Raw genomic sequence first — 461,373 nt, 5'->3', positions numbered from 1 at the left:
TTCTATTTGCAAATACATTTACACTAATTGGATTTCAAAAGCGGAATCGCAAAGAGATTTTGCGTCAAAATGCGGCGTAGAAGAAAGTACCATAAGAAGAATTAAAAATATTGCGTTAGGAACATCAAAGACTGATTATAATATGTCCTTAAAAACTTTGATCAGAATTTGCCGAAAAAAAGAGATTACTTTAGAAGAATTTTTTGGAAATATAAATAAATGAAAATCCTGACGAGAGTTGGGATTTTTGTTTGAGAGATTTGTAAATAATTAAGATAGACTTCCAAAGACAGCAAACTTTCCAAACATGATCTCTACACAGATAAAACTCAGCAAAGTTTCTTATTCTTATTCTAAAAATTTCATACATAAAAGATTTTCATGCACTAAAACGATGTAAGAATACTGAAAATCAATTTTTATTTCTAACACAGGTTAAATTACAGTACTTTTTGTCTACAAAGGTAGCATTGTCAATTTTTATCATTAATTTTGTTCCTTCTAATGCAAAAAACGTTAAACACTTTTTTTCTTGTTTCAGTGTTACTCATGTTTATTTATAACGTGAGCGGCATTAGTATTTGCATAGATCACTCGCAACACCAGAGTAGCAAAACTTTTGATATTAAAAATTCAAAAGACAATCAGCAGGCAAAAATTTCTAAGGAAGATCATTGCCAGTGTGCACTTCATTTTCAGATGAATCATAGCTTACTGCCAGATTTAACCTCGCTGGATTTTTCAGTTTACCAGACGAATAAAAGAGAAATTCCACAATCGAAGTCGAAAACCTATCGCTGTCTGCTCGATTATTTTTCATCGAGAGCTCCACCCTGTTTTTCATAACTTTAGCTTTCTTTAAAGTTAAAATTCTTTACCTACAGATTTTTTTAAGTCTGTAACGCCTTTTTGCGAATATTTGGGTTTAACAAGATCCTGAATATTCTTATTCTAACTAGGTATTTTTTAATACTACTTTACTAATTTTTATGTCATTCAATTCTCATCAAACCGGAATAATACATTGTATTTCCTGTAAGCCTTTTCATTGGGCAACCTTCAGCTTCTTTTTATCATCAATTGCAGTTCATGCACAGAAAGCAAAAGGAGATACGGTCTCAACAACCATTCAAACCGTAGAGATTGTAGGAAGAAAATCAAAAGCTTACACTTCAGATTATTCATTTGCAGCCACAAAGATCGCAATGAAAAATAAAGATCTTCCTCTTACACTCAATACCGTTACCAAAGAGCTCATCAGCGACAGACAAGCCTTCAGACTGGGCGATGTCCTTAAAAATGTAGCAGGTGTTTCCAATGCAAGTTTTTATAATCAGTACAGCATCCGCGGAATCAGCCAGAATGAAGAAGGGCAGATCATTAATGGTATGAGAACCAGGCAATACTATTTTCTTCAGCCCATGACGCCGCATATTGAGCGTGTAGAAGTTTTTAAAGGTCCGGCAAGCATCACGATGTCGAGTGTAGATCCGGGTGGAACGATTAATATGGTAACCAAAAAACCATTAACCAGCCCTCGCTATGAAATGAGCCTCTCCGGCGGAAGCTTTGATACCTATCGTCTTTCCGCGGATCTTACAGGTCCTTTGAATAAAAGCAGAACACTCTTGTACCGCTTCAACGGAGCGCACCAGAATGCCAGATCTTTTCGTGACAATGTGAAGAACAACGGACTTTTAATCGCGCCTTCAATTTCCTTTGTTCCGAATGATAAAACGTCTGTAAATGTAGAGATGATCTACAGCGAAATGAACGGTAATCTCGACCGCGGACAGCCTATTTTCGGAGCTGTTGCAGGAAAAACAAATCTGAACAGTACACCAATTAGTCTAAATTTAGGCGCACCGGGAGATTATTTCAAAACCAAAGACCTAACTTTAATGGGAAGCTTATCTCATCACTTCAATAAAAGCATCAGTTTCAATGCTTCGTATATGAAACAACGTTGGGATGAAGACACCCACGAAACAAGGACAACCAATTCTTTTGTTCCCGACATTAACAATAAGCCGATTTCCAGTCTGGCAATGATGCAGTATCTTGAAAGAATCCAGCACTGGTCTGTGGATAATATCAATGCTTATTTCAATTTTACATATAAAACCGGAGCATTTGAACATCAGACTCTTGTGGGATACGACAGCCACATCTGGGAGAAAAAAAGTGGTGGAAAGCAGGATGCGGCAAGAGGTTTTCTGCTGAAAGACGGAACTGTTGCTTCATCGTATAATGCAGCTAATGCCGCGTTGTATGAAACGATAATTTACAACGGAATTACCCTTCCGAAACCGAACGTAAACCCTTTTGACCTTACGCCCGGAGCGGTAAATCATCAGGGGAAAGATTACGCAGTTTTAAATATCATCAATCCTTTATCCACGGCTTTAACGACCACTCACGCGGCGTACATTCAACATTTGGTAACATGGAAAAAGCTGAAGCTTTTAGCCGGATTAAGGCAGGAATGGTTTCAGGATATTACCAATTACAAAAAACAGGAAGAAAGCTCATTCAGAAATCAGAAAATGCTTTACAGAGTGGGTCTTACCTACAGCATCACTAAGAATACCAATATCTACGGAACCTATCTTACGGGTTATCAGCCGCAATCTAACACGATCTCACTGATGCCGCAAACGGCAAATTTCACCGGTGCAGTTTCTGCTTCATTATACAAGCCTTTATTGTCGGATTTAAAAGAATTTGGAGTAAAAACAAAACTTTTCAAAAAGATTGATGCCCATTTTTCAGTGTACGAAATCAATCAGAAAAATATTCTGGTGAACGCAAATAATCCCGCAGAACCCGACCAACTGATACAGCGCGGCGCAGACAGAAGCCGTGGTTTTGAAGCTGAATTTACAGGATATCTTCTTCCGCAATGGCACATTTATGCAGGTTACAGCTATATTGATGCTAAAGTTAAAGATGACTCCAATCCTGCTCTTATTGGTCTGGCTAAAGAAAATACGTCGAAAAATTCTGTCAATCTCTGGACGAGATACAATTTCACGAATATTCAGGCTTTAAAAGACTTCGGAATTGGCGCAGGAATGCTTTATCAAAGTAAAAAAATACCGTGGTTCACAAGAAGTTTTGAACTTCCGGCTTATACCACACTGGATGTTGCACTGTATTATTCTGTACCGCAAACCAGACTTCAACTGGCACTTAATGTTAACAATATTACCAATACAACTTATTGGGTAGGAGTTCAGAATTACCTGAGACTTTTTCCCGGAGCTCCAAGAAATTATCTATTTACAGCAACTTTTAAAATTTAAACAATGGCTTTTTCACACCTGAAATTAATAGTAAGAAAAACCAGACAGGATTTATTTAAAAGCAGACAAAACCTGCTCATTGTGGTTACCGTTCTCCTGTTTTGTTTTCTAAGCATAGGAATAGGATTTACAAAATATGGCGAAAACTATTCTAAAGTAAAAGAATACCGCAAAGAAACACGTGAAAACTGGGAACACAGACCCGATAAACATCCTCACAGAATGGCACATTACGGCTATCTGGTTTTCAGGATCGGGCATCCGCTGAGCATTTTTGATAATGGTCTGGATGACTATCTGGGAAATGTTATTTTCCTTGAAGCACACAAACAGAATACCGCCAATCTTTCTGAAGCCGGAAGTTCGGGAATACTTGTCCGTTTCGGAGCTTTCAGTTCGGCATTTATTCTTCAGGCAATAGTTCCTTTAATTATATTATTTCTCGGTTTCGGGCTCATTGTTCGTGAAAGAGAGGATGCCACACTGAAAATCCTGACTGTTCAGGGGGCTTCTCCAAAAGCTATTTTATGGGGAAAGATTCTCGGGCTTTGGCAGTTTTCTCTGGTATTTTTAATTCCGGTGATTCCTGTGGTTTTACTGATGGGAATCTGGACTGAAGATTCTGATTTTTCAGATATTTTATCAAGAACAGGGGTAATTTTTCCGGCGTACATGATCTATTATTTCTTTTTCAGTACGTTAACTGTTTTAATTTCTGCCCAAAGCAAAGCTTCTTCATCAGCTTTAATCAGTTTAATCGGTTCCTGGCTCGTTCTGGTAATTTTCCTGCCGAAAGGAATTCAGTTTGCAGCACAGAATCTTTATCCTACCCCATCCAGAATTGCGTTTGAGACTCAGGTGGAAGAAGATGTTTTGAAAATCGGCGACAGTCATAATCCCGACGACCCGCATTTTAAACATATTAAAGATTCTTTATTAGCAAAATACAATGTAAAAACCACCGACGAACTTCCTGTTAATTACGGTGGAATTGTGATGAAAGAAGGTGAAAGAATAAGCGCAAAACTTTATGTTGACCATTTGAAAAAACTTCAGAACCAATATCAGCAGCAGCAGAAACTGAATGAGATTTTTGGTTTCATCAATCCTGTAATGGCAATTAAAAACCTTTCTATGACGACTTCCGGAACAGATTATTTTGCGTACCGGCAATTTCAGAATCAGGCAGAAAGCTATCGTTACAAACTTGCACAGCAGATGAATGATCTTCAGATTGAACACATCAGTAACATCAAACCGAAGGAAGGCGAAAAACCAGCCGCTGTAGGACACGAAAACTGGCAGAAATTCCCCGATTTTCAGTATGAATTTACCTCACTGAAAGAAAGTTTAAGCCATCAGTTTCTTTCTCTTACAGCGATTATTTTCTGGCTTTTAGCCTGTGTTTTAATGATTGAGCTAAGTGCTAAAAATTTAAAATTAATCTAATGAATCATTATTTATATAAACAGTTTTACCGAAACAAAGCCTACCTTATTTCTTTATTGATTCTGCTTTTTGCAGGTTTGAGTTCTTTGTACACCGGTAAAAAATTTCTCGACAGGAATGAAGATATTATCGCAAAAAGTGCAGCATATCAAAAAAACAGCATTGATAAAAATGTGGCATTACACAGCGACGATATCGGTCTTTTGCTGTACTACGTAAAGTTTAATCTGGTGAATGAAATGCCCAAATTAGCTGCTTTAAATATTGGCTTAAGAGATTTAAACCCTTCTATTCAGGGGGTCACGATAAGAAATCTGGAGGAGCAAAAAAACAACTCAGATTTTTTTAATCCCGCCAATGCGGCAGTGGGAAATTTCGATTTTTCTTTTGTTCTGGTTTTTCTTTTTCCGCTGGTCATTATTGCGTTCTGCTACAATCTTATTTCCGAAGATCAGGAAAAAGGAACCTGGAAACTGCTTTCGGTACAAAGTCAAAATCTGAGAAAACTTATTGATGCTAAATTATTAATCCGTCTAATGGCGGTAAGTTCGGTTTACTTTTTATTGTTGATTGTTGCTGTGGTCTATATTCATATTCCGGTAGATTCAGCTTTTATTATTTTCACTTTAGCGGGTTTACTCTATCTGACTTTCTGGTTTGCACTTTGCAGATGGATCATCGGCTACCAGAAATCGTCTTCGTGGAATGCTTTGGCTTTGGTAATTTTCTGGATGGGAATGAATTTTATTGTTCCGATGACAGGAAATATGCTGATTCAGAAACTTATTCCGGTAAAAGAAGGTTTGCAGGCGCAAATTGAACAGCGTGAAGGCTATCATAATAAATGGGACGAAGCAAAAATTCCTACGATGCAGAAATTCCACAATATCTATCCGCAGTTCAGGCAATATACCGTTGCCGAAAACAGCAGCTTTTCCTACACTTGGTATTACGCAATGCAGCATATGGCAGATGTGGAATCTGAAAAATCTTCCAGACAATATCAGGAAAAAAAGCTTTACAGAAACAAGGCAGCAGTTTATTTGGGCTATCTTTTACCCAATATCCAGACGCAGCTTGTACAAAGCGAAGTTGCAAAAACAGGAATGGAAAACCAACTGAATTACGCCGAAGGTCTGAAAAAATTTCACGAAAAACAGAGGCTGTATTTCTATCCGTCCATCTTTAAAAAGGTAAACGGAAACACCATCGACTGGACGAAGCAAACCGTAAAAACCTATACAGATGAAGGGAAAATAAATCTTGCAGGTGTATTTCTTCCCTATTTTATTATTATATCTTTATTGTTAATTCTTTCACACATCAAATTCAGAAAGCTATGTTAAAAACCATTAATCTCCATAAAAAATACAACGATTTTACAGCTTTAAAATCTCTTGATCTCGAAATTCAGGAAGGTGAAATCTTCGCTCTTCTCGGGCAGAACGGCGCAGGGAAAAGCACCACCATTAATATCCTCTTAGGTTTAATTAAAGCCACTTCGGGAGATGCTTTTATCCATAATATATCCGTAAAAGACCATCCTGAAAAGATTAAAAAATACCTGGCTTACATCCCGGAAACAGTATTGCTTTATCCCAATCTTACAGGAATTGAAAACCTTGATTTTTTCTCGAAGATTGCCGGATTTAATTATGATAAAAATGAACTTTCCGCTTTGCTGAAACGTACCGGATTGCAGGAAACTGCCCACGAAAAACCTTTGGGCGGTTATTCGAAAGGAATGCGGCAGAAAGTAGGAATTGCCATTGCACTCGCCAAAAACGCCAAAGTTCTTCTTCTGGACGAACCTACGAGCGGACTGGACCCGATTGCCACCGCAGAATTTACCGAAATTGTAAGGCAGTTAGGAAACGAAGGCAGAACCATTTTAATGGCAACCCACGATATTTTCAATGCGGTAAGTGTTGCTACCAATATCGGGATCATGAAGCAGGGCGAACTGGTACAGCATCTTCCTTCAAAAGCTTTTTCGGCGGAGGAATTGCAGGAATTGTACCTGAAAACAATTTAGAAAATTAAAAGCCTGATTACATTTAACACTTTCATACAATAATGGAAGTGTTTTTTTGTAAATTTTATTACCGAATTGCCTTCTATCTTTAATCAAAACAACCTCAGTTCGGGATAAGAAATAAATTAAATAATTGATTTATAGTATCATATTAATCTGTCACAAAAAAACAAAAGATTTTTTTACTTATTGAAAGTTGGTAAACTAAACAAAAGCACTTCGTTTATTTAAAAAAGACAAAAATATTTTTGATTGTCCGTTTATTAACCTAAAGCTTCGACAGGCTCAGCTTGACATCGCTAGAAATCAAGCGTTTAGTATTAGAGGTGTCACACTGAGCTTGTCGAAGTGCCTGTTATAAATAATGGATTTTCATATCAGTGCACAGTAATAGGTTGTTTAACGGATATTTAATAAAATATTCCTTTTATAAATTTTTCGCCTTTCTATATCTTAAAAGCTGAATCCTTGTTTGAGTCTCTTTTTTTAATAGTGTGTTTAAGATAACTTATCCCGAACTCAGGTTAAAACAAATTCGGATCATGGCTGAACTTCAGCGATTGATTCCTCTTTATGCGGAAGTTTTTCCCTGTTGTTTTTACGTTCCAGAATGAGCCATGCTGCATCAAGTATTTTGATGAGGTGCAAATACGGATCTACGATATTGCGCTCCGGTGCATTGTTGAACTTTCCGAGCGAGAAATACACGATTTCCGAAAGAAACTCTTCGAATTCCTCAAGACGATATTTTTTAAAGGCTTTTTTGAAAACTTTTGTCGGATCGCGGTATTCTTTTTCCGACAACGAACCCTTCAACATCGGATTTTTGTGTTCCGAAAGTTCATGAACCAGCCATTTTCCTCGATCTTTTCTAAGGGAATATGCTGCGCGAATAAACGACCGGAGCGACTGGTGAAAATAAAAGACAACGGAAGGATCTTCCGGAATCCGAATTTTGCGCTGTGCGGCGTATTGCATGATGAGATTTAGGCGTTCTTTGGCGGTTGCCCAATCATGAAACTGGAAAGATACTTCCATCAGCGAAAGTGCAGAATGTTTCTTCCGACCCACCAAAAGCGGGATTCAAAGTCTATGCTGTTCTTTTTCATACGAAGAAAGTTTTGTGTTTTTATTGTTTTTTGGGGTTGCTCTTTTGCTTTACGTTGTTGCAAAATTGATTTTACAAATATAAATAAAAAATCAAAAAGGATACTTATAAGTATCCTAAATTTTAACTTCAAACATAGAATTTTACAGCTAATGAATGAAATTGATCTTATTAGCTGTAAAAAAGCACTCGGGTACAGAATTTCTGAATTAAGAAAGAAAATTATAAATCCCGAAACCAATAAACCTATTTCACAGGAAGAACTGGGTTTAAGGACTGGTCATGCGAAAAAGACAATCGGAGAATTAGAGCGAGGCAATACGAATCCACGCTATGATACTTTGCTTATTATATGCAGGGAACTTAATGTGACCATTCAAGAACTTTTTGATTTTGATATGAAGAAATATATCAAACTTGCTAATAAATCCTGACTCTCGTCAGGATTTATTAATTGTATTTATAAATTATCTTCCTTTAAGACCTAACCTATATTTATATAAAAAGGGAAATCTATATTCATCACCTCTTCCATAATTCTCTTTTTTAATTATCCCGTTAGTAATTAAAAGTTCTTCCAATTTTTTTGGATTAATATCTTTCATTTCTTCTCTATCTTTATATTCTTCTAATACTTCTTTGAAAAGTCTATAAAATTTATCTTTTCTGATAGTTATAAATTGAAATTCTTTATGATTGTCTATATATTCAAATAAATACTCGATTGGCTTATTACCAATTTGATTTTGAACTATATCTTTGAAATGACGGTCAACTGCTTCCTTTCTTACATCTCGGTCAGTATAATATTTTTGAAACAAGATTGGCTTAAGGCCTTCTTCTTGATAATATTTTTTTTCTTTCCATTTATCTATTGAGAATTTTAAAAGATCAATAAATGGTCTTAGACTTATAGTATCATCACCATTTCTCAAATTTTTATAAAACCAATCATAACTTTCACCCATCCTGCTACTACCCTCAGTATCAACTTCCTTACCAAAAAAAGTAGTAGCCAGTGGTCTTAATAAATACTCTTCTAATGCTGTCTGTTCAAGCTTATTATATTTCTGTCTATTTTTTTTAATAATTTCGTAATGATAATCATTATATAAGTACATCATTACCCAAAAGTAATCTGACATACCATTAGAAAAAACAATTTTGAAAAAATAAGAAAACATCTCTTCTTGAGACCATTCGATATTTATAGCTTGATTTTCTATGTCGTTAACATTAGTAAGACCATACAGACCATTAAATAAATCCCTTCGTATAAAAACTTTTCCAAATATTCTACTATATTTTTTATTACGCCAAAAATCGATAAGAGACGGTATCCAATCATTCCATAAGGACGGATGAACAATTTCGTCTAATTGATCATAAAGTATAACCAAGAATTTTTTACTCGTAACTTTACTATCTAATAAAAATTTATCTAATTCATTAAATTCTTTTTCAATTAAAATAATATAATCTGTGTCATTTATTTTATCACTTAAAATTTTTAAAGTAGTTTCATCATCTCGAATATCAAAGCTTTTAACAGAGCTTTTAAAACTTAAATCCAGAACATTTAATTCTTTAAGAATTATTTGCCATGTGTAAATAAGCCAAAATCTATAGTAAAAGCCTATGTTAGTATTCTGATTAAAACGATTTACTTTGAATATTCGATCTTTTTTATCAATAGTGTAAATAAATGAAAAGTCATCTTCAATATTTGCAATTGATTGAAGTTTCTTGACGATGAGTTTACTTTGTAGTGCATTATAAATATATGATTTACCAGTGCCTTTACTACCTAAAATAAATGGTTTGTCAATATTAAAAATGTCGTTCATACAATTTCTGTAAAAAAATTGTTGATTTTCAAATTGCTTCTCTATTGACATGTTTTCAGCATATAGACTTGTTGCATCTATTTTTCGAGAAGTTTCACGTAAAATTTTTTCTTTCACATCTTGTATGTACCCCAGTTTTTCTTGTTCACTTAATCTATCAATTTCTTCTTTATTTTTAGCTTTAATGGGTTTATTTTCATCATAACTATGAGCGGAATTTATATCTTTTTTAGTATAATTTATATCGTTACTAAAAATATCAATACTATTAATTATACTTTTATGAGGTATTCTAGAATTAAGATATTCAAATAATTCTTTGAAATCTTTAATCTCATTCTGTTTTATAATATCAATAAAATCAAAAACATTTTCTGACGTACTGCCTAGCAATTCTAAATTTTGGTTTCTTGATATTGGAAAGCAGCTAAAACTTAATTCTGACTCTGGAGCTATTTCTTCAATTATATTTTGTACATCATCTTCAAAAGATTTAAATAATTGCTTTTTCAAACTTAACGATTCTGGTAGTATAGAATTAATTAAGCATGGCTCCAACTTTTCATTCTCAATTAAATTCTCTATAAAGAAATAGAGCCCCGGTAATGATTGAGCATCATTTCTAAAAAAACCTAACACCATTGTAGATAATTTAAATGCCGCGATTCCTAACATATCACTAAAACCTGTTCTTGAATCAATAAGAATTACATCTGGATTTAAAGAATCGTTCAAGTCTTCTAAAATATCCTTGAATTTGTTAATGATGTATTTTTCATTTGTAAAATCAATTCGAGAAAGCCCCTCAATATAATGATTTAGATCACTTTTAAAGTAATCTAAATCATTTATTGTTGTACTAAGATTACCAGCTGGCATTATATGTATAGAACCTGTTCCTGAAAATTGTGTATCAACCTTCCATGTATAATTTTCTAATTTATTTTTATCACTAAAACCATTCTCTTTATCAAAAAAATACTCTACAAATCCTTGCCTTTGATTCGTCTCACGAGGATTAGTTAGAAAAAAGTTAGTAAAACCCGGAGCTTCAAAATCACAATCAACAATAACTACTTTTTTGCCTTCATTTATTGCAAGATGAGTAGCGAAAGAAGCTAATGTAGTAGATCTCCCCATACCTCCTTTATAACTGTAGAAAGTTATTACAGGACAGGTTGTCACTAGATTTGGATCCTCTTTATTAAGCAAAGAAGTGAAACGTCTTCGACCATTTTCCAAATGAATTATCTCTGACTGACTAAATATATCTTTGTAAAATTCATCATTTTCTAAAGAATCATGAGAGAGAAAATTGACTTCAGTATCAGAAAAAATTTCAGTTATCTTTTTTTTAATTTCTAACTCATCAATGAAATCCTTGATTAGTATGTAAACATATAAATTCTCGTTTGTCCGTAAGTAAATCTTAAAATCAAAATTTTCATTGGATAAGTTTTCCAAATATAATTTTATCTCATTACATTTATTTAGAATTGATATCATAATTAATATTGTTCTTGTATTTTTAAATAAATGGGTTTTACAGTATCTTCAAAATGTTGTTTGAGCTCAGTGATAGCAATAACGTCACAATCATAGCGTACTATTACATCCCATTTCTTACTAATATTTGACCATTTAAAATCTTTTTTTGGAAAGCCATAACCTATTCTCGTCCATAAATCATTTATGTTATGAGTCTTTAATTTCATTGATTCCAAATCATCAATAGTTAGTTTTCCTCTAAAATGATTCTGCTCTAAAATATAATATTTAAATATACATTCTAAGATATAACCGCTAAGATAATATATGTTTGTAATTACTTGTGGTTGCTTATCTTTTTGTGTATCTTCAATTTTTTCAAGTAAGTAGGAACAGGTAGTATAATGTCTTTGTGCCGCTCTTTTAAATGTTTTTGAAGTCCATGTATCAGGAATAATCATTAGTTTTTTATTTTAACAAATATAAAAAAATACAATGTACAATACTATTATGTTACCAATTTTATAATTAATATGGATATGAGTTAGAAGTTTAATTCTAAATTGTTAAGAAAAAAATATATAAAAAACTAAAATATATCGTAACAACTAAAAATATTTTATCTAAAAGCATAAAATGGCGATAACATTCTATGCTTTTAAATAAATAATAAAATGAAAATAAAAAAATCCCGGTTTGACCGGGATTTTTTTATTTCAAATTCAAACTTACTTTATCTCCACAGGAACCGAGATTTTATCCCAATCCATTGAGAATCCGTTTTTATTTATTTTGTAAACCAGAGTTTCCTGTTTTGCAGGCAGTGCTTTTGTTTTTACGTCTACACGCAAAGCATCTTTTGCCTGTTCGTATTTGTAGGCGCCCCACTGTTTTGCCTCCTTGTTGAAGATGGCAGTCCATGTTCCGCTTTCTTTAGGAATTAAGAAAAAGCTGTACTTTCCGGCAGGAAGTTTTTTACCCTGAACGGTAATATCTTTATCCGTTTCAAAAGTGGTGGCTTCATTGGCTCCCGCACGCCAAACCTGATCATACGGTTCCAAACCTCCCCAAATGGTGCGCCCTTTAACAGAAGGACTGCTGTAAGCGATCGTAATATTGGCATCCTTAATCTTTCCGGTTGCTGTTGCAGGAGGACTTGCCGGTTTTTTGGTGTCCTGTGCAAAAGCGTTTACCGAAAGCGTCATGGCAGCCACAAGAACGGTAGCCGATTTAAAAATTGTTTTCATAATACTATTATTTGTCTGTTTATTTTTATGATTAAAATTGCTTCAACTTAATAGCTATAATTATCGCAAAGGCGCAAAATATATTAAATACAATCTTGTCTTAAGGCGCAAAGATTTTATCTACGATAAAATGAAGCATCAATCCTTATTGAAAATCTTCGATTTTCTTGCGCCTTAAAGATTTGAGACGAATAAAAATCTTGCGTCTTTGCGTTTTCCAAAAGGCGCTCTAAATAAAATTTTAACATTAAGAAATTATACATTTAAATACGCTCTTATTATCCGTTTACGAATTTACTGCTTTCGGTTTATAAAACATTAACCCGATTGCAGAAAATACAATCACCGCCGCTGCGCCGATTACATTAAGCCAGAGAAAGGAAACAACATCGAACTGATAAACGGCAATCACCGCAATTTCAGATAAAATAGCTGCAATAAATACATTCGCCCCGTTGATTTTTTTAAAGTAAAAAGCAACAAGGAAAATCCCCAGTATCGGTCCGTAGAAAAGGGAACCCAATACATTCACCGCTTCAATAAGAGAACCCATCTGTGTGGCAAACATCGCCACGCCGATGGAGAAAATCCCCCAGGCTAACGTATGCAGTCGGCTGTACTTCAGTTCGGTTTCGTCATCCGGAATTTCTTTTTTAAAGATCAGATGAACATCTTTCAAGGAACAGGCAGCAAGGGAATTCAGCGCCGCCGAAATAGAACCCCAACTGGCAAGGAAAATAACGGCAAACAGCAACCCGATCATTCCTACAGGCAGTGTATTTTTCACGAAATACAGGAAAATATAATTCGTATCCGTTTTCTCTGCATTAAAGTTTGACTGATTGATGGCTTCTTCTACCCTTCCGTGAAGTGCTTTTACCTGAGACTGCGTATTTTTAAAATCCTGAATTTTTGTTTCAAGCTGTGAAGAATTGTTTTGTTTTAATTGCAAAATTTCCTTCGATTCTGCATTAAATTTTGTCTGCAAATCCTGATGTTCTTTTTCAAAAACCGCTGCCTGTTCGGGTTTCATTTCCTTTAAATGCTGATAAGAACGTTCGTTAAAATAAATCGGAGCCGGTTTCAGAGAAAAGAAAGCAAAAAGCAAAGCGCCAATTAAAAGAATTGCAAACTGCATCGGAATTTTAACCAATCCGTTCAGCAACAAGCCCATTTTTGCATTCGTATTGTCTTTCGCCGTAATATATCTCCCAACCTGACTCTGATCTGTCCCGAAGTAAGACAATGCCAGAAAAAAACCGCCAATTAATCCGCTCCAGATGTTGTATTTGTCTTTCCAGTCGAATTCTGTGGTAATGACATTCAGCTTTCCGGATTTCCCCGCCAGATAAAGCGCATCTTTAAAACCAATTCCATTCGGCATATTATCAATAAGTAAATACCCTGCAAAAGCCATGGTTCCCAGAATAATGAGAAACTGTAGTTTTTGGGTGTGCGCAATGGCTTTTGCTCCGCCAACATAGGTATAAATCAATAGAATTCCACCTGTTAAAATATTCGTCAGGTAAATATTCCAGTTTAAAACGCTGGATAAGATGATACTCGGCGCATAAATGCTGATTCCTGTAGACAAACCTCTCGAAAAAAGAAAAAGCAGTGAAGTGAGTACCCTTGTTTTCTTATCAAAACGGTTTTCTAAATATTCGTAAGCCGTATACACATTTAACCGCTGAAAAATCGGGATAAAAGTAATACAGATCACAATCATCGCCAATGGCAAACCAAAGTAATACTGCACGAAACGCATCCCGTCTGTATACGCCTGTCCCGGCGCCGAAAGAAATGTAATGGCACTTGCCTGAGTCGCCATAATTCCAATCAGCACAATGTACCATGGCATTTTATTGTCTGCTTTCAGGTAAGATTCGTTGCTTTTCTGTCCACGCCCGATAAATACGCCGTACACAACCACTGCAACCAGTGTACAAATAAGAACTGTCCAATCTATCGTACTCATGCCCAGAATTTAGTAAACCAATAATAAAAAGCAATCTGCACTACCAAAGCGAGTGCCAGTAAAATGTACCATGTATTCCAATTTTTAAGTGGCTTGTTCATCAGTTTTTCTGTGCAGATAAAAAGTTTAAAAATAAACGTGCCGCCCCAACATTTCCCGCAGGCAACTGCCTGAAAAATGCCAACGGCGTATAAATAAAGTTCCCCTTTCCGTATGGGGCATATAAAGTAGATCCCTGCAAAGGCTCTTCACTGGTATCGTGCATTTCAAAAAGAGGTTCATAAGCAGAATCCCACTGATCCGGAAAATACGCGCCACGTTCCTGTACCCAATCCTTGAAATCATTTTGAGTAATTTTATTCGGAAAATTCAGTAATTTATGATTCGGATTTAAAAATGTAACCTCTGCATTTTCTTCAGTAACACGTTTACTTGTGGCAATACGAAAATTGTAGATTCCCAATTGATCCACGGTTGTATCCTGACTGGTGTTGTACTGCATTACCAGATTTCCTCCGGCTTTTACATAAGACCATAAAAAAGGCATCCAGCGACCCAGTTTTTTCTCTGTGTTGTTGGCACGAATCCCCAATATGATGGCATCATACTGCGAAAGTTTATTTTGGCTGCCGTTTCCGCTGTAAAAATCTTCGTCTTTCAGAACATCTACCTGAATTCCCGCAATTCTCAAAAATTCAGGGATAAAATCTCCCGCACCTTCTATATATCCTACTTTTTTAACCTTTGCCTGAATGTCACCTTTCATTACGGTTACCGTTGCAGGTGCAAAATACTGTAAAGAAGGCAAATGCGGATACTGAATTAATACCTGCTTTTTATTGTAAGTAGCTCCATCTGCAACAAAATTAGCATCCAATTGTAAACGAGATGCATTTATTTTGCTGAGTTTACTTTTGGGAATTACATAATCGATGGTTGTTTCTTTTCCATTGAATGAATTTACATCTGTACTGCCTAATTGTTCTCCGTTGTACATCAGATTAATTTTACCATTGCTGAACGATTTATCTGAATTAACTTTAACATTCAAGCTCAAATGTAGATCTTCATTTTCTTTTGCTAAATAAAGAGGTTGTGTAAATTTCAGTTCCAGAGCAGGAACAATGCGCAAAGGTTCTACCACATCACCTTTTACGGGATCTAATTTTTTGAACGATAAAGGAAGCTTAACCTGAAACTTTTCCGAGCCGATTTTTAAATCCACCCAGACATTCAGTGGAGATTCTGCTTCCGGCAAACCGATTAACGTATCATTCGGAACTGAAAAAGTTGCCGCGTTCGTGGCAGGTTTTGCCAACCAGTAAGGTTCCGTAAGTGCTGCATCTGATGGGATCTGAATATCATGCTGAATGGTAATTAAAGAGTCTTTTGAAAGGTTTCTGTTAAAACTTTCAGATTGATTTAGCCATTTTACATTTTCTAAAACAACGGGATTTACAGCTCTTGAAATGAGATTTAATTTAAATTGATAGTGATTTCCGGCAACCGCTTCAGCCTGATTGGTCACTACTTCCCCCATAAATCCGGCGCAGCTTAAAATAATCTGGTCAAGAGATTTAATTTTATCTTTTTTCAGCTCTGCATCTTTCAGCACCATAATCTTTTTTCGTAAAGCAAGCAAAGCAGGTAAGCTGAGATCCGGGTTGTTGAAATTAAAATTTGAAATAATCTGATCCAATGCTTGATCAATATCAGCATTTCCCTGTGAAGTCCATGTTTTAACAATTCCATCAAAAATTGTCGATTTTGCAGGATCTCCGATAACGTGAGAAAAATATTCAGTTTTTATTCCGGCTACAGACTGTGTTCCCGCACCCTGACTTTTATGTAAACTTCTACTGAGTCCTGCCAATTCACCATAGCCCATTCCGAGTTGCGCATCGTATTGTCCAACGGTAATTTTCAGTTGATTTTCAGCGGTCGTATTGACTGCACCAAACCGGAATGTATTCCACAACACACGTTTTGGCTGCCATACATTGACATACTTTAGCTGATCCGGAAAAGCGGTTTTATCACCTGCCAGTTTAAAGGCTTTTTCGGCAACCACAGCCGAAGCCGCGTGTTGTCCGTGTCCTGCCGCAGCGGTAGGCGGAAAACGACAAATAATGACATCCGGACGGAATGTACGGATTCCCCAAACAACATCTGCTGTAATGCTGTCTGCATTCCATTGTTTAAAAGTATCGGTGGTATTTTTAGAGAATCCGAAATCAATCGCGCGGGTAAAAAACTGTTGAGCACCGTCTAATTTTCTAGCCTCTAAAAGTTCATGCGTTCTGACTAATCCCAATGCAGCACCCTGTTCTGTTCCCAATAAATTCTGCCCTCCATCGCCTCTGGTTAAAGACAAATAGGCTGTTTCTACATTTTGATCGTTAACCAGCCATGAAAGTAATCCTGTGTTCTCATCATCGGGATGAGCGGCAAGGTATAACACTTTTGGCAGGTGTTTAAGGGTTTTCAGTTCGCGGTAAATCTCAGATGATTTTGATGGCCGAAACTGCTGAGCCGGACAAAAGGCCGCATAAAAGACAAGGATAAAAACAAGGGTTACTTTTCTGAACATTTGAATTTGCTTTGCAGGGCAAATATAAGTAAATCGTTTTTGGTTTTGAGGATAAAGATATTTTGCTGACCTCTTTGTATGAAAATAAAAAACCGAAGCGGAATCCACCAGCTTCGATTTTTTATACTGTTTAAACTTTTTATTTAAAGCTGATCACTATAAATGAAAAAGGTTACCATAGTTTTTAAAAATCTTTGATTTTTATTCTTTTGAGCGCTTTGATCACTATAGAAATTCGCTTTAACATTGTCTTTTTTGCCTTTTGTGGTTAATTCTGAAATAGTTTAAATAAGTTTACGCTTAAAAAAGGAATCATTTTTTACAAAACTTTTTTACTCCAGACCAAATTCATCCGAAATCAAACTCTCCGAGTTTCCGCCTACCATTACTTTAAAGGCTCCTTCTTCTACGATAAAGTTTCCGGAATTATCATAGAAACCGAGTTCTTTTTCAGTTAAATTAAAGGTGATCTTTTTACTTTCACCAGATTTCAGTTCTATAATCTGGAAGCCTTTTAGTTCTTTTACAGGTCTTGCAACGGAAGCAGATTCGTCCTGAAGATACAACTGAGCCACTTCCTTTCCATCGTATTTCCCTGTATTTTTAAGGGTAAAAGTTACCTGAATGTTTTCTCCTTTTGAAAACAACTTTTTATTGATTTTTAAATCGGAATATTCAAATTTTGTGTAACTCAACCCAAATCCGAACGGATAAAGCGGTGTTTTTTCTACATCAGAATAATGGCTCCAGAATACATTTTTATCTTTATCAAAAGGTCTTCCTGTATTAAGATGGTTGTAATAAACAGGAATCTGACCTACGTTTCTCGGGAATGTCATCGGCAATTTTCCACTTGGATTGTAATCTCCGTAAAGAACCTGCGAAACAGCGTTTCCTGCCTGTGTTCCCAAATGCCACGCTTCTACAATGGCAGGTATATTTTCTGAAGCCCAATTGATGGTTAAAGGTCTTCCGTTGTTTAAAACGAGTACGATATTGGGATTTACTTTAAAAATTTCTTTTAAAAATTCTTCCTGAAGTCCGGGTAAATCTATGTTTGTTCGGCTTCTTGCCTCTCCGGACGAAAATCCGTGTTCTCCTAAAACCATCACAACAACATCGGCATTTTTTGCAGCATTTTTTGCTTCTTCCAGCCCTTTTCTGTCCGTGGTATTGTAATTCACTTCGGTAAGGAAAGTAGGTTCGGAGGTTGTTAATTTTGGTCCTTCCACAAAATTAAGCTGATTGCCTTTGTAGGCTTTCATACCTTCCAGAACAGAAACTGCGGTATTGTTGTCTGCTGCAATTCTCCAGCTTCCGAGAGGGGAATTTTTACTTTCTGCCAAAGAACCCAGAAGGAGGATTTTTTGTCCTGATTTTTTAAGCGGAAGAAGATTTTTTTCGTTTTTAAGAAGAACAATGGATTTTTTTGCCATATCCAGAACGGCTTCATGGTTTGCCGTGCTTCCAACTGTTTCCTTTTCGCGCTTTTCATCGAGAAAACGATAAGGATCATCGAAGAGTCCCAGTTCAAATTTAACGCGAAGAATTCTTCTTACGGCATCATCTACAAAGCTTTCTTTAACTTTTCCCTGTTTCACCAGATCAATGAGGTACGGCAGATAAATTCCGCTTTCCATATCCATATCGGTTCCTGCTTCTACAGCAGATTTTGCTGCTGCTTTTTCGTCTTTTGAGAATCCCCATGAAATCATCTCACGGATAGAAGCCCAGTCTGATACCACAAAACCGGAAAAATTCCATTTGTTTTTCAGCACATCTCTCAGAAGATATCTGTCGGCTGTTGCAGGAGTTCCATTGATGGTATTGAATGAATTCATCACACTTCTTATTCCCGCGTCTACTGCGGATTTGAAAGGCGGCAACACCTGATTGAATAAAGTATTGTTTCCGATTTCCACGGCATTATATTCCAGTCCGGCTTCTACAAAACCGTACGCTGCAAAATGTTTTGCGGTGGCCGCAATTCTTAACGGAGATCTGAAGGTGTTATCTCCCTGAAAACCTTTTACGCGTACTGCTGCAATTTTCCCTCCTAAAAAAGGGTCTTCTCCGGCTCCTTCCATCACTCTTCCCCATCTTGCATCTCTGGAAATATCCATCATAGGACCGAATGTCCAGTTGATTCCGGATGCGGCAGCTTCTGAGGCAGCAACTTCCGCAGATTTTTCGATGGCTTTGAGATCCCAGCTTGCCGCTTCTGCCAAAGGAATCGGCGAAATCGTTTTGTATCCGTGAATAACATCAAAACCAATAATTAGCGGAATGCCGAGTCTTGTCTGTTCCACAGCGATCTTCTGAACTGCTTTTACTTCTTTTACTCCGCGAACGGTAAGCATAGATCCTACCAGTCCTTTTTTTATATTTTCATATTTTTCTTCAGCATTTCCTCCGACGGGAGCAGGTCCCGTAACATCCCAGAAACCGTTGTACTGATTCATCTGCCCTACTTTTTCTTCCAGTGTCATTTTAGACATCAGAACATCGATCTTCTTTTCTGTTTCGGGGTTGAGTTTTTGCTGTGCGCTGACTGTGTTCACTGTAATGATGCTTATTATGGAGATAATTACTATTTGGGTTATTTTCATTTTATTTTTGATTATTCTTTGTTGACTATGATTTTTAATTTTAACGTAAGATCCTGAGATAAAAACTCAAATATTTTTTAACGGTAAAAAATTAATAATCACAATTTATGAATGTCCGTTTTTAAAATTCAATCAATATAAAAGAAATATCTGGTGTTTTTAAAATTTTTCAGTTAAAGTTCTGACTCTATGAATTTTTCGGTTTATTTCTCGGTTGAAAAACTGGAAGCGGGTAATTCAGACTTATTAAATAAATCTGGAACCGCGGTGTTGCTCCAGTCATATCTTACATGAACAGGGCTTTTCACTTCTTTGGATTCTAAAATAATGGTATTCCCTTTTATCACTGCGGCTGCCGGAGAAAATTTTCCATCTGTTCCTGCAATTTCAAAAAGTGTTGATTCTTTATCTTTAAAATGCAATCCGTCTGCAAAATCAAAAGACAGAATAGCTTTATTTCCTTTATATTCTACGTTTTTAAGTTTAGGACTTTCTACAAGACCATTATTTTTGCCGTATACATTTTTCAGAATAAGGTTTGCCATTCTAATCCCGACCGGCTTTTTATTTTTCGGATGAATGTCGTCTGTTCTGTCGAGATCTGAGGTAATGACAAGACCTGAATTTTTAACGGTTTCTGAAACTATTCTCTGGGAATTCTGAATTTTAACGGTAGTATCGCCCCAACCTGTATATTTGGCAATCTGAATGATGTAAAAAGGAAATTCTTCTCCTCTTGCCTGTCTCCAGGATTGTATCATGGAAGAAAGCAGGTCTGTATATCCTTCGGCATTTCCTGTATTGGTTTCACCCTGATACCAGAGTGCGCCTTTTATTTTATACGGATTCAGAGGGAAAATCATTGCATTGTACGCTCCGCTCATCTGCGTAGGATAATATTCTGAACTTCCCAGCTTTTTATAATTGTCTGCTAACCGGGGATTTTGGCGGAATACCTGTTCCGGAGCCCATAATTCTGCTGCACTTCCTCCCCATGCGGAAGAAATAATTCCTACCGGAACACCGTTGAGGTTTTCCTGTATTTTTTGGGCAAAGAAATAGCCTATTGCACTGAAGTTTTTCATGGTCTCGGGATTGCAGGAAACCCAGCTTCCAAAGAAATTATTCTGTGGATAGGGTGATGAGAGTTTCGGAAGGGTAAAAAATCTTATGTCCGGAAAATTGGCTTTGGCAGTTTCTGCATCGGCATCTTTCATTCCCCAAGCCGGTGTATATTCCATATTAGATTGTCCGGAAATCAGCCATACTTCACCCAGCATTACGTTTTTAAGCTTTACTTCGTTGTAGCCTTTCAGGGTAATGGTGTAAGGTCCGCCTTCTTTTCCTGTGGGTATGGTGAATTTGAAAACAGCATCATTGCCTGTCACGGTTTTGTATTCTTTATCGAGAAAATCTGCTTTCAAAGTGATTTCTTCTTTTGGATTGGCATTTCCCCAAATAACGATTTCTGCATTACGCTGCAACACCATATTGTCTGTAAAAATTGCCGGAAGATTAATGTTGGCAAAAAGCAAGTTTGTTAAAAATAAAGAGAAAAGACTTATGATAGATTTCATGTGAGATAGATTAAAGCTTAATTAAGGTAAGTATTTCTGTAAAAAAGGAATTAACTGGTTTGCCATTATCTGGTCGTCTTCTTTACCTGGATGATATCCGCATCCTTTCGGAGTCATTGGCTTAAATTCAAATATTTCGATTGGCTGATGTTTTTTATCATTCCTGAAAGAATTTTTCACGGCATTTAAACATTCTACGAGAAGTTTATTATTCTCGCCTGAAACCATCGGACTGTTTAATAAAACAACTCTGGTGTCCGGATATTTTTTGTAAATATTCTGAACGAATTCCACATAATTTCCGATGAATTTTTCTTTATTGAACGGCAGACGTTCTTTTTTACCATCGCCATTCGACAAGTCATTTGTTCCCAGACATATACTTACCAGATCAGGCTGATAATCGTTGCCGAAAAGTTCCGGCTCGGAAGTTCTCAGATAAAGATAAGGATAAACATCGGGCAGAATATTTTCTTCCGATTTCTCTGTGTTCCAGTTTCTATACATCCCATATCCTGAAACAGAACTTAAAAGATAATCTGCTCCCAAAGTTCTGGCTGCTACAGGACCATAAGCAAAATACGCATTATGCTGATCAAACCACTGTCCTTTTCCGCATGGGAGCCCACTTTCATCATTTCCGAATCCGCAGGTAATAGAATCTCCTATGAATTCAATTTTTTTTCCAGGTTTCGGCTGAAAAGAGACAGCATCGATTCCGCTGCCGTCAAAATAGACTTCTCCCATTGCTGCTTCCGTTGCCTTTACGATTTTGATGGTGTGTACTTTCAGATTTTTGCCTGAAACATTGTAAGTAAATTTTTTAATCTCGTTATTGTCTATTTTAAATCTACCGATATATTTACCGTCCAGTTCAATGGAAACATAGTTGTAATAGCCTTGGAAAGGGATATTTTTCAATCCGAAACTTACAGAATTTCCGGTAAACTGAAATTCGGTATAAGATCCGGGACCAATAAGTTTACCTTCGTTAAAAGAAGACTGAAGCACTCTTCCGTGCCAGTAAAATTTCTGAAGATAGTTTCCTCTGCCGTCAAACTGTTTAAGATATTCTCTTGTTCTTATTCCGGATTCGTTAAGATCGGATAATTTCCAGTTTCCTTCGGAAGAAGCGGTAGGAAGAAGCATGGAGCAGGTTTCTTTTTTGTCGGAAACCGACCATGTAATCCAGCTCAGCTTATTTTTATTCATCCAGCTAAAATAGCTCTGCCATTCAGGATAATTAAATTTTCCGTCTCCGGTAGCTTCCATTCCGGCAGATTCTGAAATGAAAACCGGAATGCCCGATTTTATGGCTTCATCGGTTCTGTCGCGCAGCCATTTTCCATGAGTTCCTGCATAGAAATGCACGGTGTACATGATATTTTTTTTGTCTTTTAAGGGATTTTTCTGAACCAGATCTATTCTTTGATCCCATTCCGGACAGCCTACGAGAATAATATTGTCGGCATCATTTTTTCTGATGGTCTTTACAATTTCTTCTGCGTAACTTTTAACTTCTTCCCAGGATTGTTTTTCAGGCTCGTTGAAAACTTCATAGATCACGTTCGGGTATTTGCCGTATTTTTTGGATATTGTATTAAAGAATTCTTTCGCTTCTTTTGTATGAATTTTATGAGCATGCCAATCGATAATTACATAGATGCCTTCTTTAATGGCAGCATCAATTACCGTTTCTATACTTTTGAGATTTTCCTTAGGATTTTGCAGATAAGCACCTTCAGGATCAATTCCCATGGAAGCACGGACAACGTTTACGTTCCAGTCGTCTTTCAGCCACTTTACGGTTTTCGGGGTATAAAATCGGGGATGAAAATTGCTCCAGCCGAAACTGGTTCCCACTAACCTCACGGGTTTGCCTTTTGCATCGGAAAGCTGGGTTCCCACAAGCTGAAGATTTCCGATTTCTTTTACAGGATTTCCTGCAAATGTAAATATGGAAATTAAAATGAATAGAAGTGTAATGCGTGAAGATTTCATTTTACCTTTTTTATTGTTATTTGTGTTCAAATAATTTCAAATTTATCCAACATAAGACACTGGTAAATTGTTTGTTAAAATCATTTAAACTGCAAATAGTCCTGTTTAATTGTTATCTTACTAATGGATTATGCATTATTATTTGTACAGATTCATTTTTCCTGCTTCTTTTTCAAATAGTGTTTTTTTATCTTTATAGAATTTTAAAAAATCTTTTTCCGAAGGATGTCCTTTGAAAGGCAGATAATATTCTACTTCATTATTTCCCGGTTTGAAACCTGCATTTCTCCAGAACAGGACGTATGAAAATGTGTGTTTATCAAAAACAGGTTTCAGCACTTTCGTAAACCACTCAGAATCCGGAATCTGGTTATATCCTATTTCGCCGATGGCTGAAATTTTATTATGTTTTTCTGCTGCCTGATTCATTGCTGAAATAAGAATATCCAGTTTTTCTGCAAACTTTTTTCCCTCATCTACAGAACCTCTCTGATAAGCGTCAAAAGACATCATATCTACATAGGTGTCTCCCGGATAACGTTTCAGGAATTCTTCGGAGGTGGTATATTCTACGCTGGTATTGTAAACAGAGATAAGATTATGCAGTTTTTTTTCATTTTTCAAATAATCTAAAGAAAATCTGTACAGCTCTTTATATTCTTCGTCTGAAGCAGATTTTACGCCCCACCAGAACCATGTTCCGGTGTGTTCATGAAAGGGTCTCCACAGAATAGGAATCGGGGTTCCTTTATCGTCTTTTAAATCCGCTAAAAAATCGGCAACTTTATCAAGATAAGATAGAAAAACGGAATGTTTATCTCCGACTTTCAGAATACTTTTTATGGAGGTATTGGAAAAATCCCATGCATTGCCGCCTGTAATGGGATTGTTGGAGTGCCAACTTATGGTAATAATTCCGCCACGGCGATAGCCTTCTTTTATGAATTCTTTCATTTTACCGAATGGTACACCATCAAGATTCTCTGCTTTTCCCAGCTCCAGATCTCCAAGTTCCCAGCCGTACACAGCGGGATGATCTTTTACCACTTCTTTAACATCACTTCTTCCCTGTTGGTATTTCCAGTAAACACCATACGCCAAATCGTCCTGATGTCCTATGAAATAGCCTTTTTTCTGTGCTTTTGCCAGATTTTGATAGAGATTCTGTGTTTCCTGTGTGGCTTTCTCGTCAGATAGTCTGAACTGGGCATTTGCAAAAGACAAAGCCGAAAGAAAAGCTAACGAGAAAAATTTTGTAGGAAAAATTTTCATAGTAAAGAAATGTAAATAAAGATTAATGATAAAAATTAATTTTTAATCATCCTGTGTTTAAAGCTGTTTTGAAATGTATAGGTAATCACAAAAGAAATATTAAGATCCTGAAGCAAAAAATCTATCCGGATTAAACAGTGAAATCATCTTTTAGGCTGCTGTAATTAATTTAAAAACAGCAAGATGTTTCTTTTCTTTTGTGATTACATTTTATTGACCTTTATAAGTATTGAAGCATGTGTTCGATAATTATTTGTGGTCGTTTTGGTCTTATGCTCTGTTGTAATCGTCTTCGATTCTTACAATATCGTCTTCCCCAAAGTAGGTTCCGTACTGAACTTCAACAAAAACAACGGGCTCGGAAGTTTTATTTTCTATTCTGTGGTGTGCTCCAAGAGGAATCTGTGCAACCTGCCCTACTGTGTAATCTCTGATGTCTTCATCAATGGTAATGGTTCCGACTCCTGAAACAATTGTCCAGACTTCTGCTCTTTTATGATGATACTGCAAAGATAGTCTTCCACCGGGATTCACCTGTATTCTTTTTACTTTATGAGTTTCTGAGTCATCCAGTACCCAATATTCTCCCCAAGGTCTTACGTCATGTTCCATACTAATGTTTATTTAATTTTAAATTTTTATTTGTTGAATTTTACCTGAATATCGTCTACATACATAGTTCCTGTAGCTTCCGAAAGAGCCAGCATAATTCTGTATTTTCTAGAACCTGCGGGAACAGCAAGGGTTTTTGAAAACTTTTGCCAGTCTTTGGCGTCCGAAACAAAAAATACAGGCTGATCGTCTCCTGTTTTTGCAGTTCCGTCTTTGGTGAATTCTACGATCATTACTCCTTTATTCCAGTCGTTTTTTCCGGGTTTCAGGTCTTTTGTTTTTGCAAATGCAGAAATATCCAGTGTTTTGCTTCCATCGGGGATATCTGCAATCTGATCTATTCCGAACCAGACAGGATTTGAAGAAGACAGCTTTAAGCTTTTCTGTCCTTTTACTTTTTCTTCGGAGGTGGTTTCAGCGGTTCCCCTCCAGTTTTCGAGTCCGTTTTCAAAGTCCGTATTACTGAGGGTTACAATTTCCAGCGGAGTAGAATCGGTAATCACTTTCACTTCATATTTTTTGGTTTCCTGCTCCTGAATTTTATTAAGATCTTCCTGTGTAAGCGGTGTAATTTTAATATCATCAAAATAGAAACTTCCTGTACATTCGGATAAAGCAATCATAAGTCTTCCGGAACGGTCTTTATTTAGCGGAATTACTTTTTTATATTCCTTCCATGGAGTTGTTCCTTCCAAAGCGGCAATATTTTCTCCTTTACCGTTAATTTCGGCAATTACCACTGCTTTGTTCCAGTCGCTTTTTCCTTTTTCCACGCCGTCTGCTTTCAGCCATGCAGAAACTTCGATCGCCGCTGTATTTTTAGGAATACTGAAGGTCTGATCGATTCCTTTCCACTGCGGAGCGGTATATTCTGTAATTCCGCCTCCTTTACTTCCTGTATGTTTGGTGTACGGATTAATTGTAATCGCACTTTCATTGTTCCAGCTTTGGGCATCCATTTCAAAACCTCCGTTGCTGATGAGGTTTTTCTGACCGCTAAGTGCTAATGAAGCTAAAATAAAAATGCTTAAAATATTTTTTTTCATTCAGATTCTTTTTTCTGTTAATTATATAAAATTCCGGCTATGGTTGTCTGAAGAGCCATCTGCGGTTTAAGGGTAAAGTTTTTAAAATCTGTGGCATAAGGTGTTGCCGGAGTGGGAACGTAATATGTATTTCCCGCATTACTCCAGAAGCAAACATATGAAATTTTCACGTTATTGGATGTAATGGCAGGATGCACCAGTGTCGTAAAGTGGGTAGACGTTCTGGCTGTACTGTTCTGGCTGGAGTATCCGGTTTCGGTTAATGCCGCAATTTTATTTTTCTGGATGGCAAGATCAGATATTACTTTTAGTTTACTGTTGGCGGTATTTGCTCCTGCTGTTGTCTGTGCTGTAAAATCATAATAATTGTCCATTCCTAAAACATCTACGTACTGGTCTCCCGGATATCTCGAAAGGTAGGCTGCAGAAGTTGTGTAGGAAGCATCCGGTGCAAAAGCATACAGTACATTATGAACATTCATGGTGTTTCTGAGATAGTTTACAGTAAACTGCCAAAGCTGTTTATATTCGTCTGCCGTGCAGTAAGCTGCTCCCCACCAGAACCAGTCTCCGTCGAATTCATGAAAAGGCCTGAAGATCACAGGAATTTCTTCGCCGCCGCTTCCTTTAAGATTTTTAAATACAGAAGCCACTTTCTGGAGTTTGGTAAGATACCAGTTGTGGTTGGCTCCACCGGGAAGAATACTTTTAAAAGCGTTCTGCTTTTGAGAAGCCGTCATTTCCGAGGTGTAGAAAGTAGTTTCGTTGTAAGGTTCTCTCAAATGCCAGCAAAATGTTACCGCCATCCCTTTCTGGTAGGCTTCTTTTGCTGCTGCCACAATTTTCTGCTCCTGCTGATAATACCAATTGGAAGCATTTGCCTGATAATTTTTGTCGGTAATGAACATGAGATCCAAACCGATAAGTGCAGGATCGGATCCTGTAGCTTTTTTTACGTCAGACATGGAAGTATTATCCTGATAATAGGTGTAAAACGCATCCTGATGACCTACGAGAATTTTGGTTCCGGCATTATTTTTTAAATTATAAAATAACAACTGGGTCTTTTGGGTAGCACTTGCATCTGAGGTATTATTCACGAGTTTATTTATGGATTCTGAAGGCTGAGAGGTGCTATTCTCAACGGGATCGTTTTCTGAAGACTGACAGGAAAGAATTCCTACGAAGAAAGATATCAGAAAAAATTTACTTTGAATTTTCATTTTAAAATGTTTTTGAAAGTTAATATTATTGTGATTTGAATGTTTCTTTTTATTACTTCCTGAGTTTTTTCCTTCCTGTCATTACCTGTTAAAAAAAGAATAATTTATCTGAGATATTTTTTGAATTATTTAAATATGCAGAAAATTAATTAAGACAAAATCAACTTAATTTTCTACGCTAAAAAGACGTTTTTAAATTAAATCTTCATTTAACTTCGGAGTTAAAAGTTTATCAATATTTTAAAAACAGATCGATTTATTTTAGGTAATAAAATTATATCAAACAGCTTCGGATATTTTAAATTATTCTCTTTATTTCAGGCATTCTTCTTCTAAGGTTTATATCTTACTCTTTAATGATTTTCTGAGAATCTGTTCCGTTTAAGGTAATAATATAGGTTCCTTTGGCAAATTCTGAAAAATCAACTCCTTTATCCAGATCTTTCGTACTTCTGAAAATTTCTTTTCCTGTAAGATCATTAATTTTCACAGATTTTATTTTTTCAGGATTACTGAAATACAGGGTATTCTTTACAGGATTAGGATAGATTTTAATTGGGTTTTTAGCCGCTTCAGAATCAGAAACAGATAATGTTGTATTGGCACTTGTTACAACTACATTCGTGTTGGTTCCGTTCATATAGCTCCATGATGTAGTAGCCATTGTGGCTTCCCAACCGTAATATTCTCCGTTTGAAAGATTAGCGGTAGATGTTGTTCCCGCAGGTATAGCAAGATTTGCAACTCCTGAAACAGGTATTGTTGTTGTAGCCGATGCAGGATTAATAATTACTGATACAACATCACTGATCCAATTTCCGGAAGAGCTGTACTTTGAAAGTCCTACCTTCACGATACGGTCTGTAGTTGCAGTATATTTGTAAGGTATGCTTTGTGTGGAACCAGCCGATACAGAGGCCGGAAGTGCTCCGTTGAAGCTTACATTATCTATAACGGTATTGGATGATATAATATTGGTTTGCGGCTGGCTTCCTGCGATCCATCCTCCGGAAGAATCCTGAAGGGTAAGCGCCCAAAGATAATTGATTCCTGAAGGTAAATCTGTGCTTATTGTCTGGTTTGCAGGAACTGTAACTGTAATCGTCTTTGAAACAGGAGAAGAAGTAGCAGGAAGATTATCTAAAATAGTTCCTGTCTGCCAAGTATTCCAATCCGGAGTTACTCCGTCTGACTGGGATTTTATCAGGGATACTATAATTTTACACGGTGTGGCAGACGTGTAGTTTAAGGTAAAGGAAGGAGAACTTCCTACAGTAACGTTTACCGGTAAAGCCGATGTAAGATAGAGGGATTGCGCATTGGCAAAAACTCCAAAAGCGATCATCCCTAAAATTTTAAATTTCTGAGAAATAATTTTTGTATTCATTTTATTGTTTTAAAAATATATTACTTTACTCTTTTAATGATTTCTAAACAGGCTCTTCCGTTATGATAGGGACATTTCCAGAATCCTGCTTTATCTTTTTCTATGGGAAGATACTTTTCGTTGATTCCCCAGATCCATTCTCCGTTTTTTTTATCAATGATGTATCTTTCTGTGAATTCCACATTTTTTCTAAAAGCATCAAGGTATTTTTTGTTCTGGGTTAGCTGATAAGCATTCAGAAAACCAATCCACAATTCCGCCTGTGGCCACCAGTGTTTTTCTGAAATAAGATAATCGGATTCCGGCTCATATTCATACCATAATCCTCCGTCTTCATCCAGTCCTTCAAATGTTGCATCCGCCATTTTCACTGCATAGTTTCTGTACAGCGCGATCAGGTTTTCGTCTTCTGCAGCTTCTGCACACCATTGCAGCAGCCATGCCGCTTCGATATCGTGTCCATAGGAAATCACATCTTTCTTTTCGTTCCAATTTTCATCAAAAAACAGCCTGAGATGCCATGATTCTTTATTGATGAAATATTGGTCTATCGTTTCCAGCAACTGAATAATATTCTGCTTCAAATCTTCATCTTTCCATACGAGATAAAGGTTGGCAAATGCTTCTACGATATGAAGATGCGTATTCATGGTCTTTTTTTCGTTAGCATCTTTTTCGCTGAGACGCATATCTTCAATTTCTTTCCAGTCTTGGGTGTAGGCTTCGAAGTAGCCTTTATTCACTTTATCAAAAGAATGATTCTGAATGCTGTGATAGAGCGTTATTGCCAGATCCAGTGCCTCTTTATCATTTGAAACTTTATAAAATTCACTAAGACCATAGATAACAAATGAAATGGCATAGATCTGATTTTTGGAATCTTTTACTGTTCCATCTGCATTAATACTCCAATAAATTCCTTTTTGCTCCGGATTGTAAAATTTGGTTTTAATCTCTTCAAAAGCTCTTTTTGCCATATTGAGATCTTCGGGATTCTGAGTAACAGAAAATGCTGCAGAAAAAGTCCAGAGAATTCTTCCGTACATTACGGAACCTTTTTCCGCAGCAGCATTTTTTTGTTCGTTAAAATCAATCTCACCTATAAAACCTCCGTTTTTTTCGTCAATTGTATTCTTTCTCCAATAATTCAGAATATTATGGAGCTCACTTTGCATTGTATTCAATAAAAACTCTGTCTGCATTTTGAGATTAAATCTTATTATCTTTATTGTTGAGATTTTTTTACAGTACTGATGATCTGTTATTTGGAAACCAGATTATTATCTACGATCTCAATAATTGTTTTTACCGATTCTGATGAGATAAGTCTGTCTTCTGCCGTGTTCATGCAGTAATCTGTCAACTGTTCCACTGAAGAAACCGCTACGTGCATTCTGGTGTCTGAAGATGCATAATAGATGAAAACTTTACCATCTTCATCGGCAATCCATCCGTTGGAAAACAACACGTTGGAAACATCTCCTACTCTCTCCTCATTTTCAGGAGCCATAAAATATCCGGCAGGTTTATAGATTACTTTTCCAAGATCGTTTAGATCCGTCATAAACAGATATAAAACATAGCGCAATCCGGCAGCCGTGTTGCGTACTCCATGAGCAAGATGCAGCCAGCCTTTATCTGTTTTAATAGGAGCCGGCCCCAAACCGTTTTTCAGCTCGTAAACTGTATGATAGGTTTTTCCGTAGATGATTTCTTCATTTTCCACCACAGGATTCGTCATATCTGAAACATAGCCAAGCCCGATTCCTCCTCCTGCTCCAACATCTATAAATCCGTCTTGGGGACGTGTGTAAAGAGCATATTTTCCGTTTACAAATTCAGGGTGCAATACCACATTTCTCTGCTGTCCTGTATTGGAAATTAAATCCGGAAGCCTTTCCCAGTCTACTAAATTTTTTGTTCTTACAATACCCGCATTTGCAATTGCCATAGAAGTATCTCCTTTCGGTGCGTTGGGATCTTTTCTTTCTGTACAGAAAATTCCGTAGATATATCCGTCTTCATGATGGATTAAACGCATATCGTAAACGTTTGTATCGGGATTTCCTTCAATCTGAGGAATCACAACGGGTTTTTCCCAGAAACGGAAATTATCAATACCATTCGGAGATTCTGCAATTGCAAAGAAAGATTTTCTATTGTAGCCTTCTACTCTTACAGAAAGAATATATTTATCGTTCCACTTCATTGCACCGGCGTTAAAAGCGGCATTGATCCCGAAACGTTCCATAAAAAATGGATTTCTTTCGGCATCCATATCAAAACGCCATTCTAACGGAGTATGAGCCGCTGTAACGACAGGATTTTTATATCTTGTAAAAATTCCGTTTCCGGCATGATTTTCCGGAGAATTTTTTTGAGTAACCAGCTTTTCAAATTCTTCTGACACTTCATTAAATCTTGTATTGAATAAATCACTCATCTTGCTATATTATTTTATATTTTGTTTGTAATAGAAATTATATTTCATCTGGTTTCAGATGTTTTTATATGATTTGTATGTATTTAGTTTTCTTTTCTTCTCTGCTCCAGTTCTTCTGTAATTGATGAAAGTTTTTCTTCCGTTAAAGGATACACAAAAATGAAAAGCATAGAAATGATGGCTCCTGCCGCCGGAAGAATGCTCAGCATCAATCTGATTCCGGTCTGTGCATTTTCTGTCTGTACAACATTTGCCTGAAACCCAAAGTAAGCCAAAAGCCATCCTGTTGCTGCTCCACCGAATGCCCAACCCAATTTCTGGGACATTGATGATGCCGAGAATACAAGTCCTGTTGCTCTTCTTCCCTGTTTCCATTCCGAGTAGTCTGCGGTATCGGCATACATCGACCATAAAAGAGGGAAAATGCATCCTGCACAAATGCTTATGAAAAATTGAAGCAGTAAAATCATCGTGATGTTATCTTTCGTAAGGAAATAAAACAGGATACTGAGAACTGCTGCTGATAACATTGCGGCAAAGAATGTTTTTTTCTTTCCGAATTTATTGGCTAAAGGGGTCGCCAAAACCACTCCCACAATGTTGGCAGCCTGTCCTAAAACCAGATAAATGGTAAGATAGGACATCCCTGTTCCCATACCGAAAATGGAAAATGTTTCATGATCTGTTTTTTCCAGAAAATATTTGAAATAGTAAATTGCTCCGCCGTCTCGAATGGTATTGAAAAGCAATGTGGCAACTCCGGCTCCCAAAAGAATCCACCATGGTTTATTTTTCCAAAGATCATTAAGATCTTCTTTTAAGGTAGACTGGTCTTTTTTTATAGGTTTAATACGTTCTTTGGTTCCTGCAAAACATCCCCAAAACAACAGCGTCGTCATTACTCCGAATACAACAATGGTATAAAACCAGCCTTTCGAAGAAGTTAAAGTTCCGTCTCCAAAGTATTTTACCAGAGGTTCTATCATCCAAAGCGCAATAAGACTGCCTGCGAAAGCAAAAACCATTCTGTAGGAAGCCAGTGTAGTTCTTTCTTTACCGTCTGAAGACATCACGCCAAGTAATGATGCATAAGGGACGTTGATGAGTGAATACACCATCATCATTAAGGAATATGTGATGTATGCATAGATCAATTTTCCGTTGTGTGCAAAATCTGGGGTATAAAAGGTTAATACACCGATAATGGCAAAAGGAATGGCAACCCATAATAAAAAAGGACGGAATTTTCCCCATTTTGTATCGATCCTGTCTGAATAAATTCCCACAAAAGGATCGAAAAAGGAATCCCATACTTTGGTTACCAGAAACATGGTTCCTACCGCCGCTGCCGCAAGACCAAACACATCGGTATAGAAAAAAAGCAGATACATGCTGAAGATTTTCCAGAACATAGAAGATGCAGCATCTCCAAATCCGTAAGCCACTTTTTCTTTTATATTTATCTTTTCGTTATTCATTAATTTTCTTTTAATGATTAAATTTTACAATTGATTTTAAAATAATTTACGATGGGTATCGTTTATTATTTATACACATTTGTTTTCTGTATATCTTTCAGGAACAATGTGTTGCCGAGATTGTAAAAATCTCTGAAATCCTGTTCATTCGGATGTCCTTTGTAAGGTACATAATAGTGCATTTTTTTCTCTTCCGTCAATCCGTGATTTCTCCATGCCAGAACGTAAGAAATTTTGTAGTTTCCGATGGCTTCCGTTAAAGTTTTTGTCCAGAAACGATTGTACGGAATCTGCTCATATCCTGTTTCAGCAAGAGCCGGAATTTTATGATGTTCTTTCGCAATTTCGTCCATAATGGCAAACTGCTTTTGAGAACGTTCTACAAAACCTGTATTGTGTACCGGATTATCAAGCTCATAGATATCAAAACTAATCATATCCACATATTCATCGCCGGGATAAAATTCCAGAAATTCTTCTTTGGTATTAAAGTCTGAAGTATTGTAGATCCAGATAAGATTATTTCTTCCTTTTGTTTTGGTAAGATAATCGTAGGTCATTTTCCAAAGCTGTTTGAATTCTTCAGAGGTACAGTTATTTTTCCCCCACCAGAACCAACTTCCTGTAAGTTCATGATAAGGTCTCCAAAGTATAGGAACCTGTTTTTTATCTTTCCCCTTTACAGAAGCCAGATAATCTGAGATCAGATCCAGCCAGTTGAGAAACATCTGATGTTTTTCGCCTCCGGGTAAAATGGCTTTTACGCCTCCTTTTGTATTATCCCAGGCTGTTTTTCCGGTTAACGGATTATTGGCGTGCCAACTTACGGTATTTATTCCGCCCATGTTGTAGACATCCTCCATCATCTTTTTCATCTGGGCAAAACTGAAAATATCAATGGGGCCTTTTCCGCCGGATTCTATATTCATAACGTCCCATCCGAAAACTGCGGGATAATCTCCTGCTGTTTCTTTTACATCGCTTCTTCCATCCTGCATTCTCCAGTTTACTCCATACCCCAAATCATCCTGATGTCCGAACATCACTCCTTTATCCATAAGCTGCCAAAGATTTTTGTACAGGTTTTGGGTTTCCGGTGTGGCATTCTTGTTTGACAGTGAAGAAGTATCCTGCGCCGCAAAAAGACCGGCACAGAATACGTTAGAAACTATAATAAAATTTTTTAAGGAATTCATTTATTTAATTGTAGAGGAAATTTATCCTGCTATTTTAATTATCTTTTACGGATTAGTATTGTATTTTCTTATGATGTTCCATGTGGATTGATCTGAGATGAAAACTCCATTCAGTCCCTGTTCTTCCATCGGTGGATCTCCCATGTAATCATCGCCTTTTTTCCAGAAAGTCTGCCCGGGAATTGGTTTTGCAATTCCGTTGAACGCCCAGAAAGAGCATCCGGCAAAACTTCCTTTCAGATTTCTGTTCTCATTCCACAATTTCAGAACACTTTCGTAGTATTTGTCTCTTAAGTTTGTACTGCTGCTGATATTGAAAGAATGCCCGTCTCTCGGAAATCCGAATTCTTCAAGAACCAGCGGTTTGCGGAGTTCGTCTGCAATTTTGAGATGATATTTTATATAGTCTGAGGTTTTATGGTTCACTTCTTCGAAATCTTTTTCCATGGTCTCATTTGCAAACCAGCCCCAGTTTTTCGGCCAAATATGAATGGTGAGATAATCTATGTTTTTATCTGCATGGTTTTCTTTATACAGATCCATATCTTCCGTTCCCTGTACTCCTTCACTTCCGGTAGTTACCAGATGATTTTTATCCAGCGTTTTAATGAACGAAGCACTTTCTGTAATAAATTTTTTATACTCTCCGTTAGCTGCGGGTCTCATCGGGCGTGGTTCATTGGCAATTTCCCAAGCCATTAGTGTTTTATCTTTAGTATATCTTTTTCCATTCACAGAGTTTCTTCTTGTAACAATTTTTTTGACCTGTTCAAAATACTGATTTTTACATTCTTCGCAGCTATAAAACTTTGCGGTAAAGTCTCTCTGATCATCCCAGTTCAATTTTTCTGCTGTTTTTTGCTGATCAATTTTATTGTTCCAAAGTAAATATTGCAGCCATCCGCCGCTCCATTCCCAGTTATTGGAAAGAAAAAGGATTACTTTCATGTTTCTTTTTCCGGCTTCATCCATAAGAATGTCGAGTCCTTTTAATTTGTCTTCATCAAATTTTCCGGCTTCATATTGATATGCGGGCTCTACTCTATTTGCTCCGTTTAATTTTCCGGAACCTTCCACTGCGGCAAGAACACGAATATTTTCAATATTTTGAGATTTTAAAAAATCCAGTTCTTTCTTTAATCTACCGATACCCTTTTCTTCATTTTTTTCCAGCCCAAGATAAGAAGCATACCAAAAGTTGGTTCCTACAAAATAATATTCCTTTTTTTTAAGGATGAAATGACCTTCTTTTACGGTGACGAATTTTTGGGCATTCAGTTTCCCCAACACGCAAAAAAGTAAGATCAATGATATTTTGTATTGTAATTTCATAGTAAAGAAAATGCATCAGTCTGTTAACATTTGCTTAATGCCAAATTTATTTATGTATCTTGGCGGGATGTAATATTATTTTGTCATTTTTACATATAAATTACGCAAATAAACGGTAAAAAACTGAAAATCAACACTCATACAAAAGATACAAAATGAGCAAACATTCCGAAATTCTTAGAGAAATAGCTACTATTTCACCCGATGAAACCTTTTTGGTGTTCGACCGCATAAAAAATACATTCGATTTTCCTCTCCATTATCACCCGGAAATTGAGATCAATTTTATTCTTAAGGGAAAAGGCAATAAAAGAATAGTAGGCGATCATATTGGAGAAATAGATCATATCGAACTGGTGATGATTGGTCCCTACCTTCCTCATTACTGGGATAATTACAGGTGCAAATCGAAAAAAATTCATGAAATAACGGTACAGTTTAATCAGGATTTCTTTGATGAATCTTTAATGAAAAGACGAATTATGAAACCAATTGACGATCTTATTAAAAATTCTATCCGGGGAATTCTTTTTTCTACAGAAACCGCCGAAAAGTTAAAAGATAATTTTCTGAATTTATCTAAACTAAAAGGTTTTGAAGCTTTTATGGAAATGATGCACATCCTGCATGAACTTGCTATCGCAGAGAATACAACCATTCTCTCATCTTACAGTATAGAACTGGAAACCTTTACCGATGACGACAGCATGAAGCTTATCTACGATTATGTGCATAAAAATTTCGACAAGAAAATAACCCTCGAGGAAGTTGCTGCTATTTCTAATATGAGTATTGTAACCTTCAACAGATTTATAAAAAAGAGAACAGGAAAAACATTCATCAACTACCTGAACGAAGTAAGAGTGGGCTACGCCGCAAGATGGCTGATTGAAAAAAAACTAACGGTATCTGAAGTTGCCTTTGAGTCGGGCTTTAATAATATTGCCAATTTCAATAAAATTTTTAAATCTATAAAAAAATGTACACCTTCGGAATTTAAAAATCAGTTTAACGGTATTAAAAGAGTTCAATAATTCGATAAAATGATTGATTTGTTCTTTTTTTAAGAGGTTGGTGATGTTTTCTGTTAATATTTTATTAAATCTTAATTACGAAAAAGACTATTTTAGACATATAATTCTAATTTATTTCTCAGATAATGTAGAAAAAACACCTAAATATGACTATAAACAACCATAACATGACGCCTATTAAAAACAAAATAAAAAACTGAAAATCAATTAATTAAAATAATAAAACAGGGCATTTAGTATAACAACAGGTAAAATAATACTGAATTATGACAAAATAACATTAATCGCAATTAGCTTCAAAATTTAGCTTTGTCATCAATGTGAACAAAATGTTAATTGAAACTAAACATTAATTTCTTTTCCGTAGCAATTATGAGAAAAATAAACACCCCCTTACTAAGCCCGGTTCTACAGAATAAAGCCGCCTTATTTTTTGCATTAGCCTTTCTTCCTGTAAGTTGGGTGCATGCTCAAAAAACAAAGAGCGATACTCTAAAAGAGACAAAAATTGATGAAGTTGTAATGATAGGTTATGGCGCTCAGAAAAAAACGGATATAAACTCTGCCGTATCTTCTATTAAATCTAAAGATATTCAGGATCTGAAGCAGGTTTCCGTAGACCAGATGCTTCAGGGAAAAGTTGCGGGAGTTTCCGTAACGAACGGTAACGGACAGCCGGGAGCGGCTGCTTCTGTACGAGTGCGCGGAACGACTTCCATCAGTTCCAGTAACGAACCATTGTATATTATTGATGGGGTCCCCATTTCCGGAGATGCAACCAACAGTTCTACTACGGGAAGACCGATTGCAGGTAACGATACTTCTGCTACGGGAGGTTCGGGAAACGCCGCAGTTTCTCCGCTTACCTTTCTTAACCCTAATGATATAGAATCAATAGATGTACTTAAAGATGCTTCTGCAACGGCAATCTATGGTTCGAGAGGAGCAAACGGTGTTATTATCATTACTACGAAATCGGGCAAAAAAGGAGCGGGAAAGATAAGTTATGAAGGGTATACATCGGTTTCCAGTATTTATAAATATCTGGATGTGATGAATCTTCAGCAGTACGCAAGATATCAGAATCAATTGTCTGATCTGTTTAATCTTCAGCCAAGACCTGAGTTTGCCCATCCTGAATTGCTGGGTAACGGGACAAACTGGCAAAAAGCAATTTACAAGACTGCTTTTTCTCAAAGCCATCAGCTTTCGTTTTCCGGCGGTAAAGATAATACCACATTTTATATTTCCGCGAACTATCTTAACCAGGAAGGTAATATTATCAATACCGGACTCAAAAGATATACGTTCCGTACGAATGTAGATTCTCAGGTAAATAACTGGCTGAAAGTGGGTACGAATATTACAGGCGGGGTAAGTAATGAAAACTTTACGGTAAACCAAAGTTATAACGGGCTTATCTCCAATACGCTTTTACAGGCTCCGGATATGCCAATTTATAATTTCGACGGAAGCTACGCTTCTCCTCCTGCTGGACAAAATGTTAATTATTTCAATCCTGTTGCCGAAGCTCTTACCAATACTAATAAATTAATCCGTAAAAATTTCCTTGGAAACCTTTATGCTGAAGCTAAAATTACGAAAGGACTGAAATACAGAATGGAACTATCTGCGAATACGGAGTTTTCTGAGAACACAGAATTTCATCCTTCTTACGACAGAGGTTCTCAATTTAATCTGATCGCAGATTTGTATGTGAGAAATCAGGACTGGTATTCTGTAAACTTTAAAAATTTATTAACGTACGATTTTTCTTTAGGGAAGAATAAATTTACGATACTTGCGGGTCAGGAAGCACAGGATGTACATTATAAAGGTTTCAGCTCCATAGGACAGGGGTTTAAATCGAACGATGTTTACGGATTAAATCTTGCGGACGATGTTACAACAACTTCATTCAAAGGAAGCAATTCTCTTTCTTCACTTTTCGGAAGAATTATTTATGATTTCGACGGAAGATACAGCCTTACTGCTTCCATAAGAGCAGACCGTTCTTCGAAGTTTGATCCTGAAGCGGATAACGGCAAAAAACAGTTGGGATATTTTCCGGCAGTTTCAGCTTCTTGGAGAGTAACAAAAGAAAAATTCATGGAATGGATTCCTTCAAACATCATCAGTAACATCAGATTCCGTGGTGGTTACGGAGAAACAGGAAACCAGAATATTCCGAATAACAGATATACTTCCCTGCTTACTATTTACAACCTTGTAGGTAATCTTTCTAATAAAAACCTGAAGTGGGAATCTATGCAGCAGACGAACATCGGGGTAGATCTTACTTTACTGAAGAGACTTAATATAGCCTTAGACTGGTATAATAAAAAATCGAAAGATTTCCTTTTTCAGGCGCCACTTCCTAGTTACGTAACCGGAGGAGCAAATTATTACGGAGGTATTGATGCCATGTACTCGAACATCGGCTCTATGGTGAACAGAGGTATTGATCTTAATATTTCTTACGAAACAAAAGGGGAAAAATTCAACTGGACATCAAATCTTGTTGTTTCCAGATACAGAAACAAATTATTGAGTCTTGCGGACGGTTTGTCGGATATTAATACTCAGGTAAACCTGAACGGTTATCTGCCAATGGTGGCAACCAATACTTTAATCGGCGAACCGGTAGGCGTTTTCTGGGGATATAAAACCAATGACCTTTATCGTACGGCAGACCAGCTTAATAATGCACCGACTCAATTCGGAACTGCACCGAAACTGGGAGACGTTCGTTACGTGGATGTAAATGGAGATGGTAAAATCAATGAGTCTGATATGACGATCATCGGAAATCCGCACCCGGATTTTACATTCGGATTTACCAATACTTTCAGATATAAAAATGTGGATCTTTCTGTTTTTGTACAGGGTTCTGTAGGTAATGACATTTTGAATCTTACGAAAAGAAACGGTACAATGAATTCCCAGTTATATCAAAATCAACTGGTGGGTGCGCTTGATTACTGGACACCAGATAATCCAAATGCAAGTTTGCCAAGACCGGTTGCAGACAATAACAGTACGAATCTTCTTATTTCTGACCGTTTTGTGGAAAAAGGAGATTACCTGAGAATACAGAATGTAACTTTAGGATACACCGTTTCCCCTACTTTTGCTTCTCAGCTTAAACTTACAAGATTCAGAATCTACGTAAGCGCACAGAACCTGTTTACGATTACAAAATACAGCGGATACGATCCTGAAATAGGATCTTTCAACCAAAATGTCTTACTGACAGGAGTTGACAACGGAAGATATCCTTCTCCCCGAACATTTAATTTTGGAGTTAATTTAGATTTTTAATTAATTATTTATGAAAGCTTTACAATATTTTAAACATACAGGTTTAGCCGTTTCATTTTTGGGGCTTGGCCTTCTGTCTTCTTGCAGCAGAGAATTTACAGACCGTCCTTCCGAGGACTCCATCAGTCTGGAGAATTATTATCAGAACAACGAACAGGTACAGGGAGCAACAGACGGAATGTACTACAAAACATGGTTTCAGTTTAATAATAAGTTTTTCTACGCCATTTCGGAAGTAGGTTCCGGAAATATGTATACCAATTCTTCGGATGTGAACGCCATGCGTAATTTTTCCATAAACTCTTCCGATGCGGAAATGTTCAATGGATGGCAGTCGTTGTGGGCGAATGTAGCACAGGCTAATAATCTCATCAATAATTTACAGAAAAGAGCCGGTGCAGGAGTTTCTCAGGCGGTTATTAATCAGGCTTTAGGAGAAGCTTATTTTATCCGCGCCACAGCTTACTTTTATTTAGTAAGATTATGGGGACCTGTTCCTATAATTATTGATAATGAAGCTGTTGCAGCTAATCCTAAAGTAAATACCAATTTCACAGACGATGTTTACGAGCTGATTCGCAGAGATTATTCTAAAGCGATAGAATTATTGCCTGCCAAAATAAGAGGCGGAGACTATTCTTCGAATGCGAAGGTTTCTAAAGGTTCTGCGAAAGCTTTTCTTGCAAAAGTATATTTGTACAATAAAAATTATACCATGGCAAGACAACTTGCTGAAGAGGTGATTAACAGCGGAGAATTTAAATTATTAGGAGGAACATCGCAATATTCTATTACCAGTAAATCTTTTGGGGATCTGTTCACTTATCCTAATAACAACAATGAAGAATCTATATTCGCATTGCAGTGGAAAGGCGATATTAATTATGGATCTGCCAATAACTGCAACACACAATTTGGGATCAGCAACGGAACGTATTCTACCTCCAATGCGTCTTACGGCGGTGTTTTTGCGCCTTCTCAGGATATTTTAACGTTATATGATACGAATGATATAAGAAAAGCCAATACCATCATGTTTCCCGGATATACGTATACGGATATAAAAGTTAAAAACGGACAGAATTTTCAGACTGGTTTCACTGTTCCGCCAGCAGACCAGATCGGAGGTCAGGGTGCAGGTGCAGCCATTAAAAAATATTGCATCGGAATTGTAAATGGAAATTCCACAGGTCCTGTAGACAGTTGGGCAATGATGAACAACAATACCTACATTATGAGATTTGCAGAGCTTCTGCTGATTGATGCCGAAGCGATTTTAGCAGGTGGAAGTTCTACTTCAGACGGCAATGCCTTAAAGGTTTACAATGCTGTAAGAAACAGAGCCGGTCTGTCGAATGTTACTTCTTTCACTTTTGATGATTTGTTTAAAGAACGAAGAAGAGAGCTTGCTTTCGAAGGCGATTACTGGTTTGATCTCGGAAGGATTGACCGCAGTAAAGCCATTGCGATTATGTCTGCTCAAAACCGTGGAAATATGTTTACTGCCGAATATTTTACACCTTCTTCCAGCAGCTTCACCCTGCCTTATCCTGCAAATGATGTGGCTAAAAATCCGAAGCTTTTGGATAGCCCGGTACATTATCAATTTTAAAATTTACAGAAAATGAAAAATAAAATATTTTATACGAAATTATTGGCATGGCTCATTCCTATCATCGGTTTGCTTTCTGTACAGTCCTGTAACAACGAGGATGATGATATGAAGGGGACAACTCCTGTTATCGAACTGGTTTCTGCATCGGTAGATGCCAACAACAAGCCTGTAGATCCTTTGGTAAGCACCCATATCGGTTATCCGTCTAATACTTATGTTATTAAAGGTTCCGGTTTTGCCAGTCTCAGACATATCTATTTTAATGATTATGAGTCTACCTTTAATCCTAATCTGGTTACAGACAATGCGATCATTATTACCATCAATATCAATACCCCTTATGTTAACGGAAGTAATAAATTAAAATTAGTGACCGCAACCGGAACTGTTGAGTATGATTTTGTCATTGCTCCACCGTCTCCGATTTTTAACGGATTCCAAAGCATCAACGCTGCCGACGGAACCAATATTACTCTTAAAGGGAACTATTTCGTTAATCCGACAGTGAAAGTAGGCAATACGGATGCAGCTATTGTTTCTTACGATCTTACCCATATTGTTGCAACTCTTCCCGCAGGATCGCAGGGTAAAAAGGTGTCTGTAACTACTTTATCAGGAACTGTTACGTACAACTCTCAGATAGGTACTTCTGTTTATGATGATGCTTTCTTTGGCGGTATTTCTAATGCTACATGGGCAGGAGATACTTATGATACGGCATACAATACAGATCCCGCAAACGTTAAACAGGGAGAAAAAGCAATAAAATGGGATGTAAAAGCATGGTCTGCATTCCAGATCGATAACAGTCCATCTATACCGTCCACTGCAAAAGGAATTCGGTTTTATATAAAATCTACCTCTGCAATAAATAGTGGATTACGTCTTATTTTAAATTACAGTTGGGGAACTACTCCATCTATAAGTGTAGGAACAGAATATCAATATTTTGAAATTCCGTGGGCGTCTTTCGGGTTATCTTCAGCACCTTCTACAATGAATGTTGTATTCAATAATAACACCGGAAATACAAATACGATATACATGGATGATATCGGTTATTACTACTAAAACAAGTTGTTATTGCTCTTGAGAGCATAGGATATTTTAACAATATTTTTTTTATACAGTTTATCTTTAGACGTACATGGTAAATCATGTACGTCTTTTTTTCAGCCAAATTTATTTTTACACCGACTTTCTTTCTGCCATCCAGCCTCACCATATATGTCTACAAAGCATATTTTAACTTGTGCCATTCCTTCAGAAACTAAAGAAATAACACAGGTAGCATCCTGTTTGTTTCGTGTGATATACCAACGAGCATCACCATGAGCCAAACCCCATGAGGGAACTCTGCAAACTAATAAATCTGCCTCTTCTCTGCTGTTTACGACTGCAACCCTTACCTGTGCTTCTCCTAATGAAGCTGTCTGATATATCCTTGCCATATTTAACCGTTTTTTTATGTTTTATGTTATGTACGAAATAACATTACGAAGGTTTCGCGTATTTCATTCTTTTAAGTAATTGGGTTGTGTGATAGCCGTCGAGAGAGGAACCGGCAACTGTTCCTGCCTTTTCAATATCCAAGATTCCTGTTTCTTCCCAGATCTCTTCAGGGAAATATAAGTCTGTAATTTCGCCGACAATTAAGTGTGTACCGTTGCTTTTTACAGAAACAATTTCTTTCAGGATTAATCCCATTTGTATATTCGACTCTTTCACAAAAGGTGCTGAAAAATTATTTCTGTATTCAGCAGTTAGTCCGGAAGCATCAAATTCTGACTGTTCACGCTTGTATCTTGCCGATGTCTGGTGTGCTTTTTCAAAAATATCTTTATTTACATGATTAATGGTGTAATAACCTGTCTGTTGTATATTTTCCAGCGTATGTCTTTCAACGGAATCCGGTCGGGAAATAAACCCCATTAAAGGAGGATTCGCGCCAATGTGCATTACAGAATTAAAGACAGCCAGATTGGTTTGCCCATCCTTATTTGCGGTTCCAATTAAATTAAGACTTTTGAAGCCGCTTAAAGAATTAACGAGTGCCGTTCTTTTCCTTTCTTCTGTTTCGGCTATCTGCTGATTGGTAAAATGAATTAACATTAAGTATTGTGATTTAAATTTTTAATTAAAATGTATTTAAAACAGAATTTAATTCTGCTGATATTGAATGATTTTTAGAGAAATGATATTACGCTTATAAAACTGTTTTGAGAAAGTCTGTCAATTACATTATCAATTTTAAAGCATAAATTTTACAGACAATGATTCATTGTCACAGTGCAGTTCTCTTTCTAAACATCTGAAAAAAGACATTCACAAAAATAACGATCGCTGTGATGATTGCCGCAATATAAACGGTCTGGTTGGCATGCTGATTGGCTACCGCAATAGCAATTAATGCCCAGACTGCCACCAAAGCAAAAGCTCCCATCTTCTGTTTCCAAACCATATACAAATGAATAATGGCTGCAACGGCAAACATAATCACCGTCCACACAGTTTCTGAAATTCCAAAGCCGGACCACTGTATTTTTTTAAGATAAGCTGCTATATCGGCAATTAAAGCTACAGAAATCCAGCCCGAATAAATATAAAAAGGCAAACGAAGGAAAATTGTTGTCTTAAGATCTTTAGATTCTAAAATACTACGGTTATTTCCTATAATTTTAAGCAGAGATATGAATAAAACCACCATAATTGGAATCGTAAGAAAAGTATATTCATACAGCCACGTAAATATCCAAAGGCTGTTTGCCGCGCAGGAAACGGTAAACCACCAACCGACATTTAAAATAGTCTTTTCTTTGGTATCGGTATTTTTCGTAAACGGGCCGTAATATATAACAAACCCTAAAAGCCCGAGATAAATCAGTCCCCAAATGGAAAAGGCGTATCCTGCAGGAGTAAACAGGTTCTGATATCTGGCTGAAATAGTAGCCATTGTTTCATTATTAAAAATTCCGGTGTTGGAAAGATAGTTTACCACAATGGTTGCCACCAAAGCAACTGCATTTAAAATCTGAAATAGCTTTGCCATAATTTATTTTCAGTTAAATTAATCAAATTTACATCAAGCCGAGAAATTCTGCCAACAAAAAAAGTATGAATTTTAAACTCTGTGAAGATTTGAGCTGAATCTTGTTTTAGCCTAGCTGAACTTTTACGAAAAAAAAGAAAAATAACACTCCCTGTTTGAAGTTTTACTTTTAAGTCTGTTTAAACTTTTATTTAACCGCAAAAATAACAAAAGATCTGTTAAATTTTTTATTTAAAGTTGATCATTATAAATGAAAAAGAACTCAATAGTTTTTAAAAATCTTTGATTTTTATTCTTTTGAGCGCTTTGATTATCTTGGAAATTCGCTTTAACATCATCTTTTGTCCCTTTTGCGCTTAATTCTGAAATTAGTTTAAACAAGTTTTTTGTTTTATTTTGGGCTTAATTTTTGACATCAGTTCGAAAAGTGTATATGAAAGTAGACTTTTTTGTGGTAGATTTAATTAAAATTTAGGTTGAACATTCTTCGATCATATTCGTATCGTAAACATCATATTTCATGTATTCAGTTCTTGAAAAATTTATCCGGAGCAAAGGCGAAATCTCTTCCGAAAAGATAGAGATCATAACTTCGTGTTTTCAGCCGGTGAACACAAAACGAAACGAAATACTTCTCCAATATGATGAGGTATGCAAATGGTATTACTTCATCAATAAAGGATGCATCCGTCTGTTTACAACCACCAAAGACGGAACAGACAGTTCAAGATATTTTGCTTTTGAAGGAAATTTTGCGACTGCTTTGCCCAGTTTTATCGATCAGAAACCGGCACAGGAATATCTTCAGACCATAGAAAAATCGGAGCTGCTCCGCATTTCGAGGAAAGATTTTTATCTTCTCGTAGAAAATGTACCCGAATTTGCCAAAATCTATACCGAAATTCTGGAACTCGGATTCATCATTGCCCAAAAGAGGATTTATGGATTTCAGGGTTTTGATGCTTTGGAAAGAGTAAAATGGCTGATCGAATATCAGCCGCAGCTTTTGCTTCGGGTATCCAACAGGATGGTTGCTTCTTATCTGGGAATTTCTCCTTCTACCTTAAGCAGAATAAAATCGAAACTGTAAAAACGTTGCTCTATGTCAACGTTTTTAATTTTTTGGGTGTCTAACTTTGCAAGACATCGAAGTAATTTAAAATATAGAAAAATGAAATCATTAATTTTTAGCATTCTTTTCGCTCTTTTGTCGATAGGAGCTTCTGCACAGAAAAATAATTTTCAGCTATCCACTCACATTCTGGATGTTTCAAAAGGAATTCCTGCTCCGGGAGTTAAAATTAAGCTGGAAAAGTACAATGAGCAATCGAAAACATGGTCTTTTGTGGATGAGAAAAGTACAGATACAAACGGCAGAATTCCTGATTTTCTTCCGGCAGAAAAAGAAAATCTGGGCATTTTCAAATTAACGTACTACACGAAAGATTATTTCAAAAAAGACAATACCGAAAGCTTTTATCCTTTTGTTGAGGTCGTGTTTGAAATTAAGGATAAAAATCATTATCATGTTCCCATCACGCTTTCTCCTTATGGATATTCCACATACAGAGGAAGTTAAAACAAAACAGTATTTTGAAAACAGGCTTTAGCATTAATCTTGACTAAAGCCTGTTTACTTCTATTAATTAAAATTGACGAATGCCCATTCCTGTTTATAATCCTACACTGAACTCACGTTAAGATGCATTCGTAATTTGGGCTGCCTGTACAGATATTCATTTGCCAGTTGTACGCCGCCATCTTTCAAACCAATGAACTGATTTTCTTCTGCGTTATATTCTTTTCCGAAATGGGCGTTTTCATGCTTAAGATAGAGATCAATATCAGAAAATTTCCGGTCGGTTATATACAGACGCAAAGTATCATTAATTGTTGTAATGTAATGAAAATCGCTGCTTTCATTTAGTTCGATCACCAGATGCGGCCAGTTTTTAATGGTCTGTGAATGCAGCAGAATTCCGTAATACGATGCATGATAATCAAATACATTTTTCAGGGCGTTATTCTGCATAATGTATTCTTCAAAATCTGTCAGACGCAATTGAGGACCCGCACTGAAAATTCCGAATAAAAAAGCGGTAATCCACGAATTGTCAATTTTAAAATATTTAATGCTTTCCTCCGTACTCAGATCCGGATGAGGAAGAAGGTAATAAACAGGAAAATTTCTGAACTGCATTAATCCTGTAATATAATTCAGCAGCAAATCCGGAACAGCAGGAGCCTGCGTTACTAAAGCAGGCAGATAACTGTATTGGTTTTGTTCCTTTAGCAGATGATGTATTTCCAGATCGTTCTTCCATTTTTTCAGCTCCTGAAGAACCTTATTGTCATTCATAATCATTAATCTGCCGAGTTGCCATGCCGCAGAATAGGTCATGTCGTACATCTTCGTATCTTCATTCAAAAGATTAAGATAATCGTGATGATCCGGAACATCCGTCCATCCCCTTTCCTGTATCCAACCATAAAGATCGAATGAATAATTCCAGTTGGTAAAAGGTCCCTGATACCATGAAACGATTTTTCCTCCTGCTTTCAGTTGATGTTCAAGCGGTATTTTTGCAAGATCAATTAATTTTCTTACCGCTTCATGCTCCACATTCATGGTCATTTTAAAAGGCTGAAGCTGTAATTCATACAGATAACCTTTTAAGTTTTTACCGTTGTATCTTAAATATTCAAGGATGTAATTATTCTGCTCTTTTTTCCTGTTTTCAGTTTCTTCAAAATCGCGGACGGATTTTGGTTTCGGCAGTTTTTCCCATTCTTGTTTACGAGCTTTTAAATAGGCTTCATTCTCGGATATTAACCGGGCAAGTTCAGGATTGGCTGCTTTTTTCAATTCTTCCAAAGTTAAAACTTCCGAATCGGCTAAGCCTTTCTGAAACGTATTGAAATCAGGATGTTCTTTCAGCCTATTGATATTAATCTGATAAAGATCTGCACTGATGCTTTCAAAAGACCATTCTGCTAAAACAACGCAGGATTTTGTCTTTTCATATCCATTTGCTCCGCTGAAATTATTTAACTGATATTTTTCTTTTTCCTGATTGTTTACTTCAGCAGAATAATAACAGACGAATACTTTATATTTGGTATCCGGTTCTACCCTTCTGTGAGAGATTACAATGGAAGTTTCTTCAGGAAGATTCAGCTTTTTCAGTTCTTCATGTTCCTGAACTCTTACGTGCGCGAGCTGCGAAACAAAATCCATAGACGGAAAAATTTCGCGGCTTCCTTTTAAAAGATTAAGAATTTTTAGTGGTTTGGGTTCCGCAATGTCTTCCAGTGAATCATTAAGATGGTTGGTATCGCTTTCCAGTATTTCAAAATCTCCGGAAGCCAGTTCTTCTTCTTTCAGCAAAACCAAAAAAATGTAGGGAATTCTGTTTCCTTTATATTGACAGTCAAATTCCCAAGGCAGAGTACTTCTCCTGAACTGTACATGCGGAAAAGCTCCTGCAAAATCGCCTGTATGTTCATTGGGAGGATACATTGCCAGTATTTCATTCTGAGGAATAGCAGCGTTGTAACCTTCTACATAAAAAACAATCTCCTGTTGCTGAACTGTGGTGAGATTATTCTGAAGATCAGTCTTAATCTGGTATTTTCCTGATCCTACTGTGGGGATATGCGACGGAGCAATGCCTGTTTTTTCTTCTGCCATTTTAAGCGATTTGATAGGTTCCTAAAGATTTTCCTTTGTATTTGTAAACTTCCGTGGTATTTTCCAGATCGGAATAGTCGATTTCCTCTTCATTTAAAATTCCTAAAACAGTCATCATGCTTTTATCCGGCTGTGCAGAATTTTGATTGTGTTTTGCTTCCGATGATGTAAAATCATCCCGATAGGTTTTGGCACAGGTATCGTATAAAGATGTGGTAACAGGATTAATTCCGGATTCTGTTTTAGAAAACTCCAAACGAATGCCTTTGCATATTTCTTTCAGCAATTTTGAACCGGATAATATTTCTTCCTGATCCGGAATTGTATTTGTGTGATTCCAAATGGACTTGGGAAGCGATTTCAGCACCGGAGAAACCTGAAAGGAGGAAAAGTGCGAAACGGCTCCTGTAACCGATAACCGGAGTTTGCTGTCTAACGGAGCAGAATCTTTGTAAACAGGATAGATATTCTCCTTTTTTACACTTTCGGCAGTCAGTTGATCTCCATTGATTTCTGTAAACGGAATTTCGGAAAAGATTTCTAACGCAAATGTTTTCGGATTAACCACAATAGATTCTGTTCCGTCCTTTCTCTTTATTTTTTTTATGATTCCTGATGCAATATTGCAGACCAGAATTTTTGCAGGTTCGGGTAAAAAGCCGGCAATGAATTCTTCTCTGGTTAATGCAGTATTAATAGATTTCTGATGGTTGCCGAATTTAACTTCCAGTTCATAACCCGCCACTTTAAAAGTCGCCAATCCTCTGAAATCCGGTCCTTCCAGTTGTAATCTGGCACTCAGATTAAATGTCTGATTGATGCTAAAAAGCCATACATCCACCACTATTTTAGCATAGATCTGAACATATACTTCTGCTTTGTAATAAAAAGGCTTCCATGAAATAATGAAATCAGCACTGAAGAGAAGTCCTATTTCTGCATACACCACGCGACCGTTCAGGATAAGATTCAAACCTCCTGCAAGACCTGCCATAATGCAGCTTGGTGTTAAAGCAAAATAGGCTTTACCGTAAAAATTAACAGGTCCCAGATTAAAGCTGAATCCTAAACGCGGTGTATTATTGGGATAGTGAACGGGAACTTTAAAATTGGGATGATACCCTCCCAGAGTAAATACGAAGTCTCCTGCAGTTTCTCCTTTCAGCCACATTCCTAAAGCAAAACCGCCTGTTAATTTCAGTTGAGGCAACAATATATAGTTGTTCTCCGTGAGTTGTCCCTGTGCGAGAAAGGTTCCTTCTTCCAGATCTGCGCGCATGGAAAATGCGAATTCAAAATAATAAACTCCCTCCAGCTTCATGGTAGATAAGCCCAAAAGATGTAAAGACGTTTTATTTCCGAAAGCTACTGCAAGTATTCCTGTAGTAAAAATCATTTTGTAGGAATCAAATTTAATTCCTGCAATAATTATATAACTGTTTTCGCGAACAGGCAAATAACGGTTTAAATCGCCAAAAATCTTTTTAATAGAATCTCCCTGTTTTAAACCTCCCTGATGAACGATTTTAATGAGGGGAAAATCCGGAATCTCGGTAATCTGAGGCATTACAAAGTCTCGGTTTAATCCAAATCCCAAAGCAAATCCGTGGATGTAAAAAGCAGGATCTAAAGGTATGGGAATGCCCAAATATCCGAATGCGAATAATGAAGAATAGTTTGGCGTTTTGATGTAAGATCCAATGGCTATTATTTCAATTTTACCCAATCTGAAGGTTAATAAACCATTGTATTCTTCCGTTCCGTGGTGTATTTCTCTTAAAAATGCTCCTGCGATAGAAAGTGAAGGGGAATCATAGATTATGGCAAGTCCCTGCAAAGTAAACTGAAGCTCCTTCCATAATTTTTCCAGACTGAAGTTCTGAAAAACCGTAAAAGGAACTTTAATTCCCAAGCCTACCAACTGCAAACCAAATGGCCCGACATTGAAATCTGCTGATACCGCAATCTGTATGAGATTTTTTTCGATGGAGGGTTTTATCTCATTAATTTTTACCAACGGATGCTGTTTCTCTTTTTCCTGCTGAGTATTTCCTGAAGCCCCGGAATTTTGTTTTTTTGCGGGTTCTGAAGCCGGGAGCGAAGGAACTTTTATGCCTTTAAGATCAAAACCGGGAAAGGTAATTTTCTGTTCTTCGTTTCCTGTTTTTAAAATCAATCCTGCATTGAATCCCACGTTGAGAAACAACTTATCATTGTTTATCCAGATTTTCTGACTGATGAAATTTTTCTTTGAAAGGCTGATTAATTTCTCCCGATCAGGCGTTAATGAACTTTCCTTCTGCGAAAGATACACGAGTTCAAGATCTGAAATTGCATATTCTTTAAGATACTCTCCCACTAAAGGCATTTTTGAAAAACTGATGGCTTGGTTAATGGCTACTGAAAACAGTTTAAACTCTTTAGAAAATACACCTTTAAGCTTTAGGTATGGATATTTTGCTTCCAGTTGAAAAGCGGTAAGGCTTTCTGTATCGTCTGAGATTTTATAGATCCCGAAATTAAGTTTTTCCGGTACAAAAGGAATGATAATGTCTTTTACATCGCCTTCGTCTTCCAGAAGTCCGGAAATATTTTTTGAAACATCCGGCAACTGACCAACCAAAGAAGTTACGGAAACGTCATCACCAATTTTCGTTCTGTTTCCTGTAATTTTAAAATCAATCTTTTTTATTGAGACATCAAGCTCAAGCTGAATATCAGCTTTTGATAATGACGGTTTTTCCATGATGTAAAGCTGTTTGATGGTTTTCGCGGATCATATTATAAAGATTCAGTTTTTTCTTAAAATCATTATCTTATTTTCATGATATAAGCTAATTTTACGTGCTGTGGATTCGGGACTTCCACCGGCGTTGGAGTTTCATGACCGATCGCAAATTCTGTGGCTATATTTTCGTCTGTACACCAACTGTTTTCTCTGTAAATAGTCTGATTTCTGGAAGTAGCTTTCGTTCCTAAAAAATCAAAATTATTTCCGCCTGTTCCGGCTTCTACTTTATAATATTTTGTGGTAACGGTACTCCAAACCCGCGGAATATTTTTTTCGCTTAGTGTAATGGTATTAGACCTGTTGTAAACCTGACTGTTTTTCTGGCCGATTCCGGAGTTCCCGAGAATAAAGCTTCCTCTAAGATCCGGAGTGTTATTAAAGCCGTCGCAAAAAGCCCAGCCTTCGGGAAGCGTGGTTCCGTAAAATGCAACGATGGCTCCTACCGGTAAAGAAACCAGTTCGTTATTGGTATATAAAGAGTTGTTGACATCGGTTCTGCCGGAAGTGATCTTCACCAGTTCTTTTGATCCTTTCATAATTTTAAGCTCCTCATTAAGTAATTCTATCTGGTTTTTCAGCTTAATGAGATCTGCTGTTAAAGTACTGATGACTGTATTCTGAGAATCCAAAGCATTAATGGTTGCTTTTCCGGAAGTAAGCTTTTCAATGTCTGCTTCATTCGCTTTAAAGTCTTTGATGTTTAAATTTTCTGCCATGATTTTAATGCTTTAGAGTGAGTAAAAGATTTTGCCTGTTTTGATGTGGAATTTCATCTTTCCGTTTCTGTAGCCAGGAATATTTTTGTATTCGAGATAGAAAGGATATGCACCGGACGGATTTGCAGGGGCAGATTGTTTTGCTTTTAATCCCGATATTTCCATAATAATGGATGTTCCTTTTTTCAGCAGGTATTCTTTCTGAAAACACAGGAAGTCGTTGTCTGTAGATTTGGGTTTTGCAGGTATGGTCGTGAAGGTCTGGTGTTCCAGCAATTTGGTATTGTTGGTTTGTTTTGCATCATTTTCGAGGATGGTAAAAAAGTTGCCTGTAATCCTGAAACCGCTGTTTTCCGACAGCTTAAGATCCAGCTCGGTGGTGTTGCTTATTGCCAGTCTTATGGTCTGTGCTTCGTTTGCTGTGCCATTGTACAACGTATCGTTGCCCAGAATAAATACTTCAAAAGGGCTTTCGTTTTCTCCTCTTATATCCATTATTTCAAAAACTTTATCGATGATGAGAGGCTGAGATTTTGTATAGGTTTTAGAGAATTCATCTTTGGTAAGTGTTATATTATACATTTCAAGCTGCACTAAAATTCTTTCCTGATCTAAGCGGTTCACGATGGAAAGGTCATTCAATACTGCGGTTAAATTTGTATTTTCAGTGTTCTGATTTTTAAAGCCAAAGGAAATGTGCAGATCGTCTGATTCTTCGGTATTGTTTGCTTGTACAGCAGAATATTGAAAAAAGCCTTTTTTCACTTTAAGTTTTGCCGCACTGTTATCCTGTCTTTCTATCGTCATCTCTCCCGGAAGAAGTTCGAAGGATAAAGGTTTCGGATCATTTTCTATGACCAGTTTATCAAAAGCGGAATTGTTGCTGAGAGCAAAGCTTACAGTATCAATTAAAGTGGATTTTGAGAGTAAGGTAAGGTGTTTTCCGATAGATATGTTAACGAGGTTTTCTATTTCATCTTTGGAAACATCATGATATACCGACAGATCTGCAATGCGAAGCTGATCTCCGTCTTTATTGCCTCCTACAATGATGTTCTGATCTTCTGCAGCATCGTTAAATGAAATTACGGCTTTTTTCAGCACCAAGAAATTATCGTCCGTAAGATAAAGCTCTATACTTCCTGAAGAATTATAATAAACGGAGGCATTAAACCAGTGGTTTTCCCGGATTCTGAAGTCTTCATCGTTTATTCTGACGTTACTTTTAAAAGAGACAGCGTTTCTGTTATTAGATTTGATGACGCTCAGTATTTTATCTCCGATGGTGATGAGATTAAGAGCCTCGCTGCTGTTTTTTTTATGATAGTTAAAAAAGAAATTAACTAAAGTTCCTTCTTTACCGATGCTTTTTTTAAAGGTTAATTCTAAAAGGGTTTTATCTTTAAAATTGAGATAAGAACCTTTATACTCATCAAAATCAACATTTAAAGCACTATTTTGTAAACCAGACTGAACCTGGGTTTTGTAATTATTAACAATGTCATTATTCACTAAATTATCCAGTGGAAAATAATATAACAGTTTTGCCATGATGTTTAGAATTTAGTAGATTTTATAGACAGCCATCCTTCTTTTAAAACAAGATGGGGAATGTTTCCGGAGTTGGTATTAAAGTCCCCGATCTCCAGAATGGCTTTGGAAGTATTCTCAATCAGCTTCAGCAATAATTTTTCATCGTCATCGGGATCTTCTTTTATTTTAATCTTTTCCCATTCTTCCCGGTTTACAAAATGGATCTGGTCTTCCGGATAAAAGGGATATTCCTGAATGATTTTTTTATTGATGAGGCTTTGCTTAAAGCGTTCTCTGATGATTGCTGAAGCGTTTTCTGTGGTGAAAATGTACAGTCTGCCCAACAATTCTCTGAGTGTGATGATTTTATTGGAGGTTTTCATTGACAGAAGTTCTGCCAGTTCTTTTTCGGGATCGTTTAATTCAGAATTGTCTTTTTCTTTCAGTGTTTTTGTTTTTTCAGTGTCTAAATAATAAATTTCTTCGCCCAGCAGATTGTTTTCCTGCTTCATCACATATTTTTCCCGAATGATAAATTCTTTGAGGGCTGTATATTTTTTATTTTTAAACTGATTAAAATCTAAAGCGATCTGCATGGATTTAACGTTTTCGCTTCTGCCGATTTTACCGGTTACCCCATCGTTAATAAATTCATTTCTTATGCTGTATTTTTCTGTATTATTTCGTATCTGAAATTCATTTTTATCGATAAAATAGATATCTTCCTCCGGAAAAAACGGCTTCAATTCATTAATTAAAATATGTTCTTCTTTTAATTCTGAAAGCAGTGTCTGTAAGTAGGTTTCGGATTCAAAATTCTGAGAAAAATCGATGGCTAAATTTTGGGTCATCCGTTTTTTTAAGGGTGGATTTGCAGAAGATAAAGGTTGTTTTTTATTCTTTTTTTCCAGTTCGATCCACGACCACTGATAGCGATTATCTTTCGCAAGGGATAGCTGAAGGTTTTCTTTGGGCGTTACAACAGGCGCTGTTAATAACGTAAGTTCAATTCTTCTCAAAGCATTTTTAATGGCATTGTACGGCAGTCTTATGCGCTTTTCTGGTAAAATTCCTGTTTTAATGTTCAGGTTTCCTTTAGGATGAATCAGAAGATATCTTTGGCAGGCATTCAGCGTATCATTAAGTGCCAGAAAGCTTTCTTTGTCCTGATTTTTATAACTTATTGAAGAGCTGTACATGGTTTTACCTTCAATTTCGTTCCATTTTTCTCTTCCGTCGATTGGGTTTTCTTTCAGAAAATCTTTCAGAGAATAGTAAAAACGGCTTATTTTCTTTTCTGCATCATTATTAAAATAAATTTTGCTTTCCAAAGCTTTCAAACCCAGTCTTTCGTTTTGTTCTTTATTTTCCAGATGGTAATGCCAGTAAGCCAGAACGCCGTCGTTATACTGGTTTAAATCTCCAATGGACATCGGGATTTTCACTTTATCGTATTTTCTCTGGCTGTTGTAGGTATTAATGGTGATGTTTTCTGAATAACTGATGTCATGCAACGCTTCTCCTCTGGTGAATAAATTGATGTTCACTAAAGTAATCGCAACAGGCACGGAAGAGATGGTTTCCAACAGAGACGGATTGGCATAATCTTCGGGTGAAATATGCTCCATTGTTCTCTGCAGTTCCTTTATAAACTGATCTTTTTTGTTGGTTTTGCCAATTCTTTCGATAATCCAGTGTATAATTCTTCTGAGATGAGGATTTCTAACAACTGTTGTATAGTCTGTGTTTTCCTGAGCCAAACCGGCATCAAAAGGGGAAGATTCCCAAGCTCCTTCTGTGTCTACTGCCCCTAAATGTTTTCCGTGCGCATCGAAAAATTCTATCCGCTGATTAAGATACACCGGAACCATCCATCCGAGGACAGGAGATTTTTTTCCTTCTGTTGCTGTTCTGGTAAATCTTGTGCTTACGGCAGAAGGCTGAAGATATCTTGGCGGCAGTGCAACCCAGTTATCTTTATTTTCGATTTTCTGCACGTGGGTGGTGATTATTTTTTCCGGCTCGATGATTCTGTTTCTTCCGAAAGAATCTACAATTCTCAGTCTGCTCATTTTAAAGGCTCCGTTTCTGAACGGATTGAATATGGATAATCTGTTTGGTGTTAAAAGATCGAGACTGTTTCCATATTCTTTGCATAAATCTTCTATGCTTTTTGCCATCTCTTTATGATCTGTAAATCCGTTGGGAATGAGGGGTAAGACGGACAAGCCATTGCTTCTCTGAAGCATTAAATTATTGAAATCTGAAAGGGTAAGTTCAAACAAGGAAGTTTCTTCCAGTTTCTGAAGAAATATTTTTATTTTTTCTATTAATTCCGCGTTGTCTTTTTCATCAATACGAAGAAGGTTTTTGCCCAGTTTTTCTTTTACATATTCTTTAACCTCATCGCTTACAAAAGAATGCCCGTAGTAGATATTAGGATTCGGCATATACGCAATATCATGCAAAGGATAGGCTTTTATTAAGTCTGCATTAAGCTCATCCAAAATGTAGGAGTCCTGTAAAAAATTTTCTGTAAAATTAGTATCGGAAGCCAGATAATGGCCTTCTTTTTTAGGCAGAAATAAACTTTCCCATTCTACTTTATAGGTATGCCACTGATTGGTGCTGATTTCCTGAGAACTGACCAGATTGAGCACATTCTGACGGCTTTCTTTCTTTTCCGACTGTATTTCTTCCGGAGCAGAAGGATTGCTGAAAAGATTGAAAATGCTGTTTTTTTTCGGAGACGAAATAATAACGCTTGGCGGCAGCGGTTCGTAATAATCGGTTCTGTTTTTTTTGGACAGAATCATTCTTGTTTTATACCGCTGATGCAGGAGATTCCGGAGTTCTTTTTCATTTATGGTTTCTCCGGTCTGTTTTGCTTTCAGTAGAAATTTAATGAGGGCATAATCGCGGTATCTTGTGTAATGTTCTGATATTTTTCCGGAAAATAAATCTTTTGCATTCAGAGCTTTGTCTTTTGTATTTCCCAGCTTTTCTTTTAAGATGCTGATCTGTGAAATTAACAGTTTAAGATCTTCTTTAAGCTTATTGATGTTTTTATCTTTGCTTAAAAATAAAGCATTTAAATACGTAGACCAGTGCAGGTACAGACTTTCAATTTTAGCCTGTAATCTGAAGGTATCCAGCTCATAGCTGTTTTGTATTTTGTTGAGATTTTCCAGCTCATCTTCCAAGACTTCGGTATAAGAAATATTGAGGAGATCCGGTAAAGAAACGCCTTCCCAAACCGCAAGAATTTCATCGGATTTTGCAGACTCCTGAAAGGTTTTCAGCTTATCTTTTATCTTTTCATACTGTAAAGCCACATTTCCGCTGAACTCAAAATCCAAAAGACTGCTGTCTACATCATATTCCTGAACAGCATCCTCCTGATCAGAAATAACAATATTCAGAACATATTTTGTTGTTCCGGATGTTTTATTAAACTGTTGCTCGTGCTGTTTATTCCTCAGTCTGGAAATCCAGTCCAGATTAAGCTCCTTCAGTTCATCAAAATTAATGATTGAAGCAATCTGTTCTTCCTGTTTCTGAAGATCCTGCCTGGAAAGATCAGGGTTATTGGTATTGATGATTAATGCAGAAAGTGTCTCGGGCAAAGTATTGGCAACAGCAACATCAAAGGATTCTTCATTTTCTGTGGCTTCCCCGGATTTTAACTGAAAATTACCTGCAACGATATATTCTTCGGCTGCGTTTTGTCCGTAATGATCTACCCATCCGATAACCTGATATATTTCGTTTTCTGTTCCGTCTTCATCATAAAATCCAAATACACTTCTGCAGTTGGGATAATGAATATCGAATGAAAAACTTCCCCATCCCAAAGCACTGAGATTTTTTAAATAATTCGTCTGAGCGTTGGTCTGATAGATCCAGTCGTTCAGTTTATATTTTCTTCCCACATATGCAAACTGAAAAGTATCTGTTGCTTCTTCCGCGTAGGTACAGGTATTGTTTTTATTCAGTTTAGGATCGTTAACGTTCCATATATAATCGCTTTCCACAACCCATTCCTCACCATCACGCTGTCTTTTTATATACCAACGATTGGGAGCTTTTGGCAGATTTCCTTTATCATTAAATTTTTTAAAGAATGAAGGAAGAATAAAATGAAGATGAACTCCCTTATCCAGATAAATGGAATTATCCCATGAAAAAGGCCTTGGAATAATCGAGTTTGTTTCGAGGGGAACATTGGGATTTTCAAAGACATGACGCTCTGTATTCATCCACGGAATATTTTCAAAACGGATATCCTGACCAATAACCTGTTCAGGCGAATTGAGATATAAAGCATTTATCCGGAAAGGAAGTATATTGGGCATAATTATTTTACAGAGTCTTCTAACTGTTTAAAGATATCATCCGTAGATCCCAAAGTCATCATTTTCTTCACCACGTTGCGGTCTGTATTCCAGATAGAAAAATTAACTGAATTGATGGACATTGTATTAAATTCTGAGAAGAACGCCTTACTGTCTATACTTATGGACAGTGCATATTCCCATTTTGCTTTTTTGTCATCCTTCAGCTTGGTTCCACTTTCATCGCATTCCTCGATTACAGGTGGTTTGCTTAAATCTGCTTCTGTATTAATATAATATGCCTTTTTATATAAATAAGCAGTTTTCAGATAAAAATGAATCTTATTGATGTCGAATTCATTATCCGAGCTATTCTGTTTTAGCTGATCTGTAACCTGTTTTGTAGCTTCTACAGAATCACCTCCAAATATTTTTTCAAAATCACTTTTTAAATCCTTGTAAGTTACATAATCATCCGATGAAACTTTTGTAGGGACAAGCAGATATTCTTTAGCGGTAATCTTTCCATTCGCAGTCTCCTGATACGTACTTTGAACAACTAAGGCTAAATCTCTTTTTAAAAAAGTCAGGGATATTCCCAATTGAAATTGACTCATGATATAATTTTTTTTAAAATTCCTACTCGTGTGGCTTTTCAGAATACGCCCCGTTTTGTAATGGTTTCTGGTCTCCATGATTATTGTTTTATTTTTACACCTGATTGAGAATCGGGTTATGTAAATTTAATAAAAGAAAGCACTCGGCATCATTTTCTCTATCATAAATTTCTGATTTTTAAATCATTAATAAATAGTCAGAGTTTTTCATTCATCCTCTCCGTCATTTGTCGCGTTTAGTAACCAAAATTATAGGAAAATAATCCTATTCATTTCAGTAGAAATACTGGTTTTTTTATCAATTAAATTTTTAAAATCTACCTAAAAAATAATTACTGTAAATAAAAATCACGTCGCTTTATGAAGCGACGTGATGATATGAAATTTATAAATTGCTGAGCTCTGTTGTATTTGAAAGAATTATATCAACCTGTCAAAATGAATAGGGAGATCATAAATTCTCTTTCCAGTTGCATGGAAAATTGCGTTTGTGATGGCAGGAGGCATTCCTACTCCACCGATTTCACCTACTCCTTTTACGCCCAAATCATTCACAAATGAATCATTTTCTTCCACAAATACCACTTCCAGATCGTGAATATCTGCATGGACAGGAATATGATATTCACCCAGATTGGCATTCATATATTTTCCCAACTCATGATCGAGTATGGTTTCTTCGTGCAAAGCTTTGCTGATTCCCCAGATCATGCCTCCCAAAACCTGGCTTTCTGCTGTTTTAGGATTGATAATTTTCCCAGCTGCAACGGCTGTAACCGCTCTTTTTACTTCAATAATTCCCAACTCTTCATCCACTTCTACCTCAACGAAAACCGCACTGTGAACGGCTCTGGCTTTTTTTCCGTATTTTAAAGGATTAGGCATTGCAGAATTTGTGGTTCGAATTGCTTCTCCGCCATTTTTTTTGAAAATTTCTTTGACATCCAACTGTATTTCAGGCTGATCTTTTACGGTGATAAAACCATTTTTGAATATAACATCTTTAAAATTTACATTTTTTAAAACGGAATCTTTCAAATCTTTAGCTCTTTCGAAAAGTTTTTTGTTTAAAGCCTGACAGGCATTCTGTACCGCAGGTCCCACTGTTGCCGTAGTAAACGACCCTCCCTGAATCGGAGCAAACGGCATCTTACTGTCGGCATACGAAAACGTAATATCTTCCATGGAAAGTCCAAGTTCATCTGCCGCAATCTGCGTCATGATCGTCTTCGTTCCGGTTCCTATGTCGGTAACGGCACTTTTTATTTCAACTTTTCCATCTGGTGTCATAATCGCTTCCGCACGTCCTAAAATCCGATTGGCATCCCAAATTCCGGTAGCCATTCCATAGCCGACCAGCTTACTTCCGCGCTTCATGCTTCGGGGTTCAGGATTTTTCTTATTCCAGCCAAATTTTTCCGCTCCTTCCAGATAACATTTTCTAAGTTCTTTGCTCGAATATTCCTTATCACTGCTTTTATCAATTTCTGAATAATTGATAAGCCTTAATTCCAGCGGGTCTATATTTAATTGATAAGCGATTTCATCCATTGTTACTTCCACAGCGTGCATTCCGGTACTTCCGCCGGGTGCTCTCATATCAAGCGGACTGTAAACGTCTAATGGAACAATTTCATGTTCCAGCAATGTATTTTCTGCGGGGTACAGCATATTGGCCCAGTTCACCACAATTTCCACATAATCTTCAAACCGCGAAGTTTCCCCGATTGCTTTGTGATAAATTGCATTGACTTTACCTTCTTTATCCGCACCGAATTTTGTATGCTGCAACGTCGGAGGTCTGTGTCCGATCATGTACATCTGCGCGCGATCCAAGGTAACGCGAACATTACGTTTTAAAGCCAGCGAAGCCATTACCGCCATAAAAAGCTGATGCTGCGGACGCAGCCCCGAACCAAAACCACCGCCTACAAACGGTGAGATGACCTGTACATTTTTCATTTTAAGTCCGAAAACATTCGCAACATACATTTGGGAATTAATCGTTCCTTGTGTTTTATCGTAAATAGTGAGTTTATCTTTTCCTTCGTAGATCACGGTGGATGCATACATTTCCATAGGATTGTGATGCTCGGTTCCGTGGCTGAAATGGCTGTCGGTTTTTACAAACGAATTTTCATATTCTTTTTTGAAATCTCCGGTAGGCTTTGGCGGAGGCGGTTTCAGCAGCGAAGCCAGTCCTTTTTTAGGATCTCTGGCTTTTTCAAGATTTTTCTTCAGATCCGTTTCAAAATTTTCGTCTTCTTCATAAACCACTTTTATTTTTGCTGCCGCATAACGTGCCATTTCAAATGTTTCTGCAACCACCAAAGCAATCGGTTGTCCGTTATATCGGATTATATTATCTTTAAGAGGTTTAAAAACAGTTCCGGGAGGTGCATCCATATCGGCATACTGAAAATCAAACCAGGCAGTTGAAGGTTTATTTTCATGGGTGAACACCTCAATAACTCCTTCTAATTTTTTTATTTCTGATGTATCGATGTTCTTGATTTTACCTTTTGTAATCGAACTGTTCACAATGTACCCATACAATAAGTCAGGAGCATCATATTCTGCTGCATATTTTGCTTGACCTGTTACTTTCAGATGACCTTCAAGACGATTTATTGATTGTCCAACAGACGGTGTATTTTTCATAAAATTTTCTTTAGCATTCATAATAATTTATAAAGAAGGTTTTGCACCCGGTCTCTGAGACGCCGGATCAAGAGCCATCATACAGTTTCTGACGATTGCTTTTTTGGCAAGATTAATTTTAAAACTGTTATGCTCAAAACCTACTGCTCCTTCCAAGATAATTTCAGCCGCAGCCGCAAAATTTTCCGGATTTGCTTCTTTATCTGTTAAAAAATCTTCAGCTTCTTTTACGCGCCACGGTTTGTGCGAAACACCACCTAAAGCAATTCTTCCTTCTTTAATTATTCCGTTTTCCAGTTTCAAACCAGTAGCAACAGAAACTAATGCAAACGAATAAGAACTCCGGTCTCTTAATTTCAGGTAAGAATAATTTTTTGAAAATCCTTTTTCGGGCACTTCAATTCCTGTGATAATTTCTCCTTTTTTCAGGTTATTATCAATCTCCGGAGTATCTTCCGGAAGTCTGTGAAAATCTGAAAATTTCAATGTTCGATCTCCATCCGTTCCCGATATATGAACAACTGCCTCTAAAGCTGCCAGAGCAACACACATATCCGAAGGAAAAACAGCAATACAGTTTTCGCTGTGTCCTAAAATTGCGTGAATTCGGTTGTATCCTTTCATCGCAGAACATCCGGAACCCGGAACTCTTTTATTGCAGGGAGTATTAATGTCGTAAAAATAATAACATCGGGTTCGCTGTAATAAATTTCCGCCATTGGTCGCCATATTTCTGATCTGTGCCGAAGCTCCCGCCAAAATAGCTTTAGAAAGAAGCGGATATTTTTCTTCAATAATTGGATGATACGCTGTATCTGCATTCGTCATTAAAGCACCAATACGAATTCCTCCGTTATCAGATTCAGTAATCTCAGCTATTCCGTCAATGGGATTAATATCTACCAAAGTATCTGCTTCAGTAACAAAATATTTCATCAGATCGATGATATTAGTACCTCCGGCAATGATTTTATTGTCTTCATTTGCATAAGTCAATGAAACCGCTTGATCAACGCTATTGGCTTTTGTATAGGAAAAGTTATTCATAAGTACCTTGTTTTACTGCCATTACAGCGTTAATAATTCCTCTGTTGGCTCCGCATCGGCAAAGATTTCCGCTCATCATTTCCTGAATTTCCTCCCGCGTATTTGCCTTATTTTCATTCAGCAGTCCTATGGCACTACAAATTTGTCCAGGAGTACAGTATCCGCATTGAAAAGCATCGTGATCGATAAAAGCTTTCTGAACGGGATGCAGGTTTTCACCGTCGGCAATCCCTTCTATGGTTGTAATTTCAGCATCATTTTTCATAACACAGAGACTGAGGCAGCTTAATACTCTTTTGCCATCAATCAGAACCGTACATGCGCCGCACTGCCCATGATCACAGCCTTTTTTTGTTCCGGTAAAATGCAGATTTTCTCGAAGAGCATCAAGAAGTGATACCCATGGAAGTACATCCAGATGATGTTCCTTTCCATTTATTTTTAATGTAACAGATTGTTTTCCAGTGTTCGCCATAAATCGGTAGTTTGGTTATGGGTAGTGATACAAAAAAAGAACCGTTATTATCGAAAATATCCGTTCCGTGGTATATTAAAGCCTGAAATTGATTTAAATATATTCAATCTAAATAAGGGAAACAGATCATGAAAGGATAAAAAAATATTCTGCACCGTTCAGATACAGAATATTGATATGATTCTAAAATAGAAAACAGCAGTCTATTTGTGTGACAATGCCATTAAAATTTTATCGGGAGTAATCGGCAAATCTCTCATTCGTATACCAATGGCATTATAAATTGCATTGGCTATCGCAGGGGCTGTACCAATAATTCCAACTTCTCCGAGACCTTTCGCGCCGGAAGGGTTAATATTCGGATCGGGTTTATGAATAAAGTCGACTTCAATAATCGGAGCATCCGCATTAACGGCAAAATGATATCCCGCAAGATCATTACCGATTAACGTTCCTAATTTTGCATCGATCTGGTTTTCTTCCATCAGCGTCATTCCGATCCCGCCAACTGCGGCTCCCGACATCTGATTGGCTGCTGCCTGACTGTTGATGATCTTTCCTCCGTCTGCTACGACAGCCAGTTTTTCAATTTTCACTTTTCCGGTTCGCTTATTAACTCGGACTTTGCAAAAATGTGCCGCTGATGAACAGAAGGCAAATTTCTCACGCTCGCTTCCCGGTTTTGAAGCTACTTCAAGACGAATTTCAGTCAGATTATTCTTTTCAAACAGTTCTTCATAAGAAACAGAAACAGTTGAATTATTTTTTAAACTGATACTTTTATCTGAAAGAAGAATATTTTCCAGAACAGCTCCTTTAAAGCTTCCATTAACTGAGGATGCATATTCCGCCAGTTTTTGCTTCAACTGATTGCTCGCATCGTACACCGCACCACTTACCGATGAAAGCCCTGTACTTCCACCCTGACTTGGCGCAGGAGGAAGCGCAGAATTTCCCAATTCTATATTGATTTTATTTTTTGAAATTCCGGTAATTTCGTGGGCAATGTTCTGCATTCCGGTTCCGGTTCCCGTCCCGATGTCTGTCATCGCGGTCTGTACAACGAGACTTCCGTCTTTACTCATGATAATTGCTGCTTTGGCTTCTGCTCTTCCTGCATTCCACATTCCGACAGCCATTCCGTAGCCGATGTACCAGTCGCCTTCAATAACGGTAGACGGAGTTGCTTTTCTGGCATTCCATCCGATCATTTTAGCACCTTTGTCTATACATTCATCCAGAAAATGGGTAGACCACGGCAAATTTGAATCAGGATGATTTTGCAGTGAAATATTCTTTAACCTCAACGCTACAGGATCCATTTTCAGCTGGTAGGAAAGTTCATCAATGGCGGATTCCAGAGCGAATACTCCGGTACAGTCTCCCGGACCGCGCATCCAAGTTGGTGTACTTAAATTTAACGGAACATTAGCTGCTTCCGTTTTTAAATTGGGAAACTTGTAAATTAATCTTGTCACACGGGTAATACCGTCGTTAAAATTTTCATAGACTGAAGTTTCGTTCTTTGCCTGATGCAATATTCCTGAAAGATTTCCTGACGGATCTGATGCCAATTTTATTCTCTGCCATGAAGCCGGCCTGTAACCTGTTGCCGCAAACATCTGTGGTCTGGTAAGCATCAGTTTTACAGGACGTCCAACCTGTTTTGCTCCCATTACCGAAGCTAAAACGTGTGGCCAGATTCTAAGTCCGGAGCCGAAACCGCCTCCTACAAATTCACTGAATACCTGTATATTTTTTTCAGGGATGGAAAATAACCTTGCAAATGTTCTCTGAACATTATTTACCCCTTGGTTTTTATCGTAAAGCTTCAACGTATCATTGCCTGTCCAATGAGCAATCGTGGCGTGCATTTCCATGGGATTATGCACATCTGCCTTAATATTGTATTGCTGATCTATTTTGAATGGTAAATTTTGCCAGCTATCATAGTTTCCTCTTTCTTTTCCTTCAGCTTTTAAAACAACTTTTTCTTTCGCAGAATTAAAATCGACTTCAAAACTGTCTTTCTGATATTCTGTTTCTACCAATGACGCGGCAAAAGTTGCGTCTTCCAGTGTTTCTGCAAGCACCATCGCAACAGGCTGTCCTTTGAAAAATATTTTATCCGTATGAAAAATCGGTAAACCGAATCTCGACTGTTTAATTTTTTCTTCAGTATCCATACCCGGAACCGAAGGTTTGTGCAGATGGGTAATGATATCAATAACGCCTTCCACTTCTTTGGCTTTATCAACCAAAATCGACTGTATTTTTCCGGAAGGAACCGTACTGTTCACCAATACGGCGTAGCACATATTTTTAACCTCGTATTCGGCTGCGTATTTACCGCTTCCGGTAACTTTTTCCACTCCTTCAACACGTCCTTCAGGTCTTTTGGATTTGATGTTCAGTAATTCGAGTAATCCCATAATTGTTACTTTTTAATATATCCCGATCTTATTGATTTACACAATTTTGTAATGCTGTAACGATAGCTCCCTGAAGCATCGGTATCTTATACCCGTTCTCAGACAATGGCTTCAGATCTTTGGTCGCCAGTTTAGCAGCTTCCTCAAAGATTTCTACCGTAGCTTTTTTTCCGTTCAGAAATTTTTCTGCCTCCAACCATCTCCAAGGTTTATGCGCCACACCTCCTGAAGCTAAGCGGGCATTTTTTATCGTTTTCTCGTCAAGATCAAGCGCTGCTGCTACTGAAATCAAGGCAAAAGCGTATGAAGTCCTGTCTCTTACTTTTACATAAGCAGAATGCTTCCCGAAAGCATTATCAGGAATTTCTATATTGGTTATTATCGCATCCTGCGGAAGATTGTTATCAAGCCACGGCGTATTTTCCGGCAGTTTATGAAAGTCTTTAAATGGTATTTTAATTTCTTTCTGATCTTTTGTCTGAGCGGTAACGGTGGCATCCAATGCAGCCAGAGCCACACAAAAATCTGAAGGATGAACCGCAACACACTGATTATTATATCCAGCAACGGCACTCATTCGGTTGGCACCATCAATTGCACTGCAACCGCTGTTGGGTTTTCTTTTATTGCATGGCGTTGTAACATCGTAAAAATAAGGACATCTGGTTCGCTGCAACAGATTTCCCGCTGAACTTGCCATATTTCTAATCTGTGGTGAAGCCCCAGCTAAAATAGCTTTTGAAATGAGAGGAAATTTTTCCGTCACTTCTTTGTTGTTTGCTACTTTACTGTTACTCGCCATTGCGCCAATCTGCAAACTGTTATTCTGATGATTTACTGCATCGGATAATGCCGTGGTAACATCAATCAGCTTCTCCGGCTGGGCAATGTTTTTCTTCATCAGATCTACCAGATTCGTTCCGCCTGCAATATACTGACTGACTGCTGATTTCATGGTGGAAGCTTCAGCAGCAGATTTTACTTTTTCAAAATTAAATGGTCTCATTGGGCTGCAACTTTTTGGATGGACTGAACAATACCGTTATACGCTCCGCAACGGCAAAGATTACCGCTCATATATTCTTTAATCTCTTCTACAGAACCTGTATGACCTTCATTAACGCAGGCAACAGCAGACATAATCTGTCCCGGCGTGCAATATCCGCACTGGAAACCGTCACATTCTATAAATGCCTTCTGCATCGGATGAAGTTCATCTCCGTTTGCGAGACCTTCGATGGTTGTGATCTCTTTTCCCTGAGCCATTGCCGCCAAAGTAAGGCAACTCAGTGCTCTTTCCCCATTGATATGGATGGTACAGGCGCCACATTGTCCGTGATCGCAGCCTTTTTTAGATCCTGTAAGATTAAGCTGTTCCCTGAAAAGGTCTAAAAGTGTGGTTCGGGTATCCACATAAAGGGTATGACTTTTTTTATTGATGGAAAGCGTAAGTCTGGATACGTTTTTCTTGGGAACAAGATACTGTTTCACATCCTGATAAAATGCTTTTACCGAAGACGGAATAGCCATAAAACCAGCCAGTAATCCTGAAACTTTGAGGAAGCTCCTCCTGCTGTATTGTCCTTTTAATTCCATAAGTTATTTTTTAATCAATATAATTGTATACGGATAGGTTTTAACAAATATCATCAATTAAAATAAGAAATTGATGATATACATTACAGTTTTATATACCAATATTACAGTTTTTGAGTGTAGCCCGAAAAAAAACAGATAATATTTATGTAAATTTGAATATATAATAACTTTTTAATGATTTCATCTCAACAAAAATCATACATAAGTTGAAAAAACAATGAGTAATCCATAAAAATGTTTTCGGATGAAAGAGATCAATGATATTGTAAAAGCATATAAAAAGGCGCATTTAAATGGGTTAAAGGCTGCTTTGGCAACAGTGGTAAAGGTAGAAGGTTCTTCATACAGACAAGCAGGAGCGAGAATGCTGGTTACAGAAGACGGACAGCTTACAGGCGCCATCAGCGGAGGATGTTTAGAGGGTGATGCTTTGAGAAAAGCGCTGCTTGCCATTCATCAAAAAAACAATAAGCTCATTACGTATGATACCAGTAATCCGGATGATCTGGAATTTGGCGTTCAGCTAGGATGTAACGGAATTGTGCATATTCTTTTTGAATATATTGATGAAAATTCTCCTCAAAATCCAATCTCCCTTTTAGAGAAAACAACTGAAAAAAGAGATGAATCTGTTATTATCACCATATTTTCATTGGAAAAAAGAAATAAACAGACCGGAACTGTAGGATTGATAAAAAAGGAAAATACAATAATATCGGACTCAGGTTGTATTTCAGAAAGTGAAGTGAATCGTTTTTCTTCAGAAGTTTTAGAAAAAAAACAAAATATACTCACTCAGATTTCGTCAAATGAAATCCTGTTGCAATATGTTCCGCCACAGACCACGCTGATTATTGCAGGAGCCGGAAACGATGTTAAACCTTTGGTAGAAACAGCTTCTATTTTAGGATGGAAAACAGTAATTGCAGACGGAAGAGCAACACACGCCCTGAAAAAGAGATTTCCTCTTGCAGATGAGGTATTGCTCGCAACACCCGAAGAAATCATGAAAACAATAGAAGTTGATGAAGCAACGGTTTTCGTGATGATGACGCACAATTATAATTATGATCTCGCTTTGCTGAAGCTCATTATCCATCAACCGATACAATATATAGGATTACTGGGTCCTAAAACCAGATTCAACAGAATGATGGATGATCTTAAAAATTCAGGAATTACGGTCGGCGAAAAAGAATTAAATAAACTTTTTGGTCCGGTTGGAATAGATATTGGTGCAGAGACTTCGGAAGAAATTGCCATTTCCGTAATTGCAGAGATCAAAGCGGTCTTAAGCGGAAAAAAAGGTTCCTCATTAAGGGATAAACCAGAAAAAATGCATACTGATATTCTCAGTATATAAGGAAATTATGATAACAGATCAATTCGGAAGAACCCATAATTATCTTCGGATATCTTTAACGGACAATTGCAATCTGCGCTGCTTTTACTGTATGCCGGAAGAAAATTATGATTTCACACCGCATGCTAAACTGATGCAGGCGGATGAAATTGATACCATCGCAAAAATATTCGTTGAGCACGGCGTTACTAAGATCAGACTTACCGGAGGTGAGCCGTTCGTGAGAAAAGATGCTTCAAAGATCATCAGAAATCTGGGAAAACTTCCTGTACAATTGACGTGTACTACCAACGGAATCCGAATTGATGATATGCTTTCCGAAATTATTCAGTCGGATTTTCAGAGCATCAACATCAGCCTTGATACTTTACAGAAGGAAAAATTCCTGAAAATTACCCGCCGCGATTATTTTGACCGCGTCCTCAGAAATATTGATCTTTTACTACAGCATAACATCAAAACCAAGATTAATGTTGTTGCCATGAAAGATATTAATGATGATGAAATTTCAGATTTTATCGCTTTTACAAAAGATCATCCTGTAGAAGTGCGGTTTATTGAGTTTATGCCTTTCAGCGGAAACAGATGGAGCAGCAATCAGGTCATGACACAAAAAGACATTCTGAATATCATCAGGGAAAAATATGATTTTAATCCGCTTCCTGTCGGTTTTCATGACACGGCAAAGCCATACAGCATTGATGGGCATAAAGGAAGCTTTTCGATAATAAGCACAATGAGCGAACCGTTTTGCAGTGGCTGCAACAGAATCAGGCTTACCGCAGACGGAAAATTAAAGAACTGCCTGTTTTCAAAAAAAGAAACCGATCTTCTTACGCCTTTACGAAATGGTGAAGATATTTTACCGATTATAGAATCTGCGATCTGGTCTAAAGCAAAAACGCAGGGCGGACAACTGAATGAACAATTTGAAAAAATAAACACATCAATCATTCAGAACAGAAGTATGATCAATATTGGCGGGTGATGAAAAATACAGGAATTATATTACTGGCAGCCGGAAATTCTTCCAGAATGGGATCTCCGAAACAGCTTTTGGTGTATCAGGGAAAAACATTTTTAGAAAAAATAACTGATACTGCTTTAGAAGTATTTGATCCGAATCAAATCGTTTTGGTTCTCGGAGCCCGTCATCATGAAATTTCTTCTGTCATTAAAAATAAAAATATACACATCGTTATCAATGAAAACTGGGAATCAGGAATGGCTTCCTCCATACAATCAGGAATGAAAACACTGTCCGTTCTGTTTCCGGAAATGGAAAGATGTTTCATTTCGGTATGCGATCAGCCTTATCTTACGAGTGATTTATTTTCAAAAATGCTTCATTTGCAGGAAACTTCAGAAAAGGAAATTGTTGTTACAAAATATGCCGATACATTGGGCGTTCCTGCTTTATTTTCTAAAAAATATTTTAAACCGTTAATGGAACTTACCGGTGAACAGGGCGCCAAAAAGATCATTCAGCAGAATATAAACGATGTGGAATCTTTTGAGTTTGAAAAAGGTGCTGTTGATATTGATACTCCATCAGATTATAATCATTTAAAAAAACCAACCATGATAAGCGTAGAAGAAGCAAAAAAAATAATCGAACAAAATATTCCGGAAAGAAAAACCCGGACTCTTCCTTTGAAAGAAGCCTTCGGACATACAACCGCAGAAGATATTTATTCAAAATATAACATCCCGAATTTTTCCCAGTCCTCAATGGACGGCTACGCAATCCGTTTTGAAGATAAAGATCTAAAGCTGAAAATTTCAGGCGAAATGCAGGCGGGATCTACAGAGCAGTTTCATCTCGAAAAAGGGAATGCCTGCCGTATTTTTACGGGAGCTCCCCTTCCCATCGGCGCAGATACCATCGTTATGCAGGAAAAAGCTTTGACAGAAAACGGATATCTTACCGTAAATGATAACGACCTCGAAAAAGGGTTACATGTACGAAATGCAGGAAGCGATGCGAAAAAAGACACTGTGGCAATGCGTTCAGGAAGTTATCTTTCGGCTGCTGCCATAGGATATCTTGCCGGAATCGGATGTACGGAAATCAACGTTTTTGCTCCTCCATCGGTTTCGTTAATTCTTACGGGTAACGAATTGTTACAACCCGGAGAAAATTTAGCTTTTGGTCAGGTTTACGAATCCAATTCCTATCAGTTGGAAAGTGTTTTAAAACAGTGTGGAATTACTGCCGTTAAAAGTTTTTGGGTAAAAGATGATCCTTCTGAGGTTGAAAAAACGCTGGATCTCGCTATTTCCAAAACAGATATTGTGATTTTGGTGGGCGGCGTAAGTGTCGGCGATTACGATTTTGTAATTGATGCCACAAAACAATGCGGCGTTGAACAGAAATTTCATAAAATCCGGCAGAAACCCGGAAAGCCTTTCTATTTCGGAACGAAGGGAGAAAAACTTGTTTTCGGGTTACCCGGAAATCCGTCATCGGCATTAACCTGTTTTTATTTATATATTGCGCCATTACTTTCAGAAATGATGAAACGTCCGGCGATTACGGAGAAAACGAATGCAACTTCAACTTCTTCGTATGGAAAAAAAACCGGTCTTACCCATTTCCTGAAAGCAACCTATGAAAACGGAAAAGTAACGCCGCTTCATGCGCAGGAATCGTATCGTCTCCAGTCTTTTGCAGAAGCCAATTGTCTGATGATTTTACCTGAAGATTCGGAAGGCTGTAAAAAAGGTGAAGAGGTTGAAATTATAGTGTTAAAATAAAGATCAAATAATGAATGTAGAATTTTTTTATCTGATTTTATTCATCATCGCAGCTTTATATGCAGCAGTCGGACACGGCGGCGCAAGCGGTTATCTGGCGTTAATGGCTTTGTACGGGATAGCTCCCAAAGAAATGAAACCTACCGCTTTGGTGCTTAATCTGTTCGTCTCACTTACTTCTTTTATACAATATTATCGGGGAGGACATTTTAAATTCAGGATCTTTATTCCGATTGCTTTAGCTTCAATTCCTCTGGCTTTCGTGGGTGGAATGATTCATATTGAAGACACTTTGTACAAAAGAATTTTAGGTATTTTACTGCTGTTTCCTGTTTTTCGTTTTTTCTTTTTTAAAAGTCCGGATGACAGTGAACTGAAAGATCCCCAAATCTATTTATCCTTACTTTTCGGAGGAGTGATTGGTTTATTATCGGGAATGATCGGCATTGGGGGAGGAATTTTGTTATCTCCGGTTCTTATTTTACTGAAATGGACCAACCAGAAACAGACCGCCGCAATCAGCGCTGCTTTTATTTTTGTTAATTCCATAGCTGGTTTGGGAGGAATGTTCACCAAAGAGATAGCCTTTACCAGCGATATGTGGATGTACATCATCTGTGCGTTTGCAGGAGGATTGCTTGGTGCTTATCTCGCTTCAAAAAAACTGAACCAAAACGGTCTGAAATATGTACTTGCTGTTGTACTTTTGATGGCTTCCTACAAATTAATATCAAGCACTATTTAAAGATCATTAAATGAGAAATTTAATTTTACTTCTTACAGTTTGCTGCGCTTCCGTTGCTTTTGCCCAATCTGCAAAAAGCATTGAGATTATCGCTCCCGATAACCAGAAAACAATTGTAACATCCGCCGAACTTTTGAAATATCCACAACATACAATAGACAGCATACAGATTACCAATCATTTAAAAGAATATAAATCTACCCTTAAAAATATAAAAGGTGTTTTGCTGAAAGATGTTCTTTCTAAAATTTCATTTAAAGAAAAATCACCAAAAGTTTTAAGCGAATACTACATTACCTGCATTGCAGAAGACGGCTATAAAGTAGTTTTTTCGTGGAACGAAATTTTTAACACGACTGTTGGTGATAATATTTTAATAATTCCGGAAATCGAAAACAGACCAAAGGATGGCATTTCTACCCTCTCTCCTACTGATTTTGCGACCGGAAGACGATATGTAAAAATGCTGAAAACCATTCAGCTAAAAAAAGTAAATGAATGAGTACTGTAAAAATAATAAGCTTCGGCAGACTGAAAGAGATTTTAGGTCCGGATTTTGAAGCGGAAGCGGAAAATACCGATGATCTGATCAATAAGCTGAATGAAAAATTTCCCCAGTTGAAGGATCTAAAACTGAGAATTGCAGTGAATCAGAAGATTATTTCAGAGAATACAGCTTTACAAAATAACGATGTGGCAGCTTTAATGCCGCCTTATTCAGGAGGATAAATTATGTTGAATTCAGAACGCTACGACAGACAGATTAAATTACAGGGTTTCGGCATCGAAGCTCAGGATAAACTTGCTTCAGCGAAAGTTTTGGTGATTGGAGCAGGAGGTTTGGGTTGTCCTGTTCTCCAATATCTCACCGCAGCCGGAATCGGGAATATCGGAATTGTAGATGATGACCGTGTTTCGCTGAGCAATCTGCACCGGCAGATTCTCTACAATTCGGATGACATTGGAAAACTTAAAACCGAAGCTGCTTTAGGAAGGCTGAATGCAATGAATCCTGAAGTACAGTTCAGTATTGTTTCTAAGCGAATAATTCCCCAAAATGCAGTTACAATTGTTTCCGAATATGATGTAGTAGTAGACTGTACCGACAATTTCGCAACACGCTACTTGCTTGATGATGTTTGCCGGATTTTAGAAAAACCTCTGATTTTTGGGGCAATTTATCAGTATGAAGGTCAGATTGCTGTTTTTAACGTCAGAAATAAAGAAGGTTTTACAACGCATTATCGAAATCTTTTCCCTGAACCTCCAAATCCAGGAGAAGTTCCTGACTGTAACGAGGCGGGAGTTTTGGGCGTTTTACCCGGAGTTATCGGAACTTTACAGGCGACTGAAGCCATTAAATTAATGACAGGAATCGGGGAACCGCTGATCAATAAATTAATGACAATCGATATCCTGAATTATCAGACTGCTGTTTTTGAAATTCCTTCGTTAAATTTGACGGATAAAAATATTCCTTACAGTATTGAAGAATTTGAGAACATGAACTATCAGCTTCACTGCGGAATTGAATTTGCCGGAATTAAAAATATTTCTCCTTCAGAATTTAAAGAAGCCGTAAAACTTCCCGATACGGTTGTTATTGATGTTCGCGAACCGGAAGAACAACCAAAACTGGATGTTCCGTATATTTCAATTCCATTATCTCAACTAAAAGAAAATGTGAAGCAGATACAAATCCGATATATCATTGTGGTCTGTCAATCCGGTAAGAGAAGTCTGTCCGGAGCGAAAATTTTACAGGAAATTTTAGGACGGGAATACATCATCAGTCACCTGGAAGGCGGAATCAATCATTTAAATAAAGAAACTCATGAGTAAGATTAAAAATATATTTCAAAACAGTCCTGTTTCACCTTTATTCATCGCGGAAAGCATTACCAAACATTCCGCAAAAACGGAAATTGGAGCGCATCAGATTTTTCTGGGACAGATTCGCGCAGATGAAATTGACGGTAAAACGGTAAAAGCGATAGAATATACAGCTTACGAAGATTTAGCCTTATCTCAAATGGCAGCGATACGGGAAGAAATTTTTGCAAAATACAATCTTACCTGCATGCATATTTATCACAGTTTAGGTATTGTGAATACAGGAGAAATATGCCTTTTTGTGTTTACCTCATCAAAACACCGCAAAGAAGCAACTTTAGCCTGTAACGAAGTGGTGGAACGTATAAAAAACGAACTCCCGATCTGGGGCAGAGAAATTTTTGAGGATGAAACGCATCAATGGAAAACAAACCAATAAACCATGGTAGATATTACTTTTAAAACCTTTACGCTGCGAAAAGCGATTGCAGCGGCAACGATAAAAACCTCAGCAATTTCAACGGTAGAAGCCGTGAAAAACGGAACGGTTCCGAAAGGCAATGTTCTTGAATTTGCAAGAGCTTCCGCCTTACTGGCGATTAAAAAGACCAGCGATGTTATTCCGGACTGTCATCCTTTACCTGTAGAATTTGCCGCGATTAATTATGAAATGAGTGGTTTGGATATTAACATCACCGTTGAAGTTCATACCATTTATAAGACCGGCGTTGAAGTTGAAGCCATGCATGGAGCTTCTGTAGCAGCTTTGGTTATTTACGATATGCTGAAACCGATTGATAAAAATGTAGAGATTGCCAATATCCGGCTTTTGGAAAAGCAGGGCGGAAAAAGCAGTCAGAAAAATATTGAAACGGAAAATCTTACTGCCGCAGTAGTTGTCTGCAGTGACTCTGTTTCTCAGGGACTTAAAGATGATACTTCCGGAAAACTTTTGGTAGAATCTCTTAACAATCAGGGAATCAGTAATCTTGATTATTCAGTGGTTCCTGATGATGTTTCTGCCATTCAGGAAAAGATAGAATTCTTTAAAAATAGAGGCTGTCATCTTCTTGTTTTTACAGGCGGAACGGGTCTTTCGGATCGTGATGTAACGCCGGAAGCGGTTTTACCATTCATTACCAAAGAAATTCCGGGAATTATGGAAACGGCAAGAAACTACGGACAGGATCGTGTGAAAACATCCATGCTTTCCAGAGGAATCGCCGGATTTTCTGATGATATGCTGATTTTAACGTTTCCGGGATCTTCCGGTGCGGTAAAAGAATATGTGCAGGCATTGTTTCCGCAGGTTTTACATGTATTTTCCGTAAAAAAGGGAGACGGACATTCATGATGTTGAGTTTCATTTCTATGTAGCTAAAAGTAAATTGTTAAAAAACTCCATGGAGTTTTATCTGTGTAGACAACATATTCGGAAGATGTTTGGCGTTCCGTAGGAACGCTATCTTTAAGACATTCACCGTATTATAGATATCAATCCTACGGATTGATTGATGGATGTATTCTTATTTCTACACAGATTCTGCTCCTAAAGGAACAATTCTTTCACTTTAAACAACCCTATGTAATAGTTACAAATGAAATTTAATTCTAACTTAAGTTCAATATAAAAAGATTAAAAATTAATTGATAGTCAAAATGTTGTATTTTATCAATTATGTTAGGCTTCGGCTCGATGTAAAGATTCCAAATTAAAATTAACCACCCGAAATCAAGTATGAGTTTTGGCTAAAGCCAATTTTCTTTCTTACTCATTAAAATGGGCTAAAGCCCATTCCTATTGACATTTGCGTTGTTCTTTCAAACTCACGCTAATTATCTATTTCTCAGGAGAAGAACTGTTTTCTCTATTTTTTCCACAGCGGTTTCAATCTCCGAAAGAGTGGTATATCTTCCTATGCTGAATCGTATTGAAGCCAGTGCATCCCGATCACTCATTCCCATCGCCTGAAGCACGTGAGAAGGTTTTGTGGTAACGGCATTGCAGGCAGAACCGCTTGAAACGCAGATGTTTCCTAAGGAAAGAATAAGATCTTCGGAATAAATACCTTCAAAACAGATATTGGTGGTATTGAAAATCCTTGCGGAATGATCTCCATTGATGCTTGTCTGAGGAATTTTCAGCAGCTTATTTTCAAGATGATCTCTTAGCATTTTAATTTTTTGAGCATCCTGTTCCATCTCCATAAGTGCGATCTCAGCTGCTTTTCCTAATCCGATAATTCCCGGAACATTTAAAGTACCGCTTCTTAGGTTATGCTGTTGTCCTCCCCCCTGAATTTGTGGCTGTACTTTATTTTTAATCGCGGAAGCAATATAAAGCGCACCTATTCCTTTAGGCCCGTAAAATTTATGGGCGGAAAAAGCCATCAGATCGGTATTCAATTCCTTTACGTTCACAGGTATTTTTCCAACAGCCTGTGTCGCATCACAGAAAACACAGCAGCCTTTTCGATGCGCGATTTCTGCGATTTCCTTTATGGGATGGATGACTCCTGTCTCGTTATTCACCAACATGATACAGACCATCAACGTTTTTTCGGTAATCAATGATTCCAATTCAGCAAGATTAATATTTCCCAAGTAATCTACATTGAGATAATCGACCTGAAATCCATCTTTTTCGAGTTGCGCACAGGTATCTAAAACGGCTTTATGCTCTGTGGCAACTGTTATAATGTGATTTTTACCATGATCTTTTCTAAGTCCTTTTAAAGCAAGATTTACAGATTCCGTCGCTCCGGATGTGAAGATAATTTCTTTAGAATCGGCACCGATAAGTTCTGCAACATCTTCTGCTGCATTTTCAATGGCTTCTCTTACGGTAAGTCCGAAAATATGGGAACTTCCTGAATTTGCATAAAAGTCATTGAAGTAAGGCAGCATCGCATCCACTACCCTTTTATCAACCGGAGTTGTAGCGTTATAATCAAGGTAAATAAAATCATTATCCATCATAACATTTTAATTCATTTATAAAAATAGTGAACTTTTTCAGGTTAGTTTTAAATTTAATCCAGAAGTTTGTGTATCGCCAAATATTTGTAGGGTTTAAAGCAATCTTTTTGCCGAAAAACATTCAGTATATTTGCAGTATGCTTTCCAAGAATGATTTTCCAAAATTAAACCGACTCGTCCTTGCCGGAGGAAAAAGTCTGAGGATGGGAAATCCTAAAGACAAAATCAACTGGCATGGCAAAGAACAGCGGTATCATGTGGCAGATCTTTTAGCTCCATTCTGTGATGAAGTATTTATTTCCTGCAGACAGGATCAGCTTGAAAATTTTAACAGAGATTATAAAGCGCTTCCCGATACTTTTTTAAATATGGGACCTTTTGGAGGATTGCTTTCCGCATTCCATTTTCAGAGGGATAAAGCATGGCTGATTATTGCCTGTGATTTACCTCTTTTAGAGAAAAATTCGATAGATTTTCTCATACAATTCAGAGATCCTGAAAAAATGGCAACAGGTTATGAAAGCCCTTCTGACGGATTACCGGAACCGTTAATTGCCATCTGGGAACCCAAAAGCTATCCTTTGCTTCTTCAGTTGCTTTCAACAGGAAACTCTTCATTAAGAAAGGCTTTGATTAACAGTGATGTAAAAATAATGAAAGCTGAAAATCCGGATTTTTTAATGAATGTAAATACGCCCGAAGATTTGGAAAAAGCAAAAGAAATTTTGAGAATTTAGTTTCATATCCAATTATTTTTACTCCAAACTTGTTCCGGATGCGGCAATAATATGCTCGTCGATCTTTTTAAAAATATCCGGATCGTGTTTTCGGATTTTGATTCGGACATATTTGGAAGCGGGCATATTGGCGCCATTCACTACATTATTGATAGATACCAACACATTGGTTTCCGGGAAATAAGTCATAGTGCTTTTCTGAGGAATAGGATATTTTACCACAATAAAAAGCGGTGCTATTCTCTCTTTGCCGTCATCATAATTGAAAAGATCTACATGATCTCCTTCTTTCAGACCAGCTTTTTCAATGTCTTTTTCGTTCATCATCACCACTCTCCTTTCATTGAAAATTCCACGGTAGCGGTCATTTAAACCATAAACTACTGTATTGAACTGGTCGTGTGTTCTGGTGGTTCCCATCAGATATTCATCATCGGCAAGCGAATTATCGGGTACGGATGTTATATTGAAGGCTGCTTTTCCCGGATGGAATTCACTGTTGAAAACTCCGTCTCTCGCTGAATTCGGAAGATAAAAACCGGCTTTCTGCACTACTCTTTCGTTGTAATTTTCAAATCCTGGAATGCATTGCTCCACATCATCACGAATGGCATCATAACTGTTGATGAATTTATCCCAATTGACTACGGAACGCTCTCCTAAAACCGCTTTTGCCATTCTGCAGGCAACGTGGGTCTCATTGATCAGATGTTCTGAAATCGGGTCCAGAATTCCTTTGGAAGCCTGTATCACGCCCATTGAATTTTCGGTACTTATATGCTGAATTTCTCCGTTTACAATATCTTTTTCACTTCTGGAAATCACCGGTAAGATCAGCGCTTCTTTGCCATGAATCAGGTGATTTCTGTTCAGTTTTACAGAAACCATCACCGACATTTCGAGATTGCGCATTGCTTCTGCTGTAAAACTGGTATCGGGTGCTGCGGAAAGAAAATTCCCTCCCATACAGAACATAAATTTCACTTTTCCCTCGTGCATTGCTTTTAAAGCTTTTACCACATCATAACCTCCTTTTCGGGGTACTTTAAAACCATAATATTCCTCCAGTCTGTCCAGTTGTTCTTTGGTGGGATGATGGTTGATAAGCAATGTTCTGTTTCCCTGTACATTGCTGTGACCGCGTACAGGACAAGCTCCGCCGCCTTGAATTCCGATGCTTCCTTTCATCAGTAAAAGGTTCACAATATTGTAGATCATTTCCACGCCGTTGTGCTGCTGCGTAATTCCCATTCCCCAACAAATAATCACGCGTTTTTTTGAAGCAATCATCTGTGCTGCTTCTTTCAGACTTTCAACAGGAATTCCGCACTGTTCAGATAAAAAATTGAGATCATATCGTTTTAATTCTTCAGTTAATGCTTCAAAACCTGCAGTTTTGTTGGCTATGAAATCATGATCCAATACTTTTCCCGGATTTTTAGCTTCCTCTTCTAAAACCAAAATCTGAAGGGATTTTAAGAGCGCCATATCTCCGTTGATTTTTACAGGAAGATGCAGATCTGCAAGTTCAAAAGGCTTATTCAGTAAAGAACGGACATTCTGAGGATCTTTAAATCCTTTCAGACCTGCTTCCGGAAGCGGATTGATGCCTATGATTTTTGCTCCGTTTTTCTTGCCTTTTGTAAGGGCAGAAAGCATTCTCGGCGAATTGGTTCCCGGGTTCTGTCCTATAATAATTATTAAATCAGTATCATAAAAATCTTCCAGTTTTACGGTTCCTTTTCCGATACCGATACTTCTGGAAAGTGCATATCCTGAAGTTTCGTGGCACATATTGGAACAGTCCGGAAAATTATTGGTTCCGAATTCCCGCGCAAAAAGCTGATAAACCCAGGTTGCTTCATTGCTGGTTCTTCCTGATGTATAAAATATGGCTTCATCGGGAGAATCCAGAGCATTTAATTTTTCGGAAATTTTTACAAAAGCATCATCCCAACTTATCGGCTGATAATGGGTTGCTCCTTCCGGAAGATACATCGGTTCTGCAATTCTTCCCAACTGGCTGATTTCAAAATCCGTCATTTTGGCTAAATCGTATACCGAATTCTCTTTAAAAAATTCTGCTCCTATTTTTTTTGAGGTCGCTTCTTCAGCCAAAGCTTTTGCTCCGTTTTCGCAGTATTCCCCCAATTTGGAACGTTCGTCATCCGGATCGGGCCATGCGCAACTGGGACAGTCAAATCCGTCAAACTGATTCATGCTGAAAAGTGCTCTTCCTCCACGAAGAACTGAAGCATTGAGAACCAACTGTTCCAGTGAATGAATCACTGCGGGAACTCCTGCTGCCCAATTTTTCGGGGGCTTTACCTTTAGATTTCCCAGTGTATAAGGAGATTCTGCTGAAGGAAATCTGCTGTTGTCTTCTTTTTTATTGAATTCATTTTTACTTTCCATGACTTCTACATTTAAAAAATGAAAGAATTAACATTTTATATTCGGATTGGGATAATTGTCGCTTTGATCTTCCAAGGTATTATCGATGCAGACAAAATCTTTTTCTACTAAAATTTTCACCAGACCGGATTGTCCGTCAAATCCTACCCTGTCGGTGGAAATCCATTCAGCGATCATGGTTTCAGGCATTTTTAAAACCATGGTATTATCGATGAAAGCCGATGAGAGTTCTGCGTCTTCTGTTTTTTCAATAGAGTAGATAAAAGGACGGTCTATAAATTGTGTGGTGCTTGAAATTTTTCCGTTTTTTCCGAGTTCTGCTACTTCAGACTGAGTGAGACGAAATCTTACGGAGTTGTCTTTTATTCTTATTTTCATAATAGATTTTCAATTTTAAAATGGCTTCCGGAATGGTAGATATTAAACCGGTTGTTTCGCAAAAAGCCTAATAAAGTAATATCAAATTCTTTGGCAAGTTCTATTGCCAGACTTGAAGGTGCTCCTATTGCGGCAACAGTTGCAATTCCTGCCATTGCGGCTTTCTGAATGAGTTCAAAGCTGGCTCTTCCGCTCAGAACCAAAATTTTATTGTCCAGTGGAAGAAGATTGGCAGACAGCGCATATCCTATAAGTTTATCTAAAGCGTTATGTCTTCCCACATCTTCACGTATAGCAAGAAGGTTTCCTTGTAAATCAAATAAACCTGAAGCGTGTATGCCTCCTGTTGCACTGAAATTATTCTGAAACGACTGCAGTTTTTCGGATAATTGATAGATCGTATCCAGAGAGACTTCTGTGTTTTGTCTTTTTTGATCTTTAAAAATGCTCACTGTTTTTATAGATTCTATGGATCCTTTTCCACAAACTCCGCAACTGGAAGTTGTATAGAAGTTTCTGTCGGCTTTCATAAGTTCGGGAACAAAACCTTCATTTAATTCTACAATAATAATATTTCCGCTGTTTCTGGAACATTCTTCCTTTGGAGAATAAATGGCTTTAACCTGATTATTACTGTTTATAATTCCTTCTGTAAATAAAAAACCAACCGCCAGTTCTTCATCATTTCCGGGGGTTCTCATGGTAACCGATATATTTTTAGATTCTTTTTTATCTGCTGAATAATAGGAAACTCTTATTTCTAAAGGTTCTTCTACAGAGACATCATCCGTATAATGAAAACTGATGTTGTCCTTAACTTTAACGATTTCTATCTGCTTTACCGATTTATCTGATAACAGATGGGCTTTCATAATATAATGGTAATTGGTAAATAAAGGTACAAATTTTATTCCTGAAATAAGCGGCAGACGAAAATTCAATTGCTTTTAAAGATTTTGAAAGTAATATTTTTCTCAGACTGATTCGAAATGATGTAAGCTCATTTCAGTTATTTATTATGAATTTAGATTTATTTTAAGCTTAAGATAATTTACAGATTCTAATTTAAGTTTTTGAAATACAATACTTCAAACCTCAACATTATATTCTGAATTCAGCAAAATAAAAATGACAACATCTCTATGAATGCTGTCATTGTCTTTATTTTCTGAATTGTTTTCGCGGATATTTTTATTTCCAGTCTCCGTGGAAAGCCAACATCTGTTCTGTTGTAGCCTGAAAATGTCCTTCTGTGAATGAATCCTGCAAACGCATCAGACTTCCTTTCTGTGCAGCAAAAAATACGGTCTTTTTATCAGTTACGATTTTAAAGAGCGATTCATATTTTCCGTCTCTCAGATAAATGTATCCGAATTCTACAGTCGTGTAATCTAATTTTTCAAAATCTTCTCCCCGCTCCAGTTCGCCTACCGCGGTATTCGCAAAGGTTTCTTTTACTTCATTCATCTGTTCAGCGGAGATTTTTTCTGCTTTTTCCATATTTATTTTTTTAAGTTTGTGTTTAAACTCATTAAAAACTTAACTAAAAACCTGTTTAAACTAATTTTTAATGAAAATACTAAAATTTCTTTTTAAACGAAAAAATAAAACCTCGCATATGCAAGGTTTATTTTATATATAATTCTAAGAAATTTATGCATGACCTGTTGCGAGGTACGACATCAGCCAGCCTGCACAACCGATCGCCAATCTCAAGATTAGTTTTTTAAATATTGTTTTGGACATGGATTTTCCCTGTTCAAGATATTCGTCTGTTCTTTCATTGGCTGTTCCTACTTTTTTTGATAATTTGGTTCCCGCTACCGCACTAAGAGAAAAAACGTAAAGAATTGCAGCCCACGCAGCACTTGCGAATCCTATGAACATCAAAATAGTTCCTATAATTCCTAATGTATCCATTGTACTAGTTTTTTGAAAGTTTTTTGAGATACAGTTGATAACTCATGAATGCAAAAGCTGCTGAACCTGCCAAACCTAAAAACCCGATCAAAGCCATTGTTTTCGGATTGATTCCTGAATATTTCCCAGCCTCTATATCCGGAGCAATAATCCACATCGCAATCGATAAAACAATCACCAGTAAACTGACAGCTCTTACAGCATTTTTTTTCATAAAGGCAATAACAATCATGACAAATGCCAAAACGGTTACTGCAATACCCAGAATTCCGGCTGTATCTACCTTCCATTTCGGGGGTACTTTTTCCAGAATCTCAAGGCTTTCTTTTACCTGAGGATCATCTATTTTTGTAATATCGATTCCCTGTTTTTTCAGATCATCAATCTGTTGCTGGGCTTTATCTACAATACTGTAGTCATCGCTTCCAATTCTGCTCTCGATATTTTTGAATAGTAAGCCGGAACAAGTACCGCCTACCAAAAATGCAAGAACCATAAATATTAAAGTTAATACTCTCATAAACTGTTTAAATTAAATATGTTATTCGATTTTTTTTAATTATTCAACTACTTCTATACTGATAATTTTGCCGTTTTGCCAATGTGTTGTCGCTGTTCCGCTGCCTCCCAAAATATTTTGAATATGGAAGACATACGTTTTTCCGTCCTCTGTAAAATAAGAAAGTTCTGCTTTGTTGCTCATGATATTACTTGCCATAATATATCCATCCTGTGTTGCAATGGAATGAACATTTTTTCCTTCTTCAACATAAGTCGCAAAACCTTCCAGAAGACCAATGGGTTTTTCTGTGGTATAAGCATCTATAATTCCGTATACTGCGTCAGGAATAGAAGATTTATCTTTAGTTACAGCCGGATTTATCACAGTATATTCTGTATCAGCAGGGGTGTTGATTACGATTTTATCAATTACTGTATTTTCATCTACAAGAAAATAGGCATCTTCAAATCCTGTATCTATATCATGACCGAAATACATAAGATCATCGGCGGCTTTAATCTCTTTATCTTTGCTGAATACTTTCAGGAAAATCATTTCATCCTTCGGATTTTTAACTTCCAGATAAATATATTTTTTTCCTTTTGGGGCAATTTTAATCATTTTCTCCTTCTCAGAACGCAAAACTTTCATTTCTTCAAACTTCAGAATGGTAATGGGATTGTTTTCTATTTTAAATTCTTTGCCTATTTCTATTTTTACAGGTTCCTGTCCGCAGGAATTTAAAAGTAATGCAGCCGAAAGAATCGGAATCAAAAAAAATGATCTTTTTTTCATGGTTTGTTTAGTTAAATTATAAAATTATTCTTCTTTTTTTGAATATTTTATTTTTTTTAAATTCAAAATGCAATAATAAACGAAAGCAAAATAGCAATTCCGACAAATGAACATTTGTAAGGTTTACCGGTAAATTCGTAAGATTTACGAGCAAATCTGTAGTCAGTTTTATACATGAAGATGATCCAGCAGTGCCAGAAATTCCTCTTTCTTTCTCACCGAAAGTGGTATGGCTGCGTTATTTTTCATCATTACCGTATTACCGCCATCCGATTTTACATAATGATCAAAATAAGACATATTAATAAGATGGGACTGATGGGTTCTGAAGAAATTAAAAGGCGTTAAAATATTTTCATATTCTTTTAAATTGGTAGAAACAACTAATTTCGGTGCGTTGATGAAATGAAACGTGGTATAATTTTTCTCGGACTGGCAATTGACAATATCCTGAATATTAACCGAGTAAATTTTATCCGTTGTCTTCAATCTAAGTTTCTGAATATTTTTAGGACGTTCAGGATTAGAAAACAAATAACTGAATTTGATGTCGAAAAGTTCTTTCCTTACTGATTCTTCGGCTTTTTTTACTGCTTCTATCAAATCCTCTGTTTTCAATGGCTTCAAGAGATAATCAACTGCTGAAAAACGGAATGCTTTTACGGCAGAATTCTCACAGTCTGTTATAAATATGAGTTTGAATGTATTGGGACTTAATTTTTCAAGCAGATCAAAACTGCTTCCGTCAGAAAAAAGGGTATCCAGAAAAACGATATCGGGAGAAAACTGCTCTATCACTTTTATACCGGATTCTACAGAATGCGCCTCTCCTACTAAAGTAAGATTCGGGCAGTTATTTTTTATCAGAGTACAGTGTTTTTTCCTTACCTCCGGATTATCATCAATGACGATGACTTTTAGCATGATTATTAATTTTCACAAATATAGAATATTTCCAATTTCTCACAATAAAAACTTAAATAATCCGGAAGTGCTTTAAAAGGGCATGTTTATTGTAAAGTATGAAGGACACCAAATAAAAAATTTAAATATGAACAACGAAAAAAATGTAGCCGTACTTAACGATTTACTGAACATTACCAATGACAGAATTGAAGGATTTTCAAAAGTGGAAGACAAAGTATGGGACACTCATTCTGCGTTAAGAAATGATTATGACCAGATGGTTTCTGAATCGCAAACTATGAAAAATGATCTGATAAGACACATCAATGAGCATGGTGGTGAAGCAGATAATACAACAAGTACAGCAGGAGCTTTCCACAGAGCATGGATTGATGTAAAAAACGCTTTTTCAGCAGATAAGGATGAGTCTACTCTGGAAAATGTGGTTTTTGGAGAGAAAGCAGCCATCGATGCTTATCAGGATGCTTTGGACAGCGGAGATCTTGCTCCAGAATGTTCAAGACTGGTTTCGGATCAGCTTCATCATCTGAAATCTTCTTATTCAAAATTTGAAAATCTTGAAGCAAGAAATTAGTAAAATAAATTATTACCATCCCAATAAAGAGAGTTTTTCAGCTCTCTTTTTGTGATTATATAAAACAGTTACAGTTACCCATGAATAATATCGACAGTATTGCCCTTATTGGAGGCGGACCGGCTGCTTTGTTTGTTTTAAAACATCTCATCGCAGAAAAAGTTTATCCTAAAGAACTTTATATCTTCGAAAAAAGTGAAAATCTGGGATCCGGAATGCCTTACAGCCATTATGGAGCTAATTTTGAGCACGTTGCCAATGTTTCCGCCAATGAACTTCCGGAATTACCACAATCTTTTACAGATTTTGTAATGAAAAAAGATTTAAAAGATTATCCTGATTTTGCAAACAAAGCCGGCGAAAGCATCAACGAATATCAAGTGATTCCAAGGCTGCTTTTAGGAAATTATCTCGAAGATCAGTTTCATCATCTGCTGAAAACTGCAGGTAAACATGGCGTTTCGATAAAAGTTTTTAAAAATACAAAAGTTGTAGATATTGACAGGAAGAATGATGATTTTTTTAATGTAATTACAGATTCGGGTGAAGCTTATAAAGTCTCTAAGGTAATTATCTGCACGGGACATCAATGGTCTTCGGAAAATGAAATCCGCAGCAAAGGATGGTATGATTCTCCTTATCCTCCTTCTAAATTCAATATTGCATCCAATCATTCGGTTGCTATTCGAGGGACATCTCTTACCGCGGTAGATGCAGTGAAAACTCTGGCAAGACTTAACGGAAAATACGTTGAAGAAAATGGCGGTCTGAAGTATCTTATTAATGAAGAAAACAAAAACTTTTCTATTACTTTATTTTCGAAAAGAGGATTTCTTCCAGCTTTAAGGTTTCATTCGGAAGGAAGTCCGTATTCTGAAGGATGGATCATGTCTCATGACGAAATCTATGAGTATAAACAGAAAAATAATGGTTTTGTGGATCTGGATTATGTATTTGAGCTGAATTTTAAGCAGCCGCTGAGAAAAAAGAATGAAGGTTTTTATCAGGAGATAAAAGATCTCACGATTGAAGAGTTTGTTAATAAAATGCTTGAGTTAAGAGAAAGACTGGATAGTTTTCAGCTTTTCAGGGCAGAGTTTGCCGAAGCGGAAAAATCGATAGAAAGACATCAGACCATTGCGTGGAAAGAAACTTTGTCTGCATTCAGCTATGCGATTAATTATCCTGCAAAACATTTTTCGGCAGAGGATATGATGAGGCTCAGAAAGACTCTTCTTCCTCTTATTTCCGTTATTATTGCTTCTCTTCCGCAGTCTTCGTACAAAGAACTTATTGCTCTTTATGATGCAGGAATTTTGCATCTGGTGAGTGTAAATGAAAACAGCCGTATCGAATCTCATGAGGAAGAAGGAATTATTTATCATTATACGGATGAAGCGGGAGCAGAAAAATCAGATCACTATAAACTGTATATTGATGCCATCGGTCAGCAACCGATACAATTCAATGATATTCCTTTTGAAGGTCTGAAAAACGGAAGATTAATCAGTTCGGGCTATATTAAATTTAAAGATCCGGAAAAAGGTAAAAGTGAATTTGAAAGGGACAGCAGCCATATCATGAAAACAGAGCCGGACAATTATTATCTTCGGGTAGACGGACTGAATATTAATGATCATTTTCAGGCACTGGATTATTACGGAAAAGCAACAGAGGATCTTTACATTATGGCTGTTCCGTATATCGCAGGATTAAATCCCGACTATTCCGGACTGGATTTTTGTGATACCGCAGGAAAAAGAATTGTACAGTCTTTAGTATAAATAAAACCATAAATTATGCATTCGTCAAAATTCTGTAAACCGGACGAATGCATTTTTTCTGAATTCTTAAAGATGGATAAACAATTTAGAATTGTTTTTCTGTTCATTTTATTATTATCCTGCTTTTTGATAAGGAATGGTAAACCAAAATGTACTTCCCTCTCCCAGCTTACTTTCAACGCCTATTTTTCCCGAATGTTTTTTAACGATTTCTGAGCAGATATATAACCCGAGACCAAGTCCGGAATAGGATTTACTCATGTATTCAACACGATAATATCGGTCAAAAAGATGAGGAATAACAGATTCTGATATTCCGCTTCCAAAATCGCGCACGGAAATTTTAATGTCTTTTTCCAAACGTTCTATCGAAATATGGATTTCTTCTGATTCTTTGGCGTATTTAACGGCGTTGTTCACAAGGTTTACCACAACCTGCTCAATTCTGTGTTCATCGGCATATATTTCCAGATTTTCATCACCCTGTACAATAAGTTTGTATTTATTTTCCAGCCTTACATGGCTGCAGCTTTTGCTCAGCATTTCATAAAGATTAAAGTATCCGTATTCCAGCATCAGTTGATCCTGTCCCAGTCTGCTCATATTCAATAGGTCGTCAATCAGCATATGCATCTTGCCGATTTCTTTATCCGACTGCTCTATAAGGCGGTTATGAATTTCAGAGAAAGGACGGTCTTTTATCCTGTTCAGCAACTGTATGGAAGCCTTTACAGCAGTTAACGGAGTTTTGAGTTCATGGCTTGCAACGCTTAAAAAATCGTCTTTGCGCTGTTCTGCATGTTTTTTTTCTGTGATGTCGGAAGTCATTCCCACCATTCTGTCCGCTACTCCATTTTCATTGTATCTTGGTCTTCCGTGCGCCTGAATCCAGTGGATAGAGCCATCTTTCCATTTTACGGGATATTCGGCTTTATAAATTCCGTTGGTTCTGATGGCTTCCTGTACCAGACTTTTTATTTTTGGTCTGTATTCCGGAAGCATTGCTTCAAATAGATCGGTATAATTGAATTCTTCTTCCGGCATAAATCCGAAATTATATTTAAACTGATCGTTACACTGCATTTTTCCGGTAGTAAGATCTACTTCTGTAGAACCTAGCTTGCTTGCATCCAGAGCAATTTCAAGCCTTTTCTTTATTTCAATAAGCGAGTGTCTGGATTGTACCTGTTCGGTTACATCACTTGCCACCACAAGAACAGAAACGCTTTTGTTGTTTTCATCGAAAATCGGCTGATAGGCAAAATTGAGATAAAGTTCTTTAAGTACTCCGTTTTTTTCGATCAGCACCTTGCTTTCCTTGCCATAATAGGATTTTCCTTTTTCATGCACTTCCGTAAGAATATCAATAAAAGACTGCCCCATCAGTTCCGGAAGAGCATCCTTCAACGGCATACCGATAATAGAACGATCTTTATTCCAGAGATTCAAGACTTTATCATTCACAATATCCACTTCAAAGTTCTTTCCTTTTAAAGATGCGATCGCAACCGGTGCTTTTTCTACCAGCGTTTTAAATCTTTTTTCATTTTCCGTTAAAGTATAATTAGCTGTTAAAAGTTCTTTTCTTGCCTGTAAAAGATTGCTGTTAACACGGAAAAGTTCTTCATGCTTAGCATTGAGATCTTCATTGGTAGCCAGATATTCTTCATTAAGCGCAGAAAGATCATCAATAAGTTTTTGCTCGGATTTAGATTTTTCTTCTACCATTCTTAATGCTTCCTGCCGTTCTGTAACTTCAAAAGCGGTATGAAGAATATACTCGGTTTTTCCGGATGCATCTAAAATTGCTTTATATTCGAAATCGAAATAGTAGGTTTTAAGAGTTCCCTCTATATTAAGAATCGCAGGATAATCTTTTGCAATGAAGGTTTCTCCGGATCTCCATACATTCTGCAGCATATCAAAAAAAGGCTGTCCTATTAATTCGGGAACTGCATCCAGAATATTTTTTCCAACAACACTTCTGTCTTTCCCCCAGAAATTAATCATGGCTTCATTGGCACTTAATATTTTTATATCGTCACCCTGATATACTGCCGTTGCATTGGGTGAATAGAATAACACAGACAGTAATTTTTCAGGTTCGATATTCTGAGGAGAATTCATAATTCAATTTAATTAATCAAATATAACCATTAAAGACTATTAAAAATCCTGAATGTGAAGTTTTATGAATTTAATAATCGCTTTTAATCGGACCTGCTCATAAAATCGAAGCTAAAAACAATCTGATGCTGCTTATATTTTATCTTGATGTGAACTTGTAAGAGTAAAGTGAATACATCAACAGGAATGGAGCACTAGCGAAAATTCATGCCAATTTTCTACTAAAACATTCTGATTATCTTACATTTAGAAGAATTACGTATTGAAAACAGATATGCTTCCATACAAAAAGCGGCTGCAAAAATTTTGCAGCCTGCTTCCTAACCAAATAATATGAAGATCTATTTACTTTTCTGAAGTATCAGGTTTTATTAGAAATACACAACTTCCGGCTACTACAAACAGCACTCCTGCGAGAATGATTGCCGAGGAAGGATTATTTCCTAAAAAGTTATTGAATACAAAACCAAAAGATAATGTCTGTATGAGCATCGGAATTACAATCATCATATTAATCACCCCCATATAAATTCCTCTTTTGCTGTGCGGAATGGATGGTGAAACCATAGAATACGGCAGTCCCATCATCGAAGCCCACCCGATTCCCAATGCAACCATCGGAAGTAAGATAAAGTATTCATTTTTAATAAAAGGTAAGGTCATAATGCCTAAACCTGTAAGGAACAAACAAAATATATATGTGTTTTTAGAACCGAATTTTTTAGCAAAAGGTACAAGAAGCAAAGCAGAAAGCATCGTCACGATATTGTAAGAACCGTTCATTAATCCGGTCTGTCCTACTGCAACCTCAACCTGATGCAGAATTCCTTTTGCCCAGCTTAAGTCGGAGGATACAACAGAAATTCCTTTTTTAGCACTTTCTATCAATGCATTGGCTTTAGTTTCATCAGCCTCAGAGATTCCGTACAGCGAAGACTTCAGCATCGGCGTGATGAACTGCCAGTAAACAAACAGCGCATACCACTGGAAAAGATATACCAAAGCAAGCTGCCAGAGAACTTTCGGCATTTCTTTTATTGCGACAATAATTTCTATAAAAGGAGTAAAAAATGTACTTTTTTCCTTTGCAATTCTTAATTCTTCAATTTCTTCTTCCGTTGGCGGGATTTCAGGTGTTTTATACACAGACCACGCCACAGAAGCAATGGAACAGAACGATCCCAGAAAGAAGGAATAATACACCCATACAGGAATTCCTCCGCTTGCAGAATTTCCGCCTAAATATTTCTGAAAAACAAATAACGATAGATTGGCAAGGGTAATTCCTGCTCCCACAAACAGACTCTGCATCTGAAAACCAAATGTCTGCTGATCTTCCGGAAGTTTGTCTCCGATGAAAGCGCGGTAAGGTTCCATTGCGGTATTGTTTGCGGCATCCAGAATCCATAAAAGTCCCGCTGCCATCCAGATGGTGGAACTGAAAGGAAATAAAAACAAGGCAATACTGCAGAATAATGCTCCCAACAAAAAGAACGGTTTTCTGCGCCCCCATTTCGGACTCCATGTTTTGTCGCTGATGGCTCCGATCAACGGCTGGATCAGCAATCCGGTAATGGGACCCGCCAGATTGAGGATCGGAAGCTGTTCTGCATGCGCTCCCAAAAACGAATAGATGGGATTAACCGCAGTCTGCTGAAGCCCGAAACTGTACTGAATCCCGAAAAATCCGACGTTCATATTCCAGATCTGCCAGAAACTCAGGCGCGGAATGATTCTTTTTGCGTTCATAAATCTGTGTTTACAAGTTCATAGTTTTTTCCGAGAATAAGATCTGCATTATTTTTGAAACTGCGGATAATATGATGTTCAATTTCCAAAACTTTTTCTACAAAATCACTTTGCTCGTCACGATTGCGTTTCATACGGTTTTCGTGGGTATCTTTGTAATTGCGGTCTATGAAAATTTTAAAATCAAATTCTTCAATTTCGAGAATGTAGGTTCCTTCCACAAGGATAACTTCGTACCCTGAAGTGCCGATTTTTTCACTGCTGATCAGATTTTCGCTGTAGTAAACCAAAGGCTTTTCAATCTCCGAAGATTCTGTTTTAAAATCTTTTATATTCTGAGATAATTTTTCAAGATCTACTTCCTGAATTCCTACATTATCCAGAGATTTTAACCGATTCTCGTGGTTGGTTTTCGGAGGAAGTTTAAAATAATCGTCCATCTGCAAAACCAGACTTTTCACATTCTCCTGCTCCAGAATTTTCTTCAAGGCAAAAGCAGTTACCGATTTTCCGCTTCCGCTTTCTCCTGCAATCCCGATCGCAATTTTCTGCTTTCCATCCAGGGGAAAGTTTTTTTTCAATAATGCTGTTATTTCTTTGGCTGTAGCCAGATATTTTTCTTTTAATTCTATAACGTCGCCGACCATTTTTTACTTTTTTAAGATGAAAAATTTGAAAAACTGTCTTTTAATAAGTCATTAAAAGGTATCCCGATGCCGAAAAGCAAAGCTGTTCTGTTCCCAATGGCAATAGCTGATCTGTGGAATAGTATTCTCTGAAATGCTCTCCTTTTTCATTCATCAGTTCTTCGTACTGCTTCAGGATTTTTTCAGGAATATCTTTTACGCCTTTCTGTTTAAGTCCGAGACAAAGCCAGCCTAAAAATATTGGCCAGGAACCTCCGTTATGGAAATGATAGGGTTCGTTTTTGAAGCTGTAGCTGTAGTTGTTTTCCAGCAGACGCCAATCGTCATCTCCGGAGAAAATCACGGGATAAAAAGCCGGAATCATCCAATGTCTGAATTCCTCTTTTACTCCATTTAAAAATTCGGAAAAAGCGTTTAGATCCAGATCAAAATCCAGTAAGAGAGCGAGTGCATTTCCTGCAAGATCAAAACGTCCGTCATATCCGTTTGCATTCAGCGAAGCATAGAAATAGGGTTTTGCGGTAACTTTCGCATAAGCCGTTTCGTGATATTTAGCTGAATCTGAACCATTTTCATTTTTATAAAAGTTTTCCTGAATCAGATTTTTTGTATTTTCCGCTAAAATTTTCAATGTTTCATCATCATAAACTTCAGCAGCATTTTTTAAAGCCCAATATCTCAGAACGTTATCGTACAAAGTATATCCGGAAGTTACATATTCATCTGCCCAGTTTCCTCCTAACGGACTGTACACTAAACCTCTCTGATTGTATTCCCAGCTTTTAAGACAGGAAAGAGCTTTATAAATTTTTTCTTTCAGACTGTTTTTAAGCTCGTGATTTTGCGTTTTTGTAAGATATTCGCAGGTTGTAACGATCCACCAGGTTGTGGCGTCGGTTCTTCCTACGTGTGTTCCGTAGCTTGCTTTATCATTCACCACATTGGAAGGGATCTGTCCGTTTTCCGCCTGATGTTTAGCGAGTGTAAGAACAGATTTTTCCAGTCCGGCAAGAATCTCTTCATCATTTACTAAAATTCCGGCATATCCCGTCATCATAGAATCCCTCGCCCATACTCTTGCGTAGTTGTCTCTTTGTTGTGCAGATGCCAGAATTCCTTCTTCTGTAATGGCTTTCCTTATAATTTCAATGGCTTCCTGTCTAAACATATTGTATTTTTTTGAAAAAAATGCGGAATGAACTTTCATTCATCCCACATTTAGAGGTAAAAGTATTAAAAGTCAAATTTTACACTTGCGCTGTAGCTGCTTCCCGGAAGCGTTCTTGCTCTTACGATTCCGTTTCCTCCTGCGATAGATCCTTCTTCAGCTTCTGTAACTGCAATGGTGTTGAAGATGTTGTTTGCATTTACGCTAACCGAAAGATTTTTCATCAGTTGGTAAGAAATATAAGGGTTTACAATCGCATAACCAGGCATAATTAATTTGTTTGAATCCTGCGTGTAAGCTTTTGTTGCTCCGATTAAATAGAAACCAACATTTAATTTTTCTACGCTGAAGTTAGGATTTACGGAGTACATCAATTTAGGTGTTCTTCTAGGCGTGTTTCCAACGATGGTAGGATCCAGTGCGTTTTTAATTTCCGCATGGGTATAAGTAAGTCCTGCTTTTATGTCAAAACCTTTTGTAATTCTGTAATATCCGTCCAATTCTACCCCAAGAGACTCGTATTTGTTTTCTGTTTTTCTCTGTGTAGTCGCTTCGTAATTCGCTTCCTTAGTTCCTGCATAGAAAAGCGTTGTATTAAGGAAATATCCTGCTCCTCTCAGTTTGTAACCGGCTTCCACCTGATTTACTTTGTTTACTTTTACAGCATCTAATGCAGGATCATCATTATTGGTATAGTTGTATCCGGAGAATAAAATTCTGTCTGCAGAAGCACTTCCACCCTGGCTCACTCTTGCAAATACTGCATTTTTGCTGTTTAAAGCATAATTAGCACCTACTGAATATCCGAAAATTCCGTATCTGTAGTTTACAGGAACATTGATGTTGTCGTTAGAACCTACCAATTGTTCAGGAATATCGATTAATCCATTTCCGTTCATATCGCGACTTGTATATGTAACGGTTCCTCCAGAGAAAGTTCCTGTCACCTTTCCGATATCATATCTTGCACCTGCATCAATCGTTAACTTATCAGTCGCATTAATTTCGATCTGTGCGTGAGGCGCAGTAATGTCATATTTCGTATTGTAGTTTCTTTTTAAATTTCCCCAGTCTTTCATTCCATAGTTAAGTAAACCCTGATCTGTGATGAAAGCTCCTGAAAGGTTTTTAACATCTACCAATCTTGCATTGCTGTCGCTTACTTCCTGAATGTAGTTGTTCCACATCCAGTCCATATTGATGTTTTGGGTAGCCTTGTACAATCCTGCGTTGAATTTCACATTGCTCCATTTTTTGCTGATGTTAAAATCGTTTACAAAATTATTGAAGTTGTTAAGCTTTACATTGAAAAGTGCGAGTTTCATATAATAAGCATTCATATCAACCGGAGTATTGGTTCCTGAGTACACTGCACTTCCGAAATTGGTAAAGTTAGCTGCAGTAAAGAAATCGCTTCCTTTACTTACACTTGCAGGGAAAGGCGCGATAAACTGTCCGTTGTTTGCGGAATAACGGATTCTGTCTTCAAATTTCCATCCTTCTCCAAGGTCGTAATTGAATTCTGCACCGATGGTTTTTGAAATGGAATGCATTCCGTCTGTAACATCGCTGTCAAAAATATTACCGTCGTTTCCTAATGTTCTGTCGTGTTGAAGATTGATCGTCTGTAACGCACCGTTCAGGATGTTATAATTGGATAGAGAAGACCATTTCGGATCTGCATCTGTTCCTGAAACCGCAACCGGCATCGGCATATACGCGGCAGTTCTGTCATCCAGAAATTTAGCATAAACTCTGAAGCTTCCTTTCTCGAACTTTTTCAGTAATGAAACTCTGAACTGTCCTCCGTTATTGGAATTGAATCCTGTTTTTCTTGGTCCGTCCCCGATTCTGTAGAAACCTCCCAAAGCTAAAAACGTGTTATCTGCGATCTGCGTTCCGTAGTCGAAATCTGTTCTGTAGTTTTTATAGTTTAATCCTAGCTGCTGTGTGATGCTTCCGCCTTCTTTTTCTCCGGTCTTCGTGATGAAGTTGATGATCCCCGCCGGAGAATTGCTTGCAAAAACAGAGGCAGAACCTCCTCTTAACGCTTCCACTCTGGAAACAAAAGAATCGAATCTTGTAAACTGATCCTGTGTTCCGAATGCAATATCTCCGAACTGCATTACCGGTAAACCGTCTTCCTGAATCAATAGATATCTGGAACCTCCTGCTGAAACAGGAACCCCTCTTACGGTAATATTGGAGTTTCCTTCCCCGCCTGAAGATTCTGAACGGATTCCCGGAATGGTACGGAAAATTTCGGCAGTTGTTCTTGGAGCAGCATTTTCTATATCTTTCATTTTTAAGGTAGAAATAGAAGTACTGGTTTTAATAGAAGCTTTAGGGTTGGAGTTACCTGTGATAACTACCTCATCGATTGCTTTACCTCTTGTAATTGTATCATTTTCTGTACTCTGAGAAAACATAAAGGCTGCTGTATTCATCGCGCCGAAAATGAGCAATCTGGTAAAAATTTTTGATTCCATAATTTTTGAGAGTTTTTAATTATGGTCTAAAAGTATTTTTTTTAACATATTCAAAATGTAGTTTTTGGTTTGTGTTAAATTTATATTAATTTCAAACGTTTGCGCAAACGTTTGCGGTGGATAACTTCTAAAAATTTTAACTTTTTATTAACTTTTTAAAACAAAATATTAACATTTTTTAACTTAAATTTAACCTCGAAACATCACTAAATTAACCCAAAAATTGCCTCAATTAACTTAAAAATGAAAAGAGTCACTATAAAAGACCTCGCAGAAATGCTCAATATCAGTGTATCTACAGTATCCAGAGCGCTTAAAGATCACCCCGATATCAGCAATGCCGTAAAGCAAAGAGTAAAGGAGGCTGCAGAAACTTTTAACTATATTCCGAATGATTTTGCGATCAACTTCAGGAAAAAGTCTTCAAAAGTTATCGGGCTTATCATTCCGGAAATGTCGATGTTTTTTATTCCTTCTATTATAAGAGGAATTTCTTCGGTGCTGCATAAGGAAGGGTATCATTTTTTTGTATTGTCCTCTGAAGAATCTGTGGGAATGGAGGAAGAAAACATCATTACCTGCATCAACTCGCGTGTGGACGGAATTCTTATTTCTCTTACAAGGCAGACGAAAGATCTTTCTCACCTGAACAGAATAAAGGAGATAGAAGTTCCTGTAGTAATGTTTGATAAAACGATTTCTCAGAGTTCTTTTGAACAGATTATTTTTGATAATAAACTGAATGTGGAAACTGCCGCTGAAAAGCTTGCCAATAATAAGTGCAAAAAAATTCTTGCCATTTTTGGGGATGAAAATCTGGACATCACTCAAACTAGAAGGGATTTTTTCCTGCAAAAGCTGAAAGAATATCCGCAAATGGAATGCAAGGTTATTTTTTGTGAGTCTGCAGAAAGCGTAAAGGAAAAGCTGAACATTATTCTGGACTATGAACAGTTTGACGGTTATTTCGCGATGAGTGACGAAACGCTTGCCGGACTTCACAGTTCTCTTATCAAAAAGAAGGTACAGACTTCTGATGTAAAAGTAATTGCGATAACCGAAGGCACACTTCCGAAATATCTTGATGAATCTTACGAATGCATCATCAACGACGGGTTCAGTATGGGAACGATGGCGGCTTCCAAGCTGTTGCTGCTTATTAAAAATAACAGGTAATCGCGGATAACAGGATTTTCATAGATTATTTTTGCTAAATTTGCCTCAAAATAAACGTACACGAAATGAAAAAAAACAACTCTACTCCTTCCGGACTTTTCTCTTTTTAAGCCAATAATTTCAATCCCTAAATTTTAAACAGTTTTCGCTAACAAATTATTTAAAGCATCGCTTTTATAATCGGGTAAAGTGATTGATTTTTAAAATATTATGAAATACAAACCCCTATTTTAATAATTATCAATTAATTAACAAATTTAAAATTCACTTTTATAAACAATTAAATTTCAAATATTTAATATAATTCACGCTAAAAAGAATAAATTTTATCTATTGATTCCTTTTAACAGATATTAAAAAAAATTGTTACATTTGTTTTGAGGGAGTAAAAAATACTTTTTCGCGTTTTTATTTGTTAATTTAGAATACCAGATTATATAGCATTAAAAATCAACCCATGAGAAAAATAATTCTACTATTTGTATGTATGTTCGGTATTTCAGTTTCCTCACAGATCAAGGTGTTGAAAAACGAAACTCTGATAGAAATTGGTAAAGATAATGCCGTAGGTTTATATAAAAAAGATGATAAATTTACTTTCAATTATCAGGATCTGAACACCGCCAACCTTAATACTTTCAGATCATTTTCTTTTCAGAATCTTAATAAAGACGTTTCCGGACTTTATGAAATTATTGAAAACGGATTTATCGACATTCCTGTAGGAAATATCATTCTGGAACTTCCGAACGATATTATCGAACTGCATTTTGAGAAAAACTACGGTACTCCTACTGTTCAGTTTATCCAGTATATCAACAAAAACAGAAAATTCGTAGGAAAATCGCAGCTTCTTACAAAAAAACAGATTGATAAGATTTTCGGTAAAACCAACGGAAAATCTGCATTGTATGAGAAGCCGGGACAAAAGAATAATGTTCAGCCGATGAATGCTTCCAATCCGCAACCTGCTGCAGTTCAGCCTACCGCAGAAACTTCAGGCAAGAAGTCGAAAAAATAATCAAACTTTTTAAAATATTGCATCAACTCATTCATCCGGATGAGTTTTTTTATTTTATTTTTGCAAAAAGATCATTACGAAATTATGTCTCTTCAAATAAACAATTTAACCAAAAAATTTGGCGAGCAGACTGCTCTGAACAACATTAACGTTTCCATTGACAGAAATGAAATCATCGGTCTTTTGGGTCCGAACGGAGCCGGAAAATCGACTTTAATGAAATCTATTGTCGGCGCACTGAAAATTGATGAAGGTGAAATAATTTTTAACGGAAAAAACATCACTGAAAACGAAATCGAAAGCAAGAAGAAGATCGGCTTTCTTCCTGAAAACAATCCGCTGTATCTGGAAATGTACGTGAAAGAATATTTACAGTTTGTTGCCAATATTCATAAAATTCCGGCATCAAGAGTAGATGAAGTGATTGAACTCGTAGGAATTACGCCAGAAAAATCTAAAAAAATCGGTCAGCTTTCCAAAGGGTATAAACAGAGAGTTGGTCTTGCACAGGCAATTATTCATCAGCCGGATCTTTTAATTCTGGATGAACCTACGAACGGACTTGATCCGAACCAAATTATCGAGATCCGAAATGTGGTGAAAGAAATCGGACAGCAGAAAACGGTTTTGCTTTCCACACATATCATGCAGGAAGTGGAAGCGCTTTGCTCACGTGTGATCCTTATTCATAAAGGAAATATTCTGCAGGACTGCCCGATTGATGAGTTCAAAGGCAAGTTCGAAAGTCTTGAAGAAGCATTTGCAAACTATACCGCATAAAAAGAAAAAGCTCCAAAATCTGGAGCTTTCCTCTTTTGCACCGAAGATTTTGGCAAAAGATATATAGAATGGTTAAAAGTTTTTAAAGTGGGGCAGAAAAATTTTCTGTACTTTGAATATATATGATGTTGTGTTTTTTTGATTCTTACATTCAGCCAAAATATTTAAGAATTGTTATCGCTTTTTTCTTCAATTACATTAGCCGTTTCTAAGTTTTTCTTCTGAACCTGCTCCAAAAGCTGTAATCCCAAAAGTCCGCTGATTCCTCCATTTGCTGAATCTCCGTTTCCGCCGATCAACACTTCAGGCATAATTCTTACGTTTTGGCTCGCAATATTTTCCATGATCTTTAACTGGGTGAAATTATTTCCGCCCATTGCTTCCACAGATAATTTGTAAGATTCTGCGTTGGATTTACCGATCGCTAAGATTTTTTCCGCTTCAGCATTACCCGTTAATGAAATCTGTTCTGCACTTGCTTTTGCCAGTAATTCGATTTTTTCGGCTTCGGCTTTTGCGAGAAGTCTTGTTTTTTCGGCTTCACCGGTTGCCAGAAGTTTCAGTCTGTCTCCTTCCGCAGTTGCCTGTAATCTTACGGAATTGGCGTCTCCGGTTGCTTTTTTTACGGATGCGTCGGCAATTCTTTCTGCAATTAAAACGCCCTGATCTGCTTTTACAATTTCTTTCTGCATATCTGCAACGGCAGTTTCTTTTTCCAGAGCCTGTCTCGTTTCCTGAGCAAGCATTTCAGTTTCGTAAGTAATTTTCTGTTCTTCTGCTAACTTTCTGTCTGTTAAAGTTTTCATCAGACTTTCAGGAGGAACGATAGCTCCAATCAAAGTATCAACGGCATTTACATTATATTGTTCCAAAACGCTGCTGATGTGGTCTTTTGCAGATTGCTGTCTTTCTTTTCTTGTTCCTAAAAAGGCAATTACATCGCTGTCCTGCGCAGAGTTTCTGAAGTAATTCCCGATCGTTGGTTCCAAAACCTGACTTACAAGATTGATCATATTTCCGAAACGGGCAATTACTTTTGGCGCTTCGTACGTCGGAATATGAATAATCTGTGAAACATCAAGATTGAAAGGGAAACCGTCTTTGCTTCGAACTGTAATGGTGGAAAGATTTTTGTCGAGTTGATGGGATTCGCTTCTTTCGTAAGCCCAGTTTAAGACAAGATTGGTAGTCGGAACAAGTTCCACTTTCATAATATAAGGGTTAATTGGATATTTTCCGGGACCGATAGGTTCTGCCCAAACTCCTTTATGTCCTTTCTCCACAATATTTCCGTGTTTAAAGTCTACGCCGCTTAAATCCTGCCCTTCCTCTCCTACATAACTGATGATTACTCCAACATGACCGATCGGAATTTCCGTCATTTTTACCATCTCAACTTTTGTAAACCAAGGATTTAAAAAGTATGAACCTGCTAAAATCACCTGTTCCTGAAGACCTTTGTAACCACCGCTGTTTAAAAAAGTATCAACATCCTGAAATTTATTATGGTCATTGATGATCTTTCCGGCAATCTGTCCTTCTTCTAACGGGCTTCCTTCCATCGTTGTTATAATTCCCACTGCATTGTCAGGAATCTGGGTCATATCTGTAAGTTCAATTTCAAACAGTAAAGTATTGATTCTGTATGATCCGGGAGCAATGATGGCGGTTTGACGGCCTTTTCTACCTCCGTTTTTTAAGAATGCTTCAGCATCCTGAAAAGAATCGCAGTCGACTTTTCTTCCTAAAATTCTTCCGGTTTCCAGCTCAATCCCGTCTTTGGCAAGAAGTAAGCCGATTTTCCCTGTGGGAATTACTGTGAAAGGCTGAAAATCAATAGAATATTGCCAGATCCATTTTCCGAAATAAACTCCGGGAGCCAAAGTCTGTGCCTGAAAACCGGCTTCTCCATTGGTGGCGATAATTCTTCCTTCGGGAAGTTCCTGCTTACCGACAAGTACGAATTTTTTGGTAACCAAGCCTATTCTGTCCTGTGGAACAATTACTAATCCGAAGAAAATTCTTAAAATAAATTTGTAAAAAATAACGCACAAGAGTGCAATAACGACCGGAATCATCCAGCCATGAAAACTTAATTCCATAGTTTGTTTGTTTTTTTGTGTGATTAAATTTGAAAACAGGAATTGCGCTCTATTTTTTCATAAAAAGAAAAACAGAGTACGAATTATATCATAATTCTTTCGAATAATTTAAGAACGTGCAGGAGGTGAAGTATTGAAAATCGTGAAGATGATTTCTGATACTTTTAAAAGGAAAAACTTAAAGTTAATTAGTTTCATTTTGATAAGAAAGGAACGAGATCCTTTTGATGATACAAATGTAAGAAAGAAAAATATTCAGTTGTTTCAAAAAATTTAAATATTTTTTTGAATATTTATTAATTGACTGATTGTCAATTTAATTATTTTTTTTGATATAATAATTTTTAATCCAGATCGGGTGATTTTTAACGATAAATCGGATCTAAAACTAATCAACCCTTTCTGAATTGGCTTCAAATTTGATTAAATTTTCATCTAATAATAGCTAAAAAATGATCAGAAAAATTTTATTAGGTGCATTTTGCATTGCTCAGTTTTCATTGGTTGAAGCAGCAGCTTTTAATGAAAATCCGGTTTCAAAAATCAGTTATCAGCAGGAAAAAGTTCCGAAATCATTTATTTTTAAAACGAAAAAGTTTAAAATTAAAATTGATAAACAACCGAACGGAAATTATCTTTATCAATCGTGGGCGGCCAACGGAAAGGTGACTTCGAAACCGAGTATGATTATTTCGGACGGAGAATTAATTCCGGACGGAACAGGCGGAAATTATTACTACGAGTTTAATAATAACGGATATACTTATCAGATCTGGAGAAATTATTTAACGAGTTCTGCGAAAAAAGCTCCGTATACTTTAACGGCAACCGACAGAAACGGCAAAACAATTGTTAATCAGGATGGTTACGTGGTTAAAAATTAATTTCAATAATATATTTAGTTCCTGACTTCATCGTCAGGAATTTTTTTGTTTTTTTAAAACAATGGAAAATTGTTTAAATTTTTATGATCCACAAAAGGTTTTACTTTTCTGGTGAAAGATAAAAACCAATAGATAGATAGACAAAGCTGTAGTTTTTATTTTGGGGAGTTATCTATTGAAGATATTGTTGAAATAGTGAATGGATGGCTGATTTCTAGCCCCAATTGAGCCGCATGTCTGAGCTCTTTTTAGAATTTCGGCGGCAGCTTCGCTGCCGCCGAAATTCTAAAAAAGCGAGTAGCGAAAGTGGGAAAAAGCTTCAAAGAAAAAAGATTTAGATTGGAAAGCTAAGTTTGAGATTAAGGTTATCCTATCTGTTTTCCATTTCGTCATTAAAGTTATTTAAAAAAATTGAACTCCTTCGGAGTTCTGCTTTTTCATTTTCTTTTTCTGCTGCACAGATATGATTTCTACAGAATATTTTATGTGTAGAAAAATGGTATTATTTCTAATATTTTGGTAAATTCACTTAAAATAATCAATATCCAATGGCTTTTACCATTAAATCGAATCTGATCGACATCGTTGCAAGGGAAACCTACCCTGCTGAAATCATTATTAAAGACAACAGAATCAGTTCAATACAAAGAATTTCAGAAAAGCAGGATACGTATGTTCTGCCCGGATTTATTGATGCACACGTTCATATTGAAAGCAGTATGCTGGTTCCGTCTGAGTTTGCAAAGATTGCGGTAAAGCACGGAACGGTGGGAACGATTTCAGATCCTCACGAAATTGCCAATGTTTTGGGAGTTTCAGGGGTAGATTATATGATTGAAAATGCTCAGAAAGTACCTTTTCATTTTTATTTCGGGGCTCCTTCGTGCGTTCCTGCGACCCATTTTGAGACGGCAGGTGCGGTGATTGATTCGGGTGATATTGATGGGCTTTTAAGCAAGAAAGAAATTGTATATCTGGCTGAAATGATGAATTTTCCGGGGGTTATTTACAAAGATGAGGAGGTTCTGAAAAAGCTGGAATCTGCGAAAAGACATCACAAACCGATTGACGGTCATGCTCCGGGTTTAATGGGGGAAGAAATGAAATCTTATTTCAGTGCGGGAATTTCTACAGATCATGAGTGTTTTGGGTATCAGGAAGCGCTGGAAAAGCTTGAATTCGGGGTAAAAGTGATGATCCGTGAAGGAAGTGCGGCGAAAAATTTTGATACTTTAATTCCTTTATTAAAAGATTTTCCGGATCAGATGATGTTTTGCTGTGACGATAAGCATCCTGATAATTTGCTGGAATCTCACATCAACGATCATGTAAAACGTGCGCTGAATCTGGGTTATGATTTGTACGATGTACTGCGTGCTTCTTCATACAATGTGGTTAAACATTATAATTTACCGGTCGGATTATTGCAGATTGGCGACAATGCAGATTTTATAGAAATCGATAATCTCACGGATTTTACGATTTTAAAAACGTACATCAACGGAGCATTGGTTTCAGAAAACGGGGAATCGTTTATTGAATCTGTGGAAGCTGCGACAGTGAATAATTTTAGCTGCAGTTTAAAAAGTCCTTCAGATTTTAAGGTAAAAAGCGAAGGGAAAAAAATTCGTGTGATTGAAACACTGGACGGACAACTGATTACAAAAGAAATTCATGCAGAAGTTTTAAATATTGATGGTTTTGCTGAATCTGATCCTGAAAATGATATTCTGAAAATTGCTGTGGTGAACCGTTATCAGGATGCGCCGGTTGCAACAGCTTTCATTAAAAATATAGGCTTAAAAAACGGAGCGATTGCTTCGTGTGTTGCGCATGACTGTCATAATATTGTAGTAGTGGGAACGAATAACGATGACATATGCAAAGCCGTGAATCTGATCATTCAGGCAAAAGGCGGAATTTCTCTTGCCCATGATGAGGAAGAAATGGTTCTGGAACTGCCGATTGCGGGAATTATGACGGATCTTCCTGCGGAAAAAGTAGCAGAAGCTTATATTAGATTAGACTGGCGCGCAAAGGAATTGGGAAGCAGATTACGAGCGCCTTACATGAGTTTGTCTTTCATGGCTCTTCTGGTGATTCCCGAGCTGAAACTTAGCGACAAAGGGCTTTTCAACGGGAAAAGTTTTGAGTTTATGGATGTCTTTATCAAATAAATTTTACTGCAATTTATTTGATAAAAAACACACGATTTATCAATTTCCAATAACTTTTCAAGATGTAGTAAAATTAAAGATTTCAGACTATTCTTTTTTCGTTTTCCAGATCAGCGTAAAATCGGCTTTCTTTAAAGCTTTCTTTGGCAGCTTGATAACCAATGTTAAAGATCTGTTCCAGACGGTCTTTTCTTCTTTCGAATGTTCCGTAGATGGAAAGTTCCTGCGATGAGATAAACCAGTCGCAGTGATCGAATTTAATTCTTTCGATGCGGTAAGAAAGCAGATCGTACGAGCGGGAAACAATGGCTTTAATCGATTTTAAATCATTGATTTTGACGTCTTGTGGGGGAGAAACGAAAACTCCGATCAACTTATCGCAATCGTCTCTGATGATGTCGGCGGGAAAATTATTCAGCACGCCTCCGTCGCAGTACATTTCTTCATCGATGATGTACGGAGTCGTCACTCCGGGAATGGAGCACGAAGCAATAATGGCATCTACGATTTTAAAACTTTTTTCAAAGATTTTTTCGGTTCCTCCTACTAATTCTGTTGCCACAATTCTTATGTCTTTATCGAGATCGCCCAGTTTCATTTCGCCGAAAATAGGATTGAGATAATTTCTGAAAATCACCGAAGAAACCAAGCCGGGCTGGTTGAATGCAAAATGTTTCCAGTTGAAAAAGTAAACCGAATTGAAAAATTCTAAAATTTCCTCGGGCGTTTTACCCACTGCATGAAGGCAGCCTACAATAGAACCTGCACTGCAACACGACAGAACATCGATATTGATATTTTTTTCTGTTAAGAATTTTAAAACTCCGGCGTGTGCGATCCCTTTTGTTCCGCCACCCGATAAAACAAGCCCAACTTTCCCAAAATCCATTGAATAAAATTAAGAAAACAAGTCGAGAAAAACAGATTAATTTTTCTAAATACCGTGATTTTGGATTATTTTAACACAAATAAAATTATGCTTAAATGGATATTGATGATCTGGTCTTATTTAACCAGAAAATTATAATGATTTTTAGTATTAAGTATTTAATGTAAAACTTTTTTAAAAGAGGTTTTCTTCAATAAGAAATAGTTTACCCCACTTTTTTATCATACAACTCAAGAATTTTCAGAAGATCGTCATCTGTTTTCCAGGAATCTATCATAGCGAGAAGATCCGGATAAGCTGCAAATCTTACTTTCAGGCTGTTTTTAAGACTGGGATTGAAAAATCCGGATTCATTGATGATTTTTCGGTTTCTGCCGTCGATTAAGAAATCTGTTCCAACAAATTTTAAGCCGCCGTGAGGAAAAAATCTGTACCAGTTCATATTTTTGCCTTCATACAAAATTTCTACAAAACCATTGTCAAAAACCATTTTCCCGGCAGAAGCATAATATTCATGAGTGGTATTATTTTCATCTGTAATCTTAATGTATTCAACATCTTTTGGTTCCACCCACGTTTCAGCCCCGGAAGAATCCCTCATTTTCATCTTAAGTAACACAGTGGCTACATAATATTTTGTATTGGAAAATTTACCTACATTTCTGATCTTCGTTTTGATGGTATCGCTGGATGTTTTCAGAATGTACTCCACAGGAAAATACCTTTTATCGTCTTTGTTCTGAGAAAATGAAAAGCTAAAGCATACAAAAAGCAGCAAAAAAATGATTTTTTTCATGAATGGTGGTTTAAAAAAGCCCGGCAAATTTCCGGGCATATTATCTAAATTTATTTTTAATTATTAATATATTTTTCAAAAATTCTTGAGAAGTCTTTCTGATTATATTTATCAAAACTGTTGGTGTTCCATGCAAAAATATATTCATTGATGGCTCTCAGTTCCTGACTTTTGGAAACGTTTTCCTGTTTTCCGGAAGCTACTGTGGTGATGGCTTTCTGGATGCTGTCGTTAGAGAAATTCAGCAAAGAATGATTGTGGTGAACTTCCTGCTGAATCGCCAAAAGTGCTTTATACAGATCTTTCAACTGATCGATCTGACCTTTTGCAACGCTGATCATCATTGGAACATTCCCGATATTGAAAGAAATTTCTACATCAAGATCGATGGTTCCCGCCGTCTGCAAAGCAATATTCGAGAAAGGAAACTGATAATATTCGTATCTCTTCAAGACTCTTTTTTTGTCTAACGCACTGGCTCCGTCGATGTGGATCAAAGCTCTGTTGGTAAAGCAGTATTCGTCTCTTTTGGATTTAATTAAAAAGAAAATTTTCTCGTTATCTTCGGAAAGGATATAATCGTCCGAATCTACTTTATCATAATCCTGTGAAGGGATGATTTTACCGATATCTCCCAATCCTAAAGCTTCCGCAGCTAATTTTTTAAACATAGTTTGTTGTATTTGTATTTTATTTCAGGAATAAAATTAAGAAAATAACTGAGATAAAATCAAAAAAAATCATCTTAAAGAATGTTTAAATTTGATTAGATATTCAAAAATTTCATTCATTTGTTGACGCAAAGTTTTTATTTAAAAATTTAATTAACGTGTGTTCGGATAAGTCTTCTTAAACGCAAGGTTAAACAAAAAGATTCAATGATCAGGAATTCAGCTTTTAAGATATACAAAGGCGTAAAACTTATTAAAGTAATACCATTTTTGTCTTTTTTAAATTGAATATCCGTTAAACAACCTATTACTATGCAATGATATGAAAATCAATCATCTATAATAGGCACTTCGACAAGCTCAGTGTGACACCTCTAATACTAAACGCTTGATTTCTAGCGATGTCAAGCTGAGTTTGTCGAAGCTTTAGGTTAATAAACGGACAATCAATTTTTTAAATAAACGAAGTTTAGCTTACAAACTTTCAATAAGTAAAAATTGAAACAGGCTTTTTCAAAAAGAAAAACCACAGACTCCTGATCTGTGGTTTTGATATTGTTGAACTTTGTCAAAGATTTTCAACTTTGACAAAGTGAAAAATTAAATGTGAATTACTTCTCCATAAGCAGCCGCTGCAGCTTCCATAATGGCTTCAGAAACTGTCGGGTGCGGGTGAATAGATTTGATGATCTCGTGACCTGTAGTTTCCAGTTTTCTTGCAACAACCGCTTCTGCAACCATGTCTGTAACCCCTTCTCCGATCATGTGGCAACCTAACCACTCTCCGTATTTAGCATCGAAAATAACTTTAACGAAACCATCCGTATTTCCGTTTGCCGTTGCTTTTCCACTTGCCGAAAGAGGGAATTTTCCTACTTTAATTTCGTAACCTTTTTCTTTAGCCTGTTTTTCTGTAAGACCGACTGAAGCTACTTCTGGGTGACAGTACGTACATCCCGGAATATTGCCATAGTCGATTTTTTCAACGTGCATTCCTTTGATTTTTTCAACGCAGGTAATTCCTTCTGCTGAAGCTACGTGTGCCAAAGCCTGAGTAGGAATGATGTCTCCGATTGCATAATAACCCGGAACAGAAGTTTCGTACCATTCATTGACCAGAACTCTTCCTTTGTCTGTCTGGATTCCCACTTCTTCAAGACCGATGTTCTCGATGTTTGCAGCGATTCCTACAGCAGATAATAAAATATCAGCTTCAAGAACGATGTTTCCTTTTGCTGTTTTTACGGTAGCTTTTACACCTTCTCCGCTTGTATCAACGCTTTCTACGGAAGCATTGGTCATGATCTCGATTCCTGTTTTCTTAAGAGATTTTTCTAAGTGTTTAGAGATTTCCTCATCTTCTACAGGTACGATGTTTGGCATAAATTCTACAACGGTTACTTTTGTCCCCATTGTATTATAGAAATCGGCAAATTCTACCCCGATCGCTCCGGAACCTACAACGATCATAGATTTTGGCTGCTCAGGAAGAGACAATGCCTGTCTGTATCCGATTACTTTTTTACCGTCCTGTGGCAAGTTCGGCAATTCTCTTGAACGCGCTCCTGTTGCGATGATGATGTGCGTTCCTGTATATTCAGTTACTTTTCCTTCTTTATCGGTAACGGAAACTTTTTTACCTTTCTGTACTTTTGCAGTACCCAGAATAACATCGATTTTATTCTTTTTCATCAGGAATTCAATTCCTTTGCTCATTTTCGATGCAACGCCACGGCTTCTCTGAATTACGTTCGGAAACTCAAAGCTAGCTTCCACTTTATTCAATCCATAATCTTCAGCATGATTAATATAATGAAAAACCTGAGCCGACTTCAATAAAGCTTTGGTAGGAATACATCCCCAGTTAAGGCAGATTCCTCCTAAATTTTCTTTTTCAATGATTGCTGTTTTGAAACCTAATTGTGCCGCTCTGATTGCTGTAACGTATCCACCAGGACCACTTCCGATGACAATAATATCGTAATTCATTAGTTTAAAATTTTTATGCGAATTTAAGGAAAAATATCGGATGTATGGCATTCTGACGAAATTGATCCCTTAAGGTTTTGTTTACTATTTTTCATCATCAGAAGCTGTAATCGCTGAAGTTTAAAATTAAAATATAAAATCAGAAAATATTTTAAAATATTCATTAAAGCCGCTATTAGATTAATATTATCAACATAATTTATTAAAACTATTAAAAATGATAGTCAAAAATAAAAATTTATATTAAAATTTTAATACATTTGAAATAATCAAATAAAATTTATATGTATGAAAAAGATTTTTTCGATTTTTGTGATGTGCGGATTTCTCGCCAACGCACAAGTGGGAATCAGTAAAAACCAACCAACCAGTACATTAGATATTAACGGATCTGTGAGTGCGAATTACAGGCAGGTAACAGCAACTACCTATTCTATCGTTACAAACGATCATTACATCACCTATAATGGTACTGCCAATTCTACGTTTACACTGCCGGCAATCGGTTCCGGAGCTTCAAGTTTTACGGGAAGAATTTATAAAATTAAAAATATATCTGCTTTCAATATTACTTTACAGGCTTCAGGGGGAAATACGCTAAGAATAGACAATACTCCGGTTTCTACATTTATCATTCCTACTGGAGCGTATGCAGAAGTGGTAAATAACAGCAACACTACTGGCGGAACATGGGATCTTTCTTTTATCACGCTTCCAAAGCCTAATAATGTGGAAATCTACGGAACACAGCTTTCGATACCGCCGCACGCTTCGGGAACCGCTCCGGTTGCCGACTGGACCGGACATTCTAATACAGCATATGATACGGGAACAGGAACTGATGCGTGGTGGGTCATCAGCAAAGCATCTACATCGTTCTCGGTAGGAACAGGTTTTTCCAATGCGAGCAGAATGACTCTGGTTTACGAATATCAGGGAACTCCTTTTAATATTACCAATATGAATCCTTCGCTTACCGCAGGAAACAATTCCAGTTTTCCGGATGTTTTCATTGCTTCTTTTGTAAGCCTTGCCAATAACGGAACTTCTGGTAAAACGAGACTTACGGTTTCTGTTGCGCGCGTGGATTTTATAGGAAACAACGGCTCCAACAACAGTAACTGGACCGGAACATTCCTTTTAAATCTATTGCTTGCAAGAAAGGTTTATTAATAAGCCTGTTTACACCTTTTTTAATCGCAAAAAGTCACCAAAGATGAACTAAACTTTTATTTAAAACTGATCATTATAAATGGAAAAGCTCACAATCGTTTTTAAAAATCTTTGATTTTTATTCCTTAGGTTAGAACATAAAAAAAACAGGCTATCTCTATTGGATAGCCTGTTTTTATTGTATTGGGAAATTACATTTTTCTTAGTAATCTCTTCTGACTCTGGTACTTTTCATTTAAAGCTCTTAACTGATCTTGCTTCATTTTTTTGGTTGCAAGCGGATGATTCATAATGGCTTTTTTCTCAGCTCTATATCTTCTGTCAAGTTCTCTCGATTTGCTGCTGATCAACTCACTTTTTGAAGGATGTGGAGGTGCAGGTGGACGTTTCTGTCCATAAGCATTCATTGATAATCCTACTAACAAAACTGTTGATATAAATAACTTTTTCATAATATTTACTTTTTTTGAATGAACTTATCATGAAATTCATTCCTGTTCGGTTTAAATATTACACATTTCATACCATATTTTTTTTACGCCGGACTACTCAACTTCAATATTGTGTTTCAAAGGAAGATTTTTTGAAGAGTTTCCGACAAAGATTCTGTATGTTCCTTTTTCCACGATCCAGTTCATTTTTTCATCTAAAAACTGGAATTCTTTAACCGGAACTTCAATTGAAATCTGTTTAGATTCTCCCGGTTTCAAATACACTTTCTGAAAACCTTTCAACTCAATAACCGGTCTGGAAACCGAAGCCAGCAGATCTTTTACATACAACTGAACGACTTCGCTTCCTGCTTTCGAACCTGTATTTTTCACAGTCACTTTTGCCACAATTGTATCATTTTCAGAATATTTTGTTTTATTTAACTGTAAATCTGAGATTTCAAAAGTGGTATAACTTAATCCAAAACCAAAAGGATACAACGGTTCGCCGCTCAGATCGTAATAATCATTTCCTCTTCCTGTCGGATGATGGTTGTACGTCAAAGGCAACTGACCTTCTTTGGTTGGAAAAGTGACCGGCAATTTTCCGGAAGGATTTTCTGCTCCGAAAAGGACTTTTGCCACTGCGTTTCCGCCTTCTTCTCCGGGATACCAGACATCCAGAATGGCTCCTACCTTATCTTTCCAATCTGTTGTTTTTATGGCAGAACCACCAACTAAAACAACCGTTGTAGGTTTATTTAATTTTGATATTTCATGGATGAATTTTTCCTGATTTCCGAGAAGACTTAACGAAGAGCGATCCTGAAATTCGCCTTCATGAATTCCGGCTGTAACAATGATGTAATCTGCATTCTGAGCCTGCTTCAAAGCATCATTAAAATCTTTTCGGTAGTCTTGTAAGCCATAGTTCCAGATCAGTTCAATATTGGCTTCTCCCCTGTTTTCGTGAAATTCAACCACAATATCATATTTCTGCCCTTTATTAAATTCTACCTCAACGGTTTTGGTGGAATAACTGAGTTTTTCCCAATGGTCAATTAACAATGAACCATTTAAAAACAACCGGAAACCGTCGTTTCCTCTTAGTCCTAACTGATATTTTCCCGATTTAGGGGCTTCGAGTTTTCCTGTCCACCGAATGCTGTAATTGTCGGGCTGCAGTTTTTCAGGATTGGGCGAATACAAAGTCCATTTGAAATTGATTTGTTCGTCCTGTTTTTCAAATTCAGGTTTTCCTTTTAATTCTGAATCTGAAAAGTAACTTCCTTTTAAACCTTTTTTATTTTCAGAAGACAAAACTTCAGCAGGAACCGTCAGAAAATCTTTCATATTCCAATCGATTCCTTTTGAATAAGTGATTTCGATATTTTTATTTTCAGCTAAATTTTTAATTCCGTCCAAAATGCTGACCTTTTTATTTCCCGGCCCTGAATAACCGCCTAATCTTGCATCAACGGCATCTGTTCCGACGACTAAAATCTTTTTATATTTTTCCGAAATCGGAAGCGTCTGATGATTATTTTGAAGCAAAACAAAAGATTCTGCCGCAGCTTTTTCAGCTAATGGTTTGTGATTGATTTTCTTTAATTCTTCTATATCTTTATTAGAAACGTAAGGATTTTCAAATAAACCGAGTTCAAATTTTGCTTTTAAAACTCTGGAAACTGCATCATCAATTCTTTCCTGAGAAATTCTTCCATCTAAAAACGGAGGAATAAAAAGTTTATAATGTTGATATTCTGTCTGGAAAATCACATCAAGCCCCGCATTGATCGCCTGTGCAGAAGCATCATCGTAATCTTTTGCCGTAAAATGCAGCACATTTGCTCCACCAACTGCACTTGCATCGCTGATGACAAATCCTTTGAAATTCCAGTCTTTTTTTAATTTTTCTGTTAACAGCCAATGATTTGCCGTTGAAGGTCTTCCGTCAAGCAAATTGTAGGAAGTCATTACCGAACGGCTTTTTCCTTGTTGAAAGGCTTTCTGAAAAGGAATCAAATGGGTTTCCTCCAGATATCTTTTACTCCAATGAATGGGGTATGAATCTCTTCCGCCTTCTCCAACGTTGGCTAAAAAGTGTTTCGGAGTGGTAATAATTCCCTGATTTTCAAAGGAACTGACGAAATTCACGCCCATCACGGAAGTCAGAAACGGATCTTCACCGTATGTTTCCTCTGTTCTACCCCATCGCACATCGCTTGCTACATTGACAACCGGCGTCAGAATCTGGCGGATTCCTCTCAGTTTAGATTCTTTGGCAATCGCTGTAGAAACTTCTTTCATCAACTCAGGATTGAAGGTTGCCGATAAACCAATTGCCTGTGGAAAGGCGGTCGCACCTTCACGCATTAATCCGTGCAAAGCCTCATCGAAAGGAATAACTGGGATTCCAAGTCGTGATTCTTCCACAAAATATTTTTGAATGGCATTGATTTTTTTCGCAAGTCTTTCTGCATCTTCATTGGCGTTGTATTTCAGCATTTGTCCTGCAACTCCGCCTCCCTGATTTCCTGCGCTTACCTGCAAACCGAAGATTCCGTGGGAATACTGATCTTTCGGAAAGTTATCCAGATCTCCGGGAATCATGAAGCACTGCCAGAATTTTTCTTCGGGTGTCATGCGTTTCAATAGATCCTGAACTCTGGCTTCAACAGGCTGTTTGAGGTCTTTGTAGAGTGGTTTTTGAGCTGTAATAAATGTTGTGCTCAATAACGAAATTATTATAATTTTAAATCGAAGTTTTAAAGACATCGCAAAATAATTTTGTTTTAAAATATTTTCTTTTTTCCTTGATGAAAAAAGAAACAAAAAAATCAAGACTTGGAACTCTTCGCTAAAAATAAAATCTACTCTCTAAAAATTCTAAAACTCGCGCGAATTTAATGTTTGTTTTTCAGTTCAATATTTGTGTCGCGCTCAAACAGTAGAATTTTCTTAACGTTCACAGACTTTATTTTCTTAACGCTCCGATTTCCTAGGTCGTTTTTGATATAAAAATAGTCACAATTTTAACTACTGCGTAATCTGGATTACGGTTGAATATTTTAACTGGTTTCTTTCTTTTGGTAAATTGATTTCAATTGAATTTCCGTTTTGTTTCCAATCAATTTTGTGAGATAATCCTAAAATTTTTAATGATTTTGGTTTAAAATTTTCCGGAATTGTAAAATTTAACGTAGAAGGAGCGAGATAATTGTTTTTTTCATCCAGATGAAAAATATTCACTATTTTTCCGTCTTTGCTTTTCGTGTAGTAAAAATTTCCGTCGTGATAAGGTGCAATGCTTCTTGTTGCAAAAACAGCCGACTGGTTTTTATCCATCCAACTTGAAATTTCTTTCAGTCTTTCGTAAACAATGGGATCGTAGTCTCCATTCGGTCCGGGAGCAATATTCATGAGGTAATTTCCGCCTCTTGAGATGATTTTAATTAACGTTTCGATGATTTTCTGAGAGGATTTGTAATTGTCGTTAGGAACATAAGAAAACGAATCTCCCATTGTGATGCAGCTTTCCCAGGGAATGGAAAGCGGTTTTTCAGGAACCGCCTGTTCCGGCGTGACATAGTTTTCCCATTTTCCGGTAACGGTACGGTCTACAACAATGATTCCGGGTTGATTTTTGCGCGCCATGGTTCCGATTTTATCCATATCGATGTCCTGTTCAACTTTAATGGTTCTTTGCCATTCAACATTGGGATCGATGGTATTAAAGGGACGAACCCAGCCTCCGTCTAACCAAAGGATATCGATTTTACCGTAATTGGAGGTGATTTCGTTGAGCTGATTAAACGTAAAATTTTTAAAGCTGTTCCATTTTTCAGGATATTTTTTGGGATCGTAGTTCACATTTCGGTCTTTTGGCGGAAAATAAGACCACCAGTAATCGTCGGAATGCCAATCGGGTTTTGAAAAGTAAGCTCCGATTTTAAAGCCTTCTTTTCGGAATTTATTGAAAATTTCTTTTGTAACGTCTGCTTTTGGATTTTTGGAAAAAGGCGTTTTGGAGGAGGTAATTTTATAATCAGACTGTTGGGTATTAAACATTGCAAAACCGTCGTGGTGTTTTGTGGTAAAAACTACATATTTCATTCCTGCTTTTTTCGCAGCTTCTGCCCATTTCTCCGGATTGAACTGAACCGGATTGAAAGTGGTCTGAAGATTTTCATAGTTTTTTACGTATTCGTAGTACGTTTTTCCGTGTTCAGGTTTTCTTTGTGTCCATGATTCGTCTTCGGGACAGAGGCTCCAGCTTTCGACAATTCCCCATTGGCTGTATGTTCCCCAATGCATGAAGAGTCCGAATTTTAGATCCTGCCAGTTTTCCAGATTTTGCACAACAAGCGGATCGGTAGGTTTCTGATAGTCATCAGAAACATTGTGAGCCTGAGAAAAAAAAGCGGATGACGTAAGAAGTGATGAAAGGATTATGGTTTTTGCTTTTTGTCTGATGAACATTGACGTTTAGTTTTTGCTAATTTAATATTTCACCGGAAATTTTTAACTACAAAAGGTACAAAAGTTTTTCTTGATACATAAGTCACATAAGTTTAGTTTAATTATATATTTAGAAGATCACATAAGAAGAAAATCAAAGATTTTATAGAGTAATGCAACTCATGTTGATGAAGTTTAAAATCTCAGGTGACTTATGTGGTTAAAAAATACACTTATATTTCAGTCTGTAAAACTTTCATTTTGATAATAATAAATTTTTAAATGCAGATTCCACTGTTGAATAGGAAAATTCAAAGCCGCTTTTTATTAATTTTTCAGGGTAGACATTCCGGCTTTTTAATAGTAATTCGGTTTCGGTATTTAAAAATATAGATGCAATTTCAAGTTGCCAAACCGGAGCATTCAATCCAAATGGAATTTTCATTTCTTTTCTTAATTTTTTCATGAATTCTTCGTTGGATAAAGGATTTGGAGCTGTAATATTGATAGTTCCTGAAATATTTTCATGTTCAATAATGAACGCTACTGCTCTGCAAAAATCTTTGATATGGATCCAGCTCACGTTTTGGTTTCCTTTTCCCTGTTTTCCGCCCAATCCGAATCTGGTAAGCATTTTCAGTTTTGGAAAAGCGCCGCCGTTATTTCCTAAAACAATGGAAGTCCGTAACGCAACTTTTCGCACATTATCTGTTTTTAATCTAAAAAATTCATTTTCCCAGCTTTTACAGATGTTCATGGAAAAATCGTCGCCGATGATTCCGTTTTCTTCTGTGTTCAAATGTTTTTCTGAATGAACGTAAATGGTTGCGGAACTTGCATTGAGCCAGATTTTGGGTTTATGGATACATTCATCAATTGCCTGCTGAAGAACTTTTGTGCTTTCAATTCTTGAACTGTAAATTTCTTTTTTGTTGTTTTCCGTATATCTGCAATCGACGGATTTGCCGGCAAGATTGATCAGAACATCAGAATTTTCGAGTAATTTTTTCCATTCGCCCAAAGTTTTGGCATCCCAATACAATTCATTTTTCTGTTTTGGATTTCGGGTTAAAATATACACTTCATTTCCTTTTTCAGTAAAATATTTTTCAAGGTTTTTGCCGAGAAAGCCTGTTCCGGCGGCTATGATTATTTTCATTTTTGGTTGATTGCATTTAGTTGATTGTTGATAGTTTTAATGTTGGGATGTTTTCCTTCGTTAAGCTCAGGATAAACTTAAAGCTCAATATGACATCGCTAATACTAAACGTTTTGACGCTCGCTTCGCTCGCGCTTTATTCCATTTTTCCTTGTTAATTTTTCATTATTTTCTGCGGTGAATTTTATCAATTTGTTTCTCTCTAAAAGAAAGTTTTTCATGTAATTTTTAAGAAACAGAGCGTCGAAAATTTTTCCTATGATTCCGAAAGGGGAATGAAATTCGAAGATGTCTGTCATGATTGTGTTTTTACCTTCCTGCCTGAAAATATGTTGGTGTTTAATGGATTTGAAAGCACCCTGCAACATGATGTCTGTAAAATGATAAGGCTTCTTCATGCTGATAATTTTTGTAGTCAAGGTTTGATAGAATCCTAAATGTTTTGCTCTCCACGTTACCGTTTCGCCTTCTTCAATGAGTCCTGAAGTTCGTCCTGCGATTGCTTTTTCTCCTGTTTTAAAAGTTGATTTCTGATGAAGATCGATGTCTCTTGATAAATCGAAAACGATTTGGATATCGGCTTTGATGATGGTACCTAAATAGATTGTTGCCATTTTAAAAATATTTTTTAGTTTTTATAGATTCATCCATATTAAAACAGCTAAAACAGTCAATCTGAAAACGATCCATGAAATGGTAGGAAGAAGGTTTAATTTTAAAATTCTGCTTCTTCTGAGATGTTCTGAAAACATCACAAAAACCACAATTCCGAAATAGATAACTGATGCATTTGCATTGATATTAAGAAATAAAGCCGGAATCAGAAGTAAAGTTCCGATTAAGGAAACCGTCATCATATTTCCTAAATAATTCCAGATCTTCTCTTTTAAATAAGTTTTTAAAACTAAAGTCTGCCAAACGATTTGTCCGCAACAGATTGCAAATTCTCTCCAAAAATTTTGAGTGAGGTTTAATCCCAATTTAGGTGAAAATAGGCTTAAAATATATCCTGAAAAAATGACCACAAAAGCGATGTAAATCAATCTATATTTTAGATTAAAATCCGGAACACAGGCTGTTTCCGTATTGTCATTTTTCGAAGGGATGATCTGTTTTCGGTTATAAGAAATGAAGGAATACATCTTTTTGAAAAACCAATATAAAAGCTGAATCCTCGCTATTTTTTCAAGCTTTGGAAATGAATTTCCTATGATTAACAAAAGACTGTCTAAACCGTAAATCACTGTATTTTTTTCGTAATCGACTAAAGCGATTTCGTTTTTTGCGCGGTTGAAATCAATCAGATCTTTATTTTTGAAACTCAGATCTGTAAAGGCTTCTCTTCCTTTTTCATCGAGCATTCCGCATTTGATGAAGCCTTTTGAATAGATGTTGCACATGGGACATTCATTGTCGTAAATAAGAGTGTGGTTTTTGAGGATATTCATGGCTGTTAGTTTAAACTATTTTTAGCATCAAAAAAACTGATCATTAAAGACTGAATAATAAGAATGGGTGAAAGAAATATCCAGGACATTACCATTAATTCAAAAATATTTTTTAGGTTTTGTTAAGTGTCTTCAAACTTGAATAATGATGATAAAATCAGGATTAAAAAACCGATTACTACATAGGTCGAAATAAAAACATATACTTCTCTGGAATCTGTTTTTACATATTTCTTACTGAAAGCCTTGATGATATTCAGAGAATATTGTGCAACGGCTATCAGGAAAAATTCAACTATTATTATTACTCCTAAAAATTCCTGTTTAGTAATTATTGCTGCAAGAATTGTTGCAAGAAACAGTAAGATTAGCGATTGCTGGATTCTGAGATCGTATGTAAGAACAGTTTTCATGATTCTGTTTTTTTAGTATTCATAAGTTTTATAACAATCTATAATGTAGAGGATTGCAAGTACCGGACTGTAAAACACTGATGCGATTAAAATATATCCGAAAAAGTTGGTGACATCATTATTGTTATTAAAAGCCAAAATAATCAGCCATGAAATCCATACAGGAACTATAAAAATTCCATAGACAATAAACAGCCAAGATTTCTTTGTTTTCTGAAAGGCTCTGCTGATAAAACTAATCAATTGAGGTATTCCCACTACGAAATAAAAAAGAAAAACAGTAGCATTTTCAAAAACAACAATTCCTAAGAATACCAAAATAAGTCCGATTACAAGGAATGAAAGTTGAATGTAAAAGTCGTTTTTAATAGAAGTTTTCATGGTTATTGGATTTTAAAGGTTTAAAAAGTCTCCTCTCGTTCTCTTTTTCTGGATTTTGAAGGTGAAATACATCCAGATTTTAAATAGCAGTGTTTTCATTTTTGATGATTTTATCTTTGTTCATGGCGTGTTTACGACCTTTCAGGAAAAGAAGCAGATTCAGAAGCATCATCACTCCGAGGTAGATGGAAAATCCTCCGATTTTTTCGCATAAAGCAACAACCAGTCTTTCAATGGTTTCAATTTGAAAAAATTCAATGATACAAAGGGCAAAACCGAGATTTAAAAGGTAAAAACCGATCTTGAATAAAGAGTTGGTTGCCATTGCAATGTCTTCTTTCTGATGAAAAATATCGATCATAAACGCTTTGGAATTTTTAAAGAGAAACTGGGAAACCAGCACAGTAAGAAGGATTACAATTGGCAGATAGATCATGTATGCCTGAAAATTGTACGTTGTGGTAAGAGCTGTTGCATTCATAGTTTTATTATTTTATGGTTAAATTTTTTCTTAAAAAGTAAAGTGCGAAAATGTTCATAAAGTGCAGTATACATAAAATCAAGGTGATATAACCGATTCTGACTGCTGTCACAGATAACATTTTTTCTATAGAATCTACTTTTTCCCAATGCGTCAGATTTAATGCGATGTACCCTAGATTGATGAGATAATAACATCCCAAAAGAATCCTGTTGATCGTTAAACATAGATCTGCATCGTGAATAAGATAGTTCAGGTAATGTTTTCCTGCGTTGTAGCATCTTCTTCCGACATCAATGGTGATGTATGAACTGACGGAAAGAAAAAGCAGATATGAAACAATATTGAACATTTTATAAATATTATATTTTCAATAAATTTTGAAATTTAATTTCAAAAAAATTATTCATCCGTTTTATTCTGTTGCATCGTTTTAACATTATAAAAGCCATAGATCAGATAGTAAATATTAAAAAGTACGCCTCCGATGCCCATGAAATAAAGAACATACTCAATTTTAGAATCGTTGAATAATAAAACCGCAACAAATAATAACTGGAAAAATATCAAGACACCAAAAAAATAGTACCGGTGAAATTTGCTTTTGCTAAGTGAAACCCTCAATAAAAATCCTATCAGATTTGATATACCAACATAAAAAAGTGCAATAAAAAATTCTGTTCCGGATGTTTTTTCGAAATAATCAGCGATAGCATACGAAAAGAATACAAGGCTAATGACTGTCTGAACTATTGCTTCTCCTATTAATATTTTAAGTTTCATGTTTTGAGTTTTTATTGTTATTGTATTTTCAATAATTTATGAAAGTTTATCTGAAATAAAAAAGGAAAATTTCCTTTTTATATTTTAATTTTTTCTCTATAATTAGTTAGCGTTGAAACTAAATTAATTCTGCAAGTTCCGTCATAAATAGTATCTGATTTTCCTTTGTAGCTAAAAATAAAACTATCAACCGTTGTACAACCTTTTTCTTTTGGAATATTTCGAATTCTGTTTTCCAAATCAACAAAATGTTCAATAATTTTTTTATCAATTTTCCTTAGTTTTCCATTATCATCTTTAATAAAGTAATAATGTCCTTTATTTAAAATGGTAATAGAGTCTTTTTGCAGATGAAAACAACCAGAAGATTTATATATTAATTTAATTTCATCATTTCTCATATTTTCAAAAGCCAGATTCTTAAATTTTTCATCTAACCTGTCAGGATTTATACTAATTTTATAATTTTTAGAATCATTTACTACAACTTCATTCTTAACCTGCTTCCCAAAAATGTTTTCATAAACAAAAATATATTTCCCTTCTTTTATACTATCAATTTTTATATTTTTATCTAAATTAAACGGAAATTCTGACTTAAAAACTTTGAAAATTTTATTGTTTCTGTAAATTTCTAATTTATATAACTCATGTTCAGATTCATCATATTTGTCAAGATTTTCAATGTGAATATCAAAGGTGGCAATAATGTCTTTTTTGCAACTTGTTAAAAGAGGAATTACAAAAAAAATTATCAGGTACTTTTTCATATTTTACTTCAGTAAATTCGTAATTTTCCCAACCAGCCAATGATCGTCACTTTTTATGGCAAGATCCATAATATTGTTTATTTTCCCCGTTACAGAACTGAAATCATCCATTAATTTAATGAACTCTTTTGCTTCGTCAGAATCTTTGTCTTCAATATTTTTAAGTTCTTCCAGAAACGAAATTACAGGCTCAATTTCTCTTTTTCTACGTTCTTTTGTAATCTGCTTGAATAAAAACCAAACGTCTTTTTCAGCAACAAAATATTCTTTACGGTCGCCTTTTACAAATTCTTTTCTCACGATTCCCCAATCCATCAGTGCACGAAGATTCATATTGGCATTTCCTCTTGAAATTTCAAGCTGCTCCATCACCTCATCGGTAGAAAGCGCTTTACCACTCGCTAAAAGCAAAGCATGAACCTGTGCCATTGTACGGTTAATCCCCCAATTGGTCGCAAATGTACCCCAAGTCTGAATGTATTTTTCTTTAGCTTCTGAAAGTTGCATTTTGTTTTACTTTTAATTCCTGATACAAATTTAATAATAATTTTTGAACTTTCAATAATTTTTGAAAGTTTATTTAAAATAAAAACAGACATCCTGTGAGAATGCCTGTTCACACTAACTTTAATTTTTTATAATTTTAAATACGTCCCATTGTTTTCCATATAAACATCTCATTAAATAAACACCTTGAGGATAGGAAGTAATATCTATTTTATTATTTCCTTTTGGTAATTTTTCCTGTTTGATTAAAATTTTACCACTGAAATCATATAGGTATAATTCATCAATCTGTTTATTCGACTGTATGTTAATTAATCCTTTTGTAGGGTTTGGATAAATTTTAACCTTAGGGTTTTCTTCATTTTCAAGTTCTACTTCAATTTTTTTATTAATAAATTCATTATTAGACGGCTTCTGACAAGAAGGTATTGTTGAACGTTGCAGAATAAGCCTCAACAATAAATCATTTAACTTTTCCACTTCGTAAGAATCTGTTGTTGGTTCGATGTGATGATTTCCGATTCCACTGTGGTTGGTAAGGAATGTGTAGGTTCCGTTTGTAAGCAATGCAAACGTTCTCATAATATATTCCGTTTCTTTATCTGTATCACTCGCTGCCAAAGGAATAATTGTAATTCCTTTTTTTGCTGCCAGTTTTATTTTATTATATATTTTATTAATATTTTCTTCAGAATAATGTGGAGACGCATCAAGAATCAGAAAAATAATTTTTGTTGAGTTTTCTTTGCTCCAGCTAAGTTTATCAATTGAAGAATCCAATGCTTCAACAACTGCTTCAGGAGTATCTCCACCTCCATTAGCATTTTGCTTTTTAATAAAATTCACCAAATTTTCAGCTCTGTCAGAAAAATCAAATTCACGCGTTACATATTCATCACCCTGATCTCTGTAAAATACAGAACCGTAACGAACGTCTGTTGTATTCTGAAGTTTTTTTTCAACTTTTCTCAGTACATCCAATAATTCTGCCTGTAAATAAGAAATCTCATCCCCCATAGATCCTGTAGCATCTACAACAAAAGCTAAATCTAAATTTCTTTTTTGAAGACATGGTGCATCTATTGTAATTATATTTTCACCTTTTTTAAATAAATTTGCTTTAGCTGACAAAGTTTTTCCTTTATCGTCTGTTATATAATATTTCTTCGATAAAGATTGATAATCTATTCTTGGAGCGATCCATAATTCTGCGTTTCCTTTATTATCCGAAACAGCTTCCCAAATAATTTCTTTCTTATCATTCAACAACCTTAATTTCTTACCAATAACTGGTTTTTTGTCTTTATTAACCAACTGAACAGAAACCCTTTTATCAGGGAAAAGTTTCCATTGATTTTTATATTCTGATAAAACAGGAACCGCCATATCCTGCCAGTAATTCCATTTTGAGAAATCATTTACTTCTCCTGCTGTAAGTTTCCCTGCATCCGGAAATTCTTCATAAATTTTTGTTTTCTTACCCTTTGTTTTGGATTTACTAATCTTTACACTTGATATTGATTTTGCTCCCGCAGCAGATAAACTTCGCGGTGAAGATTCAATCTCCATAGCCACAACCGATTTCGGTTTCGGACAGCCGTTATATTCCGGTAATCCGGGAACGGTAGGACACGCATCGTCTTTATCCAGAATTCCGTCGCCATCTGTATCCGGCCACGGACAGCCGTTGTTTTCCGCAGGTCCTGTAACTGTCGGACAGGCATCATCTTTGTCTATTATTCCATCTCCGTCGGTATCAGGAAAAGGACAGCCGTTATTTTCCACAGGTCCTGAAAGCTCTTTGCATTGATCATCTTTATCGGGAACGCCATCGCCGTCCATATCTGGGAACGGACAACCTTTATTTTCTATCGGTCCTGCAATTTCCGGACATTTATCTTTTCGGTTTTTAACTCCGTCCTGATCTTTGTCTTTTTCAATGCTTAATTTCTCTTTTTCAGTTTGATGATCTGTTGCTGTTTTGGTTTTACAGCCCATTACCAACATCAAAGCCAATATGGTAGTTCCTAGTTTTTTCATATGCATTATTTTTCTGAAAATATAATCATTTTCCGTTTCTCTGTTTTAAGGATGCAGATTTTCGGAAAAGTTGCAGTGGAGTTGATATTTTTTTGTTAAAACTTTACTCTCTTCATTTTTACAATTTAATTAAAAGTCTGTTTAAACTTTTATTTAACCGCAAAAGTCACAAAAGATCTACTATTTTTTTATTTAAGCTGATCATTATAAATGAAAAAGCTCACAATAGTTTTTAAAAATCTTTGATTTTTATTCTTTTGAGCGCTTTGATTATTCTGGAAATTCGCTTTAAAATTATCTTCTGCCCCTTTTGCGGTTAATTCTGTAATTAGTTTAAACAAGTTTTAAATATAAACCCAACAGTTAAAAATTCAACAATTTTAAAACAAACTTTAAGGCTGAATTCTGACTTTTATCCCTTCATTCCAAAATTTTGCTTCCGGCATATAATAAAGGTATACATTACTTGCTTTTCCTGTATATTCTCCTGCAAATTCTACCTTAAGATCCAGATTGATGGTTTTTACTTCATTGGCATCAAAATGTTCCCAATACAACACCAGATAATTGTCAAAAATCTCATAATAAGAAATCTGCTTTTTATCCAGAAGATCCTTCAGCAAGGCATTCTGTAAAGTTAATCCTGCCGGAATTCCGATTTTCGCGGTCACCATCGGAAGCTGGTTATTTATTTTATTCTGAATAGTAATCGTCATTCTGTTTGTCTCTCCTGTTTTTGCTGTTTCAGATTTTAATTTTGTATTCAGGATTAAAGGAACTTCTGCACTTTTCGGAGGCTGCAAAGTGAAATATTCATAATCCAGTTTGTAAGGAAGGCCTCTTTTTGTAGAATAATTGACGCTGATTGTATTTTCTCCGTTTTTAAAAGCAGAACCCACCGAATTATTCGTTCTGATTTCTGCTCCGTTTACTTTTATCAAAGGTTTTTCCGTGCCATATAATTTTTCATTTTTTGAAAAAAATACAGATAATGCTTCCAAAGCCAAAGTTGTTGCCTGAGTAGAACCGAAGCCGTAATACCCATTGAAATTGATTAAATGATCTGCAACTTTTGCAATTTTTAACTGGCTCAACTGCTCATCTTTCTGCAAAGCCATCAGATAAAGTGATAGTGTTTCCGCATTTGCAGAAAATCCTCCGGAACCTGTAAAAGTGGTTTTTGTTTTTAAACTTTTTCCTTCAAACTGACTGTTTAAAAGAGCAACCAACTCTTTATACTGTTGATTTTTGCCTAAATTATAAGAAATATTTGCCATTAAAGCCAACTGATAAGCATCTTTTGTAGCCAAAGCACGTTTCAGATTGATTTCGTAGGCATCGTCCAGATTTCTGATTCCGGTTTTAGACAACGCATACAAAACATACATATTTCTCGACCATGCAAAATCTGAATACGGAATGCTTTTTTCATAGTTTCTTCTTACTTCAAACATTCCGTTCTGATTTTTTTTGGATAAAATAAAAGAGGTAAGATCCTGAATGATTTTAGGTTCAATATTCACATATTTTTTCAAATCTTTAAATTCAAGCAATGCAAAAGCAGAAAGTGCAACATCCGATTCCGAAGATCCAAAGTAAGTGAATCCGCCGTTGCGGTTTTTATAGCTCAGCATTTTCTGATAGCCTTTTTTCATGTTTCTGATGACCAGACTTTCGGTTTCCGGCGTAATTTTTTTAATCTGTTTTAAATAATCCAGAATGAAAATATTTGGATAAACCGTTGAGGAAAGCTGCTCAAAACATCCGTAAGGTTCTCTTTTCAGGCGTTCCATATTTTCAAACATCTGCAGTGCATTGTTTTCATACACATAATAAGACGAGAAGAAACTGCCTTCAATATAATCCGGAATATCAATTTTGAGGTCTTCTGTTTTGTTATTGATGACTGAATAGCGGTGCGGAAATCCTTTTTCCTCCACTTTAAAGGGAAGAATCATGGTTTCTCTGAAATCTTCCGATCTTAAGGTAAACTGAATATTCGATTCCACCACTTCATTGGTCTGGATTTTCACAAATAATCTGCCTGATTCCAAAGGTTTCAAAGTAATCGCGCTATCTGATTTTACCACATTCACACGATTCGGAACAATAACGTCCATCGTTATCTTTCGGGTTTCCGGAGAATTATTTTTAACCACCACCGGAATCATCATCTGATCTGTTCTTGTAAGATATTGCGGAAGTTTCGCATCTATTGAAATCAGACTTTGAGCCGCATAAGTTGTCTCATCACGCCCGATTAAACCTGAAGAGGAAATTCCTTCCGTCATGATTCTGAAAGTAGAACTGGCATCGGAATTATAAAATTCAATCTGCGTTTTTCCGTTTTTCCCTGTTTCCAATACAGGATTCCAATACAGAGCTTCACGATAATCGTGTCTGTAAGAAGTATTTGTCGTTTTATAGATAGGATAAGAAAAATTTCTTGTGTATTCGTACGAAACCAGACTGTCATTGGGAATATTCACCAATGCATAATATGATTTCGGCGTTACATCAAATTTTATCTGAGAGCGGAAATTCTTCAAAGAATTAATGACGATCACACCATTTGCACCTCTATTCCCATAAATGGCAGTTGCGGCGGCATCTTTTAAAATTGTTACACTGTTGATATCACTCGGATTGATAACTGTTTTAAAATTTTCTACAGGAACTCCATCCACAACATACAGCGGATTTTTATTGGCAACAGAAGCATTTCCCCGGATCTGCACATTGAGATAACCTCCCGGCTGATTGGTGGGAGTAATAACAAGCCCCGAAACTTTTCCGGCTAAAGAAGAAATAATATTCGGATTCTGCAGTTCATCCTTTCGAACAGAAACAACTGCTGCCGTTGTTTTATCTTTTAAAGAACTTTGCGAGAAACCTACCACTACAACCTCTTCTATATTTTGAGATCTTATGGTATCACTTATCATTCTTCCTCTTGAAACCGATCGGGAACGTTTGCTTTCGGAGGAAGATTTTGTTCTTTCTGTGAAAGCCGTTTTCGGAATTTCCTTTTCAGCATCTTCACGCAGTTTTATCTTACCTTCTTCTTTTACGGTTTCTTTTACAATTTCTTCTACATTAATATTATTCAGAGATTTTGCAGCCAAAGGATTTATTGCCAGTCTGTAAGATAAAATCCGGATTTTCACCTGCTGTTTTGGCTGTACAGATTTCGCAATCAGCTTATTGGAATAATTTCTGTTAAGATCATAGAAATAAAACAATCCGTTTTCAGAAGTCGTCTGTTTCAGGATTTTACCGTCCTCAAGGAAATACACATCGGCTTTTACGGGATTTCCTTTTTCGTCTTCTACAATTCCGTAGATGGGATTTTTCTTTTCGGGAAGATATTTATATTTTCTGTTTTTGATAACTTCGGGAGTCATTTCAAAATATCGGTAACCATTGGTAAGCATCACCAAATCGAGGCTTTTGGTTCTTTTTTCTTCTTTTTTATCGAAATAAAACTGAGGTCTTTCAATTTTTCCTTTCAGCTCAGAATCCATCAGCAGCCACGAAAGAATATGATTTTGCTTATCATCTGCATACGTCCAGAGTTTATCATCCACAACACTCAGAGCCAGATTTGCGGGAATCGGTTTATTATTTTCATCGGTGGTTTCGATATTCACGATCACTTTTTCTCTCGGAAGATAATTTTGCTTTACCGGTTTTATCTTCACATTCATCTGTTTGTTTTCATTCGCAAAGACAATGCGTTCTGCCAAAGGAATATTTCCTTCAAACACCGTAAATCTGCAAATACCAATCGGAAGTTCATTTTCCGGAAGTTCTAATTCATTCAATCCTTTTTTTAATGAAATGGTTTTGCTGTACATTTCTTTCTCACGGAAATTTCCTTTAAGAATAACATCTTTTTCATCTGCTGATCGGATTTTAAAAACAATCTTCTGTTTTTCTTTTTTGATATTGAAAACAATTCCTTCATCTTTTGCCATCGGAAGCGGATAAACGGCTGAAATATTTTCAGGTTTCAATACTTTTGCATAATAATTTTCACCACTTTTAGGTATCAGAAGAAAACTTCCCATCCCGAAATTATATGCTGTAGTTTCAGTAATTTTCTGATGGTTTTGATTAAAAATTTCCAATGTGGCATCAACTGGTTTTTCAAATTCATCCAGAATTTTATAGGCAATATTCTGTTCAATTCCATTAATGAAAGTTCCGCCCTCCGGCATGAATTTCACGTCAAGCTTATTCAGTACAATCGGAATATTTCTTGAAATGGATTCTGTAAAACCGTCGAAATTGATTTTAATGGTTAACAGCGCATCGGAAGATTTTAAAACAGCGGGAAGTCTGAATTTCAGTTGATTTTTCCCTTCTTTATCCGTTATCAGCTTTCCCTCTGAAATCTTTTCACCGTTATGCATTACTGTGTAATCTCCTTCGTAAAAAGGAATCGGAAGATTGCTGAGACTTCTCATCGAAAAATCGGCAAGAACCTCATCTCCAGCTCCGTATCCTTTTTTAGGGAATTCCAGTTTCATCAGAATTCTTGGCGAGACAATTTTCTGGAGGGTAATTTCCTTCTCAAAAGCATTTTTTCCGTCTTCATTCTGCATCCAGTTGGTGAAAGCGCGCAATTTGTATATTCCGCCCTTCATGTCGCTGTTAAAATAAAAATAGCCTTCCGAATAACCATTTGTAATTTCGTATTTTGCTTTTTTTACGACCGTTCCGCTTGGATCAGTCAATTCAAAATTGACGGCTTTGCTCTGATCGGCGGGAAGATTATTTTCTGCCTTTACCGTGTAAATTTTAAAGTACATTTCCTCACCGGGTTTATAAAAAACATGGTTGGTCTGGATGTACGTTTTTTCTTTTTCGAAATTTTTAAATAGTTCCTGAGCTTTTGATAGAGAAGCAAAAACCAGAAAAAATAATCCTAAAATAGATGTTGTAACCTTGAAATTCATACCTTAAAATTGAAATGAAACCATACAGCCAAAAGTTTTATACGACGGAAGATTGAAAAAATCCAGTCCTCTTCCGCTCTCCGAATCATAGAAGTTCTGATTGGAATCTACGCCATGATTCGCCTGCCAAAGAAGAATATTATTCACATAAAAAGTAATTCCCAAACCTTTTTTAAACTGTCCGACATCGAATTTTGCCGTTAGAGAAACCGCATTAATTCTCAGATAATCCGCTTTCTGAACATAGTCTTCCGCAACGCCCAAATATCCGTATCTCGTCCATCGGTTTTTCGAAACGTCCTGATTGGGATCGTAAAAATCAACAGGAATCTGATTGGGATTTCCACCGGAATTTACTCCCTGAAAAACATAATTTTTAATATTTCTGTCATCTCCGGAAGTCTGGGAACGTCCGTAATAATCGAGAACAGCCTGAGTTCCGTTCCAGACCTGTCCGCCTTTTTTCCATTCCCAGTTGATGTCTAAAGTGAGCATTTTATACGTGAAATTATGATTGAATTTAACGACGAAATCCGGTGTGGGATCTGCAATTATTTTAGATCCGTTTGCTTTTTTAGGATAACCGAATTCATCAATAATCAACTCTCCGTTGTTATTTCTTTCGAAATAACTTCCTACAATCGCTCCCAGAACTTCACCTTCCGACAATGTTTTGTAAATGTCTTTAAAACCTGAAACCGCTGTATTATGATATCCCGGATTTACCCGATCCACAATATCTCTGTACTTAAAAAATGAAGCTTTTTGGCTCATCCTGAAATCTGACCCCAGATAAACATTATCAAAAAAGAAATTCACTTCCAGTCCGCGGTACGTGTGATCTGCAAGGTTTTTCAGTTTTAAATTGCCATTTTCAAAAACCGGAAAAATATCATTGCTGATTTTCCGTTGAAAATATTCTGCTTCAATGCCTAAATTGTATCTTGAAGTCAGCCTGAAACCCGTTTTCCATTCTTTGGAATCAATATTCGACAGATTTTTAAAGGTTTCAACTTCATAAATCGGAAAATAAAGATTTGAATTCTGCGCATTCAGCAAAGTGGTTGCGTAAGAAGCATACGATTTTGTGATTTCCGGCTCCGAGCTTAGCTGAGTGTAGGCTCCTAAAATTTTAAAATTGATGTTTCTCCAGTTGAATATTTCTTTAAAAGTAAAATATGCACCCACTTTAGGAAGAAAATAATTATTTTTAAGCGAAGTATTTGAAATGTAGAAAGAATTTCCTGCATTAAGCCCCATTTCGAAATCACGATAGCCATCATAATTTAGCCTGTATTCGAAGATATAATCCTGCGAAGTTCTCTGGTAAATATAATTTTTACTGTTTAAAGTATTATCAATCTCCGATCTGTTATTATTGACAATAAAATTGAGATTAAAACGATGTTTCCAATAATATTCATTTACCGAATAATCTCCTGAAATACTGGAATTATACAGTTTATTGTTTTGCGTTCGCTCATTCTGCACGCCATTGGGAAAACCGTAAACCGAAGGTTTATAGTGATCGAGATTCAGGAAGAAATCGTTTTCGTAAGATTGCGTGATATTCAGCTTAAAATGACTCCAGTCCCGCGAAATTCCGAAATTGAACTGTCTTCTTTTATCTCTGGAATTGTATTGATTATCCTGATAAAATAAAAATTCCGGATTGTCTGCAAACTTACTGTAGCTTCTCTGGGAACCGTCTGAAAGAAAAATCTTCTGAGCATTGGAAAAAGAAACCGGCGTCAGTAAAGAATTCTGATAAACTCTGTTGAACAAGCCAATTCTGTTGGAATTTGTCGCTTTATTTTCTTCATATATAAAAGCTGCATCCAACGCAAATTTTAAAATTTTGGAGCTTATTTTTGTTTTAAAAGAATTCAGAATACTGTGCTGATCCATGAAATACATCTGATCTTTCTGCTGTCCGAGATCCAGTGAAATCCGAAACTTTTCATCGTAATAGTATTCATTATTTTTGAAAAACAGATTCAGCCTCAATTGATTATTGTATCCAACTGTCGTTTTAAAAATGTCATTATTATAAGCTTTCGCGGAAGAATTTCCGTTCATAAGAGGAATCAGCTTTCCATTTTGATCATATTCATAAGATTGATTATCAAACTTTAAAGCCGAAATGTCCGGTCCGAAACTGAACATTTCATTGGTTTCGGGACCTTTCCAGACCAGTTCTCCGTTTTCAGACCTTCCCTGAACATATTGGTTCTGAGTTTTCGGAACAGAATTTCTACTTTTTACTTCCGCTGAAGTGGTAAAACTTCCGTTTAAAAATAAAAATTTCTGAGTTCGTCCTTTTAAACTGATGAGATTCTTATCGATTTCTTTTATGTTTCTGATGGAATAATAATCAAACAAATTAACTTTCAGGTTTTGTCCTGAGTTTTCTATACTAAATTCATTTTTCCGCTCTTTTGAAACCAAGCTGTCATACGTATTATTCTGAATATTTTGAACACTTCTTTTTTCTATCTGGCTTTCCAAAATAGTTTTCAGCTCACGGGTTCCATATACAACCGCTTTGTTTTTACCGTTGTTCCAAACCAAAGTATCGTAATCTTTTGCTGCGATGATGGCAAAACCTTTTTCATCGGTAAGTTCATAAACTCCGCTGTTTTTGTTCAGAACCTTTAAAAAATTCTGTGGTTTTTCTTTTTCGTTTAAAAATATTCCGGAATAATACCGTTGAGAATTCTGCGCGAAGAGGCAGTTAACCGCAAACAGCGGAAGCAGACAATACAACTTCTTCATGGTATTTTTGTTGATTAAAAGGCGAAAAAAGAAACCTCCGAAGAAATTTCTTTTTTCAGATTTATATTGAATGAATATTAGTTTTGGAGGTTTAGAAAACTATTTTTTCAGCAGTTTTTCTTTTTTAAGAAGCTTTTTCAGCATTCTTTTTTCTTTTCGGGAAATGTCTTTTGTTTCCACCAGAACAGCTCCATTCGCGGCTTGGTTTCCGAAAAGTGCGGTTGCTGTGTCTGCTTTAAAAACACGGATGGATTCTATTTTTTTAGGATCAATTCTCTTAAAAAGTTCGGAGTCTGTTGCCTTTCCGTTGATGACAAACAGCGGACTGTTATTGGTTTTGGATGAACCTTCACAACTGATCGAGATATCCACTTTTCCGGAACCCTGTCTTCCCGAAATTGAATTGATATTCACGCCTGAAGCTGCTCCGCGAATTGAATTTATGGCTTCTTTGTTCCCTATTCTGTTTGCCAAACCCTGATAATTTCCTGCAATTGGCTGTTTTGCTTTAAGATATCCTTTATTGTATGCCAGAATTTCGGGTTCCTGAGAAGATTCTTTAAGATCATACGGATTGGTAGAATAAACTGCTTCTGCCGTATCTGCAACTGCATTAAGATCGGTAAGTCTCTTTTTCTCTGATGAAGATGCAGCAAGAGAATTCACCATCGAAGCTTTTTCTTTTTTAATCCCCATCGCGATTACCACTTCAGTATTTTGATTTTTAGGAGCGTCTTCAATTATTTTATTTTCTCTTTCAAGAACTACCGGTTCTTCAGAACGTGCAGGAGAAGCTAATGGAGGAAATGAAACAACAGGAAACGGAGCCTGGATTGCAACTGGCGGAGCTTCAGCAGCTATCGTTACAGGAGGTAAAGTTTCTTTTTGGATATTCACTTTTATAATACTGTCAGCTTTCTGAACGTGTTCCGAAATAGCAGCAGAAGGTTTATTTTCAGAAATGATATTTTTTGCAATAACCTGTTGGGTTACTTCCGCATTTTCTTTTTTATTGGAAAAGTAAAAGATTCCGGAACCGATTAATAAACTTGCGGCAATTCCGTAAGGAAGCCAGATCGGAACTATTTTACTCTTTTTTTCTTCTTTTTTGTCTAATTTTTCTTCCACTTTTGCCCAAACTTTATCAAACCCAGGAAAAGTCGCAGGTTCTTCCAATGTTTTAGAAGCCTCGTTGAATGTTTTATCTATTGAATTGTTTTCCATTGTTGTAAAAGTTTAAATGTTTTGATTAACCAAAAGTTCCTGAAGTCTTTTTCTGGCAAAATTGAGCTGGGATTTTGAGGTTCCTTCACTGATAGAAAGCATGGCTGCAATTTCTTTATGAGGGTATCCTTCAATGGCAAAGAGGTTGAAAATGGCTCTGCAACCTTCCGGAAGAAAGTTTAAAAGACTTAAAATATCTTTTTCAAACGATATATTTTCCAGTGCAGAATCTGTAGAAACGGCATGATCTTCTTCTAAAGAAATATGCAGTTCTTTAGTGGATCTTAATTTCTGCAGACATTCATTCACTGCAATTTTTTTTGCCCACGCTTCGAAAATTTCGGGATTCTGGAGCTGGCTCATTTTCGTGAAAATCTTATAGAAGCTGTCCGCCAGAACTTCTTCGATATCTTCATCGTTTTTCAGATACCGCTTGCAAACGGTGTACAGTTTTCCCGCCATCATTTCGTAGACTTTCCGCTGCGCGTTGCGGTCGTTCCGTTGACATTCTAATAGTAACTCTCGTTCCATAATCAGGCTTTATATCTACATAGATGCATAAAATTTCAAAAAGGTTGGAAACATGGTCAACTTTTTTGAAAAATAATGAATTTTAATGAAGGAGGCAAATGAATTTAAGAACGAAAACAGCTGTAAATGAATTCTATACTTCATATTTTTGAAATATTTTATTTTTTTAAAAAATTATTTTCACCAAGTTTATGATGCCGCAATTATCTGAATGCAGTGGAAAAACTGTGGTCAGATGTTTTCAGGATGACAAATTTAATGGTCACAACAAATATTTAAAATGAAGGACTTCTATATTAGCCGTGATTGAGCGGTCTGTCTGAGCTCTTTTCGTTTTTTTCGGCGGCGGCTTTGCCGCCGCCGAAACCTCAAAAAAGCGAGTAGCGAAAGCGCGAAACAGCTCCTGATAAAAAACTTTTTCATCGGAAAACCGAAGATTCGATTTAACCTTTCTCTTTGTAACAAATCTGTAATATGAACGACTATTCGTATAAATAATCTTTTTAGTAATGAAAAATTCAAAATTTGTGTCATTACTTTTTGTTTTGTCTGCAGGAAGTATGATGTTTGCACAGGATGACTTAATCAACAAGTTAAAAAACAACCAATCCCATAATGCTAATTTCCAGTTTACCACGCTGAAAGATGTGGGTGCAACTTCGGTAAAGAATCAGGGTTCTTCGGGAACCTGCTGGAGCTATTCGGGAAACTCTTTCCTTGAATCTGAGATGCAGAGAATGGGCAAAAAACCTGTTGATCTGGCGGAGATATACACTGCAAGAAATTCTTACCACGATAAAGCTAAATTATATGTTCTGAATAACGGCGCGATCAGTTGGGGAGACGGCGGAGAACTACACGACGTGATTAATATGTATAAAAAATACGGAGCGGTTCCACAGGATGTTTACACAGGTTTGAAGCAGGGGCAGAGTTTGAATAATTTCTCTGAAATGCAGGGAAAATTAAAGCCTGTTCTGGACAGCTTGGTTCAGGCTGGTTCTAAAGGAAAACTGACGGATAACTGGATGTCTTCCGTTGATGCCATTCTGGATGAATATCTTGGAAAAGTTCCTGCCAACTTTACATATGAAGGGAAATCTTACACGCCACAAACTTTTGCGAAAGAGGTTGTAGGAATCAATCCGGACGATTATGTAGAACTTTCTTCTTACAAGGATTATCCGTATTATCAGAAATTTGTAGTTCCGATTCCTGATAACTGGAGCCATGATTCTGACTGGAACGTACCGATGAAAGATTTAACAGCAATTATCGACAATGCTGTAAACAAAGGATATTCTGTAGGTTGGGCAACGGATGTTTCTGAACCTTATTTCTCTTATAAAAACGGGGTTGCTTATGTTCCGGACATGGATCTGGATCAGATCACAAAAGAAAATAAAGGAACTTTATTCACAGAACCTAAAAAAGACAAAACGATTACTGAAGATATGCGTCAGAAGGCTTTGAATAATCTTTCTACAACAGACGATCATGGAATGCACATCGTAGGACTGGCAAAAGATCAGTCGGGGAAAGAATATTATATGGTGAAAAATTCCTGGGGTGTAACGAATGATTTTGAAGGGTATATTTACGTAACAAGACCTTATGTAGAATACAAATCGACAGCAATTCTGGTTCATAAGGATGCGCTCCCAAAATCAATTAAAAAGCAACTGAAACCAACAAAAAATATTGGGCTGTAAATCTGATCACTTTTGTCATTATTGATGACAATTTTAGATATTTAAATCTGTTAAAAACCGTTCTCATTTTTGGGAACGGTTTTATTTTGTTTGTTTACAATCTACATTAGCATGAATGGCTCTAAAGTATTTGCGCTTAGATACTTTCAGGATGACAAGTTACATCATTATCATCTCCCGCAGATTTGCAAATTTAGCAGATGATTATGTGGGAAAAATCTGCATAATCTGAACAATCTGCGAGAAACAAAAAAATAAAATAACATTCTGAACAATTAAAGAGGTCATTTATTTACAGTATGTTTTGTCATGCTGAAAGCATCTAAACAAAGTTTTCAATGTATCATTGAGATCCTTTCAGGATGACAATTGTTATGGAATTATTGATGATTTAAATTCATTAGAAAACCGTTTCAAGAGAGATCCTGAAGCGGTTTCGTTTAAAATAATTGATAGGTAAAATTATGTAGAAAGTGAATAGTTAATTCGCTTTGCTGGTTAATGAATGGTTCAATAAAAACTGGCAGCAAAGCAATTCACCATTGACTTTTGACTTTTAATAAAGTGTCGCCATGCTTTCGGCTTTGAAATCCTGAAGTTCGTCCATTTTTCCTTCTTTTACTTTCTTCACCCATTCAGGATCCTGTAAAAGCGCACGACCAACAGCAACTAGATCAAAATCTCCTCTTTCCAGTCTTTTCGTAAGCTCCGTTAAATCTGCTTTTTCAGTTCCCTGCCCTCCGAAAGCTGCCATAAAATCTCCTTCAAGACCTACAGAACCTACGGTAATGGTTGGTTGTCCCGTTATTTTTTTTGCCCATCCTGCGAAATTAAGATCAGAACCTTCGAATTCTGCCTCCCAGAAGCGTCTTTGCGAACAGTGGAAAATATCAACTCCTGCTTCTTTTAAAGGTAATAACCACTCTTCCATTTCTTCCTGTGTATTGGCTAATTTTACAGAATAATCCTGCTGTTTCCATTGAGAAAGACGAATAATAATCGTGAAATCCTCTCCTACTGCCGCTCTGATTGCTTTCACCACATCTACCGCAAATCTGCTTCTCTCTTTCAGGGTTTTACCTCCGTACTCATCAGTTCTTGTATTGGTTACATCCCAGAAAAACTGGTCGATAAGATAACCGTGAGCTCCGTGAATTTCCACTACATCAAATCCTAAGTCTTTTGCAGATTTTGCAGAAGCGGCAAACTGAGCAATGGTATCCTGAATGTCTTCCAACGTCATGGCAGAAGCTTTTTCCATCTCAACTGAAGGATAATCTTCTGACATTCTTGTGTCTCCGACGTGCCAGATTTGTGGTCCCATTTTTCCTCCGTTTTCATGAACTGCATCGATTACATTTTTCCATCCGTTCAATGCTTCAGTTCCGTAAAAATCAGGGATATTCTGTAAGTTTTTTGAAGCAGGTCTGTTAATTACCGTTCCTTCCGAAAGAATCAATCCCACTTCCGAAGCCGCTCTTCTTGCGTAATAATCTGTAATTTGCTGTGTAGGAACTCCGTTATCGGATTGTGCTCTTGTCATCGGAGCCATTACGATTCTATTTTTAAGTTCTAAATTCTTGTATTTAAAAGGTTGAAATAATGATTCTGTGCTCATTTTTAACTTAATTATTTTATAATTGTTACACAAAGTAACTAATAATAGTTCATATTTGTATCTTTTGAATTGAAAAAAGTAGTAACTTTGCAGTAACTTACATTAGTAACTTTAAAGTAACAGATGAGCTCTTTACATACGGGTTGGGTTTTAATTTTTATTTAACCACAAACCGAAGGTTCGACAGAGTAAAAAGGAACAAAAAAGATTAGCACATTTTTTATTTTTAAGTTATTCATAAGAAATATAAATCTTAAAAATTCTGTATCTCTTATGAGGGAAACGGCATTGTGAAACTTAAAAGCAATTAATTATTAGAAATTTTTGTGGACTCTGTGTTCAACAAAAAAATAGAAATTAGAAATACATCTTTATGAAAAAGAACGAATTAATGCAATACAGTTGTCCTTTGGGAAAAGCAATGTCTGCTCTGGGAAGCAAATGGAAACCCATCATTGTTTTGGTAATTAAAGACCGTAAACTGCGTTTCGGAGAATTGGCGGCGAGAATCAATGTGATCTCCAGAAAAGTTCTGACCGATCAGTTGAGAGAAATGGAATCCGATGGATTGGTAATTCGTGAAGAGTTTAAAGAAATTCCTCCAAGAGTTGAATATTCACTTACAGAAAAAGGATTGGCTCTCCTTCCGATTTTATATCAACTGGAAGAATGGGAAACGAAATATCATGTGTATGATCCGGAGAAAGAGAAGGACTGTAAAATGATTTTGGAAGGGAAGAAAGTTCAGAAGACGGTTGTTTGATGGTCTTTTTTATTTCTTTAGCTTAAATTTATTACGTTTTACTTTCAAACTTTCAGGATAACTTCCATTAATATAACTCACAAAATCATTATTAATTACTGCTTTTGAACCAGCTTTTGGAACTGAATCATTATATTTAAAGTAAAGAGTATCATTCTTAAACTCATAATTTCCTGTGTAGACATCTTTATCTCTCATCATCCCTTGAGAAATAAATTCAAAACTTTCATCATCATACATTTTCAGATAAACCCAACCTAAGGGAGCTTCCCTGTCTGCTAAAAGCAATTCTTTCCTTTCATTTTTACAACTTGTAACTATTAATAAAAGATATATAAATGAAAATTTTAATTTCATAACTTTTAGTTTAATGGTTAAACAAATATAAATTAAAAACCACCCCCAAAAGAAAGCGGTTTCAAAATTTATCTAAAATCCCAATTAAAATATCGCAGGATATTTCTAAAGATTTACTTTTTTAAAGTCAACATATTAGCAAAAGGCGTAATTTTCTTATTTTCAATAATCTCCAAGCCCGCTTCAGAAATAGATTTCGTCCATTGTTTTTTACTTAAAAAGTGGAATGCTCCGATATTAAAGAAAAGAAAATTTGTCAGATCTCTAAATTGTTCTGAAACAATGATTACACCATCATCTTTTAAAATTCTCTTCGCTTCTTTGAAAAATAAAACTCTTTGATCGTGATCTAAAATTTCGTGAAGTGCAGTTATAGCAAGAATTACATCCTGAGATTGATTTTCAAAAGGAAGATGATCCGGTTTGATTTTTATTTCCTTCGGATTGGGTGGAAATACTTTCTTTGAAGTTTCGATTCCTTTCTCCTGTTCGTGACGATTTCCAAAAATATCACAAACCGTTAAATTCAAATCCGGATATTTTTCTTCCAATCGTTTTGACAAAGGATCAAAGCTTGCGTGAACTAAAGCTGCATTTTCAGCTTTCTCCAAATCCACAATTCCCTTTAAATTACTCAATTCATACAAATCAGATTTGTCATATAAAATGTAAGAAGCAACAAGTGATGCAAAAATATTTATTATGATAAGTGCGCTTAAAATTCTTAATATTAAAATAACCGGAGTTGAATTAATCCAAAATGATAATGCACAAAGAAGAACCGAAACAATAAACCCAAGTACTATTTTTTGATAATTAAAAAGGACAACAAGTTTTGTGATTTTCATTATTTTTTATTCGAAATTAATTCTAAAATTATTTTTAACCCTTGCAACACTATTTTTATATTTACCTGGTTTCCAATTATTATAGTGCTCTAAAATTTTACTTTTTGCAATCTTCTCAAGTTCACTTTTATATTTTTCATTTTCTTTTATGTCGTTAACCCAATTTTCATTTTTAAAAGTACTGATCTTTCCATTTTTTTCAACTATAAAACTGACATCCATAAATATAGAATTACTTTTAGCATTTTTTAGTGGTAATCCTGTTTTAATTGTTGGTAAATAACCTTGCTTCATTAAATTATCTTCCTTTATAAAATGTGGTTTATCATTTTCTTCCAAGTCATAAATACTTAAAACCTTATCATGATTTTCGATATTCTCAATCATTAGCTTTTCCGCTTCTTGCTCAATCCTTTTTCTAAAATTTTTTCCATGAACTTTTTCCATTTCTAAATCAATAAACGCTTTATAACACCCCTGAGTTTGACCATCAATTACAGCACAACTAAAATCATAATTGATTATTTTAAATTTTTGTCTTTTGGCATACTCTAAAATCTCGTCTTCATAAGGTAAGAACTTGCATCCAAAACAAGATGTGGTAACATAAATATTCTTGTATTTTTCTAAATCTTTTTGCGCCCTTTCAATATCATTTTTACAAATTTCATCATTATTTTTTGGTCTTTTAACATATTTACGCAAAACCTCTTCCGTATTAGGAATCATCTTATCTACAGGTTTTATTTCAAGTTTTTTATCCTTGCAACATATCATTATTAATAAAAATAATATAGAAAGAACGATTTTCATGAATAGGTATTTAGTATAATAAATAACAATATACTAATTTTAAGCAGAAAAAAAACCGCTTCCAAAAAGAAAGCGGTTTCAAAATTATTTAAAATCCCAATTAAAATATCGCAGGATATTTCTGAGGATTTGTTTCGTTAAACATTGCATAGATTTTTTCAACCATATCATCCGCAGAAGGTTTGCTAAAATAATCTCCGTCACTTGCATATGCAGGTCTGTGATCGTTTGCAGAAATTGTCAACGGATCAGAATCTAAGAATCTGAACGCTTTTTGTTTTTCTAAAATCTGCTGAAGAATAAATGCTGAAGTTCCGCCTTCCACATCTTCGTCAATCACAACCAATCGGTTTGTTTTCTTTACAGATTCTGCGATTTCATGTGTTAAATCAAAAGGAATTAACGACTGAACATCAACAACTTCCGCAGAAATTCCTAATTTTTCAAGCTCTTCCGCTGCTTCCATTACAATTCTCCATGTAGAACCATAAGTAACTAACGTAACATCTTTTCCTTCTTTCGTAACCTCGATTTTTCCGACAGGAACAGTGAATTCACCTAAATTATCCGGTTGTTTTTCTTTTAATCTGTAACCGTTTAGACATTCAACAATTACAGCAGGATCGTCGCTTTGAAGCATTGTATTGTAGAATCCGGCAGCTTTCGTTAAGTTTCTTGGAACCAATACCAAAATACCTTTTGAAAGGTTCAAAATTCCCGCCATCGGAGAACCTGAATGCCAAACTCCTTCTAATCTGTGACCTCTCGTTCTGATGATAACCGGCGATTTCTGACCTCCTTTTGTTCTGTACTGAACGGTTGCCAAATCGTCGCTCATACCCTGTAAACAATACAAAATATAATCAAGATACTGGATTTCGGCGATTGGTCTTAAACCTCTCATTGCCATTCCGATTCCCTGTCCTAGAATGGTTGCTTCACGGATTCCCGTATCGGCAATACGAACGTCACCGTATTTTTCCTGCATTCCTTCCAACCCTTGGTTTACGTCACCGATGTTTCCCGCATCTTCACCAAAGACTAAAGTTTCAGGATATTTTTCGAATATTTTATCGAAATTGTTTCTTACCACTACTCTTCCGTCCACATCTTCAGAAGCATCGGAATAAATTGGTTTTATTTCTTTTACGTTTTCAGCTTTCCACTGAGACTGAGAATATAGATGAGAAGAATAATTGTCTTTTTCAACTTCAAAAATCTCGTTGTATTTCTGCATCAGTTGGTTTCTTTCTGCAGAATGGGTTCCTCTCGTTGCCAGTAAAGATTTTCTTACCAAATGGAAAACGTCTTTCTTTGCTTTTGAAACGAGTTTATTGAATTGGCTGATGTAATTTTCAATTTCAGCATTTTGTCCTTTAAGATTTTCAACCAAAGGTAAAACGGAAGCGATTAAGTCTGTAATTGTTTTCTGGTAATTTTCCCAAGCCTGTTTCTGACCTGCTTTTACCGTTTTTTTCGCTTCATTATCAATAGCATCCAGCTCTTCTGCTGTTGCCAGAACTTCTTCTTTGCCTTCAATTTCGATGGAATAGTTTAAAATCCATTCTCTGAATTTCACCAATCCGTCAAACTGAGATTCCCAAGACAGACGCTCTTCATTTTTATATCTTTCGTGAGATCCTGAAGTGGAGTGACCTTGTGGCTGCGTAACTTCAATCACATGAACCACTACCGGAACACTTTCTACTCTTGCAAACTGTTCTGCTCTTGCATAAGCATCCAAAAGCGCAGGATAATCCCAAGCTTTCACCTGAATGATTTCGCACCCCTGATTTTCTCCTTCTTTTCTCTGGAAACCGCTCAGCATTTCAGCGATATCGGCTTTTGCTCTCTGATTTTTCGTAGGAACAGAAATTCCGTACCCGTCGTCCCAGATCGAAACTACCATTGGAACCTGAAGCGCACAAGCCGCATTCAGTGTTTCCCAGAAATGACCTTCTGCTGTAGAAGCATCTCCGATTGTTCCGAAAGCAATCTCATTTCCTTCTCTGGAAAACTTTTCAGAGCCTTCGAATTTTACGGTTTTATAAATTTTAGAAGCCTGAGCCAACCCTAATAATCTCGGCATTTGTCCCGCAGTAGGAGAAATGTCGGAAGAGATATTTTTCTGAGCCGTTAAGTCTTTCCAGCTTCCGTCTTCATTTAAGCTTCTTGTCGCAAAGTGGCCGTTCATCTGTCTTCCGGCTGAAGCAGGTTCTCTTTCCACGCTTGTATCTGCATACAATTGTGCAAAAAAACTTTCAACAGTCAACGCATTTACAGCCAATGCAAAGGTCTGATCTCTGTAATATCCCGAACGGAAGTCTCCATCTCTGAAAACTTTCGCCATTGCAAGCTGAGGAAGCTCTTTTCCGTCCCCAAAAATACCAAACTTAGCTTTTCCCGTAAGAACTTCTCTTCTTCCCAAATAGGACATTTCACGAGAAATCCTTCCTAATTTATAATCTTCAAGTATTTGATTTTTAAAATCTTGAAAGGAAATTTGCTGTGTTTCAATATAGGTTGTCTGCATAGCCAAATATTAAATATTTTTATTTTGAAGTATTTTGCTAATATACACTTTTTAAATTAATTTTAATTTTTAATAATCTTTTTTAAAAATTTGATAATAAAATAAATTGTGTTTATATTGGAATAAATTTGTAAATGATGGAGAAAAAATCGTCTCATATCCTTAATGCATCGAGTAATCTTCTGGGGTTTTCTCTGGTCATTATCACTTCATTAAAGATATCAAAAATCAGCCACAGCACGCATTTGGACGAGTTTGCCGGAGTTGCTTGTCTTTTTTTTGCTTTCAGTTGTTTCTTTTCTTTTCTCGCAATAAGATCAATGCACGAAAAACGTTCCCACAGATTTGAAACTATTGCGGATTATTTATTTTTAATCGCTTTATTTTGCATTGTTCTGGCTGTAATTATTGTGACAGTAAAAATAATTTAACTTCAATCTGATAAATTCATATTAAATTATATTTAAATAAACAACACCAATAACCATTTATTAATATTAAAAACACATTAAATAACAAAATAAAATCAACGAAAATCAAATTTAATTAAAAATATCCAAAATCAATCGGTACGATTTTTGAAGAGTTTGGAAAAAAATTCACAAATTTCAAAAATCATGAGAAACAAATTATTTCAGGTAACTAAAATATTACCCTTTATTTTGATACCATTGTCTTCTTACGCACAGGTAGGAGTTAACACTGCTAATCCTCAAACGACCTTTCATGTAGACGGAAACAAAGATAATGCGGCTTCCGGAACTCCAACTACCACACAACAAGCTAATGATTTTGCAATAACAAATTCCGGAAATGTAGGAATAAGCACGATAAATCCCAGTGAGAAACTGGATGTAGCAACAGGAAATGTAAGAGTTCGTACCATCAATTCCAATACAGGAGTTCCCGGAACAGATAAATATGTAGTCGCAGATGGAAATGGTGTATTAAAAACCATAAATTTTACCACAACAGATCTTTTCCATGCGCGGTTATCTGCCGATCAGAACGCAAACAGCGGCGTGATTGCTACTTTACTTTTTGCAGCTCCTTTGGTAACTTCAACGTATTATTCTTACAATTCAACTACCGGAACGCTTACCTTCAATCAGGCAGGAAACTATATTGTAACGTTTCAGGCAAGTTTTGGAAATGTTACTGCAGGTACACAGCTTGTTTTGGGAGTAAGACCTGTTCCCGATAATAATTATCTTGCGAGAGGAAGCCATTACGCGGGAGCGGATACCCCTACACTCACTGCCACTGTCAGAATTGGGGAACTCATGAACTACACGACGATGCTTATTGTACCGAGTGCAGGATATCAGGTTCGTTTTACGGCAGCTCCGAATCAAAACTGTACGGTTTTAGCTTCGGAAACAGGAAGTACAGGAAGTGGTAATGTTACCAATATTACGATTCAGAAAATATAACCAATAAAAAATCGGAACGTTTTGCACATTCCGATTTTTTTTATTTTGAAAAATCTGTTTTAAAATTTTCTTTCGATGACATAATCCAGCATGATTCGCAATGACTTTTTTGCTTCCGAATCGGGAAATTCGTTCAGAATATCAATTGCTTTTTGCTGAAAGTCTTTCATTACGGTAATCGCATACTCTAGACCTCCGGAACTTTTAACAAAATTAATCAGCTCTTTTACGCGTTTCTGATCGTTATTGTAACGTTTAATGGTATTGAAATAGTATTTTCGGTCTTTTTCGCTAGCTGTTTTTAAAGTATGAATCAAAGGCAGCGTCATTTTCTGCTCTTTGATATCAATTCCTACCGGTTTTCCGATAACGTTTGAAGTTAGATAATCAAAAAGGTCGTCTTTGATCTGGAAAGCCATTCCGGTGTAAGTTCCGAAATCCATCATTTTTTTAGCCAGAACTTCATCTGCATTATTCGACAAAACGCCGATTTCACAGCACGCAGCAATTAAAGTCGCTGTTTTCTGACGGATGATTTCATAATAAACCTCTTCTGTAATATCAAGTTTTCTGGCTTTCTCCAACTGAAGAAGCTCCCCTTCGGACATTTCGCGGATGGTTCTTGAAATTACTCCTAATAAATCATAATCCTTGTGATCTGTTGATAATAAAACGGATTTTGACAAAAGATAATCCCCTACCAAAACCGCAATTTTATTCTTCCACAACGCATTGATTGAAAAGAAATTACGGCGTTTAAAACTTTCATCCACCACATCATCATGAACCAGAGTTGCGGTGTGAATCAGCTCGATCATAGAGGCTCCGCGATATGTTTTTTCGTTGACGTCGCCGACTAATTTTGCACAAAGAAAGACAAACATAGGACGCATCTGCTTTCCTTTTGTGGTAACGATAAAACGAGTGACTTTATCTAGTAAAGGTACTTTGCTCTGCATGGATTCATAAAACTTCTGCTCGAAAAGTTTCATTTCCTCATTGATCGGTCGCTTGATTTCTTCAACGGTGTTCGCCACAATCTTTGAATAAGAGATAAATTATTAATTCCCACAAAGATAATTTTTTTCGGGCAATTTTAAGGGAAATTAATCTTTGAGTTTATCTATCGGAATAAAATAAAGGCTTTGTTTTCCTCCGCCAATCGGAGAATGAAACTTTTCCCCCGAAATATAGATTCCTGTTTCATCAACGGCAATTCCTTCAATTTGTCCAATAGATAAAGCGCTTCCGAGATAATAATGTTTGGGATTTTGTTTAAAAAAAATTCCCGGCTCTGCTTCATCAAAAATATCTAAAAACACTTCTGTCTTCTTGGTATAGCCTATTAAATAGAGTTTTTTATTAAAATAAGAAGCGTCTGTTACCATAAAACCGGTCTTGTAATTTTCGATTTTCTGAGCTTTTTGCTTTTCTGAAATTTCAGGATCGATAAGGTAATGAATCGTTGATTTTGAACCCCATTCTTTCGTAAAAAGATGAATTTTACCATTCAGATAAATCATCGCTTCCGCATCGAAATCCGTTTCGGAATATTTGGGAATAAATTCCTGCTGTTCAGGATATTCAAAAGAAATTAATTTAACCGAATCGTTTTTTGATGAATTATTTTCAAAAGGAACTTTATAAATTTCGAGGTCTTTTCTTGTTCCGCCGTTGTTTCCAAAATCTCCGATGTAGAAGTTTTTACCGTCGTTTGTAAGCGCTTCCCAATCTTTATTTTTTCCGTTGATTTGTATCGTACCGATGATTTGTCCTGTCGATTTATCCAACTCAAAAAGTTCGGGAGAATTTCCGCTGTCATTAAAAGTATACAGTTTTCCGTTCATTAAACTTAAACCGGAAGTTTCCTTCACCTTATCATCCAAATTACCAATTCTGTATTTTCTGATTTTGAAAAGTTCAGCCTGTTGGGAAAATGAGAAGGTAGAAATTGTAAGGGTTAGTATGAGGAAAAGCTTTTTCATGAAGTAAAAATATTTATTTAAACCCAAATGACATTAGTTTTTTATACAAAATTAGAGGTTCCTCTGTCATTCTGACGATGGAAGAATCTATTTTTAACAGATAGATTGCAAAAGTTTTATTTAAATACTTTATGCTTTTAATTTCGAACGCAACTTATTTAAACTAATTTCAGAATAAAACCGCAAAAGGGACAAAAGATAATGATAAAACGAATTTCCAGAATAATAAAAGTGCTCAAAAGAATAAAAATCAAAGATTTTTAAAACTATTATAACCTTCTTATTTATAATCATCAAAATCTAAATAACCGTTTAGTTCACCTTTGTGGTTAAATAAAAAGTTTAAACACACTTAAGATTATATTTAAGTCCAAATAATTAAAATACTTGTGAAGTCCGTGTAAAATTTGTGTTTAGAAAACTAAGCAGATTTCTTCTGAATCTGATCTTTATTTTTATTTTTTCTTGCCCAGTAATCTTTTTGATATTGTCTCACGGTTTTTCCCGTTCCGTCGTGTCGCCATCCCGGAGAATTAAAAATATAATTGATACGATCTGAAAATTTCAGTCCCGGCTGTTTAATATCTTTCCAGATTTTTCGCCATTCGTATAATAAAACTGTGTCTGGTCTGTCATTCGGCATCTTTGGATAAATTCCGTATTTTACAGGAATATTTGGATCTTCTTTTTCAAAAGTTCCGAATATTTTATCCCAGATAATGAGGCACATCCCCATGTTTCTGTCGAGATACTTGATGTTGCATGCATGATGAACACGGTGATGAGAAGGCGTTACCAAAATGTATTCAAGAAATCCCATACTTTTTACAGTCTGTGTATGAACCCAAGTTCCGTACACCTGACCAATTGCGTAAACCACCATAATATGCCATGGATCGAATCCTAAAAAAGCCAGTGGTGAAAAATACAAATATCTGTATAGAGGCTGTAAAACCGGACTTCTGAAACCTGTTGTCAAATTGAAATATTCTGAGTTGTGGTGCGTAATATGAACCGCCCAGAATGCTCTGGAATGATGATCCACATAATGGAGAACGTAATAGGCAAAATCCGTCACCACAAAGCAGATCAGCCAATACCAGACAGTAAAATCCCATGAAAAAAGCCTGTGATCGTAAAAGAAAAACATAACGCCCATTGCGAAAGCTTTCATGATAAGATCCAGACCGAAATTCAGCAAAGCAAGATAAACACTTGTTGCAACATCTTTTCCGTTGTATAATTTAGCCTCTGAAACGTGGCTGTAGATCATTTCTGCTAAAATAATCGTGGCATGAACAGGAATTGACCAAGCATAAACGCTTTCCAATCCATTTTCACCTGTAAAGAACTCCATCATCACCTATAAATTTGTGGTACAAATTTATGATTTTAGGAAAACGTTAAGAAAAATTATTGATTTTTTTAATAAAATTTTAATCCGCAGATTTATTGGCTAGCTGTCCGCATGCTGCATCAATGTCTCCACCACGGCTTTTTCTTACCATGCATACAATTCCTGCATTTTCAAGCTGACGGATATAATTTTCTTCTGCCTGTTTGTTGCACTGGTCATATTTTCCGTCACCAATAGGATTGTACTGAATTAAATTAACTTTAGAAGGAACCTGCTTGCAGTATTTAATCAAAGCTTTGATATCTTCATCGCTGTCATTAATTCCTTTCCATACACAATATTCAAAAGTAATGACTGAACCTGTCTTTTTGTACCAATACTGGAGAGACTCCATGATTTCAGTTAAAGGAAATTTATCGGAAAAAGGCATGATCTCATTACGTTTTACTTCGATTGCGGAATGAAGTGATAAAGCTAATTTCACTTTCAGTTCTTCATCAGCCAACATCTTAATCATCTTCGGAATTCCTGAAGTAGAAACGGTAATTCTTCTGGGAGACATTCCCAAACCTTCCGGCTGGGTTATTTTGCGGATGGCTTCCACCACATTTTTGTAATTCATCATCGGCTCTCCCATTCCCATAAAAACAATATTGGAAAGCGGTCTGTCGAAATACATTTTACTCTGGCTGTCGATTAAAGCAACCTGATCCACGATCTCAGCAACTTCAAGATTTCTCATTCTTTTGAGTCTTGCGGTTGCACAGAATTCGCAGTTTAATGAACATCCGACCTGTGAAGAAACACAAGCGGTGGTTCTGGTTTCTGTAGGAATAAGAACAGATTCCACCAATAAGCCGTCGTGTAATTTCACTCCGTTTTTAATGGTTCCGTCTGTACTTTTCTGAAGCTGATCCACAGAAACAGGATTGATGGTATACTCTTCCGCGATTCTTTCACGAAGAGACTTTGAAAGATTCGTCATTTCATCAATCGAGTGGAGATTTTTACTCCACAACCAGTCGTACACCTGCTTCGCACGAAACGGTTTCTCTCCCAAAGAAACAAAGTATTCTTTGAGCTGGTCCAGTGATAAAGTTCTGATGTCTTTCATTATATTGTTGGAAGTTAGATGTCAGAAGATGGAAGAAAAATTGGGCGCCGAATTGTAAACTTCCAACACCCAACTTCCAGCTTCCGTTCTTATAAAATTAGCATTGCGTCTCCGTAAGAGTAGAATTTGTATTTCTCTTTTACGGCTTCTTCATAGGCATGCATTACGAAATCTCTTCCTGCAAACGCTGCAATCATCATAATTAATGTAGATTTTGGCGTGTGGAAGTTGGTGATCATACAGTTTGCCACTCCGAAATCGTGTGGCGGATAAATGAATTTATTTGTCCAGCCGTGGAATGCAGAGATTTTTTTATTTGAAGAAACAGAAGTTTCAAGTGTTCTCATCGTAGTCGTTCCAACTGCACAAACTCTTCGGTTCGCATCAACAGCGTTGTTGATGATCTGAGCGTTTTTCTCGTCGATGAAGATCTCTTCAGACTCCATTTTATGCTTAGAAAGATCTTCTACCTCAATTGGGTTGAAAGTTCCTAAACCAACATGAAGTGTAACCTCAGCAAAATTAATTCCTTTGATCTCCAATCTCTTCATTAAGTGCTTTGAAAAGTGAAGACCTGCTGTAGGAGCTGCAACCGCACCTTCAACTTTTGCATAAATCGTCTGATATCTTTCCGCATCCTCCGGCTCAACATCTCTTTTGATGTATTTTGGAAGCGGAGTTTCTCCTAATTCTTTCAGTTTAGCTCTGAATTCTTCGTAAGAACCATCGAATAAGAATCTTAACGTTCTTCCTCTTGAAGTGGTGTTATCGATAACTTCAGCAACCAAAGACTCGTCTTCTGTGAAGAATAATTTGTTACCGATTCTGATTTTTCTTGCAGGATCTACCAAAACATCCCAAACACGGGTTTCTTTATCAAGCTCTCTCAAAAGGAAAACTTCAATCTTTGCTCCTGTTTTTTCTTTGTTTCCGTATAAACGTGCAGGAAAAACTTTAGTATTGTTAAAGATAAATAAATCATCTTCCTCAAAATAATCCACAACATCCTTGAATAATTTGTGCTCGATAGTCTGTGTTTTTCTATCAAGTACCATTAGTCTGGCTTCGTCTCTGTGCTCTGATGGGTGTTCTGCCAATAATTCTGCAGGAAGATCAAAATTAAAATCTGATGTTTTCATTTTTTAAATTACGGTTTAAAAATTATTGAAATTACAAGGTGTAATTTTCGGAGTGCAAATATACGACATGAAACACCCCTTTGTCAAGTATTATTTACATAGATGTTAAATAAACTCTTTTTACATTTTTTAAATAAACACAATCAACTAATAATCAATAGTATAATTATTTTCGCTTTGCTTTTTTAAATAAAATGCGTTTGTATTCCTTTAAATTAAAAAGGTGTATTTAAGAATTTTGTTTAGTCTTGCAAGTATTCAAACGCGAGGCTAAACAGAGAATTTATTTAAATTATTAAAACCAAGATAAACAAGGGCGTTTCACTTATTTTCGAAATACGAAGATTCAAAGTATTTAGATTAATTTTAATTGAAATAAAAAACCGTGATTTTCCGATATTTTTTAAGCCATAAAAAAGCTATTTTTGAGAACATTAAAAATTTACACTATGAGCAAATATTCGATTGAATCTTTTGTGAATGAAACGAAAGAAAATCCAATGGAAAGAGATTATTTCGAGCTGGAAAAACCCTCTCTTCTGGAGATCAACCTCAACAATCAGTCTGTCTGGACGAAGACAGGAAGCATGGTTGGCTACATCGGAAACGTTAATTTCGAAAGACAGGGAATGCTTTCCGGAGGAATCGGAAATTTATTGAAAAAAGCGATCAGCGGCGAAGGCGCAAAATTAATGAAAGCCGAAGGAACCGGAAAACTATACGTGGCGGATTCAGGTAAAAAAGTTCGTATTCTTTATTTGAATAATGAAGCGGTCTGCGTAAACGGAAACGATGTTTTGGCACACGAACAAAGTATTAAAAGCGATATTACCATGCTGAAAAGTATTGCAGGCGTAATGTCGGGCGGACTTTTTCAGGTGAAATTATCCGGAACGGGACATATCGCAATTACCACTCACGGCGAACCGTTGACATTACTGGTAACTCCCGATGCACCGGTTTTCACAGATCCGAATGCCACCGTTGCGTGGTCGGGAAATCTATCTCCTGAACTGAAAACCAACGTTTCTTTCAAAAGTCTGATTGGAAGAGGAAGCGGTGAGGAATTCCAGATGAAATTCTCAGGAAATGGTTGGGTTTTGATTCAGCCTTATGAGGAGGTTTACAGGATTGAGAAGTAATTTGATAATTCATTAACGTGAATTGTCAACAATAAATATAAAGCAAGAAAATTTCTTGCTTTATATTTTAATTATCCTTAAATTTTAACTGATTTTGATTTATCTTTATAGTGAAATCCTGTGCTTCTATAGCGTTCAATGACAGATTAATTTCTAAATCTTCAGACTTATTTGAGGCATATTTTAAAATATAGTTATTACTAAATTTCACCTTTTTATCAATTTCATAGTAATCAAACAATAACTGAAGTCCTACAAATGATAAATCATCTTTAAATTCTACTAAAATAACCTCCGCAGAAGCTCTTGGCTTCCTCATTTTGTCATTTTTAAATTCTTTTATCAAATAATTAACAAGTCCGTCATTTTGGTTTTTTATCAATTCAGAATTGAAAAATCTTCTTTTAGATTCTTCTTCAAATTGATTTTTAACAAGGTGCATTCTTGTAGAGTATTTATAGTCAAAATCACTTGCGTTTAAGGGAAATTTAGTATTCTTTACATCAAAGTTATGTTGTAAACTATTTTTAAAATCTATAATTGTAGCAGTGAGTTCATTTTTTTCAACAGATTTAAAAAAAATCCTGTAAGAATGATCTTGAGAATTTACAATATATTGAAATTCCATTATTTCAGGTCTCTCTTTCTTATTCCTTTTCAGTTCATAATTGTATTTGATATAATAATCAAAATGATATTCCTGAGAAAAAATATTGATATAAATAAAGAATAAAAATAACGGTATTAGTTTTTTCATAAATGTGCCTTAATTAATTTCCATTCCTCCAGTTTCTTTTCAAAAGAAACCGTATGAAGCGGACTTGTAGAAGGCAGTAAAAATACAGGTATTTTATAGTTCTTTCCTAAAATTTTCTGCAAATTTTTATAGGACTTTCCGCCGTTACAAAAGATTGCCTTAATATTCGGATAATCTTCCAGAAGTTCTTCAATCTGGTTGGCTTCTTCATTTTTTATTTCAGAATCCAGACTTCCTTTTCTTTCGCAGGAATCGATAACATCCCAAAGTGCAATGTTATGCTTCTTTAAAATATTAATTCTTTCCGCATAATCTTCTGTAAATTCTTCATTGAGCAATTCAAAGATGATTTTCCAGAATTTATTTTGGGGATGACCATAATACTGCTGTTTTTCTAACGATTTTACACCCGGAATTGATCCCAGAATGATAATTTTAGAATCGTTGTCGATGATGGGTGGAAAGGAAGATATTCTGTTTTGCATGATTCAAATTTATAGGTTTTTACTTTTTTTAACGCAAGGAACGCTAAGATTTTCTTTTAAAACTTGTCTAAGTTTTTTACCGCAAAAATTGTAACACTTTAGTTGTTTAAGTTCAATCCTTAAATGAAAAGAAAGAGCATATAAGTTTAAAAAATCAAAGATTTTTTCTCTTTGCAGACTTTTGAAATACTTTAAATAAATCCAATAAAATCTTTTGTCCCTTTTGCAGTTAAATTTAAACTCATTTTAAATTTAACTGAATATTTTCGTTCGCGATAACTTTTCACTCAGCCAATAAGCATATTTTCTAAAAACAAAAAACGGACTAAAGTCCGTTTTCTGTTGATTTTTGTATCTTTTTAAACCACCCCGTCAAAAATTCTGTGAATTTTTGCCACCCCTCCAAAGGAGGGGAATTCGTAAGGGAAGATTATATTTATAAAGTTTCTTTTAACCAGTCGAAGAATTCTCTTTGCCAAACCAAACCGTTTTGAGGATGCAGCACCCAGTGATTTTCGTTCGGGAAATAAACCAGTTTAGATTTTAAACCTCTCAGTTTTGCTGCCTGAAATGCTTCCTGTCCCTGCTCGTAAGGAACACGGTAATCTATTCCGCCCTGAACGATCATAATCGGTTTGTTCCATTTATCAACAAAATTGCTTGGGTTGAATTCCGTATAAGCTTTTGGCTGTGGCTTTTCCCATGGTGAACCTAAATCCCAGTTCGCAAACCAGAGTTCTTCCGTTGTCAGATACCATGATTTCATATCAAATAATCCATCATGAGCAATGAACGTTTTGAATCTGTTTTCGTGAATTCCGGCTAACATAAATACGCTGTATCCTCCATAACTTGCTCCGACAGCAGCAACTCTGCTTCCGTCAACGTAAGGTAGCGTTTTTGCGTAATCTGTTGCGGCAAGATAATCTCTCATTGGTTGTCCTCCCCAGTCTCTGGAGATTTCTTCATTCCATTTTGTTCCCCAACCCGGCATTCCTCTTCTGTTTGGTGCAACAACGATATATCCGTTGGCTGCCATTAAAGCAAAGTTCCATCGTGTGCTGAAAAACTGCGTTAAGGCAGATTGCGGACCTCCCTGACAATAAACAAGGGTTGGATATTTTTTATTCGGATCAAAGTTTGGCGGATAATGGAACCACACTCCCATTTCTTTTCCGTCCGAAGTTTTCACCATTTTCAGTTCAGATTTTCCCTGAGCCAACTGTGCATACATTTCTTTATTGGCTTCCGTAACCTGCTTCATTTCTCCGTTCTTAAGGTTAACAGAGAAAATATCTGTGGCGTGGTTGATATCGGTTCTTCCTACCAAAAGTGAAGTTTTCTGATCGGCAAAAATTTCATTCACATCAAAATCACCTTTTGTGATCTGCTGCACTTTGGCATTTTTAGGATCTAAAGAAAATAACTGCTTCGTTCCTCTGAAAGCTGCCGTGAAATAGATCATTTTTGAATCTCCGCTCCAGAAAACATCTCCGGAAACACTTTCGTCCCAGCTTTGCGTTAAGTTTGTTGTTTTTCCGGATTTCCAATCCATGATTTTTACATCATTTTTGTCGGCTTCATAACCGTCTCTTGCCATACTCTGCCACAAAAGTGATTTTCCGTCCGGACTGAATTTCGGATTAACGTCGTATCCTTTATTGGATTCGGTTAAATTTTTTGTTGTTCCTGAAGCAAGATCGTATGCAAAAATATCTGTGTTTGTGCTTGTAGAGTATTCTTTGCCGCTTTTCGGTTTAGTTACATATAAAAGCTGTGCAGAATCCGGACTCCAGATGAAATCTTCCGCTCCGCCAAAAGGTCTTTGTGGCGAATCCCACATTTTCCCTTCCAGTAAATCTTTTGCAGCATCTGCTTTATCTGAAACATTTACTACGAAAACATGATTGTATTTCCCTTCATTGAAATAATCCCAGTGTCTGTGATTCAGATCTGTATAAACCTGCGCGGTGGTTTTCGGAGTGTCGGAATATTTGTCTTTTCCCATTACTTTTTCTACCAAAACCTGCTTGCTGAAGGCTATTTTTTTACCGTCGGGAGAAATAACAATGTTGTCTGCTTCACCAATGGTGTAAAACTCCGTCCATGTTTTACCATTGTCTTTTGAAAGGAAAATCTTATCACCTTCCTGCGCGTACAATCCGTTTTTATCCCACTGAATCAGTGCTTTTTTACCTAAATCAACTTTCACGGACTGATTGTTCAGAACATTCAGGAAATAGTTCTCGCTTTTTGTTTTTTCGGTTTTAAGATCGGTCTGTCCTATTTTGTAGATTAACGAAGACTGATCGGGAGAAACTGCCTGTACCCCAACTTTTTTCAAAGTCCATAAAATTTCAGGCGTCATTAGTTGTTGTGCATTCATTAAGAGCGGAGCTGCCAAAGCCAGCAGACTGTACTTAAGTTTCATATTAATTCATTTTTTATGACTTTATCATTCAATCCAATCATAAAGTCTTTATTTAATTCAAAGATTGCCAAAGTTAACTATTTTTAAAACACAAACGCGCACAAAAAATCGCCTGTCGTTTTAACAGGCGATTTTTATGTCATTTTAAATTTTAAACTAATCTCCGTCCGAAAACATTGAGTTTGCCAGTGAGCTGACGATGGAAAGCAGGATGCTGAAAATCAGTGCCCATAAGAATCCGTCTACCATCATGCTGTCTATAAAATAATCCGCGATCAGGATGATAATTGCATTGATTACTAAAGTGAACAGCCCCAATGTAATAATGGTTAAAGGCAATCCCAAAATATTAAGAACAGGTTTTACAATTAAATTTAAAAGTCCTAAAACGATGGCAAAAATGATCGCTCCGCCAAATCCTGTAAAGTGTACTCCCGGTAAAATCCATGTTAAAAGATAGGCAACAATGGCCGTTACCAAAAGTCGAATAATTAAGTTCATAGTATGATTTTTTAATGTTGTTGATGCGTGTTCCTGTGCAAAAGCTATTCCACTTGTTTGAAAAATTATCTGATCTTCATCATCGTAACCAAAGACGTGGCAACGTGACTTTCGGAAGCTCCGTCTTCATCTACCACATAAATTTCGGTACGGATCACGCTGATCTTTGAACCTCCTTTTATCACATAAGATTTCGAAATTAAAGCGTCTCCGATGGCAGGTCTTAAATAATTGACTTTCAATTCAACGGTTACCACATAACAGTCTTCTTCGTAATGACTTACTGCCGCATAACCGGAAGAAACATCCACCAAAGAAGCAATCATGGCTCCGTTGAACATTCCCGCTTTTCTTGTCATGAGTTCCATTTTCGGAATTTTCATGGAAATGAAGTCGGTTTCCACTTCCAGAAGTTCGGCTTTGTAGAATTTTAATGTTTCGGAGCGGTTGAAACTGTCGGTGATGAGCTGTTTTTTATGGGGAGTCATTTTTTTGTTTATAATTTGAATACAAGTTGCACATTTTTTTTTACAAATGCGAAAATATTATGTTTGCTTTTGATTTAAACACGAATGGCACGGATAGATTTCACAAATTTTATTTTTAAACACGAATTGCACGAATAATTTGTTCACAAATGGCGCAAATATTTTAACCATTAAGGATATTTGAGGGGTTAAGAATTATTAAGTTTTGGCTGAAGCCGTTGTTTTGGGTAAAACTTGAAAGCGGACTAAAGTCCGCTCCTATTGATATTTCGTTGTGGTATTCGTGAAAATATTTGTGGTATTTGTGTTTAATCTTTAGTTTAAAACAATCTGAAATTGCTCATCCATCGACAAAATACCTTCCGCCAAACTTTCGGGATGAGTGGTGAAGCCTTTTAATTTTGAAGTTTTGCCTTTTAAGACCAAATCCATTAATTGCTTATCCGAAAGTTTTTTTCCGAAGATTTCAAAGGAAACTTTAAAGCCGCAGTTTTTAAAATCGGAACATCCGACAGCGGTTTTTCCTTTCATCAAATGATGTTCTTTGCATTTCGGGCATTTGGTTTCTTCCCAGGATTGGAGTTCTTTTTTAACGGCAGGTTCACGTTTTTTCTTTTCTTTTACCTCCTCCACTTTTTCTTCTTCCAAAGAAATCACTTTCCCTTTTCCGTCAACTACTTTTTTGGTAAGGTCTGTCACCATCTGGATCAGCTCTTCTTTAAAATGATTGGCTTCATATTCGCCTTTTTCAATTTTTCGGAGTTTCAGTTCCCATTCTCCGGTTAATTCGGGACTTTTCAGCAATTCATCTTCAATGGTGTCAATCAGTTGAATTCCGGTTTGGGTAGCGATGAGATTTTTTCTTTTCTTCTCGATATATTTCCGTTTGAAAAGGGTTTCGATAATATTGGCTCGGGTTGAAGGTCTTCCGATGCCGTTGTTTTTCAGGAGTTCGCGCAGTTCATCATCTTCCACCTGTTTTCCGGCAGTTTCCATAGCTCTCAGCAGAGTTGCTTCCGTGTAAGGTTTTGGCGGAGTCGTTTTTCCCTGATGGATGATCGGATCATGTGGTCCGGTTTCTCCGACGGTAAATTCGGGAATGGTCTGTTCTTCTTCCTTTTCTTTTTCTTTATCGTTGGGTTCTTCTTTCGGTTCTTTGGCGTAAACGGCTCTCCATCCCGGTTCCAGAACCTGTCTTCCGCTGGTTTTGAAAGGAATGGTTCCTACTTTTCCTTCTACTAAAGTATTGGAAATTTTACATTCGGGATAAAATACGGCAATGAAACGTTTCGCAACCAGATCATAAACTAACTTTTCTTCCCTGCTTAAATTCTGGGAAGGCGGAACTTCCGTCGGAATAATTGCGTGGTGATCTGTTACTTTGGTATCATCAAAAACCGCTTTCGATTTGGGAATCGGAGCTTCCAGTAAAGGGGCGATAAGTTCCTGATAGAAATACATTTTCTTCAGAATTCCTTCTATTTTCGGATATAAACTTTCAGACAAGTAGGTTGTATCCACACGAGGATACGTAACGTGCTTTTTCTCGTAAAGACTCTGAATATAATTTAAAGTATTCTCCGCAGAATAGCCGTATTTTTTGTTGGCTTCCACCTGAAGTGCCGTCAAATCAAAGAGTCTCGGATTTTTTTCTTTTCCTTCTTTAATTTCAAAGGATACGATTTCGAAAGGATTCTGTTTTAGATATTCCAGCCCTTTTTCTGCGCGTTCCAAAGTTTTAAGACGGTCGATAGCGGCGTTAAAAATAACTTCGCGGTATTTGGTTTTCAGTTCCCAATATTCTTCGGTAGTAAAAGCATCGATCTCTTTCTGACGCTGAACAAGCATTGCCAAAGTGGGAGTCTGCACCCTTCCGATGGAAAGAACGGCTTTATTTCCGCCAAATTTTTTGGTAAAAAGCCGCGTTGCATTAATTCCTAATAACCAATCTCCAATCGCTCTTGCATTTCCTGCGAGATAGAGATTTTTGTACTCTTCGGCAGGTTTTAGATTGGCAAAACCTTCTTTAATCGCTTCTTCGGTAAGGGATGAAATCCACAAACGCTGAATGGGTTTGTTGCATTTTGCTTTCTGTAAAACCCATCTCTGGATCAGTTCTCCTTCCTGACCGGCATCCCCGCAATTGATGACCTCATCACATTCTTCAACTAATCTTTCAATAACTTTAAACTGATTTTCAACGCCTTTGTTGGGGATTAATTTGATCCCAAAATTATTGGGAATAATGGGCAGCAGAAACAGGTTCCATGACTTGTACTGCGGACCGTAGTCGTGGGGTTCTTTGAGGGTGCAAAGATGCCCGAAAGTCCATGTCACACAATAGCCGTTTCCTTCCATATAGCCCTGTTTCGGCGTGGTGGCGCCCAACACTTTGGCGATATCTCTGGCAACACTGGGTTTTTCGGCAATACAAAGTTTCATGAATGTCTCGGAATTTTTTGGAGAGGGCAAAAATCGGGAATTTTTTTGGATTTTGCTAATTTGCGAATTGTTGGTTGAAAATAAGCCTGTCTGAACTTTTTAAAATGAAGGGTATTACTTAAATTTTTTAAAAATAGATACGTCATGATTGTCATTCCGGAGGAATCTATACTCGAATATTTTGTGTGAATTTATACTACTTCGCTTAGATCTTTTCACGATGACAGATGTGGCGGAAAGCTGGACATTTTCAAACGCAAAGTTTTTTTTTATGATGGTGTTTATTTTGAGGAAGCAAAGTTATGCAGATTTCATCTGTGATGAAGCGTGTGTTTTAGCATCTGTTTTTCTTTGTTTATTTTTATAGAACAATTTTACATTGTCTTTGCTTTGGAATTTTAAATTTTATTTTTTCAGTATTTCTAATATTTTGCTTAGATCCTTACAGGATGACAAATGTGCCGGAAAAGAATTCAGAGTTAAAAGACAAATTTGTCTGAAGAAATTCAAAACAGTACTGTAACGGCTTTTCGGGTAACCGGGAAAGTATGTTTCACCCCTGCAAGAGACTTTCCGGGAACCTCGAAAGTTTCCTGCACCCCTGCGACAAACTTTCCGGAAGACGGGAAACCTTCTTGCACCCCTGCAAGAAACTTTCCCGAAAATTAAAAAAGCTCCCTTAAAAAAGAGAGCTTCAAAACAATTCACACCATATCACTATACTTCCATCGGAACTTCCATGAGGAGAATCTCTGTGTTTTCCGATGTGGATTTTATGTTTAATTCGGAAATATCCCAAATTCCGAAGCCGTCTCTTTCTTCGAGTTGCTGTCCTTCAATTTCTGCGCTTCCTTTGATGATGAAAACGTAGACGCCGTTTCCTTTTTTCTTTATCTGATATTGGGTTTCAACTGTATTTTCAAAATCTCCGAGATGAAACCATGCTTCCTGATGGATCCATATTCCGTCGTCTTGAGGGTCGGGTGAAAGGATCTGCTGAAATCTGTTTTGGCTTTTCGTTCTGTCGAGTTTCATCTGGTCGTATCTCGGCGTTACATTTCTTTTATTGGGATAAACCCAGATTTGCAGAAATTTAACCAAATCGCCTTCATCTTTACTGAATTCACTGTGCATTAATCCGGTTCCGGCGCTCATCACCTGAATTTCGCCGCCTTTTATTTCGTTATGGTTTCCCAGATTGTCATGATGGATCAGGGTTCCTTCCAGTGGAATGCTGATGATTTCCATATTGTCGTGAGGATGCGTTCCAAAGCCTTTTCCTGCGGCTACGGTATCATCATTCAGCACTCTTAAGGCGCCGAACTGCATTTTTTCGGGATCATAAAATTCTCCGAAGCTGAAGGTCTTTTTACTGATCAGCCACTGTTCGTTGGTTACTCCTCTTAAATCTGTGCGGTGCACGACTCTGTTTTCAGGCTTTTTTGCTGCTGCAAAATTGTTTTCCACCTCGTTGAACAGCAATCCGCTTCCGCCACCGTAATGTACTATTACTTTTATATTTTCATCAAAATTTCTGCAAAAAACACTGATCTGTTTTTCGAACTGTTCTTCCAGACCGGAACTCAGTAAAACAATATCGACGGGATTATTCTTGATAAAATCCTGACTCTTGCTTTCATCACTCAGAATTTCAGCCTTCCATCCATCATTTTTTTCGATAATTCTTTGTAAGGTTGCAAGAATTTCGACATTTTTTCCGATTACCAAAAAGTTCAGTGCTTTCATTTTGATTCAATTAAAAGTTAATGGTTTACAATTTTAAAATTCTACAGTTCTTCTTTGAACCATACATCGCTGTATTCGTCGGGACGGCGTTTGAACTGCGTGTGAACGTAAGGACACAGCGGAACAATTTTGAGATGATTTTCTCTTGCGTAGGACACCAGTTTTTCCAGCAGGATCTTTGCAAATCCTCTGCCTTCAAATTCTTCGTTTACTTCTGTATGATACACCGTTAGTTTATCTTTAATGACGGAGATGTCCATTTTTCCTGCTTTTTTCTCATCTGAGAAAAGCTGAATCTCCCCTCTTACATTTCCTAAAACAACTTCTGTTCTTTCCATGATTTTGATTTTTAATGATGATGTAAAATTAGGCAGCCTGAATTTGCCGGATCATGATGTATGATAATAAATCGGTTTTATTTTGATTAAACTGAAATAAGCCGGGAATTATTTTTTTAACGTGATGAGCATTAATTTCCTTTCTGTATTACTGTAAATTTTTCGTCCGCGAAGGGGTTACACGCAGCGAAGGCTTGATTTTCGGAACATCAACAGGAAGTTGAAAGCTATTATTCGGATTTTTTGAGCGAAATTAAAGGTGAATTGATAGTATTTTCAAAAATTAAATTATTAAAAATCAAAACATTAAAAACAAGAGGTCAATTTATTTACTAAAAAGTCTACTTTTTTAGTGGACTAATAAAAAAATATGTTTTATATTTGCAACCGTAATCAGGATATAATAATACAATGAAAGCAGAATTCAAGAACAGCAGCGTAAGAAAACATATTAATCATTTTATGATGATGTATTGCTGTATGCCTATGCTTCATTCCTGTTGTGGTTAACCTTACTTTTATATGACATATTTCTAAAGGCTTTACCACGTTGTAGAGCCTTTTTTATTTTAAAAACAACATTAAAAAATATCATGAATACTAATAAAAACAAATGGCTGATTCCTATAGCCTTCACCAATATTTATGTAATATGGGGAATTACTTTCCTCGCCATTTCTTTCGGGTTAAACGGATTTCCGCCTTTTATTCTTTCGGGGTTCAGATTTTTGGGAGCAGGAATAATAATGATCGGATATCTGCTCGTAAAAGGTGAAAAAGCCAATTCTGCCATCAACTGGAAAAAAAATGCCATCACCGGAATTCTCATCCTTACGGGAGGAACGGGATTGGTTGCGTGGGGAGAACAATATGTAACCGCTTCTGAAGCAGCCATCGCTATTGCAACCGGCCCATTCTGGTTTATTGCCATTGATAAGAAAAACTGGAGTTATTATTTCTCGGATAAGTTTATTCCTTTGGGCTTGGTGATCGGGTTTGCAGGACTTATTTTATTTCTTAACGGAAGTGTAAGTGCTTCCGGCTCGCATACACAAACGGCAGATGCTTCAATCAGGATAATTGCATTTGTTGTTCTGGGCTTAAGTTCCGTAGCGTGGGTTTTAGGATCTCTTTATTCCAAAAAAAATCCGGCTGGTCAGTCAACTTTTATGAATATTGCCCAACAGCTTATAACAGCGGGTATTGCTTCATTGGTTATTGCATTTTTCAGAAATGAATGGACTGGTTTTTCAATCATAAAAGTACCGTTAAACGCCTGGTTAGGATTATTTTTCCTTATTGTATTCGGATCAATTATCGCTTATCTTTCGTATATCTGGCTTTTGTCTGTAAAACCAGCCGCTTTGGTAAGTACGCATACTTACATCAATCCTATTGTTACTGTAATTGCGGGTTGGATCGTTGCGAATCAGACCATTAACATCAACCAGTTTTACGGATTGATTGTTATTCTTGCCGGAGTTCTTTTAACGAACGTGACTAAATATTTTAAGCTTTCCAAGCGGTCTAAAGTGAAAATAAGAAGAGTGATAAGGCACGTGAACAAAAACGCAAGACCTTATCAGCCAATATAAAATTTAAGTAAAAAATGATAGAGATAAAGAATGTTTCAAAAACATTTCATCAGAAGAAACAGTCGTTCAAGGCGCTGGATAATGTAAGTCTGAGGATTGAACAGGGCGATATTGTAGGCATCATCGGATTTTCGGGAGCGGGAAAAAGTACGTTAATCCGAACGGTGAATCTTCTTGAAAAACCTGACAGTGGTAAAATTGTGATTAACGGAAAGGATTTTACGAAATTAAATTCGAGACAATTGGCACAGGAAAGGAAAAAGATCGGGATGATTTTTCAGCATTTCAACCTGCTTTCTTCGAGAACTGTTTTTGAAAATATTGCGCTTCCGTTAGAGCTGGATCATGTCAGCAAAACTGAAATTAATAAAAAAGTAAATGAACTGCTGAAAATCGTAGGACTGGAAGACAAAGCTCATGATTATCCTAAAAGTCTTTCGGGAGGGCAAAAACAGAGGGTTGCCATTGCAAGAGCTTTAGCAAATGATCCTTATCTCCTGCTCTGTGATGAAGCGACGAGCGCGCTCGATCCGGCAACTACGCAATCGATTTTGCAGTTGTTGAGGGATATTAACCAGAGACTTGGAATTACGATTTTGTTGATTACGCACGAAATGGAAGTCATCAAAACGGTTTGTAACCATGTTGCGGTAATCGACAAAGGTCAACTATTAATTAAAGGAACTTTAAGCGAGATTGTCTCGAACAAAGAGAATCCTATCATCAAACAATTTTTAAACTCTAGTGTTATGACGATACCACAGGAACTGAATAAAAAACTACAGCAAGAGCCACAAGACGGATTATTTCCATTGGTGGAAGTAGAACTTAATGAAAACATATCGGTGGAAGAACTGCTTTCCATTGTTTACGATAAATATAAAATTCCATACAAACTGCTGAAAGCGGATGTTGAATATTTAGGCGATTCCAATTTTGGAAAGCTATTGCTTCAGCTTCAGGGAGAAGAGGAGAAAAATCAACAGGCAATTTATTATTTCAATCAGAATAAAATTCAAAATACGGTAAGAGGATATGCTTAGTGATACGGTGATTTCTCTTTTATCAAAGGGAATTTGGGAGACGGTTTTTATGACGTTTGTTTCGGGGTTTTTCGGATTTGTTCTGGGTTTGCCTGTCGGAATTTTATTGTTTTTAACACGGAAAGGACAGCTTTTGGAAAATGTAATCTACAACAGGATTTTATCTGTTCTGGTGAATATTTTCCGTTCTATTCCTTTTATTATTTTAATTGTGTGGATGATTCCTTTCACGAGAAGTCTGGTGGGAACGTCTATCGGGGTAAACGCAGCTTTGGTTCCTTTAAGCATCGGAGCGGCTCCTTTTATTGCAAGACTGGTAGAAAACAGCTTACTGGAAGTTCCTTATGGTTTAATTGAAACTGCAAGAGCTTTGGGAGCAAGCCCGTTTCAGATCATCAGAAAAATATTGTTGCCGGAAGCACTTCCTTCTTTGATTAATAACGCAACAATTACCTTAATTACGCTTGTCGGCTATTCTGCGATGGGAGGAGCTGTCGGAGCCGGAGGATTGGGACAGATCGGATATCAGTACGGCTACATCGGTTATGATGCCGTGATCATGAATCTTGTGTTGGGATTACTGGTTGCGATTGTTTTTATCATTCAGTTTTCGGGAGACCGATTAGCGAAGAGGTTTGATCATCGTTGAGTTTTTTTAGTGGGAGGGGTTTTGTGTTGGAGGGTGGGAGTGTTTGAGTGTGAGAGAGTGTGAGTGAGAGTGAGTGTGTGTATTTTGAAAATAATGTGATAAGTGTGAATGTGAAATAGTGTGGTGGTTTGAAAATTTCAGCCATCAATCGGGCGGAAGATCAGCAAAAAGGAGTAAAAGCCATATTTTATTTATTAAAGAATTTTAAAAATCTAACCTTTTTGCTTTTCGCCCTTTTTAAAAAAGAAAATAATTTACAATGAAAAAAATAAAGATTTTAAGTTTTTTAGCAGCGGGTTTGTTAGCATTTACCGGCTGTAATTCATCCAAAAAAGAGGATCCTAACTTTATAAAAGTAGGAATCACTTCAGGACCTGAACAGGAAATTGCCGAAGTGGCGAAAAAAGTAGCCAAAGAAAAATACAACCTTGAAGTAGAGCTGGTTTCCTTCAACGATTATGTGGTTCCCAATGAGGCTCTGAATAACGGTGATATTGACGCCAATGCTTTTCAGCACGTTCCTTATTTAACCGAACAGTCCAAACAGAGAGGATATAAATTAGCGGTTGTTGGGAATACTTTTGTCTACCCTATCGTTGCGTATTCAAAGAAAATTAAAAGCATAGATGAACTTCAGAACGGAAGCACAGTTGTAATTCCGAATGATCCTACCAATGGCGGACGTTCCTTACTTCTTTTACAGAAAAACGGTTTGCTGAAACTGAAAGACGGCATCGGACTTTTACCGAAAGTAACGGATATTGTTGCCAATCCTAAACAGTTAAAAATCCTTGAAATTGAAGCGCCGCAACTGCCGAGAGTGTTGGATGATAAAGAAGTGGTAATTGCCATTATCAACAATAATTTTGCTGCGCAGGCGGGATTGGATGCTGATAAACAGGGAATTTTCAAAGAAGACAAAGATTCTCCTTATGTAAATGTAATTGTTTCCAGAGAAGATAACAAAACCTCCGAAAAGGTAAAAAATTTCGTAAAAGCTTATGAATCTGATGAAGTGGTGAAGAAGGCAGAGGAAATTTTCAAAGGCGGTGCTGTGAAAGGCTGGAACTGATTTGAGGGAATTGTGAATGGTGAATAGTGAATTTTTCCGTTATGCTTTAAAGTTCATCACTAACAATCCACCATTGACAATTCACTATTGACATTTTAAAAAAGTCTATTATTATATATTCAGACATTGTTTCAGTTTTTTGAAATGATGTCTTTTTTATTTTCAAATCACGGGTTATTAAAAATTATTTATTTAAAATTTATTTTCTCAATTTGAGATAATAAAATTTTTTGCTATTTTTGTTTCCAATCAAAAAAGGCTTTTTATGTTTAAGAAAACCGCCATTGTAAGTTTATTCACATTTATTTCTGCTTCTTATATGGCTCAAAATACACCGCTTCCTGTTTATTTAGACGAATCCAAACCTGTGGAATTACGGGTAAAAGATGCCCTTTCCAGAATGACTCTGGAAGAAAAAGTGGCGATGCTTCATGCCCAGTCAAAATTCAGTTCACCGGGTGTTCCGAGATTGGGAATTCCTGAATTCTGGACGACGGACGGACCTCACGGAGTTCGCCCTGAAGTGATGTGGGATGAATGGAATCAGGCAGGCTGGACAAACGACTCTATTATCGCCTACCCTGCTTTAACGGCACTTTCCGCGACATGGAACAAAAAAATGTCATGGAATTACGGTAAAGCACTGGGTGAAGAAGCCCGTTACCGAAAAAAAGATATTCTTCTGGGACCGGGAGTTAATATTTACAGAACTCCACTCAACGGAAGAAACTTCGAATACATGGGTGAAGATCCTTATCTGACTTCAAAAATGGTAGTTCCTTACATCAAAGGAGTACAATCCAACGGTGTGGCAACTTCTGTGAAACATTTCGCCCTGAACAATCAGGAAATGTTCCGTCATACCAGCAATGTAAAAGTGGACGACAGAACGTTGTATGAAATTTATCTTCCGGCTTTTAAAGCAGCCGTTACGGAAGGTGATTCATGGACGATCATGGGAGCTTATGATATGTATAAAGGTCAGTATTCTAGCCAGAACCAATATCTTCTGAACGATATTTTAAAAGGAGAATGGAAATATAAAGGGGTCGTGGTTTCCGACTGGGGTGCTGTTAACAATACCGAACAGGCTATCCATAACGGACTGGATCTTGAGTTCGGAAGCTGGACAAACGGACTTTCAGCAGGTACAAAAAATGCTTACGACAATTATTATCTGGCAAAGCCTTATTTAGATTTAATTAAATCCGGAAAAGTAGGAACGAAAGAACTGGACGATAAGGTTTCAAGGCTTTTAAATCTTGCGTATAAAACAACAATGAACAGAAACAAACCTTTCGGAAATATCGCTTCTGAAGAGCATAAAGCGATTGCAAAAGAAATCGGGGAAGAAGGAATTGTATTGTTGAAAAATCAGGGAAATATCCTTCCGATTGATCTGAATAAAGCTAAAAAAATTGCTGTAATCGGCGAAAATGCTATCAAAATCATGACGGTTGGCGGTGGTTCTTCTTCATTAAAAGTGAAATACGAAACGCTTCCTTTAGACGGAATTAAAGCCAGATTCGGGAAACAGTCAGACGTACAATATGCAAGAGGTTATGTGGGAGACATCGGCGGAGAATACAATGGGGTAAAATCCGGACAGGATTTAAAAGACAATCGTTCTGAATCCGAATTATTAAACGAAGCTGTAGAACTGGCAAAAAAATCTGATTATGTTATTTTCGTTGGAGGATTAAACAAAGCAGATTTTCAGGACAGTGAAGGGAACGACAGAAAAAGTTACGGATTACCTTACAATCAGGACAATGTAATTGCTGCACTGGCAAAAGCGAATAAAAACCTTGCGGTTGTTCTGGTTTCCGGAAATGCGGTGGCAATGCCGTGGATTAAAGAAGTTCCGACTGTAGTTCAGGCTTGGTATTTGGGTTCTGAGGCAGGAAATTCGATTGCTTCGGTTTTAGCGGGTGATGCAAACCCTTCAGGAAAACTGCCTTTCACTTTCCCTGTGAAACTGGAAGACAATTCGGCGCATCAATTGGGAGAATATCCCGGAAATAAAGCGGAATTGGCAGCAGATAAAGGAAAAGATCAGAAAAATCCGATCAATATTAGCTACAACGAAGGAATTTTTGTTGGCTACAGATGGCATGATACGAAAAAAATCAAACCGTTATTTAGTTTCGGACATGGTTTAAGCTACACCACTTTTGAGTTTGGAAAAGCCAAAGCTGATAAAATAACGATGTCTCAGGATGATAAAATCACGTTTACGGTTTCTGTAAAAAATACAGGGAAAAGAGCTGGAGCAGAAGTTGCCCAACTGTATATTTCCGACCTTAAATCGTCTGTTGAAAGACCGGCTAAAGAATTAAAAGGTTTTGAAAAAGTGTATCTGAATCCGGGAGAAGAAAAAGAAGTAACGTTTACCATTGATAAATCTGCGTTAAGTTTCTTCGATCCCCAAAAACACGACTGGGTTGCAGAACCGGGAGATTTTGAAGCACAGATCGGTAATTCTTCCGATGCCATAAAAACGAAGGTGAAGTTTACGTTAAAGTAATCTTACTTATATATTTCTAAAACGGAGAGTCCTTTTGTAAGGGCTCTTTTATATTCCATCAAGTTCTAAGCGAATTTTTTTTGTAAAATATTTTTCGTTGAACTTTAAAGTTTCAATTAGATCAGCGGGATAAAATCCATCTTCAGAATTTTTTATTTCATGGATAAAACCAAGAATGCTATACTCGTAAATCTCGCTTAAAAATATCTTACAACAGATAATTAATTCTTCAATTTTTAATATTCTGTCATCACCTTCTATCTCCTCAAAATAGCGAATGTTGATTTTTGAGAATTCATATTCAGCATTTTTAAAATCACCTATTTCATATAAATATAATCCATATAAATATTGTAAAGGTGGATTGTTTTGATCAAGCTTAAACGATGTTTTAAAATACTTTTCTACCTTTTCATTTTTAGAAAGTAACCTTTCATACGGCGTATTTTTTACGGTAGATTTACAAATAAAATATTCCAGTGTCGCTATTAACTGATAATATGAAAAGTCTTTATCAAACTCTTCGCTTTCAACAATTTTTAAAAGAGCAGATAAATCTGACCAGGATTTTTCGTAATCATAATGATACTTAAAAATTATTTCATAAACCTGATCTATATAATGAAAAGTCTTATCTGTAAAATTATATGAGGATTCCAAAATATGATAGTATCATTTGATAGTATCAAAGATATAATTTTTTGTTGAACTAACTTAAACCTCCACAATCAGCTCCTTCTCAAATCCATTATACTTTTCCGAAATATAACCATGCGGATTACAAATAATCTCCGTCTCCCCTATTTTGTATCTTTTCGGCGTGTGAATATGCCCGTGAATCCAATACAAAGGCTGATATTCCAAAATAAAATCCTCCAGATTGGAAACGTATGCGGAAGTTAATGGATCATTTTTAAAATGTTCCGGACTCGACTGTAAACTCGGGGCATGATGAGTAACCACAATATTCTTCATGCCCTTTGAATTTTCAAGACTTTCTTTTAACCACAATCTCGAAAACTGATGAATTTTATAAATATCTATCGACCTCATCTTGGAATAGGAAGGATCTCTTTTAATTTTCTTATAATCGTTCATTCCTTGCTGACAGACGAATCCGTAGTATCTCGGATCTCCGAAAATAGAAAAATCCGTCCAAAACGTTGCACCATGAAAACGAATCCCGCCGATGTCTGCAAAAGCATCTTCCAGCACAAAAACATTGGAATTTTCTGCGGCAGCTTTTATTTTATTTAACGTTTTAGGATAAGAACCTTTGTAATATTCATGATTTCCCAACACATAAATCACAGGTTTATCGGGAATTTTTGTTTTAATCCATTCAATTCCTTTCGTTCCCAAATTAACATCTCCCGCCAAAACAACGACATCTGCATGATCAAAAGATAATTCCGACATTCCAAATTCCTGATGCAGATCGCTGATGATTTGTATTTTCATGGTGCTAAAATAAAAAAAGAACCGACAATTTCTTGTGGCTCTCTCAATAAGAATGTCTAAACTAATTTTCCGTTACTTAAAAAGTATAAACATTCCGCTATATAATTTAGTTTAAAGTAGGTCAGTTTACGAAACAGCGATTTCAGATTCTGCGATTTTTATATTTTTAAAGATGAAAAAACACAACATTATTAATGCAAAAACAGCATAGCCGATCAGAATAATCAGGCTCAAATTTCCCACCGCCAATTCTGAAGGAAAAATCTGGCTCATCAACGTCATAAAAGACAACCCGATTCCTGCGCCTAAAAAATAGCTTGTCGAACTCAGACTCGAAGCCACTCCGTAAGAGGAAGGATTTACATCCTGAATTCCCAAGACAGACAAAGCGGTAAAACAAAACGTCATCCCTATTCCTGAAATGCATGCTGCACCTAATAAAACCATTGACAAAGGATGCCCGAAATAAATGGAAACCAACAACGCCAAAGCTCCGCTTAACATGAAAATCCAGCCCAAAATTCCCATCTGCGAAGAATTTAATCTTTTGGCAACATGAGGAAGAATAAATTTTGCCACCAAAGCAGACATAACACTGAAAGGAACCAACATCAGTCCCGCCGAAGCCGCACTGTAATTCATATCTTTCTGTAACATCAACGATATTAAAAACAAAAATCCGATGAAAAATGCTCCTAAAGCCACAAAAGCCAGATTAGAAACTACCAGTGATGAATGTTTCAACAATTTTAAATCAATCAAAGGTTGGGAAACCGATTTTAAACGGAAAACGAAAGAAGCCAGTAAAATAACCGCCAAAATTAACGAACCTGCAACCAATAAAGTCTGTTCTTTGATGTGAACCAGTTCATGCGTTCCGTATGTCAAGCTCAACAATCCTAAAACCAGTAGAATTCCCGACAGAAGATCTGTTTTTTGGGACATCCCTTTCTCGTCTTTAGGAAGATACTGATACGCGAAAATCAACGTGATGAAAAGAATCGGAACATTGATTAAGAAAACCCAATGCCAACTCAGATATGTACTGATGATTCCACCCAAAGAAAGTCCGCTTCCGGAACCAATCGCTGCAAAAGAACTGAAAATCCCAATCGCACGGTTTCTCTCCTGATCTTCCTTAAAAGTATTCGTTACAATCGACATTGCCGAAGGCATAATTAAAGCCGCTCCCAATCCCTGCAAAGCACGAAAAATAGCTAAAGTTCCGAAACTTTCAGACAAACCTGCTCCCAGAGAAGTCAGCATAAAAAGGAATAATCCCAAAAGAAAAATTTTCTTTCTTCCGATCTGATCGGAGAGTTTTCCCCCGATAATCAGAAAGCCTCCAAAAAATAATACATATAAAGTCTGAAGCCATTGTACAGTTTCTGCACCAATATCGAATTGCTTTTGAATAGAAGGAATTGTGAGATTGATAATGGCAATATCCAAAGCCTCCACAAATGTTCCTACCGATGCTAAAATCAATATCAAATTCTTTCTCTCCATATAGTTCAATTATGCTGCAAAATTAAAATTAATAGAACGTATATAAAAATTCAAACTAAAATTAAGAACATATTTAATGTAATTCAATTTAAAAAAGAACAAATAGTCTTATATTTGAAATTAATTCTTCAAAAACAGAACAGATGGCAACAGAAAATTATATACCCGACGAAAAAGACCTTTCCATTCTCAGAATTTTACAGAAGGATGCGAAATTAAGCGTCCGAGATATTGCAGCACGAATTAACCTGAGTCCCACTCCCACTCACGAAAGAATCAAACGAATGGAAAAACTGGGAATCATTAAAGAATATACTACTGTTGTTGACCGTAAAAAAGTGAACAAGGGAATGATGGTAATCTGCATGATCGCGCTGAATGTTCATAACAAAAAAACCGCAGGAAAATTCATTGAGGAAGTAGGAAAACTGAAAGAAGTGGTTGAGTTCTACAACATCAGCGGAGATTTCGATTTTATGCTGAAAATTCTCTCTCCGAATATGGATGAATTTCATGAATTTTTCGTGAACAAGCTTTCTGAAATTGAAGGAATCGGACAGACAAAAAGTATTTTTGTGATGAACAGTATTAAGGAAAGTTCCCAGATTTTGTAATTGAAATTAAAAAACTACAATCCTTTCTCCATCTCTTTTTTGCTGCAATCCTCACAAATTCCGCTTACCAGAAAGTTATACTGATTGATGATAAAATTCTCCGGAAGCCGAATTTCAGGAACGACATTCTCTATGCAGGTAACCGATTTGCATTTCTCGCAGTTAAAATGCAGATGATTGTGATGATGTATCTCGGAACAGCCTCTGCATTTCGCAAAATTTACCACACCATCTACATTTACAATTCTGTGGACACTGCCCTCTTCTTCCAGTCTTTCCAACACTCTGTAAATCGTGACGCGATTGCACAAATCGCCCAGTTTCAATTGAATATCTGCATGTGACAACGCATGATCAGATTCTGTTATCAGCTTCAGAATCTCGGTTTTTGCCTGTGTACTTCTTGTCTGTTTCATATAATTAATGCAACAGAGTTGCGTTAATAAATTTTAATTCCTACTTTTGCAACAAAGTTACAATAAGAATAATGAAAACAAAAATCTTAGATATTATCGGTATTTCTGCGGCGGTTCTCTGCCTGATCCACTGCATTATTTTCCCTTTGCTGATGGTTGTTCCGCTGGGTATTTCCCATAATCCCTATATTGATTTGGCATTTCTGCTCGCCGGAATTATCGTGGTTTCAAAAACAACCAGAAATATCCGCTCAACCGCTCTGAAATTGCTTTTCTGGGCTTCTGTTGCACTCATCGCAATTTCAATCAGTCTGGATTTTATTTTCCATATTCATTCCGAACTGATTTATGCAGGTGCAACCGGACTTATTACTGCACACCTCATCAATTTCAAAAATCATAAACATTAAAAAATCATTCAGATATCATGCAAAAAAGAATTCCTGTAACGGTTTTAAGCGGCTTTTTGGGTGCCGGAAAAACCACACTTCTTAATCACGTTCTTCACAATAAAGAAAACCTGAAGGTTGCAGTGATTGTAAATGACATGAGCGAAGTAAACATTGACGCACAGTTGATAAAAAACGAAAACACAATATCCAGAACCGAAGAAAAACTTGTGGAAATGAGCAACGGATGCATTTGCTGCACTCTTCGTGACGACCTTCTTATTGAAGTAGAACGTCTCGCAAAAGAAAACCGTTTCGATTATCTGCTGATTGAAGGAACCGGAATTGCGGAACCTGTTCCGATTGCCCAGACTTTCTCTTATGTGGACGAAGAAAGCGGTATCGATCTTTCCCGATTCAGCTATATTGATACAATGGTAACGGTTGTAGACTGTCTTCATTTCTTCAAAGATTTCGGTTCCAGCGAATTATTGACTGATAGGGATCTTACCGATATTGAAGGTGATAACAGAACCATTGTAAACCTTCTTACAGATCAGGTAGAATTTGCCAACATCATTGTTCTGAACAAAACAGATCTCGTAACGGAAGAAACAGTGAACTTTCTGAAAGCTGCCATTAAAAAACTAAATCCGGATGCAAAATTCATTACCTCCGAATTCGGGAAAATTAATCCTCAGGAAATTCTCAATACAGGACTTTTTGATTTCGAAACCGCTCAAAATTCTGCAGGATGGCAGAAAGAACTTCAAAATGAACATCATACACCGGAAACGGAAGAATATGGATTGGGCTCTTTTGTTTTCAGAAGCAAAAAACCATTTCATCCGGAACGCTTCTGGAATTATCTTGGTCAAAAGTATCCGGAAGGTGTTATGCGTGCAAAAGGGCTCTTCTGGCTGGCTTCCAGACCGGATGATGCGCTTAATTTTTCTCAGGCAGGAGGCTCTTTCCGAATGGAGAAGGCAGGAGTATGGTGGTGCAGTATGCCGATGAGTCAGCGGGAAATGTATCAGTCTTTCTCCGAAAACAGAGATTTTATCGAAAATAAATGGGACAAAGACTGGGGAGACCGGATGAACGAAATGGTCTTCATTGGTCAGGATTTAAACAGAGAACAGATGATAAAGGATCTGGAAAGATGTCTTCTGAAAGACAATGAGAAGTATATGTTTGATCAGAATATATCATTTGAAGATCCTTTTCCTAAAAATATTTAATTATGAAAAACTCATCAAACCAGCCTTTCGATGCCATCATTATTGGCGGAAGTTACTCCGGATTATCTGCAGCAATGGCTTTAGGAAGGTCTTTAAGAAAAGTTCTGATTCTGGACAGCGGAAATCCCTGCAATGCACAGACACCTTTTTCGCATAATTTTATTACACAGGACGGAAAAAAGCCTGCTGAAATTTCCAAAACAGCCCTTGAACAGGTTCTGAAATACGAAACAGTAACCTTCCTTCAGCAAAAAGCAACTGAAGCGAAAAAAACAGATTTTGGGTTTGAAATAAAAACAGAAACGGAAATATTTTCATCCAAAAAAATCATTCTTGCTACAGGAATTCGGGATCTTTTTCCGGATATAAAAGGATTTAAAGAATGTTGGGGTATCTCTGTAATTCATTGCCCTTACTGTCACGGCTACGAATTCAGGAACCAGAAAACGGCAATTTTGGCAAACGGTGAAAAAGGATTTCACCTTGCAGGACTGGTAAAAAATCTTTCGCAGGATCTGATGTTACTGACGAACGGAAAGGCTGAGTTCCCGGAAGAGCAAATGTCTGATTTAAAGAAAAACAATATTTCCATTGTGGAAGAAAAAGTAATGGAAATCGTTCATCGGGAAGGGAATCTTTCTGAAATTATTTTTGCGGACGGAACTTCTCTTCCGATGAATGTACTCTATGCACCTCCGGCTTTTGAACAGAACTCGGATATTGCTGCACAACTAAACTGCGAATATACGGAGACAGGACATATTAAAACCGATTCTTTTCAGAAAACAAGTGTTGACGGTGTTTTTGCGTGTGGAGACAATTCTTCGCCCATGCGCTCGATAGCTCATTCCGTTTATACAGGAAGTGCTTCGGGAAGTATGCTGAATCTTCAGCTTGTACAGGAAAATTTTTAAAAACGAAAAGAAACATCTACTATAAAATTATCTGAACTTCATTTAAACAAAAATTTAACGATTCCTTTTTATCAAACAGGTTAATGTTAAATTCATATAAATCAGAAAAATAAGCTTTAAATTAACCTCAAAATACCAGCAATGAACAGACGGAAATTCCTGAGCGGTTCTGCTCTCTTAACAGGGGCATTCTCATTGAATCCATTCGATTTATTCGGAAAAAATTCTGAAGAAAAACTCAGCTTCAAAGGAAAAAAAGCAAAGAATATTATCTTCATGATCAGCGACGGAATGAGCAACGGAACACTTTCCATGGCAAATCTCTATTCCAAAAATATTTTGGGACGAGAAAGCAACTGGATGAATCTTTATCTGGAAAACAGAGTTTCGAGAGCTTTGATGGATACTGCTTCTGCAAGTTCTATCGTTACCGATTCTGCTGCAGCAAGTTCTTCTTTCGGGGGCGGATTCCGTGTAAACAATGGTTCTCTGAATGTAGGCGTGAACGGAGAACAATATCTTCCGATCTGGCAAAAATTTAAAAAGAAAGGTAAAAAAGCGGGATGCGTAACCACTGTAACCATTACCCATGCCACTCCCGCCGGATTTTGCATCAATTCTGCCAAAAGAAGCGCGGAGCCTGAAATCGCCGAGATGTATGCAGAACTGGGTTTTGATGTAATGATGGGAGGTGGTGATGAGTTTTTCAATGCTGAAAAAAGAAAAGATAAAAAAGATGTCTATTCTTCCTATAAAAATAAAGGATACCAAATCCTGAAAACCCGATCGGATCTTCAAAATACGGATAAGAACAAACCTATTCTGGGTGTTTTTACCACTGGTGCTCTTCCCTATTCCATCGACCGAAAAAATATGCCAGAGCTGCAAAAAACTACTCCGACTCTTGCTGAAATGGCTAAAACGGCCATCGATCATCTGAAAGATCATAAGGAGGGTTTTGTTTTACAGATAGAAGGCGGAAAGGTAGACTGGTCGGCTCATGCCAATGATGTGGCTGCACTTATTCATGATCAGATCGCGTTTGATGATGCCATAAAAACAGTCATGGATTTTGCGGAAAAAGACGGAAACACCCTGGTTATCATAACGACAGACCACGGAAATGCCAATCCGGGAACCATTTACGGAGCAGATGCCACAAAAAATTTCGACAGCATTGCCAATTATCAGTTTACAAATGAATATCTGCTGAATGCTATTCGTCCCGATTTTAATCTGCAGCAGGTGAAAGACTGGATATTTACAAACAACCGTTTTTCAGTGTCCGATGAAGAAGCGAATCATCTGCTTAATTTTTACAAAGGTCTGGAAAAAGACGAGGAAGGATTGTACAATTATAAAAAACTGCCTTATAAAGCATATTCCGAGATTCAGAAAAAACACAACAGCGTGGGATGGATCAGCATGGATCACAGTGGGGATTATGTGGAACTGGCAATGTACGGACCCGGAAGCGAATTGCTAAAACCTTTTGTAAAGAATACAGATCTGCATTATCTGATGCTGAAAGCTGCCGAAGTGGAGAATAAATTTTAGGCGGTTGAAATATTGAATATTAAAAACTTACTTACATTTTTGTACGATAAAAAGCTTGCCGGAAATCATTTATAAAAACTCACATTTATAAATTCAGTTTAAATTATTTGGGTAAGCCGGGAGGAACCAATCTTTGGGTTCTTGTACTCAGGGTAGTTAGAAATGCTTCTATCTGACTTATTTCTTTCTCGGTTAAATGTAAAGGTTTCAGCATCACCGATTTTTTCGAAACCAACTGTACTCCATTGTGTACAGTTGCTCTTTTTTTAGGCGGCTCCGGATTTCCTCCATTGTAAAATGTCAATACATCTCTTAAAGTACCAAAAGCTCCGTTATGCATCCAGGGACCTGTTCTGGTGATCTCCCGCAAGGTAGGCACTCTGAATTTCCCCGCATCCGAAGGATCACCGGTTACTTTATATCTTCCCAGGTCTTCCTGTCTGGATCCCAGAAGACCGGTTCCGTCATTCTCAAACTGATTATTGGAAAAATATCCTGAATTATGGCAGTTCATGCATTGTCCTTTTGTTCTGAAAAGATGCATTCCGGCAACCTCGTCATCTGTAAAGGCGTCTGACTGACCATCAATAAATTTATCAAATTTTGTCTGAGGGCTTATTAATGTTCTCTCAAAAGTAGCTATTGCCATTGCAATCTTTTCTTTTGTAACGGTTTTGGTACCGAATGCTCTTTCAAAAAGCGATTCATATCCTTTAATTTTTGCGATCTTGTCTGTTGCAATATCAATATGTTCATTCATTTCTTTCTGATCCTGTATGGGCATCTGAGACTGCTGTTCTATGCTTTCAGCTCTTCCGTCCCAGAATAATGATTTCGCAAATGCGATGTTCATAATGGTCATAGCGTTTCTGGTTCCCAACTGTCGGTCATGGCCAAAAGACTGTGTTTTGTTATCCGTCCATCCAAGTTCCGGATCATGACAGGAAGCACAGGCAATCTGGTTGGAACCGGAAAGTCTGGGGTCATAAAAAAGTGTTTTTCCGAGGAGGACTTTTTCTTTAGAATAGGGATTATTTTCAGGAAACTTAACTTCAGGAAGGTGCCCGATTTCTGAAAAATGAGGAACAGCCAGTTCATTAAGTTCGGGCTTCGGCCACGAAGAAGGATCTCCGGAGGAATACAGCTTTCTGATTTTGCTGATAAATGACTGATCCTGAGAAATATCTTTATGTATTGTGGTTTTACAATTATTAAGTAAGAAAATACTTACACATACAATTAATGTCCAACTCAATGCATTCTTCATTTTTTCCTGATAATTTTAAGCAAAATTAATGATTATAAACGGTGATGTTTCCACCTTCAGTTTAATTTTGCGTAGGTAATTTTAATGATATAAATCTTTTTAGATTTTTAATTTTAATTTTAAAAGCAGTTCTTTCCTGAATAAATAACGTTTAAAGTAACATTGAAAATTGATGAATTAAAATATTTCTTCTGTTTATTTTTATTAAAAGTCTGCTTAGCTTAAACTTTTATTTAACCTCAAAAATCACAAAAGATCTACTATTTTTTTATTTAAAGCTGATCATTATAAATGAAAAAGCTCGCAATAGTTTTTAAAAATCTTTGATTTTTATTCTTTTGAGCGCTTTGATTATTCTGGAAATTCGCTTTAAAATTATCTTTTGTCCCTTTTGCGGTTAATTCTGAAATTAGTTTAAAAAAGTTTTAATCATGATTCTTACAGTCGCTGTAAAGTTCATCTGTTTTTTCCTGATATAAAAAATTTCGGACAACCGTTTCAACGTCTAACAGAATATGAGAAAGGCTCTAAAAAAAACGGTTATTTAATATCCCGGATTCTGCTGCATGGCAGAATTAACACTTATTGTTGCCTGAGGAATAGGAGCTACAAATTTATTATTGGGATAGGCAGGATTACAGTTTAAGGATATACAGCCATCATTTCTCACAATATTTTTATGATTTCTCATCAGATCAAAGAAATACTGATTCTCAAAAATAAATTCTTTTCTTTTTTCTTCGAGAATGGCATCGAGAGAGATATTGGTAAGACTTGTGAGTCCTGCCCTGTTTCTTATGGTATTGATATCATTAAGTGCCTGTGTATTATTTCCTGCATGAAATGCTGCTTCTGCCCGAATAAAATAAGCCAGCGTGAGACGATAGATTAAACTACCGGTTTTTATTTTATATTTTCTTGTAAAGTGGTAAGGAAGAGATACCGATACTCCCGAAATCTTTGTTGCAAGATTTTTGGTTTCAAAAAGAGTTTTTCTTTTATCTGAAGAAGAAAATAGGTTGTAAACATCATGAGAAGCTACATAACTGGATTTGCTTCCGGAGCTTATAAAGTTATAGAGCTGTGAAGCAGGAAAATCATTATTACTGTCATTGGCAAGTTCAAAGATAGATTCCGAGACAGCCCAATTATCCGCCATTTCGTTGCCTGGAGTAAGAGTGTATGAAGAATTTGTAATCAAATCATTACTGTAATTAATGGCCTTTTGCCAGTCTCCTTTCCAAAGAGCAATTTCTGAAGCTAACAGTTTAACCGCATTTGCGGTGAGAAAGTTTTTCTTTAATCCTGCCGGAATTGCTTTTTCGGACTGAAAAAGTGATAGAGCCTGCTCAACGTCATTTTCCAACAGAACAAATGTTTCTGCTGCGGTTTTTCTGGACGGATAGTCTACTCCCACTTTCAGCGGTTTTAAGTTATAAACAATTCCGAGGTGAGATGCATCTGCTGTGTAGCTGTAATTATGAGCGTAATATTTATACAACTGAAAATGCGCAAAAGCTCTCAGTCCCAATGCTTCCGCTTTTATTTCGCTTATTTCAGAAGGGGTTGCATCTGTTAAATTGTCTGCATACTGCAGAATAAGATTCACATTATTAATAAGCTGATACATATTGCTGTAGAAATAGGCTAAATCACTTTCTGTCTTCTGATCATCAAACTGATATATATTGGAAACTTGGGAATCTATTGAAATATTCCCGGATGTAGCCGGAGAAAATTTGAAATTACCGGACAACAGATCTCCGTAAGTAATAGCCGGTTCCAGAAAATAGGTGGATCTTAGCTGATAATAGGCTCCGTTTAAAGATTCGAGCATTCCGTTTTTTGTTCCAAGCTGTTCATTGATAGAAACACTCTCAACCGGTTCATTATAGAGAAAATCTCTGCATGACGATAAACTGATTAAAAATATAATGGTAAAAATTGTTTTTTTCATAATGCTGATAATTAAAAATTAACCTTGAATCCAAAGCTGAATGTTCTCATTTCCGGATATAAATATCTGAACTCTCTGATGCCATTTCTTCCTTCCGGCGATTTTTGTCTGTACCAGTACAGCACATTGGTACAATCCATAAATATACTTGCAGATTTTATAAAACTTTTTTTAATGACATTAACAGGAAGCTGATAATTGAGGCTGATGTTCTGAAGTTTCACAAAGGTATTATCATAAATATATTTGCTGCTGTTGGCAATAGTTGCCTTGCTTGTAGGTTTATGATTCAGGGCATTATCTCCGGGATTTTTCCAATAATCAAGTGCATTTACACTCATGTTCCTGTTGAAAAGAATACTGTATTTATCTATCAGTTCCCCCTGTACCAAGACATCTCCTCCTATTTCAAAATTAACGAGAAAAGACAGGGTGAATCTTTTATAGCTTAAAGAATTACTGAAACCGCCGATAAAATCCGGTTGAGAATTTCCGATGATTGTATAAGTAGAAGAATCCGGCGTGAACTGATTGGCATCTTTCACTTCTCCGTTTACCAAAAACATATCCTGTCCGTTTGCCGGATTTATTCCGAGCCACTGATATCCCCAGATTGCCGATGTTGACGCTCCGATTTTTTGGGCTCTGGCTAGTGATGCACTGGAAAAGCTATCTTCCAAACCCAGCATATCCGTAACTTTATTTTCAACCTTTGAAATATTGAATGAAGTATTCCATCTGAAATTTTTGTTGGAGATCCAGTTTCCGCGCATAGAAATTTCAAACCCTTTGTTGTACATTGCCGCACCGTTAATTTCTGCTGAAGAATATCCTGTCTCCAGCGGAACTTCTCTTGAAACAATGATATCTGAAAGATTATTCCGGAAAACCTCAACGGTAAAATCTACCTTTTTGAAAAAACTGAAGTCCAGACCCATATTCCATTTTTCATTTTTTTCCCACGAAAGAAGCCTGTTGGGAGGCGATGAAGATTCAGGATATGCATAATCGTAATCGTAAATAAATCCGTTTTGAGAAACTGTATAAAGCCCTGAAGAGCGGTAACTTCCTATTCTCGAATTTCCTGTGATTCCCCAAGATGCACGCAGCCTCAGGAAGCTGATGATATTATTGGACTTAAGAAAATTTTCATTCGATAAAACCCATGAGGTTCCTATTGCACCATTGGTAGAGGCATTGGTATCCGGACCAAAAGTGGAGCTTTCATCCCTTCTGATACTGGCAGAAAGAAAGTATTTTTTATCATAATCATAGTTAAGCTGTCCGAAAGTACTTCTCCCCGTATTTTGGCGCGTTAGCGAACTATAGGTGTATGTCTTTCCGATCATAGGTTCCTGATAAGTGGAGTAATCGGAAAAATTGCTTCCTATATGAGCTGTTTTAGAGTCTTTATTTTTTCTAAGTTCAAAACCTGCAATACCGTCAATATGATTTTTTCCTGCGAAGTTTTTCTCATAAGAAATGTGGGCACTCCAGTTCCAGTTAAAAGCATCTGAAATATACAAACGGCTTCTCCCATAATTATTATTTGAAATTCCGCTTTGGTTAAGTCCTGATTTCCAGTCGACATTATTTTTTTTGGATATATCCACTCCGAATAAACTGCTTATTTTTAGCCCTTTTGCCAAATCGTGACTGACATTAAGACTGGAAAGCAGAGAATTATTATCAACATTCAGGATATTCTGATTGGCTGCAGCCAAAGGATTGGGAACTCCATTATTTCCGGAAAGTGCATAATCTCCGTTTGTCTGATATATCGCTCTGTCCGGAGCCAGTATAAAATTAAAATATGTATTGGGCTGCTGTTTAAAAAAATTGTTATAGGCAGCGTAAAGATTTATCTTCAGCTTTTTATAGTTAAATCCCAAAGAAGCGTCAATTCCTTTTTTTTCCAGCGAATTGAGAATTTTAGACTCATTGTTTTTTGAATAATCCAGCCCTACCCGATAATTAAAATATTTTCCTCCTCCGCTGGCCGTAAAATTGGTTCGGAAAAAATCTCCGTTTCCATTCATTACCTCGAACCAGTCTACATCTGTTCCGTTCCAGACGTAGCTGCCTGTTCCGTTGGCACTGTTATTTTTATTGTAATCGCTGAACACCTGAGCGTACTGCTGCCCGTTGAGATATTTAATTTTATTGATGCTTTGGGAAACTCCGTATTGCGTACTGAATGTATAGGAAGGCTTTCCCTTCTTTCCCTTCTTTCCCTTCTTGGTCGTAATGAGAATCACCCCATTAGCAGATTCTGCTCCATACAAAGCTACTGCAGCTGCATCTTTCAGGATATTGATGCTTTCAATATTATCCGAATTAAATCTTGCCAAAGGATTGATATTCATTTCAGCAATAGATCCTCCGTTAAAATACGAAGCATCAAACGCCATATCTTCTCTGATGATAATTCCGTCAACAATAATCAGCGGCTGGGTTGATGTACCGGTTAATCCGTTCAATGAAATGATACTTCCCAAACCACGGATATTGATGTTTACGGCTTTCCCCAATTCCGTATTATTAACAATCTGAACCCCGGGCGTAAGTCCCATAATCATTTTATCAATGCTTTCAAAAGGCTGAGTTGTTACAATATCTTTTTCGGTTAAACTCACGATAGATCCCACTACCTCTTCCTTTAACTTCTTTGTTCCGTAAGAGGATGTTACAATTACTTCTGTAATCATCTGGGTTTTTACCGAATCGTTATCAGCCTTAAGATCCTGAGCTTTTAAAGACGTCAGTCCACATATCAGTATAGCGCTTGCAATTTTTCTTTTCATTTGGGAGCCAAAGTGTAAACTAAATTTATTTAGAATTAATAAAATTAACGCGCAAAAATAATTATTATTCTGTGAAAAGTTTTACACTTTACAATAAAAGAGCATGAAAATTATCATGTTTCATCTTAAGTCTCTTTATTTCAGAGCAGAATTATCTTGATTGAATGTACAAAAACTATGATTTAATTTTTAAATCTGAATACGCTAAAATAAAATTACTTGATAAAAGTGATGAGGCTATATTTTTAATTTTCTGATTTTTTAAATCAAAAAAAGGGCTGGAAAAATCCAACCCTCATCTTTATTTTTTTTCTTTTAAGCTACCGTAACCCCGAAAAGATGCCCTATTAAAGCCGTGATTCCCATTGCAACAGTTCCCCAGAAACAAATCCTAAGAACGGCGATTCCTATTTTTGAGCCTCCTGTTCTTGCTGAAATAGCACCCAGAATCATCAGAAATACAATAGAAAAGCCATATTGAAAATACACCATTTCCTTTAAGGGAGCCACCAGTGAAACGATAAACGGCAGTAACGCTCCCAAAGCAAAAGAACCGAATGACGCCAAAGCTGCCTGTAATGGTTTTGCCTGTGTAATTTCATTAATTCCAAGTTCATCGTGCGCGTGAGCTGCTAAAGCATCATGCGCTGTAAGTTCCGTAGCTACTTTTAAAGCAGTTTCTTTGCTTACGCCTCTTTTTTCATAAATTTTAGCCAGTTCCAGAAGTTCAACTTCGGGCATTTCTTCAAGTTCACGTTTTTCGCGCAGAAGATCTGCTTTTTCGGTATCTTCCTGCGAACTTACCGATACATATTCTCCTGCAGCCATAGACATGGCTCCTGCAATCATTCCGGCAAGTGCGGCAAGAATGATGGTATTTCTTTCGGGTGTGGCTGCTGCAACACCAATAACGATACTTGTGGTTGATAACAATCCGTCATTCGCACCCAAAACCGCTGCACGAAGCCAGCCTACTCTGTTTACATAATGTTTTTCCAACTGATGATGCATATGCTTTAGTTTTTAAGTTAAAAAAAATGACTTGCTAAATGTGTTAACAAGTCAAAATTAAACTGATTTTTTATTTAAATCTTAAATTTAACGAAATAATATCAGACTTCATTCCGATGGATTTTGTGTAATGTCCGTATCTTATTTCCAGCATATTCAGTCTTTCTACGCCAAATAAACCGTTCTTCGGACTGATTCTGATTCCCGCTCCGTAAAAATGGCTGTCGAATTTTGACAGATCGTAATTACTGGTGTAGAAATCGTCAAAAGCGGTATGCTGCTGATAAGGCGCAAAATATTTAGCCGCAGTCTGCGAATAGTAACGATAGAAAGGACTTACCGAAACAAACGGAGAAATCTTTACCGGCGTTTCCAGACTGAAAGTATTGGATTTCAAGCCCCAATCGTCGGTATAATAACGGTAATACGCTCTCAGAATCACTTTGTCTCCCAAGAAATAATTGGCTCTTACTCCCAAAGGAATTTTAAATCTTTTATCCGGCAAAGCTTCCTGATGAACCGATTTATCATTAAAGTAAACCCTGTGGAAAGGTAAACTTAAATATCCGGTCTGCTGAACTCCGTCTGCCAGAAATTCAACCTGAAAGTTCTGATTGATGATCTGTGAATACGCCAGAGACAAAGCAAAGGTATTTCTTCCGCTGGTTCCGTAGTTTTCGTGTTCGCCGCCTGTGCTTCCGTTGGTTCTCAATTCAATAGGAGCAATAAGCTTTACCTGATCGAGATAGGCCTGAAATTTCGCCGTGAACTCTCCCATTCTGTTCGCTGTTTTTTGCGAAAACCCGATGTTTGCGCCGTAAGATGCATAATCGAATTCGAAAGAGGTAGAAATACCCGCCATTAAAGTGGTTCCTTTTTCGGTATTTTCGCGGCTCCAGCTTAATGCAGGATAAATTCTGTTGTCTGCGTGCGAAGCCGATGAATTCGCTTTAAGATCAATCATATCCGAAGATGCGGAAGTATAATGATCGATCCCGACACTTACATTGAATTTATTTTTACGGTCTTTTTTATCGTATTTCACCATCGTTACATCAATCGTGTTAGAAACATCGGTCAGTTTTTCTGAACCGATTCCTCCTGTAACGGCAGAATTGTTTCCGTCCTGTTTGTAGTAACTAGAAACTAAATTAGCTTCATCAAAAGTCAGCTTTTTGGGCTGTTCGTTATTTGTGTTTTCCTGTGCTTTTGCATTAAATATTCCGAAAAGAGCAACAACACTTATGATTATTTTTTTCATTGTAGATCACATTAAATTTTTACCATTCTCTTTTCTTAATTGCATCCGCAACCACCGCCCACTTTTCCGGCATTTGCTCCTGAAGAACCTTCTCTGTAAGACTGAAAGCTCAGTTCGGTCTTTTCAATTGTTCGGTTTCCGAGAACCATTTCGGCATCGTTGAGTTTATTTTTTTCGTATTCTTTTACGGTGGTACAGGAATTCAAAAACGGAATTGTCAATATCGAAAGAACTGCAACTGTTCTGTAATTTAAACCGTTGAATCTTCGCAGCCCGGCTTGAACGGAGCTCTTTTTGTGAGGAACGAGCAAAAAAGCGGGAGTGGAAGACGGTGAAAGCTGCCCAAATAAATATCCGAAAAGCTTCTGACTGTTTTTTATAAGGTCTGTCATTTGTATTGATTTGTTTTTAAAGTTGATTTAATTGCCTTACTCTGAATCAGATACTGTGTGTTTATTTAACTCAATTTTGTTCTGATAACAAAGCATTTTATTTTAAATTAATGTTTTGAGATGAATAAATTCTGTCCTCATCGTCGATAATGATGCACTCCAAATGATTGATCTGGTTGATCATACCGAGCGCGGCATCGATTCCCATAATACTGACGGGAGTTGCCATTGCGTCGGCAATTTCTGCGTTGGGACAAAATACGGTAACACTTTTTACGCCCGAAACCGGCATTCCTGTTTTCGGATTGATGGTATGAGAATATTTTTTACCATTGATGACCACGAATTTCTCGTAATTTCCTGAAGTTGCGACCGCCATATCCGTAATATTCATATAAGAAAAAGGCTGTTTTGCATTGTCGGGATCGGCAATTCCTACAGTCCAGGGTTTTCCGTCCGCCTGATTTCCCCAAGTTGTTAAATCGCCCGAAGCGTTCACAATTCCGGAATGTACATTTCTTTCCTGAAGAATTCTTTTTGCCATTTCTGCGGCATATCCTTTCCCGATTCCTCCAAAACCGATGCGCATTCCTTTTTCTTTGAGGAAAACGGTCTGACTGTCGCGATCGAGAATAATATTCTGATAATTAACGAGTTTCAGATGATCTTTTATTTTTTCAGGATTGGGAAGTTCTTTCATTTCACGGTCGAAATTCCAGAAACTTTTATCGATTCCGCCGTAAGAAATATCGAAGTAACCGTCTGTAATTCTGCTGATTCGTAAGCTTCTCTCAATAAGGTCAAACATCTCACGGTCTACTTTCACGGGTTTTAATCCCGCATTTTGATTAATGAGATTAGTCTGACTGTCATCGCTGAAGGTTGTCAGCAGTTTTTCGATTCTCCGGATTTCATCAATAGCGGCGTCAATATGATCGTAAGCGGATTTTTCATCATTACTTACAACGGTAATTTCAAAAGCGTTCCCCATTAGTTTTTGAGGTCTTTTGAATTCTCTAAGCATCTCTTTTCTGTTATTTTTGTTTTTCTCTGATTTCTCTGATTTCTTTACTGAAAGCCAGTGCATTTTCTGAAGGCAGTCCTTCCCAGCTTTTCAGAATTTTCCCTTCGGAATTTAATAAAAGGGTGTACGGAAACAAGCCTTTTTTATTGTATGCATCGGCAAGAGAAGCGTTTTCTTTTTTAAGATCGACAGAAAGCTGATTTTTCTTATTTCTTGGGAAATCTGCATTGATGTAAACAATCACTTTATCGGATTCCAGTTTTTTGAAATCTTCTGTTTCGATGATATTTTTATGAAGCTTGATACACGGAATACACCAGTCTGAACCGGAAAAGTTAAGCAGAATGAGTTCTTTGTTTTCTGCAGCCGTTTTTTTTGCGTTTTCCAGTCTGTTTTGCGCGTGGAAACCAAAGGAAAATACAACCATAAGAATGGCTGATACTATTGTTTTCATTACTGTAAAATGTTATAATGATTTTTTAGAATAAATGATGTGTTCTGATTATGATGCAATCAGATTGTAAATGGATTAAGAAAATGATTTCGGCGGTTCCCAGACTGATCCTGCGAATCCTTTGTAGCAGAAATCTTCGTCTTTTGAAGGAATTTTATGCGATTTCAGGGATCTGAAATTTTCCGTTTTTGTTTCAAAATAAAAGCCTGGATTGATGGTAAAAACCAAAGATAACGTTGTGGAACGAATGATGAACGGGAGTTTCTGATCTTTTCCAAAATCTCCGTCTTTAGCCGGATGATCATAATGAGCCCTCAGAAATGCAATTACAGGCATATCGGGATTCATATTTTTGTGTTCCCAGTAATGTTCTACCAAAGTTGGTATTTTTAAAAGCTGATATAACTCGGTTGTAGAAACCAAATATAAGGACAGCAACAATATGGAAATCAACTTTTTCACCCAATCAAAGGTATAAAATCTTCTGTTAAGAATGATTTTAAATTAATCTGAATTATAACGCTACAATGTTCAATAAATTGTTCAGCTTTAGTTTATTGTTTAAACTAATTTCCGAATTATCCGCAATAGGCTCAAAAGATCATCATAATGCGATGATTAGAATATTTAAATAAAAAAGTTGTTTAAAGTAAAATGTTAGAAAACTCGATGGAGTTTTATCTGTGTAGAAATCATATTCGAAAGATGTCCGGCGTTCCGTAGGAACGCTATCTTTAGAACATTTATCGTATTACAGATATCAATCTTACGGATTGATTGATACACTCATTCTTATTTCTACACAGATTCTGCTTCTAAAGGAGCAAAGCTATTTTACTCTAAGCTACTTCAAAAGTTTACTTCATCTTTTTTTACTTTTGCGGTTAAATAAAAAGTTTAAACAGACTCTATATATTTAACTGACGATTAATTATATCAAATTACTTTAAACTTAATATTTCACTCTTCTTCCTCCGTATTTTTAAGCTTCATCAAAAGCGTATAGGCATTTTTGGTCACGATCTTTTTATTCTTAAAATCATCAGAATTGAGAATCTGGATAAAACCGTTTTCCGTTTCGCCTAAGGTCACCGGAGTCAATCGGTACGTTTGTTTTTTAACCTCAACAAACACAAAGTCTTTGCCTTCAAAATTCACGATGCTTTCTTCCGGAACCGCATTGGAAAAAGAGGTGCTGGTTTCAATTTCGGCATTCATATACATTCCCGGAACGAGACTGTGATCGTACTGATCAAAATGACAGTGAACTTCCGCCAAACCGCCCTGACTGATATCTTTGCTGATGAGAAGGATTTCCCCGTAATATTTTTTACTTGGATCTCCATTAGTATATGCTGCGAAACGCTGTCCTTTTTTCAGGTTTTCCAGGTCTTTTTCGTACACTTTAAGATTCAGGTGGATATCGTCCGGATTGATAAGTTCAAAAAGTACATCCGAAGGATTTACATATTTTCCGATGTTCACATTCACTTTGCTTACAAAACCGTTGATTGAGCTGTACACCGGAACGCTTTTCGTAATGCTTCCGGACTTTAATGATTCAGGATTGATATTGATGAGTCTGAGCTGCTGTGCCAATGAATTCATTAAAATTCTCTGGCTGTTCATTTCAGACTGGGCGAGCTGCATCGCTTTGTCGCTGCTTGCCTGACTTTGGTTCAGGGTTTTCTGACGGTTGTAATCCAGTTCTGCAAAATGTGCTTTGGATCTTGCCATCAGATAATCCTGCTGAAGCTGAATGAATTGCGGATTTTCAATCACTGCAATCACCTGACCTCTGGAAACCGGCATTCCCGGAAGAAGATTGCTGGATTTCAGATAACCGCCAAGCGGAATGCTTACAGAAACCAGATTTTGTGGCGGAACATCGATCATTCCGTTTAATTTCAGGGTTGAAGCGATATTCTGTAACGAAAGTGTAGTTGTTTCTATCGGTGCATTTCTTAACTGAGCATCGGTTAAAGTCACTACATTTTCGTCTTTCGGGAGGCTTTTTTCCTGTTTGGGAGCTTCTTCTTTTTTACATTGAATGAATACAAAAAAGCTGATTAATAAGGTATATATTGAAATTGATTTCATTTTTTTACGGATTTAAAGTAAGGTATTCCAGTTCAATGGCGCTTTGATTAAGTTTCCAGACTGCATCGGTGTAATTGTTTTTAAGCTGTACTGCCTGATTCACGAGGATCACAAATTCGAGGTAATTGATTTCTCCGCCGATAAACTGTCTTTTTGCCGTTTCGGTAATCACATCTGCATTTTTAAGGTCGGAACTTTCATATTTTGAAACAATTTCCAAATTGGACTGATAGATTTCTCTGGCTTTTTTAAGCTGATTCTGAAGGTTAAATTCTGCATTTTTAAGCTCACTTTCAGCAACAGACTGCGCTACTTTTGCGGCTTCAATTCTCGCTTTCTGACCTCCTGTAAATATCGGAAGCGAAACACCGACCTGAACCGAATGAAACTGAGGTGTTGCATTGTAGAGTTTATCATCCGGTCCTAATCCTTTAAAACTGTTCAGGTTATACGCCAATTGCAGACCGGGAAGCATTTTTGCTTTTTCCAGTGCGATCTGTTCTGTGGAAATATTTTTCTGCTGTTCCCAGATTTTGAGCAAAGGATGATCCGCCAGTTTTTCGTTTAAAGAATTGGCAAAAGATTTTGAATCTTCGGGAATAAAATCAGTTTCCGTATTCAAAAGCCACTGAAACTGGATCTTTAAAACTGCTAATTCCTGCTGCAATTGTTTTAACTGAATTTCTATCGCCGATTTCTGGCTTGAAGCGGTTGTTTTTTCAAGAATATTGCTCTCCCCTGCTTTCAGTCTGAGGTTCGCTTTGTCTGAAAAGTCGGTGTACAGTTTCAGGATTTCATTCAGCAGTTTTTCTTTTTCTTTCCAGTACAGAATGTTGTAAAAGGTAAGGCTGACTGCTTTTTTAAGTTCATATTCTTTCAGGGAAACATTCAGCAGAGATTTTTTCCATTCTTCGGTGTATACATTTTTCTGTTTTTTATAGACCGTCGGAAAAGCAATATTCTGGGAAACGCCAAATTTCATATCGTTGTACGCACTGTTGATTTGTCCGTAATCGAACGTCACACCAGTCTGCGGAATATCATTCGCCGATTTTATTAAAGCTTTGGAATATTCCGATTTCAGCTTTTCGTTTTTAAGATTTCTGTTGTTTTCCAGTGCGGTATTGATCGCTGCCTGAAGATTGATCGGCGTTTGTGCCTTCAATCCGAATCCTGCAAAGCTGAATAGCAAAATCAATACAGCCGTTATATTTTTGTGATTATTTTTCATATGTAGATATTTATTGTTTTTTAAAGGTCATATGTAATCGCGTTTTCTTCATAGGCGTTTGCGTTTTCCAAATGATGGCGATTTCATTTTAAATCCTTTTTCAATGGTTACATAAAGAAGCGGCAGTACAAAAAGCGTAAGGAAGGTTGCCACGAGCAGACCTCCGATCACCACAGTTGCCAACGGACGCTGAACTTCCGCTCCTGCTCCGTTGCTTAATGCCATCGGAATAAATCCTAAAGATGCCACGAAAGCCGTCATCAGAACCGGACGAAGTCTGGATTCTCCGCCATCAATCACGATTCTCACAATATTCCGGATTCCGCTTTTGTATAATCTGTTGAATTCTGAAATGAGAACGATTCCGTTGAGAACTGCCACTCCGAAAAGGGCGATGAATCCAACGCCTGCACTGATGCTGAAAGGCATTCCTCTCAAAGCCAGAAGAAATACGCCGCCAATAATTGACAGTGGAATTGCGGTGTAAATCAGCAGACTTTCTTTCACCGAGCCGAATGCTAAGAACAACATCACAAAAATAAGCACCAAAGCAACCGGAACGGCAATCATCAGACGCTGTTTTGCATTGTTCAGGTTTTCAAAAGAACCTCCGTAAGTCATATAATAACCTGTCGGAAGTTTCATTTCTTTGTTTACTTTAGTCTGAAGTTCTTCCACGATGCTCTGAACGTCTCTTCCTTTGATGTTGAATCCAACGACAATTCTGCGTTGTGCATTTTCTCTCTGTATTTGGTTGGGTCCGTTCTTTACTTCAACTTTTGCAAGCTGGGAAAGCGGAATCTGGTTTCCGAAAGGGGTCGGAACGAGCAGATTTTTAATATCATCCACATTTTTACGGACTTTGGAATCGAGACGAACGACCATATCGAAACGTTTTTCGCCTTCGAAAACGAGACCTGTACTCTGCCCTGCGAATGCAGCATTCACAATCCGGTTAATATCCGAAATGGATAAATGATATTGTGCAATAACAGGACGGTTGTATTCTATGGTTACCTGCGGCATTCCTGCAATCGGCTCGATGTAAAGATTCTGCGCTCCGTCTACGGTTTCAATAATTTTATCAAGTTTCTGGGCATTTTGGGAAAGAACGTCCAGATCATCTCCGAAAATCTTCACCACGACATCCTGTCTTGCTCCCGTCATCAGTTCATTGAAACGCATCTGCACCGGAAACTGAAAACTTACCGTTACTCCGGGAACATCCTGTAGTTCTTTGGTCATTTTATCCGCCAGTTCTGGGAATGTGGATGCGGAAGTCCATTCTTTTTTATCTTTCAGAATCACCATTAAATCGGCTGCATCCATCGGCATTGGATCTGTAGGAACTTCGCCGCTTCCTATTTTTGTCACGACTTTTTGTACTTCAGGAAATCTTGATTTCAGGATATGAGCAGCTTTTTGGGTACTTTCAATGGTTGTATTCAGATTACTTCCCGGCAAAACTCTGGTTTCCACCGCAAAATCTCCTTCTTCAAGGGAAGGAATAAATTCTCCTCCCATTCTGCTAAGAATGAAAATTGCCAATACGAAAAGTACAGCCACGATGGAGAATACCATTTTCGGAACTCTTAAAATTTTAAGTAATGTTTTCAGATAGATTTTCTCTACTTTTTTCATCATCCGGTCGGATAAACTCGGTTTTGATCTTCTTTTTCTCAACAGCAAAGAGCTCATCATCGGAATGTAGGTTAACGACAATAAAAATGCTCCTAATAAAGCGAAAGCCACCGTCTGTGCCATCGGTTTGAACATTTTCCCCTCAATTCCCTGTAAAGTAAGAATCGGAAGATAAACAATCAGGATGATGATCTGACCGAAAACTGCACTGTTCATCATTTTTCCGGCAGAATCGATAACAATGGTGTCCATTTCTTCTTTTCCAACAGAGAATATTTTTTTGAACTTTGAATTATGACTGAACTGATGCAGGACGGATTCTACAATAATGACTGCACCGTCGATAATCAATCCAAAATCCAGTGCACCGAGACTCATCAGGTTTCCGCTGACTCCGAAAAGATTCATCATACAGATGGCAAAAAGCATTGCGAGCGGAATTACGGAAGCCACAAGCAATCCTGCGCGTACATTTCCGAGGAATAAAACCAGTACAAAAACAACAATCAATGCGCCTTCTGTAAGGTTCTTTTCTACGGTTCCGATGGCGTTGTTTACCATTTTGGTACGATCGAGGAACGGTTCTATCACTACTCCTTTCGGAAGGGTTTTCTGGATCTGTGCGATTTTTTCTTTTACATTTTTAATGACCTGATTGCTGTTTTCGCCTTTCAGCATCATCACCACTGCTCCGGAAACTTCACCCTGATCGTTGAACGTCATTGCGCCGTATCTTGTGGCAAAGCTGGTTTTCACGTCTGCCACATCTCTTATGAACAATGGAATTTCATTGGTTTTGGAAGCGATTGCTATATTTTTGATGTCTTCAATATTTCCGATCAGACCTTCACTCCGGATGTATAAAACAGTGGGGCCTTTTTCGATATAAGCACCACCTGTGTTCTGGTTATTGGTGTTTAAAGCATCGAAAACATCGTTGATGGTGATTCCGTAAGCATTTAATCTGTCGGGATTTACGGCAATTTCGTATTGTTTCAGTTTTCCTCCGAAACTGCTGACTTCGGCAACGCCTTTTACACCGAGAAGCTGTCTTCTCACGATCCAGTCCTGAATGGTGCGAAGTTCTGTAATGTCGTATTTTTTCTCGTAGCCTTTTTCGGGACGGATCACGTACTGGAAAATTTCGCCTAAACCTGTGGAAATAGGACCTAATTCGGGGGTTCCGATTCCCTGCGGAATCTGGCTCTGAACCTGCTGCAGCCTTTCTGCCACCTGCTGTCTTGCCCAGTATACATCGACGTCATCCTCGAAAACGATGGTAACGAGCGATAAGCCGAATCGTGAAAAACTGCGGATTTCTTTTAATCCTGAAATGTTATTGTTCGCCTGTTCTATGGGAAATGTCACAAGTCTTTCGATGTCTGTTGCTCCAAATGAGGGAGCAATAGTAATGACCTGAACCTGATTATTGGTGATGTCGGGGACGGCGTCGATCGGAAGTTTGGTGACCTGATAGGAACCCACGCCTATCAATCCCAAAATCAACAGCGCAATGATGAGTTTGTTCTTTACAGAAAACTCAATGATTTTTGTAAGCATAATGTTTTGTTGAGCTTATTAGCAGATGATAGATAACTAGGTTATAGATAAATACCTCTATTTGAATTTACGATTCTAGCAAATGCTTATGAATAAATAAGTTTGACCGTCTGATAAAAAATTAATAAACCTATCGTTGATTAACTTAATATCAAAACGTTCTCAAAACAGTTTTTGAGAATAATTCAGAAAAAAATCAACAAGATTTCGGCGGCTGCCAAATGGAATTGAGAATATCTTTATTGTAAAAGATGCTTTTGTAAAAAGTTTGTTTGGACTTAATAATCGGGTTGGATTCTTTGTCGGACAACTGAAACGTAAAGGGTGTCGCAGGTGTACATACGATGATAAGATGCGCTGCGTGGGAAACAAACGGCAACTGCTGATCTTTGGTATAATCTGAATCTTTTACCGGATTATCGTAATGGATTTTGAAGAATGAACCAATGGTGAGCTTCGGATTCTCCTGTTTGTGTTCCAGATAATGCTCAATAAGAACCGGAATTTTCAAAAACTGATAGAGCTCGGTTGTAGAAACCAAGTATAAACTAAGCAATAGTATCGAGATCAGTTTTTTCACTTCTGCAAAATTATAAAATGTTTCGTTAAGAATGGTTTTAAATTATAGTCTGCCTGAATTTTTTTGCTTAGGCACAAAAGATTTATTGATTATCCGTTATTAATGACATTGATTGTTAACGAAGGATCGCTAAGGTTATTTTTATTTAAATCATTCTTTCAAAAGCGTTTCAATTTCCTTATAGAAAGAGTCTTTGCTGTAATCTGCCATTCCGGAATGATGCATTCTTATCTTCCCTGTTTTATCTAAAATAACGGTTGTAGGAAGAGAGCCGCTGTATAATTCTTTGGGAATACTGCTGTCTGGAACCAGAAAGGGAATGCTGAATTTTTCTTTCTGAAGGTAATTTTTTCCTAAGATCAATTCTTCATCAAGATTTACCGTAAGAAACACCAGATTTTGGTTTGTTTTATAAGCATCATAAAATTTCTGAACGGAGGGAAATTCTGCGCGACAGGGAGGACACCACGAAGCCCAGAAATTAATGAAAACTACTTTTCCTCTGAGCTGAGAAGTTTCAATTATTTCTCCATTTTCATTTTTCACACTTAAATTCGGCGGTAGAAGTGAAGATTTTTCTGTTTTTTCTTCGATTTTCGAATTGAATAATCCGGTGAAAATCATCTGTCTCATCACCCACGCTTTTGCATCGGGACTTACCCACAAAAGGATGAGTACAGCAATCATAATCACTGTACTCCAGTTTTTTCTGATCCACAGAAGAGATTTATCCATGATTTATTGGGCAATCTGTTTTCTTACCTCATCTTCGGTTACCAATCCCAGATTATCCCAAACGATTTTATCCTTTTTATAAAGTTTGAGAACCGGAAGTGCAGAAACACTGAGTTCTTTACAGAGTTCTGTGTTTTCATCAACATTGATTCTTACGATCTTAACTTTATCCGGCATTTCGGCAGCCATTTTTTTAAGGAAAGGTTCCATTTTTTTGCACGGAGCACACCATTCTGCATAGAAGTCTACCAAAACGGGCGTTTTGCTTTTCAACAAATCATTGTATTGTGCAAGAGTGATTCCTTTTGCGGTTGAAGTTTTGATCTCGGGAAGATCTGCGTTTCTCCATTTCATCATTCCGCCCTGCAATTCGTAGACGTTTTTATAGCCTAATTCTCTTAGTTTTGCGGCGGCGGCGGTACTTCTCGGTCCGCTCATACAGTAAACGAAAACAGGTTTATTTTTATCTAAAGCGGCAGCTTTTTCTGTGAAATCTCCTCCGTTCCAGTCGATATTCATTGCATTTTTCAGATGTCCGTTTTTAAATTCTCCTGAGGTTCTTACGTCCACTAACTGTGCATCTTTGGTTTTATCGAGTTTCTGGGAAAATTCGGTTGCGGGAAGTACGTTATCTGTTATACTTTGTGCTTTTCCGCATCCTGTAATGACTACTAAAAATAATGCAATGATGATGTTTCTGTACATTTTAAATGTTTTGTTTTATTAATCTTTCCAATTCGTCTGCCTGAAATACTCCGGACTGTTTCCACTTCACTTCTCCGTTTTTGAAGATCATTAAAGTAGGAACGCTTCTGATTCCGAACTGTGCTGCAACTGCCTGATTTTTATCGACATCTATTTTGATGATATTTGCCGAATCTCCGATTGTTTTTTTAAGATCCTGAAGAATGGGAGCCTGCATTTTGCACGGACCGCACCATTCTGCGAAAAAGTCTACCAAAACGGGTTTATCCTGACTGATGATTTCCTGAAATTTGTTCATATTCTATTTTGTTTATTAATGGTTTTATTTGATTTCTTCATATTCAATTTCATCATTAATCTGCTTATGATTTTTGGCGGAAACCGAACAGCTTCCTCCTGAACAGCATCCGATATTCAGCAATGGCATCACTGTAAAAAGCACTCCTGTAATGATCAGAAACCACATTCCTGATTTTACCGCTTCAATGGTGAGGAATATTCCCATTGCCAACCGCAGAAGTCTTACAAAGTTCCAGTTTTTAAATAGATTGTGAAACATTTTTTGATTTTTTATTTTACCGTAGATTTCCTTCTCATTGAAAATCAACCTATATTTTTGATTTTCTGCATTGTTTTTACCACATTTTCTAAACTTCCGCCATTCACCACATTTGAAATACCGTTTTTTTCCAGTGTTCCTTTTGCCATGGCGCTCCTGTTTCCGCTTCTGCAGAATACAATGATCTCGCTTTTGTTTTTAAACTTTGAAATCTGATTTTTAATCTCGCTCAGAGGAATATTCTGTGCGCCTTTTACACTTCCTGAAGCGAATTCGGAAGGAGTTCTCACATCAACCAGAAAAGGATTGTTTTTCAATGCATTTTCCAGTGCGGAGTTATCTTTTTTGCCAAATAATATGGATAATAAGTTCATTCGTACATTATTTAAAAGGACAAATTTCAGGATTAAAAAACTGTTTTACTGCTACTTTTGTTACATAAGTATTTTTCTAAATTACTCTGATAAAAGATTGACGAAAAAAAGCCACAGATTCCGAAGAACCGTGGCCTGAAAAATAGATTTTAGAGAAGATTATATGATGATAGAATTATGCAGTTACTTCAATTGCCTGCTCTTTCTTTTTAAATTTCTGAAAAAGGAAGATATTCCAGAGAATCATCTCATAACCGTAAACCGTATCTTCAATCGGGATGGTTAAGATCCTGATTCCCAGAAAATGTTCCGGATTATAATTTACAATCGGAGAATCCAATCCTGTACCGGTAAGAATTCCGTTGACACTTAAAAAACCGGGCATTAAAATCAGATAAATAAAAGAGGCTTTGCCAATCCATCTTGCGTTTAGTATGAAATACAGTACAAACATACTGATCGCCGTCGTTAAGCACGTCATAAACGGATAGATTCTGTCTCTACAGTACAAAGCAAGAATAATTAAAGTAACGATAGAAAAAATAACGAATATTTTCTCCATCTCCGGTTTCCAGTCGAGCTTAAAAAATTTATCGAGACAGAAGTAGGTAAACATGCAGGAGAAAGGGATACAGAAGAAAAAAAGTATTTCTTCTATCGGCAGATTAACAATCCTGAGTCCTATAAGATATTTATCGTTAAACCACCACACTCCTATTTTGGTAAACCAGATATCCCAGATGATAAAAAACAGGGCTACAATAGAGGAAGCAAGAATAAATGCTTTAAAATGTCTGTTGAATTTTATCTTATGATGAAAGGAAAAGATGAAACAGACAATAATTGTAAAAAAATTAACTAACAGATAGGTATATTGCTGCATTTTCAGGTGGTTTGTTTTTTAAAATACATTTTGAAATACTTTATCGGAACCCAAAGAAATCCAAAACACTCCCCTCTTTCTTTTCCTGTATGTTTATGATGCTGCTTGTGCGCTCTTCTTATCGCCAGAAGATAAGGATTCTGCGTATTTCGAAGAACTTTAAAACGCTGATGAATGAAAATATCATGGACGAAAAAGTAAGCCATTCCGTACAATGCAATTCCGACTCCGATGTAAAACCAGTGGTTAAAATTCTGCATGGTTCCGTAATACATCAGAATAATCGTAGGAACAGCGAAAATAACGAAGAAATAATCGTTTTTTTCCAATGGCCCGTCGTTGCTGTGATCGTGATGGTCTTTGTGAAGTGACCACAAAAAACCGTGCATCACATATTTATGGATAATCCACGTCATTCCTTCCATAATAAAGAATGTGGCAGCTACAATTAGAAAATTCATTATTTGGCTGTATTTTTATTAAACATCTCTTCCAAAATCTTATATCTGTACGTGAAAATATCTTCCACTTTTTTCTTTACCAGAACAGTGTGTGCAATTTCTCCCAAAAATCCCAAAGGCAGTTCGTAATCCACCGTATCTTTCATAAAAATACCATTTTCATTGGGAATAAACTCGTGATGATGATGCCACAGCTTATAAGGTCCCTGTTCCTGAAAATCCGTAAAACTCTTCTGATAATCTACCTGAATAATTTTCGTTCTCCATTTCATTTTTATTCCGAACAAAGGAGAAACATAATAATCAATATTCATTCCTTCGTAGATTTCGTCATTTTCCATTTTGGTACGGACAACAAAGTTCATTTCTTTCGGCGTTATTTTGGAAAGATTATTTGCCGAAGAAAAAAATTTCCATGCCGTTTCTATATCACAATTCAACTGCTGTTCTCTGTATAGTCTGTGTCTCATTATTCAAGGGTGTAAAGTAAATATATCTACAAAAAAGAAGTTTTATATTGTACATAACTGCTCATCATCAGAGAAAGTTTTTTTCCGTTGGAAATTCTTATTCTCTGGTTGATAATTTTGGCAGCGGACGTTTTTTTTATTTTTCTGAAAAGTGAAATGTAATATCTGTACGCCAGATAAACACCGAATCTTGAGGATGGAGGTAATTTTCTGATGCCTTCCAGTGCAATTTTAAACTCTTCTTCAATTTCTTTTTCAATCTGAGCTTTTACTGCATTATCAAAGTATGAAATATCAACATTTGGGAAGTAAGAACGTCCTAAAATCTGATAATCATCTTTCATGTCGCGAAGGAAATTCACTTTCTGAAAAGCCGATCCTAAAGTCATGGCATATGGTTTCAGCCTTTCAAATTCATCAATATTCCCTTCTGTAAAAATATGAAGACACATTAATCCTACCACTTCCGCAGAACCCAGAATATATTCTTTGTACAAATCTGAATTATAATCAATCTTCTGGAGATCCATTTCCATACTTTTCAGAAACTGATGAATCAGCGCATGATCTATCTTATACTGATGTACGGTTTCCTGAAAAGAGTGAAGCACCGGATTCAAAGAAATTTTATCTTCCAAAGCACTGAAAGTTTCTTCCTTATATTTTGAAAGAAGTTTCTGCTTATCATGATCGTGGAAGCTGTCTACGATTTCATCGGCAAGACGCACATAACCGTAAATAGCATAGATCGGATTCCTGATTTTCGGAGAAAGCGCCATAATTCCTAAAGAAAAACTGGTGCTGTACTGTCTGGTTGTTTCCCTGCTGATTTTATAAGACAGGTCATCAAAAAGTTTTTTCATAGTTAATTCAATTTAATTGCTTCTCTGGCGACTATTTTACCTGATATAATGGACGGCGGAACACCGGGTCCCGGAACCGTTAGCTGACCTGTATAAAGAAGGTTTTTAACTTTTCTGTTTTTTACAGAAGGTTTTAAAACTGCAGTTTGTGATAAGGTGTTGGCAAGACCATACGCATTGCCTTTGTATGCATTATAATCTTTTTTAAAATCTTCTACGCAGTAGCTTCTTTTGTACTCTAATTTAGCAATAAGATCTGAAGTTCCGGTATGTTTTTCCAGTCTTGAGATCATTTCAAGGAAATATTTTTCTCTCATCTCTTCAGAATCTTCAATTCCCGGCGCAACAGGCATCAGAAGAAATACATTCTCTCCGTTTTCCGGTGCGGTATCTTTATCGGTTTTAGAAGGGCAGCAAGCGTAGAACAATGGTTTGGTTGGCCATTTTTTATCTTCATAAATTTCGTTTGTATGAAGTTCAAGATCGTTTTCAAAAAATAAAGTGTGGTGGGTAAGATTAGGAATTTTTTCGTTAAAACCTAAATAATAAATAAGGCATGAAGGAGCAAATACTCTCTTTTCCCAATATTTTTCGTCATAATTTCTGTGAGATTCCGGAAGTAAAGTTTCGGTATGCTGATAATCTGATGAAGCTATGACTGTGTCGAATCTTAATTCCTCACCGTTTATTTTCAGACCGACCGCTTTATTGTTTTCAAGAATAATTTTTTCTACATTGGAGTTGAAATGGAAGTGCACTCCGTTTTCGGTAGCGATCTGCATCATTGCCTGTGTAACTTTTGCAAAACCTCCCATCGGATACCATGTCCCCAATTTGTAACCGCCGTAATTCATTAAACTGTAAAGAGCCGGAATATCTTTTGGTGCTGCTCCCAAGAATATTACGGGAAATTCCATCAGCATAATAAGCTTAGGATTTTTGAAATATTTTCTTACAAAACGCTGAAAATTAGTCAGTAAATCTAATTTTAAAGCACTTTTTGCAATTTTAGGAGAAACAAATTCAAACCATGAATGGCAGGGTTTATTGACAAAGTCTTTCATGCCGACTTCATATTTGTACTGTGCGTCGTTCATAAACTCGTCAAGCTGCTTTCCTGCTCCTTTTTCAATACTTTCAAAAAGGTTTTTCATTTCTTCATAGCTTTCCGGAATTCCCATCACTCCGTCTGAAAATACCATTTCAAACTGAGGATTTAAAGGAATAAGGTCATAAAAATCTGAAGATTTTCTTCCAAAATCGTTGAAAAAAGCTTCGATAATATCGGGCATCCAATACCAGCTTGGTCCCATATCAAATACGTAACCATTATCCGTTGTAAATTGTCTGGCTCTTCCTCCCACTCCACTGTTTTTTTCGAAAACATGAACTTCGTATCCGTCTTTGGATAAATAGGAAGCTGCCGACAAGCCGGAAAATCCTGAACCGATAATTGCTACTTTTTTGCTCATAGTTTTAGTTTTTGAATGTGTATTCCTGATAAACCGTATTAATAAGATCTTTGCTATCAATATTTCTGGAAAATATTGGATGATGAAAACGATCAAGTTTGTTCAGAATACGTATAAGTTCCATTTTTTCTGTATGATTTAGGTTTCCTGCAACAATATTTGTAGCAGTGCGGATCTTCTCCATTTGTTTTTCCAAAGCCAGTCTCCCTTTTTCTGAGATGCTGATGTACTTACTTCGCTTATCATCATCAGATTCGGTCTGCTCGATCCATCCCTGTTTTAATAATCTTGTAATAATGAGCATTCCCGCAGGTTTTTCCTGAATATTTTTTTTAATCAGCTCAGTTTTGGTCATTCTTCCAAAAGCTCTCAGATTAATCAGATATATAAATTCTTCCTGCGTAGAAAATTCGGAATCCGCAATTGCAGATTTAGAATAAGTTTTTGCATATCTGTTGAGATGAACCAAAAGTGTATTAATAGCACTTTCAGGACTTCTTCCATTCTCTTTTCCTTCCCAGTAGGGTTCATTCTGCTTATCCTTATTTTCAGAAGACTCTTTATCAAATATCCAGGATTTAAATCCATGAAGATCTTTAGAATATACATTTCCGGAATTTTCTGTTTCAAATTCTTCTAATAATCCTATTATGTCTTTAATCAAAGAATATTCCATTTTGTAAAAATTAGTATACAAATATACTATTTAATTTAAAGTAATAAATATTTATACACTTAAATATTTTTTATTACCTTTAAAAATTATAAGATCTGGGTATGAAAAATGATTCTGAAGCGGAAAAAACAGTTTCTGTTGATTATAAAAAGTATATTAATGATTATCTGCATTCCTGTGTAAAAAAGGAATTCGGACTTGAAATATTTTTCGGCGAAGAATACGAAATAATGCAGAACATTGTTTCCAATAAGTCTATGATCGTCCCTACATTTTCCGATTCCATTATAGAAAATCCCAAACTTCATGCTTTTCTGAAAGCACATATTGCGCATCTTAATAAAGAAATGTTTGCTTCTGAGATTTCATAGAAACAACTGATAAAACAAAATTATGAAGGCGTTCTGAAAATTTCAGAATGCTTTTTTTATTTCCAATCTCAAAATTCCCGATGTAAAACATCTCAATTCTGCATTGTTTATAATTTGGAAAACAGTTCAGAAAAACTCCAATTCAATTTTTCAAAAAGACAAAAACAAAACAGAAAGACAAGATCTTAATTATATTAGTTTAAAAAAACAAACAATTAATAATCAATACTTTAAAATAAAATAGATACACAATAGATAGGCTGTTTTTGTGTTTAAACAGGTTTGTTTGCGTTCCTTTGAACCAGAAAACATAATCAGTTCCAATTGTCCCATTTTATTTATCCATCTGCAAAAAACTTTTTAAAATGAAAAAAGTTTTTACTGTTTTTATATTACTGCTTGTTCAGCTCTGTCCTTCTCAGATTTTCGTATCAGAAGGAACATATATTTATGCAGAAAAAGAATCATTATTCGACTCAGTTATAACAACTGTTCCGATAGATCAAAAATTATCTGTTAAAATTTTGTCTGAAAAAAACAGCAAAAAAAGTCTCAGGGAAAGAAGAACAAAACATAAAAGTAGTTCAGGAAAACATGATTCGGCAAATAAAAGTACAGTTGGGAAAAAAATAGAAAAGAAAGAATCTACCGAGGTAAATTTTAAAGATTTACCCAATACAAACAATCACTTTCAAACCATTAAGAGGCAAAATTACGCTTTAACATCTACACAAGTTTTTAAAGTTATAGACATAGATGTAACAAAATATATTGTAAACCAAGATTATGATTACAGTGAAGTAAAAATTTTAAAATCAAAAATTTTTCATTTTTTCTCTCAACCAGCCAACGTATGTTTTTCTGTAAGACCTCCTCCTATTCTTTCAATATAAATGAAAAACAATTTGATGAAATATTTTGGTGACTATAACCAATAAATAAAATTTTTAAAATAATGAAATTCTTTACAATTTTTTATAGAAAACATCAAAAATTCAGCTTTGCTTTATTTTTGATGTTATTGCTTTTAAGCAACATAAACAGCCTGAAAGCAGCGACTTATGATGTAAATAACAATGGAGACGGAACTGGTTCCTCAACAGTAAGAACCTTAAGATACTGCATTACACAAGCTAATTCGAATCCCGGAGCTGATATCATTACTTTTAGTGGATTAGGAACCGGGACTCATACAATTACTTTAACATCATCTCTACCTGATATTACAGGGCAAGTAAGTATTCGAGGATATACGGCAGCCTCTGCAGTTCAAGGTCCTTTAGGACCATCAAGCAGTCGCAGTATCAGAATTCAGATTAATGGAAATGATATTACCTCCCATATGTTTGCGTTTGTTGGCGGGTCAGACGGATCTTCCATCAGTGGTTTGGCAATGTATAATACCAAAGGAGTTTGTATTTTCGTACCGGCGAGTATTAACGGATTGCATATTTGGGGAAACTATTTTGGATTGCTTGGAAACGGTAGTGTTAGTGCTAATCCAGCCGACACCAGATTAGAATCATCAGCTCTGTTCATTGGCTCGACTTCTGCAACTGCAACTATTTCCAATCTAATTATCGGAACTAACGGTGATGGAGGATCAAATGGTGGTACAAATGATGTTAATGAAGGCAATGTTATTGCCAATACTTATCGTGATGCGGTTGCCGGCGGTAGTGTTAACGGAATATTTTTTTATGGAGATGTGGGTTTAATATTAAACAACAGCAAAGTATCAGGTAACTATTTCGGACTTTTACCAGATGGCACAACGGTTTCATCAATCGGACAAAACGTACCTGCTGCTGAAGGAATGCCAATATCATTTATCGGAACAACTGGAACTAATGTTGTAATTGGAACTGATGCTAACGGAATCTCTGATGAAGCTGAAAGAAATATTATTTCAGGAGGTACTAATTATGGTATTGCTATAGAAAGTGGAAGCGGAATCAACATTGCAGGTAACTATATAGGAACCGATTATACAGGTACTGTAGCAAAACCAAATGCTACTAGAGATGGTTTTTATCCCGCAATTAATATTCAGCAAAGAGCAGGATTATTTGCACCTAATAATATTGTTATAGGTTTTGACGACAGAATTCATACTGCTGTTGACGCGCCTTTTGTAAGAAATGTAATTTCTGGTAATGGTGGCAGAGCTGTTGTTGCTGCTACTCTTGCAGGTGCAACTTTAGCTACAAGGACAAATAATATTGTCGTCGCAGGTAATTATATAGGAGTTGATGCCACAGGAAATACAGCATTACCAAACGGAACATATAGTACAGCACTAACTTTTAGTACCGGAGCCGGAGTAAGCTTAAACAGTGTTACAAATTGCAGGATAGGAACCGACAGTGATGGTGTTGAAGATGCGTCCGAACGAAATATAATTTCCGGAAATCTTAACGGAGCCGGAGTTTATTTAGCATCCAATAACTTTGCAGTAAGTAATAATATTGTTGCAGGAAATTATATAGGTGTAGGAGCAAACGGAACAACCGCTTTAGGAAACGGAAATGCAGGAGTGTATGTAAACTCAAATGGAAATGGTGCTAACAATAATATTATAGGATCTAATGATGATAACACAAGGGATGATATTGAAGCTAATATTATTGCCAATAATGGATATAAATCCGGAGCAACGATACGCGGTGGTGTGATGATTACCAATAGCAGTAGTGTCGCCGCCAATGCATCCAATAACAACAGAATCTCAAGAAATGTTTTTTATAATAATACGGGGTTACCTATAGATTTGGCAAGTTGGAACGGAACTGCGAATGATTATGGAGTATCACCCAATGATGGGGTGACAACAGCCAATCAGCCTAATTTATTACTGGATTATCCTGTAATTACTGGTTATAGCATTACATCTGCTACAACTCTGGATGTTTCAGGATATATAAGCATTTGTAATGGAAATGAATCTACAGCGGGAGCTACCATTGCAGGAAATAAAACCATTCAGTTTTATAAAGTTGCTGATGATGGCGACCAAAACGGAGCCATTACAGCTGGAGTCTGTACCAGAGTAACCAGTCACGGTGAGGGAATTCAATATTTAGGAAGCATTACAGGAGTAGCAAATGCTTTTAGCAATCAGACGGTAACGTTTGTTTCAGGAGCTACATTTTCATCAGGTGATAAATTAGTAGCAATAGCTATTGATGCTAATGGAAATACTTCAGAATTTGGAGCTGCGGCAATAATTGCAGATTTAGCCGTAACAAAAACGGTAAACGGTCCAACAGCAGGAGTAGGAAGCAATGTAATCTTTACCATTACCGCAAGTAATGTAGGTCCGGATTCTGCAAGTAATGTTGTAGTAAATGACATTTTACCTTCGGGTTATACTTTCGTAAACGCCACAACTTCTGCAGGAACATGGACAGCTCCGAACTGGACTATTGGAAACCTAACAAACGGAGCTAATGCAACACTTACCATTACAGCAACTGTAAAAGCAGGAGGAAACTATTCTAACACGGCTACAATTAGCGGAACATCTACACAGGCTGATCCTGTTTCCGCAAACAATTCTTCAACAGCAACAGTAAATCCAGATTCGGATGGAGACGGAATTCCAGACAGTACCGATGTAGACGATGATAATGATGGAATTTTGGATTCGGCAGAATGCAGCGGAAGCAGCATTCTTAATAGTACTTTTCCAACTACAGGTGGTAATACAGATACAGTACCTGACTGGACTGTTGATGGTACATATGGCGGTACTTGGGGTTCAGGTACGGGAAGAGTTAATCTTAACACCAATGGTCTTGAATTTAGAAGAGATGCAGGAACTACAACTACTTTATCAAGAAACATATCCAGTGTTTTCGGTACTACTTTTATCAATCTAAACAATTTATATTGGTTTAGAACCACACAAGGTAATAATACAGGAGGTTTTACCTTCACCGTTTCGTATGCAGGAACAGTTTACGCAACAATTTCATCCGCTACTGTTAATAATACAACATCGCCTGTAGTTACAGCTAATAACGGAGCATCTGTAAATATAGCTTCCCTTCCGTTAGTAACATCAAACTCTACAAAATCCGCGAACAGCAATCTTATTATTGCTTTACCAAACGGCACTCCTGTTTCAGGGGATTTGGTATTTACTTTTATAGCTAACAGTGACGGTTCTCAAGTAAGAGATCTTGGAATGGGATCTATAGTAATAAACTCATGCAGTGATACTGATGGCGACGGTATTCCGGATTATTTAGACTTAGATTCTGATGCAGACGGCTGTTCTGATGCAGGCGAAGGAGGAGCTGATATTGCCAATTCTGAACTGGTTACAGCAGGAGGATCACTCAGCGGAGGCAGCACAACCATAAACCAAAATCTCTGTGCTTCTGCAACATGTGTAAGCACAACAGGAATTAATATTGGCCTTCCGCAATTTTCATCATTGCCTACAGGATATAGCAATGCAACGGGACAAAGCATAGGAAGTTCTCAGAATACAATGGTAAAAGGATGTATTTGCTATGAAGATCCGACTTTAGTAGCGGGACAAACTTATCCTGTAAAGCAGGGAATTACAGTTTTGGGCAGAGCCGGAGGAAGCAATGCAAGCTGGCCGATGATCAGAAATTCAGCGTATACTGCACTAGAAGCCAAAACAAAAGGTTTCGTCATTACAAGAAACTCCAGTCCGGAAACTACGATTGCCATTCCGGTTGTCGGAATGATGGTTTTCGATACCGATGAAAATGCAGGTGCAGGATGCATGAAAATTTATATGGGAGCCGGAGCCGGCGAAGGATGGAAATGTTTCAGCACACAAGGTTGTCCTTAATTCACTCATTTTTTGCAACCGTTTAAATGATGATTTATCCGGTTGCTTTTATTATCGTTTTTATTAATTTAAATTTTAAACAATGAAAAAGACCGCAATTATATTATTCGTTTTCATATTTGGAAAAGTTTTTTCGCAGGTAAGAATAGGATCTGCAAATTCTGTAGGTAATGTCAGCAGCACTTCCGTTCTTTTAGAATTCGGGACAGATAACGACAAAGGGATTATTCTTCCTTATACAGAAACCTTACCTTCAGGAACCAATAATTCTAAAGGAGGAACCTTTATTTTTGATGTTTCTTCAAATACAGAGTATAAAATAAAAGTTAAAAATGAAAATACAGGCTGGACAGATCTAAGCGTTCGTTCCGGCTACTCTACCGTAATAGAAAATACAGTAAAAACACCACAGGCATTACCTTTAAATGATTTCAACGGAGCAAGGGCAATTATCGGAAATTCAGGCACATCTACGGACGGTGTTCTGGTATTGGATTCCCCAAATAAAGCATTGGTTTTACCAATAGTCTCCAATTTTACCAATATTAAAAATCCGTCTCCAGGAATGATGGCATTTCTTAAACATCCAACAGATGCAACGAAACACCGACTGATTATTTTCAACGGACAGAAATGGACGTTTTGGAAGCCTTAAGAATAAATCCAGTATTTTTTATAATTAAATAAAAGTACGTTTTAGCTACTATTAAAGCGGAATTTTACAAATAAGAGAGCAAACATACATTTAAAAAACATTCATATAAAAATGTAGAATCCTGATAGATGGGTATTTTTTTCACTATATAAAAATATTGCTCTTATTTTGGTCATTAAATCAAAAATTAACACAACTTGAACTTTAAAAATATTCATATTGGCTCGCTCATCAATCAGAGGATTATTGAGACGAATATAGATCTTACAAGAATTTGCAATTTTATGGGTAAGACAGAAAATGAAATTGAAGAAATGCTGACTTCAGAAAGCATAGATGCAATTACCATTTTGAAATGGTGCAAACTTCTGGAATACGATTTCTTCAGGATTTACAGCCAACATTTAATCCTGTACTCTCCACCTACCTCCGCATTGAATCTGATAAAAAAAACAACCCAGAGATCCAGCCTTCCTTCTTTTCGTAAAAATATCTATACCAAAGAAATTATAGATTTTATTCTGGATCAGATCAATTCCGGAGAGCTTAGCAGAAGTCAGGTTATCGAAAAATACGGCATTCCCAAAACCACTTTATACAAATGGATTAATAAATATGAAAAGATTAATAAATAGATTCAATTCTTAAATAAAAAGCCCATAATTATGAAGGAAATCCAGCCCAATTATAAACTTATATTTTCAGATATTCTGGAGAAAAAACATCCTGAAAAACGTAAAGAATGTGAAAAAATTCTCAGAAAAAAAACATTGTCAAGTTTTGATATCATCAACCTCAACACAATTATTTTCGGGAAAGAAGTTCAGAAAAAAGACGAAAATCAAAAGCACAAATCCTATAAGAGGTCTGATATAAAAAAAATTATAGAATACCAGAAAAAAAATAATCTGAATAATATTGAAACTTCCCTTCAATTTAAGATAAGCAGAAATACAATTTACAAATGGAAACTTTACGAAAAAAAGAATCTGATTTAAAAAAAGTTTCGTAAAACAAAAAAATAAAAACTGATTTTCAAAACATTACAGCAAATAGATACAGAATAGATGCCTATTTTTTTTGAGCTATCACAAAAGATTATTTTTCTTTGCAAACAACAAAAAAGGAGGTAAATCACAAATGAATCCAATAATCACGTTGCAAAACTTTTTTCATTTCAGAAGAAAGTTTTGCTTTTTATAGGAAGTTTTTTTTAATTTTTTAAAGAAAATTATTTTCTGAGAAATGGATAAAAATTCTGTCTGAAAAAAAAGAAAAATGTACTTTACGTTTTTCTGTATTCACGAAAATCAAATCTATTTAAAGGAATATCCGGAAAGGACAGGTTTAATAATCTGTCTTTTTTTAAATTATAACTGAATACTGTTAATTTTAAGTAATTTTATTTTGTGATGATTGTACTAATTTATGAATTCAAATAAAGCATTATTTTTTTAGTCATTTTACTCTTTTCAAATTTTGTTTTGGGTCAAAAGTCCAAAAAGCAACTTGATTCCCTTTTCAGCCGTCTTTTGGTAATGCGTTCTGAAGGAAAACTGAACGAGTCTTTGGTTGTATGCAGAGAATTAATTTCAGGATATGAACGGCTGAAAAACGAAGAGAAAGCTCTAAAAACCTACATTATTGCAGCCAATGTATCGAGTAACCTTTATAAAACAAAGGAAAGTCTTGCTTTTCTGGATATTGCTTCAAAAAAAAATGAAGCATTGAATAATGACGATGTTTTCACAAAAATAAACGCTGAATATGGAAGAAATTATAAAAATCTCGGATTTTATGCGCTGGCTCTGGAATACTATCAGAAAGCTATAGATGCCGCGAAAAAAAGCAACAGCAAGCCCAATCTGGAGTATTGTTACAGTCTGCGTTCCGTTGTTTATGAAGAGCAAAAAAATTACTCCAAAATGTATTCGGATCTTTTTAAAGCCCACGAAGCAAATCCTTCAGCATACACCGCTTCAAGACTCGCCAAATATTTTACATCATTCAAAAAAAATACAGATTCTACAAAATTCTATTTGGATCTGGGAGAAAAATTCGATCTTTCTAAAAAAATAACCTCGTTCGAAAGATCAATCTTAGACCGGAACTGGGGAAGATATTATTTAGAAAAGGGAGATTATAAAAATGCAGTTTCCTATTTTGAAAAATCTCTTGAAATTTCCAAAAAGCTGAACAAACCTCAAGATATAAAAGATACCCACAGACTTTTGGCGGATGCTTATAAACTGATGAATCAGCCAGATAAAGCTACTGAAAGTTTAGAAAAATATACCACGATTAACGACAGTCTTTCTGTTGAAAAACAAAAAATACAGGATTTCCCCGTAAAAAAAATCATTCAGGAAAAAGAAATCAGCAATCAGAAAACGTATACCAAACTGTATTTTTTCATTGCTTTGACGATTCTCTTATTTATAGCGATATATCTTTATACTTTAAAAAAACATAATGCCCGAAAAAAAGAAAATATTGCACTGATAAATACAAAAGAGGAAGAAAATCTGCAGCTTCAGCAAAAGGTAAATGAATCTTTTGAGGATATCATCGAGCTTGCCAAAAGCAACAGTCCAGAATTTTTCACCCGTTTTCAGGAGGTTTATCCTGAAGTTGTGAATGAACTGCTGAAGATTAATCCCAAATTAAGGGTCTCAGAACTCACCTTATGTGCTTTCATCTATCTGGGTTTTAATACAAAAGACATTGCTAACTATACTTTCCGCACAGTGAGTACCGTACGAAACCGAAAGCATAACCTGAGAACCAAACTGAATATTCCGGCGGAAGAAACTACGGAATTGTGGTTTAAAAATCTTGGAAAAAAACTGTACTGATTCTAAATTTATCTTCAAAACATATTAAACCAAAACTCCTCAAGCTTTTGAGGAGTTCAATAGAAAAGTAAAATGGGTGAAAAAACAAGTGTATCAATAATTTTAATCAAAATCAAGTAATCCGTCCGTGAGAATCTTCCACTGCATTTTCCCGAATCCGAAAATTCCGCCTAAAGCAATAAAAAAATTTCTTACTTTATCCCAAAAAGACGCATTGAAATTAGGACTTTCGTTCCTGCCGTAGATTGCGGCTTTTAAAATATTACCTTCTCTGGAAATCAGCATGTTGGATGTTGCTGCAGGAGTATAAAAATGGGCAATATGACTTTTCAGCTTATTTGGCTGTTTGGAAGGTCTGCACATCATCAGATACGATTCACTTCTGTCTGTATCTCTGTGAGAAATATTGATGATCTCCACCCAATCATATCCTTTAGCTTCCACCGTTCCGGGACCCGGAATGGAAATTCTTATAAAATCGCCTTTTCTGGGAATTCGGTCTGCAACGTTTCCGGAAGCATCAAAATGTTTAAAATCAGCAGAAGCTTTACCACAGTATTCTTTCCAGCGATTGATGGAGAAAAAACGCTCTTTAAGAACAGCAAATTTTGCGTTAACATCTAAAATCTTACACTGTTTGGTACTTTCTGTATCTTGGAATCCGCCTTTCTTCTGGATCGGAACTCCCGGAATCTGTTTCGGCTTCATACTACTTTCTTTGTGATTATTTACAAATTTAAAAATCTGGATATTAAATCATTATGAGCAGGATCATAGTAAATTTAAATGTCGAAATTTTCCTTTTCAAAAATTCAAATAAAAATATCCTCAAAATCATTTTATAGATTCTGAGGATCTTCTTAAAAGTTCTTTTTTGATCTTTCTTATTTAACAGCCATCATCGCTTTTTCGGATTCCATCAAATGATGTTCCAGCGTTGGAAGCGTTGCGCTTGCAAAAGATTTCAATGATGCTTCAGAACCCGCTGAAGCTTCTTTTTTAAATGCCGCAATATCTTCTTTATGATCGCTTACCATAAGATTTGCATACGCTTTATCAAAATCTTTTCCTTTTTTGGCTTTCAGATCGTCATACATTTTCTGTTGATCGGCATCCATAGCAGTCGGTAAAGTATAGCCTACCGTCATTGCCCATTTTTTTAGTTCCTCATTAGCTTTGGTGTGATTACTCACCATCATTTCTCCCAAAGATTTTACGGTAGCACTTTCAGCATTGGTTGCAGCCAGTTTTCCCAGCATCACTTCCATCATTCCGCCTTTTGCAGCGGCATCGGCAAACATTTTGTCCTGATCGCTGAGAGAAGCAGAGGCGTTTACCGCAGGTTGCGCTGCAGTTGTAGCAGAATCGTTGTTCATCATTCCGGAATCTGCAGGAGCCGTCATTGCTGTGCTGTCTGCGGAAGTGTCTACATTTGTGGTTTCATTTTTTTTGCACGCTACCATCGCTGCGATGGCAAGAATACTTAAGATTGAATTTTTCATAATGACATTATATTTGTGGTTTGATTTTCGGATGTTTTCTTAATTGATTTCAAATATGTAACAATTTGTCTGCCAAAAACTTAAAATAAATCCTGATATTAAAATAACGGATACCACAGTTTTTGATTAAGGCTAAATATTTTCAGAAAATCATAAACTGCTGATCTCGGATTGGGAAGAAGAGGGGAAGGAATAAGGAGAAATATGATGCTTCAGCTCGAAACTGAATTCAGGAAACTGATGTAAAGTAAAATTGTATTCGATATGTTTTTCGGTAAGGAGTTCTTTAATGGCCGCAATAAGATTCTGGATCATCCAGATGTGGAAGGAATATTTCTGATCCGAAAAAAAATCTATCTTTTTCAGGACATTCAGAAAAGTTCGCTGTACGATTTCTTCTGCCAGTTCTTTGGAGGAAACCGATTTCAGAGCAAGACCATATAATATACAGCCATAACTTTTATAGAGTTTCTCAAATCCCTGCTGCCGGTTTTTCCTTATCAAAAGACACAAGGCGGCATCTGAGCTGTTTTTGGTATTCAATTTTGTCATTTGGTGGTTACGCTATTGTATTGAATAATACTCATTTTCACGTCATCCAACGTCATTAGAAACTTAAAATGATAGAACAGAACATCAACTCAACTGACAAATCTCTACACTCTATAAATAAAATTTTATGATTTCTATCTGAACGATCAGATACAATCTATTATACAAATGCTATGCTAAAAATTTTAATTTTGAAAAATTATGAAATTAAAACTTGAAATTCTTTAAAAACGATGCCTACAACATAATGTAAATATGATGAATTATTGACTAAAATATAAGACTTTGGCTTTGGTTTCGATATTCTAGTATATAAAAAAAGATTGCCTGAAAGACAATCTTCTAATGAACATACATTCAATCCTAACCTTTATTTACTTCCCAAAAAACAAATCCGCCTCAGCTTTTCTTCTTCTCGCCAAACCTGCGAGAACTTTTCCGCCCGCTGTTATATATTTTGTAACAAACCAGTTTCTGATGGATTCCGGATTTGCTTTTTTGTTGATTAACGAAAACAATGTATCGGAACCTCCTGTGTTGTAGGTGTGCGAAACAAGCGCGTCGAACTGATTTTGTGTAAGGGGAATTTTAATTTTTCCGTACACAATTTTTTCATACGTTGGTAAAACTGATGCAAACAGTTCTGCTCCTTTTTCTTTTGTAATCGGCGGATCTTTCATGGTCACTTTTTTACCTCCCGGATAATAGGTGTTTCCGTAACCGATCGTCGGAATTCCCGCAGAATCCAGATAAGGTTTTGCACTGAAACCTTCGAATGATAAAATGAGCTGTATTCCTTTTGGTGATGTTTTCATTTTTTAAAATATTTGTAGGTGAAAAATGCCAGTATTAAAATTCCTGCAATAATGGTAATTACGATCCATGCTCCCGCCTGAAATCCGGTCACCTTTATTTTTTTTGTTTGTGCAGAAATTGTAAGATCAGACTCTTTTTGAGTTTCTCTGGAAATAACTTTTCGATCATTATTCCGCAGAAGAGTTACTGACTGTTCTTTTTTTGTCTCAGAAATTTTGTTGTCCGATTTTGCATAATGGGTATTGATGATATATTCTGCATTCCCTACAATTGAAATACTTTGAAGAGTATCTTTCCCTACAATATTATGATAAACAAAAGGACTGGTTTGATCGGATCTGCCCTTGATTAATATTTCTCCGGACTGTTCGTCCTTTCGTTTTTTTGAAAGCGTTTCTGAAGAACTGTTCTCTACTGACCGCTGACTTTTTGTACTCAGGGAATCTATTTTTACCAGTTCTGATTCCTGCTTTTTTTCTTCATAATTAGTGATCAATTTATTTTTAGTTCTACAGCCAGACACGATGCTCATTAAGGCAATCAGCAGTAAATGTTTTGCATTCATGATGTTGGTATTTAAAGTTCAATTTTGTTAAGAAAATATTTTATCCTCTTTTAAATATTCTTTCCTGATACTTTCAAGCAGCATCTCTGAATTTGCTCTGTAACCGGATTCTTCCGACGAAATTACTTTCAGACAAACATCCTGAATGATGTTCATGATATTAGAACCCGTAAGTTCATATCTTCTGGAAACCTGCTCCAGATTAATATCTCCAAGATCTAATTGCTGCGGTAGATTATGCTGCCATATGCGCAGACGTTCTTCATATCCAGGATTATTGAATTTTATACAGCTATGGAAACGTCTCGTAAAGGCTTTATCCATATTATTTTTAAAATTGGAAGCCAGAATAATAAGTCCTGAAAAGGTTTCTATTCGCTGTAACAGATAAGAGACCTCCTGATTGGCATATTTATCATGCGCATCGCGAACGTTGGTTCTTTTCCCGAAAATAGCATCTGCCTCATCAAAAAACAGGATCCAGTTTTTGTTTTCCGCTTTATCAAATAATTTGGCGAGCTGTTTTTCTGTTTCACCAATATATTTGGAAACGAGCATGGAAACATCCACTCTGAAAACAGGTCTTTTCGTATATTTCCCTAAAAGACTTGCAGCAAGGGTTTTTCCTGTTCCCGGATCTCCGTAAAACAGTACTCTGAAACCCGGTTTAAGTTTTTTCTGCATTCCCCAGTCTTCCATAAGAATTCTGCTGCTGTTGTACCACGCTTCAATCCCCTGAAGCTCATCCAAAGTATCCTGAGGAAGGATTAGATCTTCCCATGTTCTGCTTGTATGAAGCTGCTCTGCCGGGAAATCATTACTCATTTTAGGAAGCAGTTCTGTTCCGAACATTAAAGCCTCAAAAGCATCCTGATGAATGTTTAGCTGGCTGTTTATGGACGTGCTTTCCTGTCCTGAAAAAACAATAAGTTCCTCTCTTACAAGTGTTGAAATCTGGCTAAAATTATCTAATGCCTTCAGTCTCTGCTGAATATTTTCTCCGCCTAAAATATACTGTACTGACTGAATCGTGGGATTAAAAAGTCTGCCATTTTCATTAACCGAACAAAAATCGAATAATGAACCGGCAGGAAATTCCAGATAAATCTTTTTCAGCAAGGAAGGTTCCAGTCTTGGCAGCAAAGCCATTAAAAGGATAATAATTTCCTCATGTGTAAGCTTTTTTTCCAGAATATAATTTCCCAAATGAAAGTTTTTGTAATCGTATGGATTAAATTCGGGAGCAGTAGTGAAATCATCTTCCGGATGATTAAGACGCCAAGTAATAACGCTTTCTAAATGGATGAATAAATGTTGTAGTTGTGTTGGTTGCATTTTTGTCATTTTAAACCTCAAAATTCACCTTTTTCAGGGAGAAATCCTTGCTTTTTGGATGACAGTTTCTGTAGTTGCAGCAGAGTTGCAATTCGTATTTTTAAAATTGTTTGAGTTGATCTTAAAAGACTTAGATTATAAAAATCTAAGCCTAAAATTCTACAATTGATATAATGGTTTTTACGTTATGAAATTGGATCCAATAATGACTCTTTAATGGTAGTTCCGGTAGGTAAAATATGATTAAGAATCCCTGCGATTTCCTCATTGTTTTCATTAAGAACCGCGTCTTTTAATTCCTCTGTTCCGTTTTCGATGAAGCTGTTTAAAAGATTTTTTGTAATTCCGGATTGCTGATAATTTGAGTAATAGCTGAAAAGGGAATCAATATGCTGTTTTACGCCTAACCTTACGCCGGATTCTTTAAGATAATCGATCATCCGTTTACGCCTTTTAATAACCAATTCTGCACTTTCTGAAACAGAAAGAGGTACATACACACGTTTAATAAGCACAGGATTTTCATAGATATCGAACCATTTAATGAGGATATTTAATCCTTTTAAAAATCCGTTTTCATCCAGCTCATCTGAAAAGATTTTCTGAATTGCCAGATTCGTCTGTTCCTTGTCTAAATAGTAACCGGCAACGGCTTTTCTTCCTTTTTCATAAGTAGGTTCCCCTTTAACGATTCCATTCAGAATGGTGATATCTTTTGCCATTAGTTCAAAAGGCGTAAGATCTTTAAGATGCTGGTTTTGTTCAAATATTTTTAATTTCATTAGTCTTGATTTTGATAATTACATTCAATTCTTATATTTCTGATTCCCATTGCCACATCACCACCCCAACCATTTTCATTATTTTCTCCTGCATACAAGTATCCCGTCATTATAAGCTGATTATTGTCTACATTGTAAACTTTACATTCAATATGTTGATTAATTTCTTTGAGATCAGCTTTATAGAAAAAATAAAGATTATCCCATAAATTATAGTGATTAGTAACACTGTCTCCATTTGAAAACAAACTTCCCCAATAAGTTGCATGAGCTCTATACATAATATTTACATTAGTATTATTAATAAATTTGATATTGGTATTAATGATGTTTATTTTCTGACCAAAATCTATTTTGGAGAACGTCAAAATAATTTTGTCATTAAAAGTTCCTAAATCAAATCCTTCAGGTAATACCTGCAAATTATTTCCTATAATTCTTTCCACAGTGAAGCTAGAATTAGAGTTAGGATTAATCTGGTAGTTGAAATAATAGTATTCTGTTTCGGCAAGTTCATCCAACTGAAACTTTTTTATTTTAACTGAGTAAGGAGCAGTACCAAAAAAGTACTTTCTTTGTTCCTGATAATTATTCGTTTTACTAACATCAATTAGTTGCTCTCCTTCATCTTGAGAATTAACTGTTAGCAAAATTTTTTCTTTTCCGAAATTGTATCCATGATATGCTAAATATGCGTTATCAATTGATGCCAAACTATTAGCTAAAATTACCGCTTCTTTATTTGTCGGGATATCTTCTCTATGTTTAAATGCATCAATTAATTCTGCAAACTGGCTTTGAGTAGGATATTTATTTTTTTCAAAGTAGATTTTTAGCTGCTCTCTGGTAGCTAATTTATTCTTTTCCATAATTTTTTAATGTTTTTATATTTTGGCTTGCCAAAAATGATATTTTCAGTTTTGTGAAAGTATTTTATTTCTATATTCTTAAGATTCGATCCAGTATTTTCCAAAATCAGTACTACAAACATTAAGATTAGAGTATGAACCTTTTCTAATAGAACACAAAGGTTTCATTGTACCTACTCCAGTAATATCTGTATTCATTGTCTTGACATCACTACCGCTTCTAACAGTAATGTTTAATATGTTCCCTACTTTTGTAAAAATAATTGTATTATTGACACTTTTTGAAATTGTATTATAATTTTGATTATAAACTAACGGAGTGAAATTTATAGAATTATAGTAACCATTCCAGTTTACTCCTGTAGTAAAATAGGATATGAAACTGTCAATAATACCTATATTAGAAGTTGCATCAGAAGACGCCATACCTATTGTTCCTCTGTTTCCTTCATATGTTTCATTTCCAACGCTACCACCTATAACAAAAACCCAGTTTTTATTAGATGGTAAAATCAAATTAGGATAAGCACAAGCCATTATTTCATCTGTCGAAAATGTATTATAATTACTATTGTTTGTTTTTAGAACTATTCCACCATTTGCAGACAAAGCTGATGCTGTATTATTAGAAGCATTAATCAAATTCCAATCGTCTACCGTTAAATGTGTAAATTTTAAATTCCCTATATTCATAATAAATTCATTTAAATCCTTTACATTGGTATCTAATGCGGTAGGACTGTTTGTGTAAGTGTGAACTATATTTAAAGTTTGTGATGTTGGTGTAACAGGGTTAGGTAAAGTATCCGGTATGGTTACTACTAAAGCATCACCTTCTACAACCTGTTTTGTGTTTGAGTCTATTCTTAAAACTTTGGGATGGTCTTTGTAATCACTGCCTACATCCTTCAGTCCTTTCAAAAAATAAGCATTTCCTAAAGTATTCCATGTAAAATCCGCATTCTGAGTGAAAGTTCTTGCCTGAGTATTGGTAAGATCTGCGGTAGCAATATTACTTCCCAAAGTTCCCCATGAACTTCCGTTCCAGAGATAATATCCGGCTGTGCCATCAGTCTGATAAACAACAGCTCCCGCCTGAATAGTTCCTAAAGAAATCGCAAGCCTTTGAGCCTGAGTCATTCTTGGAGCGATAAGCGCTGCTTTAGAAGAAGAATCAACAGACCAGATAATATTATTGTAGTTATTACTTCCAATTCCCGAACTGTTTCCGTTATCCTGTAATAGGCTGTTAATAAATGTTGAGCCGTTCCATCTTCCGAGATAATTCGCTCCCATGGAAGGTTTATCAAATTTATTATTAAATGTATTCCAGTCTGTATTACTCAGATAACCTGAAGTATTCGTATTAGACTGAGATATGCTTAATGTTCTGTCAGACGATAAATTGCCTCCTCCCTGTAACGGAGAAACAGTATTGATAGCTACTGTTTTTTCTGCTTTAGCATCTAATGCGGTTTGCAATCCTCCAATGTTAGAAACTGCAAACATCACATTAGACAATACGTTTCCTTTGCTGTCTTTTAACTGTAAAATGTTGGAATTTAAAGCCAGTTGCGTACCTACATTATTCACAAAATCCGAAACTGAAATGCTGTCTAAAAGCTCATTGTCTGCATTATAAAGTTCTAATGAGGCTGTAGCCGTATTATATCTTAAATCTGTCCCTTCATTATCCAGAGACTGCAAAGAAATTTCCGACAATACATTTCCCTGAGCATCTGTTAATGACAATTTTTTGCTGGTAGGTGACCACAGAAGATCAAAGTCTAACGACAGATTTTCTAACCCTTCGATTTTTTCTTTAGGAATACTTTCCTTTTTATGCCAGTAAGAATCTAAAAATTCTGAGAATTGGGCTTCGGTAGGTTTCTTTCCGGTCTCAAAATAGAATTTTAGAATTTCTTTTGTTGTTGATTCATTTTTTTCCATACTTAATTTTTTAACTTTTCTAAGTTTTTAGCACAGCTGATTTGGATCCAATAGTATCTGTACTTGAGGGTTCAAAATTCCTTATTTTTTTCTTCTTATTAAAGTTTTTAGCCTCCTGCATTCTGTAGTTGCAGTAAGTCGTAAATTTTGTATAGCTTAAGAAGCCTTTTATTTACCGCTGGGAAATTTTACTGTTTTTTCAAAAGGAAAATAAGACACTTATATTGAATAAATGAAGCAGTATCCGAAAGGAAAACGAACATGAAAACTTTTATTGAGAAAATTAAAAAGAAGAAAAATTAGAAATGAAAAACTCGGGTGTAAAAAAAGAAACTGCCTCATTTTTGAGACAGTTTCTTTTTATTATAGAAACAAATCATTTGACATAGGAAATACTCTCGGTACAAAATGATCCGCCTCAAATTTAATGGTAACATTCTTTGGAACATCTTTAATCTCTTTGATATAATTCCCTGTAAAACATAAGGAAATGAAACATTCGGAAACTAAATTAGATAAAAAAGACGTATCAAACTCTTTAATTTTATTGATCTCGAAAGTTAAAAACTCCAGATTAATAAGATGATCTAAATTCTCCACTTTGCTGATATTATTTTCACTTAAATTTAATCTTTTTAAATTTTTCAAATTATCCAATCCTTTGATTTTTGAAATCTCATTACGGCTTAAGTCTAATACTTCTAAATTTTTCAAGCTTTCCAAACCTTCAATTTCTTCTACATGAGTACTCGAAATAAGAAGTTGTTTGAGATTGCGTAAGGTATCCAAACCCTCAATTTTTTCTACTAAGGTTCCATTTACTCTCAATTCTTCCAAATAGGGAAAGCGCTCCAAATCGGTTATTTTTTCAATTTTAGTTTCTCCAATATTTAAAGAACGGATATTTTCATTAACATTTATTTTTTTTATATGATCAATTTTAGTCAGAGTGACATCTAACCGCCGTAGGAACTTTAAATGTTCCAAACCATTTACTTCGAGATACGGATTGCAACTGATATATAATATTTCTAAATTAATTAAATCGCCCAACAAAGAAGTATCTTTAAGTCCAGTTGCTCCCAAATCCAGATTTCTCAGACTTTTTAAATCTCCTAAATACCTAAAGGATTTTTCCGGTAATTTATTGCTGGTTAAATCTAATGTTTCTAACCGTGAAAAAGCATTTAATGGACGTAACATTTCCACATTACAATATGGAATGGCTAATTTAACAAGACTGTCTGCTATTGGTAATAATACATCAATATCCTTTAAATCAACCTTATTTAAATATAATGTTTTAATATTCCCATCTTCATCTACATCATAATAATTTTCCCAGATGTGTTCTTTGGAACGAATAATTTGAGTATCAACCTCTTTTTCCAGTTTTTTTATAAAATCTGTCATGGTTATTTTAAATTTCTCTGCTTAAAAGTTTAAAGATAAAATAAAAAAGGAAAATTTCTAATTGAAATTTTCCTTTAGAGGCTTTTTAGGGACTGATCTTTCAAATGGTATTATAGACAAAATTATTCAAAAATTCCTGTCGGACGGCGATACAGTGTTGTGGGATAAGGATAATCATTATCAAAATTAATCTTAACATTATTAGGTGCTGCGTCTTGAATTACGTCAATATCTTTAATATCGCGTAAGTAAATATGACATTCTGAAACTAAATTATGAAAAAAAGATGTATCAAAATATGTGACAGTATTATTAGGTTCTAGCAATAAAAGCTCAAGATTTACAAGATTATCCAAATTTTCAACTCTTTTTATTTGATTTTCATTAAGGTTCAATCGTTTCAAATTGGTTAGATTATCCAAACCTTCTATTTTTGATATTTTATTAAAATTTAAATCTAAAACTTCCAATCCAATTAAATTTTCCAAACCCTCAATACGCTTTATGCTGTATGTAGATATAAAGAACTCTTTAAGATTTTTTAATGTATCCAATCCTTCAATTTTTTCGACTAAAGTACTTTCCATATTAAGGCTTTGCAAATTAGAAAACCTTTCCAAATGCATTATCCTTTTTATGTTAGTCCCCTTTACATTCAGTGAAGGGATATTTTCATTTATTCTAACTTTTCCAATGCTATCAATTCTACTATAAGATGCATCTAAATGCTGTAAAGATTTTAAACCTTCTAAACCATTCACTTCGTAAAGGCGGTTACTACTACCAATATACAATTCCTGCAAATGAGTAACACTGCCAAGTGGCGATGTATCCTGAATGTTAGTTCCACATAAATCCAATCGTTTAAGGTTTTTCAGATGGCCTAAATGACTTAATGTGGATCCGTGCAAACTATTGAGTCTTAAGCTTAATGATTCTAAACGGCTAAAAGATTTTAACGCTCCTATAGTTTTGATATTGCATTTAACAACAGCAAGATTAATCAAACTGTCTGCTATTGGTAATAATACATCGATATCCTTTAAATCAACCTTATTTAAATATAATGTTTTAATATTCCCATCTTCATCCAAATCATAATAATTTTCCCAGATGTGTTTCTTAGAATGAATAATTTGAATATCAAGCTCTTTTTCCAGTTTCTTTATAAAATCTGTCATGGTTTTTATCTTCTTTTTTTATTTTTTGTAGTCTGCTCTTTATCTTCTTTATATCTTATTAAATCATCAAATTTATCATCATTATCATATCCTTCAGGCTCACGTTTTAAATCTCCATTTAATCTATTATTTAAAATATCTAGAGCAAATTTAAAACAATCTGTTACACCAAGTTCGTATCCTATTTTCTGATAAGCATTCTCATAATCAGCTCGTTCTGTTGCTGCTGCGTCATATAAATTTCTTACGGCATGTCTATTTACATTTACTATAATATAATTTTCTGAAAAATATTTATTATCATCATCACCTCTTTCTCTGGCAGGACCCAAATTGAATACGGTTACTTTTTTCAATCTTACTTCTATCTTATCACCCGTAGCCTTAAGATCAAACATTATTTTATTAGGTAATATCGCTCTAAAATGTCGTCTATGGCTATCTCTAACTATTGCTGCCTGATTGTCTTTTAAAGGAATTTCATCACCATTTTCTTTTTTTAATATAGTATGTTTTACAACAGGTCCTTTTTTGCCTGGATTAACTTTACCAAATATATAAACCCATTTCCCAGTTTGGTCTAATTTTTCAGTAATAATCTTTAACTCTTTTAGTTCATAGGTATGCTTTATGGCTTCTAAACTTTTTTCTCTTTCTTCTGGGGTTAGGTTCTCGTCTTTTAATAGTTTTGTTCCTTCTTTCACCCCTTCATCTAAATCCCTTTTCTTTTCCTCAGTACTACGAAGATCTTCTCCTTTTTTCTCCTTCTTCTCTTTCTTGTCTCCAAAACCAATTTTCCCAAGCAATCCTTTAGCCTTCCCTTTCACAAAGTTCCAGAACTTCACAATGGCATTATTAATACGCTGTCTTATTTTTCTTACTACGCCGGTGACTTTATCTACCAATCCGCCAAGACCTGCCAAGGAAGCCAGAAAGCCTATCACGACTGGGATTGCTCTTCCCAATGCATTTTCTATCGCCTTCGCTACCGCTGCTACATTTCCGCTGGCAATGGCTTTGATACCTTCTGTAATGGCTTTTACCAGCTCCATGATCTGTGCAGCCTTCTGGATAAAGAATTTCACCAGATCGATAATCATCATTGCCGCTTTTACAAACGCTCCTGCCGGAGTAAGCAAGCCCAAAATAAACTTAATTCCTGCCTGTATTGCCTCCGTTTTAATGATATCGATAATGGTATCCATCACCGTAGCTTTAATATCCGCAAACTGGTCTTTTACATGTTCCCAAAGTCCGGCAAAACCATCTTTCTGAACAATCTGTACCATTTTGAAACTTCCTTCAAGTACCTTCATTGCAGGCTCTCCAACTACTGAAGCTCCAATTCCTCTGATATTATCCCATGTTAATCCCATCATCTGGGTACTGATGGAGAAAATACCTTTTAACGAGAATATATCTTCCGGCAAAGTGAAAGAAATATTTTTCATTGCTCCGGTCAGCCATCCGAAGAAACCGGTCTTAAGATGTGTCCAGATGTTTTTTCCGAAATTAGTAAATCCTTGCGAAACTCCGGCAATAAGATTGGATAAAAATCCTATCGGGTCTGCAACAATTGCCATAACTGCACTTACCGCTCCGGAAAGCAGCTCTGTAAGTGTTTTTCGGATTTCCATGATCGTTTTTGCCACTCCCACCGTTGCATCTTCTGCAGCTGCGATGAATCCGCGATTACGGTTCTTAATATCAACAATCAGTTCATCCACTTCTTTCAGTGCATCGTTGTACTTCGTTGCCAAAGAATCGATTAACGAAGATTCTTTTTCACTGATGGAGTTTTCAAGTTCTTTAAACTGTCCCTGAATTGCATCAATATCTCCTTTAATGGCTTTTTTTACATCCGCAGGAAGATTTTTAATAAAGGTAACAACTTTCTGGCGTCCGGAAGCAATGGACGCTTTTGCAGCATTCAATCGTGAGGTTACTAAATTGGCTATAGTATCAATAATACCGTCTAACCTTTGAAGAAATATCTTTCGTCCTTCAACGAAAAATATATTTACCTCATCTGGTAATTTTCTATTCCAGGCGTCTTCCAAACGGTTTCCATACTTATCCGCTCTATACCAACTGCCATATCTTTCATCTTTATAGTCTTCTATTTTTTTAGTAACATACCTTTCAAATGCAGATTTGGCATCTTTAGCTCCTGCATCGAACAACTGTGTAACTTTACTTTCCAGATCATCCAACTGTCCGTCAACCGATTTTTTGGTCTCTGCATAAATAGAATTCAGCTTATCCACAACATCCTGATGTTTGGCGGTATTTTTCTCACCGGCTTTATGCTGCTTGTTGGTTACACTATCTAGCAGTCCTTTTCTGCTTTGGTGCATTCCCTCCATTGTGCTGTTGGTTTTGCCCTGAGCTTCGCGTTTAGAAGCTTCCAGCTTTTTGCTTTCTTCATTTTTAAATTCCTTTGGAGCCTTTTCTGAGTTGTCTTTAGCTGCTTTTTTAGCATTAAGGGCATTGATGAAATCCGGTTCGTTGGATTTTGCCAACTGCTCATCTGTGATCTGGTTTTTGGCAAACTGCTGGTCAACAGACCTGTAACTTTTAGCAATCGGCTGGCTGAGTTCGGAGTCTCCTCTCTTAGCAGGCATTGCTTCAGATGCTTTTATATTTACTTTAGAACCTATTTTCGGATCTGGCAGTGCCGTTGCTTTACGCTGTGCAAGTTTGGTTTCATCCGGTTCTTTCTTCGCAACTTCAGCAATCTTGCCTGTTACATTATTTTTAGCCGCAATAACGTCTGCTCCCGCCGATTTGTTTACTTGCGCAATATTATTATTTTTTTCAAAATTATCTGCCTCTTTTTCATTTCTTGGCAGTTTCATTTTAGTGATTTTGCTTTCTAATTTTCTCTTGAAATCTGAAGCTTTAAAAGGTTCTGATCTTTGCTGACTCAACTGTTCTACCTGTTGACCCCTTGCTTTCGATTTTCGTTCTCCGGCAGGTACGGCGGCGGCAGCGTTGGCATGGCTTTCTGCCTTTTCTTTGGAACTGTGTGTGCTTTTCACTTTTGCCGTATTTTTAACCAAACCTATAGTCTGGTTAAATTTCGGATCACTGTTCGCGCTGGTTGGCGTTGTTCTAGCGGCTTCTTCCTGCTCGCCTGCTAAAGTAAACTCTGAACTGAGATCCATTGCAGCAACGGAATCCTGCACTTCAGATATGTTAACAGAATCTGCTAAGGCTGGAACTGCTGTTTCAGAATTACTATTGCCGTTGCTTTGAGCCATTGCAGCCTGTTCCTCCAACGTTTTCGGCACATACGTTCCGGATTTCAGATCATGATAATCTTTAACCTGACTGATGTTCAGCGTGGAAATATAATTTTTTTCCGCTTTTTTTGTTTGCGGATGATTGATATCTCCGGTTTCTGCCAGACTTTCCTGATGCTTTTTAAACATGATCCCGGAACCCTGATCGTAAATGGTCTGTGAACCGTGAACCGGAGCGATAATTCCGCTTGCATTCGTCTTATTGATATTCGGGGTTGCGAATCCTGCAAGAGCTGCAGATTCTTCAGGCTTTTGTGTTTGTAAAGGAGCCACTTCCGCCACGGGCAGAGGTACCACCACCAGCTTTTTAGCCTTCTGCTTTTTGCTCTGGCTATGATGGTTTTTGTTGTCTTTTTCTACAGGTTTTGCTGCTTTCATTGACTTGGTGTTTTTTAATTATATTTTGTTTAAAAGGCACGTAAAGCGCAACAATGGAAGCTGTGCTTTACCGTACCTGATGGAACTGAAAAATCAGACGCGGTAAGGTATTTTTTTAAGATTTTACTGCCTGTAAAGTGTACACAGCGTTATGATGAGAAATCGGAAGTGCTGTGCTTTTTTCTTTTGATCCGGCTGAAATTCCAGATTCAAAATTCAGAATTTTTAAGGAGAATAAGTCTTTTTTGGAGCGGAGGATTCTGTAGTTGCAGTAAGTGGTTTCCCGAAATGATTTCTGATGACAGTAATACAGAAATTTACTTTAAACTTTTACCACAAAAGATGCAAGAGATTTAAACACTTTAGTTTTTTAAGTTTAATGCTTAAATGAAAAAAAAGAGCACATAAGTTAAAAAAATCAAAGATTTTTTAATGTACTGATTATTTTAAATGGGACGTTTACTGTGATGTATTTTTATTGCAGTATTCTATATTTATATTCCACTGTTATAGATTGAAAGCCTACTGTACAGCAATTTTAACAATATGTTCTCCATTTACATTCCACTGTCTTGGATTGAAGGCTACTGTTCTGCAACTTTATTACTGCTCACCTTTTCTGCTGCTTACCACAGTACATTTTAAGCTTACTACAGTACATTTTTATTACTGCTCACCTTTTCTACTGCTTACTGCTTAACATTTTAGGCTTGCTACAGTACATTTTATCACTGCTCACTCGTTCCATACTCCAATACACTATATTTTAGCCTTACTGCACTACAATTTTATTCCAATACATTTTTCCTAAAGCTTAGTACACAAGATTCAAATAGTATTTTAAAGGAGTTTAGCCTGCTTCATGTAATAACGTTTTCAGATGTTGGTTTTTAACAACAATAATTAATTGTTTTTGATGTTTGTCCTGCTTCGGAGGATTTCTTTGTTCTTTATTTTATTTCCTCTTTCTTCTCTTTTTCTTCTTCAGGCTGTCTGTTTGGCTGGTTTCCGATGTAAAGATTCATGGTTGTATCAATCCAGTTGGGAAGATTGGTGGTAATCATTTTCAGGAACTTGTCGTAGCCATAGCCGAGTACAAACAATATTCCTGTGGAATACCATTTGTTGTGGAGTTCGGCACTTTTCATGACATAGCTCATGGTGAAACCGACAATAATCACGATAATTAAGGTGATGATATGTTCCCAAGGCCTCTTTTTTTCTTTGTTCTGTATGGAGATCAATACTCTTAACAGTCCTCCCGAAAATGCAATGGCAGTTCCGATGAGGAGGGCTTTTATACTATCTAAATTCATTCTTCATATTATTATTCATTAAAATTGATTTTTCACAACGCTAAGTTGTTAATCGTCCTGATCGAGCATATACATATCATCCAGAAATTTTCTGCTCGTTTCGATGTTTTCGTTTTCGCTGAGGTAAGCCAGCTCGTCTATAAGATCACTAATGTCTCTATCGGGATCCTGAAATTTTTCTAAGCTTTCTTTAATTTTTTTGTTTTCTTCTTTTTCCATGACTACCAAAATTTATTAATGCTGATTTTTAATTTTCAATTTCTTCCTGTTACTTTCGAAACCAGTGTATTGCAGGCTCGTCTTTAGCCTTAAAAGCATCGTTCCGGAAAGTAAAACAGTTTTTACCTTGTTGTTGTTCTCTATAAATTAAATGGATAATGAAAAGACAATCTTTTATTGATCTGATGGGCAGATTGAATTAGAAGCACTGAACTGTGCGGTTGCTTGGTCTTAAGCTTTTTAGAATATAATTTTCCGGCTCTAATTTTTTGTGATGGTGGATCAGTTGTAAAAGATTGTCCTGAGGAAGCCGCACGAAATGCGGATTTTTAATGGATTTTGTTTTTCCGTTTTACTCCTGAATGATGTTGTAAATGGTTCTTTCCGACAAAAACAGCATCTCCGTAAGTTCGGTTACAATAACTTTCATTTGTTTGTCCTGATTGCGTTTTACATAATCGTTGACAAAGTCTTTTCTTTTCTCTACAAGTTCTTTACTACGTTTCATTTTTAAAAAGGTTAAAAGTTGTTTTAATAAAATAATTTTTCGTGTCTTTTTTTGATCATTTGGGTCAATAAAATCCTGCAAAGGCTTAAGTCTGCCTCTGAAAAGATGTTTAATGATGTTATTTGATTTTAATTCCTAGAAGTCGGCTTCCTGTGTTTTCCGGCACAATTTCATCGGCCTGTCTTCCTGAATTTTATTTTCCTTCGTCTGCGAAAAGTATCTTCATATACAATTTGTGTTTAAACTTAATAGCAAAGGCGCAAGAATTTTATCTGCAATAAAATTAAGCATCAATCCTTGTTGAAAATCTTGGATTTTCCTGCACCTCAAAAGATCTGAGACCAATAAAATCTTGCGTCTTTGCTTCTTCCAACAAGAATCTCTTTATTTAAAAAAGTTTAAACAAATTCATATTAAAAAATGAATTTATTTCTGCAAACTCAGATTCTCCGCTTTGGAATGTATTTAAATTATTACTGACAGTTATAATGAATCGATATTTTATAATCTGAACAGCATCTTTGTCTTACATTTTCACGGTCTGTGTTTATGGTCGTTAAAACAAAACAGCAAATGTTCGCATTATCGATTAAAAAAAATGCACATTTTTCGGAAAAAGAATTTAAAATCAATAATAAAAACATTCTCACAAATATAAAAACGCACTTTTTACATTGTTTTTGTATTACTGAACGTTTATCTTCTGTCTGTAAACAAAATGTACATAAACAATTTTAAATATTTGATTAACAACCTATATTAAACCAAAAAAAATTAAAAAGCATCAAATATGTATTAAATTGTTGTGATAATTTTTGTACATTTGCCATATTCTGTTTTAACAACGAGACAAATATACGAACAATGTTCGTATTTCAAAATAAAAAAGGAAAATATTTTGCGTATTTTTTCATAAATAACGATAAACATATCAAAATGACCAACTTAGAATTTAAAGAGATCAGAAAGAAATTAAAGATGAAGCAGGCCGAGATTGCCGAGGCGATAGGAGTTGGTACGAGAGCCATCCAGTACTGGGAAAAAGGCGAAAGAAAAATACCGGAAACCACTGCTTATTTTGTAAAAAACCTTTTGCAGGAACAGCAGCAGAAACCCAATAACAGTGCATCGCCGGTTGCTTATTCGGATCTAAAGATTATGTACGTTCCGCTGGCGAACCAATACGCACAAGCCGGATATCTGAGCAGATTTGCGGACGAGGAATATATAGAAAGTTTACCCACGATTCCTTTCAGTGATGATGTGGAACACCGCGGCGAATATATGTGCTTCGAAGTTCGGGGAGACAGTATGGACGACGGCTCCTACGAAAGTTATCTTGAAGGCGATATTATTTTATGCAGAAATATCCGTCAGGATTACTGGATGAGCAAGCTGCATTATGATAAATGGGATTTTGTCATCGTACACAAAGAAAAAGGGATTCTCGTGAAAAGAATCATCAATCATGATGTGGAACGAGGCATTATCACTCTTCATTCTCTGAATGAATATTACGAAGACTTTGAAATTCATCTTCAGGATGTTGCCAAACTTTTCAATATCATCAGTACGAGGCGTAAAAATAACAGAAGGTGATAGAAAGCTTTATCATAGAATAAAAAGTCCGTCTCACAACGAGTGAAAACGGACTTATTTTATAATTTCACTTGATATCTATTGCTTTTTAATCTATTAAACACTCGTAGTGCATTTAGGCAATATTTATTTTTAAATTATTGATATTCCTATTTGCATTTCTGTTTATTGTTTGAATAATAGTGAGCGTTACTATTTTTGAAAGTATCCTTGTTTTAAAACCTAAAAAACTTTTGGCGTAATTCCTTCTAATCATAAACTGGTCACAAAGTTGAGAGAATAAAGTTTCTATCCTCTTTCTGGACTTGCGTATTATGTAAGGCTGAATTTTATAATTTTTTTGGTTCTTTCTCATTGGAACTTCAAGTTTTATATTATACGATGTAAACAAGTCTAATTGGTACTCTGCAGACAAATAACCTTTATCACCCAAGATTGTACAGTTTTCAACTTGTTGCTTTATATCTTTCAGATAATGAATATCATGCACTGAAGCAGGGCTAATATCCAGACTTTGAAATACACCTTCTGCTGAACAAACTGCATGAAGTTTATAACCATAGTAATGCATTTTCTGTGATGCGCAATACCCTCTGTTTGGAAGCGCATAATCTGTTTCTTTACATATTCCACTCCATGAACTCCTTGATAATTTGCACACTTCCAATGGCATACTGTCTACCACAAAATACTTTTCAGAGCCATTAAACCTTTCCGCTAATAATTTTCTAATCCTTTCCATATGGTTAAACAGTTTCCTTTTTCTTCTGTTGTAAACACTTCGTTCGATAAGAGATTTAATTTCAACAGGTAAGATTCTAAAAAGCTGATGCTCACTATCAATACTCATATATTCAGAAGTCAGATTTATGGCGATTATCCTTAAATCTGTTAACTTGGGTTTTCGTATCTGAAATAAAAAATTCTCACTATCTAATTCTAATTTCTTTAATACTTCTAAAATTTTCTCGTAATTTGCTCTAAAGTTGTGCATTTAATTGTTTGTGTGGTAACTACAATTTACTGCTTTTTAGCAGCTTGCACAACTTTTACTCAATATAACACAAATGCACTACGGGTCTATTAAACAACTAATATCGGTTTGTAAGATACCTGTTGCACCAGTAATAGAAAATATTTTATCTCCAACTTGCTGACCATAATTGTAAATTTTTATATATGAATAGCTTCCACCCGTTACAGGAGTTCCGTTACTATTATATAATTGTGAACCAATATGGGGTGTTAAAGTATCAAATCCTAAAAGATGAGTATCTTTTGTTGTCCTGCAGGCAGAAGCGGTATCATCATGAAAGCTTACTCCGAAAGAGTATAATTGTGAAATTTTATAATCTCTGCTAATAACATTACTATATAAAATTTTCCCGTTAGAATAAGTAACCTTTAAACGCATCGAATAATTATGATTAACAGGATCAAATCCAAAAGCGTGAGAGGTTGTTCCACTTCCGTTATTTTCTAAAACCCAAGCCGAGCCTAAAGTAACATCAGTCAATTCCCATTCTGTCGCTTTAATTGCACCTTCATAAGTGGAAATTCTTACCGAATAAAGATATGCATTTGAAGAATTATCATAATGAGTACTTAAATCTGTTCCCGCATTATCCCAAGCTATTAACACTGGATAATAAGTACCAGATGTAAATTGTATAACATTTGACCAATCTGAAACCGTACCTGCTGGTGTACAATATTTTCTTGCCCTTATATACAGAACAGTATCATTGGGAATGTCTCCGCTATCCATTTGAATATTTTCAATTTGATTGTACTGAAATCCCACTCTAGAGTGAACGATTTTTGCAAAACTACTATCTGTTGCTATTTGGTATTCTGGTGACCAGGAACCTAAATTAAGGACCGTATAATCCATCACGATTTGTCCATTAGAAAGTACATCTACTTTATTAATAACTGGTGTTTCACAAGCTGAAGGATTACAATTTCCAATTTTAAATAAGCTTTTTCCTTTAGCTATAACCCCATCTTCATCCATTAATTCTACAATGAGCTCATAGTCACCTTCATTCTGAATAAAAGGAAGCTTTACAGTGTCTGAAGAGCTTGGAATAGGATTTATATTGTATTCGGAATATGGATCAGACGGACTTCCGTTTTTATTTTTATAATAAGCAATTGCGCTTTTTATTGGCTTAGAAGATGTGTAATCTACCTTAAATGAAATATTGCATGTTTCTGTTGCCATTATTTTATTTTATATTGTTATTAAATTTAATAAGCAAAGGGTGAATTTTTAATCTTTCAACTGCATAAGGATCCCCTTTCTTATTGTGATATTTATTTAGGAATACGTCCTTCACAGCAGTCTCCTCCTTCCTCGAAGACGATACCTTTAATAATGATGGGATTTTCTTCGTACCAATTTTCAAGAGATACATTCTGTTCACATCCGCCTCCAATAACTTTTACTTTTATGTTCGGAATTTTTCTCGGAGAAAGATTATTAAACGTATGAGTTACAAAACCTTTTGAATCCGGATTTTGAATTACCTGACTTCCATTATCAAGGAAATCCCAGCTATACTGATAATCCATGAAATGTTCTCCTGTTATTTTGAATTTCACAACAGTTGCTGTTGAATCAGACTCAGGAATATCAACTTTCTCCACGACAATTCTCACCTGCGGTTCTGTAATCACGGTTACAGTACAATCAGTAGGTTTTCCGTTAACATTAAAACTGATTAGCTGGTTATGCAATTCCTGACTTACCGATGCAGGATTAAAGAAGTATAATCCGTCAACTAACTCTACACCACCATCCAGATCAGAATCTACATTTGCCGTTACGATGCCATTGAAAGGAAATACTGTAAACGGAATTTTCTCCGCTTTGGCACAAATAGTCGTATTAGGTAAACTCAGATTAATCTTCACTTTCGGCGTACAGCAGATGTACGGAAGCGAGAAATCTGCCACAATAACTTCATTTCTCCCAATATGATCATACACCATGATAAAAGTACCTCCTTTTGCAACTCCGTGTTTGTGTTCTAAACCCGAATATTTATCGATATATTCATTAAAATACGCCTTTGAAAGATCTTTATTTTTCAATAATTCTTTGAAAGACAAAAGCATGATATCAAATCCGAGCTGTTGCTCATCTCTGATTTTTTTTATCTGATCAAATGCATCCTGATAATGCATTCCCTGATGTCCCTCAATATTATAAAATGAAACTCTGTCAATGTTAAAACCTAAAGGTTTTCTCACATAAGATTCTTGTGAGAAAAGACCAGAATTATAGCCTATATTATTTCGGAAAGCCGGAGTTCTTACTTTATTAAAATCCCAAACTTTCAGGAAATTATCTGTAATCCTGTAATAAAAAGGGATTGCTTTATTCCCTAAGAATTCTGACTTTTGAGATGGGGTGATTTTAATGGCGGATTCCGCTTCTATTGGTATATCATTCCCAATTACTTCTACATTGCGGTTTGGATATTTAAAATTCTGTACCAGCAAATTAAAACGGCTAATTAATGTTTTAACTCTCTGCACCGCCTTTTCATCATCCAAGGCCGGAGAATTGTAAAACTTATGTCTTGAAGAATCCAGCTGAGTTTCTGAATTTAATTTCCCTAACATCATATGCTTAGGAAAAGAAGCAAAATCGGGAAGAAACTTCGTAAACGTCTTAGGAAGCAGTCTGATGATTTCGGAATACGTAGCCGTTAAATCTTTTACCACATCATAAGCATACTGAAAACCAAACGGAAGGTTAAGACATTCTTCCAAAACACTTTTAAAAGTAAGATGATCCGCAACAGGAAGTCCAAACATTTTAGAAATTTCGTAGATTTTTCTAAAAACCAGCTCACCATAGCCGTTTCTTTCTAAAACATCGGCATACATATTTTTTAAATCGGCATAGGAAAATCTTGTTTCAATTCCTTTTTCCTGAATAAGCCTTTCCAGAATCACGCGCTCCTGCTTTACACTTCCTAATATGTCTTCTATAAATAACGGATGCGGCTGAATACGGTCTTTTTGAAGAATATAATTAACACCCTGTTCGTTTGTAACCAACACTTTAAGATTTCGGATCTGCTGAATTCCGTGGTTGTCACAGTCGACGCCTCTACAAGGCTTTACTTCTTTCTCATAGCTTTCCAAATAGAGCATTAAATATTGATCTTCCAGATTTGAGAAATTAGCAACAGGCTGAAAATCCGAAGTTGCTTCCTGAACTGTCGCCAGTTCCCAAAGTTCAATCTGTCCTCCGTTTTCGTCATAAAATAGAGGATAGTTTACCTTGAAATTGTCGTATTTTTTAAAGTGAGTATATTCTTTACTATCAATGCTGATTGTCTTTAAATCACTTACATATAACTCTTCGCTTACCTTACTCGTATTATTCAGGGTAAGCAAATCTCCGTCTGTAGTAACTGCAACTCCCTGCGAAAGTTTTATGCTGTTAAGTATTTTATTGGAATAGATAAGCTCAGGTTTAAAACCACATACTATACCTACACCCTGAAGCATTACTCTGGATAAACGATCCTGATCTTCAAAAAAGTCTAAAAACTCATTGAACTGAGTATACTCAATGTACTGTCCTTTACTGAATTTGCGGTATTGGGTAGATACATCACTTAATTTAATGAACTTCCGGTATGGATTCGGTATATTATTTAATTGATTATTCATTATTGTTCATTTTTAATGATTTGTTAAAATGATTTAAACAACACCTTAGACAAATGTATTTCTAAGGTGTTATTTTAATTACTGCTCTGATTCTTAACTGAACTTATTGGCAAGTCTGGCATTTACAGGAAGACTGGGCAGTAAATACTTTTTTTGTAAGTGTATTTAAATATTCCCTATACTTCCGGATAAAAATCTCTGCTGTTTCCGACATAAGAATCCTGTCCTGTACAGTATCGAAACTTATATACACCACATCGTTCAGAATAAAAATCTGCTTTATATCAATCACAGAATCTTTTGTAGTTAATAAGCTGTCTACCTCAATAGTAATTCCGTCTTTTTCATATGTATCAATCAGTTTCATACTATTATGGTTTTACTTCTCCTGTACAAGGATTAATTGTTAAGAAATTATTTCTAGGACATCCGTCATAAATCACGACTCCGCCAAGTTTTAATGTAGTCCATGCAACACCATCATGACAGCTATTGTCTGCACATACTAAAGAGAATGATATAAATCCTTCCCCATTCAGATCTGTTGCTGCGATAGACTGTGCATCCGTAGGACTCAGGAAGAAGGTATTAATCCTGTTTGGTCCTCTAAGTTCACCATTAGGACGTGATTGTCCGTTTTCAAGACTTTCACTTGCATTATTCAGGTTCACACCACCGATTCTGTACACTCCGTTCGCCATTAAATTGAATTTCGCGCTATTACATCTGTGATTTCCGGGACATGGTCCTAAGCTTTCATTGTACTGAACGGTAATCTCCAGACTAGAGAGACACTGAACGAGTGACTGACCTTTCAGTTTTATAGGGGATATCGTATATTGTGTGCTGCATTCACTTCCATTACTCACAGAAAGTATCGGGTTGAACGTATCTTCCTGACCAGCAACCAGATTATAGGTATGAGATTGATTTACAACTCCATTTGCATCAGGAGCTGGTTTCGTTACAGTAACTAACTGACCGTCACCGAAATTCCAGTTATAGTCAAGATTACCTAAATTATTACCGGAAACAGTAAATGTTACCGTTGCTGTAGGATTTGTAGGGTTTTCTCCATTTACAGGAGTCCCTGTTGTTACCGTAACATTTGGAACTTCATTAACAATCATTTGAGTATCCACAGGATCATCATTAACTGTGAAAGTAATGGTTTGTCCGAGATAAGCTGCGCCAACCAATGCAGGATCAAAATAACTTTGTCCTCCGGTCTGGGTAATGGCGGATATTTCTGTTCCGTTTACAAATGCTTTTACCTGACCATCCAAAGGAACGATTGTCATAAGAACCGGTTTTTCATTTTGGCAAAGTTTACCTGAAGGTAATGATAAGAACACAGGATCTTTTTTGGAACAACATAAATAAGGCAATGAGAAATCTGCAAGAACCTGATTATTGGCTTCCGATTCGCAGATTAAAACAAAGGTTCCGCCCGGTTCTACACCGGAAAGATGCTCCAAACCAGATTTTCTTTCTAAAAATTCGCTTAAAAGTTCTGTAGAAATTTCTTCTTTTCTGGGATCTTCTTTTACGATCGTTACATCGTCTGATGTTCCGGAAGGAGTTTCAAATTTAGCTTTATTTAATAATCTCAGATCGCTGTCTAATTTAGATAAGTTAAGGAGTGCATTTTTAGGATCTCCAGTTTCTTTGCTGATCTCATTGGAAATAGACAATAATTTATTTCTGAGCTCTTCAATGGAAACTTTTCTTGGCTCTTCAGGCTCATCGTCTGTTTTTTTACCGTCATTTAAAAGTAAAACGCTAACGTCAAAAGCCAGTCCGTACTTCACTTTAAGATCATTAATATTCTGTACCGCTGTTTCATAAGGCAATCCAAGATGTCCTTCAATTCTGTAGAAATCATTGTTATCAATATTATAATTCAGAGGATTCTGAACATAATCTTCTGATGATAGGTTCGCAGTATGATAACTTAAATTATACGTTTCTCTGTCTGTTTTTGTCTTTTCGAAATTCCACTTATCAAGTAAAGACTTATCGACATTATAATAATATGGGATTGCTTTTTCCCCTAATCTTACATAAAGATTGGACGGTGTAATTTTAACCGGTCCTACATACGACTGAAATCCATTGATTTTCTGAACAAAACGATTGGCAAGCAACATCAGCCTTTCATAATTTTCATCATCTTGGGTTGTGATGGGAGAATGATAGAATCCGTGACGGAAAGCCGCATATTCTCCCAGTTCCAAAGAACCTCCGACATATCCCAACATCAAATGTTTAGGGAATGAAGCAATAGTCGGGCAACATTCTACATTCAGACGTAAGATCAGTCCTTTTATTTCGTTGTAGGTATCAATGAGATCTTTCAGGAGATCATATCTGTACTGAAAATCATCCAGTCTTGGGGAAGATGCAGACAATAAAGTATTGAGTTTATTAAAAAGCGATAAACCACTGAAGTTAAGATCTATTTTAAAAGTATCTGCAATAGCACCAAAACCGTCGGACAATTTCGAAACAGAATCCATGGCGTTACGAAATTTTGTTTTTAACTGGTCTGCTGTTTCAACTTTAGGATCAAGAATTACTCTTTTAGCCTCAATATTCGGTAAGCGGTCAAAAAGTTCTTCGTAAGAATTATGAATTTTATACAGCGTATCTTTTGCATTTCCATTCGCTATAAGATATGAAACCGACTGAAAATCTGCCAAAAGTACTTTAAGATCAGAAACCTGCTCTGCTCCGGTGTTATCACAATCCGCATCTTCACAAGACGTTTCATCATTAGAGTAGCTTTCCAGATAAAGGATAATGATCTTTTCATTCAGTTTTTCCAAGGTTTTAACATCTTTAAAACTTCCTGTATCTAATCCTTTAACTTTCATTTGCTTCAGTTCGTCTTCGGTTGCCAGTTCCAATAAAGGAATCTGTTCTTCTCCGATTCGGAAATGATCATACTTCACTTTGTCTTTATACTCTCTGAAGTATCTGTAATTTTTGGTATTAAAGTCTATGGTAACGTCCGAAGATTTTTCTTTTCCTGTACGAAGGGTAATTAAATCTCCGTCTGTGGTAACGCCTGCTCCCTGAGTTATCACAATGGTATCCAAAGCATTTTCAGCCTTTTGCGGAGCGATTTTTTCCATAACTTCTGTAATGAGACCGGAACTGGTAATTGTGGATTTAAATCCGCATACAATTCCTACCCCGCTGAGAAGTGTTCTCGAGAGCCTGTCCTGATCTTCGAAATAGTCTATGAATTCATTTAACTGCCCATCCGTAAGTACCTGATTTTCGTTAAATTTTCTATATTGGGTTGTTACATTATCTAATTTAGCATTCATTGTTTTTCAATTTTATATGTTTGATTGTCCTAATATTATTTTTCCGTCCAGACTGTCGTTATCTTCCACAGCACAGTCTAAGAGTCTTCCCGGTCTGTAAATATTATTTAAGTTGGTAAGAGCCGTCAGTAAATTCTGAATGCTGTTTCCTAAATTTCTGAGATTATTTTTTGCCTTATCTGAAAGATATTTTTTGAATGCTGTTTCAAATGCAGACAAATCGTTCTGAGCGGTCTGTTTTTCACTTAAACGATCTCCCACCCAACAGATTTTAGCCAGAATATGAGCCGGAATCTCCTGTCGTATAACCGTTTCTGCGTAACGTCTGAAATCCGGATCCTGAAAACGGTAGGCAAAGCCCGGAAGAACCACACTTACGCGATAAGAATAAGGATCAAAAACATCATATTCACAGTCTTCTTCACAAGAGGACATTAAAGCATCTGCATAATCTACCGGATTTCCAGAAAGAATATCTCCGTCCTCATTAGGAGCTACTTCAAAAGAGGTTCCTACGATCATGCTTCCGATCCCTTCAAGATCCTGAAAAACTTTGAATGTGTCTTCTATAGACATACAACCAATTCCTTTGATCAGTTTGTAATCTTTGAATGCCGGTTTCAGCAACAAATGTTCTACAAGGAAAATTCCTTCTTCGGTAAAATCATATTTGAAATATCTTACCAGTTCTTCAATTCCCTTTTTTAATTCAGCTAAAGAAGGGTACGGATTGGTCATTTTATGAGTAGCCATTACGTTTTGTGGCTGGCTGTCATCCATAATTTCAAGATAATAGTTCCCTCCGGCAGACATTCGGATCTGAATATTCCCAATCAAATCATAATGAGTCTGATTTTCCTGTAAAAGCTCTAATGCATTTTTAAGATCTTCTTCGTCTATCTGAATGGTCTGGTAAATGGCTTCATGCAGATTTTTAGTTGCTGCATATTCGATATGGAATGAATTTACGGATGATAAAGTGATATTACTTTTTGCATCTTTTATTTTCCATGAATAGCTTGCCGTTCCGTCGTCACTTAACGATTTAATAATCGAAACAGGTGTTTGAGAAAGATTTCTTTGCTGATAATTTTTAATCCCCAGTAATCGGGCAATTCTTTTCTGTACCCCTGAAATATTGTCTGTATTCCAGACATTCGCGGTATCATCTAATGTATAATTATAGCCCAATCCACGGTCTTTGCTCAACGATTTGTATTCGTTTAAGAAGGTTTCTTTATTGTTCAGTACAATTTCATCGGTAGATTTTCCGTACAGAGATTTCATCAGGAAAGTATAGTCGCTGAATGTTTCTGCAAAACGGGCAATCAAATGATCCAGCACTTCATTTCGGCGTTCCACGCTATTATCAAGCTCCTCGTATAAAGTATCTGTAAGTTTGTCGTCGTTTTCATCATAATCCGAAACCAATTCTTCAAAACCTCTGATATTTTTAAGAGCCTGAGTAAAGAACGTTCTTTTTAAACCTCCGCTGATACTTAAAACTTCTTTTACTTTTTCAAGGTGTTTGAAATAACTGGCAAGAATCTGGTCGAAAAACAAAAGATATCCTTTCATCTGTTTTGCCAAAGCTTCTCTTTCCGGGGTTGGATTTCCGATGATTCCGGAAATTCCTACTCCGTACGTATCCGGAAATTCATTTAAAATAGTCGCATAATTTCCGATATCGTATGAAGTTCCCTGCGGCAGAGTCAACTCTTTATTTTTTCTCGCATCTTCTCTCAGTACTTCCTCCTCTTTTCTTAACGTTTCGAGATATTCATCTACTTTTTTAGTATTGATATTCAACGGAAGTGCACCTTTGGTGTAACTGAATGAACTCAGATCGCAAAGCTCCGGTTTTTTACCTTTTTCAATACAGATCATCCAGTCATCGGTCTGTTTCACTGCGCTGTCGCATCCGGCAATAGAAATTTCGTGGATTTCTTTCACTCCGTCGATTTTCATGATTTCGCTGATGATATCAGAAAGCCGGACTTCTCTTCTTAACTGACTTGCTTTCAATTCTTCCGTATCAATAAAACCATTATCGAGAATCGGTCCGTCAAAAATTTCATCTGTGGTAAGACCTTTTTCCAGCATCTGCTTTAATGAATAGAAATGAACTTCCGGAGCCAGATAATTGTTGATTGCTCTGATTACCTTTGCATGAACCAGTTCCTCATCTACTTTATTTACAAGTCCGATGCGGGCACATACCGCCACTTTATGGGTTTCGATTTCTTTGATATCTACAAGATCTTCGCAAAGACCTCTGTTCTGGTGATAACGCTCCAGTATTTTTACTCTTGCATTCGATTTGTCACAATCTTCATTCTCACTATCGTCTATATCATCGGCATAATCTACATAAAGGTCATACAATCCTTTTACGTTAAAATGTTGTGTCTTTTCTCCGATAGGTTCAAAATCCAACTGTCCTGTTTTGCAATCCACATACAGCGTTTCGGTTCTCGGAACCAGCCAACAGTTGCTGATTGGTCTCGGATGACCGAATTTAAAGCTGATATCGATGAAGAGCTTTCTGTAATCAAGCTCTGTTAAAGGTCTGGAAGGTAAAACTTCCGTAGCTTTCAGGAATTGTGTATGAATATCTTTTTTTGCATCGTTTGAAGCAAGAATGTCTTCCATATTCATATTCATCCTCATCCCAAGATCTGTGATGGCGTAGCTTAAAACCTCCAGTGTGGTAATCCCCGGATCGTGAGAGTTATAATCTGTCCAAAGTTTTCCTCCTAATCCTTCTATATATTCAATACCTGTTCTGCGTAGAAAATGAAAATCGGTCTGATCCTGCGTTTCTATATTTTTGGGTATACTAATGTGCTTATTTTCTGACATAATTATGTTTCTGCTTGTTTGTTATTAAAGGCATACCTGTTCTGCAATAGTAACTTTGTGCTGTTTGGCAGATACGAGTATGGATTTCGGATCTACTTCGATTAAAGACTGTGTCTGTAAAACATTATTTACCAATATACTGGTCTCCTCAACGTAGTCTACATAATGCAGTTGTTCCAGATAATTAATGAGCTGATTAACATTCAGTTTCACATTAAAATCAATATCTTTAGTGTCTGTAAAAGCCCAAGGCGATATATACTTTTTGATGTCTTCGTCTAACTGTTTTGTGTAAAATGTTTCATCATACTGATCGAAGAATTTCACCTTTGTTTCTACCTTCGCTTCTTTATAATTCGGGTTGATTACCTGAGCGTTGATGTGCATGGTATTCAATTCATTTATATAATTCTGAATCCTGTTAAGCGTGGCTCTGCTTACTCTTGGCTGATAAATATCAAAAGCGTTTTTATTTTTAATATTCGGAACAACCATCAGCGTAACGTATCCGGGAGCGAGGTAAGACTTTTCTGAAGTATGATTCAGGCATTTTACCTTGAAAACTTCCGGAAATTCCTGCAAAACGAGATGCTCGTAATCCCATTGTGTAACGGCTCTGTTTTTATGTCTCAGTCTTTCGCTTACTCTTCTGTAGAATTCTGTATCTGTTTCTTTGTATTTTCCGTCGAATGAGTTATACGGCTGGCTCACAGATTTTACCTGCGGAACTCTGGTAATAAGTCTGGAAATCGTATTGGCTTCCAAACCGTTGTTTAAGTGAGACAGATCGTTGTTCTGATTCTGGAATGTTGCCAGAACTGCCTGTGTATATATTCCCTGAACTTTACAAACCGCATCGTAACTTCTTCCTGATCTTGCTCTTATCCAGATTAACTGATCTGTAAATCTTGTGTGATTCAAATTAATATCTTTTGGAATTTTGAATTTTACAATTCCGGATTCCAGGAATTTTTTAGAATCATTCTGCAGCATAGAGTTTGAAAGATCAATCCATGTATTTCCGGAAAGGATGCTCCATTCGATATACTCTTTTTCTTCAAAAGTCTCGGCTAAAGGATTTTCGCTTCCTTCGAGCATCTGGATGAGAAGGGAAACCGTCATCTGCGGAACTGCTTCCAGACCGATGTATAATTCGCCTCCTTTCTGATGTACCGGAACAATGGTTTTCGTATCGATTTCCTTTTCATACTGCCCGAAAGCATCTTCATGATACATCTGTACTTCTTTACTTTTCAGAAGTTCTCCTTCAGAATCTTTTCTTAAAGAATGATAAGCGGTTTCTGTTGCGCTGTAGCTCAGTTCAATGTCTTCCGCAAAAGGAATATAAGGTTCGTTCGGAACTACTTTCAGTTTTTGAGGATCTGATAAAACAAGCGTATATAATTTAGGATACAAGTCCTGTAATAAAGATTTCTTCAGTTTTACCCTGATCGCTTCGCCTGTACCTGCTTCATCACTGGTGCTTTTTACAGAAAATTGTGTTTGGTAAACATTTCCATTCTTTTTAAATAAAGCAATATCACTTTCCTGATTGTGCCAGACTTCTTTGTCTAACACCGCTGTATCGATCTTAAAATAATCGTCTCCTGTTACAACTGACGAATTTTTCAAATTGTTAAAATCCTGCTGACTGATATTTGTATCCGGTTCCATGATATACCCGCTGTATAAATCCTTTATGGAAGCCGGTGTGTTTTTCCAATTGATGGTAATGTCTGCAGTTTTCCACTTTTTAGAGAACATTTCAGGACATTTTATGTAAAAATTGGAACCTTTGATCGGCTGCGCAGTAAATGGATAATAGGATTTTTCGGAATTCAGTTCTCCATTGTCATTTTCAATCTGAAGAGATTTTATCCCTTTTACATCTACAGAAACTTCAATATTGTTGACCAATGCTTCTGAAAAAGCTTCATAGACTTCATAATATTTCTTCCCTTCAATCATGAATCTGAGAACAGGAAAACTGGTCTGGAAAGTTTCCTTCAGAACATCTTTATTGTATTTTACGATGGCAGGAAAATCTTTCGGTAATGTTAAAGAAAATGTTAAACGGTGTTTTTTATCACTTTTGGTTCCTATTTCTCCATTTTCAGTACATTGTAATGCAATGTCGGATAACCATTCTTTCTCCCCGCTGCAAAGTACTTTGATGTTGTTCTGAAAGTCTTCTTTTTCAAGGTTTTTTAGTTTTTGAACAGAATTTGCGTTGAAATCTATTTTCAGGGTAATTGTTCTGTCTCCTTCTTTTAAATCGAATAAAGATGATGCTACAGAAAAGCCCAGTTTCGCTTTTTGAAGTTCTTTATAAATAGATTTGCCCGAAGCTGTTTCTTCAGCATTGTATCCGAACGGCCACCAATAGTTTCCGCCTTCCGGCAGTTTTTCGCCCAAACCATCGGCAGAATTGGTAACCGGAGCCATTTTAAGCTCTTGTTTTCCGCCGTCGTTAAGAAGACTTTTAATTTCAACTACTTTTGCCTGATTGGCAATCAGTTCATTATTGATTTTGTAGACCCGTTTTTTTCCTTCCGCATCTTTATCTCCGTCCAGAAGTGTTCCTTCCGGAATTCTTTCCTGAATTGCTTTTTTTGCCAATTCAAAAATTACATAGACTTTGTCTTCTTTAGCATCATTCTTCTGAATCTGAAGGATCTCGTTATAGTAGAAATCCAGATGTCTTTTCGTTAAATTATTGAAAGCTTTTTTGGAAAAATCCAGCAATTTCAGAAAGCAGATAAAGAGGGTAAGATGAGGCGTCAGATTGCTGTCCTGTTCAAATTGGGAAATAAGATCTGTAACCTGTTTTTTCATACTTTTGTACTCTACGCTTTCTCTGCGCGGAATAGCATTGGTATCATCACCAAAGAAAAAGTTTCCCCACTTTTTATCTGGTATTGCTGTATCAGCATCTTTTTCAAAAAAATTTACATGACTGGCAAAATTGTTTGCAAATAGCAGCCAATCGAACAGATCGAAGTCGTGCAATTCGAGATTGCCGGGATCCAGATCCGCTAAAAAGCGCTGCATTTGTGATTTTCCTTCACGATAATGTGAAAATGTATCTGTTTTTTTCATTTGTTTATATTTATATTCTATGGTCAGATGCAATACTTAATGTAATGTTTCGGTAGTATTCAAAATGGTTACAGACATCCCGTAATTATTTATATTTCAGTAGCTTCACCTTTATAGAAAGGGAAAACCATATTGCTTCTGGTATTCGTATTCCTTACTTCGTAATCAATTTTTATCAACACTTCTCCTTCCAGTTCTTCCTGAGTATAGATGTCGATATTTAAAATGTTTATTCTGGGCTCGTGGTATAAAATGGCACGCTCGATGATTCCTTTCATCTGGGTAATCAGCGTTAAGTCCAAAGGTTTGAAAAGCATTTCCTGCAGGTCGCATCCGTAATCGGGGAACATAACGCGTTCTCCCGGTCTTGTGGAGAGTAAAATGATCAGACTGTTGTTGATGTCTTCCACATCTGTAGTCATTACCAGCTTTCCTTCAGCCTCATTAAACTCAGGCGGGAAACTCCAGCCCATTCCTAAAAAATCTGTATTTATTTTCATACGTTCTTGTATTATATTTAATTGTAACATCTCGCATCTGTAACATAGAGTTTTAGTTTTCTAACCGTTTTGTTATTGATGTTTTTACATTTTTTAATCTTGCAGGCTGTGTATCATCCGCCTATTAAAACAGTTGCTTCACCCGCGCTTATTACGCCTCCGTGAGCGGTAGAATCTCCCATTCTTGCGGCTGGTTTTCCGCCGATCATTACGCTTGAGGATCCTGCTGCAATGGTATCGGGCGGACCTGTGCATATCGCTTTGTCTCCTACTCTTGCTGCGGGTTTACCTCCGATAAGTACAGTAGGTTCACCTGCCGGAATGATGGGCCCGCCAACATGTGGGGTAGTTCCCGTTACCATTGGACAGGTATGCATATCTGTAATTCTTGCTGCCGGTTTCATGATTAATTAATTTTAACTTGAGATCCTTTTACGACGGTTACTGCGCCTGATTTAAGCTCAGAACCGGAACTTCCTTCTGCTTTAAACTGTGCGGATGCTTTGATACCGATATTGGTTCCTTCCATCTTAATATCACCTTTTGCTTTGATCTTGATGTCTTTCCCACTTTCCATACTGATCCCGTCTTTATTGAGGGTAAGAGTATTTTTATGCTCGTCTTCTATTTTAATGACATCTGCATCTTCGTCTACAGTTATTTTTTTGCCTTTTGGTGTTTCAAGGGTGTATGAAATTTTATCGTCATTAAAAATCATCTTCATTTTGCTGCGGGTGACAAATCCTTTTTCATTGTTGTCATCGGAAGCTACAATAGGAGCCGGTTTTGCGCTGCTGTTCAGCATTCCCAGAACCACTGCATCATTGGGATCATCATTAATAAAACCAATGATTACCTCATCTCCGATTTCCGGTCTGAAGAATGATCCTCTGTTTTCTCCTGCATCAAGTGTGGCTACACGCGCCCAGATTCCCTCCTCTTCGTTATTGATGATCGGGATCTGCACCAAAATCCTGTCTTCTCCATCGGGATCGGATTCCAGTTGGGATATTTTCCCGATGTGCAATCCGCTGATGGAAGGAATAATTCCTGAACCCGGCATTTCGCTTACATCGTACGTTTCTGAGAACCATGTCGGAGAAAGCCCGAATTGTGCATCAACCAGCCAGTTTCCTTCAGCAATTTCGTGACGGACGCCTGTTACGTAAATTTTTCCGTTGAAACGGTTTCCTACGCCTTGCAGCATTAATGAAACTCCCGGTTTTACAGCCGGAATTCCCTGAAATTTCACCCTTCCTCTGGTCTTTGCCAGTTGCTGGAAAGTTGCTTTCGCATCACTCCAGTCCTGAAGTTCACTCTGCGTAAGATTTCCGCCATGTTTAAGCTGCAGATCGTCTATTCCAAATACTTTTGCCAGATCATCCGGTGAAAGGTTTCCGTTGAGTTTTACTGCTGGATCCTGAGCTTCCACTTCTGTAAGTTCCTGATCGGTATAGCTCCATGTTTTGGCTGAAATTTTTTTGAACTGATCTCTTGCGTCTATTTCTCCGTCAAATTCATGCACCGAAGATCCGTAAACCACTGTTTCCACTTCTTTTTTACTGAAATCGGGTTTCGCTATTTTAACGGTTCCGTCTTCTACAAAACAAAGTTTTCCGTTTGCCTGTGCTCTGGTGAGCATAAAATCCCAGTCGGAAGCTCTGTACTGAATCAATTCTTTGTGTGAATTTGAGGTAGCCTGAACATCGGCAGTCAAACCGTTGTTACTGATGAGTTCTCCGATAATATCGCTGTCTTTACTGTCGTAGAAATATTTACTTTTTCTGCCTAAAGTCATTTTCACCGCTTTATCTCTGCATTCTATGATGAGGTAGGAAGAGCCGTTTCTTACTTTTATATTGTGCTTTACAACAACTCCTTTAAAAATACTTTCTTCGTCCGAATGATAGCCTGCGGTAATTTCAATTTCTTTTCCGGGAATCAGAAGATCTTCATTGCTTAGTTTAAAATCCTGCTCCGGTACGCTTCCATCCAAAATAACAATGCGGGCATAAGGAATTCTGTTTACTTCTTTTTCTACAACAATACTTTTTACCCCATATTTCCCGGGTAACTCGGTACCTCCGGACATTACTTTAAAAGTGATCAGATCCGGATTTTTTGATGTTTTTATGTATCCGCTGTTGTTCATGTTATGCTATTTTTTCTATGGGTGGAAAGTAGAGTTCAGTTCCCGGTTTCAACTGTCTGAAATTGATGAGATTATTAACTTTAGCAACTTCCAGATAATATTTGGAGTCTCCGTAGATTCTTTCAGTCATTAAGGGTAATGTGTCTCCTGCCTGTACGGTTCTTTTGTGGGTAAGATCCGGGGAATTTTTTTTGGCTTTTAAAGCACCAAGTTCATTTGAAACTGAACCATTAAATGTTGCTTTTCCGACAGCTCTTAATGGTTTACCGTCTTTGTCAAAAAGTTTATAATCTATCGTAAATTCAGAAAGCATTCCTTGATATTGAAATTCTCCCCAAGTAAGCTCTACATTATAAGGTTTATGAATAGAACCATTGTAGTCGCCAGTAGCCGAATAAAAATCTTTTAATTGTTCTGTTACAGCTTTTTTTCTAAAAATATCTTTCTTAACTCCTATTTTTTCAGCAATCTTATTTACCAATTTATTTCCAGAATTTGTTTGTACTACACCAGTACCATCAAATAAAAATTCTAGTTTTAATTCTGAAGGAAGAGTTTTATCATACTTTAGGTTATTATCGCTTGTACCTATTGCTGAATCTGGATTCAACTGATTTTTACGAGTGAAAGAATAACCAGTCGGGTTAATTAAAATATAAAAAGGCTTACTTCCTTCACCTTTATAACTTGAGTCTTTATAACTGACTATTTTTAATTTATCCATCATCTTTCTTTTTTACGTTGTTCAATATTTACTATCTGCTCTATGCTTTCACTCACTGCTCGCATAATTTTAGTTTCATCTACTGATTGAGTAGTTGTCGTTGCGGCTGCTTTTTCGTCCACATTTATTTTAATGTGAAGCTCTTTTATTTCTATTGGCATTTCGTTTATTTTTTAATTAATTATTAATACGTAAAAAACTTAAAACCAATTATTTAACGTATTTATTTAAAAAAATCTAAGCACATAAAGCGTGTGTTCAGTCCTGTTATAGACCAATCCTTTATTTTTTTATTTTAAAATTTTTGCTGAATGTTATCCGAAAACTAAAACACGGTAAGTGCTTAGATTTGATTTAGAAATTACAAGCCTAAACTTGCTAACGATGAGGGTATTTTGAAATATCTGTATTTCAGCTCTATTGTTTCAATAGCAAGCCTGCTTTCTTCTGCGTTGAATTCTGAAACGTTCCATTTTACCGGATAGGCTCCAACTACATTCCAAACCATTAAAGGTGCTGTAGACTGAAGTCCTCCTGAAAGTGTAATGACAAGATCTCTGGGTTCAAACTCGAAGTTTTCCATTGCATTTCTGCACCAGCTTATTAATCCTGAACTTACGATCAGTCCACGCTTAAGAACTAAATTTTCATATTTCGGTCTCAGAGGAAGCTGATGAAGAAATCTGTTTTCGCCTCCTTCGGCATATTCTTCGACCTGAATTTCTGTAGATAAACCAGATATAGACTGAAATCTGGAGTCAATACCCTCTGTTGTCGAAATCCCGTTAACAATAAAAGAGAAACTGGTTGGAGGATATAAAAGAGCCATGATTAGTTATGTTCAATAGTTAAACCTTCGTGAGCAATTTCCAAAGTTTCAATTGCTACCTCATTACCTTCAGCTTTCAGATCGGTTGACTGTAATTTTAACGGGAAGGCATTTTTCACTTTCCATGTTATCGCAGGTGCACCGTTCTCGTCTAAAAGAGAAATCGTAATGGATCTTCTTTCTACCGTATTCATCTGAACGGTCTGTAGCCATTCGAAATAATCGTTATCGCCTTTGAAAGTTCCTCTTTTTAAAGTGATGTTTCCGAATTTTGCCATTCCCGGCATTTTGATCTTGCTGAAATCCGGACTTGCTCCCTGTCTGTATTCAATGATATCGCGTTCGATGCTTAGTCCCGAAACTTCCTGAAAACCGATATTTGTTCCGCCCCAGTCTACTTCAAAGGAAAACTTTACTAATGGATATGTATTCATAATTGTCTTGATTTAATTTTGTTATTTGTTTGTTTAATTTTTAAGCTTCCTGCAGTTTGTGTGAGAAACGAAGAACAATAAATTCTGCCGGACGAACTGCCGCCATACCGATCTCCACGATCATTCTGCCTTCAAGGATATCCTGTGCAGACATGGTTTTATTTAAGCCAACGCTTACGTAATAAGCTTCTTCCGGCTTGCTTCCTGCCAATGCTCCGTCCTGCCACTGCTGGTTCAGGAAGTTTTCGATCATCGTCTGTACGCGAACCCATGTATTGGCTGTGTTCGGTTCAAATACGAAACGTTCCGTTGCTTTTTTCACGGATTCTTCTACCATGTTGAAGAATCTGCGTACTGAAATGTATCTCCATTCGTTGCTGTTGCCGTCAAGCGTTCTTGCGCCCCAAACCAATGTTCCTTTTCCTGTAAAAGATCTGATAACGTTGATGGATTTTCCTGAAGCTGGATCTACATTAAGAGTCATCTGATCTTCGTGGGAAACTTTTACTGTAGGAGCCACTACATAACTAAGTCCAACATTAGCAGGTGCTTTGAATACTCCGGAAGTGCTGTCTACTTTAGCATACACACCCGCAACTGCTGAGGACGGAGTTAATACGACTCTTTGAGATTCCATAGCATTTTTCGCAAGATTGTATAAATCGGAGTCATTTGTTTTCCAATGTTCCAATGTATTGGTTCCGACAGTAATCTTCGGATCATAGCTGTATGTAAGAACTGTTTCCAATTTTGGATGGTAAGCAGCTCCATATTTTAAACGTTCTCCGCTTGGTCCGGAAGTTACATTATCTCTAAAATCATCAACTGCATCATCGGTATCTCCAATAACATCCATAATAACGAATCTGTCCTTCATTGATTCTGCCTGATCTAAAGCTAAGCCGTATAGATTATAAGCATTCACTAAGCTTAAACCTTCAGCATCAGGGAAAACGATAAGTGTTGGCTCATCTTCTTTTTCCAAAGTTTCAAGACCATCTTTCAGATCATCAAAATCTACCGCAGCCGGAAAGCCTGATGCCGTATCTCCCGCAGATACGATATAACATGGTCCTCCTCCATTGGCAAAATACATTTGCATCGCATAGTACATTTTGAAGGGACTTGGTGATAAAGTCGCAGTAACCGTTCTTGGCGCATTTGCAGTCGCAGGAACTATATTAAGTGAAAAAGCTTCATTTTTTGCTTTTCCGAAAAGCGTTTCGTATTCCAACATGGAAGAGATTCTTGTCGGCTCATTTTTTGGTCCTTTTTCTGTATATCCGATGAAAGCAGGGATCGCTGTTTCTACTTGTGCTACGGAAGGCGGAAATTTTGCCAGTTCCTCCACGTAAACACCTGGTGTTTTGTAATTCATTTTGTTAAAAATTTAAAATTAATATTTAGTTATGTTCAATAGTTAAACCTTCGTGCGCAATCTCCAAAGTTTCAATTGCTACCTCATTACCTTCAGCTTTCAGATCGGTTGACTGTAATTTTAACGGGAAGGCATTTTTCACTTTCCATGTTATCGCAGGTGCACCGTTCTCGTCTAAAAGAGAAATCGTAATGGATCTTCTTTCTACCGTATTCATCTGAACGGTCTGTAGCCATTCGAAATAATCGTTATCGCCTTTGAAAGTTCCTCTTTTTAAAGTGATGTTTCCGAATTTTGCCATTCCCGGCATTTTGATCTTGCTGAAATCCGGACTTGCTCCCTGTCTGTATTCAATGATATCGCGTTCGATGCTTAGTCCCGAAACTTCCTGAAAACCGATATTTGTTCCGCCCCAGTCTACTTCAAAGGAAAACTTTACTAATGGATATGTATTCATAATTGTCTTGATTTAATTTTGTTATTTGTTTGTTTAATTTTTAAGCTTCCTGCAGTTTGTGTGAGAAACGAAGAACAATAAATTCTGCCGGACGAACTGCCGCCATACCGATCTCCACGATCATTCTGCCTTCAAGGATATCCTGTGCAGACATGGTTTTATTTAAGCCAACGCTTACGTAATAAGCTTCTTCCGGCTTGCTTCCTGCCAATGCTCCGTCCTGCCACTGCTGGTTCAGGAAGTTTTCGATCATCGTCTGTACGCGAACCCATGTATTGGCTGTGTTCGGTTCAAATACGAAACGTTCCGTTGCTTTTTTCACGGATTCTTCTACCATGTTGAAGAATCTGCGTACTGAAATGTATCTCCATTCGTTGCTGTTGCCGTCAAGCGTTCTTGCGCCCCAAACCAATGTGCCTTTTCCTGTAAAAGATCTGATAACGTTGATGGATTTTCCTGAAGTTGGATCTACGTTAAGTTCATCCTGACGTTTATTGGAAATTTTAGTAACGGGAGAATCAACATAATTAAGTCCTGTATTTGCAGGAGCTTTGAATACTCCGGAAGTGCTGTCTACTTTTGCATACACACCAGCAACTGCTGAGGACGGAGCTATTACTACTTTTTTGGATTCAATTGCCGCTTTAGCCTGATTGTACAGTTCAGAATTTTTTAATTTTAATTCTGCTAAGGTTGTTACACCGGAAGCACCCATCACAGAAACCTTATCTTCTTTAAAAGCGTACGTTAAAATTGTTTTAAGGTTCGGATAATAAGCTGCTCCGTATTTTAGTCCTGTAGATGTTACTTTATTTCTGAAAGTGGCATCATCTCCTAAAACATCCATAATAACAAACCTGTCTTTCATAGATTCTGCCTGATCTAAGGCACTGTCATACAAAGAGTAGGTATTCTTAATAGCATTGATAACCAAAGGTTCTGAAGAAGAAGCATCAATCTTTTTAGTATTATCAAGTTCTTCATTGGCATCGCTAGTAATACTTGTAGCTATAATAAGATCGTTTTCAAAATTTTGAGCTACAGAGTTAGCTGCCTCTTTAATATCAGCAAGAATAGCACCTGCAAGTTTACTTTCAACAACAGCATCTGCAACAGCTTTAGCGGCACTTCTGGCAGCAACTTCAGTAGCTGCTTCAATTTCTTGATTAAAAGTAACCGCAGCAACTTCAGCCGCAGCTTCAGCGCCAACTTGAGCATCTGTAACAGCATCTGTAACAGTAGTTGCAGCCTGAGCAACAGTTTGAGCTAGCTCAACATCTGCAGCATTATTAACAGCATCTGCAACAACTTGAGCCGCAACTTTAGATGCAGTGGCTAAAATTTCATTCTTTTTTGCAGTAGCTAAAATGGCTTTAGCAGCATCGACATCAGCAGCAGAAGCTACTCGATCTTGAAGATCAGGAAAAACGATAAGTGTAGGTTCGTCTTCTTTTTTTAATAATTCAAGACCGTATAAGAGAGTTCCTTGCTGAGTTGCAATAGTTCCAACAGTAACATCATCATCATCATAATCGCCTACCGAAACAATATAGCATGGTCCGCCTCCATTGGCAAAATACATTTGCATCGCGTAATACATTTTGAAATCGCTTACCTTTGGCTGAACTGCTGTTGCAGCACCCTCTTTGAAAGCTACAGCAAAAGTTTCAGCGTATGCTTTTCCAAAAAGTTCTTCAAATTCCAGCATGGACGAGATTCTCGTAGGTTTGTTTTGTGTCCCTTTTTCTGTATATCCGATAAAAGCGGGAATAGCTGTTTCAACTTGCGCTACGGAAGGCGGAAATTTTGCCTCTTCCTCCACATAGACTCCAGGGGTTTTGTAATTCATTTGTTAAAAATTTTAAGTTAATATTAATTATCACTCGAAGCAGAACTTCAATATTTTGTTGTGATTGATTTTGGTTTTGTTATAGTTTGTGAGAAAAATTTAATACAATAAACTCTGCAGGACGTACTAATGCTACTTCAATTTTTACATCCATGATGTCTGTTCCTCCGGATTTTACCTCAACTTTGTAAGCTTCTTTGGGAGAGTTTCCCGCCAATGCTCCGTCTATCCATTGCTGATTAAGAAAATTCTCAATCATTGCTTTTGCTCTTAACCATGTGTGAATGACATGCGGCTGATTGATAAATTTTTCATTAAGTGCTATGCTTATTGACTGTTTAAGCATGTTATAATAACGCCGTACATGGATGTATTTCCACTCGTTATCTTTTTCATCTTCTTTTTTATCTTTTCCGTCCAGTGTTCTGGCTCCCCAAACTAAGGTTCCTTTTCCTGTAAAGTTTCTGATAGCGTTGATTGATTTTCCTTCATCATCGATATTAAGACCGGATTGCTCATCATCAGAAATTTTTTCTGTCGGAGCTGTTACATAATTTAGACTTACGTTTGCAGGAGCTTTCCAGACTCCTCTTGTATTGTCTATTCTTCCGTAAACTCCTGCTATTGCAGACGATGGCGGCAAAACTATTTTCAGAGATTTCAGTAATTCTTTTATCTGATTGTATAATGAAGAATTTGCGGTCTTTAGGGACTCTAATGTTACCCCATTGGCAATTCCAACGGGCTGATTCTGCGTATCAAGGTGAGAAACAGGAGTTATTTTTTCATCAAAATGATAGTTTAAAAACGTTTTCAGATGAGGAAAATAAGCTGCCGCATAACTTGAGGAATTTACTGTATTTCTGAAACTCTCTACTGCAGTAAGATTTCCGATTTTAGTTGTTGAATTTCCGTAGTAGGTATCTAATAGGGCAAACATATTTTTGGATTCTCCTTCAGATTCGGCTTTAGCAATTGCGGTATTATATAATTCATGAAATTCATTTGGAGAATTTAATGATACGGCATCCGGGAAAATAAGAAGAAGTGGCTCTTTTATATTATTGATTAAATTTAACCCTGATTCCAAAAGACTTTTTTCTACCTGTGCTGCATTGTAATCTCCCACAGAAACGATATAGCAAGCACCGCCTCCATTAGCAAAATACATTTGTAACGAATAATACATTAAAAATTTTGCCTTTGGTTCTAAAACTGTTATTCCTGCATCAGTATCTTTTAATGTAATACTTTCCATTTTTGCGCTCCCGAATTTTTTCTCAAAATCCAGAAGAGAGCTGATCTTTGATGGCTTATAATCAGATGCGCTGGTATCATTGTCTTCGGAAGGCTTTCGTTCGGTATATCCTATGAATACAGGTACAGCAGTTTCTACCAATGCAATGGAGTTGGGAAGTTTTGGCAGTTCTTCAATAGAAACACCGGGTGTCGTCGGATTTGGCATGTTCATAAATTTTAAATTAAAGGGTTATTTGTTTTCTGATATTATTTAACCGTAATATCCTTGATATCAACATCGTTAATAAGCTGAACATCAGAAACATTTTTGGCTCCAATCTTCACCACACTTACTTTATACATTACGGAAGGAATGATCTTCCCGCCCAATAAACCCCAAATGTAACTTAGCTGCTCAAACGGTACGGCATGCATTTCTGTTCTGAAAGTAAAGTTGCTTTCCCCGATACCGGTTGCAACATATTCCAATACATTTTTTGCACGTAGAGTTTCAATAACTTTGGAAATGTTTATTAAAGCACTGTCATAATCCGTCATATTGGCTGTAACCATTACGAAAAGATTTACATATGCCGAAGGACTTTCCATTTTTGTAACATTGGATGTATTTTTTACATATCTTGAGATATTTTTCATGGTGGATTCCTCCTGAACGTTCAGTAAGGTAATCACCACTTTATTATCAAGTCCCGCAGCTCCGTCTTCATGCTTTGCGATGTCGTTAACAACAACATCTGCTAAACCGGCAGAATGCAACTCATTTTTTAAAACTGTTAATACTTCTTTTATCATAATTTTTGTTCTTTAGTATTATGGTGCAAACATACAATCAGCCCGACTTAAAAAACGAATATTTTGAGGGCTCCATCCTGTCTTTGCAGTAAATGCTTTTTTTGAATTTTCTTTTAACCTAAAAAATAAATTAATATAAAACAATGATAATCAAACAATTAACACCTAATAAATTTAACAAAAATTTATCCTGATCTAAGGCTTGTGAAATAAACACTGTTAACTGAAGGTAATTTTAAGGCGTAAAAAATGATTATTTTAAGTATAATGTTGTGAGATTCCTCCATTGATTTTTTTATCCGCTCAATATTTTTTCAATTATCGATATCTGATCAGATTTCATCCTTTTCTGAATTAAAAAATTTATCGTTTTTATTATCAGAACAAAAGTTTATGATCTACTGCAAAGACAGAACAGCGAGGTCTTATTATTCGTTATACTGTTTTTCTTCCTCTAATTTTGACCCCATAATTTAAACTTTAATCACAATGAATATTAAAACTCTTTTTGGCAAGCGCAATGAAATTATTGGCGGCCATTTTAATGAATTAAGATCAAAATTGGGTATGGCAAATCAGGACGAAGAAGTTGTTTTTTCTGTAAGAGAAGAAATCTGTAACGCCTGTCCTTTAAAAAACGGAAACAACTGCAATACCCAAAAATGGATTCATCCTCAGACTCTGGAAGTTTCAGATGCTCCGAAAGACGGCTTTATAAGAGGTTGCGGATGCAGACTGAGTGCAAAACAGAGATCCAAATACAGCCTTTGTCCTGCAGGTTTCTGGGGCGGAGAATTTGACAAGAAATAGGCATTTTACGGTAATTCCACCATTGTATAACCTAAATTTATTTAATGTGAAGCAAGATCATATCATTCAGAAAGTTTTTATTGAAATTACGGTAAATAATAAAGAAAAAGGACTGAGTATAAAAGATGATATCAACAGTTTTCTGTCGATGGATATTTTTCCGAAAATAGAAAAATACCTCAGTACTTTTGAACACAGATTAGCAGACCGCACTTTACAGATCCCTAAACTAGAATTGAATCTGGATGTAAAAAGCAGCGCATTAAATTCTGATCTGAAAGATAGAATTGCAAAAGTTTTCGAAGAAGAATTATCTGAAATTACAAATCCTGTATTAAATTCGGATGAGGTTAAGACCAATAATTCTGAAGCGTATCTGTTGACCAACCAGGAAAAGATCCTTCAAAGCTTTATCTATTTTTTGGAAAGAGGAAGTGTGCCATGGTGGAATTCTGATAAAAAAAGTTTTTCTCTCCTTGAGCCAAAGGTATTTAACGCCATTATTCATGCTGATCATTTTCAAAGCAGTATCATTTCTGTTTTTTCTAAACAAAATGTACAGGAAAGAATCATTCATCAGCTTTCTGACGGACAAATTGCCCAATTATGCAATGTCATTTTAAAAGATAAAGTATTAAAAATCAATTTACAATCAGAGATTATACAGTTGATCTCAAAGCTGGATCAGACTAACAGAATTATGGTGTGGAGACTGATTTTAAATATTTTGTCGAGGCATCTGAAATCTCCGAACATTTATATTGAGGATTATTTTTTAGAAGAAATACTGAAATCTGAGACTTTATCAAAAGATTTATTTTTTGTGAAAAATCATTTTCATAACCTAAAAACAGTATTAAAGATATTTCCGATCATCAAAGAGGCTGAATTGATTGAAAAAATTGAAGATACATTCATCAAAAACGATCAAAATACAAAAAAGACAACGAAAAAAAATGAGCAAAATTTTACGGAAATCAATGATGTGGTAATACAGAATGACAAGAATTCTGAACAAAAAGATGAAGAAATTATTTCTGATGAAGGACAATATGTTCAAAATGCCGGGCTGATTCTGATTCATCCGTTTATGAAAACTTTTTTTGAGCATTGTGATCTTCTGGACAAGAAAACTAATCAGCTTTCAGATCCGGAATTGGGTGCGCATCTGCTTCATTATATTGCTACCGGAAAAATAAATGCTCCTGAATATGACATGATATTTGAGAAATTTTTGTGCAATATTCCTCTTCATCAATCGATCAACCGACATATTAAGCTTACGCGTAAACACAAAACTCAAGTTAAAAATCTGATAGAAAGTGTTCAGCATAACTGGAGCGCTATGAAAACATCATCTGCAGAATTACTTCAGAATGAATTTTTTCAACGTCCCGGAAAACTGGTTGTCTCCGACCACGACTGCACTCTTACCGTAAAACGAAAAACGCAGGATATTTTGCTGGAAAGACTTTCGTGGGGAATCGGTCTTGTGAAGCTGCCGTGGAAGAATCAGTTTATGTTTGTGAACTGGTAAAGAGTTTTAAAATCAAAGTCTGTCAAAACATACAGACTTTGATTTTCCTATTTTTAGAATAAATATAACTTAGGATAAATTTTTGCGATTACTTCCCGATGCAGAAAGTAGAAACTACTTTATTTAGAAGGTATTATAAAGATTAAGGTGTACAAAAGAAGTACATAAAAGAGTACGTACTAAGTATTGTAACATTTGATTACTTTTTAAGTCACTTTATAAATTTAATATTTTTTGCTATAATGATATTTATATAATTATCAAGCATTTAAATATTTTTAATTATTAAAAAGTGAAACAATTTTAAATCTCTTTAAATCAATTGCTTATATTTTAAGATTACAATCCATAAATCATATTACGAGAAGTTCGCAGACGGAACCGTGAAATGTATTGATGACGAGATACCGTTTGAGATACCGGAAAGTTGGGAGTGGTGTAGATGGAAAAATCTTTTCCAAATTAATCCCAAAAACACAATAGAAGAAGATCTTGAAGTTTCTTTTGTACCTATGGCCTATATAAAGGACGGATATGCAAATGAAGTTAAATTTGATAGACGACAATGGAGAGACATAAGATTAGGATTTACACATTTTCAAAACCATGATCTGGGTATAGCTAAAATTACACCTTGTTTTGAAAATAGAAAATCTGTAGTATTTAAAAACTTATATAATAATTATGGTGCAGGAACTACAGAATTACACGTATTCCGCCCCATTTTTTTCCCTATTATTTCAGAATATGCCTTATACGTATCAAAGACGGAAAATTTTATTTCAAATGGGATAGCAAATTTTTCTGGAGCCGTAGGACAGCAACGTGTCGGAAAAGATGTTATAGGAGATTATCTTATTGCACTTCCACCCCTAGAAGAAATATCTAAAATTCTCTCAAGTATATCAAAATTATTTTTGATTGTTGATGGCATTGTGAATGATGAGAGTCATTTATATTCTTATATACAAAAAACAAAATCCAAAATCCTCGACCTTGCCATTAGTGGCAAACTTGTTCCTCAGGATCCAAACGATGAGCCAGCTTCCGTCTTGCTTGAACGCATAAAGTCAGAGCATCCCGCAAGCAAAAAGAAGCCTAAAAATAAAGGGGATAACTCACATTATCCCTTTGAAATTCCAAAATCTTGGGAATGGTGTTATTTTGAAGATATTTCAACTAATGATTTAGGCAAAACATTGGATAAAATTAAAAATCAGGGAAAGTATTATCCTTATCTCCGTAGCGTAAATGTTAGGTGGGGAGAAGTTAACTTGGATGACTTGAAAGAAATGAAATTTGAAGATATTGAAATCTATCGTTACTCAATAGAGAAGGGAGATTTACTTGTTTGCGAAGGAGGGGAAGTTGGGCGATGTGCAGTATGGGATAGAGAGAACAGCATACTATATCAAAATGCAATACATCGAGTACGTTTCCATTGTAAAATTGATTCTTATTTGTATATGTATTTTTTATGGCATTATAATGATATACGTTTCCTCGACAATTACAGCAAGGGAGTTACTATTAAACATCTCACAAAATCATCTTTAAATACTATTCCTTTCCCTTTACCCCCACTATCAGAACAAAAACGAATTGTCCAAAAAATTGAAGAAATTTTTGATTCAATTGATAAAATAATAAATTCAATTATAGCGTAAGCATCTGCCTACGCTATAATTTTCAATCTTTACCAATTCACTATTTTATCAACAATTGCTTGTTGTTCACTTGCAGTACGGCGAAGATAAATTCGGGTCGTTTCTATGCTTTCGTGTCCCATAAGGTCGGCAAGCAGTGCTATGTCATTAAATCTATCTAAAAAGTTTTTGGCAAATCGATGGCGAAAAGAATGTGGATATACTACATTCACATTTAAGCCATATTTTGAAGCAAAATGTTTCAACTGTTGAGATATTCCACGGGTTGTAATTCTTTCTCCAAAACGATTAAGAAATATATATCCAGATTTTATACTTTTTGTTTCTAACCATTTGATAGCTTCTGAACGAAGATTTTTAGGAATATATAAACGTCGGATTTTCCCTCCTTTTGTGTACATATCAAGATGTCCTATTTGAACGTGTTCTGCTTTTATCTGCAACAATTCACTAACCCGAGCTCCGGTTGCTGTTAAAAACCAAACGACAAAATACCATTCAATGTTTCCGTCTGCTTTTAACTTTGTTTTGAAAAACTTGTAATCTGCGTCACTAATAACATTTTCTAGAAAATTTTTCTGCTGAACCTTAACAAATTTGAGCTTCAGCCTATCTTTTTTGATAAATTCTAAATACTTATTAATTGCTTGCAAACGCAGATTCACTGTTTGTGGTTTAAAATGTTCGATTAGAAATCCTTTGTAGGCCAAAAGGTTTTCTTTGTTTACTGCCCCATATTGGGTAAGAAAGTGATTTACTGTCCATACATACGATGTAATTGTGTTTTCTGCCAAGTCATTTTTACTTAGTGATTTTTTAAAGTCTGTTACCATTATTCTATTAATTTTTTAAAATAAGACAACAAATTTATCTTGGCTATCTCACATTATCAGAAATTGCCTCAAGGATGGGCAGAATGCACCTTGGAAAGTATTGGCTCTTGGTCTTCTGGAGCAACTCCAAACCGCTCAAATAAAATGTATTATGAAAACGGAACGGTTAGTTGGCTGAAAACTGGCGACCTAAATGATAGCTATATTGATTATATACCAGAAAAGATTACCGACTTGGCTCTTAAAGAATGCTCAGTTAGATTAAATCCAAAAGATAGCGTATTGATTGCAATGTATGGCGCAACTATTGGAAAAATTGGTATTCTAAATATACCAGCTGCTACAAATCAAGCTTGTTGTACCTGCATTACATATTCAGGTATTTATAATAAATTTCTTTTTTATCTTTTGATGGGTAAGAAGAAAATTTTGCAAATGAAGGCAGAAGGCGGGGCACAACCCAACATTTCGAAAGAGAAAATTATTAATTTTCCTATTCTATTACCTCCAAGCCAAGAACAAATTAGAATAGTCCAAACCATAGAAAACTTATTTCAACGATTAGAAAGCATAACAGCAAGGTTATAATTCTGCTGTTATGTTATCTAGTATAGTATATAATGAATTAATTGTTTGTGTTATTATCAATTGTTCTTTAAGCGGGGGAATCGGAATATATTCATTCCTAATTGCTTCGCTAGAAATGGCCAAAAAAGTTGTACCGGTTGCTTTATTTACAAAGATATTTTTAAAATAGGAAACCCAATAATAGGCGAAATCAAGAGAAATTTCATTTAATGGTTTCAAAGAACACAACCCACGACCTATACAAATTTCTCTATTTGTTATGTTTATATCACCAACAGGCGCTCTCACACACAACAATAAGCTATGAGATTGAGCGAGTTTAGTTGGATAAGATGTGAATGTATGGGACGATAATAATATTTTATCTCCAAAATGAGTTTTGCCTTGATGAAATTCATATTTTCCATCACTACTTATGTATTTACCGCTTGGCGATTGTCCCATTATAATATTGAATATATCTTGAAACCTTGTCCATAACCAATTTTCAGGTATCTCAAACGGCAATTTCTGATAATGTGAGTTATCCCCTGCATTTTTAGCATTCTTTTTGCTTTCGGGATGCTCTGCTTTTATGCGCTCAAGCAAGACGGAAGCTGGCTCATCATTTGGGTCTTGAGGAACAAGTTTGCCACGAATGGCAAGGTCCAGGATTTTTGATTTGGTAGTTTTTACAAATTGAATTAAATCCAGCTGGTCTGTTTCTATATCACCTATTAGAGCAAATGCAAAATCAATTTTTTCAACAATACGATTTTGCTCTATTCGTGGTGGAATGGAAATACACAATCGATTTAACATACTAACGTTTAGTCCTGGTTGAGCTGCTCCAGCAGAATGCTGATTAAGATTCATAGCAACTAATGTATAATAAAGCCATTTACTGTTTATATAAGATCCGAAATTCTGAACAACAACTGCATGTTCTGTTGCGTGAAATTTTCCCGAAACATAATTCACATTACCACATAATGCTCCTTGCCTGCCTATTAAAGCAAAATCTCCAGCATGCGTGTATGTTTCAACATATCCGCGAAGACCGTTTCCGCCATAGCACGGATTTAGTTGTGAATTATATTTCTTGTTAATGTCTTTGGCTGATATAAATTGTCCAGCTTTCAAAAAACAAAAATCACCAAATCTCACTGTTTCCCAACTTTCCGGTATCTCAAACGGTATCTCGTCATCAATAAATTTCACAGTTCCGTCTGCGAACTTCTCGTAATATGATTTATCGGAACGGTAAATGTATGATTCGTTCTTATCTCGTTTAATCTTTTTTTCTTTTATTAACTGTTCTTTTTCTGCGCGTATTTTTTCGATAAGTACAGAAGCAGGTTCATCATTTGGGTCTTGAGGAACTAATTTTCCACGTATCGCTAAATCGAGGATTTTTTGTCTTAATTTCTTCGTATCCATTATTCCTCTATTTTGCCGATTATTTCTTTTAATGAAGTTACCGCTCTTGATATATTGGAACTTTTCTCTTCAATTTGTGACAACAATTCGGCAAGCGACATTTCTACGGTCTCTTCTCCTGTTTTAATCCACGTTATATCAAGGCTGGTTTTGTCTCTTACTAATAATTCTGCTGAAGTAAATTTCCGCCAGCGACCGGATGGATTTTCTTTGGAATAAGTTTCTATTCTGCTATTAATATTTTCAGCATTGTAGCATTTTATAAAATCATCTAAATGCTGACGGCGCATAGGATTGGTTGCCAATGTATGTTTTACATTGGTGCGGTAATCATAATACCACGTTTCGTTGGTTTTATTCCCTTTTGAAAAAAACAATACATTTGCTTTGACACCATTGGCATAAAAAATACCAGTGGGCAAGCGAAGAATGGTATGAAGATTAAATTCTGTAAGTAATTTTTTACGAATCGTTTCCCCGGCACCGCCTTCAAACAATACGTTATCTGGCAATACCACCGCTGCTCTTCCGCCATTTTTAAGCATCAGCATAATTTGTTGCATAAAATTCAGCTGATTATTGCTTGTGGAAACATACAAATCGGTACGCATAGCAGCAATATCTGTAGAACCAGCAGGTCTATTCCCGAACGGAGGATTAGCAAGTACTACATCTACCAATGTATGTGGTTCTCTTTCTAATGAATCACAGCATTCTATCGGGCTGCGTTCCGTGCCGATTCCGTGCAGATATAAATTCATTGAAGCGAGGGTTACAACGAGAGGTGTATTGTCGTTACCGTGCAATGCTTTATCTCTCAGGAATGCCCGTTTTTCTTTATCTTGCGACTGCTCTTTCATATAATCGTAAGCAGCAAGAAGAAAACCGCCTGTACCACAAGCTGGGTCGCAGACCGTTTCTCCAATTTGCGGACGGGTAACTTCAACCATTGTATTAATTAATGGTCGTGGAGTAAAGTATTGCCCAGCGCCACTTTTCTTGTCTTGTCCGTTTTTCTCAAGAATACTTTCATAAATTGCACCTTTAACATCTCCATCCATCGACAACCAATTTTCTTCATCAATAAGTGTTATTACTTTTTTGAGATATACCGGTTTATCTATTTTATTCTGGGCTTTTGTATAAATTGTTCCTATCAGGTTGTCTTCCTGACTCAATAATTTTAAGGTTTTCTCGTAATGGTCGATTAAATCAAGTCCATCCAGTTCCGTTAAATCATTCCAGCGATAACCGTCTGGAATAGCAGATTCTTCTCCGAAAATTTCAACATTTTCGTTGTCCATCTTCAGAAATAAAAGATAAGTTAACTGTGTAATATAATCGGTGAAGCCAACACCTTGTGAAGAAAGAATGGTAGCTAAATTCCAGACTTTTTTTGTAAGCGACTGTTCGGTCGCAACTGTTTTTTTTGCCATTAATAATTTTATTTTAAGCAGCTTTTAGTATAAATTGTGAAAGTGAGATGATGGCGGTATTTACAGAATCTGCAGTGCCAAAATCTCTTACCATTTGAGCAACCAAAGGTTTGTCTTCCTCTTTAATGTCGTTAAAATTGCAGCTTCCATTGGCTACAATATAATTAACAACGTTGCGGATGATCTCTTTTTGAGAATCCGTCAAAGGTCGTTGGTTTTGCCCGCACCAAAGTTCAAAGCGACTTGCAGCCATTGATGATAAAGAACGTAGGTCAGGACTTTGTTTGAATGCAAAACGTACTAACTGAATAATATTGGTTAGCGCATCTTTTTCATCTTTTGAGCGAAAAGAGACAACGTGATTCGGGTCCAGGACAGAATAGGTATTCCATAACAGGATAGGATTGAATTTGTTGCTGGCTTGAATTAGTTTTTCTCGTAGTTCCTTCAACATTTTATAAGTAATCGGTTCATTGCTGTTGTTGTAAATAATCCGTAAAGCTTCAATCTCATCTTTATGAGAATTGACATAATTTTCAAATGCTTGTGTGGTGTTCTGAGCTTCTTCAATGGAAAATCCTTTCTCAATTAAATTATCTTCTCCTGGTTGCAAAATGGATATAAATCCTGCATTCAGTTCTAACAGATATTGTCTTGCTTTTGGATTATGTGTAAGAGGACGAACAAGACCTTTTCGTCCAAGATTTGGATGATTAACCTCAATAAAAGGTTCCGATATTCCTTCTTCTAAAGCACTGAATATTTGTAATGCTAAATCTTTTATTTCGATTCTTGCTAAATCTGTGAATTTTTGACGTTGTTTGTCATCCGATTTATTATTGATTCGTGATAAACGGCTTGCCAAAAGTCTTAAATTATCCTCCGACAAATCTCCGTGCGTAATACGCTCTAATAATATTCTCAAAGACATATTAGGCGGCGGTATATCTGCACCAGGACGAGTAACCTGCATTTCGTGTTCTGTTACTCCGACTGCATCTACCAAAAAGAAAAGGTCTTTACTGACTGCATTGGGAGTTACATTACGGAGTTGTTCGTCTCCAATTGTTCTTACACCACGACCTTTCATTTGTGTATAAAGAGCATCCGATTCTACATCCCGCATAAACATAACAACTTCCAAAGGTTTTACATCCGTTCCTGTTGCCACTAATGTCACGGTAACAGCAATGCGGAAATTTTTGTCATTTCTAAAACTTCTTATTAACTGATTGCTGTCTCCTGCGGAATAAGTAATTTTTTGAATAAAATTTTCGGACTGGTTAGGAAATACTTTCTTCGCAATTCGAACTATATTGGTTGCGTGAGCATCATTTAAAGCAAAAATCAAAGTTTTAGGAATATACTCTAATTGAGGTTTTCTATCTGGATAAAGCTCGTTATATATAGAATCACGGTAAGTTTCTAAAATAAGTTTGATTTGCGAAGGATTGATAATACTGCGATTGAGTTCTGTAGAAGTATATGTTTTCTCTTCTGAAGTTCTTATATCTTCTACCTTACCGGAATATTTTGTTATCTGCGTTATATTTTCTCCTTCTTTTACAGCCCCTCCATTTTCCGTCGCTTGAGTTTTAATACGGAACACACGATAATCAACATTGATTCCATCCGCAATAGATTTTTCTAGGGTATAATTTACTATACGGTTATTATTGAAAAAAGCTAAAGTTTCAGGAGCTGGTGTAGCGGTAAGGCCAACCATTTTTGCTGATTTAAAGTACTCCAAGACTTTTCGCCAGTTGCCGTAAATGGAACGGTGGCACTCATCAATAATGATTAAATCAAAAAAGTCAGGAGGAAGATTTAAGTTTCCATCCAATTGTATTTCTTTGCCATCGTTATTAAATGATTCGTCATCATCATTATCATTTAATTCTTGCCCTGTAAGTAGCGCAAAAAGTCTTTGAATGGTTGAAATAACGACATTTGCATCTTTGGGGATTTTAGCAGATTTTAATCGCTCTATTGTAAAAATCGTATTAAATGGTTCTCCTGTTTCTGTAAGTCGGAATGTACCAAATTCTCCTTCTGCCTGTCGGCCTAAATTGTTTCTGTCAACAAGAAACAAAACCCTCTTAATCGGCGTATAAGAAAGTAGTCTGTAAGCAGCCATACAAGCCGTAAAAGTTTTTCCTGCTCCTGTTGCAAGTACCATTAACGCACGGGATTGACCTAATCTGAAACTTGATTCCAATTCAGTAATTGCTTCATATTGACAGTCTCTTAGTCCCTTTTTTTGGAGTGAAGGCAGACCTGCATACTCATCTTCAATTCCAAGCATTTTTACAATCTCTTTTGGCGAATGGATACGAGGGACTGTCAGATAATCTTCATCAAGATTATTAATATTTCTAAATAATATTTCCTTACCGTTTGATAAATAAATGATGGGCAACGGCTGATACCAGTAAGAACACCAAGCAGGCAACCTTTTAGTATATCTTTCAGCTTGCTTCATCACAATATTAGATAGCCGACATTCTTCTTTTTTTGCTTCAAGAATACCTATAGCTTTACCATTAATAAATAGAAGATAATCGGCTTCAAGACTTCCTTTTAAAATCCCTTCTTCGATTGCCACAGCAGAAATATTGGGTGAGTAATGGTCTCTTTTGACAATTTCCCACCCAGATTCATTAAGCATACGATTGATAATTTCTCTTGCTTTTTGTTCTGGTGTCATTTATTTACTTCTATATAATTTATATTATCGGAAGTTATGTACAAAAATAGTTAATTTCATATAATTTACTATTATTCTTTATTGCCAAATAAAAAACCAGTTAGCATAAAAAATATTATTTTTCATTTCTTATTCTCAAAATATTCTTAGAACCTACACTGAGCATAGTTTTCCTATAAAATATACAGATATTGTACTATTATAAGTTTGATCTTCAAAACGTCTTATTTTAATTATTGACATTTTTATGAAATCTCAACATTCTAGAGGTCAATTTAAGGAGTAATTATGCCTAATTTCGCAGAATTTTATAATAAAAAAATATTAAAAATTCATTTATTTTTTCCAAATCACTAGCTTGATTTTAGATTTAAGTAATATTAATATCACAAATATAAATTTTAAATACTATTTTGACTTTTTATTGGTTTGGCTAAACTTAAAACCAAAAATTACCGTAAAAATACGGTGATTTCATTTTAAGAAATATTACTTACATTTGAAACATAATTTTAACGAAACAAGCGTAAGTTTCTATCATTAAGGTAACAGAAAACTCGGAATCTTCTATACAACCTGAAAATGATAGGCTTACGCCCGTGCATGTATATGGCGCGGGTTGTAAGTCATATCTGGTTGTAGGGCATCCGAGTGCCTCTGTTACTGATTGGCTTCAACTCTGCGCCTTTCTTTATTATTACACCTAAAGATTTTTTTGCAGTTGAAATACATTTCAATAAAATACGACACGTTCTGCCGTTCTGCGAATTTATCTTTGCTGCCAGGAACAAAAAAATAATATTTAAAACAAGCAAAATGGAAATAAACAACCGATCAAGCTAAAATAATTTGGCTAATCCAAACCAAAATATGGGGTTTTTACGGATTGCGAACAACTCACAATTAAAAATATATTAGTAACTTAAAATTTGATATTTACAATGAAAAAAAATTATGTAGGTGCATTTCTACTATGCGTACTCTTGGGTGGTTTTTCTTCTGCCCAGGAAGTAGTCTGGCAGAAAGACATCCGGTCTTTTACGCAGGACTTTCTCTCACAGGTCACCACGACCATCGATCAGCAGTATTTAATTACCGGAAGCAGCATCCATCCTTCGACAAGCTCAGGAACCTTACAAAACAACGGCTACGATTTCCATTTAGTAAAACTTAATCAACAAGGCGAAGAGGTCTGGGGAAAATATTTCTCAGGGAAGAACCACGATTTTTTGTCGGCAACGGTTAATACGCAAGAAGGCGGATTTCTTCTTGCCGGAACTTCCTACAGCGGAAAAGGTTTGGATAAAAAAGACGATTCCAAAGGCGGATCGGATTTCTGGCTCATCAGAATCAACGAATTCGGCGATGAATTATGGCAGAAAACCATTGGCGAAACTTCTGATGAAGAAGCAAGAGCCGTGATCCAGACGATGGATTTTGGATTTTTTGTAGCCGGCAATGTGCAGAACTCACCGAGAGGTTACGGTTCCAAAGATATTTTGGTAGTAAGACTGGATAAAAACGGGAAGAAACTATCCCAATTGGTATTAGGCGGAAAAGGATTAGATGAAGTGGAAAAGATGATTCCTACTAAAGATGGAGGAGCTTTGTTAGGGATCTATTCAAGAAGCGGAGGTTTGGATGGAAGCGGGAAGACAGAGGCCGGAAGTAATAAAACCATCAACTATCAACCAAAAACAAGCAACAATTTTGGTGAAGGCGATTACTGGATCGTTAAGCTTTCGAAAGACGGTAAAGTGGAATGGGAAAAGAATTTCGGAGGAAAAGGTGATGATCATTTAAGAACACTGGCACTGACTTCAACAGGCTACCTGATCGGTGGAGAATCCAGATCGGAAAGATCGGGAAATAAATCCGTTGGGATTGAAGACGGAACCGATTTATGGTTGGTTGCTATTGATTTAAGCGGAAATGAGCAGTGGCAGAAATCCTACAGCTTTAAAAACAGGGATGTTCTGATGGGAATGAGTGTCATTGCCGGGAAGCAGGAAGATGGAAGCGGGAAGTCTAAAGGGATTCTGCTGGGTGGTTACACACAGGCGGAAGGAAGGATTGAAAATGATGATGAGACTTTCTGGATGCTGTATCTCGACCAGAACGGAAATGAGCAGTGGAGAAAGCACGTAAAAGGAGAATCCCGAAAAAAAGAGGAACGATTATCTGATATTAAGCTGAACCGTGACGGATCGATTGTACTCGCAGGAACCAGCGCAGAGGAACTAGGAAAAGAAAACTGGAAGATTGTGAAGCTGGGCGACAAACAGGTTGACCAGCTGATCGAAAAACAGGATATTAAGATCTACCCGAACCCGGTAACGGATTATGTGTACGTGGAGCTTGGGTTTGAGGGTTTGAGAGAGGGAGCGTTTGAAGCGGAGATCGCGGTATACGATATGGGCGGAAGAAAGCTTGAAACGGTAAAAACAAAAAACAAGATCACCAAGATCAATACCCAGCCTTTGATTCAGGGGGCATATCTGGTGGTGGTGAAAACCAATGACAAAACGGCGAATGCCAAATTGATTAAAAAATAATACAAATGAAGAAAATACTATTTTTATTCTCACTAATAATGGTGGGTTCTCTGAGTGCTCAAAGTGAGCATAAAATAAGAATTCCCAGTATTGTAAGCCCTCAGGCTTACCAAATGTTAAAATACACGGAAACTCCTGTTTCATACGCTTCAGGACTTCCCCAAATATCAATCCCTGTTTACAGTTATACAAAAGATGATATTGCATTAAATTTAAATCTTTCTTATCATGCAAAGGGTATTAAAGTTAATGAGATCGCTACTGCATTCGGATTGGGCTGGAATTTGAACGGACTCGGAGAAATAACGCGAAATGTAAGAGGGTTAAGGGATGAAAACGAACCGAACGGCTACATCTATACCGATAAAAAAGCTGCGACCGCCACACAGACTACATTGCAGAATTCTATGAGTGGTGCTAACGGAACATCGGTTATTGATTATGAGCCGGATCTTTACAATATTTCTCTTCCCAACGGAAAAAGTGTTCAGTTTATGTTTGCCCAGGATCAATCAAATAATCAGAATAATATTATTACCTATCCTTTGTCGGATATTAAAATTATTTCCCCGTACGGTCAGGGAGTAAATTACTGGCAGGTTATTGACACGGATGGAACGATCTATTATTTCGGCGAAAATGGAGCATATGATATCAGTAAAATGAAATATTACACGTATGATCCTGAAAACGGTTCTCTTCCTGCGGAGGATGTACAGCCATACGATAGCACAATTACATCTTGGAAACTCACTAAAATAAAAACAGTAAATAATAATATTATTGAGTTTAATTACAGAGATGAGAATTACAATCAGGGAAATCACTGTTACAACAACACCATGACTTCAAATTTTCAGTTAATTAACGGACTTAAATCAGAATATCATAATTCTTACAGCCTTACAGGAAATATAGGGAAAAATAGTGTTATTGATAATATTGTTTCCGGTGATGTTAAAATTGTATTTTCCAAAGGAGCTTTAAGGCAGGATTTAAAATACAGCAACCTGATTAATTCGGTGGATGTCTATTCTTATAATGTATTGCAGCGTCAAATAAAATTTAATTTTTCTTATTTCAATTCCACAGATAATTATGTGGCGATGCAGTATGGCTGTGGTCAGGGACTGGATATGAATGAACTTTCAAAAAGGCTGAAACTGGATCAGGTTGTCTACAATGATAAAAACTTAACCAAAATCAACAGTTATTCTCTGGAATACAATACTGATGTAAATCTTCCAAACAGAAACTCCTTTGCTCAGGATTATTGGGGATATTATAACGGTCAGCAGAACATAAACCTTATTCCTAATATGGTTATTGATCCCAAATACCTTACTCAGTACGGGATTCAGGTTACCCATCATAGAAATCCGGGTGCCGATAGACGTATTTATCCTGATTTTACGCAGGCAAATATGCTGAAAAAGATTATCTATCCTACAGGTGGATACTCGATTTACAAGTTTGAAAACAACAGGACATCTTATAAAAGGGACAGTTTAGACCTATCCATTATGGATGCTGCGGATAAAATTTCAGTCTTTGCATCGGCATTAGATTATGATGCTACCTCCCAAAATCCGACCTACTATATTTTTAAGAAAAATCTCACTTTAAGTTCCGGTTTTATTAAAAAATGGGGTATAGATTATGTTTCCAAAGCAGGAGATTGTCAGCCTATAGATCCTAACGGACAGGGTAATATTGACTGTTCCAGATTTAATATTTTTAATTTAGATACTAACTCATATGTTTTTTCAGTAGACAGGACATTAGGAGTGGATAATTATATTCTTGATTTAGATCCGGGCAATTACGAGATACACATTAAAGTGAAAAAGCAGGAATATGACTATTACTCTGCTAATAATCTGCCAATTCCCGACTGGTCAGTTGAAATGAATTATCTAGTAAAAAAAGATTCTGAAAGCTATCATTTCGGAGGGCTTAGGGTTAAGGAAATTCTTACATATGATGAAAACAATAATCTCGTTTTAAAGAAATCTTATTCTTACAACAGACCGGATAAGCCTAATTTATCCTCAGGCTATTTTTATTCTTATCCTAATCACATGGAGATAAAAGAAGCTAAATATGCTGCATACAAAGGTCCCACCGGGGCTCCACCGTGCGGGTTGCATAATCTTGTTGATGGTTATGCTTTGAATTTTTCGTCTTCCAGCTATTTTCCTTTAATTGATTTAGGAAATTATATTACTTATACTCATGTAGAAGAAAAAGAAGTGAATCCAGAAAATAATCAGATAATTACCCACCAATATAAGTATAACTTCGTTGAGCCTTATTTTCATTTTCCCAGTGAACCACAGTCAAGACAGTGGGAGTCCGGAAACCTTTTGAATGACAGCTCTGTCAACACCTCAAAATCATATCTTTATAATTATCATGCTAATATCAAGTCTGTAAAAGGAATCGATACCAGCAGTCTTAACTTTTATGCAAAGTGGATTCCCACATCCAACTGTACAACAGAATTCACCTTGGTAGATTCCAAAAGCATTAATCTTGTCAATGGAAGCTATGAGCTGTTTAGTAATTATTATTTTACACAAACAGAAGATATTACACAGGACAATATTACTTTAAAGAATGAATTTTTCTATAGCAGCCCAAATCATTTTGGACTTACTAAAAAGAAAACCACAGTAACAGAAATAAGTCCTGTTGTGAATGAAACCACCTACGCCTACGCCCACGAAAAAAACAACCAGTTATTGATCTCTAAAAACATGATCGGCATTCCATTGGAAACCACCATTACGCAAACCGTTGGCGGTGTTACCAAAACGCTGGGCAAAACAGAAACGGTTTATCCGACAGCTCTTTCTACACCACAGACCGGAAATCTGGTATTGCCATTGTCTGAGAAGTCGTATGATAAACTGAATAACACGATGTCCACGGATGTAACCTATGATAAATATGATGATAAGGGAAATATCGTTCAGTATACCGAAAAAGACGGAACTCCTGTAACTATTGTATGGGGTTATAATCAGACTGAACCGATCGCCACTATTGAAGGCATCACCTATGACCAGCTTACGGCTACCGTTTCAACCAACGCCATTGTTTCTGCTTCCAATGATGATGCTTCTGATCCAAGTAAAGAAGGTCTGCTTTTAAATGCGCTGAATGATTTCAGAAAATTATCGGCACTTTCAGGAAAGAAAATAACAACCTATACCTATGATCCGCTAATTGGCGTGACTAGTATCACCCCCGTTTCAGGTATCAGGGAAATATTTGTATATGATACAGCAGGAAGGCTGAAGGAAGGAAATATCAAAGGGAAAAATACTTCAGGAGCTGAACTTATAAAGACCCTTAAAAAGAATAACTACAAATTCAAACAATAATCACAGAAATGAAAAAATATTTAATTTCAAAAGGATTATCCTTGTTAGGCATATTGCTCGCAGGGATGTCTTTTGCACAATCCAATGAAAATTATGTGCATTCTATAGGCTGTCTGAATCAGGATTGTACAAAAAAATCGGAAACCATCACTTACTTTGACGGTCTGGGAAGACCCAAACAGATCATTAATGTAAAAGCTACTGCTACCGGAAAAGACCTGGTCATGCCGGTAACGTATGACGGATTCGGAAGACAGGTAAAAAATATATTGCCCGTTCCTGTGGCTTCTCAAAACTCTTCTATCCATACAGGGATTACCGATGAAACCGCTGCCAATTCCTATTACGGCGTTTCCAATGCTTTTACGGAGAAGGAAATTGAAAACTCCCCACTGGACAGGGTATTGCAGGAAGCGAATCCGGGAGAGGAATGGAAAATGAGTTCGGGAAAGACAAAGAAATATAAATACGAAACCAATATAGGAAACGAAGTTAAAGCTTTTGTGACAAACACTTCAACCAATACAGTGAGCGGTGTTTCCAATACGGTTTCTTCAGTATCACTTTCTTCTGCCAATTCAGGATTTTATCCGGCAGGAACACTGTACAAAAACACGGTAACCGATGAAGACGGGAATTCTGTCATCCAGTTTCAGAACGGAAGAGGGCAAACGGTTTTGATCCGTAAAAACGACGGTTCACAAAACATCGATACCTATTATGTTTTTAATGAGTATAACCAGCAGGCTTTCATCATCACACCGAAGGCGGTAAAACAGATCGAAGATAATAATAACCTCATTACGGATGCGATTTTAAACGAACTCTGCTACCAATATCGTTATGACGGAAAAGATAGGCTCGTGGAGAAAAGATTACCGGGCAGAGAATGGGAATTTTTAGTTTATGATAAGCAAGATAGGGTCATCTTGGCTCAGGATGGTATTTTAAGAACAACCACCAATAATTTCGGAAGCAAAGGCTGGCTTTTCACCAAGTATGATGAATCCGGAAGAGTAGTTTATACCGGTTTTTTTGCCAATACCGCTACAAGGCAGGCAATGCAAAGCGCATTAAACAATATGACGGCGAATGCGTATAATAACGAAAAAAGAACGACTACATCTTTCAATTTGCAGGGACTGGATGTGTATTACAGCAAACAGGCATTCCCAACGGGAAGCATGACGCTGCTTTCTGTTAATTATTATGATACTTACCCGCCTGAAGCTCCCGCTGTTCCTCAGACTATTTTAGGACAGTACACCCTGCCCCAGACACTGGATGCCAATAATGATGCTTCTACCAACGGAGTTCTCACGGCTTCTTATGTGAAAAATATTGAAGACAACAACTGGACGAAAACCTACAGCTATTACGATTCTTTTGGCAGGGTAATTGCCACCAAAAGCACCAACCATCTCGGAGGATATACCAACACGGAGACAGAACTGGATTTTACAGGAGTTCCTTTAAAAACAAATACTTTCCACCTCAGAAAGCAGGGCGAAACCGGAGTAACGGTTATGGAAAGATTTGTATATGATGACCAGAACAGGCTTCTGAAACATTTTCATCAGGTAGACAGCAATCCGGAGGAATTACTCGCAGAAAATACCTATAACGACCTCTCGCAGATTGTAAATAAAAAAGTAGGTTCTACTTCGGGTTCTGTGCCTCTACAGAGTATTGATTATAATTACAATATCCGTGGCTGGCTTACCGATATTAATAAGAACCAGATGGCAGCTGCCGATCTTGGCGGAAAATTATTTTCTTACAAAATAAAATACACCAATCGTGACGGAATCCAGAATCCGGATTCTTCACAGTTTCCTGGGAAAAATGTAGTTCCGAAATACAACGGAAATATTGCCGAAGTAGACTGGAGAGCCGTAGAATCTATTGGTGCAAATCCATCAACAACACCGAAAAGATACGGGTACGCGTATGACAGGTTAGACAGATTAACGGCTGGGTTTTACCAGAATCCGCAGAATCCTTACAGCAAGGAAAATATGGAATCTCTGGTGTATGACCTGAATGGGAATATTTCCAGCCTTTACAGGACTTCGGTGATGGAAAACGGAAGCAGTACGGCAACGGTAATTGATAATCTTACCTATGACTACACCGGAAACAGAGCAACGAAAATTAAAGACATCAGCGGAAACTCTACCGGATATGAAGGAACAGCGGGAAATACCATTGGGTATGATGTGAACGGAAACATGAAAAACATGATCGATAAAAGCATTACAGCCATCGGTTATAATTATATGAATCTGCCCAACTCGTTAACGATTAATCTGGGACAGCTTACCACTGATATTGCCACAAAATATAGTGCAGACGGAAGCAAAGTAAGAAAAGAAACTACGAAAACTTCGGTAGGAATTACGGGGACGACTACCACTAAGGAAACAACAGATTATCTGGACGGTTTCCAGTATTTCAGTACAACAGGCGGAAATACAGGCGGTGGCGGAAGTACGGAAATGATGATGGCTTCAAGAGCTTTTGAGCCGCAGGCTTTTAGTTTGGTTGATCTTACAGGCACCAATACACTGCTTACCATAAAGACTCCCGACTTACAATTCTTCCCAACAGCAGAAGGATTTTATGATTATGTAAAAAATCAATATATTTACCAGTATAAAGATTTACAGGGAAATGTAAGGCTTTCTTACGCAAGAAACAGCGCAGGAGTTCTTGAGATTGTCGACAATAATGATTTCTACCCATTCGGGATGAATCATCTGAAAACGGGGAATGCGTATTTTGGTGGGGGTTCTTATAAAAATCACAAGTTTTTAGGTCAGGAATTACAAGAAACAGGATTCTATGATATGAATGCTCGTTTCTATATGGCTGATATTGGGAGATTTGGTACACATGATCCATTAAGTAATGCAACTCTTGACGCTTATGGTTATGCCTATAATAATCCCATAATGTTTTCTGACCCTACAGGGTTATATGGTGATCCGGTACCAAAGCTATCACCAAATGCCGTAGGTGGAGATAATAATCCTGCACCAATACAAGAAGTTGTAATTAATGCCCCTTTAAGAGCACTTGCTTCAAGTTCGGCTTCTACAATGCCTAATAATTGTTATGTTTGCTATGGAAGTGTAGGTATGACTATCGGTAATTTACCTACCCCGAAGCCTGAGCTAATACTTCCTGCACACTTTTATGACAGAGGAGTTGCTTACATGGGTCCAAGTGATTTAGCTGCAATGTTGGCTCAAGATAAGTTGGCTGAACATGTAGGAGAGCAGGATGCTCAGTTTTTAATGACTTTGGCTTCCGTTGGCTTATTTGTGACAGGTACTTTAGGAGAAACTACTCCTCCTACAACACCACCAAGTCCAAATTTATGGAAGGTTGGAAAGTACAAAGTAATTAGAGGATTGGAACAAGGCTTAGATGCACATCATGTTGGTCAAAGTGCAATAATGCGAAGATTAGTTGCCGGTTATGACCATGACTCTGCTCCCGCGATTCTTGTACCAAAAGCAGGTCATAGAACAAAACTTCCAGAGATAGGAAGAATGGCAATATCAAGAGGAACTGGAGGTTTTGAAAACGCTCGTCAAGTTTTAGCTAGAGACATTTTTGAATTGAGACGTGTTTACGGTAATCAAGGTATACCAAACGAAGCATTACAAGAATTAATACAACTTAATAAAACAATGTACGAAGGAGCATTTATAAAAGCAAAGAAATAGAAAACGAAATAGGAATTATGAATAATCGAGAAATAATAGAAAAATTCTATTTACAATCAACTAAAGGTATGAAAGATGAATGGTTTGTAAGTGATATGCCATATTGGTATAGTTATGTTGTTAATCTACCTTTACATTTGCAAACAACCTACTTGACAGTGATTTTAGAAAGCCAAGTATTTAATGGAGGATTTGACCAATACTTTGTAAATGGATATGGACAATTTGCAAAAGAGACCATTGATGCCTTAATTGAAATAGGAGCATTTAAAAAATCAAATCTATTGGAAAAAGCCTTTAATCTTGTCAAAGACGATACAATTAGTGATGATGAATTTCGCAAACAGTTATTAAATAAGACTCTCAAAAGGCTTTTCAATGAGGATATTTTAAATGAATCATTTAGAAAATTGGATGATACATATTATGATATTGAAGATGAGAATGTCGAAGATTTGTTAGCAGATTATTTAAGAAAAGTATCATGAGCATTACATCAGAAAAATTAGTTGAAATCTTTAATAGAGATATTATTGAAGAAAATTTAAGTTTGTACAAAAACCTGTTAGAAACAACAACGCAGGCTACAGACCCAGTATGGAAAGCTATAATTCCAATGTATATAGATTTCTCTAAGGAACAAAAAGAAGTATTTTTAAATTTCCTGAAGATCGTTGAAATTAATACATTATCGCATACATTAGGGATATTGGATGGATCAACTTATGCAGAAGGTATTAATGATGAGTTTTTATTAACAACAGAGAATAGTACTAAAAAATTAAACGAAGATTTACAAAGTCTATTCTTAGAGTTAGTTGAGGAATAATAATATAGAAACAAATATTATTGACAAAACTTAGTTACGTAAACCTCAAAGCCACCTATTTGGTGGCTTTGTTATTTTGCAGTTCAATTCTTTCTTTTTCTAGAACTTCCGCCATTATTTTGGCTTGTGCGGTACAGTCTTTTAATTCGGCTTTTAAGCTGTCTATTGTTTTATTTTTAGCTTTCAAAATTTCCGCTGTTTTGTTTCCTTCTGTACAGGAAAAACAGACCAGTGAAAGAAGTAGTAAAAGATATATTTTCATCATTGTAATTTTAAGGTACGGCTAATATATACAAAAAGAATCTATTGATGCAAATCCATCAACAACACCGAAAAGATATGGGTACGCGTATGACAGGTTAGACAGATTAACGGCTGGGTTTTACCAGAATCCACAGAATCCTTACAGCAAGGAAAATATGGAGTCTCTGACGTATGACCTGAATGGGAATATTTCCAGCCTTTACAGGACTTCGGTGATGGAAAACGGAAGCAGTACGGCGACGGTAATTGATAACCTTACCTACGACTACACAGGAAACAGAGCAACCAAAATTAAAGACATCAGCGGAAACTCTACCGGATATGAAGGAATAGCAGGAAATACCATTGGGTATGATGTGAACGGAAACATGAAAAATATGATCGATAAAAGCATTACAGCCATCGGTTATAATTACATGAATCTGCCCAACTCGTTAACGATAAATCTGGGACAGCTTACCACTGATATTGCCACAAAATATAGAGCAGACGGAAGCAAAGTAAGAAAAGAAACTACGAAAACTTCGGTAGGAATTGCAGGGACAACTACCACTAAGGAAACAACGGATTATCTGGACGGTTTCCAGTATTTCAGTACAACAGGCGGAAATACAGGCGGTGGCGGAAGCACGGAAATGATGATGGCTTCAAGAGCTTTTGAGCCGCAGGCTTTTAGCTTGGTTGATCCTACAGGTACCAATACACTGCTTACCATAAAGACTCCCGACTTACAATTCTTCCCGACAGCAGAAGGATTTTATGATTATGTAAAAAATCAATATATTTACCAGTATAAAGATTTACAGGGAAATGTAAGGCTTTCTTACGCGAGAAATAGCGCAGGAGTTCTTGAGATTGTCGACAATAATGATTTCTACCCATTCGGGATGAATCACCTGAAAACGGGAAATGCGTATTTTGGAGGGGGTTCCTACAAAAACTACAAATTTGGGAAAAAGGAATTACAGGAATTTGGAGCCTATGATTTCGAAGCGCGTATCTATTGGCAAGATTTACCAAGAATGGGACAAATGGATCCATTGGCGGAAAAAATGCCAAGTTGGTCACCCTATGCGTATGGATTTAATAACCCGATTAGGTTTGTGGATCCCGATGGAAATGAACCCATAGATACTGTAGAAGATTGTTGCAGTGAAAAATCGAACTTTCAGTTACAAAGAAGTGATGCCGATGATGCAGCCGCTTTGGTAGAAATGATTGGAGGTGGAATTCAAAGCGCAAGAGCGGCTGCTTCAAATTTAGTAGTTACCGGAGTTAATTTTATTACTGGAGATAAAGTTAGAAACAGATATGAAGTTGATGGCGCATCTTTGGTTTTAGTAACGGGAGTTCCGAAGCAGACAACTAAAGAAAAATTGGTTAATTCTGCATGGGATTTAGGAACACTTGCATTAACTGCTGCAGGAGGTCCAGAAGGTGCCTTAATGGCACAAGGAGGAGAAGCACCTGCCATAAAAGCAATTGACGAAATCAAAAGTGCCGTAAAGAAGGCTGGAAGAAGTGGTAAAGAAGCAAGATTAAGAGAATTAGCTACTGATCCCAAATTAGGTAAGGCAGACAAAGGATGGCTTAAAAATGAAATGAGACAAGTAAGTACAGGTAATAAAAAGGCAATGAGAAACCCTCCAGGAAAAGATCTAGCTCATGAAAGAGGCAGGGAAGCCGCAAAAGGATATTCTTATAAGTATTCTAATATTCAAGATAGAAAGTTACATAGGACGCAACATAAATATGATAAAGGCGGAAGATTAAATAAAGAAAGGCCCGTAAATTAAAAATTATACATTATGAATAATAAGCAAATTGAAAATATTTTAAAGCTTGAACCACAAAAAAGATATGAATATTTTATTAGGAAAGTAGCAGATTTTGAAGAATTATGGACGATTGTTGATGAGAATGGAGATTATGCTTTATCAAGTGTTGATGATAAAACTTTGGTTTCGTTTTGGTCTGCTGAAGAATTTATTGGATCAAACTTAGACGATGAATGGAGTAATTGTAAAACTTTAAAATTATCACTTGATGATCTCACTGACGAAGTTTTACCATATATTGCTGATAATGACTATTTAATGAATATATTTCCGATTAATGGTCGATCAGGGTTTATAGTAGATTTGGAAGAATTTTCAAGAGACTTTACAGAAGAATTGAAAAAGTATGAATAATTGACATTTGAAAAAAGGCTGTCCCGCATTTATTATTAACAAAACTTAAGTATGCAAAGCTCAAAGCCACCTATTTGGTGGCTTTGTTATTTTGAAGTTCAATTCTTTCTTTTTCCAGAACTTCCGCCATTATTTTGGCTTGTGCGGTACAGTCTTTTAATTCGGCTTTTAAGCTGTCTATTGTTTTATTTTTAGCTTGCAAAATTTTCGCTGTTTTGTTTCGTTCTGTCCAGGAAAAACAGACCACCGAAAGAAGTAGTAAAAGATATATTTTTATCATTGTAATTTTAAGGTACGGCTAATATATACAAAAAGAATCTATTGGTGCAAATCCATCATGCAAGGATAATATCCCAAAAGATATATTTTATATGAATTAATAAATACGTAAACTGAACAGTTATTTTTAAACACTAACTGTCAGATAAAGTCGTGGCTATTACAAATAAAGTCGTGGCAATTATGACTAATTCAATTTACGGCATAGTGTCTTCTCTTGCATTATAACCATCTTTGAACCGTTGAAACTTCTCTGCTTCTTTTGGATATTTTTTCATCCATTTTTGCATGACACTTGTATTTTCATTTAAGATCTTAATCTCATTTTCATCATAGATATTTTGTCCTTTATCAGCTATTTCTTTCATTATTTCCTCCCGAATCTCACTTTTAGATTTAATACTTTCCCTGTAAAAATTATTAGCAAAATTAACAGAGACAATCATCATTAAAACTGCAAAAATTAAAATTACAATCCCTGCCCAAGCAAATCTTTTCATTATTTTTATTTTCTCATGAAAACCTTCATAATAATCAATCGTTTCTTGCGATAGAACTGTTTCTATTTTAACGGGTATACTGTTAAGAAATTCCTTTCTTTTGATATTTTCTAATTTAAAAGAGGTTAAGATTTCATCAGATATCAAATTGCTATCTTTCAATCCGAATTGCACTTCATTCAACGATGTCTTGAGATCGTCAATTTCAAATCTTAGTTTAACATTATGTTCTATATTGTCTAAATTTGATTTGATTACCTTTTCTAACAGTTCCATTCCGTTACTGTGTGAGCCTTTATTCTCATTTTCCATATTTTGTTAATTACCGTTTTAATTTTCGCTTCTTTTTCCAAAATTCTTCATCGGCACGAGAAACATAAGTCGGGTTAAGAAGATCATCTAATAATTTATTTGCAATTTCTATCATGCTTTCATTTGCTGTTAAATTGAAATAATTACCTGTATCATAAATTGTATTGCTTTGATTTATTGATCTTACCCAATCAGCAAGATTCGAATCTATTGCAGAAAAAGAAAACCCTACATTTTTTCTGAAAAAAAATCCGTTTTTTTGTTGATTATTATCAATTTTATTTATCCATAAATCCTGAATTTCATTTCTTTGACCGGCTTTAAATATTCCTTTGTATTGAATTTTCACTGTGTACCCTGCTTTTTGAAGATTTTCCCGAAAACAGTTTAGATTACCAGCATATTTTTGTGCCTCTTTAACAGCTTGTTTTAATTCAAATATATTTTTTATCTCGGAAATTTTTAGCTGACCTGATATTTCGGATAATTTATAGCCAGCTTTGTATTGACGAAGGGTTTCATGGTTTATATCCTTTGTCATCATAATGCGCATTCCCGAAATTCCATCCTTTGCATTTGAAGATAATTGAACTTCAAAACCTTTTTGTTTCATTTTAGAAATGATATCGGCAAAATTATCTTCTGACCTAATAGCCTCAATCAAATTTTCCAGCATATGAGCTTTTTTCTGAATCCCAATCTCTATATCGGTTAATAAACCTTTCTCATTACAAACTTCTCTTACAGCTTCTCCAAATCTTTTTCCAATATTATGAGATTTTACTGTACATTTTCCCGAAATATCAATTCTGTTGACGACAAAATGAATATGCTTATGTTTTGTACTGTTATGTATATCCAGCCGATATTGATTTTTTCCTGTTACGCCTACTTTTGTAAGCGCTTCTATTGCAATTTTTCTGAGTTCTTCATCACTTAATTTTCTACCAATTTCGTCTGGTTGAGAAATGTAACCGGTCAGTGCCCATTTCTTTACCTTAGAATTTCGCTCAGCCACTGTCTTCATTTCATGAAATTGTCCTTCTGCTGTTTCACTCAAAAGACAATTCGAAGCCACCATCTCTGCTGTTCCTTTATCATTACCATTATATTCCAAAGCAATTTTCGTGATTGCTCTCGTAGTCGCAGAATTATTCATCTGTATTTCTTTGTTTCACTTTTGAGTACAAGTATTGCTGGATTAGATCAATTGTCGTTTCGATGTTTAAAAGAATTTCTTTTTTATTCTCAAAAACATTCCATTCCCGATTTCGTAAAAGATTAGTTATTTTTTTGAAATAATTTCCGTATTGTAATAAAATTTCATCAGCTTGAAATTCATTGATCTTAAGTTCTTTTTCTAAATAAACCATTCTTGCGTAGGTTGATAACTTGAGCTTATATTTAATTGCCTTTTTCAGATTATCCTCATATTCAGATTCCGTCACCCGAAATGAAATAACTTTATTGAGATGGAATGATTCTTTTTTCTTCAAACCTCCTTTTCTGCCCAATTCCTGAAAGTGTTTCTTTCTTTCTTCCCGAGCAATTCTTGCATCATTTTCTTTGGTAACGTTAATTATAAACTCTTCTAAAAAGTCTTTTTCCATTGTGCTAATTTTGTTTTGATTAGTAACCATTTATGACGATAGGAAGAAATCAAAAATTCCAATTTTACAATCAGCGGCTACGCTTATTGTAAACTTTGGGTACTTTTTGCACTAATTACCCACCGTATTTTACCTGTATTATTTTCCATTCATCTTATCATGTATCTAGGGTGTTTTTCAGTGGATGGATTTTTGTGAATCAGCCAGTCATTCAGATCTTTAAAATATGAGTACAGAACCCGGCAGTCTTCTGCGTTTTGGTTTTCATTTTTAATCATTTCAACGGCTCTGTTTCCGGCTTCATCATTGTCAAAATACAGCTCAATATTTTCATAGTTTCCGAATGAATTTTTAATCTTAGAAATCATTGCTACCGAATTCAAAATGATATAGTCGGATGGTCTTTTTTCTAAATAGCTTTCTACATTTTTAAAGGAAAGAAAGTCGAAAAAACCTTCGAAAACCCGAATTGAATCTGAACCGTTTTCTATGCTACTGATGTCTTTTTTACCCAGACAGATTTTTGAATATTTATTACGAATTTCGTAACCGTTTGAATTGTTTTTGAAACCAATTCCGAAAAATCTTTTATTGTTCATTCGATAATGAATCTCTTGTAAAAATTCGGTTTGATTTCCAACTTTTCTACTTTTTAAATAATCTAAAAGCGCCGGATGTTGGATTCCTTTTACTTCAATTATATTATAGTTTTTAACTAGATCTTCTAATTTTGGTTTAGAAAAACTTTGCTTTTGAAAAGAAGAAAAATTTTGTTTGGCTGCCCAAATAAGAACTTCACTTACTGAAGTATTTAGATATCTTATCATAAAATCTATATTGTTACCTCCAACACCTTCAGAGTGAAGATACCAGACATTATTCCTTTTATCTAGTTTAAAAGATGCTTGAGATTCATTGGCAAAAGGATTTAGATACCAAGCTTCGTTTTTATTTTGTTTAATTGGAAGATATCCGAAATAAAGTAGAATCACTTCCAACAATATGCTGTTGAATTGTTTACAGTTCATTTTTGTTATATTTTAGATTTTCTTTTAAATTTCACCTACCTTATTACCTAAGTCTCTGCAGCTTGTCTTTATCTGGATTTAACCCTCTTACTTTTTATTACCTGCTTACCTAAAAAAATAAAATAGTAAAGGTAATTAGGTAAGCTCCCGTTTATTCAGTTACCATATTGTAAACTACGCGCTAACATTGATTTACAAAGTTTCAGGTAAGTGATAAGTGATTTTAATATTCGTGAATTTTTATTCTTCAATTTTTCTTCGAATCAAATAGCCATATACCTGTCTTTTCGGATGTTTTATTCTTTCATAATTCATGGCAGTGAGGGCTTTACCAATTTTTATTATATTAAGCCGTACACCGAGTGCATTATTCATAGCTAACATAATATCTGAAGATGTCATAAATTCATTCTGCAGTTTGGATTTTTCAAAATGTGAAAGAATAATTTCCTGTTCAAGCGATATCTGCTTGAACTTTTCATTTCTTTTTTCATTTTCCTGTATATCTTCAACTGTAAGTTCCGGATTGTAATTTTTTCTTTCAAATGCATTGTAATATGCTTGCGACCATACCTTTTCAATATTGATATCTTTGGAATAATTGAAATCAATGTTTAGAACTTCAAACACCTGCCACCTTACACTTCCTGTTTCATCGGTTAAAAAATCAAAGCGGTTAGTGGAACCACAAAATGAAGCGGTTCGTTGCATAAGTGTCGATTTACGATCATAAGGCAATCTTGCATTAACAGTATTTTTTGAAATGAATGATTTAAGAATATTAACATCCGTTTTCGACATCACAGAGAGTTCGTCAATATTAATTAAAAGATTCTTACACAAGGCAATCAAACCGTCTTTATCAACGCCTATATCTTCTGTGTAATATTTTTCAAGTTGTAAAGGAATAAGAAATCGCAGAAAACTGGTTTTCCCTGTGTTTTGTTTTATATTAAACAAAACCAAACACTGTTTGTTGATATAGCCGGGTTTTAATGCGCAAATTACAGTTCTGGTAAGCCATTTTTCAAAATATTTTTGAAAAGACATATTGTCAGTTGTCCTTATATAGCTGCATAATTTACCAATATGATCCTGTTGATCCCAATCTTCCAAATTTTCAAAATATTCCCGAATCGGATTATACTGTTGGATCAAATGACTTCTGATAAGAATTTCCAATTTATTAATCGGAATATCAATTCCAGATCTAACGAGTTCTATAAATAATGAGTTTAAATTGAGTGTTGTCCATTTTTTATCAAACAATAACTTAATTTCAAACTCAAGAGAAATTGTATTGAATCTGATTGAATATTTAGAATTTAAATAATTAAGTGTTCTGTCAAATATAGTTTTAGTTTCTGTATCAGTTTGATACAGAATTTTATTATCTTTCATAAAACATTCTAGATTGCGGAAAGAGTTAAAATAATTTTTATATTTGCTCTTTATTTCCAGTAAAACAAACATTTAAACCGAACTATTGCAGTAGTTAGGTTTTATTTTTTACGCAAAGAAAACTCTATTGCTTCTTGTTGGATTTCATCATTTGATTTATGACTGTTTTTTAGCAACCATTCATCAATTTTTATTCTGTCAAAAAAAAGAACTTTCCCGAAAGGTTTTGAAAATGGGATTGAATTAGTATGAACTAATTTATATATATACGATTTCTTGAATCCTGTATAATCAGAAAGTTCTTCTACATTAAGAATTGTTTTAAGTCCAAAAATATGCTTTTCAATTCGATTAAGTTTGTAAATAATAATTTCGTTATTTTCCATTTGTTTCTTTTAATTTCTTTAACAAAATTCGATATCAGAAATCATATAAACAATATTATCAATAACTTACAGGCTATTTACTATCAAATAAGGCTAAAAACTACAATTTTTATAAATCAATATTCAATTGTGGTATAATTTCCGCTGCTTCTTTAGCTTTAGAATCAACAATTTTTGCATAAATCTGAGTAGTTCTCAACTCTCTATGCCCTAATCTTTTTGAAACAGTGTAAATATCTGCACCATTTTCTAAAAGCAAAACTGCATTAGTATGTCTTGCTGAGTGAAAAGTAATATGTTTTGCTACACCAGCTCGATTACACCAACGAATAATTTCTGTATTGTAAGTCATCCCATATTTTAAACCTTTGAAGACTCTTTCTTGGGGATCTTGTCTTTCGCCCAATAATTCCCTAGCTTGTTTTGAGATATAGAGATACTCTACGCCATCTGTTTTTTCTTGACGAAAATTAACTTTTGAAATATCACCCTCATCCCGGACTTCTTTCCAGATCAAAGTATTGATATCAGACCAACGCAATCCTGACAAACATGAAAAAAGAAAAGCTTTTTTCAGAACAGGGTATTTACATTCCGCTGTACCTAAAGATTGTAATTCATCAAACGTTAAATATTCTCTCTGGCTTTCAGCTTGTTCAAAAGATTTTACTTTTGTAGCGTAATTTATAGGTAAATATCCATCTTCAAATGCTTGCCGGATAGCTGCTTTAAATTTATTAAAATAGGAATATTTTGAATTTTGGGATAATGGTATTTCGCTTTTTGTTAAAGCATCGTTCTCAAAATAATTTTTAACTTTTTTTATGAAATTTTCGTCTATTTCATCAAAGGTAAAATTTGGAGGAACAATCTTTTTAAGATGTTGAAGTGTCGAAAACCAATTGCCGTAATTGTTGGAAGAGTCATGTTTTTGTTTTTCTTTTGTCAATTCTTCAAAATAAACTAAAAAAAGCCTCTTACTTTTAACTTTATCTTTTAGATCGTAACGCCCCTGAAAATATTCTGCTTTACGAATTGAATATATACTTTCGGCTAAAGCCATTGTTTCTTTATTTTCTTTCTTTTCTTTCGCAGAATTAGGTTCTGAATGAAGATACAATTTTAAGTATTCAAAATCTCTAATATGAATTCTTTTACCTTGATTATTTGTGGAAGATCCTTTATAATATTCAATAAAAAGACTAATTTTTCCGTTAGTTAATTTTTTTTGCTTTAAAGTAATTTTCATAGTACGCTTTTAAGATGTACAATTGTACACCTATTTAATACTCTTGTAAAATCGAGGTGTACAAAAGATACACAAATATAAAAATAAACTCTAAAAAAAGAAATCAAAAATCGCATAAACATATGAAAATCAACCAAAATAAAACATTAGAAAGCAAAAGAAAAACATTTTATTTCCCGATACAAAACTTCGAAAAAATATTCCCCAAAACCTCATCATTAGTCACCTCGCCCGAAATTTCTCCGAGATGTTCCAGTGCGTTTCTCAGTTCGTAGGCTAAAAGCTCGGTGGAAATTTGGAAAGTAATTGCTTCTTTTACTTTTTGTACGGCTTCTAAAGATTTCTGTAAAGCTTCAAAATGACGCTGATTGGTGATCACAACATTGTTTTCAGAAGCTTTTAACTGTTCTACGTAAGAAGACAATTCATTTTTAAGATCCTGAATATTCTGATTTTCAACAGCAGAAATTTTAATAAAATCAAATTCCTGAGATATTGCATTTCTGAAAACATCTTCAACTTTTTCATATGTTGCAGGAGAAACCTCATCAATCTTTGTTGCACAGATAATCAGTTTCAGATCATCTCTTTGCAGAGACTGGATCATTTCAATATCTTCGGAAAAATCTTCTGTTGCAGCATCGGCTAAATAAACCAGTATATCTGCATTTTCTACTTTTTCTTTGGCTTTTTTTACACCAATTGCTTCAATTTCATCCATGGTTTCACGCAATCCCGCCGTATCAATCAGGCGGAAAGCATGACCTTTTATATGAAGAACCTCCTCTATCGTATCCCTCGTTGTTCCCGCGATATTGCTTACAATCGCTCTTTCTTCCTTTAACAAAGCATTGAGCAAAGTCGATTTTCCGGCATTCGGTTTTCCGATGATGGCAACCGCAGTTCCGTTTTTGATAGCATTTCCGTATTGGAAACTTTCAATCAGGGAATTTAATTTTATTTCGATTTTATTTAAAAGCTCAACCAAAGCCGATCGGTCCGCAAATTCCACATCTTCTTCTGCAAAATCAAGCTCTAATTCAATTAATGAAACAAAATTCAGCAAATCGGTTCTCAGGAAAGAAATTTCGTTGGTAATTCCTCCTTTCAACTGATTAATTGCCACTTTTCTCGAAGCCTCATTTTCAGATGCAATAACATCAGCAATCGCTTCAGCCTGAGAAAGATCAATTCTTCCGTTAATGAAAGCTCGAAGCGTAAATTCTCCGGCTTTTGCCATCCTTGCCCCATTTTTAATTAGGGTTTCAAGAATACGTTTTCCAATGTGCGGCGACCCGTGAAAAGCAATTTCCACAGAATTTTCCGTCGTAAAACTTTTCGGAGCCAGAAAAATAGAAAGCATCACTTCATCAATTGCCTCTTCTCCATCCATAAAATATCCGTAATGAATGGTGTGAGACTTCTGTTTTGCCAAATTTTTCGCCGGAAAAGACTTTTGCACAACAGCTAAAGCTTCATCACCTGAAACTCTTATAATTCCCAGAGCACCTACTCCATTGGCAGTTGCCAACGCACAAATGGTATCATTATTCATGCTGCAAATTTACGGTTTTTAACCGCAAACAAAAATATCCTTTATCTATTGCAATAATTTAACGAGTTCAAAATATTTTCAGTAACATAAAAATCAATCTCAATACTTTCAAACATTTTATTTTGGAGCTGTTTCCGGCTATCCACTCATACTCCTCACGCCAAACAAGCCACAGCTTTTGCCATAGCTTCCAACCTTTGTTGCGGGGTAACCGTTTCTATCCGGGCTAAGAATGTCGGAAATTAATTATTGGTTTTCTAAATTCATCTTTAAAGCAACGTTTATCTTTTCGAATTTATAACCACCCCGTCAAAAATTTCTTCGAAATTTTCGCCACCCCTCCAAAGGAGGGGAATTTCTATCAGGCAAAACATACAAATAAAAAATCATCTCAAGAACTGAGATGATTACCTGCTTTGAATTTACTATATGAAGATATGAATGATGTGTTTTTGCTGATACAAAGATAGATTTACCGATGGAGTATTTTTTCAGGATAAACCCTAAAAACACCTCCGTAAAAATACGGTAATGCAAAAAAAACCGTCCTGCAAATACTTACAGGACGGTTTTTTAATCTATTTATTTTCTTTACAAAGGACTTACCAGTTCAAGGAACCAGTCTTTTACTTCTCCTTCTAAATATGGCGCAATTTTATCTTCACACGTTTTGTGATAAGCATTCAGCCAGTTGATCTCTTCCTCAGAAAGAATTTCTTTCACAATGGTATCTTTAAAGAACGGACAGAATGTTAAAGTCTCGAATTCGTAGAAAGTACCGTGAATGGTGGTTTCAGATTCTTTTACAGCGATCAGGTTTTCATGACGGATTCCATACTCACCTTCCAGATAATATCCGGGTTCGTTTGAGCAGACCATTCCGACCAATAATTCCTGCGGATTCATATCTTTTCTGATGTTTTGCGGACCTTCGTGAACGTTCATGAAACTTCCTACACCATGTCCGGTTCCATGGTTGTAATCTTTCCCTTCCATCCAAAGCGGAAGTCTTGCGATAGCATCCAACTGAACCCCTCTTGTTCCTTTCGGGAATTTCACCATCGATAAACGGATTAATCCCTGCAAAACCAATGTTGAATTTCTTTTAAACTCATCAGAAACTGCTCCTAAAGCCAAAGTTCTTGTAATATCTGTTGTTCCTTCCAGATACTGACCTCCGGAATCTACCAAAATACTTGCATCATTGGTAACTTCTTTGCTTCCTTCGCTTTTTGCAGAATAATGCATGATGGCTCCGTTGTCTTTATAACCAACGATGCTTCCGAAGCTTTCGCCTACGAAATTTTCGCCTTCTGCACGAAAACCTCTCAGTTTTTCACCGATAGAATATTCGTTCATGGCTTCTTTTCCCGCGTTGTGAGTCAGCCAGTAAAGGAATTTCACCATTGCAACGCCATCTCTTACCATTACTTTTCTGAATCCTTCAAGTTCTGTTTCGTTTTTTTGGGCTTTCATCAGATTTCCCGGAACCGGAGCTTTAATGAATTCATTTTCAGATTTCAACGCTTCAAAAATCGATTGGTTGCTGTTTGGTGAAACGAGAACTTTTTCGTTTTTAAATTCTTTCAGACAATTATAGAATTCTTCGTAAGGCATCATTTTTACCCATGCTTCGTCCAATTGTCTTCTGGCTTCTACTTCAAGTTTATCCAGATCTGTGAATAATTTTGCATCGTTTTTAGTGATGACGATATAGCCTAAAAACACAGGATTGCTTTCTACATCGCTTCCTCTTAAATTTAGCGTCCATGCTACATCATCCAAGCTTGAAATGATATGTACCGTTGCCTCAATGTCTTCCATTTTCTGGCGTATTGCCGCGATTTTGTCTACTACGGACTTTCCTGCTCTTTCTACAGGATGTACATATATTGGATTTTTCGAAGGTGTTCCCCTGTCTTTCCAGATTTCTTTCAGTAAAGGAAGGTCTTCAAGGGTAATATTTTTTGCGTTTAATTTCTGTGTTAACAATTCCCAGTTGGCGTGAGAAGTTGCCAGAGCATTTACCGCTACTTTTCCGTTCGCAGGAATTTCGGAAATGATCCAGTCGATATAATGAGGTGTTCCTTCCATTCCGTCCTTGAAAAGATCGATTCCTGAACCAGCCAGCTCGATTGGAGCCTGTGTAAAATATCTTCCGTCTGTCCAGAGTCCTGCATTATCTTTGGTAACTACCACAAAACCTGCAGAACCCAGAAATCCTGATAGCCATGCTCTCTCCTGCCATTCTTCCGGCAGATATTCGCTCATGTGAGGATCTGCAGAATATACTATAAATGCATCAACATTATTTTTCTGCATTTCTTCACGAAGCGCAGCTACTTTTTCCTTTGAAGTCATTTTATCTTAATTTTTTAAAGAGGGAAAGTTACGAATTTTTTGAGTTTTGAAGATGAAATTATTGTTGTTTTTAAACCGTTTCTGCATGATTGAACGTTTTTCTGTGCTTTGTTATTCTTGATTTCCTGAAATGGCAAATGTTTGTGGAACGACAGAAATCCTAGCCCGGATTGCAGCATTTGTCTGAGCTCGTTTTTTGATTTTTGGATTTGCGGCGGCTCCGCCGCCGCAAATCCAAAAATCAAGAAACAGCGAGTGCGGAAAGCCGGAAAAGCTCCTGAAAAATAATCCGTTTTATAACGAGGAAAGATCAGAATTTTTTTAATTATCTGTTAAAAACGGCAATATTTTTATACCACAAAAATCAATTATTATCAAAATTTAACATTTTGGAAAGGTTATTGCTTACTTACACCATATGGAAAGTCAGAATTACAAAAATCACAGAAAATTTTATCCGCCGCATCATTTCATTTATCTTCCATTGCTTATGGGACTGGAAATATTTGGCATTTATAAAATCTTTAATGATGAAACCAACCAATTCATCTGGATTCTGTTTTCTACTGTTATTTTTCTTCTTTTCTATCTTGCGATTATGCTGAGACAGCATTATGCGCTGGTTATTCAGAACCGATTGGTTCGGTTAGAATTTAAACAGAGGTATTACGAACTTTTCCAGCAGAGATCTGATGAGGTTGAAGGTAAGCTGAAATTTGACCAGATCGCAGCATTGAGATTTTCTTACGACGATGAGTTTAAAGAGCTTTTGCATAAAGCATTACATGAAAATATTTCGGGTGACGAAATCAAGAGATCAATAAAAAAATGGCGACCGGATCATCACAGAATATAAAATTATCAAATATAAACACCAAATAATAAATTAATCATGAAAAAATGGAGCTTATACAGCATGACCGCATTGTGTCTGCTGACTTTAACAAGCTGCGAAGCAGTAGAAACGATCTTTAAAGCAGGAATGTGGTGGGGAATTATCGTAGTAGTCGCCATAATAGCTATTATCTTATGGCTGTTTTCAAGGGGTAGGAACTCTTAACCAAATCGTATGGAAAATTCAGACTTAGAACTCATTTCACATCTGAAGCCTTCGAAGATCGTAAAAATTATGAAAGATCCGGTAGCCTCTGCAAAGGCGGTACATCTTATATATACCACCGATGCAGAAACGGCCGGAATTACCCGGAAGAAGACCGGAAAAAAATATTCTTACTACAGAGACGGCGAAAAGATCAGGGATAAAGAAGAAATTACAAGAATTAACAAGCTGGTTATTCCTCCGGCTTGGGAAAATGTCTGGATCTGTGCGCTGGACAACGGACATCTTCAGGCAACCGGTTTTGATGTTAAAAAACGAAAACAATACCGTTATCATCCGCTTTGGAGTGCCCTCCGAAATCACACAAAGTTTTACAGAATGCTTCAGTTCGGGTATGCTTTACCGGATATTCGTCTTCAGGTTGAGAAAGATTTAGACTTAAGAAATTTTGAAAAAAGAAAGATTCTTGCACTGATCGTAAGTTTAATGCAGAGAACCAACATAAGAATCGGCAATAATGCGTATGAAAAATTGTATGGTTCTTTTGGTTTAACGACTTTAAAGGAGAAGCACGTTCAGGTTAAGGGACAGAAAATAACTTTTCATTTTAAAGGAAAAAAAGGCGTAATGCACGATATTGATCTGAAAAGCAAAAGACTTTCCAGACTGGTACAGAAATGCAAAGACATTCCCGGAAGAGAGCTTTTCCAGTATATTGATGATGAAGGAAACCGCCATACTGTAGATTCGGGGATGGTAAACGACTATATTAAAGAAATCAGCGGTGAAGATTTTACGGCGAAAGATTTCAGAACGTGGTCGGGAACCGTAAATGCTCTGATTGCTTTTAAGGAAATCGGTTATGCAGAAACGCATACAGAATACAAGAAAAAAGTGAAAGAAGCCCTTGAAATAGTTGCTTCCCATCTTGGAAATACAAGTACGGTATGCAGAAAATATTATGTTCATCCTTTGGTCATTAATCTTTATGAGAACAACACCATCAAAAAATATCTTGATGAGCTTGAACAGATAGAGGAAAACGATGGTAAAGCAGATCTCACACAGGAAGAAAAATTAGTTTTAAAAATTTTAGAAACTGAGAAAATGTAGAAGAATCAATGGTGAATTGTCAATTCGTCATGCCTGTCAATTTTCAGCTATATTCAAAAAATTCACAATTTACTCGCGAAGCAAAATTGACTGTTAACTGTGAAAATCAATGGTGAGTTGTCAATCCGTTATATTTGTCAATTTTCAATTATATTTTAAAATTCACAATTCACTTGTGAAGCAAAATTGACCATTCACACATTCTCTCCGACCCAAATAATTGTTGTAAATTTGTATCATTAGCAAATAAAAATATACAACTAATATGTCTAAAGCAATTTCGCAAGTACCATTTGCAGTAAACGAGCCCGTAAATTCGTATGCACCGGGAACTCCGGAAGTAAAAAGTCTGATCGCCCAGTACAAAAAAATGTGGGCAGAAAAGATCGAAATCCCAATGATCATCAATGGTGAAGAAGTAAAAACAGGAGATAAAGTTCAGCTTCAGTCGCCTCAGGATCATGCGCACGATTTCGGATTTTATCACAGAGGAACCATGCAGCATGTAGATGATGCGATAAACGCTGCGCTGGCCGCGAAAAAAGAATGGAACGAACTGGGATGGGAGCACCGTGCAGCTATTTTCTTAAAAGCGGCTGATCTTTTGGCAGGGCCTTACAGAGACGTTATTAATGCAGCAACGATGATCGGACAGTCTAAAAATGTTCATCAGGCTGAAATTGATTCTGCTTGTGAATTCATCGATTTCTTAAGATTCAACGTAGAATTTATGACGGAAATGTATTCTGAACAGCCGGTTTCTGACGCAGGAATTTGGAACAGAGTAGAATACAGACCATTGGAAGGATTCTGTTTTGCGGTAACTCCTTTCAACTTTACTGCGATTTCAGGAAATTTACCGACCTGTATGGCGATGCTTGGAAACGTAGTGGTTTGGAAGCCTTCTGATAAGCAGGTTTATTCCGCAAAAGTAATCATGGACGTTCTTACGGAAGCAGGTCTTCCAAAAGGGGTTATCAACATGATCTTCACGGATGGAAAAGAAACGGCTGAGAAAGTTTTGGCGCACAGAGATTTTGCAGGACTTCACTTTACAGGTTCTACGAAAGTTTTCCAGGGAATGTGGAAAATGATCGGAGACAATATTCATAACTACAGAACGTATCCAAGAATCGTTGGAGAAACAGGAGGGAAAGATTTCGTAATTGCGCATCCTTCTGCAAATGTGGAAGCGGTGGCAACTGCTTTGGTAAGAGGTGCTTTCGAATATCAGGGACAGAAATGTTCTGCGGCTTCAAGAGCGTATATTCCTAAGTCTCTTTGGGCAGATGTGAAAAAAGTAATGGAAACCCAGATCGCTTCTATTAAAATTGGTTCTCCTGAAGATCCGTCTAACTTTGTAAATGCGGTAATTGACAAAAATTCTTTTGAAAAATGTAAAGGATATATTGACAGAGCGAATGCTTCAGATGAAGCAAACGTTGTAATCGGCGGTAAAACGGACGATTCTAAAGGATGGTTTGTACACCCGACTGTTATTGAAACTACAAATCCTCAGTACGAAAGTATGGTTGAGGAAATCTTCGGACCAATTTTGTCTATCTACGTTTATGAAGATGCAAAATGGAAAGAGACTTTACAGTTGGTAGATTCTTCTTCTCCTTATTCTTTAACGGGATCTGTTTTTGCACAGGATCGTTATGCGGTAAATGAAGCATTCAAAGCGTTGGAAAATGCATCCGGAAACTTCTACATCAATGATAAACCTACAGGAGCAGTTGTGGGTCAGCAGCCTTTCGGTGGCGGTAGAGCTTCAGGAACAAATGACAAAGCAGGTTCTAAAATGAACTTACTAAGATGGACTTCTGTAAGATCTATCAAAGAAACTTTTGTATCTCCTAAAGATTATAAATATCCGTATTTAGGTTAATCATTCAGGAACAATACATAATTGTTGTTCTTATATCAATACAGCCCCGGAATTTCGGTTTCGGGGCTTTTTCTTTCTTTAAATTACTGATTGATAAGAGATTTATTAACACTTTTTAATTTATTTTATTGATAATTTAATAGGCTTACCAATACTTTCGGAATAATAATTGAATTAATCGTGTTACAATCACACCAAAATAAAATATTATGAAAAAGTTATTGTTAATGGCAACAGTCGGAATATTCGCGGTAAGTTGCGGTACAAAAGAATCGTCCATGTCGACCACCAATTCGGATTCTACAATGGTGGATAATACAACAGCCGTTGCTCCAGCCACAACAGACACCATGACTACGGCAAAAGCCAATCCGGACAGTATGAAGATGAAAATGGATTCTGCAAGCACTACTGTAAAATAACACAGAATTTTAACTTAAAAATTTCAAAATCCTCAGAAAATTTTCTGGGGATTTTTAATGCTCAGAAGTTTAAAAAGAACTTTTTACTTTTTACTTTTTACTTTTTACTTTTTAAATCATTATATTTGATATACACTAAACATTAAAAAATTTACTATGAAAAAATTATGGATTTGTGCCGTTTTAGGACTGCTGTTTTTAGGAAGCTGCGCCGATAAGAAAGAAAACAGAGAAGAATTTAAAGAAGAACACAATAAAGATTCTTTAAGAAACAGAATGGGAGATTCTGCCGTTGCCCATTCAGAAAGTACTTCTACTGCTTCGGACAGTACAAAAACTGCCTCGGATTCTACAAAAATGAAATAAAAAAACAAAACCGCGGAAAATCTGCGGTTTTGTACTTAAAAAAACTTGACTGAAAAAAACCGGGCAATCACCCCGATTGTATTGTTAGGAAGACTATTCTCCCAGATAGATAAACGTATTCACTACAAGATACGCAGATCTGTTATCTATAGATTTCCCTAATCCTCCTGTAGAAACAGTTGCTGTTCCTGCAACAGTATGCATATGCGCTCCTGCAGGTGCTGTATTGTTCAGCATTCCGATGCCGCCCCATGCGGTTGATCCTCCATCCGGCTGATAACCTCCTGAACTGTTGTTAACGGTAGTTCCACCCAACAAAAAACCGCCTTCTGTAGAAGAATGGGTATGAGATCCTGCACTTTGCGCCACCCCGTTTACCGATCCTGAAAGGGTAATATTCGGTAGGTTAGACTGCAGAATTCCGAAATGGTTTTCGCCTCCTATTGCGCCTAAAACTTCTCCATTGGCTCTGGATTTTAAAACCCGGTCTCTGGAATCTGGCAGATTGTCCGAAAATCCCAGACTTACGGCTGCAGACTGACTTACCGGTGAAAGTACAGAAATACTTCTTCCGTCCAAAAGATACCAACCTCCGTGGTCGGTCTTTTTTACAGAAGTTTTAATATCCCCGATGTTTTTGCTGTTTAATGATTTTTCATCACCAAGCATTAATTTCTGCCAGATCGTACCGTCAAAATAATACAATCCCTGAGCATCTACTCTGTTGGTTTTTGAAGTGATTGAAGTGACCGGTGAAGTTACATATACAATAGTTCCGGCGTGTGTGCTTGTATATCTGGAATCTCCCGCTTTTAGCTGATCTCCCGTTAATCTCGGGGGCAAAATACCCTCCGCAGTGGAGCCATCGCTGTTCTTTGCGACTACATCCAAACTCGTTATAGGATTTGCTGTATTGATCCCGATCTGCGAAAACGCAAAATTAGATCCTACAGTAGCCATAACGACTGTAAAAATTGTTCTCATCCGTTTAATTCGTTACTAGTTAATGTTTCATGGTTTGGTGCAAAATATCGGTTACATATTTTACAACATTGGCTAGTGGCATTATTAGTTTTTAGTGTTTAGGTGAGCAGTACGGGTTTTATTTTTCCGGAAAGATTGGTAATAACTGCAGTAGTAATGGTTATCCCGTAAAACTGGCGCAAATATAATGCACTCAATAGTTTCTGCGAAAAGAAAGGTTATCCGTTTTCAGGAAAATGAAAAGAAAAAGACTAAGACTTTTGATCGTTTTCGTGAAAAAAAGGAATCATATCCGACTGATTTTCAGAATAAAGCAACTTAATATAAACCGAAGGAGAATAATCTGTAATCTGTTTAAAAACGGAAGCAAACTTGCTGTGAGAAGAAAATCCGCACTCTTCAGCGAGGATGCTGATCTTGTATTGGCGGTATTTTTCGTCATTAATAAGCTTATCGACGATGTAATTTATCCTCAGACGATTGATATAGGTTTTAAAATCCGAATTTTTGTGGCGGTTGATGAGGTGCGAAAGATATTTCGTATTGGTGTTTAACTCTCCTGCAAGAAAGGACAGAGACATATTTTTATTCGTGAAGGACGTTCCCTTTTCAAAATCATCCAGAAGTTCAAGAAGTTTGGCTTCGGTTTCGGAAGTCATCGGAGATTCTGCTCTTTTTCTTCTATCTTCATTATCATTATTCTGAATTTCTTCAATGGAAATATTAGCAAAATCCGGTTTTGGATCCTCAGAATAAAAACCTTTATCCTGAACAAATTCCTGTCGATGGTTTCTCAGGATTTTCCTCATTCTTGCAAGCTGCTTTTTCTGTTTGGATCTGAAATGAAGAAATAACCCTATTAATGCAGAGCACAACACAATAATGATTACGTTCTGTGCAACATGTATCGTTTCATGATGCTCATGTACGGAAACGGGAAAGGCATTGACCAGTAGCAATACAAACCGGCAGAAACTATTAGACATACTTCAACAAATTATTATCCTTGTTATAATAATTCATCATTTTCATGGGTGTCTTTTTGTTTTTCACAAAACTAAGAATAATTTATTTTTTAATAAAATTTAATACTACCAATTAATTCGATAGGTAAAATGAAAATATTTACTGTTTTTAATAAAACATCCGTTTCTTTTTTAACCTGAAATCAAAAAAATAATCAAAACATCATTGTAACTATTTCTCTCCTGAAAAGACTTATTTATTAACATAATTATTACATTTGCAACCAATAAAAAGTATTTATGAAAAAACTATCGATATTTTCTGCCTTATTCATCGGAGCGTTTGCTCTTGCGCAGGGAATAAAATTTGAAGAATCCAACTTTACAGCCGTTCTTGCTAAAGCAAAAAAAGAAAATAAACTTGTATTTATCGACGCTTACACCACTTGGTGCGGACCTTGTAAACTGATGGCGAAAAATATTTTCCCGCAGAAAACCGTAGGAGATTATTACAACTCACACTTCATCAATGCAAAAATTGATATGGAGAAAGGCGAAGGAATTGAAATTGCCAAAAAATACAACGTAAAAGCCTTCCCTACTTACCTTTTCGTAGACGGAAACGGAGAATTGGTACACAGAACTTTAGGATATGTGGAGGAAAACGACTTTATCCAGTTTGCAAAAGATGCAGGAGATCCGGGCAAAAGATTAACCGCACTGAAGCAAAAATTTGAAGACGGTGAAAAAGATCCTGAGTTTCTGAAAAACCTTGCTTCTCTTACGATGTATAACGATGCTGAGTTTGCAGGAAGAGTAATGGAGCGCTATTTCAGTTCAAAAAAAGAACTGGACAGAGAAGATGTTCAGATGTTACTTTCCGTTGCACAGAATCCGGACAGCCCGATGTACAAGATTTTTCAGGCAAAAAAGGATGAAATCTCAAAGATTATTACTCCTGAAAAGTATGAAGCGATTGACAAAAATATCAAGATCAGCAGTATCTTTAAAAAGTCTTACAACCCACAGTCGAAAACGTGGGACGACAATTATTTCCTGACGGAAGCTCAGAAATTTTTGTCTAAAGATGAGGCTGAAAAAATCCTGAAAAAAGCGCAGGCTTCAAGAGCTTTAAGAGATAAAGACTTTGCCAAATACGAAAAACTGACGCTTGAACTGAACCAGGACACTTCTGCCTTAAGCTCCGAAGAACTGAATTCTCTTGCATGGAATTTCTTTGAAAATGTAAGCAACAAAGCTTCTCTGGAAAAGGCATTAGTCTGGGCGCAGGAATCTGTAAAGAAAGACGAAAACTTCGCGAATACCGATACTTTAGCCAATCTTTACAACAAAACAGGTGACAAGAAAAACGCCAAACTCTGGGCTGAAAAATCCATCGAACTGGCAAAAAAGACAGGACAGGATTCTTCTGATACCGAAAAATTGCTGAAAAGCCTGAATATACAGTAAAAAATAAAAAGGTTGTCTCTTAAAACGGACAACCTTTTTTTATGAATTTAAATCACAATTTAATCCAGATGATTATTATCTTTTCTGTGTCTTTTTTCCACCCACTCTTTCTGTTCTTTAGTTAGCGTTTTTCCTGTAGCCATAAAAAAAGCTCCTGCAGGATCATTTTGAAAATCTGCTCTTTTTTTAGAAAACTTCTGATAATCTGTTTCGATGATGTTTCTGATAGGAGCTATTAACTCACTGATATTTTTAAGTTTAATTAAAGTAAAGTGAAAATAATCTTTATCATCGTAGGCTTCAATTACCAATCCGGGTAATCCTTTAAAAGTGTAAGGACCCTCAGAAACAGGAACTTCTTCCGTATACCATGCAGTAATATTTTTATTTCGATATTTTCCTACCGCTTTTCTGCATTTATAAGTACTTATTATTTTAGTATCATCTTCTAATTTCCAATCAATTTTTTGATCTGCTTCAAAAGAATATGTTGCATTAAAAATCTTATCGTAAATCTCTAATTTGTTTTCAGATTTAAATACTTCCGGATTAAAATAAGCTTTTGGAATTTTAGAAAAATCAATAATAATTCTTCCGTTTATAGGATTTTTGATACTATTCTTCGTTGATTCCTTCGTTAAAGAATCATAGATTGCCTTTTGATCGCTTTTGAAAATAGAAGATTTCTTACCTATCCACAGACTCGTCATTTCTTCTTTTTGACTGTTTGCATCTGTTGTGTCTATTAAAAATTTAGTCAAATAGGTACATTTAATATTTGAATTTTCCAATTCTTGAGAATATAAAATATTCCCTAAAAATATCAGAACTAAAAATAATAATCTCATCATGTTTTAAAAATTTAATAAAGTCTCAGTATAAAACAGACTGAGACTTTTTATTTTACAAATTATTGTTTACCCACAAAAGAACTTTGTTGCCAATGTCCCATTTGTGGTCATACAATTCCATGCATCATCCCATGTTGAAACACACGTTCCTGAACCGTAGCAAACCTGATCATCAAGAAACATATCTAAACAGGGAATATACATTGAGTATTCTATACAATTATATTGTAATGTTTTAGATTCTGCTTTAGAAGATTCATTCGTGTTTTTTTCCTGAATAACTTCTTTTTTCTCTTTTTCTGTTTCTTTAGCAGGTTTTGTTTCTTCTGCGTTTTTTGCATTTACCAAGCCGGCAACTCCAAAGGCTGCCAATAAAATAATTTTTTTCATTTGTTTTTAGAATTTGAAATTAATAATAATTTTTCATTAAAAGTATTTCGCGAAACTTTTTTCAAAAATAAAATCTCATTCCCTAATCATCTATTCCAAACAGAATAAAATACAATTCCGTTTGGAATAAATTTTTTCTCCCAAAAACAGTATATTTACAGTTCAATTTCCATAATTATGAATAACAGTGTTGGCTTTAAAATAAAAAAATTGAGAGAACAGAAAGAAATGTCTCAGGAAGATCTGGCTTTTCAGCTTGAAGTTTCCCAAAGCTATCTCAGCAAAATTGAAAATGGGAGCATTGAAAAATTAGACTTTATTTTTATGCAGAAAGTGGCTGAATTCTTTAAAGTAGAACCTCAGTATTTTTTGGAAGGAGATACGTTTATTAATGATATTGAAAATAATAATGGAATGTTGGTAAATAATTTTAATAATTCAAATGGTATTGTTAACAACGTTTCAGAAGATTTATTAAAAAATGTAATTGATAATCAGCAGCAGATCAGCCAACTTATGGAAATGCAGAATAAACTGATCGAAAAAATGTTGAAAGAAAAATAGGGAGAAGCATTCTCTACCTGAGAATACCGAAACTCAAACAGGTTCTTGCTTTCTCGGAACGAGAAAGTTCATCCCGAAAGAAAAACACACCGTCTCGCTCCGAGAAAGTGTAAACCCAAACAGTCTGGCTCCGTCTCGGAGCGAGAAAACGCAAAACCGAAAAGAATATTTATTTATAAAAGTTTAAACAAAATCCACATAAAACAAAATCCGCAGACTGTTCTGCGGATTTTTATCGTAAAATGCTTCTTTGGCATTAATATTCAAACAAAACGCTTCCCCATGTGAAGCCACTTCCGAAAGCAGAAAGAAGCACCAAGTCTCCTCTTTTTATTTTCCCCTGCTCAATCGCTTCACTTAAAGCAATCGGGATGGAAGCTGCCGTTGTATTTCCGTACTTCTGGATGTTGTTGAAGACCTTTTCATCCGGAAGTCCAAACTTCTGCTGAACAAACTGGGCAATTCTTAAATTCGCCTGATGCGGAATAAACATATCTACATCGTTAATTGTTTTTCCTGCTTTATCCAAAGCTTCCTGCATGGTTTCAGGGAATCTCGTTACTGCGTTTTTAAACACGAAATTTCCGTTCATGATCGGATAAACTTCTTTGTTCGTTACATTTTCAGGTTCTTTTCTCATCCTGTCGCTCCATCCGTACTTGGAACCCGGAAACTGGGTGCACAGTTCATCTGCAAATTTCCCTTCGGAGTGCATATTGAATGCTAAAATATCTCCTGCATTTTCATCTTCTGTTGCAGACAGTACAATCGCTCCTGCCCCATCTCCGAAAATCACGGAAACTCCTCTTCCTTCATCCGAAAAATCGAGCCCGAAAGAATGCACTTCCGCACCCACCACCAGAATATTTTTATACGTTCCGGATTTAATGAAAGCATTTGCCACACTCGTTGCATATACAAAACCGGAACACTGGTTTCTCACGTCCAAAGCTCCAATGGTATCGCAGCCAAGCATATCCTGCAGCAGAACGCCGCATCCCGGGAAATAGTAATCCGGAGAAAGGGTTGCAAAAACAATATAATCTATATCTTTAGCCGTTAAACCCGCATTGGCAATCGCTTTTTCGGAAGCTTTAAAACCTAAATAAGCTGTCGTTTCCTGAGAATCGTTTCTGTTTTTACGGTGTCTTCTTTCTTTTATCCCCGTCCTTTCCGTGATCCATTCGTCATTGGTGGTCATTAATTTTGCTAGATCATCATTGGTAACAACGTTATCTGGAACATAAAATCCGATTCCTTTTATTGTACTTTTAATCATATAGTTTTTTAATTTTGACAAAGATAAACTTATTTAAGACATAGTATTTCAAAATATTACTATTTTTACGGTATGCCAATTGACACGATTTACAGAGATTCCCAGTGCGAATGGGTGGATGTAGAGGCTCCCACAGCGGAAGACCTGAAATTTTTACACGAACGATACGAAATCAATAATCTTCTTCTTGAAGATACCTTAGATCCCAATCACTTACCGAAATATGAAGAGGACGGAGAGGTAAAATTCTTCCTCCTGCGGGAAAGTACCGAGCTGGAACGTAAAAACCTCAATACGATCAGCGACATCAGTACCAAAATCGGAATTTTTATTCTGGGAAGAACGATCATCACGATCCATAGGATGAAAACGAAGAGCATTGCAGAAACCAAGAAACAGCTTTCTGCCATGAAAACCGAAACCACCTCCAAAAATATTGCGTTGAAAATCGCACTGCTCATCATGAAAAGTTTTGATGATGAATCGGTAAGTCTTCTGGAAACAATGGACAATATCGAAAACGAAATTTTCCTTAAAAATACCAATCATACGAACCAGATTAAAAGGTTATATAAGCTGAAAAGAAAATCGGGGCTGAATTCAAGAGTGCTTACGATTTCCACAGATGCCATTGATAAATTTAAATTACTCGGACTTCAGGATTCTGAAGCGTATGATTTAAAAGACAAACACAAGGACGTTGTTGCGGATTTCGATCATCTTAACGCACAGATCACCAACCTTATCGGGATGTTTCTTGCTCTTTCGGATCAAAAAGCCAATCAGGTGATGAAAGTTCTGGCGATTTACTCGGTGTATTTTTTACCCATTACCTTTATTGCAGGAGTTTACGGAATGAATTTCGACAATATGCCGGAATTACATACCCAACACGGATATTTTTATACCTTAGGCTTAATGGCTCTGGTTGTCATCTGTACTTTCATCTATGCCCGAAGAAAACAATGGTAATTTTCCCGCTTTAATTATCGTGAAAATACTGTGGCTGAATCTTTTAAATAGTTGTAATTTTAATTCAGAATCAATGAACTAATGAAACGTTGAGAATTCCCCTCCTCCGGAGGGGTGGATCAATTTTCAGGGAAAATTGAGACGGGGTGGTCTTATCAACCCCATTTAAAAAATAAAAACAACCAAAAACAAAAACCATGAAACCTGAAATGCTGCAAAAAATTCTTGAGGAAAATGTTCTCTCAAAAGAATCCAAAGAAAAACTTTCTGCGCTTCACGACCGTATTTCGGCGAAGGAATTTTCTGATCTACTGGATGCGGAAGGCAATCAGTATGTGGAATTTGTGCAGGAAGGAGGCGGAGTCTGGGGAAGCGCACTGGTAGGTTATCTGTACGGACTGGAAATTTTCGGGATCCGTTTTCTGAAAGTGGCGGGAACGAGTGCAGGAGCGATTAATACGATGCTGATCGCCGCGTGTAAAACCAAAGAAGAAGCCAAAAGTGAAGTGATTAAAGATATACTCTTCAACTGGAACTTCTCCGACTTTATGGATGGAAAACCGTATGTAAAAACCACCATCCATTCCATGCTGAATAACAAAAACTTCCTGAAGATCAATTCCATTATCGCAGGAATCATTATGCTGATTCTCGTGATTGCGCCTTTTGCCATTTCTTCGGAAACGACGCTGAGAGCCAAACTGCTTTTTCTGGTTCCTATCATTCCGATCATCATTGCTTATCTGTATTTGAGAAAGTTATATAATGATCTGAAAAAAGCCAATTCAGGATTAAATCCCGGAAATACTTTTCTGAATCAGATGAAGGATGTTCTGGATGCTTTCGACATTAAAACAGTGGCTGCGCTGAATGATAAATTTGTAAAAAAAGGCAAAGACCTCAACCTGAATTACCGTCATGGCAACGAAACACAGTACTATAATATTGCCTTAGAAAGCATTGAAGAAATTCATCAGAACAATAAGGAACATATTGATGAAATCCGGTTTAAAATATTCTATGATGGAGTTATTAACAACGAATATTATAAAAAAGATCCTTTCTATTCCTTAAAATCGGAATATATTGTGATTACAACGGATATTAACGCCAAAATAAAAGTGGAGCTTCCCACAATGGCAAATCTGTACTGGTCGGAAGAAGAGCTTAAAAAGATCAGTCCGGCTGAATTTGTGAGAGCTTCGATGTCGGTTCCCTTCTTTTTTGAGCCTTTTCAGAAGCAAATCGATAAAAATGATGATTCTGTAAAATATGCATGGAGATTCTGGATGAATACGAAACAGGAAGACATCAATCCTGCCGGAGTTTTTATTGATGGCGGAAGTATTTCGAATTTTCCAATCGATCTTTTCCATTCCACTGATATTTTTTATCCGAGAATGCCTTTATTCGGAGTACAGTTAACCAGCGATTCTGATATTCAGTCTGAAAAAGGAAAAACCAGTGCCGAAATTTTAAAATCGCCTCTCTCTTTTGCAGGTAATATTATTGATACTTTAAAAGGTTTTAACGACAAAACTTTTCTCACCAAACATACGTTCTACCATCTTTTCAGCATTCAGACCGTGAACTGCGGAACCAGCAACTGGCTGAATTTCTTTATGCAAAGAGAAGAAAAAGAAGAATTGTTCAACCGCGGATTTTCGGCTGCCTTAGATTTCCTCAGTAATTTCGACTGGCAAAAATACAAATGCGAAAGAATGATGGTTTCCATGAAGGAGAAAAAGATCCTGAAGGAAGAGGATACGAAAACGGTGGGGTAAGGAATTTTGAGTAATTTAACTAAAACTGTATAAATCTGCTTTTTATTAAAAATGAATAAATTTTCAAATTTACTTTACTTCACACTTATTTTTTATTTTTACGGATGTGGAAACAGTTTAAGTGAATGGACTATTGATGAATTATATGCACAGAAAATTGAAGGAACTTCAAAAATATTATACAAGTATAATGCTTGGGGAGGACTTGATTCTAATGCCAATGGATTTATAATTTTAGATTCGTCAGAAGATTTTAAAATTAACCTAAAAAATGAACTTCCTTTTTATTTCCTCTCAGAAATTCCAAACAGTTCGCATATCGAAGGTATTACTCACGATTGCTATGGTTCTTGTGGAGAAAGTTATAATAAAACAAATCCCATCTATAGACCAATGAAAACTGAAAATAGCGTTAGTAATGAAATAAATGTAATTACACGAATCTTCCAGTATCGTGGCTATTCCGAAAAAGATCATGCATTAGAACGTTATGTTTTTGAAAGATTTAATGAAACTTCAGATAGCTTATTCTTTTATAATCTAAATGATGTTGAAAGTTTGGATGGAATTCATCTTGATGAATTAAAAGTAAAAAAAGGAGAAATTTATCTACAGGAAAACAATAAGAAAGAGATAAAGAAAATAATTATTGAAGATGTAAAACTAAATCTGAAAAATAAAAATATTGAACAGATAAGAAGTATTTTTCTGACTCCAAAATATCTAACGAAAAATACAGAATTTTCAGAAAGAGGAATATTCAGACAAATTATACTTACAAAATAAATGTAAAATATGTCCGGTTATATAAATATCTATAAACTCGACCCCATTAAAATAAAGGAAAAACTTTATCCTATGCTTATTAGTACAGAACTTCCGGAAATTTATATTCCTGAAACCGAAAGATTAATACATAATTTTAAAAAGTTTTTGCAAACTAATAAAGATGATTGGAATTACCGGGATGCTTCTTTTGAAAACATTATACAAAAGCTGACTGTTGAGAATTTCAATCTCACTTATGATGAATTTACTGCAATTAACGACTGGTTTAGATGGTATCACAGAGATAAGATAGACATTGATGAAGTTATATTGGATGATTATGGACTTATTGAAATAGGAAGTCTTCATACGGGGTTTGAAACATCAGCATTTCTGAATTTAGGATGTAAAGGTATCGAAGATTATCTATTTCCAATCCGAAAGCCTGATTTTGAATGGAATGAAGGACATTTCCCTCTAAATTCTAAAGAATTAATCTTAATGATTGATTACATGCTTATTTTATGTATTAAGATTTCATTATTTTTAAAAGATTCTGAAGCTGGAGATATGATTAAAGACTTCCAGCCAAACTCCTTTTCTTACATTCAAGAGCTGAAATTAAGCGTAGAACAACACTTACAGTCTTATCTTTTAAAGAATGATGAAACAGTTTATCATGAAGAAATGAAACAGATGTTTGAAGGGTATAATGTACATTTTGCCTACCTGTTAAAAGCAATGAAGAATGATTTGGGCAATTATGAAGGCTTACTTTATAAAGAAGATCATTACTGATAAAATTTAAAACATTGAAGTTGTTTAAAGAACTTTGCTCCTTAAAGAGCTGAATCTGTGTAGAAATAAAAATAGATCTATCAATCAATCCTACGGATTGATATCTCTAATACAATAAATATTCTAAAGATAGCGTTCCTATGGAACGCCGAACATCTTCCGAATATGATTTCTACACAGATAAAACTCTATAGAGTTTTCTAGCATTTTACTTAAAACAATTTTATTCTAACAATTTTCATTATCACTAAATTTTAAGTAAAAAATCAATGAAGAAACTTATTTTTGGGAAACAAAAAGTTCGGATATTTCATAAATTGATTTAAATAAAAACCATATACACCAAGCGGAATGATAAGCAAAAAAGACCTTCGGGAAAACCTCTCCCTTCCGACATTTGAAAACAGCAGTAAAACAGAATTATTTCAGAATAATGTGCTGCGTCCTGTTTTAAAATTACAAAATGATATTTTCATCCAGATATTCAGAGACTATGCAATGAGAAAAATGTCAGATTTTACTTCTCTGAAAAACGAGCAGAAAATAAATTTCACGGAACAAAGCCTGCAAAAAGATATTGCGCTGAAAAACACCTTCGTCGGAATAACAATCGGAATGCTCACTCCGGAAGAAATAACGGTCTATCTTTCCGACAGCAAATCCTTCAATAAAAGGATCATTACGATGCTTTCGGAAAGAATCAAAAGTCAGATCGAAGCTTTATAAATCAATAGATAATTGTTGAAACTACGGTTTGTTCCACATCGGATTATGTTTTAAAACCTCATCATACACAGGACAGCTTTTTGCATGGGAACCTTTCAGATAACCGATGCTCATCAGGAATTCATTTACGATTTCTCCGCCTGTAAATTTGAAGGTCTTTTTGAAAAGCTTCATCCATTCCGGCAATGTTTTGGGATGATGATGTTCCAGCCATTTTTCAAAAGAACCGAATTCTTTCTGAAGTTCTACAATTGTTTTTGCATTTTCTATGGCAGCATTTACCTTCAGCTTATTTCTGATGATTCTAGGATCGTTCAGCAGTCTTTCCCGGTCAGATTCACCGTAAGAAGCCACTTTTTGAATATCAAAATCATCATACGCCTTTCTGAAACCCTCTTCTTTCTTCAGAATGGTTTCCCAGCTCAGCCCTGCCTGATTGATTTCCATCACCAGTCTCCCGAACAGTTCATTATCATCATGAATCGGAAAACCATAATGCTTATCATGGTATCTTTTGTGCAGTTCTCTCCTGCTTTCAGGCTACATTCCTTCAATTGCCGCGCAATAACTCATTGTTATTATTTTTTGTGGATAGTTAAGTGCAAATATAAGCACCGGTAATGACAACTGTATGGCAGGAGCGGTAAAAATTTATTCCCGAACACCAATCTCAATCTTCCATACTGCGATAAAAATATTCAACAGTGCAACAAAAATCTTTAACAGTAGAATAAAAATGCTTAATACTGCAGTAAAATTACTCAACACTGCTTTAAAGATGGTGTAAAAAGTAAAATTTATTCTAAACAATACACCGTTTCATGTAAATACTAAATGAAAAATAATACACAGTATTAATAATCTTCTAAACAGTGCATTAAAAGCATACAAACCTCTAAAGATGAGGGATTAAAGTGTATATTTATTTTCCGAATTTTTAAAATAATTATACAATGGGAATCTTAAAAGAAGAGTATGTACCGATTGCTGATGCATTACTAACCAGTTTAGCTAGAGACTTAGCTATTTTTGAAGCAGAAAATCATTTGTTCAATGCTTCCTATCTTTCGGCAATGCAAAGCAAGACGGATGAGGTAAGGGCAAAGGAAACCGGAGACGCATTGCTGATACAGCAAAAGCAGACCACGAAAGAGCTTTATACATTGGGCAAAGAACTTTCGAAACCCATGAAACTGCTGAACCTCGTTTTTGATAAAGCCGGAATAAAAAATTCTTTAACCAGCGATGTCCTGAAAAAAGTAAATAAAAGAAATTTTGAAGGCGTCCTGATGGGGCTTAAATCTCTGAAAGATGTTGTTGCAGCCAACAACGCTCTATTAACATCCTATGGAATGAAAGCCGATACCGAAACGGTACTGCAAAATGCGTTTGATGCCATTACGGCAAAAAGCAATGAGCAGAGCAGCTTCCAACAGCAGAGAAAAGCCTTTACCTCTGCCAACAAAGGCATTTACAGGGAGCTTTATGCCTATATAAGTGATGTGGCAAGATTGGGAAAAATTATATTTCAGGGAGAACAGAAAGCTTCTGAATACACGCTTGAAAACCTTATTGCTATGGTAAATTCTTCCAGAAAGAACAAATCTATAGATGATACCCAAAATAAAGGATAACCTTTGAAAAAAATTTTGATGCGTTATAAAAAGTAATATTTTTTATTTCTATATTAGCATCCATAATTTTAACGAAACAAGCGTAAGCTATCATACTGGATTAAGAAAACTGCGAATCTTCTTTATGCATCCAAAGAAATGATAGACTTACGCCCGTGTATCTATAACTGGCACGGGCTAAATCTTTCTGGATGCAGGGTTCTTCGCAGTACCTCTTAACCGATTGGCTTTTGCTCCGTGCCTTTTGCATGATTCTATCTTCTGATCAATTTTGTCTAAGGCTTTTTATTAAAATTAATACGACAGCTTTTGCCGTACCGCAAATTTATTTTTGCACATGAAAATGTTTAATTAAAAAATCTGAAAACGATGAAAACACTGAATAGGTCGGGATAAAATAAACCGTAAGACAAAAAATGTAAAATATAGGATTCTCCCTATGTTGAAATATCAAAAAAAATTATAATTTAACACTCGAAAAAAAATTAATAACAAATGAAAAAAAGTTATTTCATAATGCTTATGGCATTAGCATTCTTATTGCAGGGATGCAGAAGCGGAGATCTTGCAGAGATGCAGGATAACCCCACAGAAACACAACACTCTTCTAAAAATTATGCTTCACTAGACAAATTTCTGCAGGTAACAGGAATACGGAAAGACGACCTGTATAAAGATGTTTCTTTTTCTAAAGGAACATCTTCCGCCGAAGAATTTGAGGTAAACACAGACAAAATTCTGGAAACCATCAAAAACCAGCAGGTTACTGCGTTTTCCTTCATTGTATATCCTAAAAACGGAAGTACAGTAGAACAGCAGAACAATAAAGACGTTTTTTATAATATGGCGTATCTGAAGAAAGGAAACCATTGGGAAAAATACATCCTGAAGTACACTGTAGAAAAAGGATGGCTTTCTTCTCTGGACACACAGCCCAATAAACCTTTTAACGGAAGTATTGCGATGGTCTACCCGAATGCTGCTGCCTCAAAGACATACGTCTGCGGTTTTTCGGCAGTTCCTGTTTTTTACTGTTGGGCAGGGCATACCGATCCTAATGATGATGACTGTGGAAGTTGCTGGCACTGGAATACGACTTCCATATTATGCGATGACGGATCTACAGCAAACCCAAATCCGGATGACGGAACAGCAACAGGAGGGGCAAGTGGATTTGAGACCAATCTTCCTACCGAAGAATATGAAGCCATGATGGTACAGAAGTTTGCTTCTTTTATTAATAATTTTAATCTGAATTCTTATGGTTTTTCCACAGAACTCAAATCAAAACTTTTCCATTTCTACCTGAGTTTACAGGAGGATGATTATATTATCAGCCAGTTACTTTCTGCTTCGCCTACCAACTCACCTCAAAAGGCAAATCTTCTTAACTGGGCGATTGATTATTTTAATGCAAATCTATCTACCATGCCTGTTGATGAGTTAACAACCTCTACTAAAAGTTTTTTAACTTGGGGAAGTAATTTCTTTATTCAGAATCCTACAACAACTTGGCAGCAGTTTGAATATCTCATATATAATAAAACAATATATGAAACTTCATTAGGAGATGATGACAATAACATTACGGGAGGATATGATACTACGATTTATGATAATTTTGACCCATTACAACAAAATTGGCCTACAATTCCAAGTATAATTCCTATTGGTAGTTTCATTGGATGGGGATATCCCGGAATCAAAAGAAATTGTATGGATTATGCGAAGGCACAAATTGCAATAAAAGGATTTCAAATATCTAACTATGGTGCACCAGGACAAACTTACCAAATTTATAGAGAACAAACTGGAGTTAATCAATCTAATTTAATTGCAGGACTAAGTTATCTAAAATATGCCCTATCAAATAATATACCTGTTATTGTTGGTGTACATGATGCTCCTGGACATCCTGGTAATGCTGATCAAACTACTGATCATTTTATAGTTATAGTAGGTATGGGATCCGATAATTCTGGTAAATATTTTACATTTTATGATAACGCATCAGGAAGTGCAAGTTTAGGAGCCAATCCAAATAATAAACTTTATTATAATCAAGCTACAGGTATAATCTCAGGAACTTCCGCGACTCCATATGCAAACGGATTAATTTATATATTAACACAAATTAGAAAAAGCAAATTGAAATGAGAAAGTGTTTAATTAAAGTATTGGTAATTAGTAGCATTATATTGCTCCAAGGCTGTAAAGTTCAGTATTCAGATTTAAGTGTTTTGCAATTAAAAGTACAAGATATAGGTAAAATATGCTTAAATAGTGATGAAAAATCCAATTTAAGTAAAATATCAAATATAAAAAGCAAATATTTTACTTCTGCAATTTACACTACAGTTGATGGTAAAAACATATGCTTTCCAATTAATGATAAGACTTTTGACTATAATTATTACAAGCTAAATGAAGACAACATACATACAAAAGAGATAAAAATATTTTATAAAATATTCAATGTAAATAATAAAGAAATAAAAGTTGTTTACAAAATTGATCAACAGTGAAAAAAATATTTTATTTAATAGGAATTTTATCTATTGTTTCGTGCAAAGACTACAATGAAATTATCATTAAAGATGCTTCCAAAGACACTTTAATTGAAATTCAAAGTAAAAGCGCTACACCGACAAACCTAATTTTTAAAATAGATGGTACTATTGATGATACATGTAAAATCATGGGTGTCCCGATAACTAAAAATAATTTAGGAAAAGATATTTCTGTGGACGCTTACAGTAAAAAACTTCCAATAGATTATAAAGCTTTTAAAGTAAAGAAAGGAAACATCGTAATTAAATACAAATATTGAGACATTTATAAATTCATAATTTTCACCGATAAAAAGTTGCTTTAAATATGAATAAGTACATATTTTTATTACGTATCGTTTTTATCATTGCATTCATAATTCATTTAATCATTAGATATTTGAATCCTTTTTCCGAAGATGTAAATGATAAATTATTAGCAGTATCTCTTTATGTTTCTATTATAAGTCTTGTTAGTGTATTACTAATTTATATACTTAGATATTATTTACGAATACAAGATAGAAAATAATAGTATGGAAACAAATGAAATAAGTCCTGGAATTGTTTGTATGGCAATCTATCAAATACTATTAATTTATTTTGTTTGTAAAATTTACAAAAAGCTAAAATGAAAAGTCAGACCGCAGAAAATTTCTGCGGTTTTATAAAATAAACACAAATATGAAAAGTCTATTTATTTTAATTTTTTCTTGTCTATTTACGGTAATCTTTTCACAAAATATAAAATGTGAAACTACTGATTATGTAAAGAATATTGATAATAGAGAATACTCTACTTACCAATATATTAATTCAAGTTATAGTCAATCAAGACCGCTAATAATATTCATTACAAGTAGTGACATTTTTATGAAAGTACATGAAAAAGTTCCAATTATTTTTTCATCCAAACAAGAATATACAGATGTGTATTTATTGGGTATAAAAAATTTTAATAAAAATAGCATTGATCAACTCGATGAGAAGATTATTAAAAACTTTATTGATGATATTATAAAATATAGAAATTTTCATAATTTACAACAGAATAATATTGAATTTATTTCATCAAGGGTTAGTTATCTTGAAGATAACAATTTATGTAAATTTCTAAATTGTAAGAGGGTAAGATAGCTTTTATTTTAAAACCGCAGAAAAAATGTCTGCGGTTTTAAATATATTATATAAATCATGATTGGAATTAGTGAGTCTGCAAACGCCTATGGAGTTCCTGGAGGTATAAAATCTATAAGGATTTGGGAATTTAAACCATAAATATTAATAATATGAAAAATAGCATTTTAATTATTCTATTTCTTATTTTAAATAATGCTTCTTTATTTTGTCAACAAATTACAAAATCAAAGAAAGTAAAAATTGGGAAATATACATATTCATTATTTTTAAAACCTTCTTACTTTTATGAGGATGACATATATAATATAAACTATACTATTTCAAAGAATAACAAATAACAATCTTTGGGTGGTTTTTTGTCCTATAGAAAAAATATAAGGTCTCGAAATGAACCATCATTAGGTGAAAATTTACCACCAAACAGATTAGAAAAATTGAAAGAGTGGCAAGTTATAGGAGAAGGAAATATGATGATTGATCATAAAAAAAGAATGATAACTACTAAGTTTATAAATTATTTTAAAATTGATGAATCAGAGGCAGATTCTATTAAAAATATATATAAGCAAAATAAAATTGGCTTTTTTGAAACTGTTTTAATAAAGAAATATAATAACGGAATTGAGAAGATTTTATACAAAAAATAATTTAAAATCTATCTACCACGCTTGTTGATGAATTAATAACCTCTACTAAGAGTTTTTTAACTTGGGGAAGTAATTTCTTTATTCAGAATCCTCAATTTAATTCACACTTTTCTATACATCCAGAAGATTTAGAGAAAATAAAGTTTTCAAATTTTAATCCTACAGATAATAATGAATTTAAAATGGCAAACTCAATGGCTAAAATGGTTACAGAGTATCTAATCGCAGATAAAAATGGAACGACTTCTTCTTGACAGAATAATCAGGTTGGGAATCAGGAACACGTGGATTGAATGATTATGATGGCGACTCTACAAATGACAGTATAATTCCAGACAAACCAAGAGGACAAGGAATTCATCTTGGCGGGACTATTGGCGAAACGTTTGGATGGTATGAAATTATAACTATTCCTTAAAAGTAAATATATTATGAAAAAATACCTTTTTATCATTATTTTAACTTTCTTATATTCTTGTAGTGATGGACCACAAGCAACATTTGATTCTACGTTTATAAAAGCTAATCCTAAAAAAGAACTCCCCTTTAATAAATTAGTTGGAACATATAAACTTGATAAAGATTCTAAAAAAAGATATAAAATTAGTGATACAGTGAGTTTTTTTCTTGAAATAAAAAAAGATACATCATTCGTTTTAGCAAATAAAATTAATTATAAGGATAGAAATATTAATTATGGCAATTTTAAATTTAAAACTAACTATATCAATGATTTTAAAGAAAAAAATCCGAGTTTAGGTTTACATACATATGTTCAAGACTTCAATGGTGGGGGAACAATTGATATTTATTATCGTAAAAATGATAGTGCACTTGTTCTACTTATTTATACACAATTTGTTGAAGCCACAAAAGAAAATAATATGAAGTATAGAGAAGGAGATTATTTACGTTACATAAAAATAAAAAAATGAGAAAACATTTAATATTATTGATGGTTTTCATGTGGGGTTTATTTTATTCTCAGAATAAAAATTTATCTTTTAAAGATATTTCTTTTACTCAAAAAGATTCTATTATCAATTTAGAAGAATATAGGAAGGGACAGGAGAAGGCAATGGTAAAATTTGAAAGTGAGATGGGTTTACTGATGGATGGACTTTTTGAGTCTTTAGGCGGAAAAGCAAGGACAAAAGCAATAGATAAAAAAAAATCTGACAGTATAATTAATTCCTTATCACAGAAGGATTTGGATAATTCTATTATAGTCTATCATTACAAAAAAGTCGATGAAAATATCTGGAAACGATGGGAAACAAAAGAAAACAACGACATACTGAAGTATCCTGTATTTACTGATTTTTCTAAAGGAAAAGAATATTATGAATATCCTTACAACGGGATACAGGAATATTCCTATATTTTTGAACGAATAAAAGATTTAAAAATACAAGAGTTTAGAAAAGAGAAGAAAAAAATATCCGAAATACAATGTTTCAAAATAAAATGTTCTTATTCTCAAATTTTTAAACATCGTAAAATTGACGGAATGCCTGAGTTTCCAGACAAAATAGAGCTAATGGAGTCGGAAATGTGGGTAACAGAAGAAATAAGATCCACATATCATCCTGCGTTTAAAGTAAAGGAAATATTGGAAAAATATTATCCTTTATACATAAAACAAAGAAGTTCTCTGGTTCCGGGTATGATTAGGAAAATAGCTTTACACGATTTTAATTAAAAGAAACCCGCAGAAAATTTCTGCGAGTTAAAAATAATAAACTGTGATCATACTATTTTTCCTCTTAATTATTGTCGTAATAATTATAGTTATAGGTGTCGTTTCTCTTCTCTTATATACACTGGTTATTTCAATCAGAGAGTTTAAAAAAGGAAATCAATCGCTTGGTTATCTTTTTCTCGGGCTATTTTTGCTCTCCGCATTGATCTTAGGCTATAGCTATATAATTATAAATTAAAGGTAATTCGATATTAAAATCATGGAAATACACTTAGAAGAATTCAGTTTTGGACTATTCGCAATACAAACACTTATGTTTCTATTGTTAATCCTGCTTGTCTATTTTGTTTACAAAATTTACAGAAAGATAAAGTAAAATTTTAAACCGCAGAAAATATCTGCGGTTTTATTATATTCAATTAGAAAATTTTTGGCATTTTAATTAATGCACCCCACTCAGATCAATCTTCTCTTTGCTTTTTCGTTCCTTAATAAATAAAATGAACGGAATACAGACAAGGAAGATCACTCCCAGATAAAGGAAAACATCCATGTAAGAAAGGACGGTTGCCTGTTTCGTTACAGAAAGATCAAGCATTTTGTAAGCGGCGTTCATTGCGGCATCGGGAGTCATTCCTTTTGCGATAAAACTGCCTTTCAGAGCCTGTAATCTTTGCTGTACCGCAAAATCGGTCTGGTCGAGGTGCGAAATAAGATTCACTCTGTATTTCTGGCTCGCATTGGCAATGAATGTGGTGATCGCAGCAATTCCGAAGGAACCTCCAAGCTGTCTCATCATCCCTGTAAATGCAGCTCCCTGTCCGATTTCCTGCCCTTTCAATGTACTTAAGGAAAGCGAGGTGATCGGGATAAACAATAACCCCAGTCCGGCTCCTCTTACGATAAGCATCCAGAAGAAGGCATCTTTTCCTGTGTCCGGAGTCAATATTTTATATCCCCAGAAACTGTAGATAAAGAAGATAAATAATCCCAACGAAACCAAAATCTGCTGTTTAGCTCCTTTTGAAAGCAGTCTTCCGATAATCGGCATCATGAAAGCCGTCGTTAAAGCTGCCGGAATCATTAAAGCACCCGACTGAAGCGCCGTCCATCCCAGGATACTTTGGGTATATAAAGGAACGATAAATGTAGATCCGTACAAACCAAATCCTAAAACAAAGGACATCACGGTTCCGATTCTTAAGTTTCCGTTTTTCAGAACCCGGAGTTCAACAATCGGATATTTAAAGGTAAGTTCTCTCCACAGGAAAAGGATAAATCCTAAAACCGCGGCGGCTGTAAAGAAAACGATCATTCCGCTGGCAAACCAGTCTTCTTCATGACCTCTTTCCAGAATAAACTGTAAGGAACCTACGGTAATTGCCAATAATGCAATTCCAATCCAGTCTACATCGGAAATCTTTCGTTTTTCGGCATATTTCGGACTTCTTACAAACTGAAGCGTCATTAAGGTTGCCGCAATCCCGATCGGAATATTAATATAGAAAATATATGGCCAGCTAAAATTATCCACAATATATCCTCCCAAAGGCGGACCCAATGTAGGACCGATAATTACCCCAAGTCCGTAAATTGCCTGTGCCATACTTCTTTTTTCCACGGGATAAGATTCCGTGATGATGGTTTGTGAAGTTACCAGAAGCGCTCCCCCACCGATTCCCTGCATAAGACGGAAAAATACAAGCTCCCAGATATTGGTTGCATTTCCGCATAAAAAGGAGAAAACGGTAAATATAATGATGGAAGCCGCAAAATAGTTTCTTCTCCCGAACTGCTGGGAAAGCCAGCTCGTCATCGGAACAATAATTACGTTTCCGATCGCATACGCGGTGATTACCCATCCTACTTCGGAAAGGGTGGCTCCAAGATTTCCCTTCATTTCATTAAGGGCAACGTTTACAATCGTGGAATCCACTATTTCAAGCAAAGCACAAAGTATTGCCGTAATCGTAATGATTACTCTTCGGGCTCCGTATTCTACTAATGAATCTTGCATAGTTTTTTTAGTGTTGTATTAAAAATCAAGAGATTTGAGATTCGGAAATATGAACAAGTTTTTACGAACCAACTTTGTTCTCTCATCCATGAGATGAGGTTTCAGAAAAATTTAGCTGATTAAAATTTCATCAAAGTATTTCCAAATCTCTAAATTTCTCAATTTTAAAAAAGTGAATTGTCAATAATCATCCTCTGCATGGTCTTATTTTTACCTCTGCATTTTCCTCTTCATGATCTGTCTTCATTAAACCGGAATTCTGCTGCATCGTTCAGCTTCATCATTTCAACATCAATTTTCTTCTTCATATCCGGCAACCGCTTCATTTATCGTCTTCATTTCCTGTTTCCTCTTCATGATCTTTCTGCATTACACCGGAACCTTCTTCATGGATCAACTTCATCATTTCCACATCTATCATTGATCTCTCTTCATTATCCGGCATCAGCTTCATCATCAATCTTCAAATTCATTTCATTAAAAAATGACTTCTCCTTCAAAAATTGACAATTCACTTATATATTTTTTTGATAATCCGTTATTAATTATACTGCTTTTTAACGCAAAGATCACTAAGATTCTTTTACATACTAACTGTTTTTAAGTTCGCAAAGTCGTTTCACTCAGCAAAGAACTCAAAGATTTTTCAATTATGACAAATTACAGATAATCATATATTTTTTTGAAAAAAAGTGAATTGCAGTTATCAATCTTTCATTGTCAATTCTACTACTTCATTACATCTCATAACCGATCTGCTTCTGCATTGCTGACAATTCACTTATTTTATATTTTTATTTTAAAGAAACTTCTGCTTTTACATTCATTCCTGTTCTTAATCTTTTGGATACATTTTTATCCAGATTTACAAAATCGATTTTTACAGGAAGTCTCTGTACTACTTTTACGAAATTACCACTCGCATTATCCGGAGGAAGTATAGAGAAGGTAGCTCCGGTTGCAGGAGAGAAAGAACTTACCACACCGTCAAATTCTCTGTCCGGGAAAGCATCAATCTCGATTTTCACTTTTTGTCCTTCCACCATTTTATCAATCTGGGTTTCTTTGAAGTTGGCAATTACCCATTTCTGGTCATTTTTAACCAAAGAAAACAATTGTGAACCTGCCTGTAAATACTGTCCTGCCTGAATTGGCACTTTTCCTACATATCCGTCTTCCGGTGCTACAATTACCGTGTAAGATAAATTCAGTCTTGCATTTTCCACATCCACTTCTCTCTGTTTTGCAACGGAATTTGCCACTCCGATCTGCTGAGAACTTGCTGCGGTCTGAGAAGAAGCGATATTGGTTTGCTGTGCAATCTGGTTTCTCTGATCGATTAAAACCTGAAGCTGCTTATCTGCAGACTGTTTTGCTGCCAGAGCCTGCTCATACTGCTGTTCTGTAATAGAGTGGTCTTTCACAAGATTGGCATATCTTTTTAAATCCTGAGAAGTTTTCCAAACGTTTACTTTTGCGGCTTCAATCTGTGCATTCGCCGTAGTAACAGCAGCTTCAGAAGAATTTATATTTTTTGAAGTTGCCGTTGTGGAAGCCTGTGCATTAGAGATGCTGCTTTTTGCTGTTGCCAAAGCTGCTTCTGCCTGCTGTAAAGCCATTTTCTGATCTCTGCTGTCCAGAATAACCAGAGTATCTCCTTTTTTTACAAACTGGTTGTCTTTCACTTTTACTTCCGTTACGTATCCTGAAATTTTAGAAATTACGGGAGCCATATTGGACGCGATCTGTGCATCGTCTGTTTCTTCATGAACCTGCCCGTAAGAATAGGTTCTGTAACCGTAGATTCCTCCGCCGATTAAAACTACTGCTAATATGATAGGGAAAACTAAACTTTTTTTCTTTTTAGGTTCAGCCGTTTGTGTAGTATTATTTTCCATTGTGGGTATAAGTTCTTAATTTTATTTGTTTGTTAAAGTTCCGGTGGTCTGTAATAGTTTTCTGTAAGCTAAAGCGGCATCTGCTTTCGCATTGATCACTCCTACGTTCGCTGAAATCTGTGCAGCATCTGCATCCAGAAGTTCCGTCATCGTAGCCAAACCGTTATCATATTTATTTTTTGTAATTCTGTAATTTTCGTTAGCCTGTTCTGCAGATTTTTCGAAAACGGCAATTCTCTTTTTAGAATAATCTGTGTTCTGATATTCTCTGTTTACATCCAGCTTGATGTTGTCGTTTAACAACTCGTTGGTTGCAGCCAACTGCATTTCTCTGGCTTTTGATTGTTTAAGCGAAGAGTTTTCTTTCCATAGGTTTGAAAGATTGTAAGAAATTCCTACGCCTACATTTACCGCATTATAGATCGTTAAAAACTTCGGAATATCTGCCGCCACATAACCTCCTGTAAAAGCAATGGAAGGAAGATTTTCTGCTTTCGCGGATTTTGTTCCCAAAGCTGCAGCCTGTCTCTGTTTGTCCAAAGCCTGAAGATCTTTACGGTTTTCTCTGGCTTCATTTAAATAGAAATCAAGCGGTTTTACTTCATTTCCTTCATCTATATAATTCTGGTCTACTTCGATTTCTGTGGTTTCCGGAAGTCCAAGCAATAAATCCATATTGATATTGGCAATATTGTAGTTGTTTTTTGCTTCCAGCAACTGAAGTTCGATGTTTGAAGTCTGCAAACTTGCTTTTAAACGGTCATTTCTCGCAATTACTCCATTGTTTTCAAGTTTAAGGAACGTTTCGTCTCTCTTTTGGGAAGCGGTAAGGTTTTCTTCTAAAACTTTAATGGACTGGTTGGCTTTAAACAAATTATTGTAAGCCTGTGCTACGTTATAAGCAATGGCTACTTTGTCGTTTTCAGTAGTTAATTTAGATGCTTCCACTAAATATTTTGCAGATTCTATTCCGTATTTTATTCTTCCTCCGCTGTAAATCGGAACGCTGACATTCGCTGATCCGTAGGCAACCTGATGAACTTCCGGACCTGCTCCTGAAACTCCGGGAAGTTTAATATCAATATTCGGTTTTAAAGGAAGATACATATAGCTTCCTGAAATTTTCAGCTCCGGAAGCTGTCTGTTTTTGGCTTCCAAAAGATTGGCTGTAGCTTCTTCTATTTTTGCAGCATCAATTTTAAGATTTTTGCTGTTCTGGATTCCCAACTGCACGGCATCATCAAGAGTGAGGGTCTTTTTCTCCTGAGCATTTGCGTTTGCAATCCCTACGAATAGAGCGAGCGCAAGGACTGAATTATTTATTTTCTTCATAACCTAGAAGGTCTTTTAGTAGATATTTAATATGTTTATTAAGTTCTGTGTAATATTTTTCATCAAAAACTTCCTCTTCATTGGTGTCGTTAAGGAATTCCTTATACATTTCTTTGGCATTAGAAGCGTAAAATAAAGTTCCGCTCACCGTGGAATGAAGGAGATAAATGGGAGGATTTTTTGTGAAAATTCCTTTCTGAAGACCGCTTTCCAGAATTTTTGAATACATGGAAATAAATCCCATTTTGGTTTCCTTCAGAAATTCTACGATCTGCGGGTTTTCTGCATGAAGCTGCTCTCTCTGCATAATTCTGTAGAAACATTTGTTGTGTCTTACCTTTCCTGCAAACTGATCTACGATTTTTTCAACTTTTTCCCATTCGTTGATATCGGTTCTTTCAATAATATCTTTGGAAAAAAACTGTCCTTCGCTCATTCTGTATTCTACCAGTTTCTCGTACAGTTTTTCTTTAGAACCAAAATAATAAGAGATCATAGAAATATTCACATTTGCTGCTTTAGCAATTTCTCTTGTTGAGGTTCCTTCAAAACCTTTCTCGGCGAAAAGCTTTTCTGCGGCAAATAATATATTCTCTTCTTTTGAAATCATCTTTTACTCTGTATCTGTTTTTCGAGGTGCAAATCTACAACCAATTTTCCATAAATCAAACGATTGATTGATTTTTTATTGAAATTTAATTTTTTTTTAATCTTAAAGTTCTCAGAATGGAAAAATTGTTATATTTGGATTCAATTAAAAATTTAGATCATGAAAAAAATAATTTCTGTTTTAGCCATCACTTTATTCACTTTCAACTTTGCACAGGAAACTCCGAAAGGCGCATGCTGCGCAGGAAAAGACAAGAAAGAATGCTCGACAAAAGATAAAAAAGCCTGTGGAGATCATAAAAACTGTGATGCTAAACACAAAACAGCAGAAAACAGTTCTAAAACGACCGATAAAAAAGCTTCTAAAGTAAAGAAAGCAGCTTAAAATAAAAAACTCCGAATTCGTTTCGGAGTTTTTTATTTAGCTTTTATGTATGTATCTTGATAATTTTATCCCGAGATCCGTCCAGACAATTTTAGGATTTCCGTTTCGGGTTAAATGCAGATCGGCTGTATTGATTTCTTCCAGAATGCTTTCAATATTCGCGCCGCTGATGAATTTTGAAAATCCCATCCAGTTGAAGCCATTCGCATCAATCTTTTTATAGACTAAATTCTCAGACTGATAGTTCTGCAGCAAAGCCAGTCTGAAAATTTCGGAACAATAGTTTAAGAAGTTTTTCTGCTTTTCCCGGTTCCAGCCTGCAATTTCTCTTGCCCAAAGAATGATGCTTCGCAGAAATTCAGGTTTCTTTTTTACCATAAATGCATCACGAACCCACTGAACAAAAAGCTTTTCGAACTCATCAGTTTTGTTTCCGGATTGTAAAAGCTTTAAGGCTTCATTAAGGTCTCCCTGAGCCTGATGGATGATCTCCCCTGTCTTGTCTTCTGAAAGATTATAATTTTTTTTCAGATAAATTTCCAGATCTTCATCGTTTATTCTAGGTACCTCTACAATCTGCGTTCGGGAAAGAATGGTTGGTAAAATATCGTTGGTAGATTCTGCGGTAAGCAAAATAATTGTTTTCGCTGGAGGTTCCTCTAAAAATTTCAGGAATTTGTTGGATGCTGCGACATTCATTTTATCTGCTCTCCAGACAATGAGAATTTTAGTTCCGCCTTCGTAACTTTTTAAAGAAAATTTCTGGTTCTGTTCATCAATTTCATCTGCCGAAATAAAAAGCTGCTTGTTTTCGGATTCTAAAACAGCCGTCCATTCATCATATCCCGCATACGGAGATTTAAGAATCATTTCCCTGAATTCATCAAATTTATTTTTGCTTAATGAGTTTTTATTATCTGTAAAAACGGGAAAGCTGAAATGCAGATCCAAATGATTGAGATGCTCTACTTTCGCACCGGCGTGAGGATTTTCACTGCTCAGAATTTCTTTAGCATACGCCAAAGCAATCGGCAATGTTCCGTATCCTTCTTTGCCGACGAAAAGCTGGGCATGGCTTACCCTGTTTTCGGCGATACTGTCTCTAAGAAGTTTTTTCAGACTTTCCTGTCCGGCAATGTTCTCCCAATTCATGATTCAAAGATATGAAATTTGTAATTCGCAGAATGTGAATTTTTACTTTGCAGGTGAATTTTGCGTTGCAAATGAATTGTGAATTTTATCATGCAGTGTATTGATAATGTATAAAAATTCACAACCAAAGCGAATTTACAATTAAGAATTCATCATAATTATAGCTATTCATCCCCCTTAACAAACTTTAACCTCTTATAATTTTTACAATTCATTAATATTTAAGATATTTGCGCATTGTTTTAAAAATAAAGAATGAAAAAAATCTTTGTACTATCATTGATATCAGTTGGATATTTCCTTAACGCGCAGAACCTGAGTAATTCACCTTATGCAACTTACGGAATCGGAGATGTAAAATATGATAATACGATCGAAACTACCTCAATGGGAGGTATATCTACCGCTTTTATAAGTGATTTTACAAGTAATTTCAATTTTGCAAACCCTGCAAACAATGCTAATTTCGAGCTTACAAGTATTAAGCTGGAAGCTACCAACGAAAACAATTACTTTAAAACAAACTATAATAATACGAAGTCTACCAAACATTCTACGTATTTATCTAATATTTCTATTGCTTTCCCTTTGTCTCCAAAATTGAAGATGGGGATTTCTTATCAGCCGTACAGCTCAAAAAGCTACGATATTATTCACAGAGATACGCTTTCTGCGGGTAATATCAGAGCCAACAGATTTAAAGGAAGCGGAACTTTGAATACGGTACAAATGGCTTTAGGATATAAAGTGAACGATAAACTTGCTGTTGGAGCAAGAGCAAATTATTATTTCGGGAATCTTTATGACCTTAATGAACTTGCTTATTCTAATGCAGAATTAATTAACGGATACGAAACGAGAAACAGCATCCACAATTTCAACTTTACTTTAGGAGCTAGCTACCAGAACCTGAATACAAGTACAGACAAAAAACTTACGATCGGAGCTACTACTACTTTCGGAAATACGAGTAACATGACGACCGATTATGTAAACAGTACGTATTTCTATTCTGATGCAGGTGCTACTGTAAAAAGTAATGAAAGCATTATCGACCAGAAAAGTACAAAATCTAAAAATCTTTTGCCATTACAGGCTTCTTTAGGGGTAGGTTATGGAGAAGAAAACAGATGGTTCGTTTCTCTTCAGGGAGATTATAAAAAGGGGGAAAATATTAATTATTTCGGAAGTACGCTGGATCTTCAGGATTCTTACAGAATTTCTGCCGGAGGTTGGTATTTACCGAATTATAATAATTTCAGAAGTTATTTTTCGAGAATCGTTTACAGATACGGAGCCTTTTATGAGAAAGGAAATCTTCAGATTGCAGGGCAGAACATTAATAAGTTCGGTATTTCCGGGGGAGTTCTTCTTCCGTTTAAAAACAGCAGCATAACGAGAATGAGCGGTCTAGAACTTGGTCTTGAAGTAGGAAAAAGAGGAACTACTAAAAATAACCTGATCAATCAGAATTTTATAAACCTGAGAGTTGGTTTCAATTTTGCGGATAAGTGGTTCAGAAAGACTCTATACAACTAAAATGAAGTTATTTAGAAACATATCATATAAAAAAAATATAGCATACCTTTTTAGTTGTGCTATATTTTTTGTGATAACTTCCTGTGAAGAAGATCTTACGAAAAATAAAGGTAAACAAAGCAAAAATTTCCCTTCACAGATCATTAATAATGCAAATATCATCCAGAGAGATTCCGGGTTTGTGACGATGAGGGCAAAAGCTCCGATCATTGAAAAATATGAGCTGATCGACAGTCCTTATACGGTTGCAAGGAAGGGAATTGACATTCAGTTTTTCGACAAGAAAAAGCCAAAAATTCCCGGAACAATTAAAGCAAAATACGCTAAATTCTACGATTACAAAAAGTTTTACGAAGCGAAAGGAAACGTAAGAATTACGACTAATGAAGGCGATAAATTTGCCATGCAGAGCATTTACTGGGATCAGGTAAAGAAGAATATCTACACCAAAGATACAGTGTATGTAACGAGAAAAGACGGAAGTACGCTCATCGGCGCACACGGAATGCATGCAAAAGATGATTTTTCCGAATATGTTTTCTTCCAGAATTCAGGGGATTTTGCGGCGCCTGAAATATCTCAAAACAAAAAATAATCAAATGGTTTTCCATGCGGTCGGATTGATGTCCGGAACAAGTTTAGACGGACTGGATATCTGTTTTGCCAGATTTGAAAAACAGGATGAATGGACATTCAAAATACTGAAAGCAGAAACACTTCCCTACTCTAAAAGCCGGGAAGATAAGCTTAGAAAATCTATTTATCTTTCTGCAGAAGAACTGCTTGAACTGAACTCAGAATACGGTTTTTATTTAGGAAAATCGGTTAAAAGTTTTATTGAAAAGCATCAGATAAAAACAGTTGATCTCATCGCTTCTCACGGTCATACGGTTTTTCATCAGCCTCAGAAAAAATTTACTTTACAGATCGGCGACGGAAGAGCAATCAATTTAGAAAATAATGTTTCAGTAATTTACGATTTCAGAAGTCAGGATGTTTTGATGGGCGGAAACGGCGCTCCGCTTGTCCCGATTGGCGACGAATTATTGTTTTCGGAATACGATGCCTGTCTGAATCTAGGTGGTTTTTCTAATGTTTCAATGAAGATTCAAAACAGAAGAATTGCCTTCGATATTGCCCCAGTCAATATTATTCTGAATAAATTAGCTCAGAAATTCAATAAAAATTTCGATGAAAACGGTGATTTAGCGAGAACAGGAAAAATTAATGAAGACTTACTGTCTAAATTAAATTCGCTGGATTTTTACAGCCAGTCTCATCCAAAATCATTGGGAATTGAATGGTGTAACGAGAATATTTTTCCTCTTTTTGGAGATATTGAAACGGCAGATATAATGGCAACCTTTACAGAGCATACTGCAGAACAGATTTCTAAAATTTTCAATATTTATAAGTTAAAAAGAGTACTTTTCACAGGTGGCGGAACGTATAATCAATATTTAATTGAAAAGTTAAAAGCCAAAACCAATGCTGAAATTATTATTCCTGAAAAAGAGATTATTGATTTCAAAGAGGCTTTAATCTTTGCATTTATGGGAGTTTTAAGATACAACAATGAAATCAATGTTCTTTCTTCTGCGACGGGAAGTTCCCGTGACCACAGTTCGGGAATCATTGTTTGAAGCATAAAAAAACCTTCATTGCTGAAGGTTTTCGTTTTATTTGTAAACTTCGATCTTATCGGTAAGTGTATTAATGAAATTCTGAAGAGGTTTTTCTACCATCATTTTAATAAACGGGTTGAATTTTCCTTCAAACAGCATCTGAACTTCGGTCTGATTTTCATTTAGAGGGTTTAAAGCCGCTGTTAAAGAAAAATCTAAGCTTGAACTTGCAGACTTCAACACTGCTTTTTCATCGGTTACTTCATCAATTTTCAGAGCAATTTCCGGCATTCCCTGTAACCCGAATTTAAATCCATCTTCTCTCGTTTCAAATTTCTGAAGACCGTCCGGCATGAAATCTTTGTAATTTTCCGGCGATTTCAGGATTTCTACCAAGTCTTTAGATGATTTATTAACAATAATCTTTCGTCCTTCTAAATTCATTTTTTATTTTTGTATTTAAATTCTTAATTCTTACAAATATATGTATAAAGTTTTTGTGAACGAAAAAAAATTATTGTTGTCTAAGCAATCTGAAAACTTAGAAAAAACGCTTGGATACGAAAACGTCACAAGCCTGGAAATCGCGTTGGATCTTCTGGAAAATACATCGGTGAAAGAATTGAATGTTTTCGGCGAGAATATCGATGAAATATGGGCAGAATTTCAAAAGCTGTTCAGAATTATCGAAGCTGCGGGAGGAATTGTAAATAATCCTGAAGGTGAAATTCTTTTCATTAAAAGATTAGGAAAATGGGATCTTCCGAAAGGCAAAATGGAGAAAGGAGAATCGCGTGAAGAGTCTGCTGTACGTGAAATTGAAGAAGAAACCGGACTTTCTAATGTAGAACTGGTAAGGTTTATCAATACAACTTATCATATTTACATTGAAAGAAACGGCGATAAAGTCTTAAAATGTACGCACTGGTTTGAAATGAATTTCGATGGTGAAGATACCTCAAAACCTCAGATTGAAGAAGGGATTACGGAGGTTGCCTGGAAAAACACCACTCAGATCGAAGATGAGGTTTTCCCAAGCACATTTAAAAATATTAAGCTGATTGTAAAAGAATTCTGGAATACGAAGGCTAAATAAAGTCAATCGATTTTTCAAGAGCAATTCCTCTGGAGGCTTTTAATAATATGTTTTCTGAAAGAATTTTATTAAGTTTTAAATATTCTGTTAGTTCGGCTGTGTTTTCAAACGCAGTTTCTGTAGAATTTACCTTTTTAAAATTCTTTCCGACGGTGATGATCTGATCAAAGCCTAATTCCTGAGCCAGTTTTAAAATATTTTGATGTTCTTTTTCGCTTTCCTCTCCCAATTCCAACATATCGCCTATAATAATCGTTTTTGAACCTTCAAAGGTGATGAAATTGTACAAAGAAGCAGTCATAGAACTCGGATTGGCATTATAGGTATCCAAAACCAATGTTTTCCCTTCTTTTTTCACAATTTGGGAACGCATATTGGTGGGTGTGTAATTTTGGATGGCATTTTTAATGTTCTCAAAATCGATTCCGAAGTAAAGACCTAAACTTGCCGCTGCACAAAGGTTGGTGAAATTATATTCTCCGGTAAGCTTTGAAACTGCTTTCTTATCTTTATATTTGAGACCTACAAAGTTTTCTTCTGAAAATAATTCAAACTGATAATCTGAATCTTCTTTTCCGAAAGTAATTTTTGGTGAATAATTTTCAGTTTTTTCAACCTGAACAGGATCATTTTCGTTAACAATGATCGTTTTTTTATGATCTTTAAGATAATCATACAGTTCAGATTTTCCTTTAATTACTCCTTCGTATCCTCCGAAACCTTCCAGATGTGCCTTTCCGAAGTTGGTAATATATCCGAAATCCGGCTGAGAAATGGAACTTAAAAGAGCAATTTCTTTTTGATGATTGGCTCCCATTTCAATAACCGCCATTTCATGTTCCGGTTTAATGGAAAGAAGAGTTAAAGGAACTCCGATGTGATTATTAAGATTTCCGGAAGTATATTGTACATTAAATTTTTCGGAAAGAACAGCATGAATGATTTCTTTTGTAGTGGTTTTTCCATTGCTCCCGGTTAAACCGATCACAGGAATCTGCAATTGTTTTCTGTGATAAATGGCAAGCTGCTGCAAAAACTCAAGTGTAGAATGAACGAAGAAAATATTTTTTTCTTTATTTTCAAATTCCTGCTGTTCAACAATTACGGCTAAAGCGCCATTTTCAACTGCCTGTTCAGCCAACGTTGCTGCATTGAAATTTTCTCCTGAAAAAGCAAAGAAAATATCATTCTTTCCGACTTTTCGGCTGTCGATGGTAACTTTTTCTGCCTGTAAAAATAGCGGATAAAACTGTTCTGTATTCATAGTTCAAAAATAAAAAAACCCTCCAGAATTCCAGAGGGTTTTTTGAAAATTATTTTGATAAATATTATCTTCTTGTTCTACCTTTTTCGTTGGCTCTCGCATCCTGAGCTACACGGAATCCAATCCATCCGTAAGCTTTATCCTGAGACTTGTATCTTCTCTGTCCCGGATCCAACCAGTATGCAGTATCCTGCCAAGAACCTCCTTTTACAACTCTTACATCATTAGTAACAGCAGAAGTTCTTTCTTTTCTGTCTTTTTGCAATACTACTTTACCCTGAGCATCTACAATAAATCTAGATTTCGGAGAGTTGTACATATCGTAAGAAGTAGCAGAATCTGATGCAGTTCTGTATTCTAAAGAAGACATTCTGTCACCATCTCTGTAGTTTCTGTAATCTGCGATTGTTTCTCTTTCGTACTGACCCGGCAAGTTTCTGTAAACTAATCTTCCGTCAGCTAAAGTATCATATTTAATGCTGCTTTCGTCTACCATTTTGTAAGTTCCGTCTCCGTTTCTTACGATAGCCTGCGGCATATTTCCTCTGTAGTAGTTGAAGTCACTGAAATCTTCATCAATGATTGGTCTGTAAACATCGGCAGTCCATTCTGCAACGTTACCGTACATTCCGTAGATTCCTAAATCGTTAGAAGGGAATTGTCTTACGTCTGAAGTTCTTGCAGAACCGTCGTTTTTCCAGCCAGCAATACCTGAGTAATCTCCTGTTCCCATTTTGAAGTTTTCAAGGAACATTCCTTTTTCTCTTCCTTTAGTACCTCTCAGTTTTTCAATTTCAGGTTTTTTACCCATATACTGATTGTACTCTCTGTTTTTAGCCATACCTAAAGCTGCATATTCCCATTCAACTTCTGTAGGAAGTCTGAACTTCGTTACCATTGCAGCGTTCGGAGCTCTGTTTGCAGCTAACAATCTCTGGTTTGTAGTTTTCAAACCTGTTTTCTGCTGCATTCTTTTTTCATTGATGTAACCTTGCATTTCAGGATCATTCGATTTGAATTTATCCATGTTGAATGCTGTTCCACCTTGGTTATTAGATTCGTTGATATACAAATCTTTCGCAATGATACCGGCTTGCATTAAAGCTTTCTCGTTCGCTCTGTCTGACAACCATTCGCAGTATCTGTTTGCCTGAGTCCAAGACACTCCTACTACAGGATAGTAATCGAATTCAGGAGCACGGAAATACGTCTCGTTGTAGTCATTTCTAGATAATTTGTTGTCCCACAATAAGGTATCCGGCAACGCACCGTTGTAGATCTCCTTAAAGCTTGGATCGCTTGGTGGGAATACGTACTTCAACCATGTAAGGTATTCGCGGTATTCGTAGTTAGTAATTTCAGTTTCCCCGATGAAGAATGAACTTACCTGCATTCTGCGAGGCGAGTTATTCCAATCGTGCATAACATCATCTTTCACTAATCCCATTGTAAAAGTTCCACCTTCTACATATACCATTCCCGGCCAACCTTTTTGTTTTTGTTGCTTTCCTGCAAAAAACCAACCTTGTTTCTCGTTTGGTTTCCAACCTGTTTTGCTGACAAATTTTTTAGTACCGCCGCCATTATTAGATCCTCCGCAACTGGTTAATGCAAGTGTAGAACTTAATGCTATTAATGAAAACAACTTTAGTTTTTTCATAGTCGATATAAATATTTTCAAAGTACAAAGAAAAAATAAATTATTCAATAAATCAAGTAAAGAGTTGATTTTTTTGAAAAACGTTAACAAATTAATTTTATTGTATCACAATTTAATTATAAAATTTTCATTTATTTTGTAATTCAGAAATTTCAATAGTAAACATGAAACAAAAAATTTCTCTATTATTCTTACTAAGCTTTGTATCAACACTTTGGGCTCAAAGGATCACTATCGAATGGGATGGTGCTAAAATTCGAGACTTTGGTGAGACAAAACTCAATCTCCCAAATTTTAAAAATCAGGGATTTTTATTCAGCCAAAATAACATTTTTATCACAACTAAACAACAAGTTGGCGAAAACCAGTTAAAAGTTTCTAATCCTGTCTGGGAAAATGTTTCTGCAAGGGAGTTGTTTTCATTAAGCAAGGATCTTATTACGGATCAGGAGATAAAAGATGTGGTTTATTATAATGCGGACGGAGTAAGATATGCAAGCGCCAATGTGTCTCTTTTTAAAAATGTAAAAGGGCAAATCCAAAGATTGTCTTCATTTGAACTTTCGGAGACGAATGTTTCCAACAGTTTTGGAAATACCTTAAAATTAGGAACTACAAATAATCCTTTATCATCAGGAACTTTTTATAAAATAAGAGTTGATAAATCCGGAATATTTAAAATAACCCGACAGTTTTTGCAGGATAACGGCATCAATCCTTCTTCTGTAAATCCTAAAAATTTCAGAATTTACGGAAACGGCGGAATCATGCTTCCTGAAAACAATCAGGACGCAAGATACAGTGCTCTTCAGGAAAACGCGATTCAGGTAGTGGGAGAAGACGACGGTGTATGGAATGATAATGATTATGCTTTATTCTACGCACAGGGTCCGAATGGCTACAATTTATATAATAACTCGAACGGAAACGGAGTTAAAAGAACAGAATCCAGAACATATCCGAGTGAAAACCTGAAGAATATTTATGAAGATTATTCCTATTACTTCATCAATTTCGATAAAGGTCCCGGAAAAAGAGTTCAGCCGGTAGATGTTAATTTACCTGCTACTCCGCTTATCACACGATTTGATAATTATCAGGTAATTAATGTAGACCAGAAAAACCTGATGAGAGTGGGAAGAACATGGGTGGAAGATACTCCTTTTGTAACAGACAAAACGGTTACTTTTACGACAGCCTCCCCTATTCAGTCTGGTGATGATATCCGATATAAAGCACAGGTTATTGGCTATAAATCTCAAAAGAACAAATTGCTTTATAACATCAATAATCAAAATCCGATTCCTTTTACAGTTCCTACTCCGGATCTGAGTTCAACGTATGAATTTTATCCTATGAATTATTCGGGAGTCATATCCGGATTAAGCGGAAATCAGATTACTATCAATATGAAACCTGATATTACCCTGAATCCGAACGGAACTTTCTATCCGGATTATTTTGAGGTACAGTATAAAGATAATTTAAGTTTCAACGGTACTCAGATGAGTTTCCGTGATTTTTCTCTGGTTACCGGAAGCAATACCACTTATGGTTTCAGTCTTTCCAACGCTTCTGCGGCAGAGCAGATCTGGGACGTTACGGATATTACCAACGCTAACAGAAGAGTAAATAAAGCAGCAGGAAGTGCATCATTTAATTTTGCTTATACAGCATCTAATCTGAACTTCAATAATGAATTTGTAGCTTTCAGAGCGGATGCGGCATTCAGTCCTTCATTTGTAGGAAGAATTAATAACCAGAATATCTCAGCATTACAAAATGTAGATTATTTAATTATCACCACTCCTGAAATGCTGGGACAGGCACAAAGAATTGCCAACTATCACCAGACCAAAAACAATTATAATGTACAGGTGGTAGATACGGAAAAAATCTATAATGAATTCGGAAGCGGCAGCAAAGATCTTACGGCGATCAGAGATTTTGTAACGAAGCTGAATACTCCACTCGGAACCCTAAAATATGTATTTATTTTAGGAGATACTTCATTTGATTATAAGAACAGAATCCCGGGTAATAACAATATCGTATCTAGCTATCATAGTGAAATTTCTCAGGATGTGATAAGATCATTCGTCACCGATGATTATATCGTGATGACGAAACCACAGACGGTAAGCTACATCGATTTTAATCTACCCGATCTTCCTGTGGGAAGAATTCCGGCTGCCAATGCAACGGAAGCTTCTATTATGATTGATAAAACTTTAGCTTATTATAACAGTTTATCCGGTCAGTCTACGCCTTTCGGGGAATGGAAAATGAAACTGGATTTTGTTGTGGATGATGATAACGACGGAGGTCCCCCTTTCCATACCGTAATGAATAATTCTCTGGTAACGGTTTTTGAACAAAATAATACGACTCTTAAAGAGTATAACGTAAGAAAACTTTACCTTGATGCTTTTCAGGCACAAAGTACAGCGGGAGGACAAAGATATCCTCAGGTAAACCAGGCGATCTCCAATGATATCGGAAACAGCCTTTATCTTTTCTATTTCGGACACGGAGGAATCAACGGATGGGCACAGGAAAGAGTTTTAACATTATCTGAAATTCAGAATGCAAATAATTTCTCTAATGTGTACAGCAGATTTCCGTTTGTATCAACAATTACCTGTGAGTTCACGCTTTGGGATGATCCTGACGTTTCTTCTGCAGGAGAACAGTTTATGAAGCTTAAGCAGGGAGGTCCTGCAACGATGATTACTTCTAGCCGTGCAATCGACGTAGGTTATGGAGTAGACTTTACCAACCTTTTTACGCAAAATATCTTTAAACTTACCAACGATGATTTCGATACTTTAGGATATGCCCATCTGAATGCAAAAAAACAGAGAGGAGCTTCTTCAGAACATTTAAAGGTTAATCTATTAGGAGATCCTGCAATGAAACTGAGCAGACCTAAAAGATTATTGGTTATTGATAATATTGAGACTCCGGTTCCGGGATTAATCAGAGGATTGGATTTTGTAAAAGTAAAAGGACACATCAATAATCCGAACGGAACGGTAAACACAACGTTTAACGGAAGAGTAGTCATTAATATTTTTGATAAAAGATTAAATAAAACTACATTGAATAACGACGGAGGATTAACTCCGGTTCTTCAGTACACCGAGGAAGGAAGTGCAATTGTAAAAGCTTCCGGAACCGCTGTAAACGGAGTTTTCACTGTAGAATTTTATGTTCCGAAAGACATCAACTACGCAGTGGGTACAGGCAGAATTTTAGGATATGCAGATAATAAATCTTCTGATGTATTCAACAACCAGCCGGTTCAGGTGGGTGATATCAATCCGAACGGAATTAATGATAACGAACCGCCAAAAGTAAAACTGTATATGAACAATACCAACTTCGCAGACGGCGGTATCACAGACCAGAACCCGATGTTACTGGCTTGCGTTACGGATGATACAGGAATTAATTCCACAGGTTCTGGTATTGGTCATGATATTACAGTATATTTGGACGGACAAATTATCAATACAATTGTACTGAATGATTTTTATGCTTCAGGTGAAGGAAACGGATGTTTAAGCCCTAGTTTAGCAGACTATCAGAAAGGAAATGTAACCTATCCTTTCAGAAATCTTGCGGTGGGACAACACCAGTTAACATTTAAAGTTTGGGACATAAACAATAATTCTACAACTGCTACGTTAAATTTTGAAGTTAAGGATGAAGCGGATCAGCATTTGGTAATTAACCGACCTCTGAACTGGCCGAATCCGTTTACGAACAAAACGTATGTTCAGTTTGAGCATAATTGCGACGATATTCTGGATGTAAACGTTCAGATTTATACAATTACAGGAAAATTGGTAAGAACTTTATCACAGCCTGTGGTTGCAGAACCTTTCCTACAGGGCTTTAGAACGCCACGTCAGGCAATAGAATGGGACGGAAGAGACGATTTTGGGGCAACAGTAGCAAAAGGTACGTATATTTTTAAGATATTTGCAAAAAGTCAAAATCAAGAAAAATGCAAAGGAAGTGCTACAGCTGTAGAAAAAATGGTACTTTTGAAATAAATTTAAAACGATAACAGTAATAATATTAACAAAAAACTGATAATATATAAAAGACAACATATGAATTTAACTACTAAACTGCTTTTAGGAATTGGGTTAAGTGCTGGTTTTTTAGGCTATTCTCAAGATTTAAGCCTGGTAAGACCTGTATTAACCGGAGCTCCTTTCTTAAGAATCGCACCAGATGCAAGAGCCGGAGGTATGGGAGATCAGGGTGTGGTAACCTCGCCGGATGCTTTTTCACAATTCTGGAATGCAGCGAAATATCCTTTCAGCAGATCAAGTTCTTCCGTAGGGTTAAACTACACGCCTTACATGGGAAAACTTACCAATGATGTGTTTTTATTATACGGAGCCTTCCACAAATTCTTAGGGCAGGAAGAAAGATCTACCATCTCTGCAAGTATTTATTACTTCAATATGGGAGAAGTAGACCTTACTCAGTTAGTAGGAAACGAAGTAACATCCATGGGAACCTCAAAACCAAACGAATTTTCCATCGACGTAGCTTACGGTCTTAAACTATCCGATTCATATTCAATGGCGGTTACCGGAAGATACATCCGTTCAGACTTAGCCGGAGGATTCAACACAGATACAACGCTTAAACCTGCAAACTCTTTTGCGGTAGATGTTTCAGGATATTATACCTCTCCGAGATTTTCAAGTTTAGGAGGAATGGACGGAAAAATCAACGCCGGTTTTGCGGTTCAGAACTTAGGTCCGAAGCTGGATTACACAGGAAACGAAGATTCCAGATCTTACCTTCCAACTATGGCTAGATTAGGACTTGGTTATGATATGTATCTTGATGATATGAACAGAGTGGGATTAAGCTTTGAAGGTTCAAAAATCTTAGTTCCGGGCTCGGAATATGCAGGAATAGACCCGAATACAAGACAGCCGATCTATCAGGTTCCGAACGTTGGTGTAATGGCAGGAATCGGAAAATCCTTCAAAAACAAAAATTCCATCATGATGAGCGGTGCATTAGAATATTCTTATGACAATGCATTCTCTGTAAGAACAGGTTACTTCCACGAAAGTGAAGAACAGGGAGCAAGACAGTTTGCAACTGCAGGTATCGGATTAAAGTACCGTTCTTTCGGTCTGGACGTTTCTTACCTCATCAATATGTCTAAAATTAATACCGCTTTGGATAACACCCTTCGTTTCGGACTTACATGGAACATTGGTGATGAAACCTCAAACGTAGATAATTAAAATCTTAAACATACCAAACAAAAGTCTCATAATTTATGGGACTTTTTGTTTTTTTATAACTCTATTTATTTTAAGGAGCTTTTTCGTGCTATCCGCTCATACTCCTCGCTCCTCTCCTATGCCCGCCAATTTCACTCCCTCCTCTTTTCCATTTCTGCTGTGGGGTAACCGCTGCTATCCCGGCTAGGTTTTTGTAGGTGATTTCAATATTTCGGAATAATGACAAGCTCATACTATAATACATATTGGATATATAAAGACCACCCCGTCTAAAATTCTTACGAATTTTTGCCACCCCTCCAAAGGAGGGGAATTAAAAAGCTCATAGAAGAATTTTATTGTCCGTTTATTAACCTAAAGCTTCGACAGGCTCAGCTTGACATCGCTAGAAATCAAGCGTTTAGTATTAGAGGTGTCACACTGAGCTTGTCGAAGTGCCTGTTATAAATAATTGATTTTCATATCAGTGCAAAGTAATAGGTTGTTTAACGGATATTCAAATAGAAGAAAAATTCATATTTAACTGATAAAGTAAATTGGCGATTTACATCTTGAGATTTTTCAAAAATTTAATAATTACCGCATAAAGTAAAACGCACAATTCACATTTAACTCTTATTTTTGTAGCATGAACTACTCTGCAGAACTCAAAAAATTCGTAACCAGTCAATATGTATATTCTGCGATCAGGATTACACTGGCTACTGTTCTGCCCTGTCTGGTTCTCGCCCACTTCGGGATTTTGAAAGAATATTTTCTTTTTCCGCTCGGAACCAGTTTTGTTGCCTTAACAGATCAGCCGGGACCTTTCATCAGAAGAAGAAATGCATTAACTTTTGCCATATTCTGCTTTGTATTCGTTGCAACGGTTGCAAGCCTTGTGATGAACTTTAAAATTCTGGTTTTTGCAGAAATTATAGTTTTTGGAATGTTCTTTTCCCTGATCGGAGTTTACGGACAGAGATTAGCTGCCGTTGGTTCTTTATCATTGGTTGTTCTTGCCATTTTTATCGACGGACATTTAACCGGAACCAATATTTTCAAAAGTTTACTGATTTTTGCTTCAGGATGTACTTGGTTTTTGTTGATATTTCTTGTCGTAACGACCATTCAGCCTTACAAACTGGCAAGTCAGATGATTGGAGAAAATTATCTTCAGTTAGCCGAATTTTTAAAAATCAAAGCCAATTATTACCAGAAAAATCCGGATTTCGACAAACTGACTACTCAGGTTATCGCCAAACAGATCGAGATCAAGAACCTTCAGGAAGAAACCAGAGAAACGGTTTTCAAGACGAGAACCATCGTAAACGAATCTACCACAACAAGCCGTTTACTGATGTTGATGTTTCTGAATTCTATGGATCTTCATGAAAAACTGATGACTTCAGAAAGCGATTATCAGAAATTGCAGCAGATTTTTGACGACACCACTATTCTTGTGGATATTCATGATTATCTTAATCTGCTTGCCGAAGAAATTACCAACATCGGAATCGCCCTGCAAATAGGGACAAAAGCAAAACCGTTATTTAATTTAGATACAGAGCTGAGTAATTTAAATCATAATTATTTCGATCTCAGAAACAAAAAAATATCTCCCGAAAACTTCGAAAACTTCATGGTGCTGCGCCAGATTTTGATGCGCATTAACGAAATCACCAAAGAAATTGATGAGATTTATAAAGTTTTCTCCCAGAATGTAAAGCTTGCAAAAAGTCTTTCCACTGGTCTGGATCTTAAAAAATTCATGCCCAATGAGGAAAAACTGAATTTCAGAGTTTTAAGAAACAATATTTCACTTTCGTCATCTCATTTCAGACATGCTTTGAGAATTACGATTGCGTTATTATTGGGATACCTATTTTCATTATTCCAGTTTTTAGGAATCGGACACACCTATTGGATTTTAATTACCATTGTTGCGATCTTAAAACCCGCCTACTCCATTACCAAACAGAGAAATCTGCTCCGTTTATACGGAACTGTTGCCGGAGCTGTAATTGCCTATGGAATTCTGCATTTCATCCACATTAACGAAATTTTATTTACCATTCTTTTATTAAGCATGATTATGTGTTTCAGCTTTCTGAAGGGCAAATATTTCTGGGCTGTTCTGTTTATGACGATTTATATTTTTCTGAGCTTTAACTTTTTAAGTCCGGGAAATGTGAACGTAATTTTTAAAGACAGAATTTTAGACACCATCATTGCAGCAATAATTACTTCTTTGGTTGCTTATATCGTTCTTCCGGTTTGGGAACACACCCAAAATCTCGATCTGATGAAGAAATCTGCGGAAGCCAATCTCAGCTATTTCCAGAGTGTGATTTCCAAGTTTCTGGAAGAAAAATATGATCTTGAAGATTATAAAGTAAAGCGCAAAAATGCCATTATTTCACTGGCAAATCTTTCTGACAATTTTCAGAGAATGATTTCCGATCCTAAAAATCAGCAGAAAAAACTGGAAGTAGTGCATCAGTTTGTAGCGACTTCACACCTTATCACCGCCTATACCGCTTCCCTTTCCCAATATGTAAAGGATGACGAAAAGTATCCTGAAATTGACGCCGAAAGCTGGAGCCGAAAAATAGAAGCCGAAATGCAGAAAGTTTCCATTCTTTTACATGGAGATACTATAACCGAAGAATTAAAAAAGGAAAGCCGCATAGAACCTGAAGATTCCTCTTTGGAAGATCTAATTTTAAAGCGAAAAACCGAGCTTACAGAAAATGAAGCCTATGATTTGAGAGATCCGAACAAAATTTCGCATTTAACGGAGCTAAAAAATATTCACGATGTTCTGGAACTGATTTTTGACGTTGCCAAAGAACAGCGAAAAGTCATTGAAAAATACCGGAATGAAACGGATTCTGTTGAAAAAGACAATCCTATTCTTCAACAATCGTAAAGCAGTAATCATCGAAAAATTCAACCCTTGCTTTAAATTCATCTGAGATTTTATCATCATGAACCTTGCATTTGATGTGATGAAGATACTTCAGTTCAAAAGGCTTCACTTCATAATGCTTTTTCAGCGACCAGTGTTTGGAATGATGAATTTTATACATACTTTCTTTAACGCTCCAGATAATCGTGTAAAAAGTCACTTCATTGTCTGATGGAATAAACCCGCGTTCATTTTCGTAGGTAAATTTATCGATTACCCTTAAAATTTTGGGATTAAATTTCTCAATATCTATTCCTATTTTATTTTTTGAAATAGCGATGGCTGCGAAAGGAAATGAATGCGTAATGGATATTTCCGCATCTTTTGGAGATAAAAATGGTTCTCTTTCTTTATATAAAATCTTGGAATCAGGTTTTAGACTTTTTAATAATTTACGCACCATTAAAACCTCCAGTAATTTTTTGGGATGATAATCTTTTACTTTATCGGCATTTTCGGGTTCCAGAAGTTCATGAATATCCAGTGTTTCATCTTCATCATATTTCCATACGAGAATTGTAGCATTATCATCAGAAAAATCGCGGTAAAGTGGCATGTATTGAATTATTTTGCTAAAATAACAATTTCTTATGAATCGTATTTTGAATTCAGAAGTATTCAAAATTATTAAATTCAGATTTATATTATCTATTATCTTAAATGTTGTTATCTAAAATGCAATAAAAATCGTTATAATATGCTTAATATCATATATTTCTTGAGGGAACAGCGTTTTTTTATCTAAATTATTAATTGTAATTTTGCACATTATCAATTGAATTAAAACTTATTCATTCATATGAGTACTACAACACAATACATGCCTTATAAAGTTAAGGACATCTCCCTTGCAGAATGGGGAAGAAAAGAAATTACCCTTGCTGAAGCGGAAATGCCTGGTTTGATGGCAATTCGTGAAGAATACGGACCATCTCAACCATTAAAAGGTGCAAGAATCGCAGGATGTCTTCACATGACTATCCAGACTGCTGTACTTATCGAGACATTGGTAGCTTTAGGTGCTGAAGTTACATGGTCTTCTTGTAATATTTTCTCTACACAGGATCACGCTGCTGCTGCCATTGCTGCTGCAGGAATTCCGGTTTACGCTTGGAAAGGTATGAACGCTGAGGAATTTGACTGGTGTATTGAGCAGACTATTTTCTTTGGTGAAGACAGAAAACCGTTGAACATGATTCTTGATGATGGGGGTGATTTAACCAATATGGTGTTTGATAAATTCCCTGAACTTACTGCGGGAATTAAAGGTCTTTCTGAAGAAACTACAACAGGTGTTCACAGATTGTACGAAAGAATGAAGAACGGAACTTTGGTAATGCCTGCCATCAACGTAAACGATTCTGTAACGAAATCTAAATTCGACAACAAATACGGATGTAAAGAATCTGCAGTAGATGCTGTAAGAAGAGCTACAGACATTATGTTGGCAGGAAAAAGAGTGGTAGTTTGCGGATACGGAGATGTAGGTAAAGGTACTGCTGCTTCTTTCAGAGGAGCGGGTTCTATTGTTACGGTTACTGAAATTGATCCAATTTGTGCGCTTCAGGCTGCAATGGACGGTTACGAAGTAAAAAGATTAGATACTGTAGTGGATAACGCAGATATCATCATCACAACAACAGGTAACTTCAACATCGTAAGAGGAGAACATTTCCTTAAAATGAAAGATAAAGCGATCGTTTGTAACATCGGACATTTCGATAACGAAATCGATATGGCTTGGTTAAATGACAACTACGGTCACACAAAATCTGAAGTAAAACCTCAGGTTGATATCTACACGGTAGAAGGTAAAGAAGTGATTATTCTTGCGGAAGGTAGACTGGTAAATTTAGGATGTGCAACAGGACACCCAAGTTTTGTAATGTCTAACTCTTTCTCTAACCAGACTTTGGCTCAAATCGAACTTTGGAACAACTCTGAAGCTTACGGAAACGAAGTATATATGTTGCCTAAACATCTGGATGAAAAAGTAGCAGCTCTTCACCTTAAGAAATTAAGCGTTGAACTGGAAACTCTTTCTCCTGAGCAGGCAGAATATATCGGGGTGGATGTGAAAGGACCATTCAAACCTGAATATTACAGATACTAATAAGCATATTTGCTTTTATATATTGAAACTCTCCTTTTTGGGAGAGTTTTTTTTGGTCTTTCCGGCGGCGGCTTCGCCGCCGGAAAGACCAAAAACCAGTGAATAATTACTTTTCATCCAATAAACTTAAATTCCAGACAATAAAATTTAATCATTTGAGTTATCGTTCACATTTAATTTAAATTAATATCTTTGAAACCTTTAACAAAAACATTAAACATGAAAAAGCAAAATGTATCAACTGCATTTGTCGCGGCATCTTGGGTTGCTTTAGGAGCCGGAATGATTGGTTTTATCGTAGGTTTAGCGAGAGCGGAAATGCAGCTTAATGAGAAAGGATATTATTTTACCATCCTTTTATATGGATTATTTGCAGTAGTTTCTTTGCAGAAAGCAGTACGCGACAGACTGGAAAATATCAAAGTGACTGATATTTATTACGGGATCTGCTGGTTTGCTACCCTTTCCTCCATCGTATTACTGGCAATCGGCTTATGGAATGCCACCATTCTTCCTAGTGAAAAAGGGTTTTACGGATTTGCCTTTTTACTGGCACTTTTCGGAGCCATTGCTGTACAGAAAAATACGCGCGACAATATGCTTCAGGAATAAAAAATGATTACACTCTCCAAATTCGGAGAGTTTTTTTTATACTACATCTTTCGAAAAAAATATTTTGTTAATATTTTTCATTAAAATATGATTTTTAATGAAATTTTTAATTATTTCATTACTTTTACAAAAATTAATTCACAAAATATTAACATGATTAAAAAACTAATAACCGCCAATCTTTTCATGCTTTTACTTCAGACAGTTCATGCGCAGAATGAATTCATTACGATCTGGAAGCCCAATACCTCATCCCATAATCTGCTGAATCCTGTAATGCCTTCAACAGCGGGAGACGGACAGATCTGGTTTCCGGGAATCGGGGAAAATTATAAAATTGTTTGGGAAGAAGTTGGTTTTCCATCGCACACAGGAACGATGAATGACGTAACTTCCACCGAACGTATTCTTATAGATTTCGGAACTCCTCTCAATCCTAATGCGGCAGAAGCTAAATACAGAGTAAAAGTATCCAATGGAAACGGAACTTTCAGACAGATAAAATTCGGAAAAAATGTAATCTCTTCAAGCCTTATTGCTGATATTCCAGTAATTTCAACTTCGGGAAGTACCAATAAAATTGTAGAGATTGAACAATGGGGAAACATCCAGTGGACTTCTATGAATAATGCTTTTGCGCAGTGCATGAATATGGAACTTACCGCAACAGATTCTCCGGATCTTTCAAATGTAACAGACGTTTCAATGATGTTCAACAATGCTTATAATTTTAAAGGCGCTCCTTCGATGGCAAACTGGGACACGTCTACCATCCAGAATTTTAAATACATGTTCGGGTATATTTCTACGCCACCAATAGGCTTTCCGTTGATTGAATCTTTCAATGCACCGATAGGATCATGGAATTTATCTTCAGCCGAAGATCTCAGTTATATGTTTACCAGAAGAAAGGCCTTCAACCAGAATTTAAACAACTGGAATGTTTCGAAGGTGACAAATATGGCATATATGTTTGCCGAAACACAAGCCTATAATCAGCCAATGAACAACTGGAATACATCAAAGGTTACCAATATGACCTTCATGTTTCATTTCAATCCTGCGTTCAATCAGCCCCTCGATCAGTGGAATACATCGAATGTTATAAATATGGGACATATGTTCCACGGCTGTTCTGCCTTCAACCAGACCATTAATGTATGGAATACCAGTAAAGTTACGGATATGAATACCATGTTTACTGAAGCCACAAGTTTTAATCAGAGTTTACATTCATGGAATATTCCGGTTCTTGCTTCAGGAAATAATATGTTTTATAATTCAGGCATCAATTGTGAAAACTATAGCAATATTCTTTACGGCTGGGCTCATAATCCGAACACCGCAAACAATGTATTTTTACAAAGCTTAAGTCCGCTTACCTACTCCGGCGCAGTGGCTGGTGAAAGAAATATTCTTATCGGTAAAGGCTGGACGATAACAGGAGATTCTGCATCTGAGTGCAACTTTCTGGGCACTTTAGACATAAAAAACCAAAGAGATAAAGAAGAGATCTATCCAAATCCGGCAACAAACTTTATTTTCGTTAAAACATCTGATGCTAAAAATTATACCATCTTCGAACAAAGCGGAAGAATCGCTGCAAGAGGAATTTTAACCAACGGAGAAATTAATATTGACTTTTTAACTGCCGGAAATTATGTATTACAGATCAATTCCAAAGGAAAAAGTCAGTCATTTAAATTCATTAAAAAATAAAAACCTCACAAACGTGAGGCTGTATTCTAAGCTGTAAATGATCTGTATTTTAAATTTGCTCAAAATAATTAATCGATCATTTACAGTAAATTATTTATCAAAATGATTTGGGTGCTGTGCTTTGATAGCATCCACCGTTCCCAGAACTTTATCTTTTAAAGAATTCTGATATTTCTGAAGATTTTCAGCAACGGTTTCATCTGAGCTTCCGATAATTTTTGCAGCTAAAATCCCCGCATTCAAAGCACCGTTCAAAGCCACTGTAGCTACAGGAATTCCACCCGGCATTTGCAGGATCGATAATACAGAATCCCAGCCGTCAATAGAATTACTCGATAAAATCGGAACGCCGATCACCGGCAAAGTTGTGCAGCTTGCGACCATTCCCGGAAGGTGTGCTGCTCCTCCCGCTCCGGCAACAATTACCTTCACTCCCCTTTCTTTAGCGGTTTTCGCGTAATCGAACATTCTTTCCGGTGTTCTGTGTGCAGAAACTACCGTCAGTTCATAAGGGATGTTCAGGGATTTTAAAAAATTCGCTGCCTGTTCCATGATTGGCAAGTCGCTCTGACTTCCCATTATTATTCCTACCATTTTTCAATTTATTAGATGTTCAAAGATAAAAAATTAAAAAACCTCACGCAAAAAGGCTTAAAAGTTGTTGGATAATATTGATGAAGCTCAGGAAAGCTTTTGAATGAACTTTTAATTGAATATATTTGCCGCTAAGACCACCATTTTGAAAGATTTTAAGCTTACTCTTGCCATTCTCACCGTTGCTGTTGTATGGGGAACCACATTTTTATCGATCCGTGTTGCTGTTGAAACCATTCCGGCTTGGTTTGTTGCGGGAATCCGTCAGTTTTTGGCAGCAGTTATCATGCTTTTCATTTTACTGTACAGAAAACAGTTTCAGTGGATCGGCTGGAAAAATCTGGGATATCAGCTTATTTTTTCTTCATTGATGCTGATTATGGCAAACGGACTGACAACGGTAGCGGAAGAAACCTTAACCAGCAGTTTAACTTCATTAATCAGTGCGACTTCCCCCATTGTCGTATTTTTAGGAAGTGTGGCAATAGGCTTGCAGAAATTTACCATTCGGGCAATGATTGGTCTTTTAATGTGTTTTGGAGGAATTTTATTCATCTTTTGGGACGGTATCAACGATCTTGCGAATCCTGATTACAGATTTGGGATTTTCCTTTTATTTATTGCCATTGCAGGATGGGCTTCAGGAACGATTTTTACGAAGAAAATGAACATCCAGAGTAAAAATATTTCGCTGAACCTCTTCTATCAGTTTGCATTTGCAGGGATCATTCAGATTATCTTTGCCTTGCTTTTCAATGAAAATTATAACTTCGAAAACTGGTCTGTGAAAAGTATTTCAGCAATGATCTATCTTTCCGTTTTTGGGTCTGTTGCCGCTTTTTTTGCTTATCATTATGCTTTAACCAAAGTTTCTCCGGTTCAGGTTTCTATTCTGGCATATATCAATACCATTATTTCCATTTTCTTAAGCTGGCTGATCCTTAATGAAGAAATTTCAGCTAAATTTATCATTGCAGCAATATTGATCATTTTGGGTGTTTTTGTTATTAATTACAATAAGGAAATGTTCAAAAAACAACGAATCGGATAAAAATTAGTCTGAATTATTCGTGTTCAGACAAAAATACAGACTTTAATCTTTCCGTTTTTTTTCCTATATTGTTTTCACCAAGTTATTCAATATGATAAAAAACGCCCTATTTGCAGTTTCTGCTATATTAATCCTTTTAACGAGCTGCGACAACAGAAAAAAGGAAAATGACCTTACTTTAAGAGAGCAGCAATTACTGGAAAAAGAAAAATCATTTGCCCAAAAAGAATCTGAATATCAATCTCTTTTAAAAATGAGAGACAGTATCTTTGCCAAAAAAGATTCTGTAAAAATAGTGGTTTGGCCGGCTGAAATTGCCGGATCCTGGACGGGAAAAGTAATCTGTACAGAGTCCAACTGCAGCGATTACGTAGTCGGCGATCAGCGTACCGATACGTGGGAATTCGACAGCGATTCTATCCAGTTGGTTACTAAGATCATCAATAACAATAATCTGGTAAGACTTTACTCAGGAAAATTTGAAAACAACGAGGCAAAGCTTACTTTTAAAACAGATTCTACTTCGAAAAAACAGGTTGAAATGAATGTGCTTCTCAATGATTTTTCAGCCAATAAAATTAGAGGTACAAGAACCATCGCAGTAGACAACAACTGTATGGCAAAATTCTCTGTAGAACTTATCCGTTCCACCAAATAAACACATAATGACTTTACTGAGCATACACAACCTGAGTCTTCCCATCGAAGACCCGGTACTTAAATTTCTTCTGGTTTTAATTATTATTCTTGCCGCACCATTGCTTTTGAATAAGATAAAAGTCCCGCACCTGTTGGGATTGATTATCGCAGGAGCAGTAATCGGTCCGAACGGTTTTAATGTTTTAGCGAGAGACAGCAGCATTGTAGTGACGGGAACTACAGGACTGCTTTACATCATGTTTCTTGCAGGACTGGAAATAGACATGGGCGATTTCAAGAAAAATAAATGGAAAAGTCTCACCTTCGGAATTTATACCTTCACCGTACCTTTTGTTCTGGGATATTTCGGAGCCTATTATATTCTGCATTTTTCGGTCCTTACCTCAGTACTTTTTGCCAGTTTATTTTCGTCTCACACCTTAATCGCGTATCCTTTGATAAGCAAGTTGGGAATTGCCAAAAACCCGGCAGTAAATATTACCGTGGGCGGAACGATGATTACGGATATTCTTGCGCTTTTGGTTCTTGCCGTGATTGTGGGAATGTCGCAGGGTGATGTCGGCACAGAATTCTGGGTGAAACTTTCAGTCTCATTCGTTGTGTTCGGACTGATTGTTTTGCTGATTTTCCCCATGATCGGACGTTGGTTTTTCAAAAAAGTAGATGATAAAATTTCGCAGTATATTTTTGTTCTGGTGATGATTTATCTCGCGGCTTTACTGGCAGAATTGGCAGGAGTAGAAGCCATTATCGGAGCGTTCTTCGCAGGATTGGCTTTAAACAGGCTGATTCCTCACACTTCATCACTGATGAACCGTGTAGAATTTGTCGGGAATGCAATTTTCATCCCTTTTTTCCTGATCAGTGTAGGAATGCTGATTGATTTCAAAGTCTTTTTTAAAAGCTGGGAAACACTGGAAGTAGCCGGAATTATGCTTTTAGCTTCAATTGGCGGAAAATATCTTTCGGCGGTAGCTACACAGAAAACATTCAGGCTTACGAAAGAAGAAGGAAAGCTGATTTTCGGGCTGAGTTCGGCTTCGGCAGCGGCAACACTAGCTTCAGTAATGGTAGGTTATAATATTATCCTTTCGGAAACGGAAACGGGAGAACCGATCAGATTACTAAATGAGCACGTTCTGAACGGAAGTATTCTGCTGATTCTGATTTCATGTACGATATCATCTTTTGTTTCGATGGCAAGTGCACAGAAAATAGCGGAACAGGACAATGAAGATACAGTTTCCGGAAATACGCATGAAGAGGAAAATATTCTTTTAGCTTTAAATTATGAAGCCACCGTCGAAAGAATGGTGAATTTGGGAATTTTAATTAAAGCCCATTCCAACACAGAAAATATATTTGCGCTGAACGTCATTAACGAAGATAAAAATGAATCTTCTGTAAAAAATGCCGAAAAACTGCTGCACAGCGCTACAGATACGGCTGCTGCTGCGGATGTGAAAATTCAGCCACTGAAAAGATACGATAACGATGTCATCAATGGAGTGAATAACGTTATTAAAGAGCAGAATATCACCGATATCATCATCGGACTGGAAGATGAAAAAGGTTTTTCCCCTTCTTTTGTGTACAATCTTTACAACGGCTATCTTCAGAACGACCACGTTAATGTTTTGGTGTATCACGCTGCACAGCCTTTGTCGACCATCAAAAAATATGCGGTGATGATTCCCGAAAATGCTCATAAAGAAGCAGGTTTCTTTCATGCGCTTTTAAGGGTATGGAATATTGCCAGAAACTCCGGCGCGACCATTGTTTTTTATGCTTCGGAAATTATTCTGGATATCCTTCAGAAAATTATTAAAAAAGCCAATATTGAAGCGGAATTTATTATTATGAATTCTTGGAAAGACGGCGAAAAAACCGCTGCGGAACTTAAAGAAGATGAAGCTTTAATTGTTTTTATGGCAAAAAGAGGCATGAAATCCTACATTCCGCAGATGAGGCTGATTCCGGAACTTTTGAACCGAAATCTTCGCAATAATAATTATCTTTTGATTTTTCCGTTCTCCGAATTTGATGAAAATGATGTGGAAAAACGTTCCGTAGGAAATCATGATGATTTTATGGAAATCGGAAATGTGATTAAGAAGATTTTTAAGTAAAAAGTGTATATTATATTCAAATAATATTTATATTTCACTTGTTAAAAACTAATTACCAAATCATGAATGAAACAGAAAGAATCAACGAAGATTTAAGGCAATATAAATTGTTTAAAATTAAGAGAGTAAATACGCATGAACAAAAATTCAAAGAGTTAAAAAATGATTTTGTAAAAATTCAAAAAAATGAAATTTTGAATTATTTGATCGCTTTTCTTAATATGGCTGTTATAGTTATATCACTATACAATCTCTTCAAATTATTCACCGTAAGTAATTATTTTGATAGTAATTCGGAAGTCGTTATTTTTAATATTTTTTCGATATTAGTATTTTCTTTATTCTTAACGTATAAATTTTGGAATTTTAATCTTAAACTTAAAAAATATATCAAAACAGCAGAGAACGCGCAAAGTTATTTTCAAAACGAAAGTGAAAATTTAAGAAGTAATTATGAAAATTATGTTGATCATTATTTAAATGATATCAAAAGAAAATAAAGACATTAATTTTAGAAAAAGTTCAAATAAATGAAATTTACCTATATAATCTGTTTTATCCTATTCTTTGGAACATATGAATACAATTATGCCTGTGATTGTAATTATGAAGGAGGTTTTCTTAAAATGTCTTTAAATTCAAAATTAATCACAGTAGTTAAAGTAAAAAAGTTTATTACCTTCAAAGATATTAATGATGAGCAAGTTCCAATGTCTATGGAAGTTGAAGTTATTGAAGTTGTAAAAGGAAAAGAATCCAGAAAGACATTTATCATTTGGGGAGATAATGGAAATCTCTGTAGACCTTATCTTTCTTCATTTCAACTAGGTCAATACTACATCATGAGTCTTAATGCTGCGAGTGACGGAAGTAAGAATAACTATTTTCACATCAAAGAAAGACCAAAAGATTATTATATTTCAGCTTGCGGATGTTATTGGCTTACATTTAATAAAGATTCAAAAACAGTTTATGGAGATATTTCAAAAAATAAAAAAGAAATGAAGCTTACAGAGTTAAAAAATAAAATTAAAAAGACTGCCTCTTAAAGCAGTCTTTTTCAATGATGTTAATCGTAAAATTATTCGGAAATAACTCTTACCATTTCTTTTACCATTACCAGTTTTTCCATCAGTTCCTCTCTGGATTCTGCCAGAACATTGATGTGCCCCATTTTTCTTCCCGGTTTGGTTTCTGTTTTTCCGTACAGGTGAACGTAAGTTTCAGGAAGTCTTAAAACATCTTCCATTCCTTCATAAACTACTTTTCCGGAAAAGCCTTCTGCGCCCACTAAATTCAGCATTCCGCTGTAGATAATGGCATCTGTATCTGCCAAAGGTAAATTTTTTACCACGCGGTACATCTGCTCAAACTGTGAATTCGCATTTCCTTCCTGACTCTGATGTCCTGAATTGTGAAGTCTCGGAGCCGTTTCGTTTACCCAGACTTTTCCTTCTTTATCTAAAAACAGTTCGATGGCGAAAAGTCCCGGAGAATGAATCGCATTGAGGAATTTTTCTGTAATCGAATTGATCTGCTCTTCAATTTCTTCGGTTAAAAAAACAGGACAGATATTGAAATCCAGCAGATTAAGCTTCGGATCGGCAACCATTTCAGTTACAGGGAAAGTTTTTGTTTCTCCGTTTTCATTTCTGGCAACAATTACGGAAAGTTCTTTATCAATATCCACTAACTTTTCGATCACAGAATCCTGTATCCAGAGATTTTTCATGTCTTCATGGGTGCGGATTACCTGAACCCCTTTTCCGTCATAACCTCCTGTGTTCATTTTCTGTACAAACGGCAGAGGCATTTTGATTTCGTCGGAACTTCCATCCATTACTTCAAATTCCGGACTTGGAATATCGTGTGCCGCATAAAATTGTTTCTGAAGAATTTTCTGCTGAATCGTTTTAATGATTTTAGAATTCGGAACGACTTTTATCCCCTGATTTTCAAGTTCGGCAAGAGCATCCGCATTTACGTGCTCGATTTCGATGGTTACCACATCTTTATCCTTACCGAAATTCAGAACGGTTTCATAATCGTTGAAATTTCCCTGTGTAAAGTAGGAAATATTATGACAGGGTGCGTCTGAAGCAGGATCCAGCGTATAAAATTCATCATCGTATTTCAATGCTTCCTGAATCAGCATTCGTCCGAGCTGTCCTCCTCCTAAAATTCCAATTTTCATTTTTTACTTTTATTTTTCTGTTAGATTTAATATAGTTTAAAATTTAACGCTAAGCTCGCTAAGACTTTTTGAAAAATTCACTCATTATTTTTCGCTCGCAAAGGCGTTTCACTCAGCTATGAGTATTATATTTTATTGAATTTTATCAATTTTCAGATATCCCAGCTCCACTACGTTTTCCTGATTTTCAGCATTGGATTTTATTAATGAAATCGAATATTTTTCTTTCATTTTTTCAGGAAGAATATCATTTACCTTAAAAATATCATCAATGTCTACACCGTGTTTATCATCGATATGACTTTCCGCTCCTTTGAATCCCATCGTTTTATAAAATTCTGTAGCTTTTGCTCTTTTTGTAACTTCCGCCATCGAATTTCCAACCATTAAATGCTGTTCATGAAATTCTTCAAAAAAACCTCTTTTATATCCTCCAAGGTTAATAAAATAAAGCTGTTCTTCCGATGTTTTCTCTCCTCTTTCTGTAATTTTCACTTCATAACCATCAATAAAACGCACTTCCTGATAACAGTCGATGTGTATTTTGGCATCTTTCCAGAACTCTTTCATATCCGGAACCAGATCTTTCAGGCTTTCCGCAATTCCGAAGAAGACATCGTGCTGCTCTATATTTCGCCCTTTCGGAGTAGCTCCGAGGATGATATAAAATAATTTCATATAAAATTTTGTTTATGCAAAAATACGTCAAATTTATCTTTTTTAAACGTTTGGCAGACTAACGCAATAGTTTTATATTTGTAACATGTCAGAAATCATCATTCTCTTTCTTGGAGCAATTTCGGCAGGACTTCTGGGTTCTTTGACCGGATTGGGAGGAGGAGTTATCATTATTCCTTTATTAACGCTGGGTTTCGGCGTTCCTATGCATTACGCCATCGGTGCTTCTCTTATCTCTGTTATCGGAACTTCTTCCGGTGCGGCGGTAGCTTTTGTAAAAGAAGGCTTTACCAATATGAGAGTCGGGATGTTTTTAGAAATAGCAACTACTTCAGGAGCCATCGTTGGAGCTTTGGTTTCGGGTATGCTTAATCCGAATACGATCGGAATTATTTTCGCGAGTATTCTCCTTTTGACGGTTATTTTAAATTTAAAAGGAAAACCGGATCATCAGGAACCTATTATTAAAGGAAGTCTGGAAGAAAAATTAAAATTGTTCGGAACTTTTCCTGATAAAGGGGTGGTGAAAAGCTACTCTGCAAGAAATACAGTTCCCGGATTTCTGATGATGATGTTTGCAGGAGCCATGTCCGGATTACTGGGAATCGGTTCCGGTGCGCTGAAAGTTCTGGCAATGGATAATATGATGAAACTGCCTTTTAAAGTTTCTACGACGACGAGTAACTTTATGATCGGGGTAACAGCGGTTGCAAGTGCGCTGATCTATTTTCAGAGAGGTGAAATTATTCCGGTTATTGCAGCTCCGGTTCTTATTGGGGTTGTGGTAGGAAGTTTTATCGGATCTAAAACGCTGATGGTTTCCAAAACCAAAAAATTAAAGACATTCTTTGCCATTGTCATCACGATTCTTTCGGTTTACATGATGTACAACGGTATCAATAAAAGCTTCAGATAATGAGAAAGAATTTCACGGATGTAGATCTGAACCGTTCGGTAGGAAATTTGCTGAGACTGGGAGTTATCCTTTCTGTTGCAACATCGTTGATCGGCTTTATCAAACTTTTCACGGAAGGCTTTAAAATGCCTAAAAAATACACTTCTCTGGATATGGGAGAATCTTCGGAAAAAGTCTGGGGACACTTCTGGAATTCGCTTTGCAAAGGAGAAGGAATGGCGATTATCCAGTTGGGAATTCTTCTTTTGGTGTTCACTCCGTTAATGAGAATTATTTTCGCATTGATTGGTTATCTAAAAGAAAAAGACTACATCTACGTAGTCATTTCTTCCATCGTTCTTGCGATTATGGCAATCAGTTTCTTTACGGGGTATGCGCATTAAACTTACTCAGATTTCTTCTTTAAAAAATCTTTTTCTAAAGAATCGAGTTCGTCCTGATATTCGTTTTTGTTCATAAAAACAGCCGGATTGTACTTATCTTTTGGCTTATGCTTTTTGTGTAAATCAAACTGACTTGCGTGAGAAGCAACCCAAATATCGAAATCCAGATTTTTCATTGCGTTTAAAGTATACTCATAATCTTTTTCGATAGAGGGATATGAAGTAACTTCCGAAAACTTTTTATCCACGATAATGGTCGGCATATTCGCAATTAAAACTTTGTAGCTTCTTTTGCTGTCCTTGGTTTCAAACAAAAAACTACATGATCCTTTGGTATGACCGGGATGATGAAGCATTGTTAATTTCGCATCTCCAAGCGTTACTACATTTTTATCTTTTAAAATATAATCAGGTTTTACTGGTTTAAAAGTAACACCGTATTTTCCCAGTTCATAATCCGATTTTCCGCCGCTTTTCAGTACATCTGCATCGGCTTCGTCAACATATAATTTGGCTCCCGTTTCTTTTTTAATGTCTGCCATTGCGCCCAAATGATCGTAATGCGCCTGTGTAAGCAGCAATATTTTAGTATCCTGATATTTAAACCCCAGCTTTTTAATATTATTTTTAATGATCGGAAGCGAATCTGCAAGTCCTGTATTGATTAAAATATTTCCTTTATTCGTAACGATAAGATATGACGCAAGATCGTACGTTCCTACATAATACAGATTTCCGGCAATCCTGAACGGTTCGTAAGATTGTGACCATTCTTTAGGATGATCTTTCGGTTCATTGACTTTCTGAGCATTGATATTGGTTAAAGCAAATGCGGCAAGAATCACAAAAATTTTTTTCATCATCAATTTAAATTTTTTAAAGATTACATTTCATAAAATTCTAAAGGAAGCTGATCCGGATCCTGGGTGAAGAAAAATTCTTTTCCGGTGTATTCGTCTATCCTTATTTCTTCGCACTCCAAACCTTTATGAATTAATTCTTCTCTCTTTTCCTTTACATTTTCAACCGAAAAAGCAAGATGTCTTAAACCACATGATTCCGGTCTGGAAGGTCGTTGCGGAGGATTTGGAAACGAAAACAGCTCAATGACATAATGATCTCCGATGGCAAGATCGAGCTTGTAAGACTGTCTTTCTTCACGGTAAACTTCACGAATGATATTTAAATCTAAAATCTCTGTGTAAAATTTTTTAGAAACTTCGTAGTCTGAACAAATGATGGCAATATGATGAATTTTCATTACTTAATTTCTTTACAATTATCGTTTCTTCTGGTATCAATTACATACTGAATCTTCCATTCCGTCCCTTTTTTAATGAGCTGGAAACTATTGGCTCCGCAGTGAGAAAATTTTCTTTTGTAATAAAATGAATACGGAGTAAAAACACTGGCAAGATTTCCGTCTGTATGAATGGCTTCGATCGTAATTTTTTCCTCGAGATCGCCTTTTGCCATTTGGGAAACAGAATTTACGAAAGCTTCAATGTCTTCGGTTTTTACACCATCTTTTGTAATGGTCTGAAGAATCGCGGTATCTGCAAAGGCGGATTTCATCATTTCAGGATCAGAATTTTTCATTCCGGCAAATAAATTGCGGATGGGTTTTTCAATTTCTGCATTCTGATTTTGTTGTCCAAGGCAAAGAGTTCCCAATAACAGGGAAACAGCCCACATTTTGTTCATAGGTTAGATTTTTTTATCTGAAGGTTTAAAATAACGAAATTTTAAATTTAATTTCAAATGAATTAACAAAGTTTAAACAGCAATCCGTTTGAAAACTTATAAAATTACACTAAATTTATCTGTTTATTTGAAAAATATATGTGGACATTTTACCTGATTCTGACCGTTTTATTATTAATTTTAACCATACTGCCTAAAATTCAGCATTCGCACTGGATTTTCCGTGTACCTGAATTTGGTAAAATACAGATCACATTTTTTACTGTTTTCACCTTTATTTTAGGGTTTTTTGTAAAAGATTCAGCATACTTTTGGTATTTTCAGGGACTTTTAATCTTAATGTTCATTCATCACAGTATCATTCTTATAAAATATACTCCGCTTTATCCGGTTAAGAAGTTTTCTCAGAAGTACAAATCTTCAGATAAAGTACATTTTATTTCTGCCAATGTGTATCAGTTCAACACAGAATATGACCGTTTTATTCAGCTTATCGAAAAATGTAAGCCGCAAATGTTCCTCACAATGGAAAGCAACGGAGACTGGGAAAAAGCATTGCGAAAACTTGAAAAAGAGTATCCTTTTCAACATAAAGTAACACTGGAAAATACGTACGGAATGCATTTCTATTCGAAATTAAAAATTGAAAGCTCCCAAACGCATTATTTCGTGGCAGATGATATTCCAAGTATAGAAGCGCATCTGAAAACCGAGGATGGATTTTCTTTCGTATTCTTCGGAGTTCATCCTCCTCCGCCAAGTCCGACGGAAGAGGAAACCTCAAAAGAGCGAGACGGAGATCTTCTGAGTGCCGCCAAAAGAATTACCGAAATAAAAAAACCGGTGATTGTCGTGGGAGATTTCAATAATGTAGCGTGGTCGAAATCGTCCATTCTTTTCAGGAAAACAAGCCACCTTATCGATCCGAGAATCGGGCGTTCTTTTGTTTCCACCTTTCATGCCAAATACCGTTTGCTGAGATTTCCGATCGACCTGATGTTTCACAGTGAAGAAATTTTTATTGAAGACCTGAAAACGCTTGAAAATTTCGGTTCGGATCATCTTCCGGTGTTCTGTGAATTTTTCATTGATTATGAACAGGATGAAAAACAGGAAGAAAGAATTGATTATGCTACCGAAGAGGAAAAAGCTGAAGCCGAGGAAATGATTGAGGAAGGAAAAGAAGAAGATGGGGAGCGTGATGCAGTGGTGACGGAAGATTAAAGTGATATAAGTCTCATAATTTATTCCATAGAACTTAATAGATTTTCTATAGAATAAATTATGAACACTTTACTATTTTGTAAATCAACCGAAATTAAAAATTAACACTCCGGAACATTCACCGCAATTGCCAAACCGCCTTCGGAAGTTTCCTTAAAACGGTCATTCATGGATAAAGCGGTTTCCCACATCGTCTGGATTACTTCATCTAACGTTACTTTTGCTTTCGCTGGATCACTTTCCAGCGCAATATTTGCTGCCGTGATGGCTTTTATCGCTCCCATTGTATTTCTTTCGATACAAGGAATCTGTACAAGTCCTTTTATCGGATCACAGGTTAAGCCTAAATGATGCTCCATGGCAATTTCGGCTGCCATTAAAACCTGACCGACACTTCCTCCCAAAATTTCGGTAAGACCTGCCGCCGCCATTGCGGAAGAAACACCTACTTCTGCCTGACAACCACCCATTGCCGCAGAAATGGTTGCATTTTTTTTGAATAATGTACCGATTTCTCCTGCTACTAAAAGGAATCTCACAATGTCATCTTCGCTGGTAAATTCCGTAAAAGCCTGTGCGTACATCAAAACCGCCGGAATTACGCCACTTGCACCGTTGGTAGGAGCGGTAATGATTCTTCCGAAACTGGCGTTTTCTTCATTCACAGCCAATGCAAAACAGGAAATCCATTTATTGATATTGGTGAAATTTTCTTCGGCTTCTACAACCTGCTGAAACCATTCATCTTTATTTTTGTAGATTTTATCGCCCAGTAATTTTCTGTTGATTCCGGCTGCACGACGCGTAACATTCAATCCGCCCGGAAGAGTTCCTTCTTTATTGACACCTTTGTAAATGCATTCTTTGATTTGCTGCCAGATGTAAAGTGCTTCCGCTCTTGTTTCGTCAGGTGTTCTCCAGCTTTCTTCGTTGATTAAAATTAAATCTGAAATGCGTTTCAGTCCTAATTTTTCACAATATTTCACAATATCTGAAGATTTATGACAAGGATATAAGGTACGGACACAATGTTTCTGAATCGATTTTTTCTCCTGACTCATGATAAAACCTCCGCCTACAGAATAAAAATCCTGCACAAGTTCGGTTCCGTCTTCAAAAACAGCCTTGAAAATCATTCCGTTGGGATGATACTCCAAAGATTTATGCATATTCAGCACCAAATGATGCCCATAAATGAAAGGGATTTCTTTTTCACCTCCCAGATTTAGGATTTGAGTAGATTTTATTTTTTCTATTTTTTCATCAATTTTTGTGGTATCGATTGTTTTAAAATCTTCTCCATTCAGACCCAGCATTCCGGCAATATCGGTTCCGTGACCGATCCCCGTTTTTGCCAGTGAACCGAAAAATTCAAGGAAAACTTCTTTTACCTCTTCAATTGCTCTTTCTCTTTTAATAATCCTGATGAATGCAGAAGCTGCATTCCAAGGTCCCATTGTATGTGAACTGGACGGACCTATTCCTACTTTTATAATCTCAAAAACCGATATTGATTCCATATAGAAAATTGCTCATTTTTCCTAAACGCAAAGATACACGATAAATCGAGATGCAAAAGCCGGAGTTGAAAATTCAGCTCCGGCTTTCTAATTAAAACTATATGAACACTTGTAGATAACCTTTTTTGTGTGAATGACGAATGGTGAATTTGCTTCGCATTCAATTATTAATTGTTTTTAAGTTTAAATAAATTAACAATTGACGATTTATTATTCAATATTCTCTTTCTCAGCAGAGACTTTCTTCATGCTGCGAAATATCCAGTCCCATATCTTCGGATTCTTCTGAAACTCTTAAAGTGATAATGCTGTCGGTAATTTTATACAAAAGCAATGATCCGAAAAACGTAAAAACAGAGACCAACAGTAACGCAGCCATATGATGGGCAAAAACTTCAAAGCCGCCATGAAGAAGACTCGCCTTTTCGCCGTGTGCAAAAATTGCGGTTAAGATCATTCCCATGATTCCTCCTACTCCATGACAGGCAAAAACGTCTAAAGTATCATCAATTTTCTTTAAAGCTTTCCAATTCACCATTAAATTAGAAACAATAGCGGAAATAAACCCTATAAAAAGACTTTCTGCAACGGAAACAAAACCACAGGCGGGAGTAATTGCGACTAAACCGACAACGGCTCCGATACAGGCACCTAAAGCAGAAACTTTTCTTTTATTAATTCTGTCGAAAAAGATCCACGTCATCATCGCGGAAGCTGAAGCTATTGTTGTTGTTCCGAAAGCCGTTGCTGCCGTAGCATTAGCCGCTAAAGCTGAACCTGCATTAAAACCAAACCATCCGAACCAGAGCATTCCTGTTCCTAACATGACATAAGAAATATTGGAAGGATCATGATGAGGTTTTTTTCTGTTTCCAACCACCATTGCGCCTGCTAAAGCTGCAAAACCGGCACTCATGTGTACAACAGTGCCTCCTGCAAAATCTTTTACACCAAAATATTTATTCAGTAATCCGTCCGGATGCCAAACCATGTGACAAAGCGGGGTATAAATAAACAGACTGAAAAGTACCATGAATAAAAGGTATGAGATGAAACGTACCCGTTCTGCAAAAGAACCCGTAATTAATGCAGGAGTAATGACTGCAAATTTCATCTGAAACAGAGCAAAAAGAATAAAAGGAATCGTAGAAGCCATCGCTTTATGCGGCAATACTCCTACTCCACTGAAAAAAGGATAGCTCAAAGGGTTGCCGATGATTCCGTAATGTTCTCCATTGATGGTAAAACCAATAGAATCTCCGAATGAGAGGGAAAAACCAACCACTACCCACAAAATAGAAATTACTCCCAAAGCAATAAAACTTTGAAGCATCGTAGAAATTACGTTTTTCTTTCCCACCATTCCTCCGTAGAAGAAAGATAAGCCGGGAGTCATTAATAAAACAAGACCTGCCGCAGCAAGAATCCAGGCAACATCTGCCCCTACAATTTTATCTTCGCTTAAAAATGCTCCGGAATTCGGGAAATCTGTAATGGGACTCCAGAATAGTCCGCCAACGGCAATCAAAGCAATTATCGCAAAAGAAACGATCCATTTTAAACCTACTCTCATAAAAATTTGTGTTTTACCCCTTCAAATGTAAGGATAAATTTTTAAAAAAAAATAAAAATTTAAAACAAACCCCTATAAAATTAATTGAAATTTAATTTTAAAACTAAATTTTATTCTAATACCCCCTTTAAAATAGATGTAACTTCTTTAAATTTTGTAATTGGGAATAAATGGCTCCCTCCTTTGATCACATAATCGGGTTTGGAATTTTTGATCGGGAAAACAATATCGCGGTCTGCCAAGATCTGTACCACATCGGGATTTTCTTCGAACTTCCAGTCTGAAATCTTTTCAATCGACCATTTTAAATAATACGGATCTCTTACCCTGAAATATTGCAAAACTTTAGGATTTCGGGGATCAAAGAATTTTCTTACGACGGAATACATATTGGTAGTTCTTTCGTTGAAGAAAGTAACGGGAAGAACTTTTGGAATTTTCGTGATCTGTCCGGCTTTGATGAGGCGGGATTTTTCTTTATCGGATTTAATACTTCCGAGGATCACCACTTTTTTGGCAGGTTTCAGCCTGTTGATTTCCTGCACCATAATTCCCCCGAAAGAATATCCCACCAGATAAAAAGGCTCCGAATCATCAATCTTTTCCGCCATTCTTTTTACATAATCTGAGAATTCTTCATTTTGATGAGGAATCAGCCAGTCGATAAAAACCACTTCGTGATGCTTTGGAAATTCTATTTTCTCCAAAACCTTAAAATCTGCACCAAGTCCGCTTACTACATAAATTTTCATACTACTAAAATAAAAAAATCAGTCAAAAAAAATGAGCGGTTTCCAAAGAAATCGCTCATTTTGATTTATTAAAAGGTGTCCTTATTTCTTTTTAACAGGCGTTCTGTTTTCGTTATCCAAAACTGCTGTGGAAATTCTGAACTGGATATCCATTTCGTTTTTGATGAAATAATCCTTCAGAGAAGACTGGTAGAATACTTTGAAGTCCCTTCTGTTCAGTGAGAATTTAGCAGACTCGATTACTACGGTAAACTGAGTAATATAAACGTTTGCAGGGAAAGTGATGGTTTTTCTTACTCCTTTAATCGTTACATCTCCGTAAACGGTAGAATTGTACTCGCTGTTTGCCAGAGGAATAATTTTCGTTAAATGGAATTTCGCCAGCGGGAATTTTTTAACGTCGAAGAAGTTTGGACTTTTAAGATCGTTCGTTAATTTTACCATATCTTCATCCTGGCTTGAAACATCACCCGCCATTAAGGATTTCATATCGATAACGAATTCTCCGTCCACCAAAACTGTTTTATCAAAAGTAAATTTTCCACTTTTCAGCTTTATGGTTCCGGAGTGGGTTGTAGGAACTGTTTTTACAACTTTATATCCCCACCATCTGATGTCCGACGATGTTACTTTTACCACTTTATCTCCTTTCTTCTGAGCGAAAACAAATGACATACTTACGCACATCATAGCAAACAATAGTAATCTTTTCATTCTTTTTTATTTACAATTCAACAAAAATAAAAAAAAGTGTAGAACTTCTACACTTTTAACAATCTTTTTTTGATTAAATTATTTAGCTGTTACCTTTACAAGCAAATCCATATCATCTTTCACAAGAACATCTTGCATTGTAGATTTGTAAGCCACATCAAATTTCTGTCTGTCGATAGAGAATTTGTTAGACATTAAGCTTACTGTTCCGTTTGCATAGGTAATTTTTGCAGGGAAAAAAATAGCGTTGGTTTTTCCTTTTACCGTTAAGTTTCCTGTAACTAAAGAAGTATACACTTTATCGTTGTTTTTCTTTACTCCGGTGATTTTGAAAGTTGCTGTAGGATATTTTTCAACTTCGAAGAAATCTCCGTTTTTAAGGTGACCGTTCAGTTTCTGCTGATATTCTCCGGAAAGATCTGTTGCGTTGATAGAAGTCATATCCAATACGAAAGAACCGCCAACCAACTGGTTTCCTTTCAATACCATTTCTCCGGATTTTACTTTTACCGTTCCGTTGTGAGAGCTTGCCTCAGATTTTGCGATTTTATAACCCCACCACTGTACATCAGAGCTTACTACTTTTTTTGCCTGTCCGAATGCTAATCCGCTTGCTAAAACTGCTAATAAAAATATTTTTTTCATTTGAATAAAAGTTATTTTCTTGTTTGTTATTTACTGGTGCAAATGTAACTAACTGCTTCGAGAGATTTCATTGATGTACATCAATAAATACAATTTTTTTTCATGAGTAATATCATCCATAAAAAAACTCCGAATTTCTTCGGAGCCTTGTTTTATTCTTGATAGTAAGCGGTGTAAAGTGCTGCACCATTCAGTGCCGTATTCGGATTTCTGTTCAGATAAATCGGAATATTTCTCAGCATTTCTTCCATCTTATCGCTGATTTTAAATTTTTCGTAAAATTTATCCTTGTTGATGTAATCTGCAATTGTTTGCGGAATATCTCCGGAGATAAATAAACCGCCTGTCGCTTTTAATTTAAGCGTAAGGTTGTTGGCTTCTCTTGCTAAAAATTCAAGGAAAGTGTCCAGTGCAATCTTACAGATCAGTACATCTTCTTCTATTGCAGCTTTGTACAGTTCTTCTGCAAAGTTGCCATTTGCGAAACGATCGGCAAGCCATTCCGGTTCCGGATGTCTTTTCACATCTCTCAGGAATCTGTAAATATTGAATAAACCTCCTTTAGACAATACATTTTCCCAGCTTACGATTCCGTAGATATTATTTAGGAATTGATAAAATTCTACCTCAACATTCGTTCTTGGAGAGAATTCTGAATGTCCTCCTTCGGTTGCAAAAGGTCTCAGATATTTTCCGTCGAAGAAATATCCGGCTTCACCCAGACCATTTCCCGGAGCAAGAATTGCCACGTTTCCGTTTTCGAGGTGTCCGCTTGTGTAGATCGGATCAAGGTCTGCATCTTCTAAAAGCCCCATTCCGTAAGCCGAAGCTTCAAGGTCATTCAGCATATCTACTTTTTCAAAACCTAAATCTCTTTTGTATTCTTCTACATCAAGATTCCAACCTAATCTTGCCGGACTGCTTTTTCCGTTCAGAACCGGTCCCGGAACCGCTATCCCAAGCCTTTTTATGTTTTCAAGCTGATTGTCCTGAATAAATTTCTTTAAAATTTCTGTGAAAGAACCATATTCTTTGGTAAAGTATTTATTCTGGATTTTAATCTCAAGACCTCCGTTACCGGAGACGAAATATCCTAAAGTTGTAATATCTTCACGAAGGTTTGCGCCAATGATAGAAACGTTATCATTGCTGTCGTTTTTTACTCCCGGTAAATAAAGTGGAAATTTTGGATTCAAAATCATAACCTCAAATTTTATCAAATATAATAATATCTTTTGTAAATTTTCGTTAGAAATAAAAAACCTTCTCAAAAAATCGAAAAGGTTTGGTTAATAATTGCTTATATTTAAATCTAACTACTTCCCTAATGGAATGTTGTAAGAAAATCCTACTCCAATGTTACCCACATTGTAGTCCTGATTAGGCAAATCGCCTTTGCTTCCTACAAAAACTTTCTGGTACTGTACAAAGAAATTCCAGTCCTGGTTATGATATCCAATTTCCGGTTTTAAGTAAAAACCACCATTTGGTCTGTCTAAAGCAACATTAGAAGCCACTTTATCATCACCTACCAAAAATCCGTATCCTAAGTCTGTCCCAAAATAAAATCCTGTCTGTTTCGGATAAATTCTCAATAAAGCAGCTACAGGAACTACTCCTACATCATTATTAGTATATCCGTTGTTATCTTTACCGAAATAGTGTGTATATCCTGTTGCAATCCCCAATCCGAATCCCGGAGTTACAAGGTTTTGGTAGGCTACATCCACTCCTACTGCCATAGAAGTATTGTCAGAAGGAACTGCTAAACCAACATTTGCTCCTACCTTTATCATATTATTCATCTGTGCACTTTGTGCGCTCAATGCTCCTGCAGTCAAAATTCCGGCAAATAAAATTGCTTGTTTAAACATTTTCATAACTCTGATTTTTTAAATTTTACTACGCTGAAATATGTAAAAATCGTGCCAAGCAAAGCCTTTACAGCAACTTTAACAATGCTTAAAGCCGTAAAAAATTGAAATTCAATATATTATTTTGATTAAAAAATTAAATAAGCGTTTAAATGAATATTCTGAAAATTAGGGCGGGGTTAAACATTTAAGCAAAATATATTTAAAAAACCTATTCAATATTAACAATTCTTAACCGTTATTAATTTTAACCTTACTTCATCACATCCATCAAAAAGTAAATAATTGATATGATTTCTCCATCGTTACTCAACAATAAACACCTTCTCTGGCGCGCAGGATTCGGACCGGGAATCAATCAGCTTGAAGATCTTCATAAAAAAGACATTAAAAGCCTGATGAATGATTTGTTTAAAGAAGAAACATTTCTTTACGTAAATTATGATACGCCCGATATTGCAGAAACCGGAGACTATATGATGAATGATCAGACTCCGGCAGAAAAGAAAAAGGAAATGCAGAGAATCAGCCGACAGCAGAACGAAGAGCTCAATCTGAATTTTCTTGATAAAATGGTGAACAGCAAAGAGCAGATGAGGGAGAAAATGGCTTTTTTCTGGCATGGTCATTTTGCTTCCAGAGTGGTGAACCCGAAATTTAACCGACAGATTTTAAATGTCATCCGAAAGAATGCACTCGGAAACTTTAAAGATCTCTTATTTGAAGTCAGTCAGGCTCCGGCAATGCTGAATTTTCTTAACAATCAGCAGAACAAAAAAGATCATCCCAACGAAAATTTTGCCCGTGAAGTGATGGAGCTTTTCACTATGGGACGAGGAAATTATACGGAGAAAGACATTCGGGAAGGTGCGAGAGCTTTTACAGGATGGGGATCGGATAAAGAAGGAAATTTTAAAGAACGGAAAAATCTTCATGATGAAGGCTCAAAGACATTTCTTGGAAAGACAGGCAATTTTACAGGCACAGATGTTTTAAATATCATTCTTGAACAAAAGGCAACAGCAAAATTCATCACCACAAAAATCTATAAATTCTTCGTGAATGAAAATGTTGATGAAAACATTGTAAAATCATTGAGCGAAAGTTTTTACCAGTCCGGTTACGACATTAAAAAACTCATGATGGATATTTTTTCGAGTTCATGGTTTTATGATAAAAAAAATATCGGCAACCGGATAAAATCTCCCATTGAACTGATGGCAGGAATCATGCGGTCGCTTCCCATGAATATTCAGAATCCTGAAAACCTCATCGTTTATCAGAAATTACTGGGACAGATGCTTTTGTACCCGCCGAACGTTTCGGGCTGGCCGAACGGAAAATCGTGGATCGACAGTTCGACTTTAATGTTAAGACTTCAGATTCCGCAGATATGGTCCGGCTTGCGACCGTTAGATTACCGTCCGAAAGAAGATGATGATTTGGATATGGGTTTAAAAAACAACACGAATTCTTTAACGAAAAGTTTTAAAAACCCGAATATTACGATCGATTGGACTCGTGTAGAAAAGATTTTTAACGGAAAGAATGTGGAGGATTATTTAATTCAGAGTTCAAAATCTCTGGATATGAGTTCGGTGAAAAATTTCTCCGACAACAGCGTGAAAATGAATGTCATTAATCTCATGTCGACACCGGAATATCAGTTAATGTAGTTTTCAGCAGCAGATTTTAGCTTACCGTTAAAATACAGCTTTAAAACCTGCCGCCTATCATCTTTATCCTAAAACCTAAGCTTATGTTAATCAAAAGAAGAGAATTTCTAAAAATAAGTTCATTGGCAACCGCATCGTTTCTGATGCCGAATTTCCTGAAAGCCATGACATTTGATGATGCACTGGAACCCAATCAGAAAATATTGGTGGTACTGCAATTCACGGGAGGAAATGATGGTCTGAATACGATTATTCCGACAAAAAATGATATTTATTTCAGGGAAAGAAATAAAATTGCCATTCAGAATTCCATGCAGCTTACGGACGAAGCCGGAATTAATCCTGCCCTCTCCTATTTCAAAGAACTGTATGATCAGGGAGAACTTTCTGTGATGAATAATGTCGGTTATCCGAATCCCGATAAATCACACTTCCGAAGCATGGACATCTGGCATTCTGCAAGCAGAAGCGATGAATATCTTGACACAGGCTGGCTGGGAAGATTTCTGGATGAAGAATGTTATAAATGCGATCATCCCACACAAGCATTAGAAGTGGACGATATGCTGAGTTTAGCTTTAAAAGGTGAAAAAAATAAAGCATTTGCCTTTAAAGATCCGAAAAGATTATATCAGACCAGTCAGGAAAAATATTTCAAATCACTCTACGATCATCATCATGACGACGAAACGGTTTCCTATTTATATCAGACTTTAGGTTCCACCATCAACAACGCAGACTACATTTTCGAAAAAAGCAAAGCGAAAAAAACAGAACAGACTTACCCGAATTCTCAGCTCGGAAAAGACTTTAAAACGGTTTCTTCTTTAATTAAATCTGACATCAATACGAGAGTGTATTATCTTTCCATCGGAAGTTTTGATACGCACGTGAACCAGAATGAAAGACAGCAAAAACTCTTTACAGACATCAATGATGCGGTAAAAGCGTTTGTTGCGGATATGAAAAGTAACGGACTTTTTAATGATATTTTACTAATGACTTTTTCAGAATTTGGCCGCCGTGTTGCTCAAAATGCAAGCAACGGAACCGATCACGGAACGGCAAACCAGATGTTTTTCATCAGTGGAGGTTTAAAGAAAAAAGGAATTCTGAATGCACTTCCCGATTTACAGAATCTGAATGAAGGCGATTTAATCTACACCGAAGATTTCCGGAAAATTTATGCTACTATCCTTAAAAACTGGCTGAAAGCAGACTCTTCTAAAGTTCTGGGCTGGAAAAACGGGGTTTATGATTTTATATAAAAGCTTTTGATCATCCGTTATTAATTTATACTACTTTTTAACGCAAAGGATCGCTAAGATTCTTTATATACTAACTGTTTTTAAGTTCGCAAAGGCGTTTCACTCAGCAAAGAACTCAAAGGTTTAATGATGAAAATCACGGACAGTCATAAAAACTTTGTTTTAACTTTTATATAGAATCAATGAATACAAATGCAAAAGTTAACACAAATTTAGAATAACTAATCATTACATTTTGATCATATTTTGCAACTTTTGACTCCGTTGAACATTCAGTTTGCATCAAATTTTAAAATCATTTAGAAAGCTTTAAAAATAAAAAGAGGCTGTTGCAAAAATGAACAGCCTCTTTTCTATAATTTAAATCTAACTACTTGTCATGTTAATTCGTGGATGCAGGAAGTTGCTTAGGATCTTCTTTTTTCTGACTTTTCTGATCAATTTTCTCAGAAATCTTCTTCACGATAAATTCGATAACCAAAGGCGCAACTACTGCTACAACTGCTTTTAATATTCTTGATTTCATACTGTTTATTTTTTTATAATTCATGCAATACAATTTCTAAGCCAAGAATTGTTATCAATCTTCTTCAGGAATGATAAGATTCTGATAGTTTTTTGCCGCCGCTTTGAATTTTTCTTCTAACCGCAAGCGGAGTTTTCTCGGTTTATGCACAACCAGACATTCTCCAAACCCCAAAAGAAGTCTTTCCAGTTCAAAATTCAACTGTACACAGATTTTAAAAATCGTACCCTCATTACTTTCGCTTACAATTTCCTGACTGGCATGAAAAGGTTTGGTTTTTACATAAGGTGCATTATGAGAATCTACGAAGAAAACCACATTTCGCGGAGCCATCGTTGGCGAAACACTCACTCCTACAATATCCTTAAAATATTCGTCGCCGTCGAGATTCATATCAATATAATCGATCTTTTCCTCAATCTGAATATCTTCCATTCTGTCCAGAGCAAGATTATAGACATACTGTTTATTGGAACAGATCAAAAACCAACGGTTGTTAAATTCCTTCAGCAACTGCGGATGAACAATATAAGAATCTGATTCTCTTGCCTTAAAACTTTTATACGTGATGTTCAGTACTTTCTTGTATAAAATCGCATCATACAGAATATCAATATATTCCAGACCTTTCAACTGTTCATTTTTGTCTAAATGAATAATTGATTTCTGGTTCGTGGAATGGATGGAATCTTCCAGTTTTTGGATCACCCCGTTCATTTCCTTGAACATCGAAAAGTCTTTGAACTGCTTTAGAATCTGTACCGCATTATTCATGGCTTTCAGATCACTTTCATTAACCGAAATATTATGAATGCTGTAATCGGGATCGCTGTAACGATAGTATTTTCTTTCGTATACTTCAATCGGTGCTTCATATCCGAATTTTTCACTCCTCATATTCTGCAGATCGAGCTGTACCGTTCTTTTGCTTACAAAAGATTCTTTTCCTTCAAATTCAAACAAAGCTTCCGAACATTCGTCAATAAGATCTTCGAGGGTATATTTCCGGTATTTATTTTTCAGACATTTATCCAGTGTTTTGTACCGGATGAGCGCGTTTTTGTTGGATGACATATGATGAGGTTAAATTTTAGGTTAAGACTGAGATTGAGGTTGAATTTAATAAGGCAGTCAAATTCCCCTCCTCTGGAGGGGTGGCGAAAAATCTTCGATTTTTTGACGGGGTGGTAAAAGCTGTCATTTTTCATGACCTCTTCCTTACCAAGGAAGCACTCAATCAATCTCTTCTAAATTGTTTGAGATTGCTTCGTCATTTCTGAACTGCGTTCGCAGACCTCCGGTCTGTTCGTAATGACAGTTTACTTTCTACTTAAAGCTTTTCCTTCAAAATAAATTCCTTCCCAGCCGGATTCCATAAAGTTTCTGATATTCTGATGATCTGTTCCTTCAGGATTTTTAAGAACATCTTCCCTGTAAAATTCTCCGAAAAGATTCAGCGTTTCTTCTTTCGACAGATCATTTAATTTCGCAAAACTAAAAATCTTACAGGAGCCGTTATTCTGATTGGCTTCATTTACTGTATTTCCGTTCGTAAATTTTGTCGGGGTAAAATCGTAATGTTCATCAATAAAAGCAATTACATCCTTAAACTCAATTTCCTGTGGCGCGTTTTCTAATTGTTCAAACAACATATCTTAATTTTTTATTTATAAATAATTCAATTTTAAAACAGAAATCCGCTCGATCAGAGCAATATCTGTGTAGAAAAGTTTTAAAAAACCATTTCTCGTTCTTTAAGGACACTATTTTTTGAAATGATTCAGTATCCACTTTAGAGCTTTATTTGTTCCTCACAAAAATCTTTGATTTTTAAATCTGATGTGCTCTAAAGTATCCTCAATCATTTAACTTAAAACTAATGTGACTCATGTGTCAACTAACTTTTGTGCCTTTTGTGGTTAATTCCTCAAAAATAATTAAAATAATTTTATCTGCGCAAAAAGATTGCACACTTTAGTTATTACTTTGCATCATCAAAATGAGAGAACATATGGAATTTAACGGAAATCATTTAATCGAATTAGGATACAGACCAGCGAAATGGTTTAAAGAAGCGATTGAATTCATCAACGAAAATAATTTAGACGAAACTCAGATAAAAGAATATCTGGAACAGTTTAAACAGCCCGAACTGATTCCGCTTCATGAAACGGCAAAAGATTTTGTGATCAACATCAGAGCAGAACACGAAAGTGAAAATGATAACGTAGAAAAAGTAATCAACACCATGAAAGTCCTGATGAAAACGCCGACTCTGGAAAACGGAGCCATTATGCCGGATGCCTGTCCTACAGGTCGTGCAGGGCATATTCCTGTTGGCGGTGTGGTTGTGGCGAAAAATGCGATTCATCCGGGATTCCATAGTGCAGATATCTGCTGTTCTGTGATGCTGACGGATTTCGGAAAAGCAGATCCTAAAGAAGTTTTGGATGCAGCCCATTCCATCACGCATTTCGGATACGGTGGAAGACCGAGAGGAGAACAGATGCCGATGTCTCAGGAATTGATGGATGCTTTCAGAGAGAATGATTTTCTGAATGACGAAAAATTAATAAGCATTGCGCGTTCACATATGGGAACGCAGGGCGACGGAAACCATTTCCTGTTTGTCGGAATTTCCAAAAATACAGGAAACACGATGTTGGTAACACACCACGGTTCAAGAGCTCCGGGCGCAGCTTTGTATGATAAAGGAATGAAGGTTGCGAACCAGTTCAGAATGGAAATTTCTCCTGAAACCTTAAGAGAAAACGCATGGATCCCTTATGAAACGGAAGAAGGAAAACAATATTGGGAAGCCTTACAGTTAATCAGAAAATGGACGAAAGAAAATCATATTTCCATTCATGATGCCGCTTTGAATAAATTAGGAATCGAGAAAGAAGACCGATACTGGAACGAGCATAATTTTGTATTCAAAGATGGAGATTTATTCTACCACGCAAAAGGTGCAACGCCTTTGGATGATAAATTTATGCCGGATATTACAGGTCCGAGATTAATTCCTTTGAATATGGCAGAACCGGTTTTGATTGTAAAAGGAATTACCAACGAAAGAAATCTGGGTTTTGCGCCTCACGGAGCGGGAAGAAACTTCAGCAGAAGTCAGCATAAAAAATCGTTGGCGCATAAAACCATCGAAGAAGTTTTTGAAGAAGAAACCAAAGGATTAGACATCCGTTTCTTCACCAATGAAATTGATATTTCCGAACTTCCGACTGCTTATAAAAGTGCCAAAAACGTAAGAGCTCAGATTGAAGAATACGGATTGTGTGAAGTTCTGGATGAAGTGATGCCTTACGGATGTATCATGGCGGGTGATGTTCAAAAGAATGCACCTTGGAAGAAAAAGAAGAAGTTTAGAAAAGCATAGAATTTCTTTTGTCTTGAAACAAAAGAAACAAAAAGTTCAAGACCTGGAAACTTCCGCTAAAAATTAAAACTTATTCCTAAAATTCCCAAAACTTGCGCGAATTCAAGATAAGTTCTTCGGTTCAAAAGTGCAGTCGCGCTTCAGACAATGAGAATTTTTTAACGGATTAATTTTAAATTTTCTTAACGCTTCACTTTCCGAAGTCAGATCATTGGAAGTTAAGAGTTCAAAATTATCCGTAAAAACAGATTAAGAACAATGGGTTAACAAAAAGAAAACTAATAACCGAACCTTGCAGGTGTAAAAGCCTGTAGGGTTTAATGAAAACCTTTAATCATAAGGTAGGAACAGTAGCTCAGATGGTAGAGCAACAGATTACTTTTCGCTTTTGGCAAATAAAGTTCCTGTAAACTTCAAAGTTGTGGGTCGCAGGTTCGAGTCCTGCCTGTTCCTCAAAAAAAAGAAAAAAATTGTTAGATATACACAAAGGCGCAATTTATTTTAACAACTATAATTTTAAGGCGCAAGGATTTTATCTCCGATAAAATTTAATGCTAATATTTTAGCTAAAAATGTCGCACTGAGCTTGCCGGAGTGTCCGCCTTTTTAAAAAACTTTAAGGCAAAGGGAGTTCCTATAAATTATTTGGAAAATTACTCCCCGCCTTTTAAAAACTATAGGTAAAAGGAGTTCCTATAACACTTCACTTTTAATGAATCTTACTCCTCACTTATTTTTTTAAACTAAAAACAATGAAAACATTAAAATTATTCAACGCTGTACTGGCAAAAGAATCGGATGCTGAAGTATTTATTTCTCAGGATGGTTTCATCATTGAACCTTCTGCATTGTGGGCAAAAAAAGAAATTATTTCTTACTACGCTAAAGAAAAGCTGAACGGAAACGATCTCAACAAAACCTTTCATAAATCTTGGCAGAAGATTAAAGAAAGTACAAGATTCGAACTGTTGATGGAACAGTTATTTCATTATTTTTCCACCTATGGAAGCAGATTTCAGGGTGAAGTATACATTCCGGATGAAGTGTTGAATATCCCGGATCTGAAGCTGAATTTCAAAGTAATTAAAGCCTACTCAGAAGAAGAACTTCAGGAAAAATGTCTTGCTATTCTAAGATCTGGAATTGCTCTGAAAGAAGAAACAATTGATGATTTACTATCTATTCTGCACGACGAACTGGAATATGATTTTACAGGAAAAGAAAATATCAGAAACAAAGAAGCCATCATAAAAATTGCCGACCGTTACGATATTTATCCTGAAAATAATGTCGAATTTTTACGTTACGTGATCTACAAAACCACAAAAGAAACATTATTAATTAAAAACAATGATTTGATTAATGATATCAAGCAAAGTAAATTTAATCCGACCTATCTTTTTGAAAGTTTCGGACTGGAAAAAATGGCGAAAATTTTTAACCGTTTCAAGCCTTTATTTTTAGCCTATAAAAACAGAGCGCCCAAGGTGATTAATAAAATTTCAAAACTGTCGAAAATTTATCACAAACCATTAATTTCGAATCCATTGAATAACGCAACGAATATTTTGCTGGAAAACAGCGATCTACATTGGCTGGAAAATGCCACTCCGTTTGCTTTGTTTAAAGCTTTATCGGCTTGTTATTCAAGAATGTATGGTCAGGATACTTTTGTATACAGAATCCGAAACGGAAAATCGTGGACGAAAAAATCAATTGCAACTTCTGTGAATGAACTGAACTACGATTTTATCTTAAGCTATTTAAAATCAAAGTATCGTTTTGAAGGAAAGAAATTCTATTTCCCTGAAGATGTAGAATTTGCCTTACCGACTTCTGAAAAGATGTTTGTAGGGAATATTCCGACGGGAACAAGATTTTTCGGTGAAAGATTAGCGGTCGGAATTTACTGGGAAAATGCATGGGGAGCTTATGATTTGGACCTTTCGGGATTAAATATTGCCGGAAAAATCGGATGGAATGCAGCTTACAACCAAAATGCCGGTCAACTGATGTATTCCGGAGATATCACTTCTGCGCCAAACGGTGCTGTAGAATATCTTTACGCAAACACAGGTTTAATGGCTCCGACTCTGGTAATGAACAACGTTTTCAACGGAAACAGCGACTGCGGATATAAAATAGTTATCGGAAAAGGCGATGCCGTTTCTTACGATTATATGATGAATCCGAATAATCTGTTTGCAGAAGCAAAATGTCAATCCGTACAAAAGCAGACCGTTTTGGGAATGTTGCTGCCAAAAGACGGAAGACAGTGTTTCGTATTGCTGAATTTCGGAGCAGGACATGCTCATGTTTCAGGAAATACAGAAATTTCCGTAATGGCGACGAATGCATTGTATCAGCAATGGTACGAACCGATATCCTTCAATCTTTTGATTCAGGAATTAGGGGCTGAAATCGTTTATGATAAAGAAAATATCGACTTTGATTTTTCTTTGGAGAATCTGGAAAAAGACAGTTTTACGAAGATTTTTAAATGATAAAATTTTTGAGGCTAAATAATTTTAACGCAATACACGCAAAGTTATATTTATTAAAATGATTTTATTTATTTGTTCGCAAGGGAACTTCGTTCAGCGAATGATAAAAATGTAATTTAAGGAAGAAAAGCATATTTATTTATGGAAAATGTTGCATATAGCTTTACGTCATAAACGGCTGTTAAAGACCTTGCTTAATAGCAGATGAAATCTGCCCTCACTTTGCTTTCTTTTAAAGTATATCATCGAAAAATAGAAACTTTGCGTATAAAATCTAAAGTTAAAATTTCAAACAGATCTAAATAATTTTTTCACCTTCTTAAAAGCTCTTAAAAACATTATTATCAGTTTGTATAAAGTCACTTTAAATTTAACCGCAAAAGAGACAAAAGACTTTATTGGATTTATTTAAAGTATTTCAAAAGTCTGCAAAGAGAAAAAATCTTTGATTTTTTTTAAACTTATGTGCTATTTCTTTCCATTTAAGTATTAAACTTAAAAAACTAAAGTGTAAAATCTTTTGCATCTTTTGTGGTAAAAAGTTTAGACGAGTTTTACATAAAATAATCCTGCGTAAAAAGATTGCGCAGGATGTTTTTTATTTTGTATCAAATTTAAAAATCATGACACCAAAAATAATAGAAAAACTAAAAGAAGTCGAAGAAAAACGCGGTGTAGAAATACTGCTTGCCGTAGAATCCGGAAGCCGCGCGTGGGGATTTGCGTCTCCGGACAGCGATTACGATATACGCTTCATATACCGACACGAAAAAGACTGGTATCTTTCGCCGTGGGATAAAGACGAAACCATAGAATTTATGACGGAAGACGATCTGGACGGTTCCGGATGGGATCTAAGAAAAACGTTCCATTTATTGTTGAAGTCAAATGCGGCTTTGCTGAGCTGGTTCTACTCTCCTGTCGTTTATGTGAAAAATGAGAAATTTCACGATCTGTTCAAGCCTTTGGCGGACAAATGCTTTTCTCCGATAGCCGTATTTTATCACTATTCAAGCATGAGCAAAAAATATCTCGAAGCATGCAGACTTGATGAGGTAAAACTTAAATCTTACTTTTACTGCTTACGAACCACATTAACCGGAAAATGGATATTAGAAAAAGGGACGGTTCCGCCTGTTTTGTTTAGTGAATTGCTGGTCTTAGTGGATGATTTTACAAGAACGAAAATAGAAAATTTAATCGCTTTAAAAGCCACCAAAGGAGAATCTTACCATCATCCGAATGACTGGGAACTCTTCGGATTTTTAGAAAAAACCATACTGAATAATGAAGAAAGGGCAAAGAGCCTGAAAGGAGGAAACTCGGATAAAAACGAAATGGAGAAGGTTTTTAGAGAAATATTAATACATTAGAAATAAAAATAATGCCATGAAAAACCTCATCGCGCTCTCTCCTATGTACACGGAAGACAGCAACAATCTGAAAAAAGCATCCCTCAATTCACCCTACGAGTTGAGCCGGTTTAATGCAAAATGGAATGTTCCCGAAGAATTTCGTGCAGACGTGATTGCGGTGTATGGTGAAGATATTTATGCTGAAATTGTGGCGGAACAATGCAGTCTTACGTTGACAAAACCAGATGACGACTGGCTTTCAAAAGTTTCGGAGGAATTTACCCAAAGGAAAATCTCTTACGGAAAGCTGAAAGATTTCGTGCATGAAGAAAATATTTTCATCAAATGTTCGGATTTTAAAAGTTTTAAAGCCGGAGTTTTTGACAACGTCACCAACATCAAAGGTTTTGATACATTGGATCTGGAAAGCAGGGTTTTCACTTCCGAAGTCGTAGAATGGGAACTGGAAGTAAGATGTTTTGTCTTAAATAATCAAATAATAACCCATTCTTCTTATTGGAGAAATGATGTTTTTGACACCAATCCGCTTTCTGAAAACGAACAGAAACAGCTTTTTGATTTTTTCAAAAATTTCATTCAGCAATACGGTGAAACGCTTCCCAAAGCGATTGTTCTGGATTTCGGGATCATCAAAGGAAAAGGCTGGGCTTTAATTGAAGCCAATCCGGCTTGGTGTTCGGGGTTGTATAATTGTGATGCGGAAAAAGCTTTGGAGGTGATTGTGAAAAGCTGTATAAAGAATTAAAAATGCAGATCATCATATTCATCGGGATTCCCGCAAGCGGAAAAAGTTCCTTCTACAAGGAGCTTTTTTTCAATTCGCACATCAGGATCAGCATGGATTTGCTGAATACCCGAAACAAAGAAGGAAAACTGCTTCAGTACTGTTTTGAAACACAGTCCAAAATGGTGATTGATAACACGAATGTTACTAAAGAAAGCAGAAGAAAATACATTGAACTTGCCCGACAGAACAAATATGAAATTATTGCATATTATTTTGAAAGCAACATTCAGGATTGTATGGAACGGAATAAATACAGAAAAGACTCCATCAGCGAGATCGGAATAAAAGCAAAATACAAAGACCTCGAAAAGCCTTCCATTGAAGAAGGTTTTGACAAAATATTCCATGTGAAAATAAGGGAGAACAAATTTGAAATCAGCAATTATGAAATTTGAAGAAATTGAAGCGGCCATGCGAAAAAACGAAAGCCTTTCGGAACAGTATATTCTGCCGGAAAACTTTATGATCGTGAGACTCGACGGAAGAGGATTTACCAGACTTACCAAAGAAAAACTGTCGCTGGAAAAACCTTTTGATTCGAAATTCAGTCAGGCAATGATCGATACGACGAAACACCTTTTTACCATCGGGTTTAGAGTGTTGTACGGTTACACGCAGAGTGATGAAATTTCTCTGCTGATCCATAAAGACGACCAGACTTTCAGCCGAAAAGTAAGGAAGATCAATTCTGTTCTCGCAGGAGAAGCAAGTGCTTTTTTCAGTCTGCAGTTTCAGGAAATCTGTGTTTTCGACTGCAGAACGATTTCCATTCCGAATCGTGAAATGATCGCGGATTATTTTTGCTGGAGACAGGAAGATTCCCACAGAAATTCCCTTTCCGCTTACTGTTACTGGACGTTGAGAAACAACGGATTCAACGCCAGACAAACCACCGAAAGAATTGAAAGAATGTCACAATCCGATAAAAATGAACTGCTTTTTCAGTACGGAATCAATTACAACGATCTTCCGTCCTGGCAAAAACGCGGTGTCGGAATTTTTAACAGGGAAATTAACAAACAAGGCTACAATCCTGTAACTCAGGAAACGGTGGATTGTGTAAGAAATGAATTGTTTGTGGAAAAGGAATTGATGATTCGAGAAGATTATAGAGTATTTTTGAATGAATTTTAAAAACAACAACCATGGAAAAAGAAAATATTATCACCATCAGCCAAACCCATCAGGAAGCTAATTTTAATTGGGCAATAAAGCGTTATTTACCGAATTTTAAAGATGGAGAGTCCACAATTATTGGTATGCAATTTCCCTGGAAAAAAATATTTGAGGATGTCAAAAATTTTAATGAAATTTCACAAAACACAACCGACTTATACAATGAATTTACAGGAGGAAATTTTTTCAAAAGCATAAATTACACGCCACAGTTTAGGGATGTTTTTATTCTAAAAACAGAACAGTTTTCCGGTTATTATTGGATTGAATTTATTTTTAGTAAAAACAAATGGAACCTTAAAACAAAAAATTACTCTTGGGAAAATGAAACCTTTGTCTATGCAAAAGGATTAAACAAAAAAGACGATTTTATAGTTTCTAAAATATCTTATGAAGTATTATTTTTCTCCTTTAGAAATTCAGTGAAAGATGAAAAGGGTTACAGAAAAAGAAAATATCGCTTACCTGTTTACATCAATGATGAAGACTTTTCTCAAAGTAATTATATTTTCTATTTTAGTAAAAGTGATGGTTTAAGAGGAGACCTGAGAGTAAGAAGTGTTCATTTACTAATTGATGAAGATTTTGATTATTATTTGCATATTTGTTCAAATGAATTTTCTAAAAGCTCTGGAAGAAACCTAGATTTTGTTAATCAAGGACAAATTCCGCTAAAAATTTTATTTCAATAACTAAAAACAGTTCATGAAAATCATACATTTGGCTATTATGGTGGCGGTGCAATATTAGATCTTCCACAAACACATTTTATCTTTAAAATTAAAGAAAAATTACATAAAGCAGGTATATTATCACATTCAGACAAAAAAAATTACGAACTTGAAAATTTAAAAGCACTGGAAAAAACTATTTTGGAATGGATTGATAAGGTTATTGAATTTCAAAAACAAAATTAAAAACCAATGAACTACAAAATCATACACAACGAAGAAAAATTACAGCAATTCATAGACTGGCTTCCTGAACTATTGCCCAATGAACAATATTACGTTGCCCTTCTCGCAAGAAAAAAATACAACCCCGAAACAGGACTGAAAGCAGATAAAGCACAGTTAAAAAGATTTACCTCAACCAAAGAAAGACTGCTTCATAAAATCAGGCAGCTCGAAATTCCGGCAGGCTTGTACGAATCCGGAAATACCGAAGTTTCTCAGGATAACCTCGCGATTTACATCACTCCCAACCCGCGCGATCTTCACAATGCTTCATTGTTTTTAATGAAAGAAATTTCGGAAAAACTCATCCGGAAAGATAACGCTATCAATCCCCACACATTGGCTTTAAATCTTATTCAGACCACCACTTCACGAAAAATATTCTTTGATCTCGATATTGATTTCCGCATAGAAAACCATCAACAAGCCATTGATAAATTCAGAGAAGACATTGCAGACTGCTTAAACCCCGACTGTCTTACCTTTATCAAAACCAATGGCGGACTGCATTGTTTAATTAAACTGGACAACATTCAGAAAGAATACCAGAAAAGCTGGTATCAGAAAGTTTCACAGCTCACCTGCGAAGAATATGAAGTCACCATGAACGGCGATAACGTTTTACCAATGGCAGGCTGTTTTCAGGGAATTGATTTTTCACCCTATTTTTTAGATTAAATTATGTGTACCCCGAATACTGAATTACAATTCTGCACTTGTACTGAAGGAGATATTTTTGAAATAAAAAATATATACATTTGGTCTTTGAATAGATACGTTGGCTACAAGGAAAAAAATCCATTCTTTTTCGCAAGCTTTGTAAAACCCGTAGAAGATTTTAGTAATACAATCTCCGCACAAAACATAATATCAAAACTTAATGAAGGTAATATTTTTGATTTCGAATATCTTCCAAAGGAAAAAGACACATTGGATATCAGCTTCAATGCTAAAAATAGAGCTGAGTATAAATATTTCACCATAATCTTTAGAGATGGAATATGGCAGAAAGGACAAAATCCGCATTACGTCAGTGTTACTGAAAACATCGCAAGAGGTGAAGTGAAAGTCACCTACAAAGAAGAAAATGAGTTTCTAAAACATGTTGAACATTTAAAGATTAAATATGGAATTGAAATTCCTGAATCTATTAAAGTTCGGTGTGCCAATTTAAAAGACGATTCCCAAGATCCAATTTATTTAGCTATTAGGAACTTTAAAGAGTATAAAACTTTCTATCATCCGGAATTTATTAAATACATTACTGATAAATATTTTAACGAATTTCACGAATCAGAAAATTCAAACGCATTGCAATCTCTTTTGGATAAAGCACAAAACACATTCTCTTTATTAGAAAAAAAATTTATTTCTGAAAAAATAGATTTATCATTTATTAATAAATGTTTCAATGAATTAAATGATAAACTTGAATGTGTTTTCACTTCAATTCCTATAAAAGATGACGAATACATGATTATTGATGGACGTTTTTATTCAAAAGTAATTTTCTCAAAAGGCAAACGTAAAACATATTTCATAAACAAAGTAAAAAAAATAAATTATGAAATATTTAAACTTTTTAAAGGATAATTAAATGACCATCCAGGACCTTAAAAACAAAAACCTCATCCTTTTCGAAGCCATCTCCGGAAGCCGTTCTTTCGGATTGGCAACAGAAAATTCTGATACAGACATTCGCGGCGTGTATTATTTACCGAAAGAAGAATTTTTCGGGTTAAATTATATTCCCCAGATTTCCAACGAAACCAACGACATCACCTACTATGAAATCGGAAGACTTATCGAACTGTTACAGAAAAACAATCCCAACATCCTCGAAATTATCGCCAGTCCGGAAGACTGCATCTTACAGAAACATCCCTTAATGGATCTCCTGAAACCCGAAGATTTCCTTTCCAGACTCTGCAAAGACACCTTTGCAGGATATGCCGTTTCCCAGATTAAAAAAGCAAAAGGACTCAACAAAAAGATTCTCAATCCGATGGATAAAGAGAAAAAATCCATCCTCGATTTCTGTTATATTTTGCAGGATCAGGGCTCCGTTCCGTTGAAAAAATGGCTGCGGGAATCCTCTTCCCCCGAAAATAAGAATGGTTTACAGCAGGAAAAATGCGGCTTGGTAAGCATCGACAATACCAAAGGAATGTTTGCCCTGTTTTACGATCAGTCCGGCGATTTCAGATACAAAGGAATCATCCAGAACCTAGAAGCAAATCAGGTCTCTGTTTCCTCCGTTCCCAAAGGACAGCATCCACTTGCCTATCTTTTCTACAACCTAGATGCCTATTCTACCTACTGCAAAGATTACCGCGAATACTGGAAGTGGGTTTCCGAACGCAATGAAGACCGCTACAACGTCAATCAGAATCACGGACAGAATTACGACAGCAAAAACATGATGCACACGATTCGTTTATTACAGTCGTGCGAACAGATTTTTAAAAACAATTCTCTGAATATCCGCGTGGAAAACCGCGAAGAATTACTTGACATCAAAGCCGGAAACCGGTCGTATGAAGAAGTATTAAAAAAAGCGGAAGACCTTATTGCTTCTATTGAACATTATCATGCTGCTTCTACTCTACCCGATGTTCCGGATCTGGAAAAAACCACAAAAATATTAGTTCAGATCCGCGAGGAACTCTATAAAAAAAAATAAAGCTTCATTTCTGAAGCTTTATTTTATCTATTATCTGATATTTATTTTACCAATCTGATCTCCATTGCAGAAAAACCTTTCGGAGATTTTTCCTTTTCGAAAGAAACTTTATTTCCTTTCTTAATCTGGTCAATGCAGTTGTTGTTGTGGAAGAAAATATTTTCTTTAGTCTTATCTTCCGTGATGAAACCGTATCCTTTTTCGCTTAAAAAAGTTACAATTCCTGTTTTTACAGTTTCTTCAGCCTCAATAGGAGCTGCTCCCAACTGGATATTGTTGATATCAATTTCCTCTCTTTCAGCCTGATCCGGTGGTGTAGAAGTAAGTTGTCCGTTCGCATCTACATACATGAACATTTCGTTCAGGCTTTTCCCTTTATCATTGTTTTCCTTACGCTCTTCACGGCGCATTGCTTTTTCTTTTAGTTTTTGCTGTTTTTTCTTGAAATTTTCTTTTTTAGAGAAAGAATCTGCCATATATTTTATTGAATTTTTATTTTACAGTTATTTTAAGCTTCGGAAAAATCAGGGAAATCGCCCTTTTCAATGATGGTATCCACCAAATTCCGAACCTGTTATTAAAGGGTTTCTGAGTGCTTTTATTAATGTGAATGCCCTTAAAAAGGCATAAATTGAAACGGAAGTAAATAAAATATTCTAAACGATCACAGAAAGTAAAGACAGAGATTTCTTTTAATAAGTTAACAAATATACGAAAAATAAGCATACCAAACAAATATTTGGGATTTCAATTCGCTGAATTTCAATTTATTTTAGAGATTGAATTTTAAATGAAGCCTAATGAAAAAGTAATCCGAAGATTCCAACAAAAAATAACACAAAATAGTAATGGATTAATTCTGGAATATGTAAGAATTTCGTATAAGAAAATCTATACCATGTCAGAATTAACATTAAAACAAAAAAACAGAGATCTTAAAAGCATTTGGGATTTCTTACTCTTTTCCATTATTGTCGGAATAGTAATCTGCTTTCTTATCGGCTTAAACACCTTGAATATGAAAGGAGGAATAATGGCTTATCTGGAACTTACAGGAGCATGCATCTTTATTGGAGGAGCCAGTTTTGGAATTGGGGGGCTTTCAGGATTTTTATTTGGAGTACCAAAAATTTTAAACTCAGATACAAATAATCATGACAGAAAACCTTCAGTTACGCAAAATGATAATCTTGTTCAGATCAGTGACTGGCTTACAAAGATTATTGTCGGAGTGGGCTTAACTCAATTGAATAATATTCCTGAATTTTTAGCGCGGGTGGGAAAATATTTTTCGATAATATTTCAGAACAAAGAGTCTGGTGAAAAAATAGCCATCGCTGTAATATTGTATTTTCTTATTATTGGCTTTTTATCCGTTTATCTATGGACAAGACTTCATTTTATTGGTATGGTAAAAAAAGTAGAAGATGATTTAGATAAAAAAGTCAATGCAATGGCTGAAGTCATTAATGATACACAGCAAAAAATGACCGATTTAGGCGGCGGAAAAACAATCTCTGAAAAGTTTGATGAAGTAAAAGCAGAAGTAAACAATATTGCTACGAATGATCCGGATGACCCTCAAAAATCAAAATGGGGTGGAAAATCTGAATGTAATGAAAGAAAAATTACGGCAAAAATAGAACCTTCAGAAAATCCTGCATTATATAAAGTAACCCTTGAAGTATGCAGTACAAATCCGGCAAATCCTCTTACCGGGTTTGTTAAATTCCATTTACACCCTACTTTTAACAATGATAACCCCATCATTGCGGTTACTGATGGAATTGCAAGGCTGGTTTTAAATAAAGTATATGGAGCATTCACCGCAGGAGCTGAAGCAGATGAGGGAAATACCCGCTTAGAAATAGATTTGGCAGAATTATCCGGTGTTCCACAGGAATTTAGAGACAGATAAACCTTTTTAATGATTAAATGGTTTAAAATAATAAAAAAGCTGCTCCTTTAGGAGCAGAATCTGTGTAGAAATAAAAATAAATCCGGCAATCAATCCGTAGGATTGGTATATTTAATGCGGCAATTTTTTAAAGATAGCGTTCCTACGGAACGCCGGGCTTATTTCGAATACCGCTTCTGTGTAAAAAACAAGTTTGCGAAATATCATAATTATACTTAATTTGCTCAGGATGTAAAACTTTACCCCGTAGAAAATCTGCATAATAAATTCAGGAAATCTGCCCATTTAAAGTTCTCACTATAATTTTTAAACAAACAGACCATGATTCTCGAAGGATTAAATACAGAAGGCGTACTCATTTTTGCTAATATAACCAGGTGTAAAAACTATTACTCGGATAAAGAATTCAACTACGATTATCCCGATGGATTATCAGAATTATTAAAACAAGGAATCATCCATATCATTACTACCGATGAAGCAGTAGAACAGGTCGATTTTGTTTTTAATAAAGAAGAAATAGACAGCAGTAGATGGGAATTTCACGATTCTTACAATTACTTAAAAGCAGAGCCCGGAGATGAAATCCGCGCTGTTTCTCATGCAGATTTTACCCAAATGTGCCATAATCATAAAGGTGATTTAGAAGCCCATATCGATAGTTCATTATTCCTTAAAAACATTTTAAACGGAAGCAGAGATGTAACCAAAGAAGAATACTTTAAATATGAATTGCCATTGATAGAATTACCAGCGGGAATCTGGAAATTAAATGTTTATTCGCTTAAAGAAGAGCATATTCTTAGCTGGATGGAATTTTTAATCCACCTGGAAAAAATAGAATCCGTTGAAATCGATAAAATCACCCTGAAGCCGCTTGAAATCTATTCTTAAATACAAATACTTTTCGAGAGCAGAAATAATATGAATTATATAGACGACAGCACAGTACCCCAATGCAACATTGAAGAAAAGAAATTCGAATGGGGAGAACCCTATACAGTGTATACTCCTGTTTTTCATTTTCCACATTGGTTAAATACCACACTGGAAAATTCGATTATTTTATTTGGCGAAAATAACTTTAAGAATCAATTATTGATGGTATACAATACAATCAATAACCATGAAGAATCTGAAAGGTTAACAAACTATCAGGGAGAACCATTGAACAGGAAGTCAATATTGGAATTGATAAACACATATCTTAAAAAAACTGAGACTTTAACTGCCCCTTGGGAAAAATACAACATTGGATTAACAGAGGATGATTATATAAGGCATCTTGAAGATAAGCTGGGAAAATCCCTGTATTATGTAAAAGTCTGATTGCCAAATAAAGTCTTCTCTGTTACAGTTTATTGAAAACCTTTCGATAGCGCGGATTTGAAATCCGTGCTGTACTCCCAAACCGCGCTGCGCAAAGTTTCACGACTTTGAGCAATATCAAACCCAAACATTTTTTTTAAATTTATCCCGTTTCTGATAGTCTCCCTATTTTGAGCAAAAATTAAAACAATACTAAATGAAAGAAGGCTATATTATAAAAGATCGGGAAAAACCGTATTTTATTACCTGTACAGTAGTAGATTTGATAGATATTTTTACAAGAAAAGTTTATAAAGATATCGTAGTTTCTTCTTTAAATTATTGTATAAGAGAAAAAAGAATGATGTTGTATGGCTACGTCATCAATAGATGTTATTAACCCAAAATCCCTAAACAATATGAATTTTAAAACTAAAATAGTTATGATTTTATTATCCTCTTTATTACTTACGAATTGTAAGGAGGAAATGAAAAAATGTGTAAGCCAATCTACCGATACTAATGTAAAACTATATAATGATTTAACAGATCAGTTGATACCTTATTTTTTTAGAGAAGATTATTTAGGTAAAAAAAAATATTTTGATAGTTTAAGAGTTCATAATGAGGATTTATATATCGAAGAGAAGACAAAAGCCCACAACGAAATTTTTAATCATCCTGAAAAATATTGCAATTTGTATATAGATTCTACTAAAAATAAAAATACAGATTTTGTTACAGGTAGTAAAAATTTTATTACAGGTCATCCCGAAGCTCCTATAAATTATATAAAAAGTAGGAAGGAGCTTTTAAAAGAATTTTCCAATAATACAGATATTATTAAAAAATTAAGTACACGAAGTTCTATAAAAGCAAATCAATTTAATTTGTGTACCGCAAAAGTACTGGATCTGGCAGAGTATGATAAACATACAAATGAGTGTGAGATAGGAGTAGTATATTTTTCAGAGATTGTATTTGATCCTTCTAAAAAAAGAGCATTAGTTTTTGTTGACCATCATATAAAAAAAGATTATTACGGTAGAAATGCTGTATTTAAACTAAAATTGCATGATAATTATTGGGAAATAGAAGATTATACGATATTGTCAACTTCCTAATTCTCGATAGCGCGGATTTACAATCCGATAGCGCGAAACCCGGATTTGTAATCCGTGCCTGTAATATCAACAAAAACACCTGATAGCGCGGATTTACAATCCGCGCTGTACTTCCAAGCTCAAAAATGCTTTGGTTATATCCCATTTCTTCATAAAATCCTATACAAATTCTTCTCTTTCTATGGAAGATTTCCTGATTTCCGGAACAGTAACTTTATGGGACGTAAATCATTTTTTCGCATTCGTATAAAACGAATAATAATAAAAAACAGGATACTTTTCAAAAGTTTCAGATTTACCCATGGTGTACGCATCATGTTCATATATATTTGAAAAATCAAGGATAAGAGATTTCTTTTCCGGGAAATTGAAGATGAACTTTATTAAACTGCTCACAGCAGTTTCCGTCTCATAGGTAAATAAAAGTTGTTTTCCGTCAGCGCTGTATACTTTCTTATTATAGACTCTCGCATTCAGTTTTTTATCCACACCCGTATCATTAGATTTTACCTTGTACATCAATGTTTCCTTACCATTCTTCATAATGTATACATCTGCATTTTTATAACTATTATCATACTTAAAAACAACAGCTTCATTGATTTTCATAATCATATCTGTGAATTTTTCTTCATTAGGGATCGACTGCGTTTCCGTGCCTGCAGGCATTTCGATGGGTCCTGATTTTGAAGCTGCTGCCGGTTTCTTTTTTTGTGCATTGACAGTAATCCCGAAGAATACCATTGCAGTAACTACTGAAATAAATTTGAAAATTTTCATGGAATATTTTTTTGCAATGTTATGTAATTTATTTTAAAATGATCTTATTATTAATTTAAAATCTAGTCATTTAGAATAAATACATTGATAATAATTAATTGTTATGGTTTTCCGTAGTATTTTTTTGTGGAGAAATTATATATTTGAAAAAACTAATTATAAAAATCTTGAAAACTATAAAAATTTAATGTTAGACCAATCATTTTCAAGCTCGAATTTTAATCTTATCTTTTTAAAGGAAAATAGAAAAGGAACAATAAAGAAAAGACACTTAAATCAAGAATATTTTGATAAACACGATGAATTCAACGCTGTCTTAAATGATAAAATTAATTTAAGGCATTCTAGAGCAAATAAAACTCTTTCACAAGATGAGTTGAATGATTTTGCAGAAAGACTTCAAACAATAAATGAGGAAAAAGAAGAAATAAGAAATAATTTATTTTCAGATTATTCTGATATCATTAATAATGAAGACACTCCGTTCTGTTTTGAAATAAAATATGATAAATCAAATGAAATGTATATCACAAATAAAAATGGTGCACATTTCTTTGCAATCAAGCAACTTCAAAAAAATTTGCACAAAACTTTCAAAGTAATTCAGTCAGACAGAAATACAATTATCAAACAAATCTATAATTTAATTTCAGATGGTTTTCCTAAAATAATCATTAGAACTGACATTACTAAATTTTATGAATCAATTCCACAGAAAAAACTATTTGAAAAATTAGAAAATAACAGTTTATTATCGCCTCTTTCAAAAAAACTTTTAAAAAGAATGTTTTATGAATTTGAAAAAATAAAAGATACAACTCTAATGCAGCCGCAAAAAGGTATTCCAAGAGGTTTTGGTGTTAGTGCTTATCTTTCCGAGCTATACATGAGAGAAATTGATAATGAAATAAAATGTTTACCGGATATTATTTACTATGCTCGGTACGTCGATGATATAATCGCCGTTTTTACTCCTAAAACAAAAAGTCAAGAATACGATTATAAAAAGCTGATAAAAGAAATTATAAATAAAAACGAACTACAGATTAACGATAATCTGGATGGTAGAAAAGATAAAACACACAAAATAGTATTATTAGATAAAATTTTACCTCACCCCGAAAAATTAGATTTTCTTGGATATAAATTTTTAATAAAACAAAACCATGAAATTATAGTTGAGTTATCAGATAATAAAGTAAAACGATATTTAGATAGAATAAAAAAATCAATTGAAATATATAATATTGATTCTAAGTACAACGAGAAAAGAGCTAGAAAAATGCTTTTTGATAGACTTAAATTCTTAACCTGCAACTATCGTCTAAATCACAATAAAAAAAGTATAAAAGCAGGAGTATATCATTCAAATTGTATGCTTGAACTTAATAAAAAAACATACAATTGTCTAAAAATATTAAATCTTCGAATGATAAGATTACTAAATGATTTAAATCCTCCTCCTAAAATTGGAATCAGTAAAGCCAATCTTATAGACGTGATTAAAAATAAATTTTGTTTTGAAAAAGGGTTTAACCAAAGAATATTTCATTCATTCAAATTCAACTCCAGAGAGCATATTTACTATAATCGTAAATTTAAAAGAGTAACAAATAAATTTGAAGTAATTAAATCAATTTGGAAAGATGAGTAGAAAAAAAAGATATATTCAATATCCAAAAGAAAGAGCAATTTTATCTGACGTTCATCCATATGAGGTTCCGATAACGTTTTCAAATAGGTATTTTTATCGTTTTTTAGTTGAGTATAACGTTTTTGTTCAAGGTAATAAAATTGAGTTTAAAAACAATTTATCTGGTAATGATTTAGATGCATTCAAAGAAATTCTAAAAATTATATTCCATCATGATTATCAATCACCCGATAACGATAACAAATTTAGAAAAATCCCATTTTGTTATCGCATTACACATAAAGAAAAAGATTTTCGTGAGCTTGCCTTAATACATCCAATTAATCAAGTAAAGCTAGTTAAACTTTATGATGATTTTAAGGAATCAATATTGTATTCCTGTTCAATTAGTGATTTTAGTATTAGAAAACCCGTTGATGTTGCGAGGTTTAGTTTTTTTAATGATAAGCTACACCAATTAAATAAAGGTGATAAAAATGATTTTTTAGAATTAAAAGGCAAAGAATATGAGGATTTAAAAACCTTTTTTTCCTATAAAAAATATACAAACGTTTATAAATTTTACGAAGATTACAGATATCATCGAGCAGAAAAAAAATATAATTTTCTTTTTAAATTTGATATTGCAAGATGTTTTGACAGTATTTACTCACATTCAATATCTTGGGCTGTACTTGGTTTAGAAGCAGTTAAAGAAAATATTGATTCCTCTAAAAATAATTTTTCTGGAGTCTTTGATAAATTTGTCCAATATTGTAATTATGGTGAAACTAATGGGATTCTAATTGGACCTGAATTTTCAAGAATATTTGCTGAAATTATTTTACAAAAAATAGATAAAACAGTTGAGGAAATAATAAAATCTAAACACGGACTTATAAATAAAATAGATTACGAGCTGTATCGATATGTTGATGATTATTTTTTATTTTGTGATGATGAAGTTTTAAAGGAAGATATTTTTAAAATTTTTAAACATGAACTAAAATCTTATAAATTATCTATTAATAATTCTAAATCTTTAGAATACTATAAACCAATAATTACGGAGATAACTATTGCTAAAGAAAAAATTAACCAGCTCTTTTCAGAGAATCCTAAATTTTCAATTATTGATTTAGAAAAAGTCCCAAATATAGAAGAAAGAGAACAAGTTGAAGTATTAAATCATAAGTTTTCATTTTTCTTTAATGCTAATAATCTCATAACGCAATATAAAATCTTGATTAAAGAATCAAAGGTCGATTATAAAGATGTTTTAAATTATAGTTTAGCGCTTCTAAATACGATCATCGAAAAGAATTTAGTAAACTTTGAGAGTATATATTTTCAATATAAAATTAAAATTAAATCTGGTGAAATAGAGGATAAGAATGTTATTAATAAATTAGATAAAGTAGAAGAATCCTTTACATCTCATATAGTTAGCTTTATAGATTTTATATTTTTTATTTACTCAGTTTCACCAAGAGTAAATTCAACAATTAAAATAAGTCATATTTTATCTAAAATATTAGCCTTTTACAAAATAAAATATAAATCAGATAAGAAGAAATTTATAATATCAACAAATAACAGACAGCGAGTATTTAAAAAAATTCTAGATGAATCAAGTTTTATAATCAAAAAAAATTTAATTTCAGAATATGCTCAGGTTGAAACGCTGTATCTTTTAACAGTAATTAAGGAATTGGATAGAGAATTTAGAATTCCAGAAGTTCTTTTAGAAAGATTTATTGGCTTTGACCAAGAGAAAAACAAAATTCCTGATTGCAGATTGAATTATTTTTCAATTGTAGTAATATTATTCTATTTAGGACATTCTACAAAATTTGAAAAAATCAAAAATGCCTTAAAAAGTTATATTGTAGAATATATAAAAAGTTTTCCTATTGAAAAACGCAATAAATCTTCAGAATTAACTCATTTGATTCTAGATTTGATTGCTTGTCCATATCTCGAAATTAAGTATAAAAGAAAAATTTTTATAGTTTACAAAGACAGTAAAACATTTAAAGAAGTAATAGAAAGTGTTAGAACATTAAATAAAATATTAGATTTTCAAAAAAGTTATGTAAAATATTGGTTTACTAAATGGGAAAGATTTAATTTAGCAAAAGAATTAGAATACAAGAAAAGCCAAGAGGTTTATTCTTAAAAATATTGTCAATACCGATCTCCAGTTTGGAGTAATTTATTATTTCATTCTAGAATTAAAGTGAGTAATCATTTTCATTCACACACATGTACGTGACAGCATTCCGTAAAGGAAGAAAAAACCAAGCAACCTGAGGAGATGAAGGTTGCTTATTTTTTGATAGCTTAATTTATAATATATTACATGTATACATTATAGTATTTGTTCTCCAGAATTTACAGTATAAAACCAATTTTCCTGCTTTGCAAAGTCTCCCGACTTTGTGCAATAATAATTTAAAACTCAAAAACAGATTTTACAAGCTCTGCTTTTAAAACATCTCCCTCGCCTCACCGCGAGGGTTTCCTATTCCAAAATTTAACATAATATCCTGACTACAAAATATTTACCAAAAAATAATGACCATTTCAAAATAAATTTTAAATTTGAAAGAATTTAAAAAAACACAAACATTTATGTCTTCAAGATCAGAAATAGGGCACGCCAAAAATGTGGCGAACCTGCAAAAATTAATTCAGCAGATTTCCGTTTATCCCCTTTACAATCCGCCGGTTCCCGAGCTTACCATCGATAGTCTCCAGAACCTGTACATTACTGCCAATGCGAAACTTACGGAAGTCGAGGAAAAACGCAATGCCAACAAAAATGCCATTGCTCTTCGTCAGGACGCATTCAAAAACCTGAAAACAAACTGTACCCGAATTACCAACCGTTTAGAAATTCTCGGGTTATCACTGGGAACCTTAAATCAGGCAAAATCATTGAACCGCACCATACAGGGGGCAAAAAAGAAACCTGCCACAACATCGGAGGAAGGCAAAGAAGCACCCAAAATCATTTCCTCTTCCCGACAGTCTTACACCCAGCAAGCTGAAAACTTCGGTATTCTTGTACAGTTACTCGAAACCATCCCCTCCTACACACCGGAGGAAGAAGAACTGAAACTATCAACCCTTAATGCCTACAAACAATCATTGGTAACCACCACTCAGGCAGTAGACCAGACCGAAGCAGAACTTAACCTCAAGTTCATCGAAAGAAACAGAATACTGTATGCAGAAGGAACCGGACTCTATCCCATCGTCCAGAACGTAAAAAAATATGTAAAAAGCCTTTACGGAGCCACCTCTCCCGAATACAGCAATGTAGCGGCAATTAAATTTTCGATGATAACAGAATAACATCCTTCTAAAGAACAGAGGATTAAAACCAAAAATCTTTTTGTAAAAGTTAACAACTAAAATAAAAACATCCTGACGAATATTCAGTCAGGATATTTTTTATATTTGATTGTCCGTTTATTAACCTAAAGCTTCGACAGGCTCAGCTTGACATCGCTAAAAATCAAGCGTTTAGTATTAGAGGTGTCACACTGAGCTTGTCGAAGTGCCTGTTATAAATAATTGATTTTAATATCAGTGCATAGTAATAGGTTGTTTAACGGATATTCAATTTTTATATTTTAATCGCTAAAAATTATGTTCGATCAACTGAAACTTATATTCTTCCAACTGTAAACAATATTCTTGCTTCTGAAATTTATAGTAGAGCAACTGAAACTTATATTCTTCCAACTGTAAACAATATTCTTACTCCTTAAAGTTATGTTCGATCACCTGAAAGTTATATTCTCCCAACTGTAAACAATATTCTTGCTCCTGAAAGTTATGTTCGATCAATTGAAAGTTATATTCTTCCAACTGTAAAAAATATTCTTTTTTCCTTCAATTTAAATTTTAAAGTCAAATATATAACTCCTGCTTAAACTGCTCCTACGGAGCAATATCTGTGTAGAAAAACCCATCCATACAACAACAGAACTCCGGAGGAGTTCAATTTCGCCCCTCAGATATCATCACAACACAATCTGAAACCTCATTTTCCCTATCTCCACCGACAAACCCCATAAAAAAACCACCGGAAATCCGGTGGTTTTCATATCTGTTAATATCAGAATAATCTTAAGCTTCAGATGAAGGATTATTATCTCCCGTAGGTTTTTCACCTTCCGGTCTTCTCTGTCCTTCCGGTCTGTTTGGTCTTTCAGATCTGTTGTTCTGTCCTTCCGGTCTTGGTCCTCTTTGTTCACCTTCTTTCTTCTCAGGTCTTGGAGGTCTTGGCAACAAAACTTTTCTGGAAAGCTTCATTTTCTTACGGTCATCATAACCCATAAATTTCACTTCCACTTCATCCCCTTCGTTATAAGGAACTTTGTCTAAACGAGCCCATTCGATCTCAGAAATGTGAAGAAGACCTTCAGTACCTTTAGCAATCGCTACGAAAGCACCGAAATCCATTACCTTCACAACCTTACCTTTGTAAACTTCCCCTACTACAGGAACAAAAGTAATCTCATTGATTTTTGCAATCGCTTCGTTGATTTTTTCTCTGCTGACACCGGAAATTTCGATTCTTCCGATTTCTCCAATTTCTTCAATTGCAATAACAGTATCTGTATCCTTCTGCATTTGCTGAATGATTTTTCCACCAGGTCCGATTACAGCACCGATGAAATCTTTAGGAATTTCCATCATTACCATTTTCGGAGCGTGAGGTTTCACATCTTCTCTTGGAGCAGCAATTGTTTCAGTAATTTTATTTAAGATATGGATTCTTCCGTCTTTAGCCTGTAAAAGCGCTTTCTCCATAATATCCATTGATAATCCCTGGATTTTGATATCCATCTGACAAGCTGTGATTCCGTCTGCAGTTCCTGTTACCTTAAAGTCCATATCACCTAAATGATCTTCGTCTCCTAAGATATCAGAAAGTACCGTGAATTTCCCTGATTTTACATCAGTTACCAACCCCATTGCAATACCAGAAACTGGTTTTGTAATCTGAATACCCGCATCCATCAATGCCAATGTTCCGGCACAAACTGTCGCCATTGAAGAAGAACCGTTTGATTCTAAAATATCAGAAACGATACGGATCGTATAAGGATTTTCTTCAGGGATCATATTTGCCAAAGCTCTCTGAGCAAGGTTTCCGTGGCCAACCTCTCTTCTTGAAGTTCCTCTCAAAGGTCTAGCTTCACCCGTTGAGAACGGCGGGAAGTTATAATGTAAGAAGAATCTTTCGTCATAGTTTGCCATTACGCTGTCTACCATGTTCGCATCTTTTACCGAACCTAAAGTTACAGCCGTTAAAGATTGCGTTTCACCTCTTGTGAAAATTGCAGAACCGTGCGCTCCCGGTAAATAATCGATTTCGCTCCAGATCGGACGAATCGTTTCAGGATCACGACCATCAAGACGGATTTTATCATTCAAAATCATCTGACGCATCGCTTCTTTTTCCACATCGTGGTAATATACTTTTACGAAAGGAGTTACTCTTTCAAGCTCTTCTGCATCTTCTGCATACTGAGCAAGGAATTCTTCACGGATCGCCTTGAATTTTTCTCCTCTTTCTTCTTTGCCTGAAGGAGTTTTCGCTACTTCATATACTTTATCGTAAGTTTCTTTCCAAACTTTTTCACGGATTTCCTCGTCATGAGTTTCGTGAGAATATTCTCTTTTCGGGAATGATTTTCCTACTTTTTCAGCTAATCTTTCCTGAGCTTCAACTTGTTTTTTAATTTCAGCGTGAGCGAAAGTGATTGCTTCCAGCATTTCCTGCTCAGAGATTTCTTTCATTTCACCTTCCACCATTACGATAGAATCTTTAGTAGCGCCCACCATAATATCAAGATCAGAATTCTTAAGATCTTCGAATTTAGGATTAATAGAAAGCTCACCGTCAATTCTTACCACGCGTACTTCAGACATCGGTCCGTTGAAAGGAATATCTGTAATGGCAATCGCTGCAGACGCCGCCAAACCAGCTAAATCATCAGGAATCGACTCTCCGTCATAAGAAATTAATGAAATCATTACCTGAACTTCCGCATGGAAATCTTCAGGGAACAAAGGTCTCAAAACTCTGTCTACCAAACGCATCGTAAGGATTTCCTGATCAGATGGTCTTGCTTCTCTTCTGAAAAAGTTTCCGGGGATTTTACCGCCTGCATAGAATTTTTCTCTGTAATCTACTGTTAAAGGTAAAAAATCTACACCAGGATTGGCTTCTTTGTTGGCTACAACAGTTGCTAAAAGCATTGTTCCGCCCATTTTTACGACTACAGATCCGTCAGCTTGCTTAGCTAATTTCCCTGTTTCAATTGTGATTTCTCTGCCGTCTGCAAGAGTAATCAGCTCTGTAATTGCTTGAGGTACACTCATAAATTGTTTTGTGTTGTACTCCGTATTGAGTACTTTAATTAATTATATTTCGTCTAAATTTTCGTTTGCAAAGATAATGTATTATAATGATTTTTTTAAATTTTTGTCTGTAAAATCTTACCTGTCTATCCCATAATTTCCATATATTCTGCACCGAAAATCACTTCTGATTACGAAAACAAAAAAGCAACCTCTTCCGAGATTGCTTTTTATGTGAAAATCTTTGTAGATTATTTTCTTAAACCTAATTCAGCAATAATTGCTCTGTATCTTGCGATATCCTTATTTTTAAGGTAATCTAATAAACTTTTTCTTTTACCTACCAGTTTCACCAAAGATCTTTCTGTGTTGTAATCTTTGTGATTGCTCTTTAAATGAGCAGAAAGGTGGTTGATTCTGAAAGTGAAAAGTGCAATTTGCCCTTCAGCAGTTCCTGTGTCCTGTGCAGATTTTCCGTGTTTTGCGAAAATTTCCTGCTTTTTTTCTGTTGTTAAGTACATTCCAATATTGTTTAATGATTATTATGTAACGGGTGCAAAAGTACGACTATTTTTTTATTCTGCCAACATTATTGATTTCATTTATTGATTTTGATAGAAAAAAATGTTAAAAATTTCTTAAAAAAATTATGCTACCCCACTAAAAGGCAGTAATTTTGCATACGAATTTAGTGATGAGAAAATTAATAACATTTACCACCTTTACTTTAGCTCTTTTTGCAGGTTTTTCTTTATTAAAAGCTCAGAAAAGCCATGAAAACAAGATCAAAAAAGTTTTATATTTCAATCCTGAGGTAGAACCCGACCTTCAGGAAATTAAAGAACCTACCAATACGGCTTTCTTCAGCGCAGTCTCCGATAATTTAAGCGAAAGAAAAAACAAAATGCTGAGAACGGAAACTCAGATTTCTTTTGACAGCATAGACAAGCAGACCGTTTGGGATTACTGTAAAAACAACGATGCCGATTTTGCCATTGTTCCGAAAGTAAAATATTTCAAAGTAGGAATCGGAAAATATGTTTTTTCCAATCAGGTCGTGGTTAGCATGAAACTATTTGATGCAGAAGGCAATCTGGTTACCGAAACGGATTATGATACGTATAAAAAGAACATGAGATTGCTTGGTTCCACTGTAAATTCTGTAAAAATAGGAACCAACGGAGCCATCAAAGGAATTTTAAAACAGCTAAAAAAAATTAAACCTTCTGCAGAATCTGGATTTTAATTTCCGGCAGTTAAAACTATTATGCAAGTCATTGAATCTTACAAAATTAAATTCATCCCTGTGTGAATAATTAAAAATATTTTATTAATTTAGTCTGAAACAATTCATTCAAACTATCTCAATTGAAATTTCTTAGCATTTGCAGCTTTTGCAGGTTCTTTTTTTATTGAATTGTTTTTATTTAAATATATTCATCAGTAATCCAACATATTAAAATCATATAATTTTCAATTATAGGTGAATAATTAAAACCTTTTTTGTATTTTTAGCATACATTAAATCTAAATAATATGAAAAATTCAAACCTGAAAAAGCTCACCAGAAAAGAGCAGGAAAAGATCAACGGCGGAGGTCTTCAGAAATGTCATTACCATTTTGAATGTCCGGGTGGATCCTGCTGTCAAAATGTTTGTGTCTACTACAACTGTCCGGAAGTTTAACCCCAAAAGATTATTATGAAAAATCTAAAGAAACTAACAAGAAAAGAGCAGGAGAAAATCAATGGAGCCGCTTTGGTACAGTGTACGAAAGACTCCCATTGCTTTGGCGGATATTGCTGCAATTATGCGTGTTATATGTATGCCTGCATTGAACCTTAGTATATGAGAATGTATACTGAATAATAAAATTCAGCAGACGAAAAAAAACAATAATCTATTACTTTTAAAATTTAATTTTTTCAAAGCATCCGCTTTTTTGCAGATGCTTTTTTTATTCTCAGAAATTTAAATAATCCTTAAATTTTGCAGTTCTTTGGGCAATTTTAAAAATTTGGGCTATTTTTGCACTACTCTTAAAAATTTGACGTTTTGAATTCTAAAGACGAACTTATCTTCAACCCTGCCGATATTGCCGAAACTCTTAGCGAACTTCACGCGGACGAGAGGCTTTTGGCATTTCTAAAAGTTCCGAAAGAATACAAAGCAGATGTTTTTTCGCATCTTGATCCCGATTTTCAGGAAGAAACGATCAGAAGTATCGGGAGCGACGAGGTTTCAGAAATCCTGAATGCGATGACTCCGGATGACAGAACGGCTCTTTTTGAGGATTTTCCGGATGAACTTATTAAGTATTCCATCAATCATCTTAATCCGCAGGAACGCAGAATTGCGCTTAAATTATTAGGCTACGATTCTGATTCTATTGCCCGTCTTATGACGCCTTATTACATCCAGATCCGTAAAGAATGGACAATTAAAAGATGTCTTCAGCAGATTAAAAAAGTGGGAAGTAAGGTAGAGACGATGAATTATCTCTACGTTGTGGACGAAAGAAACCGACTGATTGACGATATTGCTCTGGGAAGTCTTTTGTTGGCAGAAGAAGAAACTTTGGTTTCAGAAATTACGGATAATCATTTTGTTGCGATTACCACAACGACGACTAAAGAGGATGCGGTACAGTATTTCGAAAAGTATGACCGTGCTGCGCTTCCTATTATTACAGAAGCGGGAGTTCTGGTAGGAATCGTAACGATTGATGACATTCTCGACCAGATTGAGCAACAGAATACGGAAGACATCCAGAAATTCGGGGGATTGGAAGCTTTGGATGTTCCTTATACGCAGACTTCTCTAATCGAAATGGTAAAAAAGAGAGGAATGTGGCTGATTATTTTATTTTTCTCTGAAATGCTTACGGCTTCGGCGATGGGTTATTTTGAGGATGAAATTCAGAAAGCGGTTGTTCTCGCACTTTTTGTTCCTTTGATTATTTCCAGCGGAGGAAATTCCGGTTCACAGGCTGCAACTCTGATTATCAGAGCGATGGCACTTCAGGAAATCACTCTGAAAGACTGGTGGTACGTGATGAGAAAAGAAATTTTCACAGGTTTATCATTGGGCGGAATTTTAGGAATCATCGGTTTCCTGAGAATTATGATCTGGCATAAAGCAGGTTTTTTCGACTATGGAATTCACTGGGCTTTTGTAGGATTAAGTGTAGGCGTTTCTCTGGTGATGATCGTACTTTGGGGAACACTTTCGGGTTCTATGGTTCCTTTCATTCTTAAAAAATTAAAACTCGATCCGGCAACTTCTTCCGCTCCTTTTGTGGCAACGTTGGTGGATGTAACGGGATTAATCATTTATTTTTCTGTTGCAGGACTTTTCTTAACGGGCAAACTTTTGTAATTTTAGGCGACATCTAAAATAGTACAATGAAGGTAGTTTCTTTGGTTCCCTCGATTACGGGGGCTTTATTTGATTTAGGTTTAACAGAAAAAGAAGTGGTCGGAAGAACGAAATTCTGTATTCATCCCACTGAAAAGGTAAAAGATGTACCAGTTATCGGCGGTACGAAAAACATCAATATCGAAAAAATAAAAGCTTTACAGCCTGATCTTATTTTAGCCAATAAGGAAGAAAATGTAAAAGAACAGGTGGAAGCTTTAATGCAGGACTTCAAGGTAATCGTCACCAATGTTGAAAATATTGAGGACAATTATTATATGCTTAAAAATTTAGGCAAAATCTTTCATCGGGAAGAAAAAGCACAGCTTTTTAATCTTAAAATCTATGATGTTCTCAACCACGCAAAAATTGAATCTCCCATAAAAGTTGCCTACTTAATTTGGAATAATCCTTATATGACGATAGGTTCCGATACTTTTATTCATAAAATTCTGGGTGAGATCGGTTTTGAAAATATTTTTAAAGATATGAAACGTTATCCTGTGATTCAGACGGAAGATCTTGCGGAAGCGGAACTGATAATGCTGTCTTCTGAACCGTTCCCTTTTAAAGAGAAACATATTAAAGAATTAAAGAAGTTTTACCCTGATAAAAAAATAATGATTGTAGACGGAGAGGCGTTTTCATGGTACGGAACGCACATTGCGAAGTGCGAAAATTATTTTAAGGAACTTATTTCTGATCTTAAACACGAATTTCACTAATTTTTTCACGAATAGCAGTCACTCTTTTTTTATAGATTTTCTAAGTTTTGGCTGAAGCCAATTTATTCATTTGTTTATGAAAACGGACTACAGTCCGTTTCTATTGATACCATTTCGAAAGGAAATTTTGATCTATCCTATCATACAAAAGACTCCGGCTCTTCGAGCCGGAGTCTTATATTTTAATACTTTAAAAGCGAGATTTTTACAAAATTTTAGAAACTTCGTTACACAGCCATTCCAATAATTCTCTGTCTTCTTCTGTAAAAGGATCAATCGTATGAGAATCAATATCGATCTGACCGATATTCTGTCCGTCTTTGAAAATCGGAACTACAATTTCCGCTTTGGTATCGATAGAACAGCTTAAATAATTACTTTCTTCATGTACATCGGGAACAACAAACGTTTCATTGGAAACGGCAACCTGACCGCAGATTCCTTTACCGTAAGGAATGATGGTGTGATCCGTCGGAGCTCCAACGTAAGGTCCCAGTTTCAACTCATCTTTATCTCCGTTTTTGAAATAAAAACCCGTCCAGTTGAAATAGGATATTTCCTGATCCAAAAGGTGACAAACTTTCTGAAGTTTCTCTTCTGTATTATGTTTCGGACTTTCAAGAATAGACGAAAGTCGTTTTTTTAATTCTGACATTTTTTTACTGTTTTAAGAAAATTGTTTTAAGGAAAGTTCTTCTTTGTAGCCGAACATTCCACGCTCTTTTATCATCTCTGCCACTCCTTCCGGAAGCTGATTTTCCCATCCTTTCATATTGCACCCTATTTTCTTCAGGATATCTCTGGAATAAATTTCCAAAAATTCCGGATTATAATTGGTAATATCTACAATACGGTTGTTGTGCTTGAAATATTTATAAAGCTCCTTAAGGTTTTCTTCCACTTTAAGGTTATCGGAATCCAGTAATTCGTGAGTTTCCGGATCTTTATAAGGATACAGGTATACTCTCATGCCGTTTCGGAAAAATTTCCCGAAAGCTTCCAGAATTCCTCCCGATAAATTTTTATAATATTTTTCGTCGAATACCATCAAAAGATTATTCACCCCCATTGCCACACCGATTTCTCCGCTTGTGTAGGAAGCAAAATAATCAATCAGTCGGTAATATTCAGAATAATTGGATACGATTACGGTATATCCTAATTTGCCGAGAACATCTACTCTGTCGAGGAAATCTCTTTCATTGATGTCTCCGTCGGCGCGAAGGTTTGAAATGGTAATTTCTATTAAAACTTCGGTTTCATCCTCAGTACAGGTTACTTCTTTCATGAACATATTGAGTCCGTTCTGAAGCATATCGATGTTCACCTTCGTTACAGGTCTGAAGCTTCCTCTTACCGCAAAAATGTTTTTCTTATACAAAATATCTGCAGGAAGCATATTATTCCCTTCCGAATTGAAAATCACAGCATCCGTCATTCCGTTTTTAACCAACTGTAAAGACATCAGTCTGTTATCCACATACGCAAAAGCAGGTCCGCTGAAATCGATCATATCAATTTCAAGATTGTCTTTTGCAACGTCGTCGTATAAAGATTCAATTAAATTTCTAGGATTGTCGTAGTAATGAAAGGCTCCGAAAATAAGATTTACCCCCAGATTTCCAAGGGTTTCCTGCTGCAACGTGGCATCATTTTCCTTGAACTTTACGTGAATAACGATTTCATTATAATCTTCGTTCTCCTTTACCTGAAAACGGATTCCAACCCAGCCGTGACCTTTCACTGTTTTATCAAAATTGATGGTGGTAACAGTATTGGCGTAAGAAAAATATTTTCTGTTGGGATTGCTTTCTCTTGAAATTCTTTCTTCGATAAGAGCGACTTCATAGCGAAGCATTTTTCGAAGTCTGTTTTGGGTAACGTATCTGTTTTTTACCTCTTTTCCGTAGATGGCATCACTAAAATCTTTGTCGTAAGCCGACATCGCCTTAGCAATTGTACCGGAAGCTCCCCCTGCTCTAAAAAAGTGTCGGACTGTCTCCTGCCCTGCTCCAATTTCTGCGAAAGTACCATAAATAGTAGGATCTAGATTAATTGTTAATGCTTTTTGTTTAGGAGTTAGTTTCTGATACATTAGGACATTAAATTTTTCGTAAATTTACCAAAATTAAACCAACCTCAAAAGAAAATGAAGTTGAAATTTTTAGGAACGGGAACTTCGCAGGGTGTTCCTGTTATTGGCTGCACTTGTGAAGTGTGTACTTCAGGTAATCCCAAAGACAGTCGTCTTCGGTCTTCTGTGATGATAACCACCGATGAAGACAAAAAAATCCTTATCGACTGCGGACCCGATTTCAGGCAGCAAATGCTTACACAAAAGGAAGATCGTGTAGATATTGCTCTGCTTACTCATGAACATAATGACCATGTTATCGGTCTTGATGATATGCGTCCCCTTATTTTCAAAACCGGAAAAGATATTCCTTTATACTGTTCCTCAAGAGTTGCCGACGAAGTTAAAAAACGTTTTCCTTATGCTTTTGCGGATGAAAAATATCCCGGAGCTCCGGCTTTTGAACTTCATGAAATTGAAAACAGAACTTTCACAGTTTTAGATACTGAAATTACACCGGTTGAGGTCATTCATTTTAAAATTCCCGTTTTCGGTTATAAATTTAAAAAACTGGCTTATATAACGGATGCCGGATTTATTTCTGAAACGGAAAAAGAAAAATTAAAAAATCTCGATGTCTTGATTTTAAACTGCATCCGGAAGTCTGATCCCCATCCTGCTCATTTCATTTTGCCGGATGTTATTAAATTATTTGAAGAACTGAAACCTGAAAAATTATTTTTAACCCACATCAGTCATCATTTAGGATTGCATGACGTTGAAGATAAACTACTTCCAGCCGGAATGCACCTTGCCTACGATGGCTTGGAGATTATTTTTTAAAATTTTTCTTTGAAAAACTTTGGAGTATAAAGAAAAGTTTCTATATTTGCACACCGATTCGAAACAAGGTAACACACTTGCCCAGGTGGCGGAATTGGTAGACGCGCTGGTCTCAAACACCAGTTCTTAGGAGTACCGGTTCGATCCCGGTCCTGGGTACAAAAAACCTCTGAAATCATTTGATTTTCAGAGGTTTTTGTTTTTAGGGTGGTCAAAAGGGTGGCTATTTTTTTTACATTCTCCTTTTTATATTATTCTTTTAAACAAATAATAAATATAATACAATCATAACGTTTTTTGTGTTTCCTTAAACATTTATTAAAATTATCGTTTGAAATAACATTACGGCGCTTCTCTTTCCCAATGTGAACCATCTACAATTGTTACTTCCTCCTCAGGTACAACTAAGAAATGGATAGGAAGTGGATTTTCAGGATATACTAAGTTAGTAGCAGAGTTTACTGTCTCATCAAAAGACCATTCTCTATAAGAACGTGAATAGGCTTGAAAATAATGATAAAAGATCCAACAAAGTGCAGTTTCATTCGTACCAAAATCTTCCCAGGTTTTTAAAACCTTCTCTGTTCTCAACTTTTCAACTAGCGGACCGTCCATAGTTTCTATACCTACGTGAATTACACCCCCAGTCACACCGTGAAACTGCTTTATTGCTTTTTTTATTAGTCTTCCTGCATCTTTTGCCTTTGCAGAAATTGACTCATGCGCATCACAATTAAAATAGAGTCCAAAAACATTTCTTACCTTATCCAAATATTGACTAAGTAAATTGCCTTCCACATATTGGAACTTTGCATCTAAGCCACAAGTAAAACCTTGATGATCTATAGGTTTTCCTGCTATCAACTCTAAGAGCTGGGGTGAGTGATTTTTAACAAAATGTGTCTCTAAATGATTGTTTATTTTTTCAACATCAATCTTCGAAATTCTTATATCAGCTTCAGGTAAAGCCAAATGTTTTTCTTCGGATCCAATTGTTGGAATTAGGTCTTCTAATTGATCTTTAAGAAACGAGTCGGAAAGGTTAAACAATTCCGTATGAATATCAACGTATAACAAAATATTATTTTTTGTTAGTAGATCCTTCACTTCATTAATCATTTTAAGCTTCTTCACTGTCTCCCTGCCTGTATATTCTGAAGGACCTAATCTCTTGCATTCCACTTCCCAACTTTCATCTCCTTTTATTGCAAGAAAATCTGGATTCTTACCGAGAGCACCCTGATTTTCACTTATGATCTCAACCGAATAACCATTTCTGCTCCATAATAAAGCTGTCAGGATTTCGAATAGGATTGCATCAGCCTCATTAGGCCTTTTCCTAAGCATATCTCTAACCTTTTTGTGAATCCCAGGAATATTTTTAACAACATTTATATATTTTCCAATTTGTTTAAATATTGGCAAAACACGAGCACCTGAGAAATAATTATACTTATGTCGTTCATAAATATATGTATAAGCTAAATACAAATACCAGCCAATTCTATCATCCTCAATTAAAAGACGTTTGCTTTCAGCAATATTTTTTGAAGGATCAACGGGTTTAAGTTTTTCGAGTAAACAATTTTCAATGTTGTCTTTTTTCTTCACCCAGTCTTTTGTGGACAAAAAGCCTCTTATCCAGTCATAACCTGCAATCAACTCGTCATCGTCACATTCAAAATCTTCAATTAACTTTCTCATAAGTGCAAAATAATTAATCGTAAAATTTACTCATTAATTACAAAAAAACAAAATATAAACTCACGATATTTTATTCGTATTAATTAATAATTTTAAAGTTTTAGAAGTCTATTTTTTTAAATAAAATCAATATATTTAGAAATAAAAAACCATGAGAGAAAGTGAGGTAAGAGATTATCTTTGCGAAAACTTTAATACTTTCCATAAAAAAATATCAAACATTGAGGAATATAACGATGAGATAAAGAATCAAAAAAAACAAATTTTTGAAAGTTCTGCACCTATCAAGATTTCAGATCTTGTAGAATTAGTTTTAATAGATAAAGTATCACACTCAACAAAAAACATAGAATATTACAAGTTAATTGGTCCTGAATTTCAATTGTTAGAAACTGGGATACCACAGGGAAAACAGCCATCGGTAGATATTCTTGCGTATAACACTGAAAGTTTAAACATAGCACTGATTGAACTTAAAATAAGCTCAAGCAGTGAGCGACAAGCTATCACAGAGCTTTCTGCATACAATCTTGGCTTGCAAAACAGATTCAAAGGATTATCCAATTTACAGGTAATATGGATTCCTATCTCAACCGAGTGGAGAGTAACCCCACTTTCCGCCCTTGAGTATTCTATTTTATGGAAAAATATTCAAGCGCTACCACTTCACCTAGATTTTACTGTTGAACAAAAAAAAATTCAACATCTCAATTTAAAAATTATCAATCCTATCAAGGATATAAAAGAAGAAGACTACAGAAACCTATTTTCATACGAATGCTTTGATACTTTTGAATATTATACAAAGTCCGAAGTCAAAAATAAAGATGGGTTTATAAATTATATAACGACAATATTTAACCGTCAAAATATAAACGGGTTTGTCATCTTTCATAATAAATATGGCTCTGCTCCATATCCCTATGGTTTCACATTATGCACTTACAATCCATACAAAGGATATTTACACCGAAAGATGTTAAATGATATATTAACTGGTGATAACGAATACACTTGCGATGAAATTCTGAAAATTGGTAAATTAGTAGATACCAATTATTACGATATAGATTTTAAAACAGATGTGCTACAATTTAATAAAGCTTTAGATGCTGACTCCAATCAACATAGTTTTACAATGGGAAATTATTGGGAAAAGGATTTTTTAAGTGTAGGAGACTTCACAAATCCGGCAGCAGATGCCAATCAGGAATATGTTTTTCACAATCTTGTAGAGGCGATTGATAGTTCAAGTAAAAATCCCAAAGCACTGGGAGTTCCAAACTTCGAGATTTTTTTTAAGAGATTGAAAGCTGAACAAATTTCTTCAGTATCATATTTAGGTCTTTATCATGATTTGATAACAAAAAAAATTCAGATCGAGCACAAAAGAAAAATCCATTCAGAAGATTTTTTTTCATGTCTTACATCATTTGTATATCTCAAAGATACTTTTAGTTCATTTAATTAAGTCGGACATTAATTACAATTAAAAAAAATTAAGTCATAAACCCTAAATTCACATCATTTTTTAACGTATTTTTAAAGAAAAAATCTGAGGATAAATAGTAAATTTGCAAATCCTAAAATTATGCATATACATAAAAAATTAGATATCAAAGTTGCCGATAATTTTATTGAAAAATTTGCGCAAAAGTATTTAGAGCAAAGAAGCACAACTTTGTTTAATTACAGTGATATCGGTGAACAAACTTTGTTTGGGAATTTAGGATTTGGAACAGAAGTACTCCAACAAATAATTAAAAAAAATTCCGTTCCTCTTGATAAAAAGAGAGAGGAAGGACTCAAGCCAGCTGTTCTCCAAGATATTTATCGCAGTGATCTGGGGGAATTATTAATGACCTATTATTTTGAAGAAAAAATTGCTGAAGGTGAGAGATTTATTATACCATTGAAAAATATAACTTTCAGAGAAAGGTATGATATGCCTGGTAGAGGATTGGATGCAATCGGCTATAAGGAAACTTCTGATAATAAAATAGAAATTCTTTTAGGAGAGGCTAAAGTTTCACAGGATAAAAAAACACCACCATCGGTTGTTGATAATTCTTCGGATTCAATATTTAATACCCATACAAATCATAAAAATGATACCCCTGTTGTTATACAGCGATTATCAGACTATGCAAGGAGATTAAATATTAAGGATGCGGAAATAATTGGCTTTGCAATAATTTGTCTTGAACATAAATTCGAAGATAAAATTGACATTACATATGGTTGTACCTTAATACGCGATTTTGAATGTGTTAATGAAGATTCGGATTTTGGAAAAATGAAGTCCGAACAAGTAAATTTTGAACCTGGAAAAGTTCATTTTTCAATTTTATCATTTAAAGATAAAACCATTGAAGAAACAGTTAAAATGTTTTATGAAAAAGTACAACAATTGATTTCATAATTGATGAAGAATATTGTCAATGCCATAATGCAGCAAGAATCTATACTTTCACTTTTAAGTGAAAGTGAGAAATTGTACATTTTTGATCAATTAAAACTACCTATAGAATCGAATTTAAATAATTCGGAAATCATCCGATTGACCTTTTTCATTACAAATAATATTTTTTCTGAAGAGGAAGATTTGATTTCAGAAAGTAATATTGTTTATAAACTTTTAAAATCAATAAACATTGAATCGGAGAATGATGCCAATGATTTTCAAAATGCATTCGGATTTGAAGGTATTGATAAAACAATATTATATTATTTCTATTTATCTAATATTGCATTAAAAGCAGAAAAAAACATCAATATAAGAATTGATCTTAAAGAATTTAAAACTTCAAATTACCAAACCGAAGATTGGAAGTTTAAATTGATTAATGAGACAATGGAAGCCTATCTTCTTTTAGTTCGTAAGAAAAACGGTTTCAAAGATATTGAAGAGGCGCTTTCTATAATTGATAATTTAAGAAATCAACAACAAGGATACGAAGAAGGATACTTACAACAGTTTACAGCTAGAGACGAAGTAAATGAAGCGTATCTTCTATTGTCATTATATCATCTTACAAAAGCATTAGTTGAAACTGCGACTTACTTAGTGAAGGGCTATGAATATAGGGAACGTATAGATTCAGTAATCAGACAGCATTTGGACATTGCTAAAAAAGCGGCTATTAATGAACCGCGCTTGCTGGGTATATTTCAAATATTTGAATTTGGTCTAAATGCAATTCATAAAAATGCGATTTGGACTAATACTAAATTTAACGATAAAATTAGAGAGCTTTGCAGAATCAAGGCTGAAACAGGCATGCTTGAGTTGTTACCTTCTCAAAGAAAGGCAATGACTGAAAACCTTTTAGACGTTGCAGCCAATGTAACTGTTTTACAGATGCCAACAAGTGCCGGTAAAACTCTGTTAGCAGAATTTAATATTATTATTACAAAAGCTTTAAGAGCAGACGCAAAGATTGTTTACGTCGTTCCATCTAGAGCTCTTGTAAACCAAGTCTATTATGATCTAAAATCAGACCTTGAAGAAATAGGATTTGCCATCGAGAAAACTTCTTCTGCTATTGAAGTAGACCCAACGGAAGACTCTTTCTTGAGTGGTGACGAAAAAATAGATGTTTTAATTTCAACACCTGAAAAATTAGATCTTTTGATACGAAGAAGACATCCATCTGTTGATGATGTTTCTATGTTTATCATTGATGAAGCTCATACCATTCAGAATGGAGAAAGAGGAGCGAAATTAGAATTACTGTTAGCTATTTTAAGAAGAGAACGTCCTAATGCAAAATATATGCTGCTATCACCATTTATCCAAAATGCAAATGCAGTAATTACTGAATGGCTTGGTGGAGGTAATTCGATATATGTTGACTGGAAACCTTCCGAAAAACTTATCTTAGGTATTGATGTAAAGAAAACCATTACCAAAAATGAAATTCATTTAGAAGTTCTTAAAACGCCTTATGATTCAATCAGACCGATTGAAAAAACTATCATTCAAAATCCATATACGTTAGAAAGTTCCGGAAAAAAAGACAGAATTCTTGAATTTTCAGTAAACCATTTTTCAGAGGAGGAAAAGACAATGTTAATTCTTTGTTATGGAAAAGGAACTGCAAATAGTAGAGCTGATTTCATTTATGATAAGGTTCAAAAATATAACTCAAGTGATGATGTTAAACTAGTTAAAAAATTCATTGAAGACGAAATTGGACGTCAAACTACCTTATCCAAAGTCATCGACAAAGGAATTGTTACACATCATGGTGGTATGTCCGATGAAACAAAGCTTTTGGTTGAGCATTTAATCAGAGAAAAGCACATACAATATGTATGTGCAACTACCACAATAGCTGAGGGAGTAAATTTTCCGGTTTCATCAGTTTTTTTTGATGATTACAGAAGAGGTCAGTATAACAAATTAGATTCAAATGACTTTTGGAACATAGCAGGAAGAGCAGGCAGGACACTTGTTGACAATTACGGTAAAATAATTATGCCTTTTAACAGCAAGGCTAATGTAGATAATGCTAAAGATCTAATTCGTAATAGTGCAAATACTTTAACAAGTGTTTTAGCAGAACTATTTGAAAATGCAGATTATATTGAACAAAAGCTTAAAGAACCTACTGGATTTTATGACTTGTTCAGGGACTATTCTAATTCACTTTCACCACTAATTCAATATTTTGTACATCTTCTAACTGTTGGAGGGAATGAATATTATGTAACTGAAATTGAAGATCTTTTCAAGGACTCTTTAGAATACTATCTTTTAGACACTCAAGAGAAGAGACAAAAATTCATATCTATCTGTAAATCGATCTACTTGACTTTACAATCTAGATATAGTGACAAAGGTGTACTGGCTTTTGCTGATAAAACAGGTTTCTCTGTACCTTCTGTTATCAATGTAATGAGACAAGCTCGAACAAATACAGAAATCAGTGATTTATCAAGCTGGTCAAAAGAACAGCTTTTTGATAGTGGAAACCCACAAAACTTAACTGAGAAAATAAAAGTAATTGCTGCTTTAAAAGAGACAAAATTAGGAGTAGATGCCCAAAGTCAATTTAATCCGGAATTGTACGCCAAAATAATAATCGATTGGGTAAAGGGTGATAAATTATCAAATATTGCTAATATCCATCCAATATATAATATTCAAAACACAGACGAGAAAGAGACTGAGGATCGTATCACCGAATTTGTAAAAAAAATGAATGATATCAGATTTAAGGCATCTTGGGGATTAAGTGCATTAGAAGGAATAGTAAAAGGAAATACAGATATACAAGATTCTCATATTCCGTCTCTAGTCTACTTTGGAGTTGACAATGAAAAATCATTAGCGTTTAGAATGATTGGTGTTCCAAGAGCACTTGCATTTTCTTTTGAAGATTTAATCGAAAGAGGTATAAATGAATATTCCTACACAACTTTAAGGAAGAGGGTTCGTGATTTAACAAATACAGATTGGGATAATTTAAGCCCAAGAAATTCAAGTTTAAATGGAATGGAATGGAAAAGAATTTCAGAAATATTAGTTAAGTAAAACTCTAGCATTATTATAATTTTTAATAGAAATAAAATTTGTAGATAAATTAAAAATGGACCAAGAGGGACTGTGGGCAATTGAGTTACTTATGCTCTATGAAAAGAAAAACATTGAGGAAATAAAAAAAAGACTGTTTAATTCTTCTGATTTACTTATTTACTTACATGAAGTTTTAGCAGAAAAAAAAATTAAGTTACAAGATAAGGATATTTACTCGGAACAATTAATTATCAAACTTCATTTACAAAACTTAAGTCTAATTAAGCTTTCAGACGGACATTCAGTGGAATCAAGATTCTTCAGTAAGAACTTTCCCGAGATTAAGTTTTTAGACCTGTCATCAATTATAACCATAGTACGATCTCAGTATGAGTCTTTGCTTATGTATCAGCATTTGTATATTAATTCTAAAATAGATGACGAGAAAAAACTAAGATTTGAATCTTGGATTATGTCCTCAATGATGTTGAGGGCAAAAGTCTTTGCAAACTCAAAAGCTCTTGATGAAAAAACACTGGAAAACGAAAAGAATACTATTGAAGAATTAAAGAAAAGTATCTCAAATAATGAAATCTTTAAAACCCTATCAGATAAGCAACAAAAAAGTTTATTAGAAAACGGTTCCGGAAAGTTATTTAAGAGTTGGGATACCTTATTTGCAGAATCTCGATTTGCTCCGGAAGGAGTATTTTCAAAACTTTATTACATCGCCTCTGTTTATGCACACTCGGAAGGAAGTTTAGCATTACAATTAAAAATGACAAAACACCTTAAAGAGCATCCATTTATGAAAGAGAATTTATTTTTGATGCTCTTTTATTCATACTTAATGACTAATATAATGATAAAAAACATCGTCAATAAATTTCCAGATGTAGCAGAGAGGTATAAGGATATTGATGAAAAGACAAAATATGAGGTTGATTTCAGCTATGAACTTTCTTTTAAATAAAAAAATGCTACCTAATGGCAACATTTTTTATAACTATTATGGGCATTGATAACCTTTATCCTTATTTACAAACTCAAGAAAGCCAAGTGTTCTAATCACTCCTTCAATACATAAATCAGTCATTTTTTTAAACTCTTCTGGGTAACCCATAATCTTTTCAGATAATTCTCTAGTTTTAGCTTCATCTCCTACTTGACTTAGCTGTTTCCATTTATTTTCTGTGCCATGAGAAATGGTATGAACTGTTTTGATTCTATTTGCATTATAATCTGTGAAAATAGTTGTGGCAAAATCATATAACCAATCAAAATCAGAACTGCCAGCATAAGTTTCGTGTAATGACCTCATGACGGATAGAAAATAAATATTACCGGTAAAGTCTGTTGGAAAAAAAGAAGCAATTATATCACCAATTCTATCCCAATAATTATATACTTTCTCGTAACAAACGTTAAGATACATTGCATATCTTTTACCTGCAACATTTGTATATACGGGATAGAAAACCTGACCATCCGTAGTTGTGACTGCATCTTTTAGAGGGTCATTAATATAATCACGATAAAGAAATAAATGTGCTGTAAAATATACTAGCTCATCTGATATAAAAATCAAATCATCTATCAGATGTTGATAATCAGTTTTAGCTGTTTCAAAAGCACAGTTTCTGTGTCTCGTTATACTATTACTCCAAGAAAGTAAAGGCTTACCGTTAGGTAGATTCAATTTACCATCTTTTCCAGAGATTGACACCAAATTTTGTTCTTTGTAGATTTCAATAATTCTTGAATTAAAATCTTTTAAAAGTTCAATTTCTTCCATAAATATTAGTTTTTAATGCGTTCTAAAATAACATTTTTTCACCGAGAAAAAAAATCTTGTTAGACATTTAAATTGTAGTAAGAAAGCGATAGGGAAATATGGCTATTTCGTGTTTACTTAATAGTTGCTTAAAAGAATATGCTTACTTTTATCAAAGAAAAAACAGGGCAAATGTAATCTGGAAAGCTTCAGCAGGGTTATGAAAAGTCTGAATAGTTTTTTCATTTTGAGTTAAATTAACTCGTAAAAATTCATCTCAAATAATTTAGAGATGGATTTTTTGTCTTAAAGATTACAATTCAAATAATTAATTAACTATAAATTTATGTGTCGTATTTTCTGTTTTAAGAAAATACATACCCTTCAGTAGATTATCTATTAATATTGAATTGCTTATTAAGTTTGATTTCTTAATCAGTTTTCCTTCGCTATTATAAATAAGAACTTCATTTACCTTTTTATTAAGATACAGATATTCACCATTTTTAATTGGATTAGGATAAATTGAAAGTTGAGCCACCTTATCAATTTCACTAATTCCCAAATTTGAATAACATGTCCAGGAAAGATCATCAATAGCAACTCTCTGTCCCGTATTAGGATTTACAAGCTTAATAATGATATTTCCTGCGATATTTATATTATCAAGTGTTGTTGTCACAACTCCGGAATTAAAAGGTATTGTCCCAACTTGGATATCATTAATTTCCAAAATAAGGTTTCCCGGATTTCCTGAAAATTTTAATTGTGTAGTGACAGTAAGACTTTTAATTCCTCCTGTAATAATAGAACTCGTAAGACTACCATTTCTGATAACAATTGCTTTACTATTAATTGTTTGATCGGTTCGGGAATCAGAAGCCGTCCATGTGATATTATTATTTACCCAGCTGTTTGTTTCAAAAGAACTGGAACTTGTAGGAATATTTTCAAAATTTTCTGATCCGCAAGAAAAGAACATTTTAAAATTCTGATCAGTAATTTCCTGATTGATTGAATTGCAGTAAAGCACATTAGAACAAAGTATTAATGCACTTGTAATTAGTAAATTGATTTTGTTTTTCATTTTAAAAAAATTTTTAATTAATACGTTAAAGAGTTTGTTTGGAGACATAAAAATCCAGACTCTGGATATTTCCAAAATTTTTATTATATCTGTTTATGTAATGTGAATGAATTAAGTAGCTTGACAGCTTCAAGTATTAAACCCTATATTTATACTATTATATAACTATAAAGATTTAGGTTTTTCGATTGGATAGTATTTTTCTTCGTATTTTTTTACTAAAATTGAAAGCATTTCTAATTCGTTTGACTCTTTTGAGTCTGCTTTAATATTCTTCTGCAACAGCACGTATATTCTTTCAATATATTCTTCGTACTGTTTTTCAGTTTTAATTGGCTTTACCATGTCCACTCAGATTTATCAAAATCATTTTCAAAATCATCAAAATAGTCATCTTCTTCATCAGGCAATACTTTTAAGAATTCCTTTTCTTCCATTTCTTTTTCATTTCTTGAATTATAGACAGCTTGTAAGCGAACCCAAAAAACTGGACTGCCTCCAAAGGCTTTTGAAATACTTGTTGCTATAATATTCGTAATTGATCCTTTACCATTAATAATATCAGAAAGAGTTGCTTTTGTAATACCTAAAAGCTTTGATGCCTCTTCAATATTCAGATTATTTGGTTCAATAATTAAATCATTTAGTATTTCTCCAGGATGCGTATTGTGCTTAATTACACGAACTAGAGGTTTCATTTAGATAGATTTTATGTCGTTAACTTATTTTTTTGTTTGCTTCAAATCTCTTTTTAAACTTTATTCGTTTTGTCACAATTATCGAAACATAATTTACTTTATAAACATTTAAAAGGTTATTGTCGTTTGCACAAGCTTCTTGACCTTTAGTTATTTTAGCAATTGAATCATCTATCAATTTCTCAATATTCTCGTATTCGTAAAAAGGAATTCTCAAGATATTTATCCTATTTTTCAAAGCGTATCTATTTGCATTTTATTGTTTTTTTAAAGCTTTTAAACCCTTTAAAAAAGTCAATCGGATAATAATGCTGATGTCCGTCAAATTCAATTATTAAATTCAGTTTTGGGATAAAAAAATCACATTTTAGTTCCTTTTCATTTTTCATTCCAGGGAATTTTTTTTGCTTTTTAAAAGTCAATTTTAGAAAGTTTAAATATTTTATGACTCTACTTTCACCAATCGTATCATTTGGATAACAAACTTTACACTTTACTGATGAAACGTACTTTTCCCTTTCCCATTCGGAACAACCACAATTTTTGCAAATTAATTCATAGAAAATAATACTTTTATCATTTCGATCTATAGAACCGAAGAATGAAAAAGAGCTGTTCTTTTCTATTAAAATATTATTTATTTTTTCAATAAGATTTTCTCCAGCTTTCTTTTTGTATTCTCTCGTCTTAGCGCACTCCGGACAAATATTATTTTTTCCTATTGAAACTGCTGTTTGCGGATAAGGCTTTTTATGATGACCAAACAAATTACATTTCACCAGAACCATACTGTTTTTGTCATTATGAAGATGATCTTCATATCTGATTACAATTTGCTTGTCCCGGATAACAGAATTCTTAGAACTTTTTATTCTAGTGTTTAGTTCTGAAACAGGAATACGGTTGTTCCCACTTTGAATGATAGAAAGACACTCTGGACATTTTTTAGAACGTCTCAATATTACTGCATCTTTTATATCCTGCTCAAAAGGTTCACAATCATGCTCATTACATTTAAGTAAAGCCCACTTTTTAAATTGATCACCTGAAGGCTTATAGTAAACATCTACCGGAGTGTAAAAGTGTTGATTTTCAAGATGTAAAACTTTCAGCTCTTCAAGAGAATTTTTACAAATATTGATTTGTTTTTCGGTCATTGTGAATGTATTTTCCATATTAAAAATTTTTATAAAATTATTTCTTTAAATAAATTTTTTGATTTTTGTCAAAAAAGATTTCAATCATTTTCTGTAGTTACAAATAAAGCCTTGTCAAGTTCTTTATAATCTACTTTCGGCTTTTCTACTGTTGTTTTAACTGAATCTTTTGTTATTGCAATTGAGATCAAAAAGATCATTACAATTAATAGGGTTACAATGCCCCAAACTGAAATTTTGCTCTGTAGTATTTTCATAACTTTTTTGTTTTTTATAATTATTTAATGATTGTTTGATTTATAGACTCCTACTTGAAAACTTAAAGTTTCTTTCATTCTCTTCAAGCTCAGCTGATGAATTAGATTCTTCATCTTCAATTATGTTGATTCCACTAAATTCTTCAGAAGCATTATCGGGAGCCGGATTCATTTGTCTGGATCGGTCTTGCTTACTTTCATTCTTATTAATTTCGCCCTTGAAAAGAGAAATAATTTCATTGACTTCATCCCGAACTTTTTCATAATAATCAGTAATTACGAAATCAGGTTGGTTTTTAAACTGACTGTCTATCTGATACCCTAACTGCTTTCTTTTAACAGGTAAAAATTTCTCATGAATATAAGCTTCAGAACTTTCGGCAACTCTTCCAATGAATTCACCAACCGGAAGCTCCATAAAAACTGAATTTCTGAAAACGTCTCTTTCCTGTACAGATCGACTTTGACCAACGTTTCTTTTAAATGGATTGAGAAAATGACGTGAAGTATTGTTACTTTCAAAATATTGATCTTTTTTACCAAACTGTTTACTGAGAATATCTGCTGTATGACTACTGGAAACCTGACCGTAAAAATGATTCAGACAACTCGCAAATAACACATCTGCTTTTTCTTTCGTGTAACCATCCGTAAGCTGTGAAAGATCCTGACAGAAAAACATACTTGCGATTTTATTACTTCTTCCCGTATTTGGAAGAGTTTGGATATCGTTAATAAAAACAGTTGGAAATTCATCCAGTAATACGAAAGAATGGTGTTTACGAGGTTGATTCAATTGTTTTGCAGCAACTGAGATAACCAAACTACACAAAGGAGCTAAAGTAGTTGCAATGGAAGGATTATTGCCTACTGTTAAAACAATCGGATTATCTGGATTGTTAATATTCAAATCAAAATCCTCTCCTCCGAAAATAAACATGAATTCCGGAGTATTAATTTGTGCTACTGCACCTTGTAATGATCCAACTACTCCCGCTAATTGTGAATTTGCTTCGGTCTCTAAAGCAGTAGCAAGTGACAATATCATTGCCTTGGTTTCGGAATTTGAAGACAGTAAAGCAATTAAATCAGTGTGATTTGTCGCAATCAATGCTAGAGTGTGCGGAAGATCACAATATTCCGGATATTCTTTCTTCAGAAACCAAATACAGGCTGTCAAAAGATCGGTTGCAGAACGTGACCAAAAATCCTCTTTCTTGATAGATTCTTTCATTAAATTTTTAGTGATGGCAGAAGCATATTCCCTTGCATAGGCTGAATGAGGTAAATATTTTGGATTTAAAGGATTACATCTGTGGCTTTTAAGTGAATCATTAAAATTCAAAACATAATGCTTAATACCCGAATCTGAATAAAAAAGTTCTATATCATTTGCCAGTGCCGGATATTTAAAATCATAACAGATACCTGAAAACTGTTTTTGTGCTAACTCTCGTATAAAGGGAACTGCAAAACTTTCAGACTTTCCTGCTCCGGGACCGCCTATTACTAAAATTCCACGGAAAGGATTAGGAATTTGAACGGTTCTTTTTTTGGTTTGCAAAGTCAATCCTTGAATTTTTTTCTTTGAATCTTTCAAAAATGAAAAGCCCGTAAATTGTTTACTAATAAACCCAAACGGATAAAAAATTACTTTTTTATAAAAATTAAAAGGTGCTTTCAGTGGCGGAATTAAAGATTTTATGACCCAAAATTGAATCAGAATGTATAAAAGCTCTACATATCCGAAACAAATTCCTACTACTAAAAATTTTAATCTTGCTAAGAAACTTGCTTCAGGAGATACCACTATTGAAAATCCGTGCTGAGATATATTGTAGAAGAATGAATTAATACCTATAATCTTCACTCCCAGCATATACAATAAAAATAGAGACATTGCGACAATGATAAATTTTATCATTAAAATTGGATCTTTTTCCATGTTTGTTATTTTTTATAGGGTTAAGCCCTGGTTATTTTTTTTACTTTGTTCGACAGTTTTTTTAATTTCATATCGTTTTGCAGATTCCTGCTTTATTGCTGTTTCTATTACTCTTTTTCTTTCCTCGATTGTACCGTTTTTAATCGCATTACAATATTCAAAAGATTGTTTATAGTTTCTTTGAAAGGCAAATTTCTTATCAAAAGCTTCTTCGGATTTTTGAATGAAATTTTTACGATCAAAACCTCCTTTAACCTGTCCTTTTGTTGTGTTTTTATGGTTCGTCATTGGAGAAAGCTTCATTCTTTTATCTAAAGATTTTCTGCTAACAACTACATGAACATGCATATCAATATTATTTTTCATGTTTCTTTCATGATGAATCTTAGCATAATACATGATATCTTTTGCCTTTAATCCTTTTCCAAAATTTTCAGCATACTTCTGCATTACTTCGTTTCTTACATAATCTTTCAGAGCGTTGCTTCTTTCTTGGGAGGTTTTACCAATTTGCTGTAATTCTTTTTCTGAAGGACTCACAGTGATGACAAAGAATTTTGCATCTTCTTTTGTTAGCTTCTGTTTATTGTTGTCAAGGGATTCAATAACTTCCGCTGAAGGAACTCTATCCTGGTCATGAGAAAAAAAGTGTTCAACTTCTTTCCCTTCCTTCATTCTCTCCAGGTCTTCATGTTCTAAATAATCAATCAGGTTTGATGAACTTCCGGAATTTGAATATTTACCACTTTCGCCACCCTGAATTTTAATGTTCATTGTGATTGCTTTGATTTAATAATTTCAAAGAATTTTTTGTTTCCATAGCAAAAGAATTAAACCCTCTGATGAACTCATTAAAATGTTCAATTTTCAGAATTTTTGAAAGATCATTTTTAATTCTTTCCTCACTCGAAACGATTGCTTCAAAACTTGGACGTATAGTTTCTTTCTCCTGAGTTTTTATAAAAGCGATAATCTGATCTATTCTTTTTATCACTTTTTCAAGTTCAGTTTTTGGAGATTCGTGTTTAACTGGATCAAGTCCGGTTCTCTCAAAAAAATCTAATGAAACTGTAATAAATTCTTTCTTCGAAAGTCCTTTTTTTCTTACAAAGCTCTCCAGTCTTTTCAGGTCTTGTTGAGAAATAGCAATTGTTGTATTTGGCTTTTTATTAGACTCCATTATATTGATTTATATGTAATAACTTCGATGAATAAAGCTCTTCAAGAGATTTATATATTCTCGATATATAGTTTCAAAAAGATTAAATATTGTAATTTATTGACGGTCAGTTATTTCCCCGAAGGGGCAAGATGAAACAGTGGCTCTGCCCAGTTTCGTCTTGCTGGATAAATCCACCCTTATCAGCCACTAGAAACTCATTAAAATCCTTGTAATCTTTATACATGAAACTATAATCTACTGCATTGGAAAAAGAAGACAATAGTTCATCTTTTGTCTTTTTTCCGGCAGGATCATTGTCGAGAAAAAGTAATATTTCAGAATAGCTTTGAAGATAATTTTTGGCTTTGTTTAACATCGAAATTGAGTTCAGAATTAGAATATCTTCTTTCAATTTTTCTTGAAATTCGATATAAGAAAGTGCATCAAAAAAACCTTCAAAAACAACAATTTTATTACTATCATTTTTAATGATCGAAATATCCTTTTTCAAAAGTGAACCTTTGTAAAATGAATTTCTAAGTTCCCATCCTCCAGATAAATTTTCGAATCCAACAGCATACAATTTTTTGTTATTAATCGTAAATTTTATCTCTTTTAAAAATCTGAATGATCTTTGAGTTAGACCTCTGTCAAATAAATATTTTTTCAGATTCCAATTTTGAATTTCCGCAACTTCAGTAATGCTGTAATTTGGCTTCTCAATTTCCACCTGCTGATGAAAAGAAGAAAAACTTTTCTCAGATGCCCAGGAGAGAATTTCATTGATTGAATAATTAAAATATTTCTTTAAAAAATCGATGTTATTTCCGCCAACACCTTCAGAATGTAAATACCAAATGTTTTGGCGCTTATCTAGCTTAAAAGATGCTTCGGTTTCGGTTCCGAAAGGATTGAGAAACCAAGCTTCTTTTTCATTTTCTTTTTTTGGAAGGTGTCCGAGAGAAAGGAGGACTTCTTCCAATTGTACCGAATTGACTTGTTTACAGTTCATTTTTTTTATTTTGATTAGCAAAAATTCCTTTTAATAAAAAAGAAAACTTTTAAATGCTTTTAATATATATTTTAGTAATTCCCGCAAACCCTTTGCAGGTGGTCGTTTGAGTTAAAAATGACAGGAGTGGAATACCGCAATTAGCAGGAGTGGAATACCGCAAATACAAGAGTGGAATACCGCAAAAACATCATTTATAGCCGAGTGGAACACCGCAATTAATACGGTTATTCGCTCAAATTTTCATCATTAATGATTTTTGAGTGAAAATTTCATTTGAAAAAGAGTGGAATACCGAAAAACAGTTGTAGAAAATCTAATTTTTAACATTTTCTTAACTTCAGAGAGTGCAATACCGCAATTAGAGAGAGTGGAATACCGCAAATACAGGAGTGGAATACCGCAAACTTAATTTATAATATAACCGGATATGCATCTGGAAATCTTTTTCCGGTTTCCGATTCCCTGTAAACTTCAATAAGAAATTTCTGTAATTCCTGAAGAAAGTGAATGCCTTTAATGCTATTAGAAGTGTTTCCTTTACCTCTATTATTTTCAATAAATCTTAAGTAAGCTTTATCAATCTCAATTCTTATTTTTAAAATATTAGAATAGCTATATACAAACCTGGTTGAATCAATGTTTTCTAAACAGTATCTCCTTCTAAAGTATCTCAATCTTTGATTTATTAGTCTAATATCATTAGCTTTCTCTGTTAAAAGTCCTTCTTCAATATTTTTATTTAAATATGGAATAATTGAAATGGCTTCATTCTCATATTTGTAATTGAATGATAAATGATTTAATTTATTAAGGTTTAACCTAATTGGCTTCAAAAACTTAATACAGAAATCATTTGAATTTTTATAATTAAGATTAAACTTCTGATTAAAAGTCGAAAGTTTCAGAGTCGTACCATTCTCAGGGACTTTCGATAACCATATTGCAAACAAAATGTGTTTGTTATTTCTGATTTTATAAACCAATTCATACATTATATGATTATATTCTGTTAGGACAATTAATTTTTTAAGCCAAAAACTACTTATTAAAAAAGATGTGTATCCTCTTTCTTCATAGGTCGGTAGAGAGATCAGTCCTCCAAAGGTTTTAATATCCTTACCTGCTATATTTTTCGATATGTACCAACCCATTCTGAACTTTGTAAGATATTCATATGCTTCAACAATCTGTTTACTGGATCTTTTTTCTGAAATCTTTTTATTTCTGATTTTCATAGAGATAAAAACATTATTTTCAGTTTCGAACTCTTCATCAAAAAGAGTAAGTTGTCTCACCTGCTTTTCAGGCATAAACTGATCATTTCTAAGAATTGAGATTATATTGAAAATAATTCTTAACGCATTTATGGGTATATCCGTTGCTTTATTATCCTGAAACAAAAAGTCATCAGCAAATTGGTTGCCTATCCTTATAAATTCAGCTTTCTCAATGTCATCATAGCTTTTCTTAACAATTTTTCTAGTTTGATCGGAAACCATATGTGTCATTTTTAACTTCTCATTAACGCTTTAAAAATCCTTCGAAAAATTGAAATTGTTTTTGAAAATAATTTCTTTAACATTTCACTAAAATTTTCTCTGTAATATTTGTCTACGAAATTGTCCTGAACCAGAATATTACAAGCTAATCTCCGGAGATGGTGTCTTGATAGTTCTGGATTTCTTTGAATAGAATTCAAAAATTCTTTCCTCGCTGTATTATTAGGTAAAGAATCTAGCTGTTTAATCAGTTTATGTAATTCATTCATCACAATTCTGACTATTTACGGTCCCTTCTACCGTATTCCAGGAGTTCTTTTTTCGAATAGTAAAATCTCCCACTGAAATTATAGTAAGGAAGATCTTTATTCTTTCTCCAGTCTATAATTGTTGGCAAAGAAACATGCAAGAATTTTGAAGCTTCAGTTTGAGAAATAAGATCTTCCGGCTGTTCTTCTGATTTTTTTCCAGGAATAATGAAATTGTCTGCTTTAGAGAGAATAATCTCTACAGCTTTTTCTAAATCATTTTTAGAATAGGAATAAAGTTGTATTGCCATTTTAATTTGAATTTTAAATTAATGATGTAAAATTCAGTTAAAATGTAGAGAATGTTTTGGGGTAATTCAATCAGCGTATAACAATCTGATTTTTAAAATTTTATAATACCTTTATGTAATTTTTTATAAAATTTTCCCATGTTTTTTCGTAATCATATCTATAGTTTAAGATCCTTAATTCAATTGAAGAAAATGAAAACCCACTAAAACTATTGAAAATGACACTTAGAAAATAAATCACATCATCTTTAGATTTCGTTCTAATAAAATCCATTTCACAGAGCTCATATAAATATAGGCAAATCTCATGTTTCCAATTTTTATTTATCTCATCAAGCCCCCTAAAAACTTCAATATAATTATTAGTTGCGATAACATCAATTACTAAAGTATCTCTTTTATTAAATAAATAATCTCTAAATATTAACTGTGCTAAAATCAATGGCAATCCTCTTTCATTGTATTTATTTTCATACAATTGAGGGAAAGTTTTTTCCCAAAATCTGGTAAAAATTTCTAATTCAACTTCTGCTTTATATTTGATTTTAAACTTTTCAATATTTACTTCAAAGTTTGGAATCTTAGCATTAATGGCTTTATTTATATTTATATAGAGTTCATATAAAAGTTTATATTCTTTTTTTAATTCTGTATTTGATAATTGAATATTAAGTAATATTCGGTGGAGTGCTTCAATATTCCTCAGATTTTCAGAAATGAACATTTTAAATACGATCTCTTTTTTAAATAGAGGGTTCTTTTGCCTTGATTCTCTAAGAATATCTTTTTTCAATAGATCAAATTTTAATTTGAAATCACATGATATTTTGTCACTAAAGTTTTCATATTCGTCAGTAAAAAATAATGAAATCAGAAAATCAATATTTTCGTATTCTTTTAATGGTAAACATAAATTCAATAAATAAAATGATTCTAGTAGTCTTAATTTATTAAGTTTTTCCTTCAGTTTTGAAACATCAGTTTTGTCATTGATTTTTATTTCAATTAATTCTTTATATGCTCCTTTGAAATTTTTATCTGTAAAATCTAATAGATTTTTAAAGTCAGATCTCTTTAAATTCTTAAAATTTGATATGTTTGTCCTCATGATTCATTTCCAAGCTTTATCCATTTGATCGTCTGTAAATGCCTCTGTAACCTTCATATATTTATCCAAAACAGCATCTTTTTTAATATTCGCTATTTTCTTAATTGCCTTCGGTTCCATTCCTAAGAGAAGAGAATTTGTGATAAATGTTTTCCTGGCTGTATGGCTTGTAATAAATTTACATTTTGGCTTTGTCAAAGATTTTTTTTGATTGCCTACAAACCAATGTATTGTGAAAGGTTGCGTAAGTTCTGCTTTCTCACAACATTCTTTTATGTATTCATTGAATTTTTGGGATGAAATATGAGGTAATGGCTCGTAAATAGTGCCTTTATACTTATTCAAAATTTCTTTTGCGTATTTGTTTAACTTAATAGCATGATTTTGAGTTTTCGTTTTTTGGATTGATAGTATAATGTGTTCTTCAGAAATATTTGCCAGGTGAAGCTTTGAAAGATCAGAAAATCTTAATCCTGTAAAGCATCCCATACAATAAAAATCCCTTACATGACTCAATCTTTCGCTTTCAAATTCTTTATTATAAAGAACCATCAGCTCATCAAAAGTAAGATAAACGATATCGATATCATGTTCTGAAGCTTTGAAATCTTCGAATTTGCGGTTTTCGTTATAGCCTTTTTTGATACTCCATCGAAGCATTGTTTTAATTACAGCAATAATTTTAGCGAAGTAGTTATTTTTAATCTCCTTTTCAAAAAAATAATACTTCGATAATTCTTCAAAAAAATAGTCGTCAATACTGTCGAATTCAATTTTGAAATTCTTGTCATTTTGAAATTCTTCAAGAAAGTTTTTAACCGTATTCTGAGCTTTTGTTGTATTGTAGGCTTTTGAAAGTTTGCCGCTTTCAATAAATTCTTTAAAACAATCAAAGAAATCAAAATGAGCGGTTTTGATTTCTTCTTCACTATCATATTTCTTCAGGAATAGTTCTTTGGAGAACTTGAGCTTATTTGCCCGGAAAAAGAAAAAGATATCATTGATTTTCTCTTCAGCTTTCTGAAGTTTATCATTCAAAAATTGATAATTATTACTTGGCTCTTTTTTAGCGTTCGGTTTAACTCTGGAACCACTCCAATGTTTTTCTAGTACTGAAACGCCTACATTTTTTCTTATTCTCTCTCCTTCAGCTCTAACAACAAACTGGATAGGTATTAATCCATTTGCATTAATTTTCTCTTTTCTTCAATTCAAAACTTACTTTCATTTCAATTAAACCTAAATTAAATAAATTAAAGGGTGGCTAAAAAGGTGGTTTATTTTAAAATTAAATGAATGAAAAATCAGACAAAATTCTATTTCAAAATTCTACACTATTCAAATATACTGATATTTAGATAGTTTAAGAACATTAAAATTAACTAAAAATATACGGTAGTTCGGTCCTGGGTACAAAAAACCTCTAAAATCATTTGATTTTCAGAGGTTTTTAATTTTTAGGGTTGTTTATTGTATATTTGAATTTAAACTATTAAAATAATAAACTTTTGATACTTAAAAAATAGTCTTTTATAGGGTAAAAAAAACTATAATTATTGAATATCTATTCCACCAGTACAATTATGAAAATAATTACCCGAAAATAAAATTGGATTTCGAAAAATTTTACTGTTAATTAACAATTGATTTTCCTTAAGCTTAAAATTATTTCCTTTATAAAAAAACTCGCCTCTTTTAAAATAAATTTTATTAGGTACTTCAAAAACAATATCAATAAAAATTTTTCCAGATGCTTGTCTAATAATTAAACGGTTTGCAGTGTACTCAATATCCCAAACGTCGATATTATAAATAACATTATTATTTTCAACTTTTAATAAAACATTATCATTTTCATCACATAATAATATATCTAAAAAAAACTCATTATTATTCAATGAAACTTTAATAATAGGCTGACCCAAAACCTTTAATGGAATATTAAAAATTCCATGACCTTCATCTATAATTTCAAACGTAGATCCGCCAATTAAAATTATAGCACTATTTCCAAAATAATTTAAAAATTCTGGTTTTGTATAACTATTTCTTCGATTATAAGGATCTTTATTATTTTCTTCAATAACTAATGGAGAAAGTAGCTTTCTAGTTTTCAAACTATGATGCATTGGACATAATAAAGTAATTTCTTCAGAAATATGTCTTTTGACGATGGCATATTCTTTCATATGTTCATATTCATAAATAGGGCAACCACAAACTACACAACCAAAACCACATCTTTGTCTAACTTCTCTTTTAACCTCATTTGGAATACCTGGTCTTTGATATTTCATTTTATTAAGTTTTTTCAAATATATTAATAACCTTTTTATTGTTTTATAAATATCAAAGTAATTTTACAATAATCAATTCAAAGTCAAATAATAACCTTCAACCCTAAACAACAAAAGAGCCTGCCCCAATCTCAGGACAAACTCTTTTTATTAAAATCTAAAAAAACTTTTCTTATATTAAAGTTAGGTTCGGGTAAATTCAAAAACCGATGAGTGTTATTATTGTACTAAAACATCATTATTTTCAGACTCCTTCATAATATCACGATCTTCGTGTTCTGAAAATTCTTCAAACAATTCGTAGCGAGGTTTTGATAGTGAACTTAAAAAAGTAATGGTTGTAGGATTCCCCTTTTCATTTACTTTTACAACAATAGATGTACAGCAGGGTGAAGCATTGAAATAATTTTCAAATCTTCTGCCGCATTTAAAGCATTCTGTAACAATGATTTCCTGTGTTTCGAAATTTTCCATGGTAAATGTGTGTTTTTTTGTGGAACAGCCCATTAAAGAGCTAAATATATTTTTTCATCAAATAATTGTGTTTTCAGAATTTAAACTTATGTCTCAGTCTCTACCTGTATCTTATTGAACAAAGAAACTTTGTACAGTGCATCAATAACAGCTTCGTCTTGTAACTTCCTGTTCTTAACTTTTCTTATGTAATCGGGATCTTTAGATTTCTTCAGTAAAATATTTACAGAACCTGTGTAGCGCTTTGGAAGCCATCGATTAATAAAATCAAATGTTTCATTAATACTGTTCTGATAGGGATATATCAATTTGCTCATACAAATAAATATTTTGTTTAACCTTTTTTCGTAATTTTGTGTTTCTCTCTTTGGGAGAATTATGAAACAAATATACAAATATATATTTAAAAACAATAATTAATTGAAATTTTAACAATTATTTATTAATTAAAATTAAAAAGAAGAAATTATTCAATATGAAAATTCACGAGAAGTTACGCGAGTACAGCAAATCAAAAGGAGAAACTTTGAGAGAACTCGCAGACGAATACGGCATGACTCCACAGGCGATCCAGCTTTATTTTGCAGGAAAAAATGCAATCCCACTCAATTTTCTGGTTTGGTACTTAGAAAAACATCCGGATCTGGATCTGTATGCACTTTTTGATAAGAACAGAGAAAGCATTGTTTCTGAGCCGAAAGCACCTTATAATAAAAAAACTAAAAAACAGGAAGTTATAGATCGTATTGTGGAGATTCTGCAAAAAGAAATGTAATATTCTCTAAAGATTAATCATCAAAATACATCAACCGGAAAAATTAACATAAAATAGTCTTTCCGGTTTTTATTTTTCTGTAACTGAGGAAATTGAAGACCGAAAGTTCTTTTGGTAATTAAAACAAAATTAGTTTTCCTCTTTTTAACAATTTATTTATCTTCGCACCTCGAAATTTAAAAAACTTAGTTGCTCAAAAAATCACAAATATGACGAATGCTTCTCATAAACTGATTCCTATGACAGATTTTGTCATCGAGTATTATTCCCATGAAGGATATGCAGACCTTCAGACGCTTAAACTCATGAACAATTATGCCAATCTTTTGAAAAAGGAGCTTACTTTGGGAATGTTTGTTCCCGTAGATTCTTCAGGTGAAATCCTGAAAGAACCCAAGAACTACGAATCCTGGAAATCTCTCGAGCACAATTCCAGAAAGAGAAACGACGAAGAAAGCAAGGCCTTCGAAGAATATAAAATCTATCAGAAAGCCGAAAAAAAATGCCTTTTCGAAGGATTTAAAATTGCTTACAACGGATATTCTGTGGTGAGAATCGTTGCTTCTTACAATACTTCAATCGAACTTTCGTTCAATAAAACTGAAAAGACATTCCAAAACTTCAAAGACATTGAATCTCTTACTTCTTTTAATGAAATCTATCTGAACAGTGCTGCATTGAAGAAAATTGGCATACAAAAATAACCTTCAATTAGCTTCCGGTTCTACTCTTTCACCGCTTTTCCGTACACATCCAAAGCTCTTTTTCTCGCAAAAGTATGCTCCACAATCGGTTCTGCGTTCATATCTTTTTCGGAAAGCCATGTTTTGATGTACTTTAAATCTTTATCGAATTTTTTAGTCTGTTCCGAAGGATTGAAAACCCTGAAATAAGGCGCCGCATCGCAGCCGCATCCTGCAGCCCATTGCCAGTTTCCGTTGTTGGAGGACAACTCGTAGTCCAGAAGTTTTTCTGCAAAATAGGCTTCACCCCATCTCCAGTCGATTAAAAGATGTTTGGTAAGGAAACTCGCAACAACCATTCTTACCCTGTTGTGCATAAAGCCGGTTTCGTTAAGCTGCCTCATTCCTGCATCTACAATAGGATAGCCGGTTTTTCCTTCGCACCATTTTTTAAATTCTTTTTCATCATTTCTCCATTCGATCTTATCGTATTTTTCTTTAAAAGACTGGTTCACCACTTTCGGGAAATGATACAAAATCTGCATAAAAAACTCTCTCCAGATCAGTTCATTCAGCCAGACTTCATTGTGCTTCTGTGCAAATTCCACGCATTTTCTTACGGAGATAGTTCCGAAACGAAGCGCAATTCCTAAACGGGTTGTATGATCCAGTGCAGGAAAATCCCTGTACTGATCGTAATCATCAATAATCTTTTTCTCCAGTGAAGGCTTTTTAAATTCCAGATCTGTTTTTTCAAAGCCTAAATCTTTAAGCGTTAAAAATTTTGAAGATGAATATTGATGAAATTTTGAAAAATCGACCTCCATTTTTTTGAAAGTGACAGATTTGAAATTTTCTTTCCATTTTCTTGAATACGGGGTATAAACAGTGTAAGGTTTTCCGTCATTTTTTACCACATCATCCTTTTCGAAAATAACCTGATCTTTAAAATCCTGAAAATCTATATTGCTTTTTTTGAACAGATCCTGTATTTCTTCGTCTCTTTTTATTGCCTGCGGTTCATAATCCCTGTTGCAAAACACAGTATCGATTTCAAAATCTTTAATTAATTTTTTGAAAGCTTCAACAGGCTTATCATGAAAAACAGTCAGTCCGCTTTTATGTTTTTTAAGCTCAGTATGAATTTCTTCCAGAGCCTGATAAAAATAATCTACTCTTCTGTCAGATTTATTTTCAAGTTTATTTAGAATTTCCTTATCAAAAATAAAAACCGGAACTACTTTTAAACCTGCTTCAAGTGCATGAAATAATCCTGTATTATCTTCCAGTCTGATATCTCTTCTGAACCAGAAAATATTTACTTTTTCTTTTTTAGACATAATGATTTGTTAACCCTGTTTTCACTACAAAAATCAGACTAATTTTTCTAATTGTAAAGAGATTGTATTTAAAAATTTTCATTGACTTATTCCTTTAATCAATATTGAATAACAACAATTAGAAGGCGGTGTTTTAGTTGTGTCCCTTCGACAAGCTCAGGGTGACATCTCGAATACTAACCGCAATATTTTTACATTGTCAGGCTGAGCCTGTCGAAGCCTTTATTAGTTAAGGGGATAAGTCAAAATTTTTAATCATAAATCCACATCAGAACAGGCTTTTTAGACTTCTGAAGCATAGGATCTATTTCTTTCATCGCATTAATGGAGATGGTAGGACAACCCCAACCTTCAGGCGAACCTTTCGGGAAGATTTCTTCATCGCTCATCAGATTCCAGGAATGAAAAACAATGAATCGTTGCAGCGCATTGCTGTTGGTTTTTTCCAGACCGTGCATCAGATATTTTACATGAATTCCCCAGTCGCTGTAACCTCTCCCCTGAATTTTGTATTTGCCGAGTGATGAAAGATGACTTCCGTCTTCATTGCTGAATTTCGGATGGTCTTTAGATTCGTCACTACTCCACTGATTATTTCCGCAACCGTGACCAACAAGATATTTTTTTGAAGCAGAATTGGTTTTAAAATCCCAAACCACCAGTCTTTTCACTCCGGAATGTAGACTCATATCAATCAGAATGCAAAAATCTGTATTAAACTGCCTGGACTTACAGAATATCAAAGCTTCTTCGGCTTTAGATTTTGTTTTAATTAAATCAATTTCGGGCTTTTTCTCTTCTTTCGAAACAACTGATTCTCTAGGTTCGATGATCGTTTTAGCTTCCTGTTTACACGAAAGGAAAAGCAGAAATACAATGATTAACCTTAAAAAGTTCACGAGAAAAACTATTTGTAATGTAAAAATATACCGTAATCTGAAGGAGTCCAGAATGCCGCTTTCTGATCCGCAGCTTTCAAAGCATCATTTGCCCAGGTATTGCAGGTATTCAGGAAGCTGTATTTTCCCTGTGCATCATAGAACGCATCATCATTACCATAAACAGCATTTGTAGGAACAAGATTGTAGTTTCCGTTTTGGTCTTTATCAAATTTAGCATCTACAAAATCCACCAGTTTTTTATACTGATCCTTGCTGACCATAATTTTTTTACAGTCGTCGCCTTCCTTCATGGTTTTATAGAAAGTACAGTGCATTGCTGATTCACTAAGCCAGAAAGCTGCTTTAAAAGCCGTCGAAAACTTAAGATCTGCCCAAGTCGGAGTGTCGAGATAGAATCCTTTATCTCCCCATCCTACTCCTACATAATTGTAATCTGTACTTTTGGATTTTGTATTGCTGAACGGAATTTTTGTACTCCAGTCCTGTACATCATTTTTTACAGGCATTACAATATCCGTATGAACACCGTTGGTATAAATATAAACAGGAATTTCTTTCTTCTGTCCGTCGTCCTTCGCTGAAACTTCAATAAATGGTAAAAAGTAGCCTAAGGCGACATACAGAACAACAATTCCTACAATAATTCCTATGGCTTTTATAATGAGAAGTAACATCTTTTTCACGTTCATGGTTTTTTAAAGTTAATAAAATTTAATTAATAATTTTTCGCAAAAGTATTTGTTTCAATCGGAATTTTCGCTAAATTTAAGTACCAAATATTCAAAAATATGCACAAAAACATGAAATCCAACAAAAGATTTAAAGTAAGAGTAAAAGTAGCTCCAAAAAGAATACAGAAAAAACGCTGATTTTTAACCATTTTATTTTCAGAATACATTTTTTAGTCTGAAAATTTTTTAAAATTCTTATCTGCCATCTTTCCCTCCTTAAACAATCCATTTAAGGAATGGGCGTTCAACCTTCTTACTCTGGAACTTCAAAAATTCCAGATAAGGGTTTATCCGCCAAAATGATTTCACTTATTTTGTGAAGATTTCTCCAGAAACTCTATATTTCTTTTCAATCCGGCAAATTTTGTTCTCTTCACAGGCGATTTGCGGAAAATTTCGGAAAACAGCTCCTGCGTCAGTTCCTTCCATTCTCCTTTTTTAAAATTTTTCAGCGCTTCATTTGGTTTGAATTTGGTTTGCTTATGAGGTGACGAAAAACGGTTCCACGGACAGACGTCCTGACAAACATCACAGCCAAACATCCAGTCGTCCATCTTGTCCTGAAAATAATCCGGAATGGAATCTTTAAGCTCTATCGTTGCGTAGGAAATGCATTTGCTTCCATCGATGAGCTTTTCCGAAACAATCGCATTGGTAGGACACGCATCAATACATTTCCGGCACGTTCCGCAATGGTCGGTTACGGGATGATCTGCAACAAGTTCCAGATCGCAGATTATTTCTGCTAAAAAATAGAACGAACCGCTCTGTCTGGTAATTAAATTCGCATTTTTTCCTACCCAGCCGATTCCTGATTTTCTCGCCCAGCTTCTTTCCAGAACCGGCGCAGAATCTACAAAAACACGAAACCCGAATTCCCCGATCTCTTCCTGAAGCTCTGCAACCATCGATCGCAGAATATCTTTGATGACTTCATGGTAATCTTCAGCATAAGCATATTTGGAAATTTTAAAGTTTTCGAGAGTGGAAATTTTTTCTTCGGGAAAATAATTGTAAGAAAGGGAAATTACAGACTTGGAACCTTCCACCAATAATCTTGGATCCAGTCTTTTATCAAAATGATTCTCCATGTACTTCATTTCGCCGTGAAAGTTATTTTTAAGCCAGTTTTCGAGTGGTTTTGCATCTTCCTCAAGAAAGTCTGCTTTTGAGATCCCACAATTCTGAAATCCAAAACTTTTTGCCTTGGATTTTATAAGCTGTGTATATTTTTCTGCGTTTGAAGTCATGATTTCCCCTTGCAAAATTAAGATTATTTTATAATTTTGCGCGTTTGAAAAATTCAGACCCTATAATCGAGAAAAAATAATAACTCATGAAAAAAATCTTCCTATTCGTAGGACTTATTTCAGCAGCGTTTTTTAACGCACAAATCAAATTTGAAAAAGGTTATTTCGTTAATAATTCAGGACAAAGAAGCGAAGTTCTGATCAAAAATCTGGACTGGAAAAGCAATCCAACAGAATTTGAATACAAGACTGATGAATCTTCTTTAATAAAAAAAGAAACCATTAAAAATATTCAGGAGTTTGGAGTTGATAATGAGCAAAAATATATAAGAAAAAGCGTGATGATTGATCTTTCTTCGGATCAGCTTCAGGAAATGTCTTACGAAAAAAAGCCCAATTTTACCGAAAAAACTGTTTTCTTAAAATATATTATAGATGGAAAAGCTGATTTATTCTACTATGAACATGATGATCTTGAAAGATTTTTTTTCTCTGTAAATGATTCTGAAGTAAAGCAGCTTGTTTATAAGCCATATTATATAGAAAGCTCATCAATTGGTTACAATGAAGAATATAAAAAGCAGATTCTTGACAATCTTAAATGTGGTATAGATCTTACGGAAATTAATAGACTGAATTACAAATCTAAAGACCTGACGAAGATTTTTTTGAAATATAACGAATGTTCTGACGGTTCTGCGGTAAATTACGATAAAAATTATGAAAAGAGGGATCTTTTTAATCTTACAGTAAGACCGGGAATTAATTTTTCGTCTTTTGAAATGACGAATGATTATTATCCTACGAGCGAAAACAGTAAGTTTGGTAATAAAGTATCTTTCAGAATTGGTGTTGAAGCAGAGTTTATCCTTCCATTTAATAAGAATAAATGGGCACTTTTTGCAGAACCTACTTATCAGTATTACAAAACAGAAAAAGAGTCTACCATTTATCAGGGACAGCCTTTTGAAGCCAAATCGATCAGAAGTGTAGACTACAAATCAATTGAAATTCCTTTGGGAGTAAGACATTATTTCTTTTTAAATGATAAATCGAAAATCTTCATCAATGCCGCATATATTATTGATATAGAGATGAAATCAAACATTCGATATGATTACAGTACTCTGGAAATATCTTCTGGAAATAATTTTGCTTTCGGCGTAGGATATAATTATAACAATAAATTTCAGGTTGAGTTTAGAACATCCACCAATAGAAATCTGATGCAAAACTATTTAAACTGGACTTCAAAATATCAGACTTCTTCTGTGATCTTTGGATATACGCTGTTTTAGAAAAAGCTGTAAAATTGTAATTTTTCAGTAAAATTTTACGTATTTTCGTTATAAGTTTAATCTAATAAAACAAATTATGTCTTTATCAGAAGTTATAAAATCAGGAAATTATGCATTAATCGACGTTCGTGAACCTATGGAACTTGAAATGGACGGAAACATTGAGGATGCTAAAAATATTCCTTTGGGAGAAGTGGAAGACAGACAAGAAGAAATTCTGTCTATTGAGAAGCCGGTGATTTTGTTCTGCAGAAGCGGAAACAGAAGCGGAAAGGCTTTGGAATATCTTACCTCTCAAGGTTTGAAAGACGGCTACAACGGCGGAGGCTGGGCTGAGCTGAAAGCAAATCTGGAAGCAAATCAGGGAACTTTTTAAAAAGTTCCTTTTTTTTATCTAAAAATTTTTGAAAATGAACCTGAAAGAAAGATTTCTGCAAAATTGTCTTTTATACACCCAAGATCAAAATCTTATTGGAGATCTGTGGTCTGAAATTGAAAAGAAATATACTGAAAAAGGGAGACATTATCATAATCTTGAGCATCTGGGAAATATGTTTTCTGAATTGGATGCTGTAAAAGATGAAATTGAAAATTTTTCTGTTCTCTCATTTTCTGTTTTTTACCATGATGTTATTTATGATGCTTCATCAAAATCAAACGAAGAAAAAAGTGCTGAATTTGCTGCGGTAAGACTGAAAAAACTTAATGTAGACTATTATTTCATTCAAAAAATTTCGGAGCAGATTATTGCCACCAAATCGCATCATTTGTCTGAAGACAGCGATACCAATTATCTTCTGGATGCCGATCTTTCGATTCTCGGAAAAGATTCTGAAGTATATTTTGATTACACGAAAAAAATCCGGAAGGAATATTCCATCTATCCCGATTTGCTTTATAAGCCGGGAAGAAAAAAGGTTTTAAAACATTTTCTGGAGCAGAAAGATATTTTTAAAACCCCGATTTTTAAAGAAAAGTATGAGGATGTTGCGAGAGCGAATATTCAGATGGAAATTGATGGGCTTTGATATTGTATTTATTAACCACCCCGTCAAAAATTCTTTGAATTTTCGCCACCCCTCCAGAGGAGGGGAATGTAATGCTGCTTAAATTTTACCAACTATTTTTCAGTATTATGCGTTGATAATTGAGGTGATAAATTCTGCGGATTTTTGCAGAACTGTATCGGGGATTTCTTTATGTGGGGTATGTCCGATGTTAGGGATGATGAATTTTTCTGCGGTTCCGCTTACCTGAGAAATTGTTTTTTCAACCTGATCCAGTGTTCCGTATTCGTCATTTTCTCCCTGAATAAATAATAATGGCGAATTTATATCTTTCAGGAGGTATTCAATATTCCAGCTTTTGAATCTGTCGCTTAACCAGATTTCCGTCCATGCTTTTACCATCATTTCAACTTTATCACCGTGATATTTTGCGAGACGTTCCGGAAGATTGGTGGTTTTATAAGCTTCAAAAGCATTTTTTACACCGTTTACTGTTATATCTTCTACGAAAATATGTCCGGCTTCACACAGAGTGGCAGTAACTTTTTCAGGATATCTGGCGGCGAAAATCAGGGCAATTGTTCCGCCGTCGCTGTGTCCGAAAAGGATTATATCATTTATATTCAGTTCTTTTAACAGATCATTCAGGAGATCGGCTTCCTGCTCCATATAATTGTTTTCTCTTTCATAGGTAAGCATAGGAAAAGATTTTCCGTAGCCTAAACGATCGTAGACCAACACATTACATTGTGTCTGCAAAGCCAGTCTTGCCGGAAAGTCTCTCCAAAGCTGAGTGCAGCCTAAGGAATCGTGCAAAAAGACGATGGTTGGTTTATTTTCAAAAATTTTTTGATATTCTGTATAAAGTTTTTTTCCATTGACATTAATAATTCTTCCTTCCATCAACTTTCAGATTAATTTTATAAACTTGGCATATTGGTTTCGTTAAATTCTTTCAGTAAATTCTGAAAAACAGTTTCTACGGGAAGAACTTCATCAATTAAAGCAGAAACCTGCCCGATTTCGAGTTCGCCTTCTTCCATATCACCTTCAAACATTCCTTTTTTGGCTCTTGCACGTCCTAAAGAAGCGATTAGAGACTCTTTGTTTCTTCCGACGTTGTAGATCTCCTCCAGTTCATTAAAGAACTTATTTTTAACCATTCTTACAGGCGCCAGTTCTTTAAGGGTAAGATGGGTATCTCCTTCCTGAAGTTCTGTAATTTTATTTTTCCAGTTTTCATGAGCGCTTGCCTCTACAGTAGCTGCAAATCGGGAACCGATCTGAACGCCGTCTGCGCCTAAAATCATGGCTGCTTTCATTTGAGAACCTAAAGCAATTCCTCCTGCTGCAATCAGCGGCTTGGAAATATGTTTTCTTACATTCGGGATCAGGCAGAATGTAGTGGTTTCGTCTCTTCCGTTGTGACCTCCTGCTTCAAATCCTTCTGCAACTACGGCATCTACTCCTGCCTCTTCGCATTTCATGGCAAATTTTGTTGAAGAAACGACGTGTGCAACCTTCAGACCTTCTTTCTGCAAAGTTTCGGTATATGTTTTGGGGTTTCCGGCAGAAGTAAAAACAATTTTCACTCCTTCTTCCAGAATAATCTGAATTACTTCATCCAGATTAGGATACAACATCGGAACATTTACCCCGAAAGGTTTGTCTGTAGCCTGTTTACATTTTTGGATATTTTCCCTTAAAATATCGGGGTACATGCTTCCTGCACCGATTAATCCGAGACCGCCGCAATTGGAAACGGCAGAAGCCAGCTTCCATCCGGAATGCCAGATCATGCCTGCCTGAATGATAGGATATTGTATATTAAAGAGTTGTGTAATCTTATTTTGTTGTGAATTCATCTGGTGAAGCTTTTTTGCTGAATTAAAATCTATGAAACTGCTCATGCTGTAAAAATAATAAAAATAGCGGTTTTCAGAAGATTTTGGATATAAAAAAACCTTCAGAAGTTCTGAAGGTTTTGATGATTATTTTTTAATTGAATCTCTTTTCCAGTTGGCTTTAAAATTACAAGAATCGTAACGCCCGTCGATGGAGATGAATGTTGTCGGAAGTTTTGAATTAACAAATTTTTCGATCATTTCATTTCGCTTTTTGTTCAGCGCCATCTGCTTTACTCTGTCGTAATCTGTTTCCAGAACAATCTGGTGAGCAGGAATTACATCTTCTACTTTTACGATTTTTACCACTTTTCTTTCTCTTTCATCCATATCATCGAAAGCGTTCGTAATGTCTCCTTTGTTTAAACCTGCTAATTCATAGCTGATTGTTCCCGGAACTGTTTCTCTTTCGATTTTATTAGATCCGTCTGCTCCCGGAATAACTCCTGCATTGAATTTCGTTCTTTTATCGTCTGAGAATTTGAAGGTAGCATCTTTGAATGTCATTTTTCCGCTGACAATTAAACCCCTGATGCTGTCTAACTTAGCTTTTGCTGTTTTAATTTCGTCATCCGTAGGAACAGCCATTAAAAGGATGTGTCTTGCCTCGTAGATTTTACCTGATTTTTTAATAAGCTGAATCAAGTGATATCCAAATTCTGTTTCTACAGGTTCTGAAATTTCTCCTTCCTGAAGATTTAAAGCGGCTGCTTCAAAAGGTTTTACCATCTGTCCTTTGGAAATGTTTTTCATTAAACCTCCGTTGGAAGCGGTTCCTTTATCTTCAGAGAAAATCCTTGCCTGACTTTCGAAAGATTCTCCTCCTTCAATATCTTTTTTGATCTTTTTAAGCTTATTGATGAGTTCATCTTTATGAGCTTCGGTAAGCTTAGGATACATCATAATCTGAGATAGTGAAACCTCATCTTTGATCTCAGGAAGCTGACTTTTATACAAATTATAGAAGTCGGTTACCTCGTTTGGCGTTACGTCTGCTTTGTCTGTAATTCTCTGAATTTTAGCCTGTCCGTAATATTGGTCTGTATCGATTTTTTCGATCGCATTTTTCATTTCATACCCATTTCTGAATTTATAGGCAGCCAACATTGTTTTTTCGTCAGGAAACTGAGAAAGCAACTGCTGATATTTTGCATTTGCCTGTTCTTTAATTGCGGCAGAACGGTTATCAATCAGGGTATCTTTTTTCGCTTCGTATACCAAAAGCTTATTATTCAGTAAGTTTTCCAAAAACTCACACTTATCTATATTGGAAGCTCCCTGCTGTTTTGCATAATTCATCTGCTCGTTAACGTCAGATTCCAATACAATTTCATCACCGATAACAGCAGCAATTCCGTCCACTAAATCTCCCTGTTTTAACTGAGCGTTCATCATATTTGCACCAAACAACATGATGAAAATTCCAAAAAGAAAAGTGATCTTAAGTTTATTTATCATTTTACTATTTTAAACAAGTTGCAAATTTAGAATTCTTAATGAATTACACTAAATTTTTTATTATAAATATTTCTTAAAAAGAGGTATTTATTGTACTTCTACGTCGAAAGTCGTTAATTCTTTAAATTGCTTCAGTCTTCCGAACACATCCGATTCGGTTACTTCCTGAATTCTTTCTGTCCCGAATTTCTCAACTGTGAAAGAAGCCATTGCCGAACCTACGATTAATGCAGACTTCATGGTTTCGAAATCGAATGTTCCTTTTTTCGCTAAATAGGCTGCAAAACCTCCTGCGAAAGTATCTCCCGCTCCGGTAGGATCGAAAACTTCTTCCAGTGGCAAAGCCGGAATAGCAAATACTTTATGATCGTGGAAAAGCAAAGCTCCGTGTTCTCCTTTTTTAATGATAACGAACTTCGGTCCCATTTCGTGGATCTTTTTAGCTGCTTTTACCAAAGAATATTCTCCTGAAAGCTGTCTTGCTTCTTCATCGTTGATTGAAATCACGTCTGTTTTGGCAATCATCTGCATTAGTATTTCCAAAGCTGTATCCATCCAGAAATTCATGGTATCAAGAATAACAAGCTTCGGACGGTTGTTCATTTTTTCAAGTACGGAAAGCTGTACTCCCGGGTGAAGATTTCCTAATAATAAGATCTCTGCATCCTGCATAGAATCCGGAATTTTAGGATCAAAGTTTTCAAGAACGTTTACTTCAGTTGCCAGAGTATCTCTTGTATTCAGGTCGTTGTGGTATTTTCCTGCCCAGAAGAATGTTTTCCCTTCTTTTACGATTTCAATTCCTTCTATATTAACGTCTCTGTTTGTGAACATATCAAGATACTCCTGCGGAAAATCTCCTCCTACCACAGAAACGATTCCGGACTTAACGCCCAAAATGGATGAAGTGATCCCGATGTACGTGGCTGCACCTCCTAAAATTTTATCTGTTTTTCCAAATGGCGTCTCAATTGCGTCGAACGCAACACTTCCTACAACTAAAAGTTTCATATTTTTTTCAAAGTATTTTAAAAGTAAATTATTTTTTCCATTCAAATGTGTCCAGCAGGTGTTTCATATCTCTTTTGATATAATCTACCGCTGGAGCCAAAGAATCCGGTTTCGGTCTTGTGTTAAAGTATAAATAGGCAGTCACAAAATGTTTGGTACTGTCTGTAATGTAAAACTGAAGATTGGAAGCGCTCTGTCCTTTGAGTTCATAAAAATTTCCGTATACCTTTTTTTCAGGATATTCGAAAGATTTTGTGTCGATTGCACTTGCTTTAATGGTATGTTCATAAACCATTTTTTCCGCTTCCTGAATATGGGCTGCAAAATCATTCTGTATCGGGTAATACGTTACAAAAACTTTAGCTTTCATTTTCGGATAGTTCAGATAGTACCAACAAGGCTTTTTTGCGTCGGTAATATTTGCAAAATCTGAATATTCAAATGTATAATTACAGTTGTTTTCGAATTTCTGATATTTCGGTGCGGGATATTCCAGTCGAAGTTCTCCGTAAGGCTTCGGAACCGGATCTTTTCCGCAAGATACCAAAAGTAAGGCTGCAAAAATAAAAATGGCATTTTTAAACATTTTGCAAAAGTACAAATTAGATTTCAGATTTCGGAAGACAAATTTCGGGATTTCAATGGGTTTTGAGATTGAGGTTGAATTTTGATTTGGATGATTTGTTTTTGAACACGAAGAACGCGAAGTTTTTTCTTTTAAAACTAAATGGGATACCCATTTTAATCATGGACTTAATTTTAACGCAAAGTACACGAAGCTTTTTTTTAACAGCTTTTCGTTTTTAAGTTCGCAGAGGCGTTTCACTTAACGAAGACAACAAAGATAATGGCTTGTTGTACATTATGCAGCATTTGTCATTCTGATCGGAGCGGAGCGAAGTGAAGAATCTATTTAACACAAAGAGCGCAATTCTTTTTTTGAATATTATTGTGAATATTTTTTCGTTCGCAACGGCGTTTCACTCAGCAAATGATAAACATCTAATCATAAAAATTTTATATTTTTTGAGATTGCTTTACTTCGACGCGCTCAGCACAGGCTCGCTTCGCTCCTCGCAATGACATTACCAAATTCTGTATGCCGTTTCATAATTTTGAATATAATTCTCCAACGGTTTTGGGAAGGATTTTTCGTGAGAGCCTTCAACATCGGTTACGATGTAATTATTTTGAGTGATGAAATTCTGCCATATTTCTTCTGATTCTACTTCAACATTAAAAATCTCAATGCTTAAATTTTTGTGCGTGAGTTTATGGCTTACATTTTTTACACTTTTGATAAATGGAATTAAATCATCGGAAATTTCAGGCGGAAATTCAAATAACTTTTTCCAGATGAAATCATCTTTTCTCTGTTGGATTAAAAACTGACCATTTCTGTGAACGAAATAATATTTCAGTTCCAAATCAGCGGCTTTTACTTTTTTTGTTTTTACCGGAAATTCAGAAACTTTATTCAGGGAAAAAGCCAGACAGTTTTCATGTAAAGGACATTCTCTGCAAAGAGGATTTTTAGGTTTACAGATTTCGGAACCTAAATCCATCATCGCCTGATTGAAATCGCCGACATTTTCAGGTAAAATTAAATGAGCGAGTTCAGAAAAATAATTGAAAGCTTTTGAACTTGAAATATCAAAATCATCTGCAAAAATACGGCTCAGTACACGATAAAAGTTTCCGTCCACAGCCGGAATTTTACCCTCAAAACAAATACTGGAAACTGCAGCGGCTGTATATTTTCCGACTCCTTTTAACTTTAAGATTTCATCGTATTCATGAGGAAAAACGCCATTATAATCGTTCATGATCTGTTGCGCTGCCTTATGAACATTTATCGCTCTGGAATAATAGCCTAATCCTTTCCAATACAGTAAAACTTCGTTTTCGTCTGCTTCGGCAAGGGTTTTTACATCCGGAAAACGCTGAACAAAATTATTGTAATGTCCTAATCCCTGAGCAATTCTGGTCTGCTGAAAAACGATCTCACAAATCCATATTTTGTAAGGATCTCTGGTCTGTCTGAAAGGTAAATCGCGGGCATTTGTCTTATACCAGTTAAGAAGTTTATTGCCGATGTGTCTGAAGTCTGATTGTTTTGTTTTTTCCAAAGGTTTGTCTGTCTGCATATTTATGCTTCGATAAGCTCAGCATGACAACGCTAAAAATTCACTTTTAATAAAACGACTAGTATTAGAAATGTCATGCTGAGCTTGTCGAAGCATCTGTTTATTAAATACAAAGATAATTTAATTTTCTTTTTGAACGGAATATACAGGAGCCGCTTTCAGCCACTGGTATTTTAAATGTTTTTCTTTTGCGATGAAGCGGTAACCTTCCAGTTTTTTGAGATAAATATAGGAAGCAGTGTCTTTTCTGAACATCAACTGTTGATTAGACAGAAAACTGAACGGAAAATCCACAATAGAATCTCTAGTCGTTTTCTCTACCTTGCCATTATTAACTCTGTAAATAAATATAGATTTTCCACGCCCTTGAGACTGATCTATGAGTTTAATATTTGATGAAGAAACCACCATATCACTTTCATCAAAGCATTCCTGCGGTTTCATGATATAAGCTTTTCCTTCTTTTATTTCGTTGGCGAAAAGATCAATGGGATGATTTTGCTGTACTTTTTTATCTTCACAACTGAAAATCACAAAAATTATGGGCAAAAAGTAGAATAACCTGCCTTTCATATTTCTATTTTTAACGATTTGGTAGAAAAAAACCGATGAAAAATTGCATCGGTTTGTGTATTGATTGGTTTAAATTTAATCCTGAAGATATTCAGCATCCCATTCGTTTCCGTCGTCTCCTTTGTGTCCGTCTAATTTGATAACGAAACTTTTTGTAGGGAAATAAGGCGTAAGACGAATATCCAGCCAAACTCTGTCTTTGTTTACCTTATCCTGCTCGAAACGAACAATTTTGAATTTTTCGATCAGTTTATCCGGTCCTTTAATTCCGTCAAGGAAGGTTACGATCTGTCTTCTCAAATCATCCTCATTTCTTGCGTTCCAGTTTTCGAAAGCTCTTCTGTTTAGGAAATCGAGCAAAACTTTAGTTACGTAATCGAATACGCGAACTACGGAATAGGTTTGAAGTCCGATGTTGTCTCCTGTAAACAGGGTTTTTGCAGAGAAAGCCATGATTTTTCCGTATTCGTTCACCATGGGAACCAATCCCATTTTTTCCAACTGGGAAATTTCGCTTTTCTTCAATTCGAATTTTACAGCATCCACTTCATTGATGTTTCCGTGCTTTTTACCTGCTGCAACCTGAGACATTAATGTTTTATGAATTTTTCCTGCCAATGAAGTTGATGGCGGAAGTTCTACATTTTCCTCCTCTCCTACTTCTTCTGCTTTTCCGCGTCCAACCAACCAATTACAGGTCATGATGACATTACTTCTGTGTAATTCTCCTCCTGTAAGATTGGCAGAATGGAATAAATCCACCACATCATCCGGTTTATCAAGATTCGCAAAATCCGTCACCATCATTACTTTGTTTTCGTTACAGATTTTCGCCCATTTTTCAATGACTTTATTGGATCCCAAATATCCCGGAATTGCTAAAATAGAATAATTGTCTCTAAGATCTAAACGGTCATAATAATTCTTAAATTCTTCTGCAATGGCATCGATAAAGATCGGATTATCCAAATCTGAAACCTGCTCTAAACTTGCATTGACGATACTTACGTTATCAACTTTATCAAGCTCGGTATTTTTGTAGAATTGAGCGACCGTCCTGTAGTTTGTTTCCAGTTGACGGACTGCATCAAGCGTATTTTTAAGATTTAGTTTTAAATTCTGATCGGCAGCCTGCGCTTTAGATTTACAGGTATCTGCCATTTTATCGGCAGAATCATTGCCTTCCAGAAGATTTACCCAAAGATTGATTTTCTGGAGAAGCTCTTTTCTTTCATCTGCTTTATTGTTATCGTTCAGAAAGATTTCCTTTCTGGCTTTTCTGGTGGGGTTCATGTTTGCAATTCCGTCTACAACGGATTCTACAAAACCAAAACCTCCTATTTTATTGAGTTCGGCAAGCGGATTACCTTTCGGCTGACCTGCGTGTTGCTGCTGTCCCTGTTGTTGGTTTTCAGCTGCCTGTAATTTACTGTCCATGATTAATGTAACGTCTTTAGATTATTTTTCAAGTTCCTGTGCCACTTCTTTTAATACTTCCACGAATGCAGCTCTTGTCTGATCGTTTTCCAGCATATTGCGCAGAATTTTATTGGTTTTAAGCTGGCGTACAATTTTGTTGTACTGTTCCTGCTCCATGCTTAACTGCTGCAAATAATCTGATTTCTGAGTAAGATTTTTCGGGGTGAAGTCCGCAAGATTCTGAAAACGGAACTCCTCTTCCACTACATTACCGTCCTCCGTTTCGTGCTGAACGCTTACAGAAGGCTGGAAATGTTTGAAGACGTCGTCCACAGTTTTTAATCCTGTTACAATTTCAGGGACGTAAGATTCGTCGGTTGTAAGCTGGCTTACTATCAGCGATTTATTCTCCTGAATCTGCTGTATAGCTTCATTGGCGTCTACTTTTACTTCGTTTCCGCCAACGCCATAATTAAACATTGCCATATTATTAATATTTTGAGATTTTCGATGTTGGTGTGTATTGTCTTTATCAGCATCAAATAGCTGACCAATCCAATGTTTAAATTTAAAAAAAAACTGTAACATACAAAATTTTGTTAAGATTTTTCTTGAAATATTAACTTTTTAAATTAAATATCAACTAAAAACTGATATTTTGTGATGTCACTAAACTATGAAAAATTAAATAAAAAAACGCATCATTTCTGATGCGTTTTTCATTTCTAACAATTTTTGGCTTGTTTTACCAAATTTTTATTCTGTCCTGCGGAGCTTTATACATTTTGTCTCCCGGTTTGATATCGAATGCTTTGATGAAAGAATCCTGATTGACCAACGGACCGAATGCTCTGAAAATTCCCGGCGAATGCGGATCTGTTTTTACCTGATTGGTCATATACTGATCTGTGGATTTTGTTCTCCAGACTGTTGCCCAGCTCATGAAGAATCTCTGATCCTGAGTAAATCCGCTGATTAAGCCCGGATTTCCGTGATCTTTAAGATACATCTGAAGGGCATCGTAAGCCACTGCAACTCCTCCCAAATCTCCGATGTTTTCGCCACTTGTGAATTTTCCGTTTACGAAGCTTCCTTTCACCGGTTCATAAGCGCTGTACTGTGCTGCCAATTGTGCTACTTTTGCGTCGAAGTTTTTACGGTCTGCATCGGTCCACCAGTTATTTAAGTTACCGTCTCCGTCGAATCTTGAACCGCTGTCATCGAATCCGTGAGAAATTTCGTGACCGATAACGGCTCCGATTCCTCCGAAATTAACGGCTGCATCTGCTTTTGGATTGTAGAAAGGCGGCTGAAGAATGGCTGCAGGGAAAACGATTTCGTTGTTTGATCCGCTGTAATAGGCATTTACGGTTTGCGGCGTCATTCCCCATTCCGTTCGGTCTACCGGTTTTCCTATTTTATCTAAATTTTTCTGATACTGCCAAGCTGAAACATTCTGAAGATTAGAATATAAGGTTGCCCCTTGTTTCGGAGCTTCTACTTTTAACTGGGTATAATCTTTCCATTTATCCGGATAAGCAATTTTCACGGTGAATTTTGATAATTTTTCCTGTGCTTTTACTTTTGTTTCCGGAGACATCCAATCCATCTCGTTGATGTGTGTCTTAAAGGATTTTAGAATGTAATCGATATACATTTCCATCTGTGCTTTTGCTTCCGGCGTAAAATATTTCTCCACATATAATTTTCCGAAGGCTTCACCTAAAACGCTGTTTACCAAAGAAAGTCCTCTTTTGTTCATCGGACGCTGTTCTTTCTGTCCCTGAAGATATTTGGAGTAGAAATCGAATCTGATCTGCTCTAAATTTTCATCCAGATTGCTTGCATTTCCATTGATTAAGTGGTATTTCAGATAGTCTTTCAGCAAAGGAAGATTTTTCTGGGTAAGGAAGGAATCCATATTCTGGTAATATTTGAGTTCTCCGATGATCACTCTGTCGGTATTTACTCCGGCATCCTTCAGATATTTCGGAAGATTAACGTTTTTAACCAAAGCCGGCAATTCAGATACGTTTTTAGGGTTGTATCTTAAATTGGCATCTCTGTTCTGTTCAAGCGTTAATAAATAGTTTGCCAACTGTTTTTCTAAATCTACTACGTTTTTTGCTGTAGATTCTGAATTTTTATAGCCTAAAACGCCGAATAATTTTCCTACATAGGTCTGATACTCTGCTAATGTTTTGGTGTTGGCTTCATTTACTTTCTGATAGTAATCTCTTCCCAGTCCAAGATCAGGGCCGCCAAGATAGACTGCATTCATTTTAGAATCTTTCAGGTCTGCACCTACTCTCCATCCGTAGAAAGAATTGTCTCCTACTTTTGTCGCTTCAAGCAGATATTTCTGAAGATCGCCGATGTTTTTAATGGCATCAATTTTTGCAAGATCTCCTTTAATCGGAGCCAGTCCTTCTGCATTTCTCTTATTGGTATCCATAAATGAGGCATACAAATTCTGGATTTTCTGTCCTTCGGAACCTTCAGGATAAGATTCTGATAAAATTTTGTTCAGGATGTCCAAAGAAGCATCGTCTACATTTTCTCTGAGTGCATTGAAAGAACCCCAACTTGCTTTATCGGAAGGAATCTGAGTGGTTTTTACCCAGTTTCCGTTTACATAGCTAAAAAAATCATCTTGGGGACGAACAGTTTTATCCATGTACGATAGGTTTAATCCTTCTTCTTTTGCTTCCATTTTTTCTGGCTGTACAATTTCAACTCCTTTCATCGGCTCAGGTTTTTGAGTATTGGCAGTTTTTGTTGTTCCACAAGAATTTAAAAATACCAAACCTGAAAAGGCAAGTATTCCGATATTTAGCTTTTTCATTAAAAATTGTTTTTGATTTTACACAAACTTACCAAATATACGAATTTTGATTATAAATGATAAATGATAAATAATAATTGATAAAAAGCCTGTAAGTGAAGATTTGATATTTTTATTTTTTGATTTTGATTGAGTGAGTATTAGTATTTCTCACAAAGTTCGAAAGAGTTCTTAAATAACCTGAGTTCGGGATAAATCTTCTTAAACGCAAAGGTTCGCTGGGTTTTGTTTTTGCATTGTAATGGATATTTTTTGCTCGCAACGGCACTTCACTCAGCAAATGATAGCAACTTAGATTATTTGGTTCTTTGATTTTAGGACAAATTTATTTTTATTGATTCTAACGAAAGGTTCGCTGGGTTTTGTGTTGCATTGTATTGGTTATTTTTTGTTCGCAAGGGCGCTTCACTCAGCAAATGATAGCAAATTAGATTATTCGGCTATTTGATTTTAGGAGAAATTTATTTTTATTGATCTTAACGCGATCTTCGATAGATTTTGTTTTGCATTGTAGTGGGTATTTTTTGTTCGCAACGGCGCTTCACTCAGCAAATGATAGTAACTTAGATTATTTGGTTCTTTGATTTTAGGAGAAATCTATTTTTATTGATCTTAACGCGATCTTCGATAGATTTTGTTTTACATTTTAGTGGGTATTTTTCTTCGCAAGGGCGCTTCACTCAGCAAATGATAATTATGAAGGCTAAACACAGGGTTTATCATTGCGCAGGTAAGTTCGAATATTTACGCAATTTATTTAACTGTGTTGAGATTTCTAAAGGATGAGAAACTTTATTGACTAATTCAAATATTGAAAAACAGGCTATTCCCTAGCCGTGATTGCAGCAATTGTCTGAGCTCATTTCCTGGGTTTCGGCGCGGCTCCGCCGCCCCGAAACCCAGGAAATAGCGAGTGCGGAAAGCGCGAAAAAGCTCCAAAAAACAAAAAAACCGTTCACTGCTGAACGGTTTTGGTTATATTTAAAAATTGTGATTACCAGATTTTAATTCTTTCTGCCGGTTTTTTGTACAATTTGTCTCCTTCTTTCACATCAAACGCTTTGTAGAAAGCATCAACATTGGTTAAAGGACCGAAACTTCTGAAATATCCCGGAGAATGCGGGTCTGTTTTTACCTGATTGATCATGTATTTTTCGCTGGATAAAGTTCTCCAAACGGTTGCCCAGCTCAGGAAGAATCTCTGATCCTGTGTGTAACCGCTGATAACTCCCGGATTTCCTTTGTCCTTCAGATACATCTGAAGAGCATCGTAAGCGATGTTTACGCCACCTAAATCCGCAATATTTTCTCCGTTGGTAAAGGTTCCGTTAACGAAAGTACCTTTTACAGGCTCGTATTTGTCGTACTGTGCGGCAAGAGCTTTTGTTGCTTTTTCGAAGTTGGCTTTATCTTCCGGAGTCCACCAGTCTACCAAGTTTCCGTCTGCATCGAACTGTGCACCGGAATCATCAAATCCGTGGCTCATTTCGTGACCGATAACCGCGCCGATTCCTCCGAAATTCACGGCAGCATCTGCTTTAGGATTGAAGAAAGGCGGCTGAAGAATTGCAGCAGGGAATACGATTTCGTTGTTTACCGGATTGTAGTAAGCATTTACTGTTTGCGGCGTCATTCCCCACTCTGTTTTATCTACCGGTTTCCCGATTTTAGCTAAGTCTTTGTTGTACTGCCATTCTGCAATATTCTGAAGGTTGGCATATAGATTTCCACCTTTTGATTCCGGCGTGATGGTTAATTTGGAATAATCTTTCCATTTGTCCGGATAAGCCACTTTTACCGTGAACTTATTCAGCTTTTCCATTGCTTTTTGCTTGGTAGTAGAAGACATCCACGTTAATCCGTTGATGTGAACCGCGAAACTTTTCTTTAAGTAATCGATCAATTCAACCATCTGTGCTTTCGCTTCTGCAGGGAAATATTTTTCAACGTATAATTTACCGAAAGCTTCTCCTAAAGATCCGTTAATTAATTCGTAACCTCTCTTATTTAAAGCTCTCTGCTCCTGCTGTCCTCTTAAATATTTGCCATAGAAAGCGAATCTCATGTCACCTAATTTTTCACTTAGGTAAGCCGCACTTCCGTGGATCATGTGGAATTTAAGATAATCTTTAATCACAGGAAGATTCTGCGTATTAATGAATTTATCTAAATTTTTGTAATATCCTAATTCTCCGATAATTACTTTATCTGTATTTACACCAACTGCTTTAAGATAAGCCGGAAGGTCTACATTTTTTACCAAAGCTGAAAGCTGAGCCATTGTTTGTGGATTGTACTGAAGCGTATTATCACGGCTCTGCTCGTTGGTTAAGTATGTTTTTGCGATGCTTTTCTCGTAATCTACGATGCCTTTAGCGGCAGCATCCGCATTTTTATATCCTAATTCTTTTAACATAGAAGCAACATATTTTGTATATTCTGCCAAAGCTTCTGTGTTTTTTTCGTTTACTTTCTGATAGTAATCTCTTCCAAGACCTAAAGATGCGTCACCAAGATAGACAACGTTCATTTTAGAGTCTTTAAGATCTGCATCTACTCCCCATCCATAGAAGTTGTTTTCTCCTTCTTTGGTTACAGAGATTAAATATTTCTGAAGATCTCCAACGGATTTAATGGCATCAATTTTATTAAGATTTGCCTGAATCGGTTTGATACCGTCTGCATTTCTCTTTGCCATGTTCATGTACGTTGCGTACAGGTCCTGAATTTTCTTGCCTTCTGTTCCCTCAGCAAATTTGTCTTTCAGAAGAGAGTTCAGGATGGTCATGGAGTTGTTGTCTGTATCTTCAGCCAGTTTGTTGAAACTTCCCCATGTTGGTTTATCGGAAGGAATTTTGGCAGTTTTCATCCAAGTTCCACTCACATAGTTATAAAAGTCATCTTGCGGACGTACTGATTTATCCATCAAGCTAAGGTCTAAACCTTTGTCTGTCGCCTGAGCGTTCACGGTTTGTGAACAAATTCCTCCTATTAAAAGCAGAGAAAGCGTTAATTTTTTCATTATAATTACAATTTATACAATAAGTGTAACTTTTTTTTATTTCGTTACTTTTTATGAAAACAAATTTAATTAATTATTAAGATCTGTTTATATTTTAATTTTTAATTTGAAAATCTCTTCTTATCAATCTTTGTATTTCGAAATTAAGTGAAACGCCTTTGTCTATCTTTAGTTAGGCAATTTAATATTAAAAATGTTGTTTCCCTTGCGATAATTTAAACGCAATGCCAGACAAGTAATTATAAAAAACTCTGTTTAAAAAAATTTAAGATAAACAAAGGCGTTTCACTTATTTCTGAAAGACAACTTTTTTACAATCATGAATTTAAGACGTTGCAATTTCTTTTACGTTTCCGGTACGTTTTAAGAATCCCCAGGTCTGCATTTCGCCTTTCAGTGCTTTTCGGAGACTTCTGAACAGTACAATATACATCAGCCAGCGATACCCGAAACGCTGCGGAATAATGTACAGCAGGTTTACCAATTTCTCTCTCTGCATGATGAACGCAATAAAAGCCAGCGACGCATCCACCAAAAGGAAAATTAAATAGTAACTGAATATTTTTCCGCCATTTCCGGATAATATTCCAAAAAACATGATGACATCGGCAAGCGGTGAAAAGAACGGAATAATGTACTGGAAGAGTAAAATATTCGGCATTGCCCAGAGTCCTAAACCTTTGTATTTCGGGTTAAGGAAAGTCTGTCTCTGTTTCCAGAACATCTGCATGATTCCGTACGTCCATCTGAAACGCTGTTTTAAAAACTGTTTTACGCTTTCCGGAGCTTCTGTCACGGCAACTGCACGGTTTTCGTTGGCAACGGTGTACCCTTCTCTTAAGATTTTAACGGTAATATCGCAGTCTTCGGCTAAAGTATCGGAAGAATATCCGCCAACTTCTTTAATTACAGATTTTCTGAAAGCTCCGATTGCTCCGGGAATTACAGTAATGGCATTGATATTCGCATACGCTAAACGATCAAAATTCTGGCTGGTTGTATATTCAATGGACTGCCATTTTGTAAGCCAGTTTACGGTATTGCCTACTTTTACATTTCCAGCCACTGCTGCAATTTTTTCATTCGGATCAGAGTTTAAAAATCTTGCAATTAAATATTTTACGGCATCTTTTTCCAGTTTCGTATCGGCATCGATGCAGACCACATATTCCGCATCGGTTTGTGAAATCCCAAAATTTAAAGCAGTTGCTTTTCCGCCGTTGGTTTTGCTGAAAATTTTCAGTTTCGGATGATCAGAAAAGGACTCTTTCGCTTTTTCATAGGTTGAATCTTTGCTTCCATCATCCACCAGAATAATATTGAAATTGGGATAGGTTTGTTTTAATAGATTGTTTAATGATGAAACAATATTGACTTCTTCATTGTACGCCGGAACAATAATGGAAACCTTCGGGTAAGATTCCAAAACAGGAAATTCTCCTAATTTTTTTTCTTTTTTTCGTTCTTTAAATGCCCAGAATAGCATAATAAGCAATCTGATAAGTCCCAATGCAATAAAAATGGTAAACAATGCCACCAAAAAATGACTGATTCCATAAATAATGGTTGCCAAAAGCAGATTAAGCTGCATTACGTAATAGGCTCTTGTTTTTGGAACGGAAGGCATCAGTTCTGCTTTGTTTTTATGCAGAATACTGGTAAGATTGGTAAAATGATATCCTTGTTTTTGTAAAGTCGGGATTAAAACTTTCAACGCTTTTACGGTTTCTTCACGGGTTTCGCCTCCTGCATCGTGAAGGAGTATGATGTTTCCGCGTTCGGCTTTTACACCTGCTAAAACACGTTTTACAATTTCATCGGCTTTTATTCCCGGCTGCCAGTCTTCGGGATCGATGTTTTCACCAATATCAAGATAATTCTGCTGTCTCGCCAATGCAACCGGAACAATTTCTTCTGAAGTTGTTGGCTCAGAATCGGCATTGTAAGGCGCTCTGAACAGAATGGTACTGTGTCCTGTGATACATTCGATCAATAATCTTGTCAGTTTCATTTCCAGTAAAGCTCTTTCGGGGCTTACTTTTGCCACATTTTCATGGGTAAATGTATGATTGCCAATTTCATGACCTTCTCTGTAAATTCTTTTAACCAAAGGAAGGTTTTTTTCGGCATTTAATCCTACCAAAAAGAAGGCAGCCGGAACATGATATTTTGACAGTATGTCTAAAACCTGCGGTGTGTAGGTTTCATCAGGACCATCGTCGAATGTTAAAACCAGTTCTTTCTGTGGAGCTTCTCCGTATTTTTTAACTTCATAAGAACTGGGATAGGTCACATAATTTTCATCGGTGATGATTTTTTCTTTGGGGTCAATCTCAAGGGCAATTTTTCCGTCATGAGGCGTATTCAGAACATCCAAAACTTCGCCGTCGCCAATGTAGTCGACCATCGTCTGACCTTTTACGTTCTCAAGGGTTTTTAAATTTAATTTTGATAATCCTGCAAACGTAAGATCTTTATCGTAAAAATTCCAGATCCGGCTGTCCTCGCTTCCCAGTCTCCAGAGTGCAGTTCCGGCAAGAGGATATTCTGAAGAAAAGCGCATCGTATTAAAAATAGAAGCCGCATCGTTGAAAAATACAGTGTGTGTATTGTTTTTCGAATCTGTGTAAGAGTAATTTAAGTTAAAAGTATTGTCGTCGAAATTAATTTTCGCTTTGCTTGCACTCGCTTTGGTGATTGCCTGCATATACGTCACGGAATTATTCTGTTCCTTGTCTGTACTCCAGTCGTATCCGTAAGCTCCCAAACCTAAAATGATTTTGTTAGGGGAAGTTTGGGCTAAAATTTTTCCGGTCTGTGCTTCGATCCATTTTTGAGAGGAAACGGGTCCTGCATCGCTTTCAACCGCATATTCATCATACGCCATTAATATGAAATAATCTACGTAAGGATTTAATTTCCGGATATTGTAATCGTCGTTATCTACCATAATATCCATGGAAACCAATAATTTATTCTGCTTAAATGTTTCGGAAAGCTCTTTCATGAAAGCGATCAGGTTTTCATCAGAATCCAGATTCATATCTTCAAAGTCGATGTTGATTCCTTTGAAATTGAGTTTCTGGCATTGAAGCGTTAATTTCTGAATAAGCTGGGTTCTTTTTTTCGGGTCTTTCAACACTTTCCCCAGTCCTTCAGAATGAAATTCCTGTTCAAAATTATTACTGAGAATCGGCATTGCCGCAACTCCTGTTCTTTTAATGACTTTATATCCTGCCGAATCCACATTGGTTTTCAGATCACCGGTTTTCGGATCGAGGAAAAACCACTCCGGAAAAACAAGATTGATGTGTTTAATGTTTCTTTTTAGGGACATTAAAGACTGCGGATCCCATGCCACATAAAATGCAGAACGTATTCCGCCGGGAAACTGTGCCCAGTTTCTGTTTTGGTTTTTAAGTCTTTCGGCTCTTGCTTTTTCGATTTTAGCAAGATTGGTGTGCATTGTTTTTTCGGAAATGAAACTTCGGAATCCTTTATATTCTTTGGAAATTCTGTTTTCCTGAAGATAGGGTTTGCTCGCTGTAATAACGGCTTTGTAATCTTCTTTAAAAGGAATTTTGGGGCTTCTGTCCCATTTCATCATAAGACCGAGCGCCAGAAAAAGCAATATGGCGATGAAGATAAAGATTCGGCTTCCCCACTGAACATTTCTCCAGCGTTTTTTGCTGTCAGTCTGAAAAATCTGCTTTGAGTTTTCCACGATTTTGATATTTTTCTCATGAACGTCAAAAACCGTGAAAAACCTATGCAGAATTAATTAAAAAAAAATTAAAAAATTAACTGATTCTGAATCAATTATTCACCAAAAGGGCAACAAGATCCTGAATGACTTTCTGGGATACAAAGTGCATAAAATCCAGTCGATCCAGATGCGGCATATACAATTTTGAAGTCACTTCCTGATCTTTAATTCTGATGGTATAAAAAACGGTTCCCACTTCCTTTCCGTCCTCTCCTTTTCGGGGACCTGCAACTCCGGTTGTAGACAGAGAAATATCTGTATTGAAGAGTTTCTGACAGCCTTCTGCCATTTCCGCAGCGACCTGCTCACTTACGACCGTAAATTCTTCTACGGTTTCTTTTTTTACTTTGAGAATATCGATCTTTTTTTCTGTAGCATAAGAAACAATGCCGCCTAAAAAGTAATTTGAGCTTCCGGAAACAGAAGTAATCATTTTTGCGAGTTCTCCGCCTGTACAGCTTTCGGCGGTAGATAAAGTCAATTTTCTATCTGTTAAAATATCGGCAAGAATTTTTTCTATTTTATCCTGTGAGGTAGCAATTACATGATCTTTTACTAAAGGAAGTAGCTTCTGGATCTCCTCTTCCAACTGTTGCTGCAAAATACTGTCGTCCTCTCCGCTTGCCGTGAGTCTCAGTTTAACGCGGGTTCCTACAGGAAGATAAGACAAAGAAAGGTTTTCCGGCAAGGCAAGTTCCCAGTTTTCAATTTTGTCTGCCAGAATACTTTCGGGAATTCCGACTATGGAAACAATTCTCGTGGAAAGGTAATGCAGACTGAATTTATCTTTTAAATAAGGAACAATCTGATCTTTAATTAAAGGTTTTACTTCATAAGGAACTCCGGGAAGGCTGAAAAGCAGTTTTCCGTTTTCTTCCATCATCATGCAGGGTGCAGTTCCGTTATGGTTCTGGAACACTTTGGATTTTGTAGGTACAAAAGCCTGTTCGCGGTTTCTTTCCAGAATTTCTGTTCTTCCGCGTCTTTCCATATAAGCTTTCAGATGAGCGAAAGTTTCTTCGTCTAAAGCAATTTCGTCATTAAAAAATTCGGCAATGGCTTTTTTGGTTTTATCGTCTCTTGTAGGGCCTAAACCTCCTGTTGTAATGATGATATCTCCCAGCTCAAAAGCAGAAGAGATGGTCTTTTTAATGGTTTCAATCTGGTCTGAAATGGTAAAAATCTGTACCACTTTTATCCCAATATTTTTCAGTTCGGCAGCAATAAAATTAGAATTGGTGTCTACGGTACTTCCTGAAAGGATTTCGTCACCAATGGTGATCAGAACGGCATTTTTCATATAATAAGGTCGAAAAAAATTTTTCTATACAAATGACGGAATTTTCCCTGTGACGGGCAATATAAATTGATTTTTTCTATTTTTGGATAAAATTGTTTAAAACTATCATTCAATATGTCTAAATATGATGATGCTTCATGGCATTACGGCAGCGATTTTCCTGAAGAACTTCCAATAAAAAACGGAGCAACCCACACCGGAATGTTTCTGAACTGGTGTATTAATAGCGATTTCATCTCGGAAGAATTTAAAGAAGATCATGAAGAAGAAATTCAAAGCTTAAAAAGAAGAGAAATTACAGGCGCTGAATTCATTGTGGATTTCATGGACGGAAAGTTTTCTGAATATGATCTGAACGAAACAGGAAATGCTTTTGCCCATGATTATTACAAAGACGACACGGATTTCGGAAACCGATTCAGCTCTTTCGCAGATGATTATGTGAATTTATTCGATACAAAAGCGGAAGAGAATGATTACGAATATGAAACATTTTATCACATCGAAGATACGTACGAAAATTACGATCTGATGAAGCAGGTTATCGATTATCGTTTTGAGGAATGGAAAGAATATAAAGGATTGGTTTAAAATAAATATCAGTAAAATAATCGTCTAAACTTTTTTACCGCAAAATATGTAAAAGATTTAACCCTTTAGTTGTTTAAGTTTACTACTTAAATGGAAAAAAGAGCACATAAGTTTAAAAAAAAATCAAATATTTTTTCTCTTTGCTGACTTCTGAAATACTTTAAATTTAAATAAATCCAATAAAGTCTTTTGTATCTTTTGCGGTTAAATTTAAAATGAGTTTAAACAAACTTAGTTTTAAACTGCACTATTTTCAACTCTGCTCAAATGTTTTTTCTTAAAGGCGGAAGGTGTTTCTCCGATATATTTTTTAAATAATTTATTGAAATATGAAAGGCTTTCAAAACCTACCTGAAAACAGACTTCTGTAACGCAGTGGTTTTGGAGCAACAATAATTTCGCCTGATTGATCCTGTAATTGTTTACAAAATCTGTAAACGTCATATTCGTCTGTTTTTTGAAGTAACGGCAAAATGCCGGTGTGCTTAGATTCACGTTTTCTGCGATAATATTGACGTTGGGATTCTTGTCGTAGTTTTCGTTGATATAATCATAAATAGTTCCCATCCGGATTTTATCATTTAAAAACCACCTGATGCGAGTGTCTTCAGTATTCAGTTCTTTTACTTCTTCGGAATCTGCAAGAATCTGTAAAATCTCGATCAGCCCGACAAAAGCATGAAAAGAATTTTCGTTTTTTATCTGGTGTAGTTTTTCAACGACTTTTTGTTTGGTTTCCCCTGAAAAGGATAACCCCAGATAAGAACGCTCCAGCAGGTTTTTAATGTTTTCAAATTCCGGAACAGGCATAATGTATTCCTGAAGAAAATTTTCGCGCATCTGCAAAACCATCTGTCTGCATTCGGTCTGAATTTTATAATCAAAATTAAGGTGAGGAACATTGGAACCGATGAGCAGTAAATCGCTGTCTTTAAAGTCTGAAATATTTTTACCGACGTGACGGATTCCGTTGGAAGCTTCTACGTAAACCAGCTCTATTTCAGGATGATAATGCCAGAAGAAACAGTTTTTAAGGGATGGTGAAAACAGCTTAAAAGATTTACCTTCTTCAAATTCAATATTTTCTTTCTGAATTTTCATTATGTTCTCTTTTGATTAATATTTAATTCAAAATTAATTAAAAAAGTTAATACAGAGCAAAAAAGAGTCATCTCGGTTAAAGTATAAATGATTATTTCTATCGATTTTTGCACTTTAAAAGAAACAATAAATTATTCAGGATCGTTAAAAGGATTTTAAAATGAAGATTGATAAAAGAATAATCCCTCTCGCAATAGGCGGTCTGGGAATCGGAACCACCGAATTTACCATTATGGGACTGCTTCCCGATATTGCAAAAAGTCTGCAGATCAGCATTCCGGAAGCGGGACATTTAATCTCGGCTTATGCTTTCGGAGTGGTTGTAGGAGCTCCGATTTTAATTGGATATTCTGTAAAATTTCCGCCAAAAAAGGTTTTGATTGTTCTGATGATGATCTTCACTCTGTTTAATGCATTATCAGCAATTGCTCCCGATTATAATACGATGATGATTATCCGTTTCCTTTCCGGACTTCCGCATGGAGCATTTTTTGGAGTGGGAACCGTAGTTGCCACGAGATTAGCAGCAAAAGGTAAAGAAGCGTTCTATATATCGCTGATGTTTACAGGACTTACGGTTGCGAATCTCGCGATGGTTCCGCTGGTAACGTATATCGGTCATGCATTTCACTGGAGATGGTATTTCGCCATTGTTGCTGTGATCGGGTTATTTGCCTTATTATTTTTAAAACTCTGGCTGCCTATGCTTGAAACCAATGAAAATACTCACTTCATGGAAGAAATGAAATTTTTGAAGAAAAAGCAGTCATGGATGGTTTTAATGATTACTGCGATTGGTTTTGGAGGATTATTTACCTGGTTTAGCTACATTACGCCTTTGATGACAATTGTTTCCGGGATTAAGGAAAATCAGATGGCATATGTGATGATTCTCGCCGGAGCCGGAATGGTTGTAGGAAATTTAGTCGGCGGATATTTGTCTGACCGATTAAGCCCCGAGAAAACCTGTGTTTTATTACTTTTTTTAATGATGAGTTCTTTAGTGGGCGTATTTTTTCTTTCAGAATATCAAACTATATCTTTAGTCCTTACCTTTGTTTGCGGCGCACTGTCGATGTCGGTTGCTGCACCCATTAATATAATGATGATGAAAGCCGCACCTAAAAGCGAGATGATGGCTGCCGCTTTTATGCAGGCCGGATTTAACTGTGCGAATGCTTTGGGAGCGTTTTTGGGAGGTATTCCTTTAGAAAATGGTTATTCTTTCAATTATCCATCTTTGGTAGGCGTTGGAATGACTTGTATAGGATTGATGATTGCATTCCGATACAAACAGTTATACAGTTCACGAAAAACGGAAGAAAAAGAAATTATAGCAGAATGTGTTTCCTGCGATCAATAAAAGAATCGGCAGTTTCCTCCGGAAACTGCCGATTTTCATAATTTGTAGTTTTTAGAATTTAAATGTGCATCCGCAAACGCTCATTTTGCCTTCTACAACAGTAGTCCATTGTCCGTTCCATGTTCCTCCGTAAGACGCACAGATGGATGGGCAAACTTCTTTAGCATCTTCGTCGCTCCAGATAGGACCTGCCAAAACATCTAAAGTATACTCGGAGTCGCCTGTAGGCTGAGTATTAAGCTCAACTTCGATAACGCTCATCTGTCCTTCCACAATGGTAGACCATTGTCCTGTAAATTTTCCTAAATGTGCGGCTGCAATACGTCCGCCTAATTTTTGTGCTTCGTCATTGCTCCAAAGTGGTCCCGCAATGATGTTGATTTTGAATGTTGACATGATTTTAGTTTTTTGTTTGTTTAACATTACAAATGTAATCACAATAATGAGAAATATTCTACGTAAAATGTACTAAATTGATAATTAAGTATTTATACTTACAGTTTAATTTTCAGATCAATAAAAAAGACTGCCTTAAAAAAGACAATCCTCCGTTGTTTTTATAATAAGCAGATTACGCTTCTACTTCATTCCCGTTTTTGCACCAGTACATTGCATTGTAAAGGTTTCCTTTCGGGAAGGATTTGAATTCTCCCGGCATCAGTACGCTGAAGATTTCAGTGAAATTCTGTACATGCTGATTATCCGTTAGAATTGCAGCCCTGTTCCATTTTGTTAGATTTTTTAGTCCTAAAAGTACATCTTCTAACCATGCACCGGCTGTAAAATTATCCAGATCTGTGTCAAGATACATCAAATAATTCAGTTCTCCAAATTGCTCAATCTTTGCTTTTACACGAGGAAAAACAAGATTTTCAAAATCCTCTTTCGTCACTTCTCCTGTTGCGTTGAATGCTGCAACATTTTCCGGAGCCTCTGGAATAATTGTTATCATATTATTATTTTTAATGTGGTTTGATTAAACGGTGAAAACAAATATTAAACCAATATTAATTTTAGATGAATAAAAGGCGCAATTATTGTTTATACAGAGAAAAACAGTACTATGGATCTTAAATCTAACGAACCTTTCTGGCTTTTGAAAAACGGATTAATTTCTTCCTATCCTTCTTTAAAATCCAATGAAGAATGTGATGTGCTGATTATTGGAGGCGGCATTACAGGAAGTTTAGCAGCCCACCAAATGATGACTGAAGGATATAAAACAATTCTTATTGATCAACGCGAACTCTGTAACGGAAGTACTTCAGCAACTACTTCCATGCTTCAGTATGAAATAGATGTTCCTCTTTTCGAACTTATTGAAAAGATAGGAAAAAAGGGAGCTGTAGCAAGTTATAAGGCATGTTCGGATTCTATTGATAAGCTTGAAAAGTTAGCCGGTGAAATTAAGTCAGATTCAGGATTTAAAAGAAAAAAATCTCTGTATTATGCTTCCAAGAAAAAGGATGTTGCATGGCTGAAGAAAGAATTTAACGCAAGGAAAGATGCAGGCTTCAAAGTAAAATGGCTTGAAAGTGATGAGGTTTCAAAACAGTTCGGATTTGAAAATACATATGGCGGAATTCTATCTGAACAGGGAGCAAGTATTGATGCTTTTAAGTTTGCACATGAATTATTTAAGGTAAATGTAAAGAAAGGGTTACAAATTTTCGACAAAACAGAAATGACAGATGTTGAGTATTTTAAAGGATATAATTTAATTACAGTGGATTCCGGTTTTCAGATCAGGGCTAAAAAAATAATATACTGCATCGGCTATGAAAGTAAAAATCTTATCAAAGAACATTTTGTGAATTTAAAAAGTACTTACGCCATTGTTTCGGAAATTGATTCAAAAAAATTTAAAAATATCACCAATACGCTGGTCTGGAATACCGATGAGCCTTATATGTATATGCGGACAACGGATGACGGAAGAATGCTGATCGGAGGAGGTGACGAAGATTTTTATGATGCTAAAAAACGGGATTCGCTTTTAGATAAGAAAGAGAAGGAGATTTTAAAAACGTTGAAGAAAATAAAACCCGATTATCATTTTTACACAGATTTTGTCTGGGCAGGAACTTTTGGAGAGACCAAGGACGGATTGCCTTATATCGGGGAACATCAGGATTTTAAAAATTCTTATTTTATACTGGGTTTCGGAGGAAACGGAATTACGTTTTCGGTTACCGGAATGGAAATGGTTTCTCAATTTATGAAAGGTAAAAAGCATCTGCTTTCAAAGTATTTTAAATTTGGGAGATGATTTCTGAAGTTTTCATGAATTCGGCGGAGGCTTCGCCTCCGCCGAATTCATGAAAAATCCGCGGCAAAAATTGCCGCGGATCACCACACTCAAAATATTTGTTGTCGGAACTTTGAAAACAACATTTCTTCTTCATTCAACTTTAATGGTTATTAGTTTTTAATCACTTCTGATATTTAAATTTAATTTCTGCTGATAATGAGTTACAGGCTATAACCATTTTTCTTTGCCAGTTCCAGAACAGACTTTTCAATCGCCTTTCCCAAATCATCGGCTTCAGAATTTCCTCGTTTTTTCATTTCGGCATCAATGAAATCCTGTCTCTTTTTAGACAATACTTCAATTTCTTTCTGAATTTTTTCTCTTTCGGCAGATTTTTCGGCAACCGCTTTTTTAATTTCCTCTTTGCTTTTGCCTTTCAATTCGGCAGGAAGTTCTTCAGCTTTCACACCGGACATAAAATTTACGTCTTTTTCAGCGCGGTCTACCAAATCCCAATGATCGTTTTTATAGGCATTTTTCTTGGATTTTGCGACCGTTCTTTCCACGGCGTTGGAAACCGACTGCACTTCGGCATTTTTGTCCTGAAGCATCTGTTTGTTTTTAAATTCCGAACCGTGACTTCCGTAATAAATGTAGGTGTCATTCAGTTTGGTGTTGCATTCTGAAATTCTGACATCGTAAGGTGTTTCTATATAAATCACTTTCTGGTCGCTGTCGATATTGAAATACTTTCCTTCGCCCAGAGAAGCTCCGTTTTGCCAGAAAGTCCGGATTCCTTCATCACGGCTTCCGCAGAAAATTGTGTTGGTGTAAATATTCTTTCTCTTCGCTGTCGGAATGACTTCTTTATAACTGATTCTTCCCTGATCGAAAGGCTCGTTGCCCGCAATATAGATCAGCTTCATGCTTTGGTTATTCTCATCCCATTTCAGATTCATCGAGGCATCACGGATCACGGCTCCGCAATATTCACTTCCGCCGTTGGTTCTCAAAGCAAACAGTTTTTCCGAAACCAGATCCAGATCCTGCGTTAAAGGAGTTACCTGCCGGATGTAATTTTCATCTCTGAGACCATCATTTCCGTATTCATACAAAGCAATTTCCACTTGGGGCGCTTTTCCGTTGTATTTTAACGTCGTTAAAGTATTCACGATGTTCCAGAGTCTGGATTTTGCCTGATCGATCAGTCCGTCCATGCTGTTGGAAGTGTCGAGAAGCAATGCCACCTGAATTTTATTTTCTTTAATCTTTATTTCTGAAGGTTTATCGACATTCTGAACCACTGTTCTCTGAACTGCCGGTTCTTTATATTCAAATTTTGAGTTTTGTACCCCGAATAAAGCGGCGGTTCCGGCTGCTAATGTTAAAATTTTAAAAGCTGTCATGATTTTGTGTTTTAAAGGATTTCGTATTTTGTTTTAATGCTGTATTTCAGCTTGATATTATCAATATTTTCAAAAGAATAATCTACATTAGAATCTGCTGCTTCAAGCTGGATATTGGATACTTTTGCTCTGAAGTTCATCGGCATGATCATATCACTGGTATAGTCTTCAATTTCTACTATCTCAAGCGGAGTTCCTGTTCTTTTGCCCATACTTTCCAGAAGATAGTCTGCTTTTTCTTTGGCTGCTTTCAGCGCATTGATTTTTACGGTTTTTCTGAAATCTGTAATTTTTGTATTTTTAATTTCTGAAATATTGATGCTGTTGACCCACTTTTGGTTCAGGCTTTCAAAAAGATTTCCCATATCCGTCTTTTTTGTTACCTTAAACTGAAAATCTTTCGTGAAAAGTTTGGTTTTGGAATAAATATTCTGGTACATCGATTTGAATTTGATGTCTTCGTTTTTTACGCCGTTGCTTTTCAGGATTTCAAAAAGCTGTTTCTCATTGTCTGCCAATTGATTTTTGTTGTCTCCTTTAATTCCGATATTGAAAATAATTTCATCCGGCTCTACTTCCATTTCTGCAATTCCGGTTACTTCAATAAAGTTTTTCTTTGTTTCCTGTGCGTTGATCATACCTCCTATCAGAAATAATCCGATCAGTAAAAAATGTTTCAGTTTCATAATTTTCTTTTTTTAATTTTAAACTTCTAGAGTAAAATTATGCCGATTTCAAAGTGAAAATCGGGAGACTTGGTGAAATGAAGGTTTGGCTTGGTGAAATCAAAAAAAAATTGGAAATGATGATTATTTTAATGCAATGTTCGCAAAGATTTTCATTAAAATTATTGTGAATATTCTGCGTTCGCAACCGCACTTCGTTCAGCAAATGACAGCTGAAACTATTGTTTTGTGATGAATATAAAAAAACAGTCCTGAAAAGAACTGTTTATCTGTTGGTGAGAATAATTGATTTTCCGCTTGGCGTGATGAGTTTTTTCACCTCAGAAAAAAGTGTGGTGCGGATGATGAGCTCATCATCATTTTCTGAAATGGTGTAGGTTTCGGAAGTTGCAAACGTATCGTCGATATCATGTTCAAAAAGTTTGGTAGAACCGGACTGATCTACCGAGTAAAAATCTACTTTGTAATCATTAAGTCCGGTCTGATAAAATTTGTAAACAATTTTTTCATTGAGATCGCTGGAAATGATCTTGGTTTCAATGAAATTGTTTTGTTCAAGAAACGAACAACTCTGCAAGAACAATACAGGTAAAAGAAAAAAGTAAAACTGTTTTTTCATAGTCATGTTTGGTTTTAGCAAAGGTATGTATTGCTAAATGGTTGATTGTTAACAGAATTTCAATTTTCATATTACAATTTTTTCATATAAGAGCTGATAAAGAATTGAGATTGCCCAAAAGATCTAATAATAGGATCTTGTATTCTTTTCGGATGAATATTTTAAGGCGATATTATAAATTCTCTTCAGATCTTCGTCGTTTTTATCGCAGAAAGACTGATAATAACTGATGATGTTTTGCATGGATTTTTTGCTATTTCCCATATTGGTTTGTGAAAAATCTTTTGCTGCTTTTTTGAGTGCTGTCGTCATTTTAGCAATCTGAAAATTTTTCTTTAATTCTTGTTGAGTTGTTTCCGTCATTTCATCATATTCTTTTTTTGAAGAAATATTTTTCACTTCATCATTCTTTTCATAAACCAAAGAAGCCGTAACTGAAGAATTTTCTAATTCATTTTTCTCAACTTCCATCAGGAAAATCTGGGTTTGTCCGCAATCTAAATTTTCAAGTTCTACTTCTATTTGATGATCAGAAATATATTTTGGCTGATAACCGTAAAATGTTTTAATGTTCATTCCTTCAGGAAGATTGATCGTTAGTTTCGGCTTTTTTCCAATATTGTATAAAAGGCTTTCCAATTCATCTTTAAACGTCTTTTGAATATCTTCTTCAGCATCTCCGATAAAATAATTGGATCCTCTTCCGTAAGTGGCGATTCTCCGTAACAGATCAAAATCCAGTTGTTGCCCGACTCCGATGGTACTGATGTCTATTCCTTTATCGTTAAATTCTTTCGACTGTTTCAGAATTGTTTCAGGATCGGTAATTCCGGAATTTGTCATTCCGTCGGTAAGAAGAATTACTTTGCTGTTGTAGTCTTTGGTATTGTGTTTTTGTGCTTCCGAATAGCCCATCATCATTCCTGAATGAATATTGGTGGAACCCGAAGGATAAATACTTTCAATAATTGCATCTAAATTTCCGGCAACATCTTTTATTTTTGATGATTTTAAAACAAGATTCGCAGTATCATCAAATTTTACAATGGAAATGAGATCTTCGGGTTTCAATCCTTTTACAAAAACTTTCAGTGCCGTTTTTACTTTTTCAAGCTTTCCGCCACCCATAGATCCGCTGTTGTCGATAACCAGAGAAACATTTACTTTGTTTGAGTTTTCTCTAGCCGATACATTTTGCGTTGCAAGACCGATTTGCAGTAAAAAATTTTCGTCCGAATTCAGAATTGTATTGTCATAATCAATGCTTAAAGCCACTTCATTTTTCTTTGGAATTTTAATCTGATGTTTGTGGTAATTCATAAAATCTTCTACAATAATCGTGTTTTCATTAAGAAATCCACTTTCATTTGCGCTGGAAAGACCGTTGCTCACCGTATGGGAAACAGAGCCTGAAGAAACTCCTAACTGCGCTTTTGAGATATTGAAAAGAAATGTTGAAGAGAAAAGGTAAACTAATGTACTTCTGTTTAGAAAAGATAAATTTTTCATGATGATTAAATTTGAATTATGCCACAAACTTAGCCTCATAAATCCCGCAGAAAATACGAAACTTGGTGAATGAAGAATTTCACTTGGTGAATAATTTTTTGCACATTATATATATGTATATCTTTGTTTTATGAAAATGTGCCATCTTTTCGCCATCTTTTGTTTATTCATCTTTGGGAATATTTTTTATGCTCAAAGCAACAAAACTGTGGAAGATATTCAGTTTCAGACGAAGAAACTGAAGAAAGCGGTCGATACAAAAGACGAATCTTCACAGGCAGATTCTTACTACAACATCGGAGAATCGTTTTTCAACAACGGGAACTTTCAGAAAAGTGAAGAATATTACACCAAAGCAAAAAATATCTACGAAAAATTAAACGACAAACCAAATATTGAAAAGGCAAGCCGAAAACTGGCACAGTCTCAGGAAAAGCAGAATAAAATTTCTCCGGCAATCAGCAATTACAACAGAGCAGCAGAAGTAAGTTATTCTAAAAGCCGTGCCTTGAATTCCAATGACGTGACGAGACTTTCCGTCAATTCTGCGGAAGCTAAAGAAGAAGCCATTCAGAACAATATTCAGCTTAACGAGAAGGAAAAAGACAAAGGAGGCGAACTGGCTGCGAATTACACGCAGATGGCGGATATTAATATTCAGCAGAATGACATTCCAAAAGCGGAGGTAAATCTTACGAATGCCTATAAAATTTCTAAAAAAGAAGCACCGCAACAGGCATTGGAAATCAACCAGAAATTGACGGATTTTTACGTTGAAAATAAAAATTTCGACAAAGCGATTGAAGCAAAAAAGACCGTTTTAAAAGAAGATTTCGTTAAAGAAAATTCAAAAAAGCAGGTGGAACAGATTCAGGAGCTTGCCGATATTTACATCAAAAAAAACGATCCGAAAGAAGCCATCGATCTTTTAAAAAAATCATACGGAATCGCGCTTGAAAAAGGTCATACACTGGAAGCGCAAAAAAGCGTAAAAAAGCTCGACAGTTTGTATAACGTTTCTGAAAATACGGATGCTTCAGTAAAATTATATCGTGATTTTCTCGGAAAACTGCCGGATCTGGTTTCAAAAGACAAAAGTCTGGTCGACGAAAAGATTCTGGAGGATACCGAACAGCGAATTGCCCAACTGGAAAAGGAAAAACAACTGAAAGATGAACTCATCCGCAAGAAAAATGTTTTCAACTACAGTTTGATTTTTGCATTGATTGTTTTAATTGGATTGATAATTTTCATTTTCAGAACCCTTAAAAAAGTGCAAATCAAGAATAAAAAAATCGCTTTGCAGTCGCTGCGCCGCGAGATGAATCCGCATTTTATTTTTAACAGCTTAAATTCTGTAAATCATTTTATCGCGACCAACAACGAACTGGAAGCCAACCAATATTTAACTAAATTTTCTAAATTAATGCGCGGCGTGATGGAAAATTCCACTGAAGATTTCATTCCTTTTCAGCAGGAGCTGGATCTGTTGCAGAATTATCTGGCTTTGGAAAAAACACGTTTTGCCGATAAATTTGATTATGAAATTCATGTAGATGAAAGTTTAAACACGCAAAGTCTCAAAGTTCCGGGAATGCTGGTTCAGCCATTTTTAGAAAACGCAATATGGCATGGTTTACGTTACAGAACAACCAAAGGATTTTTGAACCTCAGCTTTGAAAAAGAAAACGAGCAGCTCAAAATAACCGTAGAAGACAACGGAATCGGGATTGAGGAAAGCAAAAAACAGAAAACCGAGCATCAGAAAGCCAGAAAAGGGCGTGGAATGAAAAACACTCTTGAAAGAATCGATTTGTTAAACGATCTGTATAAAAAAGAGATTTCATGCACGGTGAAAGATAAAGAAAACAATTCCGGTGTTTTGGTCATTTTAAAATTAAATGTATTGTAATAAGCCAATGAAGAGAAAAATTTTAGCCTTTGTATTTTTAATTTCATCTTTCATGATGTTCGGACAGGAAATCAATTCTGCCCGTTTTGAAACTATTGTTAAAGCACTGAAAATAAACAGATCACAGATCAGAACAGAGTTTTACACGGAAAAGAAAATGCCGAATGAGAAAGATTCTTACATCGTTGTATTGCCTATTTTCGATGGGCAGGAAGATGAAGGAATGTACACTGTAAGAAATTATATCCTGATTACTGACGAAAAAGGCAATATTAAAAATAAGTATTACGATCCCGAAGAAATTACATCCGATGCAGTCGGATTAAGCGGAATAACAATTGATACAGGTTTATATACAGTAAGTAAAGACATCCGTGCTTTCGGAATCAGAGTCAGCTTCAGAGGACAAAGCCAACCGAATCCTTATTCAACAGAAGAGCTTTCTCTTTTTTACAGGGAAAACGGAAGCCTGAAAAAAATTCTTAATAGGTACGAAATTTATTCTTACAGCGGAGAATGGGACACAAGATGTGCAGGAAAGTTTCATGAGACCACTTCCACAATAGATCTCGACAAAAAAACAACCGCTAATTTTACAGATCTTATCATCAAGACACAAAATATAAGCAGGAGAACACAACTGATAAAGGGCGATTGCAAAGACTTTGAAACCTCAAAAACAACCTACAAAACTTTAAAATTCTCTAACAGAAAATATCAATAATCTTTCCCGCAACCTAAAAATCTGCCACCTAAAAACCTAAAAAGTATGAAAATAAAAGCCGTAATTGTAGACGATGAATTGATTGCAAGAGATGTTCTGAGGAATTATCTTACAAAATACTGTCCGCAAGTTGAAATTTTGGGTGAAGCCGAAAATATAAAAGAAGCCGTTCCGTTGATTGCCGAGAAACAGCCGCAACTGGTTTTTCTGGACGTTGAAATGCCTTTCGGAAATGCTTTTGATGTCCTGGAAGCGACCAAAGAATTTTCCTACGAAACGATTTTTATCACGGCATTTTCACAATATTCTTTACAGGCTCTTAATAAATCGGCAAGTTATTATATTTTAAAACCAATTGACATTCAGGAGCTTATTTTAGCGGTTAATAAAGTGGCAGAAAGTCTGGAAAGCAAAGAAGAACTCAACCGTAACAAAATCCTCCTCGAAAATTTAAAGTTAAAGCCAGAAAAACAACAGTTGATTCTCCCGACTTTACAAGGCTTTGATGTGGTGAAAACAGAAGACATTGTAAGACTTCAGGCAGATGGAAATTTCACGCAGGTGTATCTTACCGATGGTTCTAAAAAAATGGTATGCCGTTTTTTAAAGCATTTCGATGACCTGCTGGAAAATCCTTTTGTGAGGGTTCACCGTTCACACATCATCAACACAGGCTTTGTAAAATCTTACCACAAAAGCGGAACCGTAACCCTTTCCGACCATACCGAAATTGAAGTTTCCGGAAGTTTCAAAGACAATTTTCTGAAAGTTTTTTCCTGATTTTTTGGGCAGCTTAAAACTTCGTTTGTAAACTTCGATAAAAGCCTTCACTTTTCTATCATTATGCCTTCCGCTCCCGCTTTTTTGTTTCACAAAAAGAGCTCCGCTCAAGTCGGGCTGTAAAGATTCAACATTAAAAGAAAAGTATTCAGATAAAATTGAAGATCTCATTTTTTATGATCTTAGTTAAGTGAAATCGAAGAATTGCGCTTAAAAAATTAAAGTCATCCCTTAAACTTTCAGGCATCATTTTTGAACTTTTCATAATCACTAAAAAAAATATTTTTTATTATGAAGACTTTTCAGAAAATAGCCATCCCTGTTTCTTTGGGTATTTTGGGACTACTTATTCTCAATTCATGTTCCGTAGGAATTCCTAAAGGAGCAACGGCTGTGCAGAATTTTAATGCGGATAAATATTTGGGAACATGGTATGAAATAGCCCGTTTCGATTACAAATTCGAGAAAAACATGGATAATGTAACGGCAACCTACTCTAAAAATCCAAACGGAACGATAAAAGTAGATAACAAAGGCTACAACTACGTTAAAAAAGAGTGGAAGGAATCCATTGGTGAAGCACGATTCGTTGGAAAAGAAACGGAAGCACGCCTTAAAGTTTCTTTTTTTAAGCCGATCTGGGCAGGATATAATGTGGTAGATATCGACGATAATTATCAGTACGCTTTGGTCATGGGAAACAATCTTGAATATCTGTGGATCCTCTCCCGAACAAAAGAAATCCCTGAAAGCATCCGCCAGAGATTTTTAGAAAAAGCAAAAAACGTAGGTTATAATACCGATAAACTAATTTGGGTTAAGCATAATTAATCTGAATTAAAATATCAGACAAAATAAAAATCGCTCCGAAAACAGAGCGATTTTTATTTTAATGAATATGTTTTTCTGCGTGATAAGAACTTCTTACCAAAGGTGAACTTTCAACATGTCTGAATCCTAAACTTCTTGCAAAACCCCCGAATTCATCAAATTCTTCAGGAGTAATGAATTTCTTTACAGGAAGGTGTTTTTTTGTCGGCTGCAAATACTGTCCTAAAGTAATTACGTCCACATTTGCGTTTCTGATGTCTTCAATTGTCTGGAAAACCTCATCTTTCGTTTCTCCCAAACCAAGCATTACGCCTGTTTTTGTTCTTCTCTGTCCTGCTTCTTTTAAATATCTTAAAACCTCAAGACTTCTTTCGTATTTTGCCTGAATTCTCACTTCTCTTGTCAGACGTTTTACCGTTTCCATGTTGTGAGAAATTACTTCCGGAGCTACATCCACCAACCGGTCGATGTGTTTTGTGATCCCCTGGAAATCCGGAATTAAAGTTTCCATCGTGGTTTCCGGAGAAATTCTTCTTACTGCATTTACGGTTTCCGCCCAAAGAATAGATCCCATATCTTTCAGATCATCGCGGTCTACAGACGTTAAAACAGCGTGTTTGATCTTCATTAATTTGATGGAACGTGCCACTTTTTCAGGTTCGTCCCAGTTTACATCCATCGGTTTTCCGGTTTTCACCCCGCAAAATCCGCAGCTTCGGGTACAGATATTTCCTAAAATCATGAAAGTAGCTGTTCCTTCTCCCCAACATTCGCCCATATTCGGACAGCTTCCGCTCTGGCAAATGGTATTTAATTTATATTTATCAACCAAAGTTCTCAGTTCTCGGTAGTTTTTTCCGGTAGGAAGTTTTACACGAATCCATTTTGGTTTCTGAACGGTAGTATCCTGAACTAAATTCTCCATTTATTTCTCAAATTGAGGTTCAAAGTTAGTGATTTTTTTATCGAAACAATCAAAGACAGGCATTGATGAAACATATAATTCAGTAATTTTAAACTATAAAATATCTTATGAAAAACACATTCCGCATTCTAGCCCTTATTTTCAGCACATTCTGTTTTGCGCAGAAGGAATTTCAGCCAAAAAATTCAAAGATCAACGAAACTGTTGAAGGTGATCTCGACGGAGATAAAATTCCTGAAAAAGTAATGGTTTATGATATTCCGACCAACGGTGATTCCGGAGACGTGCGCGAAATTCAGATTCTGAAGAAGGTAAATAATAAATGGACTATTTTGGAAAAATCCCGAAAAGCAATTCTGGGCAGTAAAGACGGTGGAATAATGGGCGATCCGTATCAGGGAACCGAAATAAAAAACGGAATTCTGGAAATTAGCCATTACGGCGGAAGCAGCTGGAAATGGGGCGGTACAGACAAGTACAGATTTCAGAACGGTCATTTCGAGTTAATCGGCTTTTTCTCTGAAAGCGGAAAACCTGAAGAATATTGGACAACGGTAGACTTTAATCTTTCCACAGGAAAGATTGTTTACGAAAAGGAGGTTGCCAACAAAAAAGAATACGGAAATTCGAAGAAAGAAATCTTCATTAAAAAAGGAATGAAAATCAATCTGCAAAACAGAAATCAGGAAAAAAGAAGAGAAATTCTGCTGCCTAGAACAAAGGAAAAGATTTATATCTGATAATATTAAAGTAAAAAAGCACCTCTTTGCAGAAGTGCTTTTTTAATAAACTTGTTTAAACTTTTTTACCGCAAAAGATTTAAACACTTTAGTTTCTTAAGTTTCATACTTAAATGAAAAAAGAGCACATAAAAGATTTTTTTTCTTTGCAGACTTTTGAAATACTTTACATAAATCCAATAAAGTCTTTTGTCTCTTTTGAGGTTAAATTTAAAGCTAGTTAAACAACTTCAATATAATTTTCAAAGGTTATTTAAAATCTTCAATGGATTTATTGATCGCATCGATTTGCTTATTGATGCTTGCTGCATTTTGAGGATTCTGTTTCAGAAGTTCCATTTTTTTGGCAAGACCGTCTTTCAGCATTTGGGAGATCATCATTTTCGCCTGAGGATTGTTCCCGATCTGTCCTTTTGCCTGATTCAGCATTTTGGTGATGCTTTCTGTCGCTTTCAGATTATCAGAACTCATAATCCAGTTGTATCCTTCTTCCGCACTTTTGCCCAGTTCAGGATTCTGGAATTTAATGAAGGGATAAAATGCGGCTACCTGTGCAATATTCGACATCTGTAAGGTCACCTTATTCTTAACGATCACCGGTAAAAGTTTAGACAACAAATTTTCAGGAGCGCCTTCCAGATCAATTTTATCTGCTAAAGCACTTGCTTTTGCGGGATCTATTTCAACAATAGCGCTCACCGAGCTTCCTTTTACAGCGTTTGAAACGGCATTTACTCCTTTTTCGAAAACCGGAAGGTATTTTTTATCTTTTGTTTTTGCCAGAGCCGAAATCGCTGCAGCCTGTACTAAAGTTTTAGGATCATTGGAAGCTAATTTTTCTACTTCTGCTCCCATAGCTTTAAATTGCTCAGGATTTGATAAATCCATTAACTGCAAAGCTTTTATTCTCGTTCTGAAGAACGGATCTTTAAGAGCTGCTGCCAATAATTTTGTAGCTGCCGGATTTTTTCCCACCTGATCTTTAATTCCGCTTACTGCAAGATATCTGCTTTTAAATTCTTTTGATCCCGCATACTGCATCGCATATTGCTCCGGTGTTTTGGTATCCGTAATGTCTGCCACCAAAATTCCGTCGGCATTAATATTTACCAGATCTGCATTTTTAGAAACATCGAAATTAAAGGTGTTTTTGGCTTCTGCATTTACCCATACATTGTATCTTTTCGGCTTTCCGTTATCGTAAACATCGATTGCCAGAGGAAACTGGAAAGGCTGTTCCTGTGTCTGCTCTATGGTTACGGCAACCTGTTTTTTAACCGGCTCGAAAGTATAAGAATATTTAATTTTCGGATGTCCGCTTCCGAAATACCATTGGTTGAAGAACCAGTTCAGATCTCTTCCCGAAACTTTTTCGAAAGATAATCTTAATTGATGTGCTTCTCCGTTTTGATATTCGTAGGTCTTCAGATAATCGTTCATTCCTGCAAAGAAAGCATCGTCTCCTAAATAGTTTCTCAGCATATGAAGAATTCCCCCGCCTTTCTGATAGGTTACCAAATCAAAAACATCTTCACGGGAATCGTAATCGAATCTTACCAAATCTTTTTTGAAATCCGCAGGATTATGGATGTAGTTGTTTACATCTTTCATCTGGTGATAATCTGCCTGATCTTTTCCGTATTTGTATTCGTTCCAGAGATATTCGGAATAATTGGCGAAAGATTCGTTTACCGTAAGATTGCTCCAGCTTTCTGCCGTTACGAGATCCCCGAACCATTGGTGAAACAATTCGTGGGCAATGGTATCTTCCCATGTATTTTCGTCAATTAACTGTCCCGGTTTCTGCAAAATATCGCTTCCGTGTAACGTTGCCGTAGTATTTTCCATTGCTCCGCTTACATAATCTCTTCCGGAAATCTGAGCGTATTTAGACCACGGGAAATCGTAGCCTAATTTTTTAGAGAAAAACTCGATCATTTCTGGTGTGTTTCCGTAGATCTGCTTTGCATACGGTTCGTATTCTTTCTCGATATAATAATCTACCGCAATATTTTTCCATTTATCCTTTACAATAGCGTACTCTCCCACTCCCATGAAGAAAAGATAGGTGGAATGTCTTTTATCCATCACCCAATGATCGGTTCTTAAACCGTTTGCTTCTTTTTGAGAATCTTTCAGCAATCCGTTGGAAAGGGTTACGTATTTATCAGGAACCGTCATGTAAATTTCCTGCGTTGTTTTCTGGTTGGATTTATCGATGGTCGGGAACCAGGCTGAAGAAGATTCCGTTTCACCCTGCGTCCAGATTTGTGTTGGCTTATCCGTATCCGTTCCTTGTGCATTAATGAAATACAGACCTTTTGCATCACTGATTGCTGCACTTCCCTCCTGTTTTACTTCATTCGGACGTGCTGTATATTTGATGTAAACTGTGTAATCCTGATTTTTCTGATAGGTTTTGTCTAAAGTAATTTTTAAAACATCATCCTTATAATCATACTTTAAAGGAGATTTTTTTCCATTGATATCCAAAGCGACTTCATGGATCAGCATTCCTTTTGCATCAAGCGTCAGTTCGTTGGTCGGATAGAAAAAAGGAGCGGCTGTAAGCCATTCTTCCCCGTTCATCTGTTCTTTCTGATAATCGAAATTTACTTTTAGCTTCGTGTGTTTCAGCTCCGTTACTTTGGTATGAGTGGCTCTGTATACTTTTTCTCTTCCCGAAGTTTCGGTTTGTGCTGCTGCATTTGCGGAAAATAAAATTCCACCCAGTAAAGCAATCGATAAAATGGCTTTTTTCATTATTTCTTTCTTAAATTATTTTTTAGTTAAAATATCAAAAATATCGTTTACCAATGTTTCGTATCTCCTTTTTGGAACTGTTCTTTGGTTTTGGCAAAAGCTTTTTTCAGCTCGCTTTCCGGATTTTCGTCGTCGATAATCTCTATTGATTCTATGCCTTTCATCTGAAGAATTGCATTTTTCAGTGCTTCAAGATCGGCAGTTTCTTCGGTATTTATTTTTAAATATTTCATTGTTTTATTCTTTTGTAAACGTATTTTTTGTTCCTCCCTGAATAATGACAAACTGTTTTTTTGCAGGATAGAAATCTATAACAATTCCTGCCATATCAAATTTAAAGCTTGTCTCGGAAATTGCTTCTAAAGGGAATGCACTTTGTCCTGTTGCCTGAGCCATGAGTTTTTTATCTTCAATAAAAATGGTAATCTTTAAGGGAACATCTTTGCTGGAATAGGTTCCTGTAAACTTCTGAAGATCATGCTCGGAAATTTCATAGGTTTTGAAACTTGGCATTTCGAAATCTTTTCCCATAGCTGTTTCAATCATTTTAATGGAAATATCATTGGTATCCATTTCCGACTGATTGGTGCTGAAAGCGGTGGCAATTTTCAGATCCGGAAAATAAAATAGTGCAGAACTGAAGTTGTCTATTCCTCCAGTATGACCAAATCCGGAATACTTGTCGAAAGGAACTTTCACCAAGCCATATCCGTAATCATCTACAAAAGTTTTCATTTTTTCAAGACTGGATTTTTTCACCAATTTTCCATTTTCGAGACCAAGAATAAAAGTGAGGAGATCTCTTGGAGTAGAGATGATATTTCCTGCGCCAATCGGAATACTCATATCCGTTTCAGATGAAGCTACATATTTTCCGTTGGTGTATTGATACGCTTTTGCCTGATCTTTCGATGGATCTATTTTTCCTCCAACTTCTGTAAGCGTTAATTTTAAAGGTTTTGTAATTTTATCTTTCAGCAAAACAGCATACGGTTTTTTATAAATTTTTTCGAGAATAAAACCGAGCAGAATGTAATTGGAATTGCTGTATTCGTGTTTTGAACCGGGTTCAAAATCGCTTTTGTATTTTTTTATAATGCTGATTAAGCTGCTTTCTGTCTGAGGTTTGGTGTTGTACTGCCAGAATTCTGCTTCACTGGTCAGATTATGAATTCCTGTTCTGTGCTGCAGTAGATTTTCGATGGAAATTTTTTCAGCATTTGGAATTTCAGGATAAAATTCTGAAAGTTTCTGATCTAAGGAAATCTTTTTTTCCTCAAAAGCTTTCATGATTAAAACGGCAGTAAATGTCTTGCTGATTGATCCGATCCGGTATTGGGTATTTACATTCGCTTTCTGATTTTTTTCTGCATCTGCAAAACCCACGACTTTCACAAAGGTAGGACGATCATTTTCTGCAAAGGCAAAGCTTCCCATTACTTTATGATGTACGAAGAGAGAATCGATATAACCAGCTAATTTCTGCTTTACATTGGTCTGAGAAAATACAATGGCAGAAAAGCTGATCGCCGAAAGAAAAAGTAACTTTTTCAACATACTTTTGAGATTTGCTGAATGAGTAGTGGAAATAGAAATTTTGTTACATTAATATCCTTTCTTGCGTGGATATTCACTATCCAGAATACCGTTATCATTAAGTTTCCAGATAATTTCGTTTTCATCTTCCAAGAGAGTATCCTTTTTAAGATAATCTAAAATGACATTTTTGTTAGCCGGATTTTTAAAAGACAGCAATTCGGTTAAAACTTTTCTCTTACTGTAGCCAAAAGAATCGTTCTTAATTATGGAAATATATTCCTTTTGCAAAAGGTTACTGTAATCTCCTTTATACCAGTGATTAAGATAATTAATAGCCGAAATTTTATGGTTCTTAAATGCCTGAATTTCAATCGGTTTTCTGAAAGTTTCAGGATACAATTTGTATCTTAATGCTTCCTGTAAGAGACTTTCCGAAGAGTTTGAACTAAAAATAATCATACTGTCCAGTTTCTGCAACTTGGAATCTGTGCGAAGATTTTCATTGTCTAAAGAATACAAATAAGCATAATATAATGGTTCCGCAGGATTCTGATCTCCAATAATACAGCCGTCTTGTGTATGAATCTGAGATTTTAAATTTAAAAAATTCAGAAAAATTTTATCTAAAACTTCGGGGTTCCGATCCAATAATCCGATAGCCGAATAAACTGCAACAATTCTGTTTTTATTATGGATAAGAGCTAATAATTCTTCATCTGAAGCCAATCTTTTTAATTCTTTGAAATTTTCAAAATTAGCAGATTTTTCTGCACCTTTCCCTATGTATTCCGTCTGATATACATTAATTTCTGAGATTTGCTTCACAATGCTTCGTAAATGCTCCGGAACACGTAATGTATCAAAAACCACATCTTTGGAATAGTCAAAAACTTCTATGAGTTCCGAATAATCAGCCTTCTTTTCTTTTTTACAACCCAAAAGAAAAACTGCCAGAAACGGTATATATAAAAAACTGGAAAATCTCATTAAATCGCAACAGGTGCTTTAATTCCCGGATGGGGATCATAATTTTCCAGCGTAAAATCTTCAAAATCAAAACTGAAAATATCTTTAATTTCAGGATTCAGCTTCATGGTCGGAAGCGGTCTTGGTTCTCTGGAAAGCTGTTTTTTAACCTGCTCAAAATGGTTGTTATAAATATGAACATCTCCAAAACTGTGAACATAATCTCCAACTTCCAGATCGCAAACCTGCGCCACCATCATCAGTAATAATGCATAACTTGCAATATTAAAAGGAACTCCCAGAAAAACATCGGCACTTCTCTGATAAAGTTGAAGCGAGAGTTTTCCATCCGCCACGTAAAACTGAAATAATGCATGACACGGTGCTAAAGCCATGTTCGGGATTTCAGCAACATTCCATGCGGAGACGATAAGCCTTCTGGAATCCGGATTTTTTTTGATCTGATCAATAACATCGCTAATCTGATCCACGATTTTTCCATCTGCTCCGTTCCAGCTTCTCCACTGCGCCCCGTAAACGGGTCCAAGATCGCCATTTTCATCTGCCCATTCGTCCCAGATTGAAACTCCGTTGTCCTTTAGATATTTGATGTTCGTATCTCCTTTCAGAAACCAAAGCAGTTCATAAATAATGGATTTCAAATGCACTTTTTTGGTGGTTACCAAAGGAAAACCTTCAGACAGATCATATCTTAACTGATAGCCGAAAACACTTCTCGTTCCGGTTCCGGTTCTGTCGGTCTTGTCGGTTCCGTTGTCTAAAATATGCTGTAAAAGGTCTAGGTAATTCTGCATGTTGAAGGATTATTTTGAGTGTCAAATTTAGAAAAATCTTAATGATTTTCTGCTATCATAAGTTAGGAAAAAAGTCGTAATGAATGTAAACAGATTTTATGATTCATAGAAATTTCACTTTACTTCTACAATCTTCTGAGTAACATTATTAACAGAAAAATTCTGGTTTTCAGTTAGTCCGTACATTGCTTTTGCCAAAGGAGATTCTGCCGAAACCGTCATTATTTTCTGTTGGTCTACCATTATTTCTCCCGCCGATGCAGAAATGTAGAAAAGACCTTTATCTGTTTTTACCAAAGCTCCGTTTTGCACTTTTGATGATGGATCTGATGATATTTTCTGAATAATGGATTGCTGATTTAAAGATTCATTCAGTTGTTTTTGCAGGTTATTGATTTCCTGCTGAAGCATTTCGCGTCCGGTCTCATATTTATCGCCCATTGAGCTTTTGGTATCATTATTTGAAGCGCGCGTTTCCTCGATCAGTTTTTCAAGTTTCTGAATTTTTTCGGCAATTCTGCTTTTTACGGCTTCCAATATTTTTGATTTTTCCATCTACAGAATTTAATTTTATATTTTAAACTTATTTAAACTAATGTCAGAATTAACCGCAAAATGGACAAAAGATAATGTTAAAGCGAATTTCCAGAATAATCAAAGCGCTCAAAAGAATAAAAATCAAAGATTTTTAAAAACTATGGTGAGCTTTTTCATTGATAATGATGAACTTTAAATAAAAAATTTAGTATATCTTTTGTGGCTTTTGCGGTTAAGTAAAAGTTTAAACAGAATTTTTATCTCCTAACTATATCTTAAACAAATAAAACGAAGTAAATTAAGTTTAAAACATTCTCATTAAAGTTAAATCTCCGCCCAAGAAGCGGAGATTTTATAGGAATTTATTTTTCAAAAACCGCGTAATCTCCGGGTTTGAAATTAAAATCTTTTCCGCTGCTAAAGTCGCGTTTTGTCTTTTCAAAAACATTTTTAAAGCTTCCGGAAAGGTGTTCGTCTTCAATAGAGAAGTTTACAGGATCTTTGGACATATTCAAAACAACTAAAACTTCATCGTTTCCGTTTTTTCTTATATATGCTAAAATTTTATCGTTAGCGGTTGTGTTGAGAAGATACGTGGTAACATTAGAATCTCCTCCTCTTAATGCAGGATTTGAAGATTTTAAGTTGAGGAGTGTCTTATAAAAGTCTGCATTCTGATACACATTGCTCCATTTGATGACATCTTTTTCAAAAAATTCCAGACGCTTCATGTTGGGTAATTCCTGACCTGAATATAACAACGGAACGCCATTCCAGGTTGCAGAGAATACAGCCATCGGTTTTGTGATCACTCCATATTTTTCATATTCTGTTCCGTTCCATGAGTTTTCGTCGTGATTGGTTGTAAACCACGCTCTCATTGAACTGTCTCCAATCGCCGAATATTTTCTCAGAAGATCCGTAAGTTCTGAAAGCGGCTCATTTTTTTTGTAATAATCTGCGGATTTGTGCATCCATTTCCAAGAGTAGCTTGCATCAAAAACTTTCCCGTATTCCGGACTTTCGAGTTCATCGAATTCTCCTAGCCAGAAAAGTGGTTTTACTTTTTCCACTTCAGGACGCGCCTGCTGCCAGAAATCTACCTCAACCCAGGAAGCAAGATCGCAACGGAAGCCGTCGATATTGGTTTCTTTTACCCAGTATTTCATGGCATCAATCATTGCGAGACGCATTTCCTGATTTTTATAGTCGAGTTCGATGATATCATCCATTCCGGAAGCGATATGGAATTTTCCGTCCGGATCTTTTAAATAGAAATCGGGATGGGTTTTTGTCCAGATATGATCCCAGCCTGTGTGGTTCGCAACCCAGTCTATGATTACTTTAAAGCCTAATCGGTGCGCTTCGTTCACCATGTGTTTGAAATCATTCAGAGTGCCGAATTCGGGATTAATGGAGGTGTAATCTGATGCGGCATAAGGACTTCCCAGACTTCCTTTTTTATTTTGCTGTGCAATCGGAGTGATTGGCATAAACCAAAGAGTTTTTACGCCCATTGATTTGAGTCTCGGCATTTCTTTTTCAAATGCTCTGAAGGTTCCTTCTTTTGTATATTGTCTTACGTTTACTTCGTAAATGTTGGTA

402 protein-coding genes and 2 tRNA genes (2 of these 404 only partly in view) are annotated in these 461,373 nt (G+C 35.7%); 150 read left to right on the top strand and 254 right to left on the bottom strand.

The window, feature by feature from the left end; genetic code table 11:
* From H6W53_RS07035 to H6W53_RS07015, 5 genes are all read left to right on the top strand, one after another.
* Positions 1-223, top strand: partial view of a helix-turn-helix transcriptional regulator gene (locus H6W53_RS07035; RefSeq protein WP_076394177.1) — the 3' portion only. 26 nt of this gene lie to the left of the window's left edge; 223 of the gene's 249 nt are visible here — the last part of the coding sequence; its start codon lies off the left edge, out of view; it ends in the stop codon at positions 221-223.
* Between the two features lie 766 nt (positions 224-989).
* A complete protein-coding gene (locus H6W53_RS07030; protein ID WP_185205520.1) occupies positions 990-3,305 on the top strand; it encodes a TonB-dependent siderophore receptor in 2,316 nt (771 codons plus the stop codon).
* A gap of 3 nt (positions 3,306-3,308) precedes the next feature.
* Positions 3,309-4,754: an ABC transporter permease gene (locus H6W53_RS07025; RefSeq protein ID WP_185205518.1), complete on the top strand. Its 1,446-nt coding sequence runs from the start codon at positions 3,309-3,311 to the stop codon at positions 4,752-4,754.
* Positions 4,754-6,100 carry a DUF3526 domain-containing protein gene (locus tag H6W53_RS07020; protein WP_185205516.1) on the top strand — a complete coding sequence of 449 codons (1,347 nt, stop codon included), beginning with the start codon at positions 4,754-4,756 and terminating at the stop codon, positions 6,098-6,100. The genes H6W53_RS07025 and H6W53_RS07020 overlap by 1 nt, the downstream gene beginning before the upstream one ends.
* Entirely contained in the window at positions 6,094-6,789 is a 696-nt protein-coding gene (locus H6W53_RS07015) for an ABC transporter ATP-binding protein (RefSeq protein WP_185205514.1), read from the top strand. Before H6W53_RS07020 ends, H6W53_RS07015 begins: the two co-directional genes overlap by 7 nt.
* Before the next feature lie 540 nt (positions 6,790-7,329).
* Here the strand turns inward: H6W53_RS07015 and H6W53_RS07010 are convergent.
* Complete coding sequence (locus H6W53_RS07010; protein WP_185205511.1) at positions 7,330-7,827, bottom strand: hypothetical protein; 498 nt, start codon at positions 7,825-7,827, stop codon at positions 7,330-7,332.
* Between the two features lie 222 nt (positions 7,828-8,049).
* Here H6W53_RS07010 and H6W53_RS07005 point away from each other — a divergent pair, with 222 nt between their 5' ends.
* Complete coding sequence (locus tag H6W53_RS07005) at positions 8,050-8,331, top strand: helix-turn-helix domain-containing protein (RefSeq protein WP_185205509.1); 282 nt, start codon at positions 8,050-8,052, stop codon at positions 8,329-8,331.
* 33 nt (positions 8,332-8,364) lie between these two features.
* On the opposite strand, the gene H6W53_RS07000 is transcribed toward H6W53_RS07005, so the two are convergent.
* The 18 genes from H6W53_RS07000 to H6W53_RS06915 form a co-directional block, all read right to left on the bottom strand.
* Positions 8,365-11,208 carry a KGGVGR-motif variant AAA ATPase gene (locus tag H6W53_RS07000; protein ID WP_185205507.1) on the bottom strand — a complete coding sequence of 948 codons (2,844 nt, stop codon included), beginning with the start codon at positions 11,206-11,208 and terminating at the stop codon, positions 8,365-8,367.
* A 44-nt stretch (positions 11,209-11,252) separates the two neighbouring features.
* A complete protein-coding gene (locus H6W53_RS06995; RefSeq protein WP_185205504.1) occupies positions 11,253-11,693 on the bottom strand; it encodes a hypothetical protein in 441 nt (146 codons plus the stop codon).
* A gap of 267 nt (positions 11,694-11,960) precedes the next feature.
* Positions 11,961-12,479, bottom strand: coding sequence for a DUF2911 domain-containing protein (locus H6W53_RS06990; RefSeq protein WP_076396204.1), 519 nt, complete (start codon positions 12,477-12,479; stop codon positions 11,961-11,963).
* Positions 12,480-12,765: 286 nt separating this feature from the next.
* A complete protein-coding gene (locus H6W53_RS06985) occupies positions 12,766-14,457 on the bottom strand; it encodes a sodium:solute symporter family transporter (protein WP_185205502.1) in 1,692 nt (563 codons plus the stop codon).
* A 100-nt stretch (positions 14,458-14,557) separates the two neighbouring features.
* Complete coding sequence (locus H6W53_RS06980; RefSeq protein ID WP_185205500.1) at positions 14,558-17,047, bottom strand: PIG-L family deacetylase; 2,490 nt, start codon at positions 17,045-17,047, stop codon at positions 14,558-14,560.
* A 332-nt stretch (positions 17,048-17,379) separates the two neighbouring features.
* Positions 17,380-19,656, bottom strand: a complete 2,277-nt coding sequence (bglX, locus tag H6W53_RS06975) for a beta-glucosidase BglX (protein WP_185205498.1) — start codon at positions 19,654-19,656, stop codon at positions 17,380-17,382.
* 203 nt (positions 19,657-19,859) lie between these two features.
* Positions 19,860-21,233, bottom strand: a complete 1,374-nt coding sequence (locus H6W53_RS06970) for a sialate O-acetylesterase (protein ID WP_185205496.1) — start codon at positions 21,231-21,233, stop codon at positions 19,860-19,862.
* Between the two features lie 21 nt (positions 21,234-21,254).
* A complete protein-coding gene (locus H6W53_RS06965) occupies positions 21,255-23,234 on the bottom strand; it encodes a cellulase family glycosylhydrolase (RefSeq protein ID WP_185205493.1) in 1,980 nt (659 codons plus the stop codon).
* A 138-nt stretch (positions 23,235-23,372) separates the two neighbouring features.
* The gene (locus tag H6W53_RS06960) at positions 23,373-24,506 is read right to left on the bottom strand and encodes a glycoside hydrolase family 26 protein (RefSeq protein WP_185205491.1); all 1,134 of its coding nucleotides are present in this window, start codon (positions 24,504-24,506) and stop codon (positions 23,373-23,375) included.
* A gap of 270 nt (positions 24,507-24,776) precedes the next feature.
* Positions 24,777-25,118 (bottom strand): phosphomannose isomerase type II C-terminal cupin domain, encoded by a 342-nt coding sequence (locus tag H6W53_RS06955; RefSeq protein ID WP_087706196.1) that lies wholly within the window; start codon positions 25,116-25,118, stop codon positions 24,777-24,779.
* Between the two features lie 26 nt (positions 25,119-25,144).
* On the bottom strand, positions 25,145-26,164 hold the full coding sequence (locus tag H6W53_RS06950; protein WP_185205489.1) for a hypothetical protein: 1,020 nt from the start codon (positions 26,162-26,164) through the stop codon (positions 25,145-25,147).
* A 17-nt stretch (positions 26,165-26,181) separates the two neighbouring features.
* Positions 26,182-27,387: a glycoside hydrolase family 26 protein gene (locus tag H6W53_RS06945; RefSeq protein ID WP_185205487.1), complete on the bottom strand. Its 1,206-nt coding sequence runs from the start codon at positions 27,385-27,387 to the stop codon at positions 26,182-26,184.
* A gap of 346 nt (positions 27,388-27,733) precedes the next feature.
* Positions 27,734-28,774, bottom strand: a complete 1,041-nt coding sequence (locus H6W53_RS06940) for a T9SS type A sorting domain-containing protein (protein WP_185205485.1) — start codon at positions 28,772-28,774, stop codon at positions 27,734-27,736.
* Positions 28,775-28,794: 20 nt separating this feature from the next.
* Positions 28,795-29,976: an AGE family epimerase/isomerase gene (locus H6W53_RS06935; protein ID WP_185205483.1), complete on the bottom strand. Its 1,182-nt coding sequence runs from the start codon at positions 29,974-29,976 to the stop codon at positions 28,795-28,797.
* 59 nt (positions 29,977-30,035) lie between these two features.
* Positions 30,036-31,217 carry a glycosidase gene (locus tag H6W53_RS06930; protein ID WP_185205480.1) on the bottom strand — a complete coding sequence of 394 codons (1,182 nt, stop codon included), beginning with the start codon at positions 31,215-31,217 and terminating at the stop codon, positions 30,036-30,038.
* 83 nt (positions 31,218-31,300) lie between these two features.
* Positions 31,301-32,695, bottom strand: coding sequence for an MFS transporter (locus H6W53_RS06925; RefSeq protein WP_185205477.1), 1,395 nt, complete (start codon positions 32,693-32,695; stop codon positions 31,301-31,303).
* Positions 32,696-32,760: 65 nt separating this feature from the next.
* The gene (locus H6W53_RS06920) at positions 32,761-33,891 is read right to left on the bottom strand and encodes a glycoside hydrolase family 26 protein (RefSeq protein WP_185205475.1); all 1,131 of its coding nucleotides are present in this window, start codon (positions 33,889-33,891) and stop codon (positions 32,761-32,763) included.
* A gap of 45 nt (positions 33,892-33,936) precedes the next feature.
* Positions 33,937-35,223: a glycoside hydrolase 5 family protein gene (locus H6W53_RS06915; protein ID WP_185205473.1), complete on the bottom strand. Its 1,287-nt coding sequence runs from the start codon at positions 35,221-35,223 to the stop codon at positions 33,937-33,939.
* Between the two features lie 155 nt (positions 35,224-35,378).
* On the opposite strand from H6W53_RS06915, the gene H6W53_RS06910 reads away from it, so the two are divergent.
* The 4 genes from H6W53_RS06910 (at position 35,379) to H6W53_RS06895 (ending at position 42,264) form a co-directional block, all read left to right on the top strand.
* The gene (locus H6W53_RS06910) at positions 35,379-36,257 is read left to right on the top strand and encodes a helix-turn-helix domain-containing protein (RefSeq protein ID WP_185205471.1); all 879 of its coding nucleotides are present in this window, start codon (positions 35,379-35,381) and stop codon (positions 36,255-36,257) included.
* A gap of 372 nt (positions 36,258-36,629) precedes the next feature.
* The gene (locus tag H6W53_RS06905; protein ID WP_185205469.1) at positions 36,630-39,578 is read left to right on the top strand and encodes a SusC/RagA family TonB-linked outer membrane protein; all 2,949 of its coding nucleotides are present in this window, start codon (positions 36,630-36,632) and stop codon (positions 39,576-39,578) included.
* 10 nt (positions 39,579-39,588) lie between these two features.
* The gene (locus H6W53_RS06900; protein ID WP_185205467.1) at positions 39,589-41,190 is read left to right on the top strand and encodes a RagB/SusD family nutrient uptake outer membrane protein; all 1,602 of its coding nucleotides are present in this window, start codon (positions 39,589-39,591) and stop codon (positions 41,188-41,190) included.
* 12 nt (positions 41,191-41,202) lie between these two features.
* Entirely contained in the window at positions 41,203-42,264 is a 1,062-nt protein-coding gene (locus H6W53_RS06895) for an IPT/TIG domain-containing protein (protein WP_185205464.1), read from the top strand.
* A 101-nt stretch (positions 42,265-42,365) separates the two neighbouring features.
* On the opposite strand, the gene H6W53_RS06890 is transcribed toward H6W53_RS06895, so the two are convergent.
* The 3 genes from H6W53_RS06890 to H6W53_RS06880 form a co-directional block, all read right to left on the bottom strand.
* Positions 42,366-42,644: a DUF6150 family protein gene (locus H6W53_RS06890; RefSeq protein WP_185205462.1), complete on the bottom strand. Its 279-nt coding sequence runs from the start codon at positions 42,642-42,644 to the stop codon at positions 42,366-42,368.
* Positions 42,645-42,687: 43 nt separating this feature from the next.
* On the bottom strand, positions 42,688-43,305 hold the full coding sequence (locus H6W53_RS06885) for a flavin reductase family protein (RefSeq protein WP_194304449.1): 618 nt from the start codon (positions 43,303-43,305) through the stop codon (positions 42,688-42,690).
* 172 nt (positions 43,306-43,477) lie between these two features.
* Entirely contained in the window at positions 43,478-44,242 is a 765-nt protein-coding gene (locus H6W53_RS06880; RefSeq protein ID WP_185205460.1) for a tryptophan-rich sensory protein, read from the bottom strand.
* 520 nt (positions 44,243-44,762) lie between these two features.
* Here H6W53_RS06880 and H6W53_RS06875 point away from each other — a divergent pair.
* Positions 44,763-45,332, top strand: a complete 570-nt coding sequence (locus tag H6W53_RS06875) for a Crp/Fnr family transcriptional regulator (RefSeq protein ID WP_076395915.1) — start codon at positions 44,763-44,765, stop codon at positions 45,330-45,332.
* A gap of 81 nt (positions 45,333-45,413) precedes the next feature.
* Entirely contained in the window at positions 45,414-45,821 is a 408-nt protein-coding gene (gene uraH / locus H6W53_RS06870; protein WP_185205457.1) for a hydroxyisourate hydrolase, read from the top strand.
* Between the two features lie 102 nt (positions 45,822-45,923).
* Here uraH and H6W53_RS06865 read toward each other — a convergent pair whose 3' ends face one another.
* From H6W53_RS06865 to H6W53_RS06810, 12 genes are all read right to left on the bottom strand, one after another.
* Positions 45,924-47,933, bottom strand: a complete 2,010-nt coding sequence (locus H6W53_RS06865; RefSeq protein ID WP_185205447.1) for a hypothetical protein — start codon at positions 47,931-47,933, stop codon at positions 45,924-45,926.
* 1 nt (position 47,934) lies between these two features.
* Complete coding sequence (locus H6W53_RS06860) at positions 47,935-50,679, bottom strand: DUF6603 domain-containing protein (RefSeq protein ID WP_185205445.1); 2,745 nt, start codon at positions 50,677-50,679, stop codon at positions 47,935-47,937.
* 65 nt (positions 50,680-50,744) lie between these two features.
* Positions 50,745-51,440, bottom strand: coding sequence for a phage tail protein (locus H6W53_RS06855; protein ID WP_076395908.1), 696 nt, complete (start codon positions 51,438-51,440; stop codon positions 50,745-50,747).
* Between the two features lie 12 nt (positions 51,441-51,452).
* Positions 51,453-52,991, bottom strand: coding sequence for a hypothetical protein (locus tag H6W53_RS06850; protein ID WP_185205443.1), 1,539 nt, complete (start codon positions 52,989-52,991; stop codon positions 51,453-51,455).
* 5 nt (positions 52,992-52,996) lie between these two features.
* Positions 52,997-57,328 carry a hypothetical protein gene (locus H6W53_RS06845; RefSeq protein WP_185205440.1) on the bottom strand — a complete coding sequence of 1,444 codons (4,332 nt, stop codon included), beginning with the start codon at positions 57,326-57,328 and terminating at the stop codon, positions 52,997-52,999.
* Positions 57,329-57,330: 2 nt separating this feature from the next.
* Positions 57,331-57,924, bottom strand: coding sequence for a hypothetical protein (locus tag H6W53_RS06840; protein ID WP_185205438.1), 594 nt, complete (start codon positions 57,922-57,924; stop codon positions 57,331-57,333).
* Between the two features lie 420 nt (positions 57,925-58,344).
* Entirely contained in the window at positions 58,345-60,585 is a 2,241-nt protein-coding gene (locus tag H6W53_RS06835; protein ID WP_185205436.1) for a xanthine dehydrogenase family protein molybdopterin-binding subunit, read from the bottom strand.
* Positions 60,586-60,612: 27 nt separating this feature from the next.
* Positions 60,613-61,632: an FAD binding domain-containing protein gene (locus tag H6W53_RS06830; protein WP_185205434.1), complete on the bottom strand. Its 1,020-nt coding sequence runs from the start codon at positions 61,630-61,632 to the stop codon at positions 60,613-60,615.
* Positions 61,625-62,107 carry a (2Fe-2S)-binding protein gene (locus H6W53_RS06825; protein ID WP_185205432.1) on the bottom strand — a complete coding sequence of 161 codons (483 nt, stop codon included), beginning with the start codon at positions 62,105-62,107 and terminating at the stop codon, positions 61,625-61,627. Before H6W53_RS06825 ends, H6W53_RS06830 begins: the two co-directional genes overlap by 8 nt.
* Before the next feature lie 203 nt (positions 62,108-62,310).
* Positions 62,311-64,539, bottom strand: a complete 2,229-nt coding sequence (locus H6W53_RS06820) for a xanthine dehydrogenase family protein molybdopterin-binding subunit (protein WP_185205430.1) — start codon at positions 64,537-64,539, stop codon at positions 62,311-62,313.
* A gap of 28 nt (positions 64,540-64,567) precedes the next feature.
* A complete protein-coding gene (locus H6W53_RS06815) occupies positions 64,568-65,545 on the bottom strand; it encodes an FAD binding domain-containing protein (RefSeq protein WP_185205428.1) in 978 nt (325 codons plus the stop codon).
* A complete protein-coding gene (locus tag H6W53_RS06810) occupies positions 65,542-66,135 on the bottom strand; it encodes a (2Fe-2S)-binding protein (RefSeq protein ID WP_050379753.1) in 594 nt (197 codons plus the stop codon). The genes H6W53_RS06815 and H6W53_RS06810 overlap by 4 nt, the downstream gene beginning before the upstream one ends.
* A gap of 247 nt (positions 66,136-66,382) precedes the next feature.
* Between H6W53_RS06810 and H6W53_RS06805 the strand changes: the two genes are divergently transcribed.
* Genes H6W53_RS06805 through moaCB form a run of 9 tightly spaced genes read left to right on the top strand, consistent with a single transcriptional unit; the run spans position 66,383 to position 74,190 of the window.
* Complete coding sequence (locus tag H6W53_RS06805; RefSeq protein ID WP_185205425.1) at positions 66,383-67,501, top strand: XdhC family protein; 1,119 nt, start codon at positions 66,383-66,385, stop codon at positions 67,499-67,501.
* Between the two features lie 7 nt (positions 67,502-67,508).
* Entirely contained in the window at positions 67,509-68,489 is a 981-nt protein-coding gene (gene moaA / locus H6W53_RS06800; protein WP_185205423.1) for a GTP 3',8-cyclase MoaA, read from the top strand.
* Positions 68,489-70,258 (top strand): gephyrin-like molybdotransferase Glp, encoded by a 1,770-nt coding sequence (gene glp / locus H6W53_RS06795; RefSeq protein WP_185205421.1) that lies wholly within the window; start codon positions 68,489-68,491, stop codon positions 70,256-70,258. Before moaA ends, glp begins: the two co-directional genes overlap by 1 nt.
* Positions 70,259-70,268: 10 nt before the next feature.
* Complete coding sequence (locus tag H6W53_RS06790) at positions 70,269-71,003, top strand: sulfite exporter TauE/SafE family protein (protein WP_185205419.1); 735 nt, start codon at positions 70,269-70,271, stop codon at positions 71,001-71,003.
* A gap of 10 nt (positions 71,004-71,013) precedes the next feature.
* Positions 71,014-71,505 (top strand): molybdopterin-binding protein, encoded by a 492-nt coding sequence (locus tag H6W53_RS06785; RefSeq protein ID WP_228457764.1) that lies wholly within the window; start codon positions 71,014-71,016, stop codon positions 71,503-71,505.
* On the top strand, positions 71,502-71,732 hold the full coding sequence (locus H6W53_RS06780; protein WP_029293851.1) for a MoaD/ThiS family protein: 231 nt from the start codon (positions 71,502-71,504) through the stop codon (positions 71,730-71,732). Before H6W53_RS06785 ends, H6W53_RS06780 begins: the two co-directional genes overlap by 4 nt.
* Before the next feature lie 3 nt (positions 71,733-71,735).
* Positions 71,736-72,845, top strand: a complete 1,110-nt coding sequence (gene moeB / locus H6W53_RS06775; protein WP_185205417.1) for a HesA/MoeB/ThiF family protein — start codon at positions 71,736-71,738, stop codon at positions 72,843-72,845.
* The gene (locus H6W53_RS06770; RefSeq protein WP_185205415.1) at positions 72,838-73,275 is read left to right on the top strand and encodes a molybdenum cofactor biosynthesis protein MoaE; all 438 of its coding nucleotides are present in this window, start codon (positions 72,838-72,840) and stop codon (positions 73,273-73,275) included. The genes moeB and H6W53_RS06770 overlap by 8 nt, the downstream gene beginning before the upstream one ends.
* Positions 73,276-73,278: 3 nt before the next feature.
* The gene (gene moaCB, locus H6W53_RS06765; RefSeq protein WP_185205413.1) at positions 73,279-74,190 is read left to right on the top strand and encodes a bifunctional molybdenum cofactor biosynthesis protein MoaC/MoaB; all 912 of its coding nucleotides are present in this window, start codon (positions 73,279-73,281) and stop codon (positions 74,188-74,190) included.
* 482 nt (positions 74,191-74,672) lie between these two features.
* Here moaCB and H6W53_RS06760 read toward each other — a convergent pair whose 3' ends face one another.
* The gene (locus tag H6W53_RS06760) at positions 74,673-75,815 is read right to left on the bottom strand and encodes a cysteine desulfurase family protein (protein ID WP_185205411.1); all 1,143 of its coding nucleotides are present in this window, start codon (positions 75,813-75,815) and stop codon (positions 74,673-74,675) included.
* Positions 75,816-75,922: 107 nt separating this feature from the next.
* Between H6W53_RS06760 and H6W53_RS06755 the strand changes: the two genes are divergently transcribed.
* Complete coding sequence (locus H6W53_RS06755; protein ID WP_228457763.1) at positions 75,923-76,552, top strand: NTP transferase domain-containing protein; 630 nt, start codon at positions 75,923-75,925, stop codon at positions 76,550-76,552.
* An 18-nt stretch (positions 76,553-76,570) separates the two neighbouring features.
* Here the strand turns inward: H6W53_RS06755 and H6W53_RS06750 are convergent, their stop codons facing one another.
* The 8 genes from H6W53_RS06750 to H6W53_RS06715 all read right to left on the bottom strand — a co-directional run bounded on the left by H6W53_RS06750 (position 76,571) and on the right by H6W53_RS06715 (position 83,486).
* Positions 76,571-78,967, bottom strand: a complete 2,397-nt coding sequence (locus H6W53_RS06750; protein WP_185205409.1) for an FdhF/YdeP family oxidoreductase — start codon at positions 78,965-78,967, stop codon at positions 76,571-76,573.
* A 27-nt stretch (positions 78,968-78,994) separates the two neighbouring features.
* The gene (locus H6W53_RS06745) at positions 78,995-79,345 is read right to left on the bottom strand and encodes a DUF7009 family protein (RefSeq protein WP_185205401.1); all 351 of its coding nucleotides are present in this window, start codon (positions 79,343-79,345) and stop codon (positions 78,995-78,997) included.
* Positions 79,342-80,286, bottom strand: a complete 945-nt coding sequence (gene fdhD, locus H6W53_RS06740; protein ID WP_228457762.1) for a formate dehydrogenase accessory sulfurtransferase FdhD — start codon at positions 80,284-80,286, stop codon at positions 79,342-79,344. The genes H6W53_RS06745 and fdhD overlap by 4 nt, the downstream gene beginning before the upstream one ends.
* A 250-nt stretch (positions 80,287-80,536) precedes the next feature.
* On the bottom strand, positions 80,537-80,845 hold the full coding sequence (locus tag H6W53_RS06735) for a hypothetical protein (RefSeq protein ID WP_185205399.1): 309 nt from the start codon (positions 80,843-80,845) through the stop codon (positions 80,537-80,539).
* A 153-nt stretch (positions 80,846-80,998) separates the two neighbouring features.
* Positions 80,999-81,265, bottom strand: coding sequence for a hypothetical protein (locus H6W53_RS06730; RefSeq protein WP_108410640.1), 267 nt, complete (start codon positions 81,263-81,265; stop codon positions 80,999-81,001).
* A 4-nt stretch (positions 81,266-81,269) separates the two neighbouring features.
* Complete coding sequence (locus H6W53_RS06725) at positions 81,270-81,785, bottom strand: hypothetical protein (protein WP_185205396.1); 516 nt, start codon at positions 81,783-81,785, stop codon at positions 81,270-81,272.
* 39 nt (positions 81,786-81,824) lie between these two features.
* Positions 81,825-82,562, bottom strand: a complete 738-nt coding sequence (locus tag H6W53_RS06720; RefSeq protein WP_185205394.1) for a hypothetical protein — start codon at positions 82,560-82,562, stop codon at positions 81,825-81,827.
* A gap of 168 nt (positions 82,563-82,730) precedes the next feature.
* Positions 82,731-83,486 carry a LytR/AlgR family response regulator transcription factor gene (locus H6W53_RS06715; RefSeq protein ID WP_185205385.1) on the bottom strand — a complete coding sequence of 252 codons (756 nt, stop codon included), beginning with the start codon at positions 83,484-83,486 and terminating at the stop codon, positions 82,731-82,733.
* A gap of 127 nt (positions 83,487-83,613) precedes the next feature.
* On the opposite strand from H6W53_RS06715, the gene H6W53_RS06710 reads away from it, so the two are divergent.
* Together H6W53_RS06710 and H6W53_RS06705 are read left to right on the top strand one after the other, a co-directional pair.
* On the top strand, positions 83,614-84,063 hold the full coding sequence (locus tag H6W53_RS06710) for a PA2169 family four-helix-bundle protein (protein WP_185205383.1): 450 nt from the start codon (positions 83,614-83,616) through the stop codon (positions 84,061-84,063).
* Positions 84,064-84,143: 80 nt separating this feature from the next.
* Positions 84,144-85,847: an FAD/NAD(P)-binding protein gene (locus H6W53_RS06705; protein ID WP_185205381.1), complete on the top strand. Its 1,704-nt coding sequence runs from the start codon at positions 84,144-84,146 to the stop codon at positions 85,845-85,847.
* Positions 85,848-85,961: 114 nt separating this feature from the next.
* Here the strand turns inward: H6W53_RS06705 and H6W53_RS06700 are convergent, their stop codons facing one another.
* The 5 genes from H6W53_RS06700 to H6W53_RS06680 form a co-directional block, all read right to left on the bottom strand.
* A complete protein-coding gene (locus H6W53_RS06700; protein ID WP_185205379.1) occupies positions 85,962-87,974 on the bottom strand; it encodes an ATP-binding protein in 2,013 nt (670 codons plus the stop codon).
* Between the two features lie 345 nt (positions 87,975-88,319).
* Positions 88,320-89,723 (bottom strand): MFS transporter, encoded by a 1,404-nt coding sequence (locus tag H6W53_RS06695; RefSeq protein WP_116099131.1) that lies wholly within the window; start codon positions 89,721-89,723, stop codon positions 88,320-88,322.
* On the bottom strand, positions 89,720-90,370 hold the full coding sequence (locus H6W53_RS06690; protein WP_185205377.1) for a uridine kinase: 651 nt from the start codon (positions 90,368-90,370) through the stop codon (positions 89,720-89,722). The genes H6W53_RS06695 and H6W53_RS06690 overlap by 4 nt, the downstream gene beginning before the upstream one ends.
* Before the next feature lie 40 nt (positions 90,371-90,410).
* Entirely contained in the window at positions 90,411-91,538 is a 1,128-nt protein-coding gene (locus tag H6W53_RS06685) for a glycoside hydrolase 100 family protein (RefSeq protein ID WP_185205375.1), read from the bottom strand.
* Between the two features lie 65 nt (positions 91,539-91,603).
* The gene (locus H6W53_RS06680; protein ID WP_185205373.1) at positions 91,604-94,027 is read right to left on the bottom strand and encodes a TonB-dependent siderophore receptor; all 2,424 of its coding nucleotides are present in this window, start codon (positions 94,025-94,027) and stop codon (positions 91,604-91,606) included.
* 243 nt (positions 94,028-94,270) lie between these two features.
* Here H6W53_RS06680 and H6W53_RS06675 point away from each other — a divergent pair, with 243 nt between their 5' ends.
* The 3 genes from H6W53_RS06675 to H6W53_RS06665 all read left to right on the top strand — a co-directional run bounded on the left by H6W53_RS06675 (position 94,271) and on the right by H6W53_RS06665 (position 97,004).
* Positions 94,271-95,203: a LacI family DNA-binding transcriptional regulator gene (locus tag H6W53_RS06675; protein WP_185205370.1), complete on the top strand. Its 933-nt coding sequence runs from the start codon at positions 94,271-94,273 to the stop codon at positions 95,201-95,203.
* A gap of 457 nt (positions 95,204-95,660) precedes the next feature.
* Positions 95,661-96,224: a hypothetical protein gene (locus H6W53_RS06670; RefSeq protein WP_076396602.1), complete on the top strand. Its 564-nt coding sequence runs from the start codon at positions 95,661-95,663 to the stop codon at positions 96,222-96,224.
* Positions 96,225-96,308: 84 nt separating this feature from the next.
* Positions 96,309-97,004, top strand: a complete 696-nt coding sequence (locus H6W53_RS06665) for an ABC transporter ATP-binding protein (protein ID WP_076396608.1) — start codon at positions 96,309-96,311, stop codon at positions 97,002-97,004.
* A 164-nt stretch (positions 97,005-97,168) separates the two neighbouring features.
* Here H6W53_RS06665 and H6W53_RS06660 read toward each other — a convergent pair whose 3' ends face one another.
* Complete coding sequence (locus H6W53_RS06660) at positions 97,169-99,106, bottom strand: SPFH domain-containing protein (RefSeq protein WP_185205368.1); 1,938 nt, start codon at positions 99,104-99,106, stop codon at positions 97,169-97,171.
* Between the two features lie 452 nt (positions 99,107-99,558).
* Here H6W53_RS06660 and H6W53_RS06655 point away from each other — a divergent pair, with 452 nt between their 5' ends.
* Both H6W53_RS06655 and ade read left to right on the top strand, forming a co-directional pair.
* Entirely contained in the window at positions 99,559-99,990 is a 432-nt protein-coding gene (locus H6W53_RS06655; RefSeq protein WP_185205366.1) for a hypothetical protein, read from the top strand.
* 548 nt (positions 99,991-100,538) lie between these two features.
* On the top strand, positions 100,539-102,167 hold the full coding sequence (gene ade / locus H6W53_RS06650) for an adenine deaminase (RefSeq protein WP_185205364.1): 1,629 nt from the start codon (positions 100,539-100,541) through the stop codon (positions 102,165-102,167).
* An 82-nt stretch (positions 102,168-102,249) separates the two neighbouring features.
* On the opposite strand, the gene H6W53_RS06645 is transcribed toward ade, so the two are convergent.
* The 4 genes from H6W53_RS06645 to lpdA form a co-directional block, all read right to left on the bottom strand.
* Positions 102,250-103,056 carry a patatin-like phospholipase family protein gene (locus H6W53_RS06645; RefSeq protein ID WP_185205361.1) on the bottom strand — a complete coding sequence of 269 codons (807 nt, stop codon included), beginning with the start codon at positions 103,054-103,056 and terminating at the stop codon, positions 102,250-102,252.
* A gap of 205 nt (positions 103,057-103,261) precedes the next feature.
* Entirely contained in the window at positions 103,262-103,852 is a 591-nt protein-coding gene (locus tag H6W53_RS06640; protein ID WP_185205359.1) for a hypothetical protein, read from the bottom strand.
* Between the two features lie 56 nt (positions 103,853-103,908).
* Positions 103,909-104,523 (bottom strand): PH domain-containing protein, encoded by a 615-nt coding sequence (locus H6W53_RS06635; RefSeq protein WP_185205357.1) that lies wholly within the window; start codon positions 104,521-104,523, stop codon positions 103,909-103,911.
* Between the two features lie 600 nt (positions 104,524-105,123).
* Positions 105,124-106,512, bottom strand: a complete 1,389-nt coding sequence (gene lpdA, locus H6W53_RS06630) for a dihydrolipoyl dehydrogenase (protein WP_185205355.1) — start codon at positions 106,510-106,512, stop codon at positions 105,124-105,126.
* Between the two features lie 288 nt (positions 106,513-106,800).
* Here lpdA and H6W53_RS06625 point away from each other — a divergent pair, with 288 nt between their 5' ends.
* The gene (locus H6W53_RS06625; protein ID WP_087706083.1) at positions 106,801-107,685 is read left to right on the top strand and encodes a hypothetical protein; all 885 of its coding nucleotides are present in this window, start codon (positions 106,801-106,803) and stop codon (positions 107,683-107,685) included.
* Between the two features lie 191 nt (positions 107,686-107,876).
* Here H6W53_RS06625 and H6W53_RS06620 read toward each other — a convergent pair whose 3' ends face one another.
* From H6W53_RS06620 to H6W53_RS06535, 18 genes are all read right to left on the bottom strand, one after another.
* Positions 107,877-108,137, bottom strand: coding sequence for a hypothetical protein (locus H6W53_RS06620; protein WP_185205353.1), 261 nt, complete (start codon positions 108,135-108,137; stop codon positions 107,877-107,879).
* A gap of 93 nt (positions 108,138-108,230) precedes the next feature.
* Complete coding sequence (locus H6W53_RS06615; protein WP_228457761.1) at positions 108,231-110,852, bottom strand: beta-glucosidase; 2,622 nt, start codon at positions 110,850-110,852, stop codon at positions 108,231-108,233.
* A 303-nt stretch (positions 110,853-111,155) separates the two neighbouring features.
* Positions 111,156-112,598, bottom strand: a complete 1,443-nt coding sequence (locus tag H6W53_RS06610; RefSeq protein WP_185205349.1) for an alpha-L-fucosidase — start codon at positions 112,596-112,598, stop codon at positions 111,156-111,158.
* A 235-nt stretch (positions 112,599-112,833) separates the two neighbouring features.
* Positions 112,834-113,736 carry a TIGR01777 family oxidoreductase gene (locus tag H6W53_RS06605; protein ID WP_185205347.1) on the bottom strand — a complete coding sequence of 301 codons (903 nt, stop codon included), beginning with the start codon at positions 113,734-113,736 and terminating at the stop codon, positions 112,834-112,836.
* 104 nt (positions 113,737-113,840) lie between these two features.
* Positions 113,841-114,350 (bottom strand): SRPBCC family protein, encoded by a 510-nt coding sequence (locus tag H6W53_RS06600; RefSeq protein WP_185205345.1) that lies wholly within the window; start codon positions 114,348-114,350, stop codon positions 113,841-113,843.
* Between the two features lie 21 nt (positions 114,351-114,371).
* Positions 114,372-115,184 carry a DCC1-like thiol-disulfide oxidoreductase family protein gene (locus tag H6W53_RS06595; protein ID WP_185205342.1) on the bottom strand — a complete coding sequence of 271 codons (813 nt, stop codon included), beginning with the start codon at positions 115,182-115,184 and terminating at the stop codon, positions 114,372-114,374.
* A gap of 122 nt (positions 115,185-115,306) precedes the next feature.
* Entirely contained in the window at positions 115,307-115,597 is a 291-nt protein-coding gene (locus tag H6W53_RS06590) for a hypothetical protein (RefSeq protein ID WP_185205340.1), read from the bottom strand.
* Positions 115,598-115,609: 12 nt separating this feature from the next.
* On the bottom strand, positions 115,610-115,978 hold the full coding sequence (locus H6W53_RS06585; protein WP_185205338.1) for a hypothetical protein: 369 nt from the start codon (positions 115,976-115,978) through the stop codon (positions 115,610-115,612).
* A 79-nt stretch (positions 115,979-116,057) separates the two neighbouring features.
* Positions 116,058-116,459, bottom strand: coding sequence for a hypothetical protein (locus H6W53_RS06580; RefSeq protein ID WP_185205336.1), 402 nt, complete (start codon positions 116,457-116,459; stop codon positions 116,058-116,060).
* A gap of 7 nt (positions 116,460-116,466) precedes the next feature.
* Positions 116,467-116,811 (bottom strand): hypothetical protein, encoded by a 345-nt coding sequence (locus H6W53_RS06575; RefSeq protein ID WP_185205334.1) that lies wholly within the window; start codon positions 116,809-116,811, stop codon positions 116,467-116,469.
* A 50-nt stretch (positions 116,812-116,861) separates the two neighbouring features.
* Positions 116,862-117,242: a hypothetical protein gene (locus tag H6W53_RS06570; RefSeq protein WP_185205332.1), complete on the bottom strand. Its 381-nt coding sequence runs from the start codon at positions 117,240-117,242 to the stop codon at positions 116,862-116,864.
* A gap of 77 nt (positions 117,243-117,319) precedes the next feature.
* On the bottom strand, positions 117,320-118,012 hold the full coding sequence (locus H6W53_RS06565) for a hypothetical protein (RefSeq protein ID WP_185205330.1): 693 nt from the start codon (positions 118,010-118,012) through the stop codon (positions 117,320-117,322).
* A 3-nt stretch (positions 118,013-118,015) separates the two neighbouring features.
* Complete coding sequence (locus H6W53_RS06560; RefSeq protein WP_087706067.1) at positions 118,016-118,519, bottom strand: GbsR/MarR family transcriptional regulator; 504 nt, start codon at positions 118,517-118,519, stop codon at positions 118,016-118,018.
* 120 nt (positions 118,520-118,639) lie between these two features.
* A complete protein-coding gene (locus tag H6W53_RS06555) occupies positions 118,640-120,559 on the bottom strand; it encodes a thrombospondin type 3 repeat-containing protein (RefSeq protein WP_185205328.1) in 1,920 nt (639 codons plus the stop codon).
* Between the two features lie 392 nt (positions 120,560-120,951).
* Positions 120,952-125,520: a TonB-dependent receptor plug domain-containing protein gene (locus H6W53_RS06550; protein WP_185205326.1), complete on the bottom strand. Its 4,569-nt coding sequence runs from the start codon at positions 125,518-125,520 to the stop codon at positions 120,952-120,954.
* Positions 125,521-125,523: 3 nt separating this feature from the next.
* A complete protein-coding gene (locus H6W53_RS06545) occupies positions 125,524-128,295 on the bottom strand; it encodes a hypothetical protein (RefSeq protein WP_185205324.1) in 2,772 nt (923 codons plus the stop codon).
* Between the two features lie 99 nt (positions 128,296-128,394).
* Positions 128,395-129,519, bottom strand: coding sequence for a TonB-dependent receptor plug domain-containing protein (locus H6W53_RS06540; protein ID WP_185205322.1), 1,125 nt, complete (start codon positions 129,517-129,519; stop codon positions 128,395-128,397).
* A gap of 12 nt (positions 129,520-129,531) precedes the next feature.
* A complete protein-coding gene (locus tag H6W53_RS06535) occupies positions 129,532-130,050 on the bottom strand; it encodes an RNA polymerase sigma factor (protein WP_185205319.1) in 519 nt (172 codons plus the stop codon).
* A gap of 509 nt (positions 130,051-130,559) precedes the next feature.
* On the opposite strand from H6W53_RS06535, the gene H6W53_RS06530 reads away from it, so the two are divergent.
* Positions 130,560-131,762: an aminopeptidase C gene (locus H6W53_RS06530; RefSeq protein ID WP_185205318.1), complete on the top strand. Its 1,203-nt coding sequence runs from the start codon at positions 130,560-130,562 to the stop codon at positions 131,760-131,762.
* A gap of 556 nt (positions 131,763-132,318) precedes the next feature.
* On the opposite strand, the gene H6W53_RS06525 is transcribed toward H6W53_RS06530, so the two are convergent.
* Positions 132,319-133,380: an NADH:flavin oxidoreductase gene (locus H6W53_RS06525; protein WP_185205317.1), complete on the bottom strand. Its 1,062-nt coding sequence runs from the start codon at positions 133,378-133,380 to the stop codon at positions 132,319-132,321.
* Positions 133,381-133,753: 373 nt separating this feature from the next.
* On the opposite strand from H6W53_RS06525, the gene H6W53_RS06520 reads away from it, so the two are divergent.
* A complete protein-coding gene (locus H6W53_RS06520; RefSeq protein ID WP_116099935.1) occupies positions 133,754-134,143 on the top strand; it encodes a winged helix-turn-helix transcriptional regulator in 390 nt (129 codons plus the stop codon).
* Between the two features lie 9 nt (positions 134,144-134,152).
* Here H6W53_RS06520 and H6W53_RS06515 read toward each other — a convergent pair whose 3' ends face one another.
* From H6W53_RS06515 to H6W53_RS06500, 4 genes are all read right to left on the bottom strand, one after another.
* Positions 134,153-134,500, bottom strand: coding sequence for a hypothetical protein (locus H6W53_RS06515; RefSeq protein ID WP_185205316.1), 348 nt, complete (start codon positions 134,498-134,500; stop codon positions 134,153-134,155).
* 113 nt (positions 134,501-134,613) lie between these two features.
* Positions 134,614-135,348: a class I SAM-dependent methyltransferase gene (locus tag H6W53_RS06510; protein ID WP_185205315.1), complete on the bottom strand. Its 735-nt coding sequence runs from the start codon at positions 135,346-135,348 to the stop codon at positions 134,614-134,616.
* A 6-nt stretch (positions 135,349-135,354) separates the two neighbouring features.
* Positions 135,355-136,161, bottom strand: a complete 807-nt coding sequence (locus H6W53_RS06505) for a hypothetical protein (RefSeq protein ID WP_185205314.1) — start codon at positions 136,159-136,161, stop codon at positions 135,355-135,357.
* A gap of 100 nt (positions 136,162-136,261) precedes the next feature.
* A complete protein-coding gene (locus tag H6W53_RS06500; protein ID WP_185205313.1) occupies positions 136,262-138,694 on the bottom strand; it encodes a thiamine pyrophosphate-dependent enzyme in 2,433 nt (810 codons plus the stop codon).
* Between the two features lie 134 nt (positions 138,695-138,828).
* On the opposite strand from H6W53_RS06500, the gene H6W53_RS06495 reads away from it, so the two are divergent.
* Complete coding sequence (locus tag H6W53_RS06495; RefSeq protein WP_228457760.1) at positions 138,829-139,125, top strand: hypothetical protein; 297 nt, start codon at positions 138,829-138,831, stop codon at positions 139,123-139,125.
* Between the two features lie 186 nt (positions 139,126-139,311).
* Positions 139,312-140,127 (top strand): hypothetical protein, encoded by an 816-nt coding sequence (locus H6W53_RS21485; RefSeq protein ID WP_228457759.1) that lies wholly within the window; start codon positions 139,312-139,314, stop codon positions 140,125-140,127.
* 59 nt (positions 140,128-140,186) lie between these two features.
* On the opposite strand, the gene H6W53_RS06485 is transcribed toward H6W53_RS21485, so the two are convergent.
* The 5 genes from H6W53_RS06485 to queA form a co-directional block, all read right to left on the bottom strand.
* Entirely contained in the window at positions 140,187-141,164 is a 978-nt protein-coding gene (locus tag H6W53_RS06485) for a polyprenyl synthetase family protein (protein WP_185205311.1), read from the bottom strand.
* 69 nt (positions 141,165-141,233) lie between these two features.
* Complete coding sequence (locus H6W53_RS06480; RefSeq protein ID WP_185205308.1) at positions 141,234-142,112, bottom strand: hypothetical protein; 879 nt, start codon at positions 142,110-142,112, stop codon at positions 141,234-141,236.
* 421 nt (positions 142,113-142,533) lie between these two features.
* On the bottom strand, positions 142,534-143,472 hold the full coding sequence (locus H6W53_RS06475) for a sterol desaturase family protein (RefSeq protein WP_185205306.1): 939 nt from the start codon (positions 143,470-143,472) through the stop codon (positions 142,534-142,536).
* A 76-nt stretch (positions 143,473-143,548) separates the two neighbouring features.
* Positions 143,549-144,583: a 23S rRNA (adenine(2503)-C(2))-methyltransferase RlmN gene (gene rlmN, locus H6W53_RS06470; RefSeq protein WP_185205303.1), complete on the bottom strand. Its 1,035-nt coding sequence runs from the start codon at positions 144,581-144,583 to the stop codon at positions 143,549-143,551.
* 89 nt (positions 144,584-144,672) lie between these two features.
* Positions 144,673-145,722 carry a tRNA preQ1(34) S-adenosylmethionine ribosyltransferase-isomerase QueA gene (queA, locus tag H6W53_RS06465; RefSeq protein WP_087708125.1) on the bottom strand — a complete coding sequence of 350 codons (1,050 nt, stop codon included), beginning with the start codon at positions 145,720-145,722 and terminating at the stop codon, positions 144,673-144,675.
* Between the two features lie 449 nt (positions 145,723-146,171).
* Here queA and H6W53_RS06460 point away from each other — a divergent pair, with 449 nt between their 5' ends.
* Positions 146,172-146,864: an AIM24 family protein gene (locus tag H6W53_RS06460; RefSeq protein WP_185205301.1), complete on the top strand. Its 693-nt coding sequence runs from the start codon at positions 146,172-146,174 to the stop codon at positions 146,862-146,864.
* 67 nt (positions 146,865-146,931) lie between these two features.
* On the opposite strand, the gene H6W53_RS06455 is transcribed toward H6W53_RS06460, so the two are convergent.
* The 6 genes from H6W53_RS06455 to H6W53_RS06430 form a co-directional block, all read right to left on the bottom strand.
* A complete protein-coding gene (locus H6W53_RS06455; RefSeq protein ID WP_185205298.1) occupies positions 146,932-147,492 on the bottom strand; it encodes a hypothetical protein in 561 nt (186 codons plus the stop codon).
* A gap of 125 nt (positions 147,493-147,617) precedes the next feature.
* Entirely contained in the window at positions 147,618-148,106 is a 489-nt protein-coding gene (locus H6W53_RS06450; RefSeq protein ID WP_185205296.1) for a DNA-deoxyinosine glycosylase, read from the bottom strand.
* A gap of 436 nt (positions 148,107-148,542) precedes the next feature.
* Positions 148,543-150,537 carry a S9 family peptidase gene (locus H6W53_RS06445; protein ID WP_185205293.1) on the bottom strand — a complete coding sequence of 665 codons (1,995 nt, stop codon included), beginning with the start codon at positions 150,535-150,537 and terminating at the stop codon, positions 148,543-148,545.
* Between the two features lie 156 nt (positions 150,538-150,693).
* On the bottom strand, positions 150,694-151,038 hold the full coding sequence (locus tag H6W53_RS06440) for a phage holin family protein (RefSeq protein WP_076394950.1): 345 nt from the start codon (positions 151,036-151,038) through the stop codon (positions 150,694-150,696).
* A 65-nt stretch (positions 151,039-151,103) separates the two neighbouring features.
* Entirely contained in the window at positions 151,104-151,526 is a 423-nt protein-coding gene (locus H6W53_RS06435) for a PaaI family thioesterase (RefSeq protein ID WP_087708119.1), read from the bottom strand.
* 315 nt (positions 151,527-151,841) lie between these two features.
* The gene (locus tag H6W53_RS06430; RefSeq protein ID WP_185205291.1) at positions 151,842-153,968 is read right to left on the bottom strand and encodes a type IA DNA topoisomerase; all 2,127 of its coding nucleotides are present in this window, start codon (positions 153,966-153,968) and stop codon (positions 151,842-151,844) included.
* Positions 153,969-154,460: 492 nt separating this feature from the next.
* Here H6W53_RS06430 and H6W53_RS06425 point away from each other — a divergent pair, with 492 nt between their 5' ends.
* The gene (locus H6W53_RS06425) at positions 154,461-154,637 is read left to right on the top strand and encodes a hypothetical protein (RefSeq protein ID WP_185205289.1); all 177 of its coding nucleotides are present in this window, start codon (positions 154,461-154,463) and stop codon (positions 154,635-154,637) included.
* Between the two features lie 48 nt (positions 154,638-154,685).
* Here the strand turns inward: H6W53_RS06425 and H6W53_RS06420 are convergent, their stop codons facing one another.
* Complete coding sequence (locus H6W53_RS06420) at positions 154,686-155,714, bottom strand: pirin family protein (RefSeq protein WP_185205287.1); 1,029 nt, start codon at positions 155,712-155,714, stop codon at positions 154,686-154,688.
* A 41-nt stretch (positions 155,715-155,755) separates the two neighbouring features.
* Complete coding sequence (locus H6W53_RS06415) at positions 155,756-156,052, bottom strand: GNAT family N-acetyltransferase (RefSeq protein ID WP_185205285.1); 297 nt, start codon at positions 156,050-156,052, stop codon at positions 155,756-155,758.
* A 593-nt stretch (positions 156,053-156,645) separates the two neighbouring features.
* On the opposite strand from H6W53_RS06415, the gene H6W53_RS06410 reads away from it, so the two are divergent.
* The 5 genes from H6W53_RS06410 (at position 156,646) to H6W53_RS06390 (ending at position 162,938) form a co-directional block, all read left to right on the top strand.
* The gene (locus H6W53_RS06410) at positions 156,646-157,647 is read left to right on the top strand and encodes an EamA family transporter (RefSeq protein ID WP_185205283.1); all 1,002 of its coding nucleotides are present in this window, start codon (positions 156,646-156,648) and stop codon (positions 157,645-157,647) included.
* Positions 157,648-157,661: 14 nt separating this feature from the next.
* Positions 157,662-158,690, top strand: a complete 1,029-nt coding sequence (locus H6W53_RS06405) for a methionine ABC transporter ATP-binding protein (RefSeq protein ID WP_185205282.1) — start codon at positions 157,662-157,664, stop codon at positions 158,688-158,690.
* Positions 158,683-159,339, top strand: a complete 657-nt coding sequence (gene metI / locus H6W53_RS06400) for a methionine ABC transporter permease MetI (protein WP_087708108.1) — start codon at positions 158,683-158,685, stop codon at positions 159,337-159,339. The genes H6W53_RS06405 and metI overlap by 8 nt, the downstream gene beginning before the upstream one ends.
* A 259-nt stretch (positions 159,340-159,598) precedes the next feature.
* Positions 159,599-160,411 carry a methionine ABC transporter substrate-binding lipoprotein MetQ gene (metQ, locus tag H6W53_RS06395; protein WP_185205281.1) on the top strand — a complete coding sequence of 271 codons (813 nt, stop codon included), beginning with the start codon at positions 159,599-159,601 and terminating at the stop codon, positions 160,409-160,411.
* A 265-nt stretch (positions 160,412-160,676) separates the two neighbouring features.
* Positions 160,677-162,938, top strand: coding sequence for a glycoside hydrolase family 3 C-terminal domain-containing protein (locus tag H6W53_RS06390; protein ID WP_185205280.1), 2,262 nt, complete (start codon positions 160,677-160,679; stop codon positions 162,936-162,938).
* Positions 162,939-162,986: 48 nt separating this feature from the next.
* Here the strand turns inward: H6W53_RS06390 and H6W53_RS06385 are convergent, their stop codons facing one another.
* The 3 genes from H6W53_RS06385 to H6W53_RS06375 form a co-directional block, all read right to left on the bottom strand.
* On the bottom strand, positions 162,987-163,598 hold the full coding sequence (locus H6W53_RS06385; protein ID WP_185205279.1) for a hypothetical protein: 612 nt from the start codon (positions 163,596-163,598) through the stop codon (positions 162,987-162,989).
* A 54-nt stretch (positions 163,599-163,652) separates the two neighbouring features.
* Complete coding sequence (locus H6W53_RS06380; RefSeq protein ID WP_185205278.1) at positions 163,653-164,399, bottom strand: metallophosphoesterase; 747 nt, start codon at positions 164,397-164,399, stop codon at positions 163,653-163,655.
* A gap of 126 nt (positions 164,400-164,525) precedes the next feature.
* Positions 164,526-165,908, bottom strand: coding sequence for an MFS transporter (locus H6W53_RS06375; protein ID WP_185205277.1), 1,383 nt, complete (start codon positions 165,906-165,908; stop codon positions 164,526-164,528).
* A gap of 143 nt (positions 165,909-166,051) precedes the next feature.
* Here H6W53_RS06375 and H6W53_RS06370 point away from each other — a divergent pair, with 143 nt between their 5' ends.
* Entirely contained in the window at positions 166,052-166,522 is a 471-nt protein-coding gene (locus H6W53_RS06370) for an Lrp/AsnC family transcriptional regulator (protein ID WP_185205276.1), read from the top strand.
* 14 nt (positions 166,523-166,536) lie between these two features.
* Here the strand turns inward: H6W53_RS06370 and H6W53_RS06365 are convergent, their stop codons facing one another.
* Positions 166,537-166,938 (bottom strand): Fur family transcriptional regulator, encoded by a 402-nt coding sequence (locus H6W53_RS06365; RefSeq protein ID WP_185205275.1) that lies wholly within the window; start codon positions 166,936-166,938, stop codon positions 166,537-166,539.
* 71 nt (positions 166,939-167,009) lie between these two features.
* On the opposite strand from H6W53_RS06365, the gene H6W53_RS06360 reads away from it, so the two are divergent.
* From H6W53_RS06360 to H6W53_RS06345, 4 genes are all read left to right on the top strand, one after another.
* Positions 167,010-167,348 (top strand): MerC domain-containing protein, encoded by a 339-nt coding sequence (locus H6W53_RS06360; RefSeq protein WP_185205274.1) that lies wholly within the window; start codon positions 167,010-167,012, stop codon positions 167,346-167,348.
* A gap of 17 nt (positions 167,349-167,365) precedes the next feature.
* Positions 167,366-168,568: a GTP-binding protein gene (locus H6W53_RS06355; RefSeq protein ID WP_185205273.1), complete on the top strand. Its 1,203-nt coding sequence runs from the start codon at positions 167,366-167,368 to the stop codon at positions 168,566-168,568.
* 2 nt (positions 168,569-168,570) lie between these two features.
* Complete coding sequence (locus H6W53_RS06350) at positions 168,571-169,482, top strand: NAD(P)/FAD-dependent oxidoreductase (RefSeq protein WP_185205272.1); 912 nt, start codon at positions 168,571-168,573, stop codon at positions 169,480-169,482.
* Between the two features lie 141 nt (positions 169,483-169,623).
* A complete protein-coding gene (locus H6W53_RS06345) occupies positions 169,624-171,039 on the top strand; it encodes an alkaline phosphatase (RefSeq protein ID WP_185205271.1) in 1,416 nt (471 codons plus the stop codon).
* A 103-nt stretch (positions 171,040-171,142) separates the two neighbouring features.
* On the opposite strand, the gene H6W53_RS06340 is transcribed toward H6W53_RS06345, so the two are convergent.
* The 24 genes from H6W53_RS06340 to H6W53_RS06225 form a co-directional block, all read right to left on the bottom strand.
* Positions 171,143-172,306 (bottom strand): cytochrome-c peroxidase, encoded by a 1,164-nt coding sequence (locus H6W53_RS06340; RefSeq protein ID WP_185205270.1) that lies wholly within the window; start codon positions 172,304-172,306, stop codon positions 171,143-171,145.
* Positions 172,307-172,850: 544 nt separating this feature from the next.
* The gene (locus H6W53_RS06335) at positions 172,851-174,263 is read right to left on the bottom strand and encodes a RagB/SusD family nutrient uptake outer membrane protein (RefSeq protein ID WP_185205269.1); all 1,413 of its coding nucleotides are present in this window, start codon (positions 174,261-174,263) and stop codon (positions 172,851-172,853) included.
* 11 nt (positions 174,264-174,274) lie between these two features.
* A complete protein-coding gene (locus tag H6W53_RS06330; protein ID WP_185205268.1) occupies positions 174,275-177,067 on the bottom strand; it encodes a SusC/RagA family TonB-linked outer membrane protein in 2,793 nt (930 codons plus the stop codon).
* 315 nt (positions 177,068-177,382) lie between these two features.
* Positions 177,383-178,078, bottom strand: coding sequence for a VIT family protein (locus tag H6W53_RS06325; protein ID WP_185205267.1), 696 nt, complete (start codon positions 178,076-178,078; stop codon positions 177,383-177,385).
* Positions 178,079-178,148: 70 nt separating this feature from the next.
* A complete protein-coding gene (locus H6W53_RS06320; protein WP_185205266.1) occupies positions 178,149-179,339 on the bottom strand; it encodes a DUF3570 domain-containing protein in 1,191 nt (396 codons plus the stop codon).
* Between the two features lie 35 nt (positions 179,340-179,374).
* Positions 179,375-179,563, bottom strand: coding sequence for a DUF4266 domain-containing protein (locus tag H6W53_RS06315; RefSeq protein ID WP_108409215.1), 189 nt, complete (start codon positions 179,561-179,563; stop codon positions 179,375-179,377).
* Positions 179,564-179,828: 265 nt separating this feature from the next.
* On the bottom strand, positions 179,829-180,755 hold the full coding sequence (locus H6W53_RS06310) for an FAD:protein FMN transferase (protein ID WP_185205265.1): 927 nt from the start codon (positions 180,753-180,755) through the stop codon (positions 179,829-179,831).
* A gap of 10 nt (positions 180,756-180,765) precedes the next feature.
* Entirely contained in the window at positions 180,766-181,209 is a 444-nt protein-coding gene (locus tag H6W53_RS06305) for a thioredoxin family protein (protein ID WP_185205264.1), read from the bottom strand.
* A 75-nt stretch (positions 181,210-181,284) separates the two neighbouring features.
* Positions 181,285-181,671 (bottom strand): hypothetical protein, encoded by a 387-nt coding sequence (locus H6W53_RS06300; protein WP_185205263.1) that lies wholly within the window; start codon positions 181,669-181,671, stop codon positions 181,285-181,287.
* Between the two features lie 498 nt (positions 181,672-182,169).
* Positions 182,170-183,309, bottom strand: a complete 1,140-nt coding sequence (locus H6W53_RS06295; RefSeq protein ID WP_185205262.1) for an efflux RND transporter periplasmic adaptor subunit — start codon at positions 183,307-183,309, stop codon at positions 182,170-182,172.
* A 4-nt stretch (positions 183,310-183,313) separates the two neighbouring features.
* A complete protein-coding gene (locus H6W53_RS21705) occupies positions 183,314-184,540 on the bottom strand; it encodes a TolC family protein (protein WP_185205261.1) in 1,227 nt (408 codons plus the stop codon).
* 48 nt (positions 184,541-184,588) lie between these two features.
* The gene (locus H6W53_RS06285) at positions 184,589-187,741 is read right to left on the bottom strand and encodes a CusA/CzcA family heavy metal efflux RND transporter (protein WP_185205260.1); all 3,153 of its coding nucleotides are present in this window, start codon (positions 187,739-187,741) and stop codon (positions 184,589-184,591) included.
* A 196-nt stretch (positions 187,742-187,937) separates the two neighbouring features.
* Positions 187,938-188,321, bottom strand: a complete 384-nt coding sequence (locus H6W53_RS06280; RefSeq protein ID WP_087711133.1) for a hypothetical protein — start codon at positions 188,319-188,321, stop codon at positions 187,938-187,940.
* A 150-nt stretch (positions 188,322-188,471) separates the two neighbouring features.
* Entirely contained in the window at positions 188,472-189,056 is a 585-nt protein-coding gene (locus tag H6W53_RS06275; protein ID WP_185205259.1) for a TlpA family protein disulfide reductase, read from the bottom strand.
* Between the two features lie 3 nt (positions 189,057-189,059).
* Positions 189,060-189,761, bottom strand: coding sequence for a thioredoxin domain-containing protein (locus H6W53_RS06270; protein ID WP_185205258.1), 702 nt, complete (start codon positions 189,759-189,761; stop codon positions 189,060-189,062).
* A 1-nt stretch (position 189,762) separates the two neighbouring features.
* On the bottom strand, positions 189,763-190,059 hold the full coding sequence (gene trxA, locus H6W53_RS06265) for a thioredoxin (protein WP_087711139.1): 297 nt from the start codon (positions 190,057-190,059) through the stop codon (positions 189,763-189,765).
* 24 nt (positions 190,060-190,083) lie between these two features.
* Positions 190,084-190,320 carry a hypothetical protein gene (locus H6W53_RS06260; protein ID WP_185205257.1) on the bottom strand — a complete coding sequence of 79 codons (237 nt, stop codon included), beginning with the start codon at positions 190,318-190,320 and terminating at the stop codon, positions 190,084-190,086.
* A gap of 44 nt (positions 190,321-190,364) precedes the next feature.
* On the bottom strand, positions 190,365-190,694 hold the full coding sequence (locus H6W53_RS06255; protein ID WP_185205256.1) for a rhodanese-like domain-containing protein: 330 nt from the start codon (positions 190,692-190,694) through the stop codon (positions 190,365-190,367).
* Between the two features lie 175 nt (positions 190,695-190,869).
* Positions 190,870-191,577 (bottom strand): lycopene cyclase domain-containing protein, encoded by a 708-nt coding sequence (locus H6W53_RS06250; protein ID WP_087711145.1) that lies wholly within the window; start codon positions 191,575-191,577, stop codon positions 190,870-190,872.
* 2 nt (positions 191,578-191,579) lie between these two features.
* Positions 191,580-192,038, bottom strand: a complete 459-nt coding sequence (locus H6W53_RS06245; protein WP_185205255.1) for a sterol desaturase family protein — start codon at positions 192,036-192,038, stop codon at positions 191,580-191,582.
* Positions 192,038-192,508, bottom strand: coding sequence for an SRPBCC family protein (locus tag H6W53_RS06240; protein WP_087711149.1), 471 nt, complete (start codon positions 192,506-192,508; stop codon positions 192,038-192,040). The genes H6W53_RS06245 and H6W53_RS06240 overlap by 1 nt, the downstream gene beginning before the upstream one ends.
* A gap of 26 nt (positions 192,509-192,534) precedes the next feature.
* Positions 192,535-193,371: a phytoene/squalene synthase family protein gene (locus H6W53_RS06235; protein WP_185205254.1), complete on the bottom strand. Its 837-nt coding sequence runs from the start codon at positions 193,369-193,371 to the stop codon at positions 192,535-192,537.
* A gap of 2 nt (positions 193,372-193,373) precedes the next feature.
* Positions 193,374-194,843: a phytoene desaturase family protein gene (locus H6W53_RS06230; RefSeq protein ID WP_185205253.1), complete on the bottom strand. Its 1,470-nt coding sequence runs from the start codon at positions 194,841-194,843 to the stop codon at positions 193,374-193,376.
* A gap of 4 nt (positions 194,844-194,847) precedes the next feature.
* Entirely contained in the window at positions 194,848-195,519 is a 672-nt protein-coding gene (locus H6W53_RS06225) for a MarR family winged helix-turn-helix transcriptional regulator (protein ID WP_185205252.1), read from the bottom strand.
* A 101-nt stretch (positions 195,520-195,620) separates the two neighbouring features.
* Between H6W53_RS06225 and H6W53_RS06220 the strand changes: the two genes are divergently transcribed.
* The 7 genes from H6W53_RS06220 (at position 195,621) to H6W53_RS06190 (ending at position 204,231) form a co-directional block, all read left to right on the top strand.
* Positions 195,621-195,890 carry a hypothetical protein gene (locus H6W53_RS06220; RefSeq protein ID WP_185205251.1) on the top strand — a complete coding sequence of 90 codons (270 nt, stop codon included), beginning with the start codon at positions 195,621-195,623 and terminating at the stop codon, positions 195,888-195,890.
* 365 nt (positions 195,891-196,255) lie between these two features.
* On the top strand, positions 196,256-196,783 hold the full coding sequence (locus tag H6W53_RS06215) for a hypothetical protein (RefSeq protein ID WP_185205250.1): 528 nt from the start codon (positions 196,256-196,258) through the stop codon (positions 196,781-196,783).
* A 62-nt stretch (positions 196,784-196,845) separates the two neighbouring features.
* Complete coding sequence (locus H6W53_RS06210) at positions 196,846-200,721, top strand: DUF11 domain-containing protein (RefSeq protein ID WP_185205249.1); 3,876 nt, start codon at positions 196,846-196,848, stop codon at positions 200,719-200,721.
* A gap of 82 nt (positions 200,722-200,803) precedes the next feature.
* Entirely contained in the window at positions 200,804-201,376 is a 573-nt protein-coding gene (locus H6W53_RS06205; RefSeq protein ID WP_185205248.1) for a hypothetical protein, read from the top strand.
* A 284-nt stretch (positions 201,377-201,660) separates the two neighbouring features.
* On the top strand, positions 201,661-202,011 hold the full coding sequence (locus tag H6W53_RS06200) for a helix-turn-helix domain-containing protein (protein ID WP_317169729.1): 351 nt from the start codon (positions 201,661-201,663) through the stop codon (positions 202,009-202,011).
* A 30-nt stretch (positions 202,012-202,041) separates the two neighbouring features.
* Complete coding sequence (locus H6W53_RS06195) at positions 202,042-202,374, top strand: transposase (RefSeq protein ID WP_087711166.1); 333 nt, start codon at positions 202,042-202,044, stop codon at positions 202,372-202,374.
* A 486-nt stretch (positions 202,375-202,860) separates the two neighbouring features.
* The gene (locus tag H6W53_RS06190; protein WP_185205246.1) at positions 202,861-204,231 is read left to right on the top strand and encodes a tetratricopeptide repeat protein; all 1,371 of its coding nucleotides are present in this window, start codon (positions 202,861-202,863) and stop codon (positions 204,229-204,231) included.
* Between the two features lie 102 nt (positions 204,232-204,333).
* Here H6W53_RS06190 and H6W53_RS06185 read toward each other — a convergent pair whose 3' ends face one another.
* From H6W53_RS06185 to H6W53_RS06115, 15 genes are all read right to left on the bottom strand, one after another.
* Entirely contained in the window at positions 204,334-204,939 is a 606-nt protein-coding gene (locus H6W53_RS06185) for a hypothetical protein (RefSeq protein ID WP_185205245.1), read from the bottom strand.
* A 176-nt stretch (positions 204,940-205,115) separates the two neighbouring features.
* On the bottom strand, positions 205,116-205,733 hold the full coding sequence (locus H6W53_RS06180) for a DUF4142 domain-containing protein (RefSeq protein WP_185205244.1): 618 nt from the start codon (positions 205,731-205,733) through the stop codon (positions 205,116-205,118).
* 150 nt (positions 205,734-205,883) lie between these two features.
* Entirely contained in the window at positions 205,884-206,285 is a 402-nt protein-coding gene (locus tag H6W53_RS06175) for an RNA polymerase sigma factor (RefSeq protein WP_185205243.1), read from the bottom strand.
* A gap of 374 nt (positions 206,286-206,659) precedes the next feature.
* On the bottom strand, positions 206,660-207,100 hold the full coding sequence (locus H6W53_RS06170) for a lysozyme (RefSeq protein WP_185205242.1): 441 nt from the start codon (positions 207,098-207,100) through the stop codon (positions 206,660-206,662).
* Positions 207,097-207,666, bottom strand: coding sequence for a hypothetical protein (locus H6W53_RS06165; RefSeq protein ID WP_185205241.1), 570 nt, complete (start codon positions 207,664-207,666; stop codon positions 207,097-207,099). Before H6W53_RS06165 ends, H6W53_RS06170 begins: the two co-directional genes overlap by 4 nt.
* Before the next feature lie 27 nt (positions 207,667-207,693).
* Positions 207,694-209,001 (bottom strand): ATP-binding protein, encoded by a 1,308-nt coding sequence (locus tag H6W53_RS06160; RefSeq protein WP_185205240.1) that lies wholly within the window; start codon positions 208,999-209,001, stop codon positions 207,694-207,696.
* 185 nt (positions 209,002-209,186) lie between these two features.
* Entirely contained in the window at positions 209,187-209,783 is a 597-nt protein-coding gene (locus H6W53_RS06155; protein WP_185205239.1) for a hypothetical protein, read from the bottom strand.
* A complete protein-coding gene (locus tag H6W53_RS06150; protein WP_185205238.1) occupies positions 209,783-210,652 on the bottom strand; it encodes a hypothetical protein in 870 nt (289 codons plus the stop codon). Before H6W53_RS06150 ends, H6W53_RS06155 begins: the two co-directional genes overlap by 1 nt.
* A 78-nt stretch (positions 210,653-210,730) precedes the next feature.
* Positions 210,731-212,602, bottom strand: a complete 1,872-nt coding sequence (locus tag H6W53_RS06145) for a hypothetical protein (RefSeq protein WP_185205237.1) — start codon at positions 212,600-212,602, stop codon at positions 210,731-210,733.
* A gap of 363 nt (positions 212,603-212,965) precedes the next feature.
* The gene (locus tag H6W53_RS06140; RefSeq protein WP_185205236.1) at positions 212,966-214,015 is read right to left on the bottom strand and encodes a leucine-rich repeat domain-containing protein; all 1,050 of its coding nucleotides are present in this window, start codon (positions 214,013-214,015) and stop codon (positions 212,966-212,968) included.
* Positions 214,016-214,137: 122 nt separating this feature from the next.
* A complete protein-coding gene (locus tag H6W53_RS06135; protein ID WP_185205235.1) occupies positions 214,138-215,196 on the bottom strand; it encodes a leucine-rich repeat domain-containing protein in 1,059 nt (352 codons plus the stop codon).
* 5 nt (positions 215,197-215,201) lie between these two features.
* Positions 215,202-218,879, bottom strand: a complete 3,678-nt coding sequence (locus H6W53_RS06130; protein WP_185205234.1) for a hypothetical protein — start codon at positions 218,877-218,879, stop codon at positions 215,202-215,204.
* A 950-nt stretch (positions 218,880-219,829) separates the two neighbouring features.
* Positions 219,830-220,195: a hypothetical protein gene (locus H6W53_RS06125; RefSeq protein ID WP_076394835.1), complete on the bottom strand. Its 366-nt coding sequence runs from the start codon at positions 220,193-220,195 to the stop codon at positions 219,830-219,832.
* A gap of 48 nt (positions 220,196-220,243) precedes the next feature.
* On the bottom strand, positions 220,244-220,414 hold the full coding sequence (locus tag H6W53_RS06120; protein WP_185205233.1) for a hypothetical protein: 171 nt from the start codon (positions 220,412-220,414) through the stop codon (positions 220,244-220,246).
* 352 nt (positions 220,415-220,766) lie between these two features.
* Positions 220,767-220,922 carry a hypothetical protein gene (locus H6W53_RS06115; protein WP_157967284.1) on the bottom strand — a complete coding sequence of 52 codons (156 nt, stop codon included), beginning with the start codon at positions 220,920-220,922 and terminating at the stop codon, positions 220,767-220,769.
* A 936-nt stretch (positions 220,923-221,858) separates the two neighbouring features.
* Between H6W53_RS06115 and H6W53_RS06110 the strand changes: the two genes are divergently transcribed.
* Positions 221,859-222,521, top strand: a complete 663-nt coding sequence (locus tag H6W53_RS06110; RefSeq protein ID WP_228457758.1) for a S24 family peptidase — start codon at positions 221,859-221,861, stop codon at positions 222,519-222,521.
* A gap of 115 nt (positions 222,522-222,636) precedes the next feature.
* On the opposite strand, the gene H6W53_RS06105 is transcribed toward H6W53_RS06110, so the two are convergent.
* From H6W53_RS06105 to H6W53_RS06015, 19 genes are all read right to left on the bottom strand, one after another.
* A complete protein-coding gene (locus H6W53_RS06105; protein WP_185205232.1) occupies positions 222,637-223,515 on the bottom strand; it encodes an IS982 family transposase in 879 nt (292 codons plus the stop codon).
* A 78-nt stretch (positions 223,516-223,593) separates the two neighbouring features.
* Positions 223,594-224,748, bottom strand: coding sequence for a hypothetical protein (locus H6W53_RS06100; RefSeq protein WP_185205231.1), 1,155 nt, complete (start codon positions 224,746-224,748; stop codon positions 223,594-223,596).
* Between the two features lie 92 nt (positions 224,749-224,840).
* A complete protein-coding gene (locus H6W53_RS06095) occupies positions 224,841-227,216 on the bottom strand; it encodes a hypothetical protein (RefSeq protein WP_185205230.1) in 2,376 nt (791 codons plus the stop codon).
* 103 nt (positions 227,217-227,319) lie between these two features.
* Positions 227,320-227,583, bottom strand: a complete 264-nt coding sequence (locus H6W53_RS06090; RefSeq protein ID WP_185205229.1) for a hypothetical protein — start codon at positions 227,581-227,583, stop codon at positions 227,320-227,322.
* Positions 227,584-227,587: 4 nt separating this feature from the next.
* A complete protein-coding gene (locus H6W53_RS06085) occupies positions 227,588-230,551 on the bottom strand; it encodes a PKD domain-containing protein (protein ID WP_185205228.1) in 2,964 nt (987 codons plus the stop codon).
* 12 nt (positions 230,552-230,563) lie between these two features.
* Positions 230,564-233,413, bottom strand: a complete 2,850-nt coding sequence (locus tag H6W53_RS06080) for a hypothetical protein (RefSeq protein ID WP_185205227.1) — start codon at positions 233,411-233,413, stop codon at positions 230,564-230,566.
* A gap of 24 nt (positions 233,414-233,437) precedes the next feature.
* A complete protein-coding gene (locus tag H6W53_RS06075; protein WP_185205226.1) occupies positions 233,438-236,512 on the bottom strand; it encodes a baseplate J/gp47 family protein in 3,075 nt (1,024 codons plus the stop codon).
* Positions 236,513-236,601: 89 nt separating this feature from the next.
* Positions 236,602-237,012: a GPW/gp25 family protein gene (locus H6W53_RS06070; protein WP_185205225.1), complete on the bottom strand. Its 411-nt coding sequence runs from the start codon at positions 237,010-237,012 to the stop codon at positions 236,602-236,604.
* Between the two features lie 113 nt (positions 237,013-237,125).
* Positions 237,126-237,416, bottom strand: coding sequence for a PAAR domain-containing protein (locus H6W53_RS06065; RefSeq protein ID WP_076394823.1), 291 nt, complete (start codon positions 237,414-237,416; stop codon positions 237,126-237,128).
* A gap of 2 nt (positions 237,417-237,418) precedes the next feature.
* Positions 237,419-239,164, bottom strand: coding sequence for a type VI secretion system tip protein VgrG (vgrG, locus tag H6W53_RS06060; RefSeq protein WP_185205224.1), 1,746 nt, complete (start codon positions 239,162-239,164; stop codon positions 237,419-237,421).
* 1 nt (position 239,165) lies between these two features.
* Positions 239,166-239,888, bottom strand: coding sequence for a CIS tube protein (locus tag H6W53_RS06055; RefSeq protein WP_185205223.1), 723 nt, complete (start codon positions 239,886-239,888; stop codon positions 239,166-239,168).
* Positions 239,888-240,049: a DUF5908 family protein gene (locus H6W53_RS06050; RefSeq protein ID WP_185205222.1), complete on the bottom strand. Its 162-nt coding sequence runs from the start codon at positions 240,047-240,049 to the stop codon at positions 239,888-239,890. The genes H6W53_RS06055 and H6W53_RS06050 overlap by 1 nt, the downstream gene beginning before the upstream one ends.
* A gap of 200 nt (positions 240,050-240,249) precedes the next feature.
* Entirely contained in the window at positions 240,250-240,717 is a 468-nt protein-coding gene (locus H6W53_RS06045; RefSeq protein WP_087711256.1) for a phage tail protein, read from the bottom strand.
* Between the two features lie 2 nt (positions 240,718-240,719).
* Positions 240,720-241,151 carry a phage tail protein gene (locus tag H6W53_RS06040; RefSeq protein ID WP_185205220.1) on the bottom strand — a complete coding sequence of 144 codons (432 nt, stop codon included), beginning with the start codon at positions 241,149-241,151 and terminating at the stop codon, positions 240,720-240,722.
* A 40-nt stretch (positions 241,152-241,191) separates the two neighbouring features.
* Positions 241,192-242,529, bottom strand: a complete 1,338-nt coding sequence (locus tag H6W53_RS06035) for a phage tail sheath family protein (RefSeq protein WP_185205221.1) — start codon at positions 242,527-242,529, stop codon at positions 241,192-241,194.
* 25 nt (positions 242,530-242,554) lie between these two features.
* Entirely contained in the window at positions 242,555-242,986 is a 432-nt protein-coding gene (locus tag H6W53_RS06030; RefSeq protein ID WP_185205220.1) for a phage tail protein, read from the bottom strand.
* Between the two features lie 40 nt (positions 242,987-243,026).
* Positions 243,027-244,835: a phage tail sheath family protein gene (locus tag H6W53_RS21480; RefSeq protein WP_228457757.1), complete on the bottom strand. Its 1,809-nt coding sequence runs from the start codon at positions 244,833-244,835 to the stop codon at positions 243,027-243,029.
* A 79-nt stretch (positions 244,836-244,914) separates the two neighbouring features.
* Positions 244,915-246,300 carry a phage tail sheath family protein gene (locus H6W53_RS06020; RefSeq protein ID WP_185205219.1) on the bottom strand — a complete coding sequence of 462 codons (1,386 nt, stop codon included), beginning with the start codon at positions 246,298-246,300 and terminating at the stop codon, positions 244,915-244,917.
* A 41-nt stretch (positions 246,301-246,341) separates the two neighbouring features.
* Positions 246,342-246,887, bottom strand: a complete 546-nt coding sequence (locus H6W53_RS06015) for a DUF4255 domain-containing protein (protein WP_185205218.1) — start codon at positions 246,885-246,887, stop codon at positions 246,342-246,344.
* A 567-nt stretch (positions 246,888-247,454) separates the two neighbouring features.
* Between H6W53_RS06015 and H6W53_RS06010 the strand changes: the two genes are divergently transcribed.
* The 3 genes from H6W53_RS06010 to H6W53_RS06000 all read left to right on the top strand — a co-directional run bounded on the left by H6W53_RS06010 (position 247,455) and on the right by H6W53_RS06000 (position 250,901).
* Entirely contained in the window at positions 247,455-247,697 is a 243-nt protein-coding gene (locus H6W53_RS06010; RefSeq protein WP_185205217.1) for a hypothetical protein, read from the top strand.
* Between the two features lie 46 nt (positions 247,698-247,743).
* Complete coding sequence (locus H6W53_RS06005; protein WP_185205216.1) at positions 247,744-249,234, top strand: contractile injection system tape measure protein; 1,491 nt, start codon at positions 247,744-247,746, stop codon at positions 249,232-249,234.
* A gap of 383 nt (positions 249,235-249,617) precedes the next feature.
* Positions 249,618-250,901, top strand: a complete 1,284-nt coding sequence (locus H6W53_RS06000) for a restriction endonuclease subunit S (RefSeq protein WP_185205215.1) — start codon at positions 249,618-249,620, stop codon at positions 250,899-250,901.
* A gap of 29 nt (positions 250,902-250,930) precedes the next feature.
* Here the strand turns inward: H6W53_RS06000 and H6W53_RS05995 are convergent, their stop codons facing one another.
* Positions 250,931-251,734 carry a tyrosine-type recombinase/integrase gene (locus H6W53_RS05995; RefSeq protein WP_185205214.1) on the bottom strand — a complete coding sequence of 268 codons (804 nt, stop codon included), beginning with the start codon at positions 251,732-251,734 and terminating at the stop codon, positions 250,931-250,933.
* 39 nt (positions 251,735-251,773) lie between these two features.
* On the opposite strand from H6W53_RS05995, the gene H6W53_RS05990 reads away from it, so the two are divergent.
* Positions 251,774-252,322: a restriction endonuclease subunit S gene (locus tag H6W53_RS05990; protein WP_194304447.1), complete on the top strand. Its 549-nt coding sequence runs from the start codon at positions 251,774-251,776 to the stop codon at positions 252,320-252,322.
* On the opposite strand, the gene H6W53_RS05985 is transcribed toward H6W53_RS05990, so the two are convergent.
* The 3 genes from H6W53_RS05985 to H6W53_RS05975 are packed head-to-tail and all read right to left on the bottom strand — an operon-like array spanning position 252,317 to position 257,884.
* The gene (locus H6W53_RS05985) at positions 252,317-253,741 is read right to left on the bottom strand and encodes a restriction endonuclease subunit S (protein ID WP_185205213.1); all 1,425 of its coding nucleotides are present in this window, start codon (positions 253,739-253,741) and stop codon (positions 252,317-252,319) included. The two genes, H6W53_RS05990 and H6W53_RS05985, sit on opposite strands and share 6 nt — an antisense overlap.
* Complete coding sequence (locus H6W53_RS05980; protein ID WP_185205212.1) at positions 253,741-255,177, bottom strand: class I SAM-dependent DNA methyltransferase; 1,437 nt, start codon at positions 255,175-255,177, stop codon at positions 253,741-253,743. The genes H6W53_RS05985 and H6W53_RS05980 overlap by 1 nt, the downstream gene beginning before the upstream one ends.
* Before the next feature lie 13 nt (positions 255,178-255,190).
* Positions 255,191-257,884 carry a DEAD/DEAH box helicase family protein gene (locus H6W53_RS05975; RefSeq protein ID WP_185205211.1) on the bottom strand — a complete coding sequence of 898 codons (2,694 nt, stop codon included), beginning with the start codon at positions 257,882-257,884 and terminating at the stop codon, positions 255,191-255,193.
* Between the two features lie 941 nt (positions 257,885-258,825).
* Between H6W53_RS05975 and H6W53_RS05970 the strand changes: the two genes are divergently transcribed.
* The 5 genes from H6W53_RS05970 to H6W53_RS05950 are packed head-to-tail and all read left to right on the top strand — an operon-like array spanning position 258,826 to position 268,391.
* Complete coding sequence (locus H6W53_RS05970) at positions 258,826-260,439, top strand: T9SS type A sorting domain-containing protein (protein WP_185205210.1); 1,614 nt, start codon at positions 258,826-258,828, stop codon at positions 260,437-260,439.
* Between the two features lie 5 nt (positions 260,440-260,444).
* The gene (locus H6W53_RS05965; protein ID WP_185205209.1) at positions 260,445-263,828 is read left to right on the top strand and encodes a hypothetical protein; all 3,384 of its coding nucleotides are present in this window, start codon (positions 260,445-260,447) and stop codon (positions 263,826-263,828) included.
* An 8-nt stretch (positions 263,829-263,836) separates the two neighbouring features.
* Positions 263,837-267,562, top strand: coding sequence for a DUF6443 domain-containing protein (locus H6W53_RS05960; RefSeq protein WP_185205208.1), 3,726 nt, complete (start codon positions 263,837-263,839; stop codon positions 267,560-267,562).
* A 17-nt stretch (positions 267,563-267,579) separates the two neighbouring features.
* Positions 267,580-268,050, top strand: coding sequence for a DUF4375 domain-containing protein (locus H6W53_RS05955; RefSeq protein WP_185205207.1), 471 nt, complete (start codon positions 267,580-267,582; stop codon positions 268,048-268,050).
* Positions 268,047-268,391, top strand: coding sequence for a hypothetical protein (locus H6W53_RS05950; RefSeq protein WP_185205206.1), 345 nt, complete (start codon positions 268,047-268,049; stop codon positions 268,389-268,391). Before H6W53_RS05955 ends, H6W53_RS05950 begins: the two co-directional genes overlap by 4 nt.
* Before the next feature lie 55 nt (positions 268,392-268,446).
* Here the strand turns inward: H6W53_RS05950 and H6W53_RS05945 are convergent, their stop codons facing one another.
* On the bottom strand, positions 268,447-268,656 hold the full coding sequence (locus tag H6W53_RS05945; RefSeq protein WP_185205205.1) for a hypothetical protein: 210 nt from the start codon (positions 268,654-268,656) through the stop codon (positions 268,447-268,449).
* A 154-nt stretch (positions 268,657-268,810) separates the two neighbouring features.
* On the opposite strand from H6W53_RS05945, the gene H6W53_RS21475 reads away from it, so the two are divergent.
* Together H6W53_RS21475 and H6W53_RS05935 are read left to right on the top strand one after the other, a co-directional pair.
* A complete protein-coding gene (locus H6W53_RS21475; RefSeq protein ID WP_228457756.1) occupies positions 268,811-270,451 on the top strand; it encodes a polymorphic toxin type 8 domain-containing protein in 1,641 nt (546 codons plus the stop codon).
* Between the two features lie 12 nt (positions 270,452-270,463).
* Positions 270,464-270,847, top strand: a complete 384-nt coding sequence (locus H6W53_RS05935; RefSeq protein ID WP_185205204.1) for a DUF2750 domain-containing protein — start codon at positions 270,464-270,466, stop codon at positions 270,845-270,847.
* Positions 270,848-270,917: 70 nt separating this feature from the next.
* On the opposite strand, the gene H6W53_RS05930 is transcribed toward H6W53_RS05935, so the two are convergent.
* The 10 genes from H6W53_RS05930 to H6W53_RS05885 all read right to left on the bottom strand — a co-directional run bounded on the left by H6W53_RS05930 (position 270,918) and on the right by H6W53_RS05885 (position 281,528).
* Complete coding sequence (locus H6W53_RS05930) at positions 270,918-271,127, bottom strand: hypothetical protein (protein ID WP_185205203.1); 210 nt, start codon at positions 271,125-271,127, stop codon at positions 270,918-270,920.
* Positions 271,128-271,323: 196 nt separating this feature from the next.
* Positions 271,324-271,938 (bottom strand): hypothetical protein, encoded by a 615-nt coding sequence (locus H6W53_RS05925; protein WP_185205202.1) that lies wholly within the window; start codon positions 271,936-271,938, stop codon positions 271,324-271,326.
* A 10-nt stretch (positions 271,939-271,948) separates the two neighbouring features.
* Positions 271,949-273,097, bottom strand: coding sequence for a relaxase/mobilization nuclease domain-containing protein (locus H6W53_RS05920; protein ID WP_185205201.1), 1,149 nt, complete (start codon positions 273,095-273,097; stop codon positions 271,949-271,951).
* On the bottom strand, positions 273,090-273,548 hold the full coding sequence (locus H6W53_RS05915) for a plasmid mobilization protein (protein WP_087711545.1): 459 nt from the start codon (positions 273,546-273,548) through the stop codon (positions 273,090-273,092). Before H6W53_RS05915 ends, H6W53_RS05920 begins: the two co-directional genes overlap by 8 nt.
* Before the next feature lie 149 nt (positions 273,549-273,697).
* The gene (locus tag H6W53_RS05910; RefSeq protein WP_185205200.1) at positions 273,698-274,576 is read right to left on the bottom strand and encodes a toprim domain-containing protein; all 879 of its coding nucleotides are present in this window, start codon (positions 274,574-274,576) and stop codon (positions 273,698-273,700) included.
* 240 nt (positions 274,577-274,816) lie between these two features.
* Positions 274,817-275,977 carry a VapE domain-containing protein gene (locus H6W53_RS05905; RefSeq protein ID WP_185205199.1) on the bottom strand — a complete coding sequence of 387 codons (1,161 nt, stop codon included), beginning with the start codon at positions 275,975-275,977 and terminating at the stop codon, positions 274,817-274,819.
* Between the two features lie 101 nt (positions 275,978-276,078).
* Positions 276,079-276,363, bottom strand: coding sequence for a helix-turn-helix transcriptional regulator (locus tag H6W53_RS05900; protein WP_185205198.1), 285 nt, complete (start codon positions 276,361-276,363; stop codon positions 276,079-276,081).
* Positions 276,364-276,472: 109 nt separating this feature from the next.
* On the bottom strand, positions 276,473-277,612 hold the full coding sequence (locus H6W53_RS05895; RefSeq protein WP_087711292.1) for a site-specific integrase: 1,140 nt from the start codon (positions 277,610-277,612) through the stop codon (positions 276,473-276,475).
* A gap of 169 nt (positions 277,613-277,781) precedes the next feature.
* On the bottom strand, positions 277,782-279,167 hold the full coding sequence (mnmE, locus tag H6W53_RS05890; RefSeq protein ID WP_185205197.1) for a tRNA uridine-5-carboxymethylaminomethyl(34) synthesis GTPase MnmE: 1,386 nt from the start codon (positions 279,165-279,167) through the stop codon (positions 277,782-277,784).
* Between the two features lie 591 nt (positions 279,168-279,758).
* On the bottom strand, positions 279,759-281,528 hold the full coding sequence (locus H6W53_RS05885; protein WP_185205196.1) for an aminopeptidase P family protein: 1,770 nt from the start codon (positions 281,526-281,528) through the stop codon (positions 279,759-279,761).
* A gap of 418 nt (positions 281,529-281,946) precedes the next feature.
* Between H6W53_RS05885 and H6W53_RS05880 the strand changes: the two genes are divergently transcribed.
* From H6W53_RS05880 to H6W53_RS05855, 6 genes are all read left to right on the top strand, one after another.
* Positions 281,947-282,384 carry a DUF6526 family protein gene (locus H6W53_RS05880; RefSeq protein WP_185205195.1) on the top strand — a complete coding sequence of 146 codons (438 nt, stop codon included), beginning with the start codon at positions 281,947-281,949 and terminating at the stop codon, positions 282,382-282,384.
* Positions 282,385-282,444: 60 nt separating this feature from the next.
* Positions 282,445-282,588 (top strand): phosphatidate cytidylyltransferase, encoded by a 144-nt coding sequence (locus H6W53_RS05875; RefSeq protein WP_228457755.1) that lies wholly within the window; start codon positions 282,445-282,447, stop codon positions 282,586-282,588.
* A gap of 9 nt (positions 282,589-282,597) precedes the next feature.
* Positions 282,598-283,701, top strand: a complete 1,104-nt coding sequence (locus H6W53_RS05870; protein WP_185205193.1) for a DNA topoisomerase IB — start codon at positions 282,598-282,600, stop codon at positions 283,699-283,701.
* Between the two features lie 265 nt (positions 283,702-283,966).
* Positions 283,967-285,592 (top strand): L-glutamate gamma-semialdehyde dehydrogenase, encoded by a 1,626-nt coding sequence (gene pruA, locus H6W53_RS05865; RefSeq protein WP_185205192.1) that lies wholly within the window; start codon positions 283,967-283,969, stop codon positions 285,590-285,592.
* A 209-nt stretch (positions 285,593-285,801) separates the two neighbouring features.
* On the top strand, positions 285,802-286,014 hold the full coding sequence (locus H6W53_RS05860) for a cytochrome C551 (RefSeq protein ID WP_087711303.1): 213 nt from the start codon (positions 285,802-285,804) through the stop codon (positions 286,012-286,014).
* A 156-nt stretch (positions 286,015-286,170) separates the two neighbouring features.
* Positions 286,171-286,380 carry a hypothetical protein gene (locus H6W53_RS05855; protein ID WP_087711305.1) on the top strand — a complete coding sequence of 70 codons (210 nt, stop codon included), beginning with the start codon at positions 286,171-286,173 and terminating at the stop codon, positions 286,378-286,380.
* Between the two features lie 93 nt (positions 286,381-286,473).
* Here the strand turns inward: H6W53_RS05855 and H6W53_RS05850 are convergent, their stop codons facing one another.
* Positions 286,474-287,364, bottom strand: a complete 891-nt coding sequence (locus tag H6W53_RS05850) for a hypothetical protein (RefSeq protein ID WP_185205191.1) — start codon at positions 287,362-287,364, stop codon at positions 286,474-286,476.
* A gap of 251 nt (positions 287,365-287,615) precedes the next feature.
* Positions 287,616-288,350, bottom strand: coding sequence for a helix-turn-helix domain-containing protein (locus tag H6W53_RS05845; RefSeq protein ID WP_185205190.1), 735 nt, complete (start codon positions 288,348-288,350; stop codon positions 287,616-287,618).
* A gap of 279 nt (positions 288,351-288,629) precedes the next feature.
* On the opposite strand from H6W53_RS05845, the gene H6W53_RS05840 reads away from it, so the two are divergent.
* A complete protein-coding gene (locus tag H6W53_RS05840; RefSeq protein WP_185205189.1) occupies positions 288,630-289,799 on the top strand; it encodes a thioredoxin family protein in 1,170 nt (389 codons plus the stop codon).
* A 59-nt stretch (positions 289,800-289,858) separates the two neighbouring features.
* On the opposite strand, the gene H6W53_RS05835 is transcribed toward H6W53_RS05840, so the two are convergent.
* Positions 289,859-290,647 (bottom strand): GLPGLI family protein, encoded by a 789-nt coding sequence (locus H6W53_RS05835; RefSeq protein WP_228457767.1) that lies wholly within the window; start codon positions 290,645-290,647, stop codon positions 289,859-289,861.
* A gap of 69 nt (positions 290,648-290,716) precedes the next feature.
* Positions 290,717-291,040, bottom strand: a complete 324-nt coding sequence (locus tag H6W53_RS05830; RefSeq protein ID WP_087711315.1) for a hypothetical protein — start codon at positions 291,038-291,040, stop codon at positions 290,717-290,719.
* Positions 291,041-291,217: 177 nt separating this feature from the next.
* Here H6W53_RS05830 and H6W53_RS05825 point away from each other — a divergent pair, with 177 nt between their 5' ends.
* On the top strand, positions 291,218-291,604 hold the full coding sequence (locus H6W53_RS05825; RefSeq protein WP_116096415.1) for a helix-turn-helix domain-containing protein: 387 nt from the start codon (positions 291,218-291,220) through the stop codon (positions 291,602-291,604).
* 256 nt (positions 291,605-291,860) lie between these two features.
* Here the strand turns inward: H6W53_RS05825 and H6W53_RS05820 are convergent, their stop codons facing one another.
* The gene (locus H6W53_RS05820; protein WP_185205187.1) at positions 291,861-292,883 is read right to left on the bottom strand and encodes a 3-oxoacyl-ACP synthase III family protein; all 1,023 of its coding nucleotides are present in this window, start codon (positions 292,881-292,883) and stop codon (positions 291,861-291,863) included.
* Positions 292,884-292,955: 72 nt separating this feature from the next.
* Between H6W53_RS05820 and H6W53_RS05815 the strand changes: the two genes are divergently transcribed.
* From H6W53_RS05815 to H6W53_RS05795, 5 genes are all read left to right on the top strand, one after another.
* Positions 292,956-293,855: a CorA family divalent cation transporter gene (locus H6W53_RS05815; protein WP_087711321.1), complete on the top strand. Its 900-nt coding sequence runs from the start codon at positions 292,956-292,958 to the stop codon at positions 293,853-293,855.
* A gap of 197 nt (positions 293,856-294,052) precedes the next feature.
* Positions 294,053-295,639, top strand: a complete 1,587-nt coding sequence (locus H6W53_RS05810; RefSeq protein ID WP_185205186.1) for a patatin-like phospholipase family protein — start codon at positions 294,053-294,055, stop codon at positions 295,637-295,639.
* A 51-nt stretch (positions 295,640-295,690) separates the two neighbouring features.
* On the top strand, positions 295,691-296,425 hold the full coding sequence (locus tag H6W53_RS05805; protein ID WP_185205185.1) for a hypothetical protein: 735 nt from the start codon (positions 295,691-295,693) through the stop codon (positions 296,423-296,425).
* A gap of 72 nt (positions 296,426-296,497) precedes the next feature.
* Positions 296,498-297,205 (top strand): hypothetical protein, encoded by a 708-nt coding sequence (locus tag H6W53_RS05800; protein ID WP_185205184.1) that lies wholly within the window; start codon positions 296,498-296,500, stop codon positions 297,203-297,205.
* A 351-nt stretch (positions 297,206-297,556) separates the two neighbouring features.
* Entirely contained in the window at positions 297,557-297,931 is a 375-nt protein-coding gene (locus tag H6W53_RS05795) for a glyoxalase (protein WP_185205183.1), read from the top strand.
* A 21-nt stretch (positions 297,932-297,952) separates the two neighbouring features.
* On the opposite strand, the gene H6W53_RS05790 is transcribed toward H6W53_RS05795, so the two are convergent.
* On the bottom strand, positions 297,953-298,453 hold the full coding sequence (locus tag H6W53_RS05790) for a DNA-3-methyladenine glycosylase I (RefSeq protein ID WP_185205604.1): 501 nt from the start codon (positions 298,451-298,453) through the stop codon (positions 297,953-297,955).
* A 431-nt stretch (positions 298,454-298,884) separates the two neighbouring features.
* On the opposite strand from H6W53_RS05790, the gene H6W53_RS05785 reads away from it, so the two are divergent.
* The 8 genes from H6W53_RS05785 (at position 298,885) to H6W53_RS05750 (ending at position 305,603) form a co-directional block, all read left to right on the top strand.
* Positions 298,885-299,565 (top strand): hypothetical protein, encoded by a 681-nt coding sequence (locus tag H6W53_RS05785; protein ID WP_185205182.1) that lies wholly within the window; start codon positions 298,885-298,887, stop codon positions 299,563-299,565.
* Between the two features lie 495 nt (positions 299,566-300,060).
* Positions 300,061-301,722: a hypothetical protein gene (locus H6W53_RS05780; protein ID WP_185205181.1), complete on the top strand. Its 1,662-nt coding sequence runs from the start codon at positions 300,061-300,063 to the stop codon at positions 301,720-301,722.
* Positions 301,719-302,090, top strand: coding sequence for a hypothetical protein (locus H6W53_RS05775; protein WP_185205180.1), 372 nt, complete (start codon positions 301,719-301,721; stop codon positions 302,088-302,090). Before H6W53_RS05780 ends, H6W53_RS05775 begins: the two co-directional genes overlap by 4 nt.
* Positions 302,087-302,395: a hypothetical protein gene (locus H6W53_RS05770; RefSeq protein ID WP_185205179.1), complete on the top strand. Its 309-nt coding sequence runs from the start codon at positions 302,087-302,089 to the stop codon at positions 302,393-302,395. Before H6W53_RS05775 ends, H6W53_RS05770 begins: the two co-directional genes overlap by 4 nt.
* 403 nt (positions 302,396-302,798) lie before the next feature.
* Positions 302,799-303,251, top strand: coding sequence for a hypothetical protein (locus H6W53_RS05765; RefSeq protein WP_185205178.1), 453 nt, complete (start codon positions 302,799-302,801; stop codon positions 303,249-303,251).
* A 347-nt stretch (positions 303,252-303,598) separates the two neighbouring features.
* Positions 303,599-303,901 (top strand): hypothetical protein, encoded by a 303-nt coding sequence (locus H6W53_RS05760; protein ID WP_185205177.1) that lies wholly within the window; start codon positions 303,599-303,601, stop codon positions 303,899-303,901.
* Positions 303,902-304,332: 431 nt separating this feature from the next.
* Positions 304,333-304,836 (top strand): hypothetical protein, encoded by a 504-nt coding sequence (locus H6W53_RS05755; protein WP_185205176.1) that lies wholly within the window; start codon positions 304,333-304,335, stop codon positions 304,834-304,836.
* On the top strand, positions 304,833-305,603 hold the full coding sequence (locus tag H6W53_RS05750; RefSeq protein ID WP_185205175.1) for a hypothetical protein: 771 nt from the start codon (positions 304,833-304,835) through the stop codon (positions 305,601-305,603). Before H6W53_RS05755 ends, H6W53_RS05750 begins: the two co-directional genes overlap by 4 nt.
* A 442-nt stretch (positions 305,604-306,045) precedes the next feature.
* Here H6W53_RS05750 and H6W53_RS05745 read toward each other — a convergent pair whose 3' ends face one another.
* From H6W53_RS05745 to H6W53_RS05730, 5 genes are all read right to left on the bottom strand, one after another.
* Positions 306,046-307,620 carry a DHA2 family efflux MFS transporter permease subunit gene (locus H6W53_RS05745; protein WP_087711370.1) on the bottom strand — a complete coding sequence of 525 codons (1,575 nt, stop codon included), beginning with the start codon at positions 307,618-307,620 and terminating at the stop codon, positions 306,046-306,048.
* Between the two features lie 322 nt (positions 307,621-307,942).
* The gene (locus H6W53_RS21625) at positions 307,943-308,077 is read right to left on the bottom strand and encodes a hypothetical protein (RefSeq protein WP_262889533.1); all 135 of its coding nucleotides are present in this window, start codon (positions 308,075-308,077) and stop codon (positions 307,943-307,945) included.
* Positions 308,078-308,414: 337 nt separating this feature from the next.
* Positions 308,415-309,518 (bottom strand): HlyD family secretion protein, encoded by a 1,104-nt coding sequence (locus H6W53_RS05740; protein ID WP_076394746.1) that lies wholly within the window; start codon positions 309,516-309,518, stop codon positions 308,415-308,417.
* A 21-nt stretch (positions 309,519-309,539) separates the two neighbouring features.
* Entirely contained in the window at positions 309,540-310,850 is a 1,311-nt protein-coding gene (locus tag H6W53_RS05735) for a TolC family protein (protein WP_185205174.1), read from the bottom strand.
* The gene (locus H6W53_RS05730) at positions 310,834-311,460 is read right to left on the bottom strand and encodes a TetR/AcrR family transcriptional regulator (RefSeq protein ID WP_076394742.1); all 627 of its coding nucleotides are present in this window, start codon (positions 311,458-311,460) and stop codon (positions 310,834-310,836) included. The genes H6W53_RS05735 and H6W53_RS05730 overlap by 17 nt, the downstream gene beginning before the upstream one ends.
* Positions 311,461-311,619: 159 nt before the next feature.
* On the opposite strand from H6W53_RS05730, the gene H6W53_RS05725 reads away from it, so the two are divergent.
* The gene (locus H6W53_RS05725) at positions 311,620-311,844 is read left to right on the top strand and encodes a hypothetical protein (RefSeq protein ID WP_185205173.1); all 225 of its coding nucleotides are present in this window, start codon (positions 311,620-311,622) and stop codon (positions 311,842-311,844) included.
* 36 nt (positions 311,845-311,880) lie between these two features.
* Here H6W53_RS05725 and H6W53_RS05720 read toward each other — a convergent pair whose 3' ends face one another.
* Positions 311,881-312,996, bottom strand: coding sequence for an ATP-binding protein (locus tag H6W53_RS05720; protein ID WP_185205172.1), 1,116 nt, complete (start codon positions 312,994-312,996; stop codon positions 311,881-311,883).
* Positions 312,997-313,251: 255 nt separating this feature from the next.
* On the opposite strand from H6W53_RS05720, the gene H6W53_RS05715 reads away from it, so the two are divergent.
* The 3 genes from H6W53_RS05715 to H6W53_RS05705 are packed head-to-tail and all read left to right on the top strand — an operon-like array spanning position 313,252 to position 316,178.
* On the top strand, positions 313,252-314,535 hold the full coding sequence (locus H6W53_RS05715) for a hypothetical protein (RefSeq protein WP_087711379.1): 1,284 nt from the start codon (positions 313,252-313,254) through the stop codon (positions 314,533-314,535).
* A 1-nt stretch (position 314,536) separates the two neighbouring features.
* On the top strand, positions 314,537-315,130 hold the full coding sequence (gene lptC, locus H6W53_RS05710; protein ID WP_185205171.1) for an LPS export ABC transporter periplasmic protein LptC: 594 nt from the start codon (positions 314,537-314,539) through the stop codon (positions 315,128-315,130).
* A 4-nt stretch (positions 315,131-315,134) separates the two neighbouring features.
* Positions 315,135-316,178 carry an anhydro-N-acetylmuramic acid kinase gene (locus H6W53_RS05705; protein WP_185205170.1) on the top strand — a complete coding sequence of 348 codons (1,044 nt, stop codon included), beginning with the start codon at positions 315,135-315,137 and terminating at the stop codon, positions 316,176-316,178.
* A 36-nt stretch (positions 316,179-316,214) separates the two neighbouring features.
* Here the strand turns inward: H6W53_RS05705 and H6W53_RS05700 are convergent, their stop codons facing one another.
* Positions 316,215-316,604, bottom strand: a complete 390-nt coding sequence (locus H6W53_RS05700) for an SRPBCC family protein (RefSeq protein ID WP_116096489.1) — start codon at positions 316,602-316,604, stop codon at positions 316,215-316,217.
* A gap of 40 nt (positions 316,605-316,644) precedes the next feature.
* Between H6W53_RS05700 and H6W53_RS05695 the strand changes: the two genes are divergently transcribed.
* Positions 316,645-317,256 carry an NUDIX hydrolase gene (locus tag H6W53_RS05695; RefSeq protein WP_185205169.1) on the top strand — a complete coding sequence of 204 codons (612 nt, stop codon included), beginning with the start codon at positions 316,645-316,647 and terminating at the stop codon, positions 317,254-317,256.
* Here H6W53_RS05695 and H6W53_RS05690 read toward each other — a convergent pair.
* Both H6W53_RS05690 and gldJ read right to left on the bottom strand, forming a co-directional pair.
* Positions 317,249-318,520 carry a UDP-N-acetylmuramoyl-tripeptide--D-alanyl-D-alanine ligase gene (locus H6W53_RS05690; protein WP_185205168.1) on the bottom strand — a complete coding sequence of 424 codons (1,272 nt, stop codon included), beginning with the start codon at positions 318,518-318,520 and terminating at the stop codon, positions 317,249-317,251. The two genes, H6W53_RS05695 and H6W53_RS05690, sit on opposite strands and share 8 nt — an antisense overlap.
* A gap of 64 nt (positions 318,521-318,584) precedes the next feature.
* Positions 318,585-320,180, bottom strand: a complete 1,596-nt coding sequence (gldJ, locus tag H6W53_RS05685) for a gliding motility lipoprotein GldJ (protein ID WP_185205167.1) — start codon at positions 320,178-320,180, stop codon at positions 318,585-318,587.
* 164 nt (positions 320,181-320,344) lie between these two features.
* Between gldJ and porU the strand changes: the two genes are divergently transcribed.
* From porU to H6W53_RS05670, 3 genes are all read left to right on the top strand, one after another.
* Complete coding sequence (gene porU / locus H6W53_RS05680; RefSeq protein ID WP_185205166.1) at positions 320,345-324,241, top strand: type IX secretion system sortase PorU; 3,897 nt, start codon at positions 320,345-320,347, stop codon at positions 324,239-324,241.
* Positions 324,242-324,301: 60 nt separating this feature from the next.
* A complete protein-coding gene (gene porV, locus H6W53_RS05675; protein ID WP_116096499.1) occupies positions 324,302-325,465 on the top strand; it encodes a type IX secretion system outer membrane channel protein PorV in 1,164 nt (387 codons plus the stop codon).
* A gap of 628 nt (positions 325,466-326,093) precedes the next feature.
* Positions 326,094-328,376 carry an FUSC family protein gene (locus tag H6W53_RS05670; RefSeq protein WP_185205165.1) on the top strand — a complete coding sequence of 761 codons (2,283 nt, stop codon included), beginning with the start codon at positions 326,094-326,096 and terminating at the stop codon, positions 328,374-328,376.
* Here H6W53_RS05670 and H6W53_RS05665 read toward each other — a convergent pair.
* A complete protein-coding gene (locus H6W53_RS05665) occupies positions 328,357-328,971 on the bottom strand; it encodes a 4'-phosphopantetheinyl transferase family protein (protein ID WP_185205164.1) in 615 nt (204 codons plus the stop codon). The two genes, H6W53_RS05670 and H6W53_RS05665, sit on opposite strands and share 20 nt — an antisense overlap.
* 243 nt (positions 328,972-329,214) lie before the next feature.
* Between H6W53_RS05665 and ahcY the strand changes: the two genes are divergently transcribed.
* From ahcY to H6W53_RS05650, 3 genes are all read left to right on the top strand, one after another.
* Positions 329,215-330,528 carry an adenosylhomocysteinase gene (ahcY, locus tag H6W53_RS05660; protein WP_087711398.1) on the top strand — a complete coding sequence of 438 codons (1,314 nt, stop codon included), beginning with the start codon at positions 329,215-329,217 and terminating at the stop codon, positions 330,526-330,528.
* A 219-nt stretch (positions 330,529-330,747) separates the two neighbouring features.
* Positions 330,748-331,140, top strand: a complete 393-nt coding sequence (gene yiaA / locus H6W53_RS05655) for an inner membrane protein YiaA (RefSeq protein ID WP_076396732.1) — start codon at positions 330,748-330,750, stop codon at positions 331,138-331,140.
* Between the two features lie 153 nt (positions 331,141-331,293).
* Positions 331,294-332,859 (top strand): BspA family leucine-rich repeat surface protein, encoded by a 1,566-nt coding sequence (locus tag H6W53_RS05650; RefSeq protein ID WP_185205163.1) that lies wholly within the window; start codon positions 331,294-331,296, stop codon positions 332,857-332,859.
* A 90-nt stretch (positions 332,860-332,949) separates the two neighbouring features.
* Here the strand turns inward: H6W53_RS05650 and purE are convergent, their stop codons facing one another.
* Positions 332,950-333,453, bottom strand: a complete 504-nt coding sequence (purE, locus tag H6W53_RS05645) for a 5-(carboxyamino)imidazole ribonucleotide mutase (RefSeq protein ID WP_185205162.1) — start codon at positions 333,451-333,453, stop codon at positions 332,950-332,952.
* Positions 333,454-333,598: 145 nt separating this feature from the next.
* Between purE and H6W53_RS05640 the strand changes: the two genes are divergently transcribed.
* From H6W53_RS05640 to H6W53_RS05620, 5 genes are all read left to right on the top strand, one after another.
* Positions 333,599-334,504 (top strand): DMT family transporter, encoded by a 906-nt coding sequence (locus H6W53_RS05640; RefSeq protein WP_185205602.1) that lies wholly within the window; start codon positions 333,599-333,601, stop codon positions 334,502-334,504.
* A 91-nt stretch (positions 334,505-334,595) separates the two neighbouring features.
* Positions 334,596-335,162, top strand: coding sequence for a hypothetical protein (locus H6W53_RS05635; protein WP_185205161.1), 567 nt, complete (start codon positions 334,596-334,598; stop codon positions 335,160-335,162).
* Between the two features lie 7 nt (positions 335,163-335,169).
* Complete coding sequence (locus H6W53_RS05630; RefSeq protein WP_116096509.1) at positions 335,170-337,293, top strand: cation:proton antiporter; 2,124 nt, start codon at positions 335,170-335,172, stop codon at positions 337,291-337,293.
* A 62-nt stretch (positions 337,294-337,355) separates the two neighbouring features.
* Positions 337,356-337,793, top strand: coding sequence for a hypothetical protein (locus H6W53_RS05625; RefSeq protein WP_185205160.1), 438 nt, complete (start codon positions 337,356-337,358; stop codon positions 337,791-337,793).
* A gap of 30 nt (positions 337,794-337,823) precedes the next feature.
* Positions 337,824-338,342 carry a hypothetical protein gene (locus tag H6W53_RS05620; protein WP_185205159.1) on the top strand — a complete coding sequence of 173 codons (519 nt, stop codon included), beginning with the start codon at positions 337,824-337,826 and terminating at the stop codon, positions 338,340-338,342.
* Between the two features lie 32 nt (positions 338,343-338,374).
* Here the strand turns inward: H6W53_RS05620 and H6W53_RS05615 are convergent, their stop codons facing one another.
* Both H6W53_RS05615 and H6W53_RS05610 read right to left on the bottom strand, forming a co-directional pair.
* Positions 338,375-339,487 (bottom strand): 5-(carboxyamino)imidazole ribonucleotide synthase, encoded by a 1,113-nt coding sequence (locus H6W53_RS05615; protein ID WP_185205158.1) that lies wholly within the window; start codon positions 339,485-339,487, stop codon positions 338,375-338,377.
* A gap of 132 nt (positions 339,488-339,619) precedes the next feature.
* Positions 339,620-340,165: a DUF1543 domain-containing protein gene (locus tag H6W53_RS05610; protein WP_076396748.1), complete on the bottom strand. Its 546-nt coding sequence runs from the start codon at positions 340,163-340,165 to the stop codon at positions 339,620-339,622.
* An 85-nt stretch (positions 340,166-340,250) separates the two neighbouring features.
* Here H6W53_RS05610 and H6W53_RS05605 point away from each other — a divergent pair, with 85 nt between their 5' ends.
* Both H6W53_RS05605 and H6W53_RS05600 read left to right on the top strand, forming a co-directional pair.
* Positions 340,251-341,081, top strand: coding sequence for a sulfite exporter TauE/SafE family protein (locus tag H6W53_RS05605; RefSeq protein WP_076396750.1), 831 nt, complete (start codon positions 340,251-340,253; stop codon positions 341,079-341,081).
* The gene (locus tag H6W53_RS05600) at positions 341,081-341,464 is read left to right on the top strand and encodes a DUF1634 domain-containing protein (protein WP_076396752.1); all 384 of its coding nucleotides are present in this window, start codon (positions 341,081-341,083) and stop codon (positions 341,462-341,464) included. The genes H6W53_RS05605 and H6W53_RS05600 overlap by 1 nt, the downstream gene beginning before the upstream one ends.
* 2 nt (positions 341,465-341,466) lie before the next feature.
* Here the strand turns inward: H6W53_RS05600 and bla are convergent, their stop codons facing one another.
* From bla to H6W53_RS05585, 3 genes are read right to left on the bottom strand one after another with little or no spacing between them, the layout of a single operon-like run.
* Complete coding sequence (gene bla / locus H6W53_RS05595; protein WP_228457754.1) at positions 341,467-342,327, bottom strand: subclass B3 metallo-beta-lactamase; 861 nt, start codon at positions 342,325-342,327, stop codon at positions 341,467-341,469.
* Positions 342,328-342,347: 20 nt separating this feature from the next.
* Complete coding sequence (locus H6W53_RS05590) at positions 342,348-342,725, bottom strand: VOC family protein (protein WP_076396756.1); 378 nt, start codon at positions 342,723-342,725, stop codon at positions 342,348-342,350.
* On the bottom strand, positions 342,725-343,168 hold the full coding sequence (locus H6W53_RS05585; protein WP_185205157.1) for a nuclear transport factor 2 family protein: 444 nt from the start codon (positions 343,166-343,168) through the stop codon (positions 342,725-342,727). The genes H6W53_RS05590 and H6W53_RS05585 overlap by 1 nt, the downstream gene beginning before the upstream one ends.
* A gap of 138 nt (positions 343,169-343,306) precedes the next feature.
* On the opposite strand from H6W53_RS05585, the gene H6W53_RS05580 reads away from it, so the two are divergent.
* Positions 343,307-344,392: an endonuclease/exonuclease/phosphatase family protein gene (locus tag H6W53_RS05580; RefSeq protein ID WP_185205156.1), complete on the top strand. Its 1,086-nt coding sequence runs from the start codon at positions 343,307-343,309 to the stop codon at positions 344,390-344,392.
* Between the two features lie 101 nt (positions 344,393-344,493).
* Here H6W53_RS05580 and H6W53_RS05575 read toward each other — a convergent pair whose 3' ends face one another.
* The 7 genes from H6W53_RS05575 to H6W53_RS05545 all read right to left on the bottom strand — a co-directional run bounded on the left by H6W53_RS05575 (position 344,494) and on the right by H6W53_RS05545 (position 351,476).
* Entirely contained in the window at positions 344,494-345,912 is a 1,419-nt protein-coding gene (locus H6W53_RS05575) for an L-serine ammonia-lyase (protein ID WP_185205155.1), read from the bottom strand.
* 229 nt (positions 345,913-346,141) lie between these two features.
* Positions 346,142-347,485, bottom strand: coding sequence for an ammonium transporter (locus tag H6W53_RS05570; RefSeq protein WP_185205154.1), 1,344 nt, complete (start codon positions 347,483-347,485; stop codon positions 346,142-346,144).
* 110 nt (positions 347,486-347,595) lie between these two features.
* Entirely contained in the window at positions 347,596-348,237 is a 642-nt protein-coding gene (locus H6W53_RS05565) for an alpha/beta hydrolase (RefSeq protein ID WP_185205153.1), read from the bottom strand.
* An 81-nt stretch (positions 348,238-348,318) separates the two neighbouring features.
* Positions 348,319-348,951 carry a YceI family protein gene (locus H6W53_RS05560; RefSeq protein ID WP_185205152.1) on the bottom strand — a complete coding sequence of 211 codons (633 nt, stop codon included), beginning with the start codon at positions 348,949-348,951 and terminating at the stop codon, positions 348,319-348,321.
* A 78-nt stretch (positions 348,952-349,029) separates the two neighbouring features.
* On the bottom strand, positions 349,030-349,596 hold the full coding sequence (locus tag H6W53_RS05555) for a YceI family protein (RefSeq protein ID WP_185205151.1): 567 nt from the start codon (positions 349,594-349,596) through the stop codon (positions 349,030-349,032).
* 152 nt (positions 349,597-349,748) lie between these two features.
* Positions 349,749-350,798: a glucokinase gene (locus H6W53_RS05550; protein ID WP_185205150.1), complete on the bottom strand. Its 1,050-nt coding sequence runs from the start codon at positions 350,796-350,798 to the stop codon at positions 349,749-349,751.
* Positions 350,799-350,912: 114 nt separating this feature from the next.
* Entirely contained in the window at positions 350,913-351,476 is a 564-nt protein-coding gene (locus H6W53_RS05545; RefSeq protein ID WP_076395474.1) for a hypothetical protein, read from the bottom strand.
* 284 nt (positions 351,477-351,760) lie between these two features.
* Here H6W53_RS05545 and H6W53_RS05540 point away from each other — a divergent pair, with 284 nt between their 5' ends.
* Complete coding sequence (locus H6W53_RS05540) at positions 351,761-353,146, top strand: DUF1800 family protein (protein WP_185205149.1); 1,386 nt, start codon at positions 351,761-351,763, stop codon at positions 353,144-353,146.
* Between the two features lie 83 nt (positions 353,147-353,229).
* On the top strand, positions 353,230-354,414 hold the full coding sequence (locus tag H6W53_RS05535) for a DUF1501 domain-containing protein (protein ID WP_185205148.1): 1,185 nt from the start codon (positions 353,230-353,232) through the stop codon (positions 354,412-354,414).
* Positions 354,415-354,796: 382 nt separating this feature from the next.
* On the opposite strand, the gene H6W53_RS05530 is transcribed toward H6W53_RS05535, so the two are convergent.
* From H6W53_RS05530 to H6W53_RS05520, 3 genes are all read right to left on the bottom strand, one after another.
* A complete protein-coding gene (locus tag H6W53_RS05530; RefSeq protein ID WP_165763009.1) occupies positions 354,797-354,940 on the bottom strand; it encodes a hypothetical protein in 144 nt (47 codons plus the stop codon).
* A 54-nt stretch (positions 354,941-354,994) separates the two neighbouring features.
* The gene (locus H6W53_RS05525) at positions 354,995-356,014 is read right to left on the bottom strand and encodes a helix-turn-helix transcriptional regulator (RefSeq protein ID WP_185205147.1); all 1,020 of its coding nucleotides are present in this window, start codon (positions 356,012-356,014) and stop codon (positions 354,995-354,997) included.
* Between the two features lie 245 nt (positions 356,015-356,259).
* Entirely contained in the window at positions 356,260-356,592 is a 333-nt protein-coding gene (locus H6W53_RS05520; protein WP_185205146.1) for a HopJ type III effector protein, read from the bottom strand.
* 359 nt (positions 356,593-356,951) lie between these two features.
* Between H6W53_RS05520 and H6W53_RS05515 the strand changes: the two genes are divergently transcribed.
* The 11 genes from H6W53_RS05515 to H6W53_RS05465 all read left to right on the top strand — a co-directional run bounded on the left by H6W53_RS05515 (position 356,952) and on the right by H6W53_RS05465 (position 367,816).
* Positions 356,952-358,334: an RtcB family protein gene (locus tag H6W53_RS05515; RefSeq protein WP_185205597.1), complete on the top strand. Its 1,383-nt coding sequence runs from the start codon at positions 356,952-356,954 to the stop codon at positions 358,332-358,334.
* 344 nt (positions 358,335-358,678) lie between these two features.
* Positions 358,679-358,787 (top strand) — tRNA-OTHER (locus tag H6W53_RS05510).
* A 299-nt stretch (positions 358,788-359,086) separates the two neighbouring features.
* On the top strand, positions 359,087-360,838 hold the full coding sequence (locus H6W53_RS05505) for a hypothetical protein (RefSeq protein ID WP_185205145.1): 1,752 nt from the start codon (positions 359,087-359,089) through the stop codon (positions 360,836-360,838).
* 623 nt (positions 360,839-361,461) lie between these two features.
* A complete protein-coding gene (locus tag H6W53_RS05500; RefSeq protein ID WP_185205144.1) occupies positions 361,462-362,211 on the top strand; it encodes a DNA polymerase beta superfamily protein in 750 nt (249 codons plus the stop codon).
* Positions 362,212-362,227: 16 nt separating this feature from the next.
* Positions 362,228-362,959 carry an ATP-grasp domain-containing protein gene (locus H6W53_RS05495; protein WP_185205143.1) on the top strand — a complete coding sequence of 244 codons (732 nt, stop codon included), beginning with the start codon at positions 362,228-362,230 and terminating at the stop codon, positions 362,957-362,959.
* Positions 362,960-362,961: 2 nt separating this feature from the next.
* Entirely contained in the window at positions 362,962-363,396 is a 435-nt protein-coding gene (locus H6W53_RS05490; protein WP_185205142.1) for an AAA family ATPase, read from the top strand.
* Positions 363,386-364,135: a tRNA(His) guanylyltransferase Thg1 family protein gene (locus H6W53_RS05485; protein ID WP_185205141.1), complete on the top strand. Its 750-nt coding sequence runs from the start codon at positions 363,386-363,388 to the stop codon at positions 364,133-364,135. The genes H6W53_RS05490 and H6W53_RS05485 overlap by 11 nt, the downstream gene beginning before the upstream one ends.
* 11 nt (positions 364,136-364,146) lie before the next feature.
* Positions 364,147-364,869 (top strand): hypothetical protein, encoded by a 723-nt coding sequence (locus H6W53_RS05480; protein ID WP_185205140.1) that lies wholly within the window; start codon positions 364,147-364,149, stop codon positions 364,867-364,869.
* A 231-nt stretch (positions 364,870-365,100) separates the two neighbouring features.
* A complete protein-coding gene (locus H6W53_RS05475; protein ID WP_185205139.1) occupies positions 365,101-365,811 on the top strand; it encodes a hypothetical protein in 711 nt (236 codons plus the stop codon).
* A gap of 87 nt (positions 365,812-365,898) precedes the next feature.
* Positions 365,899-366,726 carry a hypothetical protein gene (locus H6W53_RS05470; protein WP_185205138.1) on the top strand — a complete coding sequence of 276 codons (828 nt, stop codon included), beginning with the start codon at positions 365,899-365,901 and terminating at the stop codon, positions 366,724-366,726.
* A 4-nt stretch (positions 366,727-366,730) separates the two neighbouring features.
* Positions 366,731-367,816 (top strand): DNA polymerase beta superfamily protein, encoded by a 1,086-nt coding sequence (locus tag H6W53_RS05465; protein WP_185205137.1) that lies wholly within the window; start codon positions 366,731-366,733, stop codon positions 367,814-367,816.
* 41 nt (positions 367,817-367,857) lie between these two features.
* Here H6W53_RS05465 and H6W53_RS05460 read toward each other — a convergent pair whose 3' ends face one another.
* Positions 367,858-368,292 (bottom strand): cold shock domain-containing protein, encoded by a 435-nt coding sequence (locus H6W53_RS05460; RefSeq protein WP_076395443.1) that lies wholly within the window; start codon positions 368,290-368,292, stop codon positions 367,858-367,860.
* Positions 368,293-368,714: 422 nt separating this feature from the next.
* On the opposite strand from H6W53_RS05460, the gene H6W53_RS05455 reads away from it, so the two are divergent.
* The 4 genes from H6W53_RS05455 to H6W53_RS05440 all read left to right on the top strand — a co-directional run bounded on the left by H6W53_RS05455 (position 368,715) and on the right by H6W53_RS05440 (position 372,166).
* Positions 368,715-369,734: a pYEATS domain-containing protein gene (locus tag H6W53_RS05455; protein WP_185205136.1), complete on the top strand. Its 1,020-nt coding sequence runs from the start codon at positions 368,715-368,717 to the stop codon at positions 369,732-369,734.
* Between the two features lie 321 nt (positions 369,735-370,055).
* The gene (locus H6W53_RS05450) at positions 370,056-370,628 is read left to right on the top strand and encodes a hypothetical protein (protein WP_185205135.1); all 573 of its coding nucleotides are present in this window, start codon (positions 370,056-370,058) and stop codon (positions 370,626-370,628) included.
* 30 nt (positions 370,629-370,658) lie between these two features.
* Entirely contained in the window at positions 370,659-371,063 is a 405-nt protein-coding gene (locus tag H6W53_RS05445) for a hypothetical protein (RefSeq protein WP_185205134.1), read from the top strand.
* A 350-nt stretch (positions 371,064-371,413) separates the two neighbouring features.
* Positions 371,414-372,166 carry a hypothetical protein gene (locus H6W53_RS05440; protein ID WP_185205133.1) on the top strand — a complete coding sequence of 251 codons (753 nt, stop codon included), beginning with the start codon at positions 371,414-371,416 and terminating at the stop codon, positions 372,164-372,166.
* Between the two features lie 228 nt (positions 372,167-372,394).
* On the opposite strand, the gene H6W53_RS05435 is transcribed toward H6W53_RS05440, so the two are convergent.
* Positions 372,395-372,946 carry a hypothetical protein gene (locus H6W53_RS05435; protein ID WP_185205132.1) on the bottom strand — a complete coding sequence of 184 codons (552 nt, stop codon included), beginning with the start codon at positions 372,944-372,946 and terminating at the stop codon, positions 372,395-372,397.
* A 187-nt stretch (positions 372,947-373,133) separates the two neighbouring features.
* Here H6W53_RS05435 and drt3a point away from each other — a divergent pair, with 187 nt between their 5' ends.
* The 3 genes from drt3a to H6W53_RS05420 all read left to right on the top strand — a co-directional run bounded on the left by drt3a (position 373,134) and on the right by H6W53_RS05420 (position 377,939).
* Positions 373,134-374,600 carry an antiviral reverse transcriptase Drt3a gene (gene drt3a, locus H6W53_RS05430; RefSeq protein WP_185205131.1) on the top strand — a complete coding sequence of 489 codons (1,467 nt, stop codon included), beginning with the start codon at positions 373,134-373,136 and terminating at the stop codon, positions 374,598-374,600.
* Positions 374,593-376,758, top strand: coding sequence for an antiviral reverse transcriptase Drt3b (drt3b, locus tag H6W53_RS05425; protein WP_185205130.1), 2,166 nt, complete (start codon positions 374,593-374,595; stop codon positions 376,756-376,758). Before drt3a ends, drt3b begins: the two co-directional genes overlap by 8 nt.
* Before the next feature lie 455 nt (positions 376,759-377,213).
* Complete coding sequence (locus H6W53_RS05420; protein WP_185205129.1) at positions 377,214-377,939, top strand: hypothetical protein; 726 nt, start codon at positions 377,214-377,216, stop codon at positions 377,937-377,939.
* Between the two features lie 780 nt (positions 377,940-378,719).
* On the opposite strand, the gene H6W53_RS05415 is transcribed toward H6W53_RS05420, so the two are convergent.
* Positions 378,720-380,984, bottom strand: a complete 2,265-nt coding sequence (locus H6W53_RS05415) for a polyribonucleotide nucleotidyltransferase (RefSeq protein ID WP_185205128.1) — start codon at positions 380,982-380,984, stop codon at positions 378,720-378,722.
* A gap of 230 nt (positions 380,985-381,214) precedes the next feature.
* The gene (rpsO, locus tag H6W53_RS05410) at positions 381,215-381,484 is read right to left on the bottom strand and encodes a 30S ribosomal protein S15 (RefSeq protein WP_076395421.1); all 270 of its coding nucleotides are present in this window, start codon (positions 381,482-381,484) and stop codon (positions 381,215-381,217) included.
* A gap of 173 nt (positions 381,485-381,657) precedes the next feature.
* Here rpsO and H6W53_RS05405 point away from each other — a divergent pair, with 173 nt between their 5' ends.
* From H6W53_RS05405 to H6W53_RS05385, 5 genes are all read left to right on the top strand, one after another.
* The gene (locus H6W53_RS05405; RefSeq protein WP_076395419.1) at positions 381,658-382,209 is read left to right on the top strand and encodes a pyruvate decarboxylase; all 552 of its coding nucleotides are present in this window, start codon (positions 381,658-381,660) and stop codon (positions 382,207-382,209) included.
* 290 nt (positions 382,210-382,499) lie between these two features.
* Positions 382,500-382,649 (top strand): hypothetical protein, encoded by a 150-nt coding sequence (locus H6W53_RS05400; protein WP_157967233.1) that lies wholly within the window; start codon positions 382,500-382,502, stop codon positions 382,647-382,649.
* A gap of 15 nt (positions 382,650-382,664) precedes the next feature.
* Complete coding sequence (locus tag H6W53_RS05395; RefSeq protein ID WP_165763011.1) at positions 382,665-382,808, top strand: bacteriocin-like protein; 144 nt, start codon at positions 382,665-382,667, stop codon at positions 382,806-382,808.
* A 210-nt stretch (positions 382,809-383,018) separates the two neighbouring features.
* A complete protein-coding gene (gene mgtE / locus H6W53_RS05390) occupies positions 383,019-384,341 on the top strand; it encodes a magnesium transporter (RefSeq protein ID WP_076395417.1) in 1,323 nt (440 codons plus the stop codon).
* A gap of 26 nt (positions 384,342-384,367) precedes the next feature.
* Positions 384,368-385,105, top strand: coding sequence for an ABC transporter substrate-binding protein (locus H6W53_RS05385; RefSeq protein ID WP_185205127.1), 738 nt, complete (start codon positions 384,368-384,370; stop codon positions 385,103-385,105).
* A 205-nt stretch (positions 385,106-385,310) separates the two neighbouring features.
* Here the strand turns inward: H6W53_RS05385 and H6W53_RS05380 are convergent, their stop codons facing one another.
* Positions 385,311-385,760: a GAF domain-containing protein gene (locus H6W53_RS05380; RefSeq protein WP_087711498.1), complete on the bottom strand. Its 450-nt coding sequence runs from the start codon at positions 385,758-385,760 to the stop codon at positions 385,311-385,313.
* A gap of 12 nt (positions 385,761-385,772) precedes the next feature.
* Positions 385,773-387,200: a nicotinate-nucleotide adenylyltransferase gene (locus H6W53_RS05375; protein ID WP_087711500.1), complete on the bottom strand. Its 1,428-nt coding sequence runs from the start codon at positions 387,198-387,200 to the stop codon at positions 385,773-385,775.
* A gap of 54 nt (positions 387,201-387,254) precedes the next feature.
* Between H6W53_RS05375 and H6W53_RS05370 the strand changes: the two genes are divergently transcribed.
* Both H6W53_RS05370 and H6W53_RS05365 read left to right on the top strand, forming a co-directional pair.
* The gene (locus H6W53_RS05370) at positions 387,255-388,022 is read left to right on the top strand and encodes an MBL fold metallo-hydrolase (protein ID WP_185205126.1); all 768 of its coding nucleotides are present in this window, start codon (positions 387,255-387,257) and stop codon (positions 388,020-388,022) included.
* A 79-nt stretch (positions 388,023-388,101) separates the two neighbouring features.
* Positions 388,102-388,181: transfer RNA gene (locus H6W53_RS05365), tRNA-Leu, on the top strand.
* A 183-nt stretch (positions 388,182-388,364) separates the two neighbouring features.
* Here the strand turns inward: H6W53_RS05365 and H6W53_RS05360 are convergent.
* Entirely contained in the window at positions 388,365-389,726 is a 1,362-nt protein-coding gene (locus H6W53_RS05360) for a hypothetical protein (RefSeq protein WP_185205125.1), read from the bottom strand.
* Between the two features lie 151 nt (positions 389,727-389,877).
* On the opposite strand from H6W53_RS05360, the gene H6W53_RS05355 reads away from it, so the two are divergent.
* The 4 genes from H6W53_RS05355 (at position 389,878) to H6W53_RS05340 (ending at position 396,220) form a co-directional block, all read left to right on the top strand.
* On the top strand, positions 389,878-391,197 hold the full coding sequence (locus H6W53_RS05355; RefSeq protein ID WP_185205124.1) for a hypothetical protein: 1,320 nt from the start codon (positions 389,878-389,880) through the stop codon (positions 391,195-391,197).
* Positions 391,198-391,317: 120 nt separating this feature from the next.
* Positions 391,318-392,148, top strand: a complete 831-nt coding sequence (locus H6W53_RS05350; protein ID WP_185205123.1) for a Hachiman antiphage defense system protein HamA — start codon at positions 391,318-391,320, stop codon at positions 392,146-392,148.
* 3 nt (positions 392,149-392,151) lie between these two features.
* Positions 392,152-395,265 carry a DEAD/DEAH box helicase gene (locus tag H6W53_RS05345; RefSeq protein ID WP_185205122.1) on the top strand — a complete coding sequence of 1,038 codons (3,114 nt, stop codon included), beginning with the start codon at positions 392,152-392,154 and terminating at the stop codon, positions 395,263-395,265.
* A 55-nt stretch (positions 395,266-395,320) separates the two neighbouring features.
* Positions 395,321-396,220, top strand: coding sequence for a hypothetical protein (locus H6W53_RS05340; RefSeq protein ID WP_185205121.1), 900 nt, complete (start codon positions 395,321-395,323; stop codon positions 396,218-396,220).
* 36 nt (positions 396,221-396,256) lie between these two features.
* On the opposite strand, the gene H6W53_RS05335 is transcribed toward H6W53_RS05340, so the two are convergent.
* From H6W53_RS05335 to H6W53_RS05255, 17 genes are all read right to left on the bottom strand, one after another.
* Complete coding sequence (locus tag H6W53_RS05335; protein WP_185205120.1) at positions 396,257-397,042, bottom strand: Cthe_2314 family HEPN domain-containing protein; 786 nt, start codon at positions 397,040-397,042, stop codon at positions 396,257-396,259.
* Positions 397,043-397,349: 307 nt separating this feature from the next.
* Positions 397,350-398,108 carry a T9SS type A sorting domain-containing protein gene (locus tag H6W53_RS05330; protein WP_185205119.1) on the bottom strand — a complete coding sequence of 253 codons (759 nt, stop codon included), beginning with the start codon at positions 398,106-398,108 and terminating at the stop codon, positions 397,350-397,352.
* Between the two features lie 165 nt (positions 398,109-398,273).
* Positions 398,274-398,453, bottom strand: coding sequence for a hypothetical protein (locus tag H6W53_RS05325; protein ID WP_053077116.1), 180 nt, complete (start codon positions 398,451-398,453; stop codon positions 398,274-398,276).
* Entirely contained in the window at positions 398,447-398,806 is a 360-nt protein-coding gene (locus H6W53_RS05320; RefSeq protein ID WP_185205118.1) for a HigA family addiction module antitoxin, read from the bottom strand. Before H6W53_RS05320 ends, H6W53_RS05325 begins: the two co-directional genes overlap by 7 nt.
* Positions 398,807-399,051: 245 nt before the next feature.
* The gene (locus H6W53_RS05315; protein ID WP_185205117.1) at positions 399,052-399,981 is read right to left on the bottom strand and encodes a hypothetical protein; all 930 of its coding nucleotides are present in this window, start codon (positions 399,979-399,981) and stop codon (positions 399,052-399,054) included.
* A 62-nt stretch (positions 399,982-400,043) separates the two neighbouring features.
* Entirely contained in the window at positions 400,044-400,220 is a 177-nt protein-coding gene (locus tag H6W53_RS05310) for a hypothetical protein (RefSeq protein WP_185205116.1), read from the bottom strand.
* A gap of 40 nt (positions 400,221-400,260) precedes the next feature.
* The gene (locus H6W53_RS05305) at positions 400,261-402,165 is read right to left on the bottom strand and encodes a type IV secretory system conjugative DNA transfer family protein (RefSeq protein WP_185205115.1); all 1,905 of its coding nucleotides are present in this window, start codon (positions 402,163-402,165) and stop codon (positions 400,261-400,263) included.
* Positions 402,166-402,177: 12 nt separating this feature from the next.
* Positions 402,178-402,939: a DUF5712 family protein gene (locus H6W53_RS05300; RefSeq protein ID WP_185205114.1), complete on the bottom strand. Its 762-nt coding sequence runs from the start codon at positions 402,937-402,939 to the stop codon at positions 402,178-402,180.
* Complete coding sequence (locus H6W53_RS05295; RefSeq protein WP_185205113.1) at positions 402,929-403,345, bottom strand: BfmA/BtgA family mobilization protein; 417 nt, start codon at positions 403,343-403,345, stop codon at positions 402,929-402,931. Before H6W53_RS05295 ends, H6W53_RS05300 begins: the two co-directional genes overlap by 11 nt.
* 106 nt (positions 403,346-403,451) lie before the next feature.
* Positions 403,452-404,339: a toprim domain-containing protein gene (locus H6W53_RS05290; protein WP_185205112.1), complete on the bottom strand. Its 888-nt coding sequence runs from the start codon at positions 404,337-404,339 to the stop codon at positions 403,452-403,454.
* A gap of 413 nt (positions 404,340-404,752) precedes the next feature.
* Positions 404,753-405,841: a hypothetical protein gene (locus H6W53_RS05285; protein ID WP_185205111.1), complete on the bottom strand. Its 1,089-nt coding sequence runs from the start codon at positions 405,839-405,841 to the stop codon at positions 404,753-404,755.
* A gap of 280 nt (positions 405,842-406,121) precedes the next feature.
* A complete protein-coding gene (locus H6W53_RS05280) occupies positions 406,122-406,400 on the bottom strand; it encodes a helix-turn-helix domain-containing protein (RefSeq protein ID WP_185205110.1) in 279 nt (92 codons plus the stop codon).
* A 100-nt stretch (positions 406,401-406,500) separates the two neighbouring features.
* The gene (locus H6W53_RS05275) at positions 406,501-407,508 is read right to left on the bottom strand and encodes a hypothetical protein (protein WP_185205109.1); all 1,008 of its coding nucleotides are present in this window, start codon (positions 407,506-407,508) and stop codon (positions 406,501-406,503) included.
* Between the two features lie 3 nt (positions 407,509-407,511).
* Positions 407,512-408,702 (bottom strand): site-specific integrase, encoded by a 1,191-nt coding sequence (locus H6W53_RS21670; protein ID WP_317169735.1) that lies wholly within the window; start codon positions 408,700-408,702, stop codon positions 407,512-407,514.
* A gap of 359 nt (positions 408,703-409,061) precedes the next feature.
* The gene (locus tag H6W53_RS05265) at positions 409,062-409,805 is read right to left on the bottom strand and encodes a cell division protein (protein WP_185205107.1); all 744 of its coding nucleotides are present in this window, start codon (positions 409,803-409,805) and stop codon (positions 409,062-409,064) included.
* 219 nt (positions 409,806-410,024) lie between these two features.
* Positions 410,025-410,279, bottom strand: coding sequence for a hypothetical protein (locus H6W53_RS05260; RefSeq protein ID WP_116096272.1), 255 nt, complete (start codon positions 410,277-410,279; stop codon positions 410,025-410,027).
* A gap of 86 nt (positions 410,280-410,365) precedes the next feature.
* Positions 410,366-410,596, bottom strand: a complete 231-nt coding sequence (locus H6W53_RS05255; protein WP_087711505.1) for a hypothetical protein — start codon at positions 410,594-410,596, stop codon at positions 410,366-410,368.
* 158 nt (positions 410,597-410,754) lie between these two features.
* Here H6W53_RS05255 and H6W53_RS05250 point away from each other — a divergent pair, with 158 nt between their 5' ends.
* Entirely contained in the window at positions 410,755-411,054 is a 300-nt protein-coding gene (locus H6W53_RS05250) for a helix-turn-helix domain-containing protein (RefSeq protein ID WP_116096268.1), read from the top strand.
* Positions 411,055-411,263: 209 nt separating this feature from the next.
* A complete protein-coding gene (locus H6W53_RS05245) occupies positions 411,264-411,758 on the top strand; it encodes a hypothetical protein (protein ID WP_185205106.1) in 495 nt (164 codons plus the stop codon).
* Between the two features lie 20 nt (positions 411,759-411,778).
* On the opposite strand, the gene H6W53_RS05240 is transcribed toward H6W53_RS05245, so the two are convergent.
* The 4 genes from H6W53_RS05240 to queG form a co-directional block, all read right to left on the bottom strand.
* Positions 411,779-413,077 carry a cryptochrome/photolyase family protein gene (locus tag H6W53_RS05240; RefSeq protein WP_185205105.1) on the bottom strand — a complete coding sequence of 433 codons (1,299 nt, stop codon included), beginning with the start codon at positions 413,075-413,077 and terminating at the stop codon, positions 411,779-411,781.
* Between the two features lie 251 nt (positions 413,078-413,328).
* Positions 413,329-413,976, bottom strand: coding sequence for a murein L,D-transpeptidase catalytic domain-containing protein (locus H6W53_RS05235; RefSeq protein WP_185205104.1), 648 nt, complete (start codon positions 413,974-413,976; stop codon positions 413,329-413,331).
* Positions 413,977-413,984: 8 nt separating this feature from the next.
* Positions 413,985-414,668, bottom strand: a complete 684-nt coding sequence (locus H6W53_RS05230) for a TIGR02117 family protein (RefSeq protein WP_185205103.1) — start codon at positions 414,666-414,668, stop codon at positions 413,985-413,987.
* A gap of 347 nt (positions 414,669-415,015) precedes the next feature.
* A complete protein-coding gene (gene queG / locus H6W53_RS05225) occupies positions 415,016-415,960 on the bottom strand; it encodes a tRNA epoxyqueuosine(34) reductase QueG (RefSeq protein ID WP_185205102.1) in 945 nt (314 codons plus the stop codon).
* Between the two features lie 86 nt (positions 415,961-416,046).
* Between queG and H6W53_RS05220 the strand changes: the two genes are divergently transcribed.
* From H6W53_RS05220 to H6W53_RS05210, 3 genes are all read left to right on the top strand, one after another.
* Complete coding sequence (locus H6W53_RS05220; protein WP_185205101.1) at positions 416,047-417,258, top strand: tRNA modification GTPase; 1,212 nt, start codon at positions 416,047-416,049, stop codon at positions 417,256-417,258.
* Between the two features lie 76 nt (positions 417,259-417,334).
* Entirely contained in the window at positions 417,335-417,634 is a 300-nt protein-coding gene (locus H6W53_RS05215) for a rhodanese-like domain-containing protein (RefSeq protein ID WP_185205100.1), read from the top strand.
* A 34-nt stretch (positions 417,635-417,668) separates the two neighbouring features.
* Entirely contained in the window at positions 417,669-418,286 is a 618-nt protein-coding gene (locus tag H6W53_RS05210) for a hypothetical protein (RefSeq protein ID WP_185205099.1), read from the top strand.
* 105 nt (positions 418,287-418,391) lie between these two features.
* On the opposite strand, the gene H6W53_RS05205 is transcribed toward H6W53_RS05210, so the two are convergent.
* From H6W53_RS05205 to H6W53_RS05145, 13 genes are all read right to left on the bottom strand, one after another.
* The gene (locus H6W53_RS05205; protein WP_185205098.1) at positions 418,392-419,168 is read right to left on the bottom strand and encodes an alpha/beta fold hydrolase; all 777 of its coding nucleotides are present in this window, start codon (positions 419,166-419,168) and stop codon (positions 418,392-418,394) included.
* 17 nt (positions 419,169-419,185) lie between these two features.
* Entirely contained in the window at positions 419,186-420,175 is a 990-nt protein-coding gene (locus H6W53_RS05200; protein ID WP_228457753.1) for an NAD(P)H-dependent flavin oxidoreductase, read from the bottom strand.
* Positions 420,176-420,256: 81 nt separating this feature from the next.
* Complete coding sequence (locus H6W53_RS05195) at positions 420,257-421,627, bottom strand: peptidylprolyl isomerase (RefSeq protein WP_185205097.1); 1,371 nt, start codon at positions 421,625-421,627, stop codon at positions 420,257-420,259.
* An 87-nt stretch (positions 421,628-421,714) separates the two neighbouring features.
* On the bottom strand, positions 421,715-422,638 hold the full coding sequence (locus H6W53_RS05190) for a PfkB family carbohydrate kinase (RefSeq protein WP_087709373.1): 924 nt from the start codon (positions 422,636-422,638) through the stop codon (positions 421,715-421,717).
* 28 nt (positions 422,639-422,666) lie between these two features.
* Complete coding sequence (gene gldD, locus H6W53_RS05185; protein WP_087709026.1) at positions 422,667-423,224, bottom strand: gliding motility lipoprotein GldD; 558 nt, start codon at positions 423,222-423,224, stop codon at positions 422,667-422,669.
* 499 nt (positions 423,225-423,723) lie between these two features.
* On the bottom strand, positions 423,724-424,785 hold the full coding sequence (gene mutY, locus H6W53_RS05180; RefSeq protein WP_185205096.1) for an A/G-specific adenine glycosylase: 1,062 nt from the start codon (positions 424,783-424,785) through the stop codon (positions 423,724-423,726).
* A gap of 120 nt (positions 424,786-424,905) precedes the next feature.
* Complete coding sequence (locus H6W53_RS05175; RefSeq protein WP_185205095.1) at positions 424,906-425,358, bottom strand: hypothetical protein; 453 nt, start codon at positions 425,356-425,358, stop codon at positions 424,906-424,908.
* 75 nt (positions 425,359-425,433) lie between these two features.
* Positions 425,434-426,795, bottom strand: a complete 1,362-nt coding sequence (locus H6W53_RS05170; protein ID WP_185205094.1) for a DUF5458 family protein — start codon at positions 426,793-426,795, stop codon at positions 425,434-425,436.
* Between the two features lie 21 nt (positions 426,796-426,816).
* The gene (locus tag H6W53_RS05165) at positions 426,817-427,365 is read right to left on the bottom strand and encodes a type VI secretion system contractile sheath small subunit (protein WP_108411409.1); all 549 of its coding nucleotides are present in this window, start codon (positions 427,363-427,365) and stop codon (positions 426,817-426,819) included.
* A gap of 157 nt (positions 427,366-427,522) precedes the next feature.
* A complete protein-coding gene (locus tag H6W53_RS05160) occupies positions 427,523-429,622 on the bottom strand; it encodes a M13 family metallopeptidase (protein WP_185205093.1) in 2,100 nt (699 codons plus the stop codon).
* A gap of 994 nt (positions 429,623-430,616) precedes the next feature.
* Positions 430,617-432,644, bottom strand: a complete 2,028-nt coding sequence (locus H6W53_RS05155; RefSeq protein ID WP_185205092.1) for a M13 family metallopeptidase — start codon at positions 432,642-432,644, stop codon at positions 430,617-430,619.
* Positions 432,645-432,969: 325 nt separating this feature from the next.
* On the bottom strand, positions 432,970-436,368 hold the full coding sequence (locus H6W53_RS05150) for a polysaccharide deacetylase family protein (protein ID WP_185205091.1): 3,399 nt from the start codon (positions 436,366-436,368) through the stop codon (positions 432,970-432,972).
* A gap of 91 nt (positions 436,369-436,459) precedes the next feature.
* A complete protein-coding gene (locus H6W53_RS05145) occupies positions 436,460-437,710 on the bottom strand; it encodes a CinA family nicotinamide mononucleotide deamidase-related protein (RefSeq protein ID WP_185205090.1) in 1,251 nt (416 codons plus the stop codon).
* A gap of 114 nt (positions 437,711-437,824) precedes the next feature.
* Between H6W53_RS05145 and H6W53_RS05140 the strand changes: the two genes are divergently transcribed.
* Positions 437,825-438,301 carry a hypothetical protein gene (locus H6W53_RS05140; protein ID WP_185205089.1) on the top strand — a complete coding sequence of 159 codons (477 nt, stop codon included), beginning with the start codon at positions 437,825-437,827 and terminating at the stop codon, positions 438,299-438,301.
* Between the two features lie 237 nt (positions 438,302-438,538).
* Here H6W53_RS05140 and H6W53_RS05135 read toward each other — a convergent pair whose 3' ends face one another.
* Complete coding sequence (locus H6W53_RS05135) at positions 438,539-439,402, bottom strand: AraC family transcriptional regulator (protein WP_185205088.1); 864 nt, start codon at positions 439,400-439,402, stop codon at positions 438,539-438,541.
* A gap of 160 nt (positions 439,403-439,562) precedes the next feature.
* On the opposite strand from H6W53_RS05135, the gene H6W53_RS05130 reads away from it, so the two are divergent.
* Positions 439,563-440,765: an MFS transporter gene (locus H6W53_RS05130; RefSeq protein ID WP_185205087.1), complete on the top strand. Its 1,203-nt coding sequence runs from the start codon at positions 439,563-439,565 to the stop codon at positions 440,763-440,765.
* Between the two features lie 51 nt (positions 440,766-440,816).
* Here H6W53_RS05130 and H6W53_RS05125 read toward each other — a convergent pair whose 3' ends face one another.
* Positions 440,817-441,161 (bottom strand): mannan-binding lectin, encoded by a 345-nt coding sequence (locus tag H6W53_RS05125; protein WP_185205086.1) that lies wholly within the window; start codon positions 441,159-441,161, stop codon positions 440,817-440,819.
* A gap of 175 nt (positions 441,162-441,336) precedes the next feature.
* Complete coding sequence (locus H6W53_RS05120; RefSeq protein WP_185205085.1) at positions 441,337-441,717, bottom strand: STAS/SEC14 domain-containing protein; 381 nt, start codon at positions 441,715-441,717, stop codon at positions 441,337-441,339.
* A 111-nt stretch (positions 441,718-441,828) separates the two neighbouring features.
* Here H6W53_RS05120 and H6W53_RS05115 point away from each other — a divergent pair, with 111 nt between their 5' ends.
* Positions 441,829-443,034: an NAD(P)/FAD-dependent oxidoreductase gene (locus H6W53_RS05115; RefSeq protein WP_185205084.1), complete on the top strand. Its 1,206-nt coding sequence runs from the start codon at positions 441,829-441,831 to the stop codon at positions 443,032-443,034.
* 203 nt (positions 443,035-443,237) lie between these two features.
* Here H6W53_RS05115 and H6W53_RS05110 read toward each other — a convergent pair whose 3' ends face one another.
* The 4 genes from H6W53_RS05110 to H6W53_RS05095 all read right to left on the bottom strand — a co-directional run bounded on the left by H6W53_RS05110 (position 443,238) and on the right by H6W53_RS05095 (position 447,236).
* A complete protein-coding gene (locus H6W53_RS05110) occupies positions 443,238-444,422 on the bottom strand; it encodes a VWA domain-containing protein (protein WP_185205083.1) in 1,185 nt (394 codons plus the stop codon).
* Between the two features lie 11 nt (positions 444,423-444,433).
* Positions 444,434-445,108: an SIMPL domain-containing protein gene (locus H6W53_RS05105; protein ID WP_185205082.1), complete on the bottom strand. Its 675-nt coding sequence runs from the start codon at positions 445,106-445,108 to the stop codon at positions 444,434-444,436.
* Between the two features lie 265 nt (positions 445,109-445,373).
* Positions 445,374-445,727 (bottom strand): hypothetical protein, encoded by a 354-nt coding sequence (locus tag H6W53_RS05100; protein ID WP_185205081.1) that lies wholly within the window; start codon positions 445,725-445,727, stop codon positions 445,374-445,376.
* A 123-nt stretch (positions 445,728-445,850) separates the two neighbouring features.
* Entirely contained in the window at positions 445,851-447,236 is a 1,386-nt protein-coding gene (locus tag H6W53_RS05095; RefSeq protein ID WP_185205080.1) for a vWA domain-containing protein, read from the bottom strand.
* A 208-nt stretch (positions 447,237-447,444) separates the two neighbouring features.
* Here H6W53_RS05095 and H6W53_RS05090 point away from each other — a divergent pair, with 208 nt between their 5' ends.
* The 4 genes from H6W53_RS05090 (at position 447,445) to H6W53_RS05075 (ending at position 451,483) form a co-directional block, all read left to right on the top strand.
* On the top strand, positions 447,445-449,148 hold the full coding sequence (locus H6W53_RS05090) for a histidine kinase (RefSeq protein ID WP_317169726.1): 1,704 nt from the start codon (positions 447,445-447,447) through the stop codon (positions 449,146-449,148).
* 7 nt (positions 449,149-449,155) lie between these two features.
* A complete protein-coding gene (locus tag H6W53_RS05085; protein ID WP_185205078.1) occupies positions 449,156-449,872 on the top strand; it encodes a hypothetical protein in 717 nt (238 codons plus the stop codon).
* Positions 449,873-449,917: 45 nt separating this feature from the next.
* Entirely contained in the window at positions 449,918-450,652 is a 735-nt protein-coding gene (locus H6W53_RS05080; protein ID WP_116096214.1) for a LytR/AlgR family response regulator transcription factor, read from the top strand.
* Between the two features lie 291 nt (positions 450,653-450,943).
* Positions 450,944-451,483, top strand: a complete 540-nt coding sequence (locus tag H6W53_RS05075; RefSeq protein WP_185205077.1) for a lipocalin family protein — start codon at positions 450,944-450,946, stop codon at positions 451,481-451,483.
* 58 nt (positions 451,484-451,541) lie between these two features.
* Here H6W53_RS05075 and lipA read toward each other — a convergent pair whose 3' ends face one another.
* Positions 451,542-452,408, bottom strand: a complete 867-nt coding sequence (gene lipA, locus H6W53_RS05070) for a lipoyl synthase (protein ID WP_185205076.1) — start codon at positions 452,406-452,408, stop codon at positions 451,542-451,544.
* Positions 452,409-452,515: 107 nt separating this feature from the next.
* Between lipA and H6W53_RS05065 the strand changes: the two genes are divergently transcribed.
* Positions 452,516-453,148 carry a hypothetical protein gene (locus H6W53_RS05065; RefSeq protein WP_185205075.1) on the top strand — a complete coding sequence of 211 codons (633 nt, stop codon included), beginning with the start codon at positions 452,516-452,518 and terminating at the stop codon, positions 453,146-453,148.
* A gap of 249 nt (positions 453,149-453,397) precedes the next feature.
* Here H6W53_RS05065 and H6W53_RS05060 read toward each other — a convergent pair whose 3' ends face one another.
* The 6 genes from H6W53_RS05060 to H6W53_RS05035 form a co-directional block, all read right to left on the bottom strand.
* Positions 453,398-455,911, bottom strand: a complete 2,514-nt coding sequence (locus H6W53_RS05060; protein WP_185205074.1) for a M1 family metallopeptidase — start codon at positions 455,909-455,911, stop codon at positions 453,398-453,400.
* 47 nt (positions 455,912-455,958) lie between these two features.
* Positions 455,959-456,144, bottom strand: coding sequence for a hypothetical protein (locus H6W53_RS05055; RefSeq protein ID WP_228457752.1), 186 nt, complete (start codon positions 456,142-456,144; stop codon positions 455,959-455,961).
* A gap of 4 nt (positions 456,145-456,148) precedes the next feature.
* Positions 456,149-457,468, bottom strand: a complete 1,320-nt coding sequence (locus H6W53_RS05050; protein WP_185205073.1) for a serine hydrolase domain-containing protein — start codon at positions 457,466-457,468, stop codon at positions 456,149-456,151.
* 48 nt (positions 457,469-457,516) lie between these two features.
* Positions 457,517-458,437 carry a hypothetical protein gene (locus H6W53_RS05045; RefSeq protein ID WP_185205072.1) on the bottom strand — a complete coding sequence of 307 codons (921 nt, stop codon included), beginning with the start codon at positions 458,435-458,437 and terminating at the stop codon, positions 457,517-457,519.
* Entirely contained in the window at positions 458,437-459,231 is a 795-nt protein-coding gene (locus tag H6W53_RS05040) for a thymidylate synthase (RefSeq protein ID WP_185205071.1), read from the bottom strand. Before H6W53_RS05040 ends, H6W53_RS05045 begins: the two co-directional genes overlap by 1 nt.
* Before the next feature lie 114 nt (positions 459,232-459,345).
* Positions 459,346-459,786: a hypothetical protein gene (locus H6W53_RS05035; protein WP_185205070.1), complete on the bottom strand. Its 441-nt coding sequence runs from the start codon at positions 459,784-459,786 to the stop codon at positions 459,346-459,348.
* A 40-nt stretch (positions 459,787-459,826) separates the two neighbouring features.
* Here H6W53_RS05035 and H6W53_RS05030 point away from each other — a divergent pair, with 40 nt between their 5' ends.
* Positions 459,827-459,964 (top strand): hypothetical protein, encoded by a 138-nt coding sequence (locus tag H6W53_RS05030; protein ID WP_185205069.1) that lies wholly within the window; start codon positions 459,827-459,829, stop codon positions 459,962-459,964.
* 166 nt (positions 459,965-460,130) lie between these two features.
* Here H6W53_RS05030 and H6W53_RS05025 read toward each other — a convergent pair whose 3' ends face one another.
* Positions 460,131-461,373: the 3' portion of an alpha-amylase family glycosyl hydrolase gene (locus tag H6W53_RS05025; protein ID WP_185205068.1), read on the bottom strand. It continues 107 nt past the right edge of the window; the window shows 1,243 of its 1,350 coding nt (coding positions 108-1,350); the start codon falls outside the window, past its right edge — the gene reads right to left on this strand; its stop codon occupies positions 460,131-460,133.

Source organism: Chryseobacterium sp. C3 (genome assembly GCF_014218905.1).
GTDB lineage: Bacteria > Bacteroidota > Bacteroidia > Flavobacteriales > Weeksellaceae > Chryseobacterium > Chryseobacterium mucoviscidosis.
The sequence above is the reverse complement of the archived record's forward strand: the minus strand, read 5'-3'. Positions and strand labels throughout refer to the sequence as shown.

Bases quoted from the DNA above. Each gene is read 5' to 3' on its own strand.
- H6W53_RS07030 (WP_185205520.1), top strand. From the start codon at position 990: ATGTCATTCAATTCTCATCAAACCGGAATAATACATTGTATTTCCTGT.
- H6W53_RS07025 (WP_185205518.1), top strand. From the start codon at position 3,309: ATGGCTTTTTCACACCTGAAATTAATAGTAAGAAAAACCAGACAGGAT.
- H6W53_RS07020 (WP_185205516.1), top strand. From the start codon at position 4,754: ATGAATCATTATTTATATAAACAGTTTTACCGAAACAAAGCCTACCTT.
- H6W53_RS07015 (WP_185205514.1), top strand. From the start codon at position 6,094: ATGTTAAAAACCATTAATCTCCATAAAAAATACAACGATTTTACAGCT.
- H6W53_RS07010 (WP_185205511.1), bottom strand. From the start codon at position 7,827: ATGGAAGTATCTTTCCAGTTTCATGATTGGGCAACCGCCAAAGAACGC.
- H6W53_RS07005 (WP_185205509.1), top strand. From the start codon at position 8,050: ATGAATGAAATTGATCTTATTAGCTGTAAAAAAGCACTCGGGTACAGA.
- H6W53_RS06995 (WP_185205504.1), bottom strand. From the start codon at position 11,693: ATGATTATTCCTGATACATGGACTTCAAAAACATTTAAAAGAGCGGCA.
- H6W53_RS06990 (WP_076396204.1), bottom strand. From the start codon at position 12,479: ATGAAAACAATTTTTAAATCGGCTACCGTTCTTGTGGCTGCCATGACG.
- H6W53_RS06985 (WP_185205502.1), bottom strand. From the start codon at position 14,457: ATGAGTACGATAGATTGGACAGTTCTTATTTGTACACTGGTTGCAGTG.
- H6W53_RS06980 (WP_185205500.1), bottom strand. From the start codon at position 17,047: ATGTTCAGAAAAGTAACCCTTGTTTTTATCCTTGTCTTTTATGCGGCC.
- bglX (WP_185205498.1), bottom strand. From the start codon at position 19,656: ATGAAAATAACCCAAATAGTAATTATCTCCATAATAAGCATCATTACA.
- H6W53_RS06970 (WP_185205496.1), bottom strand. From the start codon at position 21,233: ATGAAATCTATCATAAGTCTTTTCTCTTTATTTTTAACAAACTTGCTT.
- H6W53_RS06965 (WP_185205493.1), bottom strand. From the start codon at position 23,234: ATGAAATCTTCACGCATTACACTTCTATTCATTTTAATTTCCATATTT.
- H6W53_RS06960 (WP_185205491.1), bottom strand. From the start codon at position 24,506: ATGAAAATTTTTCCTACAAAATTTTTCTCGTTAGCTTTTCTTTCGGCT.
- H6W53_RS06955 (WP_087706196.1), bottom strand. From the start codon at position 25,118: ATGGAACATGACGTAAGACCTTGGGGAGAATATTGGGTACTGGATGAC.
- H6W53_RS06950 (WP_185205489.1), bottom strand. From the start codon at position 26,164: ATGAAAAAAAATATTTTAAGCATTTTTATTTTAGCTTCATTAGCACTT.
- H6W53_RS06945 (WP_185205487.1), bottom strand. From the start codon at position 27,387: ATGAAAATTCAAAGTAAATTTTTTCTGATATCTTTCTTCGTAGGAATT.
- H6W53_RS06940 (WP_185205485.1), bottom strand. From the start codon at position 28,774: ATGAATACAAAAATTATTTCTCAGAAATTTAAAATTTTAGGGATGATC.
- H6W53_RS06935 (WP_185205483.1), bottom strand. From the start codon at position 29,976: ATGCAGACAGAGTTTTTATTGAATACAATGCAAAGTGAGCTCCATAAT.
- H6W53_RS06930 (WP_185205480.1), bottom strand. From the start codon at position 31,217: ATGAGTGATTTATTCAATACAAGATTTAATGAAGTGTCAGAAGAATTT.
- H6W53_RS06925 (WP_185205477.1), bottom strand. From the start codon at position 32,695: ATGAATAACGAAAAGATAAATATAAAAGAAAAAGTGGCTTACGGATTT.
- H6W53_RS06920 (WP_185205475.1), bottom strand. From the start codon at position 33,891: ATGAATTCCTTAAAAAATTTTATTATAGTTTCTAACGTATTCTGTGCC.
- H6W53_RS06915 (WP_185205473.1), bottom strand. From the start codon at position 35,223: ATGAAATTACAATACAAAATATCATTGATCTTACTTTTTTGCGTGTTG.
- H6W53_RS06910 (WP_185205471.1), top strand. From the start codon at position 35,379: ATGAGCAAACATTCCGAAATTCTTAGAGAAATAGCTACTATTTCACCC.
- H6W53_RS06905 (WP_185205469.1), top strand. From the start codon at position 36,630: ATGAGAAAAATAAACACCCCCTTACTAAGCCCGGTTCTACAGAATAAA.
- H6W53_RS06900 (WP_185205467.1), top strand. From the start codon at position 39,589: ATGAAAGCTTTACAATATTTTAAACATACAGGTTTAGCCGTTTCATTT.
- H6W53_RS06895 (WP_185205464.1), top strand. From the start codon at position 41,203: ATGAAAAATAAAATATTTTATACGAAATTATTGGCATGGCTCATTCCT.
- H6W53_RS06890 (WP_185205462.1), bottom strand. From the start codon at position 42,644: ATGGCAAGGATATATCAGACAGCTTCATTAGGAGAAGCACAGGTAAGG.
- H6W53_RS06885 (WP_194304449.1), bottom strand. From the start codon at position 43,305: ATGTTAATTCATTTTACCAATCAGCAGATAGCCGAAACAGAAGAAAGG.
- H6W53_RS06880 (WP_185205460.1), bottom strand. From the start codon at position 44,242: ATGGCAAAGCTATTTCAGATTTTAAATGCAGTTGCTTTGGTGGCAACC.
- H6W53_RS06875 (WP_076395915.1), top strand. From the start codon at position 44,763: ATGTATTCAGTTCTTGAAAAATTTATCCGGAGCAAAGGCGAAATCTCT.
- uraH (WP_185205457.1), top strand. From the start codon at position 45,414: ATGAAATCATTAATTTTTAGCATTCTTTTCGCTCTTTTGTCGATAGGA.
- H6W53_RS06865 (WP_185205447.1), bottom strand. From the start codon at position 47,933: ATGGCAGAAGAAAAAACAGGCATTGCTCCGTCGCATATCCCCACAGTA.
- H6W53_RS06860 (WP_185205445.1), bottom strand. From the start codon at position 50,679: ATGGAAAAACCGTCATTATCAAAAGCTGATATTCAGCTTGAGCTTGAT.
- H6W53_RS06855 (WP_076395908.1), bottom strand. From the start codon at position 51,440: ATGGCAGAAAATTTAAACATCAAAGACTTTAAAGCGAATGAAGCAGAC.
- H6W53_RS06850 (WP_185205443.1), bottom strand. From the start codon at position 52,991: ATGGCAAAACTGTTATATTATTTTCCACTGGATAATTTAGTGAATAAT.
- H6W53_RS06845 (WP_185205440.1), bottom strand. From the start codon at position 57,328: ATGCCCAATATACTTCCTTTCCGGATAAATGCTTTATATCTCAATTCG.
- H6W53_RS06840 (WP_185205438.1), bottom strand. From the start codon at position 57,924: ATGAGTCAATTTCAATTGGGAATATCCCTGACTTTTTTAAAAAGAGAT.
- H6W53_RS06835 (WP_185205436.1), bottom strand. From the start codon at position 60,585: ATGAAAAATACACCGTCTGTTGGACAATCAATAAATCGTCTTGAAGGT.
- H6W53_RS06830 (WP_185205434.1), bottom strand. From the start codon at position 61,632: ATGAATAACTTTTCCTATACAAAAGCCAATAGCGTTGATCAAGCGGTT.
- H6W53_RS06825 (WP_185205432.1), bottom strand. From the start codon at position 62,107: ATGGCGAACACTGGAAAACAATCTGTTACATTAAAAATAAATGGAAAG.
- H6W53_RS06820 (WP_185205430.1), bottom strand. From the start codon at position 64,539: ATGGGATTACTCGAATTACTGAACATCAAATCCAAAAGACCTGAAGGA.
- H6W53_RS06815 (WP_185205428.1), bottom strand. From the start codon at position 65,545: ATGAGACCATTTAATTTTGAAAAAGTAAAATCTGCTGCTGAAGCTTCC.
- H6W53_RS06810 (WP_050379753.1), bottom strand. From the start codon at position 66,135: ATGGAATTAAAAGGACAATACAGCAGGAGGAGCTTCCTCAAAGTTTCA.
- H6W53_RS06805 (WP_185205425.1), top strand. From the start codon at position 66,383: ATGAAAGAGATCAATGATATTGTAAAAGCATATAAAAAGGCGCATTTA.
- moaA (WP_185205423.1), top strand. From the start codon at position 67,509: ATGATAACAGATCAATTCGGAAGAACCCATAATTATCTTCGGATATCT.
- glp (WP_185205421.1), top strand. From the start codon at position 68,489: ATGAAAAATACAGGAATTATATTACTGGCAGCCGGAAATTCTTCCAGA.
- H6W53_RS06790 (WP_185205419.1), top strand. From the start codon at position 70,269: ATGAATGTAGAATTTTTTTATCTGATTTTATTCATCATCGCAGCTTTA.
- H6W53_RS06785 (WP_228457764.1), top strand. From the start codon at position 71,014: ATGAGAAATTTAATTTTACTTCTTACAGTTTGCTGCGCTTCCGTTGCT.
- H6W53_RS06780 (WP_029293851.1), top strand. From the start codon at position 71,502: ATGAGTACTGTAAAAATAATAAGCTTCGGCAGACTGAAAGAGATTTTA.
- moeB (WP_185205417.1), top strand. From the start codon at position 71,736: ATGTTGAATTCAGAACGCTACGACAGACAGATTAAATTACAGGGTTTC.
- H6W53_RS06770 (WP_185205415.1), top strand. From the start codon at position 72,838: ATGAGTAAGATTAAAAATATATTTCAAAACAGTCCTGTTTCACCTTTA.
- moaCB (WP_185205413.1), top strand. From the start codon at position 73,279: ATGGTAGATATTACTTTTAAAACCTTTACGCTGCGAAAAGCGATTGCA.
- H6W53_RS06760 (WP_185205411.1), bottom strand. From the start codon at position 75,815: ATGATGGATAATGATTTTATTTACCTTGATTATAACGCTACAACTCCG.
- H6W53_RS06750 (WP_185205409.1), bottom strand. From the start codon at position 78,967: ATGGAAAGTAAAAATGAATTCAATAAAAAAGAAGACAACAGCAGATTT.
- H6W53_RS06745 (WP_185205401.1), bottom strand. From the start codon at position 79,345: ATGAAAATAAGAATAAAAGACAACTCCGTAAGATTTCGTCTCACTCAG.
- H6W53_RS06735 (WP_185205399.1), bottom strand. From the start codon at position 80,845: ATGGAAAAAGCAGAAAAAATCTCCGCTGAACAGATGAATGAAGTAAAA.
- H6W53_RS06730 (WP_108410640.1), bottom strand. From the start codon at position 81,265: ATGGATACATTAGGAATTATAGGAACTATTTTGATGTTCATAGGATTC.
- H6W53_RS06725 (WP_185205396.1), bottom strand. From the start codon at position 81,785: ATGAGAGTATTAACTTTAATATTTATGGTTCTTGCATTTTTGGTAGGC.
- H6W53_RS06720 (WP_185205394.1), bottom strand. From the start codon at position 82,562: ATGAAAAAAAGATCATTTTTTTTGATTCCGATTCTTTCGGCTGCATTA.
- H6W53_RS06715 (WP_185205385.1), bottom strand. From the start codon at position 83,486: ATGCTAAAAGTCATCGTCATTGATGATAATCCGGAGGTAAGGAAAAAA.
- H6W53_RS06710 (WP_185205383.1), top strand. From the start codon at position 83,614: ATGAACAACGAAAAAAATGTAGCCGTACTTAACGATTTACTGAACATT.
- H6W53_RS06705 (WP_185205381.1), top strand. From the start codon at position 84,144: ATGAATAATATCGACAGTATTGCCCTTATTGGAGGCGGACCGGCTGCT.
- H6W53_RS06700 (WP_185205379.1), bottom strand. From the start codon at position 87,974: ATGAATTCTCCTCAGAATATCGAACCTGAAAAATTACTGTCTGTGTTA.
- H6W53_RS06695 (WP_116099131.1), bottom strand. From the start codon at position 89,723: ATGAACGCAAAAAGAATCATTCCGCGCCTGAGTTTCTGGCAGATCTGG.
- H6W53_RS06690 (WP_185205377.1), bottom strand. From the start codon at position 90,370: ATGGTCGGCGACGTTATAGAATTAAAAGAAAAATATCTGGCTACAGCC.
- H6W53_RS06685 (WP_185205375.1), bottom strand. From the start codon at position 91,538: ATGTTTAGACAGGAAGCCATTGAAATTATAAGGAAAGCCATTACAGAA.
- H6W53_RS06680 (WP_185205373.1), bottom strand. From the start codon at position 94,027: ATGGAATCAAAAATTTTTACCAGATTGCTCATTTTCGGCGCGATGAAT.
- H6W53_RS06675 (WP_185205370.1), top strand. From the start codon at position 94,271: ATGAAAAGAGTCACTATAAAAGACCTCGCAGAAATGCTCAATATCAGT.
- H6W53_RS06670 (WP_076396602.1), top strand. From the start codon at position 95,661: ATGAGAAAAATAATTCTACTATTTGTATGTATGTTCGGTATTTCAGTT.
- H6W53_RS06665 (WP_076396608.1), top strand. From the start codon at position 96,309: ATGTCTCTTCAAATAAACAATTTAACCAAAAAATTTGGCGAGCAGACT.
- H6W53_RS06660 (WP_185205368.1), bottom strand. From the start codon at position 99,106: ATGGAATTAAGTTTTCATGGCTGGATGATTCCGGTCGTTATTGCACTC.
- H6W53_RS06655 (WP_185205366.1), top strand. From the start codon at position 99,559: ATGATCAGAAAAATTTTATTAGGTGCATTTTGCATTGCTCAGTTTTCA.
- ade (WP_185205364.1), top strand. From the start codon at position 100,539: ATGGCTTTTACCATTAAATCGAATCTGATCGACATCGTTGCAAGGGAA.
- H6W53_RS06645 (WP_185205361.1), bottom strand. From the start codon at position 103,056: ATGGATTTTGGGAAAGTTGGGCTTGTTTTATCGGGTGGCGGAACAAAA.
- H6W53_RS06640 (WP_185205359.1), bottom strand. From the start codon at position 103,852: ATGAAAAAAATCATTTTTTTGCTGCTTTTTGTATGCTTTAGCTTTTCA.
- H6W53_RS06635 (WP_185205357.1), bottom strand. From the start codon at position 104,523: ATGTTTAAAAAATTAGCTGCGGAAGCTTTAGGATTGGGAGATATCGGT.
- lpdA (WP_185205355.1), bottom strand. From the start codon at position 106,512: ATGAATTACGATATTATTGTCATCGGAAGTGGTCCTGGTGGATACGTT.
- H6W53_RS06625 (WP_087706083.1), top strand. From the start codon at position 106,801: ATGAAAAAGATTTTTTCGATTTTTGTGATGTGCGGATTTCTCGCCAAC.
- H6W53_RS06620 (WP_185205353.1), bottom strand. From the start codon at position 108,137: ATGAAAAAGTTATTTATATCAACAGTTTTGTTAGTAGGATTATCAATG.
- H6W53_RS06610 (WP_185205349.1), bottom strand. From the start codon at position 112,598: ATGTTCATCAGACAAAAAGCAAAAACCATAATCCTTTCATCACTTCTT.
- H6W53_RS06605 (WP_185205347.1), bottom strand. From the start codon at position 113,736: ATGAAAATAATCATAGCCGCCGGAACAGGCTTTCTCGGCAAAAACCTT.
- H6W53_RS06600 (WP_185205345.1), bottom strand. From the start codon at position 114,350: ATGGCAACAATCTATTTAGGTACCATCATCAAAGCCGATATCCAAATC.
- H6W53_RS06595 (WP_185205342.1), bottom strand. From the start codon at position 115,184: ATGAATATCCTCAAAAACCACACTCTTATTTACGACAATGAATGTCCC.
- H6W53_RS06590 (WP_185205340.1), bottom strand. From the start codon at position 115,597: ATGAAAACTGTTCTTACATACGATCTCAGAATCCAGCAATCGCTAATC.
- H6W53_RS06585 (WP_185205338.1), bottom strand. From the start codon at position 115,978: ATGAAAACTTCTATTAAAAACGACTTTTACATTCAACTTTCATTCCTT.
- H6W53_RS06580 (WP_185205336.1), bottom strand. From the start codon at position 116,459: ATGAATGCAACAGCTCTTACCACAACGTACAATTTTCAGGCATACATG.
- H6W53_RS06575 (WP_185205334.1), bottom strand. From the start codon at position 116,811: ATGTTCAATATTGTTTCATATCTGCTTTTTCTTTCCGTCAGTTCATAC.
- H6W53_RS06570 (WP_185205332.1), bottom strand. From the start codon at position 117,242: ATGAAACTTAAAATATTAATAGGAGAAGCAATAGTTCAGACAGTCATT.
- H6W53_RS06565 (WP_185205330.1), bottom strand. From the start codon at position 118,012: ATGAAAAAGTACCTGATAATTTTTTTTGTAATTCCTCTTTTAACAAGT.
- H6W53_RS06560 (WP_087706067.1), bottom strand. From the start codon at position 118,519: ATGCAACTTTCAGAAGCTAAAGAAAAATACATTCAGACTTGGGGTACA.
- H6W53_RS06555 (WP_185205328.1), bottom strand. From the start codon at position 120,559: ATGAAAAAACTAGGAACTACCATATTGGCTTTGATGTTGGTAATGGGC.
- H6W53_RS06550 (WP_185205326.1), bottom strand. From the start codon at position 125,520: ATGAATTTCAAGGTTACAACATCTATTTTAGGATTATTTTTTCTGGTT.
- H6W53_RS06545 (WP_185205324.1), bottom strand. From the start codon at position 128,295: ATGAAGAAGTTGTATTGTCTGCTTCCGCTGTTTGCGGTTAACTGCCTC.
- H6W53_RS06540 (WP_185205322.1), bottom strand. From the start codon at position 129,519: ATGGAAAACAATTCAATAGATAAAACATTCAACGAGGCTTCTAAAACA.
- H6W53_RS06535 (WP_185205319.1), bottom strand. From the start codon at position 130,050: ATGGAACGAGAGTTACTATTAGAATGTCAACGGAACGACCGCAACGCG.
- H6W53_RS06530 (WP_185205318.1), top strand. From the start codon at position 130,560: ATGAAAAATTCAAAATTTGTGTCATTACTTTTTGTTTTGTCTGCAGGA.
- H6W53_RS06525 (WP_185205317.1), bottom strand. From the start codon at position 133,380: ATGAGCACAGAATCATTATTTCAACCTTTTAAATACAAGAATTTAGAA.
- H6W53_RS06520 (WP_116099935.1), top strand. From the start codon at position 133,754: ATGAAAAAGAACGAATTAATGCAATACAGTTGTCCTTTGGGAAAAGCA.
- H6W53_RS06515 (WP_185205316.1), bottom strand. From the start codon at position 134,500: ATGAAATTAAAATTTTCATTTATATATCTTTTATTAATAGTTACAAGT.
- H6W53_RS06510 (WP_185205315.1), bottom strand. From the start codon at position 135,348: ATGAAAATCACAAAACTTGTTGTCCTTTTTAATTATCAAAAAATAGTA.
- H6W53_RS06505 (WP_185205314.1), bottom strand. From the start codon at position 136,161: ATGAAAATCGTTCTTTCTATATTATTTTTATTAATAATGATATGTTGC.
- H6W53_RS06500 (WP_185205313.1), bottom strand. From the start codon at position 138,694: ATGCAGACAACCTATATTGAAACACAGCAAATTTCCTTTCAAGATTTT.
- H6W53_RS06495 (WP_228457760.1), top strand. From the start codon at position 138,829: ATGATGGAGAAAAAATCGTCTCATATCCTTAATGCATCGAGTAATCTT.
- H6W53_RS21485 (WP_228457759.1), top strand. From the start codon at position 139,312: ATGAGAAACAAATTATTTCAGGTAACTAAAATATTACCCTTTATTTTG.
- H6W53_RS06480 (WP_185205308.1), bottom strand. From the start codon at position 142,112: ATGAAAAAGCTTTTCCTCATACTAACCCTTACAATTTCTACCTTCTCA.
- H6W53_RS06475 (WP_185205306.1), bottom strand. From the start codon at position 143,472: ATGATGGAGTTCTTTACAGGTGAAAATGGATTGGAAAGCGTTTATGCT.
- rlmN (WP_185205303.1), bottom strand. From the start codon at position 144,583: ATGAAAGACATCAGAACTTTATCACTGGACCAGCTCAAAGAATACTTT.
- queA (WP_087708125.1), bottom strand. From the start codon at position 145,722: ATGAAAACATCAGATTTTAATTTTGATCTTCCTGCAGAATTATTGGCA.
- H6W53_RS06460 (WP_185205301.1), top strand. From the start codon at position 146,172: ATGAGCAAATATTCGATTGAATCTTTTGTGAATGAAACGAAAGAAAAT.
- H6W53_RS06455 (WP_185205298.1), bottom strand. From the start codon at position 147,492: ATGGAATTTCAATATATTGTAAATTCTCAAGATCATTCTTACAGGATT.
- H6W53_RS06450 (WP_185205296.1), bottom strand. From the start codon at position 148,106: ATGCAAAACAGAATATCTTCCTTTCCACCCATCATCGACAACGATTCT.
- H6W53_RS06445 (WP_185205293.1), bottom strand. From the start codon at position 150,537: ATGAAACTTAAGTACAGTCTGCTGGCTTTGGCAGCTCCGCTCTTAATG.
- H6W53_RS06440 (WP_076394950.1), bottom strand. From the start codon at position 151,038: ATGAACTTAATTATTCGACTTTTGGTAACGGCCATTGTTGCCTATCTT.
- H6W53_RS06435 (WP_087708119.1), bottom strand. From the start codon at position 151,526: ATGACTCCCCATAAAAAACAGCTCATCACCGACAGTTTCAACCGCTCC.
- H6W53_RS06430 (WP_185205291.1), bottom strand. From the start codon at position 153,968: ATGAAACTTTGTATTGCCGAAAAACCCAGTGTTGCCAGAGATATCGCC.
- H6W53_RS06420 (WP_185205287.1), bottom strand. From the start codon at position 155,714: ATGAAAGCACTGAACTTTTTGGTAATCGGAAAAAATGTCGAAATTCTT.
- H6W53_RS06415 (WP_185205285.1), bottom strand. From the start codon at position 156,052: ATGGAAAGAACAGAAGTTGTTTTAGGAAATGTAAGAGGGGAGATTCAG.
- H6W53_RS06410 (WP_185205283.1), top strand. From the start codon at position 156,646: ATGAATACTAATAAAAACAAATGGCTGATTCCTATAGCCTTCACCAAT.
- H6W53_RS06405 (WP_185205282.1), top strand. From the start codon at position 157,662: ATGATAGAGATAAAGAATGTTTCAAAAACATTTCATCAGAAGAAACAG.
- metI (WP_087708108.1), top strand. From the start codon at position 158,683: ATGCTTAGTGATACGGTGATTTCTCTTTTATCAAAGGGAATTTGGGAG.
- metQ (WP_185205281.1), top strand. From the start codon at position 159,599: ATGAAAAAAATAAAGATTTTAAGTTTTTTAGCAGCGGGTTTGTTAGCA.
- H6W53_RS06390 (WP_185205280.1), top strand. From the start codon at position 160,677: ATGTTTAAGAAAACCGCCATTGTAAGTTTATTCACATTTATTTCTGCT.
- H6W53_RS06380 (WP_185205278.1), bottom strand. From the start codon at position 164,399: ATGAAAATACAAATCATCAGCGATCTGCATCAGGAATTTGGAATGTCG.
- H6W53_RS06375 (WP_185205277.1), bottom strand. From the start codon at position 165,908: ATGGAGAGAAAGAATTTGATATTGATTTTAGCATCGGTAGGAACATTT.
- H6W53_RS06370 (WP_185205276.1), top strand. From the start codon at position 166,052: ATGGCAACAGAAAATTATATACCCGACGAAAAAGACCTTTCCATTCTC.
- H6W53_RS06365 (WP_185205275.1), bottom strand. From the start codon at position 166,938: ATGAAACAGACAAGAAGTACACAGGCAAAAACCGAGATTCTGAAGCTG.
- H6W53_RS06360 (WP_185205274.1), top strand. From the start codon at position 167,010: ATGAAAACAAAAATCTTAGATATTATCGGTATTTCTGCGGCGGTTCTC.
- H6W53_RS06355 (WP_185205273.1), top strand. From the start codon at position 167,366: ATGCAAAAAAGAATTCCTGTAACGGTTTTAAGCGGCTTTTTGGGTGCC.
- H6W53_RS06350 (WP_185205272.1), top strand. From the start codon at position 168,571: ATGAAAAACTCATCAAACCAGCCTTTCGATGCCATCATTATTGGCGGA.
- H6W53_RS06345 (WP_185205271.1), top strand. From the start codon at position 169,624: ATGAACAGACGGAAATTCCTGAGCGGTTCTGCTCTCTTAACAGGGGCA.
- H6W53_RS06340 (WP_185205270.1), bottom strand. From the start codon at position 172,306: ATGAAGAATGCATTGAGTTGGACATTAATTGTATGTGTAAGTATTTTC.
- H6W53_RS06335 (WP_185205269.1), bottom strand. From the start codon at position 174,263: ATGAAAAAAACAATTTTTACCATTATATTTTTAATCAGTTTATCGTCA.
- H6W53_RS06330 (WP_185205268.1), bottom strand. From the start codon at position 177,067: ATGAAAAGAAAAATTGCAAGCGCTATACTGATATGTGGACTGACGTCT.
- H6W53_RS06325 (WP_185205267.1), bottom strand. From the start codon at position 178,078: ATGCATCATCAGTTGGAAAAACATTATGTAAACAGAGTAGGCTGGCTT.
- H6W53_RS06320 (WP_185205266.1), bottom strand. From the start codon at position 179,339: ATGAAAAAAATAATCATAAGTGTTGTTGCTCTTTTCGGAATATTTAAT.
- H6W53_RS06310 (WP_185205265.1), bottom strand. From the start codon at position 180,755: ATGCTTAGAGAATTCAAAAGACCTCAAAAACTAATGGGGAACGCTTTT.
- H6W53_RS06305 (WP_185205264.1), bottom strand. From the start codon at position 181,209: ATGAAAACAATAGTATCAGCCATTCTTATGGTTGTATTTTCCTTTGGT.
- H6W53_RS06295 (WP_185205262.1), bottom strand. From the start codon at position 183,309: ATGAAATCAATTTCAATATATACCTTATTAATCAGCTTTTTTGTATTC.
- H6W53_RS21705 (WP_185205261.1), bottom strand. From the start codon at position 184,540: ATGAAAAATAATCACAAAAATATAACGGCTGTATTGATTTTGCTATTC.
- H6W53_RS06285 (WP_185205260.1), bottom strand. From the start codon at position 187,741: ATGCTTACAAAAATCATTGAGTTTTCTGTAAAGAACAAACTCATCATT.
- H6W53_RS06275 (WP_185205259.1), bottom strand. From the start codon at position 189,056: ATGGATAAATCTCTTCTGTGGATCAGAAAAAACTGGAGTACAGTGATT.
- H6W53_RS06270 (WP_185205258.1), bottom strand. From the start codon at position 189,761: ATGTACAGAAACATCATCATTGCATTATTTTTAGTAGTCATTACAGGA.
- trxA (WP_087711139.1), bottom strand. From the start codon at position 190,059: ATGAACAAATTTCAGGAAATCATCAGTCAGGATAAACCCGTTTTGGTA.
- H6W53_RS06260 (WP_185205257.1), bottom strand. From the start codon at position 190,320: ATGTTTCACAATCTATTTAAAAACTGGAACTTTGTAAGACTTCTGCGG.
- H6W53_RS06255 (WP_185205256.1), bottom strand. From the start codon at position 190,694: ATGAACTTATTATCCATATTATTTGGCAAAAAAGATAACTCCGCACTG.
- H6W53_RS06250 (WP_087711145.1), bottom strand. From the start codon at position 191,577: ATGCAGCAATATACCTATCTGTTAGTTAATTTTTTTACAATTATTGTC.
- H6W53_RS06245 (WP_185205255.1), bottom strand. From the start codon at position 192,038: ATGAATTTTCTAATTGTAGCTGCCACATTCTTTATTATGGAAGGAATG.
- H6W53_RS06240 (WP_087711149.1), bottom strand. From the start codon at position 192,508: ATGAGACACAGACTATACAGAGAACAGCAGTTGAATTGTGATATAGAA.
- H6W53_RS06235 (WP_185205254.1), bottom strand. From the start codon at position 193,371: ATGAAAAAACTTTTTGATGACCTGTCTTATAAAATCAGCAGGGAAACA.
- H6W53_RS06230 (WP_185205253.1), bottom strand. From the start codon at position 194,843: ATGAGCAAAAAAGTAGCAATTATCGGTTCAGGATTTTCCGGCTTGTCG.
- H6W53_RS06225 (WP_185205252.1), bottom strand. From the start codon at position 195,519: ATGGAATATTCTTTGATTAAAGACATAATAGGATTATTAGAAGAATTT.
- H6W53_RS06220 (WP_185205251.1), top strand. From the start codon at position 195,621: ATGAAAAATGATTCTGAAGCGGAAAAAACAGTTTCTGTTGATTATAAA.
- H6W53_RS06215 (WP_185205250.1), top strand. From the start codon at position 196,256: ATGAAAAAAGTTTTTACTGTTTTTATATTACTGCTTGTTCAGCTCTGT.
- H6W53_RS06210 (WP_185205249.1), top strand. From the start codon at position 196,846: ATGAAATTCTTTACAATTTTTTATAGAAAACATCAAAAATTCAGCTTT.
- H6W53_RS06205 (WP_185205248.1), top strand. From the start codon at position 200,804: ATGAAAAAGACCGCAATTATATTATTCGTTTTCATATTTGGAAAAGTT.
- H6W53_RS06200 (WP_317169729.1), top strand. From the start codon at position 201,661: ATGGGTAAGACAGAAAATGAAATTGAAGAAATGCTGACTTCAGAAAGC.
- H6W53_RS06195 (WP_087711166.1), top strand. From the start codon at position 202,042: ATGAAGGAAATCCAGCCCAATTATAAACTTATATTTTCAGATATTCTG.
- H6W53_RS06185 (WP_185205245.1), bottom strand. From the start codon at position 204,939: ATGAAGCCGAAACAGATTCCGGGAGTTCCGATCCAGAAGAAAGGCGGA.
- H6W53_RS06180 (WP_185205244.1), bottom strand. From the start codon at position 205,733: ATGAAAAATTCAATCTTAAGTATTCTTGCCATCGCAGCGATGGTAGCG.
- H6W53_RS06175 (WP_185205243.1), bottom strand. From the start codon at position 206,285: ATGACAAAATTGAATACCAAAAACAGCTCAGATGCCGCCTTGTGTCTT.
- H6W53_RS06170 (WP_185205242.1), bottom strand. From the start codon at position 207,100: ATGAAAACATCACCAAAAGGAATACAGCTCATTTTATCATTCGAAGGT.
- H6W53_RS06165 (WP_185205241.1), bottom strand. From the start codon at position 207,666: ATGAATGCAAAACATTTACTGCTGATTGCCTTAATGAGCATCGTGTCT.
- H6W53_RS06160 (WP_185205240.1), bottom strand. From the start codon at position 209,001: ATGCAACCAACACAACTACAACATTTATTCATCCATTTAGAAAGCGTT.
- H6W53_RS06155 (WP_185205239.1), bottom strand. From the start codon at position 209,783: ATGAAATTAAAAATATTTGAACAAAACCAGCATCTTAAAGATCTTACG.
- H6W53_RS06150 (WP_185205238.1), bottom strand. From the start codon at position 210,652: ATGGAAAAGAATAAATTAGCTACCAGAGAGCAGCTAAAAATCTACTTT.
- H6W53_RS06145 (WP_185205237.1), bottom strand. From the start codon at position 212,602: ATGGAAAAAAATGAATCAACAACAAAAGAAATTCTAAAATTCTATTTT.
- H6W53_RS06140 (WP_185205236.1), bottom strand. From the start codon at position 214,015: ATGACAGATTTTATAAAAAAACTGGAAAAAGAGGTTGATACTCAAATT.
- H6W53_RS06135 (WP_185205235.1), bottom strand. From the start codon at position 215,196: ATGACAGATTTTATAAAGAAACTGGAAAAAGAGCTTGATATTCAAATT.
- H6W53_RS06130 (WP_185205234.1), bottom strand. From the start codon at position 218,879: ATGAAAGCAGCAAAACCTGTAGAAAAAGACAACAAAAACCATCATAGC.
- H6W53_RS06125 (WP_076394835.1), bottom strand. From the start codon at position 220,195: ATGAATTTAGATAGTATAAAAGCCCTCCTCATCGGAACTGCCATTGCA.
- H6W53_RS06120 (WP_185205233.1), bottom strand. From the start codon at position 220,414: ATGGAAAAAGAAGAAAACAAAAAAATTAAAGAAAGCTTAGAAAAATTT.
- H6W53_RS06115 (WP_157967284.1), bottom strand. From the start codon at position 220,922: ATGAAACGTAGTAAAGAACTTGTAGAGAAAAGAAAAGACTTTGTCAAC.
- H6W53_RS06110 (WP_228457758.1), top strand. From the start codon at position 221,859: ATGACCAACTTAGAATTTAAAGAGATCAGAAAGAAATTAAAGATGAAG.
- H6W53_RS06105 (WP_185205232.1), bottom strand. From the start codon at position 223,515: ATGCACAACTTTAGAGCAAATTACGAGAAAATTTTAGAAGTATTAAAG.
- H6W53_RS06100 (WP_185205231.1), bottom strand. From the start codon at position 224,748: ATGGCAACAGAAACATGCAATATTTCATTTAAGGTAGATTACACATCT.
- H6W53_RS06095 (WP_185205230.1), bottom strand. From the start codon at position 227,216: ATGAATAATCAATTAAATAATATACCGAATCCATACCGGAAGTTCATT.
- H6W53_RS06090 (WP_185205229.1), bottom strand. From the start codon at position 227,583: ATGAAACTGATTGATACATATGAAAAAGACGGAATTACTATTGAGGTA.
- H6W53_RS06085 (WP_185205228.1), bottom strand. From the start codon at position 230,551: ATGAATGCTAAATTAGATAATGTAACAACCCAATATAGAAAATTTAAC.
- H6W53_RS06080 (WP_185205227.1), bottom strand. From the start codon at position 233,413: ATGTCAGAAAATAAGCACATTAGTATACCCAAAAATATAGAAACGCAG.
- H6W53_RS06075 (WP_185205226.1), bottom strand. From the start codon at position 236,512: ATGAAAAAAACAGATACATTTTCACATTATCGTGAAGGAAAATCACAA.
- H6W53_RS06070 (WP_185205225.1), bottom strand. From the start codon at position 237,012: ATGAAAATAAATACAGATTTTTTAGGAATGGGCTGGAGTTTCCCGCCT.
- H6W53_RS06065 (WP_076394823.1), bottom strand. From the start codon at position 237,416: ATGAAACCGGCAGCAAGAATTACAGATATGCATACCTGTCCAATGGTA.
- vgrG (WP_185205224.1), bottom strand. From the start codon at position 239,164: ATGAACAACAGCGGATACATAAAAACATCAAAAAATCCGGATCTGATC.
- H6W53_RS06055 (WP_185205223.1), bottom strand. From the start codon at position 239,888: ATGGATAAATTAAAAATAGTCAGTTATAAAGACTCAAGTTATAAAGGT.
- H6W53_RS06050 (WP_185205222.1), bottom strand. From the start codon at position 240,049: ATGCCAATAGAAATAAAAGAGCTTCACATTAAAATAAATGTGGACGAA.
- H6W53_RS06045 (WP_087711256.1), bottom strand. From the start codon at position 240,717: ATGGCTCTTTTATATCCTCCAACCAGTTTCTCTTTTATTGTTAACGGG.
- H6W53_RS06040 (WP_185205220.1), bottom strand. From the start codon at position 241,151: ATGAATACATATCCATTAGTAAAGTTTTCCTTTGAAGTAGACTGGGGC.
- H6W53_RS06035 (WP_185205221.1), bottom strand. From the start codon at position 242,529: ATGAATTACAAAACACCAGGTGTTTACGTGGAGGAACTGGCAAAATTT.
- H6W53_RS06030 (WP_185205220.1), bottom strand. From the start codon at position 242,986: ATGAATACATATCCATTAGTAAAGTTTTCCTTTGAAGTAGACTGGGGC.
- H6W53_RS21480 (WP_228457757.1), bottom strand. From the start codon at position 244,835: ATGAATTACAAAACCCCTGGAGTCTATGTGGAGGAAGAGGCAAAATTT.
- H6W53_RS06020 (WP_185205219.1), bottom strand. From the start codon at position 246,300: ATGCCAAATCCGACGACACCCGGTGTTTCTATTGAAGAACTGCCAAAA.
- H6W53_RS06015 (WP_185205218.1), bottom strand. From the start codon at position 246,887: ATGATAAAAGAAGTATTAACAGTTTTAAAAAATGAGTTGCATTCTGCC.
- H6W53_RS06010 (WP_185205217.1), top strand. From the start codon at position 247,455: ATGGCAAATCAGGACGAAGAAGTTGTTTTTTCTGTAAGAGAAGAAATC.
- H6W53_RS05995 (WP_185205214.1), bottom strand. From the start codon at position 251,734: ATGGTAACAGACTTTAAAAAATCACTAAGTAAAAATGACTTGGCAGAA.
- H6W53_RS05985 (WP_185205213.1), bottom strand. From the start codon at position 253,741: ATGGATACGAAGAAATTAAGACAAAAAATCCTCGATTTAGCGATACGT.
- H6W53_RS05980 (WP_185205212.1), bottom strand. From the start codon at position 255,177: ATGGCAAAAAAAACAGTTGCGACCGAACAGTCGCTTACAAAAAAAGTC.
- H6W53_RS05975 (WP_185205211.1), bottom strand. From the start codon at position 257,884: ATGACACCAGAACAAAAAGCAAGAGAAATTATCAATCGTATGCTTAAT.
- H6W53_RS05970 (WP_185205210.1), top strand. From the start codon at position 258,826: ATGAAAAAAAATTATGTAGGTGCATTTCTACTATGCGTACTCTTGGGT.
- H6W53_RS05965 (WP_185205209.1), top strand. From the start codon at position 260,445: ATGAAGAAAATACTATTTTTATTCTCACTAATAATGGTGGGTTCTCTG.
- H6W53_RS05960 (WP_185205208.1), top strand. From the start codon at position 263,837: ATGAAAAAATATTTAATTTCAAAAGGATTATCCTTGTTAGGCATATTG.
- H6W53_RS05955 (WP_185205207.1), top strand. From the start codon at position 267,580: ATGAATAATCGAGAAATAATAGAAAAATTCTATTTACAATCAACTAAA.
- H6W53_RS05950 (WP_185205206.1), top strand. From the start codon at position 268,047: ATGAGCATTACATCAGAAAAATTAGTTGAAATCTTTAATAGAGATATT.
- H6W53_RS05945 (WP_185205205.1), bottom strand. From the start codon at position 268,656: ATGATGAAAATATATCTTTTACTACTTCTTTCACTGGTCTGTTTTTCC.
- H6W53_RS21475 (WP_228457756.1), top strand. From the start codon at position 268,811: ATGGAGTCTCTGACGTATGACCTGAATGGGAATATTTCCAGCCTTTAC.
- H6W53_RS05935 (WP_185205204.1), top strand. From the start codon at position 270,464: ATGAATAATAAGCAAATTGAAAATATTTTAAAGCTTGAACCACAAAAA.
- H6W53_RS05930 (WP_185205203.1), bottom strand. From the start codon at position 271,127: ATGATAAAAATATATCTTTTACTACTTCTTTCGGTGGTCTGTTTTTCC.
- H6W53_RS05925 (WP_185205202.1), bottom strand. From the start codon at position 271,938: ATGGAAAATGAGAATAAAGGCTCACACAGTAACGGAATGGAACTGTTA.
- H6W53_RS05920 (WP_185205201.1), bottom strand. From the start codon at position 273,097: ATGAATAATTCTGCGACTACGAGAGCAATCACGAAAATTGCTTTGGAA.
- H6W53_RS05915 (WP_087711545.1), bottom strand. From the start codon at position 273,548: ATGGAAAAAGACTTTTTAGAAGAGTTTATAATTAACGTTACCAAAGAA.
- H6W53_RS05910 (WP_185205200.1), bottom strand. From the start codon at position 274,576: ATGAACTGTAAACAATTCAACAGCATATTGTTGGAAGTGATTCTACTT.
- H6W53_RS05905 (WP_185205199.1), bottom strand. From the start codon at position 275,977: ATGAAAGATAATAAAATTCTGTATCAAACTGATACAGAAACTAAAACT.
- H6W53_RS05900 (WP_185205198.1), bottom strand. From the start codon at position 276,363: ATGGAAAATAACGAAATTATTATTTACAAACTTAATCGAATTGAAAAG.
- H6W53_RS05895 (WP_087711292.1), bottom strand. From the start codon at position 277,612: ATGAAAATTACTTTAAAGCAAAAAAAATTAACTAACGGAAAAATTAGT.
- mnmE (WP_185205197.1), bottom strand. From the start codon at position 279,167: ATGAATAATGATACCATTTGTGCGTTGGCAACTGCCAATGGAGTAGGT.
- H6W53_RS05885 (WP_185205196.1), bottom strand. From the start codon at position 281,528: ATGACTTCAAAGGAAAAAGTAGCTGCGCTTCGTGAAGAAATGCAGAAA.
- H6W53_RS05880 (WP_185205195.1), top strand. From the start codon at position 281,947: ATGGAAAGTCAGAATTACAAAAATCACAGAAAATTTTATCCGCCGCAT.
- H6W53_RS05875 (WP_228457755.1), top strand. From the start codon at position 282,445: ATGACCGCATTGTGTCTGCTGACTTTAACAAGCTGCGAAGCAGTAGAA.
- H6W53_RS05870 (WP_185205193.1), top strand. From the start codon at position 282,598: ATGGAAAATTCAGACTTAGAACTCATTTCACATCTGAAGCCTTCGAAG.
- pruA (WP_185205192.1), top strand. From the start codon at position 283,967: ATGTCTAAAGCAATTTCGCAAGTACCATTTGCAGTAAACGAGCCCGTA.
- H6W53_RS05860 (WP_087711303.1), top strand. From the start codon at position 285,802: ATGAAAAAGTTATTGTTAATGGCAACAGTCGGAATATTCGCGGTAAGT.
- H6W53_RS05855 (WP_087711305.1), top strand. From the start codon at position 286,171: ATGAAAAAATTATGGATTTGTGCCGTTTTAGGACTGCTGTTTTTAGGA.
- H6W53_RS05850 (WP_185205191.1), bottom strand. From the start codon at position 287,364: ATGAGAACAATTTTTACAGTCGTTATGGCTACTGTAGGATCTAATTTT.
- H6W53_RS05845 (WP_185205190.1), bottom strand. From the start codon at position 288,350: ATGTCTAATAGTTTCTGCCGGTTTGTATTGCTACTGGTCAATGCCTTT.
- H6W53_RS05840 (WP_185205189.1), top strand. From the start codon at position 288,630: ATGAAAAAACTATCGATATTTTCTGCCTTATTCATCGGAGCGTTTGCT.
- H6W53_RS05835 (WP_228457767.1), bottom strand. From the start codon at position 290,647: ATGAGATTATTATTTTTAGTTCTGATATTTTTAGGGAATATTTTATAT.
- H6W53_RS05830 (WP_087711315.1), bottom strand. From the start codon at position 291,040: ATGAAAAAAATTATTTTATTGGCAGCCTTTGGAGTTGCCGGCTTGGTA.
- H6W53_RS05825 (WP_116096415.1), top strand. From the start codon at position 291,218: ATGAATAACAGTGTTGGCTTTAAAATAAAAAAATTGAGAGAACAGAAA.
- H6W53_RS05820 (WP_185205187.1), bottom strand. From the start codon at position 292,883: ATGATTAAAAGTACAATAAAAGGAATCGGATTTTATGTTCCAGATAAC.
- H6W53_RS05815 (WP_087711321.1), top strand. From the start codon at position 292,956: ATGCCAATTGACACGATTTACAGAGATTCCCAGTGCGAATGGGTGGAT.
- H6W53_RS05810 (WP_185205186.1), top strand. From the start codon at position 294,053: ATGAAACCTGAAATGCTGCAAAAAATTCTTGAGGAAAATGTTCTCTCA.
- H6W53_RS05805 (WP_185205185.1), top strand. From the start codon at position 295,691: ATGAATAAATTTTCAAATTTACTTTACTTCACACTTATTTTTTATTTT.
- H6W53_RS05800 (WP_185205184.1), top strand. From the start codon at position 296,498: ATGCTTATTAGTACAGAACTTCCGGAAATTTATATTCCTGAAACCGAA.
- H6W53_RS05795 (WP_185205183.1), top strand. From the start codon at position 297,557: ATGATAAGCAAAAAAGACCTTCGGGAAAACCTCTCCCTTCCGACATTT.
- H6W53_RS05785 (WP_185205182.1), top strand. From the start codon at position 298,885: ATGGGAATCTTAAAAGAAGAGTATGTACCGATTGCTGATGCATTACTA.
- H6W53_RS05780 (WP_185205181.1), top strand. From the start codon at position 300,061: ATGAAAAAAAGTTATTTCATAATGCTTATGGCATTAGCATTCTTATTG.
- H6W53_RS05775 (WP_185205180.1), top strand. From the start codon at position 301,719: ATGAGAAAGTGTTTAATTAAAGTATTGGTAATTAGTAGCATTATATTG.
- H6W53_RS05765 (WP_185205178.1), top strand. From the start codon at position 302,799: ATGAAAAGTCTATTTATTTTAATTTTTTCTTGTCTATTTACGGTAATC.
- H6W53_RS05755 (WP_185205176.1), top strand. From the start codon at position 304,333: ATGAAAAAATACCTTTTTATCATTATTTTAACTTTCTTATATTCTTGT.
- H6W53_RS05750 (WP_185205175.1), top strand. From the start codon at position 304,833: ATGAGAAAACATTTAATATTATTGATGGTTTTCATGTGGGGTTTATTT.
- H6W53_RS05745 (WP_087711370.1), bottom strand. From the start codon at position 307,620: ATGCAAGATTCATTAGTAGAATACGGAGCCCGAAGAGTAATCATTACG.
- H6W53_RS21625 (WP_262889533.1), bottom strand. From the start codon at position 308,077: ATGATGAAGCTGATGCCGGATAATGAAGAGAGATCAATGATAGATGTG.
- H6W53_RS05740 (WP_076394746.1), bottom strand. From the start codon at position 309,518: ATGGAAAATAATACTACACAAACGGCTGAACCTAAAAAGAAAAAAAGT.
- H6W53_RS05735 (WP_185205174.1), bottom strand. From the start codon at position 310,850: ATGAAGAAAATAAATAATTCAGTCCTTGCGCTCGCTCTATTCGTAGGG.
- H6W53_RS05730 (WP_076394742.1), bottom strand. From the start codon at position 311,460: ATGATTTCAAAAGAAGAGAATATATTATTTGCCGCAGAAAAGCTTTTC.
- H6W53_RS05725 (WP_185205173.1), top strand. From the start codon at position 311,620: ATGAAAAAAATAATTTCTGTTTTAGCCATCACTTTATTCACTTTCAAC.
- H6W53_RS05720 (WP_185205172.1), bottom strand. From the start codon at position 312,996: ATGAATTGGGAGAACATTGCCGGACAGGAAAGTCTGAAAAAACTTCTT.
- H6W53_RS05715 (WP_087711379.1), top strand. From the start codon at position 313,252: ATGAAAAAAATCTTTGTACTATCATTGATATCAGTTGGATATTTCCTT.
- lptC (WP_185205171.1), top strand. From the start codon at position 314,537: ATGAAGTTATTTAGAAACATATCATATAAAAAAAATATAGCATACCTT.
- H6W53_RS05705 (WP_185205170.1), top strand. From the start codon at position 315,135: ATGGTTTTCCATGCGGTCGGATTGATGTCCGGAACAAGTTTAGACGGA.
- H6W53_RS05700 (WP_116096489.1), bottom strand. From the start codon at position 316,604: ATGAATTTAGAAGGACGAAAGATTATTGTTAATAAATCATCTAAAGAC.
- H6W53_RS05695 (WP_185205169.1), top strand. From the start codon at position 316,645: ATGTATAAAGTTTTTGTGAACGAAAAAAAATTATTGTTGTCTAAGCAA.
- H6W53_RS05690 (WP_185205168.1), bottom strand. From the start codon at position 318,520: ATGAATACAGAACAGTTTTATCCGCTATTTTTACAGGCAGAAAAAGTT.
- gldJ (WP_185205167.1), bottom strand. From the start codon at position 320,180: ATGAAAAAACTAAAGTTGTTTTCATTAATAGCATTAAGTTCTACACTT.
- porU (WP_185205166.1), top strand. From the start codon at position 320,345: ATGAAACAAAAAATTTCTCTATTATTCTTACTAAGCTTTGTATCAACA.
- porV (WP_116096499.1), top strand. From the start codon at position 324,302: ATGAATTTAACTACTAAACTGCTTTTAGGAATTGGGTTAAGTGCTGGT.
- H6W53_RS05670 (WP_185205165.1), top strand. From the start codon at position 326,094: ATGAACTACTCTGCAGAACTCAAAAAATTCGTAACCAGTCAATATGTA.
- H6W53_RS05665 (WP_185205164.1), bottom strand. From the start codon at position 328,971: ATGCCACTTTACCGCGATTTTTCTGATGATAATGCTACAATTCTCGTA.
- ahcY (WP_087711398.1), top strand. From the start codon at position 329,215: ATGAGTACTACAACACAATACATGCCTTATAAAGTTAAGGACATCTCC.
- yiaA (WP_076396732.1), top strand. From the start codon at position 330,748: ATGAAAAAGCAAAATGTATCAACTGCATTTGTCGCGGCATCTTGGGTT.
- H6W53_RS05650 (WP_185205163.1), top strand. From the start codon at position 331,294: ATGATTAAAAAACTAATAACCGCCAATCTTTTCATGCTTTTACTTCAG.
- purE (WP_185205162.1), bottom strand. From the start codon at position 333,453: ATGGTAGGAATAATAATGGGAAGTCAGAGCGACTTGCCAATCATGGAA.
- H6W53_RS05635 (WP_185205161.1), top strand. From the start codon at position 334,596: ATGATAAAAAACGCCCTATTTGCAGTTTCTGCTATATTAATCCTTTTA.
- H6W53_RS05630 (WP_116096509.1), top strand. From the start codon at position 335,170: ATGACTTTACTGAGCATACACAACCTGAGTCTTCCCATCGAAGACCCG.
- H6W53_RS05625 (WP_185205160.1), top strand. From the start codon at position 337,356: ATGAATGAAACAGAAAGAATCAACGAAGATTTAAGGCAATATAAATTG.
- H6W53_RS05620 (WP_185205159.1), top strand. From the start codon at position 337,824: ATGAAATTTACCTATATAATCTGTTTTATCCTATTCTTTGGAACATAT.
- H6W53_RS05615 (WP_185205158.1), bottom strand. From the start codon at position 339,487: ATGAAAATTGGAATTTTAGGAGGAGGACAGCTCGGACGAATGCTGATT.
- H6W53_RS05610 (WP_076396748.1), bottom strand. From the start codon at position 340,165: ATGAAATTATTTTATATCATCCTCGGAGCTACTCCGAAAGGGCGAAAT.
- H6W53_RS05605 (WP_076396750.1), top strand. From the start codon at position 340,251: ATGTCAGAAATCATCATTCTCTTTCTTGGAGCAATTTCGGCAGGACTT.
- H6W53_RS05600 (WP_076396752.1), top strand. From the start codon at position 341,081: ATGAGAAAGAATTTCACGGATGTAGATCTGAACCGTTCGGTAGGAAAT.
- bla (WP_228457754.1), bottom strand. From the start codon at position 342,327: ATGATGAAAAAAATTTTTGTGATTCTTGCCGCATTTGCTTTAACCAAT.
- H6W53_RS05590 (WP_076396756.1), bottom strand. From the start codon at position 342,725: ATGAAAATTCATCATATTGCCATCATTTGTTCAGACTACGAAGTTTCT.
- H6W53_RS05585 (WP_185205157.1), bottom strand. From the start codon at position 343,168: ATGAACAAAATGTGGGCTGTTTCCCTGTTATTGGGAACTCTTTGCCTT.
- H6W53_RS05580 (WP_185205156.1), top strand. From the start codon at position 343,307: ATGTGGACATTTTACCTGATTCTGACCGTTTTATTATTAATTTTAACC.
- H6W53_RS05575 (WP_185205155.1), bottom strand. From the start codon at position 345,912: ATGGAATCAATATCGGTTTTTGAGATTATAAAAGTAGGAATAGGTCCG.
- H6W53_RS05570 (WP_185205154.1), bottom strand. From the start codon at position 347,485: ATGAGAGTAGGTTTAAAATGGATCGTTTCTTTTGCGATAATTGCTTTG.
- H6W53_RS05565 (WP_185205153.1), bottom strand. From the start codon at position 348,237: ATGAAAATTTATGTAGTAAGCGGACTTGGTGCAGATTTTAAGGTTTTG.
- H6W53_RS05560 (WP_185205152.1), bottom strand. From the start codon at position 348,951: ATGAAAAGATTACTATTGTTTGCTATGATGTGCGTAAGTATGTCATTT.
- H6W53_RS05555 (WP_185205151.1), bottom strand. From the start codon at position 349,596: ATGAAAAAAATATTTTTATTAGCAGTTTTAGCAAGCGGATTAGCATTC.
- H6W53_RS05550 (WP_185205150.1), bottom strand. From the start codon at position 350,798: ATGATTTTGAATCCAAAATTTCCACTTTATTTACCGGGAGTAAAAAAC.
- H6W53_RS05545 (WP_076395474.1), bottom strand. From the start codon at position 351,476: ATGAAAATGTTTAAACAAGCAATTTTATTTGCCGGAATTTTGACTGCA.
- H6W53_RS05540 (WP_185205149.1), top strand. From the start codon at position 351,761: ATGATTTCTCCATCGTTACTCAACAATAAACACCTTCTCTGGCGCGCA.
- H6W53_RS05535 (WP_185205148.1), top strand. From the start codon at position 353,230: ATGTTAATCAAAAGAAGAGAATTTCTAAAAATAAGTTCATTGGCAACC.
- H6W53_RS05530 (WP_165763009.1), bottom strand. From the start codon at position 354,940: ATGAAATCAAGAATATTAAAAGCAGTTGTAGCAGTAGTTGCGCCTTTG.
- H6W53_RS05525 (WP_185205147.1), bottom strand. From the start codon at position 356,014: ATGTCATCCAACAAAAACGCGCTCATCCGGTACAAAACACTGGATAAA.
- H6W53_RS05520 (WP_185205146.1), bottom strand. From the start codon at position 356,592: ATGTTGTTTGAACAATTAGAAAACGCGCCACAGGAAATTGAGTTTAAG.
- H6W53_RS05515 (WP_185205597.1), top strand. From the start codon at position 356,952: ATGGAATTTAACGGAAATCATTTAATCGAATTAGGATACAGACCAGCG.
- H6W53_RS05505 (WP_185205145.1), top strand. From the start codon at position 359,087: ATGAAAACATTAAAATTATTCAACGCTGTACTGGCAAAAGAATCGGAT.
- H6W53_RS05500 (WP_185205144.1), top strand. From the start codon at position 361,462: ATGACACCAAAAATAATAGAAAAACTAAAAGAAGTCGAAGAAAAACGC.
- H6W53_RS05495 (WP_185205143.1), top strand. From the start codon at position 362,228: ATGAAAAACCTCATCGCGCTCTCTCCTATGTACACGGAAGACAGCAAC.
- H6W53_RS05490 (WP_185205142.1), top strand. From the start codon at position 362,962: ATGCAGATCATCATATTCATCGGGATTCCCGCAAGCGGAAAAAGTTCC.
- H6W53_RS05485 (WP_185205141.1), top strand. From the start codon at position 363,386: ATGAAATTTGAAGAAATTGAAGCGGCCATGCGAAAAAACGAAAGCCTT.
- H6W53_RS05480 (WP_185205140.1), top strand. From the start codon at position 364,147: ATGGAAAAAGAAAATATTATCACCATCAGCCAAACCCATCAGGAAGCT.
- H6W53_RS05475 (WP_185205139.1), top strand. From the start codon at position 365,101: ATGAACTACAAAATCATACACAACGAAGAAAAATTACAGCAATTCATA.
- H6W53_RS05465 (WP_185205137.1), top strand. From the start codon at position 366,731: ATGACCATCCAGGACCTTAAAAACAAAAACCTCATCCTTTTCGAAGCC.
- H6W53_RS05460 (WP_076395443.1), bottom strand. From the start codon at position 368,292: ATGGCAGATTCTTTCTCTAAAAAAGAAAATTTCAAGAAAAAACAGCAA.
- H6W53_RS05455 (WP_185205136.1), top strand. From the start codon at position 368,715: ATGTCAGAATTAACATTAAAACAAAAAAACAGAGATCTTAAAAGCATT.
- H6W53_RS05450 (WP_185205135.1), top strand. From the start codon at position 370,056: ATGATTCTCGAAGGATTAAATACAGAAGGCGTACTCATTTTTGCTAAT.
- H6W53_RS05445 (WP_185205134.1), top strand. From the start codon at position 370,659: ATGAATTATATAGACGACAGCACAGTACCCCAATGCAACATTGAAGAA.
- H6W53_RS05440 (WP_185205133.1), top strand. From the start codon at position 371,414: ATGGCTACGTCATCAATAGATGTTATTAACCCAAAATCCCTAAACAAT.
- H6W53_RS05435 (WP_185205132.1), bottom strand. From the start codon at position 372,946: ATGAAAATTTTCAAATTTATTTCAGTAGTTACTGCAATGGTATTCTTC.
- drt3a (WP_185205131.1), top strand. From the start codon at position 373,134: ATGTTAGACCAATCATTTTCAAGCTCGAATTTTAATCTTATCTTTTTA.
- drt3b (WP_185205130.1), top strand. From the start codon at position 374,593: ATGAGTAGAAAAAAAAGATATATTCAATATCCAAAAGAAAGAGCAATT.
- H6W53_RS05420 (WP_185205129.1), top strand. From the start codon at position 377,214: ATGTCTTCAAGATCAGAAATAGGGCACGCCAAAAATGTGGCGAACCTG.
- H6W53_RS05415 (WP_185205128.1), bottom strand. From the start codon at position 380,984: ATGAGTGTACCTCAAGCAATTACAGAGCTGATTACTCTTGCAGACGGC.
- rpsO (WP_076395421.1), bottom strand. From the start codon at position 381,484: ATGTACTTAACAACAGAAAAAAAGCAGGAAATTTTCGCAAAACACGGA.
- H6W53_RS05405 (WP_076395419.1), top strand. From the start codon at position 381,658: ATGAGAAAATTAATAACATTTACCACCTTTACTTTAGCTCTTTTTGCA.
- H6W53_RS05400 (WP_157967233.1), top strand. From the start codon at position 382,500: ATGAAAAATTCAAACCTGAAAAAGCTCACCAGAAAAGAGCAGGAAAAG.
- H6W53_RS05395 (WP_165763011.1), top strand. From the start codon at position 382,665: ATGAAAAATCTAAAGAAACTAACAAGAAAAGAGCAGGAGAAAATCAAT.
- H6W53_RS05385 (WP_185205127.1), top strand. From the start codon at position 384,368: ATGAAGGTAGTTTCTTTGGTTCCCTCGATTACGGGGGCTTTATTTGAT.
- H6W53_RS05380 (WP_087711498.1), bottom strand. From the start codon at position 385,760: ATGTCAGAATTAAAAAAACGACTTTCGTCTATTCTTGAAAGTCCGAAA.
- H6W53_RS05375 (WP_087711500.1), bottom strand. From the start codon at position 387,200: ATGTATCAGAAACTAACTCCTAAACAAAAAGCATTAACAATTAATCTA.
- H6W53_RS05370 (WP_185205126.1), top strand. From the start codon at position 387,255: ATGAAGTTGAAATTTTTAGGAACGGGAACTTCGCAGGGTGTTCCTGTT.
- H6W53_RS05360 (WP_185205125.1), bottom strand. From the start codon at position 389,726: ATGAGAAAGTTAATTGAAGATTTTGAATGTGACGATGACGAGTTGATT.
- H6W53_RS05355 (WP_185205124.1), top strand. From the start codon at position 389,878: ATGAGAGAAAGTGAGGTAAGAGATTATCTTTGCGAAAACTTTAATACT.
- H6W53_RS05350 (WP_185205123.1), top strand. From the start codon at position 391,318: ATGCATATACATAAAAAATTAGATATCAAAGTTGCCGATAATTTTATT.
- H6W53_RS05345 (WP_185205122.1), top strand. From the start codon at position 392,152: ATGAAGAATATTGTCAATGCCATAATGCAGCAAGAATCTATACTTTCA.
- H6W53_RS05340 (WP_185205121.1), top strand. From the start codon at position 395,321: ATGGACCAAGAGGGACTGTGGGCAATTGAGTTACTTATGCTCTATGAA.
- H6W53_RS05335 (WP_185205120.1), bottom strand. From the start codon at position 397,042: ATGGAAGAAATTGAACTTTTAAAAGATTTTAATTCAAGAATTATTGAA.
- H6W53_RS05330 (WP_185205119.1), bottom strand. From the start codon at position 398,108: ATGAAAAACAAAATCAATTTACTAATTACAAGTGCATTAATACTTTGT.
- H6W53_RS05325 (WP_053077116.1), bottom strand. From the start codon at position 398,453: ATGGTAAAGCCAATTAAAACTGAAAAACAGTACGAAGAATATATTGAA.
- H6W53_RS05320 (WP_185205118.1), bottom strand. From the start codon at position 398,806: ATGAAACCTCTAGTTCGTGTAATTAAGCACAATACGCATCCTGGAGAA.
- H6W53_RS05315 (WP_185205117.1), bottom strand. From the start codon at position 399,981: ATGGAAAATACATTCACAATGACCGAAAAACAAATCAATATTTGTAAA.
- H6W53_RS05310 (WP_185205116.1), bottom strand. From the start codon at position 400,220: ATGAAAATACTACAGAGCAAAATTTCAGTTTGGGGCATTGTAACCCTA.
- H6W53_RS05305 (WP_185205115.1), bottom strand. From the start codon at position 402,165: ATGGAAAAAGATCCAATTTTAATGATAAAATTTATCATTGTCGCAATG.
- H6W53_RS05300 (WP_185205114.1), bottom strand. From the start codon at position 402,939: ATGAACATTAAAATTCAGGGTGGCGAAAGTGGTAAATATTCAAATTCC.
- H6W53_RS05295 (WP_185205113.1), bottom strand. From the start codon at position 403,345: ATGGAGTCTAATAAAAAGCCAAATACAACAATTGCTATTTCTCAACAA.
- H6W53_RS05290 (WP_185205112.1), bottom strand. From the start codon at position 404,339: ATGAACTGTAAACAAGTCAATTCGGTACAATTGGAAGAAGTCCTCCTT.
- H6W53_RS05285 (WP_185205111.1), bottom strand. From the start codon at position 405,841: ATGGTTTCCGATCAAACTAGAAAAATTGTTAAGAAAAGCTATGATGAC.
- H6W53_RS05280 (WP_185205110.1), bottom strand. From the start codon at position 406,400: ATGGCAATACAACTTTATTCCTATTCTAAAAATGATTTAGAAAAAGCT.
- H6W53_RS05275 (WP_185205109.1), bottom strand. From the start codon at position 407,508: ATGAGGACAAACATATCAAATTTTAAGAATTTAAAGAGATCTGACTTT.
- H6W53_RS05265 (WP_185205107.1), bottom strand. From the start codon at position 409,805: ATGAAATATCAAAGACCAGGTATTCCAAATGAGGTTAAAAGAGAAGTT.
- H6W53_RS05260 (WP_116096272.1), bottom strand. From the start codon at position 410,279: ATGGAAAATTTCGAAACACAGGAAATCATTGTTACAGAATGCTTTAAA.
- H6W53_RS05255 (WP_087711505.1), bottom strand. From the start codon at position 410,596: ATGAGCAAATTGATATATCCCTATCAGAACAGTATTAATGAAACATTT.
- H6W53_RS05250 (WP_116096268.1), top strand. From the start codon at position 410,755: ATGAAAATTCACGAGAAGTTACGCGAGTACAGCAAATCAAAAGGAGAA.
- H6W53_RS05245 (WP_185205106.1), top strand. From the start codon at position 411,264: ATGACGAATGCTTCTCATAAACTGATTCCTATGACAGATTTTGTCATC.
- H6W53_RS05240 (WP_185205105.1), bottom strand. From the start codon at position 413,077: ATGTCTAAAAAAGAAAAAGTAAATATTTTCTGGTTCAGAAGAGATATC.
- H6W53_RS05230 (WP_185205103.1), bottom strand. From the start codon at position 414,668: ATGAACGTGAAAAAGATGTTACTTCTCATTATAAAAGCCATAGGAATT.
- queG (WP_185205102.1), bottom strand. From the start codon at position 415,960: ATGACTTCAAACGCAGAAAAATATACACAGCTTATAAAATCCAAGGCA.
- H6W53_RS05220 (WP_185205101.1), top strand. From the start codon at position 416,047: ATGAAAAAAATCTTCCTATTCGTAGGACTTATTTCAGCAGCGTTTTTT.
- H6W53_RS05215 (WP_185205100.1), top strand. From the start codon at position 417,335: ATGTCTTTATCAGAAGTTATAAAATCAGGAAATTATGCATTAATCGAC.
- H6W53_RS05210 (WP_185205099.1), top strand. From the start codon at position 417,669: ATGAACCTGAAAGAAAGATTTCTGCAAAATTGTCTTTTATACACCCAA.
- H6W53_RS05205 (WP_185205098.1), bottom strand. From the start codon at position 419,168: ATGGAAGGAAGAATTATTAATGTCAATGGAAAAAAACTTTATACAGAA.
- H6W53_RS05200 (WP_228457753.1), bottom strand. From the start codon at position 420,175: ATGAGCAGTTTCATAGATTTTAATTCAGCAAAAAAGCTTCACCAGATG.
- H6W53_RS05195 (WP_185205097.1), bottom strand. From the start codon at position 421,627: ATGATAAATAAACTTAAGATCACTTTTCTTTTTGGAATTTTCATCATG.
- H6W53_RS05190 (WP_087709373.1), bottom strand. From the start codon at position 422,638: ATGAAACTTTTAGTTGTAGGAAGTGTTGCGTTCGACGCAATTGAGACG.
- gldD (WP_087709026.1), bottom strand. From the start codon at position 423,224: ATGTTTAAAAATGCCATTTTTATTTTTGCAGCCTTACTTTTGGTATCT.
- mutY (WP_185205096.1), bottom strand. From the start codon at position 424,785: ATGCAGACAGACAAACCTTTGGAAAAAACAAAACAATCAGACTTCAGA.
- H6W53_RS05175 (WP_185205095.1), bottom strand. From the start codon at position 425,358: ATGAAAGGCAGGTTATTCTACTTTTTGCCCATAATTTTTGTGATTTTC.
- H6W53_RS05170 (WP_185205094.1), bottom strand. From the start codon at position 426,795: ATGGACAGTAAATTACAGGCAGCTGAAAACCAACAACAGGGACAGCAG.
- H6W53_RS05165 (WP_108411409.1), bottom strand. From the start codon at position 427,365: ATGTTACAGTTTTTTTTTAAATTTAAACATTGGATTGGTCAGCTATTT.
- H6W53_RS05160 (WP_185205093.1), bottom strand. From the start codon at position 429,622: ATGAAAAAGCTAAATATCGGAATACTTGCCTTTTCAGGTTTGGTATTT.
- H6W53_RS05155 (WP_185205092.1), bottom strand. From the start codon at position 432,644: ATGAAAAAATTAACGCTTTCTCTGCTTTTAATAGGAGGAATTTGTTCA.
- H6W53_RS05145 (WP_185205090.1), bottom strand. From the start codon at position 437,710: ATGAAAAATGCCGTTCTGATCACCATTGGTGACGAAATCCTTTCAGGA.
- H6W53_RS05140 (WP_185205089.1), top strand. From the start codon at position 437,825: ATGTCTAAATATGATGATGCTTCATGGCATTACGGCAGCGATTTTCCT.
- H6W53_RS05135 (WP_185205088.1), bottom strand. From the start codon at position 439,402: ATGAAAATTCAGAAAGAAAATATTGAATTTGAAGAAGGTAAATCTTTT.
- H6W53_RS05130 (WP_185205087.1), top strand. From the start codon at position 439,563: ATGAAGATTGATAAAAGAATAATCCCTCTCGCAATAGGCGGTCTGGGA.
- H6W53_RS05125 (WP_185205086.1), bottom strand. From the start codon at position 441,161: ATGTCAACATTCAAAATCAACATCATTGCGGGACCACTTTGGAGCAAT.
- H6W53_RS05120 (WP_185205085.1), bottom strand. From the start codon at position 441,717: ATGATAACAATTATTCCAGAGGCTCCGGAAAATGTTGCAGCATTCAAC.
- H6W53_RS05115 (WP_185205084.1), top strand. From the start codon at position 441,829: ATGGATCTTAAATCTAACGAACCTTTCTGGCTTTTGAAAAACGGATTA.
- H6W53_RS05110 (WP_185205083.1), bottom strand. From the start codon at position 444,422: ATGACAGCTTTTAAAATTTTAACATTAGCAGCCGGAACCGCCGCTTTA.
- H6W53_RS05105 (WP_185205082.1), bottom strand. From the start codon at position 445,108: ATGAAACTGAAACATTTTTTACTGATCGGATTATTTCTGATAGGAGGT.
- H6W53_RS05100 (WP_185205081.1), bottom strand. From the start codon at position 445,727: ATGAAAAAACAGTTTTACTTTTTTCTTTTACCTGTATTGTTCTTGCAG.
- H6W53_RS05095 (WP_185205080.1), bottom strand. From the start codon at position 447,236: ATGAAAAATTTATCTTTTCTAAACAGAAGTACATTAGTTTACCTTTTC.
- H6W53_RS05085 (WP_185205078.1), top strand. From the start codon at position 449,156: ATGAAGAGAAAAATTTTAGCCTTTGTATTTTTAATTTCATCTTTCATG.
- H6W53_RS05080 (WP_116096214.1), top strand. From the start codon at position 449,918: ATGAAAATAAAAGCCGTAATTGTAGACGATGAATTGATTGCAAGAGAT.
- H6W53_RS05075 (WP_185205077.1), top strand. From the start codon at position 450,944: ATGAAGACTTTTCAGAAAATAGCCATCCCTGTTTCTTTGGGTATTTTG.
- lipA (WP_185205076.1), bottom strand. From the start codon at position 452,408: ATGGAGAATTTAGTTCAGGATACTACCGTTCAGAAACCAAAATGGATT.
- H6W53_RS05065 (WP_185205075.1), top strand. From the start codon at position 452,516: ATGAAAAACACATTCCGCATTCTAGCCCTTATTTTCAGCACATTCTGT.
- H6W53_RS05060 (WP_185205074.1), bottom strand. From the start codon at position 455,911: ATGAAAAAAGCCATTTTATCGATTGCTTTACTGGGTGGAATTTTATTT.
- H6W53_RS05055 (WP_228457752.1), bottom strand. From the start codon at position 456,144: ATGAAATATTTAAAAATAAATACCGAAGAAACTGCCGATCTTGAAGCA.
- H6W53_RS05050 (WP_185205073.1), bottom strand. From the start codon at position 457,468: ATGTTGAAAAAGTTACTTTTTCTTTCGGCGATCAGCTTTTCTGCCATT.
- H6W53_RS05045 (WP_185205072.1), bottom strand. From the start codon at position 458,437: ATGAGATTTTCCAGTTTTTTATATATACCGTTTCTGGCAGTTTTTCTT.
- H6W53_RS05040 (WP_185205071.1), bottom strand. From the start codon at position 459,231: ATGCAGAATTACCTAGACCTTTTACAGCATATTTTAGACAACGGAACC.
- H6W53_RS05035 (WP_185205070.1), bottom strand. From the start codon at position 459,786: ATGGAAAAATCAAAAATATTGGAAGCCGTAAAAAGCAGAATTGCCGAA.
- H6W53_RS05030 (WP_185205069.1), top strand. From the start codon at position 459,827: ATGTCAGAATTAACCGCAAAATGGACAAAAGATAATGTTAAAGCGAAT.